Source organism: Leifsonia sp. GW821-FHT13C05, from assembly GCF_058806515.1.
In genome coordinates this window covers 848548-1302235 of sequence record NZ_JBXAPT010000001.1, presented here as the reverse complement: position 1 = coordinate 1302235, position 453688 = coordinate 848548, and the positions used below count along the sequence as shown (strand labels likewise).

The window sequence follows — 453688 nt, the reverse complement described above, 5'->3', positions numbered from 1 at the left end:
CGCTCGCGATCTTCGCGGTCGGCTACGCGGCGATGAGCCGCTTCGTCACCAACGCAGGCGCCTTCTACTCCTACGTCGCCCGCGGCATCTCCCGCCCGGCCGGCGTCGGCGTCTCGATCGTCGCGCTGGTCTCGTACAACGCCATGCAGATCGGCGTGTACGGCCTGTTCGGCTTCCAGGTCTCCTCCCTCCTGAACGCGAAGTTCGGCTGGGATGTGCCGTGGTGGCTGCCGATCCTCGTCTGCATCGCACTCATCGCCGTCCTCGGCGTCAACAGGGTGGACCTGTCCGCGAAGGTGCTCGGCGTGCTGGTCGCCCTCGAGTTCGTGGTGGTCATCGTCTACGACGTCGCCGCGTTCATCGTCGCGCCGGAGGGCGTCAGCGCCGAGGCGCTCAGCCCGTCGAGCCTGTTCGTCACCGGCATCGGCGCCGTCTTCGCCTTCGGCATCGCAGCATTCATGGGCTTCGAGTCCGCCGCAATCTACGGCGAGGAGTCCAAGGACCCGAAGCGCACGGTCGCGCGGGCCACCTATACCGCCGTCGGCATCATCGCGCTGTTCTACGCCCTCTCGTCCTGGGCGATGACGGTCGGCTCCGGCCCGAGCAAGGTCATCGCGGACGCCACCAAGCAGGGCCCCGACCTCATCTTCACCTTCCTCTCCACCAACGTCGGCGTCGTGGTCAGCGACATCGCCCAGCTGCTCTTCGTCACCAGCCTGTTCGCCTCCCTGGTCAGCTTCCACAACGCTGTCGCGCGCTACTTCTTCTCGCTCGGCCGCGAAGGCGTGCTGCCCGGCTGGCTGTCCAGGGTGCGCGCCAGCAGCGGAGCACCGTGGGCAGGATCGGTGACGCAGACGGCGCTCGCCGTGGTGGTGATCGCCGTCTTCGCCATCGCGAGCGTCGGCTGGGTGCCGCCGGAGGGTGCTCCGGCCGCGCTGTTCCCCGTGCTGACGCTGTTCTCCTGGCTGACCAACAGCGGGGCGATGGGGCTCGTGCTGTTGATGGCGGTGGTGTCTGTCGCCGTGATCGGCTTCTTCCGCCGCGACCGGCACGGCGTCGGGGTCTGGCAGCGGCTGGTCGCCCCCGTGGTCTCCGGCGTCGCCCTGCTCGTGGTGTTCGTGCTCATCCTGGTCAACTTCAATGTGCTGCTCACCAGCGACCCGACCGCCCCAGCCACCGCGACCACGTTCATCTTGCCCGCCGTGGTGATCGTGCCCGGCATCCTCGGGATCGTCTGGGGAGCGATCCTGAAGCGACGCAACCCGCGCGTGTACGCGCAGATCGGCCACGGCACAGAGGAGACGGGCGCTCCCGAACTGGTGCCGGAGGACTGATGGAGCTGGGACTGGCCGGCCGCGGCGTCATCGTGACGGGCGCGGCCAGCGGCATCGGCCGGGCGTGCGCGCTGGCGTTCGCCGCCGAGGGCGCGCGGGTGGCGCTGCTGGACCGGGATGCGCGGGGGCTGGCCGCCGTCGGCGACGAGCTGCGCGCATCCGGGACGGGCGGCGCCGTCGGAGCCGGCGGCGCCGTCGAGGCCGCCGAGTTCGTGGTGGACGTCACCGACGAGTCCTCCGTGGCCTCGGCCGTCGCGTCCGCGGCGGATGCCCTCGGCACCGTGGATGCGGTGATCGCCTGCGCGGGGATCTCCGGCCCGTTCGGTACCCGAGTCGACGAGATCGCGCTGGCGGACTGGAACGCGGTGCTCGCCGTCAACGTCACCGGACCGTTCCTCGTGGTCAAGCACGCGCTCCCGTGGCTGCGGCTCTCCGCCGCGCCGTCCGTGGTGCTGCTCGCGTCGGACTCCAGCTTCGTCGCGGCTCCCGGGATGGTGCCGTACAACGCGTCGAAGGGTGCCGTGCTGCAGTTGATGCGCGCCCTGTCCGTCGACCTCGCCGCCGACGGCGTTCGGGTCAACGCCGTCTGTCCGTCGATCGTCGACACCCCGATGGCGCGCGCCGATCTGGGCGTCGAGCCCGGGGGATTCGCGGAGGCGGACTTCCCGGTGCAGAGCCCGGACGAGGTCGCCAGGCACGTGCTCTACCTCGCGTCTCCGGCGTCGAGACCGGTGAACGGGCACGCCCTGGTCTCCGACTTCGGCTACCTGGCGCGATCGTCCTTCCCGGCGTGATCGCCGACGTCACCCACCACAGAAAGCAGGCAGCCGTGCCCCTGAGCCGAGCATCCATCGACGGCAAGGTCGTCGTCATCACCGGGGGAGGCACCGGCATCGGCGCCGCGACCGCCCGCCGCTATGCGGCAGAGGGTGCGCACGTCGTGCTCGTCGGCCGTCGTCGCGGGCCGCTCGATGCCGTCGCCGCGGAGACCGGTGGGCTGGCGATCGTCGCGGACGCCAGCCTGCGCGACGACGCGGAGGCCGCCGTGCGCCAGGTCGTCACCGAGCTGGGACGCATCGACGTGGTCGTGGCCAACGCGGGAGGGCACGGGCTCGGCACCGTGGACGAGACGGACGACGCCGCGTGGGAGCTGTCCTTCCGCACCAACGTCACGACGGCGTTCGTGCTCGCCCGGGCCGCCCTGCCGCAGCTGGTCGAGTCGCACGGGCAGATCGTGGTGGTGTCGTCGCTCGCCGGGCTCTTCGCCGGTCCTGGCGTTGCCGGATACACGGTCGGAAAACATGCGCTGATCGGGCTGACCCGGTCTCTCGCCCGCGACTACGGCCGGTTCGGGGTGCGCGTGAACGCGGTCTGCCCCGGCTGGGTGCAGACGCCGATGGCCGACGAGGAGATGGACGACTTCGCCCGCGCATCCGGACTGGCGAGCCGCGAGGAGGGCTACCGCATCGTGACGGCCGCCGTCCCGCTCGCGCGCCCGGCCCAGCCGGAGGAGATCGCCTCCGTCATCCGCTTCCTCGGCTCCGCCGAATCCTCGTACATCACGGGCGCCACCATCGTCGCCGACGGCGGCGCCCACATCGTCGACGTCCCCACCATCCCCCTCGACGCCTGACCGTCCGCCCCGCCCAAAAAATCGAGTCGGGACTTATGCACGCGACACGCCGGTGGAGGCGTGCATAAGTCCCGACTCGATTATCTGGGAGCGCGGGTCAGCCGCCGAGGTAGGCGCGGTGGAGGATCTCGGGGGAGGCCTGCAGGGTGGTGGCATCGCCCGCGTACGTGACGCGGCCGCCGGCGACGACGAGGGCGTCGGTCGCGACGCCCAGCGCCAGGTGCGTGAACTGCTCGACGAGCAGCACGCCCACCCCGGATTCGCTGAACTGCTTGATCATCGGCAGCAGCCGCATGAACACCACCGGCGCGAGCCCGAGCGACATCTCGTCGATCAGCAGGAACCTCGGCCTCGACGCGAACGCGCGCGCCAGCACCACCATCTGCTGCTCGCCGCCGGACAGCAGCCCGGATGCGCTCGTCCGCCGCTTCTCCAGCTCGGGGAACTGCGCGAGCGCCTCGTCGACGCCCTCCTGCGTGCCTGCGGTGAGCCGGATGTTCTCCTGCACCGTCAGCGACGGGAAGATGGCGCGCCCCTGCTCGATGTGCACGATGCCGCGCCGGGCGCGCTGCACGCGGGAGAGTCGCGCGATCGAGTCGCCGTCGACGCTGATCGTGCCGCCGCTCAGAGACACGATCCCCGAGATGGCTTCGAGCAGGCTCGTCTTCCCCGCGCCGTTCGGCCCGACCAGCGCCGTGATCCTGCCCGGCTCGACGCGCAGGCTCACCTCGCTGATCACCGGTCCTGCGCCGCGGCTGACCGTGACCGCATCCAGCACCAGCTCGTTGTCCGCGTTCACAGCATCTCCGTTTCACCCATGTACGCCTTCATGACGGCGGGGTCGGCGAGCACCTCCGCCTGCGGTCCGCTGGCGAGCACCTCGCCGAAGTCGAGCACGGTGAGGCTCGAGCAGACGGAGCGCACCAGGTCGAGGTCGTGCTCGATCAGGACGATGGACATCCCGAACCGGGCGGGAGCCTGAAGCAGGCGCGCTCCGAGCTCGAGGTGCTCCTCGTGCGACAGTCCGGCCGCCGGCTCGTCCAGGATCAGGATGCGCGGACGGGCGAGCACGTTGGCCGCCACCTCGACGAGCCGCCTGGTGCCCACATCCACGTTCTGCAGGCGGGTCCGGGCGGTGGGGCAGCCGAAGAAGGCAAGCGTCTCGTCGAGCTCGGCCGTGCTGAGCCGGCGGCGGGCGACGAAGCGGACGTACGCGTCGACCGTGAGCGTCGGCGGAACCCTGTCCTGCTGGAAGGTGCGGCGGAGGCCGAGCCGGGCGCGCGCCGTGGCGGACAGCCCGCGCAGGTCGCGGCCGTCGAGGCTGACCCGTCCGGTGTGCTGCGGCAGGAAGCCGGTCACGGCATCCACGAACGTGGACTTGCCCGCGCCGTTCGGGCCGATGAGTCCCATGATCGTGTTCTCCGGCACCACCAGGCTCACGCCGTTCAGCGCCTTCACCTGCCCGAAGGCCACGCCGAGGTCCTCGACCACCAGCACGGGCGCTGCGGCCGGGTCCGGCGCGGGCGGCTGGGCGGGGGAGGGCACAGCATCCCGCACCGCGTCCGCGTCCGACAGCGGGGCGGCCACCTCCACCGGACGCCGCGCCGCCTGCCGCTTCCACCAGGCGTTCCGGATGCTCTGCCCCAGGTTCGACCCGCTGGTCAGCGCCTGCACGCCGAGCACGCCGAAGATCACGAAGCCCCAGTCCTGCGGGATGCCCCAGCGCTTCAGCAGTTCGGGCACCGCGATCCAGACGATGCCGCCGAAGATCGCCATGTCGATCAGGTACGCGCCGGACATGATCGCCAGCACGTAGAGCGCGAGCGACTGGATGGGCGTGAAGCTGCTCGCGAACGGCAGCCCCACCTGCCCGGCGATCAGGCCACCGCTCACACCGCCGAGGGTGGCGCTGACGGCGAAGGCGGTGAGCTTGGAGCTGCGCACGCTCGCTCCGACAGAGGCCGTGCCGCGCTCGGAGAACGCGACGGACTTCCAGCTGGACCCCCAGCGGCCGTTCTGCAGCAAGTACACCGCGATGCCGCAGACCACCAGCACGAGCACGCTGAAGAAGAAGTACGACCGGTCGTCGCTGAACGCGTCGGGCCGAAGCACCGAGATGCCGTCCGTCGAGCCGGGGAACTGGATCTGCACCAGCGTCACGTCGGCCGCTGCGGCGAAGCCGAGCGTGACCACCGCGAGGTTGACCCCGCGCAGCCGCAGGGCCGGCAGGCCGACGAGCACGCCGACCACCCCGGCGGCCAGGCCGCCGACGATGAGCCAGACGATGAACCCGCCCGGCGCGTTCAGCACGTTGAGCAGCGAGACGATCCACGCTCCCACCGCGGCGAACGTCAGCTGGCAGAGAGCGATCATCCCGGCGCTGCCGGTGACGATGCCGAGCCCGAGGATCGCGATGGCCGCGACGACGGCGCTCACCGCGAGGAAGACGAAGTAGCCGGAGAGCGAGACGCTGAGCGCGTATCCGGCGCCCAGGCCGACGGCTCCGACGATGAACGGCAGGGCGATCCGTGCCGCGGGGGTGCCGCTAACGCGCCGCATCCCACACCTCCTTGCGCTGCGTCCACAGCAGGAATCCGATGATGAACAGGAACGGCAGGAAGTTCCGGATGAACGACACCTCGTCGATCTGCGCCACCAGGCCGCTGAGCAGCCCGAGCACGAGGCCGCCGATCACGGCGAGGTCGAGCCGTTTGAACGCGCCGAGCAGCGCCGCCGCCGACGCCGGCACGATGAGCATCGACAGGCTGGTCGCGTCGTTCGACTGCGACGGGGCGACGATGATGATGACCAGGGCGGAGATGAGCCCGGTGACCGCCCACACTGCGACACTCAACGGCTTGGCCGGGATGCCGATCAGCTCGGCCGTCGTCGGCCGTTCAGACAGGGCGCGCAGCTTGGTGCCGATCGAGGTGCGCGTGAGCACCAGCCGGCAGGCCACGGCGACGACGACGGCGAGCACGACGGTCGCGACCGTCACCTGGCTGACGACCACGCCGCCGATCGAGAACGCCGGGCCGGAGAGGATCGGGCTGAACGGCTGCGGCTTGTTGCCGAACAGGATGAACGACAGCGAGATGAGCAGCAGCAGCGGTCCGACGGTCACCGCCGACCGCGTCGTGGTGTCCGCCTCCGGCAGCCAGGTGGCGATGATCAGCCCGATCAGCGCGCTGAGCGCCCCGCCGATGAGCACACCGGCCAGCGAGCCGAGCCAGATCGGCCAGCCGCCGTGACTCACCAGCCACACCGCGACGAATCCGCCGAACATCCCGGTCGCGGCCTGGGAGAAGTTGACCACCCGCACCAGGCGGGACATCAGGGTGAGGCACACCGCGAGCACGGCGTACAGTCCGCCGGCGGCGAGGCCGGCGAGGGCGCCCTGCAGCATCCGGGGCTCCTTTCAGAAACAGTGGATGCGGGGCTCGCCTCCGCGAGGGAGGCAAGCCCCGCAGATGGTCACTTCTTGGGGATCGTGATCCAGTCGTCGCCGTTCAGCTCCCAGGCGTTCTTGCCGGTGACGAGCTTGATCGGCCAGCCTGCGGTGTTCCCGTCGTGCACCGTGGCGGTGCCGAACGTGTACGGCGTTCCGACCATCGGGTTCTCGATCGGCTTCATGTCGTGCAGAGCCTTCGTGACCGAGTCCCTGGTCACGTCGCCCTTGATGCCCTTCGCGACCTCGATGAAGTACTTGGCCGCGAGGTATCCACCCTGCGAGAACGAGGTGAGCGGGATGTCGTTCTTGGTCATCAGGTCGCGCCAGTCCTTGTTGATGTCACTGGATGCGTCGGTGAACGGGTAGAACTCGGCGGGGACGTAGATCCCGGCTCCCGCGTCGCTGACCGCCTTGGCGAAGTTGTCGCTGTACACGCTGGTCAGGTAGAGCCAGTTCACGTCCTTCCAGCCCTGCGCGTTCGCCGCCTTGACCTGGGCGATGGCGTCCGGCTCGACCGGGTTGATCGCGAGAGCCTTGCAGCCGGCGTCCTTCGCCTTCACGATGTACGGGGTGTAGTCGCTGGCCCCGTACGGCACTGTGTCGTCGACGTAGAGCGGCTTCTTGCCGGTGATCTCGGTCCATTTGTCGATGGCCTTCTGGTAGGCGGGGCGGGTGCTTCCCGCGATCTCCAGCAGCACGCAGATGTTGTCGAGCTTGGCGACCTCGGAGCCCCAGTACAGGGTGAGGGTCATGTCGTTGAACGGCCCGACGTTGGCCGGCGAGATGTTGGGGCTGTCGAAGCAGCCGGTGTCCACCCCGACGCCCGGGATGGAGAGGATCTTCTGCTGCTCGTAGTACTTGGCGTTGATCTCGCACTCGATCAGGCTCGCGGAGCCGACCATCGCCACGGCCTCGTCGCTGCCGACGATCTCGCGGGCGTTGGCGGATGCGGTGGCCGGGTCGCCCTTGTCGTCGAGCGCCTTGTAGTCGATCGGGTGGCCGTTGATTCCGCCCTTCGCGTTCTGGTCTTTGAAGACCGCGGCGGCGGCGAGCGATGCCTCGGGGAACGTGGCTGCGCCGCTCTTGGTGTTGACCGATCCGACCACGATCGGGGACTTGCCGTCGCCGCTGCCTCCGCCGCTGCAGCCGCTCAGCACGAGTGCTGTTGATGCCGCGAGCGCCGCCGCCGCGTAGATCAGGTGTTTCCTCATGCGCTTCCCTGCCTCTCGGGTTGCGCCACGACCACTTCGTCGTGGCATCTCGACTGAAACCTATGGCCGGGTGTGTCTCCGGGTGTTGCCTGTGGCTGCACCCTTCTTGCCCGTCCGCGCTCTCCCGGCGCTACTGCACCGCATCCCGGACGAGCGCGGTGTCCGTGAACTGCTCGAACGCGACGACCTTGCCGTCCGCGAGCCGCCAGACGTGCGCGACGCGGGCTTCGAAGAAGCGGCCGGTGGCCCTGTTGGTGCCGCTGTACGTGCCGAGGCCGACGATGGTGTCCCCGCCGTCGACGAGCTCGGTGATGGCGGCCGTGTAGCCGTCCCACTCGGCGCCGATGCGCTCGAAGACGCCCGCGCGCACCTGTTCCGGTCCGATGTACGTGCCCGCGTACGGGAACCCGGCCATCTCGGTCCAGCGGGCGTCGGCGGCGAGCGGCGCGAGCATCCCGTCGATGTCTCCGCGGTCGGAGGCGGCGTAGTGCGCCGCGATGATGTCGTGATTGCGTGTCATGCTGCTGCTCCAGTCAGTGGGTGTGGTCGATGCGTGCGGTGGATGCGGTCAGACCGGCTGCGCGTCCGGGTACGAGACGGAGCCGAGCGGGTAGATGTGGCCGCCCGCGCGCGAGTGCTCGGACTCGCCCGCGCCGTTCAGCCCGAGGAAGATGCCCGTGGTGCGCAGGTCGTAGCCGAGGTCGTGCAGCCACACGCTGGCGACGGCGATCCGGAACTCGCGGAAGCAGAACAGGTACAGTCCGTCGGCGAACTTCCACACGGTGGAGAGGTCCATGTCTCCGTGCCCGCGCTGCACGCCCTCCAGGCACTGCCAGGCGTAGCGCTGCGACGACACGTAGACGTGCTCGTAGAGGTGCTGCGGGCTGTAGCGGTAGATGTTCCTCTTGCCGATCAGGTCGCGGGACGGAGCTGGCGCCTCCCCGGTGGGATCTCCGGCATCGGTCACCGCCGCGTGGAACGTCTGCCGCACCCTCGGGGTGCCGTCGACGTCCTCCTCGCCGATCACCGAGTGCGCCACCAGCGCGCGGTGCGTCCGTGTCGAGTAGACCACCGTGATCGCCTCCCGCTCCACGCTCGTCAGCGGCAGGTTGACGAACACGACGTCGTCGCGCACCGCGACCGCGTCGTACGGGTCCGTCCCTCCGGAGCCGATGGCGCCGGAGGCTGTCCAGGTCACCGAGTCCGCGTCGAACGCCAGCGTCAGCGTCGAGCCGTCGTCGAGCGTCAGCGTGAGCGCGGTGCCCGCCAGGTCGGTGTTCGGCAGCCGGTAGGTGTCGATGCCCGCGGCGAACTCGTCGTAGGTGCGCCACTCGTCGGTTGCTGGATCGTGGGGTGCCGGGTCGTGGGTCGCCTGGTCGTGCTGGATGTCCGTCATCGCATTCCTTTCGTGGTGCGCGTCTCAGCGCAGGGAGTATCCGCCGTCGATCAGCAGGTCGGTGCCGTAGCAGTACCCTGCGTCGTCGGACAGGAGGTAGAGGGTGCCCGCCGCGATCTCCTCGATGGTCGCGAAGCGTCCTGGCACGGTGTTCGGCAGCCACTGCGCGTGCAGGGCGCTGTCTCCGTCGAGGAAGGGTGTGGAGACGTAGCCGGGGGAGACCGTGTTGACCCGCACCCCGCGCCCGCCCCACTCGACGGCGAGCGTGCGCACCATCGCCGTCACTCCCGCCTTCGCCGTGTTGTAGTGCACGGTGCGCTGCGGCACGTTCACCACCCGATTGCCCGACATGGATGCGACGGCCACCATGCTGCCCCGCCCCGCCGCGAGCATGGCCGGCGCGAACGCCTGCAGCGTCAGGAACACCCCGCGCAGGTTCACCGCGAGCACCGCGTCGAACTCCGCGATCGGCAGCTCCTCGGCGGCCGTGTCCGACCCGCGGATGCCCGCGTTGGCGACCACGTGGTCGATCCGCCCTCCGCTGAGCGCGAGCAGGTCGGCCGCCGCGTTGGCGACGCTGTCCGCGTCGGAGACGTCGCAGGGGATGTGCTCGCCGATCCCTCCCGGTTCGACATCGAGCCCGAACACCGTCGCGCCCTCGGCGGCCAGCGTGGAGGCGATGCCCCTCCCGATGCCGCTCGTGGTGCCGCTGACGGCGACAACGCGCCCGCCGAACCGTCCGGCCCGCTCGCCGGTCATCGCGCGACCACGTTCACGCCGGGGTCGATCACGGCTTTCAGCACTCCGCCGTCACGCCGCTCGATCACGTCGTACGCCGCACGCACCTCACCGAGCCCGAACCGGTGGGTCACCAGGGACTCGTAGTCGAAGTCGCCGCGTTCGAGCATCCGGATGGCCGGCTCGAAGCCTCCGGCGGACAGGAACGACGGCAGCAGGTCGATCTCGCGGGTCAGCAGCTCCTCGTCGGCGAGGAAGGTCACCGGAGCGTTCGCGCCGCACGCACCGGCGAGCACCACGCGCCCTCCGCGCCGCACCAGCCGCACGGCCTGCTGCTGCGCAGCCGTGGCTCCCGCGATCTCGATGACCACGTCGGCCAGGCGTCCGCCGAGTGCGGAGGAGACCGCAGCCACCGGGTCGGTCTCGCGGGAGTTCACCACGGCGTCCGCTCCGAACCGCATCGCGAGCTCCAGCCGGTTCGCGCGGGTGCCGATGACGATCACGCGTCCTGCGCCCGCCGACCGGGCGGCAGCGGCGGCGAGGATGCCGACAGGGCCCGGCCCGATCACCACGACCGACTCGCCGGGCGCCACCCGCCCCCGCGCGATGGCGCGGCAGGCGACGGCGAGCGGTTCGGTCAGCACGGCGCGCTGCCAGGGAAGCGCATCCGGAAGCCGGTGCACCACCGCCTCGCGCGGCACGAACAGGTGCTCGGCGTATCCGCCCCACAGGCCGGGGGCGACCGTGCGCGGGATGTTCACCCCCAGCTGGCGGCCGTGCGGCAGCCCGGAGGCCGGGTCGTCCGCCTCGCACAGGTTGTAGCGGCCTTCGCGGCAGCGCGCGCAGACCTGGCACGGCAGCAGCATCTCGACGGCGACGTGGTCGCCGACCGCCAGCCCGCGCGCCTCGGCGGCCGCGTCGCCGATGGCCGCGACCTCCCCGACGAACTCGTGACCCGGCACGAGCGGGAACGGGTCGCCGATGTGTCCGGCGAGCAGGTGCAGGTCCGTCGCGCACACGCCGACGAGGGCGACGCGCAGGATGAGGTCATCCGGCCCCGGCGTAGGCAGCGGCTGCTCGGCGGTCTCGATCACGCCAGCGGACGGGAAGACCACCTGTCTGCTGGTCGGGGGAAGGGCGGTGCCTGGCATGCGGGTTCCGTTTCCGCCCGCGCTGCGTCGCGCGGGTCGCACCCATCGTGCTCACGCGCATCCATCGGCCTCAACCGCCCAGCCGCGATCATGCCCCGACCGTCAAGCCCCGTTCCCTCCCCGACAAAGAATCGAGTCGTCAGGCGGCGCGGCCGGAGGCGCGCAGTTCGCTGGGGGACTCGGCGTAGGTCGCCTTGAACACCCGGGAGAAGTGCGCGGCGTCCACGAACCCCCAGCGGGCGGCGATCGCGGCCACGGGACGGTCGCCGTAGAGCGGGTTCAGCAGGTCGCGCCGGCAGCGTTCGAGCCGCCGGGTGCGGATCCACGACGACACCGTCGTGCCCTGTTCGCGGAACAGCCCGTGCAGGTGCCGCGTCGAGATGAAGTGCGCGGCGGCGATCTGCGTCGGACCGAGGTCGGTGGACGCCAGGTTCGCGTCGATGTAGCCCCGGATGCGCTGCATCAGCGCCTGGTGCGGGTTGCCGGGTCCGCTGGTCACGTCGAGCTCGTTGGCGAACATCGTCGTCACCAGGTCGAGCGCGCTGTGAGCGAGCCTGGCGCCCGTCGCGCCGTTGAGCTGCTCGAGGTTGCCGACCAGTTGCGCCAGGAACGGGACGATGATGCTGCCCACGCCGGACTTGCCGCTCATCTTGACGGCGGTGAGCTGCGCGACCACGTCGGCGGGCAGGTCGATGAGGTGCTTCGGGAACATGACGACCATCGTCCGGAAGTCGTCGTCGAACACCAGCGAGTACGGCCGGTGCGTGTCGTAGACGGCCAGGTCGCCCGGCTGCAGCACGGCTTCGCGGTTGTCCTGGATGAGCAGGCCGGTGCCCGACAGCTGCAGGCTCAGCTTGAAGTAGTGCCGGTCGGAGCGCGCGATCAGCTCCGGCGTGCGCTCGACGACGTGCTCGGCGGCGCTGACCTCGGAGACGTGCACCTCGTCCGCGCCCGCCGACCGGATGCGCCCCCAGAACGGGTCGGGACGCGAACTGGTCACGTGCAGTGGCACGAACGACTCGGACACCGCGGTGCGGAACTCGCTGAAGTTCCTGGCGGTGGATGTGGTCACGCGGTTGGCGCGCGGCTGACCGGCGGCCTGCGTGGCCGGGCCGGGCTGCATGGTCTGGCCGGGCTGCATGGTCGGGTTGACGGCCTGCGTTGTCGGGTTGAGCACGGGGTTACCTCACCTGATCGGGACGACACTGTATACGATCCGTGATACGGATCGTAGCACGCGAACCCCCGCGCGCTCCGGCCGGAACCGTGCGGGCGCGCGCAACAGGGATGCGCGGGCGGCACACCGGGAGAACGGCGGCCTTCGTAGCCTGACGGTATGACCAGTGCGACCGTCTCGCCGCGTCCGGCCGCGCGCCGCATCCCGAGCGTTCCGCTGATCGTTCTGCCGGTGCTCTCGCTGCTCGCGACGGCGGCGATGGCGGCGGACATGGCGGGTTCTGCGATCGCCGTCCCCCTGGTTCCCGGAGCCGTCTGGGCCGCTGGGCTGTTCGTCGTCGCCGCGGTGGTGGCAGCAGCGGGGCGCAGGCGCGGCCGGGCGCGGTTCGCGGTCGAGCCGTTCACGATGGCGCTCATGGTCGTGCTTGCGGCGCTGCACGGTCACGACGGCGCAGCATCCGGTGCCGCATCCAGCGCAGCAGTCGCCGCATCCGGCGATCCGCACGCCGCCCACCTCGGCGGCTCCTGGCTGCTGCTCGTCATCGCCGTCGCGGTCGGAGCGCTTACTGTCGTCTGCCTCGCCTGCGCCGTGCGCCTTGCAGCGACGCACGGCATCGTCGCGGCCCTGCTCCCCGTCGTCTCCGCCGTCGCGATGTGCGCGATGACGACCTGGATGCTCGTCGCCTGACCCGGCGCGCCTGACCCCTACAGCAGCGTCTCGATCCCCAGCCTCACCACGTCGCCGAGCCCGACGCCCTCCTTCTGCCGCACGGAACCCTTGATCGCGACGATGTACGACCCGTCCGCCGACTCGGGGAACACCGACGTCGACCACCGCGAGCCGCCGAGCGTCACCATCACCTTCACCGAGCCGAACCCGGCGGGTGGATGCGGTTGCAGCCGGATGTCCTCCGACACGTCGAGCGGCAGCCTGGCGAACACCCACAGGTCCCGCCGGGCCTCCCACCGCCACAGTTCCGCTTCGAATTCGTATCGCACATCGGCCATGCCACCACTCTGCCTCACCGACGCGGTTTTCCGACAGAATGGAAGGGCAGGGCGGCGCCGCTCCTTTCCGCGCCGCCTGCGATCCGAGGAGAGGGATGCGCTGGCCGAACTGGTTCCGCAAGCGCGTGGTCACGCCGCGCACCCGGCCGTTCGACGAGGACGCGCTCGAGGAAGCGGCTCCGCCGACCCTCGAACAGTCCGTGGAGGAGGGGATGCTCCTCGCCGACTACGCCACGAGGATGGCGGTGAAGAACCACATCGTGGTCGACACCATCCAGCAGGACAACCCGTTCGACCCCGCCAGGCACACGGCACAGGCGGCGGAGATGCTGCGGGAGCTCGCCGACGAGCAGGACCAGGCCGCCGAGCGGGCGGCCGAGGCGCGGCTCGCGGTGGCGGGGCTGGGCGGCGACGCGACGCACCCGCACGACTACCGCGACGTCGATGCGGGCAACCTGGCGCTGCGCGAGGAGGCGGCCAGGGCACTGGCGACGGCACTGCGCGCGAAGGCGGACTCCGAGGAGGAGCTGCTGAGGATCGTGGAGCGCGCCAGGCAGGACGCCTGGGACGAGGTTGGCCGCGCCATCCAGGCCGGACTCGACGCGTTCTCCGGCGCGGAGGCGCTCAAGGCCAACTACGAGGAGGAGCGCCCCGCTCGGCTGCGGCTGCTGATCTGGCGGGACCTCGCCAAGCTGGAGGAGGAGCGCGGCGGATACTGAGCCGGTCGCGCTGGCGCGCAGCTGCGCTGCCGCTCAGCCACGCAGCGACACCGGAGGGACGAGGTCGGCGATCTCCTCGCGCATCCACCTGTCCCCGGATGCGCGTTTCTCCTCCCTCGTCGTGAACCGGTAGAGGAACATCCTGGCCCGCACGGCCCGCGGCGGCCTTCCGCCGAACGGGTCGGTGCGCAGAAGTCGCAGCGTCGGCCTGTCCGCCTCCAGCAGCCGCAGCAGGAACATCTCGAACCACTCCGTGTCCCTCGACCCGAGCGCGAGGAACCACATCAGCCAGTCGAGTCGCAGATGGTACGGCGCGAACTGGCGCGGGAGCCGCTTCACGTCGCCCGGCTTTCCTTTGAACGCGTACTCCCGCCAGCGCGCATCCGGATCGTTGGGGTCGTCCTCCGTCCCTTCGACGATCACCTCAAACCGCTCCTGCGTGACCGTGCCGAACGCCCCGTACGCGTTGACGAGATGCCACCGGTTGAAGCTCGCGTTCATCAGCTGCCTGCGCGCGAACAGGTTCCGCAGCGGCTGCCAGCTGAGGCCGACGATCAGGATGCTCGCCACCAGCACCACGACCGCGTACCAGCCGGGCACGCCCTCCGCCCCGATGCCGCCGAGCCGCGCGCCGCCGAACAGCCACGAGAACGACGCGTCGTCCACCGCCGAGAACGCGAGCACGATGGTGATGACGTTCAGCCAGGCGAAGTTGCCCGTCGCCACCAGCCACAGCTGGGTGAGGATGACGACCGCCGCCGCGATGCTGGCCACCGGCTGCGGCGCGAACAGCAGCCACGGCACGATCAGCTGCGCGAAATGGTTGCCGAGCACCTCCAGCCGGTGCCACCACTTCGGCAGCAGGTGGGCGGTGCGGCTCAGCGGGTTCGGCATCGGCTGGGTCTCGTGGTGGTAGTACAGCGCGGTGAGGTCGCGCCACGACCGGTCGCCGCGCATCTTGATCATCCCCGCACCGAACTCGAGCCGGAAGACCAGCCAGCGCAGCAGGAACACCACCGTCACCGGGGGAGCGGTGTCGAGAGCGCCGAGCAGCGCGACGGTGAACCCCGCTTCGCAGAGCAGGCTCTCCCAGCCGAACCCGTAGAACGTCTGCCCGATGTTCACGATCGAGAGGTAGAGGAACCAGACGAGCAGGAAGACGGGCAGGAACACCCAGGTCGGCGCGCGCTGCGGAACGCCGGCGACGATCAGCGCCGAGAGCGCTGCGCCGGTCCAGGCGACGGCGAGGAGCATCCGGTCGGAGTATCGGCGGCGGAAGATGGTGGGCTGGCTGCGCGCGTATGCGCTTCGCAGGAAGCGCGGGGCGGGCAGCAGCCCGTGCTCACCGAGCAGCGCGGGGAACTGGTTGACCGCGGAGACGAACGCGATCAGGTAGATGGCGGCGACGCCCCGCTCGAGGATCTCGCGCGCGATCGTGTAATCGGTAGCGGCCAGCCACCCGAGAACGTCCACGCGCATCACCTCGCCAGGAAACGCGCTTCACGATACGCCGCGCCCCGCGGGTGGTCCAGGTGCGGGTCAGGCGGCGAGTTCGGCGTCCAGGCTGATCGCCCGGTGGTCGGAGGCGCCACGCGGCAGCACATCCACCCGCTGGATCTCGAACCCCGTCGACGTGACGAAGTCGAAGTATCCGGTGAAGAACTTGTAGCGCAAGTAGGTCGGCTCTGTACTACGGCTGAGCGCGTATCCCGCCGTCGTCAGGTGCCGCTCCAGACCGCGGATGAACCAGGGGTAGTTGAAGTCGCCGACCATCACGGAGGGGATGTCGGCGGCCAGGGAGCGCATCCCGGCGTGGGCGGCGGCGATCTGCTTGCGCCGCAACGAGTTGGATGCGGTCAGCGGCGCCGCGTGGAACGACCCGACGAGCACGTCCTCCTCGGTCTCCCTGTCGTGCAGGCGCACCGCGAGCAGCCGCTCGTTCGCCGGGGCGAGCACGCGGTCGTGCACCGACTTCTGCACGGCGAACACCTTGGTGTCGAGGATGTCGTAGCGGTCTTCGCGCACGTAGACGGCGAGGCCGAGACGGTTGGTCCTCGTCGCGTCGGCGAGGATCAGGTGGTGAAGGCGTTCGGGAAGCGCCTCACTGTCGCACTCCTGCAGGCACAGCGCGTCGACGTCGTAGGTTGCAGCGATGTCCGCGAGCTCGTGGCCTGCTGCGTGCTTGCGCAGGTTGTAGCTGACGATCTTCAGGGGAACTCCTCGTGTCTCGCACCCCGTCTTCGGGGACGCCTCATCATTCTCACCCACAACGGTCCCCAGACGCGCTCGCGCGCCGCTTCGCACACGGAATTCACACGAGTGTCATCGGCTTCGACGACCGGACGGGTACGGTGTGAGCATGGCAGGCGACGCAGTTGTCCTCACGGTCCCCGGTCCGCACGGCGAACGCGAGGTGCGGATCTCCAGTCCCGGCCGCGTGCTGTGGCCCGAGCTCGGCATCACGAAGCTCGACCTCGCGAACTACTTCGTCGCGGTCGGCGACGCGTTCGTCCGCGCCAACGGCGACAGGCCGGTGTCGTTGCAGCGTTTCCCGGAGGGCATCGACGGCGAGCAGTTCTTCTCGAAGAACCCGCCGAGGGGCGCACCCGACTACGTGCGCTCGGTGATGGTCGTCTACCCGAGCGCCCGCTCGCATCCCCAGCTCGTCATCGACGAACCGGCCGCCGCGGTGTGGGCGGTGCAGATGAACACGGTGGTCTTCCACCCGTGGCCGTCGCGCGCGGAGAACTCGGACAACCCCGACCAGCTGCGCATCGACCTCGACCCGCAGCCCGGCACCGACTTCGGCGACGCGATCCCCGCCGCCATCGAGCTGCGCGCCGTGCTGCGCGAGGCCGGCCTGGATGCGTTCATCAAGACCTCCGGCAACCGCGGCCTGCACGTGTTCGCCCCGATCGAGCCGACCCACGAGTTCCTGGATGTGCGGCACGCTGTGATCGCCGCCGCCCGCGAACTGGAGCGCAGGATGCCCGACAAGGTCACGACGGCGTGGTGGAAGGAGGAGCGCGGCGAGCGCATCTTCGTCGACTTCAACCAGGCCAACAGGGACAGGACGATGGCGGGCGCATACAGTCCGCGCGCTCTCGCCCACGCACCGGTGGCCACGCCGATCACCTGGGACGAGCTGGAGTCGACGGACCCGCGCTCCCACACCATCCTGACCATCCCTGAGCGTCTGGCGACGGTCGGCGACCCGTGGAAGACGTTCGGCGACAAGCCGGGCCGCATCGACGAGTTGCTCGGCTGGTGGCAGCGCGACCTCGACGACGGCCTCGGCGAACTGCCGTTCCCTCCCGACTACCCGAAGATGCCCGGCGAGCCGCCGCGCGTGCAGCCGAGCCGCGCCAAGAAGCCCTAGCCGCGCGCCGCGACGTCAGCTGAGGACGTCTCCGAGGTCGTAGGCGATCGGGCGGTCGAGCTGCTCGTAGGTGCAGGAGCGGGCGTCGCGGTCTGGGCGCCAGCGCTCGAACTGGGCCGTGTGGCGGAACCGCATCCCCTCCATCTGGTCGTAGCGCACTTCGAGCACGCGCTCCGGTCGCAGCCGCACGAACGACACGTCTTTGCCGGACGAGAACCTGCTGCGCTCCGTCTCGCCGGTGACGGTCTGCCCGTCGTCGTCCCGGAGCACGAGCGGGTCGAGTTCGTCCACCAGTTCCAGTCTGCGCTTGTCGGTGAACGCGGAGACGCCCCCGATGTTGCGCAGCTCGCCGTCGGAGTCGTACAGGCCGACGAGCAGGGACCCCACCCCTCGCCCGCTGGTGTGGATGCGGTAGCCGAGCGCCACGACGTCGGCGGTGCGGTGGTGCTTGACCTTCAGCATGGTGCGCTTGTTCTGCGCGTACGGCGCCGCCAGCGGTTTGGCGACGACCCCGTCGAGCCCGGCGCCTTCGAACTCGACCAGCCAGCGGCGGGCGAGGTCGACGTCGGTGGTGGTCCTGGTGAGTTCGATGGGAGCGGGGAGGTCGCCCGCGAACGCTTCGAGCGCGGCACGGCGCTCCGAGAACGGCCGGTCGAGGTAGGACTCGTCGCCGAGCGCGAGCAGGTCGAAAGCGACGAAGGTGGCGGGGGTCTGCTCGGCCAGCAGCTTCACCCGGCTCGCGGCGGGGTGGATGCGCTGCGACAGCGCCTCCCAGTCGAGCCGCTGCGCGCCGGGCTCGCCGGTCGGCACGACGATCTCGCCGTCGAGCACGCACGGCCCGGGCAGGATGCGCGTGAATGCCTCGACGAGTTCGGGGAAGTACCGCGTGAGCATCTTGGAGCCCCTGCTGCCGATCTCGACGCTCTCGATGGTTCCGGTGCCGTCTGGGTTGCTGGTGCCGGTCGCGTAGACGATGGCGCGGAACCCGTCCCATTTGGGTTCGTAGCTGAGCCCGCCGTCGACCTTGTCCGAATCCGGCACGGTGGGGACGGCTTTCGCCAGCATGGGGGCGACCGGTTGGGCGGGCGACGGGTGCGTTGGCTCCATGCGTCGATCATCCCGCGTCGGCCGGCCGGGCGGAACCCTTGCGTTCGCCAGCGTGCGCTCGGCGCCCCTGCTGGCCGGTCGCTGGGCATCCGCTCGGAGCCCTTCGGGGTTAGGTAAGGCTCGCCTATACTGAGAACACGATGTACCGACCCGATCACGCGAACCACACCGCGACCACCGCCCACCACGACGACCGTGTGCAGTTCCTCGTCGTCGGTGACGAGTCGTCGCTGACCGAGCTCGAAGCCGAGCTCGCGCTGCTTCCGCTGTGCGCTCGCGGCCGGGTCTTCGTGGAGGTCGGAGACGCGGACGAGATCGTCCAGCTGGCCACCCCGATGCGCATGACCGTCACCTGGCTCACCCGCCACAACCGCAGCGGCCGCCCGGGCACCGGCGAACGCTGCGCCAGGGGAGAGGCCGCCACCCGCGCGGTCCGCGCCTGGACCACCGAGATGCTCTGCGACGGACCGGGCGAGACCCGCGTCATCCTGACCGGCGGCTTCGCCCTGGTCTCCGAGGTGCGCGACCACCTCGAATCGGTCGTCGGCATGCCCGCCGACGCCATCGTCGCCCCCGCCTACCTCTGACGGCGCCCCGCACACTCCCGCTCACCCTGACGGCGCTCCGCGGCGTCACACGCGGGTGTCCACCCCCACGAGCTGTTCGGTGATCGTCCACAGGTCGCGACCGAGCTGCGCGTCTTTTGCCTGCGCGGCGGTGGGACCGTTGGCGCTGAGGCGGTCGAAGTACGTTCCGCTCGGCGCACCGACCGGAGCCTCCGCGGCGAGGCGGACGAGGGGAGCCGCCCCGGCCTCGACGGGGACGCCGTAGCCGTTGCGGGTGACGAACGCCCCGAACCGGATCAGCGGCGATGTGCGGCCGAAGTTGGTCGCGATCGTGCCCGGATGGAACGAGAACGCGTCGACACCCGTGCCGGTGAGACGCTCCGCCAACTCCCTGATGAACAGGATGGTCGCCAGCTTGGCCGTGCCGTATGCCCGCCAGCCGCCCAGCCAGGCGCGCTTCTCCCAGTCGAGGTCGTCGAGGCGGAGGTGACCGAAACGGTTGGCGAGGCTGGCCGTGGACACGACCCGCACATCCCGGCCCAGCGCCGCCGTCTGTTCCAGCCGGGGCCGCAGCAGGTGGGTGAGCAGGAACGGCGCCAGGTGGTTGGCCTGGATGGTGCGCTCGTGGCCGTCGACCGTGAGTTCGCGCTTGGCGTTCAGGCCGCCCGCGTTGTTGGCGAGGACGTCGATGGTGTCGTAGCGATCCAGCAGCGCGCTGGCGAGCGCCCGCACCTCGTCGAGCTTCTCGAAGTCGGCGAGGAACGGCGTCGCCCCGATCTTCTCCGCGATGCCCCTGGTGCGCTCCGGGTTGCGCCCGACCACCGCCACCTCGTTGCCCTGCTCGGAGAGCCGCTGGGCGGCGACCAGCCCGATCCCGGAACTCGCACCCGTCAGGACGATCGTGCGCCGGGAGCCGTCGGACGCTGCGGTCATCGGTAGCCACCTTTCTCGAGGCCGGCCTCGATTTCGAAACGGTTCTTCAGCGGATCCCGTCCGGAGACGAGGTAGAGCAGAGGGAACACCATGCCATAACGCTGCCACTGACGCTTGTGAATCGCCTCGTGCTCCAGGATGTCGTCCGACACGTTCTGCGCGGTGAGGTAGCAGCCTCCGACGCACGAACCGCCCCTGCCGAACGTGCGCTCCGGCATCCCGCGGAACACGAACAGCCCGGCGCGGCGCTCGACGCGGCCCGTGCTCCAGATGAAGCCCCAGACCAGCCCGACGGCCGTGGCGTAGAGGTAGCCGAGCGTGCTGATCGGGGAGTCGAACAGCACGCGGGTGATCACGCGCATCCCGTTATTCCTTCGGCCGGCCGTACGTTTCGAGCAGCCGCAGCCAGACCTCGCTGAGGGTCGGGTACGACGGCACGGCGTGCCAGAGGCGGGAGAGGGGGACCTCGCCGACCACCGCGATGGTGGCCGAGTGCAGCAGCTCGCCGACATCCTGCCCGACGAAGGTGACCCCGAGGACGACCTGACGGTCCTCGTCGACCACCATCCTCGCCTTCCCCACGTAGTTGTCCGCGGCGATGCTCGCGCCAGAGACTCCGCTGATCTCGTAGTCGACCACCCTGGTGCGGTATCCGGCCTTCTCGGCCGCTGCGGCGGTGAGCCCGACCGACGCCACCTCCGGGTCGGTGAACGTGACCTGCGGCACCGACTGGTGATCGGCCGTCGCCACGTAGGTGCCCCACGGCTCGAGGGAGACGGTGGCGCCCTTCGCCCTGGCCGCGATCGCGTCTCCGGCGGCCCGCGCCTGGTACTTGCCCTGATGGGTGAGCAGGGCGCGGTGGTTGACGTCGCCGACGCCGTAGAGCCATCCGCCGTCGACCGGCTCGCCGTCGGCGCCGAGGACGCGCATCGAGTCGTCGACGTTCAGCCACGCCCCGCCTTCGAGACCGAAGGCCTCCAGGCCGAGGCCTGCGGTGTGCGGGATGCGCCCCGTCGCCACGAGGAGTTCGTCGGTGCGGATGGTGGTGCCGTCGTCGAGCGTGAGCTGGAAGCCGTCGTCATCCGTGCGCTCGACGGCGGTCGGGGACACGTCGAGGTGCAGGTTCGCGCCGAGTTCGCGCAGCGAGTCCGCGACGAGTTCCCCGGCGAACGGCTCGTTCGCGCCGAGCAGGCCGCTGCGGGAGATGAGGTGCACCTCCGTGCCGAACCCGGCGTACGCCGTGGCCATCTCGACCCCGACGACACCGCCGCCGAGGATCGCGAGCGACACGGGCACGCGCTGGACGCTCGTGGCGTCCCTGCTCGTCCACGGCTCGCTCTCGCGGAGGCCCGGGATGTCGGGAAGGAGGGAGGCGGAACCGGTGCAGACGGCGACGGCGTGCTTTGCCGTGAGCACCGTTTCTGTGCCGTCCTCGGCCGTCACGGTCACCTCGCGGACACCGGTGATGACGGCGTGGCCCCTGACGAGGTCTATGCCTGCTCCGTTCAGCCACTCCACTTGCCCGTCGTCTTTCCAGTCGCTCGTCATGACGTCGCGGCGCCGGAGCACCGCCTCCACGTCGAGCGGACCGGTGACGGCCTCGCGCGTCCCGCCGACCCGTTGCGCCGCGCGCAGCAGCGCTCCGGAACGGAGCAGCGCCTTCGACGGCATGCAGGCCCAGTACGAGCACTCGCCTCCGACCAGCTCGGCCTCCACGATGACGGTGCGCATCCCGCCCTGCACCGCTCGGTCGGCGACGTTCTCGCCCACCGCTCCCGCTCCGATCACGATCACGTCGTATTCGTTGCTGCTCATGCTCTCTCCTGTCGATTCGTTGTCGTGCGGGGTGGTCGGGGAGGGGGACGCCGCTAGCGGCCCACGAACTCCGCTTGGGTCCTGGTGAGGAAGGCCTGCATGCCGATCGCGGCATCTTCGCTGGTGGCCAGCCGGACGAGCGCCGGCTGCAACTGGGCCTCCGCCGCCGCGTCGCCTTCTCGCACGGCTAACTTGGCGTTGGCGAGCGCGGCCTGGACGGCGAGGGGAGCCTGCGCCGCGACGCGCTCCGCAATGGCGAACGCCCTGTCGAACTGCTCTCCGTCGTCGACCAGCTCCTGCACCAGGCCGATTCGATGGGCCTCTGCCGCGTCGAAGGAATCGCCGGTGAGGATGTAGCGCATGGCGTTGCCCCAGCCGACAGCGCGGGGGAACCGGATGGTGGCCCCGCCGAACGGCAGGATGCCCCTGGACACCTCGATCTGGCCGAACGTGGTGGACCGTGCCGCAACGGCGATGTCGCTCGCCAGGATCAGCTCGATGCCGAGGGTGAGGCAGGTGCCGTGCACGGCGATCACGACGGGCTTGCTGAGACGCTGCCCGGACACCTGCCACGGGTTGATGCCGTCGTCGCTCTCGATGGTGAGGCCGTCCGCTCCGATGCGCGGCCCGATGTCTGCGAGGTCGAGGCCTGCGGTGAAGTGGTCGCCGACGGCGTAGACGAGGCCGACGCGCAACCCGGGGTCGCGTTCCAGCTCTCCGTATGCGTCGGAGAGCAGCCGGAGGAGCTCGAAGTCTGCGGCGTTGCGCTTCTCCGGCCTGTTGAAGCCGATGAGCAGGATGTGGCCCCGCCGCTCGGTGATGATCTTGGGTTCGGTCATGTCTCCCAAGCTACCTCCGCCGTCAGGACGCGTCATCGGCAGGGCGCGGATCTGTGGAGAGATGGCGCGCGGCTGTGCCTGTGGAGGAACCGCCGCCCGCGCCAGCCGCGCCGCCCGCGCCAGCAGCGCCGCCGCCCAGCCGCCCGGTCAGCGCGCCCAGGATCCGCAGGATCACGGCCATGTCGCGCCCCGCCGCATCCGGGGACTCCGGCGCGAACTCCGTGATCGCAGCACCGGCCAGCTCGAACCGCCCGCGCAGCGCCCGCACCGCGTCGCACAGCGCCTCCGGCTGTACCCCGAACGGCTCCGGGTGTCCGATGCCGCTGATGGTGGCCGGGTCGAGCACATCCAGGTCGATGTGCACGTACACAGACGTCGCTCCCGTCGCCTCGACAGCCGCGACCAGGGCGGCCGGGTCGTCGAGGTCGGCCGGGCCGAGCATCCGGATGCCTGCCTCGTCGATGTACGCCGACTCGTCGTCGTCGAGTGCGCGCGTCCCGGCCAGGATCACCTGCGCGGGGGAGAGGAGGGATGGTCCGGTAGACGCGAGCCCGTCCGGTGCGTCGCCGAGGAGGGCGCGCACGACCATGCCGTGGAAGGCGCTCGACGGGGAGGATCCCACGTCGTTGATGTCGGCGTGCGCGTCGAACCAGACCAGGGCGACCGATCCCGGCTCTGCGACGGCGACCGCGTGCTGGACGCTGGCGAGGTCGGCGGCGCAGTCCCCGCCGATCGTGACCACCGGCGCGTCGAGCAGCATGAGCTCGGCCGTCGCAGCGTCGCGCACGGTCGTGAGCGCGGAGAACCGGTGCACGCCGGTGCCGAGGGATTCGCCCGCCGCGGCGGGGACGGGCACCACGGTGGTCGCGGCGGCGGGCAGGTCGCCCCTGATCGCCTCCGCGCCGTCGATCAGCCGCATGGCCCGCGACGATCCGGACCCCTGCCACTGCGGCACCACCAGAAACGATGCGCCGCTCATCCGTCTCCCGCCTCCGCCGCCACCCGTCACTGACCGGGGGTGTACGGCGCTGACGACGCAGGGTCGGCCGTCACGGCGGGCTGCGCGGGTGCTCCGCCGGTCTTGAGGGCGGCGAGGCGCGCCTCGACCTCCGTCATCTCGCCCAGGTCGTCGAGCTGGTTGAACTGCGCGTCCAGGCTGGAGGCCGCGAGCTCCGACGCTCCGCGGACCCTCGCCTCCTCGCGGCGGATCTTCTCCTCGAAGCGGCTGACCTCGCTGGTGGGGTCGAGGATGTCGACGCTCTTGACCGCATCCATCACCTGCGACTGCGCCTGAGCGCTCTTGGCCCTGGCGATCAGCTCGGAGCGCTTGCTCTTGAGCTGTTCGAGCTTGGCCTTCATGCCGTTGAGGCCGGACTTCAGCTTCTCGACCACCTCGGTCTGCGCCGCGATCTGCGGCTCTGCGGCCTTCGCCTCGTTCTCCGAGGAGATCTGGCGCTGCAAGGCGACCTTCGCGAGGTTGTCGAACTTGTCGGCGTTCGCGGTGTCGCCGCCGGAGCGGTACGTGTCGGCCTGCTTGCTCGCTGCGAGGGCCTTCTGGCCCCACGACGATGCCGCTTCGACGTCTTCCGCGTGGTCGTCTTCGAGCAGGCGGAGGTTGCCGATCGTCTCCGCGATGGCGCTCTCCGCGTCGGCGATGCTGTTGGTGAAGTCGCGGACCATCTGGTCGAGCATCTTCTCCGGGTCTTCCGCCTGGTCGATGAGCGCGTTCACGTTCGCTCTCAGCAGCTGTGAGATCCGACCGAAAATGGACTGTTTTGCCATCGTGTTTTCCTTTCGCTGAGGCCCCCGGTCAGGCGCCTTAGAACCGTCCGCCTCCGCGGCGCGAGCGGGTTCCGCCCCCGCCGAAGCTTCCCGAGCTGAACCCGCCGCCGCTGCGACTGCGGCTTCCTCCGCCACCGCCGCCTCCGCCGAAGAGCCCGCCTCCTCCGCCACCGCCGCCGAGCACGGAGTTGATCAGGATGCCGCCGAGGATCGCCCCCATCGCGCCGTTCCCTCCGCCGCGGTTGCCGCCGCCGGAGCCGCCTCCGCTGAACCCGCCGCCTCCGAACAGGCCGCCCAGGTCGCCGAGGCCGCCGGAATCCGGCTGGAACCCGCCAACGTCGCGCTGGGCGAGCTGCGTCGCCTCCTCGGCCAGCTGGGCGGCGCGCTGCGCCTGGGCGAGCGCGGTCACCGGGTCGGCAGCCGCCGTGGCCTCGGCCTGCACGACCAGCCGTCCTGCCTCGGCCAGGCGGGTGCGTGCCTCCGGTCCGACGGCTCCGCGGCGGGCGGTGATGAAGTCTTCGCACGCGGACACCCTGGAGCGCGCGGCGAGGAGCGTCTGCTGCAGCGACGCCTGGGCGCGCTGGGTCTGCTGTCGCGCATCCCGCACGTTCTGCAGCACGCCGTCGATGTTCTGGTTGGCCGCTGCGAGACGCTGGGCGATCTCCAGCGGGTTGATCGGGCCGGCCGCGATCTTCGATCTGACGTCGGCGACCGTCTGCTCCGTTGCGGCGACGACCCCGGCGACAGCCCCTGTCGCGTCGTCGGTCGCCGCGATGGTGCGTGCCTCCGCGAGGTCGCTCTCCAGCTCGGAGATGGTGGAGTCGATGGTCTGCTGCGCCGTCCCGAGGTCTGCGCCGACCCTGTCGACCGCGTCGAGCAGCAGCTTGGCCTGGTCGACGGACTCTTCGGCCGCCCGCACGCCGATCGCCGCGGCGCTGGTGTCCCCGGCGTCACTCTTCTGCTTCGCGGCCGTCAGCGCCGTGGTCACGAACGCGAGCCGCTCCGTCGCCTGGTGGATGTTGTCCTGCACGGTCGCGAGGGATGCCGCCGTGTACATCGAGGACAGGGTGGCGAAGGTAGCGGCCGTCTGGTCGAGCCTTCCGTGCACCGTGTCCGCTGCCGTCTGCACCTCCGCCGTCGCCTGCGGGATGCGCTTCTCCAGCGCGCGCAGTTCGTCGAACGCGTCCGCCTGCTTGTCCAGGGCGTCGTTGGCCGCCGCGCAGAGCTGCACGATCTGGGCGTTCCACTCGCGCTTCTGCTGGTCGGTGTCCGGCTCGGCGTCGTCGAGTCTCTGCTTGAGGGTGAAGGCGTCTCTCAGCTGCGCTTTCGCCGCATCCAGTGCCGCCTGGAACGGCACGACGGAGTCTGCTCCGTACTGCGCCGTCGCAAAGCCCAGTTCCTCTTCGCTGGTGCGGATGGCGTCGTCCGTCTGCACCAGGGCGGACCCCGCGCGACGTTCGAGATCGACGAGCGGGATGGTCTGCAGCTCGCTCTGCGGGGTCTGCGGCTGCCCGCCGGCGGCGACCTTCTTCCGCGAACGCGAGCGGACCACGAAGAAGATGATGACGCCGATGACCACGACGGCGATGATGAACACCCAGAAGAACCCTGCGCCGCCCCCTCCGCCTCCGACGGCGTCTCCGAGTCCCGTGGCAGCCGCGACGGCGGCGCCCGACCAGTCGCCTGCGCGCAGTTTCGGCTCGATGTCGTTCTGCTCGATCTGCGTGAGCTGGTCGGCGGACACCGGCCCTGCGTCGTCCCCGGACAGGTAGTACGCACGCCCGTCCGTGGCGACGGCCAGCAGGTAGTCGGACGGACCGAGGTTGTTCTGCGCCGCGGTCTCGTTGGCCCAGTCCGCCGCATCCGTCGGGTTGGTGAACCGGTCGACGTAGACCACGAACAGGTCGATCTTGTGGTCGGTGTACAGCTTGTCGGTCGCCGCCTCGATGGTCGAGACCTGCGACGTGACCACCCCGGCCTGATCGACCACGTGGCCGGAGCCGAGGTCGACAGGGTCGACAGCGCTCGCCATCGACGCTGTGCCGAGGGCAGAGCCGAACACCAGTCCGATCGCCAGCAGGAATCCGCCACGTACGCGTCGTCGGTGCATCTACTCACTCTCTCGAGTCGGTGGTACCAGCCGAGTCTATTGGGGGCTCGGGAAGACGCGCCAGGGCTCCGCCGCCGCCGTGTGTTTCACCCTGTTACACGCGGGATGCGTCCTCCTCCGCCTCCGAACAGAATGGACGGGACGCACACCGACGGGAGAGGAGCAGGCATGGGCATCCAGGGTCGCTCCCTCGCCGTGGTCGAGGCCACCCGTTTCCGCGGTGACGACCCGGAGTACCACGGCTACGTGCAGCTGCTCGTCGGCGCCGTCATCGCCGAAGCCCAGTCGCAGGGCTGGACCGTGTCGAGGCTCGCCGCCGACGACGGCGTGGATGCGCTCCTCGCCCGCACGGAGACGGCCGACGCCATCGTGGTGATGGGCGGCGAGGACATCGCACCGCGCTTCTACGGCGGAAGCACCGGATATCCGGGGGAGAGCCGCCACCTCGAGACGGCGGACGAGGCACAGCTCGCGCTGGTGCGCCGTGCCGTCGAGCGGGAGACGCCCCTGCTCGGAATCTGCCGCGGCCTGCAGATCCTCAACGTCGCCTTCGGCGGCACCATCGTGCAGCACCTCGGTGATGACAGCACGCACAGGAACCACGGCGTCCCGATCCGCCAGATCATGGCGTCGCATCCCGTCGCCATCGCCGAGGACAGCCTCACGGCCGACCTGCTCGGCGCGACGTCGGTGGACGTGCAGAGCGCCCACCACCAGGCAGTGGATGCTGTGGGCTCCGGCCTCCGCGTCACCGGCCGCGCTCCCGACGGCCACGTCGAGGCGCTCGAACACGAGACGGCGCCGGTCATCGCGGTGCAGTGGCACCCGGAGGACCCGGGAGCGCCCGCCGGCCAGCTGGCCGCGCTGATCGCGCACCTGTCCGGCGTCCAGTCGGCCGCCGTCGCCGCCGTCGCCTGACCCGGCCCAACCTGCCCTAACCGCCCGAGCCGTCACCCGCCGTCCGGCCCCCACCCCGCCTCGCCGACCAGCGGCACGAACGCCACAGCACCCAAGTTCGTCGACACCAGCCCACCGTCGTCCGCCCGCGTGAAGGCCGCGAGGTGCTGCGCCCCGCCCGCTCGCCCGATCGGCATCACGATCCTGCCGCCCGGTGCGAGCTGGTCGACCCACGCCCGCGGCACATCCGGGCCGGTCGCCGCCGCGACGATCACGTCGTACGGGGCACCCTCCGGCCAGCCGAGCGTGCCGTCGCCCGTGACCACGTTCACCCGATAGCCCAGAGCTTCGAGGGTCGCCGCCGCGGTGACCGCGAGATCGGGATGCCGTTCGACGCTGACCACGCGGTGCCCGAGCTCCGCCGCGACGGCCGCCGCGTATCCGGAGCCCGTCCCGATGTCGAGCACGGCGTCCTCCGGACCGATCCGCGCTGCTTCCAGCATGAGCGCCACGATGTACGGCTGCGAGATGGTCTGTCCGTCTCCGATCGGCAGGGGATGGTCGTCGTATGCGTATCGCGCCTGCTCGTCTGGCACGAACAGGTGCCGTGGCACACGCCGCATCGCGTCGAGGACCCGCTGGTCCTCGATCCCGCGGGGGACGAGCTGCTGCTCGACCATCCGCCTGCGTTCGTCGGCGAATTCGGTGTTCGTACCGCTATTGAACCACCGCGGGAGCGGCCGCGACAGGCAGTCCGGCCGCCGCCTGACGCGACGCCAGCTGTTCGCGCGCCTTCGCGAGCGCCGCGGCGTCCGCCCCTGCGGCTTCGAGGGCGAGCAGCCCCGCCCCGAGGATCGGCGCCGCCGTCACCAGCCGGATGCGCGCGAGCGGCGCGGTCTCGGAGAGCCCGGTCTCGATCGCGGACAGCAGCCGCGCATCCCGGGCGCCGATCACGCCGCCGCCGAGCACCACGGGCACCGGCCGGTCGAGCAGTTCCAGCCGCCGGAGCGTCGTCGCGGCGAACACCACGATCTCCTCCGCCTGCCGGTCGACGAGCGAGCCTGCCACCGCATCCCCAGCCCGCGCGGCGTCGAACACCGACGGCGCGATCCGGGAGAGGTCGCTGTTCGGGATGCGCTGGAAGTGCAGCGCCTCGATCACGTCGGTGACGCTGTCCAGCCCGTAGACCGCAGGGATGTCCGTGACGAGCCTCGTCGCAGGCCCTCGCCCGTCCACCGCGCGCGCCGCGTGCCAGAGCGCCTGCTCGCCGAGGTGCCAGCCGCCTCCCCAGTCTCCGGACATGATCCCGAGCGACGGGTAGCGCACAACGCGGCCGTCTCCGCGCACGCCGACGCAGTTGATGCCGGTGCCGCAGACCACGGCCACCGCATCCGGTTCGCTCGTGCCCGCGCGCAGCAGCGCGAACAGGTCGTTGTCGACCACCGCGTCCGCCCAGGCGTACCCGGCGATCCCGTCGCGGAACGCGGCGACCTCCGCCGGCAGGTCGAGCCCGGACAGATAGATGTTGGCCGCGGCGATCTGCCGCTGCCCGGTCTGCGCGAGCAGTTCCTCGATCAGGCCGTCGACCAGCGCGGCCGCCTCCGCCATCCCGATGATGTGCGGGCTGGACGTGGTGCTGCGCGCGCTGGCGATCACGGTTCCGTCGAGGTCGATGGCCACGGCGTCCGTCTTCGACCCTCCGCCGTCGACCGCGATGGCGATCGGCCGCGCGTCGCTCACTTCGCCCACGAGAGGTGGTCCCTGTTCCCGGCGATGAGCAGGTCGGTGAGCTTCTCCGCCTTCTCGTACTGCCCGACGAGGGGATGCGCGAGCATCGCCCGCACCACGCGCTCGCGTCCTCCGTGCACCGCGGCGTCCAGTGCCAGCCGCTCGTAGCCGGCGACATGCGAGACGAGCCCGCGGATGTCGTCCGGCAGCGGCTCGATCGGCAAGGCGGTCACCCCGTTCGCGCCGACCGTGGCCGGCACCTCGATCACGTGGTCGTCCGGCAGGAACGGGAGGGAGCCGTCGTTGCGCAGGTTGACCACCTGGGTGTCGCCGCGGTCGCTCGTGAGCGAGGCGATCAGGTCGACGGCCGCCTCCGAGTAGAAGGCGCCTCCGCGCTTCGCGAGCTGGTCCGGCTTGGTGTCGACGGCCGGGTCGGCGTAGAGCGCGAGCAGTGCGCGCTCGACCTCCTGCACGGCCTCTGCGCGGGTGGGGGAGCCGAGCTGCTCGCGCAGCACCTCGTCGTGCGCGTAGTAGTAGCGGAGGTAGTAGCTGGGGACGTTCCCGAGCATCCGGATGAGGGATGCGGGGAGTTCGATCTCCTCGGACAGCTCTGCCAGGTGCGTGGAGAGGAGGGCGGGGAGCGCATCCCTCGTCCCGGCTTCGTCCGTCACGTATGCCGCGCGCTCCCAGGTGAGGTGGTTCAGCCCGACGTGACCGAGCGTCACCTGCGTGTGGTCGACGCCGAGCAGGTTCGCGAAGCGCCGCTGGAAGCCGATGGCCACGTTGCAGAGCCCGACGGCGCGGTGACCCTCCTGCAGCAGGGCGCGGGTGACGATGCCGACCGGGTTGGTGAAGTCGACGATCCAGGCGTCCGGCTTGGCGTGCGCACGCACGACGTCGGCGACGCGCAGCACCACCGGCACCGTGCGGAGCGCCTTCGCGAAGCCGCCGGGACCGGTCGTCTCCTGTCCGATGCAGCCGCACTCGTGCGGGAAGGTCTCGTCTCCGTGCCGGGCGTTCTGGCCTCCGACGCGCAACTGGATCAGCACGGCGTCCGCATCGGAGACCCCGGCGACGAGGTCGCTCGTCGGCACGATGCGGCCGGTGTGGCCCGCGGCGCGGAACATCCGTTCGCTCATCCCGCCGACCAGCCGCAGGCGGTCAGGGTCGGTGTCGACGAGCCACAGCTCCTCGATGGGGAGGAGGTCGCGCATTCTGGCGAATCCGTCGATGAGTTCGGGGGTGTAGGTGGAGCCTCCACCGACGACTGCGAGTTTCACTGCTATCCCTTCACGCCTGTGAGTGTGATGCCCTCGACGAAGACGCGTTGGGCGAAGAAGAAGATGAGGACGACGGGGATCGTGACGAGCATCGTCATCGCCATCGTGAGTCCCCAGTCGGTGCCGTGCACCCCGCGGAACGACGCCAGCCCGTATGCCACCGGCCACGCGGCCGGGTTCTCGGACGTGTAGAGCAGCGGGCCGTAGTAGTCGTTCCACGAGTTGAAGAACATGAAGATCGCCGTAGCGGCGATGCCCGGCTTCGCCATCGGAAGCACCACGCGCCAGAGCACGCCGAACTCGCCGTTGCCGTCGATCCTCGCCGCGTCCGCGTACTCGCTCGGGATGGTGAGGAAGAACTGCCGGAGCAGGAAGATCGAGAACGCGTCGCCGAGCAGGTTCGGCAGGATCAGCGGCCAGAGCGTGCCGGTCAGGTTGAGCTGCGACCACATCACGTAGATCGGGATGGCCGTGACCTGCGGGGGGAGCAGCATCGCGATGATGATCACCGTGAACAGCGCACCCGAGCCGCGGAACTTGATCTTGGCGAGCGCGTACGCGGCCGGGACGCTCGACACGAGCATGAAGGCCGTGGCGAGGATCGCGTACAGCGCCGAGTTGCCGAACCACTGCAGCAGCGGCACGGTCGTGAACACCTTCACGTAGTTGTCCCACTGGAACGGCTGCGGCCAGAGCGACGCGGTGAGCGTCTGCTCGCTCGACATCAGCGACGTGAGGAACACGAACACGATCGGTGCGGCGAACAGGATGCCGAGCGCGACGAGCACGATGTGCTCGGCGATCCAGGCCAGCACGCGCCTGCTGCGGAGCGACCGCGGGGTCGGGATGCGTCCCTGCCGCTGGGCGGGGGGAGCCGGCGGCTTGGTCAGGGTTGCGGAGGTCATTGTGCGCCTTCCGGGGTGAACGCCTTGAAGCGGCGCAGCAGGAGGATGAGGATGACGGCGGCGACGACGAACAGCAGCACGGCGAGCGCGGACGCGTATCCGAGCTGGTATGTGCCGAAGCCGCGCACGTAGAGCCACTGCGTGTACGTCAGCAGCGAGCCGTCCGGATAGCCGAGGTTGTTGCTGATGCCCTCGCCGATCACCGCTTTGCCGGAGGCGACCCCGGACGCGACGGCCGCCTCCGTGAAGTACTGGATGGCCGCGATCACACCGGTGACCACCGAGAACAGCAGCACGGGGGCGATGCTCGGCAGCGTCACGTACCGCACCTTCTGCACGCCGTTCGCGCCGTCGAGGGATGCTGCTTCGTACTGCTCCTTGGAGACGTCGAGCAGGGCGGCGAGGAAGATGATCATGATGTCCCCCATCACCCACACGCCGAGGAGCACGAGCGACGGCTTCGACCACGCAGGGTCGTTGAACCAGAGCGGTCCCTGGATGCCGAAGAACTTGAGCACCTGGTTCACCGGTCCCGTTCCCGGGTTGAACAGGAACACGAACGCCACGACGCTCGCCACCGGCGGCACGAGCGCCGGCAGGTAGAACAGCGTCCGCCAGAATCCGGATGCGCGCTTCGCCCGGGCGAGCAGCCCGGCGATCAGCAGCGCGAACGCCACCTTCACCGGCACCCAGATCACCACGAACCAGAGCGTGTTGAGGGTGGCCTGCCAGACGTTCGGGTCCTGGGTGAACAGGTACTGGTAGTTGCGCAGGCCGATCCACTGCGGTGACGACACGAGGTCGAACCGGGTGAACGAGTAGTACACGGATGCGATCAGCGGGTACACGAAGAAGATCGCGAGGCCGAGCAGGGCCGGCGCCAGCAGCGCCAGCGTGACGAGCTTCCGCTTGGTGCGGGCCCGGGAGGGGCGGACGCGTGCCGCCCGCCCCTCCCGGAGTGCCGTTGTCGTCATGGTTACGGACCGGTCGTCAGCGCGAGCGCGTCGTCGATCTGCTTGTCGACGTTCTTGAGCCCTGCCTGCAGGTCTCCGCCCTGGCTCTGGTACTTGTTCCAGAAGTCCTGGAACGACTGCTGGTATCCGGCGCCGAGCGGGCTGGCCGGGGTGGTGGCGACATTCTTGTCCGACGCGATGTCGAGGAAGGTCTTGTACTGCTCGGAGACCTCCAGCTTCGGCGAGTTCAGCGCGTCCGTGGTGGTGGGCACGTTCTTGAGGCCGTTGGCGAGCTTGACGACGGCATCCGTGTCCGTGGTCAGGTACTTCAGCAGCGCCCAGGCGAGCTCCGGGTTCTTGGAGCCCTTCGAAATGCCGATGATGTTGCCCGTCATGTATCCGCCGCCGTACAGCTCGGTGTGGTCGTCCGCCGTCGGGAACGGCGCTGTGCCGTAGTCGAGGTTCTTCGCCTGGTCGGCGATGAAGGCGGTGCGGTACTCGCCGTCCATGTTCATGGCGACCTGGCCGGTCTGGAACGCGTTGTCGGCGGAGAACTCCTGGCCGAGGCCGGAGGTGTACGTGTTCAGCTTGTCCCAGCCGATCTTGTCGACGTAGGCCTTCTGCCACTCCATCAGCTCGGTCCAGCCCTGGCTGGACGAGATCGCGCTCTTTCCGTCCGGCTTCAGCCACTCGGCTCCGGCCGCTGGGCCGTAGTGCGCTGCCGCGTTCTCGTACCAGCCCATCGTCGGGTTGAACCCGAGGGTCTTGATCGAGCCGTCCGGGTTGAACGTGGTCAGCTTCTCCGCCATCGACTCCAGCTCGGACAGCGTCTTGGGCGGTGCGGTGAACCCGGCCGCGGACAGCAGTGCCTTGTTGTAGTAGAGGCCGTAGACGTCGGCCAGCATGGGCATCGCGCAGCGGGTGCCCTTGAACTCGGTGTACGACTTCACGGTGGGGGAGAACTGGCTCATGTCCACCCCGTCGCGCTTGATCACCGTGTTGAGGCTGCGGAACGCGCCGTTGGAGCAGAAGTTGCCGACGATGTCGGTGGAGTACGAGAGCCCGACGTCCACCTTGCTTCCTGTGGCGATGGCCTTCTGCAGCTTCTCGTCGTCCTGGCCGGAGTGCACCTCGACCTTGACCTTCGGGTTCTTCTTCTCGAAGTCGTCGACCACCGACTGGATGACCTTCGCCTCCCTGTCGGAGAAGAAGTGCCAGAACGAGACGGTGCCGGACAGCTCTTTCGGAGTGCTCGCGTCGAAGGAGGCGCTGCTGCCGCCGCCGGAGCATCCGGCGAGGGTCAGAGCCGCCGCCGCGGCGACCGCGGCGGTGGCGATGATGTGACGTTGACGGTGTTTCACGGGTGGTTCCTCACTGATTCCAGTTCGTGATGCGTGCAATGGACGGGTGGTGCTGTGTTACGCGGAGATCCTTGAGACTTCGGCGAAGAGGGCGTTGCGCACCTCGGCGAGCAGGTGCTCTCGTGCGCCTCTGAGCACGGGATGGGCGGGGACGCCGGTTGCGACGACGGTGGACGACCCCCAGGATGCGCGGAGCTCCGCGCTCACGAGCTCGGCGAGCCTGTCGCCGCCCGCGCGTCCTGTCGGCCCGCCGAGCACGACCAATTCCGGGTCGAGCAGGGCGAGGACGGGGACGACCCCGACGGCGATGCGCGGCGCGAGTTCGGCGAGCAGCGCATCCCGGGCCGGCGAGCCGGGGATGGCCTCGACGGCGGCGGTGTACTCGGCGGCGTGGATGCCGTGTCGTTCGGCGAGACGGGCGACGGTCGGGCCGCCGATCAGGTCTTGCAGGTCGTGGGCGTCCTGGTCGAGTTCGGCGGCGCTGCGGGGGATCGGCAGATAGCCGATCTCGCCAGCGCCTCCGGAAGCCCCCCGGTGCACAGAGCCGCCCTGGTCGACGGAGAGGCCGAGGCCGTCTCCCATCCAGAGCAGCGCGAAGCCGCCGGTGTCGCGTCCGACGCCGTCCGTGCGCTCGGCGATGGCGGCGAGGTTGACGTCGTTGTCGATGTGCACGGAGATGCCGAGCGCGTCTTCGAGGTGCGCGGTGATGCCCTGCATCGGCCAGCCGGGGAGCGTCTCGATGAACGTGAGCTCGTCGGTGCGGGGGTCGAGGGCGCCCTGCACGCCGACGCAGACGGCGCTGACCCTGTCGCTCGCGACGCCCGCCGCCTCGCACGCGCCGTCGATCGCGGCGCGCACGTCGGACTCCGGCGTGCGGTCAGGATCGGTCACCCGCAGGGGAGTGGCGGCGATGGGATGCTCCGTGCCGCTCGCGTCGACGACGGTGGAGCGGATCGTGGTCGCGTCGATGTCGACGGCGACGCCGAGCACCCGGTCGGTGCGCACGGCGTAGCTGGCCGCGTTCGGGCCGCGGCCACCTGACACCTCGCCCACCGCGTGGATGAGCCCGGCGGTTTCGAGCCGGGAGACCATCTGGGCCGCTGTCGGCTTGGAGAGGCCGGAGAGCTCGCCGATCCTGTTGCGGGTGAGCACCCCGTGCTCGAGCAGCAGGGACAGGGCTGTGCGGTCATTGGTCTCGCGGAGCCAGGAGGGGGTTCCCGGTACTGGTCTGGTGGCCATCGCGCACATCCCTTCGTTGGAACAATCGTGCGTGGTGAATGTATCAGGAAAGTTTCTTAATAGTAAAGAGGCTGTTTCGATGTCGGGGATGCGGGCACAATCGGACGCACGTATCGCGACGAGGGGAGCACGCCATGACCGCACGACCGACGCCCGTCGACCCGCCGGGCCTGCACGCCAGTCCGGCCTTCGCCCAGGGGATGCTCGTGGAGCAGGGGCGCACGCTCTACGTCGGCGGGCAGAACGGCACGGACGCAGAGGGAGCACTGCTCGACGGCCTGCAGGCGCAGACCGAGCAGGCGCTACGGAACGTCCTCGCCGTGCTCGCCGAGGCAGGCAGCGGCCCCGAGTACGTGGCCAAGCTCACCATCTATCTCGCGGTGGGCGTCGACCCCGGCGAGGCGTACGCGGCCACCGGCGCCGTGTGGGGAGAGCACCGCACAGCGGTGACAGTGCTCTCCGTCACCCCGGCACGCGCGGGCGCGCTCGTCGAGATCGAAGCGGTGGCCGCCGTTCCCGACTGATCCTGCTCTACCCGAAGGCGCGCGCGTGCTCCACCAGCCGGTCGAACGCGGTGTCGAGGTCCGGATCGAGACGCTGACGGGACGGATCGGCGAGGAACCACTCGACGATCTCGCCTGCACCCTTCGCGAACGGCACCGTCGCGCGGAACTCGGGCACGAGCGCCTTCACCTTGCTGTTGTCGAACACCATCGAGTTGGCCTTGTCGCCGATCAGACCGGGGCCGAGCTCCGGCACCACGGCCGCGATGGACTCGCTGGCGACGTGCACCAGCTCCGCCTCGACTCCCAGGCCCTCCGCGAGGTACGCGTAGATCTCGTTCCAGGTCGGCGCCTCGTCCGACGTGATGTGGAACGCCTCGCCGACCGCCTCCGGGCGGCCGAGGAGGCCGACGTACGCGACGGCGAAGTCGGTGTTGTGCGTGATGGTCCAGAGGCTCGACCCGTCGCCGTGCACCACGACGGGGGCGCCGCGGCGCATCCTGGCCAGGTCGGTCCAGTGCCCGCTCGTCGGGATCATCGTGCGGTCGTAGGTGTGCGACGGGCGCACGATCGTGATCGGGAACGCCCGCTCGCGGTACGCCTCGACGAGCAGGTCCTCGCAGGCGATCTTGTCGCGGGAGTACTGCCAGAACGGGTTGCGCAGGGGTGTCGACTCCGTCACCGGAAGGCGGGACGGCGGCGTCTGGTACGCCGAGGCCGAGCTGATGAACACGTACTGCCCGACCCGGCCCTCGAACAGCCGGAAATCGGTCTGGATGTGCTCAGGCGTGAAGGCCAGGAACTCCGACACCACGTCGAAGCTGCGCTCGCCGAGCACCGCGTGCACGCTCTCCGGCTCCCGGATGTCCGCGTGCAGCACCTCCACCCCGTCCGGGAGCGGCCGGATGCTCGAATTGCCGCGATTGATGACGGTCACCTCGTGTCCCGCCTCGAGAGATCTGGCGACGCAGGCCGAGCTGATGACCCCCGTGCCGCCGATGAAAAGTGACCGTGTCGCTGCCATGCGTACTCCTTCGTCGTCGACTTCCCCCGATGCATCAGCGTAGCCCGCGCGTACACTCCGGGGCACACCCGATCCCCGATAAGGAGCCCCCGTGTTCGTCCTGCGTTCCTGGCCAGGTCTCGCCGTCGCCTGCGTGGTGGCCGTCCTGGCCGCCATCGTGATCACCGCCGTCGTCGGCGCCGTCTTCCGCACCATCGCGCGGCGCAGGGCGTGGGCGGCCCTGCTGATCACGCGGGCGCGCATCCCGTTCCGGATCCTCCTGATGGTGATCGTGCTCTGGATCGCCGTCGCCATCACCCTGCCGCGGGACGTGCCGGCCGGATGGCGTGACGCCGTCCAGCACACCTTCCTCATCCTCACCATCGCCGCCGGCGTCTGGTTCGCAGCCGCCCTCGCCGTCTATGTGGAGGATCTCGGCCTCGCCCGCTACCGGCTGGATGTGCCGGACAACCGCTACGCGCGCAAGGTGCGCACCCAGGTGCTCATCGTGCGGCGGCTGACCATCGTCGCGGCGGTCGTGATCGGCCTCGGCGCGATCCTGCTGACCTTCCCCGCCCTGCAGGCGGCCGGCGCGAGCATCCTGGCCTCCGCCGGTGTCATCGGCATCATCGCCGGTGTCGCGGCCCAGTCGACGCTCGGCAATCTGTTCGCCGGGCTCCAGCTGGCGTTCAGCGACGCCATCCGGATCGACGACGTGGTGGTGGTGGAGCAGCAGTGGGGCACGATCGAGGAGATCACCCTCACCTACGTGGTCGTGCACATCTGGGACGACCGCCGTCTCGTGCTTCCGTCCAGCTACTTCACCACCAAGCCGTTCGAGAACTGGACGAGGCAGCACAGCGAACTGCTCGGCTCCGTCGAGTTCGACCTCGACTGGCGGGTCTCGCCGGGAGGGATGCGCTCGGAGCTCAACCGCGTGCTCGCCTCGACGGACCTCTGGGACGGCCGCACCGGCGTGCTGCAGGTGACGGATGCGGTCTCCGGCTGGGTGCGCGTGCGCGTGTTGGTGACGGCACGGGATGCCCCCACCCTGTTCGACCTGCGCTGCCTGGTGCGCGAACGCCTGATCGACTGGATGCAGCGGTACAGCACCGCATCCCTCCCGCGCACGCGGGTGGAGATGGTGGAGGCGCCCGACCAGCTGACGCCGCCTCCGCGCGCCAGGGCGCAGCAGGAGGCCGGCCTGTTCAGCGGCACCCCGGAGGGCGAGCAGAGGGCCGCGCAGTTCACCGAGTCCATCCCGATCGTCCGTGACGACGAACCGGATGGGGTCGACGAGCCCGACCCCCGGTGACGGCGCGGCCCCGCCGCGCGACTTCGCTGCTCAGCTCACCGCATCCGCTGCCGCCAGGATCGCGTCGATCGCGGCCTGGGGATGCGACACCATCGAGACGTGCGACGCCGCGACCTCGGTGATCGTGGAGCCCGCCCGCTCCGCCATGCTGCGCTGCGTCGCCGGCGGGATCACCTTGTCCTCCGTGCCGATGACCGTCCAGGACGGCAGGGTGCGCCAGGCGGGGGCGCCCATCGGCGTGGTGTTCGCCGCGAACGTGATCGGGCGCTGGCCGGCGGCGATGAGCAGCCGGTCGGCCTCCGGGAGGTCCTGTGCGAACGCCGTGTGCACGGTCGCCGGCTTCAGGAACGCCTCCGCGTCGCCCTCCGGCGCTCCCGGGTAGCCGGCGACGTCGAACACCGTCGACGGGTCCGGAACGTCGAACGCCGATCCGGAGCCGCCCAGGATCGAGAACACCGTCTCGCCCTCCTCCGGGATGAAGGCGTCCACGTAGACGAGCGCCTTGACGTCCCCGCCGCCGAGCCCGGCCCCGCTGATCACGGCGCCTCCGTACGAGTGGCCGACGAGCACGACCGGACCGCTGGTGCGCTGCGCGACGAACGAGGCGACGTACGCCGAATCGCTGATGGGGTTGCGGAGCAGGTTGGTGGGGGCGAGCACCTCGAAGCCCTGCTGCTGCAGGGCACCGGCGACGGCGTTCCAGCTGGAGGCGTCTGCCCAGGCTCCGTGGACGAGGACGATGGTGGGTTTCGCGGACATGGAAGTTCCTTCGTTCGTGCCGGTCCGCGGCCGCTCCCATCGGGGTACCGCGTGCTCAGCGGTGGGTGTGGTGGTGATGGAACGTGCACAGACTAGACCGGCCGGGTGAACGAGCGGAAGAGGGCGTCAGCGGGGGAGAGACTCCTGGTCAGGCTCTGGGTCAGGCTCCGCGTCGCGCTCCACGTCGCCGCCGCGCAGGGAGGCGATCATGCTCTGCAGGCTGCGGAACGCGTCAGCCTGCTCCGTCGCCGTCATGCCGCCCAGCATCCTGAGCTCGACGGAGCGGACGGCCGCCGTCGCCTTCTCCAGCTCGCGCCGCCCGCGCGCCGTGAGCCGCGCGGGGAGGGCCTTGCCGACGGGCGCCTCGGCGGGCCGGGTGACGACGCCGTCGCGTTCCAGGGACTGGAGCAGCACGTTCATCGTCTGCCTGGTGACGAACGCGCCGCGGGCGAGTTCGGAGTTCGACAGTCCCGGCCGCTGCGCGAGCAGTTCCAGGCAGGAGTAGTGCGTCACGCTCATCCCGAGGGGACGAAGCGCGTCCTCCATCGCGGATCGCAGCGCGCTCGACGCCTCTTTCAGCAGATAGCCCAGTGACGTCTCCAGGTCGACGCCGACACCGTCTTGACTCATGTCAGTAGTCTGACATAGAGTCAGCCATGTCAGAAAACTGACACGAAAAGAAGGAACACACCATGCCAGCCATCGGCCCAGACTTCATCTCCATCCAGGTGCGCGACCTCGACGCATCCCAGGCGTTCTACGAGCAGTACCTCGGGCTCGTCCGCTCCCCGGCCGGCCCTCCGCACGCCGTCGTCTTCGACACGAAGCCGATCGCGTTCGCGCTCAGGGACATCGTGGAAGGCACCGACCTGGCGTCCGTCTCGCAGCCGGGCATCGGCGTCGCGCTCTGGCTCCACGCCACCGACGTCCAGGACATCCACGACGCCCTGGTCGCGGACGGCCGCACGATCGTCTCCGCGCCCATCGATGGCCCGTTCGGCCGCACCTTCACCTTCGCCGACCCGGACGGCTACCAGGTCACCCTGCACGACCGCGCCTGATCGGTCATTGCCAGGGAACACACAGTTTCAGCGGGACCAACCGTCCGCCTCGCCGTGTTCTATTCTCTGACGGCCCAGCAGCCAGCTGCGCCGGAACCCCGTCGAGGAGGATCACGTGTCACACGATTACCGCAAGACCCAGGATGCAGTCTCCCGCCTGACCCCCGAGCAGTACGCCGTCACGCAGCGCGAGGCCACGGAGCCGGCGTTCCGTAACGAGTTCTGGGACAACAAGGAGGCGGGTCTCTACGTCGACATCGTCTCCGGAGAGCCGCTGTTCGCCTCGGTGAACAAGTACGACAGCCGGTCGGGCTGGCCGAGCTTCACCGTGCCCGTCGACCCGGCCAACATCGTCGAGAAGCGCGACAGGACGTTCGGGATGGTGCGCACCGAGGTCCGTTCGGCCCACGGGGACAGCCACCTCGGCCACCTGTTCGACGACGGCCCCGCCGAGGCGGGAGGGATGCGATACTGCATCAACTCCGCCGCCCTCCGTTTCATCCCGCTCGCCGACCTCGACACCGAGGGCTACGGCGACTATCGTCACCTGTTCGAGAATGAGGAGGTCACCCGATGACCGACGCAACACCCACCACCCCCGCCACTCCCGCCACGGAGAAGGCCATCCTCGCCGGTGGCTGTTTCTGGGGCATGGAGGACCTGATCCGCAAGCGCCCCGGCGTGCTCGACACCCGTGTCGGCTACACAGGAGGCGACGTGCCGAACGCCACATACCGCAACCACGAAAGCCACGCCGAGGCGATCGAGATCGTCTTCGACCCGTCGAAGGTCAGCTACCGCGACCTGCTGGAGTTCTTCTTCCAGATCCACGACCCGTCGACCAAGAACCGCCAGGGCAACGACGTGGGCACCAGCTACCGCTCCGCGATCTTCTACGAGACCGACGAGCAGCGCCGCGTGGCGGAGGACACCATCGCCGACGTCGACGCCTCGGGACTCTGGCCGGGCCCCGTGGTCACCGAGCTGTCGCCCGCCGGCCCGTTCTGGGAGGCGGAGCCCGAGCACCAGGACTACCTGGAGCGCATCCCGTGGGGCTACACCTGCCACTACGTGCGCCCCGGCTGGAAGCTCCCGCGCCGCGAGGAGGTCGCTTCGTAGCGGCACCCGTTCCTGAAACACACGAGAGGCCGTCCCGCTGGGGACGGCCTCTCGTCGTATCTGGTGCCCCCAGTAGGATTTGAACCTACGGCCTTCTGCTCCGGAGGCAGACGCTCTATCCCCTGAGCTATGGGGGCCAGGGTGCATCCAGGCTAGCATCCCGCGGGACGCACCTTTCGCACGTCCGGTGTGGGCTACTTCGGCAGGTTGGCGAGCACCGATTCCATCAGGGGGGCTGCGTCGCCCGGCTCGAAGAAGGCGGCCGAGTCGGAGACGATCCAGTATGCGCCGCGGAAGACCTGCACCTGACCGGGGGTTCCCTGCTTGAAGTATCCCTCGACCTCCGGGGGAACACCGTAGGTGGGCACCGGGGTCGCTGCGGTGACCGCCGCGTTCTTCAGGCCTTCGAGGGCGCTCGCCGGCGGCTGGGCGACCGCGATCTCGATCACGTCGCCGCTGGTCTGGTTGAGCCAGGCGCAGGTGACGCCCTTCCAGTCGGCGACCTGCTTCTCCAGGCTGCCGTCCTTGGGCTGGTATGCGGGGTCCGTGCCGAAGTTGGGGTTGTATGCGTACGCCTGGTCCGGCGTGACGATCTGGTCGCAGGTGAGGGTGACCGGGGTGGGCGGGTCCGTCGGCGTCGGGGTGGGCGTCGGCGTCGGCGCTTTCGTGCCTCCCGCGTTCGCGGAGGCGGAGGGGGACGATGAGCCTCCCGCGCTCTTCGACGGGCCGGCGCACGCGGTCATGGCCAGGGTGCAGGCGAGGATCGCCGTGACGGCAGCCGCTGCTCGGGCGGCGGTTCTGGTGGGGTTGGCCATGCGTGTTCGTTCTCCGTCGGATGGTCGGGATTCACTGCGAGAGGATGCGCGGCGGCGCACATCGCGATGACCCTATCAAGCCGGGCGGAGAGGACCGGCCGTCGCGGCCCGTTCGTTAGGCAATCGATGCAGCGCGTGCCCGGTAGAATCGTTGATCGTGACTCCTGCTGACCTCTCTGCTGCCCTGCTCGACATCGTGACCTCCGTTGTCGAGCGGCGACGCGGGGACGGCGCGGAGGAGGGTGCAGGGGATGCTGTCGTCGTCACGATCGACGACGTCCCCCTCGAGCGCCCCAAGAACCGCGAGCACGGCGACTGGGCGTCCAACGTCGCCATGCGCCTGGCGAAGAAGGTCGGCGCCAACCCGCGGGAGCTGGCCACCGAGATCGCCGAGGCCGCCGCATCCATCGACGGCGTCGCCTCCGCAGAGGTCGCCGGTCCTGGCTTCATCAACTTCCGGCTGGATGCTGCTGCGGCCGGCCAGCTGGCGAAGACCATCGTCGAGGCGGGCGACGACTACGGCAACGGGCACCTCTACGACGGCCTGACGGTCAACCTGGAGTTCGTCTCCGCCAACCCGACCGGCCCCATCCACATGGGCGGCGTGCGCTGGGCGGCCGTCGGCGACAGCCTCGCGCGCATCCTCAAGGCCGAGGGCGCGGACGTCACGCGCGAGTACTACTTCAACGACCACGGCTCGCAGATCGACCGCTTCGCCAGGAGCCTCCTCGCCGCATACCTGGGTGAGCCGACGCCGGAGGACGGCTACGGCGGAGCGTACATCTCCGACATCGCCGCCCAGGTGGTCGAGCGCTACGACGGCGACATCTCCTCCCTGTCGCGCGACGAGCAGCAGGAGGTGTTCCGTTCGGTCGGCACCGAGCTGATGTTCGCCGAGATCAAGGAGAAGCTGCACGGTTTCGGCGTCGACTTCGACGTGTACTTCCACGAGGACTCGCTGCACGAGTCCGGGGCCGTCGAGCGCGCCATCGAGCGGTTGCGCGAGCAGGGCCACATCTTCGAGGAGGACGGAGCCGTCTGGCTCCGCACCACCACGTTCGGCGACGACCGCGACCGCGTCGTCATCCGCTCGAACGGAGAGCCGGCGTACATCTCCGGCGACCTCGGCTACTACCTGAACAAGCGCGAGCGCGGCTTCGAGCAGAACCTCATCATGCTCGGCGCCGACCACCACGGCTACGTCGCGCGGCTCCAGGCCGCCGTCGAGGCGTTCGGCGACGTCCCGAACGTCAATCTGCAGATCCTGATCGGCCAGATGGTCAACCTGGTCCGCGACGGTGAGCCCGTCAAGATGTCGAAGCGCGCCGGCACCATCGTCACGCTCGACGACCTGGTGGACGCGGTGGGCGTCGACGCAGGACGCTACGCCCTGGTGCGCTCGTCCAGCGATTCGCAGCTCGACATCGACCTCGACCTGCTGAGCAAGCGCAGCAACGAGAACCCCGTCTTCTACGTGCAGTACGCCCACGCCCGCACCCGGTCCGTCGCCGCCAACGCAGCGGCCGCCGGTGTCGACCGCAGCGCGTTCGCGCCGGAACTGCTCACGCACGAGAGCGAATCCGCTCTGCTCGGCGGGCTGCAGGAGTTCCCGCGGATCGTCGCGCAGGCGGCCGAACTGCGCGAGCCGCACCGAGTCGCCCGCTACATCGAGGAGCTCGCTGGGCTCTACCACACCTGGTACGCAGCGACCCGTGTCATCCCGCTCGGCGACGAGCCCGTCACCGACCTGCACCGCACCCGCCTGTGGCTGAACGACGCCACCGGCCAGGTCATCCGCAACGGTCTCGGGCTCCTCGGGGTCTCCGCTCCGGACAGAATGTGAGCATCCGCCGATGACTGACACGCAGGCGACAGAGGTGATCGTGGAGACGGCCAGGCCGCCGAAGCGGAGGCGCACGCTGCGGCTGGTGCTGTGGATCGTCATCCCGATCGTCGTGCTCGTCGGGCTGTTCTTCGTCGCGGACGCCATCGTGCGCCAGGTGGCGCAGCAGCGCATCTCGGCCGAGGTGGAGAAGAGCCTCCCCGCCGAGGTGAAGGGCGACGTGTCGACCAGCATCGGCGGCGTCTCCGTGCTGCAGCAGTATCTGAGCGGGCGGTTCGAGAAGGTTGTCCTGGATGCGCCGGCGCTGAGTGTCAACGGCTCGCCCATCCACGCCAAGGTCACGGCCACCGGCGTGCCCGCCGACTTCTCCAAGCCGGTGCAGAGCATCGACGGTGCGCTGACCATCTCGCAGTCGTCGCTGAACAAGCTGGTCACGGTCCCCGGCGTCGACGGCGATCTCGCCCTCGGAAAGGGCACCATCAGCTACGACGGCACCGCGTCCCTCCTCGGCTTGCCGATCGGCTACCAGGTGACCGTCTCCCCGGAGGCGGCGGGCAAGACGGTCAACCTGCTCCCGGTGGATGCGAAGGTCACCACGGGCGCGGCCGACACGGCCCTCGACCTCTCCACCCTCGTCAAAGCGCTGACCAACCGCGGCCCCATCCCGGTCTGCGTCGCCCAGTACCTCCCGGACGGCGTGCTGGTGAACGACATCGCGATCAGCAAGGGCATGGCCACGGTCACCCTGAACGCGCAGGACTTCGTGGTGAACGAGAAGTCGCTGAAGAGCAAGGGCAGTTGCTGACGGGTGCCGGCCCCCGGTCGTAACACGGGCGAATCCCCAGCCCGGCCCCCGATAGACTTCCGGTACTTCTCCACCGGCTTCAGGGACCAATCCGGGTCCGCTCGCCTCCGAGAGATCCCCACTCGATTCATTCCGTGAGGTTTTCCCAGTGGCCTTTGACACGCACGCGGCAGCCAATCCGCTCGCCCCCGAATGGCTCGCCGTTCCCGGCGACGCCAACGCCCTCCATCCCGGCCTCTGGTCGCGCACGGTGGAACGACGGGACGGCGAGCTCGTCGTCGGCGGTGTGAGCGCCGCCGAACTCGCCGCTCGCTACGGCACCCCCGTCTACATCGTCGACGAAGTGGATGCGCGTGATCGCGCTACCGAGGTGCGCTCCGCCCTGGTCGGCGCTTTCGAGCGCGTCGGGGGCTCCGCGAAGGTCTACTACGCGGGCAAGGCGTTCCTCAGCATCGAGGTCGCGCGCTGGATGAGCGAGGCCGGCCTCAACATCGACGTCTGCAGTGGCGGGGAGCTCGCCGTCGCCGTCGCAGCGGGCGTCGCCCCGGAGCGTCTGGGCTTCCACGGGAACAACAAGTCCCTCGCCGAGATCGACAGGGCCGTCTCGCTCGGCATCGGCGCCATCATCATCGACAGCGTGCAGGAGATCGAGCGCGTCGCAGAGGCCGCCGCCAGGCACGGTCGCGTCCAGTCGGTGCGGCTGCGCGTCAACAGCGGGGTGCACGCGCACACGCACGCCTTCCTCGCGACCGCGCACGAGGATCAGAAGTTCGGGATCGGGCTGGCGGCCGCCGCGGACGCCGCCGCGCGCATCCGGAGCCACGCGTCGCTGAACTTCCTCGGCCTGCACTGTCACATCGGCTCGCAGATCTTCGGGGCGGACGGCTTCGCGGAGTCCGCCGCCCGGCTGCTCGCCGTGCACACCGAGCTTCTGGCCGATGGGCCGGTTCCCGAACTGAACCTCGGCGGCGGTTTCGGCATCGCGTACACGTCCGCCGACGACCCGACGCCGATCGAGGAGTTGGCGGAGACCATCGCGCAGACAGTCGCCGCGGGCTGCGCCGAGCTGGGCATCCCTCTTCCCGTGGTGGCGTTCGAGCCCGGCCGGGCGATCATCGGACGTGCGGGGCTCACGCTCTACACCGCCGGCACGACCAAGGATGTGCCCGTGGCGTTCCAGGACGACGGGGAGGCCGCGATCCGCCGGTACGTGAGCGTCGACGGCGGCATGAGCGACAACGCGCGGCTCGCGCTCTACGGGGCCGACTACTCCGTGCGGATCGCCGGACGGCAGTCCGTCGCGCCCCCCGAGCTGGTGCGCATCGCCGGCAAGCACTGCGAGAGCGGAGACATCGTCGTCGACGCCGACTACCTTCCCGGCGACGTGGCCCCCGGCGACCTGCTCGCCGTCCCGGCGACCGGCGCATACTGCTGGTCGCTCGCGAGCAACTACAACCACGTGGGCAGGCCGGCCGTGATCGCCGTCCGCGACGGCGCATCCCGCGTCATCGTGCGCGGAGAGACCGAGCACGACCTGCTGATGCGCGACGCTGCGTACGAAGGAGCCGACGCATGATCGAGTACCGCAACCTCCGGGTCGCCCTGCTGGGCGCAGGCTCCGTCGGATCGCAGGTGGCCCGGCTGCTGCTGGAACAGGGAGACGAGTTCGCCTCCCGGGTCGGCGCGAAGCTCGAACTGGTCGGCATCGCCGTCCGCGACCTGGATGCGCAGCGCGACGTCGACCTGCCGCGCGAGCTGTTCACCACCGACGCTGCATCCCTGATCCTCGGCGCGGACATCGTGGTCGAACTGATGGGCGGCGTCGAGCCCGCCCGCGGCTACGTGCTGCAGGCCATCAACTCCGGCGCGGACGTGATCACCGCCAACAAGGCGCTGCTGGCCACGCACGGTCCCGAGCTGTTCGAGGCGGCGGAGCAGGTCGGCGCGCAGCTCTACTACGAGGCGGCCGTCGCCGGAGCCATCCCGATCATCCGGCCGCTGCGCGACAGCCTCGCCGGCGACAGGGTCAACCGCATCCTCGGCATCGTCAACGGCACGACCAACTTCATCCTCGACCGCATGGATGTGAACGGCGAGTCCCTGCAGGACGCCCTCGCCACCGCCACCGACCGCGGTTACGCCGAGGCGGACCCGACGGCCGACATCGGCGGATACGATGCGGCGCAGAAGGCCGCGATCCTCGCGAGCCTCGCCTTCCACACCACGGTGCCGCTCGAATCCGTCTACCGCGAGGGCATCACCTCGGTCACCACGGCGCAGGTCGACGCGGCCAGGGAGGCGGGGTCCGTGATCAAGCTGCTCGCGATCTGCGAGCGCCTCACCGACCCGGAGACCGGCCAGGAGGGCGTGTCCGCGCGGGTGTATCCCGCGCTGATCAGCCGCGACCATCCACTGGCTGCCGTGCACGGTGCGCACAACGCAGTGTTCGTGCAGTCCGCCGCCGCCGGCGACCTCATGTTCTACGGTGCTGGCGCCGGGGGAGTGGAGACGGCGTCCGCCGTGCTCGGCGACCTCGTCTCTGCGGCCAGGCGGCACGTGGTCGGTGGCCCGGGCGTCGCGGAGTCGACGCACGCGCAGCTTCCCGTGCTCGACATCGGACGCGTCGTCACCCGCTACCAGATCACTCTGGATGTGGCGGACCAGCCCGGCGTGCTGGCCGCGGTCGCGCGCATCCTGAGCGATGGCGGCGTGAGCGTGGAGACGGTGCAGCAGTCCGTGCCGAGCACCACAGGGCCCGTCACGATCCCGAGCGCCGTCATCGCAGGTAACGCTGCGGTTCACGGCAACGGCGCGCCCACCGCTACCCTGGTTATCGGCACCCACGAGGCCGAGGAGGCCGCACTCGCGGCCACCGTTGAGGCTCTCGCGGCGAGCGACGCCGTGACAGCCATCTCATCCGTACTCCGAGTCGAAGGATCGTAATGCCCGAGAAAGCGAATAGTCGTCAGTGGCGGGGCGTCCTGCGTGAATACGCGGACCGCCTGAACATCAGCGATGCCACTCCGATCGTGACGCTCGGCGAAGGCGGCACGCCGCTGCTGCCCGCTCCTGCGCTCTCCGCGCGCACGGGTGCGAACGTGTTCGTCAAGTTCGAGGGTATGAACCCCACCGGCTCCTTCAAGGACCGCGGCATGACGATGGCCATCTCGAAGGCCGTCGAGCACGGCGCGAAGGCCGTCATCTGCGCATCCACCGGCAACACCTCCGCGTCGGCCGCGGCGTACGCGACGCACGCGGGCATCCAGGCCGTCGTGCTGGTGCCGGAGGGCAAGATCGCGATGGGCAAGCTCAGCCAGGCCATCGCGCACAACGCGCAGCTGCTGCAGGTGCAGGGCAACTTCGACGACTGTCTCGACATCGCCCGCGAACTCGCGACCAACTACCCGGTCCACCTCGTCAACTCGGTGAACCCCGACCGCATCGAGGGCCAGAAGACGGCAGCGTTCGAGGTCGTCGAGGTGCTCGGCGACGCCCCGGACTTCCACATCGTCCCCGTCGGCAACGCGGGCAACTACACGGCGTACCACCGCGGATACACCGAGGAGCTGCAGCGCGGAGAGGCCACCAAGCTGCCCAGGATGTTCGGCTTCCAGGCCGCAGGCAGCGCCCCGATCGTTCTCGGCCAGCCCGTCAAGGACCCGGACACCATCGCCACGGCCATCCGCATCGGCAACCCGGCGTCGTGGGAGCTCGCGCTCAACGCGCGCGACGACAGCGACGGCTACTTCGGCGCGATCTCGGACGAGCACATCCTCGAAGCGCAGCGCATCCTGTCCGCCGAGGTCGGCATCTTCGTCGAGCCGGCCTCCGCGATCAGCGTCGCCGGTCTGCTGGAGCGCTCGGCCGCCGGGGTCATCCCCGCCGGCGCGACCGTCGTCCTCACCGTCACCGGCCACGGCCTGAAGGACCCGCAGTGGGCCCTCCGCACCGCTGACGGCTCCGACGTCCAGCCCACCGTCGTCCCCGTGGACACCACCGCCATCGCCGACGTGCTCGGTCTGGTGGCGAGCGAAAAGGCAACCGCGTGACCTCGCAGGCCGCCGACCTGAGCGGCCGCGCCGTCACGGTCAAGGTTCCGGCGACCAGCGCCAACCTCGGCCCGGGCTTCGACACCCTCGGTCTCGCCCTCGCGCTCTACGACGAACTGCAGGTGTCGGTCCGCGACGAGCCCGGCGCGACCGTCGAGGTCATCGGCGTCGGAGCCGGCGAGGTGCCCACCGACGAGAGCAACCTCGTGGTCCGGGCCATCGCGCACACCTTCGAGTCCGTCGGCATCCCGATGCCCGGGCTGCAGCTCGTCGCCCGCAACAACATCCCGCACGGCAGGGGACTCGGTTCCTCCGGTGCCGCCATCGTCTCCGGCATCATGGCGGCGAAGGGGCTGCTCGACGGCATCGTCGACATCGACGCCCAGGGTCTCCTCGCGCTCGCCAACGACATGGAGGGCCACCCGGACAACGTGGCCCCCGCGCTCTTCGGAGGACTCACCATCGCGTGGGTCACCCCCGAGGGCCCGCGGTTCAAGAAGCTGATCGTGCACCGCGGCGTCTCTCCGCTCGTGCTCGTGCCGCAGCACGTCATGTCGACGGCGCTCGCCCGCAGCCTGCAGCCGCAGTCCGTGCCCCACGAGGATGCGGTCTTCAACGTCTCGCGGTCCGCGCTGCTGGTCGCCGCCCTCATCCAGAGCCCAGAGCTGCTGCACGCCGCAACGGAGGACAAGCTCCACCAGAGCTACCGCGCCTCCGCCATGCCGGAGACCGACCGGCTGATCACGCTGCTGCGGGAGAACGGCTTCGCCGCTGTCGTCTCGGGAGCAGGTCCGTCGATCCTCGTGCTCTGCAGTGACCCGAGCCAGCGGCTCGCCGCCGCCGAGCTGGTGGCCGCGCAGTCGGAGACGCCCTGGCAGGCGCTCATGCTCGCGGTCGACTTCAAGGGCGCAACGGTCTCGCAGCTCGCCGCGAAAGCGCTGGACACGCCGGTCGCGTAGCGTCAAGAGCAGTCCCGCATCAGTGGTAAACTGTGCGTGCACCCGCAGAAACCTCTCCATGAGCGAATCTGATCTTCGGGTGATTTCTAGCAATCATGCCGTCACTCCTACCTGTGCACCCGAGTACCTTTCGGTGACACCCCAGAACCGGTAGTTCATGTGACGAGTGCTCCAGAACGACGGCGAGAATCGCGCGTCGGGGGAAAGGAATCCTCTTCAGTGACTGATGTCGAACTCCACGCCGGGGGCGTGGACACCAGCGACCTGACCTCCCTCAAGGTGGCAGAGCTTCAGGCTCTCGCCGCCCAGTTGGGACTTCAGGGAGCAACCAAGCTTCGCAAGGGCGAACTCGTGACGGCCATCGCCGCCGCGCGTGCGGAGGCCGCGGGTTCCGCGACCCCCGCAGCCGAAGCACCCGCTGCCGCACCGGCAGCGGAGAACGCCCGTGCAGCATCCCAGGTCCTCATCGAGCCGCTCATCGCAGAGCCGGCATCGGAGGAGCCGCACGTCGGAGAGCCCGTGCTGCCGGACGCAGCCACCGCTCCCGCCGAGCAGGCGCCCCGCCGCCGCGGCTCGCGCCGCGTGTCGAGCGCAGACGGCACCGGGATCGCAGCAGCGACCCACGTGAACACCGGTGCGACCGGCGTCGACTCGCTCATCCCGGATGTGGATGCGCTGCTCGACTCCGCGCTCGCCAACCGCGAGTCCGCCGCCCAGCAGGCCGGCGCCGACGGCGACAAGCAGTCGGAGCAGGGCCAGGGTCAGGGCCGCAACCGCCGCCGCGGACGCGGGCGGGACGCCGACCAGAACGCCCAGCAGGACCAGGGCGAGAAGGCCGACAACGGCGCAGGATCGCAGGATGCGGGCGACGCGCAGGCTCAGGGCGACGCTCAGGGCAACGGCGACCAGCAGCCCCGTCAGGGCCGCAATCGCAACAGGAACCGCAACAAGAACGGCCAGGGCCAGAACGGCCAGCAGGGCGGAGACGCCCAGCAGGCCCAGAACCAGCAGGGCGGCCAGCAGGCCGACCGCGACAGGGACCGCGACGACCAGAAGCAGGGCGGCCAGAACGGCCAGCAGAACCGCAACGGTCAGCAGAACCGCAACGGCGGCCAGGACACCCAGGCCGACGGCGACCGCGCAGGCCGCAACCGCTACCGCGACCGCAAGCGCCGCGGAAGCACCGGAGCAGACGAGCTCGAGCCCGAGATCAGCGATGACGACGTGCTCATCCCCGTCGCGGGCATCCTGGATGTGCTCGACAACTACGCGTTCGTCCGCACCTCCGGCTACCTGCCGGGCGCCAGCGACGTCTACGTCTCCCTCGGCCAGGTCAAGAAGTACAACCTGCGCAAGGGCGACGCCGTCGTCGGAGCCATCCGCCAGCCGCGCGAGGGCGAGAACAACACCCGCCAGAAGTACAACGCCATCGTCAAGGTCGACTCGATCAACGGCCAGACCATCGACGAGGCGGCAGGCCGCGTCGAGTTCGGCAAGCTGACCCCGCTCTACCCCCAGGAGCGCCTGCGCCTCGAGACGGAGCCCGGCAAGCTGACGCAGCGCATCATCGACCTGGTCGCCCCGATCGGCAAGGGCCAGCGCGGCCTCATCGTCGCGCCGCCGAAGGCCGGCAAGACGATCGTCATGCAGCAGATCGCCAACGCCATCACCACGAACAACCCTGAGGTGCACCTCATGGTCGTCCTGGTCGACGAGCGTCCGGAAGAGGTCACCGACATGCAGCGCACGGTGAAGGGTGAGGTCATCGCCTCAACCTTCGACCGTCCGGCAGAAGACCACACCACGGTCGCCGAGCTCGCCATCGAGCGTGCGAAGCGTCTGGTGGAGCTCGGCCACGACGTCGTCGTGCTGCTCGACTCGATCACCCGCCTGGGCCGCGCGTACAACCTGGCTGCCCCCGCATCCGGTCGCATCCTCTCCGGTGGTGTCGACGCCTCTGCGCTGTACCCGCCGAAGCGCTTCTTCGGAGCCGCCCGCAACATCGAGCACGGCGGATCGCTCACGATCCTCGCCTCTGCGCTCGTCGAGACCGGTTCCAAGATGGACGAGGTCATCTTCGAGGAGTTCAAGGGCACCGGCAACATGGAGCTCCGCCTGTCCCGCCAGCTGGCGGACAAGCGCATCTTCCCCGCTGTCGACGTCAATGCATCCGGCACCCGCCGCGAAGAGATGCTGATGGGCGCGGACGAGGTCAAGATCACTTGGAAGCTGCGTCGTGCCCTCGCCGGCCTCGACCAGCAGCAGGCGCTCGAGATCGTGCTCGGCCGTCTCAAGGAGACCTCGAGCAACGTCGAGTTCCTGATGCAGGTCCAGAAGTCGATGCCCGCGCCGGCCAACGGCCACGGCACCGCGCACTCGCACGGCCACGAGAACGACCACCGCTAGCTGAGAAGTGCCCGCCGACCCCGCAGAACCGCGGAGTCGACGGGCACTTTTCCGTTCCCGGACACGCTCGTACCCACTCAGAAAGAAGACGCAATGTTCGAATCGGTGAACAGCCTGATCGCCGAGCACGACGACCTGCAGGAGCAGCTCGCCGACCCGGAGCTGCACAGCGATCCCGTGCGCTCCAAGAAGGTCAACCGGCGCTATGCGGAACTCAGCCGCATCGTCGCCGCGTACCACCAGTGGAAGCAGCTGGAGGACGACCTCGCGGCGGCGAAGGAGCTGGCAGCGGAGGACGAGGCGTTCGCCGAGGAGGTGCCCGGGCTCGAAGCGAGCCTGGAGGAGTCCGGCGAGAAGCTGCGCAGGCTGCTGATCCCGCGCGACCCCAACGACAGCCGCGACGTCATCATGGAGATCAAGATGGGCGAGGGCGGGGCGGAGTCCGCGCTGTTCGCCGCCGACCTGCTCCGGATGTACCTGCACTACGCGGAGTCGAAGAAGTGGAAGACCGAGATCCTGGAGCAGACCTCCAGCGACCTCGGCGGCATCAAAGACGTCCAGCTCGCGATCAAGGGCTCGTCCAGCGACCCGGCGGAGGGCGTCTGGGCACACCTGAAGTACGAGGGCGGGGTGCACCGCGTTCAGCGGGTGCCGGCGACCGAGTCGCAGGGACGCATCCACACGTCCGCGGCGGGCGTGCTCGTCTTCCCCGAGGTGGATGAGCCGGAGGAGGTCGAGATCAACCAGAACGACCTGAAGATCGACGTCTACCGGTCGAGCGGCCCCGGCGGCCAGTCGGTCAACACGACGGACTCCGCCGTGCGCATCACGCACCTCCCGACCGGCATCGTCGTGGCGATGCAGAACGAGAAGAGCCAGCTGCAGAACCGCGAGGCCGGGATGCGCGTGCTGCGCGCCCGCGTGCTCGCGCGCCAGCAGGAGGAACTGGATGCGGAGGCCGCCGCCGTGCGCAAGAGCCAGATCCGCACGATGGACCGTTCAGAGCGCATCCGCACGTACAACTTCCCGGAGAACCGGATCGCCGACCACCGCACCGGCTACAAGGCGTACAACCTCGACGCCGTCATGAACGGTGCCCTGGAGCCGGTCATCGACTCCTGCATCCAGGCCGACGAGGAGTCCCGCCTGGCCGACCTCGCCACCGACTGACCTTCTCCCGACCCGGCTGTCAGATGTAGATGGCCGGGTCGAGGAAGTCGTCGCCGGGGATCTGCTCGTGGCCGGTGCGCGGGCGAGCGCGGGCCGGGACGCCGGTGAGGACGGACCCCGACGGGGAGTCGTGGATGACGACGGCGTTCGCGCCGATCACGGTGTGCGACCCGATCGAGATCGCGCCGAGCACCTTCGCCCCTGCGCCGACGATCACACCGTCGCCGATCGTCGGGTGCCGCTTGCCGTGACCGCTGCCCTTCCCGCCCAGGGTGACGCCGTGGTACAGCATCACGTCGTCGCCGACGAAGGTGGTCTCGCCGATCACCACGCCCATCCCGTGGTCGATGAAGAAGCGCCGTCCGATCGTGGCGCCCGGGTGGATCTCGATGCCGGTCAGGAACCGGGTGAACTGCGACAGGAACCGCGCAGGCATCTTCAGCCCTGACCGCCACAGCCGGTGGGCGAGGCGGTAGGACCAGATCGCGTGCAGGCCGGAGTACGCCGTGAAGACCTCGAAACCGCTGCGCGCTGCAGGATCGTGTCTGCGCGCGTTCGCGATGTCCTCACGGATGCGGGAGATGAACGCCAATGGATCAGTCCAGCAGGTCGGCCCAGAGCGGGGTCGAGATGTAGCGCTCACCGGTGTCGCACACGACGGCGACGATGGTCTTGCCCGCGTTCTCCGGCCGCTTCGCGAGCTGCAGGGCAGCCCAGACGATCGCTCCGGACGAGATCCCGGCGAGGATGCCCTCCTCGCTGGCGAGCTTCTTCGCGATGTCGAGAGCGTCGTCGAACGACACGTCGACGACCTCGTCGTAGATCGTGGTGTCCAGGATCTCCGGCACGAAGTTCGCGCCGATGCCCTGGATCTTGTGCGGCCCTGGCTTGCCGCCGTTCAGGATGGGGGAGTCGATCGGCTCAACGGCGACCACCTGCACGCCGGGCTTCCGCTCCTTCAGCACCTGGCCGACACCGGTGATGGTGCCTCCGGTGCCGACGCCGGCGACGAAGATGTCGACACCGCCGTCGGTGTCCTCCCAGATCTCCTCCGCGGTCGTCGCGCGGTGGATGGCCGGGTTGGCCTCGTTCGCGAACTGCTGCGCCCAGATGGCGTTCTCGGTGTTCGCGACGATCTCCTTGGCCTTCTCGACCGCTCCGCGCATCCCGTCCGGTCCGGGCGTGAGCACGATTTCCGCGCCGAACGCGCGCAGCAGCACGCGGCGTTCCTTGCTCATCGTCTCCGGCATGGTCAGGATCACCTTGTATCCGCGGGCGGCGCCGACCATCGCGAGCGCGATGCCGGTGTTGCCGCTCGTGCCCTCGACGACGGTGCCGCCCGGACGCAGCGCTCCCGCCTTCTCCGCCGCGTCGATGATCGCGACGCCGATGCGGTCTTTGACACTGCCGGCCGGGTTGTAGAACTCCAGCTTGCCGAGCACCGTCGCGCCGACGCCTTCGGCGATGCGATTGAGCTTGACGAGCGGGGTCCTTCCGACCGCCTCGGTGATGTTCTCGTAGACGTGACCAGTCATGGCTCTTCCTCGTTGACGCGGGTGGACGGTGTGAAAGCCTTACAACTCTATTCCCGTCGCGGCGGGTAACCGTCTGTGTGACTCCTGGGGGCGTGCCGTAGGCTCGACGGGCGATGTCATCCGAAGCCAGCTCCCCTCCGTCCGTCCGCTCCGTCAGAGACGAGGTCGCAGCGCTCCTCGCGCGCGCGGGCGTCCCCGACCCGGAGGTCGACGCCGACCTGCTCGTCGGCCATGTGCTCGGCGAGGGGCGCGGGCGCGTGCAGGCGCTCATCCACCTGGATGCGACGGTCCAGGATGCGGACGTGTCGCGCATCAGAGAACTCGCAGAACGCCGCGCCACCCGCGAGCCTTTGCAGCACATCACCGGCACCGCCCCGTTCCGCTCGCTGGAGCTGGCCGTCGGGCCCGGCGTGTTCGTGCCGCGGCCGGAGACCGAGCAGGTGGTGCAGTTCGCGATCGACGCGCTGCGCTCCGTGCCGAGCGCAGAGCCGATCGGCGTCGACCTCGGCACGGGGAGCGGGGCGATCGCGCTGGCGATGGCGACGGAGGTGCCGCACGCGCGCATCCACGCCGTCGAGAACTCGCCGGAGGCGTTCATCTGGGCCAGACGCAACGTGGAGGAGTCCGGCGTCACGAACGCCAGGGTCGTGTTCGTGGACCTGGCCGACGCGCTGCCCGAGCTCGACGGCACGGTCGACGTCGTCATCTCCAACCCGCCGTACATCCCAGCCGAGGCGATCCCGCGCGACCCGGAGGTGCGGCTCTACGACCCGCCGGCCGCGCTCTACGGCGGCCAGGACGGCCTCGACGTCGTCCGGACGATCTCGCGCGTGGCTAGACGGCTGCTGCACGAGGGGGGAACGCTCGTCCTGGAGCACGGCGAGCTGCAGGGGGCCGAGATCCGGGAGCTGCTCACCGCGGACGGGTGGCGTGCCGCCGCGACGCACCGCGATCTGACGACGCGCGACCGCACGACGACCGCGATCCGCTAGCCCTTCTGCCGCGCGCGGCTAGCCGTTCTGCCGCGCGCGGCGCTCCTCCTCCTTCGCCAGCCGCTCGCGCACCTTCGCGATCACCTCGCGCTCCCGCTTCCGCGCCTCCCGCAGCTGCGACTCCGCCTCCCTGCGGGCCTTCGCCGCCTCGCGGATCGCCTTGTCGTTCGGCACGGGCTCCGGCCGGGGCTCGTAGGCCGTGACCGGCTCGCCGCTGCGCCGGGACGACACGTAGTGCTCGATGCCGTCCAGGATGCGTTCCAGCCCGAACGCGAAGTCGTCCTGGTCGTCGTCGCCCTCTGCGTCCGAGTACGTGCCGGAGAGCACAAGCGGCGACAGGTATGGGAAGCGCTCCGGGGTGACGAGCTCGGCCAGCGCCGCGGTGAACGCCTCGCCGCGCTGCGGAGGGCCGTCCAGCTGACGTGAGCGGGTCACATCCCGTTCGACGACCGCGGTCGCGCGCGCATACGAGCTGAGCAGCAGGGCCGTCGACATCTTCTCCGGCTCGGTGAGCGGCAGGTCCTTCATCACCCGCAGTCCCCAGTCGAGCACCGCGAGGTTGTTCGGCATCAGCGGCATTCCCGCGATCGGGATGTCGGGGAACCAGGGGTGCGCCTGGACCACCTGGATGCTCGCCATCGCCCAGAGCCGCAGCCCGCTGCGCCAGTCCGTGTCCTCCTCTTCGGAGGGGATCGGCACGGCGCAGACCGCGTCCTGCATCAGGGCGAGCACGTCGTCCTTGCTGGTGACGTAGCGGTAGAGGGACATCGTGGTGAAGCCGAGCGCCGTCGCGATCTTGCTCATCGAGACCGCCGCGAGGCCCTCGTCGTCGGCGAGCTGGATCGCCGCGTCGACGATCCGCTCGATGCTGAGCTCGCGTTTCGGCCCGCGCTGCGGGCGCTCTGCGACTCCCCAGCTGAGCGCTACGGCTCGGGGGAGTGCTTCTTCGACGGCATCGGCCATGTCGCGCCCTTTCGGTTGTTGACACCCATCCTAGAACTGTGTATACCTTAAACAAAACAGCGTGCACCATAAACAGTTTGCGTCGTACTCAGAAGAGTGGATGCAGAAAGGAACCGATCATGACAGCTCAAGCGATCCAGATCGCCGGCCTCCGGAAGTCCTTCGGCGACCAGCGTGTGCTGGACGGCATCGACCTCAGCGTCGCGGCGGGAAGCGTGTTCGCGCTGCTCGGGCCGAACGGCGCAGGCAAGACGACGCTGATCAACATCCTGTCCACCCTGGTGGCGCCGGATGCAGGCCAGGCCACCGTCTGCGGCCACGACGTCGTGCACGACAGGGAGGGCGTCAAGCGCTCGATCAGCCTCACCGGCCAGTCCGCCGCCGTCGACGACGTGCTCACCGGCGAGGAGAACCTGCGCATGATGGCGAGGCTCTCCGGATACACCGCAGCAGGAGCGCGGACGCGGACGGCGGAGCTCATCGAGCGCTTCGACCTCGGCGACGCGGCCCGCAAGCGCGTCAAGGCGTACTCCGGCGGGATGCGCAGGCGTCTCGACCTCGCCATCAGCCTGGTCGCGACCCCGCCGGTCATCTTCCTCGACGAGCCGACCACCGGACTCGACACCCGCAGCAGGCAGACGCTGTGGGCGATGATCCTCGACCTCGCGGCGCAGGGCATCACCATCCTCCTCACCACGCAGTACCTGGAGGAGGCCGACCAGCTCGCCGACCGCATCGCCGTGATCGACCACGGCGTCGTCGTCGCGGAGGGCACGGCCGCCGAGCTCAAGGCGCGCGTCGGGGGAGAGGTCGTCGAGCTGAGGGACGCCGACGACGAGATCGTCCGCGAGCTCCCCACCGACGGCACCGTCCACGGACTCCGCGCCGCCATCGATCAGCTGGATGCGCACCTCCTGCCCGGCGGCAGCGTCAGCATCCGCAAGCCCAGCATGGACGACGTGTTCCTCGCGCTCACGTCGAGCCCCGCGTCACCCGCATCCACCGCATCCCGTGCAGCAGAAGAAATGGAGGTCACCCGATGACCGTCGCACTGGACACCCGCCAGACCACACCCCCCGCCGCCGTCGACCGTACCGTCTCCCGCCTCACGAGCACCGTCGTGTTCGTCGGCCGCAGCCTCCGCCACACCGTGCGCAACGTCGAAGCGCTCACGATGGCGATCCTGCTCCCGATCATGCTCATGCTGCTCTTCACCTACGTGTTCGGCGGCGCGATCGACGGAGGAGGGGACTACGTGAACTACGTCGTCCCCGGCATCATCCTGCTCTGCGCGGGCTTCGGCTCGTCGAGCACCGCGGTCGACGTGGCCGACGACATGACGAACGGCATCGTCGACCGGTTCCGCACCATGCCGCTGCACGCCAACGGGGTCATCACCGGCCACGTGGTGGCGAGCCTCGTGCGCAACCTGCTGGCCACCGGCGTCGTGATCGGCGTGGCCCTCGCGGTCGGTTTCCGGCCGACGGCGAACGCGGCGCAGTGGCTCGGCGCCATCGCGGTGATCGCCCTGTTCATCCTCGCGATCACCTGGCTGTACGCCGCGATCGGGCTGGCCGCGAAGAACCCGACGGCCGCGAACGGCTACGGCTTCGCCCTGCTGTTCCTGCCGTACCTGTCGAGCGCGTTCGTGCCGACGGACACGATGCCGGCCTGGCTGCAGTGGATCGCCGAGAACCAGCCGATCACGCCCATCATCGAGACCATCCGCAGCCTCCTCTTCGGCACGGACGCCGGCACCCGCCCGCTCTGGGCGATCGGCTGGTGCCTCGCGATCATCGTCGGCGCCTACCTCTGGGCGGCCATCCAGTTCCGCCGCAAGGCCGGCCGCCGCTGACCGGCGATCCCGTCCCCGCCCAGATGGCTGCGCTCGACGGCTATGGGCGGGGACGGGTGGAGAAGGTGTGGATGGCGGCGCGGAGGCCGTCGGTGTCGAAGGTGCCGTCGGCCAGCTTGGTGAAGTGGAAGGCGTGCATCCCGGCCTCGCGGGCGCCCTCGACGTTGGCGAGGGAGTCGTCGAACAGGATCGCGTCTGCAGGGTCGACGCCGAACCGGCCGAGCGCCCTGGTGAAGATTCGCCGCTCCGGCTTGCGGGCGCCGAGCACCGCGGAGACGAGGTCGTTGCCCTGCAGCACGTCGACGATCTCGGGCGTCAGCACCGGCAGCGAGTCCTTGAACGGGATCGGGTTGTTGGACAGCAGCGAGACCGTGCCGAGCGTCGCCGCCTCGTGCAGGGCGTCGATCGAGCCCTGGATCGGTGTCATGGCCGCCTTCCTGGCCTGCTGCCACTGCTCCAGCGTGAGGCGGGCGCCCGTCACGTCGGCGAACGCATCCAGGTATTCGGCGCTCGTGGAGTATTCGCCGATCTCCGCCGCGCGCTCGAACCCTCCCGCCCACCAGCTGGAGGCCAGGCGGTACTGGCTCACACCGCCGAGCTGCGCCAGCGCGGGCAGGCGCTTGTGGAAGTCGTAGTCGTAGAGGGTCTTGTCGCAATCGAAGAAGTAGACATCCATCAGGACAAGTATCGACCTTCCAGCAGGGAACGCCCTGATCGCTCATCTATCATGGTGGGCGACATGTCTCCCATCTACGACTGCTCCGTCGACTCCGAACTCCTCACCGGCATGCGGCTCGCACGCGCCGCCATCGGGCGGGGCGAACTCGTCGTGATACCGACGGACACGGTCTACGGGGTCGCGGCGGACGCCTTCAACCCCGCCGCCGTGCAGCGTCTCCTGGATGCGAAGGGTCGCGGTCGTCAGTCGCCTCCCCCCGTGCTCATCCCCGGCATCCCGACCCTCGCCGCCCTGGCTGAAGAGGTCCCGCAGGCCGTGACCGACCTCGTGCAGGAGTTCTGGCCGGGCGGGCTGACCGTCGTGCTTCCTGCGCAGCCGTCTCTGGTCTGGGACCTGGGGGAGACCCGCGGAACGGTCGCCCTGCGCATGCCGAGCGACACCATCGCCCTCGAACTCCTCTCCGAGACCGGCCCGCTCGCGGTCTCCTCCGCCAACCTCACCGGCCGCCCCGCCGCCCGCACCGCCGCGGAAGCAGAGGCCATGCTCACCGACTCCGTCTCCGTGTATCTCGACGGGGGAGAGGCGGGTGCCGGGTACGACCGCGTCGACGGCAAGGACAGCTCGTCCACCATCGTCGACGCGACCGCGCTGGCCGCAGGAACGGGAAAGCTCCGCATCCTGCGTCACGGCGTGATCTCGGCGGAGCAGATCCGTGCCGTCGTCGGCGACCAGCTCGCGGACGACAGCGTGGTGGAGCCCACCGATTCCTCCCCGGGCGCCTGAGCCGTGACCCTCCTCCTCGCCCTCGCCCTGATCTCGGCCGTCATCACCTTCGGGATGTCGCTCGTCGTCTACAAGCTGAGCCTCAAGTACCGGCTGTACCCGAAGATCCGGGAACGGGATGTGCACACCAGGCCGACTCCGCGGCTCGGCGGCATCGCGATGTTCCTCGGCATCCTGGTCGCGTTCGGCGTCGCCTGGCTGCTGTCCAGCCAGTTCGGCGTGCTGACGCTGATCTTCTCCGACTCCGGGCCGATCATCGCCATCCTGGGCGCCTCGCTGCTGATCGTGGTCATCGGCGTCGCCGACGACATCTGGGACCTCGACTGGATGACCAAGCTGGCCGGGCAGTTCGTGGCGGCGGGGCTCGTGGCCTGGCTGGGCGTGCAGATCTACTCCCTGCCGATCGGCGGCCTGACCGTCGGCTCGCCGGTGATGAGCATCATCATCACGCTGTTCGCGATCGTGCTCGTGATGAACGCCATCAACTTCATCGACGGCCTGGATGGTCTCGTGGCGGGCGTGGCGCTCATCGCCAACGGCTCGTTCCTCGTCTACACCTATCTGCTGCAGCGCGAGATCAGCCCGCAGAACTACTTCAGCCTCGCCGGCGTCATCGCGGCCATCCTGGTCGGAGCGTGCGCCGGGTTCCTGCCGCTCAACTGGCATCCGGCCAAGATGTTCATGGGAGACGCAGGAGCGCTCCTGATCGGGCTGCTCATGGCCACCTCGGCCATCTCGGTCACCGGCACGATCAACCCAGAGGCGCTGCAGACGCTCGGCAAGTCTTCGCTCGTCCCCGCGTTCGTGCCGATCATCGTCCCGTTCGCCGTGCTGATCGTGCCGCTCCTCGACTTCGGGCTCGCCGTCATCCGGCGGCTTCGGGCGGGGAAGTCGCCGTTCAGCGCCGACCGCAAGCACCTGCACCACCGGCTCCTCGACATGGGGCACACCCACCTGCACGCCGTGCTGATCTTCTACGGCTGGACCGCCGTGCTGTCGATCGGCTGCCTGCTGTTCTTCTTCGACCCGTACTGGATGGCGATCGTGTTCATCGCCGTCGGCCTGGTGGTGTGCGCGGCGTTCACGCTCGCCCCACTGAGCCGCAGGAAGGCCAACGAGGCCGCGGCGGAGCTCGCCCCGGCCGGAACGGACGAGGCGGACGCGACCGCCCGCTACGACCAGCTGGACGCCGCGAGCGAGCACGCCCCCACCACCGCGCCCACCCCGGCGACCACCCCCCTCAGCAAGGAGACACAATGACCGACCACGACGGCGGAACCCCCGCCGACGGCCGGCCCGACGAACCCGCCGCACCGCAGCAGGCGGCGCCCGCCCAGCCATCGTCGACCCCCATCCTCAAGGACGTGCTGAAGTACGGCCTCGTCCTCGCGCTGGTCATCGCCGTCGTCGGCGCGATCCTCGGCGGCGTCTTCGCTGGATGGATCGGCGTGACCAGCGCCCTCATCGGCACGCTGATGGCCGTGGTGTTCCTCAGCATCACCGCTCTGAGCATCCTGATCGCCAACAAATTCGTCGGCACCGATCTGTTCGTCGGCCTGTTCTTCGGCATCGTGCTCGGCGGCTGGCTGCTGAAATTCGTGCTGTTCCTCGTGCTCGCCTTCGTGCTCAGGGACCAGCCGTGGATCAACCCGATCGTGCTCTTCCTGAGCCTGATCGCAGGGGTCATCGGGTCGCTCGTGGTCGACATGATCGTCGTCTTCCGGTCCCGCGTGCCATACGCCAGCGACGTCACGCTGCCCGGTGAGAAGCGCTGACCCGTGTCCGATTCGTTACCCTGCGAAAACTCTTGTAGAGTTGTGGTGATTCCCCACCCGCATAGCGCCTCAGGCTTCAATCGGCGCATGATCCCGGGTGTCCAAATGTTCGTCGCTGCGAGAGCTTTGGCTCGACGCCCCGAAACAGGAGATAGCGCTGTTAGCTAACGCTGTGAACCTGCTGGTCCAGACCGCAAGCTCCGATGATGGTAGCTTCCACGGTCCGTCGATCGATGAGTTCTTCCCGCCCGCAATCTTTTCCATCGGTGGCTTCGAGGTCAACCGGATCATGGTCATCCGCTTCATCGCGGTCCTGGCCATCGTCCTGATCTTCTGGCTCGGCACCCGTCGCATGAAGGTCGTCCCCGGACGCTTCCAGTCGATCGTGGAGATGGGGCTCGACTTCGTTCGGGTCAACATCGCAGAGGACCTCCTCGGCAAGAAGGACGGTCGTCGCTTCCTGCCGATCCTCACCACGATCTTCTTCATGGTGCTGTTCATGAACCTGACGGGCATCATCCCCGGCCTGAACATCGCAGGCACCTCGGTGATCGGTGTCCCGCTGGTGCTCGCCATCGTCGCGTACATCTCGTTCATCTACGCGGGCATCAAGGCGAGCCCGGGCAACTTCTTCAAGAACTCGCTGTTCCCGCCCGGTGTGCCGAAGGCGCTCTACATCATCGTGACGCCGATCGAGTTCATCTCGACCTTCATCCTGCGCCCGATCACGCTGACGCTCCGACTTCTGATGAACATGGTCGTCGGCCACCTGCTGCTGGTGCTGTTCTTCAGCGCGACGGCGTTCTTCCTCTTCACCGCCGGAAGCTGGTGGTCGCTCTTCGGAATCGGCACCTTCGCGTTCGGCTTCGCATTCACCCTGTTCGAAATCCTGGTCGCAGTCCTCCAGGCCTACGTCTTCGCGCTGCTCACGGCTGTCTACATTCAGCTCGCAGTCGCCGAGGAACACTAATAACGTTCCGCGCACTCGCACGGAACGCCATCACGGAAGGAAACACATAACGTGGACATCGCTGCTATCTCCGGCAACATTGCCACCGTTGGATACGGTCTCGCGGCCATCGGCCCGGCCATCGGCGTCGGCATCGTCGTCGGCAAGACCATCGAGGGCGTCGCTCGCCAGCCCGAGCTCGCCGGCCGTCTCCAGGTTCTGATGTACATCGGTATCGCGTTCACCGAGGCGCTCGCGTTCATCGGTATCGCTACGTACTTCATCTTCACCACCGGCCAGTAGTCCTCTTTATCACTCTTCAGTAAGGAGGAACGATGCTCTACGGTTTGGTTCACGCCGCCGCGGAGGCCGAGCAGCGCAATCCGCTCATCCCCGAGTGGTATGACGTCGTCGGTTCATTCATCTGCTTCGTCATCATCCTGTTCTTCTTCTGGAAGCTCGTGCTTCCGCGGATGAAGAAGCTCCTGGATGAGCGCGCAGAGGCGATCGAAGGCAACATCGCGAAGGCCGACGAGGCTCAGCACAAGGCGGAGGCGCTCCTCGAGGAGTACACCGCCCAGCTCGCCGACGCCCGCGCAGAAGCGGCCAAGATCCGTGAGCAGGCTCGCACCGACGGACAGAAGATCGTCGCAGAGGCGAAGGACAACGCGACGGTCGAGGCCGCCCGCGTCACCTCCAACGCCCAGGCGCAGATCGAGGCAGAGCGCCAGTCCGCCGTCGTCGCTCTCCGCAGCGAAGTCGGCTCGCTCGCCATCGACCTGGCATCGGGTGTCATCGGTGAGGCTCTCAACGACGACAAGAAGTCGCAGGCGATCGTCGACCGCTTCCTGGCCGACCTCGACGCCAGCGAAAAGGCAGGGTCGAACAAGTAATGGGAAGCGCCTCCAGAGAAGCACTGGCCAGGTCCGTGTCGGCTCTCGCCGCTCAGGGCTCCAAGGCCGATCTGGCGACGGCCGAAGACCTGTTCGCCGCAGGACGGGTCGTCGCAGACTCCGCCCAGCTCCGAGCGGTCGTCAGCGATCCCTCGGCCGACTCGGCGGGCAAGACCGCGCTCGTGCAGCGCGTCTTCGGCTCGCTCTCGGCGCCGGCCGTCGAGCTGCTGGGTGTCGTCGCGTCCGAGCGCTGGTCGAGCCAGGACGACGTCCTGGCCGCGATCGAAGAGCTCGGTGTCCGGTCGATCGCCCAGTCGGCGCCGAAAGACGTCGACATCGCCGCAGAGCTGTTCGCCTTCGGAGGCGCCGTGACCTCCAACGCGCAGCTCGAACTCGCACTGCGCAGCAAGCTCGCAGACCCGGCATCCAAGAGCGCGCTCGTCGAGCGGCTGCTCGACGGAAAGGCCTCCGTGCAGACGGTCGCCATCGTGCGCCAGCTGGTGCTGCAGCCCCGCGGCCGCAGCATCCGCGAGGGTCTGCGCGAAGCAGCCCGCGTCGTCGCGGCCCAGTCGGGACTCACCGTCGCGACGGTGTTCACCGCGAAGCCGCTCCCTGCCGCGCAGGCCGAGCGCCTGCAGGCGGGACTCGCAGCGAAGTACGGACAGAAACTCAAGATCAACCAGGTCGTCGACCCCACCGTCCTCGGTGGACTGCGTGTGCAGATCGGCGACGACGTGATCGACGGCAGCATCGCCTCGCGCATCACCGATTTACGACTTCAGCTGGCGGGCTGACCGCCCCAAGATAGGGAACAACGATGGCAGAACTAACGATCAGCCCCGACGAGATCCGGGACGCGCTCAAGGACTTCGTCACCAAGTACGAGCCCACCAAGGCAGCGACCACCGAGGTCGGACACGTCATCGACGCGTCCGACGGCATCGCGCACGTCGAGGGTCTCCCCGGCGTGATGGCGAACGAGCTCATCCGCTTCTCCGACGGCACCCTGGGCCTCGCCCAGAACCTCGACGAGAACGAGATCGGCGTCGTCGTCCTCGGCGAGTTCGACGGCATCGTCGAAGGCATGGAGGTGACCCGCACCGGCGAGGTCCTCTCCGTCCCCGTCGGCGACGGCTACCTCGGTCGCGTCGTCGACCCGCTGGGCAAGCCGATCGACGGCCTTGGCGACATCGCCTCCGAAGGTCGCCGCGCACTCGAACTGCAGGCGCCCGGCGTCATGCAGCGCAAGAGCGTGCACGAGCCCCTCCAGACCGGCATCAAGGCCATCGACGCGATGATCCCGGTCGGCCGCGGCCAGCGCCAGCTCATCATCGGCGACCGCCAGACCGGCAAGACGGCCATCGCGATCGACACGATCATCAACCAGAAGGCCAACTGGGACTCGGGCGACGTCAACAAGCAGGTTCGCTGCATCTACGTCGCCATCGGCCAGAAGGGCTCGACCATCGCCTCGGTGAAGGGCGCGCTCGAGGATGCAGGCGCGATGGAGTACACCACCATCGTCGCGGCTCCCGCCTCCGACCCCGCCGGCTTCAAGTACCTCGCTCCGTACACCGGCTCGGCCATCGGCCAGCACTGGATGTACGGCGGCAAGCACGTCCTGATCATCTTCGACGACCTGTCGAAGCAGGCAGAGGCCTACCGCGCCGTGTCGCTCCTCCTCCGTCGTCCGCCGGGACGCGAGGCATACCCGGGTGACGTGTTCTACCTGCACTCCCGTCTGCTGGAGCGTTGCGCCAAGCTGTCCGACGAGCTGGGCGCCGGCTCGATGACCGGTCTCCCGATCATCGAGACCAAGGCGAACGACGTCTCCGCGTACATCCCGACCAACGTGATCTCGATCACCGACGGCCAGATCTTCCTGCAGTCCGACCTCTTCAACGCCAACCAGCGTCCGGCGGTCGATGTGGGTATCTCGGTCTCGCGCGTCGGTGGCGACGCGCAGGTCAAGTCGATCAAGAAGGTGTCGGGCACGCTCAAGCTCGAGCTGGCCCAGTACCGCTCGCTCGAAGCCTTCGCGATGTTCGCGTCCGACCTGGATGCGGCCAGCCGTCGTCAGCTCGCCCGTGGCGCACGCCTCACCGAGCTCCTCAAGCAGCCGCAGTACTCGCCGTTCCCCGTCGAGGAGCAGGTCGTCTCGATCTGGGCCGGCACCAACGGCAAGCTCGACGAGGTCGCTGTCGAAGACATCCTGCGCTTCGAGGCAGAGCTGCTCGACCACCTCCGCCGCAACACGGACGTCCTGAACGTGCTGCGCGAGACCAACCAGCTGTCCGACGAGACCGTCGCGACGCTCGAGGCAGAGGTCGACAAGTTCAAGCTCGAGTTCCAGACCGGAGAGGGCAAGCCGCTCGCCTCCGTCGGGCGCGAAGAGTTCGAAGCGATCGCCGAAGAGGATGTCAACCAGGAGCGCATCGTCAAGGCGAAGCGCTGAGCCGCGGCATCGCCCGGCGACAGCAGATAGTTACGTAGGAGAGACATGGGAGCGCAACTTCGGGTCTACCGGCAGAAGATCAAGTCTGCCCAGACGACCAAGAAGATCACTCGGGCCATGGAGCTGATCTCCGCCTCACGCATCCAGAAGGCGCAGGCGAGGGTCGCCGCTTCAACGCCGTACGCCCGCGCCATCACGCGCGCGGTGTCGGCGGTGGCGACGTACTCGAACGTCGAGCACGTGCTCACGACGGAGCCGGAGAAGATCGAGCGCGCAGCGATCGTCATCTTCTCCTCCGACCGTGGACTCGCAGGCGCGTTCAACTCGAACGTGCTGAAGGAGTCCGAGCAGCTCGCAGAGCTGCTCCGGAGCCAGGGCAAGGATGTCGTCTACTTCCTGATCGGACGCAAGGCGAGCGGATACTTCAGCTTCCGCCGCCGCGCGTTCGAGCGGGTGTGGACGGGCGGCACGGACGCTCCGGAGTTCGAGCAGGCCAAGGAGATCAGCGACGCGATCCTCGAGTCCTTCCTCCGCGACTCCGCGGACGGCGGGGTCGACGAGATCCACATCATCTACAACCGCTTCGTGAGCATGCTCACGCAGGAGCCGGAGGTCGTCCGACTGCTTCCGCTCGAGGTCGTGGAAGGTGTGGAGGAGCCTGGCGACAAGCAGATCCTCCCGCTCTACGAGTTCGAGCCGGATGTCGGCACCGTTCTCGACTCGCTCCTCCCGGTGTACATCGAGAGCCGCATCTTCAACGCCATGTTGCAGTCGGCTGCGTCGAAGCACGCTGCGACGCAGAAGGCGATGAAGTCCGCGAGCGACAACGCGGACAAGCTCATCACCGACTACACCCGCCTGGCCAACAACGCGCGCCAGTCCGAGATCACCCAGCAGATTTCCGAGATCGTCGGCGGTGCGGACGCACTGAGCTCCGCCAAGTAACTCGGACGACACACGTTTAGCAAACGAGAAGAGAAGACACCATGACTACCGCAACCGCCGAAGCTCAGGCTTCGACCGCGCAGCCGGCCGGCGTCGGGCGCATCGCCCGCGTCACCGGCCCTGTCGTCGACATCGAGTTCCCCCACGACTCGATCCCTGGCATCTACAACGCGCTCAAGACCACGATCACGATCGGCGAGGAGTCGACCGAGATCACCCTCGAGGTCGCACAGCACCTCGGAGACGACCTGGTCCGCGCCATCGCGCTCAAGCCGACCGACGGCCTGGTCCGTGGCGGAGAGGTCCGCGACACCGGAGCACCGATCTCGGTGCCCGTCGGTGACGTGACCAAGGGCAAGGTGTTCAACGTCACGGGCGACGTTCTCAACGCAGAGCCCGGCGAGACCATCGAGATCACCGAGCGCTGGCCCATCCACCGCCAGCCGCCGGCGTTCGACCAGCTGGAGTCGAAGACGCAGCTCTTCGAGACCGGTATCAAGGTCATCGACCTCCTCACCCCGTACGTGCAGGGTGGAAAGATCGGCCTCTTTGGTGGTGCGGGCGTCGGCAAGACCGTCCTCATCCAGGAGATGATCCAGCGCGTCGCGCAGGACCACGGTGGTGTGTCGGTGTTCGCCGGTGTCGGCGAGCGCACCCGTGAGGGCAACGACCTCATCCACGAGATGGAGGAGGCGGGCGTCTTCGACAAGACCGCCCTCGTCTTCGGCCAGATGGACGAGCCGCCGGGAACGCGTCTGCGCGTCGCCCTGTCCGCCCTGACCATGGCGGAGTACTTCCGCGATGTGCAGAAGCAGGACGTGCTGCTCTTCATCGACAACATCTTCCGCTTCACGCAGGCCGGTTCCGAGGTCTCCACGCTGCTCGGCCGCATGCCGTCCGCGGTGGGCTACCAGCCGAACCTCGCCGACGAGATGGGCCTCCTCCAGGAGCGCATCACCTCGACCCGCGGTCACTCGATCACCTCGCTGCAGGCGATCTACGTTCCCGCCGACGACTACACCGACCCGGCTCCGGCGACCACGTTCGCCCACCTCGACGCCACCACCGAGCTTTCGCGTGAGATCGCGTCGAAGGGTCTGTACCCGGCCGTCGACCCGCTGACCTCGACGTCGCGCATCCTCGACCCCCGTTACTTGGGCGAGGACCACTACCGCGTCGCCACCACGGTCAAGCAGATCCTCCAGAAGAACAAGGAACTGCAGGAGATCATCGCCATCCTCGGTGTCGACGAGCTCTCCGAGGAAGACAAGATCACGGTGTCGCGTGCGCGCCGCATCCAGCAGTTCCTCTCGCAGAACACCTACATGGCGAAGAAGTTCACCGGTGTCGAGGGTTCGACGGTTCCGCTCAAGGACACCATCGAGTCGTTCGACGCCATCGCCAAGGGCGAGTTCGACCACGTCGCGGAGCAGGCGTTCTTCAACGTCGGCCCGATCAGCGACGTGGAAGAGAAGTGGGCTCAGATCCAGAAGGAGAACGGCTAACAATGGCTGTCCTCAACGTCAGCGTCGTCGCCGCCGACCACGAAGTGTGGTCGGGCGAGGCGAGCATGGTCGTCGCGAAGACGGTCGAGGGTGAGATCGGTATCCTCCCCGGCCACGAACCGCTGCTGGCCATCCTCGCCTCCGGCGAGGTGCGCGTGACCCTGAACGGCGGGGAGTCGATCAAGGCCCAGGCCGACGACGGCTTCCTGTCCGTGGAGAACAACACGGTCACGGTGGTGGCACGCCAGGCGGAGCTCGTCTGACATGGCCGAGCAGCCCGTCAGCGTCGAGCGTCAGTTCGGCGACGTGCGCGTCCCCATCCTGATCGCGATGGCGGGCCTGCCCAGCTCAGGCAAGTCGACGCTCGCCGAGATCATCGGCGCCAGGCTCGGCGCCACGACGGTGTCCGTGGACCCGATCGAGGCGTCGATCCTGCGCGCCGGCATCGACTCCGACCAGCCGACGGGCCTCGCGGCCTACCTGGTCGCCGAGACGATGGCGGAGCAGGTGCTGCAGTCCGGTCACTCGGTGATCGTGGATGCCGTCAACGCCGTCGAGCCGGCTCGGCTGCAGTGGCGCGACCTCGCTGAGCGTTCCGGCGTGAAGCTGCGCGTGATCGAGGTGGTCTGCTCCGACGACGAGCTGCACCAGTCGCGGCTGGCGAAGCGCACCGGTCTCACGGCCGCGTACGCGGTGGAGCAAAGCGTCGACGAGTACGACGAGTGGAGGGGCGCCTGCGCCACCCTCCCGCGCGTCACGATCGACACCGCAGCACCGCTCGGCCAGAACGTCGAGATCGCTCTCGACTTCCTGGTGGCCTAGTTTGCTCATCCTCCTCCCGCCCTCCGAGACCAAGCGCGACGGGGGAGCGGGAGCTCCGCTCGACCTCGATGGCCTCCGCTTCGGCGAACTGAAGCCGGTGCGCAGGAACGTGCTCGCCGCGGTGGCCGCGCTGTCCAGGAACCGCGAGCACAGCATCCGCGCCCTGAAGCTCGGACCCAAGCAGGCGGCGGAGGTCGACCGCAACCGCGCGATCCGTTCGTCGCCCACGATGCCGGCGCTGAGCCGGTACACCGGAGTGCTCTACGACGCTCTGGATGCGCAGACCCTCACCGACGACCAGTGGGCGTTCGCCGGTTCGACCGTCGTGGTGCAGTCGGCTCTGCTCGGCCCGGTGGCCGCCACCGACCTCATCCCGGCCTACCGGCTGTCGTTCGACTCCCGGTTGTCGCTCGAGAAGGGCGTCGCGACGCTCAAGAAGCGGTGGGCGCCGGCTGCGAGCGCGGTGTTCCACGCGCATCCCGGGCTCATCGTGGACCTGCGGTCGGAGGGCTATGCGGCGCTAGGGCCGCTCCCTGGGCGGCCGGATGCGCACTATGTGCGCGTGCTCGCCCGCGACGGCGACGGCCACGTGCGCGCGCTCAACCACTTCAACAAGCAGGCGAAAGGCCTGTTCACGCGCGCACTCATCGAGGCGGGGACGGACTTCGCTACCACGGACGAGCTGCTCGCCTGGGCGGCCGCCGAGGGCTACGAGCTGCGCGCGGCCGGGGACGGATCGGCGGAGCTGGAGCTGATCGTGCCCGAGGTGGCGGGGGAGCCCGGCGCGTTGATGGCTGTGCTGCGCTGAGGCGGTCCCGGCGCACATCCGGAGCTGGATGGATGTCGAGATTGTGCGTGAATCAGTGGTGGACTTCCAAAAACTGAGATATGCTCAACCCTAGGTGAAGCGTCTCGGATAGCTTCGCATCGGGCAATGCGAGCAATGAGGAGGAGCCAGCCAGCCAGCCGGGGTCAGTGGGTGCGTTCGAAGTCGAACGGCCACCTCACCTCGTCTATCAGTCGGGCCGACGTAACGGAAACCCGGCGTGATCCCCTCACGCCGATCTCCTGGCCGGATGCGCGATGACACAACAGATTCCGCCTGCGGTCGGGCACGTGCGGACGTGACATCGCCAGCGAGAATCCGGTGCTATTAACGAGTACCGTCGTCGGCCCGACCCTCTCCTGGGTGGTGAGCTTCACGCGTGAGCGCGGAAGCAGCCGGTGAAATGGTCGTCGACCATTCCGGTGGCCTGCATCAGGGCATACATGGTGGTCGGGCCGACGAAGCGGAAGCCGCGGCGGCGCAGCTCTTTGCTGAGGGCGGTGGACTCGGGCGTGACGGCGGGGACCTCCGACCACGCGTTGGGGCGCCGGCGGCCCGTGGCGGGCGGGGCGAAGCTCCACATGAGTTCGTCGAGCGGCATGTCGAGGGCGAGCACGGCGTGCGCGTTGGAGATGGTGGCCTGGATCTTGCCGCGGTGGCGGATGATGCGCGCATCCTGGAGCAGTCGCTCGATGTCGGACTCGGTCATGGCGGCGACGGCGACGGGGTCGAAGCCGTGGAAGACCTCGCGGAAGGCGGGGCGGCGGCGCAGGATGGTGATCCAGGAGAGGCCGGCCTGGAATCCTTCGAGGCAGAGCTTCTCGTAGAGGGCGCGCGGGTCGTGCTGCTCGCGGCCCCACTCCTCGTCGTGGTAGCGGCGGTACTCCGGGTCGCTCGCCGACCAGGAGCAGCGGGCCAGGCCGTCGTCGCCGACGATCACGGCCGCGCGCGGGGGGAAGGATGGCTCGGCAGCAGCGGCAGGAGTGGCGGGGGCGGTGGTCTCGGTGCTCATGCGGCCAGCATGATCCCTTCGTGGGTGAGGAGCCAGAGTTTGGTGGGGATGCCGTCGCCTCCGCTGTAGCCGGTGATCTTGCCGGAGGAGGAGAGCACGCGATGGCAGCCGACGATGATCGGGATGGGGTTGGCGCCGACAGCGCCGCCGATCGCGCGGCCGGAGCCGGGGCGACCGATGCCGAGACCCAGCTCCCCGTATGACGTGTATGTGCCGAACTCGAGGCCGGCCAGTTGTTCCCAGACCGCGAGCTGGAAGGCTGTGCCGTCGAGCTTCACGGGGAGGTCGAAGTCTTTGCGGTCTCCCGAGAAGTACTCCTGCAGCTGCAGTTCGGCACGCTCCAGGACCTCGGTGGTGCGTTCCTCGTGCTGTTCGAGCGGGAGGTGGCCGGAGCGTTCGATGGAGAGGGAGGTGATGGCGTGACCGTCGCTGGTCAGCTCGATGCGGCCGATCGGACTCGGCATCCGTGTGAGGTAAGCGAAAGAAGTGGTCATGGGAAGACTCTACGGGGGGCCACCGACGTGTTCTCGCGGAAAACGGACATGGGGGATAAGTCGGGAGGGGGCCGTGGCTGTGGAGGGATCCGTGGCCTGCATAGACTCGGAGCATGGCAGAAATCGACTATCGTCCTCTCGGGAATTCGGGGCTCATTGTCTCAACCATCGGCCTCGGCTGCAACAACTTCGGGCGCGAGGGAACCGCATCCGAGACCCAGGAGGGGACGGACGCGGTGATCGGCGCCGCGATCGACGCCGGGGTCACCCTCTTCGACACCGCCGACATCTACGGCAAAGAGCGCGGCCTCTCCGAGACGCTGATGGGTAAGTCGCTCGCCGGGAAACGCGACCAGATCGTCCTCGCCACCAAGTTCGGGATGGACATGGCCGGAACGAACGGACCCGACTGGGGTGTGCGGGGGTCGCGCCGCTACATCCGGCTCGCGGTCGAGGCGTCGCTGAGGAGGCTCCGCACCGACTGGATCGACCTTTACCAGCTGCACCAGCCCGACCCGATCACGCCCATCGAGGAGACTCTCGAAACGCTGGACGACCTCATCGCCGAGGGCAAGATCCGGTACATCGGGCACTCGAACCTGGCCGGCTGGCAGATCGCGGAGGCGGAGTTCACTGCCCAGCTGAACGGGCATCCCAAGTTCATCTCGTCGCAGAACGAGTACAGCCTGCTTGTGCGGGATGCGGAGCGCGAGGTGCTCCCGGCCGTCAATCAGTACGGGCTCGGCTTCCTGCCGTACTTCCCGCTCTACAACGGCCTCTTCACCGGCAAGTTCTCGCGGGACGGCGGCCCGTCGGACAGCCGCATCATGATGATCAGGCGGCACCTGGTCGACAATGCGCCGTGGGATGTCATCGAGCGCTACCAGGCGTTCTGCGACGAGCGCGGCGTGACGATGCTGGCCGCGACGTTCGCCTGGCTGCTCGCCCAGCCCGGGCTGACGAGCGTAATCGCCGGCGCCACCAAGCCGGAGCAGATCACGGCGAACGCCGAGGCGGCGACCGCCTGGCGCGCCACTCCGGAGGACATCGCGGCCATCACGGCGATCTTCACCCCCGCCGCCTGACCGGTGTCTGGCGCCCGCCAGGACTCGCCCGTTTTCCTGCGGGGGAGTCCTGGCGATTGTTCGCTCAGGGCGAACACGCCGAGCGTTGTGAGTGAGCACTCACTCCGCGTAGGATCGCTGCCGTGGATACGGCGGAGGACGAACTCGAGGACGCGGCGGAGCGAGACGCCAAGCGTCCGCCGCGCGCGCAGCCGCTCAGCCCGGATGACCGGAGGGCGATGATCGTCGACGCCGTTATCCCGTTGCTCGTCGAGCACGGACGCGGGGTCACCTCCAAGCAGATCGCGGAGGCCGCCGGGATCGCGGAGGGCACGATCTTCCGCGCGTTCGGCGACAAGGAGACGCTGGTCCAGGCCGCGATCGAGAAGTACCTGGATCCCGAACCGCTCAGGAACGCGCTCAGAGCCATCGACCCGTCGCTGCCGTTCGAGCACAAAATCCGCGCCATCCTGTATCTGCTGCGCGAGCGGTTCGAGAGCGTCATGCGGATCATGGCCGTCGTCGGCCCGCAGCGCCCGCCCGTGCCGCAGGAGCGCGGCGAGTTCGCGAGGATCATCGCGCAGGTGCTCGAACCGGAAGCGGAGCAGCTCAACTGGCCTCCGGAGCGGGTGGCGCACCTGCTGAGGCTGATCAGCTTCTCGTCGGCATTCCCGATGCTCAACGAGGGCATCGAGTTCAGCATCGACGACCTCGCCCGCTTCACGATGGTCGGCGTCGCCGGGCGCCCGATCGACTTCGACGCGCAGAGCGCCGGTCTGGGACCGGCGACGGCAAGCGCGTCCCCATTCGCACCATAACCCGCATCCAAGGAGACCCCATGTTGCTCAAACTCCTCGGCCGGTTCCTCCGACCGCACTGGCCGCTCCTCATCGGGGTGGTGGTCTTCCAGCTCGCCCAATCGCTGCTGTCGCTGTGGCTGCCGACGCTCAACGCCGATATCACCGACAACGGCATCGCGAAGGGCGACACCAACTACATCGTCTGGGTGGGCGCAGGGATGCTCGGGGTCACCCTCGTGCAGGTCGCCTGCTCGATCACGGCCGTCTACTTCGGCGCGAAGGTCGCCATGCGGGTCGGCCGCGATCTGCGTGGCGCGATCTTCCAGAAGGTGGGCGAGTTCTCCGAGCGGGAGGTGTCGAAGTTCGGCGCTCCGTCGCTGATCACCCGCAACACGAACGACGTGCAGCAGGTGCAGATGCTCGTGCTGATGACCTGCACCCTGCTGGTGTCCGCGCCGATCCTGGCGATCGGCGGCATCATCCTGGCCATGCAGCAGGACATCCAGCTGTCCTGGCTGATCGCCGTGAGCGTGCCCATCCTGCTGGTGGCCGTCGGCCTCATCATCACCAGGATGGTGCCGCTGTTCCGCACCATGCAGGAGCGGATCGACCGGGTCAACCGGGTGCTGCGCGAACAGCTGACGGGCATCAGGGTGGTGCGCGCGTTCGTGCGGGAGGACATCGAGACCGGGCGGTTCAGGAAGGCGAACGCCGACGTCACGGACACCGCGCTCCGCGCCGGCCGGCTGTTCGCGCTGATGTTCCCGATCGTGATGCTCGTGCTCAACGTGTCGAGCGTCGCCGTGATCTGGTTCGGCGCGTTCCGCGTGCAGGACGGCTCGATGCAGATCGGCACGCTGACCGCGTTCCTGCAGTACCTCATGCAGATCCTGATGGCGGTGATGATGGCGACGTTCATGGCCGTGCTCGTGCCGCGCGCCGCCGTCTGCGCCGACCGGATCGGGGAGGTGCTCGGCACGGAGTCCTCCGTGCGCATCCCGAAATCGCCGGTCACCGAGCTGGAGGCGCACGGGACGCTGGAGTTCGTGGATGTCGGGTTCTCGTATCCGGGAGCCGAGCAGCCTGTGCTCAGCGACGTGACCTTCCTCGCCAAAACCGGGCAGACCACCGCGATCATCGGCAGCACGGGAGCGGGCAAGACCACGCTGGTCAACCTCATCCCGAGGCTGTTCGACGCCACCAGCGGACTGGTGCTGGTGGACGGCGTGGATGTGGCGGAACTCGACCCCGATCTGCTCTGGTCGCGCATCGGGCTGGTGCCGCAGAAGCCGTACCTGTTCTCCGGCACGATCGCGTCGAACCTGCGCTACGGCAAGCCGGACGCCACGGACGACGAGCTCTGGCAGGCGCTCGAGATCGCGCAGGCGCGCGACTTCGTCGAAGCGATGACCGACCGACTGGATGCGCCGATCGCCCAGGGAGGCACGAACGTCTCCGGCGGCCAGCGTCAGAGGCTCGCCATCGCGCGCGCCCTGGTCAAACGCCCCGAGATCTACGTGTTCGACGACTCGTTCTCCGCCCTGGACACGGCGACGGATGCGCGGCTGAGGCAGGCGCTGTCGCGTCAGGTCGCCGGCGCCACCATGATCGTCGTGGCCCAGCGGGTGTCGACCATCGTCGACGCCGACCAGATCATCGTGCTCGACGACGGCCGCGTGGTCGGCCGCGGGACGCACGACGAACTCCTGCAGACCAATGAGACGTACGCGGAGATCGTGTCGTCGCAGCTCACCGCGGAGGAAGCAGCATGAGCGACAACACCGAGACGGAAGAACGCGTCCCCGCCCGCCCGCCTGTGCGCCGCGGCCCGGGTGGCGGCGGCCCCTTCGGCGGGATGCAGGGACCGGTCGAGAAGTCGATGAACTTCGGCCCGTCCGCCAAGCGCCTCGTCGGGAGACTGCGGCCAGAAGCCATCGGGATCGCGTTCGTCACCCTGCTCGCGGTGGTGAGCGTGGTGTTCGCAGTGCTCGGGCCGAAACTGCTCGGCAACGCGATCAACCTGGTGTTCGCCGGAGCGCTGTCGCTGCAGTTCCCGAAAGGGGCGACGCAGGAGCAGGTGATCGCCGGTCTCCGGGCCAGTCACCAGACGCAGCTGGCCGATCTGCTCTCCGGCACCACCTTCACGCCGGGCGCGGGGATCGACTTCACCGCTGTCGGCGGTGTGCTGATGTGGGTGCTCGCGCTCTACGTCCTGTCGTCGGTGTTCAGCTACCTGCAGGCGTACATGCTCAACGGGATCACCCAGCGCACCGTCTACCGCCTCCGCGAAGAGGTCGAGGCGAAGATCCATCGCCTGCCGCTGCGCTACTTCGACGGGATGCAGCGCGGCGAGCTGCTGAGCCGGGTCACCAACGACATCGACAACATCTCGCAGACGCTGCAGCAGTCGATGAGCCAGCTGCTCACCTCGCTGCTGACCGTGATCGGCGTCGTCGTGATGATGTTCGTGGTGTCCCCGCTGCTCGCGGTGATCGCGCTCATCACGATCCCGCTGACGCTCATCATCACCACCGTGATCGCCAAGCGGTCGCAGAAGCTGTTCGTCGCCCAGTGGAAGAACACCGGCGAGCTGAACGGCCAGATCGAGGAGGCGTTCACCGGCCACGCCCTGGTGAAGGTGTTCGGTCGTCACCGCGAGGTGGAGGAGCAGTTCCGGCAGAAGAACCAGGAGATGTACGAGGCGAGCTTCGGCGCCCAGTTCATCTCGGGCATCATCATGCCGGCGATGATGTTCGTCGGGAACCTGATGTACGTGGTGATCGCGGTCGTCGGCGGTCTGCAGGTGGCGAGCGGCGCGATGCAGCTCGGTGACGTGACGGCGTTCATCCAGTACTCGCGTCAGTTCACGCAGCCGCTCACGCAGCTGGGCTCGATGGCCAACCTGCTGCAGTCCGGCGTCGCGTCGTCCGAGCGTGTGTTCGAGCTGCTGGATGCGGACGAGCAGTCCGCAGACCCCGCCGACCCGGAGAGCCCTCAGGGCACGAAGGGACGCCTGGCGTTCGAGGACGTGTCGTTCCGGTACACGGAGGACAAGCCGCTCATCGAGGACCTGTCGCTCGTCGCGGAGCCCGGCCAGACCGTCGCCATCGTCGGCCCGACCGGTGCAGGCAAGACCACCCTGGTCAACCTGATGATGCGCTTCTACGAGCTCGACTCGGGCCGGATCACGCTCGACGGCGTCGACATCGCCTCGATGACCAGGCTCGACCTGCGCAGCAGGATGGGCATGGTGCTGCAGGACACCTGGCTGTTCAACGGGACGATCCGCGAGAACATCGCGTACGGGCGTCCGGATGCGACGGAGGAGGAGATCCTGGATGCGGCCCGCGCCACATACGTGGACCGATTCGTGCACTCGCTCCCCGACGGCTACGACACGGTGCTCGACGACGAGGGCGGCAACGTCTCCGCGGGTGAGAAGCAGCTGCTGACCATCGCGCGGGCCTTCCTCGCCCGGCCGAGCGTGCTCATCCTGGACGAGGCGACCTCCTCGGTCGACACCCGCACGGAGGTGCTGGTGCAGAAGGCGATGGCGGCGCTCCGCAGCGACCGCACGTCGTTCGTGATCGCGCACCGGCTGTCGACGATCCGGGATGCCGACCTCATCCTGGTGATGGAGGCGGGCCGGATCGTGGAGCAGGGCACGCACAACGAGCTGTTGGCCGCGGGCGGCGCGTACTACACGCTGTACAACGCGCAGTTCGCCGCCCCGGTCTCCGACGAGGCCTGACCGCCGCAGCCATCGAGCCGGGACTTGTGTACGCGCGCCGCGGCGTGTCGCGTGCATAAGTCCCGGCTCGATTGTTTGGGGGCCGGGTTGGGGCGGGTCAGTGACCGGTGAGGGGAGCCATCAGGCGGGCGGCGATCGAGGGGCGGCCGGTGACGCGCTCTTCGAGGTCGGCCAGCTCGGTGCCGACGAGGCCGGCGTTCGCACCGGCGAAGCGGAGCGGCTCCGGCTCCCACTGCGGGGAGCGGTGGCCGACCCAGGGCAGCGCGGTGAGCGCGGTGCGGCGGCCGCCGAGGAGGTCGGCGACCGTGCGCCCCGCGAGGTTGGTGGTGCTGAGGCCGTCGCCGACGTAGCCGCCCGCCCAGGCCTCTCGCGCATCCGGATCGTGGCCGACGCTCGCGTGCCAGTCGCGGGGGACGCCGAGCGGGCCGCCCCAGTGGTGGGTGATGCGCGCGCCGGCCGCATCCGGGAACAGGTCGAACAGCGCGCGGGTGAGGTGCTCGCGCACCCGGGGTGCGCGGTCGTACTCGGGCAGGATCGTGCTGCCGAGGTGGTAGCGGGCGCCGCGTCCGCCGAACGCGAAGCGGTTGTCGGCCGTGCGCTGGCCGTAGATGATGAGGTGCCGGAAGTCGGCGAAGGTCTGGCCGTGCTGGATGCCGATGCTGTCCCAGACCTCGTCGGGGAGCGGCTCGGTGGCGATCATCAGCGAGTACAGCGGCAGGATGCGCCTGCCCACCTGGGGCAGCTGCGAGCCGTAGCCCTCCGTGGCGTTCACCACGGTCCCTGCTCGGACAGTGCGGACCAGGCCGCCGGACACCGCGGTGACCACGCCGTCCGACCAGGACAGCACCTCCGTCTGCTCCGCGATGGTCGCGCCGCGCGCCTCGACGACCCGCGCCAGGCCGCGCACCAGCTTGGCCGGGTGGATGCGCGCACAGTCCGGCGTGAACGTCGCCGCCACCGCATCCCGCGCCCCGAACCGGTCGGTCACGGTGTCCGTGCCGAGGATGGAGACCGTGTCGACGCCGAACTCCTTCGCCTCCGCGTATTCGGCGCGGGCGGCAGCGAGCTGCACGCGCGAGCGGGCGAACGTGACGGTGCCGCCGCGCACGTAGTCGCAGTCGATGCCCTCGGCGGAGACGACGCGGCCGACCTCGCCGACGGTGTCGATCATCGCGCGGCGCTGGGCGACGGCGGCCGCCAGGCCGTAGCGCGCACGCAGCGCGGACGCCGACCACGGGAACAGCGCGGAGCACCAGCCGCCGTTCCTGCCGGAGGCGCCGAAGCCGGCGACCTCCTTCTCGAGCAGCACGATGCGCAGCGACGGGTCGGCCTCCTGCAGGTAGTACGCGGTCCACAGGCCGGTGAGCCCTGCACCGACGATCGCGACGTCCGCATCCACGTCGTCGCCCAGCCCCGCGCGGGGCCGGAAGCCGTCCTCCGCCTCACTGATCGACTCGAACCAGAATCCGACCCGTTCGTAGCTCACGCGCATCCCTCTCGTCTCGCCAAAAGATCGAGTCCGGACTTGTGCACGCGACACGCCGTGAAACGCGTGCACAAGTCCGGACTCGATTGTGTGTGTGGTGGGTGGTTACAGGTGGTTCTCGGCCTCGGTGAGGACGGACTCGAGGATCTGGCGGATCTCGGTGAACTCGGCAGGGCCGATGGTCAGCGGCGGTGCGAGCTGGACGACGGGGTCGCCGCGGTCGTCCGCGCGGCAGTACAGCCCGGCCTCGAACAGCGCCTTCGACAGGAAGCCGCGCAGCAGGCGCTCGGACTCGTCGTCGTCGAACGTCTCCTTGGTTGTCTTGTCCTTGACCAGCTCGATGCCGAAGAAGTAGCCGTCGCCGCGCACGTCGCCGACGATCGGCAGCGCGAGCAGCTTCTCCAGCTCCGCGCGGAACAGCGGCGAGTTCTCGCGGACGCGCTCGTTGAGCCCCTCCTCCTCGAAGATGTCCAGGTTCTCCATCGCGACAGCGGCGGAGACCGGGTGACCGCCGAACGTGTAGCCGTGGTAGAACGACGTGTTCCCGTGCTTGAACGGTTCGTACAGCTTGTCGCTGATGATCGTCGCGCCGATGGGGGAGTACCCGCTGGTCATCGCCTTGGCGCAGGTGATCATGTCCGGGACGTAGCCGTACTCGTCGCACGCGAACATGTGGCCGATGCGGCCGAAGGCACAGATGACCTCGTCGCTGACCATGAGCACGTCGTACTTGTCGCAGATCTCCCGCACGCGCTGGAAGTATCCGGGAGGCGGAGGGAAGCACCCACCCGAGTTCTGCACCGGCTCGAGGAAGATCGCCGCGACGGTCTCCGGACCCTCGAACTGGATCATCTCCTCGATGCGGTTCGCCGCCCACACGCCGAACTGCTCGATGTCGTCCGTCGGGGCACCCATCTCCCCCGCGCGGTAGAAGTTCGTGTTCGGGACGCGGAAGCCACCGGGCGTCAGCGGCTCGAACATCTCCTTCATGGCCGGGATGCCCGTGATGGCCAGGGCACCCTGCGGCGTGCCGTGGTACGCGACGGCGCGGGACAGCACCTTGTGCTTGGTGGGGCGGCCCTGCAGCTTCCAGTAGTACTTGGCGAGCTTGAACGCGGTCTCCACCGCCTCGCCTCCACCGGTCGAGAAGAACACCCGGTTGAGGTCGCCCGGCGCGTAGTGCGCGAGCCGGTCCGCCAGCTCGATGGCGTTCGGATGCGCATACGACCAGATCGGGAAGAACGCGAGCTCCTCCGCCTGCTTGGCGGCAGCGGCGGCGAGGCGCTTGCGGCCGTGGCCGGCGTTGACCACGAACAGCCCGGAGAGGCCGTCGATGTACTTCCTGCCGCGGGAGTCGAAGATGTGGTGGCCCTCGCCGCGGGTGATGATGGGGACGCCGTGGCCGTCCTCCATCACCGACTGGCGTGCGAAGTGCATCCAGAGGTGGTCCTTCGCCTTGGCCTGGAGGGCGTCCTCGTCTGCCGTCGAGATGGCGGGGTCTTCTGTGGTGATTGTCATCGTGTTCCCCAGTTGTAGAACTGCTTGTGGAGTTTGAGATAGACGAACGTCTCCGTCGAAAGCACGCCTTCGATCGTCCGGATCTCGGAATTGAGCATGGTGATGAGGTCGAGGTCGTTCTCGCAGACCACTTCGGCCAGGATGTCGAACGTCCCGGCCGTGAGGACCACGTAGTCGACGGACGGCATGGCGGCCAGCTTGTCCGCCACCGCCCTGGTGTCCCCGGTCACCCGCACGCCGATCATCGCCTGCCGGTAGAACCCGAGCTGCATCGGGTCGGTGACGGCGACGATCTGCATGACCCCCGACTCGGTCAGTTTCTGCACGCGCTGGCGCACCGCCGCCTCGCTGAGACCGACGGCTTTGCCGATCTCCGCGTATGAGCGACGGCCGTCCACCTGCAGCTGCTCGATGATCGCCTTGGAGACGTCGTCGATCTGGACAGGCTTGGCGGCAGTGACTGCCCGAGGGGAACTCATGGAGCGATTCTGTCAGTGAGATAGTCGTCGGGCAAGCGAATCCGCACGAATCTGTGTCGTTTTCTATCGAAATCAGTAGACTTCCGGCATGACAACGCGAGAACTCCGCAATTTCGTCAACGGCGCTTTCTCCGAATCCCGGGCGACGGAGCGCATCCCGCTGATCGACCCGGCGACCGAAGAGGTCTACGCGACGGCACCGGTGTCGACGACGGATGACGTCGCCGACGCGTACGCCGCCGCACGGGATGCGTTCGAGGTCTGGGGAGAGACGACGCCGGCCGAACGCCAGCTCGCGCTGTTCAGGATCGCCGACGCGATGGAGCAGAGGGCGGCGGAGTTCGCCGACGCCGAGTCCCAGGACACCGGCAAGCCCCGCGCCACGCTGGTCGACGACGAGATCCTGCTGTCCGTCGACCAGATCCGCTTCTTCGCGGGGGCGGCCCGCAACCTCGAAGGCCGGTCGGCGGGGGAGTACCTGAAAGACCACACCTCGTTCATCCGGCGCGAACCGATCGGCGTGGTCGGCCAGGTGACGCCGTGGAACTACCCGCTCAACATGGCGGTCTGGAAGTTCGCCCCGGCGCTCGCCGCGGGGAACACGACGGTGCTGAAGCCGTCGGACACGACGCCGCTCTCCACGCTGCTGCTCGCCGAGGTGGCCGCCGAGTTCCTGCCGGCCGGCGTGCTCAACGTGGTGACGGGGGACAGGACGACGGGCGCCGCGATGACGGCAGACCCCATCCCGCAGCTGATCTCGATCACCGGCTCGGTGCGGGCCGGGATGGAGGTGGCACGCGCCGCATCGTTCGACCTCAAGCGGGTGCACCTGGAGCTCGGCGGGAAGGCGCCGGTGATCGTGTTCGACGACGCGGACATCCAGCAGGCCGTGGAAGGGATCGTCGCGGCCGGATACTTCAACGCCGGCCAGGACTGCACGGCGGCGACCCGCCTGCTGGTGCAGGAGGGCATCCACGACGAGTTCGTCGCAGCGCTCACCGCGTACGCGCGTGAGAACGCCCGGACGGGGACTCCTCGTGAGGACGGCATCCTGTTCGGGCCGGTGAACAACGCCAATCAACTCGCCCAGGTGAGCGGATTCGTCGACCGGTTGCCCGACCACGCCACGGTCGAGCTCGGCGGCCACCGCCAGGGCGATAAAGGCTACTTCTACGAGGCGACGATCGTCTCCGGCCTCCGCCAGGACGACGAGGCGGTGCAGAACGAGATCTTCGGGCCGGTGCAGACGGTCCAGAAGTTCACCGACGAGGCGGAGGCGCTGCGCTGGGCGAACGGCGTGCAATACGGTCTGGCCTCCTCAGTCTGGACGAAAGACCACGGCCGCGCGATGCGCTTCGCGAAGAACCTCGACTTCGGCTGCGTCTGGATCAACACGCACATCCCGATCGTGGCGGAGATGCCGCACGGCGGGTTCAAGCACTCCGGCTACGGGAAAGACCTCTCGATGTACGGGTTCGAGGACTACACGCGGGTGAAGCACGTGATGTCGTTCATCGGGTGAGTGTAAAATGTAAGCGTGTGGGTATAGTATTTCCCGATGATCCGTCGAGGTGTGCAACGAGGTCGTAGACGCCGGGCTCGCGGCACCCTGGTGGCACTCGTTGCAGCGGTGGCACTGACCGGATGCGCGGCGGACGCACGCCCGGCGAAGCAGGACTTCGACGGGCCGTGGGCCGCAGAGTTCAAGCTGAAATACAACGAGTCGACGTCCGACTTCGTGCGCGCGGTGCTGGAAGACGGAACGATCTCGTACCAGGAGTACCAGGAGATGCGGGATCGGTACCGGTCCTGCCTGGCGGCGTCCGGCATCGAGTTGTCTGATCGGGCTGGATCCTCGGAGTTCACGTTTCCTCCGTCTCTGGGCGCCGCTCGAGCGAACAAAGTAGAGAACGAGTGCTCGACGAGCTCGGGGGAGTTTCCCATCGGTGCTTTGTACACGTGGATCCAGCGCAATCCAGAGAATCTCGACGAGGACGCGATCATGGCGGAGTGCCTCGTGCGGACGGGGACCGTCGAGCCCGGCTACACCGCGAAGGACCACGCGGCCGACACGCCGACGCGCGAGTGGCCGTTCATCGACGCCGCGCGTGGACGAGACATGTACGAAGCGTGCAACGACGATCCACTCGGGCTGCTCGACGGGCCCTAAGTGGGAAAGAGGTCTCGGCGGGCGGGTTCGGAGATTACACTCGGATAACGCACGCCCACCATCACCACCCACCCCACCACCACGACAGCCACGGGAGGAAACCTCGGTGTCTCCCGGATACGTGAGGTACGCCCCGGTCGCCGGGCCGTCGCGGTGGCTGCTGATCGCCGGGCGGCGGTTCGTCGCCGCCGTCGAGAGCTCTGTCGCCGACTCGATCGTCGACACGGTGTGGTGGCTGGCCGACTCCGACCTGGCGACCATCGAGTCGGTCGTCGGCGCGTTTCCGCTGGTGGGCCAGGATGCCGTGCGCTCGTTCGCCGTCGCCGAGCTGAGTGAGCCGAACGCCGCAGGCGAGGTGCTCGTGACGGCCGTCGTGCGCGGGACGGCCGCCATCGACGTCTTCTCCGTCGGCGGATCCCGGCGGTTCTCCGCCGCCGGGGTGCAGCCGTGGGTGCTCGCCGAGTTCCGTTCGGTGACCGGGCTGGTGATCGGCGGGGACGACCTGCCGACCGGTCCCGTCGCCCGGCTGAGCGTCGGGTCGCTTCCGGTGGGGCTCGGCGTCGTGGACGGCGAGCTGCTGACCTGGACGCTGTCGCCGATCGAGCGCGTCGAGCGCACGGCGCCGGGGAGATACGTGGGCGGAGCAGGCGACGCCGGCAGCGCCACTGCCAGCACGCCCAGCGCCGACGCCGACGACGACGCCCTCTTCGACGAGACCATCATCCGGGCCAGGCGCGGCGCCAGCATCTTCGCGCGCGAGGCCGAGCCGGAGCCCGCCCCCGCGGCCTCCGTCGTCCCCGCCGGCCACGAACTGCCCGGTGCCGTGGACATCGAGCCGCCCTCCGACACGCCCGGACCGTTCGCGACGCCCATCACCGGCGATGCCGACGCGCAGACCCAGCCCGTCATCCTCCCTCCCGCACCGGCGCAATACGCGATCCGTCTCGCATCCGGTGAGGTGTTCGACCTCGATCTGCCCGTCCTGATCGGCAGGCGGCCGTCCGCTCCACGCATCGAGCAGGGGGCTCCTCCCCGCCTGGTCGCTGTCGCGTCGCCGGAGCACGAGGTGTCGTCGACTCACGTCAGGATCGAGCAGGAGGGGGACGCCGTGGTCGTCACCGACCTGCGTTCCACCAACGGCACCATCGTCACCGCAGCTGCGGGAACGGAGTCCCGGCTGCGGCCTGGACAGTCCGTCGTCGTGCTCGCGGGGGCCACCGTGGAGATCGGCGACGGTAATATCATCGAGATCACTGCCGTGGGCCAGCGCGCCGACGGCGACGCATCGGCCGAACCGACCAGAAGAGGACGCGAGTGACCCAGATCGGTCGCAGCAACAGACGCCACACCGTGGTCGTCCCCGGCGATTCCGACGCGCGGATCAGCCTCGCCTGGGCGGCGCTGAGCGACAAAGGCTACCGGCGCTCCGTCAACGAGGACAGCCTGCTCGCCCGCTCGCCGATCTTCTCCGTCGCCGACGGGATGGGCGGCCACACCGCGGGGGACTTCGCCAGCACCGCCGTTGTCACCCGGCTGGCCGAGCAGGTCTCCGTCGACTTCGTCGGCCAGGATGCGCTGACCAGCGCGCTCCGCTCCGCCGTCGACGACATGGGCCGTGGCGTCGGCCACACCGACCTCGGCACCGGGACGACCGTGACCGGCATCGCCCTCACGCTGGTCGACGGCTCTCCGTACTGGCTGGTCTTCAACATCGGCGACTCCCGCGTGTACAGCTATCACGACGGCACGCTCGAACAGGTCACCGTCGACCACTCGATCGTGCAGGAACTGCTCGACTCCGGCGCGATCACCCCGGCAGAGGCCGAGGTGCACCCGCACAGCAACGTGATCACCAGGGCCGTCGGCTTCAACGAAGACCCTGTTCCCGACTTCTTCTTCATCCCGATCGTCGCCGGTTCCCGGCTGCTGGTCTGCTCCGACGGGCTCACCAAGGAGCTCACCGAGCACGGCATCCGGTACTTCCTCGGCGAAGGTGCCTCCCCGCTCGACGCGGCGCAGCAGCTGATGGATGCGGCACTCGGCAACGGCGGACGGGACAACGTCACCGTCGTGGTCGTCGACGTGCTCGCCACCCCGGAGAGCGGACCGCACGGCGACGGCGTGCCCCGGCGGGCAGCGCGCCGCCACTGACCGGCTCGCCGCATCCGGATGCTGGCCCCCGAGTTGGGGGTAGGTATCCTGTCCCCAGTCCGGGACCTGGCCCGATCCGCCCAGCAGGCCCTGCCTACAATTGGGGGACCGTTTTGTGCTTCAACCGACCCGGGAGGCGATATGGCCCGGCGATTGCCGTCACAGCCGCCTAATCTTCCCGGGTTCTCGTACGTTCGTGTGCTCGGCTCCGGCGGCTTCGCCGACGTGTTCCTGTACGAGCAGAACATGCCGCGCCGCCAGGTGGCGGTCAAGGTCATGCTCGCCGAAGTGGTCACCAGCCAGGTCAAGCAGATGTTCCAGGCGGAGGCCAACCTGATGGCCCAGCTGAGCACGCACCCGTCGATCCTCACCGTCTACCAGGCGAGTGTCTCCGCCGACGGCCGCCCGTATCTGGTGATGGAGCTGTGCTCGTCGGCGATCGGCCAGCGCTACCGGATGGACCCCCTCCCCGTCGCCGAGGCGCTGAGCATCGGCGTGCGGATCGCCAGCGCGGTCGAGACGGCGCACAGGGCCGGCGTGCTGCACCGGGACATCAAGCCGTCGAACATCCTGACCACCGCATACGGGCATCCGGTGCTGAGCGACTTCGGGATCGCCGCCACCCTGGGGGAGGCCGAGGTGACGGAGGCGATCGGGCTGTCCATCCCGTGGTCGGCGCCCGAGGTGCTCCTCGACGAGACCAGCGGCACCATCGCGAGCGAGATCTGGGCGCTCGGCGCGACCATATACTCGCTGCTCGCCGGCCGTTCGCCGTTCGAGGTGATCGGCAAGGAGAACACCTCCTCCGAGCTCATCTCGCGCATCACCAAGGGACGCCCGCAGCCGATCGGCCGCGTCGACGTTCCTCCGCGGCTGGAGCAGGTGCTGCAGAAGGCGATGTCGAAGAAGCCGTCGGCCAGGCAGCGCAGCGTGATCGAGTTCATCCGGGAGCTGCAGGCGGTGGAGACCGAGCTCGGCCTGCCGCAGACGCCGATCGAGGTCGCTATGGACGACTGGGCGCTGGCCACGGCGGAGGACCCGGAGGACAGGACCCGCGTGAAGGGCCTGGTCTCCGTCGACCCGTCCGCCGCGCGCAGGCGGCGCAGGAACGCGTCGGCGGCGACCGTCATGCGCGCCCCGACGAGGACCGTGGTGCGCGAGAGCGCAGGAAGCATGCCGAGCAGCACGGCGCCTCCGCCCGCCCGATGGTCGCGCGCACTGGTGCTCTCGCTGGTCGCCTGCGCGATCCTGGTGGTCGCGCTGGCCGTGACCGCGACGTTCGTGCTGGTGAAGGTGTCGTCGAGCGGGGAGATCCCGACGGTGCGCGACCTCTCCGGCCGGGTGTCGTCCGGGACCATCGTGTTCAGCTGGACCGACCCCGGCCTGCAGCCGGACGACACCTATCAGGTGGCGGTCGGGGACGAGCCGCCGAGCAGCCAGCACGCCACCGAGTTCCGGGTGGATGCGAAACCCGGCGAGACCGTGTGCGTCACCGTCACCGTCAACAGGGACGGCAAGACCGGCGCCCCCAGCGGCCAGAAGTGCGTTCAGAGAGCTGACAGCCCGTGATCGGTGCCTGGATCGCGGCGCACAAGTCGCTCGTGGCGACCGTGACGAGCAGCACGGCTGTCGTCGCGCTCGTGACGACGCTCGCCGTCGTCTCCGGCGGATACAGCGCCCAGCACCTGCAGCTCGGCGACGCGGCCGTCTGGGTGGCGAGCGGAGCGAAGAAGTCGCTCGGCAGGGCCAACACCGAGATCGACAAGCTGAACTCCGTGGTCACCGGCACGGGGGAGGCCATCGACGTCGTCCAGGACGGCTCGAACGTGCTGCTGCTCGACAAAGAGACGAACACCCTCGCCGTCGTCGACCCTGCCACCAGCGAGGCGGGCAAGTCCGTCGCGCTTCCCCCGCGCTCGCCGCGGGTCGACATCTCCGGCGACCACGTCTCGCTGCTCTCGCAGGCGACGGGGCAGCTCTGGCTGACGACGGTGCCGCAGCTCGATCAGTTCAACGCGGGCTCCGGCTCGACCATCGACCTCGGCGGACGGACCATCGCGGCGATGGATCCCGCCGGCGCGCTGTTCGCCTACCTGCCGGACACGAAGACGGTCACCAGGATCGACGTGACGGGCTCCGAGCCGACGACCACCTCGCAGAAGGTGCCGACGACGGGCGACGGAGCCGCGGCGGCGCTCACCGTCGTCGGTGGCAAGTGGGCGCTCTTCGATCCGGATGCGCGTGCCGTCTACCTGGCGGGGAGGACCGTCGACCTCTCCGGCTTCCTCCGCACCGGCGACGACGCCGTCGTTCAGCAGCCGTCCGCCTCCGGGGACGCGGTGTGGATCGCGACCAACTCCGGGCTCATCGAAGTGCCGCTCGACGGCACGAAGCCGTCCCGCGCGTTCGCGGACGCGTCCGGCGCGCCGGCGGCTCCCATCACGGTCGGCGACTGCACGTACGCCGCGTGGGCCGGAGGAGCTGCGTGGTCGACGTGCGACGCATCCGGTGCAGGAAAGGCCTCGACGCTCAGCGAGGTTCCCGGCGGAGCGGCGCTCGCCTTCCGCGCCAACACGGGCAGGGTCGTGCTGAACGACGCCAAGTCCGGCGTCTCCTGGGCGGTGCAGAGCGGCAACACGCGCATCGACAACTGGGACGAGCTCGTCGCGAAGAAGAACACCAAGGAGCTCGTCGACCAGTCCAGGCAGGACACGACGCCGCAGTATGAGAAGCAGCAGCAGCCTCCGGTGGCGGTCGACGACCAGTTCGGCGCACGGCCGGGACGCGTGACGCCGCTGCCCGTGCTGCTCAACGACTACGACCCGAACGGCGACGTGCTCACGATCGACTCGTTCACGGGCATCCCGGTCGAGCAGGGCACCCTCGAGCTGACCAACAGCAACCAGCAGCTGCAGATCACCCTGCCGGACACGGCGAGCGGCACGATCGCGTTCGACTACACCATCTCGGACGGCAGGGGAGGCACGGCGTCCGCCCACGTGGTGGTGAGCGTGCGCCTGCCCACCGAGAACTCCCCGCCGGTCTGCGCCAGGGCGGCGAAGGCCGTCGTACAGGCGGGAGGCCGGGTCACCAGCTCGGTGCTCAGCGAGTGCTACGACCCGGATGGCGACTCCTTCTTCCTCGCCGGGGCGAGCGTTCCCGGCCCGGACACCGTGACGTTCACGCCGCAGGGTCAGGTCGCGTTCTCCGACCACGGCCAGGGCGGCGACCTCAAAGACGTGAGCCTGGTGGTGTCCGACGCCCTCGCCCAGGGGACGGGGACACTCGCCGTGACCGTGCGCGCGCCCGGCCAGGTGCCGATCATCGCCGACCCGTTCGCCGTGCTCGCCTATCAGGGCCAGGAGGTGACGGTGCAGCCGCTCGCGCATGTGCGCGGCGGGAACGGCACTGTGCGGCTGAGCAACGTCCCGAGCAAGGCCGACGCGACGATCACGCCCGACTACCAGGGCGGCACGTTCCGCTTCGACTCCGACCAGGTCGGAACGCACAACATCGAGTACACGGTCTCCGACGGCGTCGTCACCTCCACCGGCACGGTCCGGATCGACGTGAAGGCCCCGCCCGGCGCCAAGACGGCGCCCATCGCGGTGCCGCACACCGCGTTCATCCGGGAGCAGACCACCCAGGACGTGGATGTGCTCTCCACCGACATCGACCCGTCCGGCGGCGTGCTGCTGGTCACCGGGGTGACCGCCCCGCCGCCGACCAGCGGCGTCCGCGTCGAGATCCTCGGCCAGCGCACGCTGCGCGTGACACTCAACCGTCCGCTCGCCGGCCCGATGGACTTCCACTACCAGCTGAGCAACGGCCTGGCCGACGCGGTCGGCACCGTGACGGTCGTGCAGCTGCCGCCGCTGACCGTGCACCAGCCGCCGATCGCGGCCCCGGACTCCGTCTCGGTGCGCGTGGACGACGTGGTCGACATCCCGGTGCTCACCAACGACATCCAGCCAGACGGCGACAAGCTCACCCTCGACCCGACGCTGGCGACGCCGCTGCCGTCCGGCGCCGGCCTGCTCTTCGCGAGCGGCAGCCAGCTGCGCTACCTCGCGCCGTCGAAGCCGGGCAACTTCACGGCGGCGTACAAGGTGTTCGGCGAGGACGGCCAGTGGGCGACCGCCGAGGTCAACATCGCCGTCCGCGAACGCGACGAGGCCACGAACAACCCGCCCGTGCCGAAGACGGTGACGGCGCGCGTGCTCGCCGGCGACACGGTCCGCATCACGGTGCCGCTGTCCGGCATCGACCCCGACGGCGACTCCGTGCAGTTCATCGGGCAGGAGACGAACCCGCAGAAGGGCGCCGTGATCGCCTCCGGCGCGGACTGGATGGACTTCCAGGCCGGAGACTACGCGGCAGGCACCGACACGTTCAGCTACGCGGTGGTGGATGCGCTCGGCGCGCGGGCCACGGGGACGGTCAGGGTCGGCATCGCCCCGCGCGTCGACGGAGCGCGGAACCCCGTCGCGGTCGAGGACGACGTGACGACCCGGCCGGGCAAGACCCTGAACATCCAGGTGCTCGCCAATGACAGCGACCCGGACGGGAGCCCGTTGACGGTCACCAAGGTGTCGTCGCTCGATGGCAAGGCGAAGGCGAAGATCACCGACGACATCGTGGTCGTCACCGCGCCGAAGGCCGAAGGGACGTACGGCTTCCTCTACACGATCCAGAACCAGCGCGGCGGCACGAGCGAGAACTTCGTGCGCGTGACGGTCAGCGCGAACGCCCCTCCCGCGCGTCCGGTGGTCTCCGACACGTCGCTCGGCCTGTCGGACATCCTGGGCAAGGACAGGGTCAACGTCAACGTGCTGGCCAACGTGTTCTTCGCGGACGGGCCGGTCTCCTCGCTCAAGCTGCAACTCGTGCCCGGCTACGGCACCAGCGCCCAGGTGACGGCCAACAAGCGGATCAGGATCACGATCGGCGCCAAGAGCCAGATCATCCCGTTCAAGGTCACCAACCCGGACGACGAGTCGATCTCGGGCTACGGGTTCGTGCACATCCCCGGATACAACGACGCCCTTCCGCAGGTGAAGCGCGGCGCCCCCGACCTCACCGTGGTCAGCGAGAAGACGCTGACGATCCACCTCAACGACTACATCGTGGCCGTCGGCGGACGCAAAGTGCGGCTGACGGACGCGGCGACCGTGCGGGCGACGCACGCGAACGGCGACGACCTCGTCGTCAACAACGACACCCTGCAGTACACGAGCACGTCGCGCTACTTCGGGCCGGCATCCATCTCGTTCCAGGTGACGGACGGCACGTCCGCCGGCGACCCGAACGGCAACGTCGCCACCATCGTGCTGCCGATCCAGGTCACGGCGCGGCAGAACCAGCCCCCGGTGTTCACCGGGGCGCTGATCGATTTCGAGCCTGGGCAGACGAAGACGGTCGACCTCACGAAGCTCACCAGCTACCCGTATGCGAAAGACCAGAACGAGCTGGCCTTCAGCATCCAGGACCCGAAACCCGACGGCGTCTCCGTCTCGCTCGACGGGCGCAAGCTCACGATCGCGGTCGCCGCCGGCACCGCGAAGGGCGCGCATCCCTCGATCGCGATCGGGGTGCGGGATGCGGTCAACGCCGGGCAGCCAGGGCGCATCGACCTCAACGTGGTGCCGTCCACCAGGCCGCTGGCGAGTCCGCAGTCCGACACCGTGATCGCGCCCCGCGGCCAGACGACGAGCGTGGATGTGCTCGCCAACGACAAGGCGACCAACCCGTTCCCCGACAAGCCGCTCAGGGTCGTCGGCGTGCGCGGGCTGGGCAGCAGCGACCTGCCGAGCGGGGTCACCATCACGCCGAGCGCGGACAACTCGACTCTGAGCATCCAGGTGTCTGCGACGGCGGCGCCCGCCGACGCGACCGTGCAGTACGAGGTGGCGGATGCGACGGGCGACCCCGACAGGTACACCTGGGGAACGGTCACCGTGTCCGTGCAGGACAAGCCGGCCCCCGTCTCGAACGTGCAGATCACGGCGTTCGCCGACCGGTCGCTGACGGTGTCGTGGATCCCCGGCGCGTTCAACAACTCGCCGATCACCGGGTTCGAGGTGACCGTCGCGAACGCGGCGACGGGCCAGGTCTTCTCGACCACGCCGTGCGCGACGACCAGCTGCGCCGTCCAGACGCCGGGCAACGGCCCCGACAACGCCGTCACCATCGCCGTGCGGGCGAAGAACGCGCTCGGGCTGTCCGACCCGACCGCATACACAGAGCCGGTCTGGTCGGACGTGATCCCCGGAGCCCCGTCCGGGCTGTCGTCGCAGCCGCTCGACCACGGACTGCGGATCAGCTGGACCAAGCCGGCCGACGTGCCGGGCGCCAGCCCGATCAGCTCGTACGTGGTCACCCTCGGCGGACAGACCGCCTCGCTCGCCGTGCAGCGCGGCGACGCGGTCGGCACCCAGTACTCGCTCAACCTCGCGGACGGCAGCATCGCGAACGGCGCAGCCATCGGATACGCGGTGTCGTCCCGCAACGACTTCTACGCCGGGCGCACAAGCTGGAACCAGAGCCAGAGCAGCGGCGTGCCCGCCGGCGCTCCGCTCGTCACCGGCCCGGCGCCGACGGCGACGCCGAGCATGACGGACGGGTCGACGGCCACGCTGAGCTGGCCGACGGTGTTCAGCGACAACGGCAAAGCGATCACCCGCTACTACGCCGGTGTCTTCCAGGGCTCGGCGATGCCGAACTGCACGGTCACGGGTGTCGAGTCCGGCAACCCCGTGCTGCAGGTGGACCCCACCTCGTCGTCGTTTGTCTCGACGGCGGGCACGAGCACCACGTTCCGGGGGCTGCAGCCGAACACGAGCTACAACTTCGTGGTCTACGCGTACAACGGCCAGGGATGCACGCGCAGCAACGTCGTCACGGCAACACCGCGGCAGGCGCCGGGCGCTCCGACCGCCGTGAGCGTGTCCGGGCCGGTGTCCAGCTTCCCGGACCGCTACGACTTCCGGCTCGACGGCGTGACGTACCGCGCCGGCAGCGGGGCGAACCCGGTCGTGTACTACCGACTGACCGGCGCGGGCGTCAACGAATCCGATTCGTTCAAGGGCACCTCGGGGCTGCTGACCGGCACGGGTGGCAACCATTACGGCGTACCCCTCACCCTGACGATCATCCGGATCTGCGAGGGCTACCCGGACGGCTCCACGCTCTGCAGCGATCCGGGCGCCCAGCTCAGCGTGCCGCTCGGGGTGGCCGTCGCGACCGACCTCGGCGGGGTTCGATTCACCACCACGCCGGTCCCGGACACCGACCCGGTGACCTACACCTACGCGTACACCTGGACGTCGTGGCCGACCGGCTCCTACGACTCGGTGACGTACAGCTGTGACGGCGGCGTCACCCAGACGCCGATGCCCGCCGTCGGTCAGACCGCATCCTGTGCCCCGGTGGACCCGAGCTTCCCGCTGGTCGTCTCCGTGACCGTCGGCGGCAGCACGTACACCCAGAGCTACGCGAGTTCTGCCGTGCCGCAAGGGTAGGAACGGCCATACTGAATGACAATGCCCGCAATGCAGACGAACCCCCACGGCACCGGCCGCGGCACCATCCAGAAGACGCTGAGAGGCCACGCATGACAATGACCCCCGAGCAGGCGACGTGGTTCTCCGGCGTCTTCGAGCGGCTGGTGTCGAACATCGACAGGGTGCTGCTCGGCAAGGCGCACATCATCCGGTTGTCCCTCACGGCGCTGTTCAGCGAAGGGCACCTGCTGCTGGAGGACTTCCCCGGCACGGGCAAGACGTCGCTGGCGCGCGCCATCGCGCAGAGCGTCCGCGGCACGAGCAACCGGGTGCAGTTCACCCCCGACCTGCTGCCGGGCGACATCACCGGCGTCAACATCTTCGACCAGCGCACGGGCGCGTTCGAATTCCACCGCGGCCCGGTGTTCGCGAACATCGTGCTCGCCGACGAGATCAACAGGGCGAGTCCCAAGACCCAGTCGGCGTTGCTCGAAGTGATGGAGGAGGAGCAGGTCACGGTCGACGGCGTCCGCCACCAGGTCGGCGCCCCGTTCATGGTCATCGCCACGCAGAACCCGATCGAGCAGGCGGGCACGTACCGGCTTCCGGAGGCGCAGCTCGACCGGTTCCTGATGAAGGCGTCGATCGGCTACCCGGACCACGAGGCGACCCTGCGCATCCTGGAGGGGTCGGAGCACCGGGCGCACGAGATCGTCGTGCCGGAGGTCATCTCGGCGGCCACGGTGGTGGAGATGGCGGGCATGGCGCGCACGGTGCACGTCGACGCCACGATCAACGACTACGTCTCCCGGCTGGTGGATGCGACGCGCACGGCCGACGAGATCCGTCTCGGCGTCAGCGTGCGCGGCGCCCTCGCGCTCGTGCGCGCGTCCAAGACGCTCGCTGCGTCGGCCGGCCGGTACTACGTGACGCCCGACGACGTGAAGGCGCTGGCGGAGCCGGTGCTCGCCCACCGCCTCGTGCTCGACCCCGAGGCCGAGTTCGAGGGTGTGACAGCGTCGAGCGTCGTCGCCCAGATCCTGATCGAGACGCCGCCGCCCGGGGATCGGGTCGCCGTGTGAGCACCACCGTCAGTCGCACCCAGGCGGAGCTCACCAACGCCAGGGCGAGGATCGTCGGCACCAGGGACGGATTCCTGGCCGACGTGATCGTGCTGGTCGTGCGATCGACCTCTGCCGCCTGGCGGGCGGTCTCCGGGGTGGCGCGCAGGATCGGCTCGGTGGTCACGCCGCTCGGCTGGGCTCTCGCCGTCGTCGCGATCCTCGGGCTGACCTCCGGCTACGTCTACGGCTGGCTGGAGGCGGTGGTGGTCGGCTGGTCGGCCGTCGCCCTGCTGGTGGTGGCCTCCGGCTACCTGGCCGGGCGAAACGCGTACCGGGTGCAGCTGGCCCTGCCGTCGAACCGCGTCGTGGTGGGGGAGAAGGCGCCCGGCGAGGTGATCGTGCGGAACCCCGTGCGCCGCAGGCTCCCCGGTGTGCGGGTCGAGGTGCCGGTCGGGCACGGCCTCGCCGAGTTCGCCGCTCCGTCGCTGGCCGGAGGCGAGGAGCACTCCGACGTCTTCCTGGTGCCGACCACGCGCAGAGGCATCGTGCCGATCGGCCCCGTGCGCACGGTGCGCGCCGACCCGGTGGGCGTCGTGCGGCGCGAGATGGTGTGGGCGGAGTCGCTCGACCTGTTCGTGCATCCGCGGACCATCGCCATCCCGAGCATGAGCACAGGGTTCGTGCGCGACCTGGAAGGCGCCCCGACGCGCGACCTGACCGCGAGCGACATCGCGTTCCACGCGCTGCGCGAGTACGTTCCGGGCGACGAGCGCAGGAACATCCACTGGAAGTCGACGGCGAAGACCGGCAGCTACATGGTGCGGCAGTTCGAGGAGACCAGGCGCAGCCACCTGCTGGTCGCCCTCAGCCTGTCGAGCTCCGACTACGGCAACGACGAGGAGTTCGAGCTGGCGGTGAGCGCCGCCGGTTCGCTCGGCGTGCGCGCCATGCTCGACTCGCGCACCGTATCCGTGGTCGCGAGCGCACGCACGCCGGACTTCGCGAAGAAGATCGTGCACACCGTCCGGCGCCTCAGCGTCGTGAACAGGGGCAGGCTGCTCGACGACCTCGCCAGTGTCGAGCTGGCGCCGACGGCACTCCGGCTGCCGGAGCTCGCGCAGATCGCGGCGGAGGAATCGACGGGCATCTCCGTCGCGTTCCTCGTCTGCGGCTCGACCGTGACCGCTACGCAGCTGCGCGCCTCCGCATCGCACTTCCCGCTCGGCGTCGACGTGGTCGCCGTGGTCTGCGACGAGGGCGCGGTGCCCGCCCTGCGCAGGGTGTCCGACCTCAGCGTGCTCACCATCGGCTACCTCGAAGACCTGCAGAAGAGCCTGGCGAAACGGCTGGCGACCTGATGGCAGCGCAGCAGAAGACGAAGCGCACGACCGTCTCCGCCGTGGATGCGCGGAAGCGGCTGGCGGGCGCCGCCGTCGACACCACGTTCGCGATCGTCGCCACCGGGCTGGCCGCCGCGGCCTTCTGGCCGGTGTACCAGTCGTCCGCGTTCGCGGTGATGCTCGGCGTGACCCTCTTGGTCGGGGCCGCCATCGCCGTGCTCGGCGCGGTGTTCCGCTGGCCGAGCATCGTCGTCGCTCCGCTCGTCGTGCTGGTGTACCTCGGTCTCGGCACCCAGCTGGCGGTGCCGGGGGAGACGACGGCGCGCGGCCTGCTGCCCACCGCGCAGGGCTTCGGCGACCTGGTGCGCGCCACCTGGCTCAGCTGGAAGCAACTCGTCACGATCTCGCTGCCGGTCGGGTCGTACCAGGCGCTGCTCGTCCCCGCGTTCATCCTGACCCTCGTCGCCGTCGTGGCGACGGTGTCGACAGCACTGCGCGCCAATCGGGGAGAGCTGGCCGCCATCCCGCCCATCCTCCTGATGCTGGCGGGCATCCTGCTCGGCTCCGGCACCTCCGCCGTCCCGCTCTGGCTGGCGCTGACCCTGTTCGCGGTGCTGCTCGGCTGGATGATCCGGTTCCGGCTGCGCAGACGGGCGGCGTCGGTGCGCAGCCTCACCGAGCAGAGCGGCGTCATCGTCGAATCGGCCCGCGACAGGAGGATGACCGTCGGCCGTACCCTCGTCGGCGCGGCCGTCATCGTGGCCATCGCCTGCGTCGCCGGCACCGCCGCCGCCGTGCTCGCCCCGCCGGACCGCGAGCGCCAGGTGGTGCGCACCGCCGTCGAGCAGCCGTTCGACCCCCGCTCGTACCCGACGCCGCTGAGCGGCTTCCGCTCCTACCTCGAACCGGCCAAGGCCGACCAGCCGATGCTCACCGTCGACGGGCTCCCGTCCGACCGCCGGCTGCGCATCGCGACGCTCGACACCTACGACGGAGTGACGTACTCGGTCGGCACCGACGCGGTGACCAGCGCATCCGGATCGTTCACCCGCGTGCCGTACCGGATGGACCAGAACGGCGTCACCGGAACGCGCGACACCATCGCGGTGACCGTGCGCGACTACCGCGGCCCCTGGATTCCCGGCAGCGGCCAGCTGCAGCAGATCACCTTCCACGGCTCGAACGCGCCGACGCTCTCCGGCGCGTTCTTCTACAACGACGTCACCGGCACAGGCGCCGTCACCCGCAGCCTCGCATCCGGAGACAGCTACACGATGGATGCGGTGGTCAAGCCAGAGGTCACCGCCGCCGGCCTCACGAAGGCGGAACCGGGCAGCGCCGTGGTCCCGAAACCGGCGATCATCCCGGACGAGCTGTCGCAGACGCTGCAGAAGTACACCGCGGGCGTGACCGGCGCCGGCGCGAAGCTCGCAGCAGCGCTCGACGGGCTCGCGGCCGACGGATACATCAGCCACGGCATCGGACCGGACGAGCCGCCGAGCAGGTCGGGGCACGGAGCAGACCGCATCACGGAGCTGCTCACCGACATCCCGATGCTGGGCGACCAGGAGCAGTACGCCGTGACCGCTGCCCTGATGGCGAGGCAGCTGGGGTTCCCGGCCCGCGTCGTCGTCGGATTCGTCGCTCCGAAGGACCAGGCGAGCTCGGCGAGCGTCACCCTAACCGGCTCGGACATCTCGGCGTGGATCGAAGTGCAGACGGCGGACGGCTGGGTCACGGTCGACCCGACCCCGCCGCTGCGGCCCGTTCCGCCGAAGCAGCCGGACCAGCCGACGCAGATCACGCGCCCGCAGACCAACGTGCAGCCTCCCGTCGACGACACACCCGCGCAGCGCGACGACCCGCCGCAGGCGCAGGTCGACAAGAGCAACACCCCGCAGCCCAACCCGCTCCTGGATGCGATCCTCACGGTGCTCACCATCCTCGGCTGGGTGGTGCTCGGCCTGGCGATCCTCTCCGCGCCGTTCCTCGCCGTCCTCGCCGCGAAGTGGCGGCGCAGGGCGCTGCGCAGGCGAGCGCCGACCTCGGTGGAGCGCATCGCGGGAGGGTGGCGCGAATTCGCGGACACCGCGGTAGACCACGGCTACGACCCGCCGCCCGCTGCGACCAGGAAGGAGTTCGCCGGCACCATCGGCGGCTCCCGGGCGAGCGCTCTCGCGGCGGTCGCCGACCGGGCGGTGTTCAGCCCGATCGCTCCCACCGAGGAGGAGGCGGACACGGTCTGGAAGGCCGTCGATGAACTGCGCGGCCAGCTCGGCAAGCGCGACACACGGTGGAAGCGCCTGCTGGCGGCGGTTTCGCTCCGCTCGCTCGGCTACCGTGGGTGGAAGGGCAACGGAAGGAAAGGCAGACGATGAACTGTCGGGTGTGTGGCAGCGAATTGTCGGACGGAACCCTGTTCTGCGGCAACTGCGGAAGCTCGGTGACGGCGGCGCGCGTTCGGCCGCCTGCCGTCGCGGACTCTCGGCCCTCCGACACCTCCATCGTGGAGCGGCTGCCCAAGCCGGCGGTCGCCGGACGGTTCCCGGGAGCGGAGCCCCTGGACGACGCGCCGATCCTGGTCGAAGACCTCGACGCGGCGCCGCCGGTCGAGCAGGCACAGGTGACGTACACGCTCAGCTTCTCCACCGGCCCGAGCGTCGAGGTGTCGGGCACCGGCCTGATCGGCCGCCGCCCGATCACGCAGCCGGGGGAGCAGGTCGACCAACTGATCACCGTCGACGACCCGGCCAGGAGCGTCTCGAAGACGCACCTCGAGTTCGGCATCGAGGCGGGGGAGCTGTGGATCTGCGACCGGTACTCCGGGAACGGGACGGTCGCGCATCCACTCGGCGGCGTCGCCCGCCTCTGCGAGGCAGGACGACGCTACCGGGTGACCCGCGGCACCCGCGTGGAGATCGGCGACCAGTGGTTCGACGTCAGCTGAGCTGACGCCCGAACTCCGTTGGAACGGAGTTCGGGTGCGACCCGGCCCTGATCTCCGCACGAACGGAGTTCGCGGCGGCGTGTCGCGCAGGATCTCCGGTTATGCAGTTCGACCGGAGTTCTGGGGCGACACGCCGCTCAGGGCTCCGCAACGACGGAGATCCCGGCCGGTTGGGCCAGGATCTCCGTTATTGCGGTGCGGGATGCGCGGCTAGGCGAGCGCGTCGGCGACCGTCCCGGAGGTGAGGCCGTGGGCCTCTGCCACGGCGGAGTTGGTCACCGTGCCTGCGTGCACGTTCAGGCCGAGCGCGAGGGAGGCGTCAGCAGACAGCGCCTCGCGCCAGCCGCGGTTGGCGATGGCGCGCGCGTACGGCAGCGTCGCGTTGGTCAGCGCGTACGTCGAGGTGTGCGGCACCGCGCCCGGCATGTTCGCGACGCAGTAGAACAGCGACTGGTGCACCGTGAACGTCGGGTCGGCATGGGTGGTCGGGTGGGAATCCGCGAAGCAGCCGCCCTGGTCGACGGCGATGTCGACGAGCACGCTTCCCGGCTTCATCCTGGACACCAGCTCGTTGCTCACCAGCTTCGGCGCCTTCGCGCCGGGAACGAGCACGGAGCCGATGACGAGGTCCGAGGCGACGACCGCCTTCTCGATCTCGAAGCTGTTCGAGGCGATGGTCTTGATGCGTCCGGCGTAGAGCGCATCCAGTTCGCGCAGGCGGGCGATGTTGGTGTCGAGCACCGTCACCTCCGCGCCGAGGCCGACGGCCACCGAGGTCGCGTTCGTGCCCGCGACACCGCCGCCGAGCACCGTGACGACGGCCGGGTGCGTGCCGGGAACGCCGGGGACCAGGAGGCCGGGGCCGCCGTTCGGCTTGAGCATCGTGTTCGCGCCGACGATCGGGGCGAGGCGGCCTGCCACCTCGCTCATCGGGGCGAGCAGGGGGAGGGCGCGGGACGGCAGCTGCACGGTCTCGTACGCGATGGCCGTGACGCCGGAGTCGATGAGTGCTCGGGTGAGGTTCTCCTCCGCGGCGAGGTGCAGGTAGGTGAACAGCACGAGGCCGGCACGGAAGTGCTGGTACTCGCTCTCGATCGGCTCCTTGACCTTGAGCACCAGGTCCGCGATCTGCCAGGTGGATGCGGCGTCCGGCAGGATCGTGGCGCCCGCCGAGGCGTAGAGCTCGTCGGGGATGGAGGACCCGACACCCGCCTCGGTCTCGACGTAGACCTCGTGCCCGTTCGCGACGAGGTCGTGCACGCCGGCCGGGGTGATCGCCACCCGGAACTCGTTGTTCTTGATTTCGCGGGGGATCGCGACCTTCATGGGGCTCCTTACACGTCGACGTGGTGGTTCGATGATCACCCTAGCCCGAACACAACGACGATTTCGACTGTCCGTTGGTCGTATTTGTGCTGATTTCGTGAATTCGCAGGGGAGAGGGCGCGGATTCCGCCAGCGGGCCTCCCTCGGAAGGGGCTGCACAACGGTTTCCCCGTCGAAAACGACGATCCGGAACGGATTTCGTGAAGATTGTGTTTCGGAATGGACGTTTTCCCCATTGGATGATGCGCACAGCACCGGCCATGTGCCAGTATCGACCCACCGCACGGGCACATCGAAGTGCCGGCGGGTTGTTGTGCGTGATCGTGTTCGACCCCGAAGGAGCACCACTCGTGAATTCCAGGCAGCTTCCGCAAGACCCGATGATCCAGAAACTGGTGGAATCCGCCAGGCGTTCTCAGATGACACGCCGCGGGCTCCTCGCCGGTGCCGGCGCCAGCGCTGCGGCGCTCGCCCTCGCCGCCTGCTCCACCGGCGGAGCGTCGAGCAAGCCGACCGCGGCCAAGGACGTGTCGTCGTCCGACAAGACGCTGACCTGGGCCAACTGGCAGGCATACCTCGACCAGGACGACAACGGCAAGTACCCGACGCTCATGGCGTTCGAGAAGCAGACCGGCATCACGGTCAAATACGACGTGGCCGTCGACGACAACAACACCTACTACGCCAAGGTGAAGGACCAGCTCGCCCTCGGCAAGGACATCGGGGCCGACACCGTCTGCCTCACCGACTGGATGGTCGCCCGCCTCATCCGGTTCGGCTACGTGCAGACCTTCGACGAGTCGGCCATCCCGAACAAGAAGAACCTGTCGCCGTCGCTTCAGGATGCCGACTTCGACCCCGGACGCAAGAAGTCCCTGCCCTGGCAGAGCGGTTTCGCCGGCATCTGCTGGAACAAGTCCAAGCTGCCGAACGGCCTCAAGTCGGTCGACGACCTGTGGAAGCCCGAGCTCAAGGGCAAGGTCGGCGTGCTGAGCGAGATGCGCGACACGATGGGGCTGCTCATGCTGCAGCAGGGCGTCGACATCTCGAAGAAGTTCAGCGACGACGACTTCAACAAGGCCATCGACAAACTGACCAAGGAGGTCAGCGACGGGCAGATCCGCAACATCAAGGGCAACTCGTACCTCAACGACCTCAAGAGCGGGGACACCCTCGCCGCGATCTGCTGGTCGGGCGACATCACCCAGCTGAACGCCGAGGCCGGAGACAACTGGGAGTTCATCCTGCCGGAGGCGGGCGGCACCCTGTGGAGCGACAACTTCGTCATCCCGATCGGCTCGCCGCGCAAGGCGAACGCCGAGAAGCTGATCGACTACTACTACCAGCCGGAGGTCGCAGCGGAGGTGGCCGCCTGGGTGAACTACATCACCCCGGTGGTCGGTGCGAAGGAGGCCGCGGTCAAGATCGACCCGGAGCTCGCAGACAACCAGCTGATCTTCCCGGACGACACCACCCTCTCGAACGCGCACATCTTCCGCACCCTCACCCCGGCGGAGGAGCAGAAGTACCAGGCGGCGTTCCAGAAGGTCATCCTGGGCGCCTGATGGCACGCGGAGCATTCGCCGAGTCCGGCGCCGACCTGCAGCTGGTCGGGATCAAGAAGCGCTTCCCGGGGTTCACGGCGATCGAGAACCTCGACCTCACCATCCCGGCCGGTTCGTTCTTCGCCCTGCTCGGGCCGAGTGGATGCGGGAAGACCACCACCCTGCGCCTGGTCGCGGGGCTCGAGGAGCCGACGGAGGGTCAGATCCTCATCGGCGGCAAGGACGTCACCAAGACCAAGCCGTTCCAGCGCCCCGTCAACACGGTGTTCCAGAGCTACGCGCTCTTCCCGCACATGACCATCCTGGAGAACGTGGCGTTCGGGCTGCGCCGCCGCAAGATCGGCGACCCTGTGCAGAAGGCGCACGAGGCGCTGCGCCTGGTGGAGCTCGACCACCTCGCCTCCCGGCGGCCCGCCCAGCTGTCCGGCGGTCAGCAGCAGCGCGTCGCCCTGGCCCGCGCCGTCGTCAACCGGCCCGCCCTGCTGCTGCTCGACGAGCCGCTCGGTGCGCTCGACCTCAAGCTGCGCCGTCAGATGCAGCTGGAGCTGAAGTCGATCCAGAACGAGGTCGGCCTCACCTTCGTGCACGTCACGCACGACCAGGAGGAGGCCATGACGATGGCCGACACCGTCGCCGTGATGAACAAGGGCGAGATCGAGCAGATGGGCGCCCCCGCTGTGCTCTACGAGCTTCCGGCCACCGTGTTCGTGGCGAACTTCCTCGGCCAGTCCAACCTGTTCGTCGGCCCGATCCTGGACGGGGGAGGAGACGTGCTCGGCGTGGATGTGGCCGGACAGCGCATCCAGGTTCCCCGGTCGCGCGCTCAGCGGCACACCGGAACGGTCACGGTCGGCGTCCGTCCGGAGAAGCTGTCGCTGTTCTCCGACCCGTCCGCGATCCCCGGCGGCTCGAACATCCTGGGTCCCGGCCGGGTGATCGACGTGTCGTTCAGCGGCGTGAGCACGCAGTACCTGGTGCAGGTGCCCGGCGCAGGCACGATCGTCGTGTTCGCGCAGAACCTGTCGAGCGGTCCCGTCGCCACCCTCGGCGGCGAGGTGTGGATCGCGTGGGACCCGTCGCACACCTTCGTGCTCGCCGACGAACCGCCGGCGGACGGCCGGTTCGCCGACGACTCCGACACCCAGATGATCGCGACGCAGGCCAAGGAGCGCATGCTGACGGAGCTCGAGGAGGCCTGATGGCGCTCGCCACGTTCTCGTCGGCCGCGCCGCCGACGGCGCAGGACCAGGAGCCGCCGCAGCGGCGCAGGAGCGGCATCGCGCTCGTGCTGCTGCTTCCGGGCATCCTGTACCTGGTGCTGTTCTTCCTCACCCCGCTGGTGTCGCTCATCATCACGTCGTTCCAGACTCCCGTGGTGGATGGGGACATCGGGCAGTACCAGGCCGCGTTCCAGTGGCAGAACTACACGGACGCGATCGCGGAGTACTGGCCGCAGATCATCCGGTCGTTCGTCTACGCGATCATCGCGACGGCCGCCGCTCTGGTGATCAGCTACCCGCTGGCGTACTTCATCGGCGTGAAGGTGCGGAAGTACCCCCTCCTGCAGAACCTACTGATGACGCTCGTCATCGCACCGTTCTTCATCAGCTTCCTGCTCCGCACGCTGGCCTGGAAGCAGTTGCTCTCCGACGATTCCTGGTTCACCAGCTCGCTCAAGGCGCTGTCGATCCTGCCACCGGATGCGCACGTCACCGGCACGGCGTTCTCCGTCATCTTCGGTCTGACGTACAACTTCATCCCGTTCATGACGCTGCCGCTGTACTCGACGCTCGAACGACTGGATGTGCGCTACCTGGAGGCGGGAGCCGACCTGTACGCGAGTGCCTGGACGACGTTCCGCAAGGTCACCATCCCGCTGTCGATGCCCGGAATCGTCTCCGGCACGCTGCTGACCTTCATCCCGGCGGCCGGCGACTACATCAACGCGTCGCAGGACTTCCTCGGCGGCTCGGACACCTCGATGATCGGTAACGTCATCGAGACGAACTTCCTGGTGCTGCAGAACTACCCGACGGCCGCGGCCATGTCCGTGGTGCTGATGGCGGTCATCCTGGCAGTGGTCGGCGTCTATGTGAAGCGCAGTGGGACGGAGGATCTGCTGTGAAGGGCTTCAGATTCAAGGGCCTCGGCCTCGGCGTCTACGCGTTCCTCGCGCTGGCGTTCCTGCTCATCCCGATCGTCTACACGTTCATCTTCTCGTTCAACGACGCGCTCAAGAACAACATCGCCTGGCGCGGGTTCACCTTCCGCAACTGGACGAACGTGTGCGACGCCGCCGGCATCTGCGACGCGTTCATGGCGAGCATCATCATCGGCATCGTCGCCACCGTCATCGCGACGGTGCTCGGCACGATGATCGCCATCGCGCTGATGCGCTACCGCTTCCGTTTCCGGTCGCAGACCAGCCTGCTGCTGTTCCTGCCGATGGCGAGCCCGGAGGTCGTGCTCGGTGCCGGCCTCGCCGCGCAGTTCCTCAGCCTCAGCGTGAACAAGGGCTTCGGCACGATCATCATCGCCCACGTGATGTTCTGCATCAGTTTCGTGGTGGTCACGGTGAAGGCGCGCGTCGCGAGCCTGGACCCCGCGCTGGAGGAGGCCGGACGCGACCTGTACGGGTCTCCGATCGCCGTGTTCTGGCGCATCACGTTCCCGCTGCTGCTCCCCGGCATCCTGTCGGCGGCGCTGCTGTCGTTCTCGCTCAGCTTCGACGACTTCATCATCACCAACTTCAACGCAGGTGCCGTGACGACGTTCCCGATGTACATCTACATCGCGGCGTCCCGCGGCATCCCCGCCCAGGCGAACGTGATCGCCTCCGCCGTGTTCATCATCACCATTCTCGTGGTGCTGATTACCCAGCTCACGGCGGCGGCACGAGCGAAACGGCTCGCCAGGAACGTGGGCTGACCGCTTCCGGTACCCGAGCCGAAGCACCCAGACCCCCAAAGGCGAGACGACCCGACAGCACCCAGCTGCCGGGTCGTCACGTCGTTCAGAACAGGGCGCCCGGGCCCCGCAGAACCCCGGATGCCGCTGCCCCGGCCAGGATCGCCGCCAGCACGGCGAGCGAGACGGCGAAGAACACGGCGTCCGTCGTGTCGAGCGGCACCGGCCGCCAGACGGTCCTCGGACTGCGGCCGAGTCCGCGCAGCTCCAGCGTGCCTGCCACCCGTTCTCCCCGGCGGATCGAGCCGACGAGCAGCGCGAATACGGCGGCGGCCAGCAGGCGCGGTCGCGCCCTGCGTCGTCCGGAGCGGCCGACCGGGCTGCGCACGAGCTGCGCCTGCCTGATCGTCGTCCACTCCGCTCCGAGGTCTTGGAGCATCCGGTATCCGGCGAGGATCGCGTATGTGACGCGCACGCTGAGCCCGGCGTGCTGGTGCAGGCTGTTCACCAGGGCGACGCCGTCGGTCGAGACGAGGAACGCGACGGCGAGCAGGCCGGTCAGCATGGTGCGTCCGGCGAGCGCGAGACCGACCAGCACGCCCTCGGTCGTGACCCTGAGCATCCCGGCCTGCCAGAGCACGTCGCCCGGCCGGGTGAGGACGTTCACCACGAAGACGCTGAGGGCGAAGAGCAGGAACGGCGCGAGCGACCGGGCGAGCGCCGTCACCCGCACCCCGGTGCCGGCCACGACGGCGGCGAACGCCACCAGCAGGAGCACGGCGGGCGTGACGGGGTCGAGCACGAACATCACGGCGACGGACACCACCAGCATCAGCAGCAGCTTGACGCTCGGGTTCCGCCTGGCCAGCGGCGAGTCTGCCACCTCCCGCACGAACGACGCGGTCACGACGGCACCCGCGCCCGGTCGACGGCGGTGACCGCCGCGCGCAGCTGGGCGGCGGTGTCGCAGCGGGCGGCGAACCAGCGCAGCAGCCGGGAGGGATGCACGCCCGCCGCGTCGACCAGGTCCGGCCGGGCGAGGAGCCCGGGGAGGTCGCCGTCGTATGCGATGCCGCCGTCCGCCACGACCACGACGCGGTCGGCCAGAGCGGCGACGAGCCGCAGGTCGTGGCTGGCGAACACGACGGCGCGCCCGGCGTCCGCCGTGCGGCGCAGCACCTCGGCGACGGCGACGGTGTCCCTCCTGTCGAGACCGAAGGTCGGCTCGTCCGCCAGCAGCACGCCGCGGGCATGGGCGAGCATCGCCGCGAGACTCAGGCGGCGCTTCTCCCCGCCGGACAACTGGTGCGGGTGCCGCTGGGCGAGTGCGGTGAGGCGGTGCTCGGTGAGGATGCCCTGCACGTCCAGGCGTCGGAGGCTCCGCGCATCCAGGCCATAGACCAGTTCGCGCTCGACCGTGCCGGCGACGAACTGGTGCTCTGGATTCTGGAAGACGAGCGCCGGACGGTCGCCCTCCACCCGTCCGGCGAGCGGCCGCAGCAGCCCGGCGAGCGTGCGCAGGACCGTCGACTTGCCCGCGCCGTTGGCGCCCAGCACCGCGACCGTCTCCCCGGTCTGCACCGCGAGGTCGATGCCGGAGACCGCCGGGGCGCCGCGGCGGCCCGCCGTGACACCCACCGCCGTGAGCACCGCGTCGCCGAGCGGGCGACCGGCCGTCTCCGTCTCCGCCTCTGCCCGCTCCGGGATGCACGAGGAGAGGAAGTCGTCGAACGTCCCGTCCTCCACGCGGCCCTCCCTGCCCGTGATGGCCTGCAGCTCGGTGTCGAGCGGCAGCCAGCAGCCGAGCGAATGCAGCCGCGCTGCGTTGGCGGAGAGGACGGCGTCGGTCGGTCCGTCCATCAGCACCGTACCGTCGTCGCCGACCGCGACGGCCCGCTCCGGCAGCCCGGCCGTCCCCGCGTCGCCCGCGAACTCGTCCAGCCGGTGCTCGACCAGCACGACGGCCGGGCTTGTCTCGCGCACCGCGTCGTCGATCGCCTGCCGGACGGCGCGCACGCCGCGCGCATCCAGCATCGAGGTCGGCTCGTCGAGGAGCAGCACGGGCGGTTCGCCGACCACGGCGGCGGCCAGCGCCACCCGCTGCAGCTCACCGCCGGACAGCTCCGCCGTCGAGCGCCCTTCGAGCGCGGCGGCCCCCGCCATCCGGAGGGCGGAGCGCACCCTGCCGTCGATCTCGGAGGGAGGCACCGCCGCGTTCTCCAGGACCAGGGCGAGTTCGGCATCCACCTGGGGGAGGCACACGCCCGCAGCGGGGTCCTGACCGACCATCCCGATGACGGGGGAGCGCTCCACCACGGTGCTCGCCTCTGTGACGCCGTCGCAGATCCGCACCGACCCGTCGAGCACGGCGTGGACGCTGTTCGGGATGCTTCCCGCCAGCACCTGCAGCAGCGTCGACTTGCCGGACCCGGACGGCCCGAACACCAGCACGCGCTCACCGGCGGCGACCCGGAGGTCCACGTCGTTCAGCACGGGATGCTCCTGCCGCCGGTAGCGGACGGCGACGGCGTCGAGCGCGATCACCTGGCCGCCGCCGCGTCCCGTCCGATGGCGAAGTTGTCGACGGCGCCGGTGCGCTCCACCGCCCGCACCAGCACCTTCGCGAGCAGCCCGCCGATGATGGCGCCGGACAGCACCTGGATGATCAGCCTGGTCCAGAACAGGTCGGTGCCGTACCAGCCCGCCCGGAACGCCGAGTAGAAGAACACCGCACCGGCCCCGAGCGCGCCGGACAGCGAGTACCGCAGCCAGCCGAACCGCCGGTAGCGCCCGGCCGCGAACGGCAGCTCGCTGCCAGCACCCTGGATCGCGGCCGCGATCAGCAGCGTCGGCCCGACGGCCGAGCCGAGGAACACCACCTCGATCACGGAGGCGATCACCTCCGCCAGCACGCCGGCGAACGGCCGCCGCACGATCGCGATGGCGAGCGGCGCCACCAGCAGCCAGCCACCGAGCAGCACGTGCTGCACCAGGTCGCCGAACGGTCCGGCCAGCGCGGACAGGGCGATCCAGCCCTGCACCAGCGCCCAGTAGAGAAAGCCGAAGACGACCCCGAGCACGACGACCAGCATCAGATCGCGCAGCGACCAGCCTCGCCGGACACCGGCGCTCATCGGGTCACGCTCGGGCTGTTGACGGAGATGGTGGCGTGCGTCGTCACGTGCGCGACGGAGCGGCCGACCGCCGCCCAGGTGCCGGCGATGGTGCCGACGATGTCTGCGACGTCGCCGGAGAGCCTGGTGACGTAGTGGTCGCTGCCGACGTACGTGCCCGTCGCTTTCGCGTCGTCGATGGCCGCGTAGATGTCGCGCATGTGGTCGGCGGTGCGCTCAGGAGTGCCGTGGTCGTCGAGCGGGTAGAGCGCCCACTGGGCCAGCGCATCCACGCCGGTCTGCGGCACGTCCAGCGGGGCGTCCGAGAACACCGGGGGATGCTCCGGACGCTCGCAGGTGACCTCGCCCGGGCAGCCGCGGGAGAGCATCACGGTGGCGACGACATGGTGGCCGCCGGCGGAGGCGGCGGAGATCAGCGCGCTGAAGTAGCGCGCGATGTCCTGCTCGTCGCCGGTGACCCAGGTGCTGATCGGGTCGGTCTCGACCGTCAGTCCGGTGCTCGGCGTCGCGTCGAGCGCGCCGAGGATGACCTCGACGTAGTCGTCGCTCATCACCGAGAGGGTGATCCTGCCGCCGACGCCGAACGCGCGCGGCTCGATGGGTGGAGTGGGTGTTGCGTGCACTGTCGTGCCCTTCCTGTCGGAGGTGGGGCACGGGAAACACCGTCGCGGACGCGACGATATGCGAGAATTCAGCCTCCCTGCGCTGGCATGATCCAGATCAGGTTCGACGGTCGAAGCGTTCGACGCTTCCTCTCAGCCCGGTTCACCGGACTCCCGTGTTCGGGACCACCTTAGCGCGGTCCCGGACACGGGGCGTACGTCACGGGGCGTGCGTCACACGTACGACGCGCGGATCTCCCCGACCTGCTCGCCGCGGCCGTACACCGCGAGGTCGAGTCTCGGAGCGATGGCGTCAACCGCCTGGCGCTCGATCGCCCCGGCATCCGCCAGCAGCGACAGGGCGACGATGCTCGCCGCGCGCAGGCTGCCGTCGAGGATCTTGAGCGCGACGGTGGTGCCGTCGGGGGCGGCCATCACCATCACGCCCTCTGCGCCGAGCTTGGCGAAGACGCCGAGCTCGTCGATCACCAGGGTGTTGGCGCGTCCGGGGCCGTCGATCGCCCAGCCGTTCGCCAGCACCGCGTTCTTGAGCGTCGCCGCGTTGCGGTAGAGCGCGAACGGGGAGCCCTCCGATGCGGTGGCGATGCGCTGGATGCCGCGGGCGAGGGTGCTGAGGGCCATCGCGAAGACCGGGGCTCCGCAGCCGTCGATGCCGGTCGCGACGACCTTGTCCCCTGTCAGCCGCTCGACCACATCCCGCACCTGCTGCTGCATGGGGTGCTGCGGGTCGAGGTAGCTCTCGGTGGGCCAGCCGTTGACCATGCAGGCCAGCAGCATGGCGGCGTGCTTGCCCGAGCAGTTCATGAAAAGCGGCTGCTTGTGGTCGCCCGCCCGGATCGCGTCGTCGCGCGCCGCGGTGTCGAGCGGCCAGTCGTTCGGGCACTGCAGGGCGTCCTCGGTGAGCTGCGCCTGCGCGAGCAGGCCGCGCACGACGGACAGGTGGGCGGGCGTCCCTCCGTGGCTGGCCGTGGCGAGCACGGCCGCGGCGCCCTCCAGCGGGACGCCGGCGCCCATGACCGCGATGGCCTGGAACGGCTTCATGCTCGACCGGGGGAACACGGGAGCGCTCGGTGCGCCGAGCGACCGGACGACGCTGCCGTCCGGTCCGAGCACGATGGCGGAGCCGACGTGCCGGGACTCGATGAAACCGCTGCGCTCGACGACCGCCAGCTCGACGGCCTCCTCGCCGGTGAAGACCGCGGGGCTCACAGGGCGGAGAAGGCGTCGTCGAGCACCTGCACGGCGTCGGCGATCAGCGCGTCGGAGACGGCCAGGCTGGGCAGGAAGCGCAGGACGTTCCCGTACGTTCCTGCCGACAGGACGAGCAGCCCGTGCTGGGCCGCGTACGCCACGATGGCGGTGACGGCCTCAGGGTTCGGCTCCTTGCTGGTGGAGGCCGCGCCCGGCTGCACCAGCTCGATCGCCAGCATCGCGCCGATGCCGCGCACGTCGCCGATGATGTCGTACTTCTCCTGCAGGGCAAGCAGCGCGGGCTTGAGGGTGTTCTCGATGCGCTTGCCCTCGGCGAGGAGGTGGTTCTTCTCGATCGACTCGAACACCGCGACGGCGGCCGCGGCGGCGACCGGGTTGCCGCCGAAGGTGCCGCCGAGCCCGCCGGGCTGCGCGGAGTCCATGATCTCGGCGCGGCCGGTGACCGCCGCGAGGGGGAGACCGCCGGCGATGCCCTTGGCGCTCAGCACCAGGTCGGGCACGAGACCGAAGTGCTCGCTGGCGTAGTACGCACCCGTGCGCGCCATGCCGCTCTGGATCTCGTCGGCGATGAACACGACGCCGTTGGCCGTGCACCACTCCTGCAGGGCGGGCAGGTAGCCGTCCGCGGGCACCATGAAGCCACCCTCGCCCTGAATGGGCTCGGCGACGAGGCAGGCGAGGTCGGATGCGCCGACGACCTTCTCGAGGTATGCGATGGTGCGCGCTGCCGCCTCCTCACCGCTGAGACCGTCGTGATACGGGTACGAGCTGGGGGCGTGGTAGACGTCGCCGGCGAACGGGCCGAAGCCGGTCGCATACGGCATCGCCTTGAAGTTCATCGCCATCGTGAGGTTGGTGCGCCCGTGGTACGCGTGGTCGAGCACAGCGACGGCACGGCGGCCGGTGTGCTTGCGGGCGATCTTGACACCGTTCTCCACGGCCTCGGCGCCCGAGTTGACGAGCACCGTCTTCTTGGCGTGGTCGCCCGGCGTGTGCGCGGCGAGCAGCTCGGCGACGCGCACGTACTCCTCGTACGGCGTGATCGTGAAGAGCGTGTGGATGACGTCCTGCAGCTGAGCGGCAGCAGCATCCACGACGGCCGTCTCGGTGTGGCCGACCGTCGTCACGCCGATGCCGGCGCCGAAGTCGACGAACTGGTTGCCGTCGACGTCGACCAGGATGGCGCCGTTCGCCTTGGCGATGTAGACGGGAAGGGTGGACGAGACGCCGGTGGGAACCACTGCCAGGCGTCGCTGGTGCAGCTCCTGGGACTTCGGGCCGGGTACGGCCGTGACGATTCGGCGTTCTTGCGCAACGCTGTAAACGGGCGCGCTGGTGCTCAGAGTGTCGGTCATGATGAGACGAGTTTAGCTCCGGTGGCAGAATCGGACCATGAGGCTCGAGCACAGCTACGCGATCGACATCGAATGGACCGGCAACCGCGGAACCGGGACGAGCGGCTACAAGGACTACGGGCGGGAGCACGTCGTCACGGCCGAGGGGAAGCACCCCATCGAGGGCTCGGCCGACCGCACGTTCTTCGGCGACCGCGACCGCTGGAACCCCGAGGAACTGCTGCTCGCGGCGCTCAGCCAGTGCCACATGCTCAGCTATCTTGCCGAGGCGGCACTGGCCGGGGTCGTCGTGGTGGGATACACGGATGCAGCGACCGGAGTGATGGAGCAGACCGGCAACGGGGGAGGCCACTTCACCAGCGCCACCCTGCGCCCCCGCGTCACGATCGCCGACCCTGCTCAGGCCGAGCTGGCCGCCTCCCTGCACGCCCCTGCCGCGGCCAAGTGCTTCATCGCGGCGTCGGTGAACTTCCCCGTCGCCCACGCCCCCGAACTCCTCACCCTCGCCTGATCACTACGCGTGGCGGGTGCGGGCTGTGGTGGGGACGGCGGCGGGCGCGGACGCGCGCTCCTCCTCTGCCCAGCGGTGGATGGCGGCCGCCCAGCGGCCGTCGCGGGTGAGCGGTGGAGGCTGCTCGGTGCCGGAGTCGCGGCGGGTGCGGAGCAGTGCCTGTTCGCGTTCGCGCTCGCCGAGTTCGGCGATCGACGTCAGCCACAGTGTGAGCGGATGCATGATAACCACCTAACTTGTTTTGGTGGTTAGAGCATACCGTAACCAGTTATCGAGTTACAATGGTTACATGCGTACGAATGCAGTCGAGCTCGGTGCCGACCTCCTGGTCGACTTCCTCAACACCTACGACGTCGAGGACGGCGTCGACGCCATCGACGACCCCGCCGGCTTCGCCGTCTGGGCGGAGGCGCGCGGCGTCGAGCCGGGTGACACGGAGGAGGCCAGGCGGGTGCGGGATGCGCTGCGCTCCGTGATCGACGGGGACGCCGCATCCCTCCCGTCCGTCGAGCTGGAGACCACCTGCGGGGAGCGCACCGTCGGCCTCACCGCGCGCACCGCGGCGCAGGCGGCGGTCGCGAGCTCGGTCATCCTGAGCATCCAGGGCAGGCTCGAACGCGTGAAGCTGTGCGGGGCGGACGACTGCCGCTGGGCGTTCTACGACAAGTCGCGCAACGGATCACGCACCTGGTGCAGCATGGGCGTCTGCGGCAACAGGCAGAAGGCGCGCACCTACCGCTCGAAGGCGACGGATGCCGACACCGATGCAGCCGACGCCGACGCTACCGACGCTCGGGGTGGAACGCCCGCTTGACGCGCTCGACCGCGTTGGCCGGGGGAGCCTCGTTGTACCGCTCGGCCAGTTCCTGCCCGGTGAGCCCGTGGATGGCCGCCATGATCTCGTCCGTCGCCTGACGGCGAGCGCGACCAGACTCCGCCGACCCGTATTTGCTTACGTCGATCGGCTCGCCGAACTTCACTGTGAACTTCCGGATGCGCGGCACCTTCGAGCCCACCGGCTGCAGCTCGTTCGTGCCGATCAGGCCCACCGGCACGACCAGTGCGCCCGTGGTGAGGGCGAGCCAGGCGACGCCCGTCCGCCCCTTGTACAGACGTCCGTCGAGCGACCGCGTGCCCTCCGGGTACAGCGCGAACGCCGCTCCGGTGTCGATGATCCGCTTGGACTGCTCCAGCGCGTCCTGGGCGGCCTGTCCAGCGCCGCGCTCGACGCCCACGGCCCCGATCGCCGTGAAGAACGTGCGGGACACCCACCCCTTGAAACCGGTGCCCTCGAAGTAGTGCGACTTGGCGAGGAACTGCACGCGCCGCGGCGCCATCAGCGGGATGACGATGCTGTCGATGAACGACAGGTGGTTGCTCGCCAGGATGATCTTGCCGGTGCGCGGAACGTTCTTGCGGCCGATGATCGTCGGTCGATAGAGCAGCCGCGCGACGGGCCCGATGACCGAGCGCCCGAGCAGGTAGACGAAACCGGGCTTCTTCACCTCGGTCGTCCCATCGTCGGGTGCGGTCTGTGTCACGGATACGAGCGTAGTCTCGGGTGTATTCCGCGAACGGAATGCGTGCGGGCTCACCCGCCGTCGAACGGCCGGACCGGTTCGCAGCCGAACCCGCCGGTGTAGATCAGGCAGGCCGGAACGAACCCGGCGAACCGCACAGCGAGCGGCGAGCCGAACCAGGCGTTGTACAGCCGGGAGAAGTTGAGGTTGCCGAAGGTAGAGCACGCGCCGGCCGGTCCCGTCGGCTTCGCCAGCGTCTCCGCGTTCGGCTGGTACGGCGTGTAGTTGTAGAGGTTGGCCGTCGCCTGGTTGGCGATGGTCACCGTGCTCGTGCCGCAGGTGGCGTCCGGGTGGTACTGGATGGTGTTCTTGCCGATCCGGTATCGCCAGTCACCGGGATGCACGGTGTACTCCCGGAACTGCCACGCCGCCCGGTACACCTGGTTGAAGAACCCGAAGAATTTCGCGTCGCAGTCCGCAGTGTCCGGGCACGCGTATCCCGTGGCCTTCTGGTATCCGGATGCGCTCGGCGCGGTGAGCAGCGACTGCTCCTTCTGCAGCAGCACGAGCAGCACCCGCGGGCTGATCGTGCACGCGGCGGCGACCCGCGCGATGACGTTGCTCGCCCGCTCGTTGCGCTGGCCGCGGAGCGCCGTGCAGCGCTCGGGGGAGGCCGCGACATCCGGGGTGTCGACGCGGTAGCGCGACAGGCAGGGCACGCCGTCCTTGGGTTTGCACGGGCGAGCGGCCAGGAACTTCTGGATGTCGGCCTGCGTCATCGAGTTCGGGTTGAAGAAACTGTCGTCGCTGATGATGTCGCCGGGATCGAACGACGCCTTCTGCTCGGCGAACACGCCGACGGCGGGCACCAGGGTGAAGACGGCGGCCAGGGCGGCCACCCCGGAGAGTGCGCGCCACCGTCGGCGAAGGAATCCCACGTCAGGCTCAGCCGAAGGTGGCGAGGGCTTCTTCGATCACGGACGCCGCGTCGTCGATCAGCTCCTCGCTGATGACGACCGACGGCAGCAGGCGCAACACGCTGTCCCAGCTTCCGGCGTCGAGCGGGATGACGCCGTTCGCGGTCGCGTGCGCGAGGATCGCCTTCAGCGCATCCGGGTTCGGGGTCTTCGTGCCTGGGATGACCAGCTCGACGCCGAACATCGCGCCCTTGCCGCGCACCTCGCCGACCACGGCGAAGCGGTCCGCCCAGTCGCCGATGCGCGCCCAGAGCGCCTTCTCGACCCGCTGCGCCTCGGCGAGCAGGTCCTCTTTCTCGAAGACATCGAAGACGGCGAGCGCTGCCGCGGTGGAGACCGGGTTGCCGCCGAACGTTCCTCCGATGCCGCCCGGCTGCACAGCATCCATGATCTCGGCGCGGCCGGTGACCGCCGCGAGCGGGAAGCCGCCGGCGATGCCCTTGGCGCTCGTGACGAGGTCGGGGACGACGCCGTGGTGCTCGATCGAGTACCACGTGCCCGTTCGGCCGATACCCGCCTGGATCTCGTCGGCGACGAAGACGATGCCGTTCTCCGTGCAGAACTCGGACAGCCGCTTGAAGTATCCGGGGGCCGGGATGATGATGCCGCCGTCGCCCTGGATCGGCTCGACGAACAGCGCCGCCAGTTCGGTGGCTCCGATGTGGGTGTTGATGTAGTCGATGGTGCGCTCTGCCGCCTCCTCGCCCGTCATCCCCTCCGGGTCGCGGAACGGGTAGCTGATCGGCACGCTGTAGATCTCGCCGGGGAACGGGCCCATGCCCGCGCGCTCCGGCCAGGGGCGGTACGTCATCGCCATCGTCAGGTTGGTGCGGCCGTGGAAGGCGTGATCGAGCGTGGCGATGGCGCGGCGGCCGGTGAACTTGCGGGCGATCTTCACCGCGTTCTCGACGGCCTCCGCGCCCGAGTTGACCAGGATGCTGTGCTTCTCGAAGTCGCCGGGGGTGATCTCGGCCAGCTTCTCGGCGACGCGCACGTAGTTCTCGTACGGCGTGACCGTGAACAGGGTGTGCGTGAGCTTCGACGCCTGCTCGAACGCGGCGGCGGCGACCTCGGGATGCGCGTGGCCGATGGTCGTCACGCCGATTCCGCAGCCGAGGTCGATCAGCCTGTTGCCGTCGACGTCGACCAGGATCGCGCCGGAGCCCGACTCCATGTAGATGTTCGCGAGGGTGCCCGCCCCGCGGCTGACCGACGCGACCCTGCGCTCCTGCAGCTCGATGGAGCGAGGGCCGGGAAGAGCGGTGACGAGGTTGCGGGTCTGCGGGACCGAGAATTCGCGAGTCATGTGTTCCATCGTATGCGGCGCCCGCTGTCAGGTTGGGCAAAGGAGGATGCGGCAGACTGGGTACTCCTGCCCGCATTCCGGAAAGTATCACTGTGCGCAAAACTCTCTCGATCGTCACCGCCGCCCTCGTCGTGGCCGGGCTCGCCGCCTGCAGCTCGGGGGCGCCGAACGCTTCGGCGACACCGGATGCGAACGGTTGCCTGAACATCCAGCCGGGAGACACGTCGAAGTCGATCACGGTGGATGGGAAGTTCGGTGCGACGCCGAAGGTCACCATCCCGACGCCGCTGAAGACCACGGACATCGAGCGCAGCGTCGTGATCAAGGGCAACGGAGCCATGGTCAAGGGCGGCGACAGCATCGGCATCGCGCTGGTCGCGTACAACGGCACCACCGGCAAGGAGCTGACGCCCGCCGCCGGGTTCGACGGCCAGCCGGCGCAGTCGATCAAGGTGGACGACAAGGCGTTCGTCCCTGGCCTCGTCCGCGCCGTCGAGTGCCTGCCGCTCAAGTCGCGCGTCGTGCTCACCTCCACCACCAAGGAGGCCTTCGGTGATGCGGATGTCTCGTCGCTCAAGCTCAAGGCCAGCGACCCTGTCGTCTTCGTCGCCGACCTCGTCGAGAAAGAGCCGACCAGGGCCACCGGCAAGTCCGTCACTCCGCCTGAGGGCTTCCCGACGGTGAAGCTCGCGAAGGATGGCGCGCCGACGGTCACCATCCCGAAGACCGACCCGCCCACCGAGACGAAGATCGGCATCCTCAAGCAGGGCGACGGCGCTGAGGTGAAGGCTACGGACACGGTCACCATCCAGTACTCCGGCCTGCTCTGGCGCAATGGCCAGGTCTTCGACTCCACATGGGCGAAGGGGCAGGCATACTCCGGCGTCGCCTCCCAGTTCGTCCCCGGATTCACCAAGGCTCTCGTCGGCCAGAAGGTCGGCTCGCAGATCATCGCGATCATCCCGCCCGCCGACGGCTACGGAAGCAAGGGCAACGGCGACATCAAGGGCACGGACACGATGGTGTTTGTGGTCGACATCCTGAAAGCCGTCGGCTAGCACCGCTGATACGCCGGGTTCCGTAGGCTGGACCCGTGCGCAGAGTCATCATCCTCGGTTCCACCGGTTCGATCGGCACCCAAGCCCTCGACGTCATCCAGGCGAACCCCGACCGCTTCACCGTGGTCGGGCTCACCGCCGGCAGCAATGCGGACGAGCTCGCCGCGCAGGCGGAGCGGTTCGGGGTGCGGGAGACCGCGCTCGGGGCCGACGACTCCGAGCGGCTGGTGCGTGGCGTCGAGGCCGATGTGGTGCTCAACGGGATCACCGGCTCGGTCGGTCTGGGCCCGACGCTCGCCGCGCTGGAGACGGGAGCGAGCCTGGCGCTCGCCAACAAGGAGTCGCTGATCGTCGGCGGTGCGCTCGTGAAAGCGGCGGCCGCCCCTGGGCAGATCGTCCCCGTCGACTCCGAGCACTCCGCCATCGCGCAGGCGCTGCGTTCCGGCACGCACAGCGAGGTGCGGCGGCTGGTGCTGACCGCATCCGGTGGGCCGTTCCGGGGCAGAACCCGCGCATCCCTCGCGGACGTCACGCCCGGGGAGGCGCTCGCGCACCCCACCTGGGACATGGGGCTCGTCGTCACCACGAACTCGTCGACCCTGGTCAACAAGGGGCTCGAAGTGATCGAGGCGCACCTGCTGTTCGATGTGCCGTACGACAGGATCGAGGTCACGGTGCACCCGCAGTCCGTCATCCACTCGATGGTGGAGTTCGTGGACGGCTCGACCATCGCGCAGGCTTCTCCTCCGGACATGCGGCTCCCGATCTCGCTCGGCCTCGACTGGCCGAACCGGGTGCCGGGCGTCGGCGTCCCTCTCGACTGGACCGCCGCGCACAGCTGGACCTTCGAACCGCTCGACGGCGAGGCGTTCCCCGCCGTCGCGCTGGCGAAACGCGTCGGAGAGGCGGGGGAGACGTACCCGGCCGTGTTCAACGCCGCGAACGAGCAGGCCGTCGCCGCCTTCCACGCCGGGGCCATCGGCTACCTCGACATCGTCGACACGGTCGAACGGGTGGTGGAGGCGCACCACCCGGCCGGCGAGCTCACCCGCGAGAGCCTCGCGGAGGCCGAGCGCTGGGCGCGGGATGCCGCCGACCGGTTGATCGCCGCCGCATAGCTTTACCGCATAGCTTTGCCGCATAGGTTTCCCCCGGCTGGTTCCAAGCTGATCGCGGCTAGCCTGTAGCCGTGGAATCCGTGCTGCTCTTCGTCCTCGGCGTCGTCATCATCCTGGTGGGCGTTGCATTGTCGATCGCGCTGCACGAGATCGGCCACCTCGTGCCGGCGAAGCTGTTCGGCGTCAAGGTGACGCAGTACATGATCGGCTTCGGCAAGACGCTGTTCTCGTTCCGCCGCGGCGAGACGGAGTACGGCGTGAAGGCCATCCCGCTCGGTGGCTACATCTCCATGATCGGGATGTTCCCCCCTGGCAAGGAGGGCGGCTCCGGCCGCAACGCCACCACCGGGTTCATGCAGTCGATGGCCCAGGATGCGCGGTCGGCGAGCGCAGAGACCGTGCTCGTCGGCGAGGAGAACCGCACCTTCTACAAGCTGCCGGTGTGGAAGCGCATCATCATCATGTTCGGCGGACCGTTCATGAACCTCCTCATCGGCGTCGTGCTGTTCGGCGTGCTGCTGATGGGCTTTGGCACCGCGCAGCAGTCGACGACGGTGGCGACCGTGAGCCAGTGTGTCATTGCGTCGAACAGCGCACGCCAGACCTGCGCGGCCGACGATCCCACCGCACCGGCCGCCGCGGCGGGCATCAAGCCGGGCGACACCATCGTGAGCATCGACGGCACGCCGATCACCAGCTGGGCGCAGTCCACCAAGATCATCCGCGAGTCCGCCGACCGCACCCTCTCCGTCGTCGTCCTGCGCGACGGCGCACAGAAGACGCTGACCCTCACCCCCAAGACCAACACGGTCGCCAAGACCGACGCATCCGGTGCCGTCGTCAAGGACGCGGACGGCAAGGTCGCAACGCTCACCGCCGGATTCGCCGGCATCGGGTCGCTGCAGAAGCTCGTGCCGCAGCCGATCACCTCGGTGCTCCCCGCCGTCGGGGCGCAGACCGGCGAGGTCGTCGGCGTGATCATCCACCTGCCGCAGCGCATGGTCGACGTCTGGAACGCGGCGTTCGGCTCGGGCGAGCGCGACCCGAACGGGCCGGTGAGCCTGGTCGGCATCGGGCGGGCGGCCGGGGAGCTCACGGCGCTCGACGGCGTACCGGTGATCGACAAGGTGTACTCGATGATCGGGATCCTGGCGTCCCTGAACATCGCCCTGTTCGTCTTCAACCTCATCCCGTTGCTTCCGCTCGACGGCGGCCACATCGCGGGCGCGGCGTGGGAGGGCATCCGGCGCACGTTCGCCAAGCTGTTCAAGCGTCGCGACCCAGGGCCCGTCGACATGGCCAAGCTGATGCCGCTGACCTTCGCGGTCGTGATCGTCCTCGGCGGGATGAGCGTGCTGCTGATGTACGCGGACATCGTCAAGCCGATCAACCTGTTCGGCTAGGCACCGCACACCCCGCGCCCAGCCGGTTCCCAAACAGCCGCGTAGGATTGGGGACGTGGCAGCAATCAACCTGGGGATGCCGAAGGTTCCCGAAACACTCGCACCCCGACGCAAGTCCCGTCAGATCAAGGTCGGCAAGGTCCTCGTCGGCGGCGACGCCCCGATCAGCGTCCAGTCGATGACCACGACGCCGACCACCAACATCAACGCGACCCTGCAGCAGATCGCCGAGCTCACCGCATCCGGATGCGACATCGTCCGGGTGGCCGTGCCGAGCCGCGACGACGCGGAGGCGCTGCCGATCATCGCGAAGAAGAGCCAGATCCCGGTCATCGCGGACATCCACTTCCAGCCCAACTACGTCTACGCGGCCATCGACGCCGGGTGCGCGGCCGTGCGCGTCAACCCGGGCAACATCCGCAAGTTCGACGACCAGGTCGGCAAGATCGCCGCAGCGGCCAAGGCCGCAGGCGTCTCGCTGCGCATCGGCGTCAACGCCGGATCGCTCGAACCCAGCCTGCTGCAGAAGTACGGCAAGGCCACCCCGGAGGCGCTCGTCGAGAGCGCGGTCTGGGAGGCGAGTCTGTTCGAGGAGCACGACTTCCACGACTTCAAGATCTCGGTCAAGCACAACGACCCGATCGTGATGGTCAAGGCGTACCGCCAGCTCGCCGAGCGCGGCGACTGGCCCCTGCACCTCGGTGTCACGGAGGCCGGGCCGGAGTTCCAGGGCACGATCAAGTCGGCGACGGCGTTCGGCATCCTGCTCTCCGAGGGCATCGGCGACACGATCCGCGTCTCGCTCTCCGCTCCTCCCGCGCAGGAGGTCAAGGTCGGCCTGCAGATCCTGCAGTCGCTCAACCTCCGCGAGCGCAAGCTCGAGATCGTCTCCTGCCCGAGCTGCGGACGCGCCCAGGTGGATGTGTACAAGCTCGCCAACGACGTCACCTCCGGCCTCGAAGGCATGAGCGTCCCGCTGCGCGTCGCCGTCATGGGCTGCGTCGTCAACGGACCGGGCGAGGCCCGCGAGGCCGACCTGGGTGTCGCATCCGGCAACGGCAAGGGCCAGATCTTCGTCAAGGGCGAGGTCATCAAGACCGTGCCGGAGGCCGAGATCGTGCAGACCCTGATCGCCGAGGCCAACCGCCTCGCGGCCGAGATGCCCGACGTGACCTCCGGTGAGCCGACGGTCACGGTGGGCGCGCACTAGGCGCACGACTTTCACAACGGCGGAGTTACGGGGCGACTCGCCGCTGTCCACTCCGGTATTGCGGAGATCAGCCCGTCGCGCTTCCGCTTCTCCGCTGGGACGGAAGCGGCGTCGTCTGCCGCACCGACTCCGTTGGAACGGAGAAACGGCGTCGGTGCGCCCGCTTCTCCGTTCGGGCGGAAAAGCGGGCGGCGCGTCGCGCGCAGTCTCCGCGCGAACGTAACGCCCTACACGACGACCAGCGCCACCCGCCCGTCCGGGATGCTCGCGGCCGTGAGGCGCACCCGCACGACCGTTCCCGGCAGCACGGAATCCGGGCGCGGCATCGACGCGACCACGGCAGGGTCGGCCAGCTGTACGGTCATGTCGCCGTTCCGGATGGCCAGCACCGTCGCGTCGAACTCGTCGCCGATCCTGCCGCTGAGCAGTGCGGCCTCGACGCGATCGACGCTCGCCGCGCCCAGCTGCGCCGCGACGCGCGACGACGTCCCCATGATCGCGGGAAGTTCGCCGAGCGAGTCCGTCACCCACGCCGGCACCGGTCGCCCAGCGCTCAACGCCTCGCAGATCACCAGGACCCACCGGTCCACGAGCCTGCGCAGGGGAGCGGTGGTGTGCGCATACGGAGCGGCGACCGCCGACTGCAGAGGGTCGGGGGGCGCCTCGCCCGCCATCACCACGTAGCCGGCCCCGCGGAACAGCCCGGTGGCCGCCTGCATCACCGCGAGAGCGCGCGGGTCCCCGTGGTCCAGGGTGCGCAGATACTCGCCGTACGACACGTCCTCTGGCCAGGGAAGGCCGAGTGCTGCCGTCTGCGCCCGGAACCCGGCGATCGCGTCGTCCGAGGGAGGCGGCATCGTGCGCAGGATGCCGACCCGCGCATCCAGCATCAGTCCGGCCGCGGCCATCCCGGTGAGCAGCGAGATCTGGGCGTTCCACTCCTCGACCGGCAGGGGAGCCCGGCGCTCGAGCGTGTACGCGCCGTCGCGGAACACGATCTCCTCGTCCGGCGCGTTCAGGCTGGCGCCTCCGCGCTGCCGCTCGCACTGGATGCGCAGCAGGCCCACCTCCTTGAGCAGCTGCAGCGTCTCCGGCCCTGAGCCGTCGTCGATCGCCGACTGCGCCTCCGGATACGACCACTGACGACGCGACCGGATGGCGGCGCGCGCGACGGAGACGGAGACCTGGCGGCCGTCGGCATCCAGGGCCAGCTCCCAGACGTACGCACTGCGGTCCTCGCCGGCGAGCAGCGAACCGGCGTGCTCGCCGATGGCCGACGGGTGCAGCGGGATGCGGCCGTCCGCCGCGTAGATCGTCTGCCCGCGCCTGCGCGCCTCGCCGTCCACCGCCCCGCCGGGCAGCACCAGTGCGGGAACGTCGGCGATGGCGTAGCTGACCAGATAGCCGTCCGTCGCGCGCTCGATGTGCACGGCCTGGTCGAGGTCGGTCGAGCCCTCCGGGTCGATGGTGAGGAACTCGACCGCCGTCAGATCCCGGGAGGGGAGTCGCAAGCTGCCCGCCGCGGCCGCCGCTTCGTCCTCGACGGCGGCCGGGAAGCCGTCGGGGAGGTCGAGCGAGGTGCGCAGCGCAGCCAATGCCTCCGCGAGCTCGCTCTGGGCTGCTGAGGCGGTGACGTGCGTTCTGCGGTCGGGCATGCGGTCAGCCTATTCCGGCGGTGCGACACCGCCCCGTCCCCGCCGTCTAACATGGAACGGTGCCTACACGCCTGACGAACTACTTCCTCCGCACCCTCCGTGAAGACCCCTCCGACGCCGAGGTCACCAGCCACAGGCTGCTGGTTCGCGCCGGATACATCCGACGCCAGGCGCCGGGCATCTTCGCGTGGCTGCCGCTCGGCCTGCGCGTCAAGGGCAAGATCGAGGCCATCATCCGCGAGGAGATGTCGGCCGCGGGAGCGCACGAGGTGCACTTCCCCGCGCTGTTGCCGCGTGAGCCGTACGAGGTCACCGGCCGCTGGGAGGAGTACGGCGACGCGCTCTTCCGCCTGCAGGACCGCAAGGGCGCGGACTACCTGCTCGCGCCGACGCACGAAGAGGCGTTCACGCTGCTCGTGAAAGACCTGTACTCCAGCTACAAAGACCTGCCGCTGGCGATCTACCAGATCCAGGACAAGTACCGCGACGAGGCACGCCCCCGTGCCGGCCTCCTGCGCGGCCGCGAGTTCACGATGAAGGACGCGTACACCTTCGACTACACCGACGCCGGCCTCGATGCCAGCTACCAGGCTCAGCGGGATGCGTACGAGCGCATCTTCACCAGGCTCGGCCTCTCCTACGTGATCGTGCAGGCGGACGCCGGTGCGATGGGCGGTTCGCGCAGCGAGGAGTTCCTGCACCCCACCGCGGTCGGCGAGGACACCTTCGTGCGCTCGGAGGGCGGATACGCGGCCAACGTCGAGGCGTTCACCACGCTCGCCCCGGCCGCCCGCTCGTACGAGAAGCTGACGCCGCAGGAGGTGCTCGACACCCCGAACACGCCCACCATCCAGACCCTGGTGGATGTGGCCAACGAGAAGCACCCGCGGCCGGACGGCCGCGCCTGGACGGCGGCGGACACGCTCAAGAACGTGGTGCTCGCCGTCACCCACCTGGACGGGACGCGCGAGCTGGTCGTCGTCGGGCTTCCCGGCGACCGCGAGGTCGAGATGAAGCGCGCAGAGGTGGCGTTCGCGCCCGGTGAGGTCGAGCCGGCGACGGACGCCGACTTCCAGAAGCACCCCGGCCTGGTCAAGGGCTACATCGGCCCGTGGGGCGCCGACGGCCCTGTGCTCGGCGAGGAGTCCGCCACGGGCATCCGGTATCTGGTCGACCCGCGCGTCGTGGACGGCTCCGGCTGGATCACGGGTGCGAACATCGACGGCAAGCACGTCTTCGGGCTCGTCGCCGGCCGCGACTTCTCGTGGGACGGCACCGTCGAGGTCGCCGAGGTCAGGGAGGGCGACCCCGCCCCGGACGGCTCCGGTCCCGTCGAGCTGGCGCGCGGAATGGAGATCGGTCACGTCTTCCAGCTCGGCCGCAAGTACGCGGACGCGTTCGGCCTCAAGGTGCTGGACGAGAACGGCAAGCTCGTCACGGTCACGATGGGCTCGTACGGGATCGGCGTCACGCGCATCCTGGCGATCATCGCCGAGGAGAACAACGACGACAAGGGCCTGATCTGGCCGGAGTCCGTCGCGCCGTTCGACGTGCACGTCGTCGCCGCCGGACGCGATCAGGTGGCGTTCGACGTGGCGGAGCAGGTGACGGCGACCCTCGAGGAGGCCGGCCTGGACGTGCTGTTCGACGACCGCCCCAAGGTCTCGCCCGGCGTGAAATTCGGCGATGCCGAGCTGATCGGCGTCCCGCACGTGCTGGTGGTCGGCCGCGGTGCTGCCGACGGCGAGGTCGAGCTCTGGAACCGCAGGACGGGCTCCCGAGAGACCCTGCCGATCGCGGACGCGCTGGCTGCGCTCACGGCGTAGCCGGCCGGAGCGGGGCGGCTAGAGCCGGATGGCGACGGCCCTGACGCACCAGAACAGGCCATAGGCGATCAGGCCGATGGCGATCAGGATGAGCAGGAACACGCCGAACGGAAGCTGGGTGAGCGACTTCAGCGCGCCGTCGAGACCGCCGGCCTTGCTGGGATCCACGGTGATCGCCGCGTAGACGACGAGGCCGCCGACGATGCCGAGGGCGACGCCCTTGGAGATGTAGCCGACGCGGCCGAGGGTCGTCGTGATACCCGCCAGCGCGTTCGGTGGGAGGCGGAGGCCGCGCTCGAACTTGTGCGTGATCCCGTTGACCAGGAAGCCGATGCCGACCCCGACGATCGCCAGGCCGATCGCAGCCAGCAGGAAGACGCCGCCGGGGACGGCGAGCAGCTTCGAGCTCGCCGACTTCTCCGAAGCAGACGAGTCGGAGCCTCCACCGGATGCGATGCTGATCGCGGTCACGGCGAGCACCGCGTAGACGACGCCCTTGCTGATCTCGACGACCCGGGTGCCCGCCTTGTGCGCCACGACGGTCTGCAGGATCTGCCACAGCGCGAGCGCGATCAGGCCGACGATCACCGCCCACACCACGAACAACCCGCCCGGCACGTCGACAAGGGCCTGCAGGGCGCCGGACTGGTCGGCGTCGCCGCTCCCGCCTGCGCCGACGGCGACAGCGAGCGCGATGGCGCCGATCAGGATGTGCAGGATGCCGATGGCTGCATTTCCGACCCTGGCGAGGACGCGGACGGCAGGGATGCGCTCGACGCGTCTGGCGGCAGACGTGGGGGAGGTCATGTTGGGAACGGTACCCCCGTTCCGGCCGGTCGGAACATCGGGTACCGTAGTTAGTCGAGTCCGTCGCGCAGAACGCGGCGGCGAGATCTGAATAGAGGAGGCCGGCATGGACATCGACCTCAGCGTCTTGCGTCTCATGGAACGCGAGCGAGAGATTCCCTTCGATGAGCTGGTGCAGATCATCGAGCAGGCGATTCTGACCGCCTACCTGAAGCACACCGATCAGGCCGACCACAAGCACGGGCACACCGAAGAGCCTCCCGCGGCCCGCGTGCACCTCGACCGCAAGACCGGTCACGTGTCCGTGTACGTCCCCGAGAAGGACGACGAGGGCAACATCGTCGGCGAGGCCGAGGACAGCCCGAGCGACTTCGGCCGCATCGCGGCGTTCGCCGCCAAGCAGGTCATCAACCAGCGGCTCCGCGACATCGCGGACGACGCCGTGCTCGGCGAGTTCCGTGGCAGGGAGGGCGACATCGTCGCCGGTGTCATCCAGCAGGGGCCGAACCCCCGGATGATCCACGTCGACCTCGGCAGCGTCGAGGCGATCCTGCCGCCCGAGGAGCAGGTGCCCGGCGAGGAGTACACCCACGGGTCGCGCATCCGGGTGTACGTGACGAGTGTCTCGAAGGGCCTCAAGGGTCCGCAGATCACCGTGTCGCGCACGCACCCCGCGCTCGTGCGCAAGCTGTTCGCACTCGAGGTGCCGGAGATCGCGAGCGGCGTCGTCGAGATCGTGTCCCTGGCCCGCGAGGCCGGTCACCGCACCAAGATCGCGGTGCGCGCCACGGAGCCGGGAGTGAACGCCAAGGGCGCGTGCATCGGCGAGCTCGGACAGCGCGTCCGTGCCGTGACGGCCGAGCTGAACAACGAGAAGATCGACATCGTCGACTACTCGCCCGACCTGGCCACGTTCGTGTCGAGCGCCCTGTCGCCCGCCAAGGTCACCAGCGCGTTCGTCATCGACGAATCGCTCAAGGCCGTCCGCGCTCTCGTGCCCGACTACCAGCTGTCGCTCGCCATCGGCAAGGAGGGTCAGAACGCCCGTCTGGCCGCGAAATTAACTGGAGCGAAGATCGACATCCAGCCCGACTCGATCCTGGACAAGGAGTAGTCGCGCCCGACCGAGGTTGTGCGCGGGTGTAGGATGGAACCTGTTAGAACGTGCGTCGGATGCCGTTCTCGCGCTCCCCGATCCTCACTTCTGAGGGTCGTCGCCCAGAACTCGAAACTCGTGGTGGACCATTCCGCCACGCTTCCCGGGCGAGGCGCGTGGCTGCATCCGGTCGTCGGGTGTCTCGACAAAGCCTTGCAGAGGCGCGCCTTCGGGCGGGCCTTGAAGGTCGACGGGATGCTCGATACGACGGCCATCCAGGCCGCACTTGAAGAGAACAGGCTGAACGGCACAGTGAACTCAAATGAGTGACAACTAATGAGCGGCTCGAAATGAGACCCGTCCGTAACTAACGGTCTGCCCTGCTAGGGGTAGACCCCCTAGACAGGAGAATTGTGGCTGCAAAACCACGCGTACACGAGGTCGCAAGCGAACTCGGAGTCGACAGCAAGGTCGCCCTTGCGAAACTGAAAGAGATGGGCGAGTTCGTCAAGGGACCGTCCTCCAGCATCGAACCGCCGGTGGCGCGCAAGCTTCGCGCTGCCCTCGAGGCGGAAGGCTTCACGGCCGACAAGGCTGCAGCGGCAGCACCGGAGCAGAAGGCGGCAGCGCCGAAGTCCTCCGCTCCCGCGCCGGGCGCTTCGCGTCCGTCGTCTGCTCCCAACCCGGGCGGCACGGCCCCCAAGCCGGCGGCCCCGCTGTCGGTGGCAGAGCGCCAGGCCCTCGCGGAGCAGAAGGCTGCTGCCGAGAAGGCTGAGGCCGACAAGGCCGCGGCAGACGCCAAGGCACAGGCGGCGAAGGACGCCCCCGCGGCCTCCGCAGATGCCGCCGCGCCCGCAGCGCCGTCGGACGCCGTCAAGCCCAACACCGCTCGCCCGGCAGGCGGAAACGCCGCCAGCAGCATCCCGCGCCCCGGCGCTCCGCGCCCGGGCAACAACCCGTTCGCATCCAACCAGGGCATGGGTCAGCGCCCGAGCGCGCCGCGTCCCGGCAACAACCCGTTCGCGAGCTCGCAGGGCATGGGCCAGCGCCCGTCGCCCGGCAACATCCCGCGCCCGACGCCCCCGCGTCCCGGTTCGCCGCGCCCCGGTGCCCCCGGAGCGGGCGGCAACCGTCCCGGCCAGCGTCCTGGCGGCGGTGGTGGAGGCCGTCCCGGTTTCCAGCAGCGTCCGGGTAGCGGTGGTGGAGCAGGCGCCGGTGCCGGCGCAGGTGGCTTCCAGCGCCCAGGCGGCGGCTTCGGCGGCCCGCGCCCGGCAGGTGGCGGCGGCGGTCGTGGTCGTGGACCGGGCGGTGGAACCGCTGGTGCCTTCGGTCGCGGTGGCGGCAAGAGCAAGGCCCGCAAGTCGAAGCGCGCCAAGAGGCAGGAATTCGAGCTGAGGGAAGCTCCGTCGCTGGGCGGCGTGAGCGTACCCCGTGGCGACGGCAACACCGTCGTCCGGCTGCGCCGCGGTGCATCCATCTCGGACTTCGCCGACAAGATCGACGCCAGCCCCGGCAACCTGGTCACCGTGCTGTTCCACCTCGGTGAGATGGCGACGGCCACCGAGTCCCTCGACGAGGCGACCTTCGGCGTGCTGGGCGAGGAGCTCGGCTACAAGGTCCAGATCGTCTCTCCGGAGGACGAGGACAAGGAGCTGCTCGAAGGCTTCGACATCGACCTCGACCAGGAGCTCGAGGACGAGACGGACGAAGACCTCGAGATCCGTCCGCCCGTCGTCACGGTCATGGGCCACGTCGACCACGGTAAGACCCGTCTTCTCGACGCGATCCGCAACGCGAACGTCGTTGCAGGCGAGGCCGGTGGCATCACCCAGCACATCGGTGCGTACCAGGTGTGGACGGAGCACGAGGGCATCGAACGTGCCATCACCTTCATCGACACCCCCGGTCACGAGGCGTTCACCGCCATGCGTGCCCGTGGTGCGCAGGTCACCGACATCGCGATCCTCGTGGTCGCGGCGGACGACGGCATCATGCCGCAGACCATCGAGGCGCTCAACCACGCCCAGGCGGCCGGTGTGCCGATCGTGGTCGCAGTGAACAAGATCGACAAGCCGGACGCCAACCCGGCCAAGGTGCGCCAGCAGCTCACCGAGTTCGGTCTGGTCGCCGAGGAGTACGGCGGAGACGTCATGTTCGTCGACGTGTCCGCGCGCAACGACATCGGCATCCAGGACCTCCTGGACGCTGTGCTGCTCACCGCGGACGCCGGGCTCGACCTGCGCTCCAACCCCAACAAGGATGCGCGCGGTATCGCGATCGAGGCCAAGCTCGACAAGGGCCGCGGTGCAGTCGCGACCGTGCTCATCCAGTCGGGAACGCTGCGCGTCGGAGACTCGATCGTCGCTGGTACGGCCTATGGCCGCGTCCGTGCGATGGTCGACGAGAACGGCGACGCCGTTCACGAGGCGTACCCGTCGCGTCCTGTGCAGGTGCAGGGTCTGTCCAGCGTTCCGCGAGCAGGCGACACCTTCCTCGTCACCGAGGAGGACCGCACGGCCCGTCAGATCGCTGAGAAGCGTGAAGCGGCCGAGCGCAACGCCATGCTGGCGAAGTCGCGCAAGCGCATCTCGCTGGAAGACTTCACCCGTGCTCTGGAAGAGGGCAAGGTCGAGGCGCTCAACCTCATCATCAAGGGCGACGTGTCCGGTGCCGTGGAGGCGCTGGAGGAGTCGCTCATGAAGATCGAGGTCGACGACTCGGTCCAGCTCCGCATCCTGCACCGCGGCGTCGGCGCGATCACCGAGTCGGACATCGACCTGGCGACCATCGACAACGCGATCGTGATCGGCTTCAACGTCCGCCCGGACGTCAAGGCCCGCGAGCGTGCAGCCCGCGAGGGTGTGGATGTGCGCTTCTACTCGGTCATCTACAACGCGATCGACGACATCGAGAGCTCGCTCAAGGGCATGCTCAAGCCGGAGTTCGAAGAGGTCCAGTCCGGTGTCGCCGAGATCCGCGAGGTGTTCCGCTCCTCCAAGTTCGGCAACATCGCCGGTGTCATCGTCCGCTCCGGGACGATCACGCGCAACGCCAAGGCGCGCGTCATCCGCGACGGCGTCGTGGTCGGGGACAACCTGGCCATCGAGTCGCTGCGTCGCTTCAAGGACGACGTCACCGAGGTTCGGACGGACTTCGAGGCCGGTATCGGTCTCGGCAAGTTCAACGACATCCAGATCGGCGACGAGATCGAGACGACCGAAATGCGGGAGAAGCCCCGCGCGTAGGTGTGGAAAGGAGGTCCGGAGGGTTCGCCCTCCGGGCCTCCTCCCATCCCGCTCGGTGCTATCAGGGCAGTGAAGGAGAGACAACATGGCTGACCCGGCACGCGCGAGGAAGCTCGCGGACAGAATCAAGGTCATCATCGCCAAGCGGCTCGAACGCGGCGTCCGCGACCCGCGCATGGGCTTCGTGACCATCACGGATGTGCAGGTGACAGGCGATCTGCAGCACGCGTCGGTCTTCTACACGGTCTACGGCACCGACGAGGAGCGCACGGACACCGCCGCGGCCCTCGCTGCGGCCACCGGGATGCTGCGCAGCGAGGTGGGCAAGAACATCACCGCCCGCCTGACGCCGTCGCTCGAGTTCATCCTGGATGCGATCCCGGAGAACGCGGCGCACATCGAAGACCTGCTGCGCGAGGCGCGCCAGCGCGACACCGAGGTGGCCGGCCTGGCCGCCGGTGCCGCATACGCGGGCGACGAGGACCCGTACGTCAAGCCCCGCGAGGACGACGACGAAGACTGACCCCGGTCTTCCGCCTTCCCAGACAATCGAGCCGGGACTTGTGTACGCACCGCTACGGCGTGTCGCGTACACAAGTCTCGGCTCGATTGCTGCGTGCCGCCGGGTCAGGGGAGGGTGTAGCCGCCTGGGGCGGTGACGGCGAGGCCGTCGGCGAGGAGGCCCGCCAGGGCGCGGTCGCGCTGGGTGGCGTCCGGCCAGACGGACTCGAGTTCGGCGGCGGTCACCGGGATGTGCGAGGCGCGCAGCTCGGCCAGGATGCGTCCGCGCACCTGCCGGTCACTGCCCTCGTACTTCTTCTGCACGGCCTTCTTCGGGCCGGCGTACTCCGGGTATCCGGCCAGCCGCCAGGCGCACACGTCGGAGAGCGGGCACACGTCGCAGCGCGGCGTCCTGGCCACGCAGACCAGCGCGCCGAGCTCCATCATTCCCGCGTTGAACGCGGCGGCTGCTGCACGTTCGGAGGGGAGCAGCGACTCCATCGCGGCGAGGTCGCGTCTGCTCGGCGGCGAAGGCTCGCCCTGGCCGTCGACGGCGCGGGCGATCACGCGCCGGATGTTCGTGTCGACCACCGGGTGCCGGTCTCCGTACGCGAACACCGCGACGGCGCGCGCCGTGTAGTCGCCGATGCCCGGGAGCGCGAGCAGCGCATCCACGTCGTCGGGCACGACGCCGCCGTGACGCTCGGTAATGGCGACGGCGCAGGCGTGCAGCCAGAGCGCGCGGCGCGGGTAGCCGAGCGACTGCCAGGCGCGCACGGCCTCGCCGGGCGGGACGGCGGCGAGGTCCGCCGGCGTCGGCCAGCGGGTCAGCCACTCCTCGAGCCGAGGGATGACGCGGTTCACCGGGGTCTGCTGCAGCATGAACTCGCTGACCAGAGTGCCCCAGGCGGTGAAACCGTCGCGGCGCCACGGCAGGTCGCGACGGTTGGCATGGAACCAGTCGATGACGGAGGCGGAGAACGAGTCCTGAGCATCCACCATCGTTCCAGCGTAATCGGTGCGCGCGCGGCTTAGGCTCGTGCCATGAAGCTTCCACCGACGCCGCGCGTCCTGTTCCTCCGTGAACTGGTCGGCGAGGTGACGCGCAGCTATGGGCACGGCCGGACGATGGTCGCGGTGGACGGAGTCACGGACACCGCGCCCTTCGCCGACGACCTCGCCGAGGTGTTCCGCGAGGCGGGCTACGATACCTTGCGCGCGTCGATGACCGACTTCCACCGTCCGCGCGCCGACCGCACCAGGCTCGGGCCGGAGTCGGCGCTCGACTACTACCGCGGCTCGTTCGACTACGTGACCTTCCGGCGGGTGCTGATCGACCCGTTCCGGATGGCGGGCAGCACCGGGTTCCAGACGGCGGCGTTCGACGAGCGCCGGGATGTGCCGATGGAGAGCCGCTGGGAGACGACCGGCCAGGATGCGGTGCTCGTGGTCGACGGCGAGTTCCTGCTGCGGCCGGAGCTGCGCGGGATCTGGCACTACTCCGTCGCGCTGGTGAACACGCCGCAGGACGCGATCTACGAGAACGACGCGGAGCCGCGGATGTGGGCGAGCGCGCTGGTGGACGACAGCGACCCCGAGCTGCCGCGGAGGGTGTTCGCGGACAGCTGCTAGACGACCGCGCGCATCCGGTCGACGACCACGGCGGGCTCGATGAACGCGCGCGTGCGCTCCACCTCGTGCACCAGGTCGACGATGGCGGCGTTGATCGGCGCCTCCCGGCCGAGGTCGTGGGCTTCGCCGACGATGGCGCCGTTGAGGTAGTCGATCTCGGTCAGCTGGCCGCGCCGGATGCTCTGCAGCGTCGACCCGGGGTTGGGGGTTGCGCCCATCCTGCGCTTCATCATGAGCGGCACGAGCTGGCCCGCCCAGAGCGGGGAGACGGCGACGAACCGCAGGATGCCGTTGCTGAGCCCCTGGATGCTGCCGTAGTGGATGCCGCGGTCGAAGCCGACTCGCACGGCCTCGCGCATGCTGGCCGTGACGATGCGGCGCAGCCGGCGGTCGCCGAGCGAGTCCTGGGCGCTCAGCCCGGTGATGGCGGGCATCGCGTTGATCTGGTTGACGATGAGCTTGGTCCACTGGGCGCCGTCGAAGTTGTCGACGGCGAAGGCCGGCATCGCGGCGTCGAGGACGCGGGTGGCGAAGACTGCGGCCTCTGGTGGCTCTCCGCTTCCGGCCCCGATGTATGTGTTCGCCGCCGTGGTCACGGTGACCCGGCCGGGGGAGAGGTAGCTCGCCGCGTAGAGGGCGAGGGCGCCGACGCACTGCGAGTCCGGGAGCATCGTCATGGCCTGGCGCAGCCCGGTCAGGCCGTTCTGCACCACCACGACCGGGATGCCGCCGAGCAGGTGCTGGTTCTCCCGGAGGGCGGCGGCCGCATCCTGCGCCTTCGTGCAGAGGAAGGCGAGCTCCGGCTGGGTGCGGAGCACCTCGTCGGCGGAGACGTGCGCGGTGTGCGACCCCCAGGCGCCGTCGAGGTGCAGGCCGCCTTCTCGGATGGCGGAGAGCTGGGTGCCGCGCGCCGTGACCTCCACCTGGTGGCCGACGCGGTCGAGCAGGGCTGCGATGGTGCCGCCGACGGCTCCCGCTCCGATGACGCCGATCCGCATCCCCCCACCCTAGCCGCGCGGCAGGGGAGGAGGGATGCGGTGCGACCGGATGCGGTCAGTCGACCAGTGCTGCCGCCTGCGGGGAGCCTTCGGCCGCCACCGCCTCCGCGAGCTCGGTCTCCGCATCCTGGTGGCCGCGGCGGCGGATGCCGGACGGCAGGGCGAGCGAGATGATCGCGGCGACCCCGAGCACTCCGGCGCCGACCCAGATGGCCGGGATGGCGGCATCCACGTAGCCGGTGGGGGTCAGCGATCCGCCAGCGCCGGTGAACACGGCGGTGAGCACGGCGATGCCGAGCGCGACGCCGATCTCCCGGAGGGTGGAGTTGGTGCCGGACGCCTTCGCGTGGTCCTCGGCCTTCATGTTGGCGAGCACGGCGGTGGAGCTGGGGGCGAAGACCAGGCCCATGCCGATGCCGGCGAGGGCGAACGGCGGCCACATGGCCGAGTATTCGAGATCGGCGGACAGGGTGAGCGCGATCCAGGCCATCGCGACCGTGAGCAGGACCAGGCCGACGAGGATCGGCAGCCGGGTGCCCGTCCGGCCGGAGACGAGGCCGGTGAGTGGCGCGACCACCATCGGGGCGAGGGTCCACGGCATGGTCATCACACCGGCTTCGAGCGGCGTGTGGCCCTGCACCACCTGCAGGAACTGGATCAGGATGAAGACCGCCCCGAAGATCCCGAAGCTGAACGTCACGCCGACCAGGTTGGCCACGGTGAAGCTGCGGTCGCGGAACAGGCGGAGCGGCAGCAGCGGCGCGGAGGCGCGGCCCTCCCAGAAGACGAACGCCGCGAGCAGCACGGCGCCGGCGATCAGGGAGCCGAGCACCTCGAAACTGTCCCAGCCCGCGTCGTTGCCGCGCACGATCCCGAACACGATCCCGAGGACGCCTGGGCCGGCGAGCAGCAGGCCGACGATGTCCGCCCGGACGCGCTGGCCGAAGCTGTTCGGCAGGGCGGCGAGCACGAGCGGCACGGCGATGACACCGAGCGGGACGTTCAGCCAGAAGATGGCCTGCCAGTTCCAGCCCTGCACGACGGCGCCGCCGATCAGCGGTCCCGTCGCGACGCCGAGGCCGGCGATGCCTCCCCAGATGCCGATGGCGGCCGGGCGCATCCTGACGCTGACGCTTCCGGCCAGGAGGGTGAGGGACAGCGGCATGAGAGCTGCTGCTCCGACGCCCTGCACGGCCCGGGCCAGGATGAGCATCCAGGGTTCCGTTGCAAGGGCGCTCGCCGCCGAGGCGAGGGTGAAGACGGCGATGCCGCTGAGAAACACGGTGCGGCGTCCGAACCGGTCGCCGAGGGCCACCGCCATGAGCATGAGGGTGGCGAAGCTGAGCGTGTATGCGTTGATGACCCACTGCAGTTCCTCGATGGAGGCGCTGAGGTCTTTGGCGATCACCGGCAGGGCGCTGGTGACGACGAGGTTGTCGAGGGTCGCCATGAACATCGGGAGCGATGCGGCGACGACGGCCAGCCAGATCGGGATGCGGCGGGCGGTGGAGGGGGACGACATGGCGGCACATCCTGTCGAAGTCACGGGAATGTTGTTATCGGATGATTACAACAAGACCGAGATTAGTAATCGACTGATAACCTGTCAAGCGTGACCGACAAAATCAGTGAGCGCATTCCGGCGGAGGAGCGCAGAGAGCAGATCCTCGCCGCCGCCAGCCTCGTCTTCGGGGAACGCGGATACGTCGGCGCCACCACCGACCAGATCGCCAAGGCGGCCGGCATCAGCCAGCCGTACGTCGTGCGGATGTTCGGCAGCAAGGAGAACCTCTTCGTCGAGGTGCTCTCGCGGGCGCTCGGCAAACTGCTCGTCACGTTCGAAGAGACCATCGCGGGCTGGAAGGCCGACGGCTCGCCCGACGACCAGATCGGCCGGCTGCTCGGCACGGCGTACGTCAACCTGATCGAGGACCGCGGGCTGCTGCTGTCGCTGATGCAGGCGTTCAGCATGGGCCACGACCCCGTCATCGGCGAGCAGGCCAGACAGGGCTTCATCGCCATCTACACGATGCTGCGCGACGAGGCGGGCTTCGAACCCGAGCGCGTGCGCTCCTTCCTGGCGGAGGGGATGCTGCTGAACACGCTGCTCGGACTCCGCCTCCCCGAGAAGTACGGGATCGATGAGGCGGCGACGGAGCTCCTCGAGTGCACGTTCCAGACCAAGCTGCAGCTGGTGCTCGACGTCGTCGGCACGCGAAGCGCTGAGAAGAGCGCATGACGGGCTCCGGCATCCTGCTCGTCGACAAGCCGCAGGGCTGGACGAGCCACGACATCGTCGCGCGCACCAGGAGGCTCGCGGGCACCCGCAAGGTGGGCCACGCCGGCACCCTCGACCCGATGGCCACCGGCCTGCTGATCGTCGGCCTCAACTCGTCCACGCGGCTGCTGACGTACATCGTCGGCACCGACAAGGAGTACCTCGCGACCATCCGGCTCGGCCAGAGCACCACGACGGACGACGCGGAGGGCGACATCGTCGACGAGGCGCCCCAGGATGCGGTCTCCGCGGTCACCGACGACGCCATCCGGTCCGGCATCGCCGACCTCACCGGCGAGATCGAGCAGGTTCCGAGCTCGGTCAGTGCGATCAAGGTCGATGGCAAGCGCGCGTATGCGCGGGTGCGGGCGGGGGAGGAGGTCGTGCTGCAGGCGCGGCCGGTCACCGTCTCGGAGTTCGAGCTGCTCGCCACGCGGCGGCTGCCCGCCGCCATCGACCTCGACGTGCGGGTGGTCTGCTCGTCCGGCACGTACATCCGGTCGCTCGCCCGCGACCTGGGTGCTGCGCTCGGCGTCGGCGGGCACCTCACGGCGCTGCGGCGCACGCGGGTGGGCTCGTTCAGCGTGGAGGACGCGCATCCCATCGAAGCCCTCGACGTCGCCTCGGCGCTCGTTCCGGCCGCCGAGGCCGCCACGACGCTGTTCGAGCGGTTCGACCTGACGGAGCAGCAGGCCATCGACCTGACCCACGGGAAACGCATCCACGTCGCGGACAGGGAGAATGGGGGAGGCGAACCGCTCGCGGCCATCGCACCGACCGGACACCTGGTGGGACTCATCGAGTTCCGCGGAAAGGAAGCAAGAACCCTCGTGAACTTCCCGACAGACGAGATCGCGACCGCATGATCGAGTGGTTCACGGCGACGCAGGTGATCGTCGCCGCCGTCGCAGGCGTGCTCTGCATCGTGCTCGGACTGGCCGGACGCGTTCCCGGCGACCTCAGCATGGGCGCCGTCGCGCTGGTCGAGGTGCTGCTCATCGCCCAGCTGATCGTGACCATCGTCGCCCCGGCGGTGGGCAACGAGCCGAGCGGCAGCCTGCCCGAGTTCTACATCTACCTGATCTCCGCGCTCATCCTGCCGCCCGCCGGAGCCTTCTGGGCGCTGATCGAGCGCAACAGGTGGTCGACAGTGATCCTGGGCGGCGTGTGCCTCGCCATCGCGGTGATGGTGTACCGGATGGGGCAGATCTGGTTCGTGCAGGGAGCCTGAGCCAGCGCGAATAGAATCGTAGGCGATGTCACACCACACCATGTCCGCGCGCGAACACCCGGAGAGCCCCACCGCCAGGCGGCGGATCACCGGCATCGGGCGTGTGCTCGTCTTCGTCTACGGAGTCCTCGCCCTCGCGGCGACCGGACGCAGCGTCTTCCAGATCATCGACCGCTTCCACGAGGCGCCGGTCGCGTTCACCCTCTCGGCGCTCGCCGCCGTCGTCTACATCGTGGCCACCGTCGCGCTGATCGCGCCGGGCGTGGCCTGGTACCGGGTGGCCTGGATCACCATCACCTTCGAGCTGGTGGGCGTGCTCGTGATCGGCTCGCTCAGCCTCTTCGCGCCTGCGGCCCTCGGCCTGCACGACATCGACCCGTTCGGCAGGGATGCGACCGTCTGGTCGGTCTACGGCATGGGCTACCTGTTCATCCCACTCGTCCTGCCGATCCTCGGGCTGATCTACCTGCGCGGGCACAAGCCGCGCCCGGCCGCATCGTGAAGGTATTCCGGTCCGTTCAGGAGGTGCCGGACGGCTTCGGCCCGAGTGCGGTGACCATCGGCAAGTTCGACGGGGTGCACACCGGCCATCGCGCGGTGATCGCGCGGCTCTGCGAGGTCGCGGCTTCCGGAGGGCTCACCCCGACGGTCATCACCTTCGACAGGAACCCGCTGGAGCTGCTCGCGCCGGAGAAGTGCCCGACGGCGCTGGTCAGCGTCGAGCAGAAGCTCGACCTGCTCGCGGGAACCGGCGTCGAGGCGACGCTGATCGTCCCGTTCGACCGTGCACTGGCCGACCTCAGCCCCGAGGAGTTCGTGCAGCACATCCTGGTCGACAGGCTGCACGCGGCCGCCGTGCTGGTCGGGAGCGACTTCCGCTTCGGCAGGCGCGGCGCAGGCGACGTGGAGATGCTGCGCGCGTTCGGCGAGACGTACGGCTTCGTCGTGCACCTCATCGACGACGTTCGCCCGGAGCACGGACGCCGCGTCTCCTCCACCTGGATCCGCGAACTGCTTGCCGACGGCGACGTGGCGCACGCCGGCGAACTGCTCGGCCACATCCCGACCCTGCGCGGCGTCGTGGTGCACGGGGCGAAGCGCGGCAGGGAGCTCGGCTTCCCGACGGCGAACCTGTCGCCGGAGTCGGAGGGGCTCATCCCGGCAGACGGCGTGTATGCGGGCTGGCTGACCGACGGCGGCGAACGGTATCCTGCCGCCATCTCGGTCGGCAACAACCCGACGTTCGAGGGCGTCCCGCAGAAGCAGGTCGAGGCGTACGTGCTCGACCGCGACCTCGACCTGTACGACCACCACGTCGAGATCTCGTTCGTCGAACGCATCAGGGGCATGGTCGCGTACGCGGGCATCGAGCCGCTGATCGCCCAGATCGCGGACGATGTCGCCAGGGCCAGGAGCATTCTGCAGCCCGAGAACGCCAACTGATGACGGAACTCCCCGCCAGGCCCCTGTGGCATGGCCGCGCCATCGCGCTCATCGGGATCCTGCTGGTGGCCAGCAATCTGCGCACGGCCGTCGCCGCCCTGTCGCCGATCTTCGCCGAGATCCGCACGGAGTTCGCGGTCACCAGTGTCGGCGTCGGGCTGCTCGGGATGCTCCCGCCCATCTTCTTCGCGCTGTTCGGCCTGCTCGCGCCGTCGCTGACCCGCAAGGCGAGCCTCGAGGGCGTGCTGATCGCGGCGCTCGGCGTGATGCTGCTCGGGCACGTCCTGCGGGCGACGGCCGGCTCGTTCGCCATGCTCGCCATCGGCTCCGCCGTGACCTTCGCGGGGATGGGTGTCGGCAACGTGCTGCTGCCCCCTCTGGTGAAGCGGTACTTCCCGGACAGGATCGGGCTGGTCACGTCGCTGTACGCGACCGTGATGTCGGTGAGCACGCTGCTGCCTCCGCTGGTCGCCGTGCCGGTGGCCGACGCATCCAACTGGCACGTCTCCGTGGGGATGTGGGGCGTGGTGAGCCTGCTGGCCATCCTGCCGTGGCTGCGCATCATCCTGACCAGGCGACCGGTGCATCCCGAGCACGACGTCGAGGTGGAGGGCGCTGAGCCCGGGATGCTGGGCAAGGTGTGGCACGCGCCGCTCGCCTGGGCGATGGCCGTGGTGTTCGCGGCGTCCAGCCTGAACGCGTACGCGATGTTCGCCTGGCTGCCGGAGATCCTGCACGACGTGGCCGGCTCGACGCCGGTAGAGGCTGGCGCGCTTCTCTCGTTGTACGCGGGCATGGGCATCCCGGCCGGGCTGCTGGTGCCGCTGCTGGCCGCCAGAATGCGCAACGTCGCCCTGCTGCTCTACGCGGGCGTGGCGTTCTTCGTGCTCGGCTATCTGGGCCTGATCATCGCGCCGGGCACGGCGACCTGGCTGTGGGTGGTGTTCGCCGGTCTCGGGCCGCTGCTGTTCCCGCTGTGCCTCGTGCTGATCAACGTGCGCACGCGCACGCACGAGGGCTCGGTCGCGCTCAGCGGCTTCACGCAGGGCCTCGGCTACACGCTCGGTGCGCTCGGCCCGCTCGCGGTCGGTGTGCTGCACCAGCTCACCGGCGACTGGACAGCGGCCCTCATCGTCCTCATCGGCACCGCCCTCGCTGCCGCCCTCGCCGGCACCGTCGTCGCCCGCCCGCACACCCTCGAAGACCACTTCCGCCCATAAAAATCGAGTCCGAAGTTGTTCACGCCCTTACTCGGCGTGTCGCGTGAACAGGTTCGGACTCGATTGTCAGGGGAGGAGGTGGGCGCGGTGGATGAGCGCGGCCGCGCCGATGAGCGGGCCCTCGGAGGAGAGGGCCGAGGGGATGATGCGCACCTTTCGCACGTACGGGAAGTAGTGGTTCTCGATGACGCGGCGCATGTGGTCGAACAGGTCGGGCGTCGAGTGCGAGAAGCCGCCGCCGATGGCGACGAGCTCGAGGTCGAGCAGGGCGGTCGCCGACGCGATGGCGCGGCCGACGGCCTCTCCGGTGCGCGCGATGGCCTGGTGGGCCACCTCGTCGCCCGCCGCGTACGCCGCCGCCAGTTCCTCGCCCGTGTTCCCGGTGAAGCCGTGGCGACGCGCCCAGGCGACGGTGTGCGGGCCCGAGGCTATGGCTTCGAGGGCGCTCGGGTTGCCGAACGTGTCCTCTCCGACCAGCTCTCCCACCTCGACGTGCCCGATGTGGCCGGCGTTGCCCGTCGGACCGGTGATCACGCGGCCGCCAACGATGAGGCCGCCGCCGATGCCGGTCGAGACGACCATGCCCATCACGTTGTCGACGCCCTGCGCCGCTCCGACCCAGTGCTCGGCGAGCGTGATCGCCACGCCGTCCATCTCCAGCGTCACCGGGATATCGAGCCCGGCGTCCGCGATGACGCCGGCGATGAAGTCGCGCATCGGGTAGTCGCGCCAGTGTGGGACGTTCAGCGGGGACACCAGGCCCCGGATGCGGTCGATCGGCCCGGCGCAGCCGATTCCCGCCCCGATGAGCGTCGCACCGGCGGGCACGGAGGCGATGGCGTCGCGGACGACGCCGCCCACCGAGGCCTCGAGGTCGGCGACGGTCGCCGTGCGGCCCGTCGGGCGGCGGAAGCGGGACGATTCGAGCAGGCGACCGTCCGCATCGACGATGGCTGCTTCGACTTTGGTTCCGCCGAAGTCGACGGCGAGGGCGAGGGGAGTTGGCACGACCTTTACCCTAAACGAAACCACCCGCGCTCATATGAGCAACATCCGCGCAACCGTTGCTCAGACGCGCATCCGGTTCCTAAGCTGGAACCGTGGCCATGAACGACACCGATGAGATCCTCGCCGTCAAAGCCGCTGAGCTGTACTACGAGGCGGGCAAAACCCAGGACGAGATCGGTCTCGCCCTCAGTGTCAGCCGCTGGAAGGTGGGACGGCTGCTCGTCGCAGCGCGCGAGCACGGCTTCGTGCGCATCGAGATCGTGCACCCGAGCGCCAGGCGGTTCTCGCTCGAACGCGAGCTGTGCGGCTTCTACGACCTGCAGGACGCCGTAGTCGTGCCGTCCCTCGACTCCGACTCGGACGTGCAGGCGCGCGTCGCGCAGGCCGCCGCGGACTACCTGACCACCCTGCGCCCCGTTCCCCGCACGCTCGGCGTGAGCTGGGGACGCACCCTGCACGCGGTGGCGGCGCGGCTGCGCCCCGGCTGGGCCGTCGGCGTCAACCCCGTGCAGATCAACGGCAGCGTGTCCAGCACCCGGCAGGCGACAGCGGCGGCGGACACCGCTGTCGTGATCGCCCGCAAGGCACAGGGCACGGCCACCCTGCTTCCGAGCCCCGCCATCTTCGAGCACGCCGCCACCCGGCGCGCCATCGAGGCCGACCGCTCGGTGCAGAGCGTCCTCGCCCTGGCGAGGAGCGCCTCCGCGTACCTGTTCAGCGCCGGCGTGGTCGACACCAGCTCTGTGCACGTCGACTCCGGCTACCTGACCGCCGACGACGTCGCGTCCCTCGCCGCGAAGGGCGCCGTCGGCGACGTGGTCGGCCGATTCATCACCGAGGACGGCCAGGTCGCCGATCCGGAGCTCGACGGAAGGACCCTCGGCATCTCGCTCGACGAGCTCCGCGCCGCGCGCACCAGCATCGCCGTGATCGCGGGGGAGACCAAGCACAGGGTGGCGCACGCGATCGTGTCCAGCGGGCTGTGCAGCACGATCATCACCGACGAATCCACCGCGAACCATCTGCTCGGCCGCTCAGCGGCCAGCTGAAAGAAGGAGTGACGTGACCATCGAAACGACGCCGCCCGTGCGAACCCTCGCACCGGCGGCCAGGGCCGTGGAGGTGCTCGGGGGCGACTTCACCGAAGCCTCCCTGCGCCGCTACCTGAACGGCATCCCCGGGGTCGACGCCGTCGGCCTCGAGCAGCGTGCCGCCGGGCTCGGAACGCGCTCCATCAAGACCACCAGCAAGGCCTGGGCGCTCGACAAGATCATCGAGCTCATCGACCTGACCACCCTCGAAGGCGCTGACACGCCCGGCAAGGTGCGCTCGCTCGTCGCGAAGGCGCTCACGCCGGACCCGAGCGACCTCACCGCTCCCCGGCCGGCCGCCGTCTGCGTGTACGGCGACATGGTGCCGTACGCGGTGGAGGCGCTCGGCGCATCCCACGCGGGACGCTCGGGCGGAGCACCCGGCAGCGTGAACGTGGCCGCCGTGGCGACCGCGTTCCCGAGCGGGCGCGCATCCCTCGCCGTGAAGCTCGCGGACACGGCGGACGCCGTCGCCGCCGGTGCGGACGAGATCGACATGGTGATCGACCGCGGGGCGTTCCTCTCCGGGCGCTACGGGCTCGTCTTCGACGAGATCGTCGCCGTGAAGGAAGCCTGCCGCCGCGCAGACGGCAGCTACGCCCACCTCAAGGTGATCCTGGAGACAGGCGAGCTGAACACGTACGACAACGTGCGCCGCGCATCCTGGCTGGCGATCCTCGCCGGAGGAGACTTCATCAAGACGTCCACCGGCAAGGTGTCCCCGGCGGCGACGCTGCCCGTCACGTTGCTGATGCTGGAGGTCGTGCGCGACTGGCACAAGCTCACCGGCGAGGAGATCGGCGTGAAGCCGGCCGGCGGCATCCGGTCGTCGAAGGACGCCATCAAGTATCTGGTGACGGTCGCGGAGACGGTGGGCGAGCACTGGCTGCAGCCGCACCTGTTCCGGTTCGGGGCGTCCAGCCTGCTCAACGACGTGCTGCTGCAGCGTCAGAAGCTGAGCACCGGCCACTACTCCGGCGCCGACTACGTCACGATCGACTGACCAGCAGAGACCGAAGGCAGAACAATGAGTTTCCTCGAATACGCACCAGCGCCGGAGTCCAGGGCCATCCTGAACCTGCGCGACCAGTACGGCCTCTTCATCGACGGCGAATTCGTCGAGGGCAACGGCACCCCGTTCCAGACCATCTCCCCGGCGACGGAGGAGCGCATCGCGACCATCGCGACGGCGAACACCGCCGACGTGGATGCTGCCGTCGCCGCAGCGCGCCGGTCGTACGAGCGCGTGTGGTCGAAGATGAGCGGCAGTGACCGCGGCAAGTACCTGTTCCGCATCGCGCGCCTCGTCCAGGAGCGCGCCCGCGAGCTCGCGGTGGCGGAGAGCCTCGACAACGGCAAGCCGATCAAGGAGAGCAGGGATGTGGACGTCCCGCTCGTCGCCGCCTGGTTCTTCTACTACGCGGGATGGGCGGACAAGCTCGACCACGCCGGTCTCGGCCCTGCGCCCCGCGCCCTCGGCGTCGCCGCCCAGGTAATCCCGTGGAACTTCCCGCTGCTGATGCTCGCCTGGAAGATCGCCCCCGCGCTGGCGGCGGGCAACACGGTCGTACTGAAGCCGGCGGAGACCACCCCGCTGACCGCGCTCCTGTTCGCCGAGATCGTGCAGCAGGCTGGCCTCCCCGCCGGCGTCGTCAACATCGTCACCGGTGCAGGCGAGACCGGTCGCGACCTGGTCAACCACCCGGATGTGAACAAGGTCGCCTTCACCGGCTCCACCGCCGTCGGCAGGGAGATCGCCCGCGCCGTCGCCGGAACCGACAAGAAGCTGACCCTCGAACTCGGCGGCAAGGCGGCGAACATCGTCTTCGACGACGCCCCGATCGACCAGGCCGTCGAGGGCATCGTCAACGGCATCTTCTTCAACCAGGGCCACGTCTGCTGCGCAGGCAGCCGCCTGCTGGTGCAGGAGAGCATCCACGACGAGGTCGTCGACCGCCTGAAGAACCGCCTGTCGACACTGCGCCTCGGCGACCCGCTCGACAAGAACACCGACATCGGCGCGATCAACAGCGCAGAGCAGCTGCAGCGCATCCGGGAGCTGTCCGACATCGGGGAGGCGGAGGGGGCTGACCGCTGGACGGCCGACTGCGCCATCCCGGAGAACGGGTTCTGGTTCGCGCCGACGATCTTCGACAACGTCTCCACCAGCCACCGGATCGCCCGCGAGGAGATCTTCGGGCCGGTGCTCTCCGTGCTCACCTTCCGCACGCCCGCCGAGGCCATCGCGAAGGCGAACAACACCCCGTACGGCCTGTCCGCCGGCATCTGGAGCGACAAGGGCAGCCGCATCCTGGCCGTGGCCGACAAGCTGCGCGCCGGTGTGATCTGGGCGAACACGTTCAACAGGTTCGACCCGGCCAGCCCGTTCGGCGGATACAAGGAGTCCGGCTACGGCCGCGAGGGCGGTCGACACGGGCTCGCCGCGTACCTGACGCCCGGCCGCGCGCTCGGCGGCTCGTCCGCCGCGGCGCTGACCTCCGCATCCACCACGACCCGCAAGGGAGCGAAGAAATGAGCCGCCTGACCGTGCCGAAGACCTACAAGCTCTACATCGGCGGGAAGTTCCCGCGCAGCGAGTCCGGTCGCACGTACGAGGTCGTCTCCGCGAAGGGCGCCTTCCTGGCCAATGCGGCGAAGGCGTCCCGCAAGGACGCCCGGGATGCCGTGGTCGCCGCCCGCGGAGCGCTCGGCGGCTGGGCGGGCGCCACCGCGTACAACCGCGGCCAGGTGCTCTACCGCATCGCGGAGCTGATGGAGGGCCGTCGCGCCCAGTTCGTCGACGAGGTGCAGCAGACGGAGGGCGTCACCGCCTCCGTCGCCGGCGCGCAGGTGGACGAGGCGATCGACCGCTGGGTCTGGTACGCGGGCTGGGCGGACAAGTTCGCGCAGGTCGTCGGAAACGCCAACCCGGTCGCCGGTCCGTACTTCAACATCTCGGTGCCGGAGCCCACCGGCGTGGTCGCGATCGTCGCCCCGCAGGACACCGGGCTGCTCGGCTTCGTGAGCGCCGTCGCCCCCGCGCTGGTGGCGGGCAACACGGTGGTCGTGATCGCGAGCGAGCGGTTCCCGCTGTCCGCGATCAGCCTGAGCGAGGTGCTCGCGACGAGCGACGTGCCCGGCGGTGTCGTGAACATCCTGACCGGCTCCCCGGCCGAGATCGCGCCGTGGCTCGCCTCGCACGCCGACGTCAACGCGCTCGACCTGGTCGGTGCGGGCGGCCTCGAGTGGATCGACCTGCAGATCGCGGCAGCCGACACGCTGAAGCGCGTCCTCGCCCCGGAGAACGGTCCGGATGCGGCGGCGCCGTCGCTCGACAGGATCGCGTTCTTCACCGAGACGAAGACGGTCTGGCACACCAAGTCGCTGATCTGATCCCGACCGATCCGTGCATCCACGAGGGGTGTACCGCAGCCCTGCGCAGCGGTACACCCCTCGCGCCTTTGCGCATCATGGGGGAGGATGAAGGAAAGACTTAGGAGGTCCGGATGACGGATCAGGGGATGTCGGGTATGGGTCCGACCGCCCTCGTCGGAGACAGTCTCACGCAGGGCGGCGACTGGCAGGCGTGGATGCCGGGGGAGACCATCTACAACTTCGGGGTCGGGGGAGACACCACGGACGACGTGGTGGCCCGTCTGTGGGATGTGATCAACGCGCAGCCCACCGTCGTGGTGCTGCTGATCGGCACGAACGACCTCGCCTGGCGGCGCTCGGTCGAGCACATCGTGCGCAACGTGGAGACCATCCTGGTCACGCTGCGCAGGGAGCTGCAGGAGACGCGCATCCTGGTGCAGTCGGTGCTGCCGCGCGGCCACGAGTTCGCGGACCAGATCCGCGACATCAACCGCCACCTGTGGCAGTTCGCGCCCACCGTGCACGCACAGTGGCTCGACCTCTGGCCGGCTCTGGCGCTGGAGGACGGCGAACTGAACCCCGCATACAGCGAGGACCGCCTGCACCTCAACGACGACGGATACCGCGTCTGGCTGAACGAGCTGGTGCCCGCCCTGGAGCGCCTGCGCCAGCAGCCGCCGACCAGCCGCGCGATCACGCTGCCGGACCTGGGCGGGGCGGCCTGACCCAAGCCATCGAGTCCGAAGTTGTTCACGCCCCCACCCGGCGTGTCGCGTGAATAACTTCGGACTCGATGGTGTGCGTGGGTTAGCGGGTGCGGAGCAGCGTCTCGTAGAAGCGGATGCCGCGGAGCCAGGTGGCCACGTGGATGCGCTCGTTGCGGGCGTGCAGGGTCGCGCGCTCGTCGGTCGCCATCTCGAACGGGGTGAAGCGGTAGACCGCGTCGCTGATCGTGGTGAAGTGGCGGCTGTCGCTGGCGCCGAGCATGATGTACGGCGTCACCACCGCATCCGGATGCACGGCCGAGATGCTCCCGGCCACCGCGTCCCACTCCGGGCCGGTGGTGGGCGACACCGGCGACGGTTCGCTCGGGTCGATCGCCTCGATGCGCACCAGCGGGTCGCGGATGGCGCGGCGGAGGTGCGTCATGGTCTCGGCGACGCTCGACCCGACGGCGATGCGGACGTTGACGACCGCTTCGGCCGTCTCCGGCAGGGCGTTCGCGGCGAGGCTGCCGGACAGCTGCGTGACCGCCGTCGTCGTGCGCACGATCGCGCGGGTCTCGTCGCTCACCCGGCCGAGCACGGCGACCAGTGCGGGCTTCAGGCGCCGGGCCCGGGTGAACACCGCGCGCAGCGGGCCGGTGGCGTGGGCGCCGAGCGTCTCCACCATCTGCAGGTTGGTCTCGCTGAGTCCGGCGGGGAACGGTTTCGCGTTCAGCCGGGTGATGGCGCGCGCCAGCCGCACCGTCGCGGTCAGCTTGGGCGGGGTGGAGGCGTGCCCTCCGTTCTGCTCGACCGTCAGCCGGACGCTCGTGATGCCCTTCTCGCTGACGCCGACGACAGCGATCGGTTTCGCGACGCCGGGGAAGATGCCCTCGACGACCGCACCGCCCTCGTCGAGCACCAGGGCCGGCCGCACGCCGCGGTCTGCGAGGGAGGCGACGATCGTCTTCACCCCGGACCCGACGGTCTCCTCGTCGTGGCCGAAGCTGAGGTACACGTCGGCAGCGGGGGTGTGGCCGGCGGCGACCAGCGCATCCACTGCTTCGAGGATGGCGACGAGGGCTCCCTTGTCGTCGAGGGTGCCTCTGCTCCACAGCACGCGGGCGTCGCCTGTTCCGGTGAGCTCGGCGCCGAACGGCGGGTGCTCCCAGCCGTCGTCGGTGGCCGGCACCACGTCGTAGTGCGCCATCAGGACGGTGGGGGCGCCGTCGCCTGCGCCGCGCCAGCGGTAGAGCAGGGAGTGGCCGTGCTGCTCCCGTTCGAGCGCGGCGTGCAGGTGCTGATACAGCTCGGGCAGCGTGGCGATGAAGGTGTCGAACGCCTCCCAGTCCGTCTGCTCGACCGCGTTGCGGGACATGGTCGGGATGCGCAGCAGCGTGCGGAAGCGGTCGATGGCGGCATCGTCGTCGATGCGCGCTGGGTCGCTCACTCTCCCGCCGCCCGGCGGAACGCTGCGAGGGCGTCGTCGGAGTAGAGCACGAAGCGCACCAGCTCCACCGGCCCGAACGATGCGGCGAGCACCGCGCGGACCGTGCTGACCGCGATGCGGGCCGCGTCGTCCATCGGCCAGCCGTAGACGCCTGCGGAGATGGCGGGGAAGCCCACGGAGGTCGCGCCGACCTCGCGCGCGACGCGCAGCGATGAACGGTAGGCGTTCTGCAGCAGCTCCGTCCTGTCCTCCGTCGCCGACCAGACGGGGCCGACCGCGTGGATGACCCAGGTGGCGTCGAGCTCGCCGGCGGTGGTGGCGACGGCCTGGCCGGTGGGGAGCCCATCCGGGAACGTCGTCGCGCGCAGTTCGCGGCAAGCGTCGAGGATGGCAGGGCCGCCGCGGCGGTGGATGGCGCCGTCGACGCCCCCTCCGCCAAGGAGGGAGCTGTTCGCGGCGTTGACGATGGCGTCGACGTGCTCGTCGGTGATGTCGCCGCGGACGATCTGGATCAGGTCGTCCACCGTCAGCCCCTGTTGTTGGAGAGCTCGTACACCTTCAGCAGCTCGACGATGGCGTCGTCGCGCTGGCTGCCGCCCTCGTCGAACATCTCGGTGACGTGCGTCTTGAGATGGTTCTCGACGAGCAGCTTGTTGAGCGAGCCGAGCGACTTCTGGATGGCGAGGGACTGGGTGATGATGTCGATGCAGTAGTCCTCGTTCTCGATCATCTTCTCCAGGCCTCTCAGCTGGCCTTCGAGGATGCGCGTGCGGTGCATGGCGCGTTTCTTGATGTCTGCGATCACCCGTCCAGGATACCGCGCCGATCCCGTATACCCCTATGGGGTATGTGTTACAGTCGAAGACATGGAAACGAGCTACGACATCCAGGGCATGACCTGCGCGCACTGCGCGCACGCGGTGAGCGAAGAGCTGGGGGCGCTCGACGGCGTCACGGCCGTGGCGGTCGACGTGGCGGCAGGCACGGCGACGGTCACCAGCGACGCCGCCCTCGCCCGGGATGCGGTCCAGAGCGCGGTCGAAGAGGCCGGGTACACGCTCGCCCACCCGCGACAGCTTCCCCTGCTGTGACGAGCGCTGACACGGCCGCTCCCGGCGTCCAGCTCGACCTCGCGATCGACGGGATGACCTGCGCCAGCTGCGTCGCCCGGGTCGAGAAGCGGCTCGGCAGGATCGACGGCGTCACCGCCAGCGTCAACCTCGCCACCGAACGGGCCAGGGTCACGGCCCCCGCGTCGCTCGATCCGGCACTGCTCGTGGCCGAGGTGCAGAAGGCCGGATACGGCGCGCACGTCATCGAAGCGGTGGAGCCGCCCCGGGATGCGTCGCCGTCGTCCACGCTGCGCCTCCGGCTGATCGTCAGCGCGGCGCTCACCGTGCCCATCGTGCTGCTGGCCATGATCCCGACCTGGCAGTTCTGGGGCTGGCAGTGGGTGTCGCTGCTGCTGGCGACGCCGGTGGTGCTGTGGGGCGGCTGGCCGTTCCACCGCTCTGCGGCGATCAACCTGCGGCACGGGGCGGCCACGATGGACACGCTCGTGTCGCTCGGCACGGCCGCCGCCTACCTCTGGTCGGTGTGGGCTCTCGTCTTCGGTACGGCGGGCGAACTGGGGATGCGGCATCCGTTCACTCTCGTCGCGGAGCCGGGCAGCGCATCCGGGGCCATCTACCTGGAGGTCGCTGCCGGCGTCACGACGTTCCTGCTGCTCGGGCGGTTCGTGGAGGAGCGGTCGAAGCGGAGGGCGGGCGCCGCGCTGCGCGAACTGCTGCAGGCCGGGGCGAAAGACGTCGCGATCCTGACCGGCGACGGGTCGGAGACGCGCGTTCCGGTCTCCGCTCTCGCGGTCGGCGACCGATTCGTGGTGCGGCCCGGCGAGCGCATCGCTGCGGACGGCGTCGTGCAGGACGGCGCCGCCGCAGTCGACACCAGCGCGATGACGGGGGAGTCCGTGCCGGTCGAGGTGGCGGAGGGGGACACGGTCGCCGGAGGCACCATCGCGCACGCCGGCACGCTGGTGGTGCGCGCATCCCGGGTCGGAGCGGACACGCAGCTGGCCAGGATGGCGAAATTGGTGGAGGAGGCCCAGCTCGGCAAGGCGGCCGTCCAGCGACTGGCCGACCGGATCTCCGGCGTCTTCGTGCCCGTGGTCATCGCGCTCGCCCTGGCCACATTCGGCGTGTGGATGCTCCTCGGCGGCGGCACGTCCGCCGCGATCTCCGCCGCGGTCGCCGTGCTCATCGTCGCCTGCCCGTGTGCGCTCGGTCTGGCTACCCCGACCGCGCTGCTGGTCGGCACGGGACGCGCCGCCCAGCTCGGCATCCTGATCACCGGCCCGGAGGTGCTCGAACGCACGGGCCGCATCGACACGATCGTGTTCGACAAGACCGGAACCCTCACCACCGGAGCGATGACGGTCACCGGCGTCGTCGCGGCGGATGGGGTGGATGCGCAGGAGGTGCTGCTGCTCGCCGCATCGGCCGAGCGCGGGTCGGAGCACCCGATCGGCCGGGCGGTCGCTGCGGCAGTGGATGCGCACGCTCCCGTCACCGGTTTCCGTGCCGTGGCCGGGTTCGGCGTGACGGCGCAAGTGGACGGACGGACGGTCGCCGTCGCACGCGCCGACGCGCACGCGACCCTCCCTGCCGTGCTCTCCGACGCGCTGCGCGACGCCAGGGCGACGGGCGCCACGGCGGTCGTCGTCTCCGTCGACGACGCACCGGCCGCGGTCCTCAGCGTCACGGACCCGCTGCGGCCGGACGCCGCGGAGGCGATCGGCCGGGTGCGGGCGCTCGGCCTGGAGCCCGTGGTGCTGAGCGGCGACCACGAGGAGACCGTACGGGCCGTGGTCGCGCCGTTGCGCATCCAGCGCGTGGTGGGCGGGGCGACGCCGGAGGGGAAGGCGCAGGCCGTCCGGCGGATGCAGGACGACGGCCGGTCGGTGGCGATGGTCGGGGACGGCGTCAACGACGCTGCGGCGCTCGCGGCCGCCGATCTGGGCATCGCGATGGGCTCGGGCTCGGATGTCGCCATCGAGGCGGGCGACCTCACGCTGCTGCGCTCGGATCCGGTGCTCGTGGCGGACGCGATCCGGCTGTCCAGGCGCACGGTGTCGATCATCAGGGGCAACCTGTTCTGGGCGTTCGCGTACAACGTCGCGGCCATCCCGATCGCGGCGTCCGGGCTGCTCAACCCGATGATCGCCGGGGCGGCGATGGCGTTCTCGAGCGTGTTCGTGGTGCTCAACAGCCTGCGGTTGCGACGGTTTTCCGGGCGTACGGTTTCTTCCTGACGCGGGCGTCATATTCGGCGCCGGGATGCGTCCATATCAGTGACCCTGTGTGCGATCTGAACAGTATCCCGGCGTGCCGCGTGCATTCACCCCTGAATGGGGGGTGGGGGAGGACATACTGCCGGGTCTATCCTCCACATAGGGGTTGAGAAATATTCGTTTTACAGGAAAGGCCCGACTTTGCTGAAGAACCTCAGCCCGCTGCTGTCCGGTGCGCTCTTGAGCGTCCTTGATTCCATGCACGATGGCGACATGCTTACCCTTGTCGGCAGCGGCTATCCACAAGAAGAAATAGTTTCACCCGTCATTCATCTCGGAGAGGTGACGACTGAAGCCGCGGCCGACGCGATTCTCAGCGTGTTCCCTCTCGACAACGACGATCCGTCGCCGATCACGTTCCTCGATCTCGCCGGTGAACCGTACGATGTCCCAGACGTGGCGTTCGCGGTGAACGGCATCGCTTCCGATGCCGAACTCCGTCGCGTGCCCATGACCCGTCTGGAGCTCGGCGAATTCGTCGAGCTCGCCCGCCATTCCGTTGTGACCGTGAGCGTGGGGTCGGACGCCCCACCATGCGCGTTCCTGTTGCGGAAAGGCCCCTGCTGAATCACACGCACAGCTGAACGTGGGCGTGCCGGAGCCTCATCGGCGCCGGCACGCCCCACCAGCGTGGATGCTCCTGCCGTAGACTCGGTGACCGTGTCCCGACCCACCACCCAGCCGACCTTCAACCGCGCGGCTCTCGCGCCCGGCATCCTCGGGGCGATCGTCCTGATCGGCGGCCTCGCCCTGATCGGGGGCGAGTGGTACCTCTACGTGCAGTATGCGGTGAGCATCCTCGCGCTCATCCTCTGCGTCTTCGCCGGACAGGCCAAGCAGTGGTGGTGGCTGGCCGGTCTGATCCCCGTCGCCGTGCTCTGGAACCCGGTCTGGCCGATCACCTTCGGAGACGTGGTCATCCGTCTCCTGCACCTCGCGGGCGCCGTGCTCTTCGTCGCCGTCGCGGTCACCGTGAAGATCCCCGTCGATCCGCGTCGCTGATTCGCGCATCCTCGCGTAAACTGGTGGTCGCGTCGCGAGTTCCTGCACGACGCGTCCCCGGCGCTCACCGCGGCGGGCGGGTCCATTCGGTTCCCCGCCCGGACGCTGCGCCGGCCCTCACGCCATACGGCGTCCGCTCTTCGTCAGCGCGCGACGCTCCCCCTGGAGGACCATGTCTCGTTCCGGTCAACGCACCAGCTCGTCGCGCCAGCAGCAGCGACGCACCCGCCACGCGAACAACGACGGGCTGATCCCCGTCCTCGCGCGCAAAGTGCGGGAGGTGGAGGCGAAGGCCGCGGACGGCAAGAAGCTCGGACCGACCAATCGCACCAAGTTCCAGGTCATCGCGTTCCTCATGCGCGAGGAGAGGGCCAGGGCCAAGTCGGACCCCGAGCTGAGCGACGCCGCTCGCGCGGAGCAGCTGAAGCGCCTGGACGGCATCGCGACCATCCTGGCCAAGACGGCCGCGCGCGACACCTCGCTCATCGCCCTGCTGGAGAGCGAGTCTCCTCCCACAGCGACCGCGCAGACCATGCGCAGGGACTGGCTGCTCGAATCGGGCACGGAGCTCTCGCCGGACGACCTCATCATCACGGTGGAGCGTCCCGTCGCCAAGCAGGACAGCGTCATCACGCCGGAGCTCGCCGAGAAGCAGGTCATCCCGCAGTCCGTGCGTGCCAGGCAGCTCTCGAACCCGTTCCTCGCCCCCGACTTCTCGAAGGCCACGGCCGCGCAGTCCGCTCCGCGGCGCCGTCTCGACTCGTGGGAGCTGCTCGGCCCGCTGTTCAAGTCGTTCGAGTACGGCTCGGGCGGCCAGGCGGCCAGCATGGAGCTGCCGCCCGCTCCGGCCATCGACCGGTATTCGCCTCCGGGCCTCGAGTTGATGCACCACCAGGCCCGCTTCGTGGAGAGCGTCCGGCTCGGCCACCGCAGCTTCCTGCTCGCCGACGAGCCGGGCCTCGGCAAGACGGCGCAGTCCGTCCTCGCGGCCAGCGTCGCCGGCGCGTATCCATTGCTCGCCGTCGTCCCGAACGTCGTCAAGATGAACTGGGCGCGCGAGGTGGAGCGCTGGACGCCGCACCGCAGGGCGACCGTGATCCACGGCGACGGCGAGGGCCTGGATGCGTTCGCCGACGTCGTCATCGTCAACTACGAGGTCCTGGATCGGCACCTCGCCTGGCTGAGCACGCTCGGCTTCAAGGGCATGGTCGTCGACGAGGCGCACTTCATCAAGAACCTGCACTCGCAGCGCTCCAAGTACGTGCTCGGGCTCGCGGACGCGATCAAGAAGACCGGCGACCCCCTGCTGATGGCGCTCACCGGCACCCCGCTGATCAACGACATCGACGACTTCAAGGCCATCTGGCAGTTCCTCGGCTGGATCGACGGCAATAAGCCGGCGCCCGCCCTGATGGAGAAGCTCGAGGAGACCGAGCTGACGCCGGCCGATTTCGGCTTCTACGCCGCGGCGCGCGAGGCCGTCATCGACATGGGCATCGTCCGCCGCCGCAAGATCGACGTGGCCGCCGACCTGCCGAGCCGCCGCGTGGTCGACCTGCCCGTCGAGCTGGACGACGACCTCGGCCGCAGCATCCGCCAGGCGGAGAAGGAGCTGGCTGCCCGCCTCGTCGCCAAGTTCCGCCGCGCATCCGCCGCCGGCCGGCCGGACTCGTTCGACGGAGATGACGACGCGCACCGTGCGCACCTCATCCGGCTCGTCGCGCAGTCGGAGCTCGAGGACGCACGCTCGTCCAAGAGCGGGGACAACGTCTTCACGATGGTCCGCAAGATCGGCCAGGCGAAGGCGGGGCTGGCCTCCGACTACGCAGCGCAGCTCGCGCGCTCCGTCGGCAAGGTGGTGTTCTTCGCCAAGCACATCGACGTGATGGATGCGGCGGAGGAGGCCTTCGCCGCCCGCGACCTCAAGACGATCTCGATCCGCGGAGACCAGACCGCGATCGCCCGCCAGCGGGAGATCGACGCGTTCAACAACGACCCGGAGGTGTCGGTGGCGGTGTGCTCGCTGACCGCCGCGGGCGTCGGGCTCAACCTGCAGGCGGCATCCAACGTCGTCCTGGCCGAGCTGTCCTGGACGGCGGCGGAGCAGACCCAGGCCATCGACCGCGTGCACCGCATCGGCCAGGAGGAGCCGGTCACGGCGTGGAGGATCATCGCCGCGCAGACCATCGACTCCAAGATCGCCGAGCTGATCGACGCCAAGCAGGGCCTCGCGGCTCGCGCGCTCGACGGCTCGGATGTCGAGCCGGGCTCGGCGGACTCCGTGCAGCTGGATGCGCTCATCCACCTGCTGGAGGTCGCGCTGGGGTAGTCGCCCGGGTGGGCGCCGGCGCCGCCTCAGGCGATGTCGGCGTCGTCCGGGTCGAGAGGCACCGGCCGGTCGTCGTCCGGGACGAGGTCGTCGTCCTCGTCGTCGGCGACGGGCAGGTCGTCCTCGTCGCGGACGATCGGGGCCGGCTCGTAGTCGGCCTCCTGGGCTTCGCGGAAGTCGCCCAGCTCGTCGTCGCCGCCGCGCGTGTCGCTCTCGGTCATGCACCGAGGGTACCTCTCGCGCCTGCCGCGGTCGAGAGGCGGGTGTCAGTCGAGCGTGAAGACGAAGTACGGCCCTCTGTCGTCGTGCAGGATGCGCGCCTGGCCGGAGAACGCGGCGAAATCGCCCGTCCCCGTGCCGGGGATGATGTAGCCGAACGCCGAGTCGTCGCTCGGGCGTTGCAGCGCGCCGTGGTGCACGGTGAACGAGCCGGTCCTGCCGTCGTCGAGGGTGCCCGTCACCCGCTCGGCCGCGAGGTAGCCGCGGCTCTCCTCCGTGCCGGACGACACGAAGTGCGCGACGGACTCTCCGACCAGTCCCTCCGTGTACGTCTTCCGCATGGTGATCGCTCCGACCCAGTCCCCGTCGATGCCGGGAAGTTCTGCCGGGTCCCAGCCGGTGACCTCGAATCGGGCGGTGATCGTCTCGTGCTCGCTCATCCCCTCACCATAGAGAGGGGGCCGGTCGCCGTCTTGTAATTTCGCGACAGAGCGAATCTGCACTAGACAAGGGGCATGCCACAGCACTCCCAGGTCGAGATCGAGCGCAAATACGACGTCGACGAGACCACGGCCCCTCCGCTGCTGGTGGGCGTCGGCGCTGTCGCGCTGCAGACGGAGCCGGAGACCGCCGAACTCGTCGCCACCTACTTCGACACCGCAGACCTCACCCTGGCGCGCGCGAGGATCGCGGTGCGCGTCCGCCGCGGGGGAGCCGACCAGGGCTGGCATGTGAAGCTGCCGGCCGAGGAAGGCCGCACAGAGCTGCACTGGCCGCTGACCGACGGGGACGACGTTCCGGAGGAGCTGATCGCCGCGGTCGCCGCTGTGGTCCCGGATGCGCGGATCGCGGAGGCCGAGCTGGTGCCGGTGGCCAGAGTCACCAACCGGCGCGTCACCGTCGTGCTGCAGGATGCGGCCGGGTTCGACCTCGCCGAGTTCTGCGACGACCACGTGACCAGCGAGAACCTCCGCAGCGGGGGCACCCAGTCGTGGCGCGAGTGGGAGGTCGAGCTGCTGAGCGGCGCACCAGACACCCGCTCCGGCCGCACCGCGCTGCTCGACGAGATCGAGGAGCGCGTGCTCGCCGCGGGCGCCGTGGTGTCGGCGAGCTCGTCCAAGCTGCAGCGCGCGCTCGGGCTCTAGCTGCAGCGCGAGCGGGTCCTGTACCCGCGTTTTTGTGCTGGTGCCCGCCGTCAGGCATGATTCACAGGTAGCGAATATCACCCAGGGAGCAGCATTTTGAAGATCGGCATCCTCACCAGTGGCGGCGACTGTCCAGGACTGAACGCGGTCATCCGCGGCGCTGTCCTGAAGGGCGACCGCGTCCACGGCTCCGAGTTCGCCGGTTTCCGTTACGGCTGGCGCGGTGTCGTCGACGGCGACATCATGCCGCTCGACCGGCACAGCGTCCGCGGCCTCTCCCGTCAGGGCGGCACGATCCTCGGCTCCAGCCGCACCAACCCGTTCGAGGGCGAGAACGGCGGCCCGGAGCACATCCAGGCGATGATGGACGAGAACGGCATCGACGCCATCATCGCGATCGGCGGAGAGGGCACGCTGACCGCCGCCCGCCGTCTCACCGACGCCGGTCTCAAGATCGTCGGCGTCCCGAAGACCATCGACAACGACCTCGCCGCCACCGACTACTCGTTCGGCTTCGACACCGCCGTCGAGATCGCGACGGAGGCCATCGACCGGCTGCGCACCACCGCGGAGTCCCACCAGCGCTGCATGGTGGTGGAGGTCATGGGCCGCCACGTCGGCTGGATCGCCCTGCACTCCGGCATGGCGGGCGGCGCGCACGCCATCCTCATCCCCGAGCAGCCGCAGTCGATCGAGCAGATCATCGAGTGGGTCGAATCGGTCCGCGACCGCGGCCGCGCGCCGGTCATCGTCGTCTCCGAGGGCTTCCACCTCGACACGATGGAGGAGGCGCACTCCCACAAGGGTCTGGATGCGTTCAACCGTCCGCGTCTCGGCGGCATCGGCGAGATGCTCGCCCCGATGATCGAGGAGCGCACCGGCATCGAGGCGCGCGCCACCGTGCTCGGCCACATGCAGCGCGGAGGCGTCCCGAGCGCGTACGACAGGGTGCTCGCCACCCGCCTCGGCATGGCAGCGGTCGACGCCGTCTACGAGGGACGCTGGGGCTCGATGGTGTCGCTGCGCGGCACCGACGTCGTCAACGTGTCCATCGCCGACGCGACCGGCGGCCTGAAGACCGTTCCGCAGGCCAGGTACGACGAGGCTGCTCTGCTCTTCGGCTAGGCAGGCTGACTAGACTCCTCGTCACAGGCGTGAAGGAGTCGATGTGCCCAGGTGCGTTCAGTTCGACGAGTTCGGTTCCCGCGACGCTCTCCGGGTCGTCGACACGGAGCGGCCGTGGCCGGGGCCGGGTGAGCTCGTCGTGCGGGTGATGGCGGCCGGGCTCAACGCCATCGACGTCAAGGCGTACCGGGATGCGGACGTCGCGTCCCGCTTCGGCGTCACCGTCCCGAGCTGTCTCGGCCAGGACTTCGCCGGGTTCGTCGAGGAGGTCGGCGAGGGGGTCACGCGCTTCACCGTCGGCGAGGCCGTGTTCGGCAGCGCGCCGTTCCGCACGTTCGCCGACTTCATCGTCGTGCAGGAGGACGGGGCCGTGCTGCACAAGCCGGACCCTCTCACCTTCGAAGTGGCCGGAGCGCTCGCGACGGTGGGCAGGACGGCCGTGGCGACCACGGCATCCATCGGCCTGACGGAGGACGACACGGTCCTGGTGAGCGCAGCGGCGGGAGGCGTCGGCGTGCTCGCCGCCCAGCTCGCGGTGCGCGCGGGAGCCACCGTGATCGGCACGGCGGCCTCGGAGAACCACGCGTATCTCGACGGGCTCGGGATCGTGCCCGTCGCCTACGGGGACGGCCTCGCCGACCGGGTGCTGGCTGCGCTCGACGGCGGCGCGCTGACGGCCGTGCTCGACAACCACGGCAGGGAGACCATCGAGGCGGGGATCGCCCTCGGCGTGCCGGTGGAGCGCATCAACACCATCGCCGCGTTCGGTCCCGACGCCCTCGGAGCGCGCACGGTCGGAGGGTCGGCGGCGGGAAACGAGGAGCTGGCCTGGCTGGCCGGGCTGCTCGCGGAAGACGAGTGCATCCTGCCGATCGACTCGATCTTCCCCATCGAGCGCGTCATCGAGGCGTTCGCCCGGCTGGAGGCCGGCCACGTGCGCGGGAAGATCGTACTGGTCACGGACTGAGACGCCGTCGTGTGCCGGGCGGGCACGCTCTGGGTTTCGCAGGGTCGGGAGCCTAGAATCGCGGACATGGTTCTCACGAGCAGGCTCAGGAGCATCCGATGATCGCAGACGACACCGCCCGCCAGTTGCGTGCAGCAGGGCTCCGCTGGCGCCCGCAATCCGGGGACACCTTCGCGATCGACCGCGACGAGCTCGCCGGCGACCGGTTCACGGTGAGCGACATGACCATCGAGCCGCACGAGTTCGACACGGGCACGATCCTCGGCTTCAACGGCACGACCGAGTGGGCCCTCGACTCGCTCGCCGTCGAGGACGCCCTGTGGATCCCGCGCGAAGACCAGCTGCGCGAACTCCTCGGCGGCTCCTTCCTGCACCTGGCGCGCACCCCGGACGGCTACCGCGTCAGCATCGCGATCGGCGGCGAGGAGCGCATGTTCGAGGATGAGGATGCGGCGACCGCGTACGCGCAGGCACTGCTGTCGCTGATCGGGGCGTCGGTGTCCTGAGCCGGTGCCGGTGCCGCCCGTGCCTGTGCCGGGTTCCGGTGCCGGGCACCCGGGGTCAGGCGAAGATCGACGCGTCCAGCTCGGCGACGCTGCGCACGCCGGCGAGCCCGAGGGTGATGTCCAGTTCCGCGATGGTGTTCCGCAGCAGCTCCCGCACGCCGGCCTCGCCCGCGAGCGCCAGCGCGTAGACGTAGGGGCGGCCGATCGCGACCGCCCGCGCGCCCAGGGCGAGCGCGACCACCGCGTCCGCGCCGCTGCGCACGCCGCTGTCGAACAGCACCGGGATGCGTCCGGCCACCGCCTCGACCACGCGGGGGAGCGCATCCAGTGCGGGCTGCTCATTGTCGATCTGGCGCCCACCGTGCGTCGACACCTGCACGGCGTCCATGCCCGCGTCGATCGCGCGAACAGCGTCGTCGGGGTGCAGCACGCCTTTGAGCACGATCGGCAGCGCGGTGCGCTCGCGCAGGAACGCGAGGTCGGCCCAGGTGAGCGCCGGGTTCGCGAACACGTCGAGGAACGTCTCGATGGCCGCGAGCGGCTCAGCAGAGCGGAGGTTGTCGCGCAGGCGGCCGGGGTGGTGGCGCAGGATGCTCGCGAACGAGGCGATCGTCGCGGGGGTGACGGGCGTGCGCTCCCTCGGGTGTCCCGCGGCGATCCGTTCGCGCACGAGGCGCTGGAAGACGGGGTCGCTCGTGTACTGCGCGATCCCGCGGCCCCGGCTGAACGGCAGGTAGCCGAGGTCGAGGTCGCGCGGCCGCCAGCCGAGCACGTGCGTGTCGAGGGTGACGACGATGGCCTCGCAGCCGGACAGCTCCGCCCGGGAGACGAGACTCTCGACCAGCTCGTTCGACGAACTCCAGTACAGCTGGAACCAGCGGCTCGCGCCCTGGCTCACCGCATCCATGTCCCGGGCGACGGTCTCCATCGGCGTCGACGCCTGGTTGGACAGGACGGCCGGGATGCCGACCGCGGCGGCGGCACGGGCCGCTCCGCTGTCGGCCGATGGATGCGCGAGGTCGAGCACCCCGATCGGCGCGAGCAGCAGCGGGGTGGGCCTGTGACGCCCGAACAGCTCGATGCCGAGGTCGCGCGACGACACGTCACGGAGCACCCGCGGCACGATCCGGTGGCTGCCGAACGCTGCCGTGTCCGCCCTGTCGGTGCGTTCGAGCCCTGCGGATCCCGCGACGTACGCGAACGCCGCCCGCGACATGCGCCGCTCGGCCGCCCGCTCCAGCGCGGTGAAACCGACCGGGATGCGCGGGGTGCGCCCCGCCACGCCCGCGCGGTAGATGGCGGACTGGGCTTCACGACCGGCGCTGAGCGACATGGCAACATTCTGCACCGTGGGTGGAGGACCGGGCGATGCGGCTCAGTGGGAGCGGCGCCCGCCTCCGCGGCGCGGCGGGCGGCGCGGGCCGCCGGTCGGGCGCCTCGTCTGCTTCGAGCCCGGACCGTTGGGGCCGGACGCCGGGCGCTTGCCCCCGTCCTTCTTGCCCCCGTCCTTCTTGCCCCCGTCCTTCTTGCCCCCGTCCTTCCTGGTGCCCTCCTTCGCCGCGTCGGCCTGCGCGGCCGCCACGTCGGGGTTCCGGGAGCTGTGGGCCGTGCGGCCGCGGACGATGCCGATGAACTCGTCGACCAGCTCGTGCTGCGCATCCCGTGGCCAGGCGAGTCCTACCCTGCTCTGCTCGGCGTCTTCGAGCTTCATCGCCACCACGTCTTTGCGGCGCAGGGACTTCGCGACCGACTGCGGCATCACCGCGATGCCGTCTCCGGCCGCGATGCTGCGGAACATCGCCTCGGACGGCTCGCCGTCGACCACCGCTTGGCCGTCGAGGTCGGCCAGGTGCAGCTTCTTCTCCAGGGTGAGGAGGTGTTCGTGGTGCATCGCGACCACGATGTCCTCGGCGTAGAGGGGGATCAGGTGGAGTCCGTCGGTGTCGACCGGCTCGCGCACGAAGGCCATGTCCGCCCCGCCGGTGTCGACGGCTGCGCGCTGGTCCGCATCCGGCACGCGGGAGACGATCAGCTGCACCTCGGGGTGGCGCTGCTCGAAGACGCGGGTCCATTTGCCGACGGTCACGCCGAGGGGGAAGACGATCGTGAACGTGGACGGCATTCTCCGAGGGTATCGAACGGATACCCTTGAACCTATGAGCGCCCAGAAGAAGCCCCAGACGATGAAGGCGGCGACCGCCGCGAAGAAGCTGGGGATCTACCTCCCGGCCGCCCCTGCCGAGTTCCAGGAGGGCGAGGTCAGCCGCACCGACTTCGACGAACTCGCCGCCAACCCGCCGGAGTGGCTGGTCACCCTGCGCGCGGAAGGACCGCACCCGCGCGACGTCGTCGCCCACAAGCTCGGCGTCTCCAACTCGGGCCTCGCCCGCGGTGGCGTCACCGAGGCACTGACGACGGCGGAAATCAAGGCGCTGCTGGAGAACCCGCCCGCGTGGCTGGTCACCGAGCGCGCCACGCAGGCCGCCGTGCACGCGGAGAACGCCCGCGTCAAGGCACGCAACGCGGAGCGCGCCGCCCGCACCGACTGACCTCCGGCCCGGCGCGCGTCAGCGCTGAGTGCGCGCAGCCGACCGGGCGATGACCTCCGGACCGGTGACGAGCGCCCGGCGCCACGGCGCCACCCCGTCGATCTCGATCTGCAGCGAGAAGCTCAGGACGGTCCGGATGAGGACGATCAGCGCCAGCGCCAGGGCGTCGGTGAGCGACGGCGTCGAGGTGACCGTCCTGACCAGATCGGCGGCCACCAGCACTTCGAGTCCGAGCAGGATGACCCCGCCGAAGCTCTCGCGGAGCGTCTTGAACGCCGTCCGCCCGGAGCGGGAGATCACCCAGGCGCGAATCGCGATGGCGACCGCGACGAGGAAGCCGACCGCCATCGCGCTGACGCCGACGACCTCGAAGGCGACCGCGATGGTGTCGAAGAACCCCTGACCGAACATGCGCTCATGCTGCCACAGCCCGGCCACGGTCAGCTAGCGCCCCGCCCAAGCGCACCCTGCCCAGCGCCGCCACGCCCAGCGTGCCCCGCGTCAGGACACGTGCACGGCCGGGCGGCGCTTCACGTCGCGTTCCGCCTCGCGCAGCACCTCGCGCGTCACAGGAGCCACCTCGCCGACACCCGTGATCAGGAACCGGAACATGTTGGAGATCGGGTTGCCCTCGGTCCACTCGAAGTAGATCGTCGGCACGACGCCGGTCACATCCCGGATCTCCAGCAGCACCGCCGCGATCGTGTTCGGAACGTTGCCGGCCTTCACCTGAAGCACCCGGTAGCCGTGCTTGACGACGCCGTGCACGATCAGGTCCTCCTCGAAGTCGGACGAGTCCGATCGGTAGACCTCGATGAAGATCGTGCGGGAGCGCTGCGGGATGTGGCTGAACTTGCGTTCGTCCTTGTTCTTCTGCTCGTACTCTTTCGTCGTGTCGACGTCCGGCTCGTGCGAGATGATCCGGATCTCACCCTCCTCCGCGTCTTCGAGGACGAAGTCGAGCGCCGTGACGTCGAGGGTGACCGACGTAGCGCGCAGCTGGAACGAGCGGCCGATGCGGGAGACGATCGAGATGGTGATGATGCCGATGATGAACAGGCTGGCGATGCGCAGGCCGTCCGGGCGCTCGAAGATGTTGGCGATGGTCGTGTAGACGAAGATCGTGGTGACGATCGCGAACGCGATGGTGCGCTTGCGCTGTCTCTTCCGCCAGGCCGACAGGGTGACGGCGAGGGATGCCGACGTGATCAGCACCAGCACGCCGGTCGCGTACGCGCCGCCCTGCGCATCCACGTCGGCCTGGAAGACCAGGGTGATGACGAACGCGATGAGCGTGAACACCAGCACCAGCGGGCGCACGGCGCGCGCCCACTGCGGCGCCATGCCGTAGCGGGGGAGGTAGCGCGGCACCAGGTTCAGCAGACCGGCCATCGCCGATGCTCCCGCGAACCACAGGATGAGGATGGTGCTGAGGTCGTAGACGGAGCCGAACACGTTTCCCAGGTATTCGTGGGCCAGGTAGGCGAGCGCGCGGCCGTTGGCGGAGCCTCCGGACTGGAACTCCTTCTGCGGGATCAGCAGCGTGGTGGTGAAGCTCGACGTGATGAGGAAGCAGCTCATGATGATGGCCGCGGTCGTCAGCAGGCGGCCGGCGCCCCGGATGCGTCCCCGCGGGTACTCCGGGTCGTCGTCCGGCCGTCCCTTGATCTGCGGCATGACCGCAACACCTGTCTCGAAGCCGGACAGGCCGAGGGCGAGCCTCGGGAAGACGAGCAGCGCGATCCCGACCACCATCAGCGGGTTGCCGTGCTGCGTGTTGAGGGCGGCCCACCAGTCGTCGATGGCGGTGGTGTGCTGGAACACCTCGACGATGGAGGTGGCGACGACGATCACGTTGAGCGCCAGGTACACCGCCACCAGGACGACGGCGATGCCGATGGCCTCCCGGAAGCCCTTGAGGAACACCGCGCCGAGGAGCGCGAGGAGGAACAGCGTGATGCCGACCTGGTTGCCGTGGAACCACTCGGGCGTGTACGGGTTCTCGATCGCGTGGGCCGTGGCGTCCGCCGCGGACAGGGTGATCGTGATCATGAAATCGGTGGCGGCGAAGCCGAGCAGCACGAGCACGAACAGCTTTCCCGCCCACCAGGGCAGCAGGCGCTCGAGCATCGCGATGGACCCGGAGCCCTTGAAGCTCTCTCTGGCCACCCTGCGGTACACCGGCAGGGCGCCGAGCAGGGTCAGTGCGACGAGCACGAGCGTGGCGAAGGGGGAGACCACCCCGGCGGCCAGGGCGGCGATGGCCGGCTGGTAGCCGAGGGTGGAGAAGTAGTCGACGCCGGTGAGGCACATGACCTGCCACCAGGTGTGCTGGCGTTCCGGCTTCCTGCCGTGCGGGCCCTGGTGCGTGCCGCGCTCGTCGATCAGTCCGGAGAGCAGCCAGTGCCGGAACGTGCTCTTCCCCGGTCTGGCCGGCTTCTGCGGCTCGTGCGCCTGACCGGGAACCGGGGTCGGACTCGTGGGGGCAGTCTCCGCAGGAGTGCTGGACATCGGTTCCTTCGTTCTCGTGCTGGTCGGCGCGCAACTGAATTGTACGCACGGAGAGAGCGCGGGAACGTGCAGGGATGACGCGACGCGGCCGCGTCGGGCCAACGGATCACCAGGCCGAGCTGCGGTAGTCCTTCAGGAACACGCCGTGCAGGTCTTCTCCGGCCTGTCCGCGCACGATCGGGTCGTACACGCGGGCGGCGCCGTCGACGAGGTCGAGCGGGGCGTGGAAGCCCTCCTCCGCCAGGCGCACCTTCGTGTAGTGCGGGCGCTCGTCGGTGATCCAGCCGGTGTCGACCGCCGTCATCAGGATGCGGTCCGTCTCGAACATCTCGCCGGCGCTGGTGCGGGTGAGCATGTTGAGGGCGGCCTTCGCCATGTTGGTGTGCGGGTGGCCAGGCCCCTTGTACCGGCGGCCGAACACGCCCTCCATCGCCGAGACGTTGACGATGTACGCCCGCCCGGCCTCTGCGGCTGCCGTCGCGGCGGCCATGGATGCGCGCAGCCGGCTGATCAGCAGGAACGGTGCGGTGGTGTTGCAGAGCTGCACTTCCAGCATCTCCAGCGGGTCCACATCCTGGACCGCCTGGGTCCAGCTGTTGACGGTGTGCACATCCGGAACGAGCCCTCCGGCGTCGATGGCGGTGCCGTCGGCGTGCTTGGCGAGCGACGACGAGCCCGGCGCCATCGCGAGAGCAGCCAGCTCGTCGGCGGGGAGCGCAGACGGCCCGGCGAGTTCGGCGACCGTGCCGGCGACGTTCGCGGCGGAGAGCAGGGGATGCGCGGCCACGGACGCCTCGAGCGCGTGCGGGTGCGGGTCCGCCGTGTGACCGAAGGTCTCCATCTCGGGCAGGGGACCGTCGGGGAGCGGCCGGCTCTCCGCCTCGGCGAGCAGCGAGTACGCTCCCGCCGAGCGGCGGACGGTCTGGGCGGCGTTGTTGATCAGGATGTCCAGCGGGCCCTGCGCGGCGACGGAGTCGGCCAGCGCGATCACCTGGGCGGGGTCGCGCAGGTCGATGCCGACGACGCGGAGGCGGTGCAGCCACTCGGACGCATCCGGCAGCTGGGAGAAGCGGCGGACGGCATCCCGGGGGAACCGCGTGGTGATGGTGAGGTGGGCGCCGTCGCGCAGCAGCCGCAGGGCGATGTGCATCCCGATCTTGGCGCGGCCGCCGGTGAGCAGGGCGCGCTTGCCGGTGAGGTCGGTCCTCGCGTTGCGCTTGGCGTGGCTGAGGGCGGCGCAGTCCGGGCAGAGCTGGTGGTAGAAGGCGTCGACGAGCGTGTAGTGCTGTTTGCAGATGTAGCAGGCGCGGGACTTCAGCAGGGTGCCTGCGCTCGCCGCCTCCGTGCTGGTGGTGAGGTCGAGGCCGCGGGTCTCGTCGTCGATGCGGTCCGGTGCTCCGGTCGCGGTGGCGGCGACGACGGCCTTGTCGGCCTCGGCGACGGCGCGGCGGATCTCTTTGCGCCTGGCCTGCTTGACGGCCTTGAACATGTGCGCGGTCGCCCGTCGCACGGTGATGAAGTCGGGGTGCTCCTCGTCGAGCTCGTGCAGGTTCTCCAGGACGCGGAGGGCCGCTGCGAGGTCTGCGGGGTCGACGCGGGACGCAGCGGAGCCGGATGCGCCGGATGCGCCGGATGCGCCGGAATCGAGCGCGTCGGAATCGGGGGAGGGGGAGTCGGGGAGCACCGGAGAATTCTACGCGGTGGCGGCTGGACGCATCTCCAGCCAGCTCAGCCCGCGCAGGTCGACGCACACCGTCTCGCGTTTCTCGACGGCGACCACGAGCACGTCGCCGCAGACTGAGCAGCGCACCACCAGTCCGTGATCGTTCGGGTACACCCGCGCGACGGCGACGACGGCCTCGTCTCCGCAGCTCGCGCACTTGCCGACGGCGCTGGTGATGTCGGCGGCGAAGACCTCCGACAGCAGCCCGGCCGCCGCGTTCCCGTCGAGGTAGTCCAGTCCGGTCATGCCGCCCCTCCGATCCCGCCGTAGCGTTCGGTCCTGATGCGTGCAGGGTCGTGTCCGGCGTCCACCAGCCAGCCGGACACCGTCTCGACGAACGCGGTCGCGCCGCAGAGATAGAACGTGGGGGTCGCGGTGACCGGCAGGGTGGCCGCTGCCAGCGCCTCCGCGGTCAGCCGTCCCGCATCCACCGGCCAGTCGGGCGGGGTCTCGCGGGTGTAGACGTAGTGCACGGAGAGCGGGGCGGCCGTATCCCTGGCGAGCAGGGCGAGTTCGTCGCGGTAGTAGACGGCTTCGGGGGAGCGCACGGAGTAGAGCAGCCGGAACGGCGCTGCGCTCGCCGCTGCGGCGTGCGCCCTCGCCATCGACATCAGCGGCACGACGCCGGAGCCTCCGGCGATCAGCTGGATGGGCGTCTGCTCACCCGGCCGCCAGACGAACCAGCCGCCCACCGGGCCGCGCACCTCCAGCTGCTCTCCCGTCGTCACGCCGCGCACGAGGTAGGGGGAGACCTCGCCGTCCGCGAGCTCCTCCACGGTCAGTTCGAGTTCGTCGCCGGGCAGGGCAGACGCGATCGAGTACGACCGCACCGCCTGGTACCCGTCGGGAGCCGTGAGCCTGATGTCGACGTGCTGCCCGGCCAGGTGCCCGCTGAGACCGGGGATGCGCAGTCGCAGCGTGCGCGCGGTCGGCGTCTCGAAGCGGGCGGCCACCACCTCCGCGACGCGCCAGGCCGTGCTCACCAGTAGCGCTCTTCTTTCCAGGGGTCCCCGTACATGTTGTAGCCGTTCTGCTCCCAGAACCCCGGCTGGTCCTGCGGCAGCATCTGCAGGCCGTTGACCCACTTGGCGCTCTTCCAGAAGTAGAGGTGCGGCACGAGCAGGCGCGCGGGCCCTCCGTGCTCCGGAGCGAGGTCCTCGCCGTCGAAGGTGTGGGCGATCCAGGCCTTCCCGTCGAGCAGGTCGGCGAGCGGGACGTTGGTGGTGTACCCGCCGTAGGAGTGCGCCATCGTGTACTCGTAGTCGGTGTCGACGCCCTCGAACAGGGTGTCGATGGCGACGCCCCGCCACGAGGTGCCGAGTTTCGACCAGCTGGTGACGCAGTGGATGTCCTGGGTCACGTCGTCCTGGGGGAGGGCGAGGAATTCGTCCCAGCTCCAGCGGTGCACGGTCCCGTTCTCGGTGGTGATGGTGAACGCCCACTCGTCGTGCGTGATGCGCGGCGTCGGACCGGCGGAGAGCACAGGGAAGCCCTCTGTGAGGTATTGGCCTGGCGGAAGTCGTGTGTCCTCGGTACGGCGGCGGCCGAGGAATCCGGAGGAGATGATTCCCATGCGCGCAGCTTATTACCCGGCCACCCGCGCGGTCTATGGTGTTGCCTATGACCGTCGTGAATCTCGGCACACCGCGGAGCGCAGCTCTGCGGACAGAGCCGAGCACGGATGGCCGCCCGGACACACGGGACCTCGTCGACCGGTACGGCAGAGTCGCCCGCGACCTGCGCGTCTCCGTGACGGAGAAATGCTCGCTGCGCTGCACATACTGCATGCCGGAGGACGGCCTGCCGAGCATCCCGCGCGACGACCTGCTGAGCGCCGTCGAGATCGCCAGGCTGGTGCGCATCGCCACGCGCGACCTCGGCATCACCGAGGTGCGGTTCACCGGCGGGGAGCCGCTGATGCGCGCAGACCTCGCCCAGATCATCGGCCTGTCCGCGGAGGCCGCGCCGGGCGTCGACCTCTCGATCACGACCAACGGGATCGGGCTGGACCACCGCATCCGGAGCCTGGTGGATGCCGGGCTCACCCGGGTGAACGTCTCCCTCGACACGGTCGACAGGGAGCACTTCGCCCGCCTGACCCGGCGCGACAGGCTGCCGGCGGTGCTCGCGGGCATCCGCGCGGCGCACGACGCCGGGCTCACGCCGCTCAAGCTGAACGCCGTGCTGATGCGCGACACGCTCGCCGGCGCCCCCGACCTGCTCGCCTGGGCGATCGAGAACGGCTGCCGTCTACGCTTCATCGAGCAGATGCCGCTCGACGCCGACCACACCTGGATGCGCGACAACATGGTGCCCGCCGCCGAACTCCTCGACGTGCTCGGCGCCCGCTTCACCCTCACCGAGGCGGGCAGGGTGGACCCCTCAGCGCCGGCGGAGGAGTGGCTGGTGGACGGCGGCCCTGCGACGGTCGGCATCATCGCCTCGGTGACGCGCTCGTTCTGCTCCGCCTGCGACCGCACCAGGATCACGGCGGAGGGCACGGTGCGCTCCTGCCTGTTCGGCGACGACGAGACCGACCTGCGCGCTCTGCTGCGCGGCGGGGCAGACGACGCCGAGATCGCCCGCTGGTGGCGGGGAGCGATGTGGGGCAAGCAGGCCGGCCACGGGATCGGCGCAGACGGATTCGTGCCTCCGGTGCGGAGCATGGGGGCGATCGGTGGCTGAGTCGGGCGACGGCACCGTGCTCGTGCGGTATTTCGCCGCGGCGGAGGAGGCGGCCGGGCGGCCGGAGGAGCGCATCCGGCTGGCGGAGCCGACGCTCGGTGCCCTGCGCGCCGAACTGCTCGCCCGCTACGGTGCGCCGATGGAGCTGGTGCTGCGGTCAGGGTCGTTCCTGGTGGATGCGGTCGTGTCGCGCGACCCCGCCCGACGCGTGGCGGGGACCGTGGATGTGCTTCCGCCGTTCGCGGGCGGGTGACCTGACCCGATCTGACCTGACCGGTGCGCTAGGGTTGGCGCAACAGTGGGGGCTGAGCAGGGGAGGTGCGCGATGAGCACGCTGATGGACGAGTTCGCTGCGGTGCAACGGCGTCGGCGGAGGGTTGCGCTGCTGATCGTGGCGGCGGTCGTCGCCGGGGTCGCCGCATGGCTGACCGGGCCGATCGGGATCGTGATGATCGGTTTCGGCGACGCGGCGGGCTGGGCGCTCGCGGCGGCCGGCCTGGTGCTGCTGGCGGCCATGATCGTGGCGATCGTCGCGGCGGTGCGCACCCGCGTCGTCCCGTCGAGCCAGCCGGGCAAGGCCAACCTGCGCTTCGACGACCCGCTCCCGTCCCGCAACCCGAACGGCGGCAACGCCATGAACGGCTTCCAGATCGGCTCCTGAGCCGCGGGCGTCGGCGCGCGTCAGAGGGCGTAGACGGGCAGGTCGGCGGGATCGACCGCGACGATGACCGGCGTGCCCGGCATCAGGGCGAGGTCGGCGACGACCGACGGCGCGATCAGCGCTGGCAGGCTGTCGGTGCGCACGAGCACGAGGTCGCCGCGGGGCTCCAGGTCGCGCACGGTGGCGGGGAGCCGGTTCGGGATGTCCGGCGCGGGATCGAGCGCGCGGAGCACCCGCACGGTCGACGGCCGAACGGCGGCGGCGACCCGTGAGCCGATGGGCGGGGCGGGGGAGGTGGCGGTTCCGTCGAGCACCGTTCCGTCCAGCGCGGTCCCGTCGTCGGTGACGATCCCGGATGCGCTGCGCCGCCCGGTCAGCAGCGTCACCCCGGTCAGCTCGGCGGTGAACGCGCGGCGGGGGCGGTCGAGCACGTCCCTGGTCGGTCCGTCGTCGACGATGCGACCGTCGTGCATCACGATCACCCGATCGGCGAGCAGGTAGGCGTCGAGCGCGTCGTGGCTGACGATCACGGCCGTGCGCCCGGCGAGTGCTCGCGCGAGCGTCTGCCGCACCTCGCCGGTCACGGCGACGTCGAGCGCGGACAGCGGCTCGTCGAGCAGCAGCAGCCGGGGTTCGGCGGCGAGGGCGCGGGCCACGGCGACCCGCTGCGCCTGCCCGCCGGACAGCTCGTCGGGGCGGCGGTCGGCGAACGCCTCCACACCAACGGAGCGCAGCCAGCCATCGGCGACGCCCCGCGCGTCGACCCGGGATGCGCGTCCGGCCCGCGGACCGAACTCCACGTTCTGCCGCACGGTCAGGTGCGGGAACAGCAGCGGCTCCTGCGCGAGCAGAGCCACCCCGCGGCGGTGCGGCGGGGTCCAGGCGCCGGGCAGGTCGAACAGCACGTCGTCGCCGAGCGTCGCCCGGCCGGTGTCGGGGCGGACGAGCCCGGCGAGCATCCCGAGCACGGTGGACTTGCCTGCGCCGTTCGGGCCGAGCACGGCGACGGTCTGACCGTCCGCGATGCTGAGGTCGATGTCGGTCCCGCGCTCGGACAGCGTCGCGCGCATCTGGACGGTGGAGTCGACGCCGTTCACCGCGCCGCCGCCTGCCCCGGCCGGCGGGCGGACCCACCGACCGCCCGCAGCCGCCGCCGTCCCGGCTCGCCGGCGCCGTGCGCCACCGCGACCACCACCACCGCCACCGCGATCAGCACCAGCGAGAGCGCGACCGCCGCATCCGGGTCGGTCTCGCGCTGCAGGTAGATCTCCAGCGGGAGGGTGCGCGTGACGCCCTGCAGGCTGCCCGCGAAGGTGAGGGTCGCGCCGAACTCCCCGAGGGCGCGGGCGAACGACAGGATCGCGCCGGACAGCAGCGCGGGGAGCACCAGCGGCAGCGTCACCCGGAACAGCACCGTCGCCGGCCGCGCTCCGAGGGTCGCGGCGACCGCCTCGAACCGGGTTCCCGCCGTGCGGAGGGCACCCTCCAGGCTCAGCACCAGGAATGGCAGGGCGACGAACGTCTGCGCCAGCACCACCGCCGTCGTCGAGAACGCCACGTCCAGCGCGCCGCCGAGGAGGCCGCGCCGGCCGAAAAGGTAGAGCAGGGCCAGACCGCCCACGACCGGCGGCAGCACCAGCGGTAGCAGCACCACCGCGCGCACCACCCGCTGCCCGCGGAACGGCACCCGCGCCAGCACGGTCGCCATCGGCACCCCCAGCAGCACGCAGAGGGCCGTCGCGGCCAGGGAGGTGCGCAGGCTCAGCCAGAGCGCATCCAGCGACGACGGCGACGTGATCAGCGGGATGAACTCGCCCCAGTCGACCCGCAGCAGCATCGCGACCAGCGGCAGCAGCACGAACAGGCCGCCGAGCACCGCCAGCGCGACGATCCAGCCGGGCACGTCGAGGCGGCGCGGGGACGACGCCACGCTACGGCGCACCGAACCCGGCGGCAGCGAGCACGGCGCGGCCCTTCCCGCCGGTGACGAAGTCGACGAACGCCGCGGCCCCCTTCGGGTTGGGCGCCCCGGTCACCGCCACGATCGGGTACGTGTTGACCACGCCTGACGCCTCCGGGAACGCGACGGATGCGACCTTCGAGCCTGCCCCCTTCACGTCCGTCACGTAGACGATCCCGGCGTCCGCCTCACCGGACTCCACCTTGCCGAGCACGTCGGTCACCGACGACTCCTGACTCACCGGCGTGAGCGTCACCCCGCTCGACGCCTCCACCTTCGCGGTCGCAGCCCCGCACGGCACCTGCGGAGCGCACACGACGGTCTTCACCCCCGGCTTCGCGAGATCGGCGAACCCGGTGATCTTCGCCGGATTGCCGGGAGGGACGGCGATGGCGAGGACGTTCGTGGCGAAGTCGACCGGTTTCCCGTCCGCCAGCTTCGCCGTGACCGCCTTCGCCATGTTGGCCTCGTCCGCCGACGCGAACACGTCGGCGGGCGCGCCCTCGGTCAGCTGCGAGACCAGGTCGGACGACCCGGCGAAACCGAAGGTGACCTTCGCCCCGGGATGCGCGGACTCGAACGCCTTCCCGAGCGCGGTGAAACTGGACGTCAGCGATGCAGCCGCGAACACGGTGACCGTGCCGTCGACCGTATCCGCCGATGCCGGCCCCGTGGATGCGGTGGGCTGCGTCGCGGAGGAGGCCGCGCATCCGGAGAGCAGGAGGGCGGGGGCGAGGGCCGCTGCCGCGATGGCTGCGATGGACCGTCGGTGCACGGTCAGTCGTCGGGGCACGGTCAGTCCTTCCCGAGGGGGGTCTCGACGATGACGGTGGTGGCCTTGACGACCGCGACGGCGACCGAGCCGGGTTCGAGCCCCAGTTCGCGCACCGCCTCGCTGCTCATCAGCGACACCACCCTGTGTGGGCCGCACTGCAGCTCCACCTGGGCCATCACGGTGTCCATCACGATGCCGGTCACCAGTCCGACGAAGCGGTTGCGGGCCGAGCGCGCGACGCCGGACGGGTCGTCGGGGAGGACGGCGTTCTGCTTGGCGAGCTGGGCGAGTTCGAGCCCGTCGACCACGGTGCGGCCAGCGCCGTCCGTCGCGCTTCCGAGCGTCCCGGCGTCGATCCATCTGCGCACGGTGTCGTCGCTCACCCCGAGGTAGAGCGCGGCGTCTTTTATCCGAATCTGCGGCACAAAACACACGATAGCGCCGCATCTGCGTCTGCGCACGCGGATCTGCGGCTAGAGGCCCACCCACTCGGAGACGCCGTCGGCGAAGTGCTGGCGTTTCCAGATCGGCACGCGCGCCTTGATCAGCTCGACGAGAGCGGCGCAGGCCTCGAACGCCTCCGCCCGGTGCGGAGCAGCGACGGCGGCGATGAGCGCCGGGTCTCCGATGGTCAGCGAGCCGACCCTGTGCTCCGCGGCGACCCTGAGTCCCGTCCGCGACGCGATCTCCTCGCAGCACTCGCGGAGGAACCGCTCGGCCTCCGGATGCGCCCGGTAGTCGAGGGAGACGACACTGCGCCCTCCGTCGTGGTCGCGCACGATGCCCTGGAAGGAGACGACGGCGCCGGACTCGGCCCGCCAGACGAACTCGTCGACCGCCGTGCCGTCGAGAGGGTCGGCGCTGATCGAGGCGTAGACGTCGCTCATCGGGTGTGGTCGCCTCCGCGCAGCTGGTCGAGCAGGTGGGGGAGCAGGTCGTCGAGCACGGCGAGGCCGTCGGACACGCCGCCGCGCGAACCGGGCAGGTTCACCACGACCGTGCCACCTGCGACACCGGCGACGCCCCTGCTCAGGGCGGCGAGCGGCGTGTGCGCAGCTCCGCGGGCGCGCAGGGCCTCCGCGACGCCGGGCAGGGTCCTGTCGAGCACGGCGGCGGTCGCCTCCGGCGTGCGATCGGTGGGGGAGACGCCGGTGCCCCCGGTGGTCAGGAGGACGGCGGGGCGGGCGGACAGTGCATCCCGGATGGCCGGGGCGATGTCGGCGTCCGCGACCACCCGCACCTCGGCGGGAAGGCGACGCTCGGCCAGCCACGTGGCGATCACCGGGCCGGTGGTGTCCTCGGCCTCCCCGGCGGCGGCGCGGGTGGAGGAGACGATGACGATGGCGGTGGATGCGGTGGGTGCGGTCGCAGTGTCGCCGCTTGCGTGGTCCGGTGCGCCCGCATGCTCCGCCTCCGCATCCTCCCTCCGCCACTCGCCGCGCTTGCCGCCGCTCTTGGACAGCAGCTGAACGTCGGTCAGCGTCGCAGCGGGGTCGACGGCCTTGATCATGTCGTGCAGCGTGAGGCCGGCCACCGCCACCGCCGTGAGCGCCTCCATCTCCACTCCGGTGCGTCCGTGCGTGCGGGTCGTCGCCTGGATGTCGATCACGCCGGCCTCCGCGTCGAGCGAGAACTCGATGTCCACCGCGGACAGCGGGAGTGGATGGCAGAGCGGGATCAGTTCCGAGGTGCGTTTCGCCCCGCCGATCCCGGCGAGCCGAGCCGTGGCGAGCACGTCGGCCTTGGGGAGGTCGTCGGCGCGGACCAGCCGCACCACGTCCGACCGGGTGACGACGCGCCCGCGCGCCACGGCCTCCCGATCGGTCTCCGGCTTGCCGCCGACGTCGACCATCCTGGCGCGCCCGTCGCCGTCGAGGTGGCTCAGCCGTGCCTGTGACCCAGCACCAGACCCCGCTGCACCAGACCCCGCTGCACCCGTTCCCACAGCATCCCCGCTCATAGTGTCCACACTGTCACGTCGTCGCCCGCCGCGAGCGCTTCCGTCTCCGCCGGCACGTCGATCAGCACGTCCGCCCTGGCCATCGCGGCCACCAGGTGCGAGCTCGGACCTGCCACCTGCTCCACCGTGCCGTCCGGCAGCCGCCTGCCCCGCAGGAACTGCCGTTTCCCCACCACCGACCGCAGCTCGGCCGAGAGCTGCGCGGTCTCCACGCCCGCGGCGGCGAGCCCGGCGGAGGCACGCAGCAGGTCGCGCAGGAACACGGTGAACGACACCTGCGTGCTCACGGGGTTGCCGGGGAACGACAGCACGGGCACACCCGCGACGACCGCCGTGGCCTGCGGGCCGCCCGGCTGCATCGCGACGGTCACCACCTCGGCTCCGTGGGGCTGCAGCACCTCCCGCACCACCTCGTACGCGCCTTTCGAGATGCCGCCGGAGGTGACGACGAGGTCGCTCGCGCCCACCGCATCCATCAGCGCCCGCTCGAACTCGTCGTGGTCGTCGCTCGTCGCCGTGCGCACCGAGACGAGGGCGCCGGACTCCTGCACCAGCGCGGCGAGCGCGATGCCGTTGGCGTCGAACACCTGGCCGAACCCGGCGGGCGTCCCGTCCGTGCCCTTTTCGGCGCTGCCCTTTTCGGCACTCACGAGCTCGGCGCCGGTCGTGAGGATGCCGACGCGCAGCAGCTGGCGCACGTCGACGGCCTCCACTCCCGCAGCCGCCAGCGCGGCCAGGTGGCGCGCAGCGAGCCGGACCCCCGCCTCGACCAGCACGTCGCCCCTGCGCAGGTCGCTTCCCCGCTCGCGCACGTACTCGCCCGGGCGGCGGGACCGGCCGATCGTGACCACGGCGCCCCTCAGGTCGTCGTCGCGGCCGAGCACCAGGTCGGTGTCCTCCACCGGGACGATCGTGTCCGCTCCGCTCGGCACCGGCGCGCCGGTCATGATCCGCAGCGCCGTCCCCGGCGTGAGGATGACCGGAACGGTGTGCCCGGCCGGGATGTCGCCGCTGACCTCGAGCGCGACGGGGACGTTCCGGATGTCGGAGGAGCGGACGGCGTACCCGTCCATCTGCGAGTTGCGGAACAGCGGCAGGTCCACGTCGGAGCGCACGGCGGCGGCGGTCACCCTCCCGGCGGCCTGCGCGAGCGGCAGGCGCTCCGTCGTGCCCCCGGCGAGCAACGGCTCGACCAGCCGGGCGATGGTCTCTGCGTGCTCCTCGACCGTGCGCGGTGGCGTCATGGTCTCAGTATCGCGCCAGGTCGGCGTCGATGTCTCGTGCCCAGGCGTCGATGCCCCCGGACAGGACGATCCCGGATGCTCCCACCTCCACCAGCCGTTGCCTCGCCGTCTCCGCCCGGATGCCGTGGTGGCAGACGATCACGATGGGGTCGTCGCCCAGCCGGGAAGCGACGCCCTCCGCGTCGTCCAGCACGACGCCCAGCGGAACCAGCAGAGAGCCGGGGATCTCGGCGATGTCCGCCTCCCACGGTTCGCGCACGTCGAGCAGCGTGTGCGGTTCGCCGGCGAGGAGCCTGGCGTGCAGCTCGGCCGGGCTGATCGAATGGGCGACGGCGTCGGTCAGCCCGCAGAACGCGTCGTAGTCGATCAGACCGGTGATCGGCGCGGCGGCGGGGTCGCGCTCGTACGCCAGCTCGCGCACATCGCCGCGCAGCGCATCGTGGATGAGCACCCGCCCGATGAGCGGCGTCCCCGTCCCCGTGACGAGCTTGATCGCCTCGCTCACCATCACGCTGCCGATCATCCCGCACACCGACGGCAGCGCACCGGCCTCCGCGCAGCTGGCGACGCTGCCCGGCTCGGGAGGCACCGGGAACAGGTCGCGGTAGTGCGGCCCGTGCTCCGCCCAGCTGACGCCCACCTGGCCGCCGAACTGGTGCACGGCGCCCCACACCACGGGCACGCCGGCGAGCACGGCGGCGTCGTTCACCAGATAGCGCGTGGGGAAGTTGTCGCTGCCGTCGAGCACCAGATCGAACCCGGCCAGGATGCGCTCGGCGTTCTGCGCGGTCAGCCGCTCGCGGAACAGCACCAGCTCGGTCTCCGCGTCCAGAGCGCGCACGGCGTCCGCCGCGGAGTCGACCTTGGCGCGCCCGACGTCGGCCGGGGTGTGCACGGTCTGCCTCGGCAGGTTGCTCCGCTCCACCCTGTCGTCGTCCACGATGCCGATGGTTCCGACGCCCGACGCGGCCAGCAACGGGAGCACAGCGGCGCCGAGCCCGCCCGCGCCGACCACGAGGACGCGGGAGTTCCGGATGCGGCGCTGGGCGAGCATCCCGAAGCCGGGCAGCTGGGCGGTGCGGGCGTAGCGGGCCTCGCGGTCCGGCGAGAGGTCTGGTCCTGGTGCGACGAGCGGAGGAATCCCCATGAGCCCAGTATCGCTTGCGGAGGGGACGGTCACTCAGTCGGCCGGTTGCTCAGGAGACGGTGACCTGGATGCTGTGCAGCCCGGTCGCCCCGTCGGGCACCACATCGGCGACCCGCGAGGTCTGCACCATGCCCGTCGCATCCGTCGCCCGCACCCGGATGGTGTGCGAGCCCTTCGTCGCGGCCCATGCGTACTTCCACTGCCGCCAGGTGTCGGCGGAGATCGCGTCGGCGAGCGTCGCCTCGTGCCATTCGCCGCCGTCGATCTGGACGTGCACGGCGCTCACGCCGACGTGCTGCGACCAGGCGACACCGGCGACGGCCACCGTTCCGGCTGCGACCTGGCGGCCGGATGCGGGAACGTCGATCCGCGACGACAGCTTCACCGGCCCGCGCTGCGACCAGCCCCTGTCCGTCCAGTACGAGGTGACGGCGTCGAACCTGGTCACGTTCAGCTCGACCACCCACTTGGTGGCCGACACGTATCCGTAGAGGCCGGGCACGACCATCCGCACCGGGTAGCCGTGCTCCAGAGGGAGCGGCTGCCCGTTCATCCCGACCGCCAGGATCGCGTTCCGCTCGTCGGTGAGCGCCTCGATCGGCGTGCTCGCCGTCCAGCCGTCCTGGCTCTTCGACAGCACCATGTCCGCCTGCGGTTTCGGTTTCGCGCGGGCCAGCAGGTGCCGGATGGGGTAGCCGAGCCAGGTGGCGTTGCCGATCAGGTCGCCTCCGACCTCGTTGGAGACGCAGGTGAGGGTGGTGGTCGACTCCTCCAGCGGCAGCTTCAGCAGGTCGGCGAAGCTCAGCTCGACCTCGTTCTCGACCATGCCGGTGATGCGCAGTTTCCAGGAGGACGGGTCGATGCCGGGGATCTGCAGGGCGGTGTCGATGCGGTAGAAGTCGGCGTTGGGGGTGATGACGGGGGAGAGGCCGGCGATGTCGAACGAGGCGCCGGCCGGGATGGGCGGGGCAGCGACCGCGGGCTTCGGCAGGTGGAACGCCGCGCGCGCCGCCGCTGCAGTGCGGTACCCGGTCGCCACGACCTGCCCGACGACCACGGCCAGCGCACCAGCGGCGGCCGTGGTGGCGGTGGCGGTCACGAAGCGGCGCCTGGTCACGGCGCCGTCCGGCGAGATCCTGCTCGGCACGGTGCCGCGCAGCATCCTGGCCAGCGACCCGAGCACGAGGATGCCGACACCGGCCGTCACGACCGACGGGACAGCATCCAGGAATCCTGCCCCAGACCTGGTGAGCGCGGCCAGCACGCCGAACGCGCCTCCCAGCCCGATCAGGATGCGCCCGAGCGGCGGCCTGCGCAGCTCCAGCCAGCCTGCCAGCGCTCCGGCGACCAGCAGCACGATGCCGAGCGAGATCACCAGCACGGCTTTGTCACCGGTGCCGAACAGGGCGATGACGCCCTCCTTCAGCCAGGCGGGGACGAGGTCGATCACCAGGGCGCCGACCACGAGCACCGGGCTGCCGTTCTGCACCAGGAACGCGCTGACCAGCTCCCCGGCCCCCACACCGGCGAGCACACTCGCCACCCCGGTCGACGCCGAGCGCCAGAACGACACCATGCGCAGAGAGTATGGCCGCAAGCTGGGACAGAGTCGAGTGCTGCGCCCGCGCCGCATCCGGGCGTGGGAGGCTTGACGCACGATGTCAGAACGCAGTCAGCTCCGCGTCGGGACGATCCCCGGCTACACCGGTCCAGCAAGCCTGGACGACGACGCCCTCTACGACACGTTCGTGGACTGGGTGGAGGAGGGCGGCATCAGCCTGTACCCGGCCCAGGACGAGTCGGTGATCGAGATCGTCGCCGGGGCGAACCTCATCCTGAGCACACCGACAGGAACGGGCAAGTCGCTCGTCGCCGTCGCGGCGCACTTCGCCGCGCTGGCCCGCGGAGAGCGCAGCTTCTACACCGCACCGATCAAGGCGCTCGTGTCGGAGAAGTTCTTCTCGCTGGTGGAGATCTTCGGGGCGGAGAACGTCGGCATGATGACCGGGGACTCGGCCGTCAACGCCGATGCTCCGATCATCTGCTGCACGGCGGAGATCCTCGCGAACCTCGCCCTCCGGCACGGAGCAGACACCCCGGTCGGCCAGGTCGTGATGGACGAGTTCCACTTCTACTCCGACCCCGACCGCGGCTGGGCGTGGCAGGTGCCGTTGCTCACCCTTCCGCGCACGCAGTTCGTGCTCATGTCCGCGACCCTCGGCGACGTGACGGCGCTCGCCGACGACCTCGGCGCCCGCACCGGACGGGAGACCGCGACGGTCACCGGCGTCGAGCGCCCGGTGCCCCTGCACTACTACTACGAGCTCACCCCGGTGCACGAGACGGTCGAAGACCTGCTCAGCACCGGCCAGGCGCCCATCTACATCGTCCACTTCTCCCAGCTGGCCGCCCTCGAACGCGCGCAGGCCCTGTCGAGCGCGCGCATCGCCAGCAGGGAGCAACGGGATGCGATCGCCGAGCTGATCGGCGAGTTCCGCTTCACCACGTCCTTCGGCAAGACGCTCTCCCGGCTGCTGCGCCAGGGCATCGGCGTCCACCACGCGGGGATGCTGCCCAAATACCGCAGGCTGGTCGAGCAGCTCGCCCAGCGCGGGATGCTCCGCGTCATCTGCGGCACGGACACCCTCGGTGTCGGCATCAACGTCCCCATCCGGACGGTGCTGCTGACGGCACTCACCAAGTTCGACGGCACCAGGATGCGCCAGCTGAACGCCCGCGAGTTCCACCAGATCGCCGGACGCGCCGGCCGGGCGGGGTTCGACACGGCGGGAACGGTCGTGGCCCAGGCGCCCGAGCACGAGACGGAAAACCTGAAAGCCATCGAGAAGGCGGGCGACGACCCCAAGAAGCGCCGCAAGATCGTGCGCAAGAAGGCGCCGGACGGCTTCGTCTCCTGGGGAGAGCCGTCGTTCAGGAAGCTGATCGAGGCCGAGCCGGAGACACTGACCTCCTCGATGCAGATCACGAGCGCCATGCTCATCAACGTGATCGCCCGCGGCGGCGACGTGTTCGAGCACGTCCGCGCGCTGGTGTTCGACAACCACGAGCCGTGGAAACGGCAACTCGCCCTCGCCAGGCGCGCCCTCGGCCTCTACCGCTCGCTGCTCACGGCTGGCGTCGTCGAGAACGTGGACGGCCGCATCCAGCTGACCGTCGACCTGCAGCCGAACTTCGCCCTCAACCAGCCGCTGTCCCCGTTCGCGCTCGCCGCGTTCGAGCTCTTCGATCCAGAGGCCCCCGAGTACGCCCTCGACATCGTCTCGGTGGTGGAGGCGACCCTCGACGACCCGCGGCCGGTGCTGTCCGCGCAGCAGTTCCAGGCGCGCGGAGAAGCGGTGGCGGCCATGAAGGCCGACGGTGTGGAGTACGACGACCGGATGGAGGCGCTGGAGCAGGTCACGCATCCCCAGCCCCACGCCGAACTGCTGGCCGCCGCATTCTCCACCTATGCGGCCAGCCAGCCGTGGGTGGCCGACTTCGAGCTCAGCCCGAAATCGGTGGTGCGCGACCTCTACGAGCGCGCGATGACGTTCGGCGAGTACATCGCCCTCTACAAGCTCGCCCGCTCGGAGGGCGTGGTGCTGCGCTACCTGTCCGACGCATACCGTGCCCTCGGCCAGACGGTGCCGGCCGACCTCCGCACCGACGACCTCCGCGACCTGATCGAGTGGCTCGGCGAACTGGTCAGGCAGGTCGACTCGAGCCTCCTGGACGAGTGGGAGGAGCTCATCCATCCGGATGCTGCCGCGCACGCGGCCTCCGCGGGGGAGCTGGCGCCTCCTGCGCCCCGCAACGTGACCACGAACCGGCGCGCGTTCTTCGTGCTGGTCCGCAACGAACTGTTCCGCCGCGTGCAGCTGGCGGCCCTCGACAAGGTGCAGGACCTCGGTGCGGTCGAAGTGGAGGCCGCAGCCCTCGCCGGACTCGCCACCCCGACCTTCACCGAACTCGACTGGGATGAGGCCCTGGAGGCCTACTACGCCGAGCACGACGAGATCGGCACGGACGCTGCGGCCCGCTCGGCGGCCATGATCATCGTCGACGAGACGGCAGCGGCAACAGACGGCGTCTGGAAGGTGCGGCAGATCTTCGCCGACCCGGCCGGCGACCACGACTGGGGCATCAGTGCCGAGGTGCTGCTGCCCGCGTCCGCGGAGGCGGGCGTCGCGGTGTTGTCGGTGACGGGCGTGGGGCGGCTGTAATTCACCCCACGTGGTGCCGCCGCTCCAGCGCCGCCCCTTCCACGTCCACGTTCGGCAGCGCCTTGTCGAGCCAGCGCGGCAGCCACCAGGCCGAGCGGCCGAGCAGGTGCATCAGGGCGGGCATCAGCAGCATCCGGACCACGAAGGCGTCGACGAGCACGCCGAAGGCGAGGCCGAAGCCGATGGAGCGGATCATCGTCGACTCGCTGAAGACGAAGCCGCCGAAGACCGAGATCATGATGAGGGCCGCAGCGATCACCACGGTGCGTCCGGCCCGGAGGCCCTTCGTGACGGCCAGGCGGGCGGAGGCTCCGTGCACGTACGCCTCGCGCATCCCGGACGCCAGGAACAGCTGGTAGTCCATCGCCAGGCCGAACAGGATGCCAACCAGGATCACCGGGAGGAAGCTCAGGATGGGGCCGGTGTGGATGCCGAGGGCGTCCGCTCCCCAGCCCCACTGGAACAGGGCGGTGATGGCTCCGTACGTCGCGAACAGCGACAGGATGAAGCCTCCCGTCGCGATGAGCGGCACCAGCAGCGAACGGAACACCAGGATCATGATCAGCAGGGACAGACCGACCACGACCACCAGGTAGAGCGGAAGCACGTCTGCGAGATTCTGCGAGATGTCGAGGTTGATCGCGGTCTGGCCGGAGACGCCGAGGGTGATGTCGCCGTCGATGGTGCCGAGCGAGCGGAGGGCGCCGACGAGCTTCTCGGTGGAGACGCTGTTCGGGCCTTCGGTGGGGATGACCTGGAACGCCATCAGCCGGTGGTCGTCGGAGACCGCGATCGGCGCGACGGCGACCACGTCCTTCTGGTCGGCGAGCGTGCGGGCGACGTCGAGCTGGGTCGCGGTGACCTTGTCGTCCGCGAGGCCGGCCGGGACGTTCGCGGTGACGAGCAGCGGGCCGGTGGCGCCGTCCCCGAACGCGTCGGCGGTCTGCTCGAACGCGTTGTACGTGGTCGATCCGACGGGCTCCGAGGAGCCGTCCGGCAGGCCGACCCGCATCGACAGGGCCGGGATGGCCACCACCAGCAGGGCGGCGGCGGTCGCGATCACCGTGACGACGGCACGCCAGGTCGCCATCGGCTTCACGGTGCTGTCGTCGTGGTGCACGGTCCCCACCTTCGTCCTGGCGCGCTTGGAGAGCAGCCGGGTGCCGAGGAGGCCGAGGACGGCGGGCGTCAGCGTGATCGCGATGAGGACGGCGAGCACGACGGCGACGGCGCCGACCGTGCCCATCAGGCCGAGGAACGGGACGCCGGTGACGTTCAGCGCGAGCAGGGCGACCACGACGGTCGTGCCGGCGAACACCACGGCGTTGCCGGAGGTGCCGTTCGCGAGGCCCACCGATTCGTGCGGCTCCGCCCCCTCTAGGAGCTGCCGCCTGTGCCGCTTCACGATGAACAGCGAGTAGTCGATGCCGACGGCGAGGCCGAGCATGATGGCGAGCACGGGCGTGACGGACGCCATGTCCACGATCCCGGAGAACGCGAGCGACCCGAGCGCCGCGACGGCGACGCCGAACAGCGCGGTCACCAGGGGGAGTGCCGCCGCGACCAGCGAGCCGAGCACCACCACCAGAACGATCGCGGCGAAGACGACGCCGACCGCCTCTCCGACGCCCACGATCTGCGGCACACCCTGGGCGATGTCGGTGGAGAACGAGACCGTGACGCCGTCGATCGGCTTCGCCTCGAAGTGCTTGATGACGGCCTGCTTGGAGTCCTCGGACAGTTCGAGGCGGGGCTTCGTGAACGACACGTTGACCAGCGCCGTCGCGCCGTCCTTCGACACCACCCGGATGCCGTCGGACAGTTTCAGCAGCTCGGCGCCCTGCGAGAGCTCCTTCTGCTTCGCCTCGACGGTGGCGCGGTTGGTGTCGATGGTCTGCTGCTGCGCGTCGAGCTGCGTGGTCGGCAGGCCGGCGGCCTGGAGCTGCTGCTTCGCCGCATCCAGTTGCTGCTGCCCGGCGTCGAGCTGTGCCGCCGCCGCATCCAGCTGCGTGGTGCCGTCTGCGACCTGCGCCTGGCGGTCCGCCCGCTCCTTCTCGGTGCTGAACGGGTCGTTGACGCCGGACACGTCGGGAAGGCCGTCCGCGTCGGCGACGAGGGCGCTGATGTCCTTGCGCTGCGCGTCGGAGAGTGCGGAGCCGTCCTTGCTCTGGAACACCACGGTCCCCGAGGCGCCGGCGAAGTCCGGGAGCTTCTTCATCAGCTCGTCCACGACCGCCCCGGATGCGGTGCCCGGCACGTCGAAGCTCGTCGCGAGCCCCTTGAAACCGATCAGGAACCCGCCGACGGCGATGCCGAGCACGATGATCCACGCCACGATCACCCGCCCGGCGCGTCGTGCGGAGAACTTCCCGAGGCGGTAGAGCAGTTCGGCCATGTCGCATCCCTTTCGTGGCGTCCGCGTCGATAATACGCAACGGTCCGTCTCGAAATATGCAGGTAAGCTGTGAGCCATGCCGGAAGGACGACGAGGGGCTCCCCGCAGCGAAGCGGCTCGGCTCGCCATCCTCGACGCCACGGCAGCCCTGTTCGCCGAACGCGGCTACGACCACCTCAGCATCGAGGGCATCGCCGCGCGCGCCGGCGTCGGCAAGCAGACCGTCTACCGCTGGTGGTCCGGCAAGAGCGAACTGATCGCGGAGTGCCTGCTCGAAGGGATGCTGCTGCCGGAGCGCTTCGTCCTGGCCGACACCGGCGACCTCCGGGACGACCTCACCTCCTGGCTCACCGAGGTGCTGACGGTGCTCGAGAGCGCGACGGGGGAGGCCCTGTTCCGGTCCCTCATCGCCGCGGCGACGGCCAACGCCGACGTCGGGAGCAGGCTGCGCGAATCCCTCGCAGATCCCCGCCTGTTCGCCACCAGGCTGCGGGATGCGCGCGCGTCGGGAGAGCTGCGCGCCGACCTCCCGATCGACGACGTGAGCGAGACGGTCATCGGCGCGCTGATCTTCCGCGCCCTGGCCGGAGCGCCCTCCGACCCCGGATTCGCGGAACGCCTGGTCGATCTCGTCCTCGGTCCCCGTCCGGTCGGCTCCCGGTGAAGTTGACCTCGCCCGCCAGCCGTGTGAGTATCTTCGTGGTTGCCTAACAGCGCCAGGTCACTTGCATGAATCCCCGATGAACTTCCGCGGGGCGGACTGTGTCCCGAGACGAGAAAGAAACCGGTGGATCTCACCCTCATCGTCGTGCTGGTCATCGCGCTGGCCCTGTTCTTCGACTTCACCAATGGCTTCCATGACACAGCGAACGCCATGGCCACCCCCATCGCCACCGGTGCGATGCGCCCGAAGGTCGCGGTCGCTCTCGCTGCCGTCCTGAACCTCGTCGGCGCGTTCCTGTCGACCGAGGTGGCGAAGACCATCTCGGGCGGCATCATCCGGGAGGGCGACGGTGGCGTGCAGATCACGCCGGAGCTGATCTTCGCCGGTCTGGTCGGCGCCATCATCTGGAACATGGTGACCTGGCTGCTCGGCCTGCCGTCGTCATCCAGCCACGCCCTGTTCGGCGGCCTGATCGGTGCAGCCCTGGTCGGCGCAGGGCTCGGCTCGGTCGACTTCGTGGTCGTGCTCGACAAGGTCATCCTGCCCGCGGTGATCGCCCCGGTCACGGCCGGTGTGGTGGCGTACTGCGCCACGAAGCTCGCGTACTGGATCACCCGCCGTTACGACGGTCGCCCGGATGGTCGCGGCGGCTTCCGTTACGGACAGATCTTCTCCTCCTCCCTGGTGGCGCTGTCGCACGGAACGAACGACGCGCAGAAGACGATGGGCGTCATCACCCTCACACTGATCGCCTCCGGTGCGCAGGCGGCGGGCTCGGGCCCGGAGCTCTGGGTCGTCATCTCCTGTGCGCTGGCCATCGCCATCGGGACGTACTCGGGCGGCTGGCGCATCATCCGCACGCTCGGCCGCGGCCTCACCGAGGTCAAGCCCGCGCAGGGCTTCGCGGCGGAGACGAGCACGGCGGCGACCATCCTGGCCTCCAGTCACCTCGGCTTCGCCCTCTCCACCACGCAGGTCGCATCCGGTTCGGTGATCGGCTCCGGCCTCGGCCGCCGCGGGGCGTCCGTGCGCTGGGGCACGGCGGGCAGGATCGCCCTCGGCTGGCTGCTCACCCTCCCGGCCGCCGGCATCGTCGGGGCCGTCTCGGCCTGGCTCGTGGGCCTCGGCCCGATCGGCCTCGCGATCGACGCGATCGCCGCGGTCATCGTGATCGTGCTCATCTTCTGGCTGTCCAACCGCAACAAGGTCGACAGCGAGAACGCGGTCGCCCCCGCCCCGGTGCAGGGTGTCAGCGAGGTTGCAGCATCCGGTCGCGCCGTCAAGATCAAGAAGGTCAAGCCGCTCAAGAAGCCGCGCGGCAAGGAGAAGGAATCAGCATGATCGACTGGGTCGCCTTCCTGATCGTCTTCGCAGCATCCATCGTCGGCGCGTGCGTCGTCGTCAGCCTGTATGCCCTCGGCACGCGCCTCCTCGCCGTCGCCGGCCGGGCTTTGTTCGTCGAGCCGGTCGAGTTCACCGACGCGATCACCGTCATCTCCCCGGAGGAGGCGGCGCGCGCCCTCAAGAAGGCCGCGAAAGCCCGCAAGAAGAATCCCCTCTCGGACGCGCAGAAGCGCTGGGCGCTCACCGGCGCGTACGCGTGCTTCGTGGGGTGCGGCCTCGCGGTGCTGTACGGGCTGTACCTGATCATCCCGTTCTTCCACCAGTAAGGGCGCCTCGCGCGGTGGCCGCCGCTGCGACGGCTCCGATCGCTGTGGCCGTGAAAGATCGCATGGGACTCCTCAAGAAGGTCTTGTGGGTTCCGGACTGGGATTCAGCGTGCACGTCGTCGTGCCGCGGAGGCCGCCAGCGGCGCGGTGTCTGCGCGCACATCCAACAGTGCCTGCCGATTCGCGCACGGATGCGCAAGTGGGGTCAGCGTGGGTCAGCGGCCGAACGGAAGGGGAGCGCCTTCGGGGAGTGCCGTCACGCCTTGGCTCGGGGTGAGGGTGACGAGTCCGCCGGTGTCGTTCATCGCGTACACGATGACGCGGTCGGCAGCGGTCGCGAGCGCGTCGCCGCTGGTGTATCCGTCGCCGCCGTCGCACGGGTCGGCGCGGGATCCGATCCGCACCACGGTTCCGGATGCGCTGCCTTTGACCGCATCGTCGACCTCGAACCGGTAGGCGCGCACGTCGCCCAACGCTGTCCCGATGGTGCCGTCCCGTCCCGCGACGTGTCCGACGACGACCACGTCCGCCTGCCGGTATGCGGCGTCGGGGTCGGAGAAATCCGCCCAGCTCGGGCACGAGCGCACCACCGGCGCGCACCCGGAGAGTGTGGCGGCCGCGAGGACGAGCGCGCCGAGCGTTCCCGCGACGGCGATCGGCCTCCTCGTCCTCTGCACACACCCATCATGCCGCAGGGTGCGTCGAAGGCGGCCGGCATCGGCGCGGGCGAGTAACGCAGGAGATCCCGGCGGACACGCCGGTTCGGTGTCCGTCCGAGCGGAGATTCACGCGGGCGACGCGCGATTCTCCGCTGGAACGGACACCGGACGGAGCCGCGGACGGAGCCGAGGGCGGAGCCCGTCAGTCGGTGCCGCGCAGGCGGGCGACCGTCCGCATCAGGTGGTAGACCACGATCGCGGCGATGGTGCCGAGCGCGATGCCGTTGAAGGTGAGCTGCCCGAGGTTGAGGGTGAAGTCCGCGATGCCCACGATGAGGGCCGTGGCGGCGGTGAACTGGTTGACCGGCTTCGAGAAGTCGACTTTGTTGTCGAGCCAGATCTTCACACCGATGATGCCGATGAGGCCGTAGAGGGCGGTGGTCACGCCGCCGAGCACGCCGGCCGGGATCGTGTTGATGACAGCGCCGATCTTGGGGGAGAGGCCGAGAAGCACGGCCACGAAGCCCGCCACCCAGTATGCGGCGGTCGAGTAGACGCGGGTCGCGGCCATCACGCCGATGTTCTCGCCGTACGTGGTCGTTCCCGAGCCGCCGAAGAACCCGGCGATGGTCGTCGCCAGGCCGTCGGCGAACAGGGCGCGGCCGGTGAGCTTGTTCACGGACGGGTCCGTCAGCTGGGCGACGCCGCGGATGTGGCCGACGTTCTCGGCCACGAGCACCAGGACGACCGGCAGGAATGCGGGGAGGATGCCGAACGTCGCACCGGGGTTCTCGAACGGGTTCGCGGGGAATGCGAACGTCGGGAAGCCCAGCCAGTCCGCCTTCGCGACGGCGGTGAAGTCGACCTCGCCGACGATCACGGCGAAGATGTAGCCGACCACCACGCCGATGAAGATCGACAAGCGGCCGAGCAGCCCCTTGAACAGCACGGTGCAGAGCAGAACGGCGAGCAGCGTGACGATGGCCGTCCACGGCGCCTTCACGAAATTGTCCCGGGCGGCGGGAGCCAGGTTGAACCCGATCAGCGCCACGATCGCGCCGGCCACCACCGGGGGCATCAGGGCGTCGATCCAGCCGGTGCCGGTCAGGATCACGATCCCGCCCACGATGGCCAGCAGGATGCCGACGGCGACGATGCCGAACAGGGCCCCGCCCATCCCGTTGCTGGCCGTCGCCGCCGTGATCGGCGCGATGAAAGCGAACGACGAGCCCAGGTAGCTGGGCAGCCGGTTGCCGGTGATCAGCAGGAACAGGATGGTGCCGATGCCGGAGAAGAGCAGCGTGGTGCTCGGCGGGAAGTGCGTGAGCACGGGCACGAGGAACGTCGCACCGAACATCGCGACGACGTGCTGGGCGCCCAGACCGATCGTGCGCGGCCAGGTGAGCCGCTCTCCCGGGAGGACGACGGCCGAGGCCGCGACGTCCTTTCCGTCACCGTGTAGCTTCCAGGGCAGGGGCATGGCGCATCCTTCGCGTCGTATCGGGGCGTTGCGGGCGTCTAGGCTTATTGGCGCGCGTTCGCGCATGAAAGCCCTCGGAGATACTACGGGAGACGACCTTGTCCGCATCGCCTACGAACACCGAAACCGCGCCGACGTTCCGCGGCAGGCTCGACCGGTTCTTCGAGATCAGCGCCCGCGGGTCCAACTGGGCCACTGAGCTGCGCGGCGGCGTCCTGACCTTCGTGACGATGGCGTACATCGTCATCCTCAACCCGCTGATCCTCGGCGGGACGGAGGATGTGACAGGCCACTCGCTGCAGGGGACGCAGCTCGCGGCGGTCACCGCGCTGAGCGCCGGTGTGATGACCGTGCTGTTCGGGCTGGTCGCCCGGCTGCCGTTCGCGTTCGCCGCCGGGCTCGGGATCAACTCGTTCCTCGCGGTCAACGTCGTGAAGATCCTCACCTGGCAGGAGGCGATGGGCCTCGTCGTCATCAACGGCGTCATCATCGTGATCCTCGCGGCCACCGGTCTGCGCCGCCTGATCTTCAACGCCGTCCCTCCGCAGCTGAAGACGGCGATCACGGTCGGCATCGGCCTGTTCATCGCGTTCATCGGCTTCGTCGACAGCGGTTTCGTGCGCAGCACCAACATGTCGTCGCCTCCCGTGCAGCTGGGTGAGGCGGGATCGATCGCCACCGTGCCGACCGTCGTGTTCCTCGTCGCGCTGGTGATCATGGCCGTGCTGATGGCCCGCAAGGTCAAGGGCGCGCTGCTGATCGGGATCGTCGCAGCCACCGTCGTCGCGATCGTCGCCGAGGCGATCTTCCACGTCGGGCCGTCGCTCGGCAAGAACCCGGCAGGCTGGAACCTCACCGTCCCGCAGCTGCCGACCTCGCTCGTCGCGCTTCCCGACCTCAGCCTCGTCGGTCAGTTCGACGTGGTCGGCTCGTTCGGCCGCATCGGCGCCCTCGCCGCGATCATGCTCATCTTCACCCTCGTCTTCACCAACTTCTTCGACGCGATGGGGTCGATGACCGGCCTCGCCCGCAGCGCCGGTCTCGCCAAGGAGGACGGCACGTTCCCGCGCCTGCAGCCCGCGCTCATCGTGGAGGGCGTCGGCGCCATCGTCGGCGGTGGCACCTCCGCATCGTCGAACACGGTGTTCGTCGAGTCGGCATCCGGCATCGGCGAGGGGGCGAAGACCGGTTTCGCCAGCGTCATCACCGGCGCGCTGTTCCTGCTCGCGATGTTCTTCACCCCGCTGACCCAGGTGGTCCCGCTGGAGGTCGCCGCTGCCGCCCTTGTGATCGTCGGTGCGCTGATGGTCGTGCAGATCAGGCACATCGACTTCTCGGAGTTCTCGAGCGTCCTCCCGGTCTTCCTCACGATCATCGTGATGCCGCTGACGTACTCGATCGCCAATGGCATCGGCGTCGGCTTCATCAGCTGGGTGCTCGTCCGGTCGCTCTCCGGGAAGGCGCGCGAGATCAGCCCGCTGCTCTGGATCGTCGCCGCCGGCTTCCTGGTCTACTTCGCCAGGGGTCCGATCGAGGCCGTGCTCCCGCACTAGCGAAGATCAGCCCCCGATTCCAGATCAGGGTGACCCCTGAGCGGAATCGGGGGATAACCGGATGGTGTGGATGCGCGCCTGCCGATTGACTGGATGCACACCATCGATCGAGGAGAACCAGCACCCATGACCAACGTCGCATACCAGGCTCCCGCCCGGACGCTCAGCATCACGAGCTTCGCGCTCGGGATCGCGTCGATCGTCTTCAGCTGGACGTTCGTCGCACCCATCGCCGGCCTCGTGGTCGGCATCCTGGCGCTCGGCCGCGAACCGCAGGCGAAGGCGTTCGCGGTCTGGGGCATCGTCCTCAACTCGATCATGCTCGCCGGCGCCGTGTTCGTGGCGCTGCTCGCGGTGATCGGCGTCGGCGTCGGCCTCGCGTTCCTCCCGCTCGCCTGGCTCTAGCGCCCGAGGCCTGCGTCTCCCGCGCCGGACTTTCGCGGTCCCCGGGCCTGGGACAATGGAGGACGTGGACGACGAGAAGCAGCAGCAGAGCACCCGCACCCGCAGTTTCGTGACGCGAGGGCGGAAGACCGAGGCGCAGACCCGCGCCATCGACGAGCTCTGGCCGGTGTACGGCGTCGAGTTCGACGGGCAGCTCCTCGACCTGGATGCGGCGTTCGGCCACCGTGCGCCGCGTGCGGTCGAGATCGGTTTCGGCAACGGCGAGAACCTGCTTACGCTCGCGGAGCGGCATCCGGACACCGACTTCCTCGGCGTCGAGGTGCACGGAGCGGGCGTCGGGCGCGTGCTCGGCGAGATGCGCGTGCGCGGCATCGAGAACATCCGGGTGGTGCGGCACGACGCCGTCGAGGTGTTCGAGCACGGCCTGGCCGAGCACAGCATCGCCGAGGTGATGATCTACTTCCCCGACCCGTGGCCGAAGGTCCGCCACCACCGCCGGCGCATCGTGCAGCCGGATGTGGCGAAGCTCATCGTCCGCGCGCTCGCCCCCACCGGCGTGCTCCGGCTCGCCACCGACTGGGAGCCGTATGCAGAGCACATGATCGCCGTGCTGGATGCGGAACCCGGCCTGGTGAACACCGCAGGAGAGAGCCTGTTCATCCCGCGTCCGGAGGACCGCCCCGTCACCAAGTTCGAGCAGAGGGGCGAACGGCTCGGGCACGCCATCTTCGATCTGGAGTACCGTCCGGCCGCGCATCCGTAGGATGGCCGCATGACACCTGCGCAGACCGCCGACGACCTCCGCGGCTCCTTCGATCGCGGCACCACGAAGCCCCTCTCGTGGCGGCTCGCCCAGTTGCGTGCACTGCGCAGGATGCTCACCGAGCGTTCGGCCGAGTTCGAGGACGCCCTGCTGTCCGACCTCGGCAAGAACCCGACGGAGTCGCAGATCGCCGAGCTGGGGTTCGTGGTGGGCGAGATCGACCACATGACCCGGCATCTGCGCCGCTGGCTGCGGCCGAAGCGGGTCGGGGTTCCCGGCGCTCTGCTGCCGGCCGGCGCATCCATCGTCCGTGAGCCGGTCGGTGTGGTGCTGGTGATCGCCCCGTGGAACTATCCCGTGCAGCTACTGCTCGCTCCCGTTGTCGGCGCTCTCGCGGCGGGCAACGCCGTGTTGCTGAAGCCGAGCGAGCTGGCCCCTGCGACCTCCTCCGCGATGGCGAGACTGATCCCGGAGTACCTCGACACCCGGGCCGTCGCCGTGGTCGAGGGCGGCGTCGAGGAGACCACCGGGCTGCTCGCCCAGCGCTGGGACCACATCTTCTTCACCGGGAACGGCCGGGTCGGGCGCATCGTCGCCGCGGCCGCCGTCGAGCATCTCACGCCTGTCACGCTGGAGCTCGGCGGCAAGTCGCCGGTCTACGTCGACGACACCACCGACCTGGATGCTGCGGCCCAGCGCATCGCTTGGGGCAAGTTCATGAACGCGGGCCAGACCTGCGTCGCCCCCGACTACGTGCTGGCGACCCCGAGCGTCGCCGCCCGCCTCGCGACCGCGCTGGCCGCCGCCGTGAGCGACCTCTACGGCGCAGACCCGTCGACCAGCCCCGACTACGGCCGGATCGTCGACGACCGCCAGTTCCAGCGGCTGACGACGCTCCTGGATGCGGGCGCGACCGTCACCGGGGGAACCCACGACGCCGCATCCCGCTACCTGGCGCCGACCGTGCTCATCGACGTGCCACGCGACGCCCCGGTGATGCGGGAGGAGATCTTCGGCCCGATCCTGCCGATCGTCACGGTCGACGGGCTCGACGACGCCATCCGGTACATCAGGTCGGGCGACAAGCCGCTCGCGCTCTACGTGTTCAGCGAGGACAAGAGGGTGCGCAGGCGCTTCCTGACGGAGACGAGTTCCGGCGCCGTCGGTTTCGGCGTCCCCGCCGCGCACCTGGCGGTCGCGGGGCTGCCCTTCGGCGGGGTCGGCGCCAGTGGCATGGGCGCGTATCACGGCGAGCACTCGCTGCGCACGTTCAGCCACGAGAAGGCGGTGCTGACGAAATCGCTGAAACCGGACACACTGCGGCTGATCTATCCGCCGTTCACTGAGGCGAAGGACCGGTTCGCCCGCGGGCTGCTCCGCAAGCTCGGCTGAACCGCTTAGCCCCCGACCGCACGGGATGCACGCGGTAGGCTCGTATCGTCGGTGGCCACGAACGACCGACATCAGAATGCCAACCCAAAACGATAGGCAACGGAGCCAAGCGTGAATACCCCGACAGCAATGATGGACGAGCCGAAGACCCACCCGATTCCCGTGATCGACGCGTCGCAGAACGTCTCGGACGTTCCCACCCCGACCGCGGAAGGCGGCCCCGTCCGCACCGAATCCGACTCGCTCGGCAGCCGGGAGATCCCGGCGGACGCGTACTGGGGCGTGCACACGTCCCGCGCGCTGGAGAACTTCCAGATCGCCAAGCGTCCCATCTCGGTCTACCCGGATCTGGTCGTGGCGCTCGCCAGCGTGAAGCAGGCGGCGGCGCGCGCGAACCTCGAGATCGGCGTGCTGGACAAGCACAAGGCCGCTCTGATCGACCAGGCCTGCCAGCTCATCATCGACGGCAAATTCCACGACCAGTTCGTGGTCGGCGTCATGCAGGGCGGCGCGGGCACGTCCACGAATATGAACGCCAACGAGGTCATCGCGAACGTCGCGCTCGAACTCGACGGCCACGCCAAGGGCGAGTACCAGTACATCAGCCCGATCGACGACGTCAACCGCAGCCAGAGCACCAACGACACGTACCCGACGGCCATCAAGATCGCCCTCACCTTCGCTCTCGGGCACCTGCTCGACCAGCTCGCTCAGCTGCGCGACTCGTTCGCGCGGAAGGGCGAGGAGTTCCGGCACGTGCTCAAGGTCGGCCGCACCCAGCTGCAGGATGCGGTCCCGATGACGCTCGGGCAGGAGTTCCACGGCTTCGCGACCACGCTCACCGAAGACCACGCCCGCCTCACGGAGACGAAGTGGCTCCTCGCGGAGATCAACCTCGGCGCGACGGCCATCGGCACCGGGATCACCGCAGACCCCGGATACGCGGCAGCCGCCGTTCGCCACCTCAACGTGATCACCGGCCTCAACCTGGAGACGGCGCCCGACCTCATCGAGTCGACGAGCGACGCGGGGGCGTTCATGTCGTTCTCCGGTTCGCTGAAGCGCAGCGCCATCAAGCTCTCGAAGATCTGCAACGACCTGCGCCTGCTGTCGAGCGGCCCGCAGGCCGGACTCGGCGAGATCAACCTCCCGCCGCGCCAGGCCGGGTCGAGCATCATGCCCGGCAAGGTCAACCCGGTCATCCCGGAGGTCGTCAACCAGGTGGCCTTCTCGGTGGCAGGCGCCGACGTGACGGTGACGATGGCCGCCGAGGGTGGTCAGCTCCAGCTGAACGCGTTCGAGCCCGTCATCGCGCACTCGCTGCTGCAGTCGATCACCTGGATGACGCAGGCCTTCCACACGCTGCGCGTGAACTGCGTGGACGGCATCACCGCGAACGAGGAGCGCCTCGGAGCGATGGTCGGTTCGTCCGTCGGCGTGATCACGGCGCTCATGCCGCACATCGGATACGCGGCGGCGGCGGCGCTCGCCAAGACGGCGCTGCTCACCGGAGGCAACGTGGCCGACCTCGTCGTGGAGGCCAAGCTGATGAGCCGCGAGGACGTGACCAGGCTGCTGTCGCCCGCTCGCCTGAGCGGCCTCGAGGCGATCACGACGGCCATCCCGATCATCGACGCCGGCACCGACCCCACGGCCTAACGCAGGACGCGCGCTGGAACGGAGCGCGGCGCGTCAGTCCTGGCGCGCCGCCTCCGCGCGCTCTGCGCGGCGGAACAGCGCGACCATGTCGCGCGCGAGCTGGTGCGGGGCCGTCTCGCACGGGCTGTGTCCTGTGCTGTAGACCGCGAGCGTCGCGCCGAGCGCCTGCGCGTTGGCCGCGTGCAGGTGCGTCGGCCACAGGTCGTGGTTGCCGGTGGCGACCAGCATCGGGATGCGCGTGGCTGCGACCCTGCCGCGCACATCCGGAACCCGTTTCATCAGCCCGACGATGTCGTCGACGCTCGACCGGCGGGTGAGGGCGAAGCGCGAGCGCACGAACGCGAGCCGCGACGGCGGCACCTTGTTCTTGTTCGTGACGATGCCCCAGATCATCAGCCCTGCACCCTGGCGGCCGCCGAGGAACCAGCTCAGCCAGCCGATCACCCGCACGCCGCGGAACGCCTGGCCGGGCTCCGGCGGCGTCGTCAGCAGCGTGAGGCTGCGGAACAGCCCGGGATGCTCGATCAGCGCCAGCTGCGCGAGCACGCCGGCGAACGAGTATCCGAGCACGTGGGCAGGTGGCCCGGACTGCAGGAACGCGACGATGTCGGTGACCAGCAGCTCATACGTGTAGTGGCCGCCGGGAACGGGGCCGGCGTCCGCAGACTCGTACTGGCCTGCCAGGTCGAAGCTCTGCACGTGATACCCCGCGGCCACCAGGATCGGCGCGAGCAGGTAGAAGTCCTCCTTCGAACCCGTCACGCCCGGGATGAGCACCACGCGCGGGTCGGACGGGTCGCCGAGCGACACCACGGCGAGTTCGCCGCTCGGCGCGGCGAACCGGCTGAAGACGGCTCCGACCGGCGCGACGGACCAGTCGATGTCGGGAAGACCCGCATCCAGACGCGCAGCGTCGTCGTCGCCTCCGGCGACTCCGGGCCGCCTCTGTTCGATGGACACCCTTCCACGCTAGCCGACACGCCGGACCTTTCACGGCATCCAGCGCGTTTTCGTGACCCACCACCGCGCCCGATAGCCTGGGCAGGTGAGATTCTCGCACCTCAGCTCCACCACAGATCCAACGCCGCGTCTTGCGGCCGTCATCGGCGACGGCGCCCTCTTCCTCGAGGAGGTGATGGACCCGGCCCCGCGCGATCTGCAAGACCTGATCGAGCAGGGCGACGGTGTCCTCGCACACGTCAAGGCGGTCGTCGACAACGCACTCGCACAGCACACCAGCCTCACGCCGGTCAGGGAGCTGCGGCACGCCTCGGCTGTGCTGCGGCCGCCGGCGGTCATCGCGATCGGCGCGAACTACGCCGCTCACGCCGCCGAGCTCGCGCTGCGCTCGGAGAAGGCGGCCACCATCTTCTCGCTCTGGCCGAACTCGCTCGCCGGTCACGGCGGCACGACGACCTGGCCGGGGGACCTGACGACGCAGGTCGACTACGAGGCGGAGCTCGGCGTCATCATCGGCAAGCCGGCCCGGGATGTGTCGGTGCAGGATGCGCTCGACTACGTCTGGGGATACACCGTCGTCAACGACATCACGGCCAGAGACCTGCAGTTCTCCGAGGCGCAGTGGTCGCGCTGCAAGTCGTTCGACGGGTTCACCCCGAACGGTCCCGTCGTGGTGACGGCCGACGAGATCCGCGACCCGCAGGACCTCTGGCTGACCACGAACGTCGACGGCACGATCCTGCAGGACGCGTCGACGGCCGACATGGTGCGCTCCGTCGCCGAGATCGTCTCCTACCTGTCCAAGTCGGCGACGATCCAGCCGGGCACGCTCATCTCCACCGGCAGCCCGGGCGGAGCAGGATACTCGCGCACTCCGCCGGTGTTCCTCAAGGACCACTCGACCGTGACCGTCTCGATCGGCGGCATCGGCTACCTCACCACGTACTGCCGCGTCACCTGACGCGGGCGCAGTCGCAGGCGCAGACTCAGGCGATCGCGCCCGGCGCGTCGTCCGCGTGCTCGGCCTCCCAGCGGCGGCGCGCTGCGCGGCGACGCCACGGCGACTCCTCCGGCAGGTGCATCCTGAGCGTGGTGTACGCCCAGCCGAGCCGCCGGCCGAAGCCGCGCCAGGTGCTGAACGGGCGGGCGGAGATGCCGACGGTGAGGCGTTCGTCGTAGCGCACCACCTGACTGGGGTCGAGGTGGATGGCGAGGTCGAGGTCGTCGTGGATCTCGCGCATCCCGCGGTGCACGCGACCGCGCACGCTCTCCCAGACGGTGCGCCGCATGGCGAAGTTGGAGCCGAAGATCGGCGGGTGGCCGAGCCAGATCTCCATCGACCAGAAGTAGCCGCCGATGTAGAGCGTCTGCCCGAGGCCGGCGATGAGCGTGTTGCCGTCGTAGAAGATGCCTGGGCCGGTGAGCACGCCGATGTCCGGGTCGTCGACGAACTCGGCCTCGATGTGCAGCAGCCAGTCGACCGGGGGACGGGAGTCGGCGTCCAGCCGGGCGATGATGTCTGTCGACGCCGCGTCGTAGCCGGTGGATGCGGCAGGCCAGATCCCGCGCTGCGACTGCTCGATCACGGTGGCGCCCTTCGAGCGGGCCACGGCGGCGGTATCGTCCGTGCTGCCGTTGTCGACCACGATGATCTCGTCGGCGGGCCGCAGCTGGGCCGCGAGGTCGTCCAGGCAGCGCGCGAGCATCTCGGAGTCGTTCAGGGCAGGGATCACGACGGCGATGGTTGGCACCTGCGAGATCCCCTCCTCCCTCAGCGCATGTCAGTCGAATGCATGCACGTCGAATGCATGTAAGTCCTCAGAGAGCCTACGCCTGCGCGGACCTCCACAGATGCATTCCGGCGTAGCTGCGCCACGGCGCCCAGCGAGCGCCGTACGCAGCGAGCGCTTTCGCGTCGTCCGGCAGGCCGAGCTTGGCTGCCCCCTGACGGATGGCGAGGTCGCTGGTGAGCAGGATGTCCGGGCTGCCGAGCACGCGCATCGCGATGTAACCGGCGGTCCACGGGCCGATGCCGGGGAGGGCGGTGAGCCGTTCCTCCAGCTCCTCGCGCGACTCGCCGACGTCGATCACGAGCTCGCCGGAGGCGATGGCCGCGGCTGTGTTCACGATGGTGTCGATGCGTCTCGCCGGACCGCGCAGCACCTGCCTGCCGTGCTCGGCGATGTCGGCGGCGGTGGGGAAGAGGCGCGTGAACCCGCCGAGGTCGAGCGGGCGGCCGAGCGCGTCGGTGAGCCGGGTGAGCGCCGTGCGCGCGGCAGGGACGGAGATCTGCTGGCCGATGAGAGCGCGGAAGACGATCTCCTCCGCGTCGACGGCGCCAGGCACCCGGCGTCCCGGCGCGGCGGAGACGCTGGCCGCGAGGGCGGGGTCTGCGGAGAGAGCGGCGTCGATGGCCGCAGCGTCGGCATCCAGGTCGAGCAGGCGGCGCACGCGGGCGACGAGCGGCGCGAGGTCGGCCACATCGGCGAGGGTCGCGTCGCACTCCACGTGCGGTGCCGTCGGCGTGCCGCCGAGAGTGAGCCGGACGACGGCAGGGCCGTGGGGGAGGGCGAGCGCGCGGCTGTACGAATCCGCGTCTCCGCTCTCGACGCCCGCGATCGACCTGGCCCCCAGGAAGCCGAGCAGGGCTGCGCCGTCGAACGGCGCGCGGGCGGGGAGCCGGAGGCTCAGGGTGGCGGCCCCGGATGCGGCGGGCTCTCCGCCATCCTTCACGTCCCTGGATGCTGCCCGTGCGCCCGCCCGCCCCTTCGCGGACGCCCGGATCGCGCCGGGCGTCGTGCGGTAGATGTCGGCCATCGTCTCGTTGAACTGGCGCACGCTGGTGAATCCCGCAGCGAACGCCACGTCGGTGATCGACAGGTCGGTGCCCGCGAGGAGGAGCCGGGCCGTCTGCGCCCTGTGCGCCCTGGCGAGCGCGAGCGGGCCTGCGCCGAGCTCGGAGGCGAGCACCCGCCCGAGGTGGCGTGGCGTGTATCCGAGGCGCCGGGCGAGCCCAGGCACGCCCTCGCGCTCGACCGTCCCGTCCGCGATGAGGCGCATGGCGCGGGCGGCGAGGTCGTCGCGGGTATTCCACTCCGGGGAGCCGGGCACCGCATCCGGGAGGCAGCGCTTGCAGGCGCGGAGCCCTGCCTCGTGCGCCGCGGCCGCTGTGAGGTAGAAGGTGACGTTGCCCGGCTTCGGCGAGACCGCCGGGCAGCTCGGGCGGCAGTAGATGCCGGTGGAGTGCACGCCGGTGATGAACTGCCCGTCGAACCGTGTGTCCCTGGCGCTCATCGCGCGGTAGCGCTCGGCGAAGACCGGGTCGGCGAGCTTGTCTGTTTCGCGGTTCATGCCTCCAGCCTCGCACTCGCCACCGACGTTCGGTAGCGGAAAACGGACATTACCCGCGTTGAATATGCTGAATCGCATGGATGTTCTGGAGTGGTTGTCCGCAGCACTCGGTGACGACGCCATCGCGGCCGGCGTGCTCAGCACCGATCGGGAGGCGCTCGACGCCGCCCGCACGGATCGCTCCGGCTGGATCGCGGACGGAAGCCCGCTCGCCGTCGTCAATGCCACGGCCGTCGAGCATGTGCAGGCGATCATGCGCGCCGCCAGCGAGTTCCGCGTCCCCGTCGTCCCCCGCGGAGCGGGCACGGGCCTGGCAGGCGGCGCGAACGGCACGGACGGCGCGATCGTGCTCAGCGTGGCCGGCATGAACCGCATCCTGGAGATCTCCGCCGACGACGAGCTCGCCGTCATCGAGCCGGGCGTCATCAACGCCGACCTCAACGACGCCCTCGAGCCGTACGGCCTGTTCTTCGCTCCCGACCCGGCGAGCAAGGCCATCTCCACGGTCGGCGGCAACATCGCCACCAACGCGGGCGGCCTGCTCTGCGCCAAGTACGGCGTCACCCGCGAGGCCGTCCTCGCCCTCGACGTCGTGCTCGCGGACGGACGCCTGGTCTCCACCGGTCACCGCACGGTGAAGGGCGTGACCGGCTACGACATCACCGCGCTGTTCGTCGGGTCGGAGGGCACCCTGGGCGTGATCGTCGGCGCCACGGTGCGCGCCATCCCGATCCCCGCCGGGGAGCCGACCACCATCGGAGCGCTGTTCCCGGATGTGCGGTCGGCGGCGGCAGCGTCCGCGCGCGTGACAGCATCCAGACTCCGCCCCGCCGTGATGGAACTGCTCGACGCCGCGTCCCTCGACCGCATCTCCGCCCACCTCGGCGCGGACACCATCGCCTCGGCGTTCGGCACGACGGGAGGCGGCAGCTACCTCCTCGTTCAGTTCGACGGCCCGAGCGCTGCGGCGGACGCCGCCTGCGCCGCCGAGCTGATCGGGGCGGAGGGAGGCACCGTGCGCGTCTCCGCCGACGCGGACGACGGCGAACGCCTGCTGGCGATCCGCCGCGCCTTCCACCCCGCGCTCGCCGCCACCGGAGAGGTGCTGATCGAGGACGTCTCCGTCCCTCGCTCCCGGATGCCGGAGATGTTCGCCGCGATCGAGCGCATCTCCGAGAAGTACGGGGTGCCCATCCCGACCGTCGCGCACGCGGGCGACGGCAACCTGCACCCCAACTTCGTCTACTCCGGTGCCGAGGTGCCTCCGGCGGTGTGGGATGCGGCGAACGAGCTGTTCCGCACGGCGATGGACCTGGGCGGAACGCTCACCGGCGAGCACGGCGTCGGTGTGCTGAAGCGACGCTGGCTCGCCGATGAGCTCGGCCCTGACTCCTACGACCTGCAGGTGAAGCTCAAGTCGGTCTTCGACCCGCTCGGCATCCTCAACCCCGGCAAGGTCTTCGGCTGATCCGCTGCTCCCGGCCCCGGTGGACGCGCGTCAGCGCACCGCCTGCGGCAGCAGCACCTCCACGTCCGCGTATGCGTGCTCGTCGGTGCGGGACGGCAGGTCGAACACGCGCCCGGCCTCCGTGGCGGCGTCGAACGGCGCCCAGCCGGGGTCGCCGCCGACGATGAACGACACCGCGGCGCCGTGCACGTCGTCGGCGAGCGTCTGCGGAGAGTTCGGTCCTGCGATGTTCTGCACCCGCTCCGCGTCCAGGCAGTCGAAGAAGAACGGCACGTCGAGGCAGTGGCAGGCGCCGCCCATCGTCGGGGACGGCCAGGAGAACCGGTAGAGCCAGGTCGGCGCGCCGGCGGCGGCGCGCTCCCTGGCGATGGTCAGCGCCGTGGTGCGGAACATCCGGTCGGTGATGTACTGGCCGAGGATGTCGGCGGTGTCGTGCCCGTCGTGGGCTGCGGCGTACGCGGCCGCGGTGTCATCCGCCAGGCCGAACCGGGTGAGCGCGGCGGCTGCGGGGACGGCGGCCAGCGCATCCCGGTGGGCGGTCATCGCCATATTGAACTCGTTGTCCGTCGCCCCGAGCACCAGCTCCTTCTCCGCACCGACGCCGGAGCGCAGGGCGTCGGCGACGGCCTGCGGCAGGAGGTCGCCGTCGACGACGGGACCCCAGACCAGGCCGCCGGCGGCGAGCTGGACGAGACCGGCCAGCGCGTCGTCCTCGCCGTCCTCGCCGCCCGGCGCCGGCGCGGGAGAGGCGACCTGCGCCTGCAGCGCGAGGATGGTCGCCTCGTCGAGCGCGGACAGTCCCGCTCGGGTGGGCTGCACGCCGGCGAGCTCAGCCAGCCTGCGTCCGAAGACCTCCGCGTCGGCGACGGGCAGGTCGCTGGTCGCGCCGGAGATGCTGATCACACGCTGGAACAGCGCGGCCGCCCGCGGCACGGCCAGCAACGACAGCACCGCTCCGCCTCCCGCCGACTGCCCGGCGATGGTCACCCGCGCCGGGTCTCCGCCGAACGCTCCGATGTTGTCCCGCACCCACTCGAGCGCCAGCAGCCAGTCCAGGACGCCCCGGTTCTGCGGAGCGTCCTCGATCCAGCCGAACCCGTCGAAGCCGAGCCGGTACGACACGGTCACGGTCACCACCCCGTCCTTGGCGAAGGCGGCGCCGGCGTACCAGGGGCTCGCGGGGGAGCCGGCGACGAACCCGCCGCCGTGGATGTAGACCAGCACGGGCAGCGCGGAGTCGCTGCGCGGCGCGGGCGTGAAGACGTTGACGTTGAGGGTCGAGTCGCCGGGGATCGACGGCTCGGGGATCAGGGTGATCTCGGACAGCGCGGCACGCTGCGGGGTCGCCCCGTACGCGGTGGCGTCGAGCACCCCCTCCCACGCCGCGTGCGGGACGGGAGCGGCGAACCGACGCTCGCCGGTCGGAGCTTCGGCGAACGGGATGCCGAGGAACGCGGCGGAGCCATCGCGCCAGATCCCGCGGACCCGGCCGGCGGTCGTGTCCACCTCGGGGGCGGTGGTCGGTGTCGTCATCTGGATGATCCTCTCTCAACGACGCTCGCTCCCGAACGTCAAAAACCGTGTGTTGCTTGGTAATGAGTATCGGTGACACGGTCGTTTAGTTCAAGCATCGAATTAACTGAGGTGGACGACGAGGGCGCCGAGAACGGCTAGCGGGATGCGAGGCTCAGCGGGTCGGCGATGGCCGCATCCCGTGCCTGGTGCAGGGCGCCGAGCAGCGCGGCGTCCGCGCCGAGGCGGCCGGCGACGATCGGGGGAGCGGGCGCGAGCTGTTCGGCGGCGCCGATCCGCAGGCGGGGAGCGGCGGCCACGGCGATCCGCGGCGCGAGGTCCGCCCAGTATCCGCCGAGCACGATCACGGACGGATCGAGCGCCATCCGGAGCAGGGCGATGGTCCTGGCGATCCACACCGCTGCCGCGTCGAACGCCGCCGTCGCCGCCGCGTCCCCCGCCTGCACCCGCTCGACCAGCTCGGCGAGCGCCGCGGTGAGGCCGTCCCGGTCGCGCAGCGCGGCCAGTCCCGCCGCGGCGAGCACGACGTCCGGCCCTGCGACGGTCACGAAGCAGCCGCGCTGGCCGCAGGCGCAGGGGAGTCCGTCGTGGTCGACGGGCAGGTGCCCGATCGCGCCCGCGAGCCCGTGCGCGCCCGCGATGAAGGCGCCGTCGGCGAGGTACGCGCCGCCGATGCCGCTGTTGCTCTTCAGGTACAGCACGAACCGTTCGCCAGGCAGGCGCTGCGCCTCGGCCAGGGCGGCGGGTTCGTCGGAGGTGAGGATCGTGTCGGCCGGGAGGCGCGGCTCCCGGGCGCCGAGCATCCCGAGCACGTCCACCTGCCCCCAGCCGAGGTCGGTGTCCGCGAGCACGATCCTCGGCTCGCCGCCCACCGGCGCGAGCATCACGACGGTGAACCCGACCGGGATGCGGCCGAGGCGTTCGAGCGCGTCGAGCCCGGCGCCGAGGGTGTGCGCTGCGACGTCGAGCACGGCGTCAGGGTCGCCCATCGGCCTGCCGTGGCGCTCGGCGACGCGCACCAGCTCCTCCCCGGCGAGGTCGTGGGCGAGGAAGACGGCCTGATCGGCGTCGAGCTGCATGGCCGCGAACGCGATGCCGCCCGCCGCCAGGGCGAGCATGGTCTTCGGCCGCCCGTTCACCGACCCGACCACCGCGGACTCGCGCACCAGCCCTGCCGAACTCAACACGTCGACCAGGGCCGTGACCGTGCCGCGGGAGAGTCCTGTCGCCGCCGCGAGCTCGCTGCGCGCGCTCGGCCCGTCGACCAGCAGGCGCATCAGAAGCGCCAGGTTGTGGATGCGGACGTCGGCGCTGTCCCGTCCGGCTGCAGAACTCATAGCGCCAGAATCTCACACGGCGAACGAACGGAGGTGGAGCATCCCGGCCGACGGTGATCCCACCCCGTTAAAGACTCGACGCCCGGTGGTGCGGCGATGCCTGCGACTCTCCCGGGCGACGAGTTGATCTTGTGATCTACGTCAAGGGTGCTCCGCATCCGGGGCGAGCGCAAGAGCGGATTTCGGACATGCGCTCTCAGAGAACGCGCTTTGACGCGGGCCCGCGGAGCCAGTTGGATGGATGCATGGCAGAAAACACCAACCAGAAGCCCGAAGTCGACGCCCCCGACGGCCCGGCTCCCGAGACCCTCGAGATCGTCGACATCGTCGAGGGCACCGGCCCCGAGGCGACCGCAGGTTCCAAGGTGGACGTGCACTACCTCGGCGTCGAGTACGAGACCGGCGAGGAGTTCGACTCCTCCTGGAGCCGTGGGCAGTCCATCAACTTCCCGCTCAACAACCTCATCAAGGGCTGGCAGGACGGCATCCCCGGCATGAAGGTCGGCGGTCGCCGCAAGCTGACCGTCCCGCCCGCGCAGGCGTACGGCCCGGCCGGTGGAGGTCACCCGCTCTCCGGCAAGACCCTGATCTTCGTGATCGACCTGCTCGGCGTCTCCTAGATCGTCACGATCTCCCAGACACGCGCACGAGGAAAGGCGCGGTGCGGCTCGAGGCCGCACCGCGCCTTTTCGCGCGTGACGTACTCCGCGCCGGTCAGAGCGCCGGCGGGTGCATCAGCGTCGGGATGGCGATCCGGTTCCAGACGTTGATCGTCGCGATGGCGAGCAGCAGGTTGGCGAGGCCCTCCTCGCCGAATTCGGCGAGCGCGCGCCCGTAGAGGTCGTCGGACACGCCGCCCTGGATGAGAGTGACCTCCTCGGTCAGTTCGAGCGCCACCCGCTCCCGCTCGCTGAACCACTCCGACTCCCGCCAGGTGATCACCGAGAACACCTTGCGCAGCGGGTAGCCGCTTGCCTGCAGGTCGACGGAGTGCATGTCGACGCAGAACGTGCATCCATTGATCTGGGATGCGCGGAGTTTGATGAGGTCGCCGAGCGGTTCCTCGACGTGCTGGGCCACATAGCCGTCGAGGTTGATGACCTTGCGGTAGCCGTCGGGGACGATGGAGGAGATGTCGATTCGTTCTGTCATGCGGCCAGCCTAGAAACGTCATTGGCCGCGGGTAAGCTCCAATTCACCACATTCCGATCAGGCCAATCGCAGGAGGTCCCTGTGGACGTGCACGTGCAGATCGACGGCAGGGGCGACCGCGCCGACCGCATCTACCGGCAGCTGCGCGACGCCGTCCTGGATGGGCGGCTGCGGCACGGCGAGCGCCTCCCGGCCACCAGGGAGCTGGCGGACCGGCTGTCCGTCTCGCGCTCCACCGTCGCGACCGCGTACGAACGTCTCACCGCCGAGGGCTACCTGGCGTCGCGGGTGGGGTCCGGCACCTTCGTGTCCGCGCCGACGGCCGCGCCGAGCCCGTCGGCGGCGCGCGGGGAGCGCACGGCGGCGCGTCCTGTGCAGCGCTGGGCGGACATCCACGATCCGCTGTGGACGGAGTCGCTGCCGATCGCGTACGACTTCAGTGTCGGGACGCCGGACCCCGCGCTCTTCCCCGCCGAGTCGTGGCGCCGGTTCGTCGCGGCCGAGCTGCGCGGCGGCATCCTGCGCTCCGGTCACTACCGCGATCCGGCTGGACTGCAGCGGCTGCGGGATGCGCTGGCCAGGCACCTCGGCGTCGCCCGGTCGGTGGATGCGCTGGCCGACGACATCCTGATCACGAGCGGAGCGCAACAGGCGTTCGACCTGATCGGGAGGGTGCTGCTCGACCCCGGCGACGTCGTCGCCGTCGAAGACCCCGGATACCCGCCCGTGCGGCAGCTGTTCGAGACGATGGGGGCGCGCGTCGTTCCCGTTCCGGTCGACGAGCACGGCCTCCGGGTGGATGCGCTGCCCGACGAGGCGAAGCTTGTCTACGTGACGCCGTCGCACCAGTTCCCGCTCGGCGGCGTGCTCTCATTCGAGCGGCGCACCCAGCTGCTCGCCTGGGCGAGCGCGAACGACGCGGTGATCGTGGAGGACGACTACGACAGCGAGTACCGATACGCCGACCGCCCGCTCGATCCGCTGCAGCGCCTCGACACCGAGGGCCGCGTCGTCTACGTCGGCACGTTCTCGAAGACCATGCTGCCCGCGCTCCGGCTCGGCTTCCTGGTGGCGCCGCCGTCGCTGATGCCGGCACTGCGCAGCGCGAAACGCCTCACCGACTGGCACAACGACCACGTCACCCAGGCGGCGATGGCCCGGTTCATCGACTCCGGCGGCTTCGCCAGGCACGTCAGACAGGCCACGAAACAGTACGGGATGCGGCAGCGCCAGATCCTGGAGCAGGCGGAGGCCATGCTCGGCGACGTGCTGCAGGCGGTGCCGTCGGTCGCCGGGCTGCACGTCTGCCTGCTCCCGAGGGACGGGGCCGTGTTCGACTCGGACCGGGCGGCGGCCGAGGCTGCGGCATCCGGGGTGTCCGTGCAGTCGATCGCCCGCTTCGGCTTCGGCGAGACCCCGGCCTCCGGCCTCATGCTCGGCTTCGGCGCCATCGCGCCCGCCGACGTGCCGGACGGCCTCCGCGTGCTCGCCCGTGCCGTCGCGCGCTCGCACCGCGGCGGAGACGCGCAGCCGGGGCCGCGCGTCTCCGCGACGGGACGCGACTAGATCGCCGACCAGCCTCCGTCGGAGGCGAGGATGACGCCGCTGACGTTGGAGGAGTCGTCGCTGAGCAGCCAGGTGATGGATGCGGCGAGCTGCTCCGGCTGGGCAACCGGCGGCACCATCGTCTGCATCAGCGGGCCGAGGCGCTGGCCTGCCCACTCGGAGCGGAACGGCGCCTCGATGTTGGTGGCGACCGGTCCGGGGGCGACGGCGTTGGTGCGGATCCCCTTGGGGGCGTAGAACACCGAGGTGGACTTCGTGTATCCGACCACGGCGTGCTTCGAGGTCGTGTACGCGACGCCGGCGGCCGAACCGCGGAGGCCGGCCTCGGAGGTGACGTTGACGATGGAGCCGGCTCCGGCCTCGAGCATCACCGGAAGCACCGCGCGGGTGAGCCGCATGATCGCGGTGATGTTGATGTTCATCACGCGGTCCCAGGTGGCGTCGTCGATCTCGGCGGCCGGCTGGAAGCCGTCCATGATGCCGGCGACGTTGGCGAGCGCATCCACGCGTCCGCCCGCAGCGTCGAGGATGGCGGCGATGGTCTCCTCGCTGGACACGTCTCCTGCGACGGTCACCAGGTCGAGGTCCGGGTGCTCGGCGGTGAGCGCCTCGAGACGGTCGGGGGCGATGTCGCTGGCGATCACGCGTCCGCCTTCCGCCGCGATGCGGAGCGCCGTCGCCCGGCCGATGCCCGAACCGGCGCCCGTGACGATGGCGGTCTTGCCGGCGAAGCGAGCGGAATCTGTTGTGCTCATTCCTGAATCTCCTGAGTCGTGTGTGGCGCTCGATCTGGGCGTCGATGTATTTATAGCACTCGGTGCCATAATGGAGATGTGAATTCGCCAGCAGCCGAACAGGAGCAGCAGCCCGCAGCGCGCCGCCGCGGCCGTCCCGTGGACGTGGACCCGGACGAGGTCGCCCTGCTCGCCCTCCGGCACTTCGCCGAGCACGGCTACGAGGCGACCACGATGGACGACATCGCGCGCGTCGCCGGCATTGGGCGCCGCACGCTGTTCCGCTACTTCCCGAGCAAGCCCGCCCTGGTCTGGGGCGGCATGGAGCCCGTGGTCGCGCGCACGGCCGCCGAGCTCGACGCTGCACCGGACGACGAACCGATCGCGTCCGTGCTGCACCGCGCCATCGCGCGCGCTCTCGACCTCCCGCCGGACCGCGTCGAGGCCACCCGGCGGCGCCTGCTGCTCATCGGCTCCGACGACGCCCTCATCGGTTTCGGCCTCAGCCGTCTGGCCGCCAACCGGGATGTGCTCGCCGCGTTCATCGCGCGCCGCACGGGAACGGCGCCGGACGGCCTGCACGCGAAGGTGCGCGCCGACGCCCTCTCTGCCGCTTCGTTCTCCGCGCTCACCTGGTGGGCGGCGAACAGCGACGACGATCCGGCCACCGTCGTCGCCGCCGCTCTGGATGCGCTGAGCGCCTGAAGCGTCCCGGCTAGCCGTTCGGCAGGATCACCGCGCGCCCGCGGATCTTGCCCTCGTGCAGTCGCTCGTACGCCTTCGGCGCCTCGTCGAGCGAATACGTCTCGATCTCCACCTCGATGGAGCCGGCGCGGGCCAGGTCGAGCACCTCGATCAGTTCGGAACGGGAGCCCCAGTACGGCGTGCGCACCGCGACGTCGTATGCGATGCGGCCGAAGCCGACGGCGAGCGCCCCGCCGCCGATCCCGACGATGGTCACGTCGCCTTCCGTCGCCGCCATCGCACCCGCGAGGTCGACCGTCGGCTGCACGCCGACGAAGTCGAAGACCGCGTTCGCACCCCGGCCGCCGGTCAGGTCGCGGACGGCGGAGACCGCATCCTGGTTCGACAGCATCGTGTGGTGGGCGCCGACGGCCTTCGCCAGGTCGAGCTTCTCCTGGTTGACGTCGAGCGCGATCACCGTCGCCCCGGAGAGCGCGCGGAGGATCTGGATGCCGACGTGGCCGAGGCCGCCGGTGCCGATCACGACGGCCGTGGTGCCCGCGCCGAGTTTCGGCAGCGAGTTCTTGATCGCGTGATACGGGGTGAGGCCCGCGTCGGTGAGCGAGACGTTCTCGACCGGGTCGAGCCCATCGAGCGGGACGAGATGGCGTGCGTTGTCGACGACCATGTACTCCGCCATCGAGCCCGGCGACCCGAGTCCGGGCGGCATGATGCCCTCCGCTTGGGCGTTGAGGCAGTAGTTCTCCTTGCCCTGCGCGCACATCAGGCAGCGGCCGCAGCCCCACGGGCCGTAGACGGCGACTGCGTCGCCGGGCTTCACGCCGGAGACCCCGTCGCCGACCGCCTCCACGATGCCTGCGCCCTCGTGGCCGAGGGTGAGCGGGAGTCCGTAGACGTACTGGTCGGCTGGAAGTCCCATGATGAACTCGTCGGAGTGGCAGACCCCGGCGGCGGTGACCTTCAGGAGCACCTGGCCGGGGCCGATGTCCGGATCGGCGATCTCGACGACCTCTGGACGGGAACCGATTTCGCGATATTGGAGTGCCTTCATACCGCGCACGATACTCCCTGCGGCTATCGCAGGGCCCGGCCGTCGCGCGTACGATACCGGCCATGCCGATCATCGACAGCTTCCCGCAGGGCACCCCGATCTGGGTCGATCTGCAGAGCACGGACCAGGCAGGGGCGGCCGCCTTCTACCGCCGGATGTTCGGCTGGGACGTGACGCCGGCGAGCGCCGAGACCGGCGGATACTCCGTCGCCACGCTGCGCGGCGTGCCCGTCACCGCCATCGGCCCGCTGCCGGCGAGCTTCCCGGAGGGGAGCACCTCGGTCTGGACCACGTACTTCCTCGTCGACGACATCGCCGCATCCACCGCAGCCGCCACCGCGACGGGCGGTGCGGTGCTGCTGCCGCCCGGTGAGCTGGTGCCCGGACTGCAGCTCGCCGTGGTCGCCGACCCGGCAGGAGCGGTCTTCGGGCTCTGGCAGAAGGAGAACGGCGCCGGGGACTCCCCCTGGCTGCGCGAGGAGCCGGGAGCCGTGGACTGGCTGGAGCTGGTCGAGAACGGCTGCGAGGCGTCGTACCCGTTCTACGAGTCGGTGCTCGGCGTCGGCGTGAGCCAGCTGGAGCTGGGAGACGGCCTGTACACGCTGTTCGACGTGGGGGAGGCGAGCGTCGCGGGAGCCTACGAGCCGGGAGGGGACGTGCCTCCGCACTGGCTGGTGTACTTCGCGGTGGCCGACCTGGATGCGGCGACCGTGCGCCTGACCGAGCTCGGCGGCGCGGTGCGCGGCGAGCGTGCGTCCGCGCCGGGCGTCGGCCGCTGGGTCGGTGCCGTCGACCCGTTCGGCGGCGCGTTCGCGCTGCTCGAACCGGAGCCGGAGGCCGCGTGAGCGCGGAGGGCGAGTGGCCTCTCGTCTGGTAAGCTTTCCAGGTTGCCGTCTAACGGCCGCGGATAAAGAGAGCCCAGGCATTCGGCCATCGGGCACCGCGCAACGAGAGAAAGGGGATCACCTCTATGGCACTTGATGCAGACGTCAAGAAGGCGATCATCGAAGAGTACGCGACCCACCCCGGTGACACCGGATCCCCCGAGGTTCAGGTTGCAATCCTGACCAAGCGGATCAAGGACCTCACCGAGCACCTCAAGGAGCACAAGCACGACCACCACTCGCGTCGTGGCCTGCTCCTCCTGGTCGGTCAGCGTCGCCGCCTGCTCGGCTACCTGTCGGACATCGACATCGCCCGCTACCGCTCGCTGATCGAGCGTCTCGGACTCCGTCGATAACTCAGGAGCCGCCTGTGGCAGCTCCTCGCTGACACCGCGAACTTCTTGCGAACGGGCCGTCACCCTCCGGGGTGGCGGCCCGTTTCGTCGTTCCGCCCCCGCGCAGCACCCCGCCCACTAGAGTCGTGCCGCCGCCCGTGCCTCCACCGCGCGGTCGACGAGCGTGGCGGCCACCAGCGCCGACGCCACCACCGCCACCCCGATGGCCACGCCGATCAGCCCGATCACCGGCGACGCCAGCGGCAGCGCGAGCAGCAGCACCACCGCGATCCCGGTCTTGAGCGGCCGCACCACCACCTCGTCGACCAGCGGTCTGTGCAGCACGTACAGCATCACCAGGAACACCGCGACGGGCACGACCACCGCGTACTCCACGACCGTGTCGGACAGCGTGACCCCGCCCTCCGAGCCGCGCTGCACCGCCGTCTCCAGTCCAGCGCCGAGCGCAGCGAGCGAGGCGAACACGAGGTAGTGCCCGTAGCCCCAGTAGAACGAGCGACCGCGCCGCGACCGCAGCCCCTCCGCCGCGGGCTCGAGGAAGTACAGCCACCAGAGCGCGAACAGCAGCACCAGTCCCGCGGAGGCGATCACCACCAGCGTGACCGAGACGCCGTTCGCCTCCAGCGCCTTCTGCACCCCGATGGCCGACGCGGACACCGACTCGCCGAGCACGATGATCGTGAACAGCCCGTACCGTTCGGCGATGTGATGCGGATGCCAGGAGGTCTTGCCCGTCCGCTCCGCCCAGATCGGGACGGAGAGGTCGAGGGCCGCCGCGATCAGGAACGTCCACAGCCCGGTCTCCGGAGGCAGGAACAGTCTGGACACCCACAGCACCTGCACCGCCGACACCCCCGCCGCGTAGCGGAAGGCCGTCACCCTGCCCTGTGGATGCTCGATCCCGGCCCTGATCCACTGGCTCACCAGCCCGACGCGCATGATCAGGTAGCCGATCGTGATGGCGGTGAAGTCGCCGCCGCCGAACGCGCTCGGGACCCCGGCGGCGAGCACCAGGACGCCGCCCATCTGCACGAGCGTCGTGATCCGGTACGGCACGTCGTCGGTGTCGTACGCCGACGCGAACCAGGTGAAGTTCATCCACGCCCACCAGATCGCGAAGAACACGGTCAGGTACGGCCCGATGTCGGCGGAGAGGTGCCCGTGCAGAGTGCCTTCCGCGAGCTGCGCCGCCACCTGGGCGATGGCGACCACGAAGGTCAGGTCGAACAGCAGTTCGAGCGGGCTCGAGACGCGATGGGCCTCGTCGGTCGCGCGGCCGGTCATCGGGATGCGGAAGGCGCTGGTCATGCATTCATTGTGGCCGAGGGGAGGGGCAGGCGGTGGGGCGCGTGCGCCGCCCGGCCGGGTGCGCCAGCATAGGGGTATGCTCCGCCGCCATCCCGTCCTCAGCATCGTCACGGCCGTCTACCTGGTCGCGGTCGGCTGGATCACCCTGTCGTCGCAGCCGCAGGACTCGGAGCAGAACACGTTCATCCGGGATGTCATCGCGCAGATCGGGCGGTTCCCCGCCACCTCCTGGGTCACGTACAACGGAGTCGAGTTCACCGCGAACATCGCGATGTTCGTGCCGATGGGCGTGCTGTTCACCCTGCTGCTCGGGCTGCGCAGGTGGTGGGTCGCGCTGCTCGTCGGCGTCGTCGCCACCTGCACCATCGAGTTCATCCAGCTCTTCCTGCCGACCAGGTACAGCGACGTGCGCGACCTCATCGCGAACACCGCAGGAACACTGATCGGGATCGGTGTGGTCGCGCTGATCGCGTGGCTGAAACGACGCGGGAATAGTCAGGGCACACCGTCCGTTGAGGACGATATCCATGCAAACGCATTGAAATAGGGAGCAGCGGAAATGCAGTTCGGAATCTTCAGTGTCGGCGACATCACCACCGACCCCACCACCGGTCACACCCCGACCGACGCCTCGCGGTTGCAGGACGTCCTCACCATCGCCCAGCACGCGGAAGAGGTCGGCCTCGACGTCTTCGCGATGGGGGAGCACCACAACCCGCCGTTCTTCCCGTCGAGCCCTGTCGCCATCAACAGCTACCTCGCCGCCAAGACCAGCCGCATCATCCTCTCCACGGCCACCACGTTGATCACCACGAACGACCCGGTGCGCATCGCCGAGGAGTACGCGATGCTGCAGCACCTGTCCGGCGGCCGGATGGACCTCACCCTCGGACGCGGGAACACCGGACCGGTGTACCCGTGGTTCGGCGAGGACATCCGCCAGGGCATCCCGCTCGCGCTCGAGAAGTACGCGCTGCTGCGCCGCCTCTGGACCGAGGAGTTCGTGGACTGGGAGGGACGTTTCCGCACACCGCTGCAGGGCTTCCAGTCGACCCCGCGCCCGCTCGACGACGTGCCCCCGTTCGTCTGGCACGGCAGCATCCGCAGCCCGGAGATCGCCGAGCAGGCCGCGTACTACGGTGACGGGTTCTTCGCGAACCACATCTTCTGGCCGGCATCGCACACCCAGCAGATGATCGCCCTCTACCGTCAGCGCTTCGAGCACTACGGTCACGGCACCGCCGACCAGGCGATCGTCGGCCTCGGCGGTCAGGTGTTCATGCGCAAGAACTCGCAGGATGCCGTCGCAGAGTTCCGCCCGTACTTCGACAACGCGCCGGTGTACGGCCACGGCCCGACGCTCGAGGAGTTCACCTCGCAGACGCCGCTGACCGTCGGCAGCCCCCAGGAGGTCATCGACCGCACCCTCGGCTTCCGCGACTACGTCGGCGACTACCAGCGCCAGCTCTGGCTGATGGATCACGCCGGCCTTCCGCTGAAGACCGTGCTGGAGCAGCTCGACATCCTCGGCGGGGAGGTCGTGCCCGTGCTCCGGAAGGAGTTCGCGAAGGACCGTCCCTCCCACGTGCCGGACGGCCCCACCCACGCCGCGATGGTCGCCGAGCGCGACGCCGCGGAGCTCGTGGCCGACGCGGACGCCGCAGGCGCGGACGCCGCATCCACTGTTTCGGAGGTGAAGTGATGACCGCCAGGAAGATCGCCGTGATCTCGGCCGGTCTCAGCCAGCCGTCGTCGTCCAGGTTGCTGGCCGACCGGCTCGCCGAGGCGACCGTCCGCAGGCTGGAGGAGCAGGGCGTCGAGGTCGAGGTGACCACGATCGAGCTGCGGGATGTGGCGAAAGACGTGACCAACAACCTCCTCGCCGGGTTCCCCAGCCCCGCGCTCGCCGACGTCATCGAGACGGTGACGGGAGCTGACGGCCTGATCGCCGTGACGCCCATCTTCACCACGAGCTACAGCGGGATGTTCAAGTCGTTCTTCGACATCCTCGACCCGACAGCGCTCGACGGGATGCCCGTGCTGATCGGCGCGACCGGAGGAACCGAACGGCACTCGCTCGCCCTCGAATACGCGATGCGCCCGATGTTCACCTACCTGCACAGCGTCGTCGTGCCGACCTCGGTCTACGCGGCGTCGGCGGACTGGGGGAGCGGAGCAGACACGGTCAAGGCGCTGCCCGACCGCATCGAGCGCGCCGCCGGCGAGTTCTCCACGCTGGTGAGCGCGTCCGACCGCTCGTCGCGCATCAAGGATCCCTTCGCCCTCGACGGCGACTTCGCCTCGATGATCGGCGGGTTCCAGGGGGACTAGTCCTCCTGCTGCTCCTCCCGCCCGCGAGTAGGTTCAGTGCATGACCGACGCCGTCGAGAAGTCCAGGCCGGATGCGCCACCGCTGTTTTTCGAAGCGGAGGCCGCCGGCCTGGACTGGCTCGCCGCCGTGACTCCCTCCGGCGGAGCGCGGGTGGTCGGCGTCGTGGAGGTGGCCCCCGGCCGGAACGTGCTCGAACGCGTCCAGGAGGCGCGCCCCACCCCGGATGCCGCCCGTGCCTTCGGCGCTGCCCTCTCGGTGACCCACGCCGCGGGCGCCGCCGCGTTCGGTGCTGCGCCGGACGGCTGGGACGGCCCGCTGTTCATCGGCAAGCGCCCGCTGCCGGTCGCCGCCGAGTCGTCCTGGGGCCGGTTCTACGCGCGCGACCGCGTTCTGCCGTACCTGGACATCGCGGTGAACGCCGGCGGCGTGTCCGCTGCGCAGCTGCCGGTGATCAGGGAGGCCGTCGACCGGGTCGCGTCCGGCGAGCTCGACGACGGTGAGCCTCCCGCCCGCATCCACGGGGATCTGTGGAACGGCAACCTGCTGTGGGATGCGCGCGGCTGCGTGCTCATCGACCCGGCGGCCCACGGCGGCCACCGCGAGACCGACCTCGCCATGCTCGCCCTGTTCGGCGCCCCGCTGCTCGACGAGATCACGGCGGGGTACGACGCCGCCCGGCCGCTGCGCGCCGGCTGGCGGGAGCGCATCCCGCTGCACCAGCTGCATCCACTGGCCGTGCACGCCGCGTCGTACGGGCCGTCGTACGGCGACGCGCTGGCCGCCGCCGCGCGCGCCACGCTCGCGCTCCCGCTGCCGGAATAACGGCCTCACCTGCTAGGATTCTTGTGGTTGGCTGCATGCCGACCGCAAACTCAATACTGAGTACCAAACGGAGCAGGCTGGCAGGAGCTGGTCCTCGGTGGTGGTATCCGGATGCGAATGGCAGCTCTGACAGGCGCGCAACCGTGTATTTCTACTGATGGCCAGACGGGCACAGAACCGCGCCGGGACATCGTCCTGCGCGCAGGAAGCCGCACGTACACGGAGGACTTCCGTGTCGATCTGCCTGTTCCCCTGCTCCGATGGAGGAGTCGCCGCCCATACGGGGCGACGACGTAAAACAAAGGAGAAAGACCTCTTGGAAGGTCCCGAAATCAAGTTCGCCGAAGCAGTCCTGGACAATGGACGATTCGGCACTCGCACGGTCCGGTTCGAGACCGGACGCCTCGCACAGCAGGCACAGGGCGCCGTCGCCGCCTACCTCGACGAGGAGACCATGCTGCTGAGCGCGACCAGCGCCAGCAAGCACCCGAAGGACAACTTCGACTTCTTCCCGCTGACCGTCGACGTCGAAGAGCGTTCGTACGCAGCAGGCAAGATCCCCGGCTCGTTCTTCCGTCGTGAAGGCCGTCCGTCGACCGAGGCCATCCTGGTCTGCCGTCTGATCGACCGGCCCCTGCGTCCGTCGTTCGTCGACGGCCTGCGCAACGAGGTCCAGATCGTTATCACCGTCCTGAGCATCGCTCCCGACGAGTTCTACGACGCTCTCGCGATCAACGCCGCATCCATGTCGACTCAGATCTCCGGCCTGCCGTTCAGCGGCCCGATCGCCGCGGTGCGCCTCGCGCTCATCCCGGGCAACGGTGCTGCAGAAGACCAGTGGATCGCGTTCCCGAAGGCGTCGCAGCTGGAGGAGGCCGTCTTCGACATCGTCGTCGCCGGTCGCGTCATCACGGACAAGAACGGCCAGGAAGACGTCGCGATCATGATGGTCGAGGCCGAGGCCACCGAAGGCAGCTGGAACCTCATCCAGGCCGGCGCCACCAAGCCCAACGAAGAGGTCGTCGCACAGGGCCTCGAGGCCGCGAAGCCGTTCCTCAAGCAGCTCGTCGCCGCGCAGAACGTCGTCGCGGAGCAGGCTGCCAAGGCCATCGCCGACTACCCGGTGTTCCTGCCGTACTCGCAGGAGACGTACGACAACGTCGCCGGCCTCGCGTACGACGAACTGGTGAACGTCTACCAGATCGCCGACAAGATCGAGCGCCAGAACGCCGACGACGCCCTCAAGGACCGCGTCAAGGTGGCCCTGACCGAGAAGGTCGAGGCCGGTGCGCTTCCCGCAGAGGTGCTCACGCAGTTCTCCGCGGCGTACAAGTCGGTCTCCAAGGTCGTCATGCGCGGACGCGTCCTCCGCGAGGGCATCCGCATCGACGGCCGTGGCCTCACCGACATCCGTCCGCTCGACGCCGAGGTGCAGGTCATCCCGCGCGTTCACGGTTCGGCGATCTTCCAGCGCGGAGAGACCCAGATCCTGGGCGTCACCACGCTGAACATGCTCAAGATGGAGCAGCAGATCGACTCCCTGTCGCCTGTCACGAAGAAGCGCTACCTGCACCACTACAACTTCCCGCCGTACTCGACCGGTGAGACCGGCCGCGTCGGTTCGCCGAAGCGTCGCGAGATCGGGCACGGCTTCCTCGCCGAGCGCGCCCTCGTGCCGGTGCTGCCGAGCCGCGACGAGTTCCCGTATGCGATCCGCCAGGTGTCCGAGGCTCTCGGCTCCAACGGCTCGACGTCGATGGGCTCCGTCTGCGCATCCACCCTGTCCCTGCTGAACGCCGGTGTGCCGCTGCGCGCCCCGGTCGCCGGCATCGCGATGGGCCTCATCTCCGACACCGTCGACGGTGAGACCCGTTACGCGGCCCTCACCGACATCCTCGGTGCGGAGGACGCGCTCGGCGACATGGACTTCAAGGTCGCCGGCACGAGCGAGTTCGTCACGGCGATCCAGCTCGACACCAAGCTCGACGGCATCCCCTCCGCCGTTCTGGCCGGTGCGCTGAAGCAGGCGAAGGATGCTCGGACGACCATCCTCAGCGTGCTGAACGCCGCCATCGACCAGCCGGACGAGATGGCCCCGACCGCGCCCCGCGTGATCTCGGTCCAGATCCCCGTCGACAAGATCGGTGAGCTGATCGGCCCGAAGGGCAAGACGATCAACGCCATCCAGGACGAGACCGGCGCCGACATCTCCATCGAGGAGGACGGCACCGTCTACATCGGCGCCGTCGACGGCCCGTCGGCCGAGGCAGCCCGCGCCCAGGTGAACGCGATCGCGAACCCCACCAACCCGGAGGTCGGCGAGCAGTTCCTCGGAACCGTCGTCAAGATCGCCGCGTTCGGTGCGTTCGTCTCGCTGCTCCCGGGCAAGGACGGCCTGCTGCACATCTCCGAGGTGCGCAAGCTCGCCGGTGGCAAGCGTGTCGAGAACGTCGAAGACGTGCTCGGCGTCGGCCAGAAGATCCTGGTGGAGATCACCAAGATCGACGACCGCGGCAAGCTGTCGCTCGCCCCGGTGCTCGCCGAGGCCGACGACGCGGACACCCACGGCCGCGACGCCGCCAGCGAGGGCCCCACGGCTCCCGCCGAAGGCGAGTAGTCCCGTTTCCACGAAGGCCGTCCCGACTCCGTCGGGGCGGCCTTCGTCGTCCCCGCCGATAGCTGCGGTCAGCGCGCGGCGTCTCTGGCGAGCAGGGGATGCAGGCGGTAGGGGATGAGCTCGCCCATGTCGAGCGCGGTCTCTGCGCGTTCGACGCCCTCGGCGGCCTGGATGGCGCCGGTGATCCGGAACAGGTCTTCCGCGTCCGTGCAGACGACGCGCACGAGCAGGTCGGACGGGCCGGAGAGCCCGTGCGCAGACACGATCTCCGGGATGGTCGCCAGCTGCTCCACGATCGTCGCGAGCTTCTGCTGGTGCACGTGCACCGTCACGAACGCGGCCAGCGGGTAACCGGCGGCGTTGGCGCTGATCCGGCGATCGAACGACAGGAACACCCCGGACCGCTCCAGCTCCGCCACTCGCGACTGCACCGTGTTGCGGCTCAGGCCGAGGCGGTCGGCGAGCGTCACGTTGGACGATCGGGGGTCCTCCGTGAGGGCCACGAGGATGCGTCGGTCGGTGCTGTCGATAGTGCGCATAGTGTGAAAGCTAGCACGCGGCGACACGGCCGAATAGTGCAGGTTGCACGGTCGACACGCCGATGGTTGTGCGTGGTGATCCGAAAGCGTAACGTTCCGGGTAATTCCGGCAAGGACGCCGGAAGCCGGTCCACAGCGCCACAAGCGTGAGGGCCGGGCGCGAGAGTGAAGGTTGCGTGAACCGTGACGATCGACAATCAGCCTGACATCCGGATGTCCGACGACGACGGTCGGATGGACGATGTGCACCTCGGCGAGCTGCGGCTCGGCGGCATCGACACCGTGCAGCTCCTGACTCCCGACGGGATGCGGTTGAGCGACGACAGGTACGACGCCTGGATCTCCGACATCGGCGACGAGCAGCTCCTCTCCTTCTACGAGGACATGGTCGTCATCCGCCGCATCGACACCGAGGCGACCGCGCTGCAGCGTCAGGGCGAGCTGGGACTCTGGCCGCCGCTGCTCGGCCAGGAGGCCGCCCAGATCGGCTCCGGCCGCGCCCTCCGCTCCGACGACTTCGTCTTCTCCAGCTACCGCGAGAACGGCGTCGCGTACTGCCGCGGCGCCCAGCTCACCGACCTGGTCAGGGTCTGGCGCGGCACGGCGCAGTCCGGCTGGAACCCGTACGACATCAACATGGCCACCCCGCAGGTCATCATCGGCGCGCAGACGCTGCACGCCACCGGATACGCGCTCGGCATCCAGGCCGACGGCACCGACGCGGTCGCCGTCGCATACTTCGGCGACGGCGCCACCAGCGAGGGCGACGTGAACGAGGCGATGATCTTCGCCGCGACCTATGCCGCCCCCGTCATCTTCTTCTGCCAGAACAACCAGTACGCGATCTCCGAGCCCGTCGCGCTGCAAGCGCAGCGGCCGATCGCCGAACGCGCTCCCGGGTTCGGCATCCCGAGTGTGCGGGTGGACGGCAACGACGTGCTCGCCGTGCTCGCGGTGATGCGCTCTGCGCTCGAACGGGCGCGCTCCGGAGGCGGCCCGACCTTCATCGAGGCGGTCACATACCGGATGGGCCCGCACACCACCGCAGACGACCCCACGCGCTACCGCGACCCCTCCGAGCTCGAGCAGTGGAAGGTGAAGGACCCGATCGCTCGCGTCGGCGCATACCTCAGCCACAGCGGAGCACTGGACGCCGCCCGCGAGGAGCAGGTCGCCGCGAAGGCCGACGCCGTCGCCGCCGAGCTGCGCGCCGGATGCGTCTCCCTGCCGGATCCCGACCCGATGACCGTGTTCGACAACGTGTACGCCGAGGCGCACACCGGCATCGCCCGCGAGCGCGACCACTACTCCCGCTACCTCAGAACCTTCGTCGGAGGTGACTCGCGATGACGACGCTGACCATGGCGAAGGCCATTAACGCCGGGCTCCGCCACGCGCTGGCGGACGACGACCACGTGGTGCTGATGGGCGAGGACATCGGCACCCTCGGCGGCGTCTACCGGGTGACGGACGGCCTGCAGACCGAGTTCGGCCCGCGGAGGGTGATGGACTCGCCGCTGGCCGAGTCGGGCATCCTGGGCACGGCGGTGGGCATGGCGTACCGCGGGTACCGTCCGGTGGTGGAGATCCAGTTCGACGGGTTCATCTACCCGGCGTTCGACCAGATCGTGAGCCAGGTGGCGAGGATGCACTACCGGACGGCCGGCGCCGTGCGGATGCCGATCACCATCCGGGTGCCGTTCGCGGGCGGGATCGGTGCTGCCGAACACCACTCCGACTCTCCGGAGGCCTACTTCGCGCACGCGGCGGGGCTGCGGGTGGTCAGCCCGTCCGGCCCGGAGGACGCGTACACGCTCATCCGGCAGGCCATCGCCTCCGACGACCCCGTGCTGTACTTCGAGCCGAAGCGCCGCTACCACGTGAAAGGCGAGGTGGATGAGGACGCCCCACTCGCCGACGCACGGCCGATGGGCACGGCGCGCGTGGTCGTCCCCGGCAGCGATGTGACCCTCGTGACCTACGGTGGCCTGGTGCAGACCGCCAGGGATGCGGCCGCCGCTGCCGCCGACGACGGCGTCTCCATCGAGGTGATCGACCTGCGCTGCCTCTCGCCGCTCGACGTCGACACCGTCGCCGCCTCCGTGCGGAAGACCGGCCGCCTGGTGATCTCGCACGAGGCCGCGCTGTCCGGCGGGATGGGGGCGGAGATCGCCGCGTCCATCACCGAGCGCTGCTTCTACCACCTGGAGCACGCGCCGGTGCGCGTCACCGGCCACGACATCCCGTACCCGGCCGCGAAGCTGGAGGGGGCGCACCTGCCTGACCTCGACCGCATCCTGGACGGCGTGGACCGCGCGCTCGACCGCCCGAACTCGCTGAGCGGGGTGGAGGAACTGTGACCGTCAAGGAGTTCGCCCTCCCGGATCTCGGCGAGGGGCTGACGGAGTCCGAGCTGGTCAGCTGGCGGGTCGCGGTGGGCGACACGGTGCAGCTGAACCAGATCATCGCCGAGGTGGAGACCGCGAAGGCGCTGGTCGAGCTGCCTGCGCCGTACGAGGGCCGTGTTTCGCAGCTGTTCGTGGAGCCGGGCGTGACGGTGTCGGTGGGGGAGCGGATCGTGGCGTTCGAGGTGGGTGGCCCGGAGGAGCCTTCAACGGATGCGCCGACTCGGGATGCGCAGGAGCCCGCCGTCGTGGACGCCCCGGAGCCCAACCTGGTCGGTTACGGCGCGAAGGCCGACTCGACGGCGCGACCGCAGCGCCGTGCGCGGGTGGCGGCGCTCGCGGCGGGGGCGACGACGGTTCCGGATGCGCGGGTGGCTGCGCCGACCGATGTGCCCAGCGCTGCGCCTACCGCCGACCGGCCGCGCAGCACGCCTCCCGTGCGGAAGCTCGCGCGCGAGCACGGGGTCGACCTCGCGAGCATCGCGGGGACCGGCGAGCGCGGGCTGGTCACGCGGCACGATCTCGAGGCGTTCCTGGAGGCTGCGACCGGTGCCGCCTCGACGGGTGCGACCATTGCCGCCTCCGCGGCAACCCCCACGGGTCGCGAGACGCGCATCCCGATCAAGGGGGTGCGCAAGGCGACGGCGGAGGCGATGGTGCGCAGCGCGTTCACCGCTCCGCAGGCGACGGTCTTCCTCACCGTCGACGCCACGCCGACGATGGAGCTGGTCGAGCGGCTGCGGGCGGCCGCCGAGAGCCCGGAGCGCCGCCCAGGGCTCCTGACCGTCATCGCGAAGGCGCTCTGCATCGCCGTCCGACGCACGCCGGAGGTGAACGCGCGCTGGGACGACCCGGCGCAGGAGATCGTGCAGTTCGGCTACGTCAACCTCGGGATCGCGGCCGCCACGCCGCGCGGGCTGGTCGTGCCGACGGTGCGGGATGCGGACGCGCTCGGCCTCGGCGACCTGGCCGCGAGCATCCGGAGCCTGGCGGAGACCGCGCGGGCAGGACGCACCGCGCCGGAGAGCATGACGGGCGGGACGATCACGATCACGAACGTGGGGGTGTTCGGGATCGACGCAGGCACGCCCATCCTGACGCCGGGCGAGGCCGCGATCCTCGCGGTCGGCGCCGTGCGGCGGCAGCCGTGGGAGTTCCGCGGCGAGGTCGCGCTGCGCGACGTGCTGACGCTCGCGCTCTCGTTCGACCACCGCCTGGTCGACGGCGAACAGGCCGCCCGCTTCCTCGCGGACATCGGCCGGATCGTCTCCGACCCGGCCTCCGTGCTCACGATGGTGTGACGCCCACTCGTCCGTTGAAGCGGAGATCCCGGTCCTCCGGGCCCGGATCTCCGCTTCAACGGAGAAATCCGCGGCGCGTCGGCCCGAACCTCCGCGCGAACCACAAAAACGGAACCTCGGGGAGACACGCCGCCGGGAACTCCGTTTGGACGGACGTTCGGCCGCATCTCGGGCAGTTCTCCGGTGGACGGAGCGCGGACGGGGAGTCGGTGGACGGGCGGGTGACGCGGAGCGGGAGGCGCTGCGGCCTACGCGTGCAGGGCGGCGTTGAGCTCGACGCCGCCGCCTGCGCGGCGGAGGACCTCGACGGCGCCCGTGAGCGAGTTGCGGCGGAAGAGCAGGCCGGGCACGCCGGACAGCTCCACGGCCTTGACCGTGCGGGGCGCGCCGTCGGCCGTCGGCGCGTCTCCGACGAGCACGACCTTGGTGCCCGCGGTCACGTACAGCCCGGCCTCGACGACGCTGTCGTCGCCGATCGAGATGCCGATGCCCGAGTTCGCACCGAGCAGCGCCCGCTCACCGATGGCGACCCGCTGGGTTCCTCCGCCGCTGAGCGTTCCCATGATGGATGCGCCGCCGCCGATGTCCGAGCCGTCGCCGACCACGACGCCCTGCGAGATGCGGCCCTCGACCATCGAAGTGCCGAGCGTGCCGGCGTTGAAGTTGACGAAGCCCTCGTGCATCACCGTCGTGCCGGGGGCGAGGTGCGCGCCGAGCCGCACGCGGGAGGCGTCGGCGATGCGCACGCGGTCGGGCGTCACGTAGTCGAGCAGGCGCGGGAACTTGTCGATGCCGGTCACCTGGATGCCCGCCCGCTGCAGCTGCGGGCGCAGCCGGGAGTAGTCGGCGGGATGCACGGGGCCCGCGTTGGTCCACGCCACGATCGGCAGGTGGCTGAAGACGCCGTCGAGGTTCACCGTGTTCGGGGCGGCGAGCAGGTGCGAGAGCAGGTGGAGGCGGAGGTACGCATCCGGGGTGGAGGCCGGAGCGGTATCCAGGTCGATCTCGACCGTCACGATGTCGACGCGCACGTTGCGGCGGGCGTCTTCGACGGCCAGCGCCTCGAACTCGGCCGGAGCGATCCAGCGGTCGCGCCCGGCGGGCAGGGAACCCAGCCGCGGCTCGGGGAACCAGGTGTCGAGCACGGTGCCGTCGCCTGCGACGGTCGCGAGGCCGTAGCCCCAGGCGGTGCGGGGGGATGCTGGCGCGGCGGATTCGGAGGAAACGTCGGAGGGCATGGCTCTAGATTAGTAGGGTGCCTCTCGACCTCAGCGCCTCGTCCATCGACATCACCCGCCAGATCTGCGACATCGAATCGGTGTCGGGCAACGAGAAAGAACTGGCCGACGCGATCGTGGAGGCGCTCAGCGGCCTCGACCATCTGGAGATCATCCGCGACGGCGACACCGTCGTCGCGCGCACCGATCTCGGCAGGGAGCGCCGCGCCGTCATCGCCGGTCACATCGACACCGTGCCGCTGAACGACAACCTGCCCACCCGCTTCGAGACCGCGGACGGCATCCAGTACCTCTGGGGCCGCGGCACGGTGGACATGAAATCCGGCACCGCCGTGCAGCTGAAGCTTGCCGCCGAGCTCACCGACCCGGCCATCGACATCACCTGGATGTGGTACGACCACGAGGAGGTCTCCGCCGACCTCAACGGCCTCGGCCGCCTCGCGCGCAACCGGCCCGACCTGTTCCAGGGCGACTTCGCCATCCTGGGCGAGCCGAGCAACGGTGTCGTCGAGGGCGGCTGCAACGGCAACCTGCGCGTCGAGGTGCGCACGTACGGGCTGCGGGCGCACTCGGCCCGCGGCTGGATCGGCGACAACGCCATCCACAAAGCCACGCCCATCCTGGACACCCTGGCGGCGTACACGGCGCGCGAGGTCGAGGTCGACGGGCTCGTCTACCGCGAGGGCCTGAACGCGGTCGGCATCACCGGTGGCGTCGCCGGCAACATCATCCCGGACGAGTGCATGGTGCACATCAACTACCGGTTCGCGCCGTCCCGCACCTCCGAGGAGGCCATCGCGCACATGCACGAGCTGTTCGGCGACTACGAGATCACCGTCGTCGACCGTGCGGACGGCGCCCGCCCCGGACTGGATGCGCCGCTCGCGCAGGAGTTCCTCGCCGCGGTCGGCGGAACGGCCAAGCCGAAGTACGGCTGGACGGACGTGGCACGGTTCAGCGCGATGGGCATCCCGGCGGTCAACTACGGCCCCGGCGACCCGCTGAAGGCGCACGCAGACGACGAGCGCGTCGCGGTCGACCAGATCACCGCCGTCGAGGCGGGACTCCGCGCCTGGCTGACCGGTGCTTCCCGCCGCTGACGTCGAGGCGCCGCCGGCGGCGGGCGGCCTCCAGCGCACCTGGGCGCGCTGGTGGGTGCGGGTGCTGGCCGTGTACGCGGCGAGCAGGGTCGTCTCCACCGTCTTCCTGCTGATCTTCGCGAGCGTGCAGGGCAAGAACCCCTGGACGGGAGCGCACCCGGACTACTTCTCGTTCGCGACGATCTGGGACGGGCTCTGGTACAACATCGTCGCCGTCTCGGGCTACCCGTCGTCGCTGCCGACGGTCGACGGCATCCACGTCACCGAGAACGCGTGGGCGTTCATGCCCGGGTACCCCGGCCTCGTGAACGTCGTCATGTTCCTGACCAGGATGCCGTGGGCCCCCGCCGCCGTCACCGTCTCCGTGCTCTGCGGGGCAGGGGCGACGCTCGTCTTCTACCGGCTGATGCTGCGGGTCGGCCTGTCCGCGTCGACCAGCCTGTTCGCGGTGGTGCTGTTCTGCGTCTCTCCGGTCTCCCCGCTGTTCCAGCTGGCGTACGCGGAGTCGCTGTATCTGCTGCTGCTCGCCACCGCCCTGCTGCTGCTCGTCGAGCGACGATACGGCTGGCTGTTCCCCGTGGTCACGGTCATGGCGTTCACCCGGCCGAGCGGACTGGCGTTCGCGCTGGCGCTCGGGATGCACGTGATCTACCGCTGGGTGGTGCGCCGCCGCGACCCGTTCCCGGTGCGCGACCGCATCCTGAGCCTGTCGCTGACGGTGTTCAGTGGGCTGGCCGGGCTGGCGTGGCCCGCCATCGCCGCCGCGGCGACCGGGTCGCTCACGGCGTACACGGACACCGAGCTGGCCTGGCGCTCTCCATACATCGGATACACGCACCTGGTGCCGTTCGCCTCGTGGTTCCAGGGCGCGTACTGGTGGTCGAACGCCATGCTCGGTCTGCCGGGCTGGCTCGGCATCGTGGTGCTCGTGATCGTGCTCGCCCTCTTCGCGATCACCCTGTTCTCGCCCGGTGTGCGGAGGCTCGGCGTCGACCTGCGGTTCTGGATCGTGGCGTACGCGCTGTATCTGCTCGCCGTGTTCTTCCCGCAGTCGAGCACGTTCCGGCTGCTGATGCCGCTGTTCCCGCTGCTCGGTGCGATGGCGCTGCCGCGCAGCAGGGTCTACCGGGTGGGGCTGGTGCTGCTCTTCCTGGCGTTGCAGGTGGGCTGGCTCGCGATCGCCTGGGGTGTCGACGGAGCCGACTGGTCGCCCCCGTGATCGGCGGTCAGCCCCGAACGCGGGTGGATTCGATTTCCGCCCGTCCGCTCCGATGACAGATAATAGACATACATCCACGAAAGGGGAGCTGCATGGCGGCCATGAAGCCGAGGACCGGGGACGGGCCAATGGAGGCTGTGAAGGAGGGTCGGCTCATCATCGTGCGGGTGCCGCTCGAAGGTGGGGGACGGCTCGTCGTCTCCGTCAACGACGCGGAAGCCAAAGAACTTCACGATGCTCTCGCGAGCGTCGTGACGACCTCCTAGCGCACACGAACGAGTACCCGAGGAACGGGCCCCACGGGGCCCGTTCCGCCGTTAAGGCGTCGGCTACGGCGTCAGCTTGGTGAGCTGCAGCAGGCCGTCTCCCGCGGGGGAGAGGGCGGCGATCACGGCGCCGGAGCCCGCGGTCTCCGTGATGAGCGTGCGGAAGCCGGTCGCGACGTCGTCCCGCGCCGCGGGGTCGGAGACGCGGCCCTTCCAGAGTGCGTGCGCCACGAGCACGGTTCCGCCGGGGCGGGCGAGGCGGAGGCCGTGCTCGACGTACTCGATGACCGAGCCGGGGTCGGCGTCGACGAAGACGATGTCGTAGGAGTTCTCGTTCATGCGGGGGAGCACATCCAGTGCCCTGCCGGTGATCAGCCGCACCCGGTTGGAGGCGATGCCCGCCTCGGTGAAGAACCCGCGGGCGTGCTGCTGGTGGTCGACCTCGGAGTCGATCGAGGTGAGCTGCGCCTCCGTGCCGCCTGCGAGAAGCCACAGGCCGGAGACGCCGACGCCCGTGCCGATCTCGACGATGCTCTCCGCCGCCGTCGCGGCGACGACGACAGCGGCCTGCGCACCGATGCTCGGCGCGATCGGCTCGATGCCCAGTTCGAGCGACTGCTGCCTGGCGCGCGCGATCACCTCGCTCTCGACGATGACGTCGTCGGCGAACTTCCAATTCGAATCTTTGTCAGACACAGTGCTCCCGATGCTCTCCGGTCCAGGATACGGCCAGGACGCACAGCAACACCGCAGGCGCGACCGCGATACCCTTGCTCCTGTGTTCGGTCTGACTTTCGACAAGTTGCTCATCGTGGCGGTGATCGCTGCCTTCTTGCTCGGACCGGAACGCCTTCCCACCTACGCGGCCAAGCTTGGCAAATTCACCAGGTCGCTGCGCGATTTCGCGAACGGCGCCAAAACCAGGATGCGCGACGAGATGGGCCCGGAGTTCGACGAGGTCGACTGGAAGAAGCTGGACCCGCGCCAGTACGACCCGCGCCGCATCATCCGCGAGGCGCTGCTCGACGATCCGGCCGCCACGTCGACGGTCACGGAGAGCAGCATCAAGCCGGTGACCGAGTCGGCGTACGCGCAGCGCAAGCGCAAGCTGGAGGCCGGCGCAGTCCCGCCATTCGACACCGAATCCACCTGAGCGGAAGCCCGCAACGCTGAATCCTCCTGGGAGGCCCCCGCATCCAATACGATGCGGGAATGATCGCAACGGAGCAGACGGTCGCACGCGCGACGGTCACGCGCTACGCCGTCGGCTCGCTCGGCACGGGCGGCTTCTCCACCCTGCCGGGGCTGGTGCTCGTCTACTACCTGACGGACACGCTCGGCGTCGCCGCGATCGTCGCCGGCCTCGTCGTGACGCTCGCCAAGGTGTGGGATGTGATCATCGACCCGGTGATCGGCGCCCGCTCCGACCGGATGCTCGCCGTCGGCGGGTCGCGCCGCCCGATGATGATCCTCGGCGCCGTCACCCTCCCCGTGCTCTTCCTGCTCACCTTCGCCGTGCCGGTCGGGACGCCCGAGCCGCTCGCGGCCGTGTGGGTGTTCGTGGCGTTCCTGCTGACGGCGACGGCGTTCAGCCTGTTCCAGGTGCCGTACATCGCGCTGCCCGCTGAACTCGCCTCCGGCTACGACCAGCGCACCAGGCTACTGACCTGGCGTGTCGTGGTGCTCACCTTCGCGATCCTGCTGTTCGGCGCGGGTGGCCCTGCCTTGCGGTCGCTCGGCGGCGACAACCAGTTCGCCGGCTACTTCCTGATGGCGCTCGTCGCCGGTGTGGTGATCGGGGCCGGGATGCTCGTGTCGGCGTTCGTCGCACCGCGCCGGCCGGCATCCACCGTCGTCCCGCCGACGGTGGGCGTGCTCACGACGCTGCGCACGAACTACGCGGCCGGGGTGGCGGCGCTCCGCGACAGTCAGCCGTTCCGGGCGCTGCTGCTGACCTTCCTGCTGCAGGGGCTCGCCACCGGGCTGATGCTCGCCGGTGCCAACTACGTGGCCACCTGGGTGCTGCACTCCGAGGATGCCGTGACGTTCCTGTTCGTCGCCCTGATCGGTCCTGCGCTGATCGTGACGCCGCTCTGGGGCGTGATCTCGCGCCGGATCGGCAAGGAGCGCGGGTTCGTGGCCGCGAGCATCCTGTTCGGGGTGGCCGCGCTCTCGATGCTGTTGCTGGTGTGGTTCCCTGGGGCGTGGGTGTATGCGCCGGTCGCGCTGGTCGGCGCAGGGTACGCCGGGATGCAGTCACTGCCGATGGCGATGCTGCCCGACGTGATCTCGCACGACGCCACCCGTAACGGACCGGGGCGGGCCGGGACGTTCGGCGGGATGTGGACGGCGGGGGAGACCACCGGGATGGCGCTCGGCGCGACCGTGCTGACGATCATCCTGGCGCTCACCGGCTACGTCACCCGGTCGATGACGGAGTCCACGGCGATCGCCGCTGGGCAGCCGGCGAGTGCTGTCGTCGGCATCGTGATCGGTTTCAGCATCGTTCCCGCGGCGATCGTGGCGCTCAGCCTCATCCCGCTCTCCCGGTACGGCCTGCGCAAGGAGGACATTGATGGTCGCGTTTGACTCTGCGGCGATCCTGGGGCGGCTCGCCGCGCTCCGGGCGGCGGACGCCCCGACGCACGGCGGTCGCGTGCTGAGCTACGTCTACGACTCGGGTCTCGCCGAGGTGGACGAGCTGGCCGCGCAGGCGATGCGCCTGGTGCAGCCCGTGAACGGGCTCGACCCCACCACGTTCACCTCGGTGGCCGTGATGGAGCGCGAGGTGCTCGGCTTCGCCCGCGAACTGCTGCACGGCGCGGACGACGTGGTCGGCTCCGTGACGTCGGGCGGCACGGAGTCGTGCCTGCTCGCCGTGAAGACCGCGCGCGACGTCTGGCGGGCGGCGGGCGGCATCGGCCGCGCGCGGATGGTCGCTCCCGTGACGGTGCACGCTGCGTTCCAGAAGGCGGCGCACTACTTCGACGTGGACCTGGAGCTCGTCTCCGTGCATCCGGAGACGGGTGTGGTCGACGCGGACGCGATCGTCGGCAGGCTCGGGGCCGACGTGGCCCTGGTCGTCGTCTCCGCGCCCGGATACCCGCTCGCGGCGCTCGACCCCGTCGAGGCCGTCGCCGCCGCCTGCGCGGACGCCGGCATCGCTCTGCACGTGGATGCCTGCATCGGCGGCTGGATCCTGCCGTTCTGGCGGAACGCCGACGGCACTCCGCTGCAGCTCTGGGATTTCCGCGTTCCCGGCGTCACCAGCATCTCCGCCGACCTGCACAAGTTCGGCTACGCACCGAAGGGCGCGAGCGTGCTGCTGCAGCGCGGCCGCGACCGGCAGAGGATGCAGTACTTCGCGACCACGGGCTGGCCGGGCTATCCGGTGGTCAACCCGACGATGCTCGGCTCCAAGTCGGCCGGAGCCCTCGCGGCGTCCTGGGCGATCGTGCAGGCGCTCGGCGCGCGCGGCTTCGCCGAGCTGGCCGAGTCCTGCCGCCGGGCGACGCGCGCGCTGGCCGACATCATCGGCGACATCGACGGCCTGCGGATCGTGGGGGACCCTGTCGGGCCGCTGCTCGCGGTCGCCACCGACGAGTCCGTTCCTCCCGAGCGCCGCGTCGACCCGCACCACTGGGCGGACAGGGCGGGGCGCCGCGGCTGGCACCTGCAGCTGCAGCCCGGTCTGGTTCAGCCGGACGGAACGCGGCTGCCGCACACCACGCACCTCACGATCACCCCGGTGACCGAGGAGCGCGTGGACGAGCTCGAGGCTGCGCTGCGCGCCTCCGCCGACGAGGTGCGCGGGGTGCCGGCGGTCGACCCGTCCGCGATCCTGGGGGCGCTCCCGCCGGGCCTCGCGGACGGCCCGCTCGACGCGGAGACGGCGTGGGGCGTGCTGCAGGCGATCGGGCTCGCCGGCGCGAGCGACGACGCGTCAGGAGCCACGCTGCCGGACGAGCTGGCGCCGTTCCTCGCGCTGATCGGGGCGCTGCCCCGGCCGCTCACCGAACGTCTGCTGATCGAGCTGCTGGCGCGGATCGTCGAGCCGACCGAGAGCTGACGGTCAGACCACCGAGATCCCGAGTTTCCGCCCGGAGAGCCCGCGCGCCCGGGTGGCGAGCCTGTCCGCCACCGACCGGATGGCCACGGCTGCGGCATCGGCGGGGTCGGTGACCACGATCGGCGCGCCCGTGTCTCCACCCGCTCGCAACGGGATGCTCAGCGGCACCGACGCGAGCAGCGGCACCTCCTCGTCCTGTCCGGCAGAGAGGCGGCGCGCGACCTCGGCCCCGCCGCCGCTGCCGAACAGGTCGAGCACGGTGCCGTCCGGCTGGGGGAGCCCCGCCATGTTCTCGATGACGCCGATGACCTTCTGGCCGGTCTGACGGGCGAGCACGCCGCTCCGCTCAGCGACGTCGGCGGCCGCGGGCTGCGGGGTGGTCACCACGATCACCTCGGCGTTCGGCAGCAGCTGCCCCACCGAGATCGCCACGTCCCCCGTACCGGGCGGGAGGTCGAGCAGGAGCACGTCGAGATCGCCGAAGAAGACGTCGCCGAGGAACTGCTGGATGGTGCGGTGCAGCATCGGGCCGCGCCAGGCGACGGCGGCCGACGGCGAGTCCACGAACATCCCGATCGACACCACCTTCACCCCGTAGGCGACGGGAGGCAGGATCATGTCGTCCACGCGGGTCGGGCGCTGTGCCACGCCCTCGGCGTCTGTGAGGCCCAGGATGCCGGGGATCGAGAAGCCGTGCACGTCCGCATCCACGATCCCGACTCGCAGGCCGCGCTCCGCGAGGGCGACGGCGAGGTTGGCGGTGACGGTCGACTTGCCGACGCCGCCCTTTCCGCTGGTCACCGCGTAGACGCGGGTGAGCGAGTCCGGCCCGAACTGCTGGGCCCGGGATGCGCGGCCTCCGCGCAGCTTCTCGGTGAGCGCCCTGCGCTCCTCCTTCGACATCACCGTCACGTCGACCGTGACGGCGGTGACGCCGGGCACGCTCGCGGTGGCGGTGCGCACATCCCGTTCGATCGTGTCGGCGGCCGGGCAGCCGACGATCGTCAGCTTGACGCCCACCGTCGCGTGCCCGGACGGGTCGACGGCGACGCCGCCCACCATGTCCAGCTCGGTGATAGGCTTGCGGATCTCCGGGTCGAGCACACCGGCGAGGGCGTGCAGGACCGTGTCGGCCAGCTCAGCCACGCGCCTGCGCCCCGTCGCCGTCCCTGCCGTCGTCGTCGCGCCGGTCCAGGTCGTCGAGGAGGGCGCGCAGCTCGGCGCGGATGAAGTCCTTGGTCGCGATGTCCTTGATCGCCAGCCGCAGGGCGACGACCTCGCGCGCCAGGTACTCCGTGTCCGCCAGGTTGCGCTCAGCGCGCTGCCTGTCCTGCTCGATCTGCACGCGGTCGCGGTCGTCCTGCCTGTTCTGGGCGAGCAGGATGAGCGGGGCGGCGTACGACGCCTGCAGCGACAGCACCAGGGTCAGCGCGATGAAGCCGAGCGCGATCGAGTCGAACCGCCAGGCGACGGGGGCGAGGGTGTTCCACGCCATCCAGAACACGACGAAGACGGTGAGGCCCAGGATGAACCAGGGCGTGCCCATCGCGCGGGCGATCCACTCGGTGAACCGGCCGAACCTGTCGTTGTTGTCGACGGTCTGGCCGCGGCGGGGGATGACGGTGGTGCGGAGGCCCTTGGGCGCATCCAGGCGGGTGTCCTGCTTACCTCGTGCCATTGCCGCCCCTCCTTCCGTTCACAATGCGGATACTGCCGGTCTGATCGGAGACGGGCGCGCGTTTCACGGGCTCGTCTTCGTCGCGACTTCGCCAGTCGTCTGGCAGCAGGTAGTCGAGGATGTCGTCAATGGTCACCACCCCGACCAGTCGGTGGTTGTCGTCCACGACGGGAACGGAGACCAGGTTGTAGCTGGCCAGGATGCGCGACACCTCGGCAGCGGAGGTGTTCGCCGTCACCGGTTCCAGGCTCGGGTCGAGCAGGGTGCCCAGGCGCACGTGCGGCGGGTAGCGGAGCATCCGCTGGAAGTGCACGACGCCGAGGAAGCGCCCGGTCGGCGCCTCGTAGGGCGGCAGGGTCACGCACACCGCCGCGCCGAGCGCCGGGGCGAGCTCGTGCCTCCTGATCAGGGCGAGCCCCTCCGCGACGGTGGCGTCGGCGGAGACGATGATGGGCTCGGTCGTCATCAGACCGCCCGCGGTGTCCGGCGCATAGCTGAGCAGCATGCGCACGTCCTCCGCCTCCTCCGGCTGCATCAGTTCGAGCAGGTGCTCTCCACGCTCGTCGGACAGCTGGGCGATGAGGTCGGCGGCGTCGTCCGGCTCCATCTGGTCGAGCACGTCCGCCGCGCGGTCGTCGTCGAGCTTGGCGAGGATCTGCACCTGCTCGGACTCCGGCATCTCCTCGAGCACGTCGGCGAGACGGTCGTCCGGCAGCTCTTCCGCGACCTCGAGCATCCGGAGCGGTGGGAGATCCAGCAGGGTGTTCGCAAGGTCGGCCGGCTTCAGCTCGGAGTACGTGGCGATCAGCTGCTCGGCGGACTGCGCCTCGCCGCGCGCCTGCTTCTCGCGCACCTCGTTCCAGGTGACGAACGTGGTCGGGCCTTTGCCGAACGGGGACGATCCGGACTTCGGGCGGCGCACGAAGAGCTGGCTGATCGCCCACTCTCCCGTCGCGGACTCCTCGATCGCCACGTCCTCGATGGTCGCCTCGCCCGTGCCGTCGGCGAACAGCACCTTGCGGCCGAGCATCTCGGCGATCACGCGCACCTCGCCGCCGCGCTGCTCGAATCTGCGCACGTTGATGAGGCCGGTCGTAATGATCTGGCCGCTGCCGATGCTGGTCACCCGGCCGATGGAGACGAACACCCGCCGCTTGCCGGGGATCTCGACGATCAGCCCAACGACGCGCGGCGGATCGCTTTTTCGGTAGACCACCAGGACGTCGCGCACCTTGCCGACCCGGTCGCCGACCGGGTCGAAAACGGTGCACCCTGCCAAACGGGCGACGAAGACTCTGGTGGCACTCACATGTAATAACTTAAGCCCTCCGGCCGTCAGGTCGCTGCGGATGGAAGAATGGAGCGATGAGCAGCCAGAGTCCGCTTGGCGGACGCAACCGTGTCATGTTCCCCACGCTCCCGCGCGGAGAGGTCGTCGCCACCTACGAGACCTACCCGGAAGCGCAGCAGGCGGTGGATGTGCTGGCGCGCGCGGACTTTCCCGTCGACAAGGTCTCGATCGTCGGAAGCGACCTCAAGAGCGTCGAGCGCGTGACGGGGAAGCTGACCTGGGGGCGTGTCGCGGTCGCCGGTGCGGCATCCGGTGCGTGGCTCGGAATCTTCTTCGGCCTGCTGCTGGTGATCTTCTCGCCGCAGGTCAGCCTGGCGTTCGTGCTCGCCGCCGTGCTCATCGGCGCCGGGTTCGGGATGCTGTTCGGCGTCGTCTCGTACGCCATCAACCGCCGCCGCCGCGACTACACCTCGGTGATGCAGGTGATCGCGACCAGCTACTCGGTGCTCGTCGACTCCGACCTCGTCAACCGTGCCCGCAACCTGATGCAGGGCGGCGTCGGAGACGGCAGGGAGGCGCCCGTCGCGCACCCGTCCGACCCGCCGGTGGCGCCGCATCCGTCCGACCCTCCGCCCGCGTTCCCGCAGCCGGAGCACCCGTCCGACCCGCCACCGGCGCCGCCAGCGCCGGAGGAACCGCGCTAGCGGAATCGGGCTAGCGCAGTCGCTGCACCCACGCCTCCACGTCGTCCGCCGTGCGCGGGATGGCGATGGAGAGGTTCTCCGCGCCGTCTTCGGTGACCAGGATGTTGTCCTCGATGCGCACGCCGATCCCGCGGAACGCCTCCGGCACCGTGAGGTCGTCCGGCTGGAAATACAGGCCGGGCTCGATGGTGAACGTCATGCCCGCTTCGAGCACGCCGTCCAGGTAGAGCTCGCGGCGGGCCTGCGCGCAGTCGTGCACATCCAGTCCGAGGTGGTGACTGGTGCCGTGAACCATGTAGCGGCGGTGGTGCTGGTTGTCGGCCTGCAGAGCCTCCTCAGCGGTGACCGGCAGCAGCCCCCACTCCGCCGTGCGGCGGGCGATGACTGCCATCGCGGTGGCGTGGATCTCGCGGAACCGGATGCCGGGACGCACGATCGCGAACGCGGCATCCGCCGCCTCGCGCACGGTCTCGTAGACCAGCCGCTGCGTCTCGGTGAAGGTGCCGTCGATGGGGAACGTGCGGGTGATGTCGGCGGTGTAGTAGCTGTCGACCTCCACGCCGGCGTCCAGCAGGATGAGGTCGCCGGGGACCACGGGGCCATCGTTGCGCGTCCAGTGCAGGATGCACGCGTGCGGTCCGCTCGCGGCGATCGTGTCGTAGCCCACCGCGTTCCCGTCAGCGCGGGCACGGCCGTTGAAGACGCCCTCGACCAGGCGCTCGCCCCGGGGATGCGCGGTGATGCGCTCCAGATCGCCGATCACGTCGTCGAAGCCGCGCGCCGTCGCCGCGATGGCGGAGCGCAGCTCGGCCACCTCGTACGCGTCCTTGACCAGCCGCAACTCGGACAGGTCGCGCGCCAGCTGGTCGTCCGCGTCGTGCTGTTCCGGGTCGTAGCCGGGCGCGGAGGCGTCGTCTCCCGCGAGGACGAGGCGGAGCGCATCCACGGAGTCGGTGATGGTGGAGTCTGCCTCTCGCAGCACGATGGTGTCCGCGTCGGTGGCGTCGACGACCGCATCCAGATCGGCGATGCCGCGGGTGGCGAGTGCGAGATCGCTGGCGACCTGCGCGAGCGACGGGCGCGGGCCGATCCAGAACTCGCCGATCTCCGGGTTGGCGTAGAACTCGTCGGAGTCGCGGCCGGCGCGCTCGCGGAAGTAGAGGGTCGCGTCGTGCCCGGCGTCCGTCGGTTCCAGCACGAGCACGCTGCCCGGCTCGGAGTCGGAACCCCAGCCGGTGAGGTGCGCGAACGCCGAGTGGGCGCGGAAGGCGTAGTCGGTGTCGTTCGAGCGCTGCTTGAGGCGCCCGGCCGGGATGATCAGGCGCTTGCCGCGGTAGAGCTCGGAGATCGCCGCGCGGCGGGACGCGGCGAACGACGCCTGCTCCCGCGCATCCGGCAGCGTCTCCTCCCGCTCGGCCCAGCCGCTTCCGATGTATTCCTTGAAGCCGTCCGAACCCGGTGTCGTCGACCGGTTGGAGGTGGCGCGCGGGGCGGGGGCTGCTGTTGCCGGCTGGGTCTGCTGCTGCGAGGACATGCCGACCATTCTTCCACTCCTAGGATGGAGTGCATGGCTGATGTGCGACGCTTCCGTGGTCCCATCGACCTGCACACCCACTCGTCCGTCTCCGACGGCACCGAGACACCGGCGGAGCTGGTGCGGGCTGCAGCGGTCGCCGGGCTCGGCACGGTCGCGCTCACCGACCACGACTCCACAGCCGGCTGGCTGGATGCTGCGGCCGCCGGAGCAGAGGTGGGCGTCACCGTCCTCCCCGGCATGGAGCTCAGCACACGCATCGAGTTCGCCAGCGTGCACATGCTCGGCTACCTCTTCGACCCGCAGAACCCGGCGCTCGTCGCAGAGACAGCGCGCATCCGGGAGGGCCGGCTGACCAGGGCGGAGGAGATGGTCAACCGCATCGCGGAAGACTACGACATCACCTGGGCGGACGTGATGGACCAGGCCTCAGAGGGGGCGACCGTCGGACGCCCGCACATCGCGGACGCCCTCGTCGCCCGCGGGCTCGCCAGCGACCGCAGCGCCGCCTTCGCGGGCATCCTGCACTGGCGAGGCGGCTACTACCAGCCGCACTACGCTCCGGAGCCGCTGACCGGGGTGCGTCTCATCCGCGAGGCCGGCGGCGTCCCCGTGCTCGCGCATCCGGCGACGGGCGGGCGCGGCAGGGTCATCCCGGAGCAGCGGCTCGCGCGCCTGGTGGATGCCGGCCTCTTCGGCCTGGAGATCGACCACAGGGAGAACACCGAGGACGGCAAGGCCAGACTGCACGAACTGGCCGCGAAGTTCGGGCTCGCCGTGACCGGGTCGAGCGACTACCACGGCGACGGGAAACCGAACCGGCTGGGGGAGAACACGACCGATCCTGAGGTTGTTGACAGGATCATCGAAGAAGCGACAGGCGCGGCGCCCTTCTACGCGTCCTGAGGTTTTCTGCTTAGCCTGGGTCGGGGTTCGAAGCACGGAGCCCAGGATCGAGCACGGGAGACGAGGTCAGGCGTGAGCCGACGGAGCTGGTCAGCAGCGGCAGCGGCCGCGGTGCTGGTCGCCGCCATCGTGACGGCGGGAGGAGCATCCCCTGCCATCGCGGACACCTCGTATCCGTCGTGGGACGACGTGCAGGCGGCGAAGGCCAACGCCGCGGCCAGCCAGGCGGAGGTGGATCGCATCAACGGTCTACTCGCCTCGCTGCAGACCTCCGCGGACGCCGCAGGCGACCTCGCGATCAAGCGCGCGGGCGAGTACGGGCAGGCGGAGGCCGCCCTGCAGGCGGCGACGCAGAAGGCCGACGATCTGCGGACGGCCGCGACGGCGGCGAGCACCAAGGCGGCGTCCCTGCGCTCGCAGAGCGGCAAGCTCGCCGAGCAGCTCACCCGCTCCGGAGGGGCGGAGGTGTCTCTGCGGCTGTTCCTCACCGGGAACAGCTCGGTCAAGTCGTCGGAGCTGCTCTACCAGCTCGGTGCCGTCTCCAAGCTGGCCGACCAGGCGAGCACCCTGTTCGCGCAGGCCACGGCGCAGAAGAACCTCGCAGCATCCCTCAGCGAGCAGGCCGCCCAGGCCCGCACCATCCGTGACGGGCTGGCGACGCAGGCCAAGACGGCGCTCGACGCCGCCAAGGCGGCCAAGCAGGCGGCGGATGCGCAGCTCGCCGACCAGAGGCAGCACGCCGCCACCCTGTACGCGCAGCTCGCCGCTCTGAAGAACACCGAGGCGTCGGTGGAGCAGAAGTACGCGGAGGGTGTCGCGGCGGCGCAGGCGGCGGCAGCGCAGGCCGCAGCGGCCGCAGCGGCGGCGGGCGACGGAGGGGCGGACGGCTTCGCCCCGCCTCCGGGTGTCGACGTCGACCCGGCCGGAGCGCAGAACTACGCGTCCAGTGTGCTCGGGTCGTACGGCTGGGGTGGAGACCAGATGGGCTGCCTCATCCGGCTCTGGAACCAGGAGTCCGGCTGGCGCACCGACGCGTACAACACCTCGAGCGGGGCGTACGGCATCCCGCAGTCGCTTCCCGCGAGCAAGATGTCGTCGGCGGGCGGCGACTGGATGACCAACTACCGCACGCAGATCAACTGGGGCCTGAACTACATCAGCGGCCGCTACGGCTCACCCTGCGGAGCCTGGACCCACGAGATCGGCTACAACTGGTACTAAGAAATCGAGTCCGGACTTATTCACGCGACACGCCGGAGCGGTGCGTGAATAAGTCCGGACTCGATTGGTCCTGGCGCGGGTCAGGCGGTGGGAGCCGTGGGGGCTCCGCCGCGGGAGCGACGACGGCGGCGGCGCGGTGCGCTGTTGCCGTCGTGGTGCTCTGCTCCTCCGCCGTCGTGGGTTCCGGATGCCGGTGCGTCGGTTGCGGGAGCGGTCTCGGCCGAGCCTGCTCCGCTCGGGCGTCCGCCGCGGGTGCGGCGACGGCTGCGCTGGCTGTCGCCCGCTGCGTCCGATCCGCCGGAGCGACCGCCCTCGGAGCGTCCGCCGTCTGAGCGCTGTCCGCCCTCCGAGCGTCCACCGTCCGAGCGTCCGCCAGAGCGCTGCGCGCCGTCGGCCTTCACCGCGGGCGTCGCCTTCAGGCGGCCCTTGGAGCCGGCGGGGATGTCCAGGTCGGAGTACAGGTGCGGCGACGACGAGTACGTCTCCGTCGGCTCCGGCTGGCCGAACTCGAGGGCGCGGTTGATGAGCGCCCACTTGTGCAGGTCTTCCCAGTCCACGAACGTGACGGCGATGCCGGTCTTGCCGGCGCGTCCCGTGCGGCCCGCACGGTGCAGGTAGGTCTTCTCGTCGTCCGGGATGGTGTGGTTGATGACGTGGGTCACGTCGTCGACGTCGATGCCGCGGGCCGCGACGTCCGTGGCGATCAGGATGTCCTTCTTGCCGGCCTTGAAGGCGGCCATCGCGCGCTCGCGCTGCTCCTGGTTGAGGTCGCCGTGCACGGCGGCGGCGTTGAAGCCGCGGTCGTTGAGCTCCTCGACCAGCTTGGCCGCCGCGCGCTTGGTGCGCGTGAACACCACGGTCTTGCCGCGGCCTTCCGCCTGCAGGATGCGGGCGACGACCTCGTCTTTGTCGAGCGAGTGGGCGCGGTAGATCAGGTGCTTGATGTTCGCCTGGATCTGGCCCTCGTCCGGGTCGGTCGCGCGGATGTGGATGGGGCGCGTCATGAAGCGGCGCGCCAGGGCGACGATCGGGCCGGGCATGGTCGCGGAGAACAGCATGGTGTGGCGTGTGGCCGGAGTCTGCGCGAACAGCTTCTCGATGTCGGCGAGGAAGCCGAGGTCGAGCATCTTGTCTGCTTCGTCGAGCACCATCTCGCGCACGTTGGAGAGGTTGAGGAGTCGCTGGCCGGCGAGGTCGAGCAGACGGCCCGGCGTGCCGACGACGATCTGCGCGCCCGACTTGAGCTGGGCGATCTGGCCTTCGTACGCCTTGCCGCCGTAGATGGCGACGACCTCGGTGTCGCGGTTCGCCGCCGCCTGGGAGAGGTCTTCGAAGACCTGGACACACAGCTCGCGGGTGGGGACGACGACGAGTGCCTGCACCCCGGGCTCCGGGTGGAGTCCGAGACGCTGGATGATCGGGAGGCCGAAGCCGAAGGTCTTGCCGGTGCCCGTCTTGGCCTGGCCGATGATGTCCTGGCCGTCGAGAGCGAGCGGGATGGTCTGCGCCTGGATGGGGAAGGGCTCGATGATGCCCTTCGCGGCGAGAGCGTCGACCATGTCCTGGTCGATGTTGAGTTCAGAGAAAGTCACTAGAGAATATGCCTGTCGATCGTGAGTTGAAGGTCTACGCCTTGTTCCTCGTTCGCAGGCGTAGGGCCGTCGATCCAGCGCCGACGGCGGCACCAGCTTACTGGACGTCCCCGTTACACTGCTGTACGTGGCAACCTGGATCTCCCGACGCCGGCCCCCGGTCGAGCTTCCCCGACTGACGCCGCGGAACACTCCCACGCAGGCGATCCGCGTCGATCTGCACGAGGTCATGCCCGATCTGCTGCCGTATCTCGGCCAGGCCGCCTACCTCCAGCTGGAGACGTTCCAGACCCTCTCGCGCGTCGTCGGAGAGGTGGATGCGCTCTCCGCCAAAGAGAAGGTGGCTGCGGCGGCCGGCCACGCGCTGTCCAAGCACCAGGGCGTCGTGGCGGAGATCCGCCGCCGCGGAGACGACCCTGCCGAGGTGATGAAGCCGTTCGCCGACGAGATCGACGGCTTCAGCGCTCTGACGACGGGCGCGGACTGGCGCGAGACGCTGCTGGCCGTGCTGGTGACGAGCGGCCTGCTCGACGACTTCTTCATCCGCCTGGCGGCGGGGCTTCCCGGTGATGTGGGCCCGCGCATCGCCCAGCTGCTCGGCTCGGACGGCGGCCAGGAGGGCCTGCTCGACGTGCTGCGCGACGAGATCGAAGCCGACCAGCGGCTGTCGTCGCGCCTGGCGATGTGGGGAAGGCGCCTGGTCGGCGACACGCTCCTCGTCGCACGCTCGGCGCTGCACCTGTCCGGCAACGCCGCGAAAGACGACGAGCGCATCGAGCCGATCTTCACCGAGCTCATCGCGGCGCACACCCGCAGGATGGACGCCCTCGGCCTCACGGCCTGACGGCTTCATGGCCTGACGCGGCCTCACGGCCTGACCCGGCCTCGGGCTGACGCGGCCTCCAGGCCGACGCGGCCCCATCGGCAGCGGGAGTTCGACCGGAGTTCTGCCGTGACACGCCGCCGGGTTCTCCGCCCGAGCGGAGAAACTCGGCGCATCGGCCCGAAACTCCGCTCGAACGGACCGGGCGCGACGCGGAGGACGGTTGCGTCGGAGGAGTCGCGCGTGGCCGGGATCTCCGTCGTTGCGGAGGATGCGGGCGCAACGGCCGGGATCTCCGTAATTACGGAGAGTGCGGCGGCGTGTCGGGCGCGGATTCCGTTCGAGCGGAGCCGGTGGGACGGCCTCAGCGCGCGACGGCGCCCTTGGTGAGGTCGGCGAGCATCCGGTCGTCGTGGGCGGTGCGGACACGGCCGATGACCACGTCGACCACGGCGACCACCAGGGCCGTGCCGAGGAGCGTGATCCACCAGATCCAGCCGCCGTTCCACTTCAGGCCGGCCCAGGTGAGGGCGACCCAGAGCACGCTCGACACCATGACCCCGAGAGCGGGGATCAGCACGGCGCCGTGCGTGTGACGGTTCGGCAGCAGATAGCGGGCGGCGAGGCCGATGATGGCCCCGCCGAGCGCGACGAAGAGCAGTTCCACGCTGGCGAATCTAGCCGACGAAGCCGATGCGGCGCGACTCGTCCGAACCGATCTCGATGTATGCGATGCCGGCCGTCGGGACGACGTACAGCTTGCCCTTGTTGTCGGTGAGGCGGACGAATCCGGTGCCGCTCGAGAGCGCTGCCTCGACCTGCGATGCGATCTCCTCCGCCGTCTGGGACGACTCGAAGCTGAGCTCGCGAGGAGCGTTGACGATTCCGATGCGGATCTCCACGTGTGGTGCCTTTCGAATCTGACCGGCGGATGTGAGTTCAGACTACGACACGCAGCCTGCGGCGCTGCGCCGCGTTCTCTGTCGGCGGACGCCGGTAGCGTTTCAGGCATGACGATCCGAGGTTTCCGACCGCCGCCTTCCGCGGAGCAGACGGTGGCCGACCTCGCACTCGACGACACGCAGGCGGCCGTCCTCGCGCTGCCGGACAGCGCATCCGGTGCCGTCATCGGCGCGCCGGGCACCGGCAAGACCACCGCGCTGGTCGAGGCGCTCGCCGAGCGGGTGCTGCAGCGCGGCTACGGCACGGGGGAGGTGCTCGCGATCAGCGCATCCCGGTCGGCGGCCACCCGGCTGCGCGACAGGATCGCGCTGCGGATCGGCGTCCCGACCAACGGCCCGCTGGCGAGGACGGCGACGTCGCTCGCATTCCAGCTCGCGGGGGAGCGCGCCAGGGCGGCGGCGCTGGAGCCGCCCCGCCTGCTCACGGGCGGCGAACAGGACCAGATCATCGCCGAGCTGATCGACGGCCATCTCGAAGACGGCACGGGACCGGCCTGGCCGGAGCCGCTGGTCGCCGACGTGCGCACCCTCCGCGGGTTCCGCACCGAACTGCGCGAGCTGATGGCGCGCTGCGTCGAACTCGGCGTCACGCCCAGCAGGCTCTCCGAGCTGGGCGCGATCACGGGGCACGACGAGTGGAGGGCCGCCGCGCGTTTCATCGCGGAGTATCAACGCGTGGTGGACAGCTATCGCGGCACCTTCGTCGACTCGTCGGAGCTGATCGCCGAGGCCGTGTCCGTCGTGCGCGGCGGCAGCTCGCTCGACCGGCTGAGGGCGATCTTCGTCGACGACCTGCAGGAAGCGACGCTCGCCACTGTCTCCCTGCTGCGCGCCTTCGCCGCCCGCGGCATGGCGATCGTGGCGTTCGGCGATCCGGATGTGGCGTCCACCACGTTCCGCGGGGCGGAGGCGACGGCTCTCGGCCAGCTGGAGGCGCGGCTTGGCGTCCCCGTCACGCGCTTCGTCCTCGGCACGGCGCACCGCCAGACGCCGGCGCTCCGCGACCTGACGACGCGCGTCACCGAGCGCATCGGCACGGCGGCGGCCGGCGTCCAGCGCCTCGCAGCAGCCGGCCGGGATGCGCCGCCGTCCGGCCAGGAGGTCGTGCGCATCGAGGCGTCGTCCGCCCCGGCAGAGGCGGCGCGGCTGGCGCGCAGGCTGCGGGAGCAGCACCTGATGAACGGTGTGCCGTGGAACAGGATGGCCGTCGTCGTCCGCTCCGGCGCGCACGTGCCTGGCCTCGCCAGGTCGCTCGCGGTCGCCGAGGTGCCGACCAGGACCAGCGTCGCAGGGCGCGCGCTGCGCGACGACTTCGCCGCCCGGCAGCTGATCACGGTCGTCGGCGTCGAGCTCGGCGCCGTCGAGCTCGACCCTCCCGTGGTCTCCGATCTGCTGCTCGGGCCGTTCGGCGGCCTCGACGGGATCAGCCTGCGCCGCCTGCGGCTGGCCCTCCGCCAGGAGGAGCTGGCCGGGGACGGCAACCGTTCGGCCGACGACCTGCTCGTGGAGGCGCTGAGCGCACCCGGCCGGTTCTCCACCATCGACTCCGCCCCGGCACGCCGCGCATCCCGGCTCGCCGAGACCATCGCGGCCGGACGCGAGAAGGCGCAGAACGGCGCCACCATCGAGGAACTGCTCTGGCACGCCTGGGAGCGCAGCGGGCTCGCCAAGCGCTGGCTGGAGCAGTCGGAACGCAGCGGCATCGTCGCCGACGAGGCCAACCGCCACCTCGACGGCGTCGTCGCGCTGTTCACCGCCGCCAGGCGGTTCGTCGAGCGCTATCCGGAGCGTCCCGCGTCCGACTTCGTCGTCGAACTGCTCGGCGCAGAGGTCCCGGAAGACACCCTCGCCGCTCAGACGGCGGGGGAGGCCGTGCTGGTCTGCACCCCGAGCGCCACCATCGGCGCCGAGTTCGACATCGTCGCCGTCGCAGGGCTCCAGGAGAGCGTCTGGCCCAACCTGCGCCTCCGCGGCTCCCTGCTGCACCCCCAGGCGCTCGCGGACGCACTCGCCGGAACCACGTCCGACACGGTGGACGAACGCGCCCAGGTGCTCGGCGACGAGCTCAGGATGTTCGCGCTCGCGGTGTCCAGGGCGCGCACGCAGGTCATCCTCACGGCCACCGCCAACGACGACGAGCAGCCCTCCCCGTTCCTCCGGCTCGCCGGCGATCTGGCCCACGACGACACGGACGACTCCGTGCATCCACTGTCGCTGCGCGGGATGGTCGGGCGGCTGAGGCGGCGGCTGGTCACCACCGGCGCCCCGGATGCGGCCGACGCCCTCGCGCGTCTCGCCGCCGCGGAGGTGGAGGGCGCGAGCCCGGACGACTGGTACGGCCTGATCGCGCCGTCGACCGAGGAGCCGCTGGTCGACCTCGACGATCCGGATGCGGTGGTCAGGGTCTCCCCGTCGCGCCTGGAGACCTTCGAGAAGTCGCCGCTCGCCTGGTTCGTCGACGCGATGGCGTCCTCGCCGAGCGGCCTCGCCGCCGGGATCGGCACCGTCGTGCACGCGGTGATGGAGCAGGTCAGCACCGAGCCGGACGGCGACCTCAGCGTCGAACGCGTCTGGCGCGGCGTCGAGGAACGCTGGAACGAGCTGCAGTTCGAGTCCCCGTGGCTCGAGGAGAAGGAGCGCAGGCGCACCAGGAAGCTCGCAGAGGGCGTCTCCGAGTACCTGCGCGACTTCGAGCGGGCGGGAGGGGCGCTCCTCGGCTCGGAGGGCGCGTTCGAGCTCTCCGTCGGCCGCGCGCTGATCCGCGGCACCATCGACCGCGTCGAACGCACTCCGGAGGGAACCATCGTCATCGTCGACCTCAAGACAGGCAACACCGTGCCGAGCGCCGCGCAGGTGGCCGGGCACGCCCAGCTCGGCGCGTACCAGCTCGCCCTGGAGCACGGGGCAGTCGATGCGGCGGAGGGCGCCCCGTCCGGCGGCGCGAAGCTGCTCTACGTGAGCAAGGGCGTGCGCGGAAAGGGCTACAGGGAGGTCGCCCAGGAGCGGGTCGACGGCGACGGGCTCGACCGGCTGAAGGCCAGGGTCGAGCAGGCAGCGGCCGGGATGGCGGGCAGCACGTTCGCCGGAGTGGTCGACCTCGGAGACAGGGACCCGCACGCGAAGTACGAGTACCGCATCCACCTCGTTCCGGCGGTCAGCGCATGATCGAGGAGAACGGCGACGGGCTGCTGGAGTGGGGAGCGGACGAGGCGACGCTCGACTTCGTGGAGCAGGCGTTCACGCTCGCGCACGAGGAGCATCCCCGACCCGTGCGCAGGATCAGTGCGGTCGAGATCGCGGAGGCGCTGGGGCTGCCCACCCCCACGCTGCAGCAGCAGGCCGTGATTGAGGCGCCGCTCGAACCGGCGATCGTCGTGGCCGGCGCAGGCAGCGGCAAGACGGAGACGATGGCCAACCGGGTGGTCTGGCTGCTCGCCAACGGGCACGTCAGGGTGCCGGAGATCCTCGGCCTCACCTTCACCCGCAAGGCGGCCGGCGAGCTGGCGATCCGCATCAGGAAGCGCATCGAGCAGCTGGTGGCGTCCGGGCTGACTGACATCGAGTTCGACCCGTTCGACGCGCCGGAGGTGGCGACGTACAACGCGTTCGCCAACGCGATCTTCCGCGAGAACGCGCTGCTGATCGGGCGAGAGCCGGAGTCCGCCGTGCTCAGCGAGGCGTCGGCGTGGCAGGTTGCCCGCCGCCTCGTGGTGACGAGCACGGACGATCGGCTGGTCGAGCTCGAGAAGAGCGTCGACACCGTCACCTCGGCCGTCATCTCGCTCAGCCGCGCGCTCAGCGAGAACGTGGTCGAGGCTGCGGACGTGCTGCGGATGACCGAGCGGTTCCAGACCATCGCCGACCTGCCCACCGGCAGCGGAAGGGTCAAGGAGCTGTACGCCTCCGTGCGCTCGGCCATCCAGGTGGTCGGTGCGCTCCCTCCACTGCTCAACCTCGCGGAGCAGTTCGCGGCGGAGAAGGTGCGCCGCGGCTTCGTCGAATACTCCGACCAGGTCGCGCTCGCGCTGCGCGTCAGCGAGCGCGTTCCGTCCGTCGCAGACGACTACCGGTCCCGCTACCGGGTGGTGCTGCTCGACGAGTACCAGGACACCTCCGTGGTGCAGACCCGCCTGCTCTCGGGCCTGTTCAGCGGGCAGGCCGTCATGGCGGTCGGCGACCCGCACCAGTCCATCTACGGCTGGCGAGGGGCGAGCGCCGCCAACCTCGGCAGGTTCTCGCTCGACTTCACCGGCACTCGCGACGGCGCCGCCGAGTACGCGCTCAGCACCAGCTGGCGCAACCCCACGAGCGTGCTCGACGCCGCCAACGCGCTGGTCGCCCCGCTGACCGCGAGCTCGCCCGTCCACGTCGAGCAGCTGCAGCCGAGGCCCGGCGCGGAGAAGGGCGAGCTGCTCGCCGTCTTCGAGCAGACCGTCGCCGACGAGGCCGAAGCGGTCGCCGCGTGGCTGGGCGCTCGCCTGGCCACCCGGGATGCGCGCGGTGCCGTGCCGAGCGCCGCCATGCTCTGCCGGTCGCTCAAGAAGATCGACGTCTTCACCGCGGCGCTCTCGCGGAGGAACATCCCGTATCACGTGCTCGGACTCGGCGGCCTGCTGGAGCAGCCGGTGATCGCCGACCTGGTGAGCGCCATGCGCGTCATGCACGACCCGACGGCCGGCTCGGAGCTGATCCGGCTGCTCACCGGTGCGCGCTGGCGGATCGGGCCGAAGGACATCCAAGCGCTGCGGAACGTCGCATCCTGGCTCGCCGCGCGCGACCACCGGTTCCAGGAGCTCGATCCCGAGGTGCGCAGGCGCCTGCGGCAGTCGGTGGCGGGCGACGAGTCCGCCTCCCTCGTCGACGCCCTCGACTTCGTGGTCGAGGCGAAGGACGGGCACTCCCAGCTGGCCGGGTTCAGCGAGGCCGGCCTGCACAGGATGCGCGAGGCCGGCCGCCAGCTCGACCACCTGCGATCCAGGGTCGGTCTCGACCTGCTCGACCTGGTGACGCTGGTGCAGCAGGAACTGCTGCTCGACATCGAGGTCGCCGCGAACGAGACTGCCCAGCTCGGCCAGGCGAGCCTCGACGCGTTCGCCGAGCAGGTCTCCTCCTATCTGGCCAGCGACGATCAGGCCACGCTCGGCTCGTTCCTCGCCTGGCTGGCCGAGGCGGAGCGCAGAGACAACCTCGCGCCGCGCAGCGAGGAGCCGGAGCCCGGCACGGTGCAGATCCTGACCATCCACGGGTCGAAGGGCCTCGAATGGGATGTGGTCGCCGTGCCGCGGATGGTCGACGGCGAACTGCCGGGCGGGCCGCAGAGCAAGCGCGGCTGGTTCGAGTTCGGCGCTCTGCCGTTCGAGTTCCGCGGAGACTCCACCGAGCTGCCCGTGCTGGCCTGGCGCACGGCGGAGACGCAGAAGGACATCGACGAGTCGATGACCGCGTTCGAGGAGGAGATCGTGGCCCGGCACGCCGCCGAGCAACGGAGACTCGTCTACGTGGCCGTCACCCGGGCGAAGGAGCACCTGCTGCTCTCCGGATCGTACTGGTCGACGCAGAAGAAGCCGCGCGGTCCCGGCGCGTACCTGCTCGAACTGCAGGCCGCCGGTCTGCTTCCGGACGACGCGTTCCCGGAGTGCGCTGAGCCGGACGAGAACCCGTTCGCGCTCGACGCGCAGACCGTGACGTGGCCGCTCGACCCGCTCGGCGTGCGGCACGACAGGGTGCACGCCGCCGCAGCAGCCGTCAGGAACGCGCTGGAGCGCGGAGCCGGCGACGGAGGAATCTACGCCGCCGACCTCGATCTGCTGCTCGCCGAGCGTGCCCGCCGTCTCGACGACGCCGGCCTGGTCGAGCTGCCGACGCGGATTCCCGCCTCGCGGTTCAAGGACTACGTCACCGATCCCGCGTCCGTCGCGGCAGCCCTCCGCCGCCCGATGCCCGAGCGGCCGTACCGGCAGACCCGTCTCGGCACCCTGTTCCACGGCTGGGTGGAGCAGCGATACGGCACGGTGGCGGGAGCCGCAGACGTCATCGACGCCGCGGCATACGAACTGGACGACCCGGCGGGGGAGCAGCTCGAGGCCGAGCAGCTGGCCGAGCTGCAGCGCACCTTCGCGGCGAGCGAGTGGGCGGGCCGCCGCCCGGACGAGGTGGAGATCGAGATCCACGTCACGCTCGCCGGGCAGGTGGTGGTCTGCAAACTGGATGCGGTCTACCCGGCGGACGACGGCGTGCACAGCCACCAGATCGTCGACTGGAAGACCGGCAAGGCGCCGCGCGACGCCGCCGACCTCGAACGCAAGCAGCTCCAGCTCGCCCTCTACCGGCTGGCGTACGCGCAGTACGCCGGCGTCGACCCGGAGAAGATCGACGCCGTCTTCTACTTCGTGGCCGACGACGAGGTCATCCGGCCGGAGCGGCTCTACTCCGCGGAGGAGTTGGGGTCGCTCTGGTCCTCCTCGACGGGCTTCATCCCGCCGGCGTGACCGTAGGCATCCGAGCTGCGGTCGCCCGGCGTGCGGTCGAGCATCGCCTCGACGTCGTCGATCGCGAGGATCGGTCCCGTGGCCGTCGACAGCGGGGTGACCGCATTGCTGTGCACCCGGTCGACCAGGCCGTCGAGCATCTGCACGGCGTCGTCGACGATGCTCTGGTCGCGCACCTCGCGGCCGTGCAGCAGCCAGCGGGCGACCTCGAGCTCCGCGTACAGCATCGCGCGCTGCGTGAACTGGCGGTCGGTGGCGACCTGGCGCGTCGAGGCGTATGCGCCGAGCGCGCCCTCCGTCGCCTCCGGGTTCATCGCGAGCAGCCAGTGCAGGTCACGTGCAGGGTCGCCCACGCGCAGCGCCGACCAGCCGAGAACGGCGAGCACGGTCTCGTCCTCCACGAGGAACGAGTCGGCGGTGAGGGCCCCGTTGACCACGGTGGGCTGGAACTGCCAGAGCGACTGGTCGGCCGACGCATCGCGCCAGCGGTCGCGGAGCGCGCTCGGCAGCAGCCCGGTGGATGCGGCGGACTCGATCAGGGCCGTGGTGGACGTGTGGCACTCCGCGGCGCTCAGCACCGGGAGTCCCGCCTCGCCGACGAAGTTGGTCGGAAGCGTGTGGATGGCCGCGATGGCGTGCCCGATCGATCCGGCCAGACCGTCGCCGGGCGGGATGTCGTCGACGTCGATGTGGTGGCCGGGCAGGAAGTCGTAGACGATCGCGCGCGTGCCGCCGACGGGAGCCTGGCCGAGGTAGGTCGGCACGTCGAACGGGAGGCGGCTGCGGATGCCGGTGGTCAGCGCGCGCAGGGCGACCAGGTCGGCGCTCTGCTCGGTCTCCGCCGCCTGCGACGTGGGAACCCGGATGACCGACGTTCCGCCGTCCCGCCCGCTGAGGAGCGCGGAGTCGAACTCGCCCGCGCCCCCGAGTGTGTAGCTGCGGGCACCGGAGACCTCGAGCCCCGGCACGGCCGAAGTGGCCAGCGCGGCTAGAGTGAGATGGGATCTGGCCATGCGCCAAGGTTAATTGGACTTCCCCGCGTGAGCCGTTCGCCACGCCCCGAAAGGACCTCGATGTCGCCCATCCCATTCGATTCGCTGCCGCTCTCGCGTCACGCCGTCGACCGCGATCATGTCTCCCGGTCGCGTCCAGCGCTGTTCGACGAGCTCTGGGAGGAGCCGTCGACGCGCGTGCTCGCGCTCTGGAAGGGCAGGGCGCTGCTCACGGCGGACAGCGTGGAGGCGGCGACGCCCGCCGCGGACGGCTGGGGCGCATCCGGTGCCGGCGCTGCCGCCCTCGAGCTGCTCCCCGTCGAACGGGTGACCTCGGCACTGGTCAGGGTCTATCTGGGACGCACGCTCGTCGCGAGCGACGCGGAGCCTGCCGGCACCGCCGTCGTGCTCGAAGTCCTCACCGACGCCGCCGCGCAGGAGCTCGAACCGGATGAGGCCCGCTGGGGGAACCTGCGCACCGTCGCCACCGCGCTCACCGACCGTGACGCCGGGCTGTTCACCGAGGCGCTCGCGATCGCCAACTGGCACGCCTCCCACACCCACTGCCCGCGCTGCGGCACGCCGACCGTCGTGGAGCAGGCCGGCTGGGTGCGCCGCTGCTTCGAGGACGGCTCCGAGGTGTTCCCGCGCACTGACCCCGCCGTGATCGTGACCGTGCTGGATGCGGACGACCGGCTGCTGCTCGGATCGAACGCGATGTGGGAGAACTCGCGATACTCGCTGCTGGCCGGTTTCGTCGAGCCGGGGGAGTCGTTCGAGTCCGCCGTGCAGCGCGAGATCTTCGAGGAGGCGGGCATCCGGGTGGTCGACCCGCAGTACAAGGGGTCGCAGCCGTGGCCGTTCCCCGCATCGGTGATGGTCGGCTTCACGGCCCGGCTGGCCGACGACCAGGCGCCGTCCGGGCTCGCACCGGACGGGGAGGAGATCCTCGACCTGCGCTGGTTCAGCCGCACCGAGCTGTGGGAGGCGCGCGAGCAGGTCATCCTGCCCGGCCGGTCCTCGATCGCGCGCGCTCTGATCGAAGACTGGTACGGCGGATCGCTGGACGAGGCTCCGGTGGCGCGGTGACCGGGGTGGCACGGTGAGCGGGGCGGCACGGTGAATCCGGACAGTCTGCTCGACGGGCTGGATGCGCAGCAGAGGGTCGCCGCCGAGGCGCTGCTCGGGCCGGTCTGCATCCTGGCCGGTGCCGGCACGGGCAAGACGCGCGCGATCACGCATCGCATCGCGTACGGCGTGGCCTCCGGCGCGTACGCGCCCAACCGCGTGATGGCACTCACCTTCACCAACCGGGCGGCGGCCGAACTGCGGGGGAGGCTGCGCCAGCTCGGCGCGGGCGGCGTCGCGGCGCGGACCTTCCACGCCGCTGCGCTGTCCCAGCTGAACTTCTTCTGGCCGCAGGTGGTCGGCGGCCAGCTGCCGAGCGTGCTCGACGGCAAGGGCAGGGTGCTCGGCCAGGCGGCGGAGCGCCTGAAGCTGCGCGTCGACACGGCGACCCTGCGCGACGTGGCCGCCGAGGTGGAGTGGCGCAAGGTGTCCGGGCTCAGCATCGAGCAGTACGCCTCCGCCGTCGCGGACCGCACGGTGCCGGGCACCCTCACCGCCGAGCAGCTGGTGCTGATGCTGCAGACGTACGAAGACCTCAAAGACGAGCGGAAGCAGATCGACTTCGAGGACGTGCTGCTCGTCTGCGCGGGGATGATCGAGATCGAGCCGGCCGTGGCGATGCAGGTGCGCGAGCAGTACCGCTTCTTCGTGGTGGACGAGTACCAGGACGTCTCTCCGCTGCAGCAGCAGCTCCTCGATCTCTGGCTCGGCGGCAGACGCGACGTCTGCGTGGTCGGCGACGCCAGCCAGACCATCTACTCCTTCGCCGGGGCGCGCAGCGCGTACCTGCTCGACTTCGAGCGGACGCATCCGGGGGCGACGGTGGTGCGGCTGGAGCAGAACTACCGCTCGACGCCCGCTGTGGTGGATGCGGCGAACCGGCTCATGCGCGGACGTGCGGGCGCGCTGACGCTGCACTCGGCGGCAGCGGTGGTGGCGACGCCGGGTGCGGCGGCTACGGGTGCGGCCACGCCGGGTGCGGCCGACTCCGCTGCGGCGGGCATCCCGTCGCCGACGGCGTACGAGAGCGACCGGGACGAGGCCCGCGCCGTCGCCCAGAAGATCGCCGCGGAACTCGCGGCGGGAGCGAAGCCGGAGGACATCGCGATCCTCTACCGGGTGAACGTGCAGGCCGCCGCCATCGAGCAGGCGCTCGGCGATCTCGGCATCAGCTACCAGATCCGAGGCTCGAAGCGCTTCTTCGACCTGCCGGAGGTGCGCCAGGCGATCATGTCGCTGCGCGCCGCCAGTGTCGCGGTCGGCGACGAACCGCTCTTCAAGTCGGTCAGCGACGTGCTGCGCTCGCTGGGCTGGAGCCAGGAGCCACCGGAGACGCGGGGCGCCGTGCGTGACCGCTGGGAGTCGCTGAACGCCATCATGGGCCTGGTCGACACGATGCCGCCCGGCACGTCGTTCCGTCGCTTCACCGACGAACTGCTCACCCGCCAGGCCGGCCAGCACGAGCCGACCCTGTCCGCCGTGACCCTGGCGACCCTGCACTCGGCGAAGGGCCTGGAGTGGGAGTCGGTCTACCTCGTCGGCCTGAGCGAGGGGCTGGTGCCGATCAGCTACGCGAAGAGCTTCGAGCAGATCGACGAGGAACGCCGGCTGCTCTACGTCGGCATCACCAGAGCGCGCAGCAACCTGCAGCTCAGCTGGTCGCAGTCGGGCCAGTACGCCGGTCGCTCCTCGGTGCGCCAGCCGTCGCGGTTCCTCGCCGAGATGGCCCCGCACGTGCCCGTCAGCAGATGAGCGTCACGCGGGGTCGACCGGCAGCCCCAGGCACCCGCATCCCGGATGCGCGGCCCAGTCTGTCTCCTCCCGCGCGCCCGTGACGTAGTCGACCGCCACGCTCGACCGGCTGAGTGCACGGCCGCCGCGCAGCCGGTCGAGCACAGCGAAGCCGACCACGCCGGAGGCGGCGGCCGCGACGAGCGGCGTCTCGCGCCGCGCATCCCGGGTGTACAGCTGCGTGGCCATCGCCGGCCAGGCCGGATCGGCGTCCGTGAGCCGGAGGTCCACGCAGCCGAGGCACGGTCCAGCGCCCGGGTCGACGAACGGCCCGACGCGCACCCGCTCGTCGCCGAACACGATGGCCAGGTGCGGCACGTCCCTGCGCAACCAGCGGCGATGGCGCTCCGGCTCGATCGCGAACGAGCCGACCACGATGGCGGCCGCTGCCGTGTCGACGGCAGGGTCGTCCCAGGTCAGGCCGCTGCGCGCATCCACCCCGGCATCGCCGAGCGCCTCGATCAGCCGGGCGGCGGTCTGCCCGGCGCCGTCGATCACGACGACGGGCCGCTCGCCCTCCGGCTCCGGCGGCGGCGCCAGCACGGGCGCGAGACGTTCCAGCAGTCGCGCAGGAGCCCCGGCGTCGGCACGTGCCCTCCTCGCCACCATCTGCAGCCCGGACATCGTCACGCCCGCGTCGAGCGCCACGAGCATCCGCTCGTCCGCATTGCTCAGGTCGTCCAGCGTCAGCACCGCCGTGTCCACCCCGAACTGCAGGGTGCTGGGCGACCGCCAGACCCGGTGGATGCGGGGATCGAGTGCGTAGACCATCCCGGCATCATCCCGCAGACCGCCGGACGGCGCAGGAGTTATCCACAAGCCGGAGGCGCCGTCCACACGCTCAGCACGAAAAAAGCGCCGCGCCCCGAAGGGCACGGCGCTGAATCCGGCGGACCGGCGACCTCGCAGACCGGCGGCCTACTCCTCCGTCGGCCGCTCCGTGTCGCCGCGGAGCAGGTCTTCGAGCGCCTGGTCGACCGCGTCGCGCTCCGGCTCCTGGCCGTTCGCGGTGGCGGTGAGCCTGGCGACGATCGCCGACGGGTCGTCGAGGTCGCTGGACTGGGGGAGCAGGTCGGGGTGCGACCACAGGTCGTCCCTGGCCTCCTGGCCGACGGCGTCGGTGACGGCCTGCCACATCGCGGCGGCGTCGCGCAGCCGGCGGGGGCGGAGTTCCAGGCCGACGAGCGTCGCGAACGCCGACTCGGCAGGGCCACCGGATGCGCGGCGCCTGCGGACCATCTCCGCGATGGCGTCCGCCTTCGGCAGCAGGCGGGTGGCGTTGGCGGTGACCACATCCACCCAGCCTTCGACAAGTGCGAGCACCGTCTCCAGGCGGGCGAGCGCCTCCTGCTGCTCCTCGGTCTTCGGCGGGATCAGCGCGCCGCTGACCATCGCCTCGCGCAGCTCCTCCGGGTTGGAGGGGTCGAAGCCCTCCGCCAGCTCTTCGAGCCGGTCGGTGTCGATGGTGATGCCCTTGGCGAACGCCGTGATCTGGGTGATCAGCTGCAGCCGCAGCCACTTGGCGTGGCGGAACAGGCGGGCGTGGGCGAGCTCGCGCACCGCGAGGTAGAGCTGCACCTGGTCGGCCGGGATGTCGAGGCCGTCGCCGAACTCGGCGACGTTCTGGGGGAGCAGGGCCGCCTGGCCGTCGGCGAGCAGCGGGATGCCGATGTCACCGCCGGAGACGACCTCCTTGGCGAGCTGGCCGACCACCTGGCCGAGCTGCATCGCGAAGAGGGCTCCTCCGACGCTGCGCATGATCTGCCCGGCGTTGGCGAGCATTCCCTGCATCTCTTCCGGCGCCTGCTCGGTGAGCACGCGGGTGAGCGCGTCGGAGATGCTGAGGGCGACGGGCTCAGCGAGCTGCGTCCAGAGTGGCATCGTCTGCCTCGCCCACTCCGCGCGGCCGATCAGCTGGGGCGGGCTGGTGAGCTCGGACACCGTGGTGACCTGGTCGAGCCAGAGGGCGGCGACGTTGAACGCCTGGTCGAGCGTCGCGCGCTCGGCAGGGGTGACGGAGTGGGCGCCCTCGGACGCGAGCGTGCGGGCCTGCTCCAGCGAGAGGTCCCAGTTGATGCCGCCGTCGGTGTTGCGCATCGCGTTCTGCAGCTGGCCGATCAGGGCTTGGATGCTCGCTGGATCGCTCGGCAGTCCTGCGGCCCCTGCCAGCTGGCTCGGGTCGATGGACGCGTTTCCGGAGAGCATCTCGCGCAGCAGGCGGGCCAGCTCGTCGTCCGGTTCCTTGTTGGGATCGTCGGCCATCGTTACGCCTCTTTCGTGTGGTCCGGCTTTCAGGCTTGGAATCTACGCTAGACCGTGTACGACGGCGCCGGGTGAGAATTGGCCTAGGCTCGGGCTCTGGATGTGCGCCCGTGGCGAACAGACGAGCGACCAGCCGATGCAACACACGAAAGGGACAGTGCGTGAGCCTCTTCAGCGACGACGAACTGCAGCCGCCTGCGGAGGAGAGCACCACCAGGGTCGCCCCTCCCCGGCGGGTGATCGCGGGATGGATCGCCGTCGGCGTCGCCTTCGCGCTGACCCTCGTGCTCGCGGTCGCGCCGGCGCCGTTCGTGATCGAGCAGCCGGGCCCCGTCTTCAACACGCTCGGGAAGGACCAGCCGGTCGGGTCGAAGGAGAGCGACAAAGCGAAGCCGCTGATCAGCATCCCGTCGCAGAAGACGTACCCGACGTCCGGTTCCCTCGACCTGCTGACCGTCTCCGTCGTCGGCAACCCGGACCAGCGGCCCAGCTGGTTCGACATCATCGCCGCCTGGTTCCAGCCGAGCAAGGCCGTGCTGCCGGTGGACGTCGTCTTCCCGCCCGGCACCACCACCGAGCAGTCCAATGCGGAGAACGCGGCCCTGATGGTCAACTCGCAGCAGGATGCGGTGGCCGCCGCCCTCAACCACCTCGGCTACGAATTCCCGGAAGCCGTCGCGGTCAAGCAGGTCATCAAGGGGACACCGGCAGCCGGGGTGCTGAAAGTGGACGACGAGATCACCAGCGTGAACGGCGAGCCGGTGCCCGGCGTCGCGACCCTGCGCGAACTGATCGACAAGAACGGCACCGACAAGGCGGCCGAGGTCGGCATCATCCGCGGCGGTGCGGCGTCCACGGTGTCGATCACGCCCGTGAAGTCGGGGGCGCAGACGGTCCTCGGGATCGGCGCCGGAATGGACTACACCTTCCCGTTCGACGTGAAGATCCAGCTCGACAACGTGGGAGGGCCGAGCGCCGGCCAGATGTTCGCGCTCGGGATCATGGACCAGCTCACCCCCGGATACCTCAACGGCGGCAAGAAGGTCGCGGGCACAGGCACGATCGACAACGAGGGCAACATCGGCCCGATCGGCGGCATCCGGCAGAAGATGTACGCGGCGAGGGACACCGGGGGAGCCACGTACTTCCTGGCGCCAGCGACGAACTGCAACGAGGTCACCGGACACATCCCGTCCGGGCTGCACGTCTTCGCGGTGAAGACGCTGGACGACTCGCTCGCCGCACTGAAGGCGATCAGCTCGGGAGGCAGCACCTCCGGCCTGGCCACCTGCCCTGCTTCATAGCGCTTACATAGGCTTCGCCCAGCGCCCGCCGCGAGCTTCGCCGCAGGCGTATTCGATACGGCGTTCTCCAAGCGACGGACGCCTAGGATGGATTTCTGACCTTGCCACGCGAGAGCAATGAGGGCCATTCGTGAGTTCAACAGCAGCAGTCCGACCACCTGGGCGCCGTCGCGCGGCCATCTGGATCACCCTGGGGGTGATCGTCGCTCTGGTGATCGCCTTCTTCGTCTTCGCCGGACTGTACGCGGACATCCTGTGGTACCAGCAGGTCGGTTTCCTCAACGTCCTCACCACACAGTGGTTCGGCGCGATCACGATGTTCTTCATCGGGTTCCTCGGCATGGCCGTGCCCCTGTGGCTCGCCATCCAGCTCGCATACCGGCTGCGACCGGTCTACGCCAAGCTGAACTCGCAGCTCGACCGCTACCAGCAGGTCGTCGAGCCGCTGCGCCGCCTCGCGATGTACGGCATCCCGATCGTCTTCGGCATCTTCGCCGGCGTCTCGGCGGGCAGCCGCTGGCAGACCGCGGCGATGTGGCTGAACGGCACGGCGTACGGCAAGACCGACCCGCTGTTCCACCTCGACATCGGCTTCTACCTGTTCGCGCTGCCGTTCTACCGCGGCGCCGTCGGGTTCGCATCGGCCGTGGTGCTCATCGCACTGCTGGCGACGCTCGCCACCTGCTACCTCTACGGTTCGCTGAGGGTGAGCGGGCGCGAGGTGCGCATCTCGAAGGCCGCGCGCATCCAGATCTCGGTCATCTCGGCGCTCTACCTGCTGCTGCAGGGCGTGAGCATCTGGCTGGACCGGTACGCGACCGTCACCGACTCCAACGTCAACGACATGATCAATGGCGCGGCGTACACCGACGTGAATGCCACCATCCCTGCCCGTGCAGTGCTGGCCGGTGCCGCCGTCTTCGTGGCGCTGCTCTTCATCTTGACGGCCTTCATCGGCCGCTGGCGCTTCCCGATCGTCGGAACCGCGCTGCTCATCGTCGCAGCCCTCATCGCCGGTGCGATCTACCCGTGGGTGATCCAGCGCTTCCAGGTCGAGCCGAGCCAGAAGACGCTCGAGACGCCGTTCGTGCAGAACGGCATCGACGCCACCCGGGATGCGTACGGCCTCAGCGACATCGACGTCATCCCGTACAACGCCACGACGGACGTCGAGCAGGGCCAGCTGCGCCAGGACGCGCAGACCACGGCGCAGATCCGCATCATCGACCCCGCCGTCGTCAGCCCGTCGTTCCGCCAGCTGGAGCAGTTCCGCCAGTACTACGCGTTCCCGAACAACCTCGCCGTCGACCGTTACGACATCGGCGGCAAGGAACAGGATGCGGTGGTCGCGGTCCGCGAGCTGCAGCAGTCCGGCCTGACGAGCGCACGCAACTGGTACAACGACACCATCGTCTACACGCACGGCTACGGCCTTGTGGCCGCGTACGGCAACAAGCGCTCCGTCGACGGCCAGCCCGTGTTCCTGGAGTCGGGCATCCCGAGCCAGGGGTCGCTCGGCACGTACGAGCCGCGCATCTACTTCGGCCAGCAGTCGCCGACGTACTCGATCGTCGGCGGTCCGAAGGGCGGCAAGAACGTCGAGCTCGACTACCCCGGCGGCAAGGGTGACGCGCAGCAGACGTACACGACGTTCAGCGGGGAGGGCGGCCCGAAGCTCGACAACATCTTCAAGCGGCTGGTCTACGCGCTCAAGTTCCAGGACGAGCAGATCGTGCTGTCCGACGCGGTCAACAACGACTCGCAGATCCTCTACGACCGCGACCCGGTCAAGCGCGTGCAGAAGGTGGCGCCGTACCTGACGCTCGACTCGCAGGCGTACCCGACGGTCGTGGACGGGCGGGTCAAGTGGGTCATCGACGGATACACCACGAGCGACCAGTACCCGTACTCGCACGTCGGCAGCCTGAGCGACGCCATCGCGGACACCGAGACGCCGAAGCCGGCATACGCCTTCGACGACATCAACTACATCCGCAACTCGGTCAAGGCGACGGTCGACGCGTACGACGGCTCCGTCACGCTCTACGCCTGGGACGCCAAGGACCCCATCCTGAAGACCTGGGAGAAGATCTACCCCGCCACGGTCAAGCCGATGAGCGACATGAGCTCGCAGCTCCTCAGCCACGTGCGCTACCCGGCGGACATGTTCAAGGTGCAGCGCTCGGTGCTCGGCCAGTACCACGTGACCGACGCGGGATCGTTCTACTCGCGGGAGGACGCGTGGACGACGCCGAACGACCCCGTGTCGTCGCCGACCGATCCCACGCTGCAGCCGCCGTACTACCTGACGATGCAGATGCCGGGTCAGAAGGCGCCGTCGTTCTCGCTGTACACGACCTTCATACCCCAGGCATCCAGCGAGTCGAGCAGGTCGGTGCTGAAGGGCTACCTGGCCGTCGACTCCGATGCGGGCTCGACGAAGGGCAAGGTCTCCTCGGCCTACGGCAAGTTGAGACTCTTGACCCTGCCATCGAGCGACACGGTGCCAGGGCCTGGACAGGTGCAGAACACGTTCAACTCCGACCCGACGGTCTCCGCGCAGCTCAACCTGCTCAGACAGGGCAAGACGGACGTGATCAACGGCAACCTGCTGACACTGCCGGTGGGTGGCGGTCTGCTCTACGTGCAGCCGGTCTACGTCAAGTCCACGGGTGAGACGAGCTACCCGCTGCTGCAGAAGGTGCTGGTGGCGTTCGGCGACAAGATCGCGTTCGAGGACACCCTCGACCAGGCGCTCGACGCGCTGTTCGGCGGTGACTCCGGCGCGACCGCCGGCGACAACAACGTGCCGCAGACCGGGGGAGGCACCGGAGGAACGGGCGGCACAGGAGGCACCGGAGGAACGGGCGGCTCCCAGACCGGCTCAGGCGGCTCCGGCTCGGCGCAGAACAACCCGGCTCTGCAGCAGGCGCTCGCGCAGGCGAAGCAAGCTCTCGCTGACCGTGAGACGGCGCTGAAGGCGGGCAACTGGGCAGAGTACGGCCAGGCTGACCAGCGCCTCCAGCAGGCGTTGCAGGACGCCCTCGCGGCGGAGGGCACCAGCTCCTCCAAGTAGCGGGCGGACTCCGACGGGCGGGGCGTGCATCCACGGGATGCGCGCCCCGCCCTTTTTCGTGTGCTCGGTCCTGTATGTTCAGCCGCCGTACAAAGTGTCGCGGGCGGGGACGCGCGCGAGTGGCGGATTTCCGCGACGCGCCGCCGCAAGGCCAGGAAATGCTTGCGAAAACTTTGATTGTCGACTTTACTAACAAACATGCTGGTCGATGAAGGACGGCGCTCCACCGCGAGCGAGCACAGCACGATCCCGCAGGATCGCGGCATGGTTCCCGGGCGTGCGCTGCGCCCGCGCGGCAAGGTGCTCCCCGAGCACGCCCGCAATCACAACCGCTCCCTGGTGTTGCAGACGCTGTATCGCGCCGGCCAGGTGAGCAGGGCGGACATCGCGAGGGAGACCGGCCTCACCAGGGTCACCATCTCCGACCTCGTCGGCGACCTGATCGCCGAGGGCCTGGTCATCGAGCTCGGTCAGCGGGACGATGCGCGGCCGGGCAAACCGGCCGTGCTCCTCGACATGAACAGGGCGGCGACGCAGATCGTCGGCGTCGACCTCAGCGAGCACTCCGCCTTCCGCGGCGCGGTGCTCGACATCGACGGCACGATCCTGGCGACCGCTGAGGTCGCTCTCGCCGGCAGCCACGGCGAGGAGGCCGTGGCCAAGGTACTTGGGCTCGTGGACAGGCTGGTCGGGATGACGACAGCGCCCATCCTGGGCATCGGAATCGGCTCGCCCGGCATCGTCGACCCGTCCGGAACGGTGGTCGCCGCGCCGAACCTCGGCTGGACGGACCAGCCGCTGCAGCGCCGGATCGAGGAGCGCACCGGCCTGCCGGTGTTCGTGGCGAACGACGCGAACGTCGCGGTGCTCGCCGAGCACGGCTTCGGCGGCGCGCACGGGGACATGATGCTCATCAAGGTGGGCCACGGCGTCGGCTCCGGGCTGCTCGTCGCCGGTGCTCTGGTGCTCGGCAGCAGATTCGCGGCCGGCGAGATCGGCCAGGTGATGGTCGGCACGGACGACGGCGCGGAGGCGGAGTACGACAGGGAGAAATGCCTGGAGGCCTGGCTCGCCGTGCCCCGGCTGGAATCGCGCGTCGCGGCCGCGGCGATCGCCGGAGAGCCCGTCCACCAGGTGCTGCGGGTGGCCGGGCAGCGGCTCGGCGTGGCGCTCGCGCCCATCGTCGGCGCACTGAACCTGTCCGAGGTCGTGCTCAGCGGCCCGGAGGAACTGCTCGACGGCGCGCTGATCGATGCGGTGGGAGAGACCCTGCGCAACCGCACGATGGCCGGCTTCCACTCGGACGCCACGCTCCGCATGACGAGTCAGGGCCGCGACATCGTGGTGCGCGGCTGCGTGGTCATGGTGATGTCGGCGCAGCTCGGGGTGTCCTGATGTCCCTGGTGCTCGACCGTCCGGCGACCTCGGAGGTGATCGCCCGGTCGTTCGCGTTCGCGCCGGCAGCTCAGGATGCGCTTCCCGCCTTCCGTGGGCGCTGCACGGTGGTGCGGCTGGCCACCGTCGACAACGAGCTGCTCGGCGTGCCGCGCTGGTCGACCCTCGCCGAGGCGTGGGCGGAGCCGGACTCGCCGTCCGGGCGGCAGTGGGCCGCCAACCCGGTGGTGTCGGTCGCGGAGGGCGACGACCCGCATCTGGTGCTGGCGACGCAGGCTCCGGTGGTGATCGTCGGCATCGACAACGAGCGGAGCGCGTGGGTGCGCGCCGTGGTCGACGCGGTGCGCGCATCCTGCCGGTCCGTGCTGGTGGTGGATCTCGGGCACAGGCTGACCGGTCACGCCTATGCGGACATCGCGACGTTCGGGTTCGACAGGGCGCGCGGGGGAGCGCTGCTCGACCTGCTCACCGGGGCGCACGAGCACGAGCACGCGCATGAGCTCCGGGCGGAGCGGGACGGCGCCGCTTAGAGCGCCCAGCTGACCCCGAGGGTCGACTGCATGGCGTGCTGCGCCGCGCCGCGGAAGGGCTGTTCGAGCGCGACCTTCGCGTAGCGGAAGCTGAGCGGCATGGCCGCACGCACCGGGTGCCGTGCCGCCTCTGCGCGCAGGTGGCCGATGAACTCCTCGCCGAGCTTGGGCGCCGTGCCGCCGAGCACGACGTTCGGCACATCCAGTGCGGCCCCGACGAGCAGCAGCGACCGGGCGAGCACGCGAGCGCCGAACGCGATGCGCTCGCGGGATTCCGGCGTCGCGGCGAGTCCGGCCACATCCACGGATTCCAGGTCGGTTCCGTGCGGGAGGCCGAGCAGAGCGGTGACGGAGACGACCTCTTCGAGGCAGCCGCGGTTGCCGCACGGGCAGAGCGGCGCATCCTGGCCGAACAGCACGGGCACGTGGCCGATCTCGCCTGCACGGTGGGCGGCACCGGCGAGCACGCTGCCGTCGACGATGAACGCGGCCCCGACGCCGGTGCTCAGCGACACGATCATCTGGTTGGCGCCGAACTGGTCGGAACTCGAATAGTCGGCGAGGGCTTCCGCGTCTGCGTCGTTGACCAGGTGCACGGGGGCGTCGACGATGCCCAGGAGCGCGGCGCCGAGGTCGACGTCCGTCCAGCCGAGCTGCACGGACTCCCGGATGAGCGGGCCGTCCGCGATGCCGGGCACCTGCACGCCGACGGCGACGATGGCGGCGGTGGTGGATGCGGCGAGCCTGCGCACGACGGACTGCACGTCCTCGATGGCGCCGGGCGCAGACGGGCGCTGGGACACGGTGGTCAGTTCGGCCCCGAGCAGGTTGACGACCGCGCCGCGCACGAGACCCGGCTGCACGATCACCGACAGCAGCACGTGCCGTTCCTGATCCACCTGCAGCGTCGTCGCGCGCTTGCCGCCGGTGCTCTCCGCACGCTGCCCTTCGAGGACGAGGCCGTCGGAGATCAGCCCGGAGAGGAGGGAGGACACGGTGGCGGAGGTGAGGCCGGTGCGCCGGGCGATCCCGGCGCGCGTCGCCGTGCCCCCACCGGAGAGGACGAGCTGCAGGGCGCTCCGGACGTTGCGCTCACGGATGGCGGCCTGCGTCGCCGTGCTGTGATCGTCTGCCACTGTCTTCCGCTCCTCGGTGCGCATTGCTCCCCGCTGTCGACCATAGCGAATCGGGCTCGCCCGGGATGCTGCACGGACTGGCGGGTCGCCGGGGGTGGGCGGATGATGTGGAGATGGGTTACGGACTGATGCTGGTGGATGTGCAACGCAACATGCTCGACGGCGAGACGGCGATCGAGGGTGCTGCGGCGTTCCGCGAGACCATGTCCGGGCTGCTCGAACGGGCGAGGGAGGCGCGCATCCCGATCGTCCACGTGCAGAACGACGGACGGCCGGGAGACCCGGACGAGCCGGGGACACCGGGCTGGGAGTTCGTCTTCCGACCGCTGCCAGGCGAGCCGGTGGTGCGCAAGGACGTGGCCAACACGTTCGAGTCGAACCCCGCGCTCGCCGACGTGCTGCACGCGATGGGCGTCTCCACCCTGATCGTGGCCGGGCTGCAGAGCGAGTACTGCATCCGGTCGACGGCGCTCGGCGCGCTGGAACGCGGCTTCGAGGTGATCCTGCCCGCCGACGGGCACGCCACATACGACGACGGCGAACCGGCGGAGGACATCCGTGAGCGGATCGAAATCGAGCTGACCGCCGAGGGCGTCACCATCGTGGATCTGGTGGAGGTGCGGTTCGACTGAGGCGGGCCGGCAGGGTTGCGCGGCGTCGGCGCAGGCGTCGGCGTCCGGGTGACCTCACCACCCGCCTCCGCCGCCTCCACCCCCGCCGCCCCCGGAGAAGCCGCCGCCACCGGCGCCGCCGGTGAAGCTGCTGCCGCCCGAGCCGGAGTACGACGACACCGGCGGCGTCGTCGCGAACGGGGTGCCGTGGTACAGCGTGGAGAAGGCGGCGACCTGCAAGGGGAGGAGCGCCGGGTTGGCCGAGCCCGGCATCCACTCGGGTTGGGTGGCGGTGACCTCGTAGGAGTGGGCGAGTTCGCGCATCCACTCCTTCTCGACGCCCCACACGATCGCGTACGGCAGGAGCTTCTCGTTGAGTTTGACCACGGCCGTGCCGTCGCGCGCGTCCACGCGCTCCGCGCCTTCCGGGCTCTGCAGCACGCGGAAGCGGTCGGCCTCGGCGAGGGCGAGATAGTCGCGCAGGCCGAGGAGATAGTCCCGGAGCTCGACCCCCTTCTCGGTGAGCAGGTTCGGCACGGCGCTCAGCGGGAAGACGGCGATGGTTGCGACGATCACGCCGGCGAAGCCCCATCCCAGAACGGCCGTCGTCGCGTTCTGGGTGGTCGACCAGGCGAACACGACGATCCAGGCGATGAGGATCAGCACGATGCCCAACCGGAACAGGAGCGGGAGGTGGCTTTTCGGGCGTGCCCTCAGGCCGCGTTGGGCCACCACGGTGTTCAGTGCGCCGCCGAGTCCGGCCAGGCGGTCGCCGAGAACCTGGTTCTGCGGGTCGAGCACTTCCTCGTGGCCGGGTTCCGCCGCACCGAAGACCCTGGTCAGGATGTCGCGCTCCGCGTCGTCTCGCACGGTCGCGGGGTCGGCGAGGAGGCGCAGGCCGAACGGCCGGGACTGGGAGGCATCCGAATGGTCGATGATCGCGGCGACCCGGTTGACGGCGAAGCCGACGAGCTGGGCGGGCAGCGCGCGGTCCTCCCGCTTCAGGAGCGTGGCGGCCAGGGCGGGGAACACGCCGGGCGGCGGGGTGTACTGCGGCACGATGATGCCGCGCCCGCGCGGCGTCCGCCAGAGGACCGAACGCGCGACCACGGCGCCCGCCACCATCAGCGCAGCCACGGCCAGCAGGATCCAGGGCAGCACGGCGAAGGGGAAGGCATCCCTGGCGTCCGGCGGGGGAGCGAACGTGCCCGGGCGGAAGCCGACGGCGATGGTGACGTTCTGCCGGGGCGGGACCGTCGCCTGGCTTACGGAGATCACCGTCCCGTCCGGTGCGGGAGCCGACGAGATGGTGCACGGCGTCGTGCTGCCCTGCTCGCCGACGTAGCAGGACTGCTGACCGGTCAGCGCGCCCGTCAGCGCGCTGTCGAGATGGAGACGTGCGCTGACTTTGCCGAACGGTTGATCCCATCCGGTGCCGTTGACGTCCCAGTAGAACTCGTCGTCGTGCGTGTCGGCGAACGGCCGGACCACGAAACGCTGCGTGTAGGTGATCACATAGGTCTGGCGGCCGTGCACGTAGCTGTCTGCTGAGCCGATCGTGAGCCGGGCGAAGCCGTCCTGATCGTCGCGGGTGAACGGGATGGCCGTGCCGTTCGCGTCGGTGACCGAACGGATGTCGAGCCGGAGATCGGTGTGCTGATTCGACAGCGGGATGGCGCGGACGATGCCGTGGTTCTGGTCGAACGACGGGAACTCGGCCACCAGCGTCTCGACCGTCGTCAGCGCCGAGTCCTTGTTCGCGTCGCGCGTGAGCGTGTAGTCGGCGTCGAAGGAATCGAAGGTGAAGTCGCCGGTGTCGGAGCGGACGGGACCGGCGGGCTGGGCGGGACCGGCGGCGACGGCTGCCGTCGCGGGCCCCGCGCCGATCAGGCCGAGCGCGACGACGGCGGCGACGATGACGGCGCGAAATCCAGGCAACCAAGACACGAGAATGAGGCTACCCGAGGGTGCTGACCGGTCGGGACGCAAAGAACGAGGCCCGGATTTCCGTGGAAATCCGGGCCTTTCTGGTTGCGGGGGCAGGATTTGAACCTACGACCTCTGGGTTATGAGCCCAGCGAGCTACCGAGCTGCTCCACCCCGCGTCACAAGAATTTACTTTAGCACCGGCCGGCGACGAAGGGAAAATCGGGGTCGCATCCCGGGCGTGCCGCGCCGTCGGCGGCGGGCGCCGGTAGACCGATCTGTCGATGCCGTGTTTCGGGGCCGGAACCTGAGCGGCCCCGCCGGTAGAGTCGACGCAGGGAGGGCGCCCATGCCGAGTTCGCTTCAGAAGTACCGGGTCTGCGTGATCGAGGACGATCCGGATGTCGCCTTCTACATGAAGACCGTGCTGGAGAAGCGCGCGGATGCGTCGGTCATCGCGATCACCGATCCGTCGAAGGCGCTGGCCGCCATCGCCGACTTCGAGCCGGACCTCGTGCTCACCGACATCGAGATGCCTGGCATCTCCGGCCTCGACCTGCTCAAGGAGCTGCGCAGCCAGTATCCCGGGATGCCCGTCGTCGTGATGACGGCGCACGTCTCGGTCGACTACGCCGTGTCCGCTCTGCGGGCGCAGGCGGACGAGTTCCTGACCAAGCCGGTCTCCTCCGCCGACCTGGTGTCCATCGTGACGCGGCTCGCCGAGCAGGGGCGCACTAAGAAGGCCGCGCAGCGCCCGCAGGTGGTGCTGGCCATCGGCGCGCATCCCGACGATGTCGAGATCGGTGTCGGCGGCATCCTGTCCGCCCACCGGGATGCGGGCAACACCGTGGTCATCCTCACCATGTCGAGAGGTGCCAGGGGAGGGGATGCGGACGACAGGCAGCACGAGTCGCTCGCCTCCGCCGAACTGCTCGGCGCCCGCCTGTTCATGGAGGACCTGGAGGACACGCAGATCTCGGCGGCCGACCCGACCGTCGGCATCATCGAGCGCGTCGTCGCCGAGGTGCAGCCGGACATCGTCTACACGCACTCCGCGCACGACCGTCACCAGGATCACCGCGCCGTGCACTCCGCGACCCTTGTGGCCACGCGGTCGGTGCGCACGGTCTGCTGCTATCAGAGCCCGTCGGCGACGATCGACTACCGGCCGACCAGGTTCGTGCCGATAGATGGTTTCACAGACGCGAAACTGCGGCTGATCGACTGCTTCCGGTCGCAGACCGAGCTCCGCTCCTACCTCGAACCCGATTTCGTGCTCGCCACGGCGCGCTACTGGTCGCGGTTCGGCGGAGGGCAGAGCTGCGAGCCGCTCGAAGTGATCAAAGACACCGCCGACATCTCGGTGCCCGCATCGTCCCTGACGACGGACGCCAGGACGAGAGCGAAAGAAATGGATAGAGGAACAGAGAAGTGACCCGTGTTCTCGTGACAGGCGCAGGCGGCCCGGCCGGCGTCGCCGTCATCCGCTCCCTGCTGGCCCGCGACGACGTGCAGGTGCTCGCCGCCGACATGGACGGCTGGGCGAGCGGCCTCTACCTCGTCGACGCCGCCGACCGGCGCATCGTGCCCGCCGGAAAGTCGGCCGGGTTCGTCGACGAACTGATCAGGATGTGCGAGGCGGACGGCATCGACGTCCTGTTCTCGACGGTCGACGTCGAATTGCCCGGCCTCGCAGCACGGCGCGACGACCTGCTCGCCGTCGGGACGGCGCTCGCCGCCCCGAGCATCGAGACGCTGACCGTCTGCCTCGACAAGTACCTGCTCGCCGAGCGCTGCGCCGGGTCGCTCGCCGTTCCGGAGACGCGCCTGCTGAACGCGGACGGCGTCGCGCACGACTGGACGTTCCCCGTCATCATCAAGCCGCGCAGCGGGGCGGGCTCCCGCGGCGTGCGTCTCATCCCCGACCGCGAGACGCTCGAGTCGCTCGGCACGGACGAGAGCATCCTGATCCAGGAGAACCTGCCCGGCGACGAGTTCTCCGTCGACGTGCTCGCCGCACTCGACGGCAGCGTGATCGCCGCCGTTCCGCGCTCGCGCGAACGCGTCGACTCCGGGGTGTCCATCGCGGGTCGCACCGTGAAGCGCGACGAGCTCTCCCGCACGGCGGCCGACGTGGCACGCGCGATCGGGCTCACTGGAGTGGCGAACGTGCAGCTGCGGTACAGCACGGAGGGCATCCCGGCCCTGCTGGAGGTGAACCCGCGCTTCCCCGGCGCGATGCCGCTCACCATCGCGGCCGGTGTCGACATGCCGTCGCTGCTGCTCGACCTGGTCACCGGTGTCGGCGCACCCGCAACGGTCGACTTCGTCGAGCTGGCGAACGTGCGCTTCCTCGAAGACGTGTTCCTCGACCCGTCCGACGTCCTCGTGTCCGAGAACGCCGCCCACGCGGAAGGCCCGGGCGAGGAGTGACGACGGCCCCGCGCGAGCTGCTGCTCGGCGACTACCACGTCCACTCCACCTTCTCCGACGACGCGGTCAGCACTCTCGCGGAGAACCTCGCCGCCGCGGAGGCGGCCGGTCTCCGCGAACTGCGGCTGATCGACCACGTGCGGGCGTCGACCACCTGGGTGCCCGAGTTCGTCCGCGCCGTCGCGGCCGAGCGCATCCCGAGCGGTCTCACGGTGTTCACGGGGGTGGAGACGAAGCTGCTGGATGCGTCCGGCGCCATCGACACGCCGCCTGACCTGATCGTCGGAGGCGACGGCGGGGTCGACGCCATCGTGATCGGCGACCATCAGTTCCCCGGCACGGACGGCCCGTGGTCGCCGCGCGAGACGACGGAGCGCCTGGCGGCGGGACTCTCGGCGGACGACGCGCTGGATCAGCTGATCACAGCGAGCATCCTGGCCATGCAGCGCACGCCGAACGCGCAGCTGGCGCACTGGTTCTCGATCCTGCCCAAGGTGGGCCTGTCGGAGGACCAGCTGGGCGCCGACCGGCTCTCCGCCTGGGCGGAGGCGGCGGCACGCACGGGCACGATCGTCGAGGTCAACGAGAAGTGGGCGTGTCCCGGTCCGGAGGCCGTCGCGGCCCTGATCGCGGCCGGTGCACGCATCGTCGCGTCGACGGACAGCCACGACGCGGTGGACGTCGGCCGCTACGAACGTGTGGCGCACATCCTGGACGACGCCTATCGTCGTTCCCAGGACGACGTCGAACGAGCACGAGCACGAGCAGCAGGGGAGGAGGACCGATGAGTCCCATCCAGATCGACAGTGAGACGTACGACGAGATCCAGCGCGAGATCGACGCGAACAAGCGCTGGGAGTTCCGTCTGCTGCCGTACGCGGGGATCGCGCTGGTCGTGCTGGCCGCGATCGTCGTGGTGCGCACGGTGTTCCTCACGTGAGCGCTGCCGGCGTTCCGAAGGTCGTCATCGCCGATGACGACGACGACATCCGCGGACTGATGCAGATCGCCGCGCGCCGCGCGGGCGTCGAGGTGGTCGCGGCCGTCGACAACGGTCCGGCGGCGCTCGACGCCGTGCGGGCGGGCGGGATCGACCTCGTGGTCCTCGACATCTCGATGCCGGGGATGAACGGGGTGGAGGTGGCAGAGGCCGTCAGGGCCGATCCCGTCGCCAGTGCGACGCTCATCCTGATGGTCTCCGCGTCCGTGCAGCTGCTCACCGACCACGGCGTCGTCGCCGAACGATCGGACAGCTTCATCATCAAGCCGTTCAGCCCCAAGGTCCTCACCGCGCGGATCCGGGAGATGCTCGGGATGGAGGCGACGGTATGACCCTCGATCGCTGGCTCGGCAGGATCTCGCTCGACTCTCCCACCCCGTTCGTCAAGCAGCTTCCGACGATCATCGGCTTCCTGATCGCCATCGGCGTCATCCTGCTCCCGGTGAGCCCGTGGCCGACGGAGCCGCTCTACTTCACCATCGGCGTCGTGCTCGCCGCCCTGGCGAGCATTCTGTCGTTCGCCCTTCCGTGGAAGAAGATCCGCACGGAGTGGTCGATCCTCATCCCGGTGGTGTCGCTGATCGCGGTCGGACTGTTCCGTCTGGGGACGGGCGGGTCGACCTCGCCGTACGGCGCACTACTGCTGCTGCCGTTCGTGTGGATCGCGACGGAGGAGGGCAGGATCAACGCCGTGATCGCGGCGCTCGGCACGTTCCTCGTACTCCTCGCCCCGCTCATCTCGACCTCGGTGCCCAGCACGGTCGGCGATCTGGTGCGCGCGTTCTTCTCCCCGCTGATCTACATGATCGTCGCCGTCGTGATCAACGAGATCGCGCACAGGGTGAGGGTGCAACTCGCCGCGGCCAACGAGGCGGCGAAGCTGCGCAAAGAACTGCTCGAGCAGGCGGTGCGCGCCCAGGACGAGCTGGTGCTCAACGAGGCTCGCCTCAAGACGGCCAACCGGCTCATCCAGAGCATCTGGAACGCCGTCACGGAGCAGTCCGTGATTGGCACGGACCTCGACGGGCTGATCGACGTCTGGAACCCCGGCGCGGAGAAGATGCTCGGACTGACCGAGAAGCAGGCGCTCGACGGCCGGCGCCACATCATCGACTTCCACCTGGCCTCCGAGCTGGAGGAGCGCCTGCGCGCGATGGACGCGCGCGTGCAGACCGTGTCCAGCGCAGAGGACTTCTCCGCCCTGGTGGATGCTGTCCGCTCCGGCTACGCGGACGTGCGCGACTGGACCTACGTGCGCCCGGACGGCAAGCAGGTGCCCGTGCAGGTGGCAGCGACGCCGCGCCTGGACGAGAACGGCCACAGGGTCGGCTTCATCTTCGTGGCGACGGACATGACCCAGGCTCGCGAGTTCGCGCGCCTCAAGGACGAGTTCGTCGGCCTCATCTCGCACGAGCTGCGCACGCCGCTCAGCTCGATCCTCGGCTATCTGGAACTGATGCGCGACGACGAGGACGACCCGCTCTCGCAGGAGCAGCTGCAGTACCTCGGCGTCGCGGAGCGCAACGCGCACCGCCTGCTGCGGCTGGTCGGCGACCTGCTGTTCACGGCGCAGGTGGAGTCCGGCCGGTTCCCGCTGGAGCACAAGGACGTCGACCTCGGCCCGCTGATCGCGGCCTCCGTCGAGTCGGCCGGCCCCGTGGCGGCCAACGCCGGGATCACCCTGGCCGCCGAGTTCCCGGACGAGCCGGTGACGATGTTCGGCGACCCTGTGCGCATCGGCCAGTCCGTCGACAACCTCGTCTCCAACGCCATCAAGTTCACCCCGTCCGGCGGCACGGTCACCGTGACGCTGTCCAGGGACGGAGGGGATGCGGTGATCGCGGTCAGCGACACCGGCATCGGGATCCCGGCCGTCGAGCTCGGGCAGCTGTCCAACCGGTTCTTCCGCGCATCCACCGCCACCCGCAACGCGGTGCCGGGCGTCGGACTGGGGTTGACGATCACGAAGGCCATCGTCACCGCGCACGGCGGGAGCATCGACATCGCCAGCGAGGAGGGCGTCGGCACCACCATCAGCCTGCGCCTGCCGCTCGAGGTCACGACGGATGCGGTGGTCGAGGGAGGCCGATGATGGACGAGGCTCAGACGGTCACCGTCGCCGTGGTGCAGTTCACGCCCACCGACGACAGGGTGCACAACCGGGATGCGGTCGCCGCGTTCGTCGGGGTCGCGGCGGGCCGGGGGGCGCGGCTGGTGGTGTTCCCGGAGTACTCGTCGTACTTCGAGCATCCACTGGGCTCCGGCTTCGCACGCAACGCCGAGCCGCTCGACGGCGCGTTCGTCGGGGCGCTGGTCGAGGCCGCGCGTGAGCACCAGGTGTTCGTGGTCGCCGGGCTGGTGGAGAGCACGGAGGACAAGCACCGGTTCTCCAACACGCTCGTCGCCGTCTCCCCGGACGGCGACGTGGTCGCCACCTACCGCAAGCAGCACCTCTACGACGCGTTCGGCGCGAGCGAGTCGGAGTGGGTGGTCCCCGGAGCGCTCGACGCACCACAGACGTTCGACGCCGACGGGATCACGGTCGGGATGCAGACCTGTTACGACCTGCGCTTCCCCGAGGCCACCAGGCGCCTGGCCGACGCGGGGGCCCAGCTGGTGCTCGTGCCGGCGGAGTGGGTGAGGGGGCCGCTGAAGGAGCAGCACTGGCGCACGCTGATCGCCGCGCGCGCCATCGAGAACACGCTGTACGTCGCAGCCGCCGACCACGCGCCGCCGATCGGCGTCGGGTCGAGCACCGTCGTGGACCCGATGGGCGTCGCGCTCGCGACGATCGGGGAGACCACCGGGGTGGCCGTCGCCGAGGTCGACGCCGAACGCGTGCGCTCCGTCCGGGAGCTCAATCCGGCCCTCGCGCTCCGCCGCTACCGGGTGGAGCCGATCGACTGAGGCGCGCCGCAGCGCACGCCCGCCCGGTCAGCGTCGCAGCCCGGTCAGCGTCGCAGCCCGGCGAGCTGGGCGGCCGCCCGCTCGAGCACCTCGGTGCGCTTGCAGAACGCGAACCGGACGAGGGATGCGGTCCGCGCCCGGTACTCGTCCGTGCAGAAGGCGGAGAGCGGCACGGCCACCACCCCGGCGAGGTGCGGCAGTTCGCGGCAGAACCGCACGGCGTCGTCGAAGCCGAGCGGGGCGGCGTCCGCCACCACGAAATACGTTCCGTCGGAGTTCGCGACACCGAAACCGGCCTCGCGCAGGCCGGCCGACAGCAGGTCCTTCTTGCTCCGGAGGGTCTCTGCGATGCCGGTGAAGTAGTCGTCGCCCAGCCGGAGCCCGGCCGCGATGGCCGGCTGGAAGGGTGCGCCGTTCACGTAGGTGAGGAACTGCTTCACGGCGAGGATCGCGGTGACGAGCTCGGCCGGGGCGGTGAGCCAGCCGATCTTCCAGCCCGTGGTGTTGAACGTCTTCCCTCCCGACGAGATCGTCACCGTGCGCTCCCGTGCCCCGGGCAGCGTGGCGATGGGGACGTGGGGGAGACCGAAGGTGAGGTGCTCGTACACCTCGTCGGTGACGATGACGGCGTCGTGCTCGTGCGCCAGTTCGACGATCGTGCGCAGCACCTCGGCGCCGAGCACCGTGCCCGTCGGGTTGTGCGGCGTGTTCACGAGGATGATCCTGGTGCGGTCGGTGACCGCATCCCGCAGCTCGTCGAGGTCGGGCTGGAAGTCGGGCAGCCGCAGCGGCACCGTCCGGTGCCTGCCGTCCGCCAGGCCGATGAGGCCGCCGTATGCGTCGTAGAACGGCTCGAAGGTGACGACCTCGTCGCCCGGCTGCAGCAGGGCGAGCAGGGTGGCGGCGATGGCCTCCGTCGCACCAGCTGTCACCAGCACCTCGCGGTCCGGGTCGACGGTGAGGCCGTAGAAGCGCTGCTGGTGCTCGGCGATGGCGAGCCGCAGCTCGGGGATGCCGATGCCCGGCGGGTACTGGTTCCTGCCGTCCCGGATGGCGGAGACGGCGACGTCGAGGACCTCGGCGGGCCCGTCCTCATCCGGGAAGCCCTGGCCGAGGTTGATCGCGCCGGTGCGCACGGCGAGCGCGCTCATCTCGGCGAACACCGTCGAGGCGATCGTCCCGTCCGCCCCGAGCAGCCCGGCGCCGCTCGCCGCCCGTCTCCACGCGCCTGGCACCGTCATGGTCACGTCCTCTCGCCGTCCTGCCTCCCAACCTACGGGGTGTCGGTCACCGGATGCATTCGGTACGTTGTGCAGAGTCATTGACAGGCAGTAGCTCGTCCACAGGGGCCGCAAATAGAACACCCAGGTTCGCATCCCAAGCTGTCAGTGCTTGGAAGGAGCAACACCATGACTGACACCCCGATCACTCCGGAGCCCGCGAAGGCCCAGCACGACGCCGACACCGAGTCGGTCGTGGGCGCTGCAGCCGAGACTCCCGCCGCAGCAGAGAACCAGGCGCCGGCCGCGCCCGCCGAGTCGGCGGAGACCGCAGCACCGACGGCCCCCGCGGCGCCCGCCGCCCCCGCCGCTGGCACGCCCGCTTGGGAGGCGCCCGCCGCCGCCGAGACGGCACCCGCAGCACCGGCCGCGCCCGCCGCAGAGCAGCCGACGGGCGCTCAGCCCACCGCGCAGCAGCCGACGGCTCCCGTCGCACCGGCCGCGCACACCACTCAGCCGACGCAGCCCGTCCCGCCGCAGCCGTACGGCCAGCAGCCCACGGCCCAGCAGCCGACGGCGCAGCAGCCCAACTACGGCAACGGCGCGTTCGGCCAGCCCGCATACCAGGGCGTGCCGCAGCAGCCGTACGCCCCGCACACCCAGCAGGGTCCGTACGCCACGGCCCCCGGCGTCGCGGCCGCCGACAAGCCGGCCAAGAAGCGCAACACCGGCATGATCATCGCCACCCTCGCGATCGGCGCCCTCATCGGCGGCGTCGCTGGAGCGGGAGCCGGTGTCGGCATCTACGCGGCCACCAGCTCCAACAACGCCACGATCAAGACCGTATCGGGCCCACAGAACATCACGGTCAACGACGCGAACAACGCCACGACGGTCACCGCCGTCGCCGCGAAGGCGTCCCCGAGCGTGGTCACCATCTCGGTGACCGGGTCGAGCGAGGGAGGCACGGGCTCCGGCATCGTCCTCACCTCCGACGGCTACGTCCTCACCAACACGCACGTCGTGACCCTCGACGGCCAGGCATCCAACGTGACCGTCAGCGTCCAGGACAACGACGGCAAGATCTACACGGCCAAGATCGTCGGCACGGACCCGACGACCGACCTCGCCGTGATCAAGCTGGACGGCGCATCCGGGATGACCCCGATGAAGTTCGCCGACTCCAGCAAGCTGAACGTCGGGGACACCGCCGTGGCCATCGGCGCGCCGCTCGGCCTGTCCGGCACCGTCACCGACGGCATCGTCAGCGCCCTCAACCGCAGCATCAGCATCGCGTCGTCCGCCGCCCCCAAGTCGGGAGACGACTCCTCCGGCGGCAGCGGGGGAGACAACAACGGCAACCCGTGGAACTTCGACTTCCCCGGCCAGGGCGGCTCCGGTCAGCAGCAGCAACAGCAGCAGCAGGCGACCGCGACCATCTCGCTGCCGGTCATCCAGACCGACGCCGCGATCAACCCCGGCAACTCGGGCGGCGCCCTGCTGAACAGCAAGGGTGAACTGATCGGCGTCAACGTCGCCATCGCCAGCGCGAGCGGTTCATCGTCGAGCGGCAGCCAGTCGGGCAGCATCGGCGTCGGCTTCGCCATCCCGGCGAACCTCGCGGAGCGCGTCTCGCAGGAGATCATCAAGAACGGCTCGGCGACGCACGGCCTGCTCGGCGCATCCGTCACCGACTCGTCCTCCGACGCCAAGGCGAAGAACGTCGGCGCCATCATCAAGGAGGTCACCTCCGGAGGAGCGGCAGCCTCTGCCGGGCTGAAGGCGGGGGACGAGGTCGTGAACTTCAACGGCCTGCCGATCACCAGCGCGACCGACCTCACGGCTCAGGTCCGCGCCCTCGCGGCCGGTGCCAAGGCGGACGTGACGTACATCCGCGACGGCCAGACCAAGACGACCACCGTCACGCTGGGTTCCCTCCCGGCGAGCTGATCGCCACCAGCGCCACCACGAGGCCGTCCCGCAGCAGCGGGGCGGCCTCGTGCCGTGCGGAGGTGCGGTTCCCAGGCGCGGCGATCCACGGCTGATAAGCTCGATTGACCCGAAAACGACGAATGGAACCGATGCCGGACAACACTGTGCACACCCTTCCCGGTGTCTCGTACGTGATGCCCGTTCTGAACGAAGTCACTCACGTGCGGGCGGCCGTCGACAGCCTCCTCGCGCAGGACTACGCAGGACCGTTCGAGGTGACCGTCGCCCTCGGCCCGAGCATGGACGGCACCACGGAGCTCGTCGAAGAGCTCGCGGCGATCGACAACCGCATCCACATCGTCGAGAACGTCGTCGGGTCCACGCCGGCCGGGCTCAACCTGGCCATCCGGCAGTCGCACTACCCGGTGGTCATCCGGGTGGATGCGCACTCGGTGCTTCCCCCCGACTACGCCCGCATCGCGGTCGAGACCATCCTGGAGACGGGCGCAGACAACGTCGGCGGCCTGATGGATGCGCAGGGCACCACCCCGTTCGAGCGCGCGGTCGCGCGCGCATACGGCAGCCGCATCGGCCTGGGCGGCACCAAGCTGCACGTCGGAGGCGAGGCAGGACCGGCGGAGACCGTCTACCTCGGCGTCTTCCAGCGCGACCGGCTGCTCGAAGTCGGCATGTTCGACGAGGACATCAAGCGCGGGCAGGACTGGGAGCTCAACCGCCGCCTGCGCTCCACCGGGGGGACGGTGTGGTTCACCCCGCGCCTCAAGGTCACGTACCGTCCGCGCCCCAACCTGTACCGGCTGGCCAGGCAGTTCGTCTCCACCGGCGTGTGGCGCGGAGAGCTGGCGCGCCGCTTCCCCGCCGCGAACGGGCTGCGCTACTTCGCGCCGCCGCTGATGGTGGTCGCCGTGGCCATCGGGCTGCTCCTCGGCATCGCCGGCATCGTGCAGGCCATCGTCGGGGCGGCACCGTGGCTGCTCATCGGTTTCGCGATCCCCGCGTTCTACGTGCTCATCGTGCTCGTCTCCGCGCTGGTCTGGGGACGCTCTCTGCTCGCAGGGCCGGACGGCGGCTTTCGTTCGTTCTTGTGGTTTCTCGTAGTCTTGCCGTGCATCCATTTCTGCTGGGGGAGCGGGTTCATCCTCGGATACCTGTCGCTCACCCGGAACATCACTGCCCACACGGGAAGGTAGCCATGTCAGCCCCAGGAGCCGGCGCGCACGGAGCGCGCCCGACCTCGATCGCCGAACTGCGCGCCGTCGCGCAGCCGCCCGAGGTGCGCGGCCGACGCAACGCCGAGCACTGGACGGCGTCCCTCTACCTGCGCAACCTGTCTCCGTACCTCACCTGGTTCCTGCTCAAGACCTCGATCTCGGCCAACGGCGTCACCGGGCTGATGATCCTCACCGGATGGGCGACGGCCGCAAGCCTGCTCATCCCGGGCATCGGCGGTGCGGCGCTCGCGCTCATCCTCGGTCAGTTGCAGATGCTCGTCGACTGCTGCGACGGCGAGGTGGCGCGCTGGCGCAACACGTCGTCTCCCGCGGGGATCTTCCTCGACAACGTCGGGCACTACTCCACGGAGACGCTGATCGCCATCGCGCTCGGCATCCGCGCCGCCGGATACCCGTTCGAAGCTCCGGCCGATTACCTCTGGACCAACCTGGGCACGCTCCTCGCCCTCATCATCGTGCTCAATAAGGCGCTCAACGACATGGTGCGCGTCGCCAGGGCGAACGCCGGGCTCGGCAAGCTGGCCGACACGCAGGCGGCGTATGCGCCCACCCACGGCGTGATCGCCCGTCTGCGCCGTGCCGCCCGCTTCGTCCCGTTCCACCGCCTGTACCACTCGGTGGAGCTGACGATCATGATCTTCGTGTTCTCGATCGTCGGGCTGTTCATCGGCGACCAGCTGGCGAACCGCATCCTGCTGTCGGTGCTGGTGCCGCTCGCGCTGCTGGCGCTGATCGGACACTTCGTGGCCATCATGTCGTCGAAGCGCGTCCGTGGCTGACCGCCAGGTCGCCGTCGTCGTGCTCACCCAGGGCACGCGACCAGAGGAGCTGCGCCGCGGCGTCGACTCGGTGCTGGCGCAGACGGGGGTGACCACCGACATCGTCGTGGTCGGCAACGGCTGGGATCCTGCGACCTCGGACCCCGCGCTGCCGGAGGGTGTCCGCACCCTGCACCTGCCGGAGAACCTGGGCATCCCGGCCGGACGCAACGCCGGCGTGCCGCTCGTGACCGGCGACATCCTGCTCTTCCTGGACGATGACGCGTGCATCCCGTCTCCGCAGTTCCTCGGCGACGCGATCGGCAAACTGGAGGCAGACCCGGGCATCGGGATGATCCAGCCGCGCATCGTCGACCCGTCCGGCACGATGTCGCCCCGGCGCTGGATCCCGCGCATCCGCAAGGGCGACCCAGCGCGCCCGAGCAACGTCTTCTCGGTGTGCGAGGCGGTCATCGTGCTGCCGCGCAGCGTGTTCGACGCCGCGGGCGGCTGGGCGGCCCCGTTCTTCTACGCGCACGAGGGCATCGACCTGGCCTGGAAGGTCTGGGACCAGGGCCTGCGCACCTGGTACGCGGGCGACCTGATCGCCAACCACCCGGCGGTGTCGCCCACCAGGCACGCGTACTACTACCGGCTCAACGCCCGCAACCGGGTGTGGCTGGCGCGCCGCAACCTCCCCGCCGTGCTGGCGCCGCTCTACGTGGGTTCGTGGACGGGCATCCAGCTGCTCCGCTGGTTCAGGAAGCCGGCGGTGCTGAAAGCGTGGTTCGGCGGCTGGCGCGAAGGCTGGCGCACCGACCCCGGTGAGCGCCGCCCGCTCCGCTGGCGCACGGTCTGGCGGATGACGCTGGCCGGCCGCCCGCCCATCGTCTAGGCGCTGCCGCAGCGCTGCGCGCGCTCAGTCGCCTGCGCGCTCGCCTGGTGGCCCTGCCTCGGGCTCAGTCGTCGGCGCGCTCGTCGAGGGCGAGCGGGTCGGTGTCCTGTCCCTCTGCCTGCCCCTGCTCCAGTTCGGCCGGGGCGTCGGTCGCTGCCGGCGGCGGGGGACAGCGCCTCGCAGCACCTTCCCGGCACGGACGGCCGCACCACCGGCGCTTGCGCCCATCCTGCGCACGCCGTCGGTCGTCGCGGCGATGGAGCGCCCGGCGATGCCCGGCTTCTTCTCGCCGATCGCGACCGGCCGGATGATCGGGTCGGTCGCCGCCGGGAAGACTTCGGGCGCGCGGCCGAAGGCCAGGCGCGAGTTCTGCACGAGGCGCCTGCCCAGGATGTTGTTCCCCGCGCCACCGATGACGGCACCGACGCCGAACGGGATGGCGCGGCCGATGATGCCCGCCCCTCCGCGGATCGCGAATTGCCGGATGAACGCGCTCTTCAGCCTGTCCACCAGCGGCCCGACCATCATCGTCGGCAGGCTGGACGTGACCATCTCGCCCCAGTACGCGCTGCGCCCAGCACCGGATCCTGCGACCTGCCCGGCGAGCTGGCGCACGAGGTCCGAGCCCTCCTTGCCGAGCATCATCGTGAGCACGAGGGCGCGGGCGCGTTCCGGGTCGTCCACGGCGATGCCGTGCAGCTCGCTGAGCGACTGCGCGTAGAGGGCGGTCGCTTCCAGGAAGGCGGCCGTCTCGAGACCGGAGAGTGCGATGGTGACGCCGGTGCCGATCGCCGGGATGACGGCGGTGACACCGACCGCGGCTCCGCCGGTGGTCACGGCGGCCAGGTAGCGGCGTTCGAGGATGGCGGCGAGCTGCGCGGGGGTCGCATCCGGGTTCCTGCGCCGGATGCTCCGCAGGTGGGCCAGGACGGCCGGCCGGTGGATCGCGAGGAAACGGTCGAGCGTCGAGTTGAGCACGCGGGGCGTCTCGGCGCCGGACGGCGCGCCCCCGGTGACCGATACGAGCGGTTTCTGCTGTCTAGCCATCGCCTCCGAGTGTATGCGTACATTCTGCGAGGAACACGGGGGTTGACTCTCCCGTGTTCCTCGCGTGGGCGTGCCGGACTCAGAGCGGGCGGCGCGAGCGCCCGTGCCGTGACCGCAGGTAGTCGGAGGCGGGAAGCACGCTGTAGACCTCCGGCAGATGCTCACCGGTCAGATCGGTGGTGAGGGCGCCGACGTCGACTCCGAGCACGCTCGCGATGCGCAGAATGGTCACGAGGCTCGGGTTGGCGACGCCGCGCTCGATCTTGCCGTAGTTGGTGACGTGCATCTGCGCGAGGTCGGCCACGTTCTCCTGGCTGAGACCGAGCTCGATGCGGACGCTGCGCACCCGACGGCCGAAGATCAGGGCGGCTGGGGACAGGGGTTCTGGGGACATAAACAATAAATACGGCGAGCGTGCGTCCGGGGCCAGAGCCGAAAGACCTCGGACTCTTTCGCCGTGTGCGTAAAAGATGTGAAATACATGCGATGCCCGACGAGCCTAGAAGCTGACGTTCCAGAGGTATTCCGTGCCGTCCGGATGGAACCACCGGACGACGAGGATCGTGTCTCTGGCGACGTCGCGCCCGATCACCGTGGCGACCACCGACGCATCCGGGGCGATCGTGCTGGGCGAGCTCACGTGGAGCCGGGAGCGGCCGGAGATGCTGACGGTGACCCCGCTGAGCACATCCCGGCTGGTGTTCACCAGCCGATAGAGCGGGGGAGCGCGGCGGTCGACCACCCACGGAACGGGGCGTGCGACGGCGTGCCCCGCTCCGGATGCCGGTGGCTGGCGCACCACGGGGACACGCAGCGCGGACGGGCGCCGGAGGGCGGAGGGACGACGGGTCTCGGAGGGACGGTGGGCTTCATGGGGACGGCGGATCATGGCTACAACGTAATGATGGCGTCTGACGCGGGAGCCGTCTGGTCGGGTGTTCGTGCCCTTTATGTGGACAACGTGTCGTAATTTAAATTGTGGAGGGATCGGCGGGGCTGTGGAAACCGCCGTTGACCGGGAGTTTCGGTCAGCTCCCGTAGTCGCGGTTGTAGAGCTCGAGCACGTCGTCGATGGAGCCGTCGAGCACCAGGGAGCCCTTGTCGAGGTAGAGGCCGCGTTCGCAGAAGCGGCGCAGGTCCTTCTCGTTGTGCGAGACGAAGAAGAGCGTCCTGCCGCCCGCGAGCAGCTCCTCAATGCGCCGATAGCACTTCTCGCGGAAGCCCCGGTCTCCGACGGCGAGCACCTCGTCCACCAGGATGATCGGCTCTTCGAGCTGCGAGATCACGGAGAAGGCGATGCGCACCTTCATGCCGCTCGACAGGTGCTTGTACGGGGTGTCCACGAAGTCGCGAATCTCCGCGAAGTCGATGATGCTGTCGAACCGCTCGTCGATCTGCGAGCGCGACATCCCGTGCAGCCCGGCGGTCAGGTAGACGTTGTCGCGCACCGTGAGATCGTCGACGAACCCGCCGGTGATCTCGATCAGCGGCGCGACGCCGTCCTCGACCCGCACGAAGCCCTCGTCGGGCAGCATGACGCCGGCCACCAGCTTCAGCAGCGTGGACTTGCCCTGGCCGTTGCGGCCGACGACGCCGATGGCCTCGCCCTCGCCCACACTGAAGCTGACATTGCGGAGCGCCCAGAAGTCGTCGGGGCGGGTGCGGCGCTGCCGCGAGCTGAACAGGTCTTTGAACGAACGCCGTCCTCCGCGGTTCCTGCGGAACCGCACGCCGAGGTCGGCCACGTCGATGATGGGTGCCGTCATCAGATCTCCTTCAGGACGGCGCGCTCGCTCCGCCGGAACACCAGGACGCCGACCACCAGCAGGATGAGCGACACCAGGGCGCTCATCAGCACGAGATACCAGTCCAGCTCCTTCGCGAAGAAGGTGGCCCTGTACAGGCTGAACAGACCGGTGAGCGGGTTGAACGCCGCCAGGTCTTTCAGGATGTGGATGTGTTCGAGGTCGCGTGCGCTGTAGATGATCGGGGATGCGTAGAAGAGGAAGCGCAGGAACAGCTTGATCGCGCGCTCCAGGTCGCGGAAGAACACCACGAGCGGCGCGACGATCAGCCCGACGCCCACGGTCAGGATGACCTGGATCAGCACCGCGAGTGGGAACAGCAGGATGTCGACGTTGATGGTCGCCCCTCCGATGATCGCGAAGAACGCGAGCACGGGGAGGGACAGCAGGAACTCGATGCCCTTGGATGCGACGATCCTGTTCACCCAGATCGAGCGCGGGATCATGGTCGACCGGATCAGCTTCGACTCGCGGAGGAAGGCCCTGGTGCTGTCCGAGACCGCGCCGTTGAACCACATCCAGGGCAGGAGGGCGGCGAGCAGGAAGACGATGTACGGGTCTTCGCCGACGTTGCGGTGGAAGATCTGCGTGAAGACGAGCCAGTAGATGCCGCTCATCACCAGGGGGTCGAGGATCGACCACAGGTAGCCGAGCACGCTGGTCGAGTACCGGACCCGCAGGTCGCGCTTGGTCAGCAACCAGAGGGAGTGCCGATAGCGGGCGAACTTCGTTCGCTGCGCAGGGCGCACGGCAGTGAATGTACTGGTCACGGAACCCATCGTATTGATCGAAGCTGCGTGCTCGTCACGCAGCCCACATGACTATACGAAAATACAGCGACGACGCGTGAATTTCGTTTGCGTGGCGGACTACACGAAGAGGTTCGCGCGCTCCAGGTCTTCCTGGAAGTCGACCTCGACGGCGTACAGGTCGGAGATGTCGACAGGCTCGACGAGCATCCCGTCCTGCTCGATCGCGAGCTCGATGCCGCGCTCGAAGTAGTCCTGGTCGCCGACGCGCTGCAGCTGGCGCAGCAGGCCCGCCTTGTCTGCGCTGGAGATGTAGTTGATGCCGACGGCCTCGCCCAGCCCGTTCTTGACGGTCTTCGACAGCTCCTGGATGTAGCCCTCTGCTCCGGTGGTGTACTTGACCTCCTCGTCGGCGACCGACGAGGTGTTGACGGTCACGAACGACTGGTCGCGGTTGACGGTGGCTGCTGCACGCACGAGGACGGCCGGGTCGAAGACCACGTCGCCGTTCATCCAGAGCACGCCGCCGTTGCCGGAAGCCTGCAGGGCGCGCATGAGGCTCTTGGAGGTGTTGGTCTGGTCGTACTGCTCGTTGTAGACGAAGGAGGCGTCGGGGAAGGCCTCGATGATGTGCTCGAGCTTGTAGCCGACGACGATCGTGACCTTGGCGTCCTTGCCGAAGGCAGCGTGGATGTTGTCGAACTGCTGCTGCATGATGGTGCGGCCGTCGCTGAGCTCGGTGAGAGGCTTCGGAAGGCTTCGTCCGAGACGGCTGCCCATGCCGGCTGCCAGAATCACTACCTGGGTCGTCACAATTGTCTCCTTGGGTTCCGTGCGGACGGGTGATGGTGACCTTCTGGCCGCCACGTCACCGAAGTCTGGTTGAGGGTTCGCCCAGGGTTCAGCCGCACTTACGCGTATCGACACCCCTTCATGCCTCCGCCAGAATACCGGCGCACCCATTCGAGGGGCAGGGGTTGACGGATGTCGTTGTTGGGTCGTTATGTACCTCACAGGACTTTCCTAGGCTGCAGGACCGCTCCAGATGGCTGGGTGGGGCTCCGAAGACCCGGGCGTCTTGGTACGTTAGCTGCGTGAGTTCCGAGCAAGCGCCATCCGACAGCACCGAGCCGATCACGGCGCGCACGCCGGGGACGCCGAGACGGAAGACCACACAGAAGACATCGAGCGCTGGGGAGCGGACGGGGGACGAGATGGCCGCGAATGCAGGTGAGGGAGACGGTGTCTCCTCGCCGCCGACGAAGGCTGCGAAGCCCGCGGCGGTGAAACGCGCTCCGAGCGCGAAGACGGCGGCGGCGGCCGCTGGTTCGAGCACGCGCAGCGCATCGCCGCGCGCACCGCGCACCACGAAGCCGCGTGCGACGAAGGCGACCCTGCCGGTCGAGACGACCGCGACGATCGAGGTCGCCGCGCCCGCCGAAGTGGATGCGCCTGCTGCGGTGGATGCGCCTGCTGCGGTGGATGCGCCCGCCGAGGTTGCCGTGCCCGACGCGCCCGCCGCATCCACTGTTGCCAGCACGCAGACGAAGGCGGCGCCCACCTCCACCGAGAGCGTGCTCAGCGTCACGGGGCTCTACAAGCGCTTCGGCGACACCGTCGCCGTCGACGGCGTGTCGCTCGACGTGAAGGAAGGCTCCTTCTACGGCATCGTCGGGCCGAACGGCGCGGGAAAGACCACGACCCTCTCCATGATCACCGGGCTGCTCCGGCCGGACGCCGGACGGGTGCTCGTGCACGGCATCGACGCCTGGACGGACCCCGTCCGCGCCAAGCGCGCGATCGGCGTCCTCCCCGACAAGCTGCGGCTGTTCGACCGGCTCACCGGCGCCCAGCTGCTTCACTACTCCGGCACGCTGCGCGGGCTGAGCGCCAAGACCGTGCGGTCGCGCTCCGCCGACCTCGCGACGGCGTTCGGCATCGAGGACGCCCTCGACCGCCTCGTCGCCGACTACTCGGCGGGCATGACCAAGAAGATCGCGCTGGCCGCTGCGATGATCCACTCGCCGCGCCTCCTCGTGCTCGACGAGCCGTTCGAGTCCGTCGACCCCGTGTCCGCGGCGAACGTCATCGAGATCCTGCAGCGCTATGCGGCGGCGGGCGGCACGGTGGTGCTGTCCAGTCACGGCATGGACCTCATCCAGCGGGTGTGCGACAGCGTCGCGATCATCGTGCAGGGCAAGGTGCTCGCGGCGGGGACCATCGACGAGGTGCGCGGTGAGCAGACCCTCGAGGAGCGGTTCGTCGAGCTCGCGGGCGGACGCAAGGCAGCGGAGGGCATGGAGTGGTTGCACAGTTTCTCGGACTGAAGCTGCGCCTCATGGGCAACGCCTTCCGGCGGAGCCCGTGGCAAGTCGTCGGCCTCTCGGTGGGGCTGGTCTACGGTTTCTTCGTCACCTTCGTGGTCGTCGGCAGCCTCATCGCCGCCCGCTTCGTCCCGGACGTCGCCCAGGTGCACCACGTGCTCGTGGTCGTCGGCTCGATCGTCGTGGCCGGGTTCTTCCTGCTTCCGCTGGTGTTCGGGGTCGACGACACGCTCGACCCGCGCGCGTTCTCGCTGTTCGGCATCCCGAACCGGCAGCTGTCGACCGGGCTGCTGCTCGCCGCGCTGATCGGCATCCCATCCATCGTGCTGACCATCTGCGCCGTCGGCACGGTCGTCACCTGGTCGCGGGATCCCGGCACCACGCTGATCGCGATCGTGTCGGCCGCGCTGCTGGTGCTGACCTGCGTCCTGGCCAGCCGCGTCTCGACGTCGGTGGCGTCGTTCCTGCTCGCCACCCGCCGGTCGCGCGAGTTCGGCGGGGTCATCGGCATCCTGATCATCGTGCTGATCGCTCCCGTGATCATCCTGCTGATGACCATCGACTGGGGACGCGACGGCCTCGGCGTGCTGTCCGGGTTCGCGGCGTGGCTCGGCTGGACGCCGCTCGGCGCCGTCTGGTCCGTGCCGGGAGAGGCCGCAGAGGGCGCGTGGGGCATCGCCGTGCTCAAGCTCCTGATCGCCGCGGCGACGGTCGGCCTGCTCTGGCTCGCCTGGACGTCGCTGGTCGCGAAGATGCTCGTCACCCCGCAGCGCGAGGCGCACGCCAAGGCCTATCACGGCCTCGGCTGGTTCGGCCGGCTGAAGGGCGGGCCGACGGCCGCCATCGCCGCGCGCTCGATGACTTACTGGGGACGCGACCCCCGCTACTGGATCTCGTTGGTGATGATCCCCGTCGTGCCCATCTTCGTGATCGTCGCGCTCACCCTCGCCGGCATCCCGGGCCACTACGTGTCTCTCGTGCCGCTGCCGCTGGTGTGCCTGTTCCTCGGCTGGACCATCCACAACGACGTCGCGTACGACAGCACCGCCATCTGGCTGCACGTCGTCTCCGGAACCCGCGGCATCGCCGACAGGGTGGGCAGGATGTTCCCGCCGATCCTGTTCGGCATCCCCGTCGTCATCATCGGGTCGATCATCACGGCCGCGGTGTACGGCGACTGGGCCGTGCTGCCCGCCGTCGGTGCGCTGAGCGGGGCCATCCTGCTGATCGGGCTCGGGCTGTCCAGCCTGTTCTCCGCGCTCTTCCCGTATCCGGCCACCAAGCCGGGCGACAGTGCGTTCGCGCAGCCGCAGACCTCTGGCGCCTCTGCGGCGCTGGTGCAGGCCCTGAGCTTCTTCGCGATCCTGATCCTCGCGTCACCGATCATCGTGTTCCTCGTGCTGGGCCTGACGCTCAGCCCGTTCTGGCTGGGCATCGCCCCTGTGGCGGCCATCGTGCTCGGCTTCGGCGCCCTCTTCGGCGGCCTCTACCTCGGTGCGAAGGCCTTCGACCACCGCGGCCCGGAGCTCATGGCGTTCGCCAACCGCAACGACTGAGCCGATTGTGGCGCGACGCGTGGAACGTAGACTGGTGGGCATGTACGACGACAGCATTTCGGAACCCGGCGGCCTGCCGGACGGCGGAGGAACGGCGACGCTCGACCGCGAGCTCGAAGAGCTCCTGCAGAACGAGGCCATCGAACCCGGTGACCACGAGCGCTTCTCGCACTACGTCAAGAAGGAGCAGATCCTCGAGTCCGCCATGACGGGCAAGCCGGTCAAGGCGCTCTGCGGCAAGATGTGGACCCCGGGCCGCGACCCGCAGAAATTCCCGGTGTGCCCCAGCTGCAAAGAGATCTACGAGAAGCTGCGCGACGAGTAGCCGGCGCGCAGCCCGGGTGGATGCGGCGCAGCCGCTTTACACGTAGAGCGTCGGAAGCACGGGGTCGCCCCGCCCGACGCGGAACGCCTGGTCGGGAAGCTCCGCCATCGCGAGCGCCCTGTGCTCCCTGGCCGCGGCCGTCCCCGCTGCGCCCAGGTGCTCGCGGTGCACGACACCGCCGGTGATCAGCGGCACCAGCAGGTCGCGTCCGCGGTCTTCGACGGTCGCGCCCTTCTCGATCACGTGGATGGCCTCTGCCACCGCCACACCCTTGTCGTCCAGCCGTCGCACCGGATGCTTGCGGCCGCCGACCGTGGCCTTGCCGTCGGACTTCTTGGCCACCGGGATCCACTCGCCTGTGCCGTCGTGCTCGCGGTGCGCGACCAGCTTGTAGACCATGCCGGACGCCGGATGTCCGGAGCCGGTGACCACGGAGGTGCCGACGCCGTACGAGTCGACGGGGGAGGCGGCGAGGGCCGCGATGGTGAACTCGTCGAGGTCGTTGGTGACCGTGATCTTCGTGTTCACGGCTCCGAGCCCGTCGAGCTGGTCGCGCACCCGGCGGACGAGGTTCGGCAGGTCGCCGGAGTCGAGGCGGACGGCGCCGAGCCCGGTGCCGGCCACGCGGACGGCGGTGTCGATCGCCTTCTCGACGTCGAACGTGTCGACCAGGAGCGTCGTGCCGGGGCCGAGCGCATCCACCTGGGCGCGGAAGGCGTCCTCCTCGCTGTCGTGCAGGAGGGTGAAGGCGTGCGCGGCCGTTCCCATCGTCGGCACGCCCCAGGCGCGGCCGGCCTCCAGGTTGGAGGTGGCGCTGAACCCGGCGATGAACGCGGCGCGCGCAGCGGCGACGGCGGCCCGCTCGTTGGCGCGCCGGGAGCCCATCTCGGCGACGGGGCGGCCGCCGGCGGCGGTGACCATCCTGGCCGCGGCGCTCGCGACGGCCGAGTCGTAGTTGAAGACGCTGAGGAGGAGGGTCTCCAGGATCACCCCCTCGGCGAACGGCGCGTCGACCACGAGGAACGGCGAGCCGGGGAAGAACACCTCGCCCTCGCGGTATCCGGAAATGGTGCCGCTGAACCGGTAGTCCGCGAGCCAGTCGATGGTCGCATCCCGCACCACGTTGTTGGTGCGCAGGTAGTCGAGCTCTTCGTCTCCGAACCGGAACTGCTCGATCAGTTCGAGCAGCCGTCCGGTTCCGGCCAGGATGCCGTAGCGGCGCCCGGCGGGCAGGCGGCGGGTGAACGCCTCGAACACGCACTCCCTGTCGTGCGTGCCGCTGAGCAGCGCGGCGTCGAGCATGGTGAGTTCGTAGCGGTCGGTCAGCAACGCGGAGGAGGCCATCACCCGTTCAGCCTAGCGAAGGCCGCGTGCGGCCGGGCCGCGGCAGCGCTCTCGTTGTAGGCTGGCTTCTTGTGACCGATGCACCGATTGGGATTTTCGACTCGGGCGTCGGCGGGCTCACCGTCGCACGCGCCGTCCGCGATCAGCTCCCGAACGAGTCCATCCTCTACGTGGGCGACACGCTGCACTCCCCGTACGGGCCGAAGCCGATCGCCGACGTGCGCCGCTTCTCGCTCGACGTGCTCGACTTCCTGGTCGACCAGGGCGTGAAGATGCTCGTGATCGCCTGCAACACGGCCTCGTCCGCCATGCTCCGGGATGCGCGGGAGCGCTACTCCGTGCCGGTCATCGAGGTCATCCAGCCGGCCGTGCGCCGCGCGGTCGCCGCCACCCGCAGCAACAGGGTGGGTGTGATCGGCACCGTCGGCACCATCAACTCCCGCGCGTACGAGGACGCCTTCGCCGCCGCCCCGTCTCTCGAACTGTTCACCCAGGCCTGCCCGCGCTTCGTGGAGTTCGTCGAGGCCGGTGTGACCAGCGGAGACGAGGTGCTGCAGGTGACCGCCGAATACCTGCAGCCGCTGCGCGACGCCGACGTGGACACGCTCGTGCTCGGCTGCACGCACTACCCGTTCCTCAAGGGCGCGATCTCGTATGTGATGGGGGAGGGCGTCTCGCTCGTGTCGAGCGACACCGAGACGGCCAAGGACGTGTACCGCACCATCGTGGGCGGCGGGCTCGAACGCACCTCGCCGCTGCCTCCGACCATCCACTACGAGGCGACGGGGGCGGACACCGAGACGTTCCTGCGCCTCGCGCACCGGTTCATCGGTCCGCAGGTCGCCTCCGTCGACCTCGTGCAGACCGGCGTGATCGAGTTGCCGCGCCCGTGATCGACGCGCCGGCCGCAGCACCCAGAAACGCTTCATCCAGCATCCCCGCATCCAGTATCACCGAGGAGAAACCGTGACCGACATCATCCGCGCCGACGGGCGCACCACCCACCAGCTGAGGCCGGTCACCATCGAGCGCGGCTGGAGCACGCAGGCCGAGGGCTCTGCGCTCATCTCGTTCGGCAACACCAAGGTGCTCTGCACCGCGTCGTTCACGAACGGCGTGCCGCGCTGGATGGCCGGCAAGGGCAAGGGCTGGGTGACCGCGGAGTACTCGATGCTGCCGCGCTCGACCAACAGCCGGATGGACCGCGAGTCCGTCAAGGGCAAGATCGGCGGCCGCACGCACGAGATCAGCAGGCTGATCGGCCGCAGCCTGCGCGCGGTGGTCGACATGAAGGCGCTCGGCGAGAACACCATCGTGCTCGACTGCGACGTGCTGCAGGCGGACGGCGGCACCCGCACCGCCGCGATCACCGGAGCGTACGTCGCCCTGGCCGACGCGCTGGAGTGGGGTCGGGAGCATCGCTTCATCGGCCAGAAGGCCACCCCGCTGATCGACTCGGTCTCTGCGGTCTCGGTCGGCATCATCGACGGGGAGCCGATGCTCGACCTGGCATACGTCGAGGACGTGCGCGCCGAGACGGACATGAATGTGGTCGTCACCGGCCGCGGCCTCTTCGTCGAGGTGCAGGGCACAGCGGAGGGCGTGCCCTTCGACCGCCGCGAACTGGATGCGCTGCTCGACCTCGCCGTCGGCGGAGCGGCCGACCTCGCGCAGATCCAGACCGCAGCACTGGCTGCGACGCCGGACGGAGCGCAGGACTGATGGTCCGCGTCGTCCTCGCCACGCACAACCAGCACAAGGCTGCCGAGTTCCAGCAGATCCTCGGGGATGCGGTCCCCGGCCTCGAGATCGTGGCGTACGACGGCCCGGAGCCGGTCGAGGACGGCGTCACCTTCGAGCAGAACGCGCTGATCAAGGCGCGTGCGGCGACGGCGCACACCGGGCTGCCCGCCCTCGCGGACGACTCGGGCATCTGCGTGGATGCGATGGGCGGGGCACCGGGGATCTTCTCCGCCCGCTGGGCGGGTTCGCACGGCGACGCAGAGGCGAACCTGCGGCTGCTGCTCGACCAGCTCGCCGACCTGCCGATCGGCACGCGCGGCGCGCACTTCACGGCGACGCTCGCGCTGGTCACCCCGGACGGCGACGAGACGGTCGTGGAGGGGCAGTGGCCCGGCCGCATCGCGCGGACAGCTCGCGGAACGAACGGGCACGGCTACGACCCGATCTTCGTGCCGGCCGGGCACGAGAGCACGGCCGCCGAGCTCGGGCCGGCGGTGAAGAACGCCGAGAGCCACCGCGCGCGGGCGTTCGCGGCGATGGTCCCCGCGCTGACCGCGCTGGTGGAGCGCTCGCGCTGAGCCCTCGGCAGCGGGCGCTCGGCAGTGAGAATGAGAACGGCACTCATTCCTATCTAGGCCGCTGATCTGGCGGGTCGCGCATCCACTGCATACCGTTGATGGTGATGAGTCACAACCACGGGCATTCCGCCAACCGCAACAGGCTCCTGATCGCCATCGGGATCGTCGCGACCGTTCTGGTCGTCGAGGTGGTCGGCGCGTGGCTGAGCGGCTCGCTGTCGCTGCTCGCGGACGCCGGGCACATGCTCAGCGACCTGACGGGGCTGATCGTGGCGTTGCTCGCGACCATCGTCGCCGCTCGCCCGGCCAGCGACCGGCAGACGTTCGGCTACCGCAGGGCTGAGGTGTTCGGCGCGCTCATCAACGGGCTGATCCTCCTGGTGGTCGCCGTCGGTGTCACCATCGGAGCGATCGGCAGGCTGGTGGCGGGCGAGTCGGAGGTGCAGAGCGTCCCGATGCTGATCGTCGCGGCCATCGGGCTGGTGGCGAACCTGGGCGCCCTGCTACTGCTCCGGCCGGCCGCCGGACACTCGATCAACATGCGCGGCGCGTACCTGGAAGTGCTCGGCGACCTGATCGGGTCGGTGACGGTGATCGTCGCGGCCGTGGTCATCCTGGCCACCGGGTTCGTGCAGGCGGACGCCATCGCGTCGCTGCTGATCGCGGTGTTCATCGTGCCGCGCGCGTACCTGCTGCTGCGGGATGTGATGCGCGTGCTCAGCGAGGCGGCTCCCGCGGACACCGACGTGGCGGAGATCAGGGACCACATCCGGAAGACGCCGGGGGTGGTCGCGGTGCACGACGTGCACGTCTGGGCGATCACGTCGGGCGCCCCGGTGTTCACGGCGCACGTGGTGGTCGAGCCGTCGGTGTTCAGCTCCGGCAAGACGGGCGACCTGCTGGACGAACTCTCCGGATGCCTGTCGAAGCACTTCGACGTCGAGCACTCCACGTTCCAGCTGGAGCCGGCGGAGCACGCCGCCCACGAGGACGAGTTCCACGCCTGACGGCCGCAGCCGTGACGCTGCTCGGTCAGGCGGTCAGGCGTCGGGGTATCAGGCGTCCGGCGTCGTCCGGGGCTCGGGCGCGCTGGTGGGCTCGCCGGCTTCGGCCGCCGCTGCCGCCTTCTTCTTCGCCTTGTGCAGCGACTGGAAGTAGTGGATGAGGGTGGGCACCAGCGTGATCAGCACGGCGCCGATCAGGATGATGTCGATGTAGTTGGAGACGAAGTTGGCGACGGGCGGGATGTAGCCGATGAGGAAGCCGAAGTAGGTGAGCCCTGCGCCCCAGATGAGCGCGCCGATGGCGTTGTAGAGCGAGTACTTCTTGTAGTTCATGTGGCCGACGCCGGCCGCGACGGGCGCGAAGGTGCGCACGATCGGCACGAAGCGGGCGACGATCACGGCGAGAGCGCCGAAGCGGTCGAAGAACGCGTTGGTGCGGCGCACGTTCTCCATGCTGAACAGCCCGCTCTCTTTGCGTTCGAAGACCCGTGGCCCGAACTTGTGGCCGATCAGATAGCCGACCTCGCCGCCGAGGAATGCCCCGAACGCGATCACCAGGCAGACCCACCAGATGTCGACGCCGAACACCAGCGAGGTGTGCGTGAGCAGTCCGGAGATGACGAGGAGCGTGTCACCCGGCAGAAGGAACCCGACGAGCAGGCCCGTCTCCGCGAACACGATCGCGCCGACGACGACGAGCGCCCACGGACCGGCGGCATCGATGATGGTGTGCGGGTCGAGCCACGGGATGAGTCCGGCGTGATGGATCAAGATTCTCCAGAGGGCGTTCGGTGCGGGATGCTGCCGAGTTTAGTGGCCGCCACCTGCGGAGACCATGCGAATGTGCACGCCGTGAGAAAAGATCATCCTGTGGTCTGACCCTGCGCCGTCCCCCGCTGGGAGACGTCCAGCGTCCGGTGTCTGCAACGGTCTCCGTCGTTCGAGTTCAAGCATCGCTACCTTGATGACAGTGTCTGGGCCGCCGGACACGGCTGAGGCCCATGGCTACCCTTGCAGGCATGAACCAGTCCAACACATTGTTGCAGGGTGAGCCACGACTCGGATGGCTTCATATTGATGGGCAACCACGTACGGCGTATATAGCCGCAGTGCTCCTTGACACAGGGGCATCGATTGAATTGACCCTCCTGCTCGATGACATCGAGGGTGACGACTACTACGAGCGGTGGTGGTCCGGCAATGTTCTTTACCTCGACGACCCTGACCGCACCAGACACAGTTATGAGCCGCCCCGGGTAATGGTCTTCCGAGATACGGCAGGCCAAGTGGTTTTGGTGGGCTGCCGGGCAACGAGTTATCAGAGCAACTCGTCGACCGGCCACGGGAAGATTGTGTGCAACTTCGCGGTGCTCGGTGGCAATCATTTCGGCTACGAAAAGGTCAACGGTTTGCGTACCGAATCGGACGCAATCACTGAGTGGACGGGTCTCAGTGCGATGGCGATCGAACGCCAATCGGACGAAAAGGGACGGACCCGGGCCGTGACGCTCTCCCTGTCGAGTCCACCGGATGTCTCGGTCTCGAAGCGCCTCAACGTTATTCTGCGTGTGACCTGGCGATCAGAGCGACCCAGAAACGGATTTGTGGCTCATCAGGCGGTTCAGCTGCAAACACACACGAGCGACGTAAGGCGATGGAACGAGCATCTCGACGTGCATGATGCTTTGCTCGAGCTCGTTTCGATCTCCGGGTGGAGGCCATTCGGATTCTCGCGTGTCGAAGTGCGGCTCGACGTCGACCAAGTGCGAGTCTCGCCGGACAAGCCTGCGGAGGCCCCGTGGCTACAGGTAGCCCATCATCGGCTCCAGAAGCAGTCGGTTCCGCTTGAACGTTCGAGATTTCTTTTCCCATACAGCGAGATTGGAGCTCGCGGAATCAGACGCTGGTTGAAGCTTCGATCGGAATACGATCGTGTCGTCGGTGCGCTGATGAGTATTCTTCGCTCCGAAGAACCGTGGAGCGTCTCAAGCGTGGTGCAAAGCGGCATTGCGCTTGAAGCTCTCGGGTATGCGATTGACGTCAACAAGAACGACGGCTCTCATCTCGATAGAAGAGGGCAAATGACCTTCAACACGTCGCTTCAAGTGGTATTGGACGACATGAAGGTGAAGCCATTTACCAACACCGACGAGTGGATTGCGCGGTCAAACGCCGCATACATGGGCGCTAAGCACGCGAACCGCGGCGAGTTTCCCGATTCGCTCGACATGGCGAATTCGCTTCGCGAGAATCTGCAAATCCTGCGCTTTTGGGTCGGCCTGGAGATTGGTGTGAAACCGTCGACCTTGGTCAGGGAATTGCAGTTAGATCCCTATCGCGGACCCTTCCGCCTCATGGATTGACTCGCGAATGACCCGTATCTCGCCGCTGCCAGGAAGAGTGGGTCGCTGATACCTGGGCTGGCTGGGAGACGTCCGCTGTCCGGTGCGGGAGAAGGGACTTGAACCCTCACGCTCGAAAGCACAGGAACCTAAATCCTGCGTGTCTGCCAATTTCACCACTCCCGCGGTGCGCTAGGCGCGGCTACGACAATAGCTCATGCACGCGCGGGGCGACCTCGGTGCCGTAGAGCTCGATGGCCTTCATCAGGTGGTCGTGGCCGAGGGTGCCGTTGCTGATCTTGAGGTCGAAGCGCTCGATACCGAGCCCGTTGGCGGTGTACGCGATCTTCTTCGCGACCGTCTCCGGCGAGCCGACGAACAGGGCGCCGTCCTCTCCCGCCTCGTGCTCGAACCGTGCACGCGTCGCGGGCGGCCAGCCGCGCTCGCGGCCGATCCTGTTGGTCATCGCCTCGTAGTGCGGCCAGAGCGTCTCCTTGGCCTCCTCGTCGGTGGCGGCGATGAAGCCGGGGGAGTGCACGCCGATCGGGAGGCTGGTGTCGCCACCGAACTGTTCGAGCGCGTTGCGGTACAGCTCGGCCAGCGGCTTGAACCGCATCGGGCCTCCGCCGATGATCGCGAGCATCAGCGGCAGGCCGTAGTGGGCGGCGCGGACGACCGACTCCGGGCTTCCTCCCACGCCGATCCAGGTCTTCAGCAGGCCGTTCTCCAGGTGCGGGTACACCGACTGGCCGTCGAGGGATGCGCGGAGAGCGCCCGTCCAGGTCACCGGCTCCTGCTTGCGCACCTCGGTGAACAGATTCAGCTTCTCCTCGAACAGCTCCTCGTACTGGCCGAGGTCGTAGCCGAAGAGCGGGAACGACTCGATGAACGACCCTCTGCCGAGGATGACCTCCGCGCGGCCGCCGGAGACGCCGTCGAGCGTTGCGAAGCGCTGGAACACCCGCACGGGGTCGTCCGAGCTGAGCACGGTGACCGCCGAACCCAGGTGGATGCGCTCGGTCTGCCCGGCGATGGCGGCCAGCACCACCTCGGGCGCCGACACGGCGAAGTCTTTGCGGTGGTGCTCCCCGACGCCGATGAAGTCGAGGCCGACCTGGTCGGCGAGCACGCCCTCCGCCACCACGTTGCGCAGCACCTGCGCCTGGGGGAGCGGCTGGCCGTCCGCGTCGTTGGTGACGTCGCCGAACGTGTCGATCCCGAGTTCGAGCTTCGTGCTCATACTGTCCTCATCCCGTGTCGCAGGTGTATGCGTTTGCATACACCCCAACGCTGTTGCACCGAGACTATTCCGTCGAGTGTGCGAAGGGGGAGGAAGCTATTCGCTCGGCCGGGCGCGGCGCGGGACGTAGCGGGGGATGTACCGGGCGAGCATCGCGGCGCCGACGAAGCCGAGCACCCCGATCGCGCCGCTGGCGAAGGCGAGGGAGACCACGGCCGTCAGCAGGGACACCAGCAGCGGGGCCGCCGCCTGGCCGGCGTCTCCCGCGAACCGCCACGCGCCGAGGAACGGGGCAGGCTGATCCTTCGGGGCGAGGTCGGCACCGAGCGTCATGATGATGCCGGAGCCGATGCCGTTGGCGACAGAGAGGAAGAGCGAGACGCCGATGTACCAGGCGACGCGCGCATCCAGGTCGTGGGTGAAGGCGAGCGTGAGGAAGCCGAGCGCCAGGCCGAGCATCGACGGCAGGGCGCTCCACATCCGCCCGAAGCGGTCCATGATCTGCCCGCTCGCGTAGAACAGGGCGAAGTCGACCGCACCGGCGATGCCGATGATGAGCGCCGTGTTCGCCTCGCTCAGACCGATGCTGATGGCCCACAGCGGCATCAGCACGGTGCGGGCCGACCGGATGGCGCCGATTAGCGCGACGCCGGTGCCCATCCTGGCCAGCACGGCCCTGAACGACCAGATGGTGCGGAACAGGCCGTGCGTGCGCTCCTCCGCCTCCTCTTCCCCGGCGGTCAGCACCTCGCCGCCCTCGACCGCCGCGGCCGGGCTCGGCCCGAACATCTTCTCCGGGTCCGGCAGAACGATCAGCACGACCACCGAGCCGAGGCAGCTGACGATGAAGATCCAGAACACCGACTGCGTCGAGCCGGTGATGCTGATCACGAGCGAGGCGATCAGCGGTCCGACGAACCAGCCGCAGCGGAAGATGCCGCCGAGCGTCGACAGCGCCCTGGCGCGGTAGCGCTGCGGGACGTACGAGGTCATGAACGCGTGCCGGGCGAGGGCGAACACGGCCGTCGCCAGGCCGACCACGAAGATCCCGACCATGAGCACCCAGTAGTTGGGAGCGACCAGGCAGACGCCGACGCCGAGGATCGCGACGACGGCGGCGTAGATCATCGAGGCGCGCTCGCCGATGCGCGACACCACCCAGCCGCTCGGGATGTCCCCGGCCAGCTCGCCGAGCATCACCATCGAGGAGATGAAGCCCGCGATGGCCAGGCTCGCACCCAGGTTGCCCGCTGCGATGGGGATGATCGGGATGATCGCGCCCTCGCCGATGGAGAACAGCAGCGTGGGGAGGAAGGCGGCGAGCGCCACGGACCGGAAAGAGAAGGGTCGCTCGTCGGAAGTCATTTCTTTAACACACTACAACTGGATGCGCGGGGCCCCGGCGGCCGGACCTCCCCGGTAGGCTGGTCGGCGACATGATTGAAATCGATCTTTCCCAGCAGATCGCCGAACTGCGCTCGACGTTCGCCGACATCCGTTCCGTGGTGAACGTGGACGCTCTCACCGCCGAGATCGCCTCTCTCAGCGAGCAGGCGGGCGCCCCCGATCTCTGGGACGACACCGAGAACGCCCAGAAGATCACCAGCGCGCTCAGCCACCGGCAGTCCGAGCTCGCCCGCATCACCTCGATCGAGCGCAGGCTCGACGACCTCGAAGTGCTCGTGGAGATGGCCAACGACGGCGAGGGCGACGAAGCCACCGCCGCCGAGGCGCGCACCGAGCTCGAGTCGCTGCAGAAGAGCCTCGGCGACCTCGAGGTGCAGACCCTTCTGAACGGCGAGTACGACCCGCGCCCGGCCGTCGTCACGATCCGCGCGGGGGCCGGTGGCGTCGACGCCGCCGACTTCGCCGAGATGCTGCTGCGCATGTACCTCCGCTGGGCCGAGCAGCACAAATACCCCGTGCAGGTCATGGACACCAGCTACGCGGAGGAGGCCGGCATCAAGTCGGCCACCTTTGAGGTGGACGCGCCGTACGCCTTCGGCACGCTGTCCGTCGAGGCGGGGACGCACCGCCTGGTCAGGATGAGTCCGTTCAACTCGGCGGGCAAGCGCCAGACCTCGTTCGCCGCGGTCGAGGTCATCCCGCTGATCGAGGAGACCGAGTCGATCGAGATCCCGGACAACGACATCCGGGTGGATGTGTTCCGGTCGTCCGGCCCGGGTGGCCAGTCCGTCAACACCACGGACTCCGCCGTCCGCATCACCCACCTCCCCACGGGAACGGTGGTCTCGATGCAGAACGAGAAGAGCCAGATCCAGAACCGCGCCGCCGCCATGCGCGTGCTGCAGAGCCGCCTGCTGCTGTTGCAGCGCGAGGCGGAGGCTGCGGCGAAGAAGGAACTCGCGGGCAACATCACCGCCAGCTGGGGCGACCAGATGCGCAGCTACGTGCTCGCGCCGTACCAGATGGTCAAAGACCTGCGCACCGACTACGAGGTCAACAACCCCGCCAACGTCTTCGACGGAGACCTCGACGGCTTCATCGCCGCGGGCATCCGGTGGCGTGCAGGGGCGAAGGCCGACGCGTGAGCGGCCAGCCGTCCGCGGTGATCGAGGTCGCCTCCGTCGTCGACGACGAGCTGGTGGATGCTGTCGTCACGCTGCTCCCGCAGCTCTCGTCCAGCGCGACCTTCGACAGGGCGCTCCTGGAGCGCGTCGTGGCGAGCGAGGCCGCGACCCTGTTCGTCGCCCGTCTCGACGGCGCGATCGTCGGCATGGCGACGCTGGTCGCGTACGCCATCCCGACGGGCCTCCGCGGTCACATCGACGACGTGGTCGTCGACGAGAGCACCCGCGGCCGCGGTGTCGCCAGGAGCCTGCTCGAGGCGATGATCGCCCGCTCGGCCGAACTCGGCATCCGCACCCTCGACCTCACCTCCCGCCCGTCCAGGGTGGCGGCGATCAGGCTCTACGAGTCCGTCGGGTTCGTGCGCAGGGACACCAACACGTTCCGATTCGCCGGATAGCTCGCTGACGGCTGCCGTTCGGGCCGCATCCAGGCTTGTCGCGCAATGGTGAGTCGCTACTGCGGATCGGCCCAGGGTTGCTTAGTCTCTAGAGGTCATGATCCGGTTCGAACACGTATCCAAGCAGTATTCGGGCACCTCGCGCCCGGCACTCAACGCCATCAACCTCGAAGTGCTGCGTGGGGAGTTCGTCTTCCTCGTCGGTGCATCCGGCTCGGGCAAGTCGAGCTGCCTGCGGCTCATCCTCAAAGAGGAGAAGCCCACCACGGGGAAGATCCATGTGCTCGGGCAGGACCTGGGCACGATCTCGTCGCGCAAGGTCCCGTACTTCCGCCGCAACATCGGCGTGGTGTTCCAGGACTTCCGCCTGCTGCCCAACAAGACGGTCTTCGAGAATGTCGCGTTCACGCTGCAGGTGATCGGCAAGTCGCGCGGCTTCATCCAGGAGGCCGTCCCCGACGTGCTGAAGATGGTCGGCCTCGACGGCAAGGCGCAGCGCCTCCCGCACGAGCTGTCCGGTGGTGAGCAGCAGCGCGTCGCCATCGCCCGCGCGGTGGTGAACAAGCCGCAGGTGCTCCTGGCCGACGAGCCGACGGGTAACCTCGACCCCGCAACCAGCGCCGGCATCATGGCCGTGCTCGACCGCATCAACGCGGGCGGCACCACGGTGCTGATGGCCACGCACGAGGCGGCGATCGTCGACCAGATGAAGCGTCGAGTGATCGAGCTCGTCAACGGGCAGATCATCCGCGACGAGCGTCACGGCGGCTACGGCGTCACCGCGGCGATCCCCACCATGCAGGCCGCGGAGCAGCTGCAGGATGCGCGTCCGGCGTCCGCGCCGGTGCAGCAGCCTGCGCAGCAGCAGCCCGCGTATGCGCCGCAGCAGGCGGCGTACGAGCCACAGCACGAGATGGCCAGGCCGCACGTACCCACGTCCGACCCCGCGGCGCCGGTCAGCGTTCCGGTACCGGTCCAGGCCGCACCGCAGCAGACGCAACCCGCCCCCGCCGAGCCGCAGCAGCCGGTGGCCGTCCCGCAGGCCGGTGTCGCGCATCCGGAGCCTGTGTCGGCGCAGTCGCAGCAGACGCCGTCTCAGCAGCAATACCCCGCGCCGGTGCAGTTCGCGACGGCCGCGACAACGCCGCCGCCACCGCCGTCTCCTCCGGCGAGCGATAACCTCCCCGACCACCTCAACTTCACCGCGAACCTCGACCTCCGGGGCCTGCGGGATGACAGCGACTCCAACGGCGAGCAGAATGTGGGGCCGACCAAATGAGATTCGGCCTGATCTGGTCCGAGGCAGCGAACGGGCTGCGCCGCAACGTGTCGATGGTCGTCTCGGTCATCCTCGTCACCTTCATCTCGCTGACGTTCGTCGGCACGGCAGTGCTGCTGCAGATGCAGATCAACCAGATGAAGACCTACTGGTACGACCGCGCCCAGGTGGCCGTGTACATGTGCACGGAGACCGACAACTGTGTCGGAGGGGCGGCGAACGAGCAGACCATCGCCGCCGTGAAGAAGCAGCTCGAGTCTCCTGAGCTGTCCCCGTACATCCAGAAGTTCTACTTCCAGGATCAGAAGCAGGGCTACGAGCAGTTCAAGCAGCAGTTCAAGGGCAACCAGATCGCCGACTTCGTCACGCCGGAGATGATCCCGCAGACGTTCTGGGTCAACCTGAAGGACCCGAGCAACTCGGCCGTGCTGACCGAGACGCTGTCCGGTGCCGCCGGTGTGCAGAGCGTCGTCGACCAGCGCAGTTACCTTGACCAGATCTTCTCGATCCTCCGCGCGGCCAGTTTCACCGCCATCGGCATCGCAGCGCTGATGCTCGTGGCTGCCGCACTGCTGATCGCCACGACCATCCGGTTGTCGGCGTTCTCGCGAAGACGGGAGCTCGGCATCATGCGGCTGGTGGGTGCGTCCAACCGGTTCATCCAGACGCCGTTCATCCTGGAGGGCGTGTTCGCTGCACTGATCGGTTCGATCCTGGCGGCGGGGGCGGTGTACGGGATCGTGCACTTCTTCGTGCGCGGGTTCCTGTCCGAACGCATCCAGTCGATCAACTTCGTCGGGGAGGGGGATGCGCTCGTCGTGGCGCCCCTGCTGCTCCTCGTGGGGGTGGTTCTGGCGGCGGCGTCGGCGAACTTCGCGATCAGTCGCTACCTGAAGGTCTAGTTCGCCATATACTGGATGGCTGCCTTGCGTACCGCGGGCGGCATCCGATCGAACGCGTCAGGAGTGAGCTGTGCCCAGGGAACGTGGCCAGAAGGTGGTGGCCACCAATCGCAAAGCCCGCCACGACTACACCATCGAAGACACCTATGAGGCCGGTCTGGTCTTGACGGGGACCGAGGTGAAGTCGTTGAGGGCCGGTCGCGCATCCCTCGTCGACGGATACGCGTTCGTCGACGGAGGCGAGGCGTGGCTCGACGCCGTGCACATCCCGGAGTACGCGGACGGCACCTGGAACAACCACGCCCCGCGCCGCAAGCGCAAGCTGCTGCTGCACAAGGCGCAGATCCTCAAGATCCACAACAAGGTGAAAGAGGGCGGGTACACGATCGTCCCGCTGCAGATCTACTTCAGCGACGGGCGCGCGAAGGTCGAGATCGCGGTGGCCAAGGGCAAGCGCGAGTACGACAAGCGCCAGGCGCTGCGCGAGCGGCAGGACAAGCGCGAGGCCGACAGGGCCATGTCGAGCAGGAAGCACCTGGGCGAGTAGCGGCACGCAGCGCCTCGGCGTAGCCGCGGCAGCGGAGTGCGGGCGGCGCGTCCGGGGCGCGTGGCAGACTGAACGCATGAGTTCGATCGCACCGCGCATCCCCGTGAACGGCACGTACAACTTCCGCGATGTCGGCGGCTACCGGGCCGACGGCGGAACGATCCGATCGGGCAAACTGTTCCGTTCGGATGGACTGCACTCGCTGGGCGAGACGGGCAAGGACGCGCTGCGCGAACTGGGCGTGCGGGTGATCATCGACCTGCGCGACGACTTCGAGTTGAAGACGCTGCCGGACGACCTCGACGGGCTGGACGTGGAGGTACTGCACCTCCCGGTGTTCGAGGGTTCCGGCGCCTCCCAGGCCACGATCGGTGCGACCCTGGCCGACCTCTACGCGAAGATCGTGCTGCAGCACACGGATGTGGTGATCACCGCCCTGCGCGAGATCGCGGACACCGGGGACGAGGGCGTGGTGGTGCACTGCACGGCGGGCAAAGACCGCACGGGCATCGTGATCGCGCTCGCCCTGCTCGCGGTCGGCGTCGACCGCCAGACGGTGGTCGACGACTACGCGCGCACGCAGGCGAACCTCGCCGGCCCCTGGCTCGAAGGCATGCTGAAGCTGGTGCAGAGCCACGGTGTCGAGGTGACGCCCGACCTGCGCGTGATCATGGGAGGCAGCCCGCCGGAAGCGCTCGAGTCGGCCCTCGACCTGATCGACCGCGAGCGGGGAGGCGTCCACGCCTACCTGAAGGACGCCGGGCTGGACGACCTGGAGCTGGCCAAGCTGCGCTCGGTGCTGGTCGAGGAGAGCTGACGCGGTGTCGCGGTGTCGCGGCGACGCGGCACGCGGCCTGGCCGCTTCGCGGCTCAGGACGCTGCGAAGCGCGCGTGCACCTGGACCGCGATGGTGATGTCCTCCGGCTTCAACGCCAGCGTCCCACCGCCGACGTCTGCGGACGCCGCCCTGGCGAACATCGGCTGCGACTGCTGCTGTGCGGAGGTGTGGTCGCCGAGCATCCCCGGGTCGCTGAGCGCGAGCGGCTTGACGGAGCCGAGCCCGAGGCTGGTGGCGTAGACGGTCGCCTTGGCGACAGCGTTCTCGACCGCCCGGCGTCGCGCCTCCTGCACCAGGGTCTGCTTGCGCGCCTCCGTCAGCGCCCAGGTCACACCGGACACGGTGACGCCGTCGAGCAGCGACACGACGCCGACCCAGTCGGACAGCGCGCCGAGGTCGCTGAACTTCGCCTCGATGCCGACCTGGGCGTGGTACACGATCGGCAGCTGCTTGCCGTTCTGGTTCCACGGCCGCTCTCCCCACACCCGCAACTGGTCGGACGACCACCAGGTGACGGGCCCGGACTGCGGATTGTGGATGTCCCGCAGCTCGCTGGTGAGGGAGAGATGGCGTTGCGTCGTGAGCGCGAGCACCTCATCCCGGCTCGGTCCGTCGTACGCGACGGTGAGGCGGACGGTGCCGCGCTCGGCAGGCTGATGCAGTTCGTATTCGCCCTGGACGGTGATGATCGTGTCGGCCATCCTCCGATCGTGGCATAGAACGAGGCCTCGGGATGTTGTAGGATGAGAAGCTCGCCGCAAGCGGTGAGAACAGTATCTGGACAACTCAACAGCGCGTGACAGCGACCCAGCCTCACCGGCTGCGCACGGGGATGATCGGTTTCGACATTGTCTGCGAGAGTGTGAGAAGCGGGTCGAGGATGCATGCTTATCTCGTAAACGATGCATGCAAAAAACAAGTGCCAATTCAAAGAGCACTGTCTCTGCCAAGGCAGACTTCGCCCTCGCGGCGTAAGTTCTTCCAAAGCAACTTATGAGACCGTCAAGCCGGGAATAGCTCTCTACCCGGATTCTGGCGTCATCTAGAGAGCTTGCCTCCATGTTGAGTATCAGGGCGTGGAGGGACGTGCACTGATGCTGGGCTCGTCGGTTTAGGTGCCAGTGGCAAATTCCGGAGCCGAGTAGAACGTCAACACTGGCTACACCCGTAGAAGGCATATGACCACAGCAGTGGACGGGGGTTCAATTCCCCCCATCTCCACCATTGGTCGCTGTCACGCGTTGTTCGAGTCCGGCGAAGTCCCTGGCACGGCCCCCTGCGAGTTAGGGTGAGGTCGTGAAGTCACGGACGCGGGACATGGTGTTGATCGACGGCGGCTCGTTCCTGATGGGATCGGACGAGTTCTATCCCGATGAACGGCCCGTCCATGAGCGCGATGTCCGTTCATTCTCGATCGACCGCTATGAAGTCACGAACGAGCAGTACGCGGAGTTCGTCGATTCGACCGGCTACGTGACCGTCGCAGAGCGCGAGCTCGACCCTGCGGCGTTCCCCGGAGCCGATCCCGCTTCCCTCGTCCCCGGCTCGATGGTGTTCACCCCGTCGGCCGGTCCGGTCGATCTGAACGACTGGCGCAACTGGTGGACGTGGACGCCGGGAGCCTTCTGGCGGCGGCCGTTCGGGCCGGGCTCGTCCATCGCCGACCGGATGCAGCATCCGGTCGTGCACGTCGCGTTCGAGGACGCCCTGGCGTATGCGGGGTGGGCAGGGCTGCGTCTCCCCACCGAGGCCGAGCACGAGTACGCGGCCCGGGGAGGCCTGGATGGGGCGCGTTTCGCCTGGGGCGAGGAGATCTATCCGGACGGCACCGCGCAGGCGAACTCCTGGCTCGGCCGCTTCCCGCACGACAACCAGGGTGTCGGCGGCACCGCGCCCGTCGGTTCGTACCCGGCCAACGGATACGGGCTCTACGACATGGTCGGCAACGTCTGGGAATGGACGTCCGACTACTACACGCCCCGGCACCTGCGTCTGTCCGATAAGCCGGTGGATGCCGGTAAGCGGCAGAACCTGCTCGCAACGGCGAGCGCCCAGCCGGAGTTCCCGGAGATCGCGCGGCGCGTGCTCAAGGGCGGATCGCATCTGTGCTCGCCGGACTATTGTCTTCGGTTCCGTCCCGCCGCGCGCTCACCCCAGGCGGAGGACACGGGCATGTCGCACATCGGGTTCCGCTGCGCACGCGACGCCTGAACCGTCTCGCGGCGCTCGAGGCTCACGCTGACGGAGCTGCCGGGAAGATCTCCGACCAGTCGTTCTTGACGCTGACGACGGTGTAGCCGCGGGCGTCCGCCTCGGCGAGCGCCCGCTCGGCGCCCTTGTCGTACGGGATGTCTCCGCGGCCGGTGTCGTCGTCGTGGTGGATGAGCAGTGCGAAGCCGGTGCCGGAGCGCCGGGTGAAGTCCAGCATCGGGATGTCGCCGTTGGCGTTGCCCCCTGCCAGCAACGGCCGCCGGCCGATGCGGTTCCAGATGCGCGCTGGTTTCTCGAGTCCGTCGTCGAAGAAGGCGAGGGATGCGCCATACCGCAGTTCTCCGGATTCCTCGTCGTACGTCAGTTCGTACGCCGACCCGACGACGCGTTCGGGGGGAACGCCGTAATAACCCTCCGACATGGGACGCATGAAGTCCCGTTCGCCCGCCGACACGATGTAGCAGACGAAGCCGTTGGCGCCGAGGTAGTGCAGCAGCTCGACCATCGGCTGGTAGACCGTCTGGGCGTACGGTCTGTCCAGGACAGGATGGTGCGCCGTGCGGTAGAACTCGGACACGGAACGGGCGTAGTCCTCGACGCTGCTCTGTTCCGTCACTTCGACGAGGGCGCCGATGAGCGCGTGGAGGTCGTCGTCCTCGCCGTCATAGTGCTTGTCGACGGCTGCTCCGATCCACGAGAGGTCGCCGCTGGCCACGGCGGTGTACGGCTGGTGCCGCGCGAGTGCGGGGTCGGCGCGGAGTCTGGTGCGCCATTGCTCCACGACGTAGTGCAGTTGCGTCGGCATCGGCTTCTCGATCCAGAGGGTGCCGTCGTTGTCGAAGACCGCGACACGCTGCTCGACAGGGACCGCCCCCGGTCCTGTCGCGACCGACTCGACGAAGGAGACGATCGCCGCCAGGGTCGGGGTGTCTCGCCAGGACGGTAGGTGCGGTTCAGCCATCGTGGGCCTCCTCGATCGCCGCGGCTCGGGATGGAGTCAGCGCAGGTGCTGCGATTGTCCACCACTTTCGCGGAGAGAACGAGTCTGTTGCGGAGCCTTTCCAGTTGCTAGGGTCCAGCCATATCGTTCCGTTATGCGAGGGGGCTCGGATGCCTGAGAAGCCGAACATCATCCTGTTCATGTCTGACGATGTCGGTTGGGGGGATCTGGGCTGCTACGGCGGCGGCGAGAACCGTGGCGCGCCGACGCCCAACCTCGATCGCCTCGCCGCTGAGGGCTTGCAGTTCTTGTCGTTCTACGGGCAGCCGAGCTGCACGCCGGGACGGGCTGCGGCGATCACCGGCCGACTCCCGATCCGCAGCGGCATGACCACTGTCGCTTTCCCCGGCCAGGGCGGCGGACTGCCGGCGGCAGAGTGGACGTTGGCCAGCGTGCTCAAGAAGGCGGACTACGACACCTGCCACATCGGCAAATGGCATCTCGGAGAGGCCGACTACGCCATGCCGACCGCTCACGGGTTCGATCAGATGTTCAACACGACCCTCTACCACCTGAACGCGTACACATACACCGACAAGGCGTACAACCCGGACTTCCCGTTCGACGATCCGGCCACCATGAAGATGTGGGGCAATGTGACCGGCGCTCTGGAAGGCGCGACGGGGGAGCAACCGCACGAGGTGGAGAAGGTCGACTCGTCGAACATCCCGTTCATCGACGAGAAGTCGACGGCTATCGCGCTGGACTACCTCGAGGAACACGCGGCCGGCGAGAACCCGTTCTTCCTGTACCTCAACACCGCCAAGCTGCACCAGCCGAACCTGCCGCATCCGGATTTCGAAGGTTCTTCGCTCGCGAAGTCGAAGTATCTCGACTCCCTCGTCGAACTCGATCACCGGGTCGGGCAGGTCGTCGACAAAGTCCGGGAGCTGGGCATCGCCGAGAACACTCTGATCATCTGGACGACGGACAACGGCGCGTGGCAGGACGTGTATCCCGACTGCGGCTACACGCCGTACCGAGGCACCAAGGGAACCGACTACGAGGGCGGCAGCCGTGTCCCCGCCATCGCGTGGTGGCCGGGGACCATCGAGGCCGGGCGGCGCAATTCCGAGATCGTCGGGTCGCTGGATCTGATGGCGACGTTCGCGAGCATTGCGGGCGTGGACCTTCCCACCGAGGATCGCGACGGCGAACCGACCATTTTCGACAGTTACGACCAGACCGCCCTCCTGAAAGGCGAGGGCCCGTCGACGCGCGATCACTGGTTCTACATGACCGAGACGGAGGCCATCCCGGGCGCCATCCGCCTCGGCAAGTGGAAAGCGATCTGGAACGTCCGCGACGGCTGGCGCGGCCCCGCGTCGTACACGGCGATCGTGCCGGAGCTGTTCGACCTGTGGCAGGACCCGCAGGAGCGGTACGACATCTTCATGAACAGTTTCGCCGAGAAGACCTGGCAGCTGCCGCAGATGGCCGACCGGTTGCTCGGAGTGCTTCCCACGTACACGAAGTACCCCAACCGGCCGATCCAGACCGCGGGCATCAGCTATGCGATCTTCGAGACCGACGACGCTCAGGTGCAGGAGCAGATCAAGAAGATGCTTCACGGGCTCTCGTCGTCGAACTGATCGCAGATCGGGCGGTGGGCGGCTTTTCCCGTCTCCGCCCGCCAGAATGGTGTGCGATGAGCGCATACTTCGAACGTCTCGACGACAGCCGTTTCCGTCCGCTGCACGACGCCGGTGGGGCGTGGAACGATGCGGAGATCCACTTCAGTCCGCTCGGCGGCCTGATCGCGCACGCGATGGATGTGCACCGGGCGGCGCACGGTGCGGCCGGCATGTCTCTCGCCCGGCTCAGCTTCGACATCCTGGGGTTTCTCGCCGCCGATGTGTGCGAGATCGCGGTGGAGACGCTGCGTCCGGGGCGGACGATCGAGCTGGTGCAGGCGACCGTCGTCATCGCGGGGAGGGCCGTCGTGCTGGCGCGCGGCTGGTACACGATCGACAGCGACACCCGCGAGGTCGCCGGTGGCCAGTCGGCGACGTTCTCCGTGCCGGAGGAGGGGCACGAGTGGGGGATCGCGGACACCTGGCCGGGCGGGTACGTCGCGTCGCTCGAGATGCGCGCCGAGGAGCCGCCGCGGCCCGGACGCGGGATGGCGTGGCTCCGCACCGATCGCGAGCTCGTGGCCGGGGAGGCCGTCAGCGCGCACGCCGCATTCATCGCCCTGGTCGACACCGCCAACGGGATCGCCGTTCGCCAGCAGCCCGGCGAGTGGATGTTCCCCAACCTCGACCTCACGATCCACCTGCACACGCAGCCCACCGGACGCTGGGTCGGGCTCGACACGACCGTCACGTTCGGGCCGACCGGGCAGGGGCTGACCAGTTCCGGACTCCACGACGAACGGGGACCGGTGGGGAGGGCGGAGCAGACGCTGACCGTCCGGCGGCCGCCGGCGCCCGGCTCCCGTTAAGGCCCGCGCCACCTCCCGGTCTCCCGGCCGCCGTACGCTCCTGGGGTGCCGCAGCAGAGTGAGAGCCCCCGCACCGTCGCGTCGCAGGACATCGCCGCCGACCTGCGGAGGCGCATCCAGTCGGGGGAGTTCGTGGCGGGGATGCGGTTGCCGAGCGAGGCGTCGCTGGCGGAGGAGTACCGGGTGACCAGGAGCCTCGTGCGCGGGGCGATGGCGAAGCTGGCGCGGCAGTCGCTGGTGCTTGCGCGGCCGAGGGACGGCTGGATGGTGCAGGCTCGGCACCACACCCAGGTGTTCGACAGGATGCTGTCGTTCGCCCAGTGGGCGGAGGCCGGCGGACGGGTCGCCGGCGGGCTGATCTCGGCGCGGGTGTGGCGTGGGGCGGATGCGCGGGAGGCGCAGCAGCTGGGGGTGCGGCCGGGGGAGCGCATCCTGTGCTTCACCAGGGTGCGGACGCTGGACGGGCTGGTGGTGATGGTGGAGCGGTCGGCGTGGGCGCCGTGGGTGGCGGCCGTGGTCGACGGGATGCCGGACGACGTGGCATCGACCACGGCGGCGCTGGCGCTGGAGGGGATCAGGGTGACGTCCGGCAGCCACCGGATCGAGGCGGTCGCCGCGTCCACTCAGGATGCGGCGCTGCTGCGGGTGCGGCGGTCCAGCCCGCTGCTGCAGGTGTCGCGCACGACGGCGACGAGGGATGGCCGGGTCGTGGAGCTCGGGGTCGACCGGTATCTGGCCGGAACGATCGCGTTCGACGTGAACGCGGGGGAGAGCACCCGCGCGGTGGTGTGACAGTCGCTCCGCGACGCCGTCCCGCGACGCCCAGTGTGAACACTCGGCGTGCGAATTCGGCCGTGCACGCGCATCCGGGGTCTTCGGTCGCCTGGCGTTCACCGGCGGTTTCCTTCGGTTTGGTCGGCTGTCCGCGGCCTTGAACGAATCAGACACCAGGAGAGCCATGTCCAGCGAGCCGGAAGACTTCATCCCTGACCCGTACGAGCGCGCGGAGACCGTTCCTCCGGAGGTGCTGCGGTCGGGGCTGTCCCGGCGCGGGATGCTCAAGGCTCTCGGGCTGCTCGGCGGCGCCGCGGTACTGGGCGGCACGACCGGTGCGGCGTGGGCAGGACAGGCCGGGCAGGCCGCCGGTGCTGGGCGGCGGGCACCCGCGTACGTGCTGCCCGACGGTTTCGCCGGGGACATCAGCGACCTGAAGCACGTCGTCGTGCTCGTGCAGGAGAACCGTGCGTTCGACCACTACTACGGCGCCCTACCCGGCGTGCGCGGGTTCGAGGACAAGCAGGCGGTGCGGTTCCAGAACGGCACCGACGTGTTCTCGCAGCCGAGCGGGGCGTCGTTCGTGAAGCCGAGCAGGGTCACCACCGTCGCCGGCACGACGACCGGGCTCGACCACTCGTACTCCGGCGGGCTCGGCGCGTGGGCGGGCGGCCGGTACAACAACTGGATCGGGGCCAAAGGGCCGTCCACGATGAACTACGTCACCGGCGAGGAGATCCCGTGGCAGTGGTCGCTCGCCAGCGCGTACACGATCTGCGACGCCTGGCACTGCTCCGTGATGGGCCCGACCACCCCGAACCGGCTCTACCACTGGACGGGCACCTCCAACGGCGTCACGGACAACGGAGGGGAGTCCAACGGCACCCGCACCTGGCAGACCTACCCGGAGGCGCTGCAGAAGGCGGGCGTCTCGTGGCGCATCTACGTCGACAACAGCAACAACGGCAGCAGCTGGGTCGGCGACTACACCGACAACCCGATCCGCGGGTTCGCGGCGTTCACCACCTCCGGCAGCACGGCGACCGACGCGGCCAACCGGGTGGATGCGGTCAAGAACGCCCCGGGGACCGGCCTCGTCTGGCGGGCGGGGTCGGCGCCGTACGCCCCGACCGGCGCCCCCAACAACGACAGCGACGCCAACCTGAACGCCGTGCTCAAGGACTTCATCGCCGCCTGCCAGCCCGGTGCGGCCCAGCCCCTCCCGCAGGTGTCGTGGGTGGTCGCCCCGTACGGCTGGACCGAGCACCCGTCGGCGAACCCGGAGCACGGCGCGCACTTCAGCAACCGGGTGATCCAGACGCTGCAGAGCAATCCAGAGCTGTGGAAGAGCACCCTGCTGATCATGACGTTCGACGAGAACGACGGATACTACGACCACGTCCTCCCACCGTTCGCCGAGCCGGGCACGCCCGGCGAGTACTCCGGCAGCACGCCCATCGGCTACGGCGCCCGCGTCCCGGCGATCCTGGTGTCGCCGTGGACCCGCGGCGGCTGGGTCAACAGCGAGACGTTCGACCACACCTCGATTCTCCAGTTCCTGGAGACCTGGACCACGGCGCTCGGCACCCCGGCGCTCAGCACCACCATCACGCAGTGGCGGCGCGGGATCAGCGGCGACCTGACGAGTGCGCTGGACTTCGCACATCCGGTGGTGGACATCCCGTCGCTGCCGGACACCGAGGCGCTGGTGCAGATCGCGCGCGCAGGAGGAACGATCAGCACGCAGGTGCCGCCGGCGGACAAGTGGGACGGCGGCGCGCTGCGCCCCCGCCCGCTGTCGTTCCACCCGCACGGCACGTTCGAGGAGGACAGGGAGACCGGCACCGTGACCGCGCGGCTGAGCCTCGTCGGAGGCGCGGCGGGGAAAGCGGTCAGCCTGCAGGCGTTCCCCGACAAGTACCTGCCGTTCAGCAACACGCCGCACACGGTGACGGCAGCGTCGCCCGCGGCGTACAGCTGGGACGCGGCGGCGCACGACGGTCGATACGCGTTCACCGTGTACGGACCGGACGGGTTCGTGCGATCGCACGCGGGCACCGTGCTGCCCGCCGGGCAGGACAACGCCGGCGTGCCCCGGGTGGATGTCGCACTGGTCGCCGGGAGCGAACCCACCCTGACCATCGCGCTGCACGACGACGGCCTGCAGCCGGTGCACTACACGCTCACCGCCAACGACTTCGCCGGAGGCACGCGCAGCGTGTGGGTGCACCCCGGCGCCACGGAGACGATCACCTGGCCGACCACGGACGGGTACTACGACGTGATCGTCACGGCGGCGACCGGCACCGGGTGGCAGCACCGGTATGCGGGGCGCGTGGCGCAGCTGACCGCGTGACCTGACCGCCGCACCGCACCGCACCTCGCCGCACCACCACCGCCGACCCCGCCCGACCCGACTCCGGAGAACCCCCATGACCGTGCAGAGCGTCATCAACCGCCTCGTCCCGCGCACCGTGGCGCACCGCATCCTGGCCTCCGTCGCGGCGCTGGCGGTGGCCGCAGCGGGCGCCGGGGTGATCGTCGGCGTGGCGAACGCGGCGGCCGCGAGCCCCGCCTTCGATCCGCAGGATGCGATCAGACCGGTCGCGTCGTACACGTTCGACGGCGACACGGGCTCCGTCGTCACCGACAGCTCCGGCAATGGGAACGACGCGAGCTGGAAGGGCACGCCGTCCTACGTCGGCGGGGTCTCGGGCAAAGCGGCGGTGGTCGGCGGTGGTTCCAACTACATCAAGCTCCCGAGGGTGGCAGGGAAGACGGATGCGTCGTCCAGCTTCTCCTACGAGTTCTGGATCTCCGAGCAGTCGCGCACCAGCTACGGCCCCATCATCAGCAACCAGGACTTCGACTCGTGCAACAACGCGGGCATCACCCTCTAGAACCAGGCGACGGCCGGGGTGCTCGAAGCCTGCTGGGGGAAGACGGCCGGCGGGACGAAGCAGTACGTGCACGGCATCTCCGGCAGCATCCTCAACGCCTGGCACCACGTCGCCGTGGTGATCGACCGCACCGCGAACACCGGGACGTTCTACGTCGACGGTGTGCAGAAGGCGACGGCGCCCGCCGGGTCGATCACCGCATCCACGGCGTTCGACAGCGGGCTGGCGTTCAACATCGGCGGGCTGAGCGGCAGTGAGAGCGACACCGGAGACGGGTACGTCAACGCCTCCGTCGACAGCGTCAACTTCTTCGACGCCGCCATCCCCGGCAGCCAGGTCGCCGCGGACTTCGTGGCGAGCAAGCCGACCGTGGTCGCGTACACGGTGGCGTTCGACGGCAACGGCGCCGGGGGAGGGTCGACGGCGTCGCAGACGCTCACCACCGGCCAGACCGCGGCGCTGACCGCGAACGGGTACACCCGCGCCGGGTACCAGTTCCGCGGCTGGGCGACCAGCGCATCGGGAGCGGTCGTGTACGCCGACACGCAGAGCGTCACGGATCTGGCGTCTGCGGCGGGAGCCACGGTGACCCTGTATGCGGTCTGGAACCGCTACCGCGCGCCGGGGGACTCGGTCGCGCCGATCGTGTCGTACGACTTCGACGACGACACCGGCACGACGGTGGCCGACAGCTCGGGCAGCGGCAACGCGGGCGCCTGGTCAGGCACGCCGTCGTACGGAGCCGGCATCTCCGGCAAGGCGGCATACGTGAACTCGCCGGCGGGAAGCGTCCAGGGCGTCAACTTCTTCAGCCTGCCGCTGATCGCGGGGCGCACGGATGCGTCGTCCAGCTTCTCCTACGTGTTCTGGATGAACGAGGCGGCCACCAGCTCCGACTCGCCGATCGTCTCGAACCAGGACTTCACCCACTGCTACAACAAGGGCACGACGCTCTACAACACCGCGGGCCAGCCGGGTGTGCTGCGCGCCTGCTTCGGCAGGAACGGCACCTCCACCGCGCAGAACTACCTTCCGCAGGTCAGCGGCAGCTCGGTCATCGGGGCGTGGCATCAGGTGGCCGTCGTCGCCGACCGCGCGGCCGGCACCATGACCACCTACCTGGACGGCCAGCAGACGGCGCAGAACGCCGCGCTGACGAGCGCGTTCTCCCTGGTGAGCGGCAACCCGTTCCGGGTCGGCGCCGAAGGCTCAGGAGCGGACACCGGGGACGGGTTCGTCAACGCATCCATCGACGACTTCGACTTCTACGACACCGCGATCGGCGCTGCCCAGATCCTCAACGAGTACACGGCGGCACTGCCTGCCACGACGCCGACGGACAGCGGGGCCACCCTCGCCGCCGGATTCGTGACGGACACCTTCCGCGCGCCGGCGGTGCGCGCGGGCGGCGCTGTCGCCCAACGCGTCGGCGGGCTCTGGAACGGCGCCGCGGTCACCGGATACACGAAGGTCGCGGGCGACGACTGGCTCAGCGTCGCGGCGGACGGCACGGTCACCGGTACGGCTCCCTCGAAAGCTCCCGCCGACCCGGCGACCATCACCGTACAGGCGACGGACGGGAGCGCGAGCTCCCGCATCACCGTGGAGGTGCCGGTGCTCGGCGCCACCGACCCCGTGCAGCTCGCCGCGGCGACCTGGAACCTGTGGGATGCGGGCAGCCACGTCAGTGACGCGACGTTCAAGGAGCTCGCGGTGATCGCCGCCAACGGGCTCGACGTGATCGGGGTGCAGCAGGACGACGGCACGGTCGCCGCCCGCCTCGCCAAGGCGCTCGGCTGGTATGCGGTCGCGGGCGGCGACGGCGCGTCCATCGTGTCGGCGTACCCGGTGGATGCGGCCACCGGCCGACGCGCGGCGGTCGCGGCGGCGCTCCCCGCCGTCGGCGCCACCGCCCACGTGCTCGGACACGACGTGCGCCTATGGAGCGCCGGCCTCGACGGAGCGGGCTACGGGCCGAACGCGGCCTGCCAGGGCGGAGTGACCGACCCGGCAGCGCTCGTCGCCGCGGAGAAGACGACGGCGCGCTACGACCAGGCGACGGCGCTCGCCGCGGCGCTGCGCGGCGACGCGTCGGCTGCGGAGAAGACCCCGGTCATCCTGCTCGCCGACCTGGAGTCCCCGTCGTCGGACGACTGGACGGCCACGACGGCCGCAGCGCACTGCGGTGTCGGCGCTGTGGCCTGGCCGGTCCCGGCCGCGTTGACGAAGGCCGGGCTGACGGACACCTACCGCGCCGCGCATCCGGACCCGTCGGCCGCCGCGGGGAACTCGTGGTCGCCGATCGTGGCCACCGACCCGTCGACGGGCACGCCGGAGCCGCAGGACCGCATCGACTACGTCTACGCGGCGGGCGCCGACCTCGCCGTGCTCGGCTCGAACACGCTGGTGGCGGGGTGGCCCTCCGCGAGGAACGTCGCGGGCAACGCGTGGCCGAGCAACCACCGCGCGGTCGTGACGACGTTCCGGCTCGACCCGGCCGCGGTGAGCACGCCGACGCCCACGCCGACTCCGACGCCGACCCCCACTCCCACCGCGACGCCGACGCCGACCGCGACGCCGACGCCGACCGGCACCCCGACCGCGCCCGGCACGCCGGGGACCACCCCGACCCCCACCGCGACTCCCACCGACCCGTCCGTGCCGTCGCCGACCGGCTCGGCCGACCCCGGAGCGGCCCCCGCAGGCACGAAGCCGCCGGGCGGAGGCGACGATGCGCTGGCGTGGACGGGCTCGCAGCTCCCGATCGCGCTGATCGTGGCGGCCGTCGCGGCCATCCTCGTCGGGGTGATCGTGCGACGCCGGAGGTACGGGACGAAGTCGGACCGCGGCTAGGCGTCACACCGGCGCAGCCGTCCACGCGAACACCAGCGGCAGCGTCGCCAGCACAGACACGTGCCCGTCGCGCGGGCGCAGCAGCAGGTCGGCGTTCGGGATGCGCTCCAGCAGGGCGAGCGTGTGGGCGACGGGGACGACGCGGTCGGCCTTGCCGTGCACGAGGAGGGCTGGCGCGGTGATGTCGGCCGGGTCGAAGCCCCAGTCGGACACGTAGGCGACGTCGTCGTCGGATTCGCCGGCCGGTCCCTCTGCGGCTCCGGCCTGCGCGTCTGCGCCGAGCGGCGCCCAGTCGGCGGAGAGTGCCGCCCAGTCGCGGTCGGTGAAGGAGGACTCGTCGAACTCGGCGTGCTCCGCGTGGCGGAGGCGCGCATCCCGGCCGAGCACAGCGGTGAGGAGCGCGTCGGGGGAGGCCATCCCGGCGAACCAGTCGTCGGACTCCCAGCGCGGGGCGAGCGAGGCGATCGTGGCCACGGCGCTGACCCTGTCCGGTGCCAGGGCCGCGCAGGCGAGCGCGTGCGGGCCGCCGCCGGATGCGCCGACCGTCGCGAACCGGTCGATGCCCAGTTCGTCGAGCACCAGGAGGGCGTCTGCCGCAGCGTCGGCGACGCTGCGGTCCGGCCGTTCGGTCGAGCCCGGGTAGCCGGGCCGGGCGACGGAGACGACGCGGAGACCGGCGGCTTCCGCGGCGGCGGCGATGGGCGCGATGATCGCGCCGGTCTGCGGGGTGCCGTGATGCCAGAGCACCGTCGCGCCCGCCCCGGATGCTCCCGAATCGAAGAAGCGGACGGTGCGGCCGTCCGGTGTGGTGAGTTCGCGCGCGCCGTCCGGCACGGACCCCTCGCGCTCGTCGGCCTCGTCGCCGGCGGTGCCTTCCTCCTGCATGGTCATAGCCGGATCGTACGCCTGGTCGGCCGCGGAGCAGAAGTTTGGCCGGACTCAGTGGATGACGGCCTTCAGCACGATCATCGCGATGCCGAACAGGGCTGTGGTGATGGAGCCGATGATCCGCACCGGCCAGGAGTCGCCGCGGAGGGCGAACACGATGTAGCCGAGCACCGCGAGGATCGCGACGCCGAGCCAGAGCGCTGTCCACAGCGCGACCGTGTCGTCCACCACGCGCAGCCCGCCGAGCAGGAGCACGAACGACGGAGGGACAGCGGATGTCAGGAACCCGACCGACCGCCGCAGCGAGCGCTGGAACGACGCGGACAGCCCTCCGCCGCCCTCCTCCTCCACACCGTGGCCCGCGATGGTCCCGGCGTAGACGTGCGCCGCCCAGAAGACGATCACCGTGGTGAGCACCGTCAGGAAGACCTGCATCGAGGTGGCGTGGTACGAGCCCGCTGCGACGATCATCCCGCTGACGAGCACGGTCCCGTACACCGACTCCTCGGTGATGTAGTCCACCCGCGCGCGGCGGAGCGCGGCGTTCGCGGTGCGCGGCCGCGGTGTCACGTCGCCTCCCGGATGCCCGGTGCGGGATGCCGCGCGCTCGCATCCCTGGGCAGCAGCAGCGCGGCGACGAGTCCGCCGAGTCCGAGGACGGCGAGCACCGCCATCGCCGAGCCGTATGCCGCAGAGCCCGCGGCGACGTTGGCGATCAGGATGGTGCCGGCGATGGCCGTGCCGAGGGTGGAGCCGAGGTTCGAGACGCTGCGGGACAGTCCGGAGATCTCGCCCTGCGCCTCCTCCGGGAAGGCGGACTGGACCACGTTCACCGACGGTGTCAGCATCAGGCCGAGGCCGGCCCCGATGAGGAAGAGACCGGGCACGAACGCCCAGTCGGTCGTCGTGACCGCGACGAGCCAGATCAGCAGCACGATGCCGGGGACGCAGAGCACGAAGCCGGTCAGGATGAGGCTCCGCTGCGAGAACCGCCGAGCCAGCCTGCCCGCGACCAGGGAGGTGAGGAGCAGCCCGACCGTCGCGGCGGTGAACAGCACCCCGGTCGCAATGGCGCTGTAGCCGCGGACCACCTGCAGGTACGCCGACACCGTGAAGGACGTGCCCATCAGCAGCACCCACTGCACGTTCTGGGTGACGAGGGCGATGTTCGACAGGCGGTTGCGGAACAGCGAGGTCGACAGCAGCGCTTCCTTCCCTGCGTGCTCGCGGCGCCGCACCCACCAGAAGAACAGCACCAGGATCACGATCCCGGCGACGATGAGCGTCACCATCAGCGGCACGCTGTTGTCGGCAGCGAGGATGCCGAGCACGAGCACGAACAAGCCGAGCGCGGAGAGCACGGCCCCGACCACGTCGAACGGCCGCTTCGGATCGGCCGGGATGGGGTCGGTCAGTCTCCTGCTCAGCAGCAGGATGACCACGATGATGAGCGCCTGGAAGAGGAAGGCGGCACGCCAGCTGATCGCGGTGGTGATCAGCCCGCCGATCAGCGGACCTGCCGCGGCCCCGATGCCGCCCAAGCCGCTGATCACGCCGAACGCCCACGCCCGCGTCGGGATGTCGGACAGGTAGACCGTGGTGAGGATGTAGACGGGAGGGATCAGCAGGGCGGTGCCGACGCCCTCCAGGATGCTGTTGCCGAGGATCAGCGCCCACAGCCCCGGCGATGCGGCACTGACGAGGGCGCCGGCGCCGTAGACGATCAGGCCGAGCGTGAAGCAGCGCTTCCTGCCGATCTTGTCCGTGAGCTTCCCGGCGGGGATCATCAACGCCGCCATCGTCAGCAGGAACAGCGTGATGCTGATCTGAACGCCCTGCACCGTCGTGTCCAGATCGCGGGAGATGTCGCTGATCATCACGTTCATGTTCGACCCGGCGAAGCTGCAGATGAACTGCGCGAGAGCCAGGGGCGCGATGAGCCGTCGCACGTCGGAACGGGACGTGCCGGTGAAGGATGCGGTCATGACGACCTCCTGCCGGAAAGGTGGACCTTCCGCTGGCACCGGATCATAGTCCTCGCCCGCTGTCGCGGATATCCCCCCACTGGCCACCGTCGCCCTGCCGGGTCTATAGTGAGCGCCATCGTCCGAGGAGGGCTCCCATGACGGAGACACCGAGACATGCATTCCCCGATATCGCAGAGCACGGACTGATCGGCGACCTGCAATCCGTGGCACTGGTGTGCACGGACGGGACCATCGACTGGTTCTGCGCCCCGCGCTTCGACTCTCCAGCGGTGTTCGCATCGCTGCTGGACAGGGAAAAGGGCGGATACTTCCGCATCCACGCCGTCGACGACGACGTGCGGGTGAAGCAGATGTACTTCCCGCAGACGGCGGTGCTGATCACCCGGTTCATGAGCTCATCCGGTGTCGCCGAGGTGATCGACTTCATGCCGCTGGCCGACGACCCCACCGTCGCCACCGACGAGCGCCGCATCCTGCGCGGCATCCGCGTGGTCAGGGGCGAGGTGAGCTTCCGGCTCGAGTGCCGCCCGCGGTTCGACTTCGGGCGGAGGGCGCACACCGCATCCACCAGTCCCGAGCGGGTGGACTTCGACGACGGGCAAGCGGGAGCCGCCCTGCTCGGGCTCGGCGACGACACTCCGGATGCTGCGGCGCTCGCCGCGGGGGACGTCGTGCTGGAGTTCACGATGTCGGCGGGGCAGCTGCGGCTGTTCGCGTTCCACACCGCACCGGGCGACGACGCGGACGGACTCACCACGCAGCACGGGCAGGAACTGTTCCGGCAGACCGTGGAGTTCTGGCGAGACTGGCTGCGGGTGAGCACGTACACCGGCAGGTGGCGGGAGGCGGTGGAGCGCTCGGCGATGGTGCTCAAGCTGTTGCAGTACGCGCCGAGCGGCGGCCTGGTCGCCGCCCCGACCGCCGCGCTTCCCGAGCAGCTCGGCGGCGTGCGCAACTGGGACTACCGGTACACCTGGATCCGCGACGGTTCGTTCTCGGTCTACTCGCTGCTCGCGCTCGGGTACACCGACGAGGCCGTCGCGTTCGCGCTGTGGGTCGCGGACCGGGTCGCCGAGCAGGCGGGGGAGGCCTCCGGCCCGCTCAAGATCATGTACAGGATCGACGGCTCCTCCGACCTGCAGGAGCTGGAGCTCGACGGCTTCGAGGGCTACGAGGGCTCCCGGCCGGTCAACGTCGGCAACGGCGCGGCCGACCAGTTGCAGCTCGACATCTACGGCGAGGCGTTCGACGCTCTGTTCGTCACCGAGAAGTACCGCCGTATCGGGCATCCTGGTTGGGCCAAGCTGCGCACGGTGCTCGACTGGCTGGCCGAGAACTGGGACCAGCCGGACGAGGGCGTCTGGGAGACCAGGGGAGGCCGCAAGGACTTCACCTACGGGCGCATCATGTGCTGGGTGGCGTTCGACCGGGCGATCAGCATCGCCAGGGAGCGCGGCCTTCCCGCTCCGCTGGAGACCTGGATCGGCGCCCGCGACGCCATCTACGAGCAGGTCTTCACCCACTGCTGGAACCCGGACAGGAAGGCGTTCGTGCAGTATCCGGGCACGGACGTGGTGGATGCGATCACCTTGCTGATGCCGCTGGTCGGCATGATCTCCCCGCACGACCCGATGTGGCTCTCCACCCTCGACGCGATCGGCGACGAGCTGGTCACTGACAGCCTGGTCTACCGCTACAACCCCGCTGCGTCGCCGGACGGGCTGCCGGGGGAGGAAGGGACGTTCTCGCTCTGCTCGTTCTTCTACGTGATCGCCCTGGCGGACGCCGACCGCATCGAGGAGGCCCAGTACGCGTTCGAGAAGATGCTCACCTACGGCAACCACGTCGGGCTGTTCGCGGAGGAGATCGACCCGGCCGGGAGGCAGCTGGGCAACTTCCCGCAGGCGTTCACCCACCTGGCCCTGATCCGCGCGGCCATCGTGCTGGATGCGGCACTCACCCGGCAGGAGTCGCGGCGCCAGCGCCCGTGACGGGCTCCGCTCTCGGCGCACCGGTCGCGGCCCCGCTCACCCGCAGGTAGACGATGAGCCAGCTGAACACCACCACCCCGGCCACCAGCTCTGTCGCCGTGAGCACGTAGTACCCGACGACGTAGAACAGCAGCATCACCACGATGGTGGCGAAGAACACGTAGCCGAGCACGAAGAACGACGCCGGCGCCTGGGGGAGCGCCGCGCGCACCCAGAACACGACCAGCGAGAACGTCAGCACCATCCCGACGGCGGACACGTTGTGCAGCACGGCGGAGACGTTGAGCGGGAACAGCCCGACCCCGGCGAGCAGCACGCCGATCAGGATGAGCACCACCCGCACCCGGATGAGCGCCGCCCTGCTCCTGCGCGCCTCCGGCCGGTCGTCGGCGGGTGCCACCAGCTCGCGCGTGTCCGTCGCATAGCGAGCCAGGGCGGTGACGATCACCCCGGCGATGACCAGGGTCAGGTTGAACGACAGCGACGACACGCTGCTCGACATGCCGAGGGCGCTGAGGTGCAGCATCCACCAGTGCGGGTCCGGCGCGCTGAGCATCGCGGTGAGGATGCCCACGATGACGAAGACGGCGAGCACCGTCGACAGGCGCATCAGATCCATCTGCACGGACGACAGGAAGACGATGTACGCGGTGACGGCACAGGCGACCGCGGCGAGGGCGGCGGCGGACAGGAAGTAGACCGTCGCATCCTGGAACCCGTTGTCGAGCACGGCGCTGAGCGCGAGCCAGCCGAGCAGGGCGATGACGCCGTGCGCGAGCGCGATGACGACGGTGTCGAACACGTCGGCGGCGGTGGCCCGGCCGACCCGGCCGGCCCGGCCGTCCTCGGTGCTCGCGGCGGCGGGCGCGCGGAACGGACGCGGTCCCTCCCGCGTCCACAGACGTCCAGCGACGTAGGCGAGCGCCGCGATCACCCCGGCGGCGATGGCGGTGAACTGGCCGAGGGAGTCCGGCCCCGCGATCGCGAGGCTCGCTCCCCAGAACAGCGGCAGGGCGACGACGAGCGCGAGGACGAATGCCCCTCCGCCCGCGACGATGGCGGCGCCTTCCGCGCTCAGCAGAGGTGCACGTCGTGTTCCAACTCCGGTGCTCGCCATCGCATCACCCCGTCAGCAGTGCGCTCACTGTACCGCCGCGGACGGGCGCTGGGCTAGAGCCCTGTTCCAGAGGTCAGCCGCGCCAGGCATCCACCTCGTCGAGCAGCTCCTGCTTGCGGTCGTCCGACGCGAACGACGCCTCGATGGAGGTGCGCGCGAAACGCTCGGCCTGCTCGCTCGTGACGCCGAGCGCATCCCGGACGGCCACGAAGTTGTCTCCGATGTATCCGCCGAAGTATGCCGGGTCGTCCGAGTTGATCGTGACGGGCACGCCTGCCGCATCCAGCCGGAGCAGTGGATGCTCGTCCAGCGTCGCGACCGTGCGCAACCGCAGGTTGGACAGCGGGCACATGGTCAGAGCGATCCGCTCCTCGGCGAGGCGTGCGACCAGCTCCGGGTCGTCGACGGCGCGGATGCCGTGGTCGATGCGCTCGGCGCCGAGCAGGTCGAGCGCCTCGCGGATGTACGACGCAGGACCCTCCTCCCCGGCGTGCGCGACGACGTGCAGGCCGGCATCCCGTGCCGCGGAGAAGACGTCCTGGAACAGCGACGGCGGATAGCCGACCTCGGCGGAGTCGAGGCCCACGCCGATCAGGTTCTCGCGGCGGCTGAGGCCGGCGTTGAGGATCTGGTCGGCGGATTCGACCGGCTGGTCGCGCAGGAAGCTGAGGATGATGCCGCCGGTGATCCCGAGGTCGCGCTCGGCCTCCTCCAGCGCGCCGGAGATGCCGTCGATGACGGTCTCGATGCGCACGTCGCGGGCGGTGTGCGCCTGCGGGTCGAAGAACAGCTCGACGTGGCGGACGCCTTGCGCTGCGGCGGTGGTCAGATAGCGCCTGGTGAGCTCGGCGAAGTCGTTCTCGGTGCGGAGCACATCCATCGTCGCGTAGTAGAGGTTGAGGAACGACTGCAGGTCGTCGAACTCGTAGAGCGCTGCCAGCTCGTCCACCGACGCGTACGGGAGCGAGACGCCGTTCTTGCCCGCCAGCTCGAAGACGAGGTCGGGTTCGAGCGTGCCCTCGATGTGGAGGTGCAGCTCGGCCTTCGGCAGGGCGAACAGAGCGGAGTCGGAGGCAAGATCGGTCATCCTCCGATTTTGTCATCCCGGGGAGGGACGTGCCGACCGGATGCGCACCCATAGCCTCGGAGGATGAGCACGAGTAGCCTGTCCCGCCGCAGCAGACTGCCCCGCCGCGCCCGCCTGGCCGTCGCGGCCGCGTGCATCCTGGTCGCCGGGCTCGCCGTGCATGCTTTCGCGGGCGGCCCGGTCGGCGGATTCGCCGGGGACGCCCTCTACGCCGCCCTCATCGCGGTGATCGTGGCGTTCGCCGTTCCGCGGGCGGCCCGGTGGGTGGCTCCGGTCGTGGCGCTGGCGTTCTGCTGGGCGATCGAGGTGCTCCAGCTCACGCCGCTGCCGCGCGCCATCGAGGTGGCGGTGCCCGGCAGCTACTTCGTCTTCGGGTCGACCTTCCAGTGGATCGACCTCGTCGCGTACGCGGTGGGCGTCGCCGTGGTCGCCGCGGTCAGCCGACCTGCAGCAGGATCTTCCCGAGATGCGCGGACGACTCCATCCGGCGGTGTGCCTGAGCGGCGTCCTCCAGCGGGAACACCGAGTCGATGACCGGATGGATGCGGCCGGCCGCCAGGTGCGGCCAGACGTGTTCGCGCACCCCGGCGATGATCGCCACCCGTTCGGCGAGCGGCCGTGCCCGGAGCGTCGTGCCCCAGATGCGTGCGCGCTTGCTCATCAGCAGGCCGGTGTCGATGGATGCCGGGGTGCGGTCGCGCGTCGCGATCGACATGATGCGCCCTCCGACGGCGAGGGCGTCCAGGTCGCGGGCGATGTACGCGCCGCCGACGATGTCGAGCACCACGTCGACGCCGCGTCCGTCCGTCACGTCGTGCACCACCTCGACGAAGTCGCTCTCGCGGTAGTCGATCGCGGCCTCGGCGCCGAGCGAGCGGCAGAACTCCACCTTCACCGGGCTGCCGGCGGTCGCGATCACCGTCGCCCCGAACACCCGGCCCAGCTGGATCGCCATCGAGCCGATCCCGCTCGACCCTCCGTGCACGAGCAGGGTCTCGCCCTCCGCGAGCCGGCCGAGCTGGAACACGTTCGACCAGACGGTGGCCGCGACCTCCGGGAGTCCTGCAGCCTCCACGAGGTCGACGCCCGGCGGAACAGGAAGCACGAGGCCGGCGTCCACGGTCACGTATTCGGCGTATCCGCCTCCCGGCAGCAGCGCGCACACCCGGTCGCCGACGGCCCAGCCGTGCACGGACGAGCCGACCTGGTCGATCTCGCCGGACACCTCGAGCCCCGGCCACTCCGGTGCTCCGGCCGGCGACGGGTAGTACCCGCGGCGCTGCGACAGGTCGGCGCCGTTCAGTCCGGCCGCCGTCACCCGGATGCGCACCTCGGTGTCCGCCGCGACGGGCTCGGCCACCTCCGCGACGGTGAGGACGTCCGCGTCTCCCGGGGTCGTGACGACGACGGCGCGCATCAGGACCGCGCCCCTGCCGTGTTCGAGCGGCGGCTCAGCACATCCCGGATCTTCACCTTGTTGGTGTACTCGATCGAGCCGTAGCGGAACAGGCGCACCGCGATGCGCAGCACGACGGCGGACAGCACGAACAGCTCGACGATGATGACGATCGCCTGCCAGAGCGGCAGCGTGCCGAACGCATTCAGGATCAGCGCCGTGATCGGTGCCGTGTACGGGAAGAACGCGAGCACCTGCACGATCGCCGACTGCGGGTTGCTGATCGCGAACCCGGACGCGTAGAGCGGGATCACGATGGAGAAGATCACGATCGAGAACAGCGGGGCGGCGTCCTTCGCGGTCGGCATCACGGCGCCGACCGCCACGAGCGTCCCGGTGAACAGCGCGAACCCGCCGATCAGGATGAGCGCGCCGACGATCATCTTCTGCGGCTCGAACACCAGCCCGGACAGGTCGAGGCTCGGGATGGACAGCTGCTCCCGGAAGAACAGGTAGCCGACCACCACGGGCAGCGCGAACACCGCCATCTGGATGATGCCGATCATGAACAGCGAGATCACCTTGCCGACCAGCAGACTGGTGGGGTTGATGGTGGTCAGGATCATCTCGGTGACCCTGTTCTCCTTCTCCTCCAGCGTGGAGTTCAGCATCTGGTTGCCGAGGAAGACGATGACGATGAAGAACGCCACCAGGAAGATCAGGGCCGGGATGATCGCCTCGAACCCGGGAGCGACGGCGCCGTCCTTGAAGGTCGTGGTCGAGGTCTGCACCTCGCCGCGCAGCACGGCGACGTCGGTGGGGGAGTCGATCCGCTTTTCCACGCTGGCGGAGAGCACGCTCTCCGCCGCCGACGAGTACTTGGCGTTCTGCAGCAGCCCGGCGTCCGCGCCGTAGACCTTCACGGTCTGCTTCGCCGGGTCGGCGGGGAAGTCGAAGAAGGCCGCCGAGCTGCCGGACTTCACGGCGTCGATCCCGGATGCGCTGCTCTCGGCGGGCGAGCCGCCCAGCTGCCGGGCGACGGACGGGTCGACCAGCCCGGACGCATCCACGTACTGGAACTCGAAGCGGGCGTTCTTCTGGGCGTCCGCCGTCTGCGCGGTGGACACGTTCGAGGCGACGACGAGGCTGATCAGCGCGATGGCGAAGATCGGCACGATGAGTGTGATCGCCCAGAACCGGCGCTTCGACACGGTGCGGAGGAACTCGAACGAGACGACGGTCCCGAGGTTGTGCTGAGCCATCAGTCTGCCTCCCTGCTGTCTGCTCCGTACACTTCGACGAAGATGTCGTCGAGCGACTTCCTGGTCGGTGCGAAGCGGGTCACGTCCAGCCCGGCATCCACGAGGGAGCGGAGGATCGCGGCGGTGTCCGCGTCGTTGGCGACCTCCAGCTCGGCGTGGCCGCCCGCATCCCGGGCGATCGTGTACGCGGGGGAGGAGGGGATCGTGCCGTCGTGGTCGACGTGCACGACCGTGCCGCCGAACTGCTCCTGCACCTCGGCGACCGTGCCGTATGCGCGCGAGACGCCGTCCTTGAGGAGGATGACGCGGTCGCAGAGCCGCTCGACCTCCTCCATCTGGTGGGTGACCATCATCACGGTGGAGCCCGAACGCTTCTGGTCGTCGATGATGTCCATCAGCAGGCGGCGGTTGACGGGGTCGAAGCCCTTGGTCGGCTCGTCCAGGATGAGCAACTCCGGGTCGTTCATGATCGTCACGCCCAGCTGCACCTTCTGCTGCTGGCCGCCGGAGAGCTTGTCGAGGCGCACCTTCTCCTTGTCGCCGATGCCGACCCGTTCGAGGTAACCGCGGGACCAGCGCCTGGCCTGCTCCTTGCCGAGGCCCTTGAGCTTGCCGAAGTAGACCATCACGTCGATGACGGACTCCTTCTTGTACAGCCCGCGCTCCTCCGGGAGGTAGCCGAGCCTGTCGCCGGCCTCCGGGCTGAACGGGCGGCCGTCGATGTGGAGTACGCCGGCCGTCGGCTGGTAGATGCCGAGGAGCGCGCGGATCGTGGTGGTCTTGCCCGAGCCATTGCTGCCGAGGAAGCCGAACGTCTCCCCGCGGGCGATGTCGAAGGAGAGGTCGCGGATGACGGTGGTGCGGCCGAAATCCATCCGGAAGTGGTCGATGTGCACGAGGGGTTCCTGCGTCGGACTGCTCACGCATCCACATTAGGGGTTGACGGGTCGTGGGCCGCGGATTATTGTATTCAACGTAACAGTTGATAAAGGAATCGGTTGTATATGACTCAGGATGTGGACGCGGACACGCGGCTCGACCGCGCGTTCCAGGCCCTGGCCGACCCGGTGCGCCGAGCGATCGTCGCCCGCCTCAGCAGGGGCTCTGCGACGGTGAACGAACTGGCGGAGCCGTTCGCGATCACCACGCAGGCGGTGTCCCGCCACATCCACGTCCTCGAAGAGGCCGGGCTCGTCAGCAGGACGAGGGAGGCGCAGCGCCGCCCCGTCCACCTCGAACCGGCGGCCCTCGAGGAGCTCACCTCGTGGATCGACGGCTACCGGCTCATCCACGAACAGCAGTACCGCAGTCTCGACAGCGTGCTCGCCGGCCTCGGCGGCACGGCCACACCGAAGGAGAAGAAGAAATGAGCAACGCAGTCACCATCACCGCGCCGGACGGTCTCCCGTACGTCGACATCGAGCGCGAATTCGACTATCCGGTCGAGAAGGTGTTCCTCGCCCACAAGGACCCGGCCCTGATCGCCCAGTGGCTCGGCCCGCGCGGCTACGAGATGGACGTCGAGGAGTACGACTACACGACGGGCGGGCACTACCGCTACGTGCACCGCGACCCGAACGGCGGGGAGTACGGCTTCCGCGGGGTGTTCCACGTCGTGCGCGACAACGAGTTCGCCATCCAGACCTTCGAGTTCGAGGGATACCCGGATGTGGTCAGCATCGAGTCCGTCACGTTCGAACCCCTCGACGGAGGACGCACCCGCGTGAAGGCCCATGCCATCTACCCGACGCTCGAGGCGCGAGACGGCATGGTCGCCTCCGGCCAGGCGAAAGGCGTCACCGAGGGCTACGAGCGCCTCGACGCCGTGCTCGCCGCGGGCTGACCTGCGCACCCAAGCAATCGAGTCCGAACCTATTCACGCGACACGCCGGTCGCAGGCGTGAATACGTTCGGACTCGATTGCGTGTCAGGCGAGCGCGGCGAGGAGAGCCGGGTGGAGGAGGCCGTTGCTCGCCAGCGAGGAGCCGTTGCCCGGGCCGGCGTCGCCGGTGACCGAGGTGAAGGTGCCTCCGGCCTCTTCGACGATCGGGATGAGCGCGGCGAGATCGTACGTCTTCACGTCGAACTCGCCCACCGCATCCAGAACTCCCTCGGCCAGCAGCATGTACGACCACATGTCGCCGTATGCGCGATCCCGCCACACCTGCCGGGTGAGCGTGATCAGCTTGTCCAGGTATCCGGCGCCATCCCACTGGGCGATGCTCTGGAAGCTGATCGAGGCGTGCTCCAGATCGGACACGGCGGACACCCGCAGCCTGCGCGGCTCGCCACCGGCCTCCGACAGCCAGGCCCCTGCCCCCTGCGCCGCCCACCAGCGCCGATCGAGCGCCGGCGAGCTGACGACGCCGACCACCGGCTTGCCGTCGACGGCCAGCGCGATCAGCGTGCCCCACACCGGAACGCCGCGCAGATAGTTGGCGGTGCCGTCGATGGGGTCGACGATCCACTGCCGGGATGCGTCCCCCTCCGTCCCGAACTCCTCGCCCAGGATGCCGTCCTCCGGCCGTTCTGCTGCGATGAGCTCCCGGATGGCCCGCTCCACGGCCAGATCCGCTTCGGTGACATGGGTGCGATCCGGCTTCGTGTCGATGTGCAGATCCAGCGCGCGGAACTTCTCCCGCGAAATCGAATCGGCCAGATCGGCCAGCCGGACGGCCAGCGCCAAGTCGGCGGAGAACGGAGAGGATGCGGTGTCGAAAGTCACGTCCAGAGCCTACCGATCCGAGGTGAACACCCGGTGGCGCGCCCGGCGTCCCCTCGATTGGCGATGAGGCCGAAATGGATGCTAGTGTTGAGCCTCGTTCGGGTCGCCGAACAAAACGCACCTCTAGCTCAATCGGCAGAGCAACTGACTCTTAATCAGTGGGTTCTGGGTTCAAGTCCCAGGGGGTGCACCAGATATTGAGAAGCCCTCGATCCCTTGGAATCACCGGGATCGGGGGCTTCTGCTATTCCGGGGAGAGGCTACCGTGAGGGGATGCTTCACCTCGTCGCAGTGAAACCGGATGGCGTCAACACGAACCCCTGGCTGATCGGTCTGACGGTGGTGGTCATCGCCGCGATCGTCCTGGTGGTAGTCGTCAGGCGGAGAAGGCGATAGCGGGCGCTGCAGGAACCCCTACCGCAACTCTTTCCGCGGCATCACGATCTCTTTGATGATCAGGATGATCCCCGCCGAGATCGGGATGGCGACCAGCGCCCCGGGGAGCCCGAACAGCGTCGATCCGGCCAGCGCTGAGATCAGCACCACCGAGCCAGGCACCTGCACCGCCTTGCCCATCACCTTCGGCGTGAGGATGTATGCCTCGACCTGCATGTAGATCAGCATGAAGATGAGGACGACGAGGCCGGAGACGGGGGAGTGGATGAAGGCGAGGACCGTCATCGCCGCCGTGGTCAGCACCGTTCCGATCAACGGGATGAGGGTGATGAAGAAGGCGAGGATTCCGATCAGGAATGCGCCGGGCACGTCGGTGATCAGCAGCAGGATGACGCTGTAGACCGCGTTGAAGAACGCGAGCACCACCATCCCGCTCAGGTATTTGCCGAAGTTGCGCAGGATGCGTTCCGAGTATTTGACGAACGTGGGCCTGCGGGAGGCGGAGACCAGCTTGTATCCGGCCTCCTTCGTCGCGTCGTAGGTGGCGATGAAGTAGATGGTGAGGATGGCGATGAAGAAGCCGGAGGTCAGGCCGTTGACGACAGACAGGCCGAAGCCGACCAGGCCGGTGCCGAGGGAGGCCCACACCTCGGGTTTCTGCACTTCGGTCGAGACCCAGTTGACGAGGGCGCCGAGGACGCCGTTGCTGGAAGCGTTCGCCGGGTCGAACCAGCCTTGGGCGCGGAGGTTCGCCACCTCTTTCGGGATGGCCGTCGCCAGGAACTGGATCTGCTGGATGACCAGCGGGAGCACCACCCAGACGATCGTGATGATCACCGCGATGAGCAGCAGGATCACCGTGACGATCGCCCACGGCCGGGACATGTGCCTGCGCTGGAACCACCGGATGAGCGGGTCCAGGCCGACCGTGGCGAACATCGCGAGGAAAACCATGAAGATGATCGAGCGCAGGCCGTACAGGGCGAAGCCGGTGATGATCGCGCCGACAGCGCCCAGCGTGACGATGTAGCCGAGCGCCAGCGGGCTGCGCTGCAGCATCGACTGCTGAGGCGGCTGCGGCGGTTGCGTCGCCTGACCCTGCTGCGGCTGATCTGTTGTGGCCGGTGGTGGGGCGTGTCTGGTGAGGCGCATGACGCCCTCCTCGGCTCGGTGTATGGCTGGTGCCGAGCGTATTGCCAGCGGGCTACCCGGGACAAGTCACTGCGGCACCGACGCGGGATGCCGCCGGCGTTCGTTACGAATATGTAAACGCCTTTACTTCTATCTGTTTCGCTCTTGACGCCCGCATCCGGCGCATGCTTCACTTGCGGCAGCAATTAAGCAACGAGGTTTCATTGTAAGCGGGACGGGAGAGCCGGCGGATGGCATTCGGTGGACACGGCCAGGAGCCGGACGCGTCGCGGCAGAGGGCGGCGAACGCCGCCCGGTGTGCGCTCGCCGTCCGGCAGGGCGGCCGCGGAACCGTCGCGCAGATCGCCGCACGCACGGGACTGTCCCGCCCGACCGTCGAAGTCGCCCTCACGACGATGCGCGAGCGCGGCCTGGTCGTCGAGGTCGACGAGCACACGCTCGGCGGCAGGGGAGCGGGACGCCCGGCGCGGCTCTACGACTTCGCCGCGGACGCCGGATACCTCGTGGGCGTCGACGTGGGCATCCACCGGGTGCGCGTCGCCATCGCCGACCTCGCCGGTGCGATCGTCGGCTGGTCGGAGCGCGAGATCGACGGCAGTTCACTCGGCGCCAACCGGATGAGCGTGGTGCGCCAGGTGGTCTCCGACAGCCTCGACGGGCACGAGGTCGACCGGTCGCGCCTGGTCGCGATGACCGTCGCCGTCTCCGGTCTCGTCGGCGAGGACGGCAAGCTCATCGTCTCCCGCAACTTCCCGGACTGGGAGGGCGTCGACATCGCCGGCCACCTGCGTTCCGAGTTCGGCTGCGAGGTGGTGGTCGAGAACGACATGCGGCTCGCCGCCCTCGCCGAGCACCGGATGGGCGCATCCCGGCTGGTCAACGACTCCGCGTACTTCTTCCTCGGGCACCGCATCTCGATGGGGCTCATCATCGACGGCAAGCTCCGTCGCGGCGCGCACTCCGCCGCCGGCGAGGTGGGCGAGATCGTCTTCTCGATGAAGGTGAACGAGGCCGGCCAGCTCAGCTGGAAGACCGCGCCCTCCGGCGAAGAGGTGTTCCGGATGGCCGTGGAGGGCGACGAGGGCGCCCGCGAGGAGATCGAGTCGTTCGTCGGCGGGCTCGCCACCGGCATCGCCACGCTCACGATGGCCGTCGACCCGGACGTCGTGGTGGTCGGCGGCGGCCTCTCCCGCGCGGGGGAGGCACTGCTCGAACCGTTGAGGAGGGCCGTGATGCGTGAGATCCGGCTGCCCATCCACCCCACGATCATCCAGTCCGAGCTCGGCGCCGAGTCCGTCGTGCTCGGGGCGCTCGCGCTCGCCTTCGGCCAGTCGGCCGAGCGGGTCTACGGGACGGCGGACGTGCCGGAGCCCGACATCGATGTCGCGGGGGCGAAGGCCCTCGCAGAGAGGATCACCGCATGAGTTCCACGGAAGCAGGGTCGCCGCTGAGGCTGGCCGTCATCGGCGTGGGGGCGCGGTCGTACATCGCGAGCCACGCCGTCGACTCCGGCAGCGGCACGATCGTGGCCGTCGCCGACCCGAGCAGTGCGGCCAGGGAGCGCGCCGCCGAGCAGTTCGGCGCGGGCATCGCCACCTTCGCGAGCCACCGCGACCTCATCGACGCCCGGGATGCGCAGGGCGGCAGCATCGTCGACGCCGCGTTCGTCACCTCCCCGGACCACACCCACGCCGAGATCGCCATCGACCTGCTGCGCGCCGGGATCCCGGTCTACGTCGAGAAGCCGCTCGCGATCAGCCTCGACGACGCGGACGCGATCCTGGCTGCGGCGGCCGAGAGCGGCACCCGGCTCTACGTCGGCCACAACATGCGGCACATGGCCGTCGTCACCCTCATGCGCGACATCATCCAGCGCGGTGAGATCGGCGAGGTCAAGGCCGTCTGGTGCAGGCACTTCGTCGGGAACGGCGGCGACTACTACTTCAAGGACTGGCACGCGGAGCGCGCCAAGTCGAACGGGCTGCTGCTGCAGAAGGGCGCCCACGACATCGACATCATCCACTGGCTCGCCGGAGGGTACTCCGAGCTGGTCACCGGGATGGGCGGCCTGAGCCTCTACGGAGACATCACGGATCGCAGGGACAACTCCGACCGCACGATGCCCGAGTGGTTCTCGCTCGACGCGTGGCCTCCGCTCAGCCAGACCGAGCTGAACCCGGTGATCGACGTCGAAGACATCTCGATGGTCACCATGCGCCTCGACAACGGCGTGTACGCGTCGTACCAGCAGTGCCACTACACCCCCGATTACTGGCGCAACTACACGGTGATCGGCACGGAGGGCAGGCTGGAGAACTTCGGCGACACCGACGGGGCGGTCGTGCGGGTGTGGAACACGCGCACGACCTACGACCCGGCCGGGGACGCCGAGTATCGGGTGAACGGCGACGAGCGGGGGCACCGCGACGCGGACCGGCTCACGGTCGACGAGTTCATCCGGTTCATCACGGACGGCTCGGAGACCGAGACGTCCGCTGTCGCTGCCAGGAACGCGGTGGCGACAGCCGTCGCAGCAACCGAGTCCATCCGCGACGGCTCACGGCCCATCGCCGTGCCTGCCGTGGACGAACACGTGGCCACGCTGGTGTGACCACGCGGTATTCCCGGGCCGGCGAGGACAAGTCGCCGGCCCGGGAGGCACCACAACAACACTCACATTTCAAGGAGAACCAATGCGAAAAGCCCTACTAGCCGCCGGGGCGGCGGTCGCAGCCGCTGCCCTTCTGGCCGGATGCTCGTCCAACACTGGAAGCGGCTCCGGTGCCACTGCCGATCATAATCTGTCGGCCTCGATCTCCTACGCATACTGGGACGTCAACCAGAAGCCAGCGATGGAGGCGCTGATCAAGGACTTCAACAAGGAGTATCCGAACATCAAGGTCACCAGCCAGGTGACGCCGTACCAGAACTACTTCACCAAGCTGCAGACGCAGGGCTCGTCGAAGACGCTGCCCGACGTGTTCTGGATGAACGGACCGAACTTCCAGCTGTACGCATCCAACGGGCTGCTCGAGCCGATCGGCTCCGGCATCGACCCGTCGAACTACCCGAAGGCGCTCGACGAGCTCTACAGCTACGACGGCAAGCAGTACGGGGCTCCGAAGGACTTCGACACAATCGGCGTCTTCTACAACAAGGCGGTCTTCGACAAGGCCGGCGTCGCGTACCCGACGGCCGACTGGACCTGGGACGACTTCCACCAGAAGGCCAAGGCGATCTCCGACAAGCTGAAGGCCGAGGGCGTCTACGGCGTCGCGAGCGGTCTGAGCGGCGGCCAGGAGGTCTACTACAACACCATCCTGCAGGCGGGCGGCGACATCATCTCGTCCGACGGCAAGAAGTCGGGCTACGACTCCGCCGCAGCGATCAAGGGCCTGCAGTTCGTGCGCGACCTCGTCGCGGACGGGTCGTCGCCGACGCCGTCGCAGCTGTCGGACACCCCGCAGGACCAGTGGTTCATCAACAGCAAGTCGGCCATGATCTGGTCGGGCACCTGGCTGAACTCCGAGCTCCTCGCATCGCCGATCAAGGACACGATCGCCCTCGCTCCTCTGCCCAAGGGCGAGAAGCAGGCCACGGTGATCCACGGTCTCGCCAACGTCGTCGCCAAGGACTCCAAGAACAAGCCGGCGGCCGTCGCGTTCCAGACCTACCTCGCCGGCAAGCAGGCGGCGCAGACCCAGGCGGAGATGGGCGCGGCGAACCCCGCGTTCAACGGCACCCAGGACGCCTTCGTCAAGACGGCGCCGTGGGATCTGAACATCTTCGAGAAGGCGGCGGCGGACTACGCGTACCCGTACCCCATCTCCAAGAACACGGCAGCGTGGAACAAGGCGGAGAACGACCTGCTCCCCGACGCGTTCTCCGGCAAGCGCCCGGTGGCCGACGTGGCCAAGGAGCTCGCCAAGCAGATGAACGCGGACCTCGCCAAAGAGTAATGTCCCTGTCCACCGCAACCCAGGAGGCGGGCGTCGTGACCACGGCGCCCGCCACCCGGCCGGCCGCACCGCGCAAGCGGCGCACCGACCGGAAGGAATGGCTGTGGGCGGCCCTGTTCGTCGCCCCGCTGCTGTTCGGCGTCCTCGTCTTCTACATCTGGCCGATCATCCGGAACGCGTACTTCAGCTTCACCACCTGGGGCGTCTTCGGAGGAGCGACCTGGAGTGGACTGGCGAACTACCAGGCGATGCTCGCCGATCCGTCGTTCTGGCGCTCGATCGTCAACACGCTGATCTACATCGGCTTCCTGCTGATCGGCATCCCGCTCGCGGTGATCTTCGCCAGCCTGATCAACCGGCCCGGGCTGCGCTTCGCCGCCCTGTACCGCACGGCGTTCTTCCTCCCGTACGTCGCGATGCCCGCCGCCGTCTCGATGGTCTGGCGGATCATCTTCAACGGCGACTTCGGGGTCATCAACTACGCGCTGTCGCTCATCGGCATCAAGGGGCCGAACTGGCTCTCCACCGAATGGGTCGCACTCATCGCGGTGGGACTGGTCGGGATGTGGATCTCGCTCGGCTTCAACCTCATCGTCCTCTCCGCCGGGATGAAGGGCATCCCGCCGGAGATGTACGAGGCGTCGAGCCTCGACGGCGCGAGCAGGCTGCGGCAGTTCTTCTCGATCACGGTTCCGCTGCTCAGCCCGTCGATCTTCTTCGTCTCCGTCATGACGGTCATCACCGGCTTCCAGCTGTTCGACCTGCTCTACGCGCTGATGGGGACGCAGAACCCGGCGCTCAACCAGACCCAGTCGATGGTGTACCTGTTCTTCGCCCACCAGCAGACCGGCGACAACGGCTACGCAGCCGCCGTCGGGATGGCGATCCTCGTGCTCGTCGGCGTGTTCACGATCATCCAGTTCCGGATGCAGAAGAGGTGGGTGACGTATGTCTAGCTCCGTCGTCGTCGGCGCGAAATCGGGGCGCGCCCGGGTGGGGACGGGTGTCACCCACCTCGTCCTGATCGTCGCGTCGATCGTGATGATCTTCCCGTTCGTCTGGCAGATCCTGATGTCGCTGTCCACGAACGCGCAGGTCACCTCCGTTCCGCCGACCGTCTGGCCCGGCACGCTGCACTGGGAGAACTTCGCCCACGTGTTCGACCAGCTGCCGTTCCTCAACCAGCTCTGGGTGTCGGTCGCCGTCACGGTGATCCGCACGGTCGGCCAGCTGTTGCTGTGCTCGATGGCCGGGTATGCGTTCGCCAGGATGTCGTTCCCGTTCAAGCGGACGATCTTCGCGCTCGTGCTCGCCATCCTGATGGTGCCGCCGCAGGTGTACCTGTTGCCGCAGTACCAGATCGTGCAGGGCCTCGGCTGGCTCAACACCATCGCCGGGATCGCCGCCCCCGGCATCTTCAGCGCGTTCGGCACCTTCCTGATGCGCCAGTTCTTCCTCGGCCTGCCCGACGAACTGGCCGAGGCGGCCCGCCTCGACGGAGCGAACCACTTCCAGACCTTCTGGAAGGTGATGCTGCCGCTCGCCAAGCCCGGCCTGTCCGCGCTCGCGATCATCACGGTGCTCGCCTCGTGGAACGACCTGCTCTGGCCGCTCATCGTCGCGACGGACTCGACCCAGATGCCGCTCTCGGCCGGTATCGCGACGCTCACCAGCCAGCGGTCGATCCCCGACTACCCGCTCCTGCTCGCCGCCAGCCTCCTGGCGATGGCGCCGGTGCTCATCCTCTTCCTGATCATGCAGAAGCGCGTCATCGACGGCATCGCATTCTCCGGTCTCAAATAGAAAGAACAGACACGTTCGTGAATACACTCCGAGTCGGCCTCATCGGCGCCGGCGGGATCTCGCAGGTGCACGCATCCGGATGGGCGGCGCTGGGCGTGCCGGTCACCGTTTACTCCCACGAGGGCGCTGAGGCGCTCGCGGCGGAGTACGGCTTCGACATCGCCACCGACCTGGACTCGCTGCTCGCGGCGAGCGACCTCGTCGACATCGTCACGTCGAGCAACAGCCACAAGGAGCTGGCGCTCTCGGCCATCGCGGCCGGCAAGCACGTGATCTGCGAGAAGCCCCTCTCCGTCACGGCGGCCGATGCGCGCGAGCTCGCCGACGCCGCCGCGGACGCGGGGGTGCGGCTGTTCCCCGCTCACGTCGTCCGGTTCTTCCCCGAATACGTCGCGGTGAAGGCCCAGGTGGATGCCGGCCGCATCGGCGACCCTGCCGTGCTGCGTTTCGTGCGCGGCGGGCAGGCGCCCCGCGCCGGCTCGTGGTTCTTCGACGAGAACGCCGGGGGAGGCATCATCCTCGACCAGATGATCCACGATCTCGACCAGGCCAGGTGGCTGGCCGGTGAGGTCACGCAGGTCTACGCGGTGCAGAGCCCGGAGAGCGTCGACGGCATCGTGCCCGGCATCGTCACGGCGCACGTCACCCTCACCCACGCGAGCGGTGCGATCAGCCACGTGCAGGGCACCTGGGGACCGGACGGCACGGTGTTCCGCACGAGTGCCGACGTCGCGGGCAGCAGGGGAACGCTCTCCATCGACTCGCGGAAGGACACCGCGACGGTGCTCGACTTCCCGGCCAGTGTGTCCGGGGACGGCTACCTTCCGCCGTCCACCACCGCCGTCAGCCCGTACACCCGGCAGCTCGCCGCCTTCCTGGCGGCGGTCGCGGAGGGAACCGATGCGGTCGTGACGCCGGAGGACGGCGTGCGCGCCGTCGCGATCGCGGAGGCGGCCGCCGCGTCGCTCCGCACCGGGCGCGCGGTCGACATCGACCAGGGGACCGGCCTGGCCGTCGCCGACCCGTCCGTCGCAGGATCGCACATCGCAGAGAACGTCGGCGCATGACCGCCGGAACAGGAGACACCGTGACCCGCCCGCTCAAGATCGCCGTTCTCTCGTTCGCCCATCCGCACGCGATCGGATACTGCCGACTGCTCGCCGGGCGCGACGACATCGAGCTGATCGCCACAGACCCCGACGGCGCTGCCGCCCCGGATGCCGCCCTCCGCGGGGAGGCGCTGGCCGCATCCATCGGGGTGCACTACGTCGCCGACTACGAGGCGGCGCTCGCCTGGGGCCCGGATGCGGTGATCGTCACGGCGGAGAACGCCGGGCACCGCGCGCTGGTCGAGGCCGCAGCAGCGGCCGGGGCGCACATCCTGTGCGAGAAGCCGCTCGCGACGACGGTCGAGGACGGCCGGGCGATGCTCGACGCCGCCGAGCGCGCAGGCGTGACCATGATGACCGCCTACCCGGTGCGCTTCGCGCCGTCGTTCGTGGATGCGCGCGCCAGAGTGCGTGCCGGCCAGCTGGGCGACATCATCGGCATCCGCGGCACGAACAACGGCAAGCTCCCGGCCGACCGCGCCTGGTTCACCGACCCTGCGCTCGCGGGCGGCGGCGCGCTGGTCGACCACGTCGTGCACTGCGCCGACCTGCTCGACGACCTGCTCGGCGCCCTGCCGACCACGGTGCGCGCCGTCTCGAACAGCATTCTGCACGCCGACGACGCGCTGCGGGTGGAGACCGGCGGCCTGGTGACCGCGACCTATCCGGGCGGCGTGGTCGCGACGATCGACTGCTCCTGGACGATGCCGGAGAACGCGCCGACCTGGGGAGGGCTCACGCTGCAGCTCACCGGCACGAAGGGCAACATCACCATCGCGCCGTTCGCACCGCACATCGCGGGGCAGACCGTCGACGGCGAGGTCTGGGAGGGCGTCGGCGACGACCTCGACGCTCTGATGCTCGCCGAGTTCCTCGACGCGGTGCGCTCCGGCCGGGAGGCGGTGCCGGACGGGCAGGTGGGGCTGCGCACGCTGCAGGTGGTGGACGCCGCACGCCGCTCCGCCCTGGACGGGCAGCCGGTCGCGCTGTAGCGGTCGCGCTGTAGCGGTCTTCCGTTGCCTCCCTAGCGCCGGGCGGCGATGACCGAGAAGTCCTTGTCGCCGTCGCCGGTGTCGACCGCGTCCTCCAGCGCGGCCGACACCAGCGACACGGCGGGCAGCGGGTCGCGGGAGGTCGCCAGCATCAGCCGGGTGTCCTTCGCGAGCAGGGCTGCGGAGAACTGTGCGTCGTCGAAGTCGCCGGAGACGACGGGGCCGCCCTTCATCGCGGCGATCGGCGCGAGCGCCGTGATGCCGAGGGTGTCGAGCACCTGCTCGGCGCTGAGGCCGCCGGACTCGCCGAGGCGCAGCGCCTCCACCAACCCCTCGAAAGCGACGGCGAGGGCGAGGTTGGCGACGAGCTTGCCCGCTGCCGCCTGCTCGGGGGTGTCGAGCATCCTGAGCTTGTTGGGGTCCGCCCAGAGGGCGACGATGGTGCGCGCCGTGCGGGCGGCGTCGTGCTCTCCGCCGATGAGGACGCCGAGGGAGGCGGCGCGGGCGGGCGCGAGGGAGCCGATGACGGGGGAGTGCACGTACGAGACTCCGGCGCCCTCCGCCCACGCGCTGAAGTCGGCGGCGTCGGCCGGTGAGACGGTGGTGATGTCGATCCACACGGCCCCGGATGCGAACGGCAGCCCGCCGTCGACGATCACCTCGCGCACGGCGTCCGGTCCGAACAGGGCGGAGATCACGGCCTGCGCGCCGTCGACCGCCTCCGCCGCGGTCTGCGCCACCGCCGCTCCACGCCGGCCCATCGCCTGCGCAGGCTCCGGGGAACGGTTCCACACGGTCACGCGGTGACCGGCGTCGATCAGGTGGGGGACGAGCTCGCGGCCCATGCGGCCGAGCCCGAGGAATGCGATGTTCATGTCTCCACTCTGCGCCGATGCGGGCGGCTAGGGAAGAGGCGACGCGGTGAGCCTGGCACGCGCCGCCGCCAGGAACTCACGCTCGGCGGCGTTGTCGGCGAGGGCGATGGCCGCCTCGTACGCGGCGGCGGCCTCGTCGGCCCGGTCCAGCCGGACGAACAGGTCGGCGCGGATCGCGTGCAGCAGGTGGAACGCGCCGAGCGCCTCCACCAGCCTGTCCGTCTCGGCCAGCGCCGCCGCAGGGCCGTCGACCTCGGCGACCGCGACCGCACGGTTGAGCGCGACGACGGGGGAGGGATGCACGGCCAGAAGCTGGTCGTAGATCGTCACGATCTGCGGCCAGTCGGTCTGCTCCGGGATGCGCGCGTCGTCGTGCACCGCCTGGATCGCGGCCTGGAGCTGGAAGCTGCCCGGCCGGTTCCTGCGCAGGCAGGTGCGCAGGATGTCCTGGCCTTCGGCGATGCGCGCCCCGTCCCAGAGGGTGCGGTCCTGGTGCGGAAGCGGCACGAGCCTGCCCTGCGCGTCCACCCGGGCGGAGCGCCGGGCGTCGACGAGCAGCAGCAGTGCGAGCAGGCCGAGTGCCTCCTCCTCGTCCGGCATCAGCTCGACCAGCAGCCTGGCCAGCCGGATCGCCTCGCCGCACAGCTCGTCGCGCACCAGCCTGTCGCCCGCGGACGCGGTGTACCCCTCGGTGAAGATCAGGTACACGACCGTCAGCACCGAGGCGAGCCGGTCGGGGAGGTCGGCGTCGGACGGGAGGCGGAACGGGATGCGCGCATCCCGGATCTTCGCCTTCGCCCTGGACAGCCGCTGGCCCATTGTGGACTCCTGCACGAGGAACGCGCGCGCGATCTCCGCCGTGCTGAGGCCGCCGAGCAGCCGCAGCGTGAGCGCCACCCTGCTGGCCGGGGCGAGCGCCGGGTGGCAGCAGGTGAAGATCAGGCGCAGTCTGTCGTCGTCCACCGGTCCCTCCTCTGCGATGTCTGGCGCATCCTGCTCGTGCAGGAGCGCCGCCTCCGCCTCGCGGTCGCGTCCGGTGGCCTCGCGGCGCAGCCGGTCGATGGCTTTCCGGCGGGCGGTCGTGATGATCCACCCGGCCGGTGCAGGCGGGATGCCGTCCTCCGGCCAGCGGACGGCCGCCGTCGCGAACGCATCCTGCACCGCGTCCTCGGCGACGCTCAGATCGCCGAAGACGCGGTACAGGACCGAGACCGCGCGGCCGTACTCTGCGCGGAAGACCCGCGCGATGTCGTCGCTGCCGACCGCGGGCTCCACGCCGACCGCGCGCTCCACGCCGGTCAGCCCGCGAACGGGCGCACTTCGATGGGCAGGGTGGTCGCGACGGCGAGCCGCCTGCCCCAGTCGAGCGCCGCATCCAGGTCGGGCACGTCGACGATGCTGAACCCGCCGAGATGCTCCTTGCCCTCCGCGAACGGGCCGTCGGTGATGAGCACCTCGCCGTCTGTCGGCCGCAGCACGGTCGACGACGACGCGGGAAGCAGCCCGTTCGAGAAGACCCACACGCCGGATGCGCGCATATCCCGGTCGACGGCGCCGACGGCCGCATCGATCGCCGCCATCACCTCCGGCTCCGGGATGGGCCCGTCGGGCTGGTAGACGCTGAGCAGGTACTGAGTCATGGTGTTCTCCGTTTCTCTCACCGTCTATACGAGTGGGGGTGGGTGATTTCGACACGGTGGGCGCGGTTAGTGTGCAGTCTGGTCTGTGCGGTCCAGCCGCGCCACCCCGATCTTCGAGTCGGCCATCCCGTAGAACACGTAGCGCTGGCCGTCGATCGTCTCGATCGCCGTCGGGAACACCACGTTCGGCACGATGCCGCTGCGCTCGTCCTCCGTCTCTGCCTCGAGGAGCGGGGCGTCGGTGCGGTCGATGACCCGCCAGGGCTCGTCGGCGTCGAGGATCATCGCGCCGGCGCCGTAGTTGACGTTCTGCTGCTGGGCCATCGCGTTGACGATCACGCCCGTCACGCCGTGGTGCAGGAGCAGCCAGCCCTCCGGGACGCGGATCGGCGCTGGACCTGCGCCGATCTTCAGCTCCTCGAAGGGATGCTCGGGGCCGGCCAGGAAGCGGTTGCCGCGCCAGCGGGCGAGCTCCCGGCGGTCGGCGAGCACCGCATCCAGGGGGATGAAGGCGATCCAGATGCTGGGGCGCGGGTCCGGCACGGTGGCCGGCGGACGGTTGCCTTCGCCGGGGCGCACCTCGCCGAGTTCCCAGACCGGGCGGTGCAGCACCGCGAGGCTGGGGGTGCCGTCCGGCGCGACCACGGGCTCGGGAAAGAACACCGTGTCCTTGTTGTGGTAGAGCCCGAGGTCGACGCCGAGGGCGTCGTCGTACTCGAAGGTCACGGGGCCGAGGCGCTGCCAGGAGCGGAGGTCGTCGGAGACGGCGACCGCCGTGCGCGGGCCGAGCGGGCCGAACGCCACGTACGTCATCACGTGCGTGCCGAGAGCCGGGATGAACGTCACGCGCGGGTCCTCGACGCCCGCGTTGTTCGCGCCGGACTCCCACTCCCGCTCCGGCTCCAGCACGACCGCCTCGCGGGTGACGCCGACCGGGAGGCCGCCCTCGATGTCCACCCTGGCGAGCCCGACGCGGGAGACGTTGCCCTCCGCCACGAGTCTCGGCAGCAGGTACAGCGTGCCGTCCGGCGCGTGGCCGGTGGCCGGGTTGAGCACACCCTCCGCCTCCAGCGGGTTGCCGGGCTCCGGGGCCATGATCACGCCCGCTCTGGTGAGGGCGTACGGGAAGTCGTCGGGGGAGCTCATGCTTCCTCCTCTGCGATGGTGCGGTCGTTGCGGTCGTTGCGGTCGTTGCGGTCGGCACGGCGGGTGGAACGGTAGAAGTACATCTCGCGGGAGCCGGGCGGAGCATCCCAGCCCTGAGCGAAGGTCCAGTCGCCGTCGAGTGTCTGCAGCCCTCCCCAGGCAAGCGAGCCGCCGCGGTTGATGGCGAGCTGCGTGAACGGGGCGGATCGCGCGTAGAGCGCCTGCGCCGCGGCGAAGTCGCCGTGCTCGTCCGCGTAGAAGAAGTCGAGCACCAGGTCGTCGCCGTCGACCACCGCGCAGGCCACTTCGTAGAGCGAGCCGTTCAGCGGGGTGAGGTCGAGGTACGGCTGCTCGGCGAAGGTCCAGTGCACGAGGTCGTCGGAGTGGCCGATCATCGGGCGCCCTCCGCAGCCCTCGGAGAGGAACATCAGATACTCGCCGCCGATCCGCACGGCGTTCCCGTCCGCATCCCGGGGCACCACCGCGCCTTTCGCCCAGTTCTGCGACACGTCGTACGGCACGGCGAGCCCCTGCTTCTCCCAGTGCTCCAGGTCGTCGGACGTGGCGACCATGATGTCGCAGGCCACCTCGCCCGTCTCCGTGCGGCGGATGGCGTTGTAGAACAGGACGTAGCGGCCGTCGACCCCGTAGACCTTGGGGTCTTCGCAGCCGAGCACCTCGTTCTCGAGCGTCGGGTAGATCACCGGGTTGGCGGGCGAGTCCGTCCACACCCCGTCCCTGCGCACGGCGTGGCCGATGCGGCTGGCCGTCGACTCCTTCCGCGGGGAGGCGCGGTAGAAGAGGTGCAGGGCTCCGTCGCGCTCGATCACGGTCGGGTTGAAGATCGAGTCGCTCGTCCAGCCGATGCCGGTGGGGTCGTCCCACTGGCCGTCCAGCCGGAAGGTGAGCGACGCATCCCGGGCGAACGGCCCGATCGCCCAGGGCGGCGTCTCCGCGTAGTGGGCGGAGAACTGGTCGGTCGAGATGCGGTCGGTGAGCGCGTTGGTGTGGGCGAGGGCTTCGGCGAAGCTCTCTCGGAGGTCGTCGGTGTCGACGGCTTTCACGGTACTCCTCGGTCGGAAAGGGAATGGGCGGAAAGGGATGAGCGGAAAAGGGATGGTGGGGTCGGCCCCGTGAATGCGGGTCAGCCCTTCACACCGGAGCCGATGTCCGTCGACGTGAAGTAGCGCTGGAACACGATGAACAGCACCACCACCGGCGCGGCCAGCACGACCGCTCCGGCGAGGATCGCGCCGTACGGGTTCGTGGTGGAGGCGGCGACCGTGCTGATGTAGTTCGCCAGCGAGACGGCGAGCGGCTGCATCGTCTGCTCCTTGGTGATCAGGAACGGCCAGAGGAACTCGTTCCACGGCCCGATGAAGGTCAGCAGCAGCACGGTCACCAGCGCCGGTCGCACCAGCGGGAGCGCCACCCTGCGCAGGATCATGAACTCGCCGGCCCCGTCGATCCTGGCCGCGTCGAACAGTTCCTTCGGGATCTGCAGGAAGTACTGCCGGAAGATCAGCACCGCCGTCGAGTTGATCGCGAACGGCAGGATCATGCCGAGATAGTTGTCGGCGAGACCGTAGTTGCGCGCGATCAGCACGTAGAGCGGCACCATCAGCAGCTGGAACGGCACCACCTGCACGAGCAGCGCCAGCGCGAACGTCACGCCGCGCCCCCGCCACCGCAGGATGGACAGCGCGTACCCGGCGAGCAGGCCGAACACGACCGTGCAGAGCAGCACGCCGCCGGTGAAGATCCCCGAGCTGGCGAGCCCGCTCCACAGGTTGATGCGGTCGTTGATGTTGACGTAGTTGTTGAACGTCAGGTTGCCCGGCGTCGGGAAGGCCCCGGCGACCGTCGTGTCCGGAGACGCCTGCAGGGAGCCGACGAGCATGTAATAGAACGGGAACAGGAACGCCAGCGCGCCGATGGTGAGCACGATGCCCTGCAGCACCGCCTGCCCCCTGCTGAGCTGCCGGGGAGAAGACAGGTCGGTCTTCCGGCGTTTGCGGGCCGGGGCTGCTGTCGTCGTCATGATTCTCTGTCTCCCGCGAATCGGTTCTGCAAGAAAGCGATGATGAGCACCACCACGACCAGGACGATGCCGATCGCGGCCGCGTATCCCGGGTGGCCCTGCTGGATGCCCTGCTGGTAGATCAGTAGCACGGGGGACGTGGATGCGCCGTTCGGCCCTCCGCCTCCCGTCAGCAGGTACGGCTCGGTGAACAGGTTCGCGCCGACGATGGTCGACAGCAGCAGCACCAGGACCGTCGCCGGCCGGACGCCGGGGATCGTCACCGAGAAGAACTGCCGCACCCGGCCCGCCCCGTCGGTCGCCGCGGACTCGTAGAGCTCGGTCGGCACGTTCTGCAACGCGGCCAGGTAGAGCAGGATGTAGAAGCCGAGCTGCTTCCAGGTGACGTAGATGGCGATCATCGGCATCGCCAAGGTCGGGTTGACGAACCAGGTGGGGTTCGGCGCCAGCGGCCCGAGGATCTGGTTGACCAGGCCGTCTTGGTTGAACAGGAACAGCCAGACGCCGATGATCGCGACGCTCGCCGTGACGTACGGCACGTAGTAGCTGACCCGCAGGAAGGTGCGGAACCGCTTGATGCTGTTCAGGCCGCTCGCCAGCACCAGGCTGAGCACGACCGTCAACGGCACGTTGATGACGAGGAAGATGCCGACGTTCGCGAACGACTGCAGCACGGCGGGGTCGGTGAACGCCGTCACGTAGTTGTCGAGACCGACGAACGGGCGGTCGACGTTCGCTCCGGGAGCTGCGAAGAAGTAGTCGAAGAACGACATGTAGATCGCGAACAGCAGCGGGTACGCGAAGATCACGATCACGAAGATCAGATACGGCGCGCTGAACAGCCAGCCGAGCGGGTTCCGCCCGAAGATGCGCTGCAGCAGCGGCTTGGCGGCCTGGTTCTGTCTGCCGCCGCGTGGCTGCCGCCCGGCGGCGGGGGCGTTGCCGCCCCCGGCCGCCGTGGTGGTGGTGCGGATGCTGGACATGCTCCGCCTACTTCTTGTTCTGCAGCGAGTCGATCTTCTCGGCCGCCGCCTTGAACGCGTCCTCCACGCTGCCGGAGCCGGAGATCACGGACTTGGTGTACGCATCCCGGAGCGCCTGCAGCTGCGCGACGGTGTTCGGGCCGGACGGGTCGTCGACCGTGCGCGCCGACTGGGCGCCGAACTCCTTGTACGCCGGGTGGGCGGCGAAGTAGTCGGCGTAGACGGAGGCGAGGTTGTCACGGATCGGCATCTGGCCTGTGACGTTCAGGAGCTTGTTGTCCTGGTCCTTGCTCGTGGCGAACTTGAGCACATCCCACGCCGTGCCCTGGTTCTTGCAGGAGGTGTACATGCCGACGTTCTTGGCGTCGGGGAAGGTGTACGTCTTGTCCGCCGCGACGCCGTCCTTGGTCGGGACGGGCACGGAGCCCCACTTCACCTTGTCCCCGTAGTACGCGATGGCCCACGGGCCGACGATGGCCATGGCCGACTTGCCGTCGGCGAACGCGTCGCCCTGGAACTGCTCCTTGCCCGCGAGGCCCTGGGAGTAGATGCTCTTCCAGAAGTTCGCGACCTCGAGGCCGTCCGCGCTGTCGATGGTGGCCTTGCCGTTCTCGATCAGGCCCTTTCCTCCGGTCTGGGCGGCCAGGAGCGGCAGGTAGTCGAAGTTCGGCTGGAAGAACTCACTGGTCGGTGCTGGATAGATGGCGTACTGCGCTGCGCCGCTGGAGGTGACCTGCTTGGCCGCCGTCAGGAACTTGTCGTACGTCGACAGGTCGGGGTTGTCCGGGTCGAGTCCGGCCTTCGCGAAGATGTCCTTGTTGTAGAAGATCATCACCGGGTTCTGCTTCCACGGCATCTGGTAGAAGTCGCCGTCCGCCGACTTGTACTGGTCGGCCGCGCTTCCGCTCCTGGCCTGGATGTACGAGTCGCCGTCGGAGAACTTCGACAGGTCGACGAGGCCGCCCTGCTTCTCGAACTGACCGGTGACGGCGGGGAGGTTGTTGAACACCAGGCAGGGCGTCGTGCCCGCGGTGATGGCCGCGCCGAGCACTTCCTCCGTGCTCTTGCCGGCCGGAACCTCCTGAGCCTTGATCTTCTGGTCGGGGTGGGCGGAGTTCCAGGAGGAGACCATCGCCTTGCCCCACTGCACCTCCTGCTCGTTGTTCGAGTACCAGATGGTGATCGGGCCCTTCGCCTTCATGGCGTCGGACGAGCCGCCCCCGCTCGACCCGCAGGCCGCGAGTGCGCCGGCGATGGCACCGGCGGTGATGATGCTGAGGATGATCCTGCGTCTTTGCATTCTTTCGTTCCTTTGTGTTTCACTCGCCGCCGGCGGGTGCCGCGGTCGATGCGCGCACGACGAGTCGTGCAGGGGGCAGGGCGACGTCGGCCGGCTCGCCGTCTTCCACCAGCCGCAGCAGTGCGGTGGCGGCGGCGATGCCCCATCCGGTCGGGTCGTTGTCGATGGTGGTCAGCGACGGGTAGACGTATGTCCCGATCTGCGAGCCGTCGAGGCCCGTGATCGAGAGATCCTGGGGGAGCCGGAGGCCGCGCTCGTGCGCGACGCCCATCCCGGCGATGGCCATCGGGTCGTTGCCGTAGACGATCGCGGTGGGCCGGTCCGGCCCGTCGAGCAGCGCCTTGGTGGCCTCCGCGCCCTGTTCGGGCGAGAAGTCGGTGGGCACGACCACCGGGGTCAGCCCGGCGGCGAGCATCGCGTGCTCGTACCGTTCCCGCCGCTTGCGGCCGTGCAGCATCCTCTCGTCGCCGGAGACGTGCACGATCCTCCGGTGGCCGAGACCGATGAGGTGGGAGACAAGGTCGTCGATGCCGGCGTCGTAGTCCCGGGTGATGACGGGGAACGGCGTGTCGTTGCCCGGCTCTCCGAGCGACACCGCCTGCATCCCGAGCCCGTGGATGAACGGGATGCGCTCGTCGTGCGCGAGCAGGTCGGTCAGCAGGAAGCCGTCGACCCGCTTGTCGGCGGCCAGCCTGCTGTACGCCCGCCGCTCCGCTTCCTCGTCCGGCACGACGGTGAGCACGAGCACCTGCCCGCGTTCGGCGAGCACCGTCTCCACACCGGCGATGAACGCGGGGAAGAACGGGTCGACCTCGATGGTGCGCGGGTCGCGGCGGAGGATCAGGCCGAGGGCGTACGCCCGCTTCGTGCTGAGACCCCTGGCGCCCGGGTTGGGACTCCAGCCCAGCTCACGCGCCACTGTCAGGATGCGGTCCCGGGTGTCCGGCGCCACCCCGCGGCGGTCGTTGAGTGCGAGGGAGACGAGCCCCTTGCTCACGCCCGCCGCCTTGGCGACGTCGTTGATCGTGACCGTCGCTGCGCTCATCGGGGCACCACCGTCGTGAACCCTCCGGCCTCGACGACGACCACGGCGTGACCGCCGAGCTTGGCGGGGGAGCCGACCTGGTGGCCGGTCTTGTCGTACCGGGTCACGGTCACGGGGCCGGTGCCTGCGAGCTTCGTCAGCGTCGGCAGCTTCGTGCCGTTGACGTACACATCGAGCCCGGTGGATGCGCCGGCCAGCCCGACATGCGACACCACCGGCTGCACGAGCACGGCGTCGAGGCTCACCGGTCCGCCGACGCGCGCCGTGACGGTGCGCACCGCGGGGAGCACGGGGACCGGCAGCGTCTGCGGCTTGAGGTGCACCGTGGTGGGCGCGATGCCCTGGGCTTCGGCCGCCGCGTTGACGGTCGTGCCGATCGGGAGCGTGATCCGCCCGGCCGTGGCCGTCCAGACGGTCTTGCCCGATCCTCCGGAGCCGAGGTCGGCGATGGGCAGGATGCTCGCGAGAGCGTGCCCGGCCGGCAGCGTCAGCGTGATCGTGTCCCCGGCTTTCGCCGTCACGTACTTCCCGCCCGACCAGTTGGCCGATCCCGTCCACGCCGAGGGCGGCGTGACCACGGTGGCCGACCCGGTCAGCGCGCCGTTCTCCACCTCGACGACCGCGAGGCCGTCCGTCGCGGTGGTGCGGGTGAGGGCCGTGGCCTGCGCGGCGACGGCGGGATGCGCATCCAGTGCCAGCATCGACAGCTCGGTGTGGATGACCGACTCCGCCCCGCAGTTGCGGTTCACGGTCGTGTCCGCCCCGATCCCGTCGACGCACACGCCGGTGGCCGGGTCGTAGACGGGGACGCCGGCCGGGTTGGCGCCGAAGTACCAGGCCGCCTGGGCTGCCGCCAGCTGGGTGAGCCCGGATGCGCCGGTGGCGTCGGCGACGGACAGCAGCCCTTCGAGGCGCGAGTCGACGCCGTAGGCGATCTGCGTGGTGTCCGCCGGGGTCGGCGTCCAGCCGTTGTCCGGGCCGCCCGAGGCGAGGAGCTGGGCGGTGAACTGGGCGGCGTCCGTCGCGGCGGTCTTCTGCAGGTCTTGCCTGCCGAGCACGGTCGCCGCGCGCGAGAGGGCAGCGGGCTCCATCCCGCCCCAGGCGTGCCAGAACGTGGGGGAGTTGGCCTCCGGCAGGAGCGCGCCGAACGGCCACTGCCCGATGCCGCCGCTGGCGAGCCCCGCGATGCCCTCCGCGTAGCGGGAGAGCGCCGTGGCCGCCGCCTGGTCGCCCGGCGCCGCCTTCACGTACGCGCTGAGGCCGAGCACCGCCTCGCTGGTGGCGCTCGCGCTTCCCACGATCAGCCAGGCAGGGACGGTGACCCCGTTGGCCTGGGCCGTGGTGCCGTACTTCGACAGCGATTGGCGCTGCAGGGCGGAGAGGGAGAGGTCCATCCGGTCTTTCAGGAACGAGGCGAACGCCGGGTCGGTGGCCGCGAAGCCCGCGTAGCCTTCTCCGAGCGCCCAGACGGTGCGCGCGAGCCAGAACGACTCGGCCGAATCGCTCGGGTCGGGAAGCTCGACCGGGATGGCCGACGGGTTCAGGGTGCCGTCTGACTGCTGCCAGAGCACGACGCCGCCCGCGTTCGGGCCGGTCGTGGTCTGCAGGTAGGTGAGCGAGCGCAGCAGTTCGTATGCGGACTGCTTGCTGCTGGCCGTGCCGTTCTGCGCCCAGTCGCGCAGGTAGACGACGGCGGCCCGGGAGATGTCGTCGGCGTCGAAGGCGCCCTGCGCGTACCAGCCCTTCGCTGCGTCGGTGATCGGACCGCCGCCGACGCGACGGAAGGTTCCGTCGGCGTTGCGGTCGGCGTAGACCCACGGTGCGCGGGCGGTCGGCTCCTCGGCCTGGCGGTACGTCGTGTGGCCGTCGACGCCGGGCAGCAGGGGGACGTCGGCCTGCAGCCAGTCGAGGTGCGCGAGGTTCGTCAGCTTCGCCGGAGCCGCAGCAGTGGCAGGGGTCCCGGTGGCTGCGACAGTGGATGCGGTGGTCGCCGCGGGGGCGACGGCCTGCGCGGGAAGCGCGCCGAGCGTGGCGGCCATCGTGCCGCCGAGGATGAGGGCGAAGATCGCCGTCGAGCGGCGTCGTACGGGGTGGTTTCGGAGGTCTCGCATCGTCGCGTCCTTTGTGTCTAAACCGGTTTAGGTGACGGTAGGCGCGTTTTCGGGGCTTGTCAACGGGAGGGGGCACGACCAGACTGGCGAGACCGGACAGCACTCGACCGAGGGAGTCGGAAATGGAATACAAAGACATTCCCACGAAGGCCGACATCGAGAGGTTCGCGGCGTTGAGGCAACCGGGCTCCGTGACCATCTACCTGCCGACAGGCACCGTCCCCGCCGAGGCGGACCGCGCCAGGATCGAGTTGAAGAACCACCTCGCGCAGGCGGTCAAGAAGCTCGAGGAGGACGGCATCCCGAAGCAGCGGATCGCCGCCATCCAGCGCGAGGGCGAGGCGATCCTGGAGGACAGGGACTTCTGGCGATACCAGTCGCGGTCGCTCGCGGTGTTCCTCGACGGCGAGCTCAGCGAGACCTTCCGGCTGCCGAACCGGCTGGGGTCGTCCTGCGACATCGCCGATCGCTTCTACGTCAAGCCGCTGCTGCGCACGATCACGTTCCCGCAGACCGCCCTGATCCTCGCGCTCGCGCAGAACTCGGTGCGTCTCATCCAGGTGTCCCCGCAGGCGCCGGCGGCCACCGTCGACGTCCCCGGGCTGCCGAAGGACGTCGCGGACGCGGCCGGGGTCGCCTCGATCAACGGCCGGGCACCGGATGGGCGCATCCAGGGCTCGGAGGGCCAGAAGGTCAGGATGCGCGAGTACGTCCAGGCGATCGAGCGCGCCCTGCACCCCATCCTCGCCAACTCGACCGACCCGCTCATCCTGGCGGCGGCGGAACCCCTCATCGGCATCTTCCGCAACGTGAACACCTACCCGAAGCTGGTGCCGGAGACGATCACGGGCAACCCGGAGGACAAGACGGACGAGGAGCTCGCGGCGGAGGCGCGCCTCATTCTGGACGCGGTCTACGCGCGGAAGGCCGAAGCCCTGAAGGCGGACTTCGAGGCGCGGCTGGCGGCCGGAACGGCCACCACCGACCTCAGCGACATGGCCAGGGCGGCGACATACGGTGCTGTCGAGTCGATCGTGGTCGACATCGACCGGCGCGTGCCAGGCACGCTCGACGAGGAGACGGGCGCCATCACGTACGCGGACGAGGACGAGCCCGGCAACTACGGTGTCGTCGACGAGATCCTGCGCAGGGCGCTGGGCTCGAAGGCGACCGTGTACGCGCTGCGGGCGGAGGAGATCCCCGGCGGCGCTCCTGCGGCGGCGGCGGTGCGCTTCCCGGTCTGACCGGGGCGGGAGAGGGAGAGGGGGCGCGCGTCCGCGCGTCTCTCAGCGCGCGCCCTTCCACACCGCGCCGACGAGCGTGTCCTGCACGAACGCGAGCCAGTCGTAGATCGCGCGCAGCAGGGCGGTCTCGTCGTCGTGCACGTCGCCGTCGTCTCCGTCCTCCACGATGCCGAGCCGGGAGGCGAGCACCAGCCGGATGTCGCCGATCGCGCGCATCCACGCTGTCGCCTCCTGCGCGTCCAGCCGCACCTCGATGCGCCCACGCGCCGAGCCGCTGCCGCCGAGGCCGCCCGTCGCGCTCAGCGCCTCCACCACGGTCACGGCGTTCAGCGCCTTCCGCTCAGCGAGCCCGTCCGTGGTGAACCGCCGGAACTCGACGGATGCCTCGGCGTCGTCCGGGTACGCATCCGGGAGCAGCCGCAGCAGCGCCGGATCGCTCGCCGGGTCGACCCCGGACCGCACGGCCTCGACAAGCTCCGCGGACTCCGATGCCAGCCGGGCGATGATCTCGGCCTCCTCGCGCTCGAACACGGCGACGATGGCGCCGTCCCTCGCGCGCCGGAACGGCTTCACTCGTCCGCCTTCGTCAGTGTCGCCCAGAGCCCGAAGTCGTGCATCGCCTCGACGTGCCGCTCCATCTCCTCGCGCGTCCCCGTCGCGACGACCGCGCGGCCGGCGTTGTGCACGAGCAGCATCAGGCGCTCGGCCTCGGAGCGCGGGAAGCCGAAATAGCTCTGGAAGACGTAGCTCACGTACGACATCAGGTTGACGGGGTCGTTCCAGACGATGGTCACCCAGGGCGATCCGAGCTCCAGCCGTTCGCCGAGCTCGGTCTCTTCGATGGTCGACGCGTCGGTCACGACGCGTCCTCAGGGAGGTGGAACACGGTCACAGAGTCTACCGCCGGCCGCGCACGACATCCCTGGTCGGTTCGTGCCCGAGGCCGAGGGCGTCGGAGATGGCGTCCGCCGCCCGCACGAGCGTCAGGTGGGTGAGCGCCTGCGGCGTGTTGCCCGCCTGGGAGCCGCCGGAGACGTCGTACTCCTCCGACAGCATGCCGACGTCGTTGGCGAGGGCGACCAGCCTGTCCATCAGCTCGCGCGCATCGTCCACCCTGCCGGAGCGGGCGTACTGCTCCACCAGCCAGAACGAGCAGGCGAGGAAGGGATGCTCGCCGGGCGGCAACCCGTCCACCCCGTTCTCGGTGCGGTAGCGCAGCAGCAGGCCGTCGCGCATCAGGTCGGACTCCAGCGCGCGCACGGTGCCGAGCATCCGCGGATCGTTCCAGTCGCAATAGCCCACCTGGGCCAGCTGCAGCAGGGAGGCGTCCACCTCGGTGGTGCCGAAGTGCTGCACGTACGTCCCGCGCTCCTTGTCGAAGCCGTGCGCCTCCACGTCGGCGCGCACCTCGTCCCTGCGCTGCCGCCAGCGGTCGACGGGCCCGTCGAGCCCGTGGTCCTCCACCGCGCGGATCGCGCAGTCGAACGCCGCCCAGACCAGCGCGCGCGAGTGCGTGAAGAACCGCGGGGTTCCCCGGATCTCCCAGATGCCGTGATCTGCCTCGTGCCAGTGGTCTTCGAGGTAGCCCATCAGCGCGCGCTGCAGCGCCCAGGACAGCCTGGTCTCCGCAACGCCATTCCTGCGGCCGTGGTCGAGGGCGAGCATCACCTCGCCGATCACGTCGGCCTGGAACTGGGTGGATGCCTCGTTGCCGATCCGGACGGGAGCAGCGCCCTGATAGCCGGGCAGGGTGGTGATGATGCGCTCGGAGAGGTCGCGCTCACCGGAGAGGCCGTACATGATCTGCACGTCGCCCGGATCTCCGGCGACGGCGCGCAGCAGCCAGTCCCTCCAGTGGTCGACGTAGTCGTCGTAGCCGTGGGCGAGCAGCGCGGAGATAGTGAGCGACGCATCCCGGAGCCAGACGTACCGGTAGTCCCAGTTGCGTTCTCCGCCGAAGCTCTCCGGCAGCGACGTGGTCGCCGCGGCGACGATCCCACCGGTCTGCAGGTGCGTCAGGGCCCGCAGCAGCAGAAGCGACCGCACGACCTCGTCGCGGTACGGCCCGTCGTGCTGGCAGCCCTCCGCCCACTTCGACCACCAGTCGCGGGTGCGGGCGAGCGCCTTCTCCACGTTCGGAGCAGACGGGGTGTGCCTGTGCGACCGGAACCAGGTGAGGCTGAGGTCGATGGTCTCGCCGGCGGTGATCGCGAACTCGCCGGAGTGCGCGTGGTCGGTCGCCCGCAGCGCCGAGCCGCGCACGACGATCGCGTCCGGTCCTGCAACGGCGATGAGCGCGGGCGGATGCTCGGAGTCGTCCTTGCGCACCCACGGGATGGCGCTGGCGTATCCGAACCGGATGCGCAGGTCCTGGCGCATCCGCACGGTGCCCCGGATGCCGCGCACCCTCCTGACCAGGTCGGCCCGGCCGTCGCCCATCGGCATCGCGTCCGTGACCTCGACCTCGCCGCTGTCGGTGGTCCAGGTGGTGACGAGGATCATCGTGTCGCCCTCGTAGCGGCGCACGGAGCGCGCATCCGGATCGCTGGGCGCGAGCAGCCAGCGCCCGTGGTCCTCCGTGCCGAGCAGCGAGCCGAACATCGACTGCGCGTCGTAGCGGGGGAGGCACAGCCAGTCGATGCTGCCGTCCCGTCCGACGAGGGCCCCCGTGAAGCAGTCACTGATCAGGGCGTAATCCTCGATGGGGAGCGACATGTCTTCCAGTATGGCCGTACTGTGATGGACATGACGCAGTCGGTGACCACTCTCGTGATTCTCGGAGCGAGCGGCGATCTCTCGTCCAGACTCCTCCTCCCCGCACTCGGACAGCTGCTGACCGACCACCCGGAGCGTTCGGTGAAACTGGTCGGCTCCGGCACGGAGGACTGGACGGACGCGCACTGGCGTTCCGTGGTCCGCGCGGCCTTCAAGACCATGAAGGCCAGTGGCCCGGCGGTGGATGCGATCCTCTCCGGCACGACCTACCTCAGCGCCGACGTCACAGCGCCCGACGACCTGCAGCGCATCCTCGACGCAGCAGACGGGGTGCCCGCGCTGTACTTCGCGCTGCCTCCCGCGGTCGCCGCGCTCGCCTGCAAGGCCCTCGAGAAGCTGAAACTTCCCACAGGTTTGACGCTCGCGCTGGAGAAGCCGTTCGGCACGGACCGGCGCAGCGCGATCGCGTTGAACGCCCAGCTCGCGAAGCTCGTGCCGGAGGACCAGATCCACCGGGTCGACCACTTCCTGGGACGGTCGACCGTGTTCAACCTGGTGGGACTGCGCTTCGCGAACCGCATCTTCGAGCCGCTCTGGAACGGCCAGCACGTGGACAGGGTCGACGTGATCTACGACGAGACCCTCGGCCTCGAGGGCAGGGCGCGCTACTACGACAAGGCGGGCGCGCTGGTCGACATGATCCAGAGCCACTTGCTGCAGGTGCTCGCCGTGCTGGCGATGGAGCCGCCGTCGACGATGGGCGCCCAGGACATCCGGGATGCGAAGGGCGCTGTGCTCCGCGCCACCCGCGTGTGGAACGACAGCCCGGTGGAGTCGAGCAGGCGCGCGAGGTACACGGCGGGCACCGTGGAGGGCGAGAAGGTGCCGTCCTACGTCAAGGAGCCGGGCGTCGACCCGGACAGGGAGACGGAGACGCTCGCCGAGGTGACCTTCCAGATCGACACCTGGCGCTGGGCCGGCGTGCCGTTCACGCTGCGCTCCGGCAAGGCGCTGGGGGAGAGGCGGCGCGAGATCGTGGTCACGTTCAAGCCGGCCCCGCACATCCCGACCGGGCTGACGGGCGTGAAGGAGCCGACCAAGCTGCGGATCATGCTCGCGCCGGACGAGATGTCGCTCGACCTGAACATCAACGGCCCTGGCGACCCGACCGCGATCGAGCGCGCATCCCTGTCGGTGGAGTTCGGCCCGGGCGAGCTGCTCGCATACGGGGAGGTTCTGGAGGGGATCCTCGACGGCGACCCGTCGCTGTCGGTGCGCGGAGACACCGCCGTGGAGTGCTGGCGCATCGTCGCCCCGGTGATCAGCGAGTGGAAGAAGGACGCCGTCCCGCTGACCACCTACCGCGCAGGCTCACGCGGGCCCGCCGCGTGGCACCCGCTCGGCTAGCCGGAGGCTGGGCGCTAGGCGGCGGAGCGCTCGGTGAGGGTGGGGATCTCGCCGGTGACCGGCTTGCGCAGGTCGGTCCAGACGGTGATCGGCGCGGGCTCCCAGCCGAAGGCGGCCGGCTCGTCGGACTCCGTCGTCGTGTCCGCCTCGACCGTCACTGCGGTCTCGTCGGCCGCGACGGGCTCGGAGGCAGGGGCCTCCGCGGCGAGGTGCTGCGGCTCGGCGGTCGCGATGGTCTCGCCGGCGGCGACGCGCTGGCGTGCCTCCACGAGGGCCGTCGTGATGCTGAGGCTGACCGACTGGGCGAGGACCGAGTGGAAGATCGTGTCGGTGTCGTCTGCGGCGCGTCGGGACACGGTCCATTCACCGCGTTCACCGATCAACTCGGCCACTTTGCCGTGGACGAGTTCGAGGATCTGGGCGTCCGTCAATTGTGGAACCGGAGCCGCCGGAACCGCGGCGGCGTGCCGCCTACGACCAAACATGATCCAACCCCTTCCAGGCTGTTCTTACACTTGAATACAAGTGTCCTGGAAGAAATCTCAGATTCGGCGCGGACACGCCGTGCGATCAGCGCGATTTCTCGCTGATCTCGGCTTCTTTCGACTCTTCGAGCACCGTGCCGACCGCGATGACGAGCGACAGGGCCGCGCTGATCCACAGCAGGGGCACCCGCCAGTCCTTCGCGCCTGAGCGGGTGGTCTGGATGGTCGTCCAGAGTCCGAAGGCGGCACTGATGATCGCTCCATTGAAGATGAACTTGCGCATCCGCATCCTTTCGCTCCTGGCACTACGCTACCGGGTGCGTTTCGTAGCGTACGCTCGCAGAGCCGCGTCGAGAACCGCAGCAGCGAACACACCCACGACACGAAAGGACGATGGATGCGCACCGCGATCGTCGGCGCTGTTCTCCTCCTGCTCGGAATCGTCGCAGTCGCGACCGGCATCCTCCCCCTGGAGGACGCCGCGCAGCTCGGGGACAGGGTGTGGCCCATCCTGCTGTTCGTGGTCGCCGTCACGGTCGTCACGGAGCTGGCGGCGGAGGCTGGACTCTTCACCGCCATCGCGCAGCAGACGGCACGCTGGGGTCGCGGACGGGCCTGGGTGCTCTGGCTGCTGGTGGCAGCGGTCGCGGCGCTCAGCACCATCTTCCTGTCGCTCGACACCACGGCCGTGCTGCTCACGCCCGTCGTCATCGTCCTCGCCCGCCACGCCGGCCTCGACCCTCTGCCGTTCGCGCTCACCACCGTCTGGCTCGCGAACACCGGCTCGCTCCTGCTTCCGGTGTCGAACCTGACCAACCTGCTGGCCCAGCACGCGATGGGGGATCCGAGCCCGCTGCAGTTCGCCGCGCTCACCGCAGCGCCCGCCATCGTGGCGATCATCGTGCCCGTCGTCGCGATCTTCCTGATCTACCGCCGCCGCCTGCTCACCCGCTACGAGACCGGGGACATCGACGGCATCGAAGACCCCGTGCTGTTCTGGTGGAGCGCCGCCGTGGTGGTCGCGCTCGTGCCTCTGCTGGTGTCCGGCATCCCGGTGTGGATGCCCGCGACGGGGGCCGCCGTGGTCCTCGGCGTGGTGTTCCTGGTGCGCCGCCGCTCGGTGCTCCGGTTCGGGCTGGTGCCGTGGCAGCTCGTCGTGCTGGCGTCCGGTCTGTTCCTGTTCATCGAGGCGCTGCACTCCGTCGGCCTGGGCGAGCTGCTCGCCGTGGTATCGGGGACGGGGGATTCGCCGCTCGCGCTCCTGCGGCTTTCGCTGACCGGGATGGTCGGCGCGAACGCCATCGACAACCTCCCCGCCTACCTCGCCCTCGAACCGGTCGCCGGCAGCCCGGCACGGCTCGTCGCGCTGCTGATCGGCGTGAACGCCGGGCCGCTGATCACCCCGTGGGCGTCGCTGGCCACGCTGCTCTGGCACCAGAGGCTCACGTCGCTCGACGTCGAGATCCGCTGGAGCCGCTACATCCTCCTCGGCGCCATCGTCGCGCCGCTCACCGTCATTCTCGCGACGCTCGCCCTCATCGCCACGCTCTGACCCCGGCTACTCGGCGGGGAGCAGCTGGGCGACGCGCACGATGCGACGGCGCGCCACGGCGATGGCCGAGATGGCGAACCCGACAGCCGCCCAGAGCAGGAGCGCTCCGAGGCCGCGCCAGACGCCGTCCGTCGACTCGACGACGCCGCGGAACGCCGTGATCGCCGCCGAGGTGGGCATCCACTGCACCGCGCTGGAGAAGAACCCGGGCACGGTCGACACGATCCCGGATGCGAGGGTCACCACCACCACGAGCATCGAGACGAACCGCCCGACGCCGCCGAGCAGGGCGACCAGCCCGTGGTTCACAGCGGCGAATGCCACGCCCACCGCCACCGCCACCCCGGCGAAGCCGAACCAGTGGCCCACGTCGAGACCGAGCGCGAACTGCATCACGCCGGCTACGAAGACGCCCTGGATCGCGCCGATCGCCGCGGCGGGCAGGAACCCGTCGAGCGCGATGCGACCGGAGGCGCGCGTCGTCAGCAGTGCGCGGCGGGAGACCGCCTGCAGCACCAGGAACGTCGCGAGGGCGCCGAGCCAGAGCGCGACGGCGCCGAACAACGGGATGCTGGTCTGCCCGAATCCGCTCGTGCCTTCACTGTTCTGCGTGACCGGCTGTGAGGCGACCGTCGCCAGGTTGGAGCGCTCGTCGCTCGAATAGTTCGGCAGCTTGTCCGCCGCCTCCTTCAGCCCGGAGGCGAGGGATGCCGTGCCTGCGCTGGTCTGGTCCGCCCCGGTCGCGAGCCCGGCGACGCCCGTCGCGAGCTGCTGCGTGCCGCTCGCGAGCGACGACGCTCCCGACGCGGACTGCGACGCGCCCGAGGCGAGCTGGCTTGCACCGGATGCGCTCTGGTCGATCCCGGCGGTGAGCGCAGGCATCCCCGCTGCCAGCTGCTGGGTGCCGGCGGCGACGGAACCCGCCGCATCCACCAGACTGGGGGAGCCGCCCTGGCCGGTGGTCATGCCGGCGATGGTCTGGCTGATGCCCGCGCAGATCGGGTCGTTCGGGCCGTGGACGGCCGCGCATCCCGCTGCCAGCTTCTGCAGCCCGGCGACGGTGGCGTTCACACCGCTCGACACCCCGGCCGTTCCCGCGGCGAGCTGCTGGGTCTGCTCGGGGAGTGCTGCGGTCTGCTGCTGCAGTGTGGTCAGGCCGCCGGCGAGCGAGGCGACGCCGTCGGAGAGCTGGCCGACGCCGCTCGAGAGCGCTGAGGCCCCGGACGCCAGCTGACTGGATGCGTCACTCAATTGGTGCGCGCCGGACGCCAGCTGCGACGCCCCGCCGGACAGCTCGGTCGCCCCGCTCGCGGCCTTAGCGATCTGGTCGTGCAGCGTGTTGAAGCCGACGTAGACGTTCTCCAGGTAGGTGGAGGTGAGCTGCGTGTTCAGCACGGAGGTCGCCGTGGTGGTCACGGCCTGGCTGATCGCGGGGTCGACGAGCTTCGACTTCTCGCTGGTCTGCACGTCGATGGTCGCCTGTTCGGCGTCGGCCGCAGAGCCGGACGGCGACGTCGCGGCCTTCGAGAAGTCCTTGGGGATGGTCACGACCGAGACGTACGTCCCGTCGGCGAGCCCGGCGTCTGCGTCCTTCTTGTCGGTGAGCACCCAGCTGTAGTTGTCCGACTTCCCGTTGAGGAGTCCGGCGGACAGCTGTCGCCCGAGCGGGACGGTCTGGCCGTTGATCTCCACCGGCTGGTCGAGGTTGACGACGGCCGCCTTCACATCGCTGAGGCGCTCGGTCGGGTTCCAGAGCGCCCAGACGAGCAGGCCGCCGATCACCAGCGGCACCAGCAGCAGACCGGCGATGGTGAGCCAGGTGACGCGCTTGTCGGAACGCATCCGTTCCAGGGAGAACAGCGAGCGCGGGCGGCGGAGCGGCGTGGTCGGGGAAGTCGGGGTGGTCATCGGACGATCGCCTTCTCGGTGGTGCTGTCTACGGGGTGTGCGGGGGCGGAGTGCTGGTGCACGGCGTGGTCGGCTGCGAGATGTTCGCCGCTGTCCGGTCGGTCCGTCCTGCCGAGCGAGGTCGGCACGACGCTGTCCGGAAGCAGGTCGTCGAGTTCGGCGGGATCGACGCAGCTGACGACGATGGCGAACGGCCGCTCGTCGTCCCGTGCGCGGTTGACCGCGTCGGAGAGCTCGTACCGGATGCGCCGGCGCTCCACCGGGTCTGTCACCGCATCGACGGCGTCGAGCGCGAGCAACTGCGGGTGACCGGCGAGCGCGTTCCGCACGTCGTGCACGGGCGTCTCCGAGGTGCCGAGGCGCACGACGGCGGTGCGGGAGCGCACGCCGGCCGCGCGGGTCGGCAGGACGAAGCCGGCCACCTTGATCGTGCCGGCATCCGGTTTGGTGCGTCCGGTGATCACCATCAGCAGCGCGAGGGACGCCGTGCGGTCGTCGCCCTGCACGACCAGGACCTCGCCATCCGTGAGGCGGAACGACACGTCGGAGAACAGCGGCCGCTTCTTGGCGCTGATGGTCAGTCCGTCCGCTGCCGCGATGTAACGGCCGCCCGGCTCCGGCCAGTCGGCAAGGTCGAGCTCCTTCTGCAGGCCGTCGCCCTCCACGTCGAACGACGGCAGGATGCGGTCGAGCCAGCGCGGCATCCACCAGGCCTTCTCGCCGAGCAGCTGCAGCACCGCGGGCACCAGCGTCATCCGCACGATGAACGCGTCGACGAAGACGCCGACGGCGAGCCCGAGCGCGATCGGCTTGATCGACGTGTCGCCCTCGGGGACGAACGCGGCGAACACCGAGATCATGATGATCGCGGCGGCGGTCACCACCTTCGCCGACCCGACGAACCCGCTCTCGACCGCGCGCCTGGCGTTGCCGCCGTGCACGTAGTCCTCCCGGATGCGGCTGACCAGGAACACCTCGTAGTCCATCGCGAGCCCGAACAGCACGCCCATCAGGATGATCGGCATGAAGCTGATCACCGGCCCCGTCTTCGCGACGTTGAGCGCGTCGGACAGCCAGCCCCACTCGAACACGACCGTCACGGCGCCGAACGCCGCGCCGACCGAGAGCAGGTAGCCGAGCGCCGCCTTGATCGGCACGGCGATCGACCGGAACACCATCGTCAGCAGCACCAGCGAGAGCCCGACCACCAGGATCCCGAACGGCAGCAGGGCGCCGCCCAGCCTGTCCGACACGTCGATCTGCGCCGCCGTGTTGCCGGTGACCTTGAGGTCGACGCCGTACTCGTCGAGGAAGTGCTGGTGCTTCGCCCGGATGTCCGAGACGAGCTGCGCCGTCTTCTCCGAGTCTGGACCGGTGGTCGGGATGACCTGCACGATGCCGGTGTCCGCCGTCTGGTTCGGGGTCGCGAGCGGCACGGCGGCGACGCCGGGGAGGTCGGCGAGCTCGTCGCCGATCTTCGTCATCAGTCCGACGGGGTCCGTGCTGGAGATGATCGAGCCCGTGACGATCAACGGTCCGTTGTATCCCGGGCCGAAGTGCTCGGAGATGAGGTCGTATGCGATGCGCGCCGGGTCGTCCTCGGCGTGCGAGCCGGCGTCCGGGAGGGCGAGCCTCAGCTGGGCGGCGGGGATCGTGGCGACACCGAGGATGGCGATGACGCCCACGATGGTGACGATCGGGAACCGCGTGACCGCCCGCACCCAGCCGCGGAAGAACCCCGGAGGGACGTCGGCCTTGGCCGCGTGCGCGAGGGTCGGCGCCGTGGCGCTGGGGACGGGTTCGTGCGTCTCGGGTGCTGCGCTTGTCGCCGCTGCGCCGGATGCGGCTCCCGCCCCGGATGCGCCCGCCGCCTTCGCCGCGCGCCGCGACGCCCGCTTCGCCGCACGCCGTCCCGGCGTGATCCTCGCGCCGGCGAAGCCGAGCAGAGCGGGGGTGAGTGACAGCGAGATCAGCACCGCGATGGCGACCGCCGCCGACGCCGCGATGCCCATCGTGGTCAGGAACGGGATGTTCGCCACCGACAGCCCGACGAGCGCGATGATGACCGTGATCCCGGCGAACAGCACCGCGGACCCCGCCGTCGCGACCGAGCGGGCGGCGGACTCTTCCGGATCGACGCCGGCCTTCAGCTGACTCTGATGCCGGGAGATGATGAACAGCGAGTAGTCGATCCCGACCGCGAGCCCCAGCATGAGGGCGAGCAGCGGCGTCGTCGAGGAGATCGGCCCGAACAGCGTCGCGATGAAGATGAGCGCCATCGACAGCCCGACGCCGAGCAGCGCCGTGAGCAGCGGCATCCCCGCCGCCAGGAACGATCCGAAGGTGAGGATCAGGACGACGAGGGCGATGCCCACGCCGAGCAGCTCCGTGACACTGAGCGTCGGCAGGCTCTGCGAGAACAGCTGCCCGCCCACGGCGACCTGGGACCCATCCGGAAGCTGCTTCTGGAGGTCGGCCCCCGCATCCTGCAGTGCCGTCTTGGTCTCGGCGGGAACGGTGGTGATCTGGCCTTTCAACTGCACGGTGACGATGGCGGCGGACCCGTCGTCGGAGATGGAGCCCTTCACCTGCTTGCTGTACGGGGAGGTGACGCCCGCGACGCCGTCGAGCTTCGCGAGGTCGGTCACGGCGGCGTCGACGGGCTGCTTCACGGACGCGTCGGTGACCGACTCGCCCTTCGGAGCGACGACGACGAGCTGCGCCGACGTGCCGCTGACCTGCGGGAACGTGCGGCTGAGGGTGTCGAGGGCTTCCTGCGACTCCGTGCCGGGGATGCTGAACGAGTTGTCCGTGCCTTGGTTGAAGAGCACGGCGCCGCCGCCGAGGGCGACGAGGAGGACGATCCACAGGGAGACGACGAGCTTGCGGGCACGAAACGCCCAGCGGCCGATCGAATACAGAATCGAGGACACGCGTTCTCCTACATAATCGGCTACAGATCCAGTACGGGGGTTCGATACACCGTTGTATCCGATACCCGAATGTATCCGATACACTCGTGTATCTGGAACTCGATTCAGGAAGGTTTCAGCTTGGAAACGACAGCTCTCAGAGACGAAGCGCCGGCCGAGTCGGCGCGCCGCCAGAAGACCCGCTCCCGCCTGCTCGACGCGGCCTTCGATATCTTCGCCGAGCACGGCGTCCACGCGGCCAGCGTCGAGATGATCACCGAGGCGGCCGGCTTCACCCGCGGCGCTTTCTACTCCAACTTCTCCACCAAGGAGGAGCTGTTCTTCGCGCTGATGGAGCGCGAGAAGACCATGCGCATCGAACAGCTGAACGCCGGTGTCGCGCAATACCTGGCGCCCAAGGTCGGAGACGGTGTGACCATCGGCGACGACGACGTCGTCGACATCGTCGCCAAGGTGCTCGAACTGCAGTCCGACGACCGTCGCTGGTGGCTCGTCCAGTCCGAGTTCCTGCTCCTCGCGATGCGCGACCCCGCCATCGCAGCCGATTTCGTCCGCTACCAGGACGGCTTCTTCTCCGAACTCACCGAGATTGTCGAGGCAGCACTCGAGACGGCCCACCGCCGCTTCACCATCGCGCCGGAGGAAGCGGTGCGCGTCATCGCCGAACTCTGCGCGAACGCCGAGGCGAGGGCACTACTCACCGGAGACGAGCGCGCCTTCTCCGAGCGCCTGTCGGCCAGCGTGCCCGCGGTGCTGCTGGCGCTGACCGAGCGGGTGTGAGGCACAGCGCACACTGAGCCCAGCCACGGCGGACGTCGAGCGGGCGCCAAGGATGCGCAGGTAACGTTGATCGGATGCGACGCAGAGCCATCGTCATCCCGATCATCGCCGTGGTCGTCGTCGGCGTGCTCGCCGGCGCAGCGGCCTTCGCGTGGTCGGCGACCTCGAACGCGCGTCACGACTCCCAGGACGGCCGCCCCGTCGCCGCGCGCGAGACGCCGACGCCCACGCCCACCGTCGACCCGTTCCCGGATGAGCCGCTCACCCCGGAGACCCGCTATGTCGCGCTCGGCGACTCGTTCGCGGCCGGGATGGGCGCGGGCGGCGAGACGGGCAAGTGCGTGAGCAGTACGAAGAGCTACCCGGACGTGTTCGCCGAGGAGTCCGGCGTCGACCTGATCGCGAATGCGTCGTGCAGCGGCGCCACCACGTCCGATCTGCTCAAGCGTCAGCTGATCGCCCTCGACGACCGCACTGATCTCGTCACCCTCAGCATCGGGGGCAACGATCTCGGCGTCGCGGACATCGCGTCCGACTGTGCGGCGGGCAAGGCCATCCCGTGCCGCAACGAACTGTCGAGCGCGCTCTCCCTGCTGAACGTGCTTCCCGACCGGCTGGATGCGGTCTACGCGGCGGTCGCGAAGGCCGCGCCGAACGCGCGCATCGTCGTCACCGGATACGCGGTCATGTACGACGCCTCCGACCCCAACGCCCCGGACTTCGGGATGGCGGCCGCCATCAACGCGGCGACCATCGGCCTCAACGAGGTCATCCGCACCGCGGTCGACGAGCAGAGGGCGAAAGGCGTGCCGATGACGTTCGTCGGCGTCGACTTCGATGGGCACGGCATCGGCAACAAGAACCCGTGGGTCAACACCTCGGGGTTCGCCGCCTTCCACCCGACGGCCGCCGGATACCGGGAGTACGCGCGGGCGCTCGTCAGGACGCTGGGGAAGGCGCAGTAGCCGACCCCGTGTTCTCGCGGGCGAACGCGGCGGTCTCGCGGAGCATCCCGAGCCGTTCGTCGTCGGTGCGCGCCTTGCGGGTGTTGACCTCGGCGACGATGCTGCCCGACCAGCGGCGGCCGGCGAGCATCCTGAGCACCTCGGCGACCGGTTCGCCGCCGTGGCCGGGGAGGAGGTGCTCGTCGAACACGCGGTTCTCGTCGAGCGGGCCCGACCCGTCGCAGAGGTGGACGTGGCGCAGACGGTCGCCGAGTTCGGTGGCCAGGGCGAGGGAGTCGACGCCGCTCAGCGCGGCGTGCGAGAAGTCGAGCGTGACCGCGTCGCAGTCCATGGCCGCCGGGTTCCAGCCGGGGGAGTACGCGGCGAGCGCCCTGCCTGCCAGCTTCCACGGGAACATGTTCTCCACCGCGATGCTGACGCCGCTCGCGTCGGCGGTCTCGCGGACGATCGCCAGGAAGTCCTCCGCGTAGCCGGACTGCCAGCGGAACGGTGGATGCACGACCACGGTGTCCGCGCCGACCGCCGCCGCCAGCTCGGCCGACTTCTCCAGCTTCACGCGCGGGTCGCGGCCCCAGACGAAGTGCGTCAGGAGCAGCACCGGCGCGTGGATGGAGAGGATGGGCATCCGGTAGCTGTCGGAGAGGGCGAGCAGCGCATCCGGGGACTGGGTGGTCTCGTCGCGGGTGACCATCACCTCGACGCCGTCGAAGCCCGCCTCGGCCGCCAGGCGGAAACCGTGCTCGACGGCCAGCGGGTAGACGCACGACGTGCTCATGCCGATTCGCATCACGCGCGACACTGTACCCACGCGCGCTGAACGCAGCATGACCGCCGTGCGAACGCGAGCCGCGCCGCCGCCGGGCCGCCGCCGGGCCGCCGTCGGGCCGCCGCCCCTGGGGAGGGCTAGAACACGCTGGTACCCTGGCATACAGTGCGCAATGGCCGCGACCCGACGGATTGGACACACCATCTCACCCCACCGAACCTCCTCCACCAGCACGGAAACGACGACGGACACCGAGACGTACGATCTCGTCATCGTCTCCAACAGACTCCCCGTCGACCGGGTCACCGACGACGACGGAACGGCCAGCTGGCGGCCGTCTCCCGGGGGACTCGTCGCCGCTCTGGAGCCCGTCATGCGGGCGGAGGACGGCGTCTGGATCGGCTGGGCGGGCGTCGCGGACGAGGACATCGACCCGTTCGAGGCGGACGGCATCAACATCCTGCCCGTGCGCCTCAGCGAGCAGGACCTGCAGGAGTACTACGAGGGCTTCTCCAACGACACCCTCTGGCCGCTCTACCACGACGTGATCGCGCAGCCGAGCTTCCACCGCGAGTGGTGGGACACCTACGTGAAGGTCAACCAGCGCTTCGCCGATGCCGCCGCCGCCGTGTCGGCGAAGGGCGCCGTTGTCTGGGTGCACGACTACCAGCTGCAGCTCGTCCCCGCCATGCTGAGGGCGCAGCGCCCTGACCTCGTGATCGGCTTCTTCAACCACATCCCGTTCCCGCCGTACGGCATCTACTCCCAACTGCCGTGGCGCAGGCAGATCATCGACGGCCTGCTCGGCGCGGACGTGATCGGCTTCCAGCGCGTCGCGGACGCCGGGAACTTCTCCCGCGCCGTCCGGCGCCTGAAGGGCTACGAGACGCGCGGCCCGATCATCGAGGTGCCGATCGACACCGACGATCCGGATGCCGGGTCGCACCGTCACGTGACCACCAACAAGCACGGGGGACTGGCCCGGACCGTCCTCGCCAGGCAGTTCCCGATCTCGATCGACGCCGAGCGGTACCAGGAGCTGGCGAAGCGGCCGGAGATCCAGGAGCGCGCCAGGCAGATCAGGGAAGAGCTCGGCAACCCGGAGAAGATCCTGCTCGGCGTCGACCGACTCGACTACACCAAGGGCATCGGGCACAGGCTCAAGGCGTTCGGCGAACTCCTCGCGGAGGGCAAGCTCGACTCGGAGCACGTCACGCTCGTGCAGGTCGCCAGCCCCAGCCGCGAGCGCGTCGAGACGTATATGCAGCTGCGCGACGAGATCGAGCTGACCGTCGGCCGCATCAACGGCGACTACTCCACCCTCGGCCACACCGCGATTGCCTACCTGCACCACGGCTACCCGCGCGAGGAGATGGTCGCCCTCTACCTCGCGGCAGACGTGATGCTGGTCACCGCCCTCCGCGACGGGATGAACCTGGTCGCGAAGGAGTACGTCGCCACCCGCGCGGACGACGACGGCGTGCTGGTGCTCAGCGAATTCGCCGGGGCGTCGGACGAACTGCGCCAGGCGCTCCTCATCAACCCGCACGACATCGAGGGGCTGAAGGAGACCATCCAGCAGGCGATCGCGATGCCGAGGAGGGAGAGGACACGCAGGATGCGCGCCCTGCGCAAGCGCGTCCTCACCAACGATGTGGCCAAGTGGTCCGCATCCTTCCTGGATGCTCTGACGCGCAGCGCGCACGGAGACCACCCGTTGCAGAACCCGCCCGTCAACCGGCGCTGACCGGCGCGTATCCAGCCGCAGTATCACCTGAGAAAGAAGCATGACAGAGACAGCCCCCGCAACACCGTCCGCCTCCGCCGTCGCCCTCGTCGACGCCCTCCGCGCGTTCGCGTCGGAGGAGCGCGTCCTCCTCGCCCTCGACTTCGACGGCACGCTCGCGCCGTTCGTCGACCGTCCCAAGGCGGCCAGGATGCTCCCGCAGGCCAAGGAGGCGCTCGACAGGCTCGAAGCCCTGCCGAACACCTGGGTCGCGTACATCTCCGGCCGACCGCTGTCGAGCCTCGAGATCGTGACGGAGGCCGATCCGGATGCGCTGCTCATCGGCTCGCACGGCGTCGAGATCCGGTTCGGCCGCGACGGCGTATCGCTCGACCTCAGCATCGACGAGCAGGAGACGCTGCAGAAGCTCGGAGACGTGCTCGGCGCGCTCGTGTCGTCCACGGAGGGAACGCGCCTGGAGACCAAGCCCGTCGGCTACGGCGTCCACTACCGGCTGCTCGGCGAGGAGGAGGGCAAGAAGGTGGTCGAGGCCGCGTACGCCGCTGCCGCCTCGGTCAGCGACAAGCTCACCGTCCGCGACGGCAAGGACATCATCGAGTTCTCGGTGCGCGGCGCCAACAAGGGCGACGGCATCGAGCGCCTGCGCGAGTACACGAAGGCGACGGCCGTGCTGTTCGCCGGAGACGACGTGACGGACGAGGACGGCTTCGCGGTGCTCCGCCCGGGCGCCGGAGACGTCGGCATCAAGGTGGGAGAAGGGGAGACGGCAGCGCAGTTCCGCCTCGCCGACGAGACCGCCGTCGCGACGATGCTGAGCCTGCTCGCGGACGCCAGGCAGTCCTCCACAGCCTGACCTCTTCGCGGGTTATCCACCGGTCTCGGTCATATGTTCAGAGCGGCATCCCGAACGTCCTAGAGTTGATCCATGCCAGACATCGATTGGAAACCGCGTTCGCGCGTCGTCACCGACGGAATCGAAGCAACCACGAGCCGCGGGATGCTTCGGGCTGTCGGAATGGGCGACGCCGACTGGGAGAAGCCGCAGATCGGAATCGCGAGCTCCTGGAACGAGATCACCCCCTGCAACCTGTCGCTCGACCGCCTCGCACAGGGCGCGAAAGAGGGCGTCCACTCCGGTGGCGGATACCCGCTGCAGTTCGGCACGATCTCCGTCTCCGACGGCATTTCGATGGGCCACGAGGGCATGCACTTCTCCCTCGTCTCGCGTGAGGTCATCGCTGACTCCGTCGAGACCGTCATGATGGCGGAACGCCTCGACGGCACCGTCCTGCTCGCCGGCTGCGACAAGTCGCTCCCCGGCATGCTGATGGCCGCGGCGCGTCTCGACCTCTCCGCCGTCTTCCTCTACGCGGGCTCGATCGCCCCCGGCTGGGTCAAGCTCTCCGACGGCACGGAGAAGGACGTCACGATCATCGACTCCTTCGAGGCCGTCGGCGCCTGCAAGGCGGGCAAGATGAGCGAAGAAGACCTCAAGCGCATCGAGTGCGCCATCGCCCCGGGCGAGGGTGCCTGTGGCGGCATGTACACCGCCAACACCATGGCCTCCGTCGCAGAGGCGCTCGGCATGAGCCTTCCCGGCTCGGCAGCGCCGCCCTCGGCAGACCGCCGCCGCGACTACTTCGCCCACCGCTCGGGCGAGGCCGTGGTCAACCTGCTCAAGCTCGGCATCACCGCGCGCGACATCCTCACCAAGAAGGCGTTCGAGAACGCCATCGCGGTGGCCATGGCGTTCGGCGGCTCCACCAACGTCGTGCTCCACCTGCTCGCCATCGCCCGCGAGGCGGAGGTCGACCTCACGATCGACGACTTCAACCGCATCGGAGACAAGGTCCCGCACATCGGCGACCTCAAGCCGTTCGGCAAGTACGTGATGAACGACGTCGACCGTCACGGCGGCGTCCCCGTCGTCATGAAGGCGCTGCTCGACGCCGGTCTCCTGCACGGCGACTGCCTCACCGTCACCGGCAAGACCGTCGCGGAGAACCTCGCGGAGATCAACCCGCCCGCTCCGGACGGCGAGGTCATGCGCAGCCTCGACAACCCCATCCACGCCACCGGCGGCATCACGATCCTCAAGGGGTCGTTCGCTCCGGAGGGCGCCGTCGTCAAGACCGCGGGCTTCGACGCCGAGGTCTTCGAGGGTCCCGCTCGCGTGTTCGAGCGCGAGCGCGGAGCAATGGATGCTCTGACGGAAGGCAAGATCAAGGCCGGCGATGTCGTGGTCATCCGCTACGAGGGCCCGAAGGGCGGCCCGGGGATGCGCGAGATGCTCGCCATCACCGCCGCCATCAAGGGCGCGGGCCTCGGCAAGGATGTACTACTATTGACGGACGGACGATTCTCAGGCGGCACAACCGGCCTCTGCATCGGCCACATAGCACCCGAAGCGGTGGACGCAGGTCCCATCGCCTTCGTGCGCGATGGTGATCTGATACGGGTCGATATCGCGGCTCGCTCCCTCGACCTACTTGTCGATGAGTCAGAGCTGACCGCCCGCCGTGAAGGCTGGGCGCCTCTTCCCCCGCGCTATACCCGTGGCGTTCTCGCGAAGTACTCCAAGCTCGTGCACTCCGCTGCGGAGGGCGCGGTCACGGGGTAGCTCCGCTTCCTCGCATCATCCGTTTCGTACGTAAGGGACTCGCCCACACATGTCCTCGGAACCCAGTTCTCCTAGTACCGTGTTGCCATCCGCGACGCCTGGAAAGGCGTCGCCCGAATCGCTGACGGGCTCCCAGTCCGTCGTCCGTACCCTGGAACTCCTCGGCGTCACCGACGTCTTCGGGCTCCCGGGTGGAGCCATCCTCCCCATCTACGACGCGATCATGGACTCCACCAAGATCCGTCACATCCTGGTCAGGCACGAGCAGGGCGCCGGCCACGCCGCAGAGGGCTACGCCTCGTCGAGCAACAAGGTCGGCGTGGCGATGGCCACCTCCGGTCCCGGAGCGACCAACCTCGTCACGGCCATCATGGACGCCCACATGGACTCGGTCCCCGTGGTGTTCATCACGGGCCAGGTCTTCTCCACCCTGATGGGAACGGATGCGTTCCAGGAGGCGGACATCGTCGGCATCACGATGCCGATCACCAAGCACTCCTTCCTGGTGAAGCGCGCGGAGGACATCCCGTCCACCATCGCAGCGGCGTACCACATCGCGGGAACCGGCCGTCCCGGCCCGGTGCTCGTCGACATCACCAAAGACGCGCAGCAGAACACGGTGCCGTTCATCTGGCCGCCCAAGGTCGACCTGCCCGGCTACCGTCCGATCACCAAGGCGCACGGCAAGCAGATCCTCGCGGCGGCGCAGCTGCTCGCGGAGGCGAAGAAGCCGATCCTCTACGTGGGCGGCGGCGTCATCCGCTCCCGCGCCTCCCAGGAGCTCCTCGAGCTCGCCGAGGTCACCGGGGCGCCCGTCACCACCACGCTGATGGCGCGCGGCGCGTTCCCCGACTCCCACAAGCAGCACCTCGGCATGCCCGGGATGCACGGCACCGTCCCCGCGGTGCTCGCGCTCCAGGAGTCCGACCTCATCGTGTCGCTCGGCGCGCGGTTCGACGACCGCGTCACCGGCAACACCTCGCTGTTCGCTCCGAACGCGAAAGTCGTCCACGTCGATGTCGACCCGGCTGAGATCTCCAAGATCCGGATCGCCGACGTGCCCATCGTCGGCGATGCCAAAGACGTCATCGTCGATCTGACCGCCGCCTTCAAAGAGGCCGCGAAAGACCAGGCGCCCGACACCGTCGAATGGTGGACGTACCTGAACGGGCTCCGCGAGGAGTTCCCGCTCGGGTTCTCGCCGACGACGGACGGCCTGCTCGCCCCGCAGCACATCATCCAGCGGATCGGCGAGCTGACCGGACCGGAGGGCATCTACACCGCCGGGGTCGGCCAGCACCAGATGTGGGCGGCGCAGTTCATCAAGTACGAGCGGCCGAACGCGTGGCTCAACTCGGGTGGGGCAGGCACGATGGGATACTCGGTGCCCGCCGCGATGGGCGCCAAGGTGGCCCAGCCCGACCGCGTGGTGTGGTCGATCGACGGCGACGGCTGCTTCCAGATGACCAATCAGGAACTCGCCACCTGCACGATCAACAACATCCCGATCAAGGTCGCGATCATCAACAACTCGTCGCTCGGCATGGTCCGCCAGTGGCAGACGCTGTTCTACGACGGCCGGTACTCCAACACCGACCTGAACACCGGCCACGACACCGTGCGCGTTCCCGACTTCGTGAAGTTGGCAGAGGCGTACGGCGCTCTCGGAATCCGCGTCACGAAGGAAGAGGAAGTGGATGCGGCGATCAAGCTGGCGCTGGAGACCAACGACCGTCCCGTGGTCATCGACTTCGTCGTGAGCGCGGACGCGATGGTCTGGCCGATGGTTCCGCAGGGCGTCAGCAACAGCTACGTCCAGTACGCCCGCGACCACAGCCCCGCCTTCGGAGAGGAGTAGACATGAGCACGCACGTTCTGAGCCTCCTCGTCGAGGACAAGCCGGGTCTGCTGACCCGTGTCGCCGGTCTGTTCGCACGCCGCGGCTTCAACATCGAATCCCTGGCGGTGGGTACGAGCGAGGTCGACGGCCTCTCCCGCATCACGGTCGTCGTCGACGTCGAAGACCTCCCGCTCGAACAGGTAACCAAGCAGCTGAACAAGCTGATCAACGTCATCAAGATCGTGGAGCTCGACCCTGCGCAGTCCGTGCAACGCGAGCACCTGCTGATCAAGGTGCGCGTCGACAACACCACCCGCTCGCAGGTGCTCGAAGCCGTCAACCTGTTCCGCGCCCGCGTCGTCGACGTGGCCACGGACGCCCTCGTGATCGAGGTCACGGGCGACAGCGGAAAGACCCAGGCGCTGCTCAAGGTGCTCGAACCGTACGGGATCAAGGAGATGGCGCAGTCCGGCCTCCTCGCGATCGGCCGCGGCTCGAAGTCCATCACCGAGCGCGTTTTCAAGAACTAACCGTTTCTGCAGAACCACACGAACAAGGAGAATCCCCCAGTGGCTGAGATCTACTACGACAACGATGCTGACCTGTCGATCATCCAGGGCAAGAAGGTCGCCGTCATCGGCTACGGCTCGCAGGGTCACGCGCACGCGCAGAACCTCCGCGACTCCGGCGTCGAGGTCGTCATCGGCCTCAAGGAGGGCTCGAAGTCGAAGCCCAAGGCCGAAGAGGCAGGCTTCCAGGTCCTGAGCGCCGCGGACGCGGCGAAGTGGGCCGACGTCATCGTCATCCTCGCGCCGGACCAGGTGCAGCGTCACCTCTACGCCGACGACATCCAGCCGAACCTCGAAGAGGGCAACGCGCTCGTCTTCGGCCACGGCTTCAACATCCGCTTCGGCTACATCGAGGCCCCGGAGGGCGTCGACGTCATCATGGTCGCCCCGAAGGGCCCGGGCCACACGGTGCGCCGCGAGTACGAGGCCGGCCGTGGCGTCCCCGTGATCGTCGCCGTCGAGAAGGACGCCACCGGCAACGCGTGGCCCCTCGTCCTCAGCTACGCCAAGGGCATCGGCGGCCTCCGCGCCGGCGGCATCAAGACGACCTTCACCGAGGAGACCGAGACCGACCTGTTCGGTGAGCAGGCCGTGCTCTGCGGCGGTGTCTCGCAGCTCGTCCAGTACGGTTTCGAGACTCTGACCGAGGCGGGCTACCAGCCGCAGGTCGCATACTTCGAGGTGCTGCACGAGCTCAAGCTCATCGTGGACCTGATGTGGGAGGGCGGCATCGCCAAGCAGCGCTGGAGCGTCTCCGACACCGCTGAGTACGGCGACTACGTCTCCGGCCCGCGCGTCATCGACCCGCACGTCAAGGAGAACATGCAGGCCGTTCTCGCCGACATCCAGTCCGGCGCGTTCGCCGAGCGTTTCATCGCCGACCAGGATGCAGGAGCGCCGGAGTTCCTCGCGCTCCGCAAGAAGGGCGAGCAGCACCCGATCGAGGCCACCGGCCGCGAGCTGCGCAAGCTGTTCGCCTGGAACGCGTCGAACGACGACGACTACGTCGACGGCGAGGTCGCGCGCTGATCGTCGCCTAGCGACCGACTGGCTACTCTGAAGAGGTGCCGCTTCCGCTCCGGCGGAGGTCGGCACCTCTTCTGCTTTTCACGCTCTCATCGCGCGCGTTCCGCGCTCACACCCCGGAGGTTCCCGTGTCCCGTCGTCTCGCCGTCGAGATCGCTGTCCAGGACAGGGCGGGCGTTCGCGTCGCCCTGGAGGCGGGCGCCGACCGCATCGAGCTCTGCTCCGCGCTCGGCGTCGGCGGCCTCACGCCCTCCGCCGGCCTCATCGAGGCGGCGGTCGCCGAAGCGCAGAGCGCGGGGCGCGACGGTTTCGTGCACGTCCTGATCCGCCCCCGCGCCGGAGGTTTCGTCTACGACGCCGACGAGGTGGAGCTGGCGCTGGCCGACATCCGCTACGCCAGGCGCGCCGGCGCATCCGGTGTCGTGGTGGGCGCACTGGACGCCGTCGGGGCCGTGGACACGGACGCGTTCGCCCGCTTCGTCGCCGAGGCCGGCGACCTCGACGTCACCTTCCACCGCGCCATCGACATCGCGCCGGACCCTCTCGGCGCCCTTGACACGCTCGCCGCGCTCGGCGTCCGCCGCATCCTGACGTCGGGAGGAGCATCCCGCAGCATCGACGGCGTCGGGATGCTCGCCGCCCTCGCCGCCGAGTCCGCCGGCCGCGTGCAGGTGATGGCAGGCGGGGGAGTCGGCGTCACCGACATCGCAGGCATCGCGGCGACCGGCGTGGATGCGGTGCACCTCTCGGCGCGCACGACCGTGACGGGCTCGCCGTCCGGTCCCGGCGGCGGTGCTGCATCGTACGACGTGACGGACGCCGCGGTCGTGCGGGAGGCGCTGGCCGCCGCGTACTGAGCGGGGGAGCGTGGTTGGCATGGTCAGAGCGGGTAGGTCACCGCGGCCGTGGCGAGCAGCGCGAGCGCCACGACGCCCGGGATCACGCGCAACAGGTGGAACGACACCCAGCGGTCGCGGCGTGCGCGCCAGTCGGGTGGGAGCGTGTCGACGGTCCAGGATTCGATGGTCTTGACGATCGGCACCTCGACCGCAATCGTCACCACCAGGGTGAGCGCCAGGAGCACGAACGCGACGGCACCCAGGATGAGGGTGACCGGGTGTCCGAACGCCGCGACCGCGACCACGGCCGCCACCACGAGCAGCGCGAGCGGCATCAGCACGGTCATCACGGGGGCGAGGTTCGCGCTGAGCCGCGCGACGAGCGGCAGGAGCACGGCAGGCTCGAACGTCGCGATGGTGCGGGTGAGCGCGATCCACGGCCCCCAGTACACGCCGACGACCAACCCCACCAGCACGATGCCGGCCACCAGAAGAGCGGACACGCTTACCCCTTTCGACACTTACAGTGACAGTATAAATATGGTTGCTGTAAAATCAATGGCATGAGCGACCGAACGGTGGTCTGGGACCACGACGACGCGGGGGAGCAGCTCGGCCTCCGCGAGCAGAAGAAGCGCAGGATGCGTCGGCTGCTGTCCGACACCGCCACCGAACTGTTCGTCGAGCGCGGGTTCGCCGCGGTCCAGGTCGCAGAGATCGCCCGCGTCTGCGGCGTCTCCGAGAAGACGGTGTTCAACTACTTCCCCAGCAAAGAGGCCCTGCTGCTCGACCGCGGCGACGCCACCGAGGCCGGACTGCGACGCGCGCTGGCCGACCACACCACCCCGCCCGCAGCCGCGGTCGCGACGATGCTCGACCGGGAACTCGGACGTCTCGCCGACTGGATCGCCGCCCAACCGGACGAGCGCGCGGCGTACGACAAGACCGCCAGGTTCGGCGCCCTCATCGCCGAGACGCCGTCGTTGCGCGCCCACCAGCGCGAGCAACAGGATGCGCTCGTCGCCCTGGCCGCCGGGTCGCTCGCCGCCCGCTACGGCTTCGAAGCCGCCGACCCTGAGCCCCGGATCGCGGCCACGGCGCTCGTCGGGCTGACCGACATCCAGGCCGTCGCCCTGCGCCGCGAACTCGCGGCACGCACGCCGGTCGCGCAACTGCGCGCGGCGGTCGCCGCCGACGTGACCCGCGCATCCACGGTGGTCGCCGCCCTGGACGCGGTGCTCAGGGCGCGCTGACAGTACGATCCAAGCTGTCCCGATGGGCCCGGCGAAGGTGGCCTTCAGAGCGCGCAGAACACGCACAGCCCAATCAGCAGGAGCTGCAGCAGCAGGCGCGCGATGAGCGGGGTGCCGAACGCGCCGAACCGTTCCTTGTGCCGCGCCGCGTACGCGTTGGCGGGGAACACCGCGACGAGGAACACCGCGAGGCAGATCGCCGCCGCCACCCGCGTCCACGGCACGAGCAGGCCGACCCCGCCCGCCAGCTCGCACACGCCCGTCAGTGCGACGAGGACGCGCGGGCTGAACGGCGCGCCCCAGCGCATCCGGGGCGGGATCATCGCGGCCATTCCGCGGGCGGGTCCGGGAACGAAGTGCAGGACGCCCATCCCCACGAACACGCACGCGAGCGCGATCCGCACGACGAGCTGGACGGTTTCGAAGGCGGTCACGCCTCCCAGTCTGCCCTGCCTTCCTGGATGCGCCGCGCGCGCGGCGACCTGAACGTGCGGTTTCTGGCGCACGGATCGTCATTCCTGCACGAGTCGTGCGTGCCGTGGGGCGCTGGACGCGGAGGTGTTGACGGGCCGCGCAGCCAGACGTAACGCGGCGAAAGGCACCCCCGCCCAGCCGGTAGAGTTGTTGCGATCCGCGCCCCAATGGCCAGTGGCGCTTTCTCCCAAGTCTGCTCCGAAACTAAGGAACTGCCACGTGACAAAGCCGGTCGTGCTGATCGCCGAAGAACTTTCGCCCGCCACCGTCGACGCCCTCGGGCCGGACTTCGACATCCGCAGTGTGGACGGGACCGACCGGGCTGCACTGCTCTCCGCGGTGGCCGACGCCGACGCCATCCTGGTGCGGTCCGCGACCAAGGTCGACGCAGAGGTCATCGGCGGCGCTCCCAAGCTGCGCGTCATCGCGCGTGCAGGTGTCGGGCTCGACAACGTCGACATCAAGGCGGCGACCAACGCCGGTGTCATGGTCGTGAACGCGCCGACCTCCAACATCATCTCCGCCGCCGAGCTCACCGTCGGCCACATCCTGAGCCTCGCCCGGCACATCCCCGCCGCGCACAACGCGCTGGCGCAGGGGCAGTGGAAGCGGTCGAAGTACACCGGCACAGAGGTCTACGAGAAGACCGTCGGCATCATCGGCCTCGGCCGCATCGGCGCGCTCATCACCGCGCGCCTGCAGGCGTTCGGCACCCGCGTGATCGCGTTCGACCCGTACGTCACCTCGGCCCGCGCGCAGCAGCTGGGCGTTCAGCTGGTCACGCTCGACGAACTGCTCGCCGAGGCCGACTTCATCACCATCCACATGCCGAAGACGCCGGAGACCACCGGCATGATCAGCGACGACCAGCTCGCGCTGATGAAGCCGACGGCGTTCATCGTCAACGTCGCCCGCGGCGGCCTGATCGACGAGGACGCGCTCTACCGCGCCCTGTCCACCAACTCCATCGCCGGCGCGGGGCTCGACGTTTTCGTCAGCGAGCCGCCCACGGAGTCTCCGCTGCTCGCGCTCGAGAACGTCGTCGTCACCCCGCACCTCGGAGCATCCACCGACGAGGCGCAGGAGAAGGCCGGCGTGTCCGTCGCCAAGTCGGTGCGGCTGGCGCTGTCCGGCGAACTGGTCCCGGATGCGGTCAACGTCGCCGGCGGCGTCATCGACCCGTACGTGCGCCCCGGCATCCCGCTGGTCGAGAAGCTCGGCCAGGTGTTCTCCGGTCTCGCCCACAGCCCGCTCACCAGCGTGGACGTGGAGGTGCGCGGCGAACTGGTCGACTACGACGTGAGCGTGCTCAAGCTCGCCGCGCTGAAGGGCATCTTCACCAACGTCGTCAGCGAGACCGTCTCGTACGTGAACGCGCCGCTGCTCGCCGAGCAGCGCGGCATCGAGGTGCGCCTCATCACCGACTCGGTCAGCGAGGAGTACCGGAACCTGATCACCCTGCGCGGCGCGCTCAGCGACGGCTCGCAGGTGTCGGTGTCCGGCACGCTCACCGGCACGAAGCAGATCGAGAAGGTCGTGGAGATCAACGGCTACGACGTGGAGGTTCCGATCGCGGAGCACCTCATCGTCATGGTCTACGACGACCGTCCCGGCATCGTCGCCGTCTACGGCCAGGAGTTCGGCGAGGCGGAGATCAACATCGCCGGCATGCAGATCGCCAGGACCTCCGCGGGCGGCAAGGCGCTCAGCGTGCTCACGGTCGACTCGCGCATCCCGGATGGGCTGCTCGAGAAGGTGCGCATCGCCATCGACGCCGACCTGATGCAGGAGATCGACATCACCGAGTCCTGACCGGACCCGCACTCGTTCCCGCTCCGTCCGAGCGGAGTCTCCGGCCGCCACGCCGCCGAGGACTCCGTTCGGGCGGAGTTTCGTCGTTCTGCCGGCCGGATCTCCGCGAGAACGGATGCGCCCGAGGAGGCAGGCGCAGAAGAAAGTGGGGCGGGCTGTCGATTTTCGCGGTTGACTGACGTCGTAGTGGTGTTCACACCGATGCGCGCGAGCGCGAGACGTAAGGAGACATCATGTCCGACGAATACGTTCTGCTGATCAAGGAACCCAACTGGGACCCGGCCGCGATGACCGAGGAGCAGTGGGCGGCAGGCATGGCCGGCCACCGGGCGTTCCAGGATGCGGTGGTCGCCGCCGGCGAGAAGATCGTCGCGAGCGCCGCCCTGCAGCCGATCAGCGCCGCCACCAGGATCACCCCGAGGGACGGCGACAGCCCGCTCTTCACCGACGGGCCGTTCGGCGAGACCAAAGAGGTCGTCACCGGGTTCTACAACTTCACCGCCGCCACCCCGGAGCAGGCCCGTGAGCTGGCTGCGCTCGTGCCGACGGAGGGCTGGAACGAGCTGTTCCCCGTGCTCGTCCTGAGCTCGGTCAACTGATTGTGCCGGTGGTCACCGCTTGCTTGAATGGGCTGTGACCACCGCCACCGAGCGTGCCTTCCGCACGGATGCGCCGCGCATCCTGGGCGCTGTCGCCCGCTCGACCGGCGACCTCCAGGTCGCGGAGGACGCCGTGCAGGAGGCGTTCGCCCGCGCCGTCGCCGAAGAAGCGGCCGGACGGGAGCCCGCGAACGCCGCCGCCTGGATCACGACGGTGGCCAAGCGCATCGCCGTCGACATGCGGCGGCGCGAGGGCACCGCCGTTCGCGCGGCGCCGATGCTCGCCGCCGAGGCTGCGCGCGCGGCCGACCGGCAGGCGGAGATCGACATGCAGGCTGACGAGGTGTTCACCGGCGACGAGCGACTGGAGCTGATCCTGCTCGTCTGCCACCCGCACGTCGCAGAGGAGACGCGGGTGGCGCTCGCGCTGCGCTTCGTCTGCGACGTGCCGACGGCGCAGGTCGCCGAGGTGTTCCTGGTGCAGGAGCCGACGATGGCCGCGCGGCTCACGCGGGCCAAGAAGCGCATCCACGACTCCCGGCTGCGGTTCACCGCCGGCGACGACGCGGCTCTGACGGCCAGGCTGCCGGATGCGCTCACCACCGTCTACCTGCTCTACACCGTCGGCCACGCCCGCGCGGACGGGCGGCTCCGCACCGACGCGATCGAACTGGCCAGGGACGCGTACCGTCTCCGCCCGCACGACGAGGAGGCGGCTGCGCTGCTCGCCCTGCTGCTGCTCACCGAGGCGCGGCAGACGACCAGGATCTCCGACGCCGACGAGTTCGTCACGCTCGCCGACGCCGACCGGTCGCGCTGGAACGCGGGGATGCTGGCGGAGGGGGAGCGCCTCGCCACCGTCGCGCTCAGCGGGGCGGCTGGGCTGCCCGGCCGGTTCGCGCTGCAGGCGGCCATCGCCGGGCTGCACGGCATCGCGCCGACCTGGGAGGCCACGGACTGGCCGGCGATCGCCCGGCTCTACGACGGGCTCGTGCTGGGGTGGCCGTCCGCTGCCGCGCAGCTCGGGCGCGTCGTGGCGCGCGGCTACAGCGCGGACGCGGGGCCGGAGGCGGCGCTGGCCGACCTGGATGCGCATCCCGAACTGTTCGACGGGGTGGTCGCCGCGCAGGCGCTCGCGGTGCGCGCCGACCTGCTGCGGCTGGCGGGGGACGCGCGGGCGGCGGACGCGTACGCCGCGGCGATCGAGGCCGCCCAGGATGCGCGGGTGCGGCGGTTCCTGCAGGCCCGGCTCGACGGGCTCGGCGGCGGGAGCGGGCTCGGCTCCTAGGAGTCGGCCAGCCGCTTCACCAGCTCGATCACCCTGTCCATGTCCGTCTCGCTGCGCAGGACGGCGTTCGTGTCCGGCAGGAGAGCGGTGTTGTAGTACATCCCGTCGCCGATCAGCATGATGATGCGGGCCACGAGCGGGTCGCCGACCGACGATTCGAGGATCGACAGCCAGGAGCGCTGCATCGCGGACAGCGCATCCCGTGCCCTGCTGTCCGCACTCTGGGCGAGGCGGGCGACCGCGACGATGGAGCGCTCGAGGTCGTTGTCGGTGGGCACCGAGGTGCGGATGAAGTAGGCGACGGGGCCTTCCGGGGCGGAGCGCATCCGGTCGAGGTCGGCGTCGACGTGCGCGCTCAGCCGGGCGAGGACGCCGTCGACCATCGCGTCCTTCGAAGCGAAGTGGTAGAGCAGGCCGCCCTTGGAGACGCCGGCGCGGGCGGCGACGGCGTCGAGGGTCGCGGCGCGTTCGCTCTGCTCGGCGAGCAGTTCCTCGAACGCGTCGAGGATGCGGTCGCGGGCGGAGGGGGTTTCTGCCATGTGCACATGGTAGCCGCTCCGGCTTGATTACTGTACCGTCCAGACGGTACAGTAAATACATGTCCACGCCGAGCATCACCACGCCCACGCCCGCCGTCGCGCCCCGCGCCGGTGCGCGTCAATGGGTGGCGCTCGCCGTTCTGATGCTTCCCGTGCTGCTGGTCTCCGTCGACAACACGGTGCTCAGCTTCGCGCTGCCCGCCATCTCCCAGGCGCTCGAACCGAGCGGCACGGGGATGCTCTGGATCATCGACGCGTACCCGCTCGTGCTCGCGGGACTCCTCGTCTCGATGGGCAGCCTCGGCGACCGGATCGGCCGCCGCAAGCTGCTGCTGATCGGCGCGACCGGGTTCGCGGTCGTGTCCGTCGGCGCCGCCTTCGCTCCGACGACCGAATGGCTCATCGCCGCGCGTGCCAGCCTCGGGTTCTTCGGCGCGATGCTGATGCCGTCCACGCTGTCGCTGCTGCGCAGCATCTTCACCGACCGCGAGCAGCGCAGGCTCGCCATCGCCGTCTGGGCATCCGGGTTCGCGGCTGGCTCGGCCCTCGGCCCGATCGTCGGCGGCGTGCTCATCGAGCACTTCTGGTGGGGATCGGTGTTCCTGCTCGCGGTTCCCGTGCTCATCCCGTTGCTCGTGCTCACTCCGCTGCTGGTGCGCGAGTCGCGCGACCCGAATCCCGGGCCGATCGACGTCCCGAGCATCCTGCTGTCGCTGCTGACGATGGCGCCCATCGTGTACGGGATCAAGTCGCTCGCCTCCGACGGCCTCTCCGTCGCTGGGGTGCTCGCCATCGTGATCGGGGCCGTGTCCGGCTGGCTGTTCGTGCGCAGGCAACTGCGCAGGCCCATCCCGATGCTCGACATGCGGCTGTTCCGGCGGGCGTCGTTCAGCGGCGCCGTGCTGATCAACCTGCTGAGCGTGGTGTCGCTCGTCGGCTACCTGTTCTTCGTGTCGCAGCACCTGCAGCTGGTGCTCGGCCTCAGCCCGATCGACGCAGGCCTCGTGCTCATCCCCGGTCTCGCCACGATGATCGTGGCCGGGCTGGTCGTGGTGCCGATCGCGCGGCGCGTACGGGCGGCGATCGTGGTGCCTGTCGCCCTGCTGATCTCGGCGGTCGGCTACCTCGTGGTGGCTCTGTCGGGAGGGGATGCGCAGGCCGGGGTGCTCATCCTGTCGTTCGTCCTGCTCGGGCTCGGGATCGGCGCGGCCGAGACGGTCTCGAACGAGCTGATCCTGACGAGCGCTCCCGCCGAGAAGGCCGGTGCGGCCTCCGCGGTGTCCGAGACGGCGTACGAACTGGGCGCCGTGCTCGGAACGGCGACGCTCGGCACGATCCTCACCGCGTCGTACCGTTCGGCGGTCGTGCTGCCGGATGGCCTCACCAGTGCGCAGGCGCACGCGGCGGGGGAGACCCTCGGCGGTGCGACGACCGTGGCCGGTCAGCTGCCCGGCGACCTGGGCGAGCAGCTGCTGGCGTCCGCGCGCGCCGCGTTCGACTCCGGTGTCGCCCTGACCGCGGGCATCGGCGTCGGGCTCATGGTGGCCGCGGCGGCCCTCGCGGTGTCCTCGCTGCGGAATATCGGGCGCTGACGCGGATCCGGCCGCTGACGCGGATCCGGCCGCTGGGGCGCGATCCGGCGGGCGCGCATCCACCCGGTCGCTCGCCGGTAGTCTGGGATGGTCCGCCCGCAACGAACAGCAGGAGTGCCATGTCCGAGTCCCCGTCCGTCGTCAAGCTCGCCGTCATCCCGGGAGACGGGATCGGACCGGAGGTCGTCGCCGAGGCGGTCAAGGTGCTCGACGCCGTCACGGAGGGCAGCGGACTCACCTTCTCGAAGACCCCGTTCTCGCTGGGCGCTCAGCGCTACCTCGAGACCGGCGACGTGCTCACCGACACCGATCTGGATGCGATCAAGCAGCACGACGCCATCCTGCTCGGCGCCGTCGGCGGCGTGCCGGGCGACCCTCGCCTCGCCGGGGCCAACATCGAGCGCGGGCTGCTGCTGAAGCTGCGCTTCACGCTCGACCACTACGTCAACCTGCGCCCGACCACGCTGTTCCCCGGCATCGCCAGCCCGCTCGCCGACCCGGGCGACGTCGACTTCGTCGTCGTGCGCGAGGGCACCGAGGGACCGTACGTCGGCAACGGCGGCGCCATCCGCCAGGGAACGCCGCACGAGATCGCCAACGAGGTCTCCGTGAACACGGCGTACGGCGTCGAGCGCGTCGTCCGCTACGCCTTCGACCAGGCGGAGCAGCGCAGCAAGAAGCTCACGCTCGTGCACAAGACCAACGTGCTCACCTTCGCCGGCTCGCTCTGGAAGCGGATCGTGGACGCTGTCGCCGCCGAGCATCCGGAGGTGGCGGTCGACTATCTGCACGTCGACGCCGCCACGATCTTCCTGGTCACGAATCCTGCTAGATTTGACGTGATCGTCACAGACAACCTCTTCGGCGACATCCTCACCGATCTCGCGGCCGCAATCAGCGGCGGCATCGGACTGGCGGCCTCGGGCAACATCAACCCTGCAGGCGAATTCCCCAGCATGTTCGAGCCGGTTCACGGATCGGCCCCCGACATCGCAGGCCAGCAGAAGGCCGACCCCACCGCTGCGATCCTCTCCGTCGCACTCCTGCTCCGACACCTCGGACGGGTGGAGCTCGCGGAGCGGGTGGAGCAGGCGGTGACCGCCGACCTCGCCAGCCGCGGCACAGCATCCCGCGCCACCGCCGAAATCGGCGACGCGATCGCCACCGCCGTGGCGCAGAATTAGTTCATCCGCTTCGAACGAGCGCAGCGCAAAGGATTCTCATGACATCTCCGACCAGCATCACCCTCACGGGAGCACCGACCCCCAGCGGTCTCGCTTTCGCCGTCACCAGGAACGAGGAGGCGCGCAGCGCAGCCGAGCGTGAGGAGATCCTCGCGAACCCAGGCTTCGGCAACTACTTCACCGACCACATGGTGGATCTGTGCTGGTCGGTCAAGGGTGGCTGGCACCGGCCGCGCGTCTCGCCGTACGGCCCGATCCAGCTGGAGCCGTCCGCCGCCGTCCTGCACTACGCGCAGGAGATCTTCGAGGGTCTGAAGGCCTACCGCCACGAGGACGGCTCGGTCTGGACCTTCCGCCCGGAGGCGAACGCCGCCAGGATGCAGCGCTCGGCATACCGCCTCGCGCTGCCGGAGCTCCCGGTCGAATACTTCATCGACTCGCTCAAGCAGCTCATCGCCGTGGACGGCGACTGGGTGCCGAGCCAGCCGGAGACGAGCCTCTACCTGCGTCCCTTCATGTTCGCCAAGGAGGCGTTCCTCGGCGTCCGCCCGGCGAACAAGGTCGCCTACTACCTGATCGCGAGCCCGGCCGGCGCGTACTTCTCCGGCGGAGTGAACCCGGTGTCGATCTGGCTCTCCGACCACTGGTCCCGCGCGGGCAAGGGTGGAACGGGAGCGGCGAAGACCGGAGGCAACTACGCCTCCAGCCTGCTTCCCCAGGCCGAAGCGGCCGAGCACGGCTGCGCGCAGGTGCTGTTCCTCGACTCGGTGGAGGGCAAGTACCTGGAAGAGCTCGGCGGGATGAACGTGGTGCTCGTCTACAAGGACGGCACCCTGGTGACCCCCGAGTCCGACAGCATCCTGGAGGGCATCACCCTTGAGTCCGTGCTGCAGCTGGCCCGCGACCGCGGTCACAAGGTCGAGCAGCGCAAGGTGACGATCGACGAGTGGCGCGTCGGCGTGGAGTCCGGCGACATCGTCGAGGTGTTCGCCTGCGGCACCGCCGCCGTGATCACCCCGATCGGCGAGCTCAAGTCGGACACCTTCACCGTCGGCGACATCACCGCCCCTCCCGGGGAACTCACGATGTCGCTGCGCGAGGAGCTCACCGACATCCAGTACGGCCGCGTGCGCGACCGCCACAACTGGATGATGCGTCTCGACGGCTAGGAGCCTGACGGCCCCGGCCCCGCGCTTCCGCGATCCTTCGCGGGAAGCGCGTCGCCGACCCGTGCGACGTCGTCGGGCGTGTTCCAGAGGTGGAAGGCCACCCGGGCACGCCCGGCGCGTCCGGACGCCCGGATCCCGGATGCGGTCAGAGCCGCGAGGTCGGAGCCGTCCGCATCCGGCCAGGTGACGATCGCCTGACCGAGGGCCGGAAGGCCGAGGCGGTCGCAGAGGGCGTCGCCGAGGCCGCTCGTGTATGCGTGGACCGCGTTCTGATCGAGCCCGGCGAAGAATGCGAGGGCGGCGGCGGTGCCCGGCCAGACCGGCCAGGCGGGGGAGACGTCGAAGCGGCGCGCATCCCGGGCCAGGTGCATGTCCGGGCCGTAGCAGGACGCCCACGGGTCGTCGCCGGCGAACCAGCCGGCCTGCACGGGTCGCAGCTCGTCGAGCATCCGGTCGCCCACGGTGAGGAAGGCCGAGCCGCGCGGGGCGCACAGCCACTTGTATGCGTGGCAGGCGGTGAGGTCGAACCGGGAGGCGTCGACCGGGAGCCAGCCGGTGGCCTGGGTGAGGTCGGCGAAGGTGAGAGCGCCGTGCCTGGCCGCCGCGGCGATGATCGCGTCGGAGTCCGCGACAGCCCCCGTCGCTGACTGCACGAGCGAGAAGGCGACCAGGCTGGTGCGCGGGCCGATGGCGTCGGCGACGCGGTCGAGCGGCGCGTGCACGACGGTGACGCCTCTGTGCTGCTGCGCGAGGAACGGGAAGACCATCGAGCTGAAGTCGCCGTCGACGCAGACCACCTCCGCGCCGTCCGGGAGGGATGCGGCGACGGTCGCGGCGATGGCGGAGACCTGCGAGCCGATCGCCACCCGGTCGGCCGGGACGCCGACGATGCTGCCGAACGCTGCCCGCGCCTCCTCGACGGCGGCGCCGTACGCGGCCGGGGTGGCCTCTCCGCGCTCCCAGGCGTCCAGTTCGGCCCGGGATGCGCTGAGCGTCGCCCGCAGGGGAAGGCCCTGGGTGCAGGCGGCCAGGTAGCCGGCCCCGCCGACGAAGGCGGCTCGCGCATCGGCGAGGGGCTGCGGGACGATGACGGGTGCTGGCATGCCTCCAGCGTGCCGATCCCGGACCTATTCGAGAAGAGCAGGTGTTGAATCGTATCCATCACCTGTGGTTATGTGTGCGTGTGTCCCTCGACGATCTCGACTCCCACAGCCTGCGCGTCGTGCGCGCCATCGCCGACCACGGCTCGATCACCCGCGCCGCCGACGCGCTCGGCTACAGTCAGCCCGCCATCAGCCAGCACCTCAAACGGCTCGAGGCCCGGCTCGGGATGCCCGTGGTCGCCCGGGCGGGACGCGGTGTGCGGCTGACCGAGGCCGGCAGGGTGCTCGCTCGTCACGCCACGACCGTCACGACGGCACTGGATGCAGCGGCCGGGGAACTCGCCGACCTGCAAGGTCTCCGGTCGGGGCGGGTGCGGCTCGCGGCGTTCCCGTCCGCGTCGTCGACCATCGTGCCGCGACTGCTGCGCACGATGGGGGCGGCGCATCCCGGGGTGAGGATCACGTACACGGAGGCGGAGCCGCCCGAGGCCGTCGCTGCCGTGCGCGCGCAGACAGCAGATCTCGCGATCACGTTCAGCTATCCGGGGGACAGGGTCGACCCGCACCGGGAGAGCGCGCGCGGACTCGCGGTCATCCCGGTCTGGCGCGACGAGATGCTGCTCGTGCTTCCCGCAGGGCACCGGCTCGCGGACGCGAAGGCGGTCGACCTGGCCGAGCTGGCGACGGAGTCGTGGATCGCCGGCTGCCCGCGCTGCCGTGGCCACCTGCTCGAACTGACGGACGCGCGCGACTTCGTGCCGCGGATCGCCTACGAGACGGACAACTTCGTTGCGGTGGTGAGCATGGTCGCAGAGGGAGTGGGCGTCGCCCTGATCCCGTCGCTCGCCATCGGTTCCGCCGGGCACAACGACGGGGTGGTCATCCGGCCCACGGTCAACCACGACCACCGCACGGTGAACCTGGTCGGGGCCGTCGGCGCCGACCAGGTGCCCGCCATCGCGAGCACGGCGTCCGCACTGCTCGAGCTCGACGGGGCCGCCTGGTCGCTAGCATCGGTGTCATGAGCACCGAGCAGCGTCCCGTGATCGCCGTCGTCGGACCGGGGGCGGTCGGCGGACTCGTCGCCTGGCTGCTGCACCGCGCAGGAGAAGACGTGGTCGCCGTCGGGCGGCCGGCGACCGTCTCCGCCATCGAGGCGAACGGCATCGAGCTGCGCGACACGGGAGGGGCGGCCGCGGAGAAGTTCGGCACGGGTGTCGAGCGGGTGCCCGCCAGCGTCGACGTGCCGGAGGGTGCGAGCGTCATCGTCGCGACCAAGACGTACGGGCTCGACGACGTGCTGCCCGGTATCGGCGCGGCGCGGCCCGGCGAGGTGCTGTCGCTGCTCAACGGCGTCGAGCACATGGGGCAGCTGCGGGATGCGCTGCCCGGCGTGCCCGTGGCCGGCGCGAGCATCGCGGTGTCCGCGCTCCGCGCATCCCCGTCGGTGGTCGACCTGCGGAGTCCCTGGGTGCGGATCGAGGTGCCGGAGGATGCCGCCGGGTTCGCGTCGGTCGCGGCGCTGACCGGCGCCGGCCCCTCCGTGCGTGTGCGCGGAACGGAGGGCGAGGTGCTCTGGGGCAAGTTCCGGATGCTCGCGTCGATCGCGCTGCTCACCTCGTACTGGCGGCAGCCGGTGGCCGCTGCCCTCAGTGAGGACCCCGAGCTGACGGAGGCGCTGCTCTCCGAGGTGGTGGCGTGCTCGAACGCGTCCGGGGTCCCCGCGACGACGCTGCAGCTCGTCGAGACGCTGTCCGGGGTGCCGGGCGGGATGCGCACCTCGCTGCAGGAGGACCTCGCAGCCGGTGCGCCGAACGAACTGGACGCGCTCGGCGGCGCCCTGCTGAGGATCGGGGCGGCCAACGGGATCCCGACCCCGGCGGTCGAGCGGATCGTGAGTGCGCTGAGCGTGGCCTGACGGCGGGGCAGTAGGCTCGGGAGCGTGAAAATCGCGCGCTTCAGCCATGAGGGATCCATCGACTACGGCATCGTCGACGAGGACGCCCTCGTCGTCCTCGCCGGCGACCCGATGTTCGCCGGATTCGACACCACGGGGGAGCGGGTGCCGCTCAGCAAGGTCGGCGCGCTGCTCGCGCCGGTCATCCCGCGCTCGAAGGTCGTCGCCGTCGGCAAGAACTACCGCGACCACGCCGCGGAGATGGGCGGCGACGCGCCGGAGGAGCCGCTGCTGTTCCTCAAGCCGAACACCGCCGTCATCGGGCTGGGCGACGCCATCGTGCTGCCTCCCCAGTCGAAGCAGGTCGACTTCGAGGGAGAGCTCGCCGTGGTGATCGGGAAGATCGCCCGCAACGTCTCCGCGAAGGACGCGCACGAGTACATCTTCGGATACACGGTCGCCAACGACGTCACCGCCCGCGACCTGCAGAAGACCGACGGCCAGTGGACGCGCGCCAAGGGCTTCGACACGTTCTGCCCGCTCGGCCCGGTGATCGAGACCGAGCTGAAGCCGGACGCCTACCTGCGCACGCGGGTGAACGGCGCGCTCAAGCAGGACGCCACGATCGCGGACATGGTGCACGACATCCCGTCGATCGTCGAGTACGCGTCGAGCGTCTTCACGCTGCTGCCCGGGGATGTGATCCTCACCGGGACGCCGGCCGGCATCGGCCCGATCGTCGCGGGAGACACGGTCGAGGTGGAGATCGAAGGCGTCGGCTCGCTCGTGAATCCGGTGCGGGCCGCCAAGTAGGATTGAGGGAGTATGTCTGACTCCACTTCGCACCCGTTCTCCACCGCAACCGGCTCCGACGTCCGCGTCCGGTTCTGCCCGTCGCCGACCGGCACGCCGCACGTCGGCCTGATCCGCACCGCCCTGTTCAACTGGGCGTACGCGCGGCACACCGGCGGCAAGCTCATCTTCCGCATCGAAGACACGGATGCGGCCCGCGACAGCGAGGAGAGCTACGGCCAGATCATCGAGGCGCTCACCTGGCTGAAGCTCGACTGGGACGAGGGCGTGAACGTCGGGGGCCCCGACGGCCCGTACCGCCAGTCGGAGCGCTACGACATCTACCGCGACGTGATCGAGAAGCTGAAGGCGTCCGGCCACATCTACGAGAGCTTCGCCAGCGGCGAGGAGATCGAGGCGCGCAACGTCTCGCTCGGCCGCGACCCCAAGCTCGGCTACGACAACTTCGAGCGCGACCTCAGCGACGAGCAGAAGGCCGCGTACCGCGCCGAGGGCCGCCAGCCGGCTCTGCGCCTGCGCGTGCCGGACGACGACCTCAGCTTCGACGACCTGGTGCGCGGCGAGATCACCTTCCCGGCCGGATCGTTCAGCGACTTCGTCGTCGTGCGTCCCAACGGGCACCCGCTCTACCCGTTCGTGAACCCGGTGGACGACGCGCTGATGGGCGTCACCCACGTGCTCCGCGGCGAAGACCTGCTCTCGTCGACGCCGCGCCAGATCGCGCTCTACCACGCGCTGATCGACGCGGGCATCACCACGTTCGTGCCGCGCTTCGGCCACCTGCCGTATGTGATGGGCGAGGGAAACAAGAAGCTCTCCAAGCGCGACCCGGAGTCCAACCTGTTCCACCACCGCGACCGCGGGTTCATCCCGGAGGGGCTGGTCAACTACCTGGCGCTGCTCGGCTGGTCGCTCACCCACGACCGCGACGTGTTCTCGATCGACGAGATGGTCGCGGCGTTCGACGTGGTGAACGTCAACCCCAACCCCGCACGCTTCGACCAGAAGAAGGCGGAGTCGATCAATGGCGACCACATCCGGTTGCTGGAGGTCGGGGACTTCGCGGAGCGGACCATCCCGTACCTGGTGGCCGACGGCATCCTCACGGAGCCGCTGACCGACGCCCAGCGCGCCATCCTGGCCGAGGCGGCCCCGCTGGTGCAGGAGCGCGTGCAGCTGCTTGGCGAGACCCCGGCGATGCTCGGCTTCCTGTTCACCGACGCTGCGTCGCTCGAGATCCAGGACGACGCGCGCGCCTCGCTGCCCGCCAACGCCGGAGAGGTGCTCGCCGCCTCCATCGGCGCGCTCGAACTGGTGCCGCTCGACGAGTGGAACCACACGAACATCGAGTCCGCCCTCCGGGAGGCGCTGATCGAGGCACTCGGGCTGAAGCCGCGTGTCGCGTTCGGCCCGCTCCGCGTCGCCGTGTCCGGCCGCCGCATCTCGCCGCCGCTGTTCGAGTCGATGGAGATCCTCGGCAAGGCCGAGAGCATCGCGCGCCTCGACAAGCTGTCCGCCGCGCTCGGATAGGCGCGCCGTGCCACGGGAGTCACACGAGGTCGTCGTCGTCGGCGGCGGCCCCGCCGGGCTGTCCACCGCGCTCAACCTGGTGCGGGCGCGCCGCGACGTGCTCGTCGTCGACAGCAACCGGCCCAGGCACGCGGCCACCCTCGTCGCCCGCGGCTACCTGACCCGCGACGGCATCGCCCCGCTCGAACTGCGCCGCCTCGGCCGCGAAGAGGTCGAGGCGTACGACGGCGGGGAGGTGACGTTCGCCCTCGCCCAGAGCATCGAGGTGGAGGGCGACGGCTTCCGGGTGCGCGCGAAAGGCGTCAGGGGAGCAGCGGACATCGACGTGCTCGCGCAGACGGTGGTGATCGCGACGGGACTGCAGGAGACGCTGCCCGCCGTGCCGAGCATCCGGGCGTACTACGGCACCCAGCTGCACAGTTGCGTGGAGTGCGACGGCTACGAGAAGGCGGATGCGCCGCTCGCCCTGATCGGCGAGACGGACGACCTCGCGGAGCGCGCGATGCTGCTCACCCAGTGGACCGACGACCTGATCGTCTTCACCAACGGCGTCGGCACGGTCGGCGACGACGACGAGCGGGTGCTCTCCCGGCTCGGCGTGCGCGTCGAGCGCCGCGCGATCGACGACGTGGTGGGGGAGCGAGGGACGATGACGGGCGTGCGCCTGGCGGACGGCACGGTCATCGACCGCGCGGGCGGCTTCGTGCGCCCGGTCTGGACGCCGTCGCTCGCGTACGCGGCCGGTCTCGACCTGGACGCGGACAGCGACGGCTACCTGCTCACGGACGCCCACGGCCGCACCTCGGTGCCCGGGGTGTACGCGGTCGGCGAGACGACGCCTCCCGGCCCCCAGCAGCTCATCGTGGCCGCGGGCTCCGGAGCGGTCGCGGCCTCGGCGATCAACCGCGACCTCATCGGACTCGCGATCGACGGCGCGCCCGGGATCGCCGTTTTGTAATTGAGGGTCGGCGTAGGATAAAGTTGACTCTCGTGCCCGGGCTTCGGTTCGGGACAGTGGGGTATGGTGTAATTGGCAACACGGCGGTTTCTGGTACCGTTGTTCTTGGTTCGAGTCCAGGTACCCCAGCAGTGAAAAACCCCCGGTCGCCCGGGGGTTTTCTTGTTGGTGCGGTGAGGTTCGGCGCGGCGAGGCCCGGCGCGGAGCGCCGCGGCGCTCACCCCCGGCCGGGCCTGCGCCTCCTGCGCGTCGCGAGCAGGACCGCGCCGGCTAGCACCGCCGCGAGGGCGAGGGACGTCAGGCCACCGCTGATGTCCGCGCCGGTAGTTGCGAGGCGGCTAGCGGAGGCGCCGGAGGGCGCTGAGGGCGCGTCGGGCGTACCCACGGGCGGCAGCGGCGTCACCGGCGACACAGGGGGCGCCAGGGGCGGCACCGGCGGCGTGGGCGGTCCTGGCGGCGCGGGCGGACCTGGCGGTGCCGGCGGCGCCGCGATCGCCGGCCCCACCACGCCCTGGTCGATATCGCTGCGGTGCTCGCCCGCCCCGAGCGCGATCGTGCCGGTGACGCCCGTGGCCGGGTCGCCGTCCGAGTCCAGCGCGGGGTCCCCGCCGGCTCCCTGCGTCGTGAACGCCTGCCCGGCGCCCAGGCCGGCGGGGGAGAAGGTGACCGTATAGCTGCCCGGTCGCAGGTGGTCGAAGACATAGTGGCCGAGGGCGTCCGTGCTCGTGGTCGCCGAGACCGGCGCGCCCGTGACATCGGTGCCGCTCAGGGTGACCGCGAAGCCGTCGACGCCGGGCTCGCCCGCATCCTGGAGGCCGTTCGCGTTCGCATCCAGCCAGATCGTGTCTCCGATCGAGCCGAACTGCTGCTCGCCGAAGTCGTAGTGGATCGCCGCGTCTCCTGCAGTCAGGGTCACACCGGTCACGGTGTCCGTGCCCGACGTGCCACCGTGGCTCCCGACGAACGACGACGGGGTGGTGGAGGTGAACCCGTCCGGCTGGGTCTGGGTGACCGCGTACGTTCCGGGGATGAGGCCGACGAAACCGGCAACGGGGGCCGTCGCGGGACGCGCGCAGTCCGGCCGGTCGGCGTACACCGTCTCACCTGCGGCGAACGCGTAGTACCCGGAGGCGTTGGTGCACGCGTACAGGGTGACGGCGGCGCCGCGCTCGTCGGTGCCGGTGAGCGTGATGAGGACGCCGGGCAGTCCGGAGTCCGGCGCGCTGAGCGCGTCGTCGTAGTCCGTGTCGACGAAGACGGTCCCCGCGAGGGATGCCCGGCTGAGGAACGCCGCGTTGGCCTGCGCCTGGGCGTCGCCGTCGCTGACCGCATCCGGCGACTGGAACAACCGGACGCTGTTCGGGGCGCTCGAATACCCGCCGAGCGGCGCCGTCGCGGTGTACGTGATCGTGAACGACGAGTGCGCGGGCATCGTGAACGGTCCAGCGGTGATCCCGTCGGCGGCCGAGGTGAGCGGTGCCGGACAGCTCGCGCCGACGACGCCGTCCGTCGCGCGCGGCGACGGGGAGCAGGTCACGGCGCCGAACCCCGTCGGGTTGTCGGCGCGCAGGGTCGCATCCAGCGGGTCGGCGAGGGAGGCCGTGCGGCTCTGGTCGGAGTAGTTCGTGAAAACCGACGTGTACACGATGGTCTCGCCTGCGTACGCGACCGTCGGGTCGACCGTCTTGGTCACCGACAGGCCGGCGCTGCCCGGGCGGGGCCCGACGGTCGCCCTGTCGATCACGGTCGGCCACTTCAGCGGGTCGTCGTCGGATGCTCCGAACATCGCCCGGTTGGTGAGGTCGCCGGACGGAGTGCGCGGGAGGGCCATGGTCACCGTGAAGGTCACCGACGATCCCGCGGACATGGTGGCTGCACCGTCGCCGGGCGTGGACCAGGATGCGTCGAAGAGTGCGGCGAACGACGGGTCGGCGTCCTGCCCGACCGGAGAGGTCGCCCCGTCGACGCCCTGACGGGACCCGGGGTGCACGGTGTAGTCCGGGCAGGACGCTCCCGCGCCTGCCACGCAGGTCACCGTCGTGTGAGCGAGGTCGACCTCCGCCAGGGACAGCCCGGCCGCGCTCGTGAAGGCGTCCCGCAGGCGAGGAACCTCGAGTCCCGAGGTGGACGTGTTGGTCGCCGTGATCGTGAAGGTCGCGTCCCCGTCGGTGTCGAAGTACGGAGAGGTCGCGGTCTTCACCACGCTCAGCGAGGTGGTGCAGGTGGGATGGTCGACCGAGAACTCGACGAAGTCCGAGTTGTTGCCGTACGGGTCCCGGTCGACGAGGTCGGGGGCGATCCCGGTCGGGACGCTGACGAAGTTATTGCCGGCGATGGCCGCGCTCTGCGGGCTGCACTGCGCGAACTCTGGCTTGATCAGCGGGGCGCGGTACGGCACCGTGAGGCGGATCTCGCCGCCGACCGGCATCGCGGCGGGGTCGCCTGCCGGTGTCGAGATGTCGTAGTGCAGCAGCTCGGTGTCGGTCATCCTGGTGGCCGGGTCGAACCAAAAGTCCGGGTTCCCGTCCGTCTCCGGGGGAGCGGTCGGGCAGGCGGCGCCGTTGGCGACAGACTGGCAGGTGATCTTGTCGGCGACGATGCCTGTCCCGCTCGTCCCCGTTGCCGGCTGGTACATCGGGTTGAAGCCGATGCTGGCCTGGTCGTCGATGGTGTACTCGGTGAGGTCGGTGCTGTCGACCGTGTTGTTGGTCACGTCGAGCAGGAAGTAGACCAGCTGCCCGGGACGCAACGTCCCGGCAGGGGTCGTGGCTGCGGCATCGAGGAACGGCCCGGTCTTCACCACGCCCAGGTCGTATGGACGAGACGCGCAGGCCCGACCCTGCAGTGCGTCGGAGCGCACGACGCGGCCGTTGTTTCCCTGAAACGTGCCGAACACGTCGTCGTCCCCGGTCGAATGGGCGTCGGTTCTCGCGTCCGTCCAGACGAGGGTGCGGAACGCCACCGTCGCCGGGCGGCACAGCATCGCGTCGTCGATGTTCTGATACGTGCCGTGATAGGTGACGGTCAGAGTGCCGCCGGCGGGGACGCTGACAGAGCCGCTCCGGATGCGTTCGCTCTCCGGCGTCGCGCCGGTTCCGTCGACCGCCCAGGATGCTGGACAGCTGGCCCCGCCGGTCGCGGTGCAGGTGATCGCGGCCAGGTCGAAGGTGGAGGCCGCGCCGGAGAGCCGGGCGGGCGCCTCGGCCTGCAGGTACGCGTCGGTGATGCCGTCCGGCCCGGCGTTGGAGTACGTGGCCGTGTACGCGAACGGTCCGCCCGGCGCCCACGCTCCGGCCGCGGGGACGGCGTCCGCCGCGTCGGTGCGCAGGTCGAAGTTCCGGCAGGCGGGCGGCGTCCACGTCGTCTCGGCGTGGGCGGTGTTGTCCGCGACAGAGCCGTCGGTCTCCGCCGGGACACCCGCGAGCGTGTCGACGTCGAACGGCCAGGTCACCGGCGCACTGCCGCAGCCGGGGGTTCCCCGCGTGTACGTGACGCGCAGGACGATGCTGCGACCGGGCTGGAGACCGGACACCTGCGCGCCGCCTCCCGCTGTCGTGGCGGCGATCGGGCCACCGCCGACCCCGGTCACGGCCGAGCAGTCGCCGATGGACGCCGCCTGGTCGCAGCTGACGCCCGAGAACGCCGGATCGCCCGGGCTCGCGGGGGCAGCCGCCGCGACCGGGATGCCGGAGGACCACTGCGCGGTGAGCAGGTCGAAGGTTTGCGAGCCAGTGTTGGTGATGGTCACGTCCGCGACCAGGCTGGCCGGGTCGTGGTCGTCGAGGGTGACGGCGACGCCGTGCGCGAAGCCCGCGAGCGTGTACTGGTAGGTGAGGTCGGCGGTGTTCGTGCGCGGGGCGAGGTCGCCGAGCGGCGAGGAGACCTCGATGGACGCGCGCGCCGACTGCGTGCTGGTCGCGATGTGCTGTGCGGTGGCGGTGAAGGTCAGCTTCCCGCCCTGGGGCACCGCGAGCCCGGTGGCGCTGACGGCCCCGGTGGCTGTGGCGAAGGTCCACCGCCCGGTCGGGCAGACGGCGCCGCCGGTGGCCGTGCAGTGGATGCCCGCCGTCCACCAGTCGACCGGCTTCCCGGAGGCGTCTGTGCCGTCGAACGTCGGAACGATCAGCGTGACGTCGCCGTCGGTGAGCGGCACGGCGACGGAGTTCTCCACGGTGAACGTGAACGTCGAGGTGTCGTGCCACCCCACGGTGGTGCGGTCGGTCGCGATGTTCACCACAGCATCCGGGGCTGCCGTCGCGGCGAGGGCGGCGGGCGCCCAGCCGGCGACGACGAGCAGCGCAGCGGTGGCGGTGGCGGTCAGCGCGCGGGCCGCGAGGCGGGGGAGGCGCGCGTGGCGGCGGTGGCGGTGGTGGATAGGCGTGCCGGCGCTGGCGCGATGGCGAGGAGGTACGGAGGGCATGACGATGGAGCTTTCCCGGGTGTGCACGGGGATCCCGTGCGGAAGATGCGGCTACGGCCCACGTCGGGTTGGGGCCGATGTCCACGGATATTGCTCGCAAGGTTAGGCGGCGGGAAAAGGCCGCGACTATCCCGTGTGGGACGCATCCTGTCCACAATCGGCCACGAGGGCCCAGCCGGGTCAGCCCAGGTGGTCGAGGTAGCGCAGGATGATGCCCTCGCGGAGCGCCCACGGGCACACTTCGAGCTCATCCACGCCGAAGGCGCGCATCGTCTCGCGGAGGACGACGCCGCCTGCGACGATCTGGAACGTGCGGTCCGCGGTGATCCCGGGCAGCGCCGTGCGGGCATCGGCCGGCAGCTGCGCGAGGCGCGGCACCCAGTCAGACAGGTCCGACCGCTTCAGCAGGCTGCGCTCCGTTCCGCCGGGGCCGGGCGCCGTCGACCCGGCGAGGCGGGCCAGGGACCGGATGGTCTTGGAGGTGCCGACCACATGGCTGCCGGATGCGCGGGAGCCGAACCGCGACACCGCATCCTGGAGGACCGCGCGGGCGTGCATCCGGAGCGCGTCGACCTGGGATGCGGTGGGCGGGTCGTCGTGGAGGAACCCGATGGTGCTGCGGCCGGCGCCGAGCGGGACGGACACCGCGATGTCCGGGTACTCGTCGCGGCCGGAGGCGATCTCCAGCGAACCGCCGCCGATGTCGAACAGCAGCAGGTCGCCGGCCGACCAGCCCGACCAGCGGCGCACAGCGAGGAAGGTCAGCTTCGCCTCGTCCTCGCCGGACAGCACCTGCAGGTCGACGCCGGTCTCCGCGGTGATGCGCGCGAGCAGCTCAGGGCCGTTGCTGGCCTCGCGGATGGCGGACGTGGCGAACGGCAGCAGTTCCTCGATGCCCTCCTGCTCCGCCACCCGCATCGCAGACGCGATGGCGTCCAGGATGGCCTGGCAGCCCTCGTCGCTGATCGCGCCGTCCGCGGTGATGTAGCGCATCAGCCGCAGCACGGACTTGTGGGTGGCGGCCGGGATGGGGCGGGCGCCGGGGTGAGCATCGACGACGAGAAGGTGGATGGTGTTCGAACCGACGTCGAGAACTCCGAGGCGCATAGTCAGACAGTACTGGCTCAGACAGTACTGGCTCAGCGCCCCTGCCTGTGACGCACCCAGAACCCGATCAGCACGCCGCCGCCGATCGCCACGAGTACGCCGATCCCGCGCACGATCCACTGGGTCTGGCCGGTCGCGGCGTCGAAGATCAGCGGCGCGCCGAGACCGACGGCGACGAGGAGGATGCCGCCGATCAAGAACCAGGGGGAACCGTTCGTGCGCTCGACCATGCTCACGAGGATACCGGTGCGGTCACCGCGCGCGGGGCCACCCGTCGTCGAAGGGGGCGGAGAGGGCTGGATCGACCTTCTCCGGTGTGGGCTGCTGGGTCTCGAGTCGCTTGAGGCGGCGTCCGGAGGTGACGTACAGCACAGTGAGGACGAGGAACTCGATCGCCCCGGCAACAGCGCTCGCCGTGGCGGTCTCCGTTAGCGGGTGGCGGCTGTTCCCGACGAACAGGCTGAGCGAGGTCATGACGGTGAGGAAGCCGAACAGGATCCCCAGGCGGCGGCTCAGTTTCGCCCTCGCGGTCATCCGCCACCAGGGCCGGGGAGGATCGCGCAGCTCGTCCGCTCCGCGGAAGATCCGCGCGCCGACCAGATAGAGCGCGAGGTCGGCGACGGTGGAGAAGACCACCCACGCCAGCGAGTTGCCGGTGGTCGCGATGATCGCCCGCACCCCGAGCCCGACGACGCACCACCCGACGACCGCGTAGGCCCACTTGCCCCGCACCGTCGTGATCCTGAGCGGCTTCCGCATCCGCACCTCCCTTGCCGGAGTCAGCGTACTGGACGCCGACCCCGGCAGGGGCGATCTACGGCAGGTAGTACGTCGGGTTCGGCAGCTTCACCGCGCGGTCGGCGGAGCCGCCGATCAGGTCGCTGAACTGGTCGCCGTAGCTGGCGACGATGTCGTACTTGCCGCCGGCGGCAGACTCGACGTGGGCCCTGGTCTGCGACTTGTACTCGATCGTCGTGCACTTGGCCGTGGCGCAGGTGATGTACGACGGCTGCTGGGAGGCGCCGACGCCCGTCCACTTGGTGTAGTAGTTCTGCGGGGTGAAGCCGGTGTACCCGACCTTGGCGAGGTTGCCGAGGGTGGCGTCCTTCTGGGCGTCGTTGCGTCCGGTGAGGCCGATCAGCGTGCATCCGGACTTCTGGGCGACCGCGGCGAGCGTGGTCATCGACGGGGTGGCGGGGAAGCGCTGGTCCTGCACCCAGACGTCCTGTTCGGCCGGGTTGAAGGTGAAGTGCATGTCCGCCACCTCCATGTCGTACGTCCACAGGGTGGTGTCGTCGGCGTCGAGGACGATGGCGGGGTTCTTGTGCAGCTTCTTCTCCACGAAGCAGGTCGCGGCGAGCACCGGAAGCTGCCGGAGCACCAGGCTGCGCATCTCGCGGATGTACGGGGAGTCTGTCTTGTTCGCGATGCCCGTGCCCGGGTCGCCGTAATAGGTGGCGATCGTGGACTTCACCGAGTCGATGTTCGGGATGCCCTCCCCTCCCTGCGTCGCGCCGCTCGTGCCGTCCGGCGCCATCGTGAAGTGGGTGCGCGGCGACAGGGCCGGCTCGTTCACGCCGGGGAGGTCGGGGGAGGGCAGGTAGTACGTGGGGTTCGGCAGCTTCAGTGCGCGCGTGGCGTATCCGCCCTGCAGGTCGGACCACTGATCGCCGACGTTGAGGTCGATCGTGTATCCGAGGTCCTGGATGTGCTTCCTGGTGAGCGCCTTGTACTCGACCGTCGTGCACTTCGCCGTGGCGCAGGTGATGTACGACGGCTGCTGGGAGGCGCCGACGCCGGTCCACTTGGTGTAGAAGTTCTCCGCGGTGAACGGCGTGTATCCGACCTTGGACAGGTTGCCGAGGGTGGCGGCCTTCTGGTCGTCGTTGCGGCCGGTGAGGCCGAACACGCTGAAGCCGATGGCCGCGGCTTTGTTCACGAAGGCGACCATCGCCGGGGTGGCGGGGAAGCGCTGGTCCTGCACCCACACGTTCTGTTCGGCCGGGTTGAAGGTGAAGTGCATGTCCGCCACCTCCATGTCGTACGTCCACAGGGTGGTGTCGTCGGCGTCGAAGACGATCGCGGGCTTCTCGCCCCTGGCCTTTGCCGCCGCGTACTCGGCCTGCAGCTTCGCCGTCTCGCCGGCCACGATCGTCGACATCTCGCTGATGTACGGCGACGCCGTCTTGTTCGCTATGCCGGTGCCGGGGTCGCCGTAGTAGGTGGCGATGGTCTTCTTGACCGAGTCGATGTTCGGGATGCCCTCCCCGCCCTGCGTCGCGCCGCTCGTGCCGTCCGGCGCCATCGTGAAGGAGGTGCGCGGCGCGAGCTGCTGCCCGTGGCCGGCTCCGTGCCCCGGTCCCGGGTCCCAGGCGGACGCGGCGGACACGTCGACCACGCCGAAGCCGACGACGATGGCCAGCACGCCCGCGGCCCCGGCGGCGAGGCGGGTACGGCGCGGATGTGCGGTTCTCTCGGTGGACCTGAGCAACATTGCAGACACCAATCGATCGAGGGGGTCCACCCCCGAACGGGGGTCTGGGAGCACACTAGCCGGATGCGGTCTGACGCGCCAGACGCGCGCGAGCGCCCCGCGCGAATGAGCGGGCGACCGCGGCTCCCCGGGCCGGGGCTTGTCCGGCGGATCGCGGGTGGCCTAGCATCTCGCCATGACCGACGCATCGCCGACCGTGGCCTTCGACCTGCTCACCACCCGACTGCTCGACGACCCGGACGACGACGTCGTCGCGACGGAGAAGGGCCTGAACGTCCACGGGAAGCTGTTCGCGTTCCTCGACGGGGACGCCCTGGTGGTCGACCTGCCGGCCGCGAGGGCGCTCGATCTGGTGGACCGCGGGATCGCCTCTCCCGCATCCGGAGGGGTGGTGGATGCGCGCGGCTCGTGGGTCGCGATCGGCGACGTGGAGGACTGGCAGGAGCTCGCCTCCGAGGCGCACCAGTTCGTCGGGGAACCGCCGGTCGGCCGCGACTCCTGACGGGCGGAGTCTGCGCATCCGGGAATGCCGTAACCCTCGACTGCATTGCAGTTTGAGGAAGTAAGGTTTTCAACGCATGCACACCGACACCATCGATCTCACCCGAATCCGCGCGGACTTCCCGATCCTCGGCCGCGAGGTCAACGGGCACCCGTTCGTCTATCTCGACTCCGGAGCGACCTCGCAGAAGCCGCGCCAGGTGCTCGACGCCGAACGCTCCTTCGTCGAGCAGTACACCTCGGCCGTCCACCGCGGCGCGCACACCGTCGCCGGCGAGGCCACCGAGCTGTTCGAGGACGCCCGCGCACGCGTCGCCTCCTTCGTCGGCGTCGACGCCGACGAGCTGGTCTGGACGTCCAACGCGACGGAGGGCATCAACCTGCTCGCGTACAGCATCTCGAACGCGTCGCTCGGGCGCGGGGGAGACGCGGCGGCGCGGTTCAGGATCGGGGAGGGCGACGAGATCGTCGTCACGGAGTCCGAGCACCACGCGAACCTCGTGCCGTGGCAGGAGCTCGCCGCCAGGACCGGGGCGACCCTCTCGGTGATCGGCCTGCACGACGACGGACAGCTCCGCCTCGACGAGGCCGCCGCCGTCATCACGCCGCGCACGAAGATCGTCGCGTTCACCCACGTCTCCAACGTGCTCGGCGCGATCAACCCCGTCGAGACGCTCGTCGCCCTCGCCCGCGAGGTCGGTGCGCTCACCGTCCTGGACGCCTGCCAGTCCGCGCCGCACCTGGCGCTCGACCTGCACGCCGCGGGCGTCGACTTCGCGGTGTTCTCCGGCCACAAGATGCTCGGGCCCACCGGCATCGGCGCGCTCTACGGCCGCCGCGAACTGCTGAACGCCCTCCCGCCGTTCCTCACCGGCGGCTCCATGATCACCACCGTCACTCTCAGCGGCGCCGAGTACCTGCCGGCGCCGCAGCGGTTCGAGGCGGGGACGCAGCGCGTCTCCCAGGCCGTCGCGCTCGCTGCCGCGGTGGACTACCTCGACGCGGTCGGGATGGCCGCCATCGAGGCGCACGAGGAGGAGCTGGGGGCGCGCATCCTGGACGGGCTGGCCGAGATCCCCGGCGTGCGCGTGCTCGGACCGGGGCGCGACGTGCCGAGGGTCGGGCTCGCAAGCTTCGTGGTGGACGGCATCCACTCGCACGATGTCGGCCAGTTCCTCGACGACCGCGGCATCGCCGTGCGCGTCGGCCACCACTGCGCCCAGCCGGTGCACCGCCGCTTCGGCGCGACGGCCAGCACCCGCATCAGCACATACCTCTACAGCACCGCGGACGAAGTGGATGCGGCCGTCGCGGCCGTCGCCGACGCCCGCTCCTTCTTCGGAGTTGACCGATGAGCACGTCCGACCTTCAGAACCTCTACCAGCAGGTCATCCTCGACCACGCCAAGGAGAAGCACGGCTACGGCCTGCGACCGGATGCGGCCGGAAGATCGCACCAGCTCAATCCGACGTGCGGAGACGAGGTGACGCTCAACGTGCATCCATCGGCGGAGGGCGGCGTCGCGTCGATCAGCTGGGAGGGACACGGCTGCTCCATCTCGACGGCGTCGGCGTCGCTCCTCAGCGACATCGTGCACGACGTGTCGCGCGAGGAGCTGGCCGATGCGGTGGCCGCGTTCCGTGAGCTGATGCAGTCGAAGGGCACGATCGACGGCGACGAAGAGCTGCTCGGCGACGCCGTCGCGCTGGCCGGCGTCTCGAAGTACGTCACGCGCATCAAGTGCGCCATGCTGCCGTGGGTGGCGCTGGAGGACGCGTTGGCCACGTCGGCCGCGTAGCGACAGCGGCGGCCGTCAGGCGACCCAGCCGGAGAACCGCGCGAGGAACTCGCGGGTGCGCTGCTCGCGCGGCGCGCCGAATAGCTCCGACGGCGACCCCTGCTCGGCGATCACGCCCGCGTCGAGGAACACCACGCGGTCTGCGACGTCGCGCGCGAACGCCATCTCGTGCGTCGCCATGACGATGGTCGTGCCGGACGCCTTCAGATCGCGCACCAGTTCCAGCACCTCGCCGACCAGTTCGGGATCGAGGGCGCTGGTGACCTCGTCGAGCAGCAGGAGCTCCGGGTCGGTCGCAATGGCGCGCACGATGGCGGCGCGCTGCTGCTGACCGCCGGAGAGCCGGTCCGGGAACTCCTTCGCCTTGTCGCCGAGGCCGATCGCCGCCAGCAGTTCGTGCGCCTTCGCCTCCGCCGCCCTGCGCGGGATGCGGTGCACGCGGCGGCTGGCGAGCGTCACGTTGTCGAGCACGGACAGGTGCGGGAACAGGTTGTAGTGCTGGAACACCACGCCGATGCGGCCGCGTACCGCATCCATCCGGGTGCGGGGATCGCTGATGTCGTCCCCGACGAGGAAGATCTGCCCGTCGTCGATGGGCTCCAGGAGGTTGATCGTGCGCAGCAGCGTCGACTTGCCTGACCCGCTCGCGCCGATCAAAGCCACCACCTCGTGCCGGTGCACGTCCAGGTCGATGCCGCGCAGCACCTCCGTGTCGCCGAACCGCTTGCGCAGCCCGGTCAGCCGGAGCACGGGCTCCGCGGTGTCCTGGTCGCTCATACGACGCTCCCGATCTGCTCGCGCCTGCGCACCCGCGCCGAATACCAGTCGGTGAGCCGGATCATCGGAAGTGCCAGCACCACGAAGAGCAGCCCGGCGAGCACGTACGGGGTGAAGTTGTATGTGGCGGCCGTCTCGATCTGCGCGGCGCGCACCGCATCCACCGCTCCCAGGATGGAGATGAGGCCGACGTCCTTCTGCATCGCGACGAAGTCGTTCATCAGCGCGGGCGTGACCTTGCGGACCGCCTGGGGCAGGATCACCAGTCGCAGCGTCTGGTAGTGGCTGAGGCCGAGGCCGCGGGCCGCCAGCCGCTGCGAGGGATGCACGGCCTCGATCCCGGCGCGGAACACCTCGGACACGTATGCCGAGTAGACCAGGATGAGCGCGATGGTGCCCCAGAACTCGGCGGGCATGCGCGGGAAGACGCCGAGCCCCGGCAGGCCGAAGCCGACGAGGTACAGCACGATGATCAGCGGCATCCCGCGGAACAGATCGGTGTAGCCCGCCGCCAGCGCGCGCAGCGGGAAGAAGATCGGTCCGCGCAGGGTGCGCGTCGTGGCGATCAGGATGCTCACGATCAGCACCCCGATCGCTGCGACGATCAGCACCCGGATGTTGAGCAGCAGCCCCTCGAACACCCGCGGCCACGCCTGCACGGCCACGGCGGGATCGAAGAAGGTCTGCTGCACGGCGGCCCAGCCGGGGGTGTTGATGACGAAGAACCAGGCGACGACGGCGACGACAACCGTGCTGGCCAGGCTGATCAGCACGGAGCGCGTCGTCTGTTTGCGACGGAACGCGCGCCGGCCGAGCTCGACGGCGCTGGGCTGCTCGGCGTTGCTGGGCTGGTCGACAGCGCCCGGTTGCTGGATGGTGCTCACCCGTTGAACGTTAGCCGGTCGGCCGCTACTTCAGCACCGGGGCGTTGCCGTCGGTGGCGAGCCACTTGGCGGCCAGCGTGTCCAGGGTTCCGTCGGTGCGCAGCGCGTCGACCGCGGCCGTCACCTTCGCGGTGAGCGGGCTGCCCTTGGCGAGCACCAGACCGAACTGGTCGCCGTCCTGCCCGGACGCCTTCGGCAGCTGGCCGACGATCTTCCCGTCCTTCAACTCGGCGTCGCGCAGGTAGAAGGCGGTCGGCAGGTCGACGACGATCGCATCCACCTGCTTGTTCTCCAGGGCGAGCTTGGCGTCGTCGTTGGAGTTGAACGCCTGAACGCCGCCGGAGGGCGCGATCTGCTTCTCCGCCGCCGTGAAGCTGGTGGTGGCGGACTGGGCGCCGATGGAGAGCTTCTTGAGGTCGGCGAGCGAGGTCGCCTTCGCCGCGGGGGAGGCGCCGGTGGTGACGACCACCTGCGTGGTCTCGTAGTACGGGGAGGAGAAGTCGACGGCCTTCTTGCGCTCGTCGGTGATGGAGAACTGCTGCAGGTTGAAGTCGAAGGTCTTCGGTCCGGGGGCGATGGCCTGGTCGAACGTGGTGCGCACCCAGGTGACGTCGGTCTTCGCGAAGCCGAGCTTGTCCGCGACCGCGTACGCGACGGCGGCTTCGAAGCCCTTGCCGGACTCCGGCTTGTCGTCGATCACCCACGGCGAGTACGCGGGCTCGGCCGTGGCGATGGTGAGCTTGCCGGGCGTGACGTATGCGTCGTCGGCCTTCGTGCTTGCCGAGCCGGTGGATCCGGAGCCGGACGCGCATCCGGTGAGGGCGAGCGCTGCGGCCGCGACGACGGCGGCGACGGTGAGGATGCGGCGGGACATGGCGACTCCGGGCTGTGATCGGGGGCGGGGTGCGTGCGGGTCTCTCAGCATGGCGCATCCCGCGCCGCGCGGGCAACGCGGCCGGTCACAGTGTTACGCCGGAGGCGCGGCGGTCAGTCGCCCAGCGCGTTCAGGATGGCGCGGGGCGGCGCGAAGAAGGTGGTGCCGGTCGCCGCCGTGGAGAAGTCCAGGATGCGGTCGTAGCTTCCCTCCGGGTCTCCGACGAACATCCGCTGCAGCATCCGCTCGATCACCCAGAGGGCGCGCGAGTACCCGATGAAGTACGTGCCGAACTCGCCGTGCCCGACCCGGCCGAACGGCATGTTGTCGCGCAGGATGTCGTGCTCGACGCCCGCCTCGTCGGTGATCGTGGCGAGGGTCTTGTGGGACTTCTGGCCGTACTCGGCGTCGTCCAGTTCCACGTTGTCGAGCTTGGTGCGGCCGATCACCCCCTCCTGGGCCGGTGTCGGCAGTGCTCCCCACTTCGTGAGGTCGTGCAGGTACTTCTGCACTACGACGTAGCTGCCTCCTGCGAACTCGGGGTCCTCGTCTCCGACGAGCGTCGACGACGCCATCTCCCCGTCGGCGGGGTTCGCGGTGCCGTCCACGAATCCCAGCAGGTCGCGGGAGTCGAAGTAGCGGAAGCCGGTGACCTCGTCGACCACCTGGACGCTGTCGCCGAGGGCGCCCAGCAGCAGCCGCTCGAACTCGAAGGTGAAGTCGCCGCGCTCCGCGCGGATGTGGAACAGTAGGTCGCCCGGGGTGGAAACGGCGGTGTGCACCGGTCCGCGGATCTCGGTGAACGGGTGCAGCTCGCGGGGGAGACCGCGCCCGGTGAGCCTCGTCCAGATGCCCGCGCCGATCGCGACGTTGCAGGAGAGGTGGGCGTTCAGGTCGCGGAAGCCGACCGTCTTGACCAGGCCGGACAGGTCGGAGAGCACGTCCTTCACCGTGGAGAAGGCCTCGTCGGAGTCCGCGACGGACACCACGAGGAAAACGGCGGAACGGGAGAGCGGGGCATCGACGCTCTGGGCGTCGATCGGGACGCGCTGCCAGGCGTGGTCGCCGGTGTCGGAGGTCATGGGGAGAGTCTGCCGCACATCCCCGGTCCGCAGGAAGAGCGGCCGCACTCAGGTAACGGAAAGGTAACGATGGCAGGGCCCGAGCGATCCGCATCAGCACGCGGATGTCGGTGTATGCCGTCGACGGAATGTGCCGTGAAATGCAGAATCTCGATTGGCTTTCTGTACAAACCCATTGATAACGTCGAGTCGCCCCGTTGGCCGAGACCGGCAGAGACGGGGCCGCAACAACCCAGCCCGCGTTCCGGGAATGAGGGGCCGAGGTGTACACCGGCCCCGCACGCCGGAGCGTACGGTCGGGCGGTGTGGGCGTGCCCCGATGGCGCGTCGGCAGCCGGTGATTCGCGGATCGGACGATCCGCTTGAGTCGACCAGCTGTTCACGCTGCCCACCCGGGCGCAATCACGGGCACGCACCAGGGCATCGCCGCGCGTGCCACGGAGGAAAAGTGAGCGAATCTGCCGCCGTCGAAGCGCGCAATCTGTACAAAGTGTTCGGACGTAAACCCGGCGACGTCGTTCGCCGGCTGCAGGGCGGGGCGACCCGCGACGAGGTCGCAGGCTCGGGAACCGCAGCGGTGATCGACGCGAGCTTCTCCGTGCGCCCCGGCGAGATCTTCGTGGTCATGGGTCTGTCCGGTTCGGGCAAGTCCACGCTGATCCGCCTGCTGAACGGGCTCCTCGAGCCGACCGCCGGCGACGTGGCGGTGATGGGCACGACGATCACGGGCCTGCCGCCCAAGAAGCTCCGGGATGTGCGGCAGAAGTACATCTCGATGGTGTTCCAGCACTTCGCCCTCCTCCCGCACCGCACCGTGCTCGACAACCTCGCATACGGCCTCGAAGTGCAGGGCGTGCCGATCGCGGAGCGCCGCGCCAAGGCGGAGACCGTGCTCGACCTCGTCGGGCTGTCCGGCTGGGGCGACAAGCTCCCCGGAGAGCTCTCCGGCGGGATGCAGCAACGCGTCGGCCTCGGCAGGGCACTCGCGGCAGACACCGACGTGCTCCTGATGGACGAGGCGTTCTCCGCACTCGACCCGCTCATCCGGCACGAGATGCAGGAGCAGCTGCTCGAACTGCAGAGCCAGCTCGGCAAGACCATCGTGTTCATCACCCACGACCTCAACGAGGCGATGTTCCTCGGGGACAGGATCGCGGTGATGCGCGACGGTCGCGTCGTGCAGATCGGAACGCCGGAGGAGATCCTCACCGACCCGGCCAACGACTACGTCGAGAGCTTCGTGCAGGATGTGGACCGTGCCCGCGTGCTGACGGCGGCGAGCGTGATGGAGCCCGTGCGCGCGCTCGTCACCGTGGCCGCTGGACCGCGCGCCGCCGTGCGCACCATGCGCGACCTGCAGACCTCCGCCGCCTTCGTGGTCGGCCACGGACGCCGCCTGCTCGGCGCCGTGCGCGACCGCGACGTGATGCGCCAGGTGCGCGACGGCCAGTCCGACCTCTCCGCGGTGATCGACGACGGCATCGCGTCCGTCTCCCGCGACGAGGTGCTGAGCGAGCTGGTCGAGCTGTCCGTCGGCAGCGACCTGCCGCTCGCGGTTGTCGACGACAACCAGCGCCTTCTCGGCGTCATCCCGCGGGTGACCCTGCTCGCGGCGCTCGGCAACGTCACCAGCGAGACCACCGAGATCCCGATCATCGTCGAGCCCAGGGCGACCATCCCGGTCGACGTGATGAACCAGACACTGCTCGAGACCGCACCGGGGGTCGGCGCGCGAGAAGGCGGAGAGCCTGAGCTCGAGGAGGTGCGCTGATGGATGTGCGACTTCCCCTCGGCGACTGGGCGACCAGCGCCGTCGACTTCGTCACCGAGTTCTTCGGTCCTGTGTTCGACGTGATCCGCACGGTCTTCACCGCGCTGTACACGGGCATGGACTGGCTGCTGCAGACGCCTCCGTTCTGGGGCATCATCCTGATCTTCGCCGTGCTCGCCGTCTGGCTGCGCGGTTGGGTGTTCGGTGCGGGAACGGTGGTCGGGCTGCTCGTCATCGCCGGGATCGACCAGTGGACGAACGCGATGGACACCCTCGCGCTCGTGCTCGTCGCCGCGGCTATCGCCGTCGCACTGAGCGTCCCGCTCGGCATTCTGGCCGCACGATCGAAGACGGCGTCGGCGATCATCCGTCCCGTGCTCGACTTCATGCAGACCATGCCGGCGTTCGTGTACCTCATCCCGGCCCTCATCCTGTTCCGGGTGGGTGTCGTGCCCGGCATCGTCGCGACGATCATCTTCGCGATGGCTCCCGGCGTGCGTCTCACGGAGCTGGGCATCCGCGGCGTCGACAGCGAGATCGTCGAGGCCGGTCGGGCGTTCGGCTCGTCGCCCCGGCGCATCCTGCGCCAGATCCAGCTGCCGCTCGCCATGCCGTCGATCCTCGCCGGGGTGAACCAGGTGATCATGCTGTCGCTCTCGATGGTCGTCATCGCCGGAATGGTCGGCGCAGGCGGCCTCGGCCGCGACATCGTCCAGGCGCTCAGCCGGGTGGATGTGGGCCTCGGCTTCGAGGCCGGCCTCTCCGTGGTCATCATCGCGATCATCCTGGATCGGCTCACGGCCTCCGTGGGGGCGGCCCGCAAGCGGATGCCGAAGCGCGCGCTGGCGGCCCTCGGGGCAGCAGCCCTCGTGGCCGTCGGCGGCACCAGCATCGCCGCCGTCTCGCAGGCGGACGCGTCGAAGGGCGAGATCAAGGTCGCCGTCTTCAACGGCTGGCCGGAGGGCGAGGCGGTGTCCTACCTCTGGAAGCACGTGCTGGAGGAGAAGGGCTACGACGTGACGTTCGAGTACGCCGACGCCGGCCCAGCGTTCGCCGGTCTCAGCACGGGCGACTACGACGTGGCGTTCGACGGTTGGCTGCCCACCACGCACGAGGCGTACCTGAAGAAGTACGGAGACTCGCTCGTCGACCTCGGCGCCTGGAACAACGAGGCCAAGCTCACCATCGCGGTGAACAAGGACGCCCCCATCGACTCGCTCGACCAGCTCGCGGCGCACGCCGACGAGTTCGGCAACCGGCTGGTCGGCATCGAGCCGGGCGCCGGGCTCACCGAGGCGACGCAGAACAAGGTCATCCCGGAGTACGGCCTCGGCGGTCTCGACTTCACGACGTCGTCGACCCCGGCGATGCTCGCCGAGCTGACCAGCGCGATGAAGAGCAAGGACAACATCGCGGTCACCCTGTGGCGACCGCACTGGGCGTACGACCAGTTCGACCTGAAGGATCTGAAGGACCCGAAGAATACGCTCGGGACGGCCGAATCCCTGCACTCGATCGCCAGCACGGACTTCGAGAAGAAGTACCCGGAGGTGGCCGGCTGGGTGAAGTCCTTCAAACTCGACTCGAAACTCCTCTATTCGCTCGAGAACGACATGTTCAACGGCGCGAAGACGGACGACTACGACCCCATCGTCACGAAGTGGATGACGGAGCACCAGGAGTACGTCGACGCGCTCACGAACTGAGCGCGACCTCGTACGCTGGAGGGATGAGCTTCCCTCTCGCGCATCCCGTCGACACCACCAGGATCGACGCGGACACCATCGTCACGTACCCGGACGGCGACCTGACCTCGACCGGCACTGTGCTCATCGCACAGCCGGTCGGGGACGGGCGCACCGCGATCGTCCTCGACAGGACGGCGTTCCACGCCGTCGACCCGGTCTGGCCGGACCAGCCCGCCGATGACGGCACGCTGTCGGTGGACGGTGTCGTGCATCCCGTGGTCGGCGCGGTGGTCGGCGCGATCGACGGAGAGAACCTGTTCGTGGGCGACGCCCCGGTGCGGACGGGCACGGAGGGCTGGGCGTTCGTCGTCTGCCATGTCGTGGAGGACGCGGACGGGCTCACCCCGGGCACGCCGGTGACCGTCACCGTCGACCCCGCTCTGCGCCGCGCGCTCTCCGCCGGGCACACCGGCTGCCACCTGGCGTCGCTGGCGCTCAACGCGGCGCTGACCGGGCTGTGGAGCAAAGAGGTGCAGCTCGACGGCAGGGGCAACCCGAACTTCGACCAGCTCGCGATCACCGAGTCGCGCATCCTGCCGGACGGCTCGCTCGACACGTACCGCATCGGCAAGAGCCTGCGGAAGAAGGGGTTCCAGGCTGCAGACCTCGCCGGAGTGCTGGACAGCGTGCAGGCCGCCGCGAACGAGCTGCTCGCCGGATGGCTGGCGACCGGAGCCGCGGTGTCGATCGCGCGCGACGGAGACGGCCTGGGGGAGCGGCGCACCTGGCGTTGCGACCTCCCGGACGGCACCGTCGAGATCCCGTGCGGAGGAACGCACCTGCGCTCGCTCTCCGAGCTAGCGTCGGTGACGGTCGACCTCGACCTCCACGAGGCGGAGGGTGCGCTCGAACTCCAGATGCGCACCGCTGCGACGCTCAGTGCGGCAGGAACGGCAGAGCCACCGCGAGCGCACTGAGCGCGACCGCGAGCAGCCAGCCCAGCCGGACGACGCGCGCCGCCCTGTCCTCGCGGGCGATGGCGTCGAACCGCTCGACGGTGGCCGAGCCTGCGCCGGACGGGCCGTGCGCCGGTCGCCAGGTGGCGGGGTCGTCGACGATGCGCACGATCGCATCCACGGTCGCTTGATCGACACCGGCCGGACGCCGGGTGAGCCAGCGGTTCAGCCCGCCGGCGGCGAGCACGGCGACCCTGGCGGGCTGCTGACGCACCGTCAGCTTCTTCGCGCCGAGCACCGCGACCACGGCGTTCACCGGGGCGACCAGGCCCGCGGTGGCGAGCACCTGCCGGATGCGCGACGCCTCCAGCTCGGAGTTGCGCAGGTACGGCTTCTTCGCCCCGTTCACGAGCACGGCGCGCTCGCCGACCCACACCTCAGCACCCTGGTGGTTCTTGGTGTTCACGACGAACACGCCGCCGGGGCCGACGACGAGATGGTCGATGTCCGCATCCCCGTTTCCGACGGGCAGCGCGTGGAAGACGGTCCAGCCGTCCGGCAGGCGGTCGAGCATCGCCCCCACCTCGCGCTCGCCGAGCGCGCCGTCGAACCAGGGCCGGGTGCCGGCGCTGAGCGGGCGGACCCCGAACGCACGGGCGACGGCCGACCGGGGAGGGACGTCACCGTGCAACCGGACGACCTGCTCCATCACCGCGTAACCGGCGACCCTGTCGCGCATCCGTCCACTGTTGTCCACCGCGCCACCGTACCGAGCGGATGGGAGCCCTTCCAGGCCCCCAACCAGGGCGCGCTCCGGACGGACTACCCCTTGGTGAGGGGCAGTTCGTCGTCGCCGGGCAGCCGCTCTTCGAGCGAGGCGTTGTGCTCGGCGACGGCGTCGAGACGTTCCTCGTCGTCTGCGCCGAGCTCGGTGACGGCGTCGGTCAGTTCGTCGGCGTCGCGCGGCGCTGCGGGCTCCTGGCTCTGCTGGGTGTCCTGGCCGGTGGTTGTGTCCTGTCCGGTTGCATCGGGGCCGGTGGTGGGCTCATCCTGATCGCTCATGCCGCGCACTGTACGCTCCCGTCGGATGCCGGGACTACACTGCCGCCCATGAGCCGAATCGAGACCGGAATCGTGTCGTACACCCTGTCCGGCGACTACTACGCCACCGTCGGAGCCGACTTCGACACCGAAGCCGTCGACGACGCGATCCTCGCCGAACTGAACAGGATGCTCCCCGTCGGCGTCGTCGTGGAGCGCAGCGGCAAGGTGTTCGCCGACGAGGACAAGGCGGACGAGGCGCGCAGGATCGACTGGAACGGCCTGCTCAAGCGGATCGACGTCGACCAGATCCTCGCCGAGCACGGGCGCTGACGCTCAGCGCCCCTTCACCACGTCGTAGGCGGCGAGGGCCGCCCTCCTCGTCTCCGCGAGGTCGACGATCGGCTCCGGGTACGCGTCGGTCTGCCACTCCGGCACCCAGCGGCGCACGTAGTCCCCGTGTTTGTCGAACTTCTCGCGCTGCAGCTCGGGGTTGAACACGCGGAAGTACGGTGCGGCGTCCGCCCCGCTTCCCGCGACCCACTGCCAGTTGAACGGGTTGCTGGCCGGGTCGGCGTCGACCAGCGTGTCCCAGAACCACTGCTCTCCCAGTCGCCAGTCGATCAGCAGGTTCTTGATCAGGAACGACGCGACGACCATGCGCACCCTGTTGTGCATCGTGCCGGTGTGCCAGAGCTCCCGCATCCCGGCGTCGACCAGCGGGATGCCGGTGCGGCCCTGCTGCCAGGCGCGCAGCGCCGTCGGGTGCAGGCGCGGCCAGGGGAAGGCGTCGAACTCACTGCGGATGTTCTCCGTCGCCAGCGCCGGCCGCTGGAACAGCGTGTGGTACGCGAACTCGCGCCACCCCAGCTCGGAGAGGAAGGTGGCTGCGCCCTCCGCGTTCGTGCGGGTGCGCGCGGCGGCGGTGGCGTGCCAGACCTGGTACGGGCTGAGCTCGCCCCAGCGCAGCCGCGGTGACAGTCGTGAGGTGGCGTCGATCCCCGGGGTGTCCCTGTCCGCCTTGTATGCGGCGACATCCTCGTCCAGGAAGCGCGCGAGGGCCTCGTGCGCGGCGTCCTCTCCCGGCTCCCAGGTCTCCTGCAGGCCGGCCGACCAGTCGGGATGCGTCGGCAGGAGCCCGAGGTCGGCGACCGTGAGGCCGTCCAGCGGGGGAGCGCCCGCGATGCTCCCGGGCGCATCCAGCGGCTTGCGCGGCTCTGGCGAGGCGAGGCAGGCGCGCCAGAACGGGGTGTAGACGGAGAACGGCGTGCCGGAGCCCGTGCGAATGGTCCACGGCTCGAAGAGCAGGTTCGCGCCGAAGCTGGACGCCTCGCGTCCGTCGTCCCTGGCCTGCGTCTTGATGGCTTCGTCGACCGTGCGCTCCGCCTCGCCGTACCGCCTGTTCCAGAACACGGCGGCGGCGTCGGTCTCGGCGAGCAGGTCGCCGATGACGCGTTCGGCAGGGCCGCGACGGATCGTCAGGGAGCCGCCGAGCGCATCCAGTGCTGCGGAGAGCGCGGTGAGACTGTGGTGCAGCCACCACCGGGACGCGCCGCCCGGCGCTCGCACGCCGGGCGACTCGTCGTCGAGCACGTAGACGCAGACGACGGGCAGCCCGCTGCCGGCGGCGGCCGTCAGTGCCGGATTGTCCGCGACCCGGAGGTCGTCACGGAACCAGACGACCGCCGGGCGGGATCCGGACGCTGCGGCGTGCTGCTCGCTCACGCGCTCAGAGGTCGAGCGTGTCGTTGGGCTCCAGCGGGAAGAACTCGCCGCCGTTCTGCTCCGTCGCCCACTTGATGCGGGCGTTCGCCATGTCCTTGCCCCCGCGGGAGAGCACCATTTCGTGCGTGGGGAAGCTGCGCTTGGGCTTGACGGCGAGCACGTAGTCGATGGTCTCCGCGATCTTCAGCCAGGGGGCGCCCGCCGGGGTGGCGAGCACATCCACGTCGACGCCCTCCGGGATGGTGAACGAGTCGCCCGGGTAGTAGAGCACGTCGTTGATGAGCACGCCGAGGTTGTCGACGACCGGGATGCTCTCGTGGATGACGGCGTGGCGGCCACCGAAGAAGCGCAGCGTGAACGGCCCCGCCTCGACGGTGTCTCCGGGGTGCACGACGGTGATGGCGAAGTCGGGGGCCGCGGCGGCGACTCCCTGCGGGGCGAAGATCGGCACATCCGGGTTGAGGTCGAGGACGCGGTTCAGCTGCTCGGGGGTCCAGTGGTCGGCGTGCTCGTGGGTGATCACGACGCCGACGGTGCTGTTGGTGTCGGTGAGCGGAGAGGTCAGGCTCCCCGGGTCGACGAACAGCTTCTTTCCGGACTCTTCGAGGAGCAGGGCGGCGTGTTCGAACTTCGTCAGTCTCATGGCACCAGGAAATACCTAAAAGAGTGGTCGTGCAACTTGAGGAATATACCCCTGGGGGGTACTGTTCAAGGGTGGATATGAACGAGACGACGACGAATCAGACGCACCAGCCACACGACGCGCACGATCACGGGGCGCACGAGCACTCGGGTCACGGCGGCGCGGCCGACGATCACTCGGCGCACGACCACGGCGGTCACGACCAGGGCGGTCACGATCACGGCGCCCACGCCGGGCACGATCCGGCGATCTTCCGGCGCAAGTTCTGGCTGACCCTGGTCCTCACCATCCCCACTCTGGTGTTCTCGCCCGGCCTGCAGGAGATCCTCGGGCTCGGCGGACCCCGGTTCCCCGGTAGCCAGTACATCCCCGCGGTCTTCGGCGTCGCCATCTTCTTCTACGGCGGCCTCGTCTTCCTGCGCGGAGCCGTCACCGAGCTGCGGAGCCGCCAGCCCGGCATGATGACCCTCATCTCGCTGGCCATCGTCGTCGCGTTCGGCTACAGCCTCGCCGTCACGTTCGGCCTGCCCGGCATGGACTTCTGGTGGGAGCTCGCCACCCTCATCCTGATCATGCTGCTCGGCCACTGGATCGAGATGTCGGCGGTGATGGGCGCCCAGGATGCGCTGGGCCAGCTCGCGAAGCTCCTGCCCGACCAGGCGGAGCGGGTGGGCGACGGGTCCACGTCCGAGCATGTACCCGTCAGTGCGCTCGCCGTCGGCGACCTCGTGCGCGTCCGCCCCGGCGCCGCGGTGCCCGTGGACGGGGAGATCGTCGACGGACGGTCCGACGTGGACGAATCGCTTCTCACCGGCGAGTCGAAGCCGGTCACCCGCGGAGTGGGCGAGCAGGTGGTCGCCGGTTCCATCTCCGGCAGCGGGTCACTCGTGGTCCGGGTGACGAAGACCGGGGGAGACACCGCGCTCGCCGGGATCATGCGCCTCGTCTCCGACGCGCAGGCCAGCAAGTCCGGCACGCAGATCCTCGCCGACTGCGCGGCCGGGCTGCTGTTCTACGTGGCGCTCGCCGCCGCATCCCTCACCCTGGTCGTGTGGGCGATCCTGCGACCGGACGAGCCCGGCTTCGTGCTCGAACGCGTCGTGACCGTGCTCGTCATCGCCTGCCCCCACGCGCTCGGTCTGGCCATCCCGCTGGTCGCCCAGATCTCCACGGCGATCGGCGCGAAGAACGGCCTGCTGATCCGCGACAGGCACGCGATGGAGGACGCCCGCCTGATCGACGTCGTCCTGTTCGACAAGACCGGGACGCTCACCGAGGGCCGCCAGGGCGTCGCATCCGTGGAGGCCACCGACGGAGACGTGGATGCGCTGCTCGCGCTGGCCGCGTCGGTCGAGGCACCGGCCGAGCATCCCATCGCCCGGGCGATCGTCGCCGAGGCGCAGCAGCGGGGGCTCACGGTCGCGGCCGCAGCGGACTTCGAGGCGTTGGGCGGTCGGGGAGCGACGGCGACGGTCGACGGTGTCGCCGTGACCGTCGGGGCGCCCAGACTGCTCGCCGAGCGGGGGCTGACGCCGGCCGCTGCGGTGGCCGCGGCCGCGCGCGCGGCGGAGGCGGAGGGGCAGACCGTGGTGTACGTGCTGCGCGGGGATGGTGCGGATGGCGCCGCCGGGATGCAGGTGGCCGGGATGATCGCGCTCGCGGACGTCGTGCGGCCCGAGTCGGAGGAGGCGGTGCGCATCCTGCACAGCCGCGGAGTGCGCGTCGCGATGCTGACCGGCGACTCGCGGGCCGTGGGCGAGGCCGTCGCCGCCCGGCTGGGCATCGACGAGGTGTTCGCCGAGGTGCTGCCCGGCGACAAGGCGGGCACCGTCGCGCAGTTGCAGCAGGGCGGCGCGAAGGTGGCGATGGTCGGCGACGGCGTCAACGACGCCCCGGCGCTCGCGCAGGCGGACGTCGGGATCGCGATCGGCGCGGGCACGGACGTGGCGATCGAGTCGGCCGGGATCGTGCTCGCATCCAGCGACCCGCGCGGCGTCGCCAGGGTCATCACGCTGTCGAGGGCCACCTACCGCAAGATGCTGCAGAACCTCGCCTGGGCCGCCGGGTACAACGTGATCGCGCTGCCGCTCGCGGCGGGCGTGGCGACCGGAATCGGCGTGGTTGTGTCTCCCGCGTTCGGCGCGGTGCTCATGTCGGTGTCCACCATCGTGGTGGCGCTGAACGCGCAACTGCTGCGGCGCGTGCGCCTGTAGGCCGCGGCGCCTCGCCGTCCGCTCGGGCGGAGTTTCGGCGCGACACGCCGCGGAAGACTCCGCTGGAACGGAATCGGCGGGCCCCCGGCCGCGAGAACTCCGCTCAAGCGGATTCCGTGGGCTCGGCCGCGAACTCCGCTCGGGCGGACTCCGGGGGCTCGGCCGCGAGCTCCGCTCGAGCGGAAGACGCGCGCTGCTCGCCGCGGGAACTCCGCTGGGGCGGAGTGTGGCGCGGCGTGTCGTGCCGGGAGTCCGTTTGAACGGAAGCCCGGCACGGGCCCGCCCGCGACACGGGGACAGCCACGTCTACTCCCGGCCGCGCCCGGATGGTCCGCCATAATCGTGCACTATGGCCGCTTCCCCCCGCACCGTCGTCGTCGCGGTCAATCCGATGGCGTCGTTCGGGAAGAGACGGGAGGTCGGCCCGCGCGTGGTCGAGCGGCTCCGCGCTGCCGGTCACTCGGTGGTCGCGCTCGACGAGGCGAACGTCGAGCTCCTGCGGCGCGAAGCAAAACGCGCCGTCGCTGCCGGTGCCGACGCTCTCGTGGTGGTCGGCGGCGACGGCATGGTGAACCTCGGCATCAACATCGTCGCGCAGACGGACATCCCGCTCGGGATCGTGCCGAGCGGCACAGGCAACGACATGGCGGACGGCCTGGGCATCCCGGTCTCCGACACCGAGGCCGCCATCGCCCTCCTGCTCGCTGCGTTGCAGAAGCCGCCGCGCCGGATCGACGCCGGGATCGTGCGGCACGGCGGCCTGAGCACCTGGTTCGGCTGTGTGCTCTCCGCCGGGTTCGACGCCACCGTCAACGAGCGCGCCAACCTGATGACCCGCCCGCGCGGCCGAAGCCGCTACGTGCTCGCCCTGCTCCGCGAGCTCGCGACGCTCCGCCCCATCCCGTACCGCGTGGTCGCCGACGGTGTGCCGCTCGACACCGACGCGCTGCTCATCGCCGTCGCCAACAACCGCTCCATCGGGGGAGGGATGCGCGTGGTGCCGCACGCCAGCCTCGACGACGGGATGCTCGACCTCTTCGTCGTCAGGGACATGCCGAAGTGGCGGTTCCTGCGCCTGTTCCCGAAAGTATTCTCCGGAACGCATACGGAGATCGACGAGGTCTCATTCCTCCCGGCGCGCACGGTCACGATCGACGCTCCGGATGTGGTGGCGTACGCCGACGGGGAGCGGATCGGCCCACTGCCGGTCGAGGTCTCGGTCTCTCCGGGCGCGTTGCTCGTGCTCGCCTGACCGCAGCCCGCGCGCCACGCCCGGGATGCACCCGCCGTTTTGGAACCTGAGCGGAGGGTGTGGCATACTCATTGAGTTGCAAAAACGGCCCCATCGTTTAGCGGCCTAGGACGTCGCCCTCTCACGGCGGTAACGCGGGTTCAAATCCCGCTGGGGTCACAACAGCCCGGATACCAGTAATTTACTGGTATCCGGGCTTTTTTGTGTGGTCGGGCGAGGGCGAGCGCGGCCGCCGGGCATCCGGTAGACTCTTCGGAGCGAAGGGGAGTATCCCGGACGACCCACGACGGGTCGGCGCTGTGGACGTCATCACGGTTCGAGTCTTCGAGCCCGGGCACAGCGGCACCCGAACGATGGGTGCGGGAGAGACTTTCGGACCCGTTGCCGGTGCCCTTCGAAAGGTTGTCCCCCCGTGGAGCTTGCTCTTCCCGCATGGTTCGAAATCGGATCCATGATCGTCCTGCTGCTGATCCTGGCGTTCGACCTGCTGATCGTGTTCAAGAGGCCGCACATCCCGAGCCCCAAAGAGTCGACGCTGTGGGTGTCGTTCTACGTGGCGCTCGCGCTGCTGTTCGCGCTGGCGATGCTCCTGATCGGAGACGCCGAGCACGCCGGGCAGTTCGTCGCGGGCTGGCTGACCGAGTACAGCCTGAGCATCGACAACCTGTTCGTCTTCGTCATCATCATGGCGAGGTTCTCCGTGCCGAGGAAGTACCAGCAGGAAGTGCTGATGGTGGGCATCATCATCGCCCTGGTGCTGCGCGGCGTCTTCATCATTCTGGGTGCGTCGCTGATCGCCACGTTCAGCTGGATCTTCTACATCTTCGGTGCGTTCCTGCTCTGGACGGCCATCCACCAGGCGCTCAGCAAGCACGACGACGAGGAGGGCACGAAAGACAGCTGGTTCGTGCGCTTCACCCGCAAGCGCCTCAAGGTGTCCGACCAGTACGAGGGCAACAAGCTGCGCACCACGGTCAACGGCACCAGGATGTTCACCCCGCTGATCATCGTCTTCCTCGCCCTCGGCACGACGGACCTGCTGTTCGCCCTGGACTCCATCCCGGCCATCTTCGGAATCACGCAGAGCCCGTTCATCGTGTTCGCCGCGAACGTCTTCGCGCTGATGGGGCTGCGGCAGCTCTACTTCCTGCTCGGGCACCTGCTCGACAAGCTCGAATACCTCAAGTACGGGATCGCGTTCATCCTGGCGTTCATCGGCGTCAAACTGGTGTTCCACGCGATGCACGAGAACGAACTGCCGTTCATCAACGGCGGTCAGCACATCGAGTGGGCGCCCGACATCAGCACGATGATGTCGCTCGGAGTGATCGTCGGGGCGATGGCAGTCGCTACGATTGCAAGTCTAGTGAAGCTGAAACTCAGCGGAACCTCCGTCGCCGATGCCATCCACGGCGACGATCAGGACGACGTGGACGACCAGGGTGGCGCATCCGGAGCGGACAGCACCGGGCGCGCACCGGCCTCGGCCGCGAAAACGCAGGAGGAAACCGGTACATGACGTCAACCGTCGGCGTGAGCGTACGCAGCGATGTGGGTGCGGTACGACGCGTCAACGAAGACAGCATGATCGCGGCCGATCCGGTGTTCGCCGTCGCGGACGGGATGGGCGGGCACGCCCGCGGGGACGCCGCCAGCCAGACGGCGGTGGAGTCGCTCGCCCGCACCCTCCCGGCCGGCACGCGGCCGACGCCGGAGGAGGTCATCGCCGCCATCGACGAGGCCAACGCGGCCGTGCGGTCCCTGTCGAGCGCCGACGAGTCCGGCGTCGCCGTCGCGGGCACCACCCTCACCGGTGTGGTGCGGGTGCGGGTGCAAGAGACCCTCGACGAGCAGTGGATGGTCGTCAACATCGGCGACTCCCGCGTCTACCTCTGGGACGGCAGGGCGCTCACCCGCCTGAGCGTCGACCACTCCGCGGTGCAGGAGCTTGTGGACGCCGGCCTCATCACGGAGGCGCAGGCCGCCGTGCATCCCGAACGCAACGTGATCACCAGGGCGCTGGGAGCGGAGGACTTCGTCGACACGGACTCGCTGCTGCTGCCGGTGACCGGGCGGCAGACGTTCCTGATCTGCTCCGACGGGCTCACCAAGGAACTCTCCGACGAGACCATCGCGCGCATCCTCGCCGATGGGGGAGCGGACATCGCCGACCGGCTGGTGGATGCGGCGATCGCGGCGGGCGGGCGCGACAACGTCACCGTGGTCGTGGTTGAATCGACGGCGGGGGACGCGGAACCGGCATCGGATGTCACGAAGGACAGGCCGGAGGGAAGCCGCTCTCTCGAAGACACGCAGCCGAGAGGGTAGGTTTCACCGACGTGTTCGACGTTCAGCAGACGACAGCCGGGGACTGGGCGGTGGTCGCCGCCGGAGCGCGCGCACTCATCGTCGAAGGGCAGGACGCCACGGCGCTGCGCGGCCTCGCCGCCGCCGTCTCCTCCGGCTTCGCCGAGACACTCGAAGCGCTCGCGGCCGACGGGTTCGCCCGGACGCCGTCGTTCGGCCTGATCGAGGGTGCCGCCGGACGCGCGATGATCGCCGTCCGTGGCCCGGTGACGGCGACCGTGCACACGCACGAGGGGGAGCGCAGCATCGACGCGGACGGCGTCTCCACCTGGCTGGAGCAGCAGGTGGCGGAGGCCACCTCGGTGACGCTCGCGGTCACGGGCATGGCGGACGGTGCGGCTTCTGCGCGTCCTGCTCTGCCGCTGGCCGACGGGATCGTGTGGGCGGCGGGCGTGAGCTGGGGTGGCCAGACTGCGGTGCAGGCCGCCGTTCCTGTCGCAGCTCCGGAGGCGAAGCGTGCCCCGATCACGGCCCCGGTGCTGGTGGAAGCGGCAGCGGAGCCAGAGCAGCAGCCGGGCCCCGTGCTCGTTCCACAGGCGGAGCCCGAGGTCGAGGCCGGCGAGACCCGCATCCCGGACGCGACTCTCAGCGAGGTGACCCACGCGGACGCGGCCGAACCGGACGCGACCGGCTACGACCACCTGTTCGGCGCCACCATGATGCGCAGCGTCGAGGACGCCGCCGTGCGCCCCGCGGAGGAGGCGGAGCCGGCGCGCATCGACCTGCCGCGCTTCATCACGGACTCCGCCCCGGCCCGCCCGAGCGCAGAGGCGGGCGACCACGACGGCCTCACGATCATGTCCGGCAGCCTCGACGGCCTCCGCGCGCAGGACAGCGCGCAGCACACTGCGGCAGACGGCGCGCAGGAGGCGCAGCCGCCCGCCGCTCCCTCCCCGCGCTTCTTCGTCGACCTCGCCGACGGCAGGCGCGAATACCTGGAGCCGCCCATCGTCGTCGGCCGCGCTCCCGTCGCCTCCACCACCGCTCGCGGTCCTGCGCCGCGGCCGGTGACCGTCGACAGTGCGGAGCGCGACATCTCCCGGTCGCACACCACCATCGCGGTCGAGGGCGACACGGTCGTGGTCACCGACCTGCACTCGCGCAACGGCACCATGATCGTCCTGCCCGGCAAGCCGCCGCAGAAGCTGCGCAGCGGCGAGCCGACCGCTGTCATCGCGGGCACCGTCGTCGATCTGGGCAGCGGTGTGACGCTCACGGTCGGTGAGGACGCATGAGGCGTCTCGCCTCCCAGCCGCCCGCGCTGCCGGGCTTCCACTTCATCCGGCTGCTCGGCTCCGGTGGGTTCTCCGACGTGTTCCTGTACGAGCAGGAGCTCCCGAAGCGCAGCGTCGCCGTCAAGGTGCTGCTGACCGACAGCGTCGACGACGCCGCCCGCGCCCGGTTCGTGGCCGAGGCGAACGTGATGGCGCAGCTGTCCGCACATCCGTACATCGTCACGATCCACCACGCGGACGTGTCGGCGGACGAGCGCCCGTACCTGGTGATGGAGTACTGCTCCGGCCCGTCGCTCGGCGACCGGTTCAAGCGGGAGCGCTTCACCGTCGAGGACGCCCTGCGCACCGGCGTGCGGCTGTCGAGCGCCATCGCGACGGCGCACAGCGTCGGCATCCTGCACAGGGACATCAAGCCGGCGAACGTGCTCACCACCGACTTCGGCTGGCCGGCGCTCACCGACTTCGGCATCGCGTCCGCGCTCGAAGAGCTTCCGGTGCACACCGCGTCGCTCGGATCGCTGCGCGGCGGTGACGCGGACACCGGGACGAGCGGCAGCCGGTCCGTCGGGCTCAGCGTTCCGTGGTCGCCCGCCGAGATGTTCGACGACGACCCCCAGCCGGATGTGCGCAGCGACGTGTTCTCGCTGGCCGCGACCATCCACACCATCCTCGCCGGGCGCACGCCGTTCGAGGTGCCGGGCCGCGCCAACGGCACCCTCGACCTGATCGGCAGGATCGAGCGCGGGATGATCACCCCGATCGACAGGGACGACCTGCCCCCGTCGCTGGTCGCCGTGCTGCGCAAGGGCATGGCCACCAAACGCGACGACCGGTTCGCCACGGCGGTCGACTTCGCCAGGGCGCTGCAGCGGGTGGAGCTGGAACTCGGGTTCGCCCCGACCAGCATCGACGTGCCCAACCTGCGCGTGCTCGACGAGTCGCCTCCAGCGTCCGGAGAGGACGAGACGCGCGCCCGGTCGGTGCAGACCGTGGACGCACAGGGGCTCCGCCCCACCACGCGACCCTCTCCGTCCCCGACGGCGAACGAGCCCACGGAGACGCGACCGGGGCTGGTGGAGGTCCCTCCCGAGCTTCTGGCCGGTCCGACCGTGGTGCGTGGCGCCATGCCCACCGTGCATCCCGAGCAGCAGAGCGAGTCAGCGCCCGTCGAGCACACGATGCTGCGGCCACGCGGCGCCGCGGCGACGGCATCGGCCGAAGCGGAGGGAGCGGACACCGATGCGGCGGATGCGGAGGACGAGCCCGGCACCTCCCGCCCCCGCTGGCTGCTTCCGGTGATCGCGGCCGCCGCCGTCCTCGTGGTCGCCGGCGGAGTGCTCGCGGCCGTGCTCGTCCCGTCGCTGAGCCCTGCTGCCTCTCCGACGCAGCGGGCCGGCACGGATCAGGACGGGACGATCGCCGTCACCGTGGTGCCCCCGCCCACCCTTGTCTCCGCCACCAGGGACGCGTCGGGCACGACGGCGACGATCGTCTGGAAGACGGCCAAGCCCCAGAAGGGCGACCAGTATCAGTGGGTGCGCGAGGGCACGACGGACCCTCCCACCGTCACCGCCACCCCGAAGGCGCAGCTGACCGGGCTGACCGCCGGCGTCCCCGTCTGCATCGATGTCGCCACGGTGCGCTCCGGCCGCACCTCCGAACCGCTGAAGGCGTGCGCCAAATGAAACCGCTGACGGTCGACTACTGCGGAGAGCTGTACACGGTCACGGGCCCGGACGAGTTCGGCATCGGGCGCGAGGCCGACCTGAGCATCGACGACAACCCGTACCTGCACCGGCGTTTCCTCACCATCAGCAGCGACTTCGGGATGTGGTGGCTCTCCAACGTCGGGACGCTCCTCACCGCCACGGTCAGCGACTCCACCGGCACTGTGCAGGCGTGGCTCGCTCCGGGGGCGAAGCTGCCGATCGTGTTCCAGACCATGCACGTCATGTTCAGCGCTGGGGCCACGACGTACGACTTCACGATCAGCAGCGAGGACGACTTCTTCAACACGGCCGTGACCGTGAACGACTCCGGCGGGTCGACCACGATCCTGCCGGTGACGCTCACCACGAGCCAGCGCCAGCTGATCGTCGCCCTCTCGGAGGGCGTGCTGACCCAGGCCGTGCCCGGCCGCGGCGCCATCCCGACCTCGGCGGAGGCCGCCGCACGCCTGGGCTGGAGCATGACCACGTTCAACCGCAAGCTCGACAACGTCTGCGACAAGCTCGACAAGCTCGGCGTCGCCGGGCTGCGCGGCGGCAAGGGCAAGCTGGCCACCAATCGCAGGGCCCGGTTGGTGGAGTACGCGGTCACCACCCGCCTGGTCGGGCTGGACGATCTGGCGCTGCTCGACGCGGAGAAGGAAAAGGAGCAGGGCTCGGCGCCGGACGCCGACGACTGATCCTCCTCGGCACCCGATGGGCAGCGCTGCCCATCGGCGTGCGCTCTGCGCCGTGTTAGCGTAGTCGTCGTCTCGTACCCGGGGGGATTTTAGAGTTTTGGTATCGCTGAGCGCATGGATACGGAAGCGTAAGACGCTCGCATCCGTCACCGCTCTCGCCGTGGTCGCGGGAGTCCCGCTGACCATTGCCGTGCTCCACAACGGCTTCCCGGTGAACGCCGTCGACCTCGACACCCGCGACGTCTGGGTGACCAACGGCGACAAGCTGATGGGCGGGCGTCTCAACCACCAGATCAACGAACTGGATGCAGCGGTCACCGGAGCGAGCTCCGACCTCGACGTCCTCCAGGACGGCTCCGCGTACTTCCTCACCGACGCACCGCACGGCACGGTCGACAAGATCGACCCGGCGTTCGTCTCGCTCGGCGGCCGCATCCAGATCCCGGAGAAGTCCCAGCTCGGCTACGGAGGGAACACGCTCTCCGTGCTCTCGCCGGCCGGGCAGCTCTGGGTGCTCGACGCGAGCGGCCGGCTCGACTTCGACAAGACGAAGACCAGGCCGACGGCCAAGGTCGGCCAGGATGCGCAGCTCGTCGTGACCAAGTCGGGCACCACCTTCGTGGTGGCGCCGAGCGGCAAGAAGCTCTACACCGTCGAGCATCCCGGGGCGGAGCCGACGACGGCGTCATTCCCTGTTCCCGGACGGTTCCAGCTCTCCGCCGTCGGCGACCGGCCCGTCGTGCTCGACACGCAGGGCAACCGCATCGTCACGGCAGACGGGAAGACGGTCGACCTGCCCGCCAAGGGCCTGAAGCTGCAGCAGCCGAGCGCCGACGACCCGTCTGCGCTGGTCGCGACGGCGTCGAGCCTGCTCAGCGTCCCGCTCGGCGGCGGAACCGTCGTCGCGCATCCGGCCGGTGCGACGGCAGCCGGGGGAGCGGCCGCGGTCTCCGCGCCCGTGCGTCTCGGCAGCTGCTCGTACGGCGCGTGGGCGGGCTCCGCCCGCTACCTCTACGCCTGCGACGGCAAAAAGGACATCGGCGTCGACATCGACCAGCCGGTGAAGGGTGACGACCTCGAGTTCCGGGTCAACCACGGCGTGATCGCCCTCAACAACCTCCGGGACGGCAACGCCTGGGTGGTCTCCTCCAACATGCGCCTCGTGCAGAACTGGGCGCAGCTGAAACCGAACGAGACCACCGTGCAGGGCGACACCGGCGAGGAGAAGCCGGTGCTGCAATCGTTCTCCGACACTCTCGCGCAGCGCACGAAGGTGAACAGGCCGCCGACCGCTGTTCCGGATGCGTTCGGCGTGCGCCCCGGCCGCTCCACCGTGCTTCCCGTGCTCGCCAACGACACGGACCCGGACGGCGACGTGCTCACGATCTCGGACGTGTCCGCCATCCCGGCCGCGCAGGGCGCCCTCGAACTGGTCGAGGGCGGGCGCGCCATCCAGTTCACCCCCGGCGACGGGCTGAGCGGCACCATCTCGTTCCGGTACACGGTCGACGACGGGCGAGGCGGCACCTCCTCGACGCAGGTGGATGCGACCCTGCACCAGCCGGCGCAGAACGCCGCCCCCGCCTCCACGAGGGCGAGCACGGCGCAGGCCGAGGTCGGCCAGTCCGTGAAGTACGACGTCCTCAACGACTGGCTCGACCCGGACGGCGACGACCTCTCGCTCGTGTCCGCGGCGGCCACCACCGAGGACGATGTCCAGTTCAAGCCGAACGGCGAGGTGACCTTCACCAGCAAGACCGGGCAGACCGGCTCCAAGGAGGTCAAGGTCACCGTCTCGGACGGCAAGAAGAGCACAACGGGCAGCCTGCTCATCACGGTCAAGCCCGCCGGATCGCTCGACCCCGTCGCCGTGCCCGACTTCGGCGGCGGGTTCACCGGGAAGCCGGTGGTCGTGCATCCACTGGACAACGACCAGTCGCCGTCCGGGCAGCCGCTCAGCCTGGTGGGCGCCTCGATCGACGGCCAGGCGGCCGCCGACGTGACCACGGACGCCGCGCGCGGCACCGTCACCCTGCTCAGCAACGCGCCCGGTGAGTTCTACGTGACATACACCCTGGGGGCCGGGCCGAAGTCGACCACCGGGCTGATCCGGGTCAACGTGGTCGCCGACGGCGGCTCGGACGCCCCTCCCGTCGCCGTCACGGACACCGCATACGTGCGCCCGGGCGAGCCGACCTCGGTCAGCGTGCTCGACAACGACGTGTCCCCGTCCGGGCGGGTGCTCGTCGTCCGGTCGGTCACCGCGGCCAAGGGAGCAGGCGACCTCAACGTCGAGGTGCTCGACAACGCGATCGTGAAGATCACGGCACCGACCGTGCTCGCTGAGCAGGTGCAGCTGGTCTACACCGTCTCCGACGGCATTCACGAGGCGAAGGCGGGCATCACCGTCGTCCCGGTTCCTCCGCTGGTCACCCACCAGCCGCCGATCGCCGTCGACGACACGGTGACGGTGCGCGCCGGAGACATCGCGACCGTCCCGGTGATGGACAACGACTACTCGCCGGACAACGCTCCGTTCTCGCTCGACCCGGCCCTCCGCGACGACGCGGCGGCGGGCAAGGGCGCCACCGCGTTCGTCAGCGGCAAGACCGTGCGATACCAGGCGCCGACCCAGCCCGGCCAGTACAGCGTCGTCTACGGCGTGACGGACAAGCTCGGCCAGAAGGCGCAGGCCACGGTGAGCTTCGTGGTCACGGCCCCGGACAAGGGCTCCGACAAGGCGCCGCGCCCGCAGCCGCTCACGATCAGGGCGTTCGCCGGATCGACCGTGCCGGTGGACGTGCCGCTCGACGGCATCGACCCGGACGGCGACTCGGTCACGCTCGCCGGGCTCGGCACGCAGCCGACCCTCGGCCGCATCTCCGACAGCTCGAGCACGTCGTTCACCTACGAGGCGTACCCGGATTCGGCGGGCACGGATACGTTCACCTACCAGGTCAAGGACACCTACGGGAAGACGGCGACCGGCACGGTCAGCATCGGCGTCATCCCGAGGCCGACCTCCGTGCAGCCGCCGATCGCCGGGAACGACCCGGTGCAGGTCAAGCCGGGACGCACCGTCTCCGTCCCGGTGCTCGACAACGACTCCGACCCCAACGGGTACACCATCGCCGTGCAGAAGAAGCTGCTGCAGGTGGATGCCGGCCTCAAGGCCTCCGTGCACGGCAAGGTCGTCCTCGTCACCGCCCCGAAGACCGAGGGCGCGTACATCGTCCGCTACCAGATCAGCAACGGCCAGGGCGGTGTCGCGAGCGCCTTCATCCAGGTGACCGTCACCCCGAACGCCAAGGAGCAGTACCCGTCCGCGGTCGACCATCTGATCGAACCGGATGCTGTCGCCAACAAAGACAGCGTGAAGGTGGATGCGCTGGCCGGGGCGACCAACCCGTCCGGCCTCGTCGAAGACCTCACGGTCGCGGTCACCGGCCCGAACGCGGGAGCGGCCGAGGTGGGTGCAGGCGGCGCCATCACCGTGCATCCCGCGGCCAAGCGGCTCGCCATCGCCTACCAGGTGAAGGACCCGGTGACCGGCCTCACCGGCGACGCCTTCATCATCGTGCCGCCGAAGGGCGACGCCACGGCCCCGCCGACCATCGCGAAGTCGCTGCCGCAGCAGATCGTCGAGATGGGCGGGAGCAAGACCTGGAAGCTGTCGGACATCCTGGATGTGCCGTCCGGCAGGGCGGTCAAGCTCACCGGCGCCAGCGGGGTCAGCGCGACCAACAGCACGGGCGCGTCGTCCTACGGCGACGAGCAGACGCTCCGCTTCACCGCTGCGAAGGACTACCGGGGTCCGGCGGCGATCACGTTCAAGGTCAACGACGGACGGGATGCCGGCCAGACCACGGACCGGATCACGACGCTGGTGCTGCCGATCACCGTCGGCAGCCCCGACCAGTCGGATGTCGCGCCGACCTTCACGTCGCCGAGCGAGAAGATCGAACCGGGGGAGGCTCCGCTGACGATCGACCTCCGCGCGTCGAGCTTCCACCCGAACCCGGCGATCCTGGCGAAGCTCACGTACTCGAACCCGCAGTGGGCGAACAAGCAGATCCAGGTGGGGCTGAACGGCTCGTCGCTGTCGCTGTCGGCTCCCCTCGGCGTGCAGCCCGGGCAGTCGACGACGGTCGCAGTGACGATCAGCTCGGGGACGCACACGATCGCGGGCACCGTGAACGTGCAGGTGGTGAGCTCCAACCGGCCGGTCGCCAGCCAGAAGAACCCGCCGCAGACCCAGGAGCTGCAGCGCGGGAAGTCGGTGACCCTGAGCGGCGCCGCGAGCGACTCGGCGTGGGTGAACCCGTTCCCCGGGCATCCCCTCACCATCACCGATGCCAAGGCCGGCAGTGCTCCGTCCGGGGTGACGGTGACGTACACCGGGTCGTCGATCACGGTGAGCGCGGCCTCCGGTGCGGCGATCGGCGCCGTCAACATCGTCTATCACGTGCAGGATGCGACGAAGGACCCGAAGCGCACGGCTGCGGCGGTCGGGCAGTATCGCGTGACCGTGCACGACGTTCCGGACAAGCCGGGTGCCCCCAGCAACGCCAAGGCGAGCGACGGGCAGGCGACGGTCGACATCGCCGCGCCAGCGAACAACGGGAAGCCGATCGACCAGTACGAGGTGCGCGGCGGCCCGAAGTCCGTGACCACGAACTCGATCGGCCAGGTGACCATCGGCGGGCTGACAAACGGCACGGCGTACACGTTCACCGTGAGGGCGCACAACGCGGACGGGTGGAGCCAGCTGTCGGCGCCGAGCGCGTCCGTCACGCCGTACGGGACCCCGCAGGCGGTCAGCGGCGCGACGATCAGCGCCGACCAGTACGCGCCGAGCGACCTGCGGCTGAGCTGGAACGGGCTGTCCGACCCCTCCGGCACGGGCGGCGGTTCGGTGACGTACCAGTGGCGGCTCAACGGCGGAGCGTGGAACAACACCTCGGGAACGACCGCGACGGTGTCGAACCAGGGCGTCGGCGACTACTCGTTCCAGGTGCGCGCCGTCAACGACCACAGCAACAAGACCGGTGGCGCTGACACCTCCAACACGGTCTCCGTGGCGAAGAAGCCGGACCCCCAGCCGTCGATCGACCTCTCCCAGGGCGACCTGGAACCCGGATATGCGCACAGCTTCACCTACGACGTGACGCTCAACCACTTCGGCGCGAACACGCGGTACACGATGAACTTCTACTGCAACGGCGGAAAGCTCACCAGCGAGTCGATCACCACCAACGGCAGTGGATACGCGCACTACCGAGGTGCGCCGAACGGGCTGCACGCGTACTGCGGATACAAGGGTGCGTACGTGACGGCAGGCGGCGTGCAGAGCAGCGTTCAGGACTGGTCCCCGTAAAGAATGGATGGAACACCGTGGCAGTAACGCAGGAACAGGCAGACTGGTTCGCCGGCGCCTTCTCCCAGCTGGTGGCGAACGTCGACAAGGCGATCCTCGGCAAGGAGCACAGCATCCGGCTCGTCATCACGGCGATGCTCTCCGGAGGGCACGTGCTGCTCGAGGACGTGCCAGGCACGGGGAAGACCGTGCTGGCGAAGGCGCTCGCGAACACCATCGAGGGGACGCAGTCGCGCATCCAGTTCACGCCGGACCTGCTGCCGTCCGACGTGACGGGCGTGACGATCTACGACCAGAGCAACGGCCGGTTCGAGTTCCACGCCGGCCCGATCTTCGCCTCGGTCGTGCTCGCGGACGAGATCAACAGGGCGAGCCCGAAGACCCAGTCCGCGCTGCTCGAGGTGATGGAGGAGGGTGTCGTCACGGTCGACGGCGTCGGGCATCCCGTCGGGGCGCCGTTCGTGGTGATCGCCACGCAGAACCCAGTGGAGCAGGCGGGAACGTACTCGCTGCCGGAGGCGCAGCTCGACCGGTTCCTGATCAAGACGTCGCTCGGCTACCCGGACCACGAGACCACGGTGAACCTGCTGCTCGACTCCTCGAACCGTTCACGGGCGGCGGGCGTGCGGCCGATCATCGCCTCGGACTCCGTGACCGCCCTTGCTCAGCTCGCCTCCGACGTGCACACCGACGCAGCGGTGATGGGCTACCTGAGTGAGATCGTCTCGGCGACCCGCGCAGACAAGGACTCCGCCCTCGGCGTCAGCATCCGCGGCGCCCTCGCACTCGCCCGTGCGGCCAAGACCTGGGCGATCTCGGCCGGGCGCACGTACGTGACGCCCGACGACGTCCGGGAGCTCGCCCTCCCGGTGCTCGCGCACCGCGTGATCGTCGACCCGGAGTCCGAGTTCGCCGGCGTGACGGCCGAGGACATCGTGTCGCGCGCCATCGCCGAAGCCACCCCGCCCGCTTACCGAGCGGCCTGATGACGACGGACACCCCAGCACCCACCGGGCGCCGCAGACGGGCGCGCCCGCTGTCCCAGGCCGGTATCGCGGCCGGGCAGCTGGGCGACGCCGTGCGCGGCACGTTCGGTGCGCTCGGCCGCCGCATCCATCCGGCCTGGCGGGCCGTCACCGGATGGCTGGCGCCGGTGCTCGGGGTGGTGAGCACGTTCGGCTGGATCGTGCTCGGGGGAGCCGCGGTCTCCCTGCTGCTGCTCCTGCTGCTCGGCTGGGCGGAGTTCGCCTTCCTCGGGGCGACGCTATTCGCGGCCTTTCTGATCGCGGTCGGCTTCGTATTCGGCCGCTCCACCTACGACGTGGCGATCGAGCTGAACCCGCGCCGCGTGGTGGCGGGCGACAGAGCACTCGGGCGCATGGTGGTGCGGAACTCGGGATCGAAGCCGGTGCTGCCGACCAGGATGGAGCTGCCCGTCGGGGCCGGCGTCGCCGAGTTCATGGTGCCGAGGCTCGCCGCCGGGGAGGAGAGCGAGGAGCTGTTCGCCGTGCCGACGGCGCGCCGCGCGCTGATCCTCGCCGGCCCTGCGCTCTCCGTCCGCGGCGACCAGCTCGGGCTGCTGCGCCGCACCACGGAGTGGACGGAGCAGGTCGAGCTGTTCGTGCACCCGAAGACCACCAGGCTCGCGGCCACCGCCCGCGGGCTGGTGCGCGACCTCGAGGGTCAGACCACCAAGGTCATCACCGACAGCGACCTCGCGTTCCACGCGCTGCGCACCTACGAGCCGGGCGACGACATCCGCAACGTGCACTGGCGCACGTCGGCGCGCACCGGACAGCTGATGGTGCGGCAGTACCAGGAGACGCGCCGGTCGCAGCTCCTGCTGGTGTTCGACGCCGAGCGCTCGCACTTCGCCGACGACGACGAGTTCGAGCTGGGCGTCTCCGTGCTCGCCTCCATCGGCTGCCAGGTGATCCGCGAGGAGACGGAGATCGACGCGGTGTGGCAGCAGAAGGCGATGCGCGTCGAGACGCCGACGGCCCTGCTCGACGACTCGTGCCGCATCCAGCCGGTCGACGGGATGCACGACAGCCTGCGCGACTTCGTCCGCCGGTCGACCATGCGCCTGGCCGCCCCGAGCCTGGTCGTCATGGTGGTCGGCTCGCAGCTCGACCCCGCGCAGATCCGGGCGGCGGCGAGCCTCTACGGCACGGACACCGAGACGGTCGGCGTGCGCGTCGACGTCGCGGGCGAGCCGCGGCTGAGCAGGCTCGGCGGAATGATGCTCGCGACCGTCTCGACCCTGAGCGAGCTTCCCGCCCTGTTGAAGAGGGCTGGCCGATGACGCGCACGACGACCATCGACCGGCTTTCGGCGACGACCTGGATCGACGTCGCCGTCGTCGTGGTGCTGAGCGCCATCGCCGTGCTCGGCTTCGAGCCTGCCTTCGGCCACTTCTCCTTCGTCACCGCGGCGTTCGGCGGCCTGGTCGTCGGAACAGCCGCCGCGGTGCTCTGCCGGCTCTTCCGGCTGTCCGTGCCGCTCACCGTCGCCGTCGCTCTCGCTGCGTACTTCCTGTTCGGCACGCCGCTCGCGATGCCGGGCTCCGCCACCCTGGGCGTCCTCCCGTCGCTCGACAGCCTGTCCGGCCTCGTCATCGGCGCGGTGTTCGGCTGGAGCGACGCCGTCACCCTGCAGGCGCCGCTGGAGGCGCCGCCGTACGTCGCCGTCGTGCCGTACGTCGCCGGCTGGCTGGTCACCCTGGTGTCCGTCTCGCTCGCCGTGCGCTGGCTGCCGCGCAGGGCGCGCGGGGGACGCGGCGTCGGCCGCGCCGCCGTGCTCGTGGCCGGCCCGCTCGCCCTGTTCGTCGCCGGCATCCTGCTGGGGACCGTGGATGCGTACCTCGCCGCCGTTCGCGGCGTCGCCTTCGCGGCCATCACGCTCCTCTGGCTCGCCTGGCGACGCGCACGGTCCGCCGCCGTCGAGGTCGTCGCCGACCCCGGACTGCGCCGCCGCAGGATCGTCGGGGTCGGCTCCGTGGTGCTCGGAGCCGTGGTGGTCGGCGCGCTGGCCGGCTCGGCGCTCGCGCCACCACCCGCATCCCGGTTCGTGCTGCGCCAGGAGGTCACGCCGCCGTTCGACCCTCTGGACTACCCGAGCCCGCTCGCCGGGTTCCGCCAGTACACGAAGGATCTGCAGAAGACCGAGCTGTTCACGGTCGACGGCCTGACCTCCGGTCAGGTCATCCGGCTCGCCACGATGGACAGCTACGACGGCGTGGTCTGGACGCTTACCGACCCGAAGGACAGCCCGGATGCGTCCGGCAGCTTCGAACTCCTCGGCAGCACCATCCCGGAACCCCGGCTATTCACGCCGGGCTCGACGAGCACCGCGACCATCGACATCCAGGAGTACTCGGACGTCTGGCTGCCGACGGTCGGCTACCTGACCAAGCTCGGCTTCGACGCGTATCAGGGCACGGACCCGTCCACGACGGTCCGCGTCAATACCGCGACGGGCACGACCGCCGTGACCAGCGGGGTGAAGGACGGCCTCCGCTACAGCGTCGACGCTACCGCGCAGAAGATCCCGAGCGACAAGGCGCTCGCCAAGGTCGCCCCGGCCAGGCTCGAACTGCCTCCCGTCACCAACGTCCCGGACATCGTGTCCGCGAAGGCGGAGGAGTACGCGGGCTCGGCGACCACGGCCATCCAGAAGCTGCGGAACCTGGAGCGCTCCCTCAAGACGCTCGGCTACCTCAGCCACGGCCGCGCCTCCGATCCTGTTCCGTCGCGGGCAGGGGAGGGCGCGGACAGGATGACCGACCTGTTCGCCAAATCGCCGATGGTCGGCGACCAGGAGCAGTACTCCAGCGCGTTCGCCCTGATGGCCAGGCGCCTCGGCTACCCGACGAGGGTCGTGATGGGCTTCGCGCCGAAGGTGGTCGACGGCAAGCCGACGACGGTCACCGGCAACGACGTGACGGCGTGGGACGAGGTCGCGTTCGACGGCGTGGGCTGGGTGCCGTTCTTCCCGACGCCCACCAAGACGGACGCGCCCAAGAACCAGACCACCAAGCCGAAGCTCGAACCGCAGCCGCAGGTGCGCCAGCCTCCGCCCGCCGATCCGAAGGCGCAGGACCTGCTCACCCCGGTGAAGACGAAGGACAACGAGCGCAAGAAGTCGGCGACCGGCTTCGCCATCCCGGCGTGGGCCTGGGTGGTCGGCGGCATCGTGGTCATCCCGCTCGTGCTGTACTTCGTGCCACTGCTCATCGTCGCCGCCCTCAAACGGCGGAGGCGCAGGCGCAGGCTGACGACCGGACCGCCCGACCGCCGGGCGGCGGGCGCCTGGGACGAGCTCGCCGACGGCTACGACGAGCTCGGCCTCAGCGTGCCACCCAACGCGACCAGGCTGCAGGCCGCCGCCGCGCTCGAAGCGCAGAGCGGCGAACAGAACCTGCGCGTGCCGCAGGGCGGCCTCGCCACGCTCGCCCGCGAGGTCGACGCCGCCGTGTTCGACGGCTCGGAGGTCAGCACGGACAGAGTGGATGCGGTCTGGCGCGCCTCCGACGCCGCCATCGGCGACGCGCGCTCTTCCGCGGGCGGGCTGCGGTCGCGCCTGGCCGCGTTCCGCTACCGCCGCGCGGCGAAGGACGGCAGGGGGAAGGGCAGCAGGGGGAAGAAGGGCAGCGCGTAGCTCCCCTATAGTGGCTGCGTGGATTCGCCCGACTTCATCGTGCCGCCGCCGCACCTCATCCCTCCCCGTCACGACACGGGGACGGAGACGGTGCGGGTGCCGTCGCGCGAGCGTTCGCTCCCGGTGTTCGCTCCGCCCGCCGCCGCCCCTGCGCAGGCGGCGGCCGCGCCGGCCCGCCAGTGGCGGCTGCTGCTGCCGGGCGGCCGCGCCGTGCCCGTCACGGGCACCGTGCTGATCGGCAGGAACCCGGTGACGTTCGGTGCGTGGACAGACGCCGGACTGGTCGCCGTCGACGACCCGGCCGCGAGCGTCTCGAAGACGCACGCCGCCTTCGAGGCGCACGGCGACACGCTGACGGTGACGGACGCGCACTCGACGAACGGCGTCGTCGTCGTGGCGGGCGGGGAGCCGGAACGCGAGCTGACGCCGGGGGAGCCTGCGCCGCTCGCGCACGGCGAGACCGTGCACCTCGGCCGCTTCGCGGTGCGCGTCGAGCTCGCCTGACGGAAGCACCCGCCATCCGGTGATAACCTGACAACGTGTTTCACGGTCTGCTCCTCCTTAGCTGCCGCGACGAGTCCTAGATCCTTCAGGCCTCCCTCGTCGCGGAGTTCGTCGTCGGCTGATCCGGAAGCAAGCTAAGGAGTTCTTGAGCATCATGAGTACCGATTCCGAACGTGGACTGACTCTCGCAGAGAAGGTCTGGCGTGACCACTTGGTCGTCAAGGGCGAAGACGGTTCGCCCGACCTGATCTACATCGACCTGCACCTCGTGCACGAGGTGACCAGCCCGCAGGCCTTCGACGGCCTCCGGATGGCTGGGCGCCCGGTGCGCCGGCCCGATCTCACCATCGCCACGGAAGACCACAACACCCCGACCATCGGCATCGACAAGCCGATCGCCGACCTCACCAGCCGCACCCAGATCGAGACGCTCCGCAAGAACGCCGAGGAGTTCGGCGTCCGGCTGCACTCGCTCGGCGACCTGGAGCAGGGCATCGTGCACGTCGTCGGACCGCAGCTCGGGCTCACCATGCCGGGCATCACCGTGGTCTGCGGAGACTCGCACACCTCGACGCATGGCGCGTTCGGAGCGATGGCGTTCGGCATCGGCACCAGCGAGGTCGAGCACGTCATGGCGACGCAGACGCTGCCGCTGAAGGCGTTCAAGACGATGGCGATCACCGTCGAGGGCGAGCTGCGCCCCGGCGTGACGGCCAAAGACATCATCCTGGCGGTCATCGCCAAGATCGGCACCGGCGGCGGGCAGGGCTACGTGCTCGAATACCGCGGCAGTGCCATCCGCGCGCTCTCGATGGAGGGCAGGATGACCATCTGCAACATGTCGATCGAGGCCGGCGCCCGGGCGGGGATGGTCGCGCCGGACGAGACGACGTACGCCTACCTCAAGGGCCGCCCGCACGCGCCGTCCGGCCAGGACTGGGACGACGCCGTCGCGTACTGGGAGACGCTCGCCACCGACGACGACGCCGTCTTCGACGCCGAGGTCTACCTCGACGCTGCGGAGATCGAGCCGTTCGTCACCTGGGGCACCAACCCCGGCCAGGGCGTCTCGCTCAGCCAGAACGTGCCAGACCCCGCGACCATCGAGGACGCCAACCAGCGCGCCGCGGCCGAGCGGGCCCTGGAGTATATGGATCTCGCAGCGGGCACGCCGATGAAGAGCATCCCGGTGGATGCGGTCTTCATGGGCTCCTGCACCAACAGCCGCATCGAAGACCTCCGCGCCTTCGCCTCCGTCATCAAGGGTCGCAAGAAGGCCGACGGCGTGCGCGTCATGGTCGTGCCTGGCAGCGCCCGCGTGCGCATCGAGGCCGAGGCGGAGGGCATCGACAAGATCGTCGAGGAGTTCGGCGCGGAGTGGCGGTTCGCCGGGTGCTCAATGTGCCTCGGCATGAACCCGGACCAGCTCGCTCCCGGCGAGCGCTGCGCATCCACCTCCAACCGCAACTTCGAGGGCAGGCAGGGCAAGGGAGGGCGCACCCACCTGGTGTCCCCGCTGGTCGCCGCAGCGACCGCGATCCGCGGGACGCTGTCCAGCCCGTGGGACCTCGAGCACGACGATGGTGACGACACGCCGGGCCGTGACGGCTCGGATACGCGCGCAGGAGAGAAGGTGGGCGCCTGATGGAAAAGATCTCAACGATCGAGGGCGTCGCCGTCCCGTTCCGCCGCTCCAACGTCGACACCGACCAGATCATCCCCGCGGTGTTCCTCAAGCGCGTCACCAAGACGGGCTTCGACGACGCGCTGTTCCACGCCTGGCGGCAGGATCCTGAGTTCATTCTCAACCAGCCCGCATACCAGGGAGCGCGCGTCCTGATCGCCGGGGCAGACTTCGGCACGGGCTCGTCGCGCGAGCACGCCGTCTGGGCGCTGCGCGACTACGGCTTCGCGGCCGTGCTCAGCCCCCGGTTCGCCGACATCTTCCGTGGCAACGCCGGCAAGCAGGGACTGCTCGCCGGGCAGATCACGGAGGAGGACGCCGAGCGTCTCTGGCAGGCCATCGAGGCCCAGCCGGGAATAGCCGCGACGGTGGATCTGGTTGCCAAGACTGCGAGCGTCGGTGAAGTCCAGGTGTCTTTCGACATCGACGATTACACTAGGTGGCGTTTGCTCGAAGGGTTGGACGACATCGCTCTGACCCTGCGCGACGAGGCGCGCATTTCAGAATACGAAGCCCGCCGCGAGAGCTGGCGGCCCAAAACGTTACCGGTGAAACTTTGAACTCACTTCTTCAGGACGCTCAGGCAGCAGGAGCGCGCGTCGGCCTCAAGGGCGACCGCATCACGATCAACGGGGGCATCCCGCTCCGCGGCAGGATCGAGCTGAAGGGCGCGAAGAACCTCGTCACCAAGGCGATGGTCGCCGCCCTCCTGGGTGAGGGTCCGAGCGTGCTGCGCGACGTCCCGGACATCAGCGATGTCCGGGTCGTGCGCGGCCTGCTCGAGATCCACGGCGTCAAGGTCACCGACGGAACGGACGAGGGCGAACTGCTCCTCGACCCGAGCGCCGTCGAGTCCGCCCACATGGCGGACATCGACGCGCACGCCGGCTCCAGCCGCATCCCGATCCTGTTCTGCGGGCCGCTGCTGCACCGCCTCGGCGAGGCGTTCATCCCCGACCTCGGCGGCTGCCGCATCGGCGACCGCCCGATCGACTACCACCTCGAAGTGCTGCGCAAGTTCGGCGCCATCGTCGACAAGCTGCCCACCGGCATCAGGATGACCGCCCCGAACGGCCTGCACGGAGCCAAGCTCGAGCTGCCGTACCCGAGCGTCGGCGCCACGGAGCAGGTGCTGCTCACGGCCGTCCGTGCCGAGGGCATCACCGAGCTCAAGGGTGCTGCGATCGAGCCGGAGATCATGGATCTCATCAACATCCTGCAGAAGATGGGTGCGATCATCACGGTCGACACCGACCGCGTCATCCGCATCGAGGGCGTCAAGAAGCTCGTCGGATACAGCCACACCGCGCTGTTCGACCGCAACGAGGCAGCCAGCTGGGCCGCCGCGGCGCTCGCCACTGGCGGGGACATCTACGTCGGCGGAGCCCGCCAGCCGGAGATGCTCACCTTCCTCAACGTCTTCCGCAAGGTCGGCGGCGCGTTCGAGATCCACGACGACGGCATCCGGTTCTTCCACCCGGGAGGCGAGCTCAAGCCCGTCGTCATCGAGACGGACGTGCACCCCGGCTTCATGACCGACTGGCAGCAGCCGCTCGTCATCGCCCTCACCAAGGCGAAGGGCGTCTCGATCGTCCACGAGACCGTGTACGAGCAGCGCTTCGGCTTCGTCGACGCCCTGATCGACATGGGTGCGAAGATCCAGATCCACAAGGAGTGCCTCGGCGGGCACCCGTGCCGCTTCGGTCAGCGCAACTTCAACCACTCGGCGGTCATCATGGGACCAACCGACCTGAAGGGTGCGGACATCGAGGTTCCCGACCTGCGCGGAGGCTTCAGCCACCTGATCGCCGCGCTCACGGCCGAGGGACGCTCGACCGTCAGCAACGTCGGGATCATCAGCCGCGGCTACGAGAACTTCATCACCAAGCTGCAGCTGCTGGGAGCCGACTTCGTTCTCGAAGGATAATGGAGGGGTGTCCCGACCCTCTTCAGAGCAGAACCCGGCAACCGATCGACCGAGCACACCCGTGAAGCTCCCGCGCAAGGAGACGAGCAGGCCCTCGATCTTCTGGGTGCTCGCGGGGATCGTCATCCCGATCATGAGCATCGCGGTGCGGTTCCGCATCCAGGACGGCGACAAGCTGCCGCGCCGCGGTGCGTACGTCGTCGCGCCGAACCACTACAGCGAGATCGACCCGGTGATGGTCGGGATGGTCTCCTGGAAGCTCGGCAGGATGCCGCGGTTCCTCGCCAAGGGGAGCCTGTTCCGCATCCCGGTGGTCGGCTGGTTCCTGCGCAAGTCCGGTCAGGTGCCGGTCGAGCGCGCCGGGTCGACCCGCGGCTCAGCGCCGCTCACGGCGGCCAAGGAGATCGTGCGGGACGGCCGCATCGTCATCATCTACCCGGAGGGCTCGCTCACCCGCGATCCCGACCTGTGGCCGATGCGCGGCAAGACGGGCGCTGCGCGGATGGCGCTCGAGAACGACCTGCCGGTGATCCCCGTCGCGCACTGGGGGACCCAGCACGTGATGGCGCGCTACGGCAAGAAGATCAGCTTCTTCCCGCGCAAGACCATCGAGGTCAAGATCGGCGACCCCGTCGACCTGTCCGCTTTCCGAGGCCGCAACCTCGACGCGGCGACGCTGAACGAAGCGACCGCCGTCATCATGGACGCCATCACTGCGCTGCTGGAAGACCTCCGCGGCGAGAAGGCGCCTGCAGTCCGGTGGAACCCCGCCGAGCACGACCAGAAGGAGACCGGCCGTTTTGAAGGCTAGCGCTGGCAGACGCCCCGTCGTCGCCCCCCGCAGGATCGCCGTCCTCGGCGCAGGCAGCTGGGGGACGACGTTCGCGAAGATCCTCGCGGACGGCGGCTCCGACGTGACCCTCTGGGCGCGCCGTCCGGAGTTGGCGCGCGAGATCAACGAGGTGAAGCGCAACAGCGACTACCTCGAGGGCATCAACCTTCCGCGCAACCTCAAGGCCACGTCCAAGCTGTCCGATGCGATGCGGGATGCGGAACTCGTCTTCGTCTCCATCCCGAGCCAGACCCTGCGCTCCAACCTGGAGGCCATCGCGCCGTACCTCGGCCCGTCGACCATCGTCGTCAGCCTGATGAAGGGCGTCGAGAAGGGCACAGGCCTCCGGATGAGCGAGGTGATCGCCCAGGGGCTGCCGATCGAGCAGGAGCGCATCGCCGTCGCGTCGGGGCCCAACCTCGCGCTCGAGATCGCGCGCGAGCAGCCGACGGCCGCTGTGGTGTCGTCGGTGAGCCTGGAGACGGCGCAGGCGGTGGCGATGGCCGCCACCAACCGCTACTTCCGCAGCTTCGTGAACACCGACGTGATCGGCACCGAGTTCGGCGGCGTGCTCAAGAACCTGATCGCCGTCGCCATCGGCATCGTCGACGGTGTCGGCTACGGCGAGAACACCAAGGCGTCGATCATCACCCGCGGGCTGGTGGAGATGACGGACTTCGCCGTGGCATACGGCGCGGAGGCCGTCACGCTGTCCGGCCTCGCCGGTCTCGGCGACCTGATCGCCACCTGCGAGTCGTCGCTCAGCCGCAACAACACCGCGGGCCGTCTGCTCGGCCAGGGCTACAGCTTCAACGACGTCGTGAAGCAGATGAACCAGACCGCCGAAGGTCTGGCATCCGTCGCCCCCATCCTGACGCTGGCGGAGGCCCGCGGCGTGGACATGCCCATCGTGCGCCAGGTGAGTCAGGTGCTTGCCGGTACGCTCGATCCGAAAGACATCGCGCCGCATCTCACCACCGATTCGGACGAACCCCAGGGTGAAAGGACAACGGATGACGGACCGAATCGCGGTCGTGCTTCTCTTCGGGGGGCGTTCAAGCGAGCATTCGATCAGCTGCGCAACGGCGGCGGGAGTGCTCGGCGCGATTGACCGCGACCGCTACGAGGTCATCCCCGTCGGCATCACCCGCGACGGTGCGTTCACCCTGCAGCCGGACGACGCGGCGCTGTTCGCGCTGAACGCCGAGAAGCTGCCGGCCGTCGAGGACAACGGCACGCGCATCCACTGGCCGGAGAGCGCCGTTACGCGCGAACTCACTGTGACGGAGGGTGGCCAGACGCGGTCGCTCGGCGACATCGACCTGGTGTTCCCGATCCTGCACGGCCCGTGGGGAGAGGACGGCACCATCCAGGGGATGTTGGAGCTCGTCGACCTGCCGTACGTCGGCAGCGGCGTGCTGGCCAGCTCGCTCGGGATGGACAAGCACTTCACGAAGACCGTGCTGCAGCAGGCGGGCATCCCCGTCGCGCCGTGGCGCACGGTCTCCGCGTACGAGTGGCGCACCGACAAGGATGCGGTGCGCAGGACGGCGGAGGAGCTCGGGCTCCCCGCGTTCGTGAAGCCGGCGCGCGCCGGTTCCAGCGTCGGCGTCAGCAAGGTCTCCAAGTGGTCGCAGCTCGACGCGGCGATCGAGACGGCACTGGCCGAGGACGACCGCGTGCTCATCGAGTCGGGCCTGGTCGGCCGCGAGGTGGAGATCGCGGTGCTCGGCGGCCGCCCCGGACAGGCGACCCGCGCCTCCGTCGCCGGCGAGATCGTGGTCACCGGCCGCGACTTCTACGACTTCGAAGCCAAATACCTGGATGCGCCCGGCATCGACCTGGTCTGCCCGGCCGACCTGACCGCCGACGAGCTCGCCACCATGCAGGCGCTCGGTGCGAAGGCGTTCGACGCCATCGGGGGAGAGGGCCTCGCCCGTGTCGACTTCTTCCTCACCGCGGACGGTTTCGTCATCAACGAGATCAACACCATGCCCGGCTTCACGCCGATCTCGATGTTCCCGCGCTGCTGGCAGGAGTCCGGCCTCGCATACCCGGCGCTGATCACCGAGCTCATCGACGTCGCGCTGGCGCGCGCCGCAGCCTGAGCGACGCGCGCGCAACATAAATACCTGTATGTAATGTCAGACTAAGAAATGCATTGATTGACATTGCAGACCTAACCTCGGAACACTAAATCAACGCCCAGTCGTGGGCATCGATTCAGTGAGGAGGTGATTCCCGTGGAGAAGGTCAAGGACATCGACCTGCAGGCCGGAGCGACGCTCGCCTGTGGCAGCCAGTGCATGTGCAGCTGACTCGTCTGAGTGCGGCGGTGATCGCCGCCGCACTCACGCCGCCCGCTCTCTGACAATCGGCGTCGATGAAGGGATCCCGCCAGCATGGCCATGCCGCTTTTCAACATCTTCGAGCTTCCGGACCATCCGGCTCTCTTCGCTTCGCTGAAGGCAGCCGGACCCGAACGGGCGTGGGCATTGATGTCCGAGCTCTCGGACTACGCCCAGGCTTCCTACCTGGAGGACGTCCCTCCTGCGGAACACCCGGACGCCATCTACGAGCGCACGGTGGCGTTCATGGATCAGGCGCCGGCTCTCGACAGCCTCGACAAGGCGGAACAGGCGCGGCGTTTCTCCGTCTACGGGCCGCGGCTGCAATTCGACTCGACGTTCCTCTGTCTCTGGCTGAATGAGCCGGACGCCCTCTTCGATCGGGTCGTGACGGTTACGGGCCTGGACAATCTCCGCCGTGCCCAGAGCCTTGGTCACGGCGTGCTGGCGCTTCCGCTCCACGTCGGTCCGTCCTATCCGATCGGTCCGTTGATGGCGCACCATATGCCGGTCAGCCTCGTGTTCAACCGGATGAACTTCGACGCGCTCCACCGGTTCGCCTTCCCCTCACTCGACATCGACGCGCATCAGCTGGGATCCGAGTCCACCTTCCGGCGAGCCCTGGCCGTTCTCCGGTCCGGTCGGGCCTTCTCCCTCTTCCCGGAGCTGGACCCTCGCGGGGTGGACAAACACCATCGGCGGGTGCCTTTCCTCGGAACAACGGTGAACGCTCCGCTCGGACCCGTTCTCATCAGCCGCGCAGCGGGGGCGCCCATGGTGCCCATCACTCTGCGCTCCTCCGCCGACGGGCACTACCAACTCGAGTATCACGAGCCGATTCCCGCACCTCGGACGAGCACGGACGACGCGAGCGCGCTCGCCAGGCTGTGGACGGTCATCGAGTCGACGCTGCTCGATGGCGAATTCGGCGAGTGGGAGATGTGGTACGAGTTCGATCGGATGCAGCCGGAACGTCCGGCGGTGGCGTCGTGATCGCAGGTGCGCAGGAGATTCTCGCCGTGCGGGGGCTCACCCGGGTGTATACGGACTCCGGCGGAAACGAGATCGCGGCGCTCCGCGGAGTGGACCTCACGGTCCATGAACGCGAACTCGTTGCCATCGTCGGCCCATCCGGGTCGGGCAAGTCCACGCTTCTCCAGCTCATCGGCGGCCTCGACACTGCGACGAGCGGAACGATCTCGTTCGCTGGACGTGACGTGACGGCGCAGACCGAACGGCAGAGGACGGTGTTCCGCCGCGACCATGTCGGCTTCGTGTTCCAGTCGTTCCACCTCGTCCCCACCATGACCGTCGTTGAGAACGTGGCGCTCACGGCGATCGTCGCGAACGCGAAGCGGGCGGAGTGGTTCCCGCGCGCGCTCGATGTGCTCGCGGAACTCGATCTCGTCGACCACGCCGAGCGCATGCCGAACCTGCTCTCCGGAGGGCAGCGTCAGCGGGTCGCGTTCGGCCGGGCGATCTTCGGACGACCGGACGTCCTCCTCGCCGACGAGCCGACAGGAAACCTCGACACGAAGAACAGCGACATCATCCTGAATCTCCTTCGTACCGGACTCGATGCCTCCGAGGTCCGCTGCGGCGTCCTGGTGACCCACGACCTGCGGGCGGCGGGGTTCGCCGATCGTGTCATCGCGCTCAGAGACGGCGTCATCGTCGACGAGCTGAGCCATGACAGGGCCACTGCCGGCCGTTCCGACGTCGAGCGGGGTGAACATGTTCGCTCGTGGCTTGCGTCAGCTCTTCGCTGAGGGGCGCCGGTACGCAGTCGCAGCGTCGGCGCTGACGGCAGGCGTTGCGCTGCTCTTCGGTACCCTCCTCACCTCCTTGTCCGTCGGAGCGACCCTCTCGGCGGGCGTCGACGCGCTCGGCGGAATCGGGCAAGCCGGAATCGTGTCGAGCACGCCGGGGGCGGCCATCCCTGAAGAGGACGCCGCCGCCGTCGCGGAGCTGCCAGGAGTCGGACTGGCGGTCACCACGCTCAGCCGGGGGTCGTCCGTCGAGGGAGCGAGGGGGTCGCGCAGCGATCTGACAGTCACGGGATATTCGACCGATCTCAACGAGGCGATCAGCCGGCTCGCCTCCCAGGGCAGGCTCCCACGGGAGGGAAGCGAAGAAGTACTGCTCCCGTCGGATATTGCGGAGCGCCTCGGCGTCACGGTCGGAGACGACATCGCGCTCGCGGCCACGACAGGACGGCGCGCCCTGGAGGTGGTCGGGATCGCCGACCCCCGAAGCCTCGGAGTGCTCGCCTACGAGAACATCTTCGTCAGCCTGCCGACGGCCCAGGATATCTTCGACCTCCCGGCGCAGGTCACGAGAGTGGACCTCACGTTCTCTGGCTCTGCCGACGACTGGAAAGCGACGAACGCGGCGAAGCTCCCGCCCGGGCTGGTGCTCCAGGACACCTCGGCCGTCACGTCTGCTTTCGGACCCCTTCTGTCGACGATCACGCTGGTCCTCGTGCTGGCGTCCGCCGTGACGATGGGCGTTGCCGCGATCCTGATCGCCGTCGCGCTCGGAGCAGCCATCCGTGCACGGGACAGCACATACGCGGTCATGCGCACCGTCGGCGCTTCGGGCGCGTGGCTTGGGAGACGCGTGCTTGCTGAGGCGACCATGCTCAGCGTGGTGTGCTCCATCGTCGGAATCGGTGCGGGGTTCGGAGTGAGCGCGGTGCTCAACCTGCTCCTGACCTCCAGCAACGGCTTGCCGATTCCACCGATGGAGGTGCGTCCCTGGCAGGTCGCGATCGCGTTCGCGACAGGACTCATTGCCGGTCTGGCCGGGGCGTGCAGGTCAATCGTGTCGGTGGTGCGCCGCCCGCCGATCTCCACGATCACGCAGGATCGTGGCCGCCGCCTGACCGGCTGGAGTCGATTCCTTGTCGTGGTCGCGGTGCTGGCACCGACGGTGGCGACGCTGTTCGTCGATCTCGACGCGCTCACCATCGCCTCGCTCGTGGGCCTGATCGCCGCATCCATGCTCCTGGCGCCGGTCGCTCTACGTCTGCTGGCCAGGATGCCCCGGCTGCCGACCTGGTCGGCGCGCGCGTCCGCGCGACGCCTGCAACGGACGAACCCATTGGGCATGATCTCGGCGATGACCGCCTCCATCGCGTGTCTCGGCCTCGCGCTTGTGATCGGGGTCTCGGCAATCAGCACGGCGATGTCTGTGCAGATCTCCCGCCAGTTCGGGGCCGACGTGCAGGTCACGTCGACGGTACCCCTGGATGCGCAGGCGACGGAGAGGATCGCGGGCGTCAGCGGCGTGCGAATCGTCTCCGGCACCATCGCCGACCGGGCGACCTTCTCCGGCCCGGACGGCGAGACCGCGGCGGTCAGCGTGCTCGGAGTGGATCCGGCCACCTATTTCCAGACGGCGCAGCTCCCGTGGAGCGCCGGAGACGACCACACCACGCCGGCCGCCCTGGAGAAGTCGGGCGGGATCGTCCTGCCTGCTGCGCTGGCGGCATCCAGCGGTGCCGGCGTCGGTTCCGAAGTCACACTGACGCGAGGAACGGCGTCCGAACGCCTGGCTGTCGTCGGGACGTTCGATTCGCTGGTCACGGGGACGCAGGTGGTCGTTCCGCTCCCGATCGCCCGAGCACTGGGGATGTCAGGTCAGACGGGCTGGAACGCCTCGGTCGCCGAGGGTGCCCATCCCGTGGAGGTACGGGATGCGGTCGCGGACGAGCTCCGCGACGTCCCTGGGCTCACGGTCATCACGGCGGCCGCGATGCGGGAGCGGGCGACCAGCGAACTCGGTGCGTATTCGGCGTCCGCCTTCGCGGTCGTCCTCATCGCCTTCGGCCTCGGGTCCATCGGAATCGCCGGTGTCATGGCCTTCTCCGTCTATCAGAGGCAGGCCGAGTTCGGTGCCCTTCGCGCTGTCGGGGCGACACGGCGCGGGGTCGCCGGGCTCGTGCTGTGGGACGCGATCGGTGTGTCGCTCGCCTCTCTTGCCATCGGTCTCTGCCTCGGTCAGCTCGCAGGTGTGCTCTTGACCAAGGTCATCGCGGGTTCTCTCGGGGTGAGTCTTGCCCCGGCGTTCGAGCCGGGCGCCAGGCTGGCGATCGCTGTGGTCACCGTCGTCTTCCTCGTGACGGCCTCGATCGGCCCGGCCAGAAGGGCGAGTGCGGTCGACCCCGTCGTCGCTCTGGCCGCGCAGTAGGTCGTCGACAGATGCAGGAGGTTGTCATGGATGAATCGCACAGTCACCCTCGGCTCCGGAGCAGCGTCCTCGCCTTCCGTCGTGACCAGACGGTTCAGTTCATCTCAGTGAGCGATCTGCGCGTCAAGGAGTTCCAGGCAACGGATGCGGTCATCGCGCTGATCCCGCTGATCGACGGCACGCGTTCCATCGCCGAGCTTCGGACAGCCGTCGCGGAATTCCCCGACAGCGCGAACGCGGTCGATGCATGTCTCGACGTGCTGAGAGACGAGCGACTCCTCAGCCGTGGTGAGCGGTGGGCGGGCGATGCCCGCCACTCCCGCCAGGGACTGCTTTTCGAGGAGATGATCGCGACCTTCCCGCAGCTCCCCGCATCGCCGCGAGCCCTGCAGGACAGACTCGGCGATGCGAGGGTGGTCATCGTCGGTATCGGTGGTGTCGGATCGTGGGTGCTCCAGTCGTTGGCGATGGCCGGGGTCGGTCGGCTCGACATCGTGGACCCCGATGTCGTCGAGCTGTCGAACCTCAACCGACAGCCGCTGTATTCGACCGTGCAGGTCGGTACAGCGAAGATCGACGCCGCGCGCGATCGCCTCGGCGACATCACCGATGGCATCGTGGTGTCTGGGCACCGGCGGTCGGTCGAGTCGACGTCCGATCTCGCCGACCTCGTCGATGGCGCCGACCTCGTCGTCAGCTGCGGAGACGAGCCCGATCCGTTCGCACTGTCCGACATCGTCGCCGAGTGCGCGCAGGTGTCCGGCATCCCTCACATCGTCGGCGGAGCGTACGGCGGAAACCTCGGTTCTCCGGGCGTGACGGTCGTGCCGGGCAAGACAGTCTGCTGGAGCTGTATCCGGGACGCGACACGAGACGACCACCGTCGGCTCTCGATGACGACGCTCAAGGGGAGGAGCGACGCTGGCGGGAGCATCGCGCCGGTGTCCGGTCTGGTGGGGAACCTGACGGCCTGGGAGGCGTTGCGGGTGCTGCTCGGCCTCCCGCTCGGTCTCGCCGACCACGTCCGGGAACTGGACATCATGAGTCTGGACTGGCGCATTCGCCGCGTCGAGCCCGCCGTCGATTGTGCGAGGTGCATCCACGCCGACGGCTGACCGCCGACGGGCAGACTGCGCTCAGCCGAGAGCCGCCGTCTAGCGCGTCGGCGTCGGGGTCGGTGTCGGCGCCGGGGTGAGCGACGTGTCGAGCGTCGACAGGCACTTGCTGGTCTGCTTGATGGTCTGGATGGCGCTGGCGAACTCGGGGAGCACCGACGCGTCCGAGACGCCGGCGACGTGGTCGATGACGACCTCCGTGGCCGGGGTGCGGCCGAACGTCTGGTAGACGATTGTCTTCGCATCCGGTTCGGTCATCAGCACCCAGTCGACGCCGTTCACCGAGACGCACGGCTTGGTGGTCGGGCCGATCGGCGGCACGCCGCAGCGCAGCAGCACCGCGGTCGGGTCGCCCCACGCGCCGGTCGCCTGGGCGTCGGTCTGACGCTCTGCCTTGCCGCCCACGCTGTCGGGCAGGCGGACGCTGACCTCCGCGCATCCAGGATCGTTGGCGTCGGCCGCCGGCTGGAGCGAGACGATCGGCGCGCACCCGGCGAGGGCGATGCCTGCGCCGAGGACGATGGTGAGAATGGCTGCTGTGCGACGCTGGGCGCGGTGACGGGTGGACATCGGTTTCAGGCTACCGTTTGATGCATGACGATGTCTGGGAGCGGAACCGCGGGAGCGACCATCGGCGAGGTGTCCGAGGTGGAGACTCTGAAGCGGATCTTCCCCCGGCTGCCGGAGTCCGCGGCCACCATCGTCGGGCCCGGCGACGACGCCGCCGTGATCGCGGCTCCGGACGGCCGGTACGTGGTGACGACGGACATGATGGTGCACGGCCCGGACTTCCGGCTGGCCTGGTCGACGCCGTACGACCTCGGCTGGAAGGCCGCGGCGACCAACCTCTCCGACGTAGCGGCGATGGGGGCCGTGCCCACCGCGATGGTCGTCGCCATCGCCGCGCCGTCCGCAACGCCCGTCCACGACCTGGAACGCGTCGCCGACGGGTTCCGCGACGCCTGCGCTTCCCTCGCCCCCGGATGCGGCGTGGTCGGCGGGGATCTGTCCGCCTCGGACACGTTCACCATCGCCGTGACCGCGTTCGGCGACCTGGAGGGCCGGGACCCCGTGCTGCGCAGCGGAGCGCGCGCCGGCGACGTGCTGGCGGTGTCCGGAGCGCTCGGGCGTGCAGGGACCGGGCTGCGCCTCTTGTTCGAGCGGGCGGTCGACGAGACGGGGGAGCCGGACAGGGCGCGCTTCGATGAGGTGCTGCGCGAGCATCCGGATGCGGTGGCCGCCCAGCTGCGTCCGGAGCCGCCGATCCAGGATGGGCCGCTCGCCGCCGTCGCGGGCGCCACCGCCATGCTCGACCTGAGCGACGGGCTGGCGCTCGACGCCCGCAGAGTCGCACTGGCGAGCGGCGTGGCGCTCGACATCGACCCTGCAGCGCTCGGCGGCGATGTGCAGGCCGCGCTCACCGGGGGAGAGGACCACGGGCTCCTCGCGACGTTCCCGGCCGGGACGGAGCTGCCGGGCGGTTTCCGCGCGATCGGCACGGTGCGGGAGGGCGACGGCCTGCTGGTGGGCGGCCGGCCGTTCGACGCGCGCGGCGGCTGGGACCCGTACGAGGGCTGGGACGGCAACGCGGGCTGAGCGGCGCGAGATCGAGGTCGGTCACGACCGGCGTCTGTAGCGTCAGTCGCGTTCGAGCCAGTACAGCGCCGTGTCGCCGTAGTCCTTGCGGCGCTCGATCACGAGGCCGTCCGGCATGGTCGGCTCCGGCGTGCGGGTGCTGCGCTCGACGCACACCGTGGCGTGCGGGGCGAGGCGCGGCACGAGAGCGGTGAGCACGGCGAGCAGCTCGGCGTCGTCCACCTCGTATGGAGGGTCGATGAACACGAGGTCGTAGGTCGAGCCGGCCCCGGCGAGGTAGCTCTGCACGGCCGCGCCGCGCACCTCGATGACGGGGACCGCATAACGCGGCGCGGCCTTCGCGACCGACTGCGCGTTCCTGCGGCAGACCTGGGCGGCGTCCGCGTTCCTCTCCACCAGCGTGACGTGCGTCGCGCCTCTGCTCGCGGCCTCCAGGCCGAGCGCGCCCGATCCGGCGTACAGGTCGAGCACCCGGGCGCCGTGCACGGCGTCGCGCGCGTCGAGCGCGGAGAAGATCGCCTCGCGCACCCTGTCGCTCGTCGGGCGGGTTCCGCTCTTCGGCACCTGCAGGCTGAGCGAGCCGGCGAATCCGGCGACGATACGTGTCATGGCAATTCGAGCCTAGCGTCAGCGACGGCAGGGCGGCCAAGATGGAGGGATGGTAGATCGCCTGGAACAGGCAGAACTCGACGCCATCTGGAACTTCGACGACCCTGTCGCCTCTGCCGACCGGTTCGCCGCAGCGGCGGCAGAGCCCGACCGGCCCGAACTGGTCAGGGCAGAGCTCGAGACCCAGCGCGCCCGCGCGCTCGGGCTGCTGCGCCGCTTCGACGAGGCGGACGCCCTGCTCGACCTGCTGATCCCCGCCACGGACACGCTCGCCGTGCGCGTGCTGCTCGAACGCGGACGACTCCGCAACTCCGCGGGACGAACCGCGGAGGCCACCGCGCTGTTCGAGGAGGCCCTCAGTGCTGCCCGGCGCCAGGGAGAGACCTTCCTCGCCGTCGATGCGGCCCACATGCTCGCCATCTCCGATCCGGAGCGCTCGGAGCACTGGACCGCGGAGGGACTCTCCGACCTCGCATCCAGCCACGACCCGCGCACACTGCGCTGGGCGGTCGCCCTGCACAACAACCGCGGCTGGCGGCTGTTCGAGGAGGGCACCCCGGTGTCGGCGCTCGCCGAGTTCGAGGCGGCGGAGGAGGCGGCAGAGCGCTACGGCACGCCGGAGCAGCGCTTCGCGGCGGCGTGGACCGTCGCACGCTGCCTGCGTGAGCTCGGGCGCATCCAGGAGGCCAGGCGCATCCAGCAGCGGCTCGCCGCCGAGCAGCCGGAGGACGAGGCCGTCGCGGCCGAACTGGCGGCACTGACGGACGCGGCGCATACGATCGAACCATGAGTTCCGTTTCCGCACCGGCCGTCGATGGTGCGATCAGTCTCGACTCCCGGCTGAGCGGGGTCCTCGGCGGGCGCACGTCTTCCGCGTTCGAGAAGGCGTTCGGGATGCGCACCGTCTCCGACCTGCTGAGCCACTATCCGCGCCGCTACGCCAAGCGCGGCGAGCTGACGGCGCTGGCGAACCTGCCACTGGACGAGAACGTGACCATCGTGGCCGAGGTCATCCGGGTGCAGGAGCGCCCGATGCGCGCCCGCCGCGGCTCCATCCTCGAGGTGAAGATCACCGACGGAGAGGGCATCCTGACCCTCACCTTCTTCAACCAGGCGTGGCGGGCGAAAGAGCTCGTCCCCGGTGTCCGCGGCATCTTCGCCGGCAAGGTGTCCGACTACCGCGGCGCCCTGCAGCTGGCGCATCCGGACTACGAACTGTTCGAGCCGGATGCGGAGAACGCCGTCGTCCCCGGCAGCGCCGCCGCGAAGAACTGGGCGCAGACCCCCATCCCGATCTACCCGGCGACCGGCACGGTTGCCAGCTGGCAGGTGCAGAAGGCCGTCGCGCTCGCCCTGGATGCGCTGACCGACGTTCCGGACCCGGTGCCGCAGCGGATCGTGGCCGAGCGCGGCCTGCTCGCCCTGCGGACCGCGTACGAGTACATGCACCGTCCGGAGAAGGACGCGCAGTGGCAGCGGGCGCGCGACACGCTGCGGTTCCACGAGGCGTTCGTGCTGCAGGCCGCCCTGCTGCAGCAGCGCGCGGCCTCCCGGGCGATCGCCGCGACCCCGCGCACGGCGAAGACGGGCGGCTTCCTCGACAGGCTGGATGCCGTGCTCCCGTTCGAGCTCACCGCCGACCAGGCAACGGTCGGGGCAGAGATCGCGCGCGACCTGGCGGACACCGCCCCGATGCACCGGCTGGTGCAGGGCGAGGTCGGCTCCGGCAAGACCCTGGTGGCGCTGCGGGCGATGCTCGCCGTCGCGGACTCCGGCGGCCAGGCCGCGCTGCTCGCGCCGACCGAGGTGCTCGCCGGACAGCATCTGCGCTCGATCGTGAAGATGCTCGGGCCGGACCTCTCCGCCGACCTGATGCCGACCCTGCTCACCGGGCAGCTGTCCACCGCCGAGCGCAAGAAGGCGCTGCTGCGCACGGTGTCCGGCCAGGCCCGCATCGTGGTCGGCACGCACGCGCTGCTCGGCGACGCCGTGACGTTCTTCGACCTGGGGCTCGTGGTGGTGGACGAGCAGCACCGGTTCGGCGTGGAGCAGCGCGAGGCGCTGCGGGCGAAGGGCGGCACCCCTCCGCACGTCCTCGTGCTCACGGCGACGCCCATCCCGCGCACGGTCGCGATGACGGTGTTCGGCGACCTGGACGTGTCGACCATCGCCCAGCTGCCCGCCGGCCGCCAGGGCATCGAGAGCTTCGTGGTGCCGCTGGCCGACCGGCCGGGCTGGGAGCGGCGCATCTGGGAGCGCGCGGCGGAGGAGATCGCGAAGGGCAGACAGGTCTTCGTGGTCTGCCCGGCGATCACCGGCAAAGACAGGGAGGACGACGGGGAAGAGGCGGAGCAGGACGAGGACGGCGCCCCCGTACGCCCGATCGCCAACGTCGAATCCGTCACGGCGCGGGTGCGCGCCGACCCGCTGTTCCGGGATGCGCGCATCGGGATGCTGCACGGCAAGCTCAGCAGCGACGCCAAGGACGAGATCATGCGCGCGTTCGCCGCAGGCGACCTCGACCTGATCGTCGCCACCACCGTGATCGAGGTCGGGGTGGATGTTCCGAACGCGTCGGCGATGGTCATCCTCGACGCGGACAGGTTCGGCGTCTCGCAGCTGCACCAGCTGCGCGGCCGCGTCGGCCGCGGCGGGGTGCCAGGGCTCTGTCTGATGGTCACCTCCGCCGAGCAGGAGACGCTCGCCAGGGAGCGGGTCGAGGCGGTGGCCGCGACGCTCGACGGCTTCGAGCTGGCGAACATCGACCTGGAGCTGCGCCGCGAGGGCGACGTGCTCGGCAGCAGGCAGTCCGGCGGCCGGTCGTCGCTGCGGCTGCTGCGCGTGGTCTCCGACGGGGAACTGATCGCGGAGGCGAGGACGGCCGCGCAGGAGACGCTGGACGACGACGGAGGGCTCTCCGCGCATCCCGCATTGGCCGCCGCGCTCGCACGGCGACTGGACGAGAGCGAACGGGCCTTCCTCGGTAAATCCTGACCGCTCGGTGACCCCTGGAAGGGGGTGGCGCCACGGCCATATTTTGGTAACGGATTCACAACGAAATGCCGGGTACAGCGGGATAGTCTGAAGGTCTATGAACAGGATCGCCGTTGTCCCTGGATCGTTCGACCCGGTCACCCTCGGGCATCTCGACGTCATCGAACGTGCCGCAGGCCTGTTCGACGAGGTCCACGTGCTCGTCGTGCACAACCCGGACAAGAGCGCCCTCCTGCCCATCGCTCAGCGGGTCGCCCTGATCGAGCGCTCGATCGCGGACGCCGGGATCCCCGGGAACATCGTCGTCGCATCCTGGAGTGTCGGCCTGCTGGTCGACTACTGCACCGATGTCGGGGCGCATGTGCTCGTCAAGGGCATCCGGTCGCAGGTGGACGTGGCGTACGAGACCCCGATGGCCATCGTCAACCGCCACCTCGCAGCGGTCGAGACCGTGTTCATCCTGCCCAATCCAGCCAACGCCCACGTCTCCAGCTCCCTCGTGCGCCAGGTCTCCGCGCTCGGGGGCGACGTGAGTCCATACGTCCCCACCGCCGTCTACGAGTATTTGCAGGAGACATGAACAGTTACGCGACGCGCCAGCCGACCGAATCGTCGGTCGCCCCCGATGAGACGGACCACGCCACCGGGATGGACCTCGATGAGCTGAGGCGCGCCGCGGCCCAGATCACCGCCAACGTCGAGTCGGTCATCGACGGCAAGCACGACGCCGTCCAGACCGCGCTCACCGTGCTGCTCGCCGAAGGGCATCTGCTGATCGAGGATGTGCCGGGCGTCGGGAAGACGATGCTCGCGAAGTCGCTGGCGAAGTCGGTCGACTGTACGGTGAGCCGCATCCAGTTCACGCCGGACCTGCTGCCGAGCGATGTCACCGGCGTGTCCGTCTACAACCAGGCGGAGCGGCGGTTCGAGTTCAAGCCGGGAGCGGTGTTCGCGAACATCGTCATCGGCGACGAGATCAACCGCGCGAGCCCCAAGACCCAGTCGGCACTGCTCGAGTGCATGGAGGAGCGGCAGGTCACGGTCGACGGCTCCACCTATCCGCTGAGCGCGCCGTTCATCGTCGTCGCCACGCAGAACCCGGTCGAGATGGAGGGCACGTACGCGCTCCCGGAGGCGCAACGCGACCGGTTCATGGCGCGCATCGCGATGGGATACCCGGACGACGCCTCCGAGCTCGCCATGCTCACCACCAGGGACACCTCCAGCCCGCTCTCCCGGATCGGGCCGGTCGTCACCTCGGACGAGCTGCGGGCCATGATGACCACCGCCCGCAGCGTGTTCGCCTCCACACCGGTCAAGCAGTACGCGGTCGACATCGTGCGCGCCACCAGGGAGGACAGGGACCTGCGCCTCGGCGGCAGCCCCAGGGCCACGCTGCAGCTCGTGCGGGCCGCGAAGGCGATGGCGGCGCTCGACGGCCGCGACTTCGTGCTCCCCGACGATATCGACACGCTCGCCGTCCCCGTGCTCGGGCACCGGCTGCTCCCGACCAGCCGCGCGCTCGGCCACCACCACGAGAGCGCGCCGGTCATCGCGGACATCGTCCGCAGGATCGTCGCGGCGACCCCCGTGCCCGTCGGCTCCGGCGCGATCGGGGCAGCGGGGGGTTCCGGCCGTCCGGACGGTGCGAACCGCCCGACCAGGGCAGGGCAGGCGGGCTGAGCCATGCCGCGGCGCGCCCGAACGTCGTCGCCGGTCAGAAAACCCCGGCCGACCGTACGCGGCTGGGCGCTGTTCGCCGTCGGTGTCGTCGCGCTCGTCGCCTCGGTCGCGCTCGGGCGCACCGACGTGCTGTTCGTCGGCGTGTTCCTCACCGTCCTGCCGCTGGCGGCGATGATCTCGGTGACCGTCGACCGCCCGAGACTGACCGTGTCCCGCAGCTTCCACCCGGACATCGTGGCGGCGGGGGAGACCGCGACCGTCGTGACGACGGCCCGCAACGAGTCCCCCCGGCCGAGCCCGGCCGCGAACTGGCGCGAGTCCGCCCCTCCGGCGGTCGGGGTGCAGGGCCAGGCCCCGTTCCCGCGGCTCGGCGCCCACCAGCAGAACGTGAGCCACGGCAGGGACACCATCGTCTTGCGGCAGGAGGTGCGCGCGAAGCACCGGGGATCGCATCCGGTCGGCCCGCTCATCGTCAGCCGCACAGACCCGTTCGGGCTGGCGTACGCCGAGTACGCCCTCGGGCAGCCGAAACAGTTCGTCGTCACCCCGCGGGTGACGGCCCTGCCGGGCGGCGACCTGGATGTGGCACGCAGCGAAGGCACGGAGCACGAGCTGCTGCGCCACAGCATCCCGAGCGCCGACGAGCTGATCGCGCGTGAGTACCGGCCGGGAGACCCGCTGCGCCGCGTGCACTGGCGAGCGACGGCACGCCACGACAAGCTCATGGTGCGGCAGGAGGAGCGCCGCAGCAATCCGGAGGCGTGGCTGATCGCGGACACCAGGGACGTCTCGGCACCGGATGCGGAGTTCGAGACCCTGGTGGAGCTGGTCGCCTCGATCGGCGTCCACCTCCTCGACGAGGGCTTCGTGGTCAGCGTCGTCGAGACGGGGCCGCGCCAGCTCTCCGGCAGGAGCGGGGCGGGCAGGACCGGCACGCTGGGAGCAGCGACGCCGACCTACGACGTCGGAAGCGCCGACCGGCTGCTGCTCGCCGACCTGGCCGGCATCGAACCGAGCGACGTGCCCCGCGACGACGCCGTCGCCGAACTCGCGGCCGGGCTCCGTCGCTCCGGCCGCGCCGTCCCGGTGTTCGCCGTGCTCCTCGGCGGCTCCCTCAACGAGCTCGGGGCGCTGGCCGCCGTCCGCTCGATGTGCGACCCGGCCGTCGCGTTCATCGGGGCGTCCGCGCCGCAGGAGGTCGAAGACGTACTGGCGGATGCCGGATGGCTCTGCGTGCCGTTCTCGGGAGGGGACGACCCGGCCGACAGCTGGCAACGTGCCCTCGGGCGGCGCAGGGCGGCGGTGAACCGTGGCTAGCGAGCAGGCGTTCGCCGGCGCCGTGCCGCTGGTGCGGGAGCGACGGCAGGGGTACTGGCGGCTGACGACGGCGCTGCTCATCCAGGTGGTCGCCGTCAGCTTCGCGCTGGTCGGCCTCATCCAGGGCGCGGGCTGGTGGTTCGCTCTGGTGTTCTCTGCCGCCCTGCTCCTGGTCACCGGAGCGGCGCTGCGCACGGCCGGCGTTCACCGGCGCATCGTGCCGCTCCTGCTGCTGGCCGAGGCGGCGGTGGTGATGACCGTGGCCTTCGGCAGGGGAACCGGCCTGCTCGGCATCCTCCCGACGCCGCGCACCTTCGCGGCGTGGGGCGACTTCATCGACCAGGCCATGCTGTCGATCTACCAGCAGGGCACCCCGGCGGAGAGCCTGCCGGAGTTCATGTTCCTGGTGGTCGGCGGCGGATGCGTCCTCGCCATCCTGCTCGACACCCTCGCCATCGCGTTCCGGGTGCCCGCGTTCACCGCGCTCGGGGTGGGCATCGTGCTCGTGGTACCCGGCGCGCTGCTCGGAGACGGGCTCGACCCGTTCGCGCTCGCGGCGTCCGCCGCCGCGTTCCTCTGGCTGCTGCGCTGCGACGTGCGCACCAGGCGGCCGGGGACGCCGCGGCCGACGGCCTCCCTCTCGATCTCGGCGGCCGCGGTGGTGGTCGCGCTCATCCTGGGCGGCACGGCTCCGGGCTTCGACAGGGGCGGCGCGACCTCGTTCACCGCGGGCGGCATCTCGATCGGCGGCACGGTGACGCCGCTGATCGACCTCGGCAAGGATCTGCGCAGACCGGCGGCGGTGCGAGCCCTCACGTACACGACGACGGCGTCGTCCGGGCAGTACCTCAAGCTGGCGTCGCTCGACCAGTTCACCGGGTCGGTCTGGAAGCACAGGGAGCGCGACACCAAACGGCTGCCGAGCGGCAACACGATCGGGCCGGTGTTCGGCCTCTCCGACACGGTCGCGACCACCAAGATCACCACGAAGGTCGAGATCGACAACATGCAGAGCCGCTGGCTGCCCGTGCCGTATCCGGTGCAGGGCGTCTCCGGGCTGAGCGGCACCTGGTCGTGGGATCCCGACGACCTCACCGTCGGCGCGATCAACACCACGACGCAGGGCCAGAAGTACACGGCGACCAGCCTCGTGCTGCAGCCGACGGCCGACCAGCTGCAGGCGGCGGGCGGATTCGTGCCGGCCTCGGTCGAGCGCGACCTGTTCCTCCCTCCGGATCTGCCGTCGATCATCGCCAGCACCGCCATCTCCGCCACGAAGGGCGCGGTGTCCGAGTACGACAAGGCGGTCGCGTTGCAGGACTACTTCCGCGACAACGGCTTCACGTATTCGACGCAGACCCCGCTCAAGCAGGGCTTCGACGGAGACGGCGGGCGCGTGATCGCCAAGTTCCTGCAGGTCAAGAGCGGATACTGCGTGCACTTCGCGTCCGCGATGGCGCTGATGTCCCGGGCGCTCGGCATCCCGTCGAGGGTCGCGGAGGGCTACCTGCCCGGCGCGACCAGCGGAGGAACGGCCAACAACCCCGGCCAGTACACGGTGACCAGCGACGACCTGCACGCCTGGCCGGAGCTGTACTTCGCCGGTGTGGGCTGGGTGGCCTTCGAGCCGACCGTCGGCCGCGGCACCATCCCGAGCTACACCCGGCCGGACAGCACGCCGACCGCCGTCGTGCCCGGCTCCACCTCGACCTCGACGGCCGGCTCCAAGGCGATCGTGCCGACCGACCCGGCGAACCTCGGCAGCCCGACGGGGGCCACGGCGCCGTCCACCCTGCAGCCGGTGATCTCGGGCGTCGGCGTCGCACTCCTCATCGTGGCGCTGCTGCTCACCCCGGCCGTGCTGCGCAGGGTGAGACGCAGGAACAGGCTGAGGAGGCTGACCGACCAGTGGAGAGGCGCATCCACGGCCTGGGACGAGCTGCGGGACACGGCGAGGGATCTGGGCTGGATCGTCCCGGCGACCGAGACCCCGCGCGCCTTCGCCGTGCGGGTGGCGTCCGCCGTGGCCGGAACGCCGGGGGAGGACGCTGTGCGCAGGCTGCTGGCCGTCAGGGAACGGGATGCGTACGGGCCGCCCACCCGGGCGACCGCCGTGGGCCTCGGCGACGATCTGACGCGCGTTCTTGGCGCCCTGGAGGCGCAGGCCGGGGCAGCGCTGCGGCTCAAGGCGGCGCTCATTCCTGTGTCTCTCATCCCAGCCGCGTGGTCTCCGGCCCCTAACCAGGGAAGACCCGCGTAAAATAGTCGCTCGTGACCAAGTTCAGAACCACGCCGTACACCGTCAATGTGTACGACATCATCCACCGCCCAGGCGAGATGCGCGAGCAGCGCATCCAGCTGCCGGTCGCGGAGAAGATGGGCGAAGGGCTGGTGAGCGTCCCCGAGGGCTCGACCATCGACCTCGACCTCCGGCTCGAGTCGATGCACGAGGGCATTCTGGTGACCGCCGAGGCCGAATCGACGGCGGTCGGGGTCTGCGGACGCTGCCTCATCGACATCGAGCAGCCTGTCAAAGTCGATATCCAGGAACTTTTCGCGTATTCTTCTGACGAAGCTTTTGATTTTGAGGTTCACGACGACCACGTGGATCTTGAACCTCTGATCAGGGACGCGGTAGTGCTGTCACTGCCGTTTCAGCCGGTGTGCCGGCCAGACTGCCCAGGACTCGACCCCGAGTCAGGGGAGCGGCTGGCGGATGTGCCGGACCGCGAAGCCACAGCGATTGTCGATCCTCGATGGTCTGCGCTCGCGGCCTTCCAGGCTTCCGACACCACTGAATCCACCAGCAGCAGTAACAGAGAAGAGAGATAACCATGGCTGTTCCGAAGCGGAAGAAGTCACGCGCCAACACGCACGCCCGTCGTTCGCAGTGGAAGGCCGAGGTCCCCACGCTCGTCAAGACCGTCGAGGGCGGCAAGGTCACGTACAGCCTGCCGCACCGCGCCAAGGTCGTCGAGGACTCCGCAGGCACCGCCCTGTTCATGGAGTACAAGGGCCGCAAGGTCGCCGACGTCTGATCGTCGTATGACGGACGGAGTCGTGCGATGACCGAGGAATCGGTCGCGCGTACAGAACTCATCGAGAAGCTCGGAGTCGATATCGGCCCCGAGCTTCTCGAGCTTGCGCTGACGCACCGCTCGTACGCGTACGAGCACGGCGGCATCCCGAACAACGAGCGTCTCGAGTTCCTCGGGGACTCGATCCTCGGGCAGGCCGTGACGGTCAAGCTGTTCGTGGAGAACCCGCAGCTCGACGAGGGCGACCTCGCGAAGCGGCGCGCCAGCCTCGTCAGCTCCGTCGCCCTCGCCGAGGTGGCGCGCAGCATCGGTCTCGGCGAGTACCTGCTGCTCGGCCGCGGCGAGAACCAGAGCGGTGGCCGCGAGAAGGCCTCCATCCTGGCCGACACGGTCGAGGCGATCATCGGCGCCGCATACCTGCACGCGGGTGGCGAGGCGGCGACGGCTCTCGTGCTGCGCCTGATCGAGCCGCTGCTCGACGACCCCGCCCGCTTCGGCGCGGCGATGGACCCCAAGACCAGCCTGCAGGAGGCGGCAGCCCACCGCGGCGCCGGCATCCCGGTCTACACGGTGACCAACAGCGGGCCGGACCACTCCAAGACCTTCCACGCCACGGTCGCCGTCGGCAGCCTCGTCACGGCGAGCGGCGACGGCACGAGTAAGAAGCAGGCCGAGATGGCCGCGGCGCTCAGCGCCTGGACCACCCTCACGCAGCGACGTGCCAGAGCTTCCCGAGGTTGAGGTCGTCCGGGCGGGCCTGGCGCCCGCCGTCACCGGAGCGACCATCCTCGGCGTCGAAGTCTTCGAGCCGCGGTCTCTGAAACGCCACGACCCGGTCGCCGGTGCGTTCGACGCGCTGCTCACCGGGCGGGTGATGGAGACCCCGGCGCGGCGCGGCAAGTTCTTGTGGATCCCGCTCGCTGCGGCTTCGGCTTCTGAGCCGCGCTCGGCGATCGTCGCGCACCTGGGCATGAGCGGGCAGATCCTCCTGCGGGAGCCCGGCGCCGTCGAGAACGGGCTGCTGCGTATCCGGATGCACATCGAGCAGCCCGGGTACGGCGAGCTGTGGGTGCACTTCGTCGATCAGCGCATCTTCGGCTCGATGGCGGTGGATGCGCTCGTCCCCACCGCGGACGGCGCGCCGGGCGGCCTCGGCACGGACGAGCCGCTCGTGCCGTCGCAGGTGGCGCACATCGCCCGCGACCCGCTCGACCCCGCCTTCTCCGATGCGGCGTTCGCCGCCGCCCTGTCCCGCAAGAACACCGGCATCAAGCGCGCGCTGCTCGACCAGACCCTGATCAGCGGCATCGGCAACATCTACGCGGACGAGGCCCTCTGGGCGGCGAAGCTGCACTACGCGCAGCCGGCGTCCTCGCTCTCGCGGGCGCGCATCCGGGGGCTGCTGGCGGAGGTGCGCCTGGTGCTGCAGAAGGCGCTGGCGGAGGGCGGCACCAGCTTCGACGCCCAGTACGTCAACGTCAACGGCGCCTCCGGCTACTTCTCGCACAGCCTCAACGCATACGGCCAGCAGGGCAAGCCGTGCCCGCGCTGCGGCACGCCGATCGTGCGCGAGCAGTTCATGAACCGCTCCTCCCACTTCTGCCCCCGCTGCCAGCGCCTGCGCCCCGCGCGGGCCCGCTAGCGCAGCGTCTTCTGCCAGTTGCCGGTGAGGGCGTGCGGGCGGAAGCCGAAGGCGTCGTTGACCGCGAGCATCGGCGCGTTCTCGTCGGCGTTCCAGGTGAGCAGCCGGTGGATGCGCGGGGCCAGGTCGGCCAGCCTGCGCAGGTTCTCGAGTTTCACCAGCGTGCCGAGCCGCTTCCCGCGGTGCGCGGCGGCCACCAGCGTGTCGTACTGCTCCGCCTTGTCTCCGTCGTCCGGCACCGCGATCTCCGTGTACGCGGCCAACTCGCCGCTCGGGATGTGCTGGGCCACCGTGACGAGCAGCGGCTCTCCGCGCTCGATTAGCTCGTCCTCGTGGCGGCGGACCCGCTCCGGGGTCCAGGCTTCGTCGTCGAGGGCGATCCCGGAGTGCGGCACGTCGACCGTCATCCGTTCTTTGAGAGCGGAGAAGGCGGAGGCCTGCTCGTCCGGGGCGTGCCGCCACCAGCTGATCGTGCGGTAGTCGCGCGAGTGGTCGACGGCGTCCGCCAGCAGGGCGGCGGCGCGGCCGGGGTCGAGCGGAAGCGTCAGCTCGCTCGACCGTTCGATCTGGCCGAGCCGGTAGCCGTGGGAGAGGGCGAAGCGCACGTCGGGGGAGTCCGCCGGCAGCCCGCTGCTTCCCGCGGAGGCGCGCACGACGTCGCCGCCCGGCCGGATCGTGGCAGCCGGATGCTCGGTGTACGCGGACACCGCCGTCCTCCCGCCGTCCGCCGCCAGCTCCGCGCCCTTCGCCAGCAGGAGCGCCCCGATCCCGCGGCCGCGCACGGCGGGGGCGACGTCGACGAGCAGCGTGGCCGTCACCGCGTCCTCCTCCAGAGGGAAGTCGGCGACGACACGCCCGACGACGGCGCCGTCGAGCACCGCGGCGAAGAGCAGCTTCTCGTGGAACTCCTGCGCGCGGAACGACGCCAGCTCCGCCTCGGCGGTGTACACGAAATCGTCGTTCCCCCAGAGCGAGACGGCGATCCCGTTCATCACGGACACCAGCTCTTCGAAGGCCGCGGATTCGGGAGTGCCGAGACGCTCCGGCAGGGGAATCCGCACGATCGTGACGTGGCCGTCACCGAGCATCCATCGCCTCCTCGCCGGTTGCGCGAACCGAGTGGTCCCGAGCCTAACCCGGCCTCGTCGCCGTGAACAGGGCGAGCCGATTTGGTTTCGATCGTGTAAATCTCCGTAAGAAAGTGCGTTGCGATTAGTTGCAATGCATGTACTCTCGACACACATATTCGTGGTGCGAAGAGGCAACCACGCCGCTTCGTTACGAATTTCACGTCGAGAGGCAAGAGATGCTACGAAAGAAAGTCATCATCGGTGCGGCTGTTGCAGCGTCAGCCGCGCTGTTCCTGGCGGGGTGCGCCAATCAGGCGTCCACGGGTGGATCGACAAACTCGAGTTCGAAGGTCAACATTCCGGCCATCACCTCGATCGACACCCCGAAGGACGCCGTCCTCCCTGCCGGTGACGGAAAGGCGACCTGTGCCGCTGGGCTGACCATCGGCTATGTCGGAGCGGAGACGGGCCCGAACGCCCAGCTCGGTATCAACATCTACAACGGCATCCAGCTGGCGATCAACCAGCACAACGAGGCCAACAAGGGCTGCCAGGTCGGCTTCAAGAAGTTCGACACGGAGGGCGACCCGAACAAGGCCACCGGCCCCGTCACGCAGGCCGTCAACGAGGCGGACATCGTCGGCGTCATCGGCCTCCCGTTCTCGGGTGAGTCCAAGGCGACCGGCAACATCTTCGAGCAGCAGGGGCTGGTGCACATCACCCCGTCCGCGACCAACCCCGACCTGACGAAGAACGGTTGGACGACCTTCTTCCGTGGCCTCGGCAACGACGCGGTGCAGGGTCCTGCCGCCGCGAAGTTCCTCACGGGCAAGCTGGAAGCCAAGAAGGTGTACCTGGTCCAGGACGACTCCGACTACGGCATCGGCCTCGCGACCACCACCTCGAAGGCTCTCGGCGACGCGCTCGTCGGAACCGACAAGGTGACCACCGGCCAGAAGGACTTCTCGGCCGTCGTCTCGAAGATCATCAACGCCAAGCCGGACGCGGTCTACTACTCGGGCTACTACGCCGAGGGTGCTCCGTTCGACCAGCAGCTGGTCGCGAAGGGCTTCGAGGGAACGTTCGTCGCACCGGACGGCGTGAAGGACGACCAGTTCATCAAGCTGGCCGGCGACGCATCCAGCAACGCGTACTTCACCTGCCCCTGCATCCCGGGCGAGCTGATCCCGGACTTCGAGAAGGCGTACAAGACGCTCGCGAGCGCCGAGCCCGGCACGTACTCCATCGAGGGCTACGACGCGGCGACCGTGCTCCTGTCCGGAATCGACCAGGGCAAGACCACCCGTGCCGACCTCAAGGACTTCGTGAAGTCCTACGACAAGGACGGGCTGAGCAAGCACTACAAGTGGGACTCCACGGGTGAGCTGCAGGCGCCGACCGTCTACGGGTACAAGGTCGAGGGCGGCAAGATCGTCCCGATCGGAACCATCGGATAGCGCGACATAGAAAGGGATGCGGCGGGCGGCCTCCCGCGCCGCCCGCCGCATCCGTCGTCCCACCTGTCCGTTTCCGACCGGATCACGTACGATCCCTTCCTGTTCGATCTGGATGCCTGAATGCTCGAAACCCTTGTCCTCCACCCGGTCATCGACAACTCCTGGATCAACTTCGATGTCCCTTCCCTGATACAGAACTTCTGGGGCGCGACCTTCGACGGACTCACGTTCGGGGCCATCTACGGCCTCATCGCCGTCGGGTACACGCTCGTCTACGGTGTGCTGAACCTGATCAACTTCGCGCACTCCGAGGTGTTCATCGTCGGCGCGTACGGCGTCGTCATCACCCTCACCTCGCTGGGCTTCGGCCCCTCCATCCCGAACCTGTCGCTCGCGGCGATCATCGGTGACCTCCTCCTCGCCCTGCTCGTCGGCATGGTGGCGTCCGCGGTCACCGCTTTCCTGCTCGAACGGATCGCATACCGGCCGTTGCGAAGACGCAATGCGCCACGATTGGCGTTCCTCATCACCGCCATCGGCGCGTCGTTCGCCATCCAGTCGCTGATCTTCGTGATCCGCGGCGCGAACGCCGAGCCTGCGGTGACGATGTTCAAGCCGATCCCGGTGTTCGACGTGTTCGGCACCATCATCAACAGCCAGTCGATCATCATCGTGGTGGCCGCTGTCGTGCTGATGATCCTGACCGACATGTTCATCCGGCGCACCCGCACTGGCCGCGGCATCCGCGCCGTGGCCCAGGACCCGGACACCGCGACCCTGATGGGCGTGAACAAGGAACGGATCATCGTGATCACGTTCGTGCTCGGCGGCATCCTCGCCGGTGCTGCTGCCCTGTTCTACGTGATGCTCGTGCCATCCGGTGTCATATACACGGGCGGCTTCGTGCTCGGCATCAAGGCGTTCGCCGCCGCGGTGCTCGGCGGCATCGGCAACGTGCGCGGAGCGCTTCTGGGTGGACTTCTGCTCGGATTGATCGGAAACTACGGACAGATCCTGTTGGGCGACTCCCAGTGGACAGACGTCATCGCCTTCGTGGTGCTGGTGCTGGTGCTGCTGGTCAAGCCGACAGGAATCCTCGGTACCTCACTGGGGAGGAGCAGAGCATGAGCACGTCAGACGGACCCCGGGTGCTCCCGGATGCGCGCAGCGAGCAGGCACTGGATGCTGCGGAGGCCAAGCGCAAGAGGGGCGGGCCCCTCCAGGGCTTCCGCGACCGCTGGAACGGGCTGCCACGCCAGATCCAGTGGCTGTGGATGCTCATCGTGGTGGCTCTCGCCTTCGCCCTTCCGTACCTGAACTTCTTCCCGCTGACCACGGAGCCGGGCAACGACTGGCCGCTGGCCTGTTTCGCGATGGCCGTGTACGCGCTGATCGCCGTGGGCCTGAACGTGGTGGTCGGCTACGCCGGTCTGCTCGACCTCGGCTACGTGGCGTTCTTCGCGGTCGGGTCGTACACCGCGGCGATGCTGACCAGCCCGGACTCGCCGTTCCTCAAGATCCCGTACCTCTGGACGATTCCGGTGGCGATGGCGGTCGCGATGATCTTCGGCGTCGTGCTCGGCGTGCCGACGCTGCGCCTGCGCGGTGACTACCTCGCCATCGTGACGCTCGGCTTCGGTGAGATCGTGCGCATCCTGGCCACGATCATCCCGGCGCTGAAGGGTCAGGTCGGCTTCCAGAACGTCGGGCACCCGCCGGGAGAGGATGCGAAGGGCATCCCGATCTTCTCGAACTCGAACGGCATCCCGTGGTACTGGCTGACGCTGACGATCATCATCATCGTGCTGCTGCTGGTAGGCAACATGGAGCGCAGCCGCGTCGGCCGGGCCTGGATCGCGATCCGCGAGGACGAGGACGCCGCAGAGATCATGGGCGTCCCGACCTTCAAGTACAAGGTGTGGGCGTTCGCGATCGGCGCGGCGGTCGGCGGTCTCTCCGGAGCGCTGTTCGCCGGTCAGGTCGGCTTCGTGAACAATCAGAAGTTCGACGTGCAGACCTCGATCCTGTTCCTCGCCGCCGTGGTCCTCGGCGGTACGGGCAACAAGGTGGGGGCCCTGCTCGGTGGTGCGATCGTGGCGTACATCCCGCTGCGCTTCACCGCCATCGCCGACTACAAGTACCTGATCTTCGGCGTCGCCCTGGTGGTGCTGATGATCTTCCGGGCGAAGGGTCTCGTGCCTGCCAAGCAGCGGCTGCTCGCCTACGGCCGCAACGCATACCGGTATCTGGTGAGCAAGCCGGCGCCCCCGGCGACGGGAAGCACACCGAGGACGCCGAGCGCGCCGACCACACCGCCAGCAACGCCGAACGGAGGCGCATCATGACAGACGCCAACGCAAACGCCGGCGCCGACCTCCCGGACGGCGCAGACCAGGCGGCCCTCGCCGACCTGGACGTCGACCTCGACGTCGCGGCTGCGGCCGCCCCCGACCGCGACATCGCGGTGGAGGTGGGCGACAAGCTCGTCGAGGTGAAGAACCTCACCGTCAAGTTCGGCGGCCTGCTCGCCCTTGACGACGTGAGCTTCGACATCAAGCGCGGCGAGATCCTCGGGCTGATCGGCCCGAACGGTGCGGGCAAGACCACCTGCTTCAACGCCATGACCGGGGTGTACAAGCCGACCAGCGGCGACGTGCTGCTGGAGGGCAAGTCGATCAAGGGGCAGAAGCAGCACCAGATCACCCGCCTCGGCCTGGCGCGCACCTTCCAGAACATCCGCCTGTTCGGCGAGATGAGCGCGCTCGAGAACGTGGTGGTCGGTCTGGACGCCAGGCACCGCACCTCGGTGCCGGGCGCCCTGGTGCGGTCGCCCAGGCACATCCGTGAGGAGAAGTCGGCGATCGAACGCGGGATGGCCCTGCTCGAGTTCGTGGGCATCGCCGACCTGGCGAGCACCGCATCCCGCCAGTTGCCGTACGGCTACCAGCGGAGGCTCGAGATCGCGCGCGCTCTCGCGACCGACCCGAAGGTGCTCTGCCTGGACGAGCCGGCCGCCGGCTTCAACCCCGCGGAGAAAGAGGACCTGATGGACCTCATCCGCACGATCAGGGCCGACGGGTACACCGTGCTGCTGATCGAGCACGACATGCGCCTGGTGATGGGCGTCACCGACAGGATCGTGGTGCTCGAGTTCGGCAGGAAGCTCGCCGACGACGTTCCACTCGCGATCCGCAACGACCAGCGCGTGATCGCCGCCTACCTGGGGGAGCCTGAAGATGACGTTGCTTGAACTGAAGAACGTGAGCGTCTCCTACGGGCGCATCGAGGCCATCCACGACATGTCGTTCTCGGTGGAGGAGGGCGAGATCGTCAGCCTCATCGGGGCGAACGGCGCTGGCAAGTCGACCACGATGAAGACGATCTCGGGCATCCTGAACCCGTCGCAGGGGTCGATCACCTTCGACGGCCAGGACATCACGAAGATGAAGGCGCACATCCGGGTGATCCGGGGCATCTCGCAGGCGCCGGAGGGCCGGGGCATCTTCCCCGGCATGACGGTGCTGGAGAACCTGGACATGGGCGCGTTCGGCCGCAAGGACCGCAGCGGGATGGACGCGGACTTCGAGCGCGTGTTCAACCTGTTCCCGCGCCTGGCCGAGCGCAAGACGCAGGTGGGAGGGACGATGTCCGGAGGCGAGCAGCAGATGCTCGCCATCGGCCGCGCCCTGATGTCCGCGCCGCGGTTGCTGCTGCTCGATGAGCCGTCGATGGGGCTCGCCCCGCAGTTCATCAAGCAGATCTTCTCGATCATCACCGAGATCAACAAGCAGGGCACGACCATCCTGCTCGTCGAGCAGAACGCCAATCAGGCCCTCGCCCGCGCCCACCGCGGCTTCGTCCTGGAAACCGGCTCCATCACCCACTCCGGCACCGGCAAGGAGCTCCTCGCCAACCCCGCCATCAAAGAGGCCTACCTCGGCGTCGGCTGACCTCCCCCTCCATCGAGTCCGAACTTGTTCACGCGACACGCCGGTGTCAGGCGTGAATAAGTTCGGACTCGATGCGTTCGGTGGCGGGGAGCAGGGGACGGGTCGGGTAAATTTGGGGCGACGGCGCGGTAGACGGACGAGAGCGAGGAGCGGCGGGTGTATCTGAAGAGCCTGACGCTCAAGGGGTTCAAGTCGTTCGCGCAGCCGACGACGTTCGCGTTCGAGCAGGGCGTCACCTGCGTGGTCGGGCCGAACGGCTCCGGCAAGTCCAACGTGGTGGATGCGCTCGCCTGGGTGATGGGGGAGCAGGGCGCGAAGACGCTCCGCGGCGGCAAGATGGAGGACGTCATCTTCGCCGGGACCTCCACCCGCGGCCCGCTCGGCCGCGCAGAGGTCACCCTCACCATCGACAACTCCGACGGCGCACTCCCCATCGAGTACTCCGAGGTGACCATCTCGCGCACACTGTTCCGCAACGGCGGAAGCGAGTACGCGATCAACGGCTCGGCCTGCCGCCTGCTCGACGTGCAGGAGCTGCTCAGCGACTCCGGACTCGGCCGCGAGATGCACGTCATCGTCGGCCAGGGGCAACTGGATGCGGTGCTGCACGCCAGCCCGGAGGACCGGCGCGGCTTCATCGAGGAGGCCGCCGGCATCCTGAAGCACCGGCGGCGCAAGGAGAAGACCCTCCGCAAGCTGGAGGCGATGCAGACCAACCTCACCAGGCTGAGCGATCTCGCCGGGGAGATCAGGCGGCAGCTGAAGCCGCTCGGCCACCAGGCGGAGATCGCCAGGGAGGCGCAGTCGATCGCGGCCGTCGTTCGCGACGCCAGGGCGCGCATCCTGGCCGACGACGTGGTGGCGCTGCGCACGGCGCTCGACGACCACGGCCGCACGGAGTCCGAGCGGCACAGCGAGCGGATCGTGCTGCAGGAGCAACTGGAGCAGAAGCAGCTGAGGGTCGCACGGCTCGAACAGGCGCAGGTCGGCGACGAGGTCGACATCGCCCGGCGCACCGCGTTCGGCCTCGAGTCCGTGCAGGAGCGCCTCCGCAACCTCTACACGATGGCCAACCAGCGGCTCGCGCTGCTCGGCAGCCAGGCCGACGCCCCGGATGCCGGCCCGAGCGTCAGCCAGCAGATGGTCCAGGATGCGCGCGACGAGGTCGACAGGCTCCGCACCGTGGTCACCGAGGCGGAGGCCGCGTGGACCGCCGCGCAGGCCGCCACCCGGTCCGCCCGCGGCAGGCTCGACGCCGTCGACGACGAGATCGCCGCCCAGAGCGCCCTCGTCTCCCGCCACGACCTCGAACTGTCCAAGCTGACCGGCCAGGCCGACGCGGCGGCGCAGCGACTCGCCGCCGTGCGTGGAGAGGTGCTGCGCCAGCAGAACGCCCTGGATGCCGCCACCGACCGCCGGGAGAAGGCGCGCGCCGAGTTCGCCGCCCGCGAGGCGGAGGCGGCGACGGCCGACGTCGGCGAGGGCAACCTGGACGAGGCGTACGAGCTGGCACAGGCCGATGTCTTCGAGGCGGAGGGCGAGATCGAGCGCCTCCGCGAGGAGCTGCACACCCTGGAGCGCGAGCGCGACGCCCTCGCGGCGCGCACCAGCGCGCTGTCGTCCGCTCTCGACCAGAAGGACGGCTCGGCCGCCCTGGTCGCGGCCCGGCTGCCCGGCGTGCGCGGGCTGGTCGCCGAGCACATCCGCGTGCATCCCGGGTTCGAGGCGTCGATCGCCGCAGCTCTCGGTTCGCTGGCGGATGCGGTGCTCGCCGACGACAGGGCGAGCGCGTTCGACGCGGTCGCCCAGGCGTCCTCCGACGACCTGGGGCGGGTGGAGGTCATCATCGCCGACGCGTCCGCGTCCGAGGTCGATCTGTCCGGTGTCGCGGGCGTCGTCGCCGCGCGCTCGGTGGTCGAGGCCCCGGACGGCGTGCTCGGCATCCTGGCGTTCACGGCCATCGCCGACGACCTGCATGCCGCCCGGGCGGCGTCCGCAGCCTTTGCGAAGCGGAAGCTCGGCGGCCCGGTGACGATCATCACGAAGTCCGGAGACGTGCTCACCGACTACGTGCTGCGCGGCGGCTCCGGCGCGAAGCAGAGCCGCATCGAGCTGATCGCCGACCGGGATGCGGCAGCGGACCGGCTGGGAGAGGTCACCTCCCTGATCGACAGGGCGAAGTTCGCCCTCGCCGAACAGCGCGGCGTGCTGCAGGTGGCGAAGGAGCAGTCGCAGGCCGCGCTCGCCTCCCTCCGCGAGTTCGACGCGAAGCTGGCGGCGCAGACCGAGCAGCTCAACAGGCTCAAGGTGCAGCTGGAGGCGTCGCAGGCCGAGTTCGACCGCCTGAGCACAGCACTGTCCCTCGCCGCGGAACGCGTCGCGGAGGCCGAGGCCGCCGCGGACAAGGCGAAGTCGGAGCTGGAGACGGCGAGGTCCCGCCCGCGCCCGATCCTCGACGTGACCGCACGGGATGCGCTCTCCGCCGAGCTGGAGGCCGCCAGGGAGGCGGAGGTCGAATCCCGGCTCTCCGTCGAGACGGCCAAGGAGCGCGTGCGTGCCGAGCAGGCCAGGGGAGAGGCGCTCGCCCGGCAGCTGGACGCCGAGCGTGCCGCCGCCGAGGAGGCCGCCCGCCGCGCCGTCATCCGCCGCCGCCAAGTGGATGCGGCCACCGGCGTCATCAAGGCGCTTCCCGCCGTGCTCGACTCCGTCGACCGGTCCGTCGCGCAGGCGCGGGTGGAGCTGGCCGCCGCCGAGGCGAAGCGGTCGAGCCAGAACGACGAGCTTGCCACGCTGCGCCGCGAGGAGAACGCGGTGCGCGATCGCCTGCAGGTCATCACCGAGAGTGTGCACGGCCTCGAACTGCAGATCTACGAGAAGAAGCTGCACCTGTCGAGCCTGCTCGAACGTGCCGGCAGCGAACTCGGCCTGGTCGAGGACGTGCTGGTGGCCGAGTACGGCCCGGAGGTGCCCATCCCGGTCGACGCGCCCACACCGGATGCGGCGGAGGAGCATGACGAGAACAGCGAAGCGGGTCAGCACGACGACGTCGAGCGCGAGACAGTCCCCTTCAACCGCGAGCAGCAGCAGAAGCGCCTCGCCGCCGCCGACCGGAAGCTGGCGCAGCTCGGCCGCGTCAACCCGCTCGCGCTGGAAGAGTTCGCCGCCCTCGAACAGCGGCACAAGTTCCTCACCGAGCAGCTGACCGACCTCACCAAGACGCGCACAGACCTGCTGACGATCATCGAGGACATCGACGAGAAGATGCAGACCATCTTCGAGTCGGCCTTCGAGGACACCAAGGAGGCGTTCGGCTACGTCTTCCCCATCCTCTTCCCGGGAGGAACGGGAAGCATCTCGCTGACGGACCCGGAGAACCTGCTCACCACCGGCATCGAGGTGTCCGTGAAGCCGGCAGGCAAGAAGATCGAGCGGCTGTCGCTGCTCTCCGGCGGTGAGCGCTCGCTCGCGGCCGTCGCACTGCTGATCGCGATCTTCAAGGCGCGCCCCAGCCCGTTCTACATCATGGACGAGGTCGAGGCCGCCCTCGACGACGCCAACCTGGGCCGCCTGCTGGCGATCTTCGAAGACCTCCGCGAGTCGAGCCAGCTCATCGTCATCACCCACCAGAAGCGCACGATGGAGATCGCGGACGCCCTCTACGGCGTCTCGATGCGCCAGGACGGCGTCTCCGCGGTGGTCGGCCAGCGCGTGGCGCAGGAGCAGGCCTCCTAGCGGATCAGAGCGCGTCCGCCACGCCGGCCACGAGGTCGTCGAGCCCGGCCAGTCTCTCGTCGGCGCGCTGCTGGCAGGCTGAGGCGAGACGCTCCACCCCGGCCGCCGCAGCGGGCGACAGGTCGGCGTCCTCCGCCTTCTGCCGCAGGTGGGCGGCGAGCAGCACCAGATCCCGGTGGTCGCCGAGCGCGTCCTGCAGCGCCTCCGCGGCCGCTGCCAGCCGCACGGCGTCCCGGCCGAACAGGTCGGCGATGGCCTCTGCCGCGTAGCGCAGGCGCCGGGCGGCCTTCCTGGTCGTGTGCTTGGCCTCCAGCGAGGCGTCCGCCGGCGCGGTCACCCGGCGGGCGGCGCGGCGCAGCCCTTTCCTGGCCGTCTTCCTCGGATGGTCGGCTCCGCGGCTGCTGAGCGGAGGGGCGGCCGCGAACGAGACGGTGTCGGCGACGAGACGGCGGTCGCTCCTGCCGCTCAACTCGGAGACAAGGC

General features: G+C 69.7%; 416 protein-coding genes, 6 tRNA genes, 1 other RNA gene and 1 riboswitch (2 of these 424 running past the window's edge). Of the genes, 252 read left to right on the top strand and 171 right to left on the bottom strand.

Annotated features, from left to right (window positions below; genetic code table 11):
- The 3 genes in view from AC1ROC_RS06250 to AC1ROC_RS06240 are tightly spaced (at most 35 nt apart) and all read left to right on the top strand, a layout consistent with a single transcriptional unit that may run on beyond the window.
- Positions 1 to 1334 carry the 3' portion of an APC family permease gene (locus AC1ROC_RS06250; RefSeq protein WP_492998941.1) on the top strand. Its footprint begins 112 nt before the window's first position, so only the last 1334 of its 1446 coding nucleotides appear in the window; its start codon lies off the left edge, out of view; the stop codon is at positions 1332 to 1334.
- Positions 1334 to 2128, top strand: a complete 795-nt coding sequence (locus tag AC1ROC_RS06245) for an SDR family NAD(P)-dependent oxidoreductase (RefSeq protein ID WP_492998793.1) — start codon at positions 1334 to 1336, stop codon at positions 2126 to 2128. Before AC1ROC_RS06250 ends, AC1ROC_RS06245 begins: the two co-directional genes overlap by 1 nt.
- Before the next feature lie 35 nt (positions 2129 to 2163).
- Entirely contained in the window at positions 2164 to 2967 is an 804-nt protein-coding gene (locus AC1ROC_RS06240; protein WP_492998792.1) for an SDR family NAD(P)-dependent oxidoreductase, read from the top strand.
- A gap of 97 nt (positions 2968 to 3064) precedes the next feature.
- Here the strand turns inward: AC1ROC_RS06240 and AC1ROC_RS06235 are convergent, their stop codons facing one another.
- The 9 genes from AC1ROC_RS06235 to AC1ROC_RS06195 all read right to left on the bottom strand — a co-directional run bounded on the left by AC1ROC_RS06235 (position 3065) and on the right by AC1ROC_RS06195 (position 12037).
- Positions 3065 to 3766, bottom strand: coding sequence for an ABC transporter ATP-binding protein (locus AC1ROC_RS06235; protein ID WP_492998790.1), 702 nt, complete (start codon positions 3764 to 3766; stop codon positions 3065 to 3067).
- Complete coding sequence (locus AC1ROC_RS06230) at positions 3763 to 5526, bottom strand: branched-chain amino acid ABC transporter ATP-binding protein/permease (RefSeq protein WP_492998787.1); 1764 nt, start codon at positions 5524 to 5526, stop codon at positions 3763 to 3765. The genes AC1ROC_RS06235 and AC1ROC_RS06230 overlap by 4 nt, the downstream gene beginning before the upstream one ends.
- On the bottom strand, positions 5513 to 6373 hold the full coding sequence (locus AC1ROC_RS06225) for a branched-chain amino acid ABC transporter permease (RefSeq protein ID WP_168689013.1): 861 nt from the start codon (positions 6371 to 6373) through the stop codon (positions 5513 to 5515). Before AC1ROC_RS06225 ends, AC1ROC_RS06230 begins: the two co-directional genes overlap by 14 nt.
- Positions 6374 to 6441: 68 nt before the next feature.
- On the bottom strand, positions 6442 to 7629 hold the full coding sequence (locus AC1ROC_RS06220; protein ID WP_492998785.1) for an ABC transporter substrate-binding protein: 1188 nt from the start codon (positions 7627 to 7629) through the stop codon (positions 6442 to 6444).
- A 130-nt stretch (positions 7630 to 7759) separates the two neighbouring features.
- Positions 7760 to 8149: a nuclear transport factor 2 family protein gene (locus AC1ROC_RS06215; RefSeq protein WP_492998783.1), complete on the bottom strand. Its 390-nt coding sequence runs from the start codon at positions 8147 to 8149 to the stop codon at positions 7760 to 7762.
- Between the two features lie 48 nt (positions 8150 to 8197).
- Positions 8198 to 9025: a MoaF C-terminal domain-containing protein gene (locus AC1ROC_RS06210; RefSeq protein ID WP_492998781.1), complete on the bottom strand. Its 828-nt coding sequence runs from the start codon at positions 9023 to 9025 to the stop codon at positions 8198 to 8200.
- A 24-nt stretch (positions 9026 to 9049) separates the two neighbouring features.
- The gene (locus AC1ROC_RS06205; protein WP_492998779.1) at positions 9050 to 9784 is read right to left on the bottom strand and encodes an SDR family NAD(P)-dependent oxidoreductase; all 735 of its coding nucleotides are present in this window, start codon (positions 9782 to 9784) and stop codon (positions 9050 to 9052) included.
- Positions 9781 to 10914 carry a zinc-dependent alcohol dehydrogenase gene (locus AC1ROC_RS06200; protein ID WP_492998777.1) on the bottom strand — a complete coding sequence of 378 codons (1134 nt, stop codon included), beginning with the start codon at positions 10912 to 10914 and terminating at the stop codon, positions 9781 to 9783. The genes AC1ROC_RS06205 and AC1ROC_RS06200 overlap by 4 nt, the downstream gene beginning before the upstream one ends.
- 139 nt (positions 10915 to 11053) lie before the next feature.
- The gene (locus AC1ROC_RS06195; protein ID WP_492998939.1) at positions 11054 to 12037 is read right to left on the bottom strand and encodes an AraC-like ligand-binding domain-containing protein; all 984 of its coding nucleotides are present in this window, start codon (positions 12035 to 12037) and stop codon (positions 11054 to 11056) included.
- A 213-nt stretch (positions 12038 to 12250) separates the two neighbouring features.
- Here AC1ROC_RS06195 and AC1ROC_RS06190 point away from each other — a divergent pair, with 213 nt between their 5' ends.
- A complete protein-coding gene (locus AC1ROC_RS06190; RefSeq protein WP_492998775.1) occupies positions 12251 to 12778 on the top strand; it encodes a hypothetical protein in 528 nt (175 codons plus the stop codon).
- Between the two features lie 17 nt (positions 12779 to 12795).
- On the opposite strand, the gene AC1ROC_RS06185 is transcribed toward AC1ROC_RS06190, so the two are convergent.
- A complete protein-coding gene (locus tag AC1ROC_RS06185; RefSeq protein WP_492998773.1) occupies positions 12796 to 13098 on the bottom strand; it encodes a DUF1905 domain-containing protein in 303 nt (100 codons plus the stop codon).
- 95 nt (positions 13099 to 13193) lie between these two features.
- Here AC1ROC_RS06185 and AC1ROC_RS06180 point away from each other — a divergent pair, with 95 nt between their 5' ends.
- The gene (locus AC1ROC_RS06180) at positions 13194 to 13817 is read left to right on the top strand and encodes a hypothetical protein (RefSeq protein WP_492998771.1); all 624 of its coding nucleotides are present in this window, start codon (positions 13194 to 13196) and stop codon (positions 13815 to 13817) included.
- 33 nt (positions 13818 to 13850) lie between these two features.
- Here the strand turns inward: AC1ROC_RS06180 and AC1ROC_RS06175 are convergent, their stop codons facing one another.
- Both AC1ROC_RS06175 and AC1ROC_RS06170 read right to left on the bottom strand, forming a co-directional pair.
- Positions 13851 to 15296 (bottom strand): lipase maturation factor family protein, encoded by a 1446-nt coding sequence (locus AC1ROC_RS06175; protein ID WP_492998769.1) that lies wholly within the window; start codon positions 15294 to 15296, stop codon positions 13851 to 13853.
- A gap of 60 nt (positions 15297 to 15356) precedes the next feature.
- Positions 15357 to 16028 carry an endonuclease/exonuclease/phosphatase family protein gene (locus tag AC1ROC_RS06170; RefSeq protein WP_085370970.1) on the bottom strand — a complete coding sequence of 224 codons (672 nt, stop codon included), beginning with the start codon at positions 16026 to 16028 and terminating at the stop codon, positions 15357 to 15359.
- A gap of 148 nt (positions 16029 to 16176) precedes the next feature.
- On the opposite strand from AC1ROC_RS06170, the gene ligD reads away from it, so the two are divergent.
- Positions 16177 to 17196: a non-homologous end-joining DNA ligase gene (gene ligD / locus AC1ROC_RS06165; protein WP_492998767.1), complete on the top strand. Its 1020-nt coding sequence runs from the start codon at positions 16177 to 16179 to the stop codon at positions 17194 to 17196.
- A gap of 15 nt (positions 17197 to 17211) precedes the next feature.
- Here ligD and AC1ROC_RS06160 read toward each other — a convergent pair whose 3' ends face one another.
- Positions 17212 to 18303 (bottom strand): ATP-dependent DNA ligase, encoded by a 1092-nt coding sequence (locus tag AC1ROC_RS06160; RefSeq protein WP_492998765.1) that lies wholly within the window; start codon positions 18301 to 18303, stop codon positions 17212 to 17214.
- Positions 18304 to 18443: 140 nt separating this feature from the next.
- Between AC1ROC_RS06160 and AC1ROC_RS06155 the strand changes: the two genes are divergently transcribed.
- Positions 18444 to 18890, top strand: a complete 447-nt coding sequence (locus AC1ROC_RS06155; protein ID WP_492998763.1) for an SIP domain-containing protein — start codon at positions 18444 to 18446, stop codon at positions 18888 to 18890.
- A 45-nt stretch (positions 18891 to 18935) separates the two neighbouring features.
- Here AC1ROC_RS06155 and AC1ROC_RS06150 read toward each other — a convergent pair whose 3' ends face one another.
- The 7 genes from AC1ROC_RS06150 to AC1ROC_RS06120 are packed head-to-tail and all read right to left on the bottom strand — an operon-like array spanning position 18936 to position 26348.
- On the bottom strand, positions 18936 to 19802 hold the full coding sequence (locus tag AC1ROC_RS06150; protein ID WP_492998761.1) for an SDR family NAD(P)-dependent oxidoreductase: 867 nt from the start codon (positions 19800 to 19802) through the stop codon (positions 18936 to 18938).
- A complete protein-coding gene (locus AC1ROC_RS06145; protein WP_085370940.1) occupies positions 19799 to 20164 on the bottom strand; it encodes a Fe-S oxidoreductase in 366 nt (121 codons plus the stop codon). Before AC1ROC_RS06145 ends, AC1ROC_RS06150 begins: the two co-directional genes overlap by 4 nt.
- A 4-nt stretch (positions 20165 to 20168) precedes the next feature.
- Complete coding sequence (locus AC1ROC_RS06140; protein WP_492998759.1) at positions 20169 to 21617, bottom strand: dihydrolipoyl dehydrogenase family protein; 1449 nt, start codon at positions 21615 to 21617, stop codon at positions 20169 to 20171.
- Positions 21618 to 21670: 53 nt separating this feature from the next.
- A complete protein-coding gene (locus tag AC1ROC_RS06135) occupies positions 21671 to 22456 on the bottom strand; it encodes a crotonase/enoyl-CoA hydratase family protein (protein ID WP_492998757.1) in 786 nt (261 codons plus the stop codon).
- Between the two features lie 22 nt (positions 22457 to 22478).
- Positions 22479 to 23435: an arginase family protein gene (locus AC1ROC_RS06130; protein WP_492998755.1), complete on the bottom strand. Its 957-nt coding sequence runs from the start codon at positions 23433 to 23435 to the stop codon at positions 22479 to 22481.
- A 26-nt stretch (positions 23436 to 23461) separates the two neighbouring features.
- The gene (locus AC1ROC_RS06125) at positions 23462 to 24238 is read right to left on the bottom strand and encodes a PspA/IM30 family protein (protein WP_492998753.1); all 777 of its coding nucleotides are present in this window, start codon (positions 24236 to 24238) and stop codon (positions 23462 to 23464) included.
- A 37-nt stretch (positions 24239 to 24275) separates the two neighbouring features.
- Positions 24276 to 26348, bottom strand: coding sequence for a TPM domain-containing protein (locus AC1ROC_RS06120; RefSeq protein WP_492998751.1), 2073 nt, complete (start codon positions 26346 to 26348; stop codon positions 24276 to 24278).
- Positions 26349 to 26516: 168 nt separating this feature from the next.
- Between AC1ROC_RS06120 and AC1ROC_RS06115 the strand changes: the two genes are divergently transcribed.
- A complete protein-coding gene (locus AC1ROC_RS06115) occupies positions 26517 to 27266 on the top strand; it encodes a gamma-glutamyl-gamma-aminobutyrate hydrolase family protein (RefSeq protein WP_492998749.1) in 750 nt (249 codons plus the stop codon).
- A gap of 32 nt (positions 27267 to 27298) precedes the next feature.
- Here the strand turns inward: AC1ROC_RS06115 and AC1ROC_RS06110 are convergent, their stop codons facing one another.
- From AC1ROC_RS06110 to AC1ROC_RS06080, 7 genes are read right to left on the bottom strand one after another with little or no spacing between them, the layout of a single operon-like run.
- The gene (locus tag AC1ROC_RS06110) at positions 27299 to 27994 is read right to left on the bottom strand and encodes a protein-L-isoaspartate(D-aspartate) O-methyltransferase (protein ID WP_492998937.1); all 696 of its coding nucleotides are present in this window, start codon (positions 27992 to 27994) and stop codon (positions 27299 to 27301) included.
- Complete coding sequence (locus AC1ROC_RS06105) at positions 27963 to 28985, bottom strand: N-acetylglucosamine kinase (RefSeq protein WP_247597336.1); 1023 nt, start codon at positions 28983 to 28985, stop codon at positions 27963 to 27965. The genes AC1ROC_RS06110 and AC1ROC_RS06105 overlap by 32 nt, the downstream gene beginning before the upstream one ends.
- Positions 28982 to 30253, bottom strand: coding sequence for a 6-phospho-beta-glucosidase (locus tag AC1ROC_RS06100; protein ID WP_085370931.1), 1272 nt, complete (start codon positions 30251 to 30253; stop codon positions 28982 to 28984). The genes AC1ROC_RS06105 and AC1ROC_RS06100 overlap by 4 nt, the downstream gene beginning before the upstream one ends.
- 2 nt (positions 30254 to 30255) lie before the next feature.
- Positions 30256 to 31158 (bottom strand): carbohydrate ABC transporter permease, encoded by a 903-nt coding sequence (locus AC1ROC_RS06095; RefSeq protein WP_492998746.1) that lies wholly within the window; start codon positions 31156 to 31158, stop codon positions 30256 to 30258.
- Entirely contained in the window at positions 31155 to 32132 is a 978-nt protein-coding gene (locus AC1ROC_RS06090; protein WP_085370929.1) for a carbohydrate ABC transporter permease, read from the bottom strand. Before AC1ROC_RS06090 ends, AC1ROC_RS06095 begins: the two co-directional genes overlap by 4 nt.
- 2 nt (positions 32133 to 32134) lie before the next feature.
- Positions 32135 to 33472: an ABC transporter substrate-binding protein gene (locus AC1ROC_RS06085; protein WP_492998744.1), complete on the bottom strand. Its 1338-nt coding sequence runs from the start codon at positions 33470 to 33472 to the stop codon at positions 32135 to 32137.
- A 57-nt stretch (positions 33473 to 33529) separates the two neighbouring features.
- Complete coding sequence (locus AC1ROC_RS06080) at positions 33530 to 34711, bottom strand: ROK family transcriptional regulator (protein ID WP_434948137.1); 1182 nt, start codon at positions 34709 to 34711, stop codon at positions 33530 to 33532.
- A 134-nt stretch (positions 34712 to 34845) separates the two neighbouring features.
- On the opposite strand from AC1ROC_RS06080, the gene AC1ROC_RS06075 reads away from it, so the two are divergent.
- Positions 34846 to 35235, top strand: coding sequence for a RidA family protein (locus AC1ROC_RS06075; protein WP_492998741.1), 390 nt, complete (start codon positions 34846 to 34848; stop codon positions 35233 to 35235).
- Between the two features lie 7 nt (positions 35236 to 35242).
- Here the strand turns inward: AC1ROC_RS06075 and AC1ROC_RS06070 are convergent, their stop codons facing one another.
- Positions 35243 to 36238: an SDR family oxidoreductase gene (locus AC1ROC_RS06070; RefSeq protein WP_168689030.1), complete on the bottom strand. Its 996-nt coding sequence runs from the start codon at positions 36236 to 36238 to the stop codon at positions 35243 to 35245.
- A 91-nt stretch (positions 36239 to 36329) separates the two neighbouring features.
- On the opposite strand from AC1ROC_RS06070, the gene AC1ROC_RS06065 reads away from it, so the two are divergent.
- Positions 36330 to 37532 (top strand): mechanosensitive ion channel family protein, encoded by a 1203-nt coding sequence (locus tag AC1ROC_RS06065; protein ID WP_492998739.1) that lies wholly within the window; start codon positions 36330 to 36332, stop codon positions 37530 to 37532.
- A gap of 30 nt (positions 37533 to 37562) precedes the next feature.
- Here AC1ROC_RS06065 and AC1ROC_RS06060 read toward each other — a convergent pair whose 3' ends face one another.
- Both AC1ROC_RS06060 and AC1ROC_RS06055 read right to left on the bottom strand, forming a co-directional pair.
- Positions 37563 to 38291: an alpha/beta fold hydrolase gene (locus tag AC1ROC_RS06060; RefSeq protein ID WP_492998737.1), complete on the bottom strand. Its 729-nt coding sequence runs from the start codon at positions 38289 to 38291 to the stop codon at positions 37563 to 37565.
- Between the two features lie 126 nt (positions 38292 to 38417).
- Entirely contained in the window at positions 38418 to 38921 is a 504-nt protein-coding gene (locus tag AC1ROC_RS06055) for a MarR family winged helix-turn-helix transcriptional regulator (RefSeq protein ID WP_492998735.1), read from the bottom strand.
- A gap of 62 nt (positions 38922 to 38983) precedes the next feature.
- On the opposite strand from AC1ROC_RS06055, the gene AC1ROC_RS06050 reads away from it, so the two are divergent.
- The 3 genes from AC1ROC_RS06050 (at position 38984) to msrA (ending at position 40471) form a co-directional block, all read left to right on the top strand.
- Entirely contained in the window at positions 38984 to 39352 is a 369-nt protein-coding gene (locus AC1ROC_RS06050) for a VOC family protein (protein ID WP_085370921.1), read from the top strand.
- A gap of 115 nt (positions 39353 to 39467) precedes the next feature.
- Entirely contained in the window at positions 39468 to 39929 is a 462-nt protein-coding gene (gene msrB, locus AC1ROC_RS06045; protein WP_085370920.1) for a peptide-methionine (R)-S-oxide reductase MsrB, read from the top strand.
- Entirely contained in the window at positions 39926 to 40471 is a 546-nt protein-coding gene (msrA, locus tag AC1ROC_RS06040) for a peptide-methionine (S)-S-oxide reductase MsrA (RefSeq protein WP_492998732.1), read from the top strand. The genes msrB and msrA overlap by 4 nt, the downstream gene beginning before the upstream one ends.
- Positions 40472 to 40532: 61 nt before the next feature.
- Here msrA and AC1ROC_RS06035 read toward each other — a convergent pair.
- Positions 40533 to 40608 (bottom strand) — tRNA-Arg (locus tag AC1ROC_RS06035).
- A 57-nt stretch (positions 40609 to 40665) separates the two neighbouring features.
- Complete coding sequence (locus tag AC1ROC_RS06030; protein ID WP_492998730.1) at positions 40666 to 41286, bottom strand: iron ABC transporter ATP-binding protein; 621 nt, start codon at positions 41284 to 41286, stop codon at positions 40666 to 40668.
- Between the two features lie 157 nt (positions 41287 to 41443).
- Here AC1ROC_RS06030 and argS point away from each other — a divergent pair, with 157 nt between their 5' ends.
- The 8 genes from argS to prfA all read left to right on the top strand — a co-directional run bounded on the left by argS (position 41444) and on the right by prfA (position 52518).
- Entirely contained in the window at positions 41444 to 43129 is a 1686-nt protein-coding gene (gene argS, locus AC1ROC_RS06025) for an arginine--tRNA ligase (protein WP_168689034.1), read from the top strand.
- A gap of 10 nt (positions 43130 to 43139) precedes the next feature.
- Positions 43140 to 43934, top strand: coding sequence for an LmeA family phospholipid-binding protein (locus AC1ROC_RS06020; RefSeq protein WP_085369395.1), 795 nt, complete (start codon positions 43140 to 43142; stop codon positions 43932 to 43934).
- Between the two features lie 148 nt (positions 43935 to 44082).
- On the top strand, positions 44083 to 45510 hold the full coding sequence (gene lysA / locus AC1ROC_RS06015; protein ID WP_492998727.1) for a diaminopimelate decarboxylase: 1428 nt from the start codon (positions 44083 to 44085) through the stop codon (positions 45508 to 45510).
- Entirely contained in the window at positions 45507 to 46877 is a 1371-nt protein-coding gene (locus AC1ROC_RS06010) for a homoserine dehydrogenase (protein WP_085369393.1), read from the top strand. Before lysA ends, AC1ROC_RS06010 begins: the two co-directional genes overlap by 4 nt.
- Complete coding sequence (gene thrC / locus AC1ROC_RS06005; protein ID WP_085369392.1) at positions 46877 to 47983, top strand: threonine synthase; 1107 nt, start codon at positions 46877 to 46879, stop codon at positions 47981 to 47983. Before AC1ROC_RS06010 ends, thrC begins: the two co-directional genes overlap by 1 nt.
- Positions 47980 to 48942: a homoserine kinase gene (gene thrB / locus AC1ROC_RS06000; RefSeq protein WP_085369391.1), complete on the top strand. Its 963-nt coding sequence runs from the start codon at positions 47980 to 47982 to the stop codon at positions 48940 to 48942. Before thrC ends, thrB begins: the two co-directional genes overlap by 4 nt.
- Positions 48943 to 49161: 219 nt before the next feature.
- Positions 49162 to 51348 carry a transcription termination factor Rho gene (gene rho, locus AC1ROC_RS05995; RefSeq protein ID WP_492998723.1) on the top strand — a complete coding sequence of 729 codons (2187 nt, stop codon included), beginning with the start codon at positions 49162 to 49164 and terminating at the stop codon, positions 51346 to 51348.
- Positions 51349 to 51441: 93 nt separating this feature from the next.
- Positions 51442 to 52518 (top strand): peptide chain release factor 1, encoded by a 1077-nt coding sequence (prfA, locus tag AC1ROC_RS05990; protein ID WP_085369389.1) that lies wholly within the window; start codon positions 51442 to 51444, stop codon positions 52516 to 52518.
- 19 nt (positions 52519 to 52537) lie between these two features.
- Here prfA and epsC read toward each other — a convergent pair whose 3' ends face one another.
- Positions 52538 to 53110 carry a serine O-acetyltransferase EpsC gene (epsC, locus tag AC1ROC_RS05985; RefSeq protein WP_085369388.1) on the bottom strand — a complete coding sequence of 191 codons (573 nt, stop codon included), beginning with the start codon at positions 53108 to 53110 and terminating at the stop codon, positions 52538 to 52540.
- Between the two features lie 4 nt (positions 53111 to 53114).
- Positions 53115 to 54053 (bottom strand): cysteine synthase A, encoded by a 939-nt coding sequence (gene cysK, locus AC1ROC_RS05980; protein ID WP_168689041.1) that lies wholly within the window; start codon positions 54051 to 54053, stop codon positions 53115 to 53117.
- A 113-nt stretch (positions 54054 to 54166) separates the two neighbouring features.
- Between cysK and prmC the strand changes: the two genes are divergently transcribed.
- Positions 54167 to 55045 carry a peptide chain release factor N(5)-glutamine methyltransferase gene (prmC, locus tag AC1ROC_RS05975; RefSeq protein ID WP_492998720.1) on the top strand — a complete coding sequence of 293 codons (879 nt, stop codon included), beginning with the start codon at positions 54167 to 54169 and terminating at the stop codon, positions 55043 to 55045.
- 18 nt (positions 55046 to 55063) lie between these two features.
- Here prmC and AC1ROC_RS05970 read toward each other — a convergent pair whose 3' ends face one another.
- Positions 55064 to 56008, bottom strand: coding sequence for a TetR/AcrR family transcriptional regulator (locus AC1ROC_RS05970; protein ID WP_492998718.1), 945 nt, complete (start codon positions 56006 to 56008; stop codon positions 55064 to 55066).
- Between the two features lie 119 nt (positions 56009 to 56127).
- On the opposite strand from AC1ROC_RS05970, the gene AC1ROC_RS05965 reads away from it, so the two are divergent.
- Positions 56128 to 57051 carry an ATP-binding cassette domain-containing protein gene (locus tag AC1ROC_RS05965; RefSeq protein WP_085369384.1) on the top strand — a complete coding sequence of 308 codons (924 nt, stop codon included), beginning with the start codon at positions 56128 to 56130 and terminating at the stop codon, positions 57049 to 57051.
- Entirely contained in the window at positions 57048 to 57863 is an 816-nt protein-coding gene (locus tag AC1ROC_RS05960; RefSeq protein ID WP_492998716.1) for an ABC transporter permease, read from the top strand. Before AC1ROC_RS05965 ends, AC1ROC_RS05960 begins: the two co-directional genes overlap by 4 nt.
- 40 nt (positions 57864 to 57903) lie before the next feature.
- On the opposite strand, the gene AC1ROC_RS05955 is transcribed toward AC1ROC_RS05960, so the two are convergent.
- The gene (locus AC1ROC_RS05955; RefSeq protein WP_085369382.1) at positions 57904 to 58539 is read right to left on the bottom strand and encodes an HAD family hydrolase; all 636 of its coding nucleotides are present in this window, start codon (positions 58537 to 58539) and stop codon (positions 57904 to 57906) included.
- A 63-nt stretch (positions 58540 to 58602) separates the two neighbouring features.
- Between AC1ROC_RS05955 and AC1ROC_RS05950 the strand changes: the two genes are divergently transcribed.
- The 13 genes from AC1ROC_RS05950 to AC1ROC_RS05890 all read left to right on the top strand — a co-directional run bounded on the left by AC1ROC_RS05950 (position 58603) and on the right by AC1ROC_RS05890 (position 69477).
- A complete protein-coding gene (locus AC1ROC_RS05950; RefSeq protein WP_085369410.1) occupies positions 58603 to 59325 on the top strand; it encodes an L-threonylcarbamoyladenylate synthase in 723 nt (240 codons plus the stop codon).
- Between the two features lie 3 nt (positions 59326 to 59328).
- A complete protein-coding gene (locus AC1ROC_RS05945; protein ID WP_085369381.1) occupies positions 59329 to 60585 on the top strand; it encodes an MraY family glycosyltransferase in 1257 nt (418 codons plus the stop codon).
- Complete coding sequence (locus AC1ROC_RS05940) at positions 60582 to 61100, top strand: Cg1360 family ATP-synthase-associated protein (protein ID WP_492998713.1); 519 nt, start codon at positions 60582 to 60584, stop codon at positions 61098 to 61100. The genes AC1ROC_RS05945 and AC1ROC_RS05940 overlap by 4 nt, the downstream gene beginning before the upstream one ends.
- Before the next feature lie 172 nt (positions 61101 to 61272).
- Complete coding sequence (gene atpB / locus AC1ROC_RS05935; protein ID WP_085369379.1) at positions 61273 to 62070, top strand: F0F1 ATP synthase subunit A; 798 nt, start codon at positions 61273 to 61275, stop codon at positions 62068 to 62070.
- A 51-nt stretch (positions 62071 to 62121) separates the two neighbouring features.
- The gene (atpE, locus tag AC1ROC_RS05930) at positions 62122 to 62352 is read left to right on the top strand and encodes an ATP synthase F0 subunit C (RefSeq protein ID WP_085369378.1); all 231 of its coding nucleotides are present in this window, start codon (positions 62122 to 62124) and stop codon (positions 62350 to 62352) included.
- A gap of 32 nt (positions 62353 to 62384) precedes the next feature.
- Entirely contained in the window at positions 62385 to 62942 is a 558-nt protein-coding gene (locus tag AC1ROC_RS05925; protein WP_085369377.1) for a F0F1 ATP synthase subunit B, read from the top strand.
- Positions 62942 to 63736 carry a F0F1 ATP synthase subunit delta gene (locus tag AC1ROC_RS05920; protein WP_085369376.1) on the top strand — a complete coding sequence of 265 codons (795 nt, stop codon included), beginning with the start codon at positions 62942 to 62944 and terminating at the stop codon, positions 63734 to 63736. The genes AC1ROC_RS05925 and AC1ROC_RS05920 overlap by 1 nt, the downstream gene beginning before the upstream one ends.
- A 23-nt stretch (positions 63737 to 63759) precedes the next feature.
- Complete coding sequence (gene atpA / locus AC1ROC_RS05915) at positions 63760 to 65397, top strand: F0F1 ATP synthase subunit alpha (RefSeq protein ID WP_085369375.1); 1638 nt, start codon at positions 63760 to 63762, stop codon at positions 65395 to 65397.
- Between the two features lie 45 nt (positions 65398 to 65442).
- Positions 65443 to 66342 carry a F0F1 ATP synthase subunit gamma gene (locus AC1ROC_RS05910; protein WP_085369374.1) on the top strand — a complete coding sequence of 300 codons (900 nt, stop codon included), beginning with the start codon at positions 65443 to 65445 and terminating at the stop codon, positions 66340 to 66342.
- 41 nt (positions 66343 to 66383) lie between these two features.
- Positions 66384 to 67847: a F0F1 ATP synthase subunit beta gene (gene atpD, locus AC1ROC_RS05905; protein WP_085369373.1), complete on the top strand. Its 1464-nt coding sequence runs from the start codon at positions 66384 to 66386 to the stop codon at positions 67845 to 67847.
- Between the two features lie 2 nt (positions 67848 to 67849).
- Positions 67850 to 68110, top strand: coding sequence for a F0F1 ATP synthase subunit epsilon (locus AC1ROC_RS05900; protein ID WP_055892062.1), 261 nt, complete (start codon positions 67850 to 67852; stop codon positions 68108 to 68110).
- Between the two features lies 1 nt (position 68111).
- Entirely contained in the window at positions 68112 to 68669 is a 558-nt protein-coding gene (locus AC1ROC_RS05895; RefSeq protein ID WP_492998709.1) for a P-loop nucleotide/nucleoside kinase family protein, read from the top strand.
- Between the two features lies 1 nt (position 68670).
- A complete protein-coding gene (locus AC1ROC_RS05890) occupies positions 68671 to 69477 on the top strand; it encodes a YaaA family protein (protein ID WP_085369371.1) in 807 nt (268 codons plus the stop codon).
- 391 nt (positions 69478 to 69868) lie between these two features.
- On the opposite strand, the gene AC1ROC_RS05885 is transcribed toward AC1ROC_RS05890, so the two are convergent.
- Together AC1ROC_RS05885 and AC1ROC_RS05880 are read right to left on the bottom strand one after the other, a co-directional pair.
- Complete coding sequence (locus AC1ROC_RS05885; RefSeq protein WP_085369370.1) at positions 69869 to 70507, bottom strand: DNA-3-methyladenine glycosylase I; 639 nt, start codon at positions 70505 to 70507, stop codon at positions 69869 to 69871.
- Entirely contained in the window at positions 70504 to 71001 is a 498-nt protein-coding gene (locus tag AC1ROC_RS05880; protein WP_085369369.1) for a methylated-DNA--[protein]-cysteine S-methyltransferase, read from the bottom strand. Before AC1ROC_RS05880 ends, AC1ROC_RS05885 begins: the two co-directional genes overlap by 4 nt.
- Positions 71002 to 71114: 113 nt before the next feature.
- Between AC1ROC_RS05880 and AC1ROC_RS05875 the strand changes: the two genes are divergently transcribed.
- The 4 genes from AC1ROC_RS05875 to AC1ROC_RS05860 all read left to right on the top strand — a co-directional run bounded on the left by AC1ROC_RS05875 (position 71115) and on the right by AC1ROC_RS05860 (position 76616).
- Positions 71115 to 72086, top strand: a complete 972-nt coding sequence (locus AC1ROC_RS05875; RefSeq protein WP_085369368.1) for an aldo/keto reductase — start codon at positions 71115 to 71117, stop codon at positions 72084 to 72086.
- Positions 72087 to 72208: 122 nt separating this feature from the next.
- Positions 72209 to 72883 carry a TetR/AcrR family transcriptional regulator gene (locus tag AC1ROC_RS05870; protein ID WP_247597337.1) on the top strand — a complete coding sequence of 225 codons (675 nt, stop codon included), beginning with the start codon at positions 72209 to 72211 and terminating at the stop codon, positions 72881 to 72883.
- A gap of 20 nt (positions 72884 to 72903) precedes the next feature.
- Positions 72904 to 74637, top strand: coding sequence for an ABC transporter ATP-binding protein (locus AC1ROC_RS05865; RefSeq protein ID WP_085369367.1), 1734 nt, complete (start codon positions 72904 to 72906; stop codon positions 74635 to 74637).
- The gene (locus AC1ROC_RS05860) at positions 74634 to 76616 is read left to right on the top strand and encodes an ABC transporter ATP-binding protein (protein ID WP_492998705.1); all 1983 of its coding nucleotides are present in this window, start codon (positions 74634 to 74636) and stop codon (positions 76614 to 76616) included. Before AC1ROC_RS05865 ends, AC1ROC_RS05860 begins: the two co-directional genes overlap by 4 nt.
- Before the next feature lie 97 nt (positions 76617 to 76713).
- On the opposite strand, the gene AC1ROC_RS05855 is transcribed toward AC1ROC_RS05860, so the two are convergent.
- The 3 genes from AC1ROC_RS05855 to AC1ROC_RS05845 form a co-directional block, all read right to left on the bottom strand.
- On the bottom strand, positions 76714 to 78108 hold the full coding sequence (locus AC1ROC_RS05855) for an NAD(P)/FAD-dependent oxidoreductase (protein WP_256921961.1): 1395 nt from the start codon (positions 78106 to 78108) through the stop codon (positions 76714 to 76716).
- Between the two features lie 99 nt (positions 78109 to 78207).
- Positions 78208 to 79620 (bottom strand): aspartate aminotransferase family protein, encoded by a 1413-nt coding sequence (locus AC1ROC_RS05850; protein WP_434948165.1) that lies wholly within the window; start codon positions 79618 to 79620, stop codon positions 78208 to 78210.
- Entirely contained in the window at positions 79617 to 80099 is a 483-nt protein-coding gene (locus AC1ROC_RS05845) for an Lrp/AsnC family transcriptional regulator (protein ID WP_055892090.1), read from the bottom strand. Before AC1ROC_RS05845 ends, AC1ROC_RS05850 begins: the two co-directional genes overlap by 4 nt.
- 88 nt (positions 80100 to 80187) lie before the next feature.
- On the opposite strand from AC1ROC_RS05845, the gene AC1ROC_RS05840 reads away from it, so the two are divergent.
- The 10 genes from AC1ROC_RS05840 (at position 80188) to AC1ROC_RS05795 (ending at position 97273) form a co-directional block, all read left to right on the top strand.
- Positions 80188 to 81621, top strand: coding sequence for a gamma-aminobutyraldehyde dehydrogenase (locus tag AC1ROC_RS05840; RefSeq protein ID WP_492998701.1), 1434 nt, complete (start codon positions 80188 to 80190; stop codon positions 81619 to 81621).
- Positions 81622 to 81729: 108 nt separating this feature from the next.
- Entirely contained in the window at positions 81730 to 82269 is a 540-nt protein-coding gene (locus AC1ROC_RS05835; protein ID WP_492998699.1) for a hypothetical protein, read from the top strand.
- Between the two features lie 106 nt (positions 82270 to 82375).
- Positions 82376 to 83587, top strand: a complete 1212-nt coding sequence (locus tag AC1ROC_RS05830; RefSeq protein WP_492998697.1) for an FHA domain-containing protein — start codon at positions 82376 to 82378, stop codon at positions 83585 to 83587.
- A complete protein-coding gene (locus tag AC1ROC_RS05825) occupies positions 83584 to 84420 on the top strand; it encodes a protein phosphatase 2C domain-containing protein (protein ID WP_085369362.1) in 837 nt (278 codons plus the stop codon). Before AC1ROC_RS05830 ends, AC1ROC_RS05825 begins: the two co-directional genes overlap by 4 nt.
- A gap of 198 nt (positions 84421 to 84618) precedes the next feature.
- Entirely contained in the window at positions 84619 to 85989 is a 1371-nt protein-coding gene (locus tag AC1ROC_RS05820) for a serine/threonine-protein kinase (RefSeq protein ID WP_492998695.1), read from the top strand.
- Positions 85986 to 91940, top strand: a complete 5955-nt coding sequence (locus AC1ROC_RS05815) for an Ig-like domain-containing protein (protein WP_492998693.1) — start codon at positions 85986 to 85988, stop codon at positions 91938 to 91940. Before AC1ROC_RS05820 ends, AC1ROC_RS05815 begins: the two co-directional genes overlap by 4 nt.
- 92 nt (positions 91941 to 92032) lie before the next feature.
- Entirely contained in the window at positions 92033 to 93004 is a 972-nt protein-coding gene (locus tag AC1ROC_RS05810) for an AAA family ATPase (protein WP_085369359.1), read from the top strand.
- On the top strand, positions 93001 to 94344 hold the full coding sequence (locus AC1ROC_RS05805; RefSeq protein ID WP_168689059.1) for a DUF58 domain-containing protein: 1344 nt from the start codon (positions 93001 to 93003) through the stop codon (positions 94342 to 94344). Before AC1ROC_RS05810 ends, AC1ROC_RS05805 begins: the two co-directional genes overlap by 4 nt.
- Complete coding sequence (locus AC1ROC_RS05800; RefSeq protein ID WP_492998690.1) at positions 94344 to 96704, top strand: transglutaminase TgpA family protein; 2361 nt, start codon at positions 94344 to 94346, stop codon at positions 96702 to 96704. Before AC1ROC_RS05805 ends, AC1ROC_RS05800 begins: the two co-directional genes overlap by 1 nt.
- Positions 96701 to 97273: a zinc ribbon domain-containing protein gene (locus tag AC1ROC_RS05795; RefSeq protein ID WP_492998688.1), complete on the top strand. Its 573-nt coding sequence runs from the start codon at positions 96701 to 96703 to the stop codon at positions 97271 to 97273. Before AC1ROC_RS05800 ends, AC1ROC_RS05795 begins: the two co-directional genes overlap by 4 nt.
- A gap of 210 nt (positions 97274 to 97483) precedes the next feature.
- On the opposite strand, the gene ald is transcribed toward AC1ROC_RS05795, so the two are convergent.
- Positions 97484 to 98599: an alanine dehydrogenase gene (ald, locus tag AC1ROC_RS05790; protein WP_492998686.1), complete on the bottom strand. Its 1116-nt coding sequence runs from the start codon at positions 98597 to 98599 to the stop codon at positions 97484 to 97486.
- Positions 98600 to 99018: 419 nt separating this feature from the next.
- On the opposite strand from ald, the gene AC1ROC_RS05785 reads away from it, so the two are divergent.
- Genes AC1ROC_RS05785 through AC1ROC_RS05770 form a run of 4 tightly spaced genes read left to right on the top strand, consistent with a single transcriptional unit; the run spans position 99019 to position 103092 of the window.
- Positions 99019 to 100164, top strand: a complete 1146-nt coding sequence (locus tag AC1ROC_RS05785) for an ABC transporter substrate-binding protein (RefSeq protein ID WP_247597340.1) — start codon at positions 99019 to 99021, stop codon at positions 100162 to 100164.
- Positions 100164 to 101363: an ABC transporter ATP-binding protein gene (locus AC1ROC_RS05780; RefSeq protein ID WP_434948175.1), complete on the top strand. Its 1200-nt coding sequence runs from the start codon at positions 100164 to 100166 to the stop codon at positions 101361 to 101363. The genes AC1ROC_RS05785 and AC1ROC_RS05780 overlap by 1 nt, the downstream gene beginning before the upstream one ends.
- On the top strand, positions 101363 to 102289 hold the full coding sequence (locus AC1ROC_RS05775) for an ABC transporter permease (RefSeq protein WP_085369354.1): 927 nt from the start codon (positions 101363 to 101365) through the stop codon (positions 102287 to 102289). The genes AC1ROC_RS05780 and AC1ROC_RS05775 overlap by 1 nt, the downstream gene beginning before the upstream one ends.
- Positions 102286 to 103092, top strand: coding sequence for an ABC transporter permease (locus tag AC1ROC_RS05770; RefSeq protein WP_085369353.1), 807 nt, complete (start codon positions 102286 to 102288; stop codon positions 103090 to 103092). The genes AC1ROC_RS05775 and AC1ROC_RS05770 overlap by 4 nt, the downstream gene beginning before the upstream one ends.
- 85 nt (positions 103093 to 103177) lie before the next feature.
- On the opposite strand, the gene AC1ROC_RS05765 is transcribed toward AC1ROC_RS05770, so the two are convergent.
- The 6 genes from AC1ROC_RS05765 to gabT all read right to left on the bottom strand — a co-directional run bounded on the left by AC1ROC_RS05765 (position 103178) and on the right by gabT (position 109395).
- Positions 103178 to 103978, bottom strand: coding sequence for an energy-coupling factor transporter transmembrane component T family protein (locus tag AC1ROC_RS05765; protein ID WP_492998683.1), 801 nt, complete (start codon positions 103976 to 103978; stop codon positions 103178 to 103180).
- The gene (locus AC1ROC_RS05760; RefSeq protein ID WP_492998681.1) at positions 103975 to 105615 is read right to left on the bottom strand and encodes an ABC transporter ATP-binding protein; all 1641 of its coding nucleotides are present in this window, start codon (positions 105613 to 105615) and stop codon (positions 103975 to 103977) included. The genes AC1ROC_RS05765 and AC1ROC_RS05760 overlap by 4 nt, the downstream gene beginning before the upstream one ends.
- Positions 105612 to 106205, bottom strand: a complete 594-nt coding sequence (locus AC1ROC_RS05755) for an ECF transporter S component (protein WP_492998679.1) — start codon at positions 106203 to 106205, stop codon at positions 105612 to 105614. Before AC1ROC_RS05755 ends, AC1ROC_RS05760 begins: the two co-directional genes overlap by 4 nt.
- On the bottom strand, positions 106202 to 106828 hold the full coding sequence (locus tag AC1ROC_RS05750; protein ID WP_492998676.1) for a YkoF family thiamine/hydroxymethylpyrimidine-binding protein: 627 nt from the start codon (positions 106826 to 106828) through the stop codon (positions 106202 to 106204). Before AC1ROC_RS05750 ends, AC1ROC_RS05755 begins: the two co-directional genes overlap by 4 nt.
- A gap of 57 nt (positions 106829 to 106885) precedes the next feature.
- Positions 106886 to 106995: riboswitch (TPP riboswitch) on the bottom strand.
- Positions 106996 to 107041: 46 nt separating this feature from the next.
- Positions 107042 to 108037: an asparaginase gene (locus AC1ROC_RS05745; protein WP_168689065.1), complete on the bottom strand. Its 996-nt coding sequence runs from the start codon at positions 108035 to 108037 to the stop codon at positions 107042 to 107044.
- Positions 108034 to 109395 carry a 4-aminobutyrate--2-oxoglutarate transaminase gene (gabT, locus tag AC1ROC_RS05740; RefSeq protein ID WP_492998674.1) on the bottom strand — a complete coding sequence of 454 codons (1362 nt, stop codon included), beginning with the start codon at positions 109393 to 109395 and terminating at the stop codon, positions 108034 to 108036. Before gabT ends, AC1ROC_RS05745 begins: the two co-directional genes overlap by 4 nt.
- 37 nt (positions 109396 to 109432) lie before the next feature.
- Between gabT and AC1ROC_RS05735 the strand changes: the two genes are divergently transcribed.
- Positions 109433 to 109906, top strand: coding sequence for an OsmC family protein (locus tag AC1ROC_RS05735; protein WP_168689067.1), 474 nt, complete (start codon positions 109433 to 109435; stop codon positions 109904 to 109906).
- Between the two features lie 3 nt (positions 109907 to 109909).
- Here the strand turns inward: AC1ROC_RS05735 and AC1ROC_RS05730 are convergent, their stop codons facing one another.
- Complete coding sequence (locus tag AC1ROC_RS05730) at positions 109910 to 110128, bottom strand: hypothetical protein (RefSeq protein WP_492998672.1); 219 nt, start codon at positions 110126 to 110128, stop codon at positions 109910 to 109912.
- Between the two features lie 67 nt (positions 110129 to 110195).
- Between AC1ROC_RS05730 and AC1ROC_RS05725 the strand changes: the two genes are divergently transcribed.
- Positions 110196 to 110720, top strand: coding sequence for a CGNR zinc finger domain-containing protein (locus AC1ROC_RS05725; protein WP_492998670.1), 525 nt, complete (start codon positions 110196 to 110198; stop codon positions 110718 to 110720).
- Here the strand turns inward: AC1ROC_RS05725 and AC1ROC_RS05720 are convergent.
- The 3 genes from AC1ROC_RS05720 to AC1ROC_RS05710 are packed head-to-tail and all read right to left on the bottom strand — an operon-like array spanning position 110689 to position 113718.
- Positions 110689 to 111447 carry a lysophospholipid acyltransferase family protein gene (locus tag AC1ROC_RS05720; RefSeq protein WP_492998668.1) on the bottom strand — a complete coding sequence of 253 codons (759 nt, stop codon included), beginning with the start codon at positions 111445 to 111447 and terminating at the stop codon, positions 110689 to 110691. The two genes, AC1ROC_RS05725 and AC1ROC_RS05720, sit on opposite strands and share 32 nt — an antisense overlap.
- Before the next feature lie 50 nt (positions 111448 to 111497).
- On the bottom strand, positions 111498 to 112364 hold the full coding sequence (locus AC1ROC_RS05715) for a LasA N-terminal domain-containing protein (RefSeq protein WP_492998665.1): 867 nt from the start codon (positions 112362 to 112364) through the stop codon (positions 111498 to 111500).
- 7 nt (positions 112365 to 112371) lie between these two features.
- The gene (locus AC1ROC_RS05710) at positions 112372 to 113718 is read right to left on the bottom strand and encodes an aminotransferase class III-fold pyridoxal phosphate-dependent enzyme (protein WP_085369343.1); all 1347 of its coding nucleotides are present in this window, start codon (positions 113716 to 113718) and stop codon (positions 112372 to 112374) included.
- Positions 113719 to 113801: 83 nt separating this feature from the next.
- On the opposite strand from AC1ROC_RS05710, the gene AC1ROC_RS05705 reads away from it, so the two are divergent.
- The 4 genes from AC1ROC_RS05705 (at position 113802) to ispG (ending at position 118498) form a co-directional block, all read left to right on the top strand.
- On the top strand, positions 113802 to 114767 hold the full coding sequence (locus AC1ROC_RS05705) for an FKBP-type peptidyl-prolyl cis-trans isomerase (RefSeq protein ID WP_492998663.1): 966 nt from the start codon (positions 113802 to 113804) through the stop codon (positions 114765 to 114767).
- A gap of 35 nt (positions 114768 to 114802) precedes the next feature.
- On the top strand, positions 114803 to 115885 hold the full coding sequence (locus AC1ROC_RS05700) for a 1-deoxy-D-xylulose-5-phosphate reductoisomerase (protein WP_492998661.1): 1083 nt from the start codon (positions 114803 to 114805) through the stop codon (positions 115883 to 115885).
- A gap of 71 nt (positions 115886 to 115956) precedes the next feature.
- A complete protein-coding gene (locus tag AC1ROC_RS05695) occupies positions 115957 to 117288 on the top strand; it encodes a M50 family metallopeptidase (RefSeq protein ID WP_492998658.1) in 1332 nt (443 codons plus the stop codon).
- Positions 117289 to 117343: 55 nt separating this feature from the next.
- The gene (ispG, locus tag AC1ROC_RS05690) at positions 117344 to 118498 is read left to right on the top strand and encodes a flavodoxin-dependent (E)-4-hydroxy-3-methylbut-2-enyl-diphosphate synthase (RefSeq protein WP_179150775.1); all 1155 of its coding nucleotides are present in this window, start codon (positions 117344 to 117346) and stop codon (positions 118496 to 118498) included.
- Between the two features lie 227 nt (positions 118499 to 118725).
- Here the strand turns inward: ispG and AC1ROC_RS05685 are convergent, their stop codons facing one another.
- Positions 118726 to 120153, bottom strand: a complete 1428-nt coding sequence (locus AC1ROC_RS05685; RefSeq protein ID WP_492998654.1) for an RNB domain-containing ribonuclease — start codon at positions 120151 to 120153, stop codon at positions 118726 to 118728.
- 59 nt (positions 120154 to 120212) lie between these two features.
- Here AC1ROC_RS05685 and AC1ROC_RS05680 point away from each other — a divergent pair, with 59 nt between their 5' ends.
- On the top strand, positions 120213 to 121979 hold the full coding sequence (locus AC1ROC_RS05680; protein ID WP_492998651.1) for a proline--tRNA ligase: 1767 nt from the start codon (positions 120213 to 120215) through the stop codon (positions 121977 to 121979).
- A gap of 18 nt (positions 121980 to 121997) precedes the next feature.
- On the opposite strand, the gene AC1ROC_RS05675 is transcribed toward AC1ROC_RS05680, so the two are convergent.
- Positions 121998 to 122786: a DUF1206 domain-containing protein gene (locus AC1ROC_RS05675; RefSeq protein ID WP_492998650.1), complete on the bottom strand. Its 789-nt coding sequence runs from the start codon at positions 122784 to 122786 to the stop codon at positions 121998 to 122000.
- Between the two features lie 106 nt (positions 122787 to 122892).
- On the opposite strand from AC1ROC_RS05675, the gene nusA reads away from it, so the two are divergent.
- The 4 genes from nusA (at position 122893) to rbfA (ending at position 127650) form a co-directional block, all read left to right on the top strand.
- Positions 122893 to 123900, top strand: coding sequence for a transcription termination factor NusA (gene nusA / locus AC1ROC_RS05670; protein ID WP_085369337.1), 1008 nt, complete (start codon positions 122893 to 122895; stop codon positions 123898 to 123900).
- A 33-nt stretch (positions 123901 to 123933) separates the two neighbouring features.
- Positions 123934 to 124212, top strand: coding sequence for a YlxR family protein (locus AC1ROC_RS05665; protein WP_434948193.1), 279 nt, complete (start codon positions 123934 to 123936; stop codon positions 124210 to 124212).
- An 83-nt stretch (positions 124213 to 124295) separates the two neighbouring features.
- Complete coding sequence (gene infB / locus AC1ROC_RS05660) at positions 124296 to 127127, top strand: translation initiation factor IF-2 (protein WP_492998647.1); 2832 nt, start codon at positions 124296 to 124298, stop codon at positions 127125 to 127127.
- Between the two features lie 85 nt (positions 127128 to 127212).
- Positions 127213 to 127650, top strand: a complete 438-nt coding sequence (rbfA, locus tag AC1ROC_RS05655) for a 30S ribosome-binding factor RbfA (RefSeq protein WP_085369335.1) — start codon at positions 127213 to 127215, stop codon at positions 127648 to 127650.
- 104 nt (positions 127651 to 127754) lie between these two features.
- On the opposite strand, the gene AC1ROC_RS05650 is transcribed toward rbfA, so the two are convergent.
- On the bottom strand, positions 127755 to 128630 hold the full coding sequence (locus AC1ROC_RS05650; protein WP_492998645.1) for an HhH-GPD family protein: 876 nt from the start codon (positions 128628 to 128630) through the stop codon (positions 127755 to 127757).
- Between the two features lie 42 nt (positions 128631 to 128672).
- Here AC1ROC_RS05650 and AC1ROC_RS05645 point away from each other — a divergent pair, with 42 nt between their 5' ends.
- The gene (locus AC1ROC_RS05645; RefSeq protein ID WP_492998643.1) at positions 128673 to 129260 is read left to right on the top strand and encodes a nucleoside/nucleotide kinase family protein; all 588 of its coding nucleotides are present in this window, start codon (positions 128673 to 128675) and stop codon (positions 129258 to 129260) included.
- On the opposite strand, the gene AC1ROC_RS05640 is transcribed toward AC1ROC_RS05645, so the two are convergent.
- A complete protein-coding gene (locus AC1ROC_RS05640; protein ID WP_492998641.1) occupies positions 129257 to 130258 on the bottom strand; it encodes a ketopantoate reductase family protein in 1002 nt (333 codons plus the stop codon). The genes AC1ROC_RS05645 and AC1ROC_RS05640 overlap by 4 nt on opposite strands.
- A 55-nt stretch (positions 130259 to 130313) precedes the next feature.
- Complete coding sequence (locus AC1ROC_RS05635) at positions 130314 to 131780, bottom strand: DHA2 family efflux MFS transporter permease subunit (RefSeq protein ID WP_492998639.1); 1467 nt, start codon at positions 131778 to 131780, stop codon at positions 130314 to 130316.
- A gap of 90 nt (positions 131781 to 131870) precedes the next feature.
- On the opposite strand from AC1ROC_RS05635, the gene AC1ROC_RS05630 reads away from it, so the two are divergent.
- The 6 genes from AC1ROC_RS05630 to AC1ROC_RS05605 are packed head-to-tail and all read left to right on the top strand — an operon-like array spanning position 131871 to position 136430.
- Positions 131871 to 132497, top strand: a complete 627-nt coding sequence (locus AC1ROC_RS05630; RefSeq protein WP_085369330.1) for a TetR/AcrR family transcriptional regulator — start codon at positions 131871 to 131873, stop codon at positions 132495 to 132497.
- Positions 132494 to 133402 carry a tRNA pseudouridine(55) synthase TruB gene (gene truB / locus AC1ROC_RS05625; protein WP_492998636.1) on the top strand — a complete coding sequence of 303 codons (909 nt, stop codon included), beginning with the start codon at positions 132494 to 132496 and terminating at the stop codon, positions 133400 to 133402. Before AC1ROC_RS05630 ends, truB begins: the two co-directional genes overlap by 4 nt.
- Complete coding sequence (locus AC1ROC_RS05620) at positions 133399 to 133767, top strand: hypothetical protein (protein WP_085369328.1); 369 nt, start codon at positions 133399 to 133401, stop codon at positions 133765 to 133767. Before truB ends, AC1ROC_RS05620 begins: the two co-directional genes overlap by 4 nt.
- A gap of 25 nt (positions 133768 to 133792) precedes the next feature.
- On the top strand, positions 133793 to 134269 hold the full coding sequence (locus tag AC1ROC_RS05615) for a hypothetical protein (protein ID WP_085369327.1): 477 nt from the start codon (positions 133793 to 133795) through the stop codon (positions 134267 to 134269).
- Positions 134266 to 135210, top strand: coding sequence for a bifunctional riboflavin kinase/FAD synthetase (locus AC1ROC_RS05610; protein WP_168689084.1), 945 nt, complete (start codon positions 134266 to 134268; stop codon positions 135208 to 135210). The genes AC1ROC_RS05615 and AC1ROC_RS05610 overlap by 4 nt, the downstream gene beginning before the upstream one ends.
- Complete coding sequence (locus AC1ROC_RS05605; RefSeq protein ID WP_168689085.1) at positions 135210 to 136430, top strand: MFS transporter; 1221 nt, start codon at positions 135210 to 135212, stop codon at positions 136428 to 136430. The genes AC1ROC_RS05610 and AC1ROC_RS05605 overlap by 1 nt, the downstream gene beginning before the upstream one ends.
- A gap of 66 nt (positions 136431 to 136496) precedes the next feature.
- On the opposite strand, the gene AC1ROC_RS05600 is transcribed toward AC1ROC_RS05605, so the two are convergent.
- Positions 136497 to 137438, bottom strand: a complete 942-nt coding sequence (locus AC1ROC_RS05600; protein ID WP_168689086.1) for an ROK family protein — start codon at positions 137436 to 137438, stop codon at positions 136497 to 136499.
- A gap of 98 nt (positions 137439 to 137536) precedes the next feature.
- Here AC1ROC_RS05600 and AC1ROC_RS05595 point away from each other — a divergent pair, with 98 nt between their 5' ends.
- The 5 genes from AC1ROC_RS05595 to AC1ROC_RS05575 all read left to right on the top strand — a co-directional run bounded on the left by AC1ROC_RS05595 (position 137537) and on the right by AC1ROC_RS05575 (position 142629).
- A complete protein-coding gene (locus AC1ROC_RS05595; RefSeq protein ID WP_168690811.1) occupies positions 137537 to 138487 on the top strand; it encodes a sugar-binding transcriptional regulator in 951 nt (316 codons plus the stop codon).
- A gap of 13 nt (positions 138488 to 138500) precedes the next feature.
- Entirely contained in the window at positions 138501 to 139532 is a 1032-nt protein-coding gene (gene deoC / locus AC1ROC_RS05590; protein WP_085369322.1) for a deoxyribose-phosphate aldolase, read from the top strand.
- 24 nt (positions 139533 to 139556) lie between these two features.
- Positions 139557 to 141065, top strand: coding sequence for an aldehyde dehydrogenase family protein (locus AC1ROC_RS05585; protein WP_492998627.1), 1509 nt, complete (start codon positions 139557 to 139559; stop codon positions 141063 to 141065).
- Positions 141062 to 141922: an aldehyde dehydrogenase family protein gene (locus AC1ROC_RS05580; RefSeq protein WP_492998625.1), complete on the top strand. Its 861-nt coding sequence runs from the start codon at positions 141062 to 141064 to the stop codon at positions 141920 to 141922. The genes AC1ROC_RS05585 and AC1ROC_RS05580 overlap by 4 nt, the downstream gene beginning before the upstream one ends.
- A gap of 113 nt (positions 141923 to 142035) precedes the next feature.
- Positions 142036 to 142629, top strand: a complete 594-nt coding sequence (locus tag AC1ROC_RS05575) for a GDSL-type esterase/lipase family protein (RefSeq protein WP_085369319.1) — start codon at positions 142036 to 142038, stop codon at positions 142627 to 142629.
- Positions 142630 to 142711: 82 nt separating this feature from the next.
- Here AC1ROC_RS05575 and AC1ROC_RS05570 read toward each other — a convergent pair whose 3' ends face one another.
- Genes AC1ROC_RS05570 through AC1ROC_RS05560 form a run of 3 tightly spaced genes read right to left on the bottom strand, consistent with a single transcriptional unit; the run spans position 142712 to position 144863 of the window.
- A complete protein-coding gene (locus tag AC1ROC_RS05570) occupies positions 142712 to 144058 on the bottom strand; it encodes a M20/M25/M40 family metallo-hydrolase (protein WP_492998623.1) in 1347 nt (448 codons plus the stop codon).
- Entirely contained in the window at positions 144055 to 144582 is a 528-nt protein-coding gene (locus tag AC1ROC_RS05565) for an O-acetyl-ADP-ribose deacetylase (protein WP_492998621.1), read from the bottom strand. Before AC1ROC_RS05565 ends, AC1ROC_RS05570 begins: the two co-directional genes overlap by 4 nt.
- Before the next feature lie 2 nt (positions 144583 to 144584).
- Complete coding sequence (locus AC1ROC_RS05560) at positions 144585 to 144863, bottom strand: metal-sensitive transcriptional regulator (RefSeq protein ID WP_085369317.1); 279 nt, start codon at positions 144861 to 144863, stop codon at positions 144585 to 144587.
- 61 nt (positions 144864 to 144924) lie between these two features.
- Between AC1ROC_RS05560 and AC1ROC_RS05555 the strand changes: the two genes are divergently transcribed.
- The 5 genes from AC1ROC_RS05555 (at position 144925) to AC1ROC_RS05535 (ending at position 150738) form a co-directional block, all read left to right on the top strand.
- The gene (locus tag AC1ROC_RS05555) at positions 144925 to 145149 is read left to right on the top strand and encodes a heavy-metal-associated domain-containing protein (protein WP_168689089.1); all 225 of its coding nucleotides are present in this window, start codon (positions 144925 to 144927) and stop codon (positions 145147 to 145149) included.
- Positions 145146 to 147368 carry a heavy metal translocating P-type ATPase gene (locus tag AC1ROC_RS05550; RefSeq protein ID WP_492998618.1) on the top strand — a complete coding sequence of 741 codons (2223 nt, stop codon included), beginning with the start codon at positions 145146 to 145148 and terminating at the stop codon, positions 147366 to 147368. The genes AC1ROC_RS05555 and AC1ROC_RS05550 overlap by 4 nt, the downstream gene beginning before the upstream one ends.
- A 180-nt stretch (positions 147369 to 147548) precedes the next feature.
- A complete protein-coding gene (locus AC1ROC_RS05545) occupies positions 147549 to 147974 on the top strand; it encodes an RbsD/FucU family protein (RefSeq protein WP_085369314.1) in 426 nt (141 codons plus the stop codon).
- 93 nt (positions 147975 to 148067) lie between these two features.
- Positions 148068 to 148409 (top strand): DUF6804 family protein, encoded by a 342-nt coding sequence (locus tag AC1ROC_RS05540; protein WP_434948209.1) that lies wholly within the window; start codon positions 148068 to 148070, stop codon positions 148407 to 148409.
- 172 nt (positions 148410 to 148581) lie between these two features.
- Positions 148582 to 150738, top strand: coding sequence for a DEAD/DEAH box helicase (locus tag AC1ROC_RS05535; protein WP_492998614.1), 2157 nt, complete (start codon positions 148582 to 148584; stop codon positions 150736 to 150738).
- Positions 150739 to 150764: 26 nt separating this feature from the next.
- Here the strand turns inward: AC1ROC_RS05535 and AC1ROC_RS05530 are convergent, their stop codons facing one another.
- Together AC1ROC_RS05530 and AC1ROC_RS05525 are read right to left on the bottom strand one after the other, a co-directional pair.
- Positions 150765 to 150959 carry a hypothetical protein gene (locus AC1ROC_RS05530; RefSeq protein WP_492998612.1) on the bottom strand — a complete coding sequence of 65 codons (195 nt, stop codon included), beginning with the start codon at positions 150957 to 150959 and terminating at the stop codon, positions 150765 to 150767.
- A gap of 45 nt (positions 150960 to 151004) precedes the next feature.
- The gene (locus tag AC1ROC_RS05525) at positions 151005 to 151397 is read right to left on the bottom strand and encodes a DUF3224 domain-containing protein (RefSeq protein WP_492998610.1); all 393 of its coding nucleotides are present in this window, start codon (positions 151395 to 151397) and stop codon (positions 151005 to 151007) included.
- Between the two features lie 75 nt (positions 151398 to 151472).
- Here AC1ROC_RS05525 and AC1ROC_RS05520 point away from each other — a divergent pair, with 75 nt between their 5' ends.
- From AC1ROC_RS05520 to AC1ROC_RS05505, 4 genes are all read left to right on the top strand, one after another.
- Entirely contained in the window at positions 151473 to 152102 is a 630-nt protein-coding gene (locus AC1ROC_RS05520; protein ID WP_492998608.1) for a CYTH domain-containing protein, read from the top strand.
- A gap of 96 nt (positions 152103 to 152198) precedes the next feature.
- On the top strand, positions 152199 to 153227 hold the full coding sequence (locus tag AC1ROC_RS05515) for a 6-phosphofructokinase (protein ID WP_085369308.1): 1029 nt from the start codon (positions 152199 to 152201) through the stop codon (positions 153225 to 153227).
- A gap of 43 nt (positions 153228 to 153270) precedes the next feature.
- Positions 153271 to 154194, top strand: a complete 924-nt coding sequence (locus AC1ROC_RS05510; protein WP_492998606.1) for an NADP-dependent oxidoreductase — start codon at positions 153271 to 153273, stop codon at positions 154192 to 154194.
- Between the two features lie 98 nt (positions 154195 to 154292).
- On the top strand, positions 154293 to 154700 hold the full coding sequence (locus tag AC1ROC_RS05505; RefSeq protein WP_085369306.1) for a hypothetical protein: 408 nt from the start codon (positions 154293 to 154295) through the stop codon (positions 154698 to 154700).
- 55 nt (positions 154701 to 154755) lie between these two features.
- Here AC1ROC_RS05505 and AC1ROC_RS05500 read toward each other — a convergent pair whose 3' ends face one another.
- Together AC1ROC_RS05500 and AC1ROC_RS05495 are read right to left on the bottom strand one after the other, a co-directional pair.
- The gene (locus tag AC1ROC_RS05500; RefSeq protein WP_085369305.1) at positions 154756 to 156033 is read right to left on the bottom strand and encodes an alpha-hydroxy-acid oxidizing protein; all 1278 of its coding nucleotides are present in this window, start codon (positions 156031 to 156033) and stop codon (positions 154756 to 154758) included.
- 42 nt (positions 156034 to 156075) lie between these two features.
- A complete protein-coding gene (locus AC1ROC_RS05495; RefSeq protein WP_492998603.1) occupies positions 156076 to 156822 on the bottom strand; it encodes a LysR family substrate-binding domain-containing protein in 747 nt (248 codons plus the stop codon).
- Positions 156823 to 156856: 34 nt separating this feature from the next.
- Here AC1ROC_RS05495 and AC1ROC_RS05490 point away from each other — a divergent pair, with 34 nt between their 5' ends.
- Positions 156857 to 157249 (top strand): DUF5997 family protein, encoded by a 393-nt coding sequence (locus AC1ROC_RS05490; RefSeq protein ID WP_085369303.1) that lies wholly within the window; start codon positions 156857 to 156859, stop codon positions 157247 to 157249.
- Positions 157250 to 157267: 18 nt separating this feature from the next.
- On the opposite strand, the gene AC1ROC_RS05485 is transcribed toward AC1ROC_RS05490, so the two are convergent.
- The 6 genes from AC1ROC_RS05485 to AC1ROC_RS05460 form a co-directional block, all read right to left on the bottom strand.
- A complete protein-coding gene (locus AC1ROC_RS05485) occupies positions 157268 to 157660 on the bottom strand; it encodes a DUF1622 domain-containing protein (protein WP_434948217.1) in 393 nt (130 codons plus the stop codon).
- A 90-nt stretch (positions 157661 to 157750) separates the two neighbouring features.
- Positions 157751 to 159760 carry an APC family permease gene (locus AC1ROC_RS05480; RefSeq protein ID WP_085369301.1) on the bottom strand — a complete coding sequence of 670 codons (2010 nt, stop codon included), beginning with the start codon at positions 159758 to 159760 and terminating at the stop codon, positions 157751 to 157753.
- A 106-nt stretch (positions 159761 to 159866) separates the two neighbouring features.
- Positions 159867 to 161444 (bottom strand): SDR family NAD(P)-dependent oxidoreductase, encoded by a 1578-nt coding sequence (locus tag AC1ROC_RS05475; protein ID WP_492998599.1) that lies wholly within the window; start codon positions 161442 to 161444, stop codon positions 159867 to 159869.
- Between the two features lie 9 nt (positions 161445 to 161453).
- Positions 161454 to 161729 (bottom strand): DUF6510 family protein, encoded by a 276-nt coding sequence (locus AC1ROC_RS05470; protein ID WP_085369299.1) that lies wholly within the window; start codon positions 161727 to 161729, stop codon positions 161454 to 161456.
- The gene (locus tag AC1ROC_RS05465; protein ID WP_492998596.1) at positions 161726 to 162466 is read right to left on the bottom strand and encodes a ferredoxin reductase; all 741 of its coding nucleotides are present in this window, start codon (positions 162464 to 162466) and stop codon (positions 161726 to 161728) included. The genes AC1ROC_RS05470 and AC1ROC_RS05465 overlap by 4 nt, the downstream gene beginning before the upstream one ends.
- On the bottom strand, positions 162463 to 163056 hold the full coding sequence (locus tag AC1ROC_RS05460; RefSeq protein WP_168689102.1) for a sulfite oxidase-like oxidoreductase: 594 nt from the start codon (positions 163054 to 163056) through the stop codon (positions 162463 to 162465). Before AC1ROC_RS05460 ends, AC1ROC_RS05465 begins: the two co-directional genes overlap by 4 nt.
- Before the next feature lie 47 nt (positions 163057 to 163103).
- Between AC1ROC_RS05460 and moaA the strand changes: the two genes are divergently transcribed.
- The 3 genes from moaA (at position 163104) to AC1ROC_RS05445 (ending at position 164829) form a co-directional block, all read left to right on the top strand.
- Positions 163104 to 164168: a GTP 3',8-cyclase MoaA gene (gene moaA / locus AC1ROC_RS05455; protein ID WP_492998593.1), complete on the top strand. Its 1065-nt coding sequence runs from the start codon at positions 163104 to 163106 to the stop codon at positions 164166 to 164168.
- Entirely contained in the window at positions 164161 to 164421 is a 261-nt protein-coding gene (locus AC1ROC_RS05450) for a MoaD/ThiS family protein (RefSeq protein WP_492998591.1), read from the top strand. The genes moaA and AC1ROC_RS05450 overlap by 8 nt, the downstream gene beginning before the upstream one ends.
- A gap of 72 nt (positions 164422 to 164493) precedes the next feature.
- A complete protein-coding gene (locus AC1ROC_RS05445) occupies positions 164494 to 164829 on the top strand; it encodes a hypothetical protein (protein ID WP_492998589.1) in 336 nt (111 codons plus the stop codon).
- 20 nt (positions 164830 to 164849) lie between these two features.
- On the opposite strand, the gene AC1ROC_RS05440 is transcribed toward AC1ROC_RS05445, so the two are convergent.
- The 9 genes from AC1ROC_RS05440 to AC1ROC_RS05400 are packed head-to-tail and all read right to left on the bottom strand — an operon-like array spanning position 164850 to position 173491.
- Positions 164850 to 165899, bottom strand: a complete 1050-nt coding sequence (locus tag AC1ROC_RS05440; RefSeq protein ID WP_492998935.1) for a sulfate/molybdate ABC transporter ATP-binding protein — start codon at positions 165897 to 165899, stop codon at positions 164850 to 164852.
- Positions 165900 to 165922: 23 nt separating this feature from the next.
- Positions 165923 to 166759 (bottom strand): ABC transporter permease, encoded by an 837-nt coding sequence (locus tag AC1ROC_RS05435; RefSeq protein ID WP_492998587.1) that lies wholly within the window; start codon positions 166757 to 166759, stop codon positions 165923 to 165925.
- A 1-nt stretch (position 166760) separates the two neighbouring features.
- Positions 166761 to 167588 carry a molybdate ABC transporter substrate-binding protein gene (gene modA, locus AC1ROC_RS05430; protein ID WP_492998933.1) on the bottom strand — a complete coding sequence of 276 codons (828 nt, stop codon included), beginning with the start codon at positions 167586 to 167588 and terminating at the stop codon, positions 166761 to 166763.
- The gene (locus tag AC1ROC_RS05425; protein WP_492998585.1) at positions 167585 to 167989 is read right to left on the bottom strand and encodes a TOBE domain-containing protein; all 405 of its coding nucleotides are present in this window, start codon (positions 167987 to 167989) and stop codon (positions 167585 to 167587) included. Before AC1ROC_RS05425 ends, modA begins: the two co-directional genes overlap by 4 nt.
- Positions 167990 to 168037: 48 nt before the next feature.
- On the bottom strand, positions 168038 to 168451 hold the full coding sequence (locus AC1ROC_RS05420) for a molybdenum cofactor biosynthesis protein MoaE (RefSeq protein ID WP_492998583.1): 414 nt from the start codon (positions 168449 to 168451) through the stop codon (positions 168038 to 168040).
- Positions 168448 to 169524, bottom strand: coding sequence for a bifunctional molybdenum cofactor biosynthesis protein MoaC/MoaB (gene moaCB, locus AC1ROC_RS05415; protein WP_492998582.1), 1077 nt, complete (start codon positions 169522 to 169524; stop codon positions 168448 to 168450). Before moaCB ends, AC1ROC_RS05420 begins: the two co-directional genes overlap by 4 nt.
- The gene (locus tag AC1ROC_RS05410; protein ID WP_492998581.1) at positions 169521 to 170768 is read right to left on the bottom strand and encodes a molybdopterin molybdotransferase MoeA; all 1248 of its coding nucleotides are present in this window, start codon (positions 170766 to 170768) and stop codon (positions 169521 to 169523) included. Before AC1ROC_RS05410 ends, moaCB begins: the two co-directional genes overlap by 4 nt.
- Positions 170769 to 170772: 4 nt before the next feature.
- Positions 170773 to 171915: a ThiF family adenylyltransferase gene (locus AC1ROC_RS05405; RefSeq protein WP_492998579.1), complete on the bottom strand. Its 1143-nt coding sequence runs from the start codon at positions 171913 to 171915 to the stop codon at positions 170773 to 170775.
- A 49-nt stretch (positions 171916 to 171964) separates the two neighbouring features.
- Positions 171965 to 173491 carry a molybdopterin-dependent oxidoreductase gene (locus AC1ROC_RS05400; RefSeq protein WP_492998577.1) on the bottom strand — a complete coding sequence of 509 codons (1527 nt, stop codon included), beginning with the start codon at positions 173489 to 173491 and terminating at the stop codon, positions 171965 to 171967.
- An 82-nt stretch (positions 173492 to 173573) separates the two neighbouring features.
- Between AC1ROC_RS05400 and AC1ROC_RS05395 the strand changes: the two genes are divergently transcribed.
- Positions 173574 to 176138: a DEAD/DEAH box helicase gene (locus AC1ROC_RS05395; RefSeq protein WP_492998575.1), complete on the top strand. Its 2565-nt coding sequence runs from the start codon at positions 173574 to 173576 to the stop codon at positions 176136 to 176138.
- 1 nt (position 176139) lies between these two features.
- Here AC1ROC_RS05395 and AC1ROC_RS05390 read toward each other — a convergent pair whose 3' ends face one another.
- Complete coding sequence (locus AC1ROC_RS05390; RefSeq protein WP_492998573.1) at positions 176140 to 178533, bottom strand: MMPL family transporter; 2394 nt, start codon at positions 178531 to 178533, stop codon at positions 176140 to 176142.
- 76 nt (positions 178534 to 178609) lie between these two features.
- On the opposite strand from AC1ROC_RS05390, the gene AC1ROC_RS05385 reads away from it, so the two are divergent.
- The 3 genes from AC1ROC_RS05385 to AC1ROC_RS05375 all read left to right on the top strand — a co-directional run bounded on the left by AC1ROC_RS05385 (position 178610) and on the right by AC1ROC_RS05375 (position 180867).
- Positions 178610 to 179197, top strand: a complete 588-nt coding sequence (locus AC1ROC_RS05385; protein WP_492998571.1) for a TetR/AcrR family transcriptional regulator — start codon at positions 178610 to 178612, stop codon at positions 179195 to 179197.
- A 123-nt stretch (positions 179198 to 179320) separates the two neighbouring features.
- Complete coding sequence (locus AC1ROC_RS05380) at positions 179321 to 180538, top strand: inorganic phosphate transporter (protein WP_492998569.1); 1218 nt, start codon at positions 179321 to 179323, stop codon at positions 180536 to 180538.
- A complete protein-coding gene (locus tag AC1ROC_RS05375) occupies positions 180535 to 180867 on the top strand; it encodes a peptidase (protein WP_085369283.1) in 333 nt (110 codons plus the stop codon). Before AC1ROC_RS05380 ends, AC1ROC_RS05375 begins: the two co-directional genes overlap by 4 nt.
- A 215-nt stretch (positions 180868 to 181082) precedes the next feature.
- Here AC1ROC_RS05375 and AC1ROC_RS05370 read toward each other — a convergent pair whose 3' ends face one another.
- Together AC1ROC_RS05370 and AC1ROC_RS05365 are read right to left on the bottom strand one after the other, a co-directional pair.
- Positions 181083 to 181544, bottom strand: coding sequence for a hypothetical protein (locus AC1ROC_RS05370; protein ID WP_492998567.1), 462 nt, complete (start codon positions 181542 to 181544; stop codon positions 181083 to 181085).
- A gap of 184 nt (positions 181545 to 181728) precedes the next feature.
- Positions 181729 to 183006, bottom strand: a complete 1278-nt coding sequence (locus AC1ROC_RS05365) for a uracil-xanthine permease family protein (RefSeq protein WP_085369274.1) — start codon at positions 183004 to 183006, stop codon at positions 181729 to 181731.
- Positions 183007 to 183104: 98 nt separating this feature from the next.
- Between AC1ROC_RS05365 and AC1ROC_RS05360 the strand changes: the two genes are divergently transcribed.
- The 5 genes from AC1ROC_RS05360 (at position 183105) to AC1ROC_RS05340 (ending at position 188778) form a co-directional block, all read left to right on the top strand.
- Complete coding sequence (locus AC1ROC_RS05360; protein WP_210724043.1) at positions 183105 to 184559, top strand: NCS2 family permease; 1455 nt, start codon at positions 183105 to 183107, stop codon at positions 184557 to 184559.
- A 126-nt stretch (positions 184560 to 184685) separates the two neighbouring features.
- The gene (locus AC1ROC_RS05355) at positions 184686 to 184964 is read left to right on the top strand and encodes a hypothetical protein (protein ID WP_492998566.1); all 279 of its coding nucleotides are present in this window, start codon (positions 184686 to 184688) and stop codon (positions 184962 to 184964) included.
- Between the two features lie 64 nt (positions 184965 to 185028).
- On the top strand, positions 185029 to 185727 hold the full coding sequence (gene trmB, locus AC1ROC_RS05350; protein WP_492998564.1) for a tRNA (guanosine(46)-N7)-methyltransferase TrmB: 699 nt from the start codon (positions 185029 to 185031) through the stop codon (positions 185725 to 185727).
- 9 nt (positions 185728 to 185736) lie between these two features.
- Positions 185737 to 187119, top strand: coding sequence for an aldehyde dehydrogenase family protein (locus tag AC1ROC_RS05345; protein WP_492998562.1), 1383 nt, complete (start codon positions 185737 to 185739; stop codon positions 187117 to 187119).
- Between the two features lie 132 nt (positions 187120 to 187251).
- Entirely contained in the window at positions 187252 to 188778 is a 1527-nt protein-coding gene (locus AC1ROC_RS05340; protein ID WP_492998931.1) for an aspartate ammonia-lyase, read from the top strand.
- Between the two features lie 33 nt (positions 188779 to 188811).
- Here AC1ROC_RS05340 and AC1ROC_RS05335 read toward each other — a convergent pair whose 3' ends face one another.
- The gene (locus tag AC1ROC_RS05335) at positions 188812 to 189738 is read right to left on the bottom strand and encodes an alpha/beta fold hydrolase (RefSeq protein WP_492998560.1); all 927 of its coding nucleotides are present in this window, start codon (positions 189736 to 189738) and stop codon (positions 188812 to 188814) included.
- A gap of 85 nt (positions 189739 to 189823) precedes the next feature.
- Between AC1ROC_RS05335 and AC1ROC_RS05330 the strand changes: the two genes are divergently transcribed.
- Positions 189824 to 190699 (top strand): fumarylacetoacetate hydrolase family protein, encoded by an 876-nt coding sequence (locus AC1ROC_RS05330; protein WP_085369269.1) that lies wholly within the window; start codon positions 189824 to 189826, stop codon positions 190697 to 190699.
- A 25-nt stretch (positions 190700 to 190724) separates the two neighbouring features.
- Here the strand turns inward: AC1ROC_RS05330 and AC1ROC_RS05325 are convergent, their stop codons facing one another.
- Together AC1ROC_RS05325 and AC1ROC_RS05320 are read right to left on the bottom strand one after the other, a co-directional pair.
- Positions 190725 to 191489, bottom strand: a complete 765-nt coding sequence (locus AC1ROC_RS05325) for a glycosyltransferase family 2 protein (RefSeq protein WP_434948246.1) — start codon at positions 191487 to 191489, stop codon at positions 190725 to 190727.
- A 76-nt stretch (positions 191490 to 191565) separates the two neighbouring features.
- A complete protein-coding gene (locus AC1ROC_RS05320; protein ID WP_492998556.1) occupies positions 191566 to 193089 on the bottom strand; it encodes an AlkA N-terminal domain-containing protein in 1524 nt (507 codons plus the stop codon).
- A gap of 76 nt (positions 193090 to 193165) precedes the next feature.
- On the opposite strand from AC1ROC_RS05320, the gene AC1ROC_RS05315 reads away from it, so the two are divergent.
- Positions 193166 to 194557, top strand: coding sequence for an FAD-binding oxidoreductase (locus tag AC1ROC_RS05315; protein WP_492998554.1), 1392 nt, complete (start codon positions 193166 to 193168; stop codon positions 194555 to 194557).
- A 30-nt stretch (positions 194558 to 194587) separates the two neighbouring features.
- Here AC1ROC_RS05315 and AC1ROC_RS05310 read toward each other — a convergent pair whose 3' ends face one another.
- Both AC1ROC_RS05310 and AC1ROC_RS05305 read right to left on the bottom strand, forming a co-directional pair.
- Positions 194588 to 196090, bottom strand: coding sequence for a carboxylesterase/lipase family protein (locus tag AC1ROC_RS05310; RefSeq protein WP_492998552.1), 1503 nt, complete (start codon positions 196088 to 196090; stop codon positions 194588 to 194590).
- Between the two features lie 137 nt (positions 196091 to 196227).
- Positions 196228 to 197427: an ROK family transcriptional regulator gene (locus AC1ROC_RS05305; RefSeq protein WP_492998550.1), complete on the bottom strand. Its 1200-nt coding sequence runs from the start codon at positions 197425 to 197427 to the stop codon at positions 196228 to 196230.
- 245 nt (positions 197428 to 197672) lie between these two features.
- Between AC1ROC_RS05305 and AC1ROC_RS05300 the strand changes: the two genes are divergently transcribed.
- Entirely contained in the window at positions 197673 to 198047 is a 375-nt protein-coding gene (locus tag AC1ROC_RS05300; protein WP_168689130.1) for an FKBP-type peptidyl-prolyl cis-trans isomerase, read from the top strand.
- A 94-nt stretch (positions 198048 to 198141) separates the two neighbouring features.
- Here the strand turns inward: AC1ROC_RS05300 and AC1ROC_RS05295 are convergent, their stop codons facing one another.
- Positions 198142 to 198579, bottom strand: a complete 438-nt coding sequence (locus AC1ROC_RS05295; protein WP_085369262.1) for a carboxymuconolactone decarboxylase family protein — start codon at positions 198577 to 198579, stop codon at positions 198142 to 198144.
- Positions 198580 to 198660: 81 nt separating this feature from the next.
- Between AC1ROC_RS05295 and pdxR the strand changes: the two genes are divergently transcribed.
- Complete coding sequence (pdxR, locus tag AC1ROC_RS05290) at positions 198661 to 200145, top strand: MocR-like pyridoxine biosynthesis transcription factor PdxR (protein ID WP_492998546.1); 1485 nt, start codon at positions 198661 to 198663, stop codon at positions 200143 to 200145.
- On the opposite strand, the gene AC1ROC_RS05285 is transcribed toward pdxR, so the two are convergent.
- Entirely contained in the window at positions 200142 to 200900 is a 759-nt protein-coding gene (locus tag AC1ROC_RS05285) for an SDR family NAD(P)-dependent oxidoreductase (RefSeq protein WP_085369260.1), read from the bottom strand. The genes pdxR and AC1ROC_RS05285 overlap by 4 nt on opposite strands.
- Positions 200901 to 200978: 78 nt before the next feature.
- Between AC1ROC_RS05285 and AC1ROC_RS05280 the strand changes: the two genes are divergently transcribed.
- Complete coding sequence (locus AC1ROC_RS05280) at positions 200979 to 201584, top strand: TetR family transcriptional regulator (RefSeq protein ID WP_085369259.1); 606 nt, start codon at positions 200979 to 200981, stop codon at positions 201582 to 201584.
- A gap of 10 nt (positions 201585 to 201594) precedes the next feature.
- On the opposite strand, the gene AC1ROC_RS05275 is transcribed toward AC1ROC_RS05280, so the two are convergent.
- A complete protein-coding gene (locus AC1ROC_RS05275) occupies positions 201595 to 202635 on the bottom strand; it encodes an NAD(P)-dependent alcohol dehydrogenase (RefSeq protein WP_085369258.1) in 1041 nt (346 codons plus the stop codon).
- Positions 202636 to 202697: 62 nt separating this feature from the next.
- Here AC1ROC_RS05275 and AC1ROC_RS05270 point away from each other — a divergent pair, with 62 nt between their 5' ends.
- Complete coding sequence (locus tag AC1ROC_RS05270) at positions 202698 to 203480, top strand: VOC family protein (RefSeq protein ID WP_492998543.1); 783 nt, start codon at positions 202698 to 202700, stop codon at positions 203478 to 203480.
- Positions 203481 to 203605: 125 nt separating this feature from the next.
- Positions 203606 to 203875, top strand: coding sequence for a 30S ribosomal protein S15 (gene rpsO / locus AC1ROC_RS05265; RefSeq protein ID WP_055892416.1), 270 nt, complete (start codon positions 203606 to 203608; stop codon positions 203873 to 203875).
- A 117-nt stretch (positions 203876 to 203992) separates the two neighbouring features.
- Here the strand turns inward: rpsO and AC1ROC_RS05260 are convergent, their stop codons facing one another.
- Positions 203993 to 205183 carry a low temperature requirement protein A gene (locus tag AC1ROC_RS05260; protein ID WP_492998541.1) on the bottom strand — a complete coding sequence of 397 codons (1191 nt, stop codon included), beginning with the start codon at positions 205181 to 205183 and terminating at the stop codon, positions 203993 to 203995.
- 76 nt (positions 205184 to 205259) lie between these two features.
- Here AC1ROC_RS05260 and AC1ROC_RS05255 point away from each other — a divergent pair, with 76 nt between their 5' ends.
- The 5 genes from AC1ROC_RS05255 (at position 205260) to AC1ROC_RS05235 (ending at position 210954) form a co-directional block, all read left to right on the top strand.
- Complete coding sequence (locus AC1ROC_RS05255) at positions 205260 to 205730, top strand: VanZ family protein (RefSeq protein ID WP_492998539.1); 471 nt, start codon at positions 205260 to 205262, stop codon at positions 205728 to 205730.
- A gap of 12 nt (positions 205731 to 205742) precedes the next feature.
- The gene (locus AC1ROC_RS05250) at positions 205743 to 206885 is read left to right on the top strand and encodes an LLM class flavin-dependent oxidoreductase (RefSeq protein WP_168689136.1); all 1143 of its coding nucleotides are present in this window, start codon (positions 205743 to 205745) and stop codon (positions 206883 to 206885) included.
- The gene (locus tag AC1ROC_RS05245; protein WP_210724047.1) at positions 206885 to 207514 is read left to right on the top strand and encodes an FMN reductase; all 630 of its coding nucleotides are present in this window, start codon (positions 206885 to 206887) and stop codon (positions 207512 to 207514) included. The genes AC1ROC_RS05250 and AC1ROC_RS05245 overlap by 1 nt, the downstream gene beginning before the upstream one ends.
- 40 nt (positions 207515 to 207554) lie before the next feature.
- Positions 207555 to 208337, top strand: a complete 783-nt coding sequence (locus AC1ROC_RS05240) for a fructosamine kinase family protein (RefSeq protein ID WP_492998536.1) — start codon at positions 207555 to 207557, stop codon at positions 208335 to 208337.
- Between the two features lie 316 nt (positions 208338 to 208653).
- The gene (locus AC1ROC_RS05235; RefSeq protein WP_085369418.1) at positions 208654 to 210954 is read left to right on the top strand and encodes a polyribonucleotide nucleotidyltransferase; all 2301 of its coding nucleotides are present in this window, start codon (positions 208654 to 208656) and stop codon (positions 210952 to 210954) included.
- Between the two features lie 68 nt (positions 210955 to 211022).
- Here AC1ROC_RS05235 and AC1ROC_RS05230 read toward each other — a convergent pair whose 3' ends face one another.
- On the bottom strand, positions 211023 to 211493 hold the full coding sequence (locus AC1ROC_RS05230) for an Lrp/AsnC family transcriptional regulator (protein WP_492998534.1): 471 nt from the start codon (positions 211491 to 211493) through the stop codon (positions 211023 to 211025).
- A 234-nt stretch (positions 211494 to 211727) separates the two neighbouring features.
- Here AC1ROC_RS05230 and pdhA point away from each other — a divergent pair, with 234 nt between their 5' ends.
- The 3 genes from pdhA to AC1ROC_RS05215 are packed head-to-tail and all read left to right on the top strand — an operon-like array spanning position 211728 to position 215199.
- Complete coding sequence (gene pdhA / locus AC1ROC_RS05225) at positions 211728 to 212843, top strand: pyruvate dehydrogenase (acetyl-transferring) E1 component subunit alpha (RefSeq protein ID WP_492998929.1); 1116 nt, start codon at positions 211728 to 211730, stop codon at positions 212841 to 212843.
- Positions 212840 to 213853, top strand: a complete 1014-nt coding sequence (locus tag AC1ROC_RS05220; RefSeq protein WP_085369420.1) for an alpha-ketoacid dehydrogenase subunit beta — start codon at positions 212840 to 212842, stop codon at positions 213851 to 213853. Before pdhA ends, AC1ROC_RS05220 begins: the two co-directional genes overlap by 4 nt.
- The gene (locus AC1ROC_RS05215; RefSeq protein WP_492998531.1) at positions 213850 to 215199 is read left to right on the top strand and encodes a dihydrolipoamide acetyltransferase family protein; all 1350 of its coding nucleotides are present in this window, start codon (positions 213850 to 213852) and stop codon (positions 215197 to 215199) included. Before AC1ROC_RS05220 ends, AC1ROC_RS05215 begins: the two co-directional genes overlap by 4 nt.
- Positions 215200 to 215447: 248 nt before the next feature.
- Here the strand turns inward: AC1ROC_RS05215 and dapD are convergent, their stop codons facing one another.
- Entirely contained in the window at positions 215448 to 216437 is a 990-nt protein-coding gene (gene dapD, locus AC1ROC_RS05210; protein WP_492998529.1) for a 2,3,4,5-tetrahydropyridine-2,6-dicarboxylate N-succinyltransferase, read from the bottom strand.
- 17 nt (positions 216438 to 216454) lie between these two features.
- Here dapD and dapE point away from each other — a divergent pair, with 17 nt between their 5' ends.
- From dapE to AC1ROC_RS05195, 3 genes are all read left to right on the top strand, one after another.
- Positions 216455 to 217537, top strand: a complete 1083-nt coding sequence (gene dapE, locus AC1ROC_RS05205) for a succinyl-diaminopimelate desuccinylase (RefSeq protein ID WP_434948265.1) — start codon at positions 216455 to 216457, stop codon at positions 217535 to 217537.
- Positions 217521 to 218756, top strand: coding sequence for a hypothetical protein (locus AC1ROC_RS05200; RefSeq protein WP_492998527.1), 1236 nt, complete (start codon positions 217521 to 217523; stop codon positions 218754 to 218756). Before dapE ends, AC1ROC_RS05200 begins: the two co-directional genes overlap by 17 nt.
- 92 nt (positions 218757 to 218848) lie before the next feature.
- Positions 218849 to 219022 (top strand): DUF3117 domain-containing protein, encoded by a 174-nt coding sequence (locus AC1ROC_RS05195; protein WP_082581279.1) that lies wholly within the window; start codon positions 218849 to 218851, stop codon positions 219020 to 219022.
- Positions 219023 to 219085: 63 nt separating this feature from the next.
- On the opposite strand, the gene AC1ROC_RS05190 is transcribed toward AC1ROC_RS05195, so the two are convergent.
- Positions 219086 to 219718 (bottom strand): O-methyltransferase, encoded by a 633-nt coding sequence (locus AC1ROC_RS05190; RefSeq protein WP_085369425.1) that lies wholly within the window; start codon positions 219716 to 219718, stop codon positions 219086 to 219088.
- Between the two features lie 82 nt (positions 219719 to 219800).
- Between AC1ROC_RS05190 and AC1ROC_RS05185 the strand changes: the two genes are divergently transcribed.
- From AC1ROC_RS05185 to AC1ROC_RS05175, 3 genes are read left to right on the top strand one after another with little or no spacing between them, the layout of a single operon-like run.
- Complete coding sequence (locus AC1ROC_RS05185) at positions 219801 to 220175, top strand: twin-arginine translocase TatA/TatE family subunit (RefSeq protein ID WP_085369536.1); 375 nt, start codon at positions 219801 to 219803, stop codon at positions 220173 to 220175.
- A gap of 59 nt (positions 220176 to 220234) precedes the next feature.
- The gene (locus AC1ROC_RS05180) at positions 220235 to 221611 is read left to right on the top strand and encodes an MFS transporter (protein ID WP_492998524.1); all 1377 of its coding nucleotides are present in this window, start codon (positions 220235 to 220237) and stop codon (positions 221609 to 221611) included.
- The gene (locus AC1ROC_RS05175; protein WP_492998522.1) at positions 221598 to 223091 is read left to right on the top strand and encodes a pyridoxal phosphate-dependent decarboxylase family protein; all 1494 of its coding nucleotides are present in this window, start codon (positions 221598 to 221600) and stop codon (positions 223089 to 223091) included. The genes AC1ROC_RS05180 and AC1ROC_RS05175 overlap by 14 nt, the downstream gene beginning before the upstream one ends.
- A gap of 3 nt (positions 223092 to 223094) precedes the next feature.
- Here the strand turns inward: AC1ROC_RS05175 and AC1ROC_RS05170 are convergent, their stop codons facing one another.
- Genes AC1ROC_RS05170 through AC1ROC_RS05160 form a run of 3 tightly spaced genes read right to left on the bottom strand, consistent with a single transcriptional unit; the run spans position 223095 to position 226078 of the window.
- Positions 223095 to 224237, bottom strand: a complete 1143-nt coding sequence (locus AC1ROC_RS05170; protein ID WP_492998520.1) for an Mrp/NBP35 family ATP-binding protein — start codon at positions 224235 to 224237, stop codon at positions 223095 to 223097.
- A complete protein-coding gene (locus tag AC1ROC_RS05165; protein ID WP_492998518.1) occupies positions 224230 to 224769 on the bottom strand; it encodes a DUF1003 domain-containing protein in 540 nt (179 codons plus the stop codon). Before AC1ROC_RS05165 ends, AC1ROC_RS05170 begins: the two co-directional genes overlap by 8 nt.
- Positions 224756 to 226078: a magnesium transporter MgtE N-terminal domain-containing protein gene (locus tag AC1ROC_RS05160; protein WP_168689146.1), complete on the bottom strand. Its 1323-nt coding sequence runs from the start codon at positions 226076 to 226078 to the stop codon at positions 224756 to 224758. Before AC1ROC_RS05160 ends, AC1ROC_RS05165 begins: the two co-directional genes overlap by 14 nt.
- A 56-nt stretch (positions 226079 to 226134) precedes the next feature.
- On the opposite strand from AC1ROC_RS05160, the gene AC1ROC_RS05155 reads away from it, so the two are divergent.
- Entirely contained in the window at positions 226135 to 226764 is a 630-nt protein-coding gene (locus tag AC1ROC_RS05155) for a YflT domain-containing protein (RefSeq protein ID WP_492998516.1), read from the top strand.
- A 10-nt stretch (positions 226765 to 226774) separates the two neighbouring features.
- Here AC1ROC_RS05155 and AC1ROC_RS05150 read toward each other — a convergent pair whose 3' ends face one another.
- Positions 226775 to 228307, bottom strand: coding sequence for an aminopeptidase P family protein (locus AC1ROC_RS05150; protein WP_492998514.1), 1533 nt, complete (start codon positions 228305 to 228307; stop codon positions 226775 to 226777).
- Between the two features lie 24 nt (positions 228308 to 228331).
- Between AC1ROC_RS05150 and AC1ROC_RS05145 the strand changes: the two genes are divergently transcribed.
- Positions 228332 to 229204: a PHP domain-containing protein gene (locus AC1ROC_RS05145; RefSeq protein ID WP_492998512.1), complete on the top strand. Its 873-nt coding sequence runs from the start codon at positions 228332 to 228334 to the stop codon at positions 229202 to 229204.
- Between the two features lie 72 nt (positions 229205 to 229276).
- Positions 229277 to 230425: an aggregation-promoting factor C-terminal-like domain-containing protein gene (locus AC1ROC_RS05140; RefSeq protein ID WP_492998510.1), complete on the top strand. Its 1149-nt coding sequence runs from the start codon at positions 229277 to 229279 to the stop codon at positions 230423 to 230425.
- Positions 230426 to 230505: 80 nt separating this feature from the next.
- On the opposite strand, the gene AC1ROC_RS05135 is transcribed toward AC1ROC_RS05140, so the two are convergent.
- Complete coding sequence (locus AC1ROC_RS05135; RefSeq protein ID WP_085369434.1) at positions 230506 to 232017, bottom strand: DEAD/DEAH box helicase; 1512 nt, start codon at positions 232015 to 232017, stop codon at positions 230506 to 230508.
- 127 nt (positions 232018 to 232144) lie between these two features.
- Here AC1ROC_RS05135 and AC1ROC_RS05130 point away from each other — a divergent pair, with 127 nt between their 5' ends.
- Positions 232145 to 232861, top strand: a complete 717-nt coding sequence (locus AC1ROC_RS05130; RefSeq protein ID WP_492998507.1) for a ferritin-like fold-containing protein — start codon at positions 232145 to 232147, stop codon at positions 232859 to 232861.
- Positions 232862 to 233204: 343 nt separating this feature from the next.
- On the opposite strand, the gene AC1ROC_RS05125 is transcribed toward AC1ROC_RS05130, so the two are convergent.
- Positions 233205 to 233507 carry a hypothetical protein gene (locus AC1ROC_RS05125; RefSeq protein WP_168689151.1) on the bottom strand — a complete coding sequence of 101 codons (303 nt, stop codon included), beginning with the start codon at positions 233505 to 233507 and terminating at the stop codon, positions 233205 to 233207.
- 10 nt (positions 233508 to 233517) lie between these two features.
- Positions 233518 to 233742 (bottom strand): DUF3107 domain-containing protein, encoded by a 225-nt coding sequence (locus AC1ROC_RS05120; protein ID WP_085369437.1) that lies wholly within the window; start codon positions 233740 to 233742, stop codon positions 233518 to 233520.
- Positions 233743 to 233850: 108 nt separating this feature from the next.
- Between AC1ROC_RS05120 and AC1ROC_RS05115 the strand changes: the two genes are divergently transcribed.
- Both AC1ROC_RS05115 and AC1ROC_RS05110 read left to right on the top strand, forming a co-directional pair.
- Positions 233851 to 236967 carry an ATP-dependent helicase gene (locus AC1ROC_RS05115; protein ID WP_492998505.1) on the top strand — a complete coding sequence of 1039 codons (3117 nt, stop codon included), beginning with the start codon at positions 233851 to 233853 and terminating at the stop codon, positions 236965 to 236967.
- Positions 236964 to 240290, top strand: a complete 3327-nt coding sequence (locus tag AC1ROC_RS05110; protein ID WP_492998503.1) for an ATP-dependent helicase — start codon at positions 236964 to 236966, stop codon at positions 240288 to 240290. Before AC1ROC_RS05115 ends, AC1ROC_RS05110 begins: the two co-directional genes overlap by 4 nt.
- Here the strand turns inward: AC1ROC_RS05110 and AC1ROC_RS05105 are convergent.
- Positions 240227 to 241303: a phosphotransferase gene (locus tag AC1ROC_RS05105; RefSeq protein ID WP_492998501.1), complete on the bottom strand. Its 1077-nt coding sequence runs from the start codon at positions 241301 to 241303 to the stop codon at positions 240227 to 240229. The genes AC1ROC_RS05110 and AC1ROC_RS05105 overlap by 64 nt on opposite strands.
- A 60-nt stretch (positions 241304 to 241363) precedes the next feature.
- Here AC1ROC_RS05105 and nudC point away from each other — a divergent pair, with 60 nt between their 5' ends.
- Together nudC and AC1ROC_RS05095 are read left to right on the top strand one after the other, a co-directional pair.
- Positions 241364 to 242371, top strand: coding sequence for an NAD(+) diphosphatase (gene nudC, locus AC1ROC_RS05100; protein ID WP_434948275.1), 1008 nt, complete (start codon positions 241364 to 241366; stop codon positions 242369 to 242371).
- Positions 242372 to 242401: 30 nt separating this feature from the next.
- The gene (locus AC1ROC_RS05095; RefSeq protein ID WP_492998499.1) at positions 242402 to 244162 is read left to right on the top strand and encodes an ATP-dependent helicase; all 1761 of its coding nucleotides are present in this window, start codon (positions 242402 to 242404) and stop codon (positions 244160 to 244162) included.
- A gap of 3 nt (positions 244163 to 244165) precedes the next feature.
- Here the strand turns inward: AC1ROC_RS05095 and AC1ROC_RS05090 are convergent, their stop codons facing one another.
- Both AC1ROC_RS05090 and AC1ROC_RS05085 read right to left on the bottom strand, forming a co-directional pair.
- Complete coding sequence (locus AC1ROC_RS05090) at positions 244166 to 244972, bottom strand: hypothetical protein (protein WP_492998497.1); 807 nt, start codon at positions 244970 to 244972, stop codon at positions 244166 to 244168.
- Positions 244973 to 245119: 147 nt separating this feature from the next.
- Positions 245120 to 246463: a zinc-dependent metalloprotease gene (locus AC1ROC_RS05085; protein ID WP_434948279.1), complete on the bottom strand. Its 1344-nt coding sequence runs from the start codon at positions 246461 to 246463 to the stop codon at positions 245120 to 245122.
- Positions 246464 to 246624: 161 nt separating this feature from the next.
- Here AC1ROC_RS05085 and AC1ROC_RS05080 point away from each other — a divergent pair, with 161 nt between their 5' ends.
- From AC1ROC_RS05080 to AC1ROC_RS05065, 4 genes are all read left to right on the top strand, one after another.
- The gene (locus tag AC1ROC_RS05080) at positions 246625 to 247767 is read left to right on the top strand and encodes a YlbL family protein (protein WP_492998494.1); all 1143 of its coding nucleotides are present in this window, start codon (positions 246625 to 246627) and stop codon (positions 247765 to 247767) included.
- A gap of 130 nt (positions 247768 to 247897) precedes the next feature.
- On the top strand, positions 247898 to 250843 hold the full coding sequence (locus AC1ROC_RS05075; RefSeq protein ID WP_492998492.1) for a UPF0182 family membrane protein: 2946 nt from the start codon (positions 247898 to 247900) through the stop codon (positions 250841 to 250843).
- Positions 250844 to 251041: 198 nt separating this feature from the next.
- Positions 251042 to 252238 (top strand): ROK family transcriptional regulator, encoded by a 1197-nt coding sequence (locus AC1ROC_RS05070; RefSeq protein ID WP_085369447.1) that lies wholly within the window; start codon positions 251042 to 251044, stop codon positions 252236 to 252238.
- Positions 252238 to 252768: a hypothetical protein gene (locus AC1ROC_RS05065; RefSeq protein WP_085369448.1), complete on the top strand. Its 531-nt coding sequence runs from the start codon at positions 252238 to 252240 to the stop codon at positions 252766 to 252768. The genes AC1ROC_RS05070 and AC1ROC_RS05065 overlap by 1 nt, the downstream gene beginning before the upstream one ends.
- On the opposite strand, the gene AC1ROC_RS05060 is transcribed toward AC1ROC_RS05065, so the two are convergent.
- Positions 252765 to 253904, bottom strand: coding sequence for an ROK family transcriptional regulator (locus AC1ROC_RS05060; protein ID WP_085369538.1), 1140 nt, complete (start codon positions 253902 to 253904; stop codon positions 252765 to 252767). The genes AC1ROC_RS05065 and AC1ROC_RS05060 overlap by 4 nt on opposite strands.
- A gap of 113 nt (positions 253905 to 254017) precedes the next feature.
- On the opposite strand from AC1ROC_RS05060, the gene AC1ROC_RS05055 reads away from it, so the two are divergent.
- On the top strand, positions 254018 to 254536 hold the full coding sequence (locus AC1ROC_RS05055) for an isochorismatase family protein (RefSeq protein ID WP_179150780.1): 519 nt from the start codon (positions 254018 to 254020) through the stop codon (positions 254534 to 254536).
- Between the two features lie 54 nt (positions 254537 to 254590).
- On the opposite strand, the gene AC1ROC_RS05050 is transcribed toward AC1ROC_RS05055, so the two are convergent.
- Both AC1ROC_RS05050 and AC1ROC_RS05045 read right to left on the bottom strand, forming a co-directional pair.
- On the bottom strand, positions 254591 to 256462 hold the full coding sequence (locus AC1ROC_RS05050; RefSeq protein ID WP_492998488.1) for a DUF2207 domain-containing protein: 1872 nt from the start codon (positions 256460 to 256462) through the stop codon (positions 254591 to 254593).
- Positions 256463 to 256543: 81 nt separating this feature from the next.
- Positions 256544 to 256620 (bottom strand) — tRNA-Met (locus tag AC1ROC_RS05045).
- A 170-nt stretch (positions 256621 to 256790) separates the two neighbouring features.
- Between AC1ROC_RS05045 and AC1ROC_RS05040 the strand changes: the two genes are divergently transcribed.
- The 7 genes from AC1ROC_RS05040 to AC1ROC_RS05010 are packed head-to-tail and all read left to right on the top strand — an operon-like array spanning position 256791 to position 262781.
- Positions 256791 to 257876 (top strand): response regulator, encoded by a 1086-nt coding sequence (locus AC1ROC_RS05040; protein WP_085369451.1) that lies wholly within the window; start codon positions 256791 to 256793, stop codon positions 257874 to 257876.
- Positions 257873 to 258874: an ATP-grasp domain-containing protein gene (locus AC1ROC_RS05035; RefSeq protein ID WP_492998486.1), complete on the top strand. Its 1002-nt coding sequence runs from the start codon at positions 257873 to 257875 to the stop codon at positions 258872 to 258874. Before AC1ROC_RS05040 ends, AC1ROC_RS05035 begins: the two co-directional genes overlap by 4 nt.
- Positions 258871 to 259662, top strand: a complete 792-nt coding sequence (locus AC1ROC_RS05030) for a PHP domain-containing protein (protein ID WP_492998484.1) — start codon at positions 258871 to 258873, stop codon at positions 259660 to 259662. Before AC1ROC_RS05035 ends, AC1ROC_RS05030 begins: the two co-directional genes overlap by 4 nt.
- A complete protein-coding gene (locus AC1ROC_RS05025) occupies positions 259659 to 259814 on the top strand; it encodes a hypothetical protein (RefSeq protein ID WP_168689167.1) in 156 nt (51 codons plus the stop codon). The genes AC1ROC_RS05030 and AC1ROC_RS05025 overlap by 4 nt, the downstream gene beginning before the upstream one ends.
- Positions 259811 to 260206 carry a response regulator gene (locus AC1ROC_RS05020; RefSeq protein WP_492998482.1) on the top strand — a complete coding sequence of 132 codons (396 nt, stop codon included), beginning with the start codon at positions 259811 to 259813 and terminating at the stop codon, positions 260204 to 260206. Before AC1ROC_RS05025 ends, AC1ROC_RS05020 begins: the two co-directional genes overlap by 4 nt.
- On the top strand, positions 260203 to 261966 hold the full coding sequence (locus tag AC1ROC_RS05015; RefSeq protein ID WP_085369454.1) for a sensor histidine kinase: 1764 nt from the start codon (positions 260203 to 260205) through the stop codon (positions 261964 to 261966). The genes AC1ROC_RS05020 and AC1ROC_RS05015 overlap by 4 nt, the downstream gene beginning before the upstream one ends.
- Complete coding sequence (locus tag AC1ROC_RS05010; protein ID WP_492998927.1) at positions 261966 to 262781, top strand: carbon-nitrogen hydrolase family protein; 816 nt, start codon at positions 261966 to 261968, stop codon at positions 262779 to 262781. Before AC1ROC_RS05015 ends, AC1ROC_RS05010 begins: the two co-directional genes overlap by 1 nt.
- Positions 262782 to 262825: 44 nt before the next feature.
- On the opposite strand, the gene AC1ROC_RS05005 is transcribed toward AC1ROC_RS05010, so the two are convergent.
- Positions 262826 to 264022, bottom strand: a complete 1197-nt coding sequence (locus AC1ROC_RS05005) for a pyridoxal phosphate-dependent aminotransferase (protein WP_492998479.1) — start codon at positions 264020 to 264022, stop codon at positions 262826 to 262828.
- 168 nt (positions 264023 to 264190) lie between these two features.
- Between AC1ROC_RS05005 and AC1ROC_RS05000 the strand changes: the two genes are divergently transcribed.
- From AC1ROC_RS05000 to AC1ROC_RS04985, 4 genes are all read left to right on the top strand, one after another.
- Positions 264191 to 265951 (top strand): S1C family serine protease, encoded by a 1761-nt coding sequence (locus AC1ROC_RS05000; RefSeq protein ID WP_492998477.1) that lies wholly within the window; start codon positions 264191 to 264193, stop codon positions 265949 to 265951.
- Positions 265952 to 266082: 131 nt separating this feature from the next.
- Positions 266083 to 267144: a glycosyltransferase family 2 protein gene (locus AC1ROC_RS04995; RefSeq protein WP_492998475.1), complete on the top strand. Its 1062-nt coding sequence runs from the start codon at positions 266083 to 266085 to the stop codon at positions 267142 to 267144.
- Positions 267145 to 267146: 2 nt separating this feature from the next.
- Positions 267147 to 267965, top strand: coding sequence for a CDP-alcohol phosphatidyltransferase family protein (locus tag AC1ROC_RS04990; protein WP_168689172.1), 819 nt, complete (start codon positions 267147 to 267149; stop codon positions 267963 to 267965).
- Positions 267958 to 268839, top strand: a complete 882-nt coding sequence (locus tag AC1ROC_RS04985; protein ID WP_492998474.1) for a glycosyltransferase family 2 protein — start codon at positions 267958 to 267960, stop codon at positions 268837 to 268839. The genes AC1ROC_RS04990 and AC1ROC_RS04985 overlap by 8 nt, the downstream gene beginning before the upstream one ends.
- Before the next feature lie 24 nt (positions 268840 to 268863).
- Here AC1ROC_RS04985 and AC1ROC_RS04980 read toward each other — a convergent pair whose 3' ends face one another.
- The 6 genes from AC1ROC_RS04980 to AC1ROC_RS04955 form a co-directional block, all read right to left on the bottom strand.
- On the bottom strand, positions 268864 to 269886 hold the full coding sequence (locus tag AC1ROC_RS04980; RefSeq protein ID WP_492998472.1) for a hypothetical protein: 1023 nt from the start codon (positions 269884 to 269886) through the stop codon (positions 268864 to 268866).
- 79 nt (positions 269887 to 269965) lie between these two features.
- Positions 269966 to 270280 (bottom strand): helix-turn-helix domain-containing protein, encoded by a 315-nt coding sequence (locus tag AC1ROC_RS04975; RefSeq protein WP_434948295.1) that lies wholly within the window; start codon positions 270278 to 270280, stop codon positions 269966 to 269968.
- Positions 270281 to 270385: 105 nt separating this feature from the next.
- Positions 270386 to 270775 (bottom strand): hypothetical protein, encoded by a 390-nt coding sequence (locus AC1ROC_RS04970; RefSeq protein ID WP_492998469.1) that lies wholly within the window; start codon positions 270773 to 270775, stop codon positions 270386 to 270388.
- A 139-nt stretch (positions 270776 to 270914) separates the two neighbouring features.
- Positions 270915 to 271652, bottom strand: coding sequence for an ABC transporter ATP-binding protein (locus AC1ROC_RS04965; protein WP_085369462.1), 738 nt, complete (start codon positions 271650 to 271652; stop codon positions 270915 to 270917).
- Positions 271652 to 272470, bottom strand: coding sequence for an ABC transporter permease (locus tag AC1ROC_RS04960; RefSeq protein WP_210724049.1), 819 nt, complete (start codon positions 272468 to 272470; stop codon positions 271652 to 271654). The genes AC1ROC_RS04965 and AC1ROC_RS04960 overlap by 1 nt, the downstream gene beginning before the upstream one ends.
- 90 nt (positions 272471 to 272560) lie before the next feature.
- Positions 272561 to 273253 carry a phosphocholine cytidylyltransferase family protein gene (locus AC1ROC_RS04955; RefSeq protein ID WP_085369463.1) on the bottom strand — a complete coding sequence of 231 codons (693 nt, stop codon included), beginning with the start codon at positions 273251 to 273253 and terminating at the stop codon, positions 272561 to 272563.
- A gap of 401 nt (positions 273254 to 273654) precedes the next feature.
- Here AC1ROC_RS04955 and AC1ROC_RS04950 point away from each other — a divergent pair, with 401 nt between their 5' ends.
- Genes AC1ROC_RS04950 through AC1ROC_RS04940 form a run of 3 tightly spaced genes read left to right on the top strand, consistent with a single transcriptional unit; the run spans position 273655 to position 276645 of the window.
- A complete protein-coding gene (locus AC1ROC_RS04950) occupies positions 273655 to 274767 on the top strand; it encodes an ABC transporter ATP-binding protein (RefSeq protein ID WP_492998466.1) in 1113 nt (370 codons plus the stop codon).
- Complete coding sequence (locus AC1ROC_RS04945) at positions 274743 to 276320, top strand: hypothetical protein (protein ID WP_492998464.1); 1578 nt, start codon at positions 274743 to 274745, stop codon at positions 276318 to 276320. Before AC1ROC_RS04950 ends, AC1ROC_RS04945 begins: the two co-directional genes overlap by 25 nt.
- 40 nt (positions 276321 to 276360) lie before the next feature.
- Complete coding sequence (locus AC1ROC_RS04940) at positions 276361 to 276645, top strand: DUF3039 domain-containing protein (RefSeq protein WP_085369466.1); 285 nt, start codon at positions 276361 to 276363, stop codon at positions 276643 to 276645.
- A 36-nt stretch (positions 276646 to 276681) separates the two neighbouring features.
- Here AC1ROC_RS04940 and AC1ROC_RS04935 read toward each other — a convergent pair whose 3' ends face one another.
- Positions 276682 to 277989, bottom strand: coding sequence for a nicotinate phosphoribosyltransferase (locus tag AC1ROC_RS04935; RefSeq protein ID WP_492998925.1), 1308 nt, complete (start codon positions 277987 to 277989; stop codon positions 276682 to 276684).
- Positions 277990 to 278060: 71 nt separating this feature from the next.
- Here AC1ROC_RS04935 and murI point away from each other — a divergent pair, with 71 nt between their 5' ends.
- From murI to AC1ROC_RS04915, 4 genes are all read left to right on the top strand, one after another.
- Positions 278061 to 278882 (top strand): glutamate racemase, encoded by an 822-nt coding sequence (gene murI / locus AC1ROC_RS04930; RefSeq protein ID WP_085369468.1) that lies wholly within the window; start codon positions 278061 to 278063, stop codon positions 278880 to 278882.
- Between the two features lie 73 nt (positions 278883 to 278955).
- Positions 278956 to 279711 carry a ribonuclease PH gene (rph, locus tag AC1ROC_RS04925; protein ID WP_492998462.1) on the top strand — a complete coding sequence of 252 codons (756 nt, stop codon included), beginning with the start codon at positions 278956 to 278958 and terminating at the stop codon, positions 279709 to 279711.
- A complete protein-coding gene (gene rdgB, locus AC1ROC_RS04920; RefSeq protein WP_085369470.1) occupies positions 279711 to 280310 on the top strand; it encodes an RdgB/HAM1 family non-canonical purine NTP pyrophosphatase in 600 nt (199 codons plus the stop codon). The genes rph and rdgB overlap by 1 nt, the downstream gene beginning before the upstream one ends.
- 104 nt (positions 280311 to 280414) lie before the next feature.
- Positions 280415 to 281317, top strand: a complete 903-nt coding sequence (locus AC1ROC_RS04915; RefSeq protein ID WP_492998460.1) for a cation diffusion facilitator family transporter — start codon at positions 280415 to 280417, stop codon at positions 281315 to 281317.
- A gap of 48 nt (positions 281318 to 281365) precedes the next feature.
- Here AC1ROC_RS04915 and AC1ROC_RS04910 read toward each other — a convergent pair whose 3' ends face one another.
- Positions 281366 to 282085: a DedA family protein gene (locus AC1ROC_RS04910; protein ID WP_492998458.1), complete on the bottom strand. Its 720-nt coding sequence runs from the start codon at positions 282083 to 282085 to the stop codon at positions 281366 to 281368.
- A 248-nt stretch (positions 282086 to 282333) separates the two neighbouring features.
- On the opposite strand from AC1ROC_RS04910, the gene AC1ROC_RS04905 reads away from it, so the two are divergent.
- On the top strand, positions 282334 to 283677 hold the full coding sequence (locus tag AC1ROC_RS04905) for an ApeA N-terminal domain 1-containing protein (protein WP_143465767.1): 1344 nt from the start codon (positions 282334 to 282336) through the stop codon (positions 283675 to 283677).
- Positions 283678 to 283760: 83 nt separating this feature from the next.
- On the opposite strand, the gene AC1ROC_RS04900 is transcribed toward AC1ROC_RS04905, so the two are convergent.
- From AC1ROC_RS04900 to AC1ROC_RS04890, 3 genes are all read right to left on the bottom strand, one after another.
- Positions 283761 to 283842: transfer RNA gene (locus AC1ROC_RS04900), tRNA-Leu, on the bottom strand.
- A gap of 16 nt (positions 283843 to 283858) precedes the next feature.
- Complete coding sequence (locus AC1ROC_RS04895) at positions 283859 to 284896, bottom strand: LLM class flavin-dependent oxidoreductase (RefSeq protein ID WP_492998455.1); 1038 nt, start codon at positions 284894 to 284896, stop codon at positions 283859 to 283861.
- A 96-nt stretch (positions 284897 to 284992) separates the two neighbouring features.
- A complete protein-coding gene (locus AC1ROC_RS04890; protein ID WP_085369475.1) occupies positions 284993 to 286261 on the bottom strand; it encodes an MFS transporter in 1269 nt (422 codons plus the stop codon).
- Positions 286262 to 286332: 71 nt separating this feature from the next.
- Here AC1ROC_RS04890 and prfB point away from each other — a divergent pair, with 71 nt between their 5' ends.
- The 6 genes from prfB to AC1ROC_RS04860 all read left to right on the top strand — a co-directional run bounded on the left by prfB (position 286333) and on the right by AC1ROC_RS04860 (position 291430).
- A complete protein-coding gene (gene prfB / locus AC1ROC_RS04885; RefSeq protein WP_085369476.1) occupies positions 286333 to 287448 on the top strand; it encodes a peptide chain release factor 2 in 1116 nt (371 codons plus the stop codon).
- Positions 287445 to 287885: a GNAT family N-acetyltransferase gene (locus AC1ROC_RS04880; protein WP_085369477.1), complete on the top strand. Its 441-nt coding sequence runs from the start codon at positions 287445 to 287447 to the stop codon at positions 287883 to 287885. The genes prfB and AC1ROC_RS04880 overlap by 4 nt, the downstream gene beginning before the upstream one ends.
- A gap of 97 nt (positions 287886 to 287982) precedes the next feature.
- The gene (ftsE, locus tag AC1ROC_RS04875; protein WP_492998451.1) at positions 287983 to 289164 is read left to right on the top strand and encodes a cell division ATP-binding protein FtsE; all 1182 of its coding nucleotides are present in this window, start codon (positions 287983 to 287985) and stop codon (positions 289162 to 289164) included.
- Positions 289161 to 290066 (top strand): permease-like cell division protein FtsX, encoded by a 906-nt coding sequence (gene ftsX, locus AC1ROC_RS04870; protein ID WP_085369479.1) that lies wholly within the window; start codon positions 289161 to 289163, stop codon positions 290064 to 290066. The genes ftsE and ftsX overlap by 4 nt, the downstream gene beginning before the upstream one ends.
- Before the next feature lie 70 nt (positions 290067 to 290136).
- Positions 290137 to 290613 carry an SsrA-binding protein SmpB gene (gene smpB / locus AC1ROC_RS04865; protein WP_055892644.1) on the top strand — a complete coding sequence of 159 codons (477 nt, stop codon included), beginning with the start codon at positions 290137 to 290139 and terminating at the stop codon, positions 290611 to 290613.
- Positions 290614 to 290689: 76 nt separating this feature from the next.
- Positions 290690 to 291430 carry a tyrosine-protein phosphatase gene (locus AC1ROC_RS04860; protein ID WP_492998447.1) on the top strand — a complete coding sequence of 247 codons (741 nt, stop codon included), beginning with the start codon at positions 290690 to 290692 and terminating at the stop codon, positions 291428 to 291430.
- A 53-nt stretch (positions 291431 to 291483) separates the two neighbouring features.
- Here AC1ROC_RS04860 and AC1ROC_RS04855 read toward each other — a convergent pair whose 3' ends face one another.
- Positions 291484 to 292152 carry an SIMPL domain-containing protein gene (locus AC1ROC_RS04855; protein WP_085369481.1) on the bottom strand — a complete coding sequence of 223 codons (669 nt, stop codon included), beginning with the start codon at positions 292150 to 292152 and terminating at the stop codon, positions 291484 to 291486.
- A 127-nt stretch (positions 292153 to 292279) separates the two neighbouring features.
- Between AC1ROC_RS04855 and ssrA the strand changes: the two genes are divergently transcribed.
- Both ssrA and AC1ROC_RS04845 read left to right on the top strand, forming a co-directional pair.
- Positions 292280 to 292675, top strand: a transfer-messenger RNA (tmRNA) gene (gene ssrA / locus AC1ROC_RS04850).
- A 93-nt stretch (positions 292676 to 292768) separates the two neighbouring features.
- A complete protein-coding gene (locus tag AC1ROC_RS04845; RefSeq protein WP_492998923.1) occupies positions 292769 to 293662 on the top strand; it encodes a formylglycine-generating enzyme family protein in 894 nt (297 codons plus the stop codon).
- Between the two features lie 22 nt (positions 293663 to 293684).
- Here AC1ROC_RS04845 and AC1ROC_RS04840 read toward each other — a convergent pair whose 3' ends face one another.
- Entirely contained in the window at positions 293685 to 294623 is a 939-nt protein-coding gene (locus AC1ROC_RS04840; RefSeq protein ID WP_492998444.1) for an HAD family hydrolase, read from the bottom strand.
- A gap of 149 nt (positions 294624 to 294772) precedes the next feature.
- On the opposite strand from AC1ROC_RS04840, the gene AC1ROC_RS04835 reads away from it, so the two are divergent.
- The 6 genes from AC1ROC_RS04835 (at position 294773) to AC1ROC_RS04810 (ending at position 303632) form a co-directional block, all read left to right on the top strand.
- Positions 294773 to 296254 carry an arylsulfatase gene (locus AC1ROC_RS04835; protein ID WP_492998442.1) on the top strand — a complete coding sequence of 494 codons (1482 nt, stop codon included), beginning with the start codon at positions 294773 to 294775 and terminating at the stop codon, positions 296252 to 296254.
- Positions 296255 to 296310: 56 nt separating this feature from the next.
- Positions 296311 to 297105 (top strand): thioesterase family protein, encoded by a 795-nt coding sequence (locus AC1ROC_RS04830; protein WP_492998440.1) that lies wholly within the window; start codon positions 296311 to 296313, stop codon positions 297103 to 297105.
- Positions 297106 to 297150: 45 nt separating this feature from the next.
- Positions 297151 to 297897, top strand: a complete 747-nt coding sequence (locus AC1ROC_RS04825; RefSeq protein ID WP_492998438.1) for a GntR family transcriptional regulator — start codon at positions 297151 to 297153, stop codon at positions 297895 to 297897.
- Positions 297898 to 298063: 166 nt separating this feature from the next.
- Entirely contained in the window at positions 298064 to 300235 is a 2172-nt protein-coding gene (locus AC1ROC_RS04820) for an alkaline phosphatase family protein (RefSeq protein WP_492998436.1), read from the top strand.
- A gap of 76 nt (positions 300236 to 300311) precedes the next feature.
- Positions 300312 to 300779 carry a hypothetical protein gene (locus AC1ROC_RS04815; RefSeq protein WP_492998434.1) on the top strand — a complete coding sequence of 156 codons (468 nt, stop codon included), beginning with the start codon at positions 300312 to 300314 and terminating at the stop codon, positions 300777 to 300779.
- Between the two features lie 18 nt (positions 300780 to 300797).
- Positions 300798 to 303632 carry an InlB B-repeat-containing protein gene (locus AC1ROC_RS04810; RefSeq protein ID WP_492998432.1) on the top strand — a complete coding sequence of 945 codons (2835 nt, stop codon included), beginning with the start codon at positions 300798 to 300800 and terminating at the stop codon, positions 303630 to 303632.
- 3 nt (positions 303633 to 303635) lie between these two features.
- Here the strand turns inward: AC1ROC_RS04810 and AC1ROC_RS04805 are convergent, their stop codons facing one another.
- From AC1ROC_RS04805 to AC1ROC_RS04795, 3 genes are read right to left on the bottom strand one after another with little or no spacing between them, the layout of a single operon-like run.
- On the bottom strand, positions 303636 to 304523 hold the full coding sequence (locus tag AC1ROC_RS04805) for an alpha/beta fold hydrolase (RefSeq protein WP_492998430.1): 888 nt from the start codon (positions 304521 to 304523) through the stop codon (positions 303636 to 303638).
- A 48-nt stretch (positions 304524 to 304571) separates the two neighbouring features.
- Positions 304572 to 305090 carry a hypothetical protein gene (locus tag AC1ROC_RS04800; RefSeq protein WP_085369497.1) on the bottom strand — a complete coding sequence of 173 codons (519 nt, stop codon included), beginning with the start codon at positions 305088 to 305090 and terminating at the stop codon, positions 304572 to 304574.
- A complete protein-coding gene (locus AC1ROC_RS04795; RefSeq protein WP_085369498.1) occupies positions 305087 to 306505 on the bottom strand; it encodes an MFS transporter in 1419 nt (472 codons plus the stop codon). Before AC1ROC_RS04795 ends, AC1ROC_RS04800 begins: the two co-directional genes overlap by 4 nt.
- Positions 306506 to 306642: 137 nt before the next feature.
- On the opposite strand from AC1ROC_RS04795, the gene AC1ROC_RS04790 reads away from it, so the two are divergent.
- Positions 306643 to 308499: a glycoside hydrolase family 15 protein gene (locus tag AC1ROC_RS04790; protein WP_492998425.1), complete on the top strand. Its 1857-nt coding sequence runs from the start codon at positions 306643 to 306645 to the stop codon at positions 308497 to 308499.
- Here the strand turns inward: AC1ROC_RS04790 and AC1ROC_RS04785 are convergent.
- Positions 308465 to 309616, bottom strand: coding sequence for a hypothetical protein (locus AC1ROC_RS04785; RefSeq protein WP_492998423.1), 1152 nt, complete (start codon positions 309614 to 309616; stop codon positions 308465 to 308467). The two genes, AC1ROC_RS04790 and AC1ROC_RS04785, sit on opposite strands and share 35 nt — an antisense overlap.
- 73 nt (positions 309617 to 309689) lie before the next feature.
- Positions 309690 to 310703, bottom strand: coding sequence for an adenosine deaminase (locus tag AC1ROC_RS04780; RefSeq protein WP_492998421.1), 1014 nt, complete (start codon positions 310701 to 310703; stop codon positions 309690 to 309692).
- A gap of 63 nt (positions 310704 to 310766) precedes the next feature.
- Between AC1ROC_RS04780 and AC1ROC_RS04775 the strand changes: the two genes are divergently transcribed.
- Positions 310767 to 311237: a ribosomal maturation YjgA family protein gene (locus AC1ROC_RS04775; protein ID WP_492998420.1), complete on the top strand. Its 471-nt coding sequence runs from the start codon at positions 310767 to 310769 to the stop codon at positions 311235 to 311237.
- Here AC1ROC_RS04775 and AC1ROC_RS04770 read toward each other — a convergent pair.
- The 3 genes from AC1ROC_RS04770 to AC1ROC_RS04760 are packed head-to-tail and all read right to left on the bottom strand — an operon-like array spanning position 311140 to position 314236.
- Entirely contained in the window at positions 311140 to 312120 is a 981-nt protein-coding gene (locus tag AC1ROC_RS04770; RefSeq protein WP_492998418.1) for an NAD(P)H-quinone oxidoreductase, read from the bottom strand. The two genes, AC1ROC_RS04775 and AC1ROC_RS04770, sit on opposite strands and share 98 nt — an antisense overlap.
- Positions 312120 to 313361, bottom strand: coding sequence for an ABC transporter permease (locus AC1ROC_RS04765; RefSeq protein WP_492998416.1), 1242 nt, complete (start codon positions 313359 to 313361; stop codon positions 312120 to 312122). The genes AC1ROC_RS04770 and AC1ROC_RS04765 overlap by 1 nt, the downstream gene beginning before the upstream one ends.
- On the bottom strand, positions 313361 to 314236 hold the full coding sequence (locus AC1ROC_RS04760; protein WP_085369544.1) for an ABC transporter ATP-binding protein: 876 nt from the start codon (positions 314234 to 314236) through the stop codon (positions 313361 to 313363). The genes AC1ROC_RS04765 and AC1ROC_RS04760 overlap by 1 nt, the downstream gene beginning before the upstream one ends.
- 129 nt (positions 314237 to 314365) lie before the next feature.
- On the opposite strand from AC1ROC_RS04760, the gene AC1ROC_RS04755 reads away from it, so the two are divergent.
- On the top strand, positions 314366 to 314731 hold the full coding sequence (locus AC1ROC_RS04755; protein ID WP_085369504.1) for an ArsR/SmtB family transcription factor: 366 nt from the start codon (positions 314366 to 314368) through the stop codon (positions 314729 to 314731).
- Positions 314728 to 315204, top strand: a complete 477-nt coding sequence (locus tag AC1ROC_RS04750; RefSeq protein ID WP_492998413.1) for an SRPBCC family protein — start codon at positions 314728 to 314730, stop codon at positions 315202 to 315204. Before AC1ROC_RS04755 ends, AC1ROC_RS04750 begins: the two co-directional genes overlap by 4 nt.
- Positions 315205 to 315288: 84 nt before the next feature.
- Here AC1ROC_RS04750 and hisN read toward each other — a convergent pair whose 3' ends face one another.
- Positions 315289 to 316086 (bottom strand): histidinol-phosphatase, encoded by a 798-nt coding sequence (hisN, locus tag AC1ROC_RS04745; protein WP_492998411.1) that lies wholly within the window; start codon positions 316084 to 316086, stop codon positions 315289 to 315291.
- A gap of 117 nt (positions 316087 to 316203) precedes the next feature.
- On the opposite strand from hisN, the gene AC1ROC_RS04740 reads away from it, so the two are divergent.
- Together AC1ROC_RS04740 and AC1ROC_RS04735 are read left to right on the top strand one after the other, a co-directional pair.
- Positions 316204 to 316279 (top strand) — tRNA-Lys (locus AC1ROC_RS04740).
- 80 nt (positions 316280 to 316359) lie between these two features.
- Positions 316360 to 316482 (top strand): hypothetical protein, encoded by a 123-nt coding sequence (locus AC1ROC_RS04735; RefSeq protein WP_492998409.1) that lies wholly within the window; start codon positions 316360 to 316362, stop codon positions 316480 to 316482.
- Positions 316483 to 316500: 18 nt separating this feature from the next.
- On the opposite strand, the gene AC1ROC_RS04730 is transcribed toward AC1ROC_RS04735, so the two are convergent.
- The gene (locus AC1ROC_RS04730; RefSeq protein WP_492998407.1) at positions 316501 to 317634 is read right to left on the bottom strand and encodes an AI-2E family transporter; all 1134 of its coding nucleotides are present in this window, start codon (positions 317632 to 317634) and stop codon (positions 316501 to 316503) included.
- A 230-nt stretch (positions 317635 to 317864) separates the two neighbouring features.
- Here AC1ROC_RS04730 and AC1ROC_RS04725 point away from each other — a divergent pair, with 230 nt between their 5' ends.
- The 7 genes from AC1ROC_RS04725 (at position 317865) to AC1ROC_RS04695 (ending at position 325497) form a co-directional block, all read left to right on the top strand.
- On the top strand, positions 317865 to 319058 hold the full coding sequence (locus AC1ROC_RS04725; protein WP_085369510.1) for an ROK family transcriptional regulator: 1194 nt from the start codon (positions 317865 to 317867) through the stop codon (positions 319056 to 319058).
- Positions 319055 to 320245, top strand: a complete 1191-nt coding sequence (locus tag AC1ROC_RS04720) for a Gfo/Idh/MocA family protein (protein WP_168689200.1) — start codon at positions 319055 to 319057, stop codon at positions 320243 to 320245. The genes AC1ROC_RS04725 and AC1ROC_RS04720 overlap by 4 nt, the downstream gene beginning before the upstream one ends.
- A gap of 82 nt (positions 320246 to 320327) precedes the next feature.
- A complete protein-coding gene (locus tag AC1ROC_RS04715; protein ID WP_168689201.1) occupies positions 320328 to 321593 on the top strand; it encodes an ABC transporter substrate-binding protein in 1266 nt (421 codons plus the stop codon).
- A complete protein-coding gene (locus tag AC1ROC_RS04710; protein ID WP_085369513.1) occupies positions 321593 to 322549 on the top strand; it encodes a carbohydrate ABC transporter permease in 957 nt (318 codons plus the stop codon). Before AC1ROC_RS04715 ends, AC1ROC_RS04710 begins: the two co-directional genes overlap by 1 nt.
- A complete protein-coding gene (locus AC1ROC_RS04705; RefSeq protein ID WP_085369514.1) occupies positions 322542 to 323396 on the top strand; it encodes a carbohydrate ABC transporter permease in 855 nt (284 codons plus the stop codon). The genes AC1ROC_RS04710 and AC1ROC_RS04705 overlap by 8 nt, the downstream gene beginning before the upstream one ends.
- A 17-nt stretch (positions 323397 to 323413) precedes the next feature.
- Complete coding sequence (locus tag AC1ROC_RS04700) at positions 323414 to 324463, top strand: Gfo/Idh/MocA family protein (RefSeq protein ID WP_492998403.1); 1050 nt, start codon at positions 323414 to 323416, stop codon at positions 324461 to 324463.
- Complete coding sequence (locus AC1ROC_RS04695; protein ID WP_492998401.1) at positions 324460 to 325497, top strand: Gfo/Idh/MocA family protein; 1038 nt, start codon at positions 324460 to 324462, stop codon at positions 325495 to 325497. The genes AC1ROC_RS04700 and AC1ROC_RS04695 overlap by 4 nt, the downstream gene beginning before the upstream one ends.
- A 32-nt stretch (positions 325498 to 325529) precedes the next feature.
- Here the strand turns inward: AC1ROC_RS04695 and AC1ROC_RS04690 are convergent, their stop codons facing one another.
- The 10 genes from AC1ROC_RS04690 to AC1ROC_RS04645 form a co-directional block, all read right to left on the bottom strand.
- Positions 325530 to 326372 (bottom strand): NAD(P)-dependent oxidoreductase, encoded by an 843-nt coding sequence (locus tag AC1ROC_RS04690; RefSeq protein ID WP_492998399.1) that lies wholly within the window; start codon positions 326370 to 326372, stop codon positions 325530 to 325532.
- Between the two features lie 27 nt (positions 326373 to 326399).
- Positions 326400 to 327674 (bottom strand): RNA polymerase sigma factor, encoded by a 1275-nt coding sequence (locus AC1ROC_RS04685; RefSeq protein ID WP_492998921.1) that lies wholly within the window; start codon positions 327672 to 327674, stop codon positions 326400 to 326402.
- Positions 327671 to 328012, bottom strand: a complete 342-nt coding sequence (locus AC1ROC_RS04680; protein ID WP_492998397.1) for a YciI family protein — start codon at positions 328010 to 328012, stop codon at positions 327671 to 327673. Before AC1ROC_RS04680 ends, AC1ROC_RS04685 begins: the two co-directional genes overlap by 4 nt.
- A 66-nt stretch (positions 328013 to 328078) precedes the next feature.
- Positions 328079 to 329158 (bottom strand): glycoside hydrolase family 130 protein, encoded by a 1080-nt coding sequence (locus AC1ROC_RS04675; RefSeq protein ID WP_492998395.1) that lies wholly within the window; start codon positions 329156 to 329158, stop codon positions 328079 to 328081.
- A complete protein-coding gene (locus AC1ROC_RS04670; RefSeq protein ID WP_492998393.1) occupies positions 329155 to 330222 on the bottom strand; it encodes a glycoside hydrolase family 130 protein in 1068 nt (355 codons plus the stop codon). The genes AC1ROC_RS04675 and AC1ROC_RS04670 overlap by 4 nt, the downstream gene beginning before the upstream one ends.
- Positions 330223 to 330302: 80 nt before the next feature.
- Positions 330303 to 331199, bottom strand: a complete 897-nt coding sequence (locus tag AC1ROC_RS04665) for a carbohydrate ABC transporter permease (RefSeq protein ID WP_085369522.1) — start codon at positions 331197 to 331199, stop codon at positions 330303 to 330305.
- Positions 331196 to 332182 carry a carbohydrate ABC transporter permease gene (locus AC1ROC_RS04660; RefSeq protein ID WP_085369523.1) on the bottom strand — a complete coding sequence of 329 codons (987 nt, stop codon included), beginning with the start codon at positions 332180 to 332182 and terminating at the stop codon, positions 331196 to 331198. Before AC1ROC_RS04660 ends, AC1ROC_RS04665 begins: the two co-directional genes overlap by 4 nt.
- Before the next feature lie 7 nt (positions 332183 to 332189).
- On the bottom strand, positions 332190 to 333482 hold the full coding sequence (locus tag AC1ROC_RS04655; RefSeq protein WP_492998390.1) for an ABC transporter substrate-binding protein: 1293 nt from the start codon (positions 333480 to 333482) through the stop codon (positions 332190 to 332192).
- Between the two features lie 19 nt (positions 333483 to 333501).
- Positions 333502 to 334527 (bottom strand): LacI family DNA-binding transcriptional regulator, encoded by a 1026-nt coding sequence (locus AC1ROC_RS04650; protein ID WP_085369525.1) that lies wholly within the window; start codon positions 334525 to 334527, stop codon positions 333502 to 333504.
- Positions 334524 to 336638: a hypothetical protein gene (locus tag AC1ROC_RS04645; protein WP_492998388.1), complete on the bottom strand. Its 2115-nt coding sequence runs from the start codon at positions 336636 to 336638 to the stop codon at positions 334524 to 334526. Before AC1ROC_RS04645 ends, AC1ROC_RS04650 begins: the two co-directional genes overlap by 4 nt.
- 122 nt (positions 336639 to 336760) lie before the next feature.
- Here AC1ROC_RS04645 and AC1ROC_RS04640 point away from each other — a divergent pair, with 122 nt between their 5' ends.
- The gene (locus AC1ROC_RS04640) at positions 336761 to 337882 is read left to right on the top strand and encodes a baeRF8 domain-containing protein (protein WP_168689212.1); all 1122 of its coding nucleotides are present in this window, start codon (positions 336761 to 336763) and stop codon (positions 337880 to 337882) included.
- A 42-nt stretch (positions 337883 to 337924) separates the two neighbouring features.
- Here AC1ROC_RS04640 and AC1ROC_RS04635 read toward each other — a convergent pair whose 3' ends face one another.
- From AC1ROC_RS04635 to AC1ROC_RS04625, 3 genes are read right to left on the bottom strand one after another with little or no spacing between them, the layout of a single operon-like run.
- Positions 337925 to 338455: a DUF2017 domain-containing protein gene (locus AC1ROC_RS04635; protein ID WP_492998385.1), complete on the bottom strand. Its 531-nt coding sequence runs from the start codon at positions 338453 to 338455 to the stop codon at positions 337925 to 337927.
- Positions 338452 to 338742 (bottom strand): ATP-dependent Clp protease adapter ClpS, encoded by a 291-nt coding sequence (gene clpS, locus AC1ROC_RS04630; RefSeq protein ID WP_085369529.1) that lies wholly within the window; start codon positions 338740 to 338742, stop codon positions 338452 to 338454. The genes AC1ROC_RS04635 and clpS overlap by 4 nt, the downstream gene beginning before the upstream one ends.
- 37 nt (positions 338743 to 338779) lie before the next feature.
- Positions 338780 to 340597 carry a glycoside hydrolase family 15 protein gene (locus tag AC1ROC_RS04625; protein ID WP_492998383.1) on the bottom strand — a complete coding sequence of 606 codons (1818 nt, stop codon included), beginning with the start codon at positions 340595 to 340597 and terminating at the stop codon, positions 338780 to 338782.
- Positions 340598 to 340627: 30 nt separating this feature from the next.
- Here AC1ROC_RS04625 and AC1ROC_RS04620 point away from each other — a divergent pair, with 30 nt between their 5' ends.
- A complete protein-coding gene (locus AC1ROC_RS04620) occupies positions 340628 to 342004 on the top strand; it encodes a glucose-6-phosphate dehydrogenase (protein WP_492998381.1) in 1377 nt (458 codons plus the stop codon).
- 14 nt (positions 342005 to 342018) lie between these two features.
- Here the strand turns inward: AC1ROC_RS04620 and AC1ROC_RS04615 are convergent, their stop codons facing one another.
- Both AC1ROC_RS04615 and AC1ROC_RS04610 read right to left on the bottom strand, forming a co-directional pair.
- Positions 342019 to 342435, bottom strand: a complete 417-nt coding sequence (locus AC1ROC_RS04615) for a hypothetical protein (RefSeq protein ID WP_247597361.1) — start codon at positions 342433 to 342435, stop codon at positions 342019 to 342021.
- A gap of 139 nt (positions 342436 to 342574) precedes the next feature.
- A complete protein-coding gene (locus tag AC1ROC_RS04610) occupies positions 342575 to 342772 on the bottom strand; it encodes a hypothetical protein (RefSeq protein WP_085369532.1) in 198 nt (65 codons plus the stop codon).
- 114 nt (positions 342773 to 342886) lie between these two features.
- Between AC1ROC_RS04610 and AC1ROC_RS04605 the strand changes: the two genes are divergently transcribed.
- Positions 342887 to 344041, top strand: coding sequence for an SLC13 family permease (locus AC1ROC_RS04605; protein ID WP_492998378.1), 1155 nt, complete (start codon positions 342887 to 342889; stop codon positions 344039 to 344041).
- Positions 344042 to 344047: 6 nt separating this feature from the next.
- On the opposite strand, the gene AC1ROC_RS04600 is transcribed toward AC1ROC_RS04605, so the two are convergent.
- Both AC1ROC_RS04600 and AC1ROC_RS04595 read right to left on the bottom strand, forming a co-directional pair.
- Entirely contained in the window at positions 344048 to 345949 is a 1902-nt protein-coding gene (locus tag AC1ROC_RS04600) for a YhgE/Pip domain-containing protein (protein WP_492998377.1), read from the bottom strand.
- Entirely contained in the window at positions 345946 to 348882 is a 2937-nt protein-coding gene (locus tag AC1ROC_RS04595) for an MMPL family transporter (protein ID WP_492998375.1), read from the bottom strand. The genes AC1ROC_RS04600 and AC1ROC_RS04595 overlap by 4 nt, the downstream gene beginning before the upstream one ends.
- Positions 348883 to 349002: 120 nt before the next feature.
- Here AC1ROC_RS04595 and AC1ROC_RS04590 point away from each other — a divergent pair, with 120 nt between their 5' ends.
- Positions 349003 to 349662, top strand: coding sequence for a TetR/AcrR family transcriptional regulator (locus AC1ROC_RS04590; RefSeq protein WP_492998373.1), 660 nt, complete (start codon positions 349003 to 349005; stop codon positions 349660 to 349662).
- A gap of 74 nt (positions 349663 to 349736) precedes the next feature.
- Positions 349737 to 350627: an SGNH/GDSL hydrolase family protein gene (locus AC1ROC_RS04585; protein ID WP_492998372.1), complete on the top strand. Its 891-nt coding sequence runs from the start codon at positions 349737 to 349739 to the stop codon at positions 350625 to 350627.
- On the opposite strand, the gene AC1ROC_RS04580 is transcribed toward AC1ROC_RS04585, so the two are convergent.
- On the bottom strand, positions 350602 to 351414 hold the full coding sequence (locus tag AC1ROC_RS04580) for a sugar phosphate isomerase/epimerase family protein (RefSeq protein WP_492998919.1): 813 nt from the start codon (positions 351412 to 351414) through the stop codon (positions 350602 to 350604). The genes AC1ROC_RS04585 and AC1ROC_RS04580 overlap by 26 nt on opposite strands.
- Before the next feature lie 151 nt (positions 351415 to 351565).
- Between AC1ROC_RS04580 and otsA the strand changes: the two genes are divergently transcribed.
- The 7 genes from otsA (at position 351566) to AC1ROC_RS04545 (ending at position 360052) form a co-directional block, all read left to right on the top strand.
- Complete coding sequence (gene otsA / locus AC1ROC_RS04575) at positions 351566 to 353140, top strand: alpha,alpha-trehalose-phosphate synthase (UDP-forming) (RefSeq protein WP_085370260.1); 1575 nt, start codon at positions 351566 to 351568, stop codon at positions 353138 to 353140.
- A gap of 40 nt (positions 353141 to 353180) precedes the next feature.
- The gene (gene otsB, locus AC1ROC_RS04570) at positions 353181 to 353993 is read left to right on the top strand and encodes a trehalose-phosphatase (RefSeq protein WP_492998369.1); all 813 of its coding nucleotides are present in this window, start codon (positions 353181 to 353183) and stop codon (positions 353991 to 353993) included.
- A gap of 72 nt (positions 353994 to 354065) precedes the next feature.
- A complete protein-coding gene (ilvD, locus tag AC1ROC_RS04565) occupies positions 354066 to 355760 on the top strand; it encodes a dihydroxy-acid dehydratase (RefSeq protein ID WP_085370262.1) in 1695 nt (564 codons plus the stop codon).
- 49 nt (positions 355761 to 355809) lie between these two features.
- The gene (locus AC1ROC_RS04560; RefSeq protein WP_247597363.1) at positions 355810 to 357618 is read left to right on the top strand and encodes an acetolactate synthase large subunit; all 1809 of its coding nucleotides are present in this window, start codon (positions 355810 to 355812) and stop codon (positions 357616 to 357618) included.
- Between the two features lie 2 nt (positions 357619 to 357620).
- Entirely contained in the window at positions 357621 to 358130 is a 510-nt protein-coding gene (ilvN, locus tag AC1ROC_RS04555) for an acetolactate synthase small subunit (protein ID WP_055892785.1), read from the top strand.
- A 39-nt stretch (positions 358131 to 358169) separates the two neighbouring features.
- The gene (ilvC, locus tag AC1ROC_RS04550) at positions 358170 to 359198 is read left to right on the top strand and encodes a ketol-acid reductoisomerase (RefSeq protein ID WP_085370264.1); all 1029 of its coding nucleotides are present in this window, start codon (positions 358170 to 358172) and stop codon (positions 359196 to 359198) included.
- 125 nt (positions 359199 to 359323) lie between these two features.
- The gene (locus AC1ROC_RS04545; protein ID WP_492998365.1) at positions 359324 to 360052 is read left to right on the top strand and encodes a copper homeostasis protein CutC; all 729 of its coding nucleotides are present in this window, start codon (positions 359324 to 359326) and stop codon (positions 360050 to 360052) included.
- Between the two features lie 23 nt (positions 360053 to 360075).
- Here the strand turns inward: AC1ROC_RS04545 and AC1ROC_RS04540 are convergent, their stop codons facing one another.
- Entirely contained in the window at positions 360076 to 360537 is a 462-nt protein-coding gene (locus AC1ROC_RS04540; RefSeq protein WP_085370266.1) for an anthrone oxygenase family protein, read from the bottom strand.
- Positions 360538 to 360597: 60 nt separating this feature from the next.
- Between AC1ROC_RS04540 and AC1ROC_RS04535 the strand changes: the two genes are divergently transcribed.
- A complete protein-coding gene (locus tag AC1ROC_RS04535; RefSeq protein ID WP_492998363.1) occupies positions 360598 to 361287 on the top strand; it encodes a TetR/AcrR family transcriptional regulator in 690 nt (229 codons plus the stop codon).
- Between the two features lie 44 nt (positions 361288 to 361331).
- Here AC1ROC_RS04535 and AC1ROC_RS04530 read toward each other — a convergent pair whose 3' ends face one another.
- Complete coding sequence (locus tag AC1ROC_RS04530) at positions 361332 to 361721, bottom strand: DoxX family protein (protein WP_492998360.1); 390 nt, start codon at positions 361719 to 361721, stop codon at positions 361332 to 361334.
- Between the two features lie 259 nt (positions 361722 to 361980).
- On the opposite strand from AC1ROC_RS04530, the gene serA reads away from it, so the two are divergent.
- The 3 genes from serA (at position 361981) to AC1ROC_RS04515 (ending at position 365460) form a co-directional block, all read left to right on the top strand.
- Positions 361981 to 363573 carry a phosphoglycerate dehydrogenase gene (gene serA, locus AC1ROC_RS04525; RefSeq protein WP_085370271.1) on the top strand — a complete coding sequence of 531 codons (1593 nt, stop codon included), beginning with the start codon at positions 361981 to 361983 and terminating at the stop codon, positions 363571 to 363573.
- Positions 363574 to 363806: 233 nt separating this feature from the next.
- The gene (locus AC1ROC_RS04520) at positions 363807 to 364172 is read left to right on the top strand and encodes a YciI family protein (protein ID WP_085370273.1); all 366 of its coding nucleotides are present in this window, start codon (positions 363807 to 363809) and stop codon (positions 364170 to 364172) included.
- Between the two features lie 34 nt (positions 364173 to 364206).
- A complete protein-coding gene (locus AC1ROC_RS04515) occupies positions 364207 to 365460 on the top strand; it encodes an RNA polymerase sigma factor (RefSeq protein ID WP_179150833.1) in 1254 nt (417 codons plus the stop codon).
- Here the strand turns inward: AC1ROC_RS04515 and AC1ROC_RS04510 are convergent.
- Positions 365457 to 365999 carry a TetR/AcrR family transcriptional regulator gene (locus AC1ROC_RS04510; RefSeq protein WP_143465954.1) on the bottom strand — a complete coding sequence of 181 codons (543 nt, stop codon included), beginning with the start codon at positions 365997 to 365999 and terminating at the stop codon, positions 365457 to 365459. The two genes, AC1ROC_RS04515 and AC1ROC_RS04510, sit on opposite strands and share 4 nt — an antisense overlap.
- A 59-nt stretch (positions 366000 to 366058) precedes the next feature.
- Here AC1ROC_RS04510 and AC1ROC_RS04505 point away from each other — a divergent pair, with 59 nt between their 5' ends.
- From AC1ROC_RS04505 to AC1ROC_RS04495, 3 genes are all read left to right on the top strand, one after another.
- Entirely contained in the window at positions 366059 to 367591 is a 1533-nt protein-coding gene (locus AC1ROC_RS04505; RefSeq protein WP_492998355.1) for an MFS transporter, read from the top strand.
- A gap of 119 nt (positions 367592 to 367710) precedes the next feature.
- Positions 367711 to 368775 (top strand): 3-isopropylmalate dehydrogenase, encoded by a 1065-nt coding sequence (locus tag AC1ROC_RS04500; RefSeq protein ID WP_085370277.1) that lies wholly within the window; start codon positions 367711 to 367713, stop codon positions 368773 to 368775.
- 38 nt (positions 368776 to 368813) lie between these two features.
- Positions 368814 to 369944 carry a branched-chain amino acid aminotransferase gene (locus tag AC1ROC_RS04495; protein WP_085370279.1) on the top strand — a complete coding sequence of 377 codons (1131 nt, stop codon included), beginning with the start codon at positions 368814 to 368816 and terminating at the stop codon, positions 369942 to 369944.
- On the opposite strand, the gene AC1ROC_RS04490 is transcribed toward AC1ROC_RS04495, so the two are convergent.
- On the bottom strand, positions 369941 to 371047 hold the full coding sequence (locus AC1ROC_RS04490) for an aminotransferase class V-fold PLP-dependent enzyme (protein ID WP_492998352.1): 1107 nt from the start codon (positions 371045 to 371047) through the stop codon (positions 369941 to 369943). The two genes, AC1ROC_RS04495 and AC1ROC_RS04490, sit on opposite strands and share 4 nt — an antisense overlap.
- 74 nt (positions 371048 to 371121) lie before the next feature.
- On the opposite strand from AC1ROC_RS04490, the gene AC1ROC_RS04485 reads away from it, so the two are divergent.
- The 6 genes from AC1ROC_RS04485 (at position 371122) to AC1ROC_RS04460 (ending at position 376374) form a co-directional block, all read left to right on the top strand.
- Entirely contained in the window at positions 371122 to 372072 is a 951-nt protein-coding gene (locus AC1ROC_RS04485; RefSeq protein WP_492998350.1) for a LysR family transcriptional regulator, read from the top strand.
- On the top strand, positions 372069 to 372965 hold the full coding sequence (locus AC1ROC_RS04480; protein WP_492998348.1) for a ketopantoate reductase family protein: 897 nt from the start codon (positions 372069 to 372071) through the stop codon (positions 372963 to 372965). The genes AC1ROC_RS04485 and AC1ROC_RS04480 overlap by 4 nt, the downstream gene beginning before the upstream one ends.
- A 24-nt stretch (positions 372966 to 372989) precedes the next feature.
- The gene (locus tag AC1ROC_RS04475; RefSeq protein ID WP_492998346.1) at positions 372990 to 373757 is read left to right on the top strand and encodes a fumarylacetoacetate hydrolase family protein; all 768 of its coding nucleotides are present in this window, start codon (positions 372990 to 372992) and stop codon (positions 373755 to 373757) included.
- A gap of 12 nt (positions 373758 to 373769) precedes the next feature.
- Positions 373770 to 375287, top strand: coding sequence for a glutamate--tRNA ligase (gene gltX, locus AC1ROC_RS04470; protein WP_492998344.1), 1518 nt, complete (start codon positions 373770 to 373772; stop codon positions 375285 to 375287).
- 7 nt (positions 375288 to 375294) lie between these two features.
- Positions 375295 to 376245: an NAD(P)/FAD-dependent oxidoreductase gene (locus AC1ROC_RS04465; protein ID WP_085370288.1), complete on the top strand. Its 951-nt coding sequence runs from the start codon at positions 375295 to 375297 to the stop codon at positions 376243 to 376245.
- A 57-nt stretch (positions 376246 to 376302) separates the two neighbouring features.
- Positions 376303 to 376374 (top strand) — tRNA-Gln (locus tag AC1ROC_RS04460).
- An 88-nt stretch (positions 376375 to 376462) separates the two neighbouring features.
- Here the strand turns inward: AC1ROC_RS04460 and AC1ROC_RS04455 are convergent.
- The 5 genes from AC1ROC_RS04455 to AC1ROC_RS04435 all read right to left on the bottom strand — a co-directional run bounded on the left by AC1ROC_RS04455 (position 376463) and on the right by AC1ROC_RS04435 (position 384266).
- On the bottom strand, positions 376463 to 380665 hold the full coding sequence (locus tag AC1ROC_RS04455; RefSeq protein WP_492998339.1) for an SdrD B-like domain-containing protein: 4203 nt from the start codon (positions 380663 to 380665) through the stop codon (positions 376463 to 376465).
- Positions 380666 to 380845: 180 nt separating this feature from the next.
- Entirely contained in the window at positions 380846 to 381772 is a 927-nt protein-coding gene (locus tag AC1ROC_RS04450) for a Ppx/GppA family phosphatase (protein WP_492998337.1), read from the bottom strand.
- A 32-nt stretch (positions 381773 to 381804) separates the two neighbouring features.
- Positions 381805 to 382002, bottom strand: a complete 198-nt coding sequence (locus tag AC1ROC_RS04445; protein ID WP_085370292.1) for a hypothetical protein — start codon at positions 382000 to 382002, stop codon at positions 381805 to 381807.
- A 22-nt stretch (positions 382003 to 382024) separates the two neighbouring features.
- Positions 382025 to 382531: a hypothetical protein gene (locus tag AC1ROC_RS04440; RefSeq protein WP_085370295.1), complete on the bottom strand. Its 507-nt coding sequence runs from the start codon at positions 382529 to 382531 to the stop codon at positions 382025 to 382027.
- 55 nt (positions 382532 to 382586) lie between these two features.
- Positions 382587 to 384266, bottom strand: coding sequence for an HAD family acid phosphatase (locus AC1ROC_RS04435; RefSeq protein WP_492998336.1), 1680 nt, complete (start codon positions 384264 to 384266; stop codon positions 382587 to 382589).
- A 175-nt stretch (positions 384267 to 384441) separates the two neighbouring features.
- Here AC1ROC_RS04435 and AC1ROC_RS04430 point away from each other — a divergent pair, with 175 nt between their 5' ends.
- The 3 genes from AC1ROC_RS04430 to sufU all read left to right on the top strand — a co-directional run bounded on the left by AC1ROC_RS04430 (position 384442) and on the right by sufU (position 386565).
- Complete coding sequence (locus AC1ROC_RS04430; protein WP_085370297.1) at positions 384442 to 384768, top strand: hypothetical protein; 327 nt, start codon at positions 384442 to 384444, stop codon at positions 384766 to 384768.
- 76 nt (positions 384769 to 384844) lie between these two features.
- The gene (locus tag AC1ROC_RS04425; protein ID WP_492998333.1) at positions 384845 to 386122 is read left to right on the top strand and encodes a SufS family cysteine desulfurase; all 1278 of its coding nucleotides are present in this window, start codon (positions 384845 to 384847) and stop codon (positions 386120 to 386122) included.
- Positions 386119 to 386565: a Fe-S cluster assembly sulfur transfer protein SufU gene (gene sufU, locus AC1ROC_RS04420; RefSeq protein WP_492998331.1), complete on the top strand. Its 447-nt coding sequence runs from the start codon at positions 386119 to 386121 to the stop codon at positions 386563 to 386565. Before AC1ROC_RS04425 ends, sufU begins: the two co-directional genes overlap by 4 nt.
- Positions 386566 to 386580: 15 nt before the next feature.
- Here the strand turns inward: sufU and AC1ROC_RS04415 are convergent, their stop codons facing one another.
- The 4 genes from AC1ROC_RS04415 to AC1ROC_RS04400 form a co-directional block, all read right to left on the bottom strand.
- Complete coding sequence (locus tag AC1ROC_RS04415; RefSeq protein WP_085370301.1) at positions 386581 to 387342, bottom strand: amino acid ABC transporter ATP-binding protein; 762 nt, start codon at positions 387340 to 387342, stop codon at positions 386581 to 386583.
- Positions 387339 to 388226: an amino acid ABC transporter permease gene (locus AC1ROC_RS04410; protein ID WP_492998329.1), complete on the bottom strand. Its 888-nt coding sequence runs from the start codon at positions 388224 to 388226 to the stop codon at positions 387339 to 387341. The genes AC1ROC_RS04415 and AC1ROC_RS04410 overlap by 4 nt, the downstream gene beginning before the upstream one ends.
- Before the next feature lie 25 nt (positions 388227 to 388251).
- Positions 388252 to 389100, bottom strand: a complete 849-nt coding sequence (locus tag AC1ROC_RS04405) for an ABC transporter substrate-binding protein (protein WP_085370303.1) — start codon at positions 389098 to 389100, stop codon at positions 388252 to 388254.
- Positions 389101 to 389213: 113 nt separating this feature from the next.
- The gene (locus tag AC1ROC_RS04400) at positions 389214 to 390182 is read right to left on the bottom strand and encodes a Dyp-type peroxidase (protein WP_168689241.1); all 969 of its coding nucleotides are present in this window, start codon (positions 390180 to 390182) and stop codon (positions 389214 to 389216) included.
- A gap of 448 nt (positions 390183 to 390630) precedes the next feature.
- Between AC1ROC_RS04400 and AC1ROC_RS04395 the strand changes: the two genes are divergently transcribed.
- The 3 genes from AC1ROC_RS04395 to AC1ROC_RS04385 are packed head-to-tail and all read left to right on the top strand — an operon-like array spanning position 390631 to position 394618.
- On the top strand, positions 390631 to 391953 hold the full coding sequence (locus AC1ROC_RS04395) for a quaternary amine ABC transporter ATP-binding protein (protein WP_492998326.1): 1323 nt from the start codon (positions 390631 to 390633) through the stop codon (positions 391951 to 391953).
- Complete coding sequence (locus AC1ROC_RS04390; RefSeq protein WP_085370308.1) at positions 391953 to 393659, top strand: ABC transporter permease/substrate binding protein; 1707 nt, start codon at positions 391953 to 391955, stop codon at positions 393657 to 393659. The genes AC1ROC_RS04395 and AC1ROC_RS04390 overlap by 1 nt, the downstream gene beginning before the upstream one ends.
- A gap of 23 nt (positions 393660 to 393682) precedes the next feature.
- Entirely contained in the window at positions 393683 to 394618 is a 936-nt protein-coding gene (locus AC1ROC_RS04385) for an alanyl-tRNA editing protein (RefSeq protein ID WP_085370309.1), read from the top strand.
- Here the strand turns inward: AC1ROC_RS04385 and AC1ROC_RS04380 are convergent.
- Together AC1ROC_RS04380 and AC1ROC_RS04375 are read right to left on the bottom strand one after the other, a co-directional pair.
- A complete protein-coding gene (locus tag AC1ROC_RS04380) occupies positions 394578 to 395354 on the bottom strand; it encodes a nuclease-related domain-containing protein (RefSeq protein ID WP_256922053.1) in 777 nt (258 codons plus the stop codon). The genes AC1ROC_RS04385 and AC1ROC_RS04380 overlap by 41 nt on opposite strands.
- Positions 395355 to 395419: 65 nt before the next feature.
- Entirely contained in the window at positions 395420 to 395659 is a 240-nt protein-coding gene (locus AC1ROC_RS04375; protein ID WP_492998322.1) for a hypothetical protein, read from the bottom strand.
- Between the two features lie 48 nt (positions 395660 to 395707).
- Between AC1ROC_RS04375 and AC1ROC_RS04370 the strand changes: the two genes are divergently transcribed.
- Positions 395708 to 395971 carry a hypothetical protein gene (locus tag AC1ROC_RS04370; RefSeq protein WP_492998321.1) on the top strand — a complete coding sequence of 88 codons (264 nt, stop codon included), beginning with the start codon at positions 395708 to 395710 and terminating at the stop codon, positions 395969 to 395971.
- A gap of 3 nt (positions 395972 to 395974) precedes the next feature.
- Here AC1ROC_RS04370 and AC1ROC_RS04365 read toward each other — a convergent pair whose 3' ends face one another.
- Together AC1ROC_RS04365 and AC1ROC_RS04360 are read right to left on the bottom strand one after the other, a co-directional pair.
- Positions 395975 to 397363: a cryptochrome/photolyase family protein gene (locus AC1ROC_RS04365; RefSeq protein ID WP_492998318.1), complete on the bottom strand. Its 1389-nt coding sequence runs from the start codon at positions 397361 to 397363 to the stop codon at positions 395975 to 395977.
- A 4-nt stretch (positions 397364 to 397367) separates the two neighbouring features.
- Positions 397368 to 398006: an MBL fold metallo-hydrolase gene (locus AC1ROC_RS04360; RefSeq protein ID WP_492998316.1), complete on the bottom strand. Its 639-nt coding sequence runs from the start codon at positions 398004 to 398006 to the stop codon at positions 397368 to 397370.
- Between the two features lie 77 nt (positions 398007 to 398083).
- On the opposite strand from AC1ROC_RS04360, the gene AC1ROC_RS04355 reads away from it, so the two are divergent.
- The 23 genes from AC1ROC_RS04355 (at position 398084) to AC1ROC_RS04245 (ending at position 430117) form a co-directional block, all read left to right on the top strand.
- Positions 398084 to 400219 carry a copper-translocating P-type ATPase gene (locus tag AC1ROC_RS04355; protein ID WP_492998917.1) on the top strand — a complete coding sequence of 712 codons (2136 nt, stop codon included), beginning with the start codon at positions 398084 to 398086 and terminating at the stop codon, positions 400217 to 400219.
- A gap of 349 nt (positions 400220 to 400568) precedes the next feature.
- A complete protein-coding gene (locus tag AC1ROC_RS04350) occupies positions 400569 to 401471 on the top strand; it encodes a YegS/Rv2252/BmrU family lipid kinase (RefSeq protein ID WP_085370320.1) in 903 nt (300 codons plus the stop codon).
- Positions 401472 to 401557: 86 nt separating this feature from the next.
- Positions 401558 to 401630 (top strand) — tRNA-Glu (locus AC1ROC_RS04345).
- 253 nt (positions 401631 to 401883) lie between these two features.
- Positions 401884 to 402990 (top strand): TerC/Alx family metal homeostasis membrane protein, encoded by a 1107-nt coding sequence (locus AC1ROC_RS04340; protein ID WP_143465958.1) that lies wholly within the window; start codon positions 401884 to 401886, stop codon positions 402988 to 402990.
- Positions 402987 to 403799, top strand: a complete 813-nt coding sequence (locus AC1ROC_RS04335; RefSeq protein WP_168689248.1) for a PP2C family protein-serine/threonine phosphatase — start codon at positions 402987 to 402989, stop codon at positions 403797 to 403799. Before AC1ROC_RS04340 ends, AC1ROC_RS04335 begins: the two co-directional genes overlap by 4 nt.
- Before the next feature lie 11 nt (positions 403800 to 403810).
- On the top strand, positions 403811 to 405073 hold the full coding sequence (locus tag AC1ROC_RS04330; protein WP_492998312.1) for an FHA domain-containing protein: 1263 nt from the start codon (positions 403811 to 403813) through the stop codon (positions 405071 to 405073).
- A complete protein-coding gene (locus AC1ROC_RS04325) occupies positions 405070 to 406758 on the top strand; it encodes a serine/threonine-protein kinase (protein ID WP_492998310.1) in 1689 nt (562 codons plus the stop codon). The genes AC1ROC_RS04330 and AC1ROC_RS04325 overlap by 4 nt, the downstream gene beginning before the upstream one ends.
- Positions 406755 to 407480 (top strand): hypothetical protein, encoded by a 726-nt coding sequence (locus tag AC1ROC_RS04320; protein ID WP_492998308.1) that lies wholly within the window; start codon positions 406755 to 406757, stop codon positions 407478 to 407480. The genes AC1ROC_RS04325 and AC1ROC_RS04320 overlap by 4 nt, the downstream gene beginning before the upstream one ends.
- 160 nt (positions 407481 to 407640) lie before the next feature.
- A complete protein-coding gene (locus AC1ROC_RS04315) occupies positions 407641 to 412857 on the top strand; it encodes an Ig-like domain-containing protein (protein WP_492998306.1) in 5217 nt (1738 codons plus the stop codon).
- Positions 412858 to 412874: 17 nt separating this feature from the next.
- Positions 412875 to 413843, top strand: a complete 969-nt coding sequence (locus AC1ROC_RS04310; RefSeq protein ID WP_492998304.1) for an AAA family ATPase — start codon at positions 412875 to 412877, stop codon at positions 413841 to 413843.
- Positions 413843 to 415162: a DUF58 domain-containing protein gene (locus tag AC1ROC_RS04305; RefSeq protein WP_492998302.1), complete on the top strand. Its 1320-nt coding sequence runs from the start codon at positions 413843 to 413845 to the stop codon at positions 415160 to 415162. Before AC1ROC_RS04310 ends, AC1ROC_RS04305 begins: the two co-directional genes overlap by 1 nt.
- Positions 415159 to 417516 carry a transglutaminase-like domain-containing protein gene (locus AC1ROC_RS04300; RefSeq protein ID WP_492998301.1) on the top strand — a complete coding sequence of 786 codons (2358 nt, stop codon included), beginning with the start codon at positions 415159 to 415161 and terminating at the stop codon, positions 417514 to 417516. The genes AC1ROC_RS04305 and AC1ROC_RS04300 overlap by 4 nt, the downstream gene beginning before the upstream one ends.
- An 18-nt stretch (positions 417517 to 417534) precedes the next feature.
- Positions 417535 to 418020 carry an FHA domain-containing protein gene (locus tag AC1ROC_RS04295; RefSeq protein ID WP_492998299.1) on the top strand — a complete coding sequence of 162 codons (486 nt, stop codon included), beginning with the start codon at positions 417535 to 417537 and terminating at the stop codon, positions 418018 to 418020.
- A 154-nt stretch (positions 418021 to 418174) separates the two neighbouring features.
- A complete protein-coding gene (gene leuC, locus AC1ROC_RS04290; RefSeq protein ID WP_492998297.1) occupies positions 418175 to 419665 on the top strand; it encodes a 3-isopropylmalate dehydratase large subunit in 1491 nt (496 codons plus the stop codon).
- The gene (leuD, locus tag AC1ROC_RS04285) at positions 419665 to 420264 is read left to right on the top strand and encodes a 3-isopropylmalate dehydratase small subunit (RefSeq protein WP_085370339.1); all 600 of its coding nucleotides are present in this window, start codon (positions 419665 to 419667) and stop codon (positions 420262 to 420264) included. The genes leuC and leuD overlap by 1 nt, the downstream gene beginning before the upstream one ends.
- Entirely contained in the window at positions 420261 to 421631 is a 1371-nt protein-coding gene (gene murA / locus AC1ROC_RS04280) for a UDP-N-acetylglucosamine 1-carboxyvinyltransferase (RefSeq protein WP_085370341.1), read from the top strand. Before leuD ends, murA begins: the two co-directional genes overlap by 4 nt.
- Before the next feature lie 61 nt (positions 421632 to 421692).
- Positions 421693 to 422442, top strand: coding sequence for a lysophospholipid acyltransferase family protein (locus AC1ROC_RS04275; RefSeq protein ID WP_247597368.1), 750 nt, complete (start codon positions 421693 to 421695; stop codon positions 422440 to 422442).
- Positions 422432 to 423574 (top strand): NAD(P)H-dependent glycerol-3-phosphate dehydrogenase, encoded by a 1143-nt coding sequence (locus AC1ROC_RS04270; protein ID WP_168689256.1) that lies wholly within the window; start codon positions 422432 to 422434, stop codon positions 423572 to 423574. The genes AC1ROC_RS04275 and AC1ROC_RS04270 overlap by 11 nt, the downstream gene beginning before the upstream one ends.
- Positions 423477 to 424571 (top strand): D-alanine--D-alanine ligase family protein, encoded by a 1095-nt coding sequence (locus AC1ROC_RS04265; RefSeq protein WP_492998293.1) that lies wholly within the window; start codon positions 423477 to 423479, stop codon positions 424569 to 424571. Before AC1ROC_RS04270 ends, AC1ROC_RS04265 begins: the two co-directional genes overlap by 98 nt.
- Before the next feature lie 294 nt (positions 424572 to 424865).
- The gene (locus tag AC1ROC_RS04260; RefSeq protein ID WP_085370346.1) at positions 424866 to 425804 is read left to right on the top strand and encodes a lysophospholipid acyltransferase family protein; all 939 of its coding nucleotides are present in this window, start codon (positions 424866 to 424868) and stop codon (positions 425802 to 425804) included.
- A complete protein-coding gene (locus tag AC1ROC_RS04255; protein ID WP_085370348.1) occupies positions 425801 to 426580 on the top strand; it encodes an ABC transporter ATP-binding protein in 780 nt (259 codons plus the stop codon). The genes AC1ROC_RS04260 and AC1ROC_RS04255 overlap by 4 nt, the downstream gene beginning before the upstream one ends.
- Positions 426501 to 429002: an FtsX-like permease family protein gene (locus AC1ROC_RS04250; RefSeq protein WP_492998290.1), complete on the top strand. Its 2502-nt coding sequence runs from the start codon at positions 426501 to 426503 to the stop codon at positions 429000 to 429002. The genes AC1ROC_RS04255 and AC1ROC_RS04250 overlap by 80 nt, the downstream gene beginning before the upstream one ends.
- Before the next feature lie 107 nt (positions 429003 to 429109).
- Positions 429110 to 430117, top strand: a complete 1008-nt coding sequence (locus tag AC1ROC_RS04245) for a HesA/MoeB/ThiF family protein (protein WP_492998288.1) — start codon at positions 429110 to 429112, stop codon at positions 430115 to 430117.
- Positions 430118 to 430156: 39 nt separating this feature from the next.
- On the opposite strand, the gene AC1ROC_RS04240 is transcribed toward AC1ROC_RS04245, so the two are convergent.
- Complete coding sequence (locus tag AC1ROC_RS04240; RefSeq protein ID WP_492998286.1) at positions 430157 to 430687, bottom strand: DUF3515 family protein; 531 nt, start codon at positions 430685 to 430687, stop codon at positions 430157 to 430159.
- Positions 430688 to 430711: 24 nt separating this feature from the next.
- Between AC1ROC_RS04240 and thiL the strand changes: the two genes are divergently transcribed.
- Positions 430712 to 431713, top strand: coding sequence for a thiamine-phosphate kinase (thiL, locus tag AC1ROC_RS04235; RefSeq protein ID WP_085370354.1), 1002 nt, complete (start codon positions 430712 to 430714; stop codon positions 431711 to 431713).
- A gap of 42 nt (positions 431714 to 431755) precedes the next feature.
- Here thiL and rsmD read toward each other — a convergent pair whose 3' ends face one another.
- Positions 431756 to 432322 carry a 16S rRNA (guanine(966)-N(2))-methyltransferase RsmD gene (gene rsmD, locus AC1ROC_RS04230; RefSeq protein WP_085370356.1) on the bottom strand — a complete coding sequence of 189 codons (567 nt, stop codon included), beginning with the start codon at positions 432320 to 432322 and terminating at the stop codon, positions 431756 to 431758.
- 49 nt (positions 432323 to 432371) lie between these two features.
- Here rsmD and AC1ROC_RS04225 point away from each other — a divergent pair, with 49 nt between their 5' ends.
- From AC1ROC_RS04225 to mutM, 10 genes are all read left to right on the top strand, one after another.
- A complete protein-coding gene (locus AC1ROC_RS04225) occupies positions 432372 to 433112 on the top strand; it encodes a hypothetical protein (protein ID WP_179150835.1) in 741 nt (246 codons plus the stop codon).
- Positions 433109 to 435316, top strand: a complete 2208-nt coding sequence (locus tag AC1ROC_RS04220) for an ATP-dependent DNA helicase RecG (RefSeq protein WP_168689262.1) — start codon at positions 433109 to 433111, stop codon at positions 435314 to 435316. Before AC1ROC_RS04225 ends, AC1ROC_RS04220 begins: the two co-directional genes overlap by 4 nt.
- Positions 435317 to 435413: 97 nt before the next feature.
- On the top strand, positions 435414 to 435896 hold the full coding sequence (gene coaD, locus AC1ROC_RS04215; RefSeq protein WP_085370359.1) for a pantetheine-phosphate adenylyltransferase: 483 nt from the start codon (positions 435414 to 435416) through the stop codon (positions 435894 to 435896).
- Entirely contained in the window at positions 435893 to 436999 is a 1107-nt protein-coding gene (locus tag AC1ROC_RS04210) for an AAA family ATPase (RefSeq protein WP_085370360.1), read from the top strand. The genes coaD and AC1ROC_RS04210 overlap by 4 nt, the downstream gene beginning before the upstream one ends.
- Positions 437000 to 437002: 3 nt before the next feature.
- Complete coding sequence (locus tag AC1ROC_RS04205; protein ID WP_492998283.1) at positions 437003 to 438316, top strand: DUF58 domain-containing protein; 1314 nt, start codon at positions 437003 to 437005, stop codon at positions 438314 to 438316.
- Positions 438309 to 440576, top strand: coding sequence for a transglutaminase TgpA family protein (locus AC1ROC_RS04200; RefSeq protein ID WP_492998281.1), 2268 nt, complete (start codon positions 438309 to 438311; stop codon positions 440574 to 440576). The genes AC1ROC_RS04205 and AC1ROC_RS04200 overlap by 8 nt, the downstream gene beginning before the upstream one ends.
- An 11-nt stretch (positions 440577 to 440587) precedes the next feature.
- Positions 440588 to 441148, top strand: coding sequence for a YceD family protein (locus AC1ROC_RS04195; protein ID WP_373270201.1), 561 nt, complete (start codon positions 440588 to 440590; stop codon positions 441146 to 441148).
- A gap of 2 nt (positions 441149 to 441150) precedes the next feature.
- Positions 441151 to 441354, top strand: a complete 204-nt coding sequence (gene rpmF / locus AC1ROC_RS04190) for a 50S ribosomal protein L32 (RefSeq protein WP_055893012.1) — start codon at positions 441151 to 441153, stop codon at positions 441352 to 441354.
- A 27-nt stretch (positions 441355 to 441381) separates the two neighbouring features.
- A complete protein-coding gene (gene rnc, locus AC1ROC_RS04185) occupies positions 441382 to 442095 on the top strand; it encodes a ribonuclease III (RefSeq protein ID WP_492998279.1) in 714 nt (237 codons plus the stop codon).
- Entirely contained in the window at positions 442073 to 442996 is a 924-nt protein-coding gene (mutM, locus tag AC1ROC_RS04180; protein WP_492998278.1) for a bifunctional DNA-formamidopyrimidine glycosylase/DNA-(apurinic or apyrimidinic site) lyase, read from the top strand. Before rnc ends, mutM begins: the two co-directional genes overlap by 23 nt.
- Here mutM and AC1ROC_RS04175 read toward each other — a convergent pair.
- A complete protein-coding gene (locus AC1ROC_RS04175) occupies positions 442993 to 444084 on the bottom strand; it encodes a GNAT family N-acetyltransferase (RefSeq protein WP_492998276.1) in 1092 nt (363 codons plus the stop codon). The two genes, mutM and AC1ROC_RS04175, sit on opposite strands and share 4 nt — an antisense overlap.
- 218 nt (positions 444085 to 444302) lie before the next feature.
- On the opposite strand from AC1ROC_RS04175, the gene AC1ROC_RS04170 reads away from it, so the two are divergent.
- The 6 genes from AC1ROC_RS04170 (at position 444303) to smc (ending at position 453205) form a co-directional block, all read left to right on the top strand.
- Positions 444303 to 445523: a branched-chain amino acid ABC transporter substrate-binding protein gene (locus tag AC1ROC_RS04170; protein WP_085368598.1), complete on the top strand. Its 1221-nt coding sequence runs from the start codon at positions 444303 to 444305 to the stop codon at positions 445521 to 445523.
- A 120-nt stretch (positions 445524 to 445643) separates the two neighbouring features.
- Positions 445644 to 446651 carry a branched-chain amino acid ABC transporter permease gene (locus AC1ROC_RS04165; RefSeq protein WP_085368597.1) on the top strand — a complete coding sequence of 336 codons (1008 nt, stop codon included), beginning with the start codon at positions 445644 to 445646 and terminating at the stop codon, positions 446649 to 446651.
- Complete coding sequence (locus AC1ROC_RS04160) at positions 446648 to 447868, top strand: branched-chain amino acid ABC transporter permease (protein ID WP_085368596.1); 1221 nt, start codon at positions 446648 to 446650, stop codon at positions 447866 to 447868. Before AC1ROC_RS04165 ends, AC1ROC_RS04160 begins: the two co-directional genes overlap by 4 nt.
- Positions 447865 to 448773: an ABC transporter ATP-binding protein gene (locus AC1ROC_RS04155; RefSeq protein ID WP_168689266.1), complete on the top strand. Its 909-nt coding sequence runs from the start codon at positions 447865 to 447867 to the stop codon at positions 448771 to 448773. Before AC1ROC_RS04160 ends, AC1ROC_RS04155 begins: the two co-directional genes overlap by 4 nt.
- Positions 448760 to 449473 (top strand): ABC transporter ATP-binding protein, encoded by a 714-nt coding sequence (locus AC1ROC_RS04150; protein ID WP_085368594.1) that lies wholly within the window; start codon positions 448760 to 448762, stop codon positions 449471 to 449473. Before AC1ROC_RS04155 ends, AC1ROC_RS04150 begins: the two co-directional genes overlap by 14 nt.
- Positions 449474 to 449629: 156 nt before the next feature.
- On the top strand, positions 449630 to 453205 hold the full coding sequence (smc, locus tag AC1ROC_RS04145) for a chromosome segregation protein SMC (protein WP_492998274.1): 3576 nt from the start codon (positions 449630 to 449632) through the stop codon (positions 453203 to 453205).
- Positions 453206 to 453209: 4 nt separating this feature from the next.
- On the opposite strand, the gene AC1ROC_RS04140 is transcribed toward smc, so the two are convergent.
- Positions 453210 to 453688, bottom strand: the 3' portion of a protein-coding gene (locus tag AC1ROC_RS04140) for a CHAD domain-containing protein (RefSeq protein WP_492998271.1). 337 nt of this gene lie beyond the right edge of the window; the window shows 479 of its 816 coding nt (coding positions 338-816); its start codon lies off the right edge, out of view — the gene reads right to left on this strand; its stop codon occupies positions 453210 to 453212.

Coding starts and splice junctions, on each gene's coding strand:
- AC1ROC_RS06245 (WP_492998793.1), top strand. CDS start 1,334: ATGGAGCTGGGACTGGCCGGCCGCGGCGTCATCGTGACGGGCGCGGCC.
- AC1ROC_RS06230 (WP_492998787.1), bottom strand. CDS start 5,526: ATGCGGCGCGTTAGCGGCACCCCCGCGGCACGGATCGCCCTGCCGTTC.
- AC1ROC_RS06225 (WP_168689013.1), bottom strand. CDS start 6,373: ATGCTGCAGGGCGCCCTCGCCGGCCTCGCCGCCGGCGGACTGTACGCC.
- AC1ROC_RS06220 (WP_492998785.1), bottom strand. CDS start 7,629: ATGAGGAAACACCTGATCTACGCGGCGGCGGCGCTCGCGGCATCAACA.
- AC1ROC_RS06215 (WP_492998783.1), bottom strand. CDS start 8,149: ATGACACGCAATCACGACATCATCGCGGCGCACTACGCCGCCTCCGAC.
- AC1ROC_RS06210 (WP_492998781.1), bottom strand. CDS start 9,025: ATGACGGACATCCAGCACGACCAGGCGACCCACGACCCGGCACCCCAC.
- AC1ROC_RS06205 (WP_492998779.1), bottom strand. CDS start 9,784: ATGACCGGCGAGCGGGCCGGACGGTTCGGCGGGCGCGTTGTCGCCGTC.
- AC1ROC_RS06200 (WP_492998777.1), bottom strand. CDS start 10,914: ATGCCAGGCACCGCCCTTCCCCCGACCAGCAGACAGGTGGTCTTCCCG.
- AC1ROC_RS06195 (WP_492998939.1), bottom strand. CDS start 12,037: ATGCAGCCCGGCCCGGCCACGCAGGCCGCCGGTCAGCCGCGCGCCAAC.
- AC1ROC_RS06190 (WP_492998775.1), top strand. CDS start 12,251: ATGACCAGTGCGACCGTCTCGCCGCGTCCGGCCGCGCGCCGCATCCCG.
- AC1ROC_RS06185 (WP_492998773.1), bottom strand. CDS start 13,098: ATGGCCGATGTGCGATACGAATTCGAAGCGGAACTGTGGCGGTGGGAG.
- AC1ROC_RS06180 (WP_492998771.1), top strand. CDS start 13,194: ATGCGCTGGCCGAACTGGTTCCGCAAGCGCGTGGTCACGCCGCGCACC.
- AC1ROC_RS06175 (WP_492998769.1), bottom strand. CDS start 15,296: ATGCGCGTGGACGTTCTCGGGTGGCTGGCCGCTACCGATTACACGATC.
- ligD (WP_492998767.1), top strand. CDS start 16,177: ATGGCAGGCGACGCAGTTGTCCTCACGGTCCCCGGTCCGCACGGCGAA.
- AC1ROC_RS06160 (WP_492998765.1), bottom strand. CDS start 18,303: ATGGAGCCAACGCACCCGTCGCCCGCCCAACCGGTCGCCCCCATGCTG.
- AC1ROC_RS06155 (WP_492998763.1), top strand. CDS start 18,444: ATGTACCGACCCGATCACGCGAACCACACCGCGACCACCGCCCACCAC.
- AC1ROC_RS06150 (WP_492998761.1), bottom strand. CDS start 19,802: ATGACCGCAGCGTCCGACGGCTCCCGGCGCACGATCGTCCTGACGGGT.
- AC1ROC_RS06145 (WP_085370940.1), bottom strand. CDS start 20,164: ATGCGCGTGATCACCCGCGTGCTGTTCGACTCCCCGATCAGCACGCTC.
- AC1ROC_RS06140 (WP_492998759.1), bottom strand. CDS start 21,617: ATGAGCAGCAACGAATACGACGTGATCGTGATCGGAGCGGGAGCGGTG.
- AC1ROC_RS06135 (WP_492998757.1), bottom strand. CDS start 22,456: ATGACCGAACCCAAGATCATCACCGAGCGGCGGGGCCACATCCTGCTC.
- AC1ROC_RS06130 (WP_492998755.1), bottom strand. CDS start 23,435: ATGAGCGGCGCATCGTTTCTGGTGGTGCCGCAGTGGCAGGGGTCCGGA.
- AC1ROC_RS06125 (WP_492998753.1), bottom strand. CDS start 24,238: ATGGCAAAACAGTCCATTTTCGGTCGGATCTCACAGCTGCTGAGAGCG.
- AC1ROC_RS06120 (WP_492998751.1), bottom strand. CDS start 26,348: ATGCACCGACGACGCGTACGTGGCGGATTCCTGCTGGCGATCGGACTG.
- AC1ROC_RS06115 (WP_492998749.1), top strand. CDS start 26,517: ATGGGCATCCAGGGTCGCTCCCTCGCCGTGGTCGAGGCCACCCGTTTC.
- AC1ROC_RS06095 (WP_492998746.1), bottom strand. CDS start 31,158: ATGACCTCCGCAACCCTGACCAAGCCGCCGGCTCCCCCCGCCCAGCGG.
- AC1ROC_RS06090 (WP_085370929.1), bottom strand. CDS start 32,132: ATGACGACAACGGCACTCCGGGAGGGGCGGGCGGCACGCGTCCGCCCC.
- AC1ROC_RS06080 (WP_434948137.1), bottom strand. CDS start 34,711: ATGGCCACCAGACCAGTACCGGGAACCCCCTCCTGGCTCCGCGAGACC.
- AC1ROC_RS06075 (WP_492998741.1), top strand. CDS start 34,846: ATGACCGCACGACCGACGCCCGTCGACCCGCCGGGCCTGCACGCCAGT.
- AC1ROC_RS06070 (WP_168689030.1), bottom strand. CDS start 36,238: ATGGCAGCGACACGGTCACTTTTCATCGGCGGCACGGGGGTCATCAGC.
- AC1ROC_RS06060 (WP_492998737.1), bottom strand. CDS start 38,291: ATGTCCGCGAAACCCACCATCGTCCTCGTCCACGGAGCCTGGGCAGAC.
- AC1ROC_RS06055 (WP_492998735.1), bottom strand. CDS start 38,921: ATGAGTCAAGACGGTGTCGGCGTCGACCTGGAGACGTCACTGGGCTAT.
- AC1ROC_RS06050 (WP_085370921.1), top strand. CDS start 38,984: ATGCCAGCCATCGGCCCAGACTTCATCTCCATCCAGGTGCGCGACCTC.
- msrA (WP_492998732.1), top strand. CDS start 39,926: ATGACCGACGCAACACCCACCACCCCCGCCACTCCCGCCACGGAGAAG.
- AC1ROC_RS06030 (WP_492998730.1), bottom strand. CDS start 41,286: ATGGCCAACCCCACCAGAACCGCCGCCCGAGCAGCGGCTGCCGTCACG.
- AC1ROC_RS06020 (WP_085369395.1), top strand. CDS start 43,140: ATGACTGACACGCAGGCGACAGAGGTGATCGTGGAGACGGCCAGGCCG.
- AC1ROC_RS06010 (WP_085369393.1), top strand. CDS start 45,507: ATGATCGAGTACCGCAACCTCCGGGTCGCCCTGCTGGGCGCAGGCTCC.
- thrC (WP_085369392.1), top strand. CDS start 46,877: ATGCCCGAGAAAGCGAATAGTCGTCAGTGGCGGGGCGTCCTGCGTGAA.
- prfA (WP_085369389.1), top strand. CDS start 51,442: ATGTTCGAATCGGTGAACAGCCTGATCGCCGAGCACGACGACCTGCAG.
- cysK (WP_168689041.1), bottom strand. CDS start 54,053: ATGACTGGTCACGTCTACGAGAACATCACCGAGGCGGTCGGAAGGACC.
- prmC (WP_492998720.1), top strand. CDS start 54,167: ATGTCATCCGAAGCCAGCTCCCCTCCGTCCGTCCGCTCCGTCAGAGAC.
- AC1ROC_RS05970 (WP_492998718.1), bottom strand. CDS start 56,008: ATGGCCGATGCCGTCGAAGAAGCACTCCCCCGAGCCGTAGCGCTCAGC.
- AC1ROC_RS05965 (WP_085369384.1), top strand. CDS start 56,128: ATGACAGCTCAAGCGATCCAGATCGCCGGCCTCCGGAAGTCCTTCGGC.
- AC1ROC_RS05960 (WP_492998716.1), top strand. CDS start 57,048: ATGACCGTCGCACTGGACACCCGCCAGACCACACCCCCCGCCGCCGTC.
- AC1ROC_RS05955 (WP_085369382.1), bottom strand. CDS start 58,539: ATGGATGTCTACTTCTTCGATTGCGACAAGACCCTCTACGACTACGAC.
- AC1ROC_RS05950 (WP_085369410.1), top strand. CDS start 58,603: ATGTCTCCCATCTACGACTGCTCCGTCGACTCCGAACTCCTCACCGGC.
- AC1ROC_RS05940 (WP_492998713.1), top strand. CDS start 60,582: ATGACCGACCACGACGGCGGAACCCCCGCCGACGGCCGGCCCGACGAA.
- AC1ROC_RS05925 (WP_085369377.1), top strand. CDS start 62,385: ATGCTCTACGGTTTGGTTCACGCCGCCGCGGAGGCCGAGCAGCGCAAT.
- AC1ROC_RS05920 (WP_085369376.1), top strand. CDS start 62,942: ATGGGAAGCGCCTCCAGAGAAGCACTGGCCAGGTCCGTGTCGGCTCTC.
- atpA (WP_085369375.1), top strand. CDS start 63,760: ATGGCAGAACTAACGATCAGCCCCGACGAGATCCGGGACGCGCTCAAG.
- AC1ROC_RS05910 (WP_085369374.1), top strand. CDS start 65,443: ATGGGAGCGCAACTTCGGGTCTACCGGCAGAAGATCAAGTCTGCCCAG.
- atpD (WP_085369373.1), top strand. CDS start 66,384: ATGACTACCGCAACCGCCGAAGCTCAGGCTTCGACCGCGCAGCCGGCC.
- AC1ROC_RS05900 (WP_055892062.1), top strand. CDS start 67,850: ATGGCTGTCCTCAACGTCAGCGTCGTCGCCGCCGACCACGAAGTGTGG.
- AC1ROC_RS05895 (WP_492998709.1), top strand. CDS start 68,112: ATGGCCGAGCAGCCCGTCAGCGTCGAGCGTCAGTTCGGCGACGTGCGC.
- AC1ROC_RS05885 (WP_085369370.1), bottom strand. CDS start 70,507: ATGAGCACCGAGACCACCGCCCCCGCCACTCCTGCCGCTGCTGCCGAG.
- AC1ROC_RS05880 (WP_085369369.1), bottom strand. CDS start 71,001: ATGACCACTTCTTTCGCTTACCTCACACGGATGCCGAGTCCGATCGGC.
- AC1ROC_RS05875 (WP_085369368.1), top strand. CDS start 71,115: ATGGCAGAAATCGACTATCGTCCTCTCGGGAATTCGGGGCTCATTGTC.
- AC1ROC_RS05865 (WP_085369367.1), top strand. CDS start 72,904: ATGTTGCTCAAACTCCTCGGCCGGTTCCTCCGACCGCACTGGCCGCTC.
- AC1ROC_RS05860 (WP_492998705.1), top strand. CDS start 74,634: ATGAGCGACAACACCGAGACGGAAGAACGCGTCCCCGCCCGCCCGCCT.
- AC1ROC_RS05855 (WP_256921961.1), bottom strand. CDS start 78,108: ATGCGCGTGAGCTACGAACGGGTCGGATTCTGGTTCGAGTCGATCAGT.
- AC1ROC_RS05850 (WP_434948165.1), bottom strand. CDS start 79,620: ATGACAATCACCACAGAAGACCCCGCCATCTCGACGGCAGACGAGGAC.
- AC1ROC_RS05845 (WP_055892090.1), bottom strand. CDS start 80,099: ATGAGTTCCCCTCGGGCAGTCACTGCCGCCAAGCCTGTCCAGATCGAC.
- AC1ROC_RS05840 (WP_492998701.1), top strand. CDS start 80,188: ATGACAACGCGAGAACTCCGCAATTTCGTCAACGGCGCTTTCTCCGAA.
- AC1ROC_RS05810 (WP_085369359.1), top strand. CDS start 92,033: ATGACAATGACCCCCGAGCAGGCGACGTGGTTCTCCGGCGTCTTCGAG.
- AC1ROC_RS05800 (WP_492998690.1), top strand. CDS start 94,344: ATGGCAGCGCAGCAGAAGACGAAGCGCACGACCGTCTCCGCCGTGGAT.
- AC1ROC_RS05795 (WP_492998688.1), top strand. CDS start 96,701: ATGAACTGTCGGGTGTGTGGCAGCGAATTGTCGGACGGAACCCTGTTC.
- ald (WP_492998686.1), bottom strand. CDS start 98,599: ATGAAGGTCGCGATCCCCCGCGAAATCAAGAACAACGAGTTCCGGGTG.
- AC1ROC_RS05785 (WP_247597340.1), top strand. CDS start 99,019: ATGACACGCCGCGGGCTCCTCGCCGGTGCCGGCGCCAGCGCTGCGGCG.
- AC1ROC_RS05780 (WP_434948175.1), top strand. CDS start 100,164: ATGGCACGCGGAGCATTCGCCGAGTCCGGCGCCGACCTGCAGCTGGTC.
- AC1ROC_RS05775 (WP_085369354.1), top strand. CDS start 101,363: ATGGCGCTCGCCACGTTCTCGTCGGCCGCGCCGCCGACGGCGCAGGAC.
- AC1ROC_RS05755 (WP_492998679.1), bottom strand. CDS start 106,205: ATGAGCGCCGGTGTCCGGCGAGGCTGGTCGCTGCGCGATCTGATGCTG.
- gabT (WP_492998674.1), bottom strand. CDS start 109,395: ATGACCGACACTCTGAGCACCAGCGCGCCCGTTTACAGCGTTGCGCAA.
- AC1ROC_RS05735 (WP_168689067.1), top strand. CDS start 109,433: ATGAGGCTCGAGCACAGCTACGCGATCGACATCGAATGGACCGGCAAC.
- AC1ROC_RS05730 (WP_492998672.1), bottom strand. CDS start 110,128: ATGCATCCGCTCACACTGTGGCTGACGTCGATCGCCGAACTCGGCGAG.
- AC1ROC_RS05725 (WP_492998670.1), top strand. CDS start 110,196: ATGCGTACGAATGCAGTCGAGCTCGGTGCCGACCTCCTGGTCGACTTC.
- AC1ROC_RS05710 (WP_085369343.1), bottom strand. CDS start 113,718: ATGGAACACATGACTCGCGAATTCTCGGTCCCGCAGACCCGCAACCTC.
- AC1ROC_RS05685 (WP_492998654.1), bottom strand. CDS start 120,153: ATGCCCGACCGCAGAACGCACGTCACCGCCTCAGCAGCCCAGAGCGAG.
- AC1ROC_RS05675 (WP_492998650.1), bottom strand. CDS start 122,786: ATGACCTCCCCCACGTCTGCCGCCAGACGCGTCGAGCGCATCCCTGCC.
- nusA (WP_085369337.1), top strand. CDS start 122,893: ATGGACATCGACCTCAGCGTCTTGCGTCTCATGGAACGCGAGCGAGAG.
- AC1ROC_RS05665 (WP_434948193.1), top strand. CDS start 123,934: ATGGAACCTGTTAGAACGTGCGTCGGATGCCGTTCTCGCGCTCCCCGA.
- rbfA (WP_085369335.1), top strand. CDS start 127,213: ATGGCTGACCCGGCACGCGCGAGGAAGCTCGCGGACAGAATCAAGGTC.
- AC1ROC_RS05650 (WP_492998645.1), bottom strand. CDS start 128,630: ATGGTGGATGCTCAGGACTCGTTCTCCGCCTCCGTCATCGACTGGTTC.
- AC1ROC_RS05645 (WP_492998643.1), top strand. CDS start 128,673: ATGAAGCTTCCACCGACGCCGCGCGTCCTGTTCCTCCGTGAACTGGTC.
- AC1ROC_RS05640 (WP_492998641.1), bottom strand. CDS start 130,258: ATGCGGATCGGCGTCATCGGAGCGGGAGCCGTCGGCGGCACCATCGCA.
- AC1ROC_RS05635 (WP_492998639.1), bottom strand. CDS start 131,780: ATGTCGTCCCCCTCCACCGCCCGCCGCATCCCGATCTGGCTGGCCGTC.
- truB (WP_492998636.1), top strand. CDS start 132,494: ATGACGGGCTCCGGCATCCTGCTCGTCGACAAGCCGCAGGGCTGGACG.
- AC1ROC_RS05620 (WP_085369328.1), top strand. CDS start 133,399: ATGATCGAGTGGTTCACGGCGACGCAGGTGATCGTCGCCGCCGTCGCA.
- AC1ROC_RS05615 (WP_085369327.1), top strand. CDS start 133,793: ATGTCACACCACACCATGTCCGCGCGCGAACACCCGGAGAGCCCCACC.
- AC1ROC_RS05605 (WP_168689085.1), top strand. CDS start 135,210: ATGACGGAACTCCCCGCCAGGCCCCTGTGGCATGGCCGCGCCATCGCG.
- AC1ROC_RS05595 (WP_168690811.1), top strand. CDS start 137,537: ATGAACGACACCGATGAGATCCTCGCCGTCAAAGCCGCTGAGCTGTAC.
- AC1ROC_RS05585 (WP_492998627.1), top strand. CDS start 139,557: ATGAGTTTCCTCGAATACGCACCAGCGCCGGAGTCCAGGGCCATCCTG.
- AC1ROC_RS05580 (WP_492998625.1), top strand. CDS start 141,062: ATGAGCCGCCTGACCGTGCCGAAGACCTACAAGCTCTACATCGGCGGG.
- AC1ROC_RS05575 (WP_085369319.1), top strand. CDS start 142,036: ATGACGGATCAGGGGATGTCGGGTATGGGTCCGACCGCCCTCGTCGGA.
- AC1ROC_RS05555 (WP_168689089.1), top strand. CDS start 144,925: ATGGAAACGAGCTACGACATCCAGGGCATGACCTGCGCGCACTGCGCG.
- AC1ROC_RS05535 (WP_492998614.1), top strand. CDS start 148,582: ATGTCTCGTTCCGGTCAACGCACCAGCTCGTCGCGCCAGCAGCAGCGA.
- AC1ROC_RS05530 (WP_492998612.1), bottom strand. CDS start 150,959: ATGACCGAGAGCGACACGCGCGGCGGCGACGACGAGCTGGGCGACTTC.
- AC1ROC_RS05525 (WP_492998610.1), bottom strand. CDS start 151,397: ATGAGCGAGCACGAGACGATCACCGCCCGATTCGAGGTCACCGGCTGG.
- AC1ROC_RS05520 (WP_492998608.1), top strand. CDS start 151,473: ATGCCACAGCACTCCCAGGTCGAGATCGAGCGCAAATACGACGTCGAC.
- AC1ROC_RS05505 (WP_085369306.1), top strand. CDS start 154,293: ATGATCGCAGACGACACCGCCCGCCAGTTGCGTGCAGCAGGGCTCCGC.
- AC1ROC_RS05500 (WP_085369305.1), bottom strand. CDS start 156,033: ATGTCGCTCAGCGCCGGTCGTGAAGCCCAGTCCGCCATCTACCGCGCG.
- AC1ROC_RS05495 (WP_492998603.1), bottom strand. CDS start 156,822: ATGCCGTCCACGTTCACGATCGTCTTCCCCCTCGGCGTGACCGTCGGC.
- AC1ROC_RS05490 (WP_085369303.1), top strand. CDS start 156,857: ATGAGCGCCCAGAAGAAGCCCCAGACGATGAAGGCGGCGACCGCCGCG.
- AC1ROC_RS05485 (WP_434948217.1), bottom strand. CDS start 157,660: ATGTTCGGTCAGGGGTTCTTCGACACCATCGCGGTCGCCTTCGAGGTC.
- AC1ROC_RS05480 (WP_085369301.1), bottom strand. CDS start 159,760: ATGTCCAGCACTCCTGCGGAGACTGCCCCCACGAGTCCGACCCCGGTT.
- AC1ROC_RS05470 (WP_085369299.1), bottom strand. CDS start 161,729: ATGACCGGACTGGACTACCTCGACGGGAACGCGGCGGCCGGGCTGCTG.
- AC1ROC_RS05460 (WP_168689102.1), bottom strand. CDS start 163,056: ATGGGAATCATCTCCTCCGGATTCCTCGGCCGCCGCCGTACCGAGGAC.
- moaA (WP_492998593.1), top strand. CDS start 163,104: ATGACCGTCGTGAATCTCGGCACACCGCGGAGCGCAGCTCTGCGGACA.
- AC1ROC_RS05445 (WP_492998589.1), top strand. CDS start 164,494: ATGAGCACGCTGATGGACGAGTTCGCTGCGGTGCAACGGCGTCGGCGG.
- AC1ROC_RS05440 (WP_492998935.1), bottom strand. CDS start 165,899: ATGCGCGCGACGCTGTCCGAGCGCGGGACCGACATCGACCTCAGCATC.
- AC1ROC_RS05420 (WP_492998583.1), bottom strand. CDS start 168,451: ATGAGCGACGTCTACGCCTCGATCAGCGCCGACCCTCTCGACGGCACG.
- moaCB (WP_492998582.1), bottom strand. CDS start 169,524: ATGAGCGGGGATGCTGTGGGAACGGGTGCAGCGGGGTCTGGTGCAGCG.
- AC1ROC_RS05410 (WP_492998581.1), bottom strand. CDS start 170,768: ATGACGCCACCGCGCACGGTCGAGGAGCACGCAGAGACCATCGCCCGG.
- AC1ROC_RS05405 (WP_492998579.1), bottom strand. CDS start 171,915: ATGGGGATTCCTCCGCTCGTCGCACCAGGACCAGACCTCTCGCCGGAC.
- AC1ROC_RS05400 (WP_492998577.1), bottom strand. CDS start 173,491: ATGGTGTCGTTCTGGCGCTCGGCGTCGACCGGGGTGGCGAGTGTGCTC.
- AC1ROC_RS05395 (WP_492998575.1), top strand. CDS start 173,574: ATGTCAGAACGCAGTCAGCTCCGCGTCGGGACGATCCCCGGCTACACC.
- AC1ROC_RS05390 (WP_492998573.1), bottom strand. CDS start 178,533: ATGGCCGAACTGCTCTACCGCCTCGGGAAGTTCTCCGCACGACGCGCC.
- AC1ROC_RS05385 (WP_492998571.1), top strand. CDS start 178,610: ATGCCGGAAGGACGACGAGGGGCTCCCCGCAGCGAAGCGGCTCGGCTC.
- AC1ROC_RS05375 (WP_085369283.1), top strand. CDS start 180,535: ATGATCGACTGGGTCGCCTTCCTGATCGTCTTCGCAGCATCCATCGTC.
- AC1ROC_RS05365 (WP_085369274.1), bottom strand. CDS start 183,006: ATGCCCCTGCCCTGGAAGCTACACGGTGACGGAAAGGACGTCGCGGCC.
- AC1ROC_RS05355 (WP_492998566.1), top strand. CDS start 184,686: ATGACCAACGTCGCATACCAGGCTCCCGCCCGGACGCTCAGCATCACG.
- AC1ROC_RS05345 (WP_492998562.1), top strand. CDS start 185,737: ATGACACCTGCGCAGACCGCCGACGACCTCCGCGGCTCCTTCGATCGC.
- AC1ROC_RS05340 (WP_492998931.1), top strand. CDS start 187,252: ATGGACGAGCCGAAGACCCACCCGATTCCCGTGATCGACGCGTCGCAG.
- AC1ROC_RS05320 (WP_492998556.1), bottom strand. CDS start 193,089: ATGAACCGCGAAACAGACAAGCTCGCCGACCCGGTCTTCGCCGAGCGC.
- AC1ROC_RS05315 (WP_492998554.1), top strand. CDS start 193,166: ATGGATGTTCTGGAGTGGTTGTCCGCAGCACTCGGTGACGACGCCATC.
- AC1ROC_RS05310 (WP_492998552.1), bottom strand. CDS start 196,090: ATGACGACACCGACCACCGCCCCCGAGGTGGACACGACCGCCGGCCGG.
- AC1ROC_RS05305 (WP_492998550.1), bottom strand. CDS start 197,427: ATGAGTTCTGCAGCCGGACGGGACAGCGCCGACGTCCGCATCCACAAC.
- AC1ROC_RS05300 (WP_168689130.1), top strand. CDS start 197,673: ATGGCAGAAAACACCAACCAGAAGCCCGAAGTCGACGCCCCCGACGGC.
- AC1ROC_RS05295 (WP_085369262.1), bottom strand. CDS start 198,579: ATGACAGAACGAATCGACATCTCCTCCATCGTCCCCGACGGCTACCGC.
- AC1ROC_RS05285 (WP_085369260.1), bottom strand. CDS start 200,900: ATGAGCACAACAGATTCCGCTCGCTTCGCCGGCAAGACCGCCATCGTC.
- AC1ROC_RS05275 (WP_085369258.1), bottom strand. CDS start 202,635: ATGAAGGCACTCCAATATCGCGAAATCGGTTCCCGTCCAGAGGTCGTC.
- AC1ROC_RS05270 (WP_492998543.1), top strand. CDS start 202,698: ATGCCGATCATCGACAGCTTCCCGCAGGGCACCCCGATCTGGGTCGAT.
- rpsO (WP_055892416.1), top strand. CDS start 203,606: ATGGCACTTGATGCAGACGTCAAGAAGGCGATCATCGAAGAGTACGCG.
- AC1ROC_RS05260 (WP_492998541.1), bottom strand. CDS start 205,183: ATGACCAGCGCCTTCCGCATCCCGATGACCGGCCGCGCGACCGACGAG.
- AC1ROC_RS05255 (WP_492998539.1), top strand. CDS start 205,260: ATGCTCCGCCGCCATCCCGTCCTCAGCATCGTCACGGCCGTCTACCTG.
- AC1ROC_RS05250 (WP_168689136.1), top strand. CDS start 205,743: ATGCAGTTCGGAATCTTCAGTGTCGGCGACATCACCACCGACCCCACC.
- AC1ROC_RS05245 (WP_210724047.1), top strand. CDS start 206,885: ATGACCGCCAGGAAGATCGCCGTGATCTCGGCCGGTCTCAGCCAGCCG.
- AC1ROC_RS05240 (WP_492998536.1), top strand. CDS start 207,555: ATGACCGACGCCGTCGAGAAGTCCAGGCCGGATGCGCCACCGCTGTTT.
- AC1ROC_RS05230 (WP_492998534.1), bottom strand. CDS start 211,493: ATGCGCACTATCGACAGCACCGACCGACGCATCCTCGTGGCCCTCACG.
- pdhA (WP_492998929.1), top strand. CDS start 211,728: ATGGACGATGTGCACCTCGGCGAGCTGCGGCTCGGCGGCATCGACACC.
- AC1ROC_RS05220 (WP_085369420.1), top strand. CDS start 212,840: ATGACGACGCTGACCATGGCGAAGGCCATTAACGCCGGGCTCCGCCAC.
- dapD (WP_492998529.1), bottom strand. CDS start 216,437: ATGCCCTCCGACGTTTCCTCCGAATCCGCCGCGCCAGCATCCCCCCGC.
- AC1ROC_RS05195 (WP_082581279.1), top strand. CDS start 218,849: ATGGCGGCCATGAAGCCGAGGACCGGGGACGGGCCAATGGAGGCTGTG.
- AC1ROC_RS05180 (WP_492998524.1), top strand. CDS start 220,235: ATGATCGCAACGGAGCAGACGGTCGCACGCGCGACGGTCACGCGCTAC.
- AC1ROC_RS05175 (WP_492998522.1), top strand. CDS start 221,598: ATGGTCGCGTTTGACTCTGCGGCGATCCTGGGGCGGCTCGCCGCGCTC.
- AC1ROC_RS05165 (WP_492998518.1), bottom strand. CDS start 224,769: ATGGCACGAGGTAAGCAGGACACCCGCCTGGATGCGCCCAAGGGCCTC.
- AC1ROC_RS05155 (WP_492998516.1), top strand. CDS start 226,135: ATGAGCAGCCAGAGTCCGCTTGGCGGACGCAACCGTGTCATGTTCCCC.
- AC1ROC_RS05150 (WP_492998514.1), bottom strand. CDS start 228,307: ATGGTCGGCATGTCCTCGCAGCAGCAGACCCAGCCGGCAACAGCAGCC.
- AC1ROC_RS05145 (WP_492998512.1), top strand. CDS start 228,332: ATGGCTGATGTGCGACGCTTCCGTGGTCCCATCGACCTGCACACCCAC.
- AC1ROC_RS05115 (WP_492998505.1), top strand. CDS start 233,851: ATGACGATCCGAGGTTTCCGACCGCCGCCTTCCGCGGAGCAGACGGTG.
- AC1ROC_RS05110 (WP_492998503.1), top strand. CDS start 236,964: ATGATCGAGGAGAACGGCGACGGGCTGCTGGAGTGGGGAGCGGACGAG.
- AC1ROC_RS05105 (WP_492998501.1), bottom strand. CDS start 241,303: ATGGCCAGATCCCATCTCACTCTAGCCGCGCTGGCCACTTCGGCCGTG.
- nudC (WP_434948275.1), top strand. CDS start 241,364: ATGTCGCCCATCCCATTCGATTCGCTGCCGCTCTCGCGTCACGCCGTC.
- AC1ROC_RS05090 (WP_492998497.1), bottom strand. CDS start 244,972: ATGGTCTACGCACTCGATCCCCGCATCCACCGGGTCTGGCGGTCGCCC.
- AC1ROC_RS05085 (WP_434948279.1), bottom strand. CDS start 246,463: ATGGCCGACGATCCCAACAAGGAACCGGACGACGAGCTGGCCCGCCTG.
- AC1ROC_RS05070 (WP_085369447.1), top strand. CDS start 251,042: ATGCTGGTCGATGAAGGACGGCGCTCCACCGCGAGCGAGCACAGCACG.
- AC1ROC_RS05065 (WP_085369448.1), top strand. CDS start 252,238: ATGTCCCTGGTGCTCGACCGTCCGGCGACCTCGGAGGTGATCGCCCGG.
- AC1ROC_RS05055 (WP_179150780.1), top strand. CDS start 254,018: ATGGGTTACGGACTGATGCTGGTGGATGTGCAACGCAACATGCTCGAC.
- AC1ROC_RS05040 (WP_085369451.1), top strand. CDS start 256,791: ATGCCGAGTTCGCTTCAGAAGTACCGGGTCTGCGTGATCGAGGACGAT.
- AC1ROC_RS05025 (WP_168689167.1), top strand. CDS start 259,659: ATGAGTCCCATCCAGATCGACAGTGAGACGTACGACGAGATCCAGCGC.
- AC1ROC_RS05015 (WP_085369454.1), top strand. CDS start 260,203: ATGACCCTCGATCGCTGGCTCGGCAGGATCTCGCTCGACTCTCCCACC.
- AC1ROC_RS05010 (WP_492998927.1), top strand. CDS start 261,966: ATGGACGAGGCTCAGACGGTCACCGTCGCCGTGGTGCAGTTCACGCCC.
- AC1ROC_RS05005 (WP_492998479.1), bottom strand. CDS start 264,022: ATGACGGTGCCAGGCGCGTGGAGACGGGCGGCGAGCGGCGCCGGGCTG.
- AC1ROC_RS05000 (WP_492998477.1), top strand. CDS start 264,191: ATGACTGACACCCCGATCACTCCGGAGCCCGCGAAGGCCCAGCACGAC.
- AC1ROC_RS04995 (WP_492998475.1), top strand. CDS start 266,083: ATGCCGGACAACACTGTGCACACCCTTCCCGGTGTCTCGTACGTGATG.
- AC1ROC_RS04990 (WP_168689172.1), top strand. CDS start 267,147: ATGTCAGCCCCAGGAGCCGGCGCGCACGGAGCGCGCCCGACCTCGATC.
- AC1ROC_RS04980 (WP_492998472.1), bottom strand. CDS start 269,886: ATGGCTAGACAGCAGAAACCGCTCGTATCGGTCACCGGGGGCGCGCCG.
- AC1ROC_RS04975 (WP_434948295.1), bottom strand. CDS start 270,280: ATGTCCCCAGAACCCCTGTCCCCAGCCGCCCTGATCTTCGGCCGTCGG.
- AC1ROC_RS04970 (WP_492998469.1), bottom strand. CDS start 270,775: ATGATCCGCCGTCCCCATGAAGCCCACCGTCCCTCCGAGACCCGTCGT.
- AC1ROC_RS04965 (WP_085369462.1), bottom strand. CDS start 271,652: ATGACGGCACCCATCATCGACGTGGCCGACCTCGGCGTGCGGTTCCGC.
- AC1ROC_RS04960 (WP_210724049.1), bottom strand. CDS start 272,470: ATGGGTTCCGTGACCAGTACATTCACTGCCGTGCGCCCTGCGCAGCGA.
- AC1ROC_RS04950 (WP_492998466.1), top strand. CDS start 273,655: ATGGCCGCGAATGCAGGTGAGGGAGACGGTGTCTCCTCGCCGCCGACG.
- AC1ROC_RS04940 (WP_085369466.1), top strand. CDS start 276,361: ATGTACGACGACAGCATTTCGGAACCCGGCGGCCTGCCGGACGGCGGA.
- AC1ROC_RS04935 (WP_492998925.1), bottom strand. CDS start 277,989: ATGGCCTCCTCCGCGTTGCTGACCGACCGCTACGAACTCACCATGCTC.
- rdgB (WP_085369470.1), top strand. CDS start 279,711: ATGGTCCGCGTCGTCCTCGCCACGCACAACCAGCACAAGGCTGCCGAG.
- AC1ROC_RS04915 (WP_492998460.1), top strand. CDS start 280,415: ATGAGTCACAACCACGGGCATTCCGCCAACCGCAACAGGCTCCTGATC.
- AC1ROC_RS04905 (WP_143465767.1), top strand. CDS start 282,334: ATGAACCAGTCCAACACATTGTTGCAGGGTGAGCCACGACTCGGATGG.
- AC1ROC_RS04895 (WP_492998455.1), bottom strand. CDS start 284,896: ATGAGCACGAAGCTCGAACTCGGGATCGACACGTTCGGCGACGTCACC.
- AC1ROC_RS04890 (WP_085369475.1), bottom strand. CDS start 286,261: ATGACTTCCGACGAGCGACCCTTCTCTTTCCGGTCCGTGGCGCTCGCC.
- prfB (WP_085369476.1), top strand. CDS start 286,333: ATGATTGAAATCGATCTTTCCCAGCAGATCGCCGAACTGCGCTCGACG.
- ftsE (WP_492998451.1), top strand. CDS start 287,983: ATGATCCGGTTCGAACACGTATCCAAGCAGTATTCGGGCACCTCGCGC.
- ftsX (WP_085369479.1), top strand. CDS start 289,161: ATGAGATTCGGCCTGATCTGGTCCGAGGCAGCGAACGGGCTGCGCCGC.
- AC1ROC_RS04860 (WP_492998447.1), top strand. CDS start 290,690: ATGAGTTCGATCGCACCGCGCATCCCCGTGAACGGCACGTACAACTTC.
- AC1ROC_RS04855 (WP_085369481.1), bottom strand. CDS start 292,152: ATGGCCGACACGATCATCACCGTCCAGGGCGAATACGAACTGCATCAG.
- AC1ROC_RS04845 (WP_492998923.1), top strand. CDS start 292,769: ATGGTGTTGATCGACGGCGGCTCGTTCCTGATGGGATCGGACGAGTTC.
- AC1ROC_RS04840 (WP_492998444.1), bottom strand. CDS start 294,623: ATGGCTGAACCGCACCTACCGTCCTGGCGAGACACCCCGACCCTGGCG.
- AC1ROC_RS04835 (WP_492998442.1), top strand. CDS start 294,773: ATGCCTGAGAAGCCGAACATCATCCTGTTCATGTCTGACGATGTCGGT.
- AC1ROC_RS04830 (WP_492998440.1), top strand. CDS start 296,311: ATGAGCGCATACTTCGAACGTCTCGACGACAGCCGTTTCCGTCCGCTG.
- AC1ROC_RS04820 (WP_492998436.1), top strand. CDS start 298,064: ATGTCCAGCGAGCCGGAAGACTTCATCCCTGACCCGTACGAGCGCGCG.
- AC1ROC_RS04815 (WP_492998434.1), top strand. CDS start 300,312: ATGACCGTGCAGAGCGTCATCAACCGCCTCGTCCCGCGCACCGTGGCG.
- AC1ROC_RS04805 (WP_492998430.1), bottom strand. CDS start 304,523: ATGACCATGCAGGAGGAAGGCACCGCCGGCGACGAGGCCGACGAGCGC.
- AC1ROC_RS04795 (WP_085369498.1), bottom strand. CDS start 306,505: ATGACCGCATCCTTCACCGGCACGTCCCGTTCCGACGTGCGACGGCTC.
- AC1ROC_RS04790 (WP_492998425.1), top strand. CDS start 306,643: ATGACGGAGACACCGAGACATGCATTCCCCGATATCGCAGAGCACGGA.
- AC1ROC_RS04785 (WP_492998423.1), bottom strand. CDS start 309,616: ATGGCGAGCACCGGAGTTGGAACACGACGTGCACCTCTGCTGAGCGCG.
- AC1ROC_RS04780 (WP_492998421.1), bottom strand. CDS start 310,703: ATGACCGATCTTGCCTCCGACTCCGCTCTGTTCGCCCTGCCGAAGGCC.
- AC1ROC_RS04775 (WP_492998420.1), top strand. CDS start 310,767: ATGAGCACGAGTAGCCTGTCCCGCCGCAGCAGACTGCCCCGCCGCGCC.
- AC1ROC_RS04770 (WP_492998418.1), bottom strand. CDS start 312,120: ATGCGCGCCGTCGTCGTCACGACCCCGGGAGACGCGGACGTCCTCACC.
- AC1ROC_RS04765 (WP_492998416.1), bottom strand. CDS start 313,361: ATGGCTCAGCACAACCTCGGGACCGTCGTCTCGTTCGAGTTCCTCCGC.
- AC1ROC_RS04760 (WP_085369544.1), bottom strand. CDS start 314,236: ATGGATTTCGGCCGCACCACCGTCATCCGCGACCTCTCCTTCGACATC.
- AC1ROC_RS04755 (WP_085369504.1), top strand. CDS start 314,366: ATGACTCAGGATGTGGACGCGGACACGCGGCTCGACCGCGCGTTCCAG.
- AC1ROC_RS04750 (WP_492998413.1), top strand. CDS start 314,728: ATGAGCAACGCAGTCACCATCACCGCGCCGGACGGTCTCCCGTACGTC.
- AC1ROC_RS04735 (WP_492998409.1), top strand. CDS start 316,360: ATGCTTCACCTCGTCGCAGTGAAACCGGATGGCGTCAACACGAACCCC.
- AC1ROC_RS04730 (WP_492998407.1), bottom strand. CDS start 317,634: ATGCGCCTCACCAGACACGCCCCACCACCGGCCACAACAGATCAGCCG.
- AC1ROC_RS04725 (WP_085369510.1), top strand. CDS start 317,865: ATGGCATTCGGTGGACACGGCCAGGAGCCGGACGCGTCGCGGCAGAGG.
- AC1ROC_RS04720 (WP_168689200.1), top strand. CDS start 319,055: ATGAGTTCCACGGAAGCAGGGTCGCCGCTGAGGCTGGCCGTCATCGGC.
- AC1ROC_RS04715 (WP_168689201.1), top strand. CDS start 320,328: ATGCGAAAAGCCCTACTAGCCGCCGGGGCGGCGGTCGCAGCCGCTGCC.
- AC1ROC_RS04710 (WP_085369513.1), top strand. CDS start 321,593: ATGTCCCTGTCCACCGCAACCCAGGAGGCGGGCGTCGTGACCACGGCG.
- AC1ROC_RS04705 (WP_085369514.1), top strand. CDS start 322,542: ATGTCTAGCTCCGTCGTCGTCGGCGCGAAATCGGGGCGCGCCCGGGTG.
- AC1ROC_RS04695 (WP_492998401.1), top strand. CDS start 324,460: ATGACCGCCGGAACAGGAGACACCGTGACCCGCCCGCTCAAGATCGCC.
- AC1ROC_RS04690 (WP_492998399.1), bottom strand. CDS start 326,372: ATGAACATCGCATTCCTCGGGCTCGGCCGCATGGGCCGCGAGCTCGTC.
- AC1ROC_RS04680 (WP_492998397.1), bottom strand. CDS start 328,012: ATGACTCAGTACCTGCTCAGCGTCTACCAGCCCGACGGGCCCATCCCG.
- AC1ROC_RS04675 (WP_492998395.1), bottom strand. CDS start 329,158: ATGAGCTCCCCCGACGACTTCCCGTACGCCCTCACCAGAGCGGGCGTG.
- AC1ROC_RS04665 (WP_085369522.1), bottom strand. CDS start 331,199: ATGACGACGACAGCAGCCCCGGCCCGCAAACGCCGGAAGACCGACCTG.
- AC1ROC_RS04660 (WP_085369523.1), bottom strand. CDS start 332,182: ATGTCCAGCATCCGCACCACCACCACGGCGGCCGGGGGCGGCAACGCC.
- AC1ROC_RS04655 (WP_492998390.1), bottom strand. CDS start 333,482: ATGCAAAGACGCAGGATCATCCTCAGCATCATCACCGCCGGTGCCATC.
- AC1ROC_RS04650 (WP_085369525.1), bottom strand. CDS start 334,527: ATGAGCGCAGCGACGGTCACGATCAACGACGTCGCCAAGGCGGCGGGC.
- AC1ROC_RS04645 (WP_492998388.1), bottom strand. CDS start 336,638: ATGCGAGACCTCCGAAACCACCCCGTACGACGCCGCTCGACGGCGATC.
- AC1ROC_RS04640 (WP_168689212.1), top strand. CDS start 336,761: ATGGAATACAAAGACATTCCCACGAAGGCCGACATCGAGAGGTTCGCG.
- AC1ROC_RS04625 (WP_492998383.1), bottom strand. CDS start 340,597: ATGTCGCTCCCCATCGAGGATTACGCCCTGATCAGTGACTGCTTCACG.
- AC1ROC_RS04620 (WP_492998381.1), top strand. CDS start 340,628: ATGACGCAGTCGGTGACCACTCTCGTGATTCTCGGAGCGAGCGGCGAT.
- AC1ROC_RS04610 (WP_085369532.1), bottom strand. CDS start 342,772: ATGCGCAAGTTCATCTTCAATGGAGCGATCATCAGTGCCGCCTTCGGA.
- AC1ROC_RS04605 (WP_492998378.1), top strand. CDS start 342,887: ATGCGCACCGCGATCGTCGGCGCTGTTCTCCTCCTGCTCGGAATCGTC.
- AC1ROC_RS04600 (WP_492998377.1), bottom strand. CDS start 345,949: ATGACCACCCCGACTTCCCCGACCACGCCGCTCCGCCGCCCGCGCTCG.
- AC1ROC_RS04585 (WP_492998372.1), top strand. CDS start 349,737: ATGCGACGCAGAGCCATCGTCATCCCGATCATCGCCGTGGTCGTCGTC.
- AC1ROC_RS04580 (WP_492998919.1), bottom strand. CDS start 351,414: ATGCGAATCGGCATGAGCACGTCGTGCGTCTACCCGCTGGCCGTCGAG.
- otsA (WP_085370260.1), top strand. CDS start 351,566: ATGGCCGCGACCCGACGGATTGGACACACCATCTCACCCCACCGAACC.
- otsB (WP_492998369.1), top strand. CDS start 353,181: ATGACAGAGACAGCCCCCGCAACACCGTCCGCCTCCGCCGTCGCCCTC.
- ilvD (WP_085370262.1), top strand. CDS start 354,066: ATGCCAGACATCGATTGGAAACCGCGTTCGCGCGTCGTCACCGACGGA.
- AC1ROC_RS04560 (WP_247597363.1), top strand. CDS start 355,810: ATGTCCTCGGAACCCAGTTCTCCTAGTACCGTGTTGCCATCCGCGACG.
- ilvN (WP_055892785.1), top strand. CDS start 357,621: ATGAGCACGCACGTTCTGAGCCTCCTCGTCGAGGACAAGCCGGGTCTG.
- AC1ROC_RS04535 (WP_492998363.1), top strand. CDS start 360,598: ATGAGCGACCGAACGGTGGTCTGGGACCACGACGACGCGGGGGAGCAG.
- AC1ROC_RS04520 (WP_085370273.1), top strand. CDS start 363,807: ATGTCCGACGAATACGTTCTGCTGATCAAGGAACCCAACTGGGACCCG.
- AC1ROC_RS04510 (WP_143465954.1), bottom strand. CDS start 365,999: ATGGCAGAAACCCCCTCCGCCCGCGACCGCATCCTCGACGCGTTCGAG.
- AC1ROC_RS04505 (WP_492998355.1), top strand. CDS start 366,059: ATGTCCACGCCGAGCATCACCACGCCCACGCCCGCCGTCGCGCCCCGC.
- AC1ROC_RS04500 (WP_085370277.1), top strand. CDS start 367,711: ATGTCCGAGTCCCCGTCCGTCGTCAAGCTCGCCGTCATCCCGGGAGAC.
- AC1ROC_RS04495 (WP_085370279.1), top strand. CDS start 368,814: ATGACATCTCCGACCAGCATCACCCTCACGGGAGCACCGACCCCCAGC.
- AC1ROC_RS04490 (WP_492998352.1), bottom strand. CDS start 371,047: ATGCCAGCACCCGTCATCGTCCCGCAGCCCCTCGCCGATGCGCGAGCC.
- AC1ROC_RS04480 (WP_492998348.1), top strand. CDS start 372,069: ATGAGCACCGAGCAGCGTCCCGTGATCGCCGTCGTCGGACCGGGGGCG.
- gltX (WP_492998344.1), top strand. CDS start 373,770: ATGTCTGACTCCACTTCGCACCCGTTCTCCACCGCAACCGGCTCCGAC.
- AC1ROC_RS04455 (WP_492998339.1), bottom strand. CDS start 380,665: ATGCCCTCCGTACCTCCTCGCCATCGCGCCAGCGCCGGCACGCCTATC.
- AC1ROC_RS04450 (WP_492998337.1), bottom strand. CDS start 381,772: ATGCGCCTCGGAGTTCTCGACGTCGGTTCGAACACCATCCACCTTCTC.
- AC1ROC_RS04445 (WP_085370292.1), bottom strand. CDS start 382,002: ATGGTCGAGCGCACGAACGGTTCCCCCTGGTTCTTGATCGGCGGCATC.
- AC1ROC_RS04440 (WP_085370295.1), bottom strand. CDS start 382,531: ATGCGGAAGCCGCTCAGGATCACGACGGTGCGGGGCAAGTGGGCCTAC.
- AC1ROC_RS04435 (WP_492998336.1), bottom strand. CDS start 384,266: ATGTTGCTCAGGTCCACCGAGAGAACCGCACATCCGCGCCGTACCCGC.
- AC1ROC_RS04430 (WP_085370297.1), top strand. CDS start 384,442: ATGACCGACGCATCGCCGACCGTGGCCTTCGACCTGCTCACCACCCGA.
- AC1ROC_RS04425 (WP_492998333.1), top strand. CDS start 384,845: ATGCACACCGACACCATCGATCTCACCCGAATCCGCGCGGACTTCCCG.
- sufU (WP_492998331.1), top strand. CDS start 386,119: ATGAGCACGTCCGACCTTCAGAACCTCTACCAGCAGGTCATCCTCGAC.
- AC1ROC_RS04415 (WP_085370301.1), bottom strand. CDS start 387,342: ATGAGCGACCAGGACACCGCGGAGCCCGTGCTCCGGCTGACCGGGCTG.
- AC1ROC_RS04405 (WP_085370303.1), bottom strand. CDS start 389,100: ATGTCCCGCCGCATCCTCACCGTCGCCGCCGTCGTCGCGGCCGCAGCG.
- AC1ROC_RS04400 (WP_168689241.1), bottom strand. CDS start 390,182: ATGACCTCCGACACCGGCGACCACGCCTGGCAGCGCGTCCCGATCGAC.
- AC1ROC_RS04390 (WP_085370308.1), top strand. CDS start 391,953: ATGGATGTGCGACTTCCCCTCGGCGACTGGGCGACCAGCGCCGTCGAC.
- AC1ROC_RS04385 (WP_085370309.1), top strand. CDS start 393,683: ATGAGCTTCCCTCTCGCGCATCCCGTCGACACCACCAGGATCGACGCG.
- AC1ROC_RS04375 (WP_492998322.1), bottom strand. CDS start 395,659: ATGAGCGATCAGGATGAGCCCACCACCGGCCCCGATGCAACCGGACAG.
- AC1ROC_RS04370 (WP_492998321.1), top strand. CDS start 395,708: ATGAGCCGAATCGAGACCGGAATCGTGTCGTACACCCTGTCCGGCGAC.
- AC1ROC_RS04360 (WP_492998316.1), bottom strand. CDS start 398,006: ATGAGACTGACGAAGTTCGAACACGCCGCCCTGCTCCTCGAAGAGTCC.
- AC1ROC_RS04355 (WP_492998917.1), top strand. CDS start 398,084: ATGAACGAGACGACGACGAATCAGACGCACCAGCCACACGACGCGCAC.
- AC1ROC_RS04350 (WP_085370320.1), top strand. CDS start 400,569: ATGGCCGCTTCCCCCCGCACCGTCGTCGTCGCGGTCAATCCGATGGCG.
- AC1ROC_RS04335 (WP_168689248.1), top strand. CDS start 402,987: ATGACGTCAACCGTCGGCGTGAGCGTACGCAGCGATGTGGGTGCGGTA.
- AC1ROC_RS04325 (WP_492998310.1), top strand. CDS start 405,070: ATGAGGCGTCTCGCCTCCCAGCCGCCCGCGCTGCCGGGCTTCCACTTC.
- AC1ROC_RS04320 (WP_492998308.1), top strand. CDS start 406,755: ATGAAACCGCTGACGGTCGACTACTGCGGAGAGCTGTACACGGTCACG.
- AC1ROC_RS04305 (WP_492998302.1), top strand. CDS start 413,843: ATGACGACGGACACCCCAGCACCCACCGGGCGCCGCAGACGGGCGCGC.
- AC1ROC_RS04300 (WP_492998301.1), top strand. CDS start 415,159: ATGACGCGCACGACGACCATCGACCGGCTTTCGGCGACGACCTGGATC.
- leuC (WP_492998297.1), top strand. CDS start 418,175: ATGAGTACCGATTCCGAACGTGGACTGACTCTCGCAGAGAAGGTCTGG.
- leuD (WP_085370339.1), top strand. CDS start 419,665: ATGGAAAAGATCTCAACGATCGAGGGCGTCGCCGTCCCGTTCCGCCGC.
- AC1ROC_RS04265 (WP_492998293.1), top strand. CDS start 423,477: ATGACGGACCGAATCGCGGTCGTGCTTCTCTTCGGGGGGCGTTCAAGC.
- AC1ROC_RS04260 (WP_085370346.1), top strand. CDS start 424,866: ATGGCCATGCCGCTTTTCAACATCTTCGAGCTTCCGGACCATCCGGCT.
- AC1ROC_RS04250 (WP_492998290.1), top strand. CDS start 426,501: ATGACAGGGCCACTGCCGGCCGTTCCGACGTCGAGCGGGGTGAACATG.
- AC1ROC_RS04240 (WP_492998286.1), bottom strand. CDS start 430,687: ATGTCCACCCGTCACCGCGCCCAGCGTCGCACAGCAGCCATTCTCACC.
- thiL (WP_085370354.1), top strand. CDS start 430,712: ATGACGATGTCTGGGAGCGGAACCGCGGGAGCGACCATCGGCGAGGTG.
- rsmD (WP_085370356.1), bottom strand. CDS start 432,322: ATGACACGTATCGTCGCCGGATTCGCCGGCTCGCTCAGCCTGCAGGTG.
- AC1ROC_RS04225 (WP_179150835.1), top strand. CDS start 432,372: ATGGTAGATCGCCTGGAACAGGCAGAACTCGACGCCATCTGGAACTTC.
- AC1ROC_RS04220 (WP_168689262.1), top strand. CDS start 433,109: ATGAGTTCCGTTTCCGCACCGGCCGTCGATGGTGCGATCAGTCTCGAC.
- coaD (WP_085370359.1), top strand. CDS start 435,414: ATGAACAGGATCGCCGTTGTCCCTGGATCGTTCGACCCGGTCACCCTC.
- AC1ROC_RS04210 (WP_085370360.1), top strand. CDS start 435,893: ATGAACAGTTACGCGACGCGCCAGCCGACCGAATCGTCGGTCGCCCCC.
- AC1ROC_RS04205 (WP_492998283.1), top strand. CDS start 437,003: ATGCCGCGGCGCGCCCGAACGTCGTCGCCGGTCAGAAAACCCCGGCCG.
- rpmF (WP_055893012.1), top strand. CDS start 441,151: ATGGCTGTTCCGAAGCGGAAGAAGTCACGCGCCAACACGCACGCCCGT.
- rnc (WP_492998279.1), top strand. CDS start 441,382: ATGACCGAGGAATCGGTCGCGCGTACAGAACTCATCGAGAAGCTCGGA.
- AC1ROC_RS04175 (WP_492998276.1), bottom strand. CDS start 444,084: ATGCTCGGTGACGGCCACGTCACGATCGTGCGGATTCCCCTGCCGGAG.
- AC1ROC_RS04170 (WP_085368598.1), top strand. CDS start 444,303: ATGCTACGAAAGAAAGTCATCATCGGTGCGGCTGTTGCAGCGTCAGCC.
- AC1ROC_RS04165 (WP_085368597.1), top strand. CDS start 445,644: ATGCTCGAAACCCTTGTCCTCCACCCGGTCATCGACAACTCCTGGATC.
- AC1ROC_RS04160 (WP_085368596.1), top strand. CDS start 446,648: ATGAGCACGTCAGACGGACCCCGGGTGCTCCCGGATGCGCGCAGCGAG.
- AC1ROC_RS04155 (WP_168689266.1), top strand. CDS start 447,865: ATGACAGACGCCAACGCAAACGCCGGCGCCGACCTCCCGGACGGCGCA.
- AC1ROC_RS04150 (WP_085368594.1), top strand. CDS start 448,760: ATGACGTTGCTTGAACTGAAGAACGTGAGCGTCTCCTACGGGCGCATC.